This is a genomic window from Citrobacter amalonaticus (assembly GCF_018252635.1).
GTDB lineage: Bacteria > Pseudomonadota > Gammaproteobacteria > Enterobacterales > Enterobacteriaceae > Citrobacter_A > Citrobacter_A amalonaticus_E.
Map to the genome: position 1 here is coordinate 229,416 of NZ_JAGTXM010000002.1, position 461,373 is coordinate 690,788.

The 461,373-nt window shown below is 53.6% G+C and carries 419 protein-coding genes, 3 tRNA genes, 3 pseudogenes and 1 riboswitch (2 of these 426 running past the window's edge); of the genes and pseudogenes, 189 read left to right on the forward strand and 236 right to left on the reverse strand.

Going from position 1 to position 461,373, the window contains the following annotated elements:
* The 6 genes from mnmA to roxA all read left to right on the forward strand — a co-directional run.
* On the forward strand, positions 1 to 948 hold the 3' portion of the coding sequence (gene mnmA, locus KE671_RS05625; RefSeq protein WP_206162099.1) for a tRNA 2-thiouridine(34) synthase MnmA. Its footprint begins 159 nt before the window's first position; the window shows 948 of its 1,107 coding nt (coding positions 160–1,107); the start codon falls outside the window, past its left edge; the stop codon is at positions 946 to 948.
* Positions 949 to 984: 36 nt separating this feature from the next.
* A complete protein-coding gene (hflD, locus tag KE671_RS05630; protein WP_042320078.1) occupies positions 985 to 1,626 on the forward strand; it encodes a high frequency lysogenization protein HflD in 642 nt (213 codons plus the stop codon).
* A 3-nt stretch (positions 1,627 to 1,629) separates the two neighbouring features.
* A complete protein-coding gene (purB, locus tag KE671_RS05635; protein WP_206162100.1) occupies positions 1,630 to 3,000 on the forward strand; it encodes an adenylosuccinate lyase in 1,371 nt (456 codons plus the stop codon).
* Positions 3,001 to 3,193: 193 nt separating this feature from the next.
* Positions 3,194 to 3,865 (forward strand): two-component system response regulator PhoP, encoded by a 672-nt coding sequence (phoP, locus tag KE671_RS05640; RefSeq protein ID WP_046479609.1) that lies wholly within the window; start codon positions 3,194 to 3,196, stop codon positions 3,863 to 3,865.
* Positions 3,865 to 5,328 carry a two-component system sensor histidine kinase PhoQ gene (gene phoQ / locus KE671_RS05645; protein WP_206162101.1) on the forward strand — a complete coding sequence of 488 codons (1,464 nt, stop codon included), beginning with the start codon at positions 3,865 to 3,867 and terminating at the stop codon, positions 5,326 to 5,328. The genes phoP and phoQ overlap by 1 nt, the downstream gene beginning before the upstream one ends.
* Positions 5,329 to 5,424: 96 nt before the next feature.
* A complete protein-coding gene (roxA, locus tag KE671_RS05650) occupies positions 5,425 to 6,546 on the forward strand; it encodes a cupin domain-containing protein (RefSeq protein ID WP_206162102.1) in 1,122 nt (373 codons plus the stop codon).
* Between the two features lie 107 nt (positions 6,547 to 6,653).
* Here the strand turns inward: roxA and pepT are convergent, their stop codons facing one another.
* Complete coding sequence (gene pepT / locus KE671_RS05655; protein WP_206162103.1) at positions 6,654 to 7,880, reverse strand: peptidase T; 1,227 nt, start codon at positions 7,878 to 7,880, stop codon at positions 6,654 to 6,656.
* 250 nt (positions 7,881 to 8,130) lie between these two features.
* Between pepT and potA the strand changes: the two genes are divergently transcribed.
* From potA to potD, 4 genes are read left to right on the forward strand one after another with little or no spacing between them, the layout of a single operon-like run.
* Entirely contained in the window at positions 8,131 to 9,267 is a 1,137-nt protein-coding gene (potA, locus tag KE671_RS05660; protein WP_206162104.1) for a spermidine/putrescine ABC transporter ATP-binding protein PotA, read from the forward strand.
* Positions 9,251 to 10,108 (forward strand): spermidine/putrescine ABC transporter permease PotB, encoded by an 858-nt coding sequence (gene potB, locus KE671_RS05665; protein ID WP_206162105.1) that lies wholly within the window; start codon positions 9,251 to 9,253, stop codon positions 10,106 to 10,108. Before potA ends, potB begins: the two co-directional genes overlap by 17 nt.
* Positions 10,105 to 10,896 (forward strand): spermidine/putrescine ABC transporter permease PotC, encoded by a 792-nt coding sequence (gene potC, locus KE671_RS05670; RefSeq protein ID WP_206162106.1) that lies wholly within the window; start codon positions 10,105 to 10,107, stop codon positions 10,894 to 10,896. Before potB ends, potC begins: the two co-directional genes overlap by 4 nt.
* Positions 10,893 to 11,939 carry a spermidine/putrescine ABC transporter substrate-binding protein PotD gene (gene potD / locus KE671_RS05675; protein ID WP_206162107.1) on the forward strand — a complete coding sequence of 349 codons (1,047 nt, stop codon included), beginning with the start codon at positions 10,893 to 10,895 and terminating at the stop codon, positions 11,937 to 11,939. Before potC ends, potD begins: the two co-directional genes overlap by 4 nt.
* A 93-nt stretch (positions 11,940 to 12,032) precedes the next feature.
* Here potD and cobB read toward each other — a convergent pair whose 3' ends face one another.
* The 5 genes from cobB to lolC are packed head-to-tail and all read right to left on the reverse strand — an operon-like array spanning position 12,033 to position 16,949.
* Positions 12,033 to 12,854 (reverse strand): Sir2 family NAD+-dependent deacetylase, encoded by an 822-nt coding sequence (gene cobB / locus KE671_RS05680; RefSeq protein WP_206162108.1) that lies wholly within the window; start codon positions 12,852 to 12,854, stop codon positions 12,033 to 12,035.
* A gap of 15 nt (positions 12,855 to 12,869) precedes the next feature.
* A complete protein-coding gene (gene nagK, locus KE671_RS05685; RefSeq protein ID WP_206162109.1) occupies positions 12,870 to 13,781 on the reverse strand; it encodes an N-acetylglucosamine kinase in 912 nt (303 codons plus the stop codon).
* A 30-nt stretch (positions 13,782 to 13,811) separates the two neighbouring features.
* Positions 13,812 to 15,056: a lipoprotein-releasing ABC transporter permease subunit LolE gene (gene lolE / locus KE671_RS05690; protein WP_206162110.1), complete on the reverse strand. Its 1,245-nt coding sequence runs from the start codon at positions 15,054 to 15,056 to the stop codon at positions 13,812 to 13,814.
* Positions 15,056 to 15,757, reverse strand: coding sequence for a lipoprotein-releasing ABC transporter ATP-binding protein LolD (gene lolD, locus KE671_RS05695; protein ID WP_206162111.1), 702 nt, complete (start codon positions 15,755 to 15,757; stop codon positions 15,056 to 15,058). Before lolD ends, lolE begins: the two co-directional genes overlap by 1 nt.
* Complete coding sequence (lolC, locus tag KE671_RS05700; RefSeq protein WP_206162112.1) at positions 15,750 to 16,949, reverse strand: lipoprotein-releasing ABC transporter permease subunit LolC; 1,200 nt, start codon at positions 16,947 to 16,949, stop codon at positions 15,750 to 15,752. The genes lolD and lolC overlap by 8 nt, the downstream gene beginning before the upstream one ends.
* Before the next feature lie 253 nt (positions 16,950 to 17,202).
* Here lolC and KE671_RS05705 point away from each other — a divergent pair, with 253 nt between their 5' ends.
* From KE671_RS05705 to ldtC, 3 genes are all read left to right on the forward strand, one after another.
* Positions 17,203 to 18,276, forward strand: coding sequence for an acyltransferase family protein (locus tag KE671_RS05705; protein ID WP_206162113.1), 1,074 nt, complete (start codon positions 17,203 to 17,205; stop codon positions 18,274 to 18,276).
* A 109-nt stretch (positions 18,277 to 18,385) separates the two neighbouring features.
* Entirely contained in the window at positions 18,386 to 21,832 is a 3,447-nt protein-coding gene (mfd, locus tag KE671_RS05710; protein WP_206162114.1) for a transcription-repair coupling factor, read from the forward strand.
* A gap of 199 nt (positions 21,833 to 22,031) precedes the next feature.
* Positions 22,032 to 22,997, forward strand: coding sequence for a L,D-transpeptidase LdtC (gene ldtC, locus KE671_RS05715; RefSeq protein WP_206162764.1), 966 nt, complete (start codon positions 22,032 to 22,034; stop codon positions 22,995 to 22,997).
* A 98-nt stretch (positions 22,998 to 23,095) separates the two neighbouring features.
* Here the strand turns inward: ldtC and bhsA are convergent, their stop codons facing one another.
* Positions 23,096 to 23,353: a multiple stress resistance protein BhsA gene (bhsA, locus tag KE671_RS05720; protein WP_206162115.1), complete on the reverse strand. Its 258-nt coding sequence runs from the start codon at positions 23,351 to 23,353 to the stop codon at positions 23,096 to 23,098.
* 242 nt (positions 23,354 to 23,595) lie between these two features.
* Here bhsA and comR point away from each other — a divergent pair, with 242 nt between their 5' ends.
* Together comR and KE671_RS05730 are read left to right on the forward strand one after the other, a co-directional pair.
* Positions 23,596 to 24,231 carry a TetR/AcrR family transcriptional regulator gene (gene comR / locus KE671_RS05725; RefSeq protein WP_206162116.1) on the forward strand — a complete coding sequence of 212 codons (636 nt, stop codon included), beginning with the start codon at positions 23,596 to 23,598 and terminating at the stop codon, positions 24,229 to 24,231.
* Between the two features lie 231 nt (positions 24,232 to 24,462).
* On the forward strand, positions 24,463 to 26,646 hold the full coding sequence (locus KE671_RS05730) for a TonB-dependent siderophore receptor (RefSeq protein ID WP_206162117.1): 2,184 nt from the start codon (positions 24,463 to 24,465) through the stop codon (positions 26,644 to 26,646).
* Between the two features lie 57 nt (positions 26,647 to 26,703).
* Here KE671_RS05730 and KE671_RS05735 read toward each other — a convergent pair whose 3' ends face one another.
* From KE671_RS05735 to hinT, 8 genes are all read right to left on the reverse strand, one after another.
* A complete protein-coding gene (locus tag KE671_RS05735) occupies positions 26,704 to 27,243 on the reverse strand; it encodes a glycine zipper 2TM domain-containing protein (protein ID WP_061077192.1) in 540 nt (179 codons plus the stop codon).
* Positions 27,244 to 27,428: 185 nt separating this feature from the next.
* On the reverse strand, positions 27,429 to 28,733 hold the full coding sequence (gene ndh / locus KE671_RS05740) for an NAD(P)/FAD-dependent oxidoreductase (protein ID WP_206162118.1): 1,305 nt from the start codon (positions 28,731 to 28,733) through the stop codon (positions 27,429 to 27,431).
* Between the two features lie 246 nt (positions 28,734 to 28,979).
* Complete coding sequence (ycfP, locus tag KE671_RS05745; RefSeq protein WP_043000970.1) at positions 28,980 to 29,522, reverse strand: alpha/beta hydrolase YcfP; 543 nt, start codon at positions 29,520 to 29,522, stop codon at positions 28,980 to 28,982.
* A gap of 21 nt (positions 29,523 to 29,543) precedes the next feature.
* Positions 29,544 to 30,569 carry a beta-N-acetylhexosaminidase gene (gene nagZ, locus KE671_RS05750; RefSeq protein ID WP_206162119.1) on the reverse strand — a complete coding sequence of 342 codons (1,026 nt, stop codon included), beginning with the start codon at positions 30,567 to 30,569 and terminating at the stop codon, positions 29,544 to 29,546.
* Between the two features lie 10 nt (positions 30,570 to 30,579).
* Entirely contained in the window at positions 30,580 to 31,404 is an 825-nt protein-coding gene (gene thiK, locus KE671_RS05755) for a thiamine kinase (protein WP_206162120.1), read from the reverse strand.
* Complete coding sequence (gene lpoB / locus KE671_RS05760; RefSeq protein WP_206162765.1) at positions 31,385 to 32,017, reverse strand: penicillin-binding protein activator LpoB; 633 nt, start codon at positions 32,015 to 32,017, stop codon at positions 31,385 to 31,387. Before lpoB ends, thiK begins: the two co-directional genes overlap by 20 nt.
* Before the next feature lie 22 nt (positions 32,018 to 32,039).
* Positions 32,040 to 32,414 carry a YcfL family protein gene (locus tag KE671_RS05765; protein WP_206162766.1) on the reverse strand — a complete coding sequence of 125 codons (375 nt, stop codon included), beginning with the start codon at positions 32,412 to 32,414 and terminating at the stop codon, positions 32,040 to 32,042.
* Positions 32,414 to 32,776 (reverse strand): purine nucleoside phosphoramidase, encoded by a 363-nt coding sequence (gene hinT, locus KE671_RS05770; protein WP_043000975.1) that lies wholly within the window; start codon positions 32,774 to 32,776, stop codon positions 32,414 to 32,416. The genes KE671_RS05765 and hinT overlap by 1 nt, the downstream gene beginning before the upstream one ends.
* A 350-nt stretch (positions 32,777 to 33,126) precedes the next feature.
* On the opposite strand from hinT, the gene fhuE reads away from it, so the two are divergent.
* Positions 33,127 to 35,322, forward strand: a complete 2,196-nt coding sequence (fhuE, locus tag KE671_RS05775; RefSeq protein ID WP_206162121.1) for a ferric-rhodotorulic acid/ferric-coprogen receptor FhuE — start codon at positions 33,127 to 33,129, stop codon at positions 35,320 to 35,322.
* A 92-nt stretch (positions 35,323 to 35,414) separates the two neighbouring features.
* Here fhuE and ptsG read toward each other — a convergent pair whose 3' ends face one another.
* From ptsG to yceD, 14 genes are all read right to left on the reverse strand, one after another.
* On the reverse strand, positions 35,415 to 36,848 hold the full coding sequence (ptsG, locus tag KE671_RS05780; protein ID WP_061077187.1) for a PTS glucose transporter subunit IIBC: 1,434 nt from the start codon (positions 36,846 to 36,848) through the stop codon (positions 35,415 to 35,417).
* Positions 36,849 to 37,140: 292 nt separating this feature from the next.
* Positions 37,141 to 37,938 carry a metal-dependent hydrolase gene (locus KE671_RS05785; protein ID WP_206162122.1) on the reverse strand — a complete coding sequence of 266 codons (798 nt, stop codon included), beginning with the start codon at positions 37,936 to 37,938 and terminating at the stop codon, positions 37,141 to 37,143.
* Positions 37,939 to 37,948: 10 nt separating this feature from the next.
* Positions 37,949 to 38,953 (reverse strand): DNA polymerase III subunit delta', encoded by a 1,005-nt coding sequence (gene holB / locus KE671_RS05790; protein ID WP_206162123.1) that lies wholly within the window; start codon positions 38,951 to 38,953, stop codon positions 37,949 to 37,951.
* A complete protein-coding gene (gene tmk, locus KE671_RS05795) occupies positions 38,950 to 39,591 on the reverse strand; it encodes a dTMP kinase (protein ID WP_206162124.1) in 642 nt (213 codons plus the stop codon). The genes holB and tmk overlap by 4 nt, the downstream gene beginning before the upstream one ends.
* Positions 39,581 to 40,603, reverse strand: coding sequence for a cell division protein YceG (gene yceG / locus KE671_RS05800; RefSeq protein ID WP_206162125.1), 1,023 nt, complete (start codon positions 40,601 to 40,603; stop codon positions 39,581 to 39,583). Before yceG ends, tmk begins: the two co-directional genes overlap by 11 nt.
* A 2-nt stretch (positions 40,604 to 40,605) precedes the next feature.
* Complete coding sequence (gene pabC / locus KE671_RS05805; protein WP_206162126.1) at positions 40,606 to 41,415, reverse strand: aminodeoxychorismate lyase; 810 nt, start codon at positions 41,413 to 41,415, stop codon at positions 40,606 to 40,608.
* A gap of 118 nt (positions 41,416 to 41,533) precedes the next feature.
* Positions 41,534 to 42,775: a beta-ketoacyl-ACP synthase II gene (gene fabF, locus KE671_RS05810; protein WP_206162127.1), complete on the reverse strand. Its 1,242-nt coding sequence runs from the start codon at positions 42,773 to 42,775 to the stop codon at positions 41,534 to 41,536.
* Positions 42,776 to 42,861: 86 nt separating this feature from the next.
* Positions 42,862 to 43,098, reverse strand: a complete 237-nt coding sequence (acpP, locus tag KE671_RS05815) for an acyl carrier protein (protein ID WP_000103754.1) — start codon at positions 43,096 to 43,098, stop codon at positions 42,862 to 42,864.
* Positions 43,099 to 43,253: 155 nt separating this feature from the next.
* Positions 43,254 to 43,988: a 3-oxoacyl-ACP reductase FabG gene (gene fabG, locus KE671_RS05820; RefSeq protein WP_042319622.1), complete on the reverse strand. Its 735-nt coding sequence runs from the start codon at positions 43,986 to 43,988 to the stop codon at positions 43,254 to 43,256.
* Positions 43,989 to 44,000: 12 nt separating this feature from the next.
* Positions 44,001 to 44,930 (reverse strand): ACP S-malonyltransferase, encoded by a 930-nt coding sequence (gene fabD, locus KE671_RS05825; protein ID WP_206162128.1) that lies wholly within the window; start codon positions 44,928 to 44,930, stop codon positions 44,001 to 44,003.
* Between the two features lie 15 nt (positions 44,931 to 44,945).
* The gene (gene fabH, locus KE671_RS05830; RefSeq protein WP_206162129.1) at positions 44,946 to 45,899 is read right to left on the reverse strand and encodes a beta-ketoacyl-ACP synthase III; all 954 of its coding nucleotides are present in this window, start codon (positions 45,897 to 45,899) and stop codon (positions 44,946 to 44,948) included.
* 77 nt (positions 45,900 to 45,976) lie between these two features.
* Positions 45,977 to 47,053: a phosphate acyltransferase PlsX gene (gene plsX / locus KE671_RS05835; protein ID WP_206162767.1), complete on the reverse strand. Its 1,077-nt coding sequence runs from the start codon at positions 47,051 to 47,053 to the stop codon at positions 45,977 to 45,979.
* 146 nt (positions 47,054 to 47,199) lie between these two features.
* Positions 47,200 to 47,373 (reverse strand): 50S ribosomal protein L32, encoded by a 174-nt coding sequence (gene rpmF, locus KE671_RS05840; RefSeq protein ID WP_000290727.1) that lies wholly within the window; start codon positions 47,371 to 47,373, stop codon positions 47,200 to 47,202.
* A 16-nt stretch (positions 47,374 to 47,389) separates the two neighbouring features.
* Positions 47,390 to 47,911 carry a 23S rRNA accumulation protein YceD gene (yceD, locus tag KE671_RS05845; RefSeq protein WP_206162130.1) on the reverse strand — a complete coding sequence of 174 codons (522 nt, stop codon included), beginning with the start codon at positions 47,909 to 47,911 and terminating at the stop codon, positions 47,390 to 47,392.
* A 197-nt stretch (positions 47,912 to 48,108) separates the two neighbouring features.
* Between yceD and KE671_RS05850 the strand changes: the two genes are divergently transcribed.
* Positions 48,109 to 48,693 (forward strand): Maf family protein, encoded by a 585-nt coding sequence (locus KE671_RS05850; RefSeq protein ID WP_206162131.1) that lies wholly within the window; start codon positions 48,109 to 48,111, stop codon positions 48,691 to 48,693.
* Positions 48,694 to 48,770: 77 nt separating this feature from the next.
* Here KE671_RS05850 and rluC read toward each other — a convergent pair whose 3' ends face one another.
* On the reverse strand, positions 48,771 to 49,724 hold the full coding sequence (gene rluC / locus KE671_RS05855) for a 23S rRNA pseudouridine(955/2504/2580) synthase RluC (RefSeq protein ID WP_206162132.1): 954 nt from the start codon (positions 49,722 to 49,724) through the stop codon (positions 48,771 to 48,773).
* Between the two features lie 572 nt (positions 49,725 to 50,296).
* Here rluC and rne point away from each other — a divergent pair.
* The gene (gene rne / locus KE671_RS05860) at positions 50,297 to 53,587 is read left to right on the forward strand and encodes a ribonuclease E (RefSeq protein ID WP_206162133.1); all 3,291 of its coding nucleotides are present in this window, start codon (positions 50,297 to 50,299) and stop codon (positions 53,585 to 53,587) included.
* Between the two features lie 39 nt (positions 53,588 to 53,626).
* On the opposite strand, the gene KE671_RS05865 is transcribed toward rne, so the two are convergent.
* Positions 53,627 to 54,562, reverse strand: coding sequence for a LysR family transcriptional regulator (locus KE671_RS05865; RefSeq protein WP_206162134.1), 936 nt, complete (start codon positions 54,560 to 54,562; stop codon positions 53,627 to 53,629).
* 110 nt (positions 54,563 to 54,672) lie between these two features.
* Between KE671_RS05865 and KE671_RS05870 the strand changes: the two genes are divergently transcribed.
* A complete protein-coding gene (locus KE671_RS05870; protein ID WP_206162135.1) occupies positions 54,673 to 55,866 on the forward strand; it encodes an MFS transporter in 1,194 nt (397 codons plus the stop codon).
* A gap of 83 nt (positions 55,867 to 55,949) precedes the next feature.
* Here KE671_RS05870 and flgL read toward each other — a convergent pair whose 3' ends face one another.
* The 11 genes from flgL to flgB all read right to left on the reverse strand — a co-directional run bounded on the left by flgL (position 55,950) and on the right by flgB (position 65,846).
* Positions 55,950 to 56,903 (reverse strand): flagellar hook-associated protein FlgL, encoded by a 954-nt coding sequence (gene flgL, locus KE671_RS05875; protein ID WP_206162136.1) that lies wholly within the window; start codon positions 56,901 to 56,903, stop codon positions 55,950 to 55,952.
* 14 nt (positions 56,904 to 56,917) lie between these two features.
* A complete protein-coding gene (flgK, locus tag KE671_RS05880) occupies positions 56,918 to 58,552 on the reverse strand; it encodes a flagellar hook-associated protein FlgK (RefSeq protein ID WP_206162137.1) in 1,635 nt (544 codons plus the stop codon).
* A 65-nt stretch (positions 58,553 to 58,617) separates the two neighbouring features.
* Entirely contained in the window at positions 58,618 to 59,568 is a 951-nt protein-coding gene (gene flgJ / locus KE671_RS05885) for a flagellar assembly peptidoglycan hydrolase FlgJ (RefSeq protein ID WP_206162138.1), read from the reverse strand.
* Positions 59,568 to 60,665 (reverse strand): flagellar basal body P-ring protein FlgI, encoded by a 1,098-nt coding sequence (locus KE671_RS05890; RefSeq protein WP_043000997.1) that lies wholly within the window; start codon positions 60,663 to 60,665, stop codon positions 59,568 to 59,570. The genes flgJ and KE671_RS05890 overlap by 1 nt, the downstream gene beginning before the upstream one ends.
* A gap of 12 nt (positions 60,666 to 60,677) precedes the next feature.
* Positions 60,678 to 61,376, reverse strand: a complete 699-nt coding sequence (gene flgH, locus KE671_RS05895; protein ID WP_042319652.1) for a flagellar basal body L-ring protein FlgH — start codon at positions 61,374 to 61,376, stop codon at positions 60,678 to 60,680.
* A 57-nt stretch (positions 61,377 to 61,433) separates the two neighbouring features.
* Complete coding sequence (gene flgG, locus KE671_RS05900) at positions 61,434 to 62,216, reverse strand: flagellar basal-body rod protein FlgG (protein ID WP_042319653.1); 783 nt, start codon at positions 62,214 to 62,216, stop codon at positions 61,434 to 61,436.
* Positions 62,217 to 62,229: 13 nt separating this feature from the next.
* The gene (gene flgF / locus KE671_RS05905) at positions 62,230 to 62,985 is read right to left on the reverse strand and encodes a flagellar basal-body rod protein FlgF (protein ID WP_044258017.1); all 756 of its coding nucleotides are present in this window, start codon (positions 62,983 to 62,985) and stop codon (positions 62,230 to 62,232) included.
* A gap of 19 nt (positions 62,986 to 63,004) precedes the next feature.
* Complete coding sequence (gene flgE / locus KE671_RS05910) at positions 63,005 to 64,285, reverse strand: flagellar hook protein FlgE (protein ID WP_206162139.1); 1,281 nt, start codon at positions 64,283 to 64,285, stop codon at positions 63,005 to 63,007.
* 25 nt (positions 64,286 to 64,310) lie between these two features.
* Positions 64,311 to 65,009, reverse strand: coding sequence for a flagellar hook assembly protein FlgD (flgD, locus tag KE671_RS05915; protein WP_206162140.1), 699 nt, complete (start codon positions 65,007 to 65,009; stop codon positions 64,311 to 64,313).
* A 12-nt stretch (positions 65,010 to 65,021) separates the two neighbouring features.
* Entirely contained in the window at positions 65,022 to 65,426 is a 405-nt protein-coding gene (gene flgC / locus KE671_RS05920) for a flagellar basal body rod protein FlgC (RefSeq protein WP_043001001.1), read from the reverse strand.
* Between the two features lie 3 nt (positions 65,427 to 65,429).
* Positions 65,430 to 65,846 carry a flagellar basal body rod protein FlgB gene (gene flgB, locus KE671_RS05925; protein WP_042319669.1) on the reverse strand — a complete coding sequence of 139 codons (417 nt, stop codon included), beginning with the start codon at positions 65,844 to 65,846 and terminating at the stop codon, positions 65,430 to 65,432.
* Between the two features lie 156 nt (positions 65,847 to 66,002).
* Between flgB and flgA the strand changes: the two genes are divergently transcribed.
* The 3 genes from flgA to flgN all read left to right on the forward strand — a co-directional run bounded on the left by flgA (position 66,003) and on the right by flgN (position 67,476).
* Entirely contained in the window at positions 66,003 to 66,659 is a 657-nt protein-coding gene (flgA, locus tag KE671_RS05930; protein ID WP_206162141.1) for a flagellar basal body P-ring formation chaperone FlgA, read from the forward strand.
* 92 nt (positions 66,660 to 66,751) lie between these two features.
* Positions 66,752 to 67,045, forward strand: coding sequence for a flagellar biosynthesis anti-sigma factor FlgM (gene flgM / locus KE671_RS05935; RefSeq protein ID WP_206162142.1), 294 nt, complete (start codon positions 66,752 to 66,754; stop codon positions 67,043 to 67,045).
* Positions 67,046 to 67,053: 8 nt separating this feature from the next.
* Positions 67,054 to 67,476: a flagella biosynthesis chaperone FlgN gene (flgN, locus tag KE671_RS05940; RefSeq protein WP_206162143.1), complete on the forward strand. Its 423-nt coding sequence runs from the start codon at positions 67,054 to 67,056 to the stop codon at positions 67,474 to 67,476.
* An 84-nt stretch (positions 67,477 to 67,560) separates the two neighbouring features.
* Here the strand turns inward: flgN and murJ are convergent, their stop codons facing one another.
* From murJ to rimJ, 4 genes are all read right to left on the reverse strand, one after another.
* On the reverse strand, positions 67,561 to 69,096 hold the full coding sequence (murJ, locus tag KE671_RS05945) for a murein biosynthesis integral membrane protein MurJ (protein ID WP_206162144.1): 1,536 nt from the start codon (positions 69,094 to 69,096) through the stop codon (positions 67,561 to 67,563).
* 110 nt (positions 69,097 to 69,206) lie between these two features.
* Entirely contained in the window at positions 69,207 to 70,130 is a 924-nt protein-coding gene (locus tag KE671_RS05950) for a Gfo/Idh/MocA family protein (protein WP_206162145.1), read from the reverse strand.
* A 1-nt stretch (position 70,131) separates the two neighbouring features.
* Positions 70,132 to 70,779: a YceH family protein gene (locus KE671_RS05955; protein WP_206162146.1), complete on the reverse strand. Its 648-nt coding sequence runs from the start codon at positions 70,777 to 70,779 to the stop codon at positions 70,132 to 70,134.
* Between the two features lie 9 nt (positions 70,780 to 70,788).
* The gene (gene rimJ / locus KE671_RS05960) at positions 70,789 to 71,373 is read right to left on the reverse strand and encodes a ribosomal protein S5-alanine N-acetyltransferase (RefSeq protein WP_206162147.1); all 585 of its coding nucleotides are present in this window, start codon (positions 71,371 to 71,373) and stop codon (positions 70,789 to 70,791) included.
* A gap of 292 nt (positions 71,374 to 71,665) precedes the next feature.
* Here rimJ and mdtH point away from each other — a divergent pair, with 292 nt between their 5' ends.
* From mdtH to KE671_RS06010, 10 genes are all read left to right on the forward strand, one after another.
* The gene (gene mdtH, locus KE671_RS05965; RefSeq protein WP_206162148.1) at positions 71,666 to 72,874 is read left to right on the forward strand and encodes a multidrug efflux MFS transporter MdtH; all 1,209 of its coding nucleotides are present in this window, start codon (positions 71,666 to 71,668) and stop codon (positions 72,872 to 72,874) included.
* 63 nt (positions 72,875 to 72,937) lie between these two features.
* Positions 72,938 to 73,585 (forward strand): glutaredoxin 2, encoded by a 648-nt coding sequence (grxB, locus tag KE671_RS05970; RefSeq protein ID WP_206162149.1) that lies wholly within the window; start codon positions 72,938 to 72,940, stop codon positions 73,583 to 73,585.
* A 130-nt stretch (positions 73,586 to 73,715) separates the two neighbouring features.
* Entirely contained in the window at positions 73,716 to 74,276 is a 561-nt protein-coding gene (locus tag KE671_RS05975; protein WP_206162150.1) for a lipoprotein, read from the forward strand.
* Between the two features lie 102 nt (positions 74,277 to 74,378).
* Positions 74,379 to 75,425, forward strand: a complete 1,047-nt coding sequence (pyrC, locus tag KE671_RS05980; RefSeq protein WP_206162151.1) for a dihydroorotase — start codon at positions 74,379 to 74,381, stop codon at positions 75,423 to 75,425.
* Between the two features lie 75 nt (positions 75,426 to 75,500).
* Positions 75,501 to 75,746 (forward strand): DNA damage-inducible protein I, encoded by a 246-nt coding sequence (gene dinI, locus KE671_RS05985; RefSeq protein ID WP_206162152.1) that lies wholly within the window; start codon positions 75,501 to 75,503, stop codon positions 75,744 to 75,746.
* Positions 75,747 to 76,080: 334 nt separating this feature from the next.
* Entirely contained in the window at positions 76,081 to 76,335 is a 255-nt protein-coding gene (gene bssS / locus KE671_RS05990; protein ID WP_042320092.1) for a biofilm formation regulator BssS, read from the forward strand.
* Between the two features lie 115 nt (positions 76,336 to 76,450).
* On the forward strand, positions 76,451 to 77,569 hold the full coding sequence (gene solA / locus KE671_RS05995; protein WP_206162153.1) for an N-methyl-L-tryptophan oxidase: 1,119 nt from the start codon (positions 76,451 to 76,453) through the stop codon (positions 77,567 to 77,569).
* 46 nt (positions 77,570 to 77,615) lie between these two features.
* Positions 77,616 to 77,729: a YceO family protein gene (locus tag KE671_RS06000; RefSeq protein ID WP_206162154.1), complete on the forward strand. Its 114-nt coding sequence runs from the start codon at positions 77,616 to 77,618 to the stop codon at positions 77,727 to 77,729.
* A 259-nt stretch (positions 77,730 to 77,988) separates the two neighbouring features.
* Positions 77,989 to 78,561, forward strand: coding sequence for a cytochrome b (locus tag KE671_RS06005; protein WP_206162155.1), 573 nt, complete (start codon positions 77,989 to 77,991; stop codon positions 78,559 to 78,561).
* Positions 78,558 to 79,133 (forward strand): YceI family protein, encoded by a 576-nt coding sequence (locus KE671_RS06010; RefSeq protein ID WP_200113540.1) that lies wholly within the window; start codon positions 78,558 to 78,560, stop codon positions 79,131 to 79,133. The genes KE671_RS06005 and KE671_RS06010 overlap by 4 nt, the downstream gene beginning before the upstream one ends.
* Before the next feature lie 51 nt (positions 79,134 to 79,184).
* Here the strand turns inward: KE671_RS06010 and KE671_RS06015 are convergent, their stop codons facing one another.
* Entirely contained in the window at positions 79,185 to 80,237 is a 1,053-nt protein-coding gene (locus tag KE671_RS06015) for a rhodanese-related sulfurtransferase (protein WP_206162156.1), read from the reverse strand.
* A 225-nt stretch (positions 80,238 to 80,462) separates the two neighbouring features.
* Here KE671_RS06015 and KE671_RS06020 point away from each other — a divergent pair, with 225 nt between their 5' ends.
* The 3 genes from KE671_RS06020 to KE671_RS06030 all read left to right on the forward strand — a co-directional run bounded on the left by KE671_RS06020 (position 80,463) and on the right by KE671_RS06030 (position 83,217).
* Positions 80,463 to 81,383 carry a Kdo(2)-lipid IV(A) acyltransferase gene (locus tag KE671_RS06020; RefSeq protein ID WP_206162157.1) on the forward strand — a complete coding sequence of 307 codons (921 nt, stop codon included), beginning with the start codon at positions 80,463 to 80,465 and terminating at the stop codon, positions 81,381 to 81,383.
* Positions 81,384 to 81,540: 157 nt separating this feature from the next.
* Entirely contained in the window at positions 81,541 to 82,761 is a 1,221-nt protein-coding gene (gene mdtG / locus KE671_RS06025; protein ID WP_206162158.1) for a multidrug efflux MFS transporter MdtG, read from the forward strand.
* Between the two features lie 81 nt (positions 82,762 to 82,842).
* Positions 82,843 to 83,217 carry a MysB family protein gene (locus tag KE671_RS06030; RefSeq protein WP_206162159.1) on the forward strand — a complete coding sequence of 125 codons (375 nt, stop codon included), beginning with the start codon at positions 82,843 to 82,845 and terminating at the stop codon, positions 83,215 to 83,217.
* Here KE671_RS06030 and KE671_RS06035 read toward each other — a convergent pair whose 3' ends face one another.
* From KE671_RS06035 to mdoG, 3 genes are all read right to left on the reverse strand, one after another.
* Entirely contained in the window at positions 83,218 to 83,457 is a 240-nt protein-coding gene (locus KE671_RS06035; RefSeq protein ID WP_241029776.1) for a YceK/YidQ family lipoprotein, read from the reverse strand.
* Positions 83,458 to 83,529: 72 nt separating this feature from the next.
* Positions 83,530 to 86,058, reverse strand: a complete 2,529-nt coding sequence (gene mdoH / locus KE671_RS06040) for a glucans biosynthesis glucosyltransferase MdoH (RefSeq protein ID WP_206162160.1) — start codon at positions 86,056 to 86,058, stop codon at positions 83,530 to 83,532.
* Positions 86,051 to 87,586: a glucan biosynthesis protein G gene (gene mdoG / locus KE671_RS06045; protein WP_206162161.1), complete on the reverse strand. Its 1,536-nt coding sequence runs from the start codon at positions 87,584 to 87,586 to the stop codon at positions 86,051 to 86,053. The genes mdoH and mdoG overlap by 8 nt, the downstream gene beginning before the upstream one ends.
* Before the next feature lie 280 nt (positions 87,587 to 87,866).
* Between mdoG and mdoC the strand changes: the two genes are divergently transcribed.
* A complete protein-coding gene (gene mdoC, locus KE671_RS06050) occupies positions 87,867 to 89,027 on the forward strand; it encodes a glucans biosynthesis protein MdoC (RefSeq protein WP_206162162.1) in 1,161 nt (386 codons plus the stop codon).
* A gap of 14 nt (positions 89,028 to 89,041) precedes the next feature.
* Here mdoC and KE671_RS06055 read toward each other — a convergent pair whose 3' ends face one another.
* From KE671_RS06055 to csgB, 6 genes are all read right to left on the reverse strand, one after another.
* Positions 89,042 to 90,523, reverse strand: coding sequence for a phospholipase D family protein (locus KE671_RS06055; RefSeq protein WP_206162163.1), 1,482 nt, complete (start codon positions 90,521 to 90,523; stop codon positions 89,042 to 89,044).
* Entirely contained in the window at positions 90,465 to 90,998 is a 534-nt protein-coding gene (ymdB, locus tag KE671_RS06060) for an O-acetyl-ADP-ribose deacetylase (RefSeq protein ID WP_206162164.1), read from the reverse strand. Before ymdB ends, KE671_RS06055 begins: the two co-directional genes overlap by 59 nt.
* An 89-nt stretch (positions 90,999 to 91,087) precedes the next feature.
* Positions 91,088 to 91,411 carry a type 1 fimbrial protein gene (locus tag KE671_RS06065; protein WP_206162165.1) on the reverse strand — a complete coding sequence of 108 codons (324 nt, stop codon included), beginning with the start codon at positions 91,409 to 91,411 and terminating at the stop codon, positions 91,088 to 91,090.
* Positions 91,412 to 91,558: 147 nt separating this feature from the next.
* On the reverse strand, positions 91,559 to 91,891 hold the full coding sequence (csgC, locus tag KE671_RS06070) for a curli assembly chaperone CsgC (protein ID WP_206162166.1): 333 nt from the start codon (positions 91,889 to 91,891) through the stop codon (positions 91,559 to 91,561).
* 60 nt (positions 91,892 to 91,951) lie between these two features.
* Positions 91,952 to 92,407 (reverse strand): curli major subunit CsgA, encoded by a 456-nt coding sequence (gene csgA, locus KE671_RS06075; protein ID WP_206162167.1) that lies wholly within the window; start codon positions 92,405 to 92,407, stop codon positions 91,952 to 91,954.
* Between the two features lie 40 nt (positions 92,408 to 92,447).
* A complete protein-coding gene (gene csgB, locus KE671_RS06080) occupies positions 92,448 to 92,903 on the reverse strand; it encodes a curli minor subunit CsgB (RefSeq protein WP_206162168.1) in 456 nt (151 codons plus the stop codon).
* A 762-nt stretch (positions 92,904 to 93,665) separates the two neighbouring features.
* Here csgB and csgD point away from each other — a divergent pair.
* The 4 genes from csgD to csgG are packed head-to-tail and all read left to right on the forward strand — an operon-like array spanning position 93,666 to position 96,012.
* Positions 93,666 to 94,316 carry a biofilm master transcriptional regulator CsgD gene (gene csgD / locus KE671_RS06085; protein ID WP_206162169.1) on the forward strand — a complete coding sequence of 217 codons (651 nt, stop codon included), beginning with the start codon at positions 93,666 to 93,668 and terminating at the stop codon, positions 94,314 to 94,316.
* Positions 94,317 to 94,320: 4 nt separating this feature from the next.
* Positions 94,321 to 94,710, forward strand: coding sequence for a curli production assembly/transport protein CsgE (gene csgE, locus KE671_RS06090; protein WP_206162170.1), 390 nt, complete (start codon positions 94,321 to 94,323; stop codon positions 94,708 to 94,710).
* Between the two features lie 26 nt (positions 94,711 to 94,736).
* Positions 94,737 to 95,153 (forward strand): curli production assembly/transport protein CsgF, encoded by a 417-nt coding sequence (gene csgF, locus KE671_RS06095; protein WP_206162171.1) that lies wholly within the window; start codon positions 94,737 to 94,739, stop codon positions 95,151 to 95,153.
* A gap of 25 nt (positions 95,154 to 95,178) precedes the next feature.
* Positions 95,179 to 96,012 (forward strand): curli production assembly/transport protein CsgG, encoded by an 834-nt coding sequence (gene csgG, locus KE671_RS06100; RefSeq protein WP_206162172.1) that lies wholly within the window; start codon positions 95,179 to 95,181, stop codon positions 96,010 to 96,012.
* 32 nt (positions 96,013 to 96,044) lie between these two features.
* Here the strand turns inward: csgG and KE671_RS06105 are convergent, their stop codons facing one another.
* The 4 genes from KE671_RS06105 to ghrA form a co-directional block, all read right to left on the reverse strand.
* Entirely contained in the window at positions 96,045 to 96,536 is a 492-nt protein-coding gene (locus tag KE671_RS06105) for a DUF1097 domain-containing protein (protein WP_206162173.1), read from the reverse strand.
* Between the two features lie 100 nt (positions 96,537 to 96,636).
* Complete coding sequence (locus KE671_RS06110; RefSeq protein ID WP_206162174.1) at positions 96,637 to 97,191, reverse strand: TorD/DmsD family molecular chaperone; 555 nt, start codon at positions 97,189 to 97,191, stop codon at positions 96,637 to 96,639.
* Between the two features lie 23 nt (positions 97,192 to 97,214).
* On the reverse strand, positions 97,215 to 97,952 hold the full coding sequence (locus KE671_RS06115) for a phosphatase (protein ID WP_206162175.1): 738 nt from the start codon (positions 97,950 to 97,952) through the stop codon (positions 97,215 to 97,217).
* Between the two features lie 86 nt (positions 97,953 to 98,038).
* Positions 98,039 to 98,977, reverse strand: coding sequence for a glyoxylate/hydroxypyruvate reductase GhrA (gene ghrA / locus KE671_RS06120; RefSeq protein ID WP_206162176.1), 939 nt, complete (start codon positions 98,975 to 98,977; stop codon positions 98,039 to 98,041).
* Between the two features lie 235 nt (positions 98,978 to 99,212).
* Between ghrA and KE671_RS06125 the strand changes: the two genes are divergently transcribed.
* A tRNA-Ser gene (locus tag KE671_RS06125) sits at positions 99,213 to 99,300 on the forward strand.
* Between the two features lie 486 nt (positions 99,301 to 99,786).
* On the opposite strand, the gene phoH is transcribed toward KE671_RS06125, so the two are convergent.
* From phoH to putP, 5 genes are all read right to left on the reverse strand, one after another.
* Positions 99,787 to 100,575: a phosphate starvation-inducible protein PhoH gene (phoH, locus tag KE671_RS06130; protein WP_206162177.1), complete on the reverse strand. Its 789-nt coding sequence runs from the start codon at positions 100,573 to 100,575 to the stop codon at positions 99,787 to 99,789.
* A gap of 519 nt (positions 100,576 to 101,094) precedes the next feature.
* Positions 101,095 to 102,378, reverse strand: a complete 1,284-nt coding sequence (gene efeB / locus KE671_RS06135; RefSeq protein WP_206162178.1) for an iron uptake transporter deferrochelatase/peroxidase subunit — start codon at positions 102,376 to 102,378, stop codon at positions 101,095 to 101,097.
* A gap of 5 nt (positions 102,379 to 102,383) precedes the next feature.
* A complete protein-coding gene (efeO, locus tag KE671_RS06140; RefSeq protein ID WP_206162179.1) occupies positions 102,384 to 103,511 on the reverse strand; it encodes an iron uptake system protein EfeO in 1,128 nt (375 codons plus the stop codon).
* A gap of 54 nt (positions 103,512 to 103,565) precedes the next feature.
* Positions 103,566 to 104,399 carry an iron uptake transporter permease EfeU gene (efeU, locus tag KE671_RS06145; protein ID WP_206162180.1) on the reverse strand — a complete coding sequence of 278 codons (834 nt, stop codon included), beginning with the start codon at positions 104,397 to 104,399 and terminating at the stop codon, positions 103,566 to 103,568.
* Positions 104,400 to 104,621: 222 nt separating this feature from the next.
* Positions 104,622 to 106,130, reverse strand: a complete 1,509-nt coding sequence (putP, locus tag KE671_RS06150) for a sodium/proline symporter PutP (protein WP_206162181.1) — start codon at positions 106,128 to 106,130, stop codon at positions 104,622 to 104,624.
* A 397-nt stretch (positions 106,131 to 106,527) separates the two neighbouring features.
* Here putP and putA point away from each other — a divergent pair, with 397 nt between their 5' ends.
* Both putA and KE671_RS06160 read left to right on the forward strand, forming a co-directional pair.
* The gene (gene putA / locus KE671_RS06155) at positions 106,528 to 110,490 is read left to right on the forward strand and encodes a trifunctional transcriptional regulator/proline dehydrogenase/L-glutamate gamma-semialdehyde dehydrogenase (protein ID WP_206162182.1); all 3,963 of its coding nucleotides are present in this window, start codon (positions 106,528 to 106,530) and stop codon (positions 110,488 to 110,490) included.
* A 59-nt stretch (positions 110,491 to 110,549) separates the two neighbouring features.
* Entirely contained in the window at positions 110,550 to 110,945 is a 396-nt protein-coding gene (locus KE671_RS06160) for a lysozyme inhibitor LprI family protein (protein WP_206162769.1), read from the forward strand.
* Here the strand turns inward: KE671_RS06160 and rutR are convergent.
* A complete protein-coding gene (rutR, locus tag KE671_RS06165; protein WP_206162183.1) occupies positions 110,942 to 111,580 on the reverse strand; it encodes an HTH-type transcriptional regulator RutR in 639 nt (212 codons plus the stop codon). The genes KE671_RS06160 and rutR overlap by 4 nt on opposite strands.
* Positions 111,581 to 111,744: 164 nt before the next feature.
* Positions 111,745 to 111,918: a general stress protein gene (locus KE671_RS06170; RefSeq protein ID WP_012132907.1), complete on the reverse strand. Its 174-nt coding sequence runs from the start codon at positions 111,916 to 111,918 to the stop codon at positions 111,745 to 111,747.
* 403 nt (positions 111,919 to 112,321) lie between these two features.
* Here KE671_RS06170 and wrbA point away from each other — a divergent pair, with 403 nt between their 5' ends.
* The 3 genes from wrbA to KE671_RS06185 all read left to right on the forward strand — a co-directional run bounded on the left by wrbA (position 112,322) and on the right by KE671_RS06185 (position 113,813).
* Complete coding sequence (wrbA, locus tag KE671_RS06175) at positions 112,322 to 112,918, forward strand: NAD(P)H:quinone oxidoreductase (RefSeq protein WP_042319755.1); 597 nt, start codon at positions 112,322 to 112,324, stop codon at positions 112,916 to 112,918.
* Positions 112,919 to 112,938: 20 nt separating this feature from the next.
* Positions 112,939 to 113,166 carry a YccJ family protein gene (locus tag KE671_RS06180; RefSeq protein ID WP_042319758.1) on the forward strand — a complete coding sequence of 76 codons (228 nt, stop codon included), beginning with the start codon at positions 112,939 to 112,941 and terminating at the stop codon, positions 113,164 to 113,166.
* 80 nt (positions 113,167 to 113,246) lie between these two features.
* Positions 113,247 to 113,813, forward strand: coding sequence for a transposase (locus KE671_RS06185; protein ID WP_206162184.1), 567 nt, complete (start codon positions 113,247 to 113,249; stop codon positions 113,811 to 113,813).
* Positions 113,814 to 113,931: 118 nt separating this feature from the next.
* On the opposite strand, the gene KE671_RS06190 is transcribed toward KE671_RS06185, so the two are convergent.
* Both KE671_RS06190 and KE671_RS06195 read right to left on the reverse strand, forming a co-directional pair.
* On the reverse strand, positions 113,932 to 114,366 hold the full coding sequence (locus tag KE671_RS06190) for a DUF3828 domain-containing protein (protein ID WP_206162185.1): 435 nt from the start codon (positions 114,364 to 114,366) through the stop codon (positions 113,932 to 113,934).
* A 1-nt stretch (position 114,367) separates the two neighbouring features.
* Positions 114,368 to 114,730, reverse strand: coding sequence for a CHAP domain-containing protein (locus tag KE671_RS06195; RefSeq protein ID WP_206162186.1), 363 nt, complete (start codon positions 114,728 to 114,730; stop codon positions 114,368 to 114,370).
* Between the two features lie 182 nt (positions 114,731 to 114,912).
* On the opposite strand from KE671_RS06195, the gene KE671_RS22965 reads away from it, so the two are divergent.
* Both KE671_RS22965 and KE671_RS22785 read left to right on the forward strand, forming a co-directional pair.
* Positions 114,913 to 115,140 (forward strand): hypothetical protein, encoded by a 228-nt coding sequence (locus tag KE671_RS22965; protein ID WP_349291235.1) that lies wholly within the window; start codon positions 114,913 to 114,915, stop codon positions 115,138 to 115,140.
* A gap of 135 nt (positions 115,141 to 115,275) precedes the next feature.
* A pseudogene (locus tag KE671_RS22785) lies at positions 115,276 to 115,530 on the forward strand (IS4 family transposase); the annotation flags it as partial.
* A gap of 47 nt (positions 115,531 to 115,577) precedes the next feature.
* On the opposite strand, the gene agp reads toward KE671_RS22785, so the two are convergent.
* The 16 genes from agp to KE671_RS06280 all read right to left on the reverse strand — a co-directional run bounded on the left by agp (position 115,578) and on the right by KE671_RS06280 (position 131,156).
* Positions 115,578 to 116,819, reverse strand: a complete 1,242-nt coding sequence (agp, locus tag KE671_RS06205; protein ID WP_206162187.1) for a bifunctional glucose-1-phosphatase/inositol phosphatase — start codon at positions 116,817 to 116,819, stop codon at positions 115,578 to 115,580.
* An 86-nt stretch (positions 116,820 to 116,905) separates the two neighbouring features.
* Positions 116,906 to 117,613, reverse strand: coding sequence for an ArsR/SmtB family transcription factor (locus KE671_RS06210; protein ID WP_206162188.1), 708 nt, complete (start codon positions 117,611 to 117,613; stop codon positions 116,906 to 116,908).
* A 49-nt stretch (positions 117,614 to 117,662) separates the two neighbouring features.
* Positions 117,663 to 118,421 (reverse strand): sulfite exporter TauE/SafE family protein, encoded by a 759-nt coding sequence (locus KE671_RS06215; RefSeq protein ID WP_206162189.1) that lies wholly within the window; start codon positions 118,419 to 118,421, stop codon positions 117,663 to 117,665.
* Between the two features lie 86 nt (positions 118,422 to 118,507).
* Positions 118,508 to 118,996, reverse strand: coding sequence for a hypothetical protein (locus KE671_RS06220; RefSeq protein WP_206162190.1), 489 nt, complete (start codon positions 118,994 to 118,996; stop codon positions 118,508 to 118,510).
* A 23-nt stretch (positions 118,997 to 119,019) separates the two neighbouring features.
* A complete protein-coding gene (locus KE671_RS06225; protein ID WP_206162191.1) occupies positions 119,020 to 119,505 on the reverse strand; it encodes a TlpA family protein disulfide reductase in 486 nt (161 codons plus the stop codon).
* On the reverse strand, positions 119,492 to 120,187 hold the full coding sequence (locus KE671_RS06230; RefSeq protein ID WP_206162192.1) for an ABC transporter ATP-binding protein: 696 nt from the start codon (positions 120,185 to 120,187) through the stop codon (positions 119,492 to 119,494). The genes KE671_RS06225 and KE671_RS06230 overlap by 14 nt, the downstream gene beginning before the upstream one ends.
* A 4-nt stretch (positions 120,188 to 120,191) precedes the next feature.
* A complete protein-coding gene (locus KE671_RS06235) occupies positions 120,192 to 121,322 on the reverse strand; it encodes an ABC transporter permease (RefSeq protein ID WP_206162193.1) in 1,131 nt (376 codons plus the stop codon).
* Positions 121,312 to 122,595: an ABC transporter permease gene (locus tag KE671_RS06240; protein WP_206162194.1), complete on the reverse strand. Its 1,284-nt coding sequence runs from the start codon at positions 122,593 to 122,595 to the stop codon at positions 121,312 to 121,314. Before KE671_RS06240 ends, KE671_RS06235 begins: the two co-directional genes overlap by 11 nt.
* Positions 122,596 to 122,597: 2 nt before the next feature.
* The gene (locus tag KE671_RS06245) at positions 122,598 to 123,977 is read right to left on the reverse strand and encodes a Fe-S-containing protein (protein WP_206162195.1); all 1,380 of its coding nucleotides are present in this window, start codon (positions 123,975 to 123,977) and stop codon (positions 122,598 to 122,600) included.
* 66 nt (positions 123,978 to 124,043) lie between these two features.
* Positions 124,044 to 124,571, reverse strand: coding sequence for an iron transporter (locus tag KE671_RS06250; protein WP_206162196.1), 528 nt, complete (start codon positions 124,569 to 124,571; stop codon positions 124,044 to 124,046).
* Between the two features lie 29 nt (positions 124,572 to 124,600).
* Positions 124,601 to 126,514, reverse strand: a complete 1,914-nt coding sequence (locus tag KE671_RS06255) for an FTR1 family iron permease (protein WP_206162770.1) — start codon at positions 126,512 to 126,514, stop codon at positions 124,601 to 124,603.
* Between the two features lie 290 nt (positions 126,515 to 126,804).
* Entirely contained in the window at positions 126,805 to 127,557 is a 753-nt protein-coding gene (gene nqrC, locus KE671_RS06260) for an NADH:ubiquinone reductase (Na(+)-transporting) subunit C (protein ID WP_206162197.1), read from the reverse strand.
* Positions 127,558 to 127,748: 191 nt separating this feature from the next.
* Positions 127,749 to 128,255, reverse strand: a complete 507-nt coding sequence (locus KE671_RS06265; protein WP_206162198.1) for a protein disulfide oxidoreductase — start codon at positions 128,253 to 128,255, stop codon at positions 127,749 to 127,751.
* A complete protein-coding gene (locus KE671_RS06270; RefSeq protein ID WP_206162199.1) occupies positions 128,245 to 128,868 on the reverse strand; it encodes a DsbA family protein in 624 nt (207 codons plus the stop codon). The genes KE671_RS06265 and KE671_RS06270 overlap by 11 nt, the downstream gene beginning before the upstream one ends.
* Positions 128,865 to 130,745: a protein-disulfide reductase DsbD domain-containing protein gene (locus KE671_RS06275; RefSeq protein ID WP_206162200.1), complete on the reverse strand. Its 1,881-nt coding sequence runs from the start codon at positions 130,743 to 130,745 to the stop codon at positions 128,865 to 128,867. Before KE671_RS06275 ends, KE671_RS06270 begins: the two co-directional genes overlap by 4 nt.
* 48 nt (positions 130,746 to 130,793) lie before the next feature.
* The gene (locus tag KE671_RS06280) at positions 130,794 to 131,156 is read right to left on the reverse strand and encodes a copper resistance protein (protein WP_206162201.1); all 363 of its coding nucleotides are present in this window, start codon (positions 131,154 to 131,156) and stop codon (positions 130,794 to 130,796) included.
* Positions 131,157 to 131,337: 181 nt separating this feature from the next.
* Here KE671_RS06280 and cbpA point away from each other — a divergent pair, with 181 nt between their 5' ends.
* From cbpA to KE671_RS06295, 3 genes are all read left to right on the forward strand, one after another.
* Entirely contained in the window at positions 131,338 to 132,258 is a 921-nt protein-coding gene (cbpA, locus tag KE671_RS06285) for a curved DNA-binding protein (protein WP_206162202.1), read from the forward strand.
* On the forward strand, positions 132,258 to 132,563 hold the full coding sequence (gene cbpM / locus KE671_RS06290; RefSeq protein ID WP_206162203.1) for a chaperone modulator CbpM: 306 nt from the start codon (positions 132,258 to 132,260) through the stop codon (positions 132,561 to 132,563). The genes cbpA and cbpM overlap by 1 nt, the downstream gene beginning before the upstream one ends.
* Positions 132,564 to 132,681: 118 nt before the next feature.
* A complete protein-coding gene (locus KE671_RS06295) occupies positions 132,682 to 133,761 on the forward strand; it encodes a 4Fe-4S binding protein (RefSeq protein WP_206162204.1) in 1,080 nt (359 codons plus the stop codon).
* Between the two features lie 42 nt (positions 133,762 to 133,803).
* Here the strand turns inward: KE671_RS06295 and KE671_RS06300 are convergent, their stop codons facing one another.
* Positions 133,804 to 134,919 (reverse strand): AI-2E family transporter, encoded by a 1,116-nt coding sequence (locus tag KE671_RS06300; protein WP_206162205.1) that lies wholly within the window; start codon positions 134,917 to 134,919, stop codon positions 133,804 to 133,806.
* A 212-nt stretch (positions 134,920 to 135,131) separates the two neighbouring features.
* Here KE671_RS06300 and KE671_RS06305 point away from each other — a divergent pair, with 212 nt between their 5' ends.
* The 7 genes from KE671_RS06305 (at position 135,132) to pitA (ending at position 143,396) form a co-directional block, all read left to right on the forward strand.
* Entirely contained in the window at positions 135,132 to 136,289 is a 1,158-nt protein-coding gene (locus KE671_RS06305; RefSeq protein ID WP_206162206.1) for an iron-containing alcohol dehydrogenase, read from the forward strand.
* A 17-nt stretch (positions 136,290 to 136,306) separates the two neighbouring features.
* Complete coding sequence (locus KE671_RS06310) at positions 136,307 to 137,317, forward strand: 2-dehydro-3-deoxygalactonokinase (protein ID WP_206162207.1); 1,011 nt, start codon at positions 136,307 to 136,309, stop codon at positions 137,315 to 137,317.
* A gap of 12 nt (positions 137,318 to 137,329) precedes the next feature.
* Positions 137,330 to 138,319 carry a 2-dehydro-3-deoxygalactonokinase gene (locus KE671_RS06315; RefSeq protein ID WP_206162208.1) on the forward strand — a complete coding sequence of 330 codons (990 nt, stop codon included), beginning with the start codon at positions 137,330 to 137,332 and terminating at the stop codon, positions 138,317 to 138,319.
* 35 nt (positions 138,320 to 138,354) lie between these two features.
* On the forward strand, positions 138,355 to 139,662 hold the full coding sequence (locus tag KE671_RS06320) for an MFS transporter (RefSeq protein ID WP_042319813.1): 1,308 nt from the start codon (positions 138,355 to 138,357) through the stop codon (positions 139,660 to 139,662).
* 44 nt (positions 139,663 to 139,706) lie between these two features.
* The gene (locus KE671_RS06325; protein ID WP_206162209.1) at positions 139,707 to 140,354 is read left to right on the forward strand and encodes a bifunctional 4-hydroxy-2-oxoglutarate aldolase/2-dehydro-3-deoxy-phosphogluconate aldolase; all 648 of its coding nucleotides are present in this window, start codon (positions 139,707 to 139,709) and stop codon (positions 140,352 to 140,354) included.
* A gap of 99 nt (positions 140,355 to 140,453) precedes the next feature.
* A complete protein-coding gene (locus KE671_RS06330; protein WP_206162210.1) occupies positions 140,454 to 141,251 on the forward strand; it encodes an IclR family transcriptional regulator in 798 nt (265 codons plus the stop codon).
* A gap of 645 nt (positions 141,252 to 141,896) precedes the next feature.
* Positions 141,897 to 143,396, forward strand: coding sequence for an inorganic phosphate transporter PitA (gene pitA / locus KE671_RS06335; protein WP_206162211.1), 1,500 nt, complete (start codon positions 141,897 to 141,899; stop codon positions 143,394 to 143,396).
* 69 nt (positions 143,397 to 143,465) lie between these two features.
* Here pitA and KE671_RS06340 read toward each other — a convergent pair whose 3' ends face one another.
* Positions 143,466 to 144,200, reverse strand: coding sequence for a dTMP kinase (locus tag KE671_RS06340; protein WP_206162212.1), 735 nt, complete (start codon positions 144,198 to 144,200; stop codon positions 143,466 to 143,468).
* 171 nt (positions 144,201 to 144,371) lie between these two features.
* Between KE671_RS06340 and KE671_RS06345 the strand changes: the two genes are divergently transcribed.
* The 7 genes from KE671_RS06345 (at position 144,372) to lptG (ending at position 150,941) form a co-directional block, all read left to right on the forward strand.
* Positions 144,372 to 145,115, forward strand: a complete 744-nt coding sequence (locus KE671_RS06345; RefSeq protein ID WP_206162213.1) for a hypothetical protein — start codon at positions 144,372 to 144,374, stop codon at positions 145,113 to 145,115.
* Positions 145,116 to 145,125: 10 nt separating this feature from the next.
* Positions 145,126 to 145,917, forward strand: a complete 792-nt coding sequence (locus KE671_RS06350; RefSeq protein ID WP_206162214.1) for a hypothetical protein — start codon at positions 145,126 to 145,128, stop codon at positions 145,915 to 145,917.
* Between the two features lie 111 nt (positions 145,918 to 146,028).
* On the forward strand, positions 146,029 to 147,366 hold the full coding sequence (locus KE671_RS06355) for a lipopolysaccharide biosynthesis protein (RefSeq protein WP_206162215.1): 1,338 nt from the start codon (positions 146,029 to 146,031) through the stop codon (positions 147,364 to 147,366).
* Positions 147,363 to 148,187 (forward strand): hypothetical protein, encoded by an 825-nt coding sequence (locus tag KE671_RS06360; protein ID WP_206162216.1) that lies wholly within the window; start codon positions 147,363 to 147,365, stop codon positions 148,185 to 148,187. The genes KE671_RS06355 and KE671_RS06360 overlap by 4 nt, the downstream gene beginning before the upstream one ends.
* 50 nt (positions 148,188 to 148,237) lie before the next feature.
* On the forward strand, positions 148,238 to 148,810 hold the full coding sequence (locus KE671_RS06365; RefSeq protein ID WP_206162217.1) for a YtfJ family protein: 573 nt from the start codon (positions 148,238 to 148,240) through the stop codon (positions 148,808 to 148,810).
* Positions 148,810 to 149,880 carry an LPS export ABC transporter permease LptF gene (gene lptF, locus KE671_RS06370; RefSeq protein ID WP_206162218.1) on the forward strand — a complete coding sequence of 357 codons (1,071 nt, stop codon included), beginning with the start codon at positions 148,810 to 148,812 and terminating at the stop codon, positions 149,878 to 149,880. Before KE671_RS06365 ends, lptF begins: the two co-directional genes overlap by 1 nt.
* The gene (gene lptG, locus KE671_RS06375; RefSeq protein ID WP_206162219.1) at positions 149,877 to 150,941 is read left to right on the forward strand and encodes an LPS export ABC transporter permease LptG; all 1,065 of its coding nucleotides are present in this window, start codon (positions 149,877 to 149,879) and stop codon (positions 150,939 to 150,941) included. The genes lptF and lptG overlap by 4 nt, the downstream gene beginning before the upstream one ends.
* Positions 150,942 to 151,031: 90 nt before the next feature.
* Here the strand turns inward: lptG and spt are convergent, their stop codons facing one another.
* From spt to KE671_RS06395, 4 genes are read right to left on the reverse strand one after another with little or no spacing between them, the layout of a single operon-like run.
* Entirely contained in the window at positions 151,032 to 152,204 is a 1,173-nt protein-coding gene (gene spt / locus KE671_RS06380; RefSeq protein ID WP_206162220.1) for a serine palmitoyltransferase, read from the reverse strand.
* Positions 152,191 to 152,451 carry an acyl carrier protein gene (locus KE671_RS06385; RefSeq protein WP_206162221.1) on the reverse strand — a complete coding sequence of 87 codons (261 nt, stop codon included), beginning with the start codon at positions 152,449 to 152,451 and terminating at the stop codon, positions 152,191 to 152,193. Before KE671_RS06385 ends, spt begins: the two co-directional genes overlap by 14 nt.
* Before the next feature lie 29 nt (positions 152,452 to 152,480).
* Entirely contained in the window at positions 152,481 to 153,395 is a 915-nt protein-coding gene (locus KE671_RS06390) for an NAD-dependent epimerase/dehydratase family protein (RefSeq protein WP_206162222.1), read from the reverse strand.
* Positions 153,392 to 155,125, reverse strand: a complete 1,734-nt coding sequence (locus KE671_RS06395) for a fatty acyl-AMP ligase (protein WP_206162223.1) — start codon at positions 155,123 to 155,125, stop codon at positions 153,392 to 153,394. Before KE671_RS06395 ends, KE671_RS06390 begins: the two co-directional genes overlap by 4 nt.
* A gap of 381 nt (positions 155,126 to 155,506) precedes the next feature.
* Between KE671_RS06395 and KE671_RS06400 the strand changes: the two genes are divergently transcribed.
* Positions 155,507 to 156,631: an N-acetyltransferase gene (locus tag KE671_RS06400; RefSeq protein WP_206162224.1), complete on the forward strand. Its 1,125-nt coding sequence runs from the start codon at positions 155,507 to 155,509 to the stop codon at positions 156,629 to 156,631.
* Positions 156,632 to 156,769: 138 nt separating this feature from the next.
* Here the strand turns inward: KE671_RS06400 and KE671_RS06405 are convergent, their stop codons facing one another.
* The 7 genes and pseudogenes from KE671_RS06405 to KE671_RS06435 all read right to left on the reverse strand — a co-directional run bounded on the left by KE671_RS06405 (position 156,770) and on the right by KE671_RS06435 (position 165,115).
* The gene (locus tag KE671_RS06405; protein ID WP_206162225.1) at positions 156,770 to 157,354 is read right to left on the reverse strand and encodes a hypothetical protein; all 585 of its coding nucleotides are present in this window, start codon (positions 157,352 to 157,354) and stop codon (positions 156,770 to 156,772) included.
* 674 nt (positions 157,355 to 158,028) lie between these two features.
* Positions 158,029 to 158,775, reverse strand: coding sequence for an SAM-dependent methyltransferase (locus KE671_RS06410; protein WP_206162226.1), 747 nt, complete (start codon positions 158,773 to 158,775; stop codon positions 158,029 to 158,031).
* Positions 158,776 to 158,830: 55 nt separating this feature from the next.
* Positions 158,831 to 159,378: pseudogene (locus KE671_RS06415) on the reverse strand (GNAT family N-acetyltransferase).
* A gap of 10 nt (positions 159,379 to 159,388) precedes the next feature.
* A complete protein-coding gene (locus tag KE671_RS06420; RefSeq protein ID WP_043001077.1) occupies positions 159,389 to 159,646 on the reverse strand; it encodes a YjhX family toxin in 258 nt (85 codons plus the stop codon).
* A 467-nt stretch (positions 159,647 to 160,113) separates the two neighbouring features.
* Positions 160,114 to 160,506, reverse strand: a complete 393-nt coding sequence (locus KE671_RS06425; protein ID WP_206162228.1) for a VOC family protein — start codon at positions 160,504 to 160,506, stop codon at positions 160,114 to 160,116.
* 127 nt (positions 160,507 to 160,633) lie between these two features.
* Positions 160,634 to 163,798 carry an autotransporter outer membrane beta-barrel domain-containing protein gene (locus KE671_RS06430; protein WP_206162229.1) on the reverse strand — a complete coding sequence of 1,055 codons (3,165 nt, stop codon included), beginning with the start codon at positions 163,796 to 163,798 and terminating at the stop codon, positions 160,634 to 160,636.
* Positions 163,799 to 164,299: 501 nt separating this feature from the next.
* Positions 164,300 to 165,115, reverse strand: coding sequence for a PhzF family phenazine biosynthesis protein (locus tag KE671_RS06435; RefSeq protein ID WP_206162230.1), 816 nt, complete (start codon positions 165,113 to 165,115; stop codon positions 164,300 to 164,302).
* A gap of 236 nt (positions 165,116 to 165,351) precedes the next feature.
* Between KE671_RS06435 and KE671_RS06440 the strand changes: the two genes are divergently transcribed.
* From KE671_RS06440 to KE671_RS06470, 7 genes are all read left to right on the forward strand, one after another.
* Positions 165,352 to 166,140 carry an IclR family transcriptional regulator gene (locus KE671_RS06440; RefSeq protein WP_206162231.1) on the forward strand — a complete coding sequence of 263 codons (789 nt, stop codon included), beginning with the start codon at positions 165,352 to 165,354 and terminating at the stop codon, positions 166,138 to 166,140.
* Between the two features lie 4 nt (positions 166,141 to 166,144).
* Positions 166,145 to 167,050 carry a dihydrodipicolinate synthase family protein gene (locus tag KE671_RS06445; RefSeq protein WP_206162232.1) on the forward strand — a complete coding sequence of 302 codons (906 nt, stop codon included), beginning with the start codon at positions 166,145 to 166,147 and terminating at the stop codon, positions 167,048 to 167,050.
* A gap of 10 nt (positions 167,051 to 167,060) precedes the next feature.
* On the forward strand, positions 167,061 to 169,040 hold the full coding sequence (yjhG, locus tag KE671_RS06450) for a YjhG/YagF family D-xylonate dehydratase (protein WP_206162233.1): 1,980 nt from the start codon (positions 167,061 to 167,063) through the stop codon (positions 169,038 to 169,040).
* A gap of 91 nt (positions 169,041 to 169,131) precedes the next feature.
* A complete protein-coding gene (locus KE671_RS06455) occupies positions 169,132 to 170,481 on the forward strand; it encodes a GntP family permease (protein WP_206162234.1) in 1,350 nt (449 codons plus the stop codon).
* 351 nt (positions 170,482 to 170,832) lie between these two features.
* On the forward strand, positions 170,833 to 171,843 hold the full coding sequence (locus KE671_RS06460) for a LacI family DNA-binding transcriptional regulator (RefSeq protein ID WP_206162235.1): 1,011 nt from the start codon (positions 170,833 to 170,835) through the stop codon (positions 171,841 to 171,843).
* A 141-nt stretch (positions 171,844 to 171,984) separates the two neighbouring features.
* Positions 171,985 to 173,436: a Na+/H+ antiporter NhaC gene (gene nhaC / locus KE671_RS06465; RefSeq protein WP_206162236.1), complete on the forward strand. Its 1,452-nt coding sequence runs from the start codon at positions 171,985 to 171,987 to the stop codon at positions 173,434 to 173,436.
* Positions 173,437 to 173,448: 12 nt separating this feature from the next.
* The gene (locus KE671_RS06470; protein ID WP_206162237.1) at positions 173,449 to 174,660 is read left to right on the forward strand and encodes a MalY/PatB family protein; all 1,212 of its coding nucleotides are present in this window, start codon (positions 173,449 to 173,451) and stop codon (positions 174,658 to 174,660) included.
* Positions 174,661 to 174,785: 125 nt separating this feature from the next.
* Here the strand turns inward: KE671_RS06470 and KE671_RS06475 are convergent, their stop codons facing one another.
* From KE671_RS06475 to KE671_RS06510, 9 genes are all read right to left on the reverse strand, one after another.
* Positions 174,786 to 174,959: a GnsA/GnsB family addiction module toxin gene (locus KE671_RS06475; protein ID WP_206162238.1), complete on the reverse strand. Its 174-nt coding sequence runs from the start codon at positions 174,957 to 174,959 to the stop codon at positions 174,786 to 174,788.
* Positions 174,960 to 175,167: 208 nt separating this feature from the next.
* Positions 175,168 to 175,398: a hypothetical protein gene (locus KE671_RS06480; RefSeq protein WP_142765003.1), complete on the reverse strand. Its 231-nt coding sequence runs from the start codon at positions 175,396 to 175,398 to the stop codon at positions 175,168 to 175,170.
* Positions 175,399 to 175,469: 71 nt separating this feature from the next.
* Positions 175,470 to 175,685, reverse strand: coding sequence for a cold-shock protein (locus KE671_RS22790; protein WP_241029777.1), 216 nt, complete (start codon positions 175,683 to 175,685; stop codon positions 175,470 to 175,472).
* Entirely contained in the window at positions 175,669 to 175,881 is a 213-nt protein-coding gene (gene cspE, locus KE671_RS06485; RefSeq protein ID WP_042319517.1) for a transcription antiterminator/RNA stability regulator CspE, read from the reverse strand. The genes KE671_RS22790 and cspE overlap by 17 nt, the downstream gene beginning before the upstream one ends.
* Before the next feature lie 197 nt (positions 175,882 to 176,078).
* Positions 176,079 to 176,282 carry a phage holin gene (locus KE671_RS06490; protein WP_206162771.1) on the reverse strand — a complete coding sequence of 68 codons (204 nt, stop codon included), beginning with the start codon at positions 176,280 to 176,282 and terminating at the stop codon, positions 176,079 to 176,081.
* Positions 176,283 to 176,344: 62 nt separating this feature from the next.
* Positions 176,345 to 177,154 carry a class I SAM-dependent methyltransferase gene (locus KE671_RS06495; RefSeq protein WP_206162239.1) on the reverse strand — a complete coding sequence of 270 codons (810 nt, stop codon included), beginning with the start codon at positions 177,152 to 177,154 and terminating at the stop codon, positions 176,345 to 176,347.
* Positions 177,155 to 177,420: 266 nt separating this feature from the next.
* On the reverse strand, positions 177,421 to 177,966 hold the full coding sequence (locus KE671_RS06500; protein WP_206162240.1) for an invasion associated locus B family protein: 546 nt from the start codon (positions 177,964 to 177,966) through the stop codon (positions 177,421 to 177,423).
* Between the two features lie 23 nt (positions 177,967 to 177,989).
* Positions 177,990 to 186,914, reverse strand: coding sequence for an autotransporter outer membrane beta-barrel domain-containing protein (locus tag KE671_RS06505; RefSeq protein WP_206162241.1), 8,925 nt, complete (start codon positions 186,912 to 186,914; stop codon positions 177,990 to 177,992).
* Between the two features lie 1,439 nt (positions 186,915 to 188,353).
* Positions 188,354 to 188,441: transfer RNA gene (locus KE671_RS06510), tRNA-Ser, on the reverse strand.
* A gap of 274 nt (positions 188,442 to 188,715) precedes the next feature.
* On the opposite strand from KE671_RS06510, the gene yccA reads away from it, so the two are divergent.
* The gene (gene yccA / locus KE671_RS06515) at positions 188,716 to 189,375 is read left to right on the forward strand and encodes an FtsH protease modulator YccA (RefSeq protein WP_012905355.1); all 660 of its coding nucleotides are present in this window, start codon (positions 188,716 to 188,718) and stop codon (positions 189,373 to 189,375) included.
* Positions 189,376 to 189,464: 89 nt separating this feature from the next.
* Positions 189,465 to 189,794 carry a sulfurtransferase TusE gene (gene tusE, locus KE671_RS06520; protein WP_206162242.1) on the forward strand — a complete coding sequence of 110 codons (330 nt, stop codon included), beginning with the start codon at positions 189,465 to 189,467 and terminating at the stop codon, positions 189,792 to 189,794.
* On the opposite strand, the gene yccX is transcribed toward tusE, so the two are convergent.
* From yccX to KE671_RS06535, 3 genes are read right to left on the reverse strand one after another with little or no spacing between them, the layout of a single operon-like run.
* Positions 189,791 to 190,072, reverse strand: a complete 282-nt coding sequence (yccX, locus tag KE671_RS06525; RefSeq protein WP_206162243.1) for an acylphosphatase — start codon at positions 190,070 to 190,072, stop codon at positions 189,791 to 189,793. The two genes, tusE and yccX, sit on opposite strands and share 4 nt — an antisense overlap.
* A gap of 58 nt (positions 190,073 to 190,130) precedes the next feature.
* Complete coding sequence (locus KE671_RS06530) at positions 190,131 to 190,919, reverse strand: helix-turn-helix transcriptional regulator (RefSeq protein WP_206162244.1); 789 nt, start codon at positions 190,917 to 190,919, stop codon at positions 190,131 to 190,133.
* A gap of 15 nt (positions 190,920 to 190,934) precedes the next feature.
* On the reverse strand, positions 190,935 to 191,486 hold the full coding sequence (locus KE671_RS06535) for a YbhB/YbcL family Raf kinase inhibitor-like protein (protein ID WP_206162245.1): 552 nt from the start codon (positions 191,484 to 191,486) through the stop codon (positions 190,935 to 190,937).
* A 212-nt stretch (positions 191,487 to 191,698) separates the two neighbouring features.
* Between KE671_RS06535 and rlmI the strand changes: the two genes are divergently transcribed.
* Together rlmI and hspQ are read left to right on the forward strand one after the other, a co-directional pair.
* The gene (gene rlmI / locus KE671_RS06540; RefSeq protein WP_206162246.1) at positions 191,699 to 192,910 is read left to right on the forward strand and encodes a 23S rRNA (cytosine(1962)-C(5))-methyltransferase RlmI; all 1,212 of its coding nucleotides are present in this window, start codon (positions 191,699 to 191,701) and stop codon (positions 192,908 to 192,910) included.
* Positions 192,911 to 192,967: 57 nt separating this feature from the next.
* Positions 192,968 to 193,285, forward strand: a complete 318-nt coding sequence (hspQ, locus tag KE671_RS06545) for a heat shock protein HspQ (RefSeq protein WP_042319966.1) — start codon at positions 192,968 to 192,970, stop codon at positions 193,283 to 193,285.
* 45 nt (positions 193,286 to 193,330) lie between these two features.
* Here hspQ and KE671_RS06550 read toward each other — a convergent pair whose 3' ends face one another.
* Complete coding sequence (locus KE671_RS06550) at positions 193,331 to 193,744, reverse strand: CoA-binding protein (protein ID WP_206162772.1); 414 nt, start codon at positions 193,742 to 193,744, stop codon at positions 193,331 to 193,333.
* A 172-nt stretch (positions 193,745 to 193,916) separates the two neighbouring features.
* Between KE671_RS06550 and KE671_RS06555 the strand changes: the two genes are divergently transcribed.
* Together KE671_RS06555 and mgsA are read left to right on the forward strand one after the other, a co-directional pair.
* A complete protein-coding gene (locus KE671_RS06555; RefSeq protein ID WP_206162247.1) occupies positions 193,917 to 194,579 on the forward strand; it encodes a DUF2057 family protein in 663 nt (220 codons plus the stop codon).
* Between the two features lie 93 nt (positions 194,580 to 194,672).
* On the forward strand, positions 194,673 to 195,131 hold the full coding sequence (gene mgsA, locus KE671_RS06560) for a methylglyoxal synthase (protein ID WP_044256300.1): 459 nt from the start codon (positions 194,673 to 194,675) through the stop codon (positions 195,129 to 195,131).
* Positions 195,132 to 195,162: 31 nt separating this feature from the next.
* Here mgsA and helD read toward each other — a convergent pair whose 3' ends face one another.
* Complete coding sequence (helD, locus tag KE671_RS06565) at positions 195,163 to 197,217, reverse strand: DNA helicase IV (protein WP_206162248.1); 2,055 nt, start codon at positions 197,215 to 197,217, stop codon at positions 195,163 to 195,165.
* Between the two features lie 123 nt (positions 197,218 to 197,340).
* On the opposite strand from helD, the gene KE671_RS06570 reads away from it, so the two are divergent.
* The gene (locus tag KE671_RS06570) at positions 197,341 to 197,799 is read left to right on the forward strand and encodes a YccF domain-containing protein (RefSeq protein ID WP_206162249.1); all 459 of its coding nucleotides are present in this window, start codon (positions 197,341 to 197,343) and stop codon (positions 197,797 to 197,799) included.
* A gap of 6 nt (positions 197,800 to 197,805) precedes the next feature.
* Positions 197,806 to 199,968: a YccS family putative transporter gene (gene yccS, locus KE671_RS06575; RefSeq protein ID WP_206162250.1), complete on the forward strand. Its 2,163-nt coding sequence runs from the start codon at positions 197,806 to 197,808 to the stop codon at positions 199,966 to 199,968.
* On the opposite strand, the gene KE671_RS06580 is transcribed toward yccS, so the two are convergent.
* Positions 199,922 to 200,551, reverse strand: a complete 630-nt coding sequence (locus KE671_RS06580; RefSeq protein ID WP_206162251.1) for a TfoX/Sxy family DNA transformation protein — start codon at positions 200,549 to 200,551, stop codon at positions 199,922 to 199,924. The genes yccS and KE671_RS06580 overlap by 47 nt on opposite strands.
* Before the next feature lie 217 nt (positions 200,552 to 200,768).
* On the opposite strand from KE671_RS06580, the gene sulA reads away from it, so the two are divergent.
* Together sulA and ompA are read left to right on the forward strand one after the other, a co-directional pair.
* Positions 200,769 to 201,278 carry an SOS-induced cell division inhibitor SulA gene (gene sulA / locus KE671_RS06585; RefSeq protein WP_206162252.1) on the forward strand — a complete coding sequence of 170 codons (510 nt, stop codon included), beginning with the start codon at positions 200,769 to 200,771 and terminating at the stop codon, positions 201,276 to 201,278.
* A gap of 355 nt (positions 201,279 to 201,633) precedes the next feature.
* Positions 201,634 to 202,689 carry a porin OmpA gene (ompA, locus tag KE671_RS06590; protein ID WP_206162253.1) on the forward strand — a complete coding sequence of 352 codons (1,056 nt, stop codon included), beginning with the start codon at positions 201,634 to 201,636 and terminating at the stop codon, positions 202,687 to 202,689.
* A 78-nt stretch (positions 202,690 to 202,767) separates the two neighbouring features.
* On the opposite strand, the gene matP is transcribed toward ompA, so the two are convergent.
* Positions 202,768 to 203,220 (reverse strand): macrodomain Ter protein MatP, encoded by a 453-nt coding sequence (matP, locus tag KE671_RS06595; RefSeq protein WP_061077056.1) that lies wholly within the window; start codon positions 203,218 to 203,220, stop codon positions 202,768 to 202,770.
* A gap of 185 nt (positions 203,221 to 203,405) precedes the next feature.
* Between matP and KE671_RS06600 the strand changes: the two genes are divergently transcribed.
* Both KE671_RS06600 and fabA read left to right on the forward strand, forming a co-directional pair.
* Positions 203,406 to 205,166 (forward strand): AAA family ATPase, encoded by a 1,761-nt coding sequence (locus tag KE671_RS06600; protein WP_206162254.1) that lies wholly within the window; start codon positions 203,406 to 203,408, stop codon positions 205,164 to 205,166.
* A 68-nt stretch (positions 205,167 to 205,234) separates the two neighbouring features.
* Positions 205,235 to 205,753 (forward strand): bifunctional 3-hydroxydecanoyl-ACP dehydratase/trans-2-decenoyl-ACP isomerase, encoded by a 519-nt coding sequence (gene fabA, locus KE671_RS06605; protein WP_042319996.1) that lies wholly within the window; start codon positions 205,235 to 205,237, stop codon positions 205,751 to 205,753.
* A gap of 93 nt (positions 205,754 to 205,846) precedes the next feature.
* On the opposite strand, the gene rmf is transcribed toward fabA, so the two are convergent.
* From rmf to rlmKL, 6 genes are all read right to left on the reverse strand, one after another.
* Positions 205,847 to 206,014 (reverse strand): ribosome modulation factor, encoded by a 168-nt coding sequence (gene rmf / locus KE671_RS06610; RefSeq protein WP_042320000.1) that lies wholly within the window; start codon positions 206,012 to 206,014, stop codon positions 205,847 to 205,849.
* A gap of 256 nt (positions 206,015 to 206,270) precedes the next feature.
* Complete coding sequence (gene pqiC, locus KE671_RS06615; protein WP_206162255.1) at positions 206,271 to 206,834, reverse strand: membrane integrity-associated transporter subunit PqiC; 564 nt, start codon at positions 206,832 to 206,834, stop codon at positions 206,271 to 206,273.
* Positions 206,831 to 208,471, reverse strand: a complete 1,641-nt coding sequence (gene pqiB, locus KE671_RS06620; protein WP_206162256.1) for an intermembrane transport protein PqiB — start codon at positions 208,469 to 208,471, stop codon at positions 206,831 to 206,833. Before pqiB ends, pqiC begins: the two co-directional genes overlap by 4 nt.
* Complete coding sequence (pqiA, locus tag KE671_RS06625) at positions 208,461 to 209,729, reverse strand: membrane integrity-associated transporter subunit PqiA (protein ID WP_206162257.1); 1,269 nt, start codon at positions 209,727 to 209,729, stop codon at positions 208,461 to 208,463. The genes pqiB and pqiA overlap by 11 nt, the downstream gene beginning before the upstream one ends.
* A 14-nt stretch (positions 209,730 to 209,743) precedes the next feature.
* Positions 209,744 to 211,651 carry an ABC transporter ATP-binding protein gene (locus tag KE671_RS06630; protein WP_206162258.1) on the reverse strand — a complete coding sequence of 636 codons (1,908 nt, stop codon included), beginning with the start codon at positions 211,649 to 211,651 and terminating at the stop codon, positions 209,744 to 209,746.
* Between the two features lie 12 nt (positions 211,652 to 211,663).
* Positions 211,664 to 213,772 (reverse strand): bifunctional 23S rRNA (guanine(2069)-N(7))-methyltransferase RlmK/23S rRNA (guanine(2445)-N(2))-methyltransferase RlmL, encoded by a 2,109-nt coding sequence (rlmKL, locus tag KE671_RS06635; protein WP_206162259.1) that lies wholly within the window; start codon positions 213,770 to 213,772, stop codon positions 211,664 to 211,666.
* A 97-nt stretch (positions 213,773 to 213,869) separates the two neighbouring features.
* Here rlmKL and KE671_RS06640 point away from each other — a divergent pair, with 97 nt between their 5' ends.
* A complete protein-coding gene (locus KE671_RS06640; RefSeq protein WP_206162260.1) occupies positions 213,870 to 214,979 on the forward strand; it encodes a YcbX family protein in 1,110 nt (369 codons plus the stop codon).
* On the opposite strand, the gene zapC is transcribed toward KE671_RS06640, so the two are convergent.
* Positions 214,976 to 215,518: a cell division protein ZapC gene (zapC, locus tag KE671_RS06645; protein ID WP_206162261.1), complete on the reverse strand. Its 543-nt coding sequence runs from the start codon at positions 215,516 to 215,518 to the stop codon at positions 214,976 to 214,978. The two genes, KE671_RS06640 and zapC, sit on opposite strands and share 4 nt — an antisense overlap.
* Before the next feature lie 179 nt (positions 215,519 to 215,697).
* Positions 215,698 to 216,708 carry a quinone-dependent dihydroorotate dehydrogenase gene (gene pyrD / locus KE671_RS06650; protein WP_206162262.1) on the reverse strand — a complete coding sequence of 337 codons (1,011 nt, stop codon included), beginning with the start codon at positions 216,706 to 216,708 and terminating at the stop codon, positions 215,698 to 215,700.
* 243 nt (positions 216,709 to 216,951) lie between these two features.
* Between pyrD and ssuE the strand changes: the two genes are divergently transcribed.
* Genes ssuE through ssuB form a run of 5 tightly spaced genes read left to right on the forward strand, consistent with a single transcriptional unit; the run spans position 216,952 to position 221,203 of the window.
* Positions 216,952 to 217,527 carry an NADPH-dependent FMN reductase gene (ssuE, locus tag KE671_RS06655; protein ID WP_206162263.1) on the forward strand — a complete coding sequence of 192 codons (576 nt, stop codon included), beginning with the start codon at positions 216,952 to 216,954 and terminating at the stop codon, positions 217,525 to 217,527.
* Entirely contained in the window at positions 217,520 to 218,494 is a 975-nt protein-coding gene (locus KE671_RS06660; RefSeq protein WP_206162264.1) for a sulfonate ABC transporter substrate-binding protein, read from the forward strand. The genes ssuE and KE671_RS06660 overlap by 8 nt, the downstream gene beginning before the upstream one ends.
* Positions 218,491 to 219,636 carry an FMNH2-dependent alkanesulfonate monooxygenase gene (gene ssuD, locus KE671_RS06665; protein WP_206162265.1) on the forward strand — a complete coding sequence of 382 codons (1,146 nt, stop codon included), beginning with the start codon at positions 218,491 to 218,493 and terminating at the stop codon, positions 219,634 to 219,636. Before KE671_RS06660 ends, ssuD begins: the two co-directional genes overlap by 4 nt.
* Before the next feature lie 11 nt (positions 219,637 to 219,647).
* Positions 219,648 to 220,439, forward strand: coding sequence for an aliphatic sulfonate ABC transporter permease SsuC (ssuC, locus tag KE671_RS06670; RefSeq protein WP_206162773.1), 792 nt, complete (start codon positions 219,648 to 219,650; stop codon positions 220,437 to 220,439).
* Positions 220,436 to 221,203: an aliphatic sulfonates ABC transporter ATP-binding protein gene (gene ssuB, locus KE671_RS06675; protein ID WP_206162266.1), complete on the forward strand. Its 768-nt coding sequence runs from the start codon at positions 220,436 to 220,438 to the stop codon at positions 221,201 to 221,203. The genes ssuC and ssuB overlap by 4 nt, the downstream gene beginning before the upstream one ends.
* 103 nt (positions 221,204 to 221,306) lie before the next feature.
* On the opposite strand, the gene pepN is transcribed toward ssuB, so the two are convergent.
* Positions 221,307 to 223,919: an aminopeptidase N gene (pepN, locus tag KE671_RS06680; protein WP_206162267.1), complete on the reverse strand. Its 2,613-nt coding sequence runs from the start codon at positions 223,917 to 223,919 to the stop codon at positions 221,307 to 221,309.
* Between the two features lie 267 nt (positions 223,920 to 224,186).
* On the opposite strand from pepN, the gene pncB reads away from it, so the two are divergent.
* The 4 genes from pncB (at position 224,187) to aspC (ending at position 230,049) form a co-directional block, all read left to right on the forward strand.
* On the forward strand, positions 224,187 to 225,389 hold the full coding sequence (gene pncB / locus KE671_RS06685; RefSeq protein ID WP_206162268.1) for a nicotinate phosphoribosyltransferase: 1,203 nt from the start codon (positions 224,187 to 224,189) through the stop codon (positions 225,387 to 225,389).
* Positions 225,390 to 225,552: 163 nt separating this feature from the next.
* Entirely contained in the window at positions 225,553 to 226,962 is a 1,410-nt protein-coding gene (asnS, locus tag KE671_RS06690) for an asparagine--tRNA ligase (protein ID WP_206162269.1), read from the forward strand.
* A 603-nt stretch (positions 226,963 to 227,565) separates the two neighbouring features.
* A complete protein-coding gene (gene ompF, locus KE671_RS06695; protein ID WP_283093108.1) occupies positions 227,566 to 228,675 on the forward strand; it encodes a porin OmpF in 1,110 nt (369 codons plus the stop codon).
* Between the two features lie 183 nt (positions 228,676 to 228,858).
* Positions 228,859 to 230,049 carry an amino acid aminotransferase gene (aspC, locus tag KE671_RS06700; protein WP_206162270.1) on the forward strand — a complete coding sequence of 397 codons (1,191 nt, stop codon included), beginning with the start codon at positions 228,859 to 228,861 and terminating at the stop codon, positions 230,047 to 230,049.
* A gap of 93 nt (positions 230,050 to 230,142) precedes the next feature.
* Here the strand turns inward: aspC and KE671_RS06705 are convergent, their stop codons facing one another.
* The 7 genes from KE671_RS06705 to cmoM form a co-directional block, all read right to left on the reverse strand.
* Positions 230,143 to 230,790, reverse strand: a complete 648-nt coding sequence (locus KE671_RS06705; protein WP_206162271.1) for an MBL fold metallo-hydrolase — start codon at positions 230,788 to 230,790, stop codon at positions 230,143 to 230,145.
* Between the two features lie 19 nt (positions 230,791 to 230,809).
* Positions 230,810 to 231,358, reverse strand: coding sequence for a YcbK family protein (locus tag KE671_RS06710; RefSeq protein ID WP_043001180.1), 549 nt, complete (start codon positions 231,356 to 231,358; stop codon positions 230,810 to 230,812).
* 176 nt (positions 231,359 to 231,534) lie between these two features.
* Positions 231,535 to 233,385 (reverse strand): L,D-transpeptidase, encoded by a 1,851-nt coding sequence (ldtD, locus tag KE671_RS06715; RefSeq protein WP_206162272.1) that lies wholly within the window; start codon positions 233,383 to 233,385, stop codon positions 231,535 to 231,537.
* Between the two features lie 172 nt (positions 233,386 to 233,557).
* Positions 233,558 to 238,018 (reverse strand): chromosome partition protein MukB, encoded by a 4,461-nt coding sequence (mukB, locus tag KE671_RS06720; protein WP_206162273.1) that lies wholly within the window; start codon positions 238,016 to 238,018, stop codon positions 233,558 to 233,560.
* Positions 238,018 to 238,722, reverse strand: a complete 705-nt coding sequence (gene mukE, locus KE671_RS06725; protein WP_206162274.1) for a chromosome partition protein MukE — start codon at positions 238,720 to 238,722, stop codon at positions 238,018 to 238,020. The genes mukB and mukE overlap by 1 nt, the downstream gene beginning before the upstream one ends.
* Positions 238,703 to 240,025 (reverse strand): chromosome partition protein MukF, encoded by a 1,323-nt coding sequence (gene mukF / locus KE671_RS06730; RefSeq protein ID WP_206162275.1) that lies wholly within the window; start codon positions 240,023 to 240,025, stop codon positions 238,703 to 238,705. The genes mukE and mukF overlap by 20 nt, the downstream gene beginning before the upstream one ends.
* Before the next feature lie 3 nt (positions 240,026 to 240,028).
* Positions 240,029 to 240,808, reverse strand: coding sequence for a tRNA uridine 5-oxyacetic acid(34) methyltransferase CmoM (cmoM, locus tag KE671_RS06735; protein WP_206162276.1), 780 nt, complete (start codon positions 240,806 to 240,808; stop codon positions 240,029 to 240,031).
* A 135-nt stretch (positions 240,809 to 240,943) separates the two neighbouring features.
* Between cmoM and elyC the strand changes: the two genes are divergently transcribed.
* Positions 240,944 to 241,723, forward strand: coding sequence for an envelope biogenesis factor ElyC (gene elyC / locus KE671_RS06740; protein ID WP_206162277.1), 780 nt, complete (start codon positions 240,944 to 240,946; stop codon positions 241,721 to 241,723).
* On the opposite strand, the gene KE671_RS06745 is transcribed toward elyC, so the two are convergent.
* The 13 genes from KE671_RS06745 to KE671_RS06805 all read right to left on the reverse strand — a co-directional run bounded on the left by KE671_RS06745 (position 241,700) and on the right by KE671_RS06805 (position 256,647).
* Positions 241,700 to 242,593: a YcbJ family phosphotransferase gene (locus KE671_RS06745; protein WP_206162278.1), complete on the reverse strand. Its 894-nt coding sequence runs from the start codon at positions 242,591 to 242,593 to the stop codon at positions 241,700 to 241,702. The two genes, elyC and KE671_RS06745, sit on opposite strands and share 24 nt — an antisense overlap.
* A 151-nt stretch (positions 242,594 to 242,744) precedes the next feature.
* On the reverse strand, positions 242,745 to 243,491 hold the full coding sequence (kdsB, locus tag KE671_RS06750; protein WP_206162279.1) for a 3-deoxy-manno-octulosonate cytidylyltransferase: 747 nt from the start codon (positions 243,489 to 243,491) through the stop codon (positions 242,745 to 242,747).
* Positions 243,488 to 243,670 carry a protein YcaR gene (ycaR, locus tag KE671_RS06755; RefSeq protein WP_042320194.1) on the reverse strand — a complete coding sequence of 61 codons (183 nt, stop codon included), beginning with the start codon at positions 243,668 to 243,670 and terminating at the stop codon, positions 243,488 to 243,490. The genes kdsB and ycaR overlap by 4 nt, the downstream gene beginning before the upstream one ends.
* 51 nt (positions 243,671 to 243,721) lie before the next feature.
* A complete protein-coding gene (locus KE671_RS06760; RefSeq protein WP_206162280.1) occupies positions 243,722 to 244,954 on the reverse strand; it encodes a winged helix-turn-helix domain-containing protein in 1,233 nt (410 codons plus the stop codon).
* Between the two features lie 41 nt (positions 244,955 to 244,995).
* Positions 244,996 to 245,973, reverse strand: a complete 978-nt coding sequence (lpxK, locus tag KE671_RS06765) for a tetraacyldisaccharide 4'-kinase (RefSeq protein WP_206162281.1) — start codon at positions 245,971 to 245,973, stop codon at positions 244,996 to 244,998.
* A complete protein-coding gene (msbA, locus tag KE671_RS06770; protein ID WP_206162282.1) occupies positions 245,970 to 247,718 on the reverse strand; it encodes a lipid A ABC transporter ATP-binding protein/permease MsbA in 1,749 nt (582 codons plus the stop codon). The genes lpxK and msbA overlap by 4 nt, the downstream gene beginning before the upstream one ends.
* Positions 247,719 to 247,754: 36 nt before the next feature.
* A complete protein-coding gene (locus KE671_RS06775; RefSeq protein WP_206162283.1) occupies positions 247,755 to 250,019 on the reverse strand; it encodes a ComEC family protein in 2,265 nt (754 codons plus the stop codon).
* 204 nt (positions 250,020 to 250,223) lie between these two features.
* Positions 250,224 to 250,508, reverse strand: coding sequence for an integration host factor subunit beta (gene ihfB / locus KE671_RS06780; RefSeq protein ID WP_002463068.1), 285 nt, complete (start codon positions 250,506 to 250,508; stop codon positions 250,224 to 250,226).
* A gap of 147 nt (positions 250,509 to 250,655) precedes the next feature.
* Positions 250,656 to 252,329: a 30S ribosomal protein S1 gene (gene rpsA, locus KE671_RS06785; RefSeq protein WP_042320207.1), complete on the reverse strand. Its 1,674-nt coding sequence runs from the start codon at positions 252,327 to 252,329 to the stop codon at positions 250,656 to 250,658.
* A 113-nt stretch (positions 252,330 to 252,442) separates the two neighbouring features.
* Positions 252,443 to 253,126 carry a (d)CMP kinase gene (gene cmk, locus KE671_RS06790; protein ID WP_042320210.1) on the reverse strand — a complete coding sequence of 228 codons (684 nt, stop codon included), beginning with the start codon at positions 253,124 to 253,126 and terminating at the stop codon, positions 252,443 to 252,445.
* Between the two features lie 180 nt (positions 253,127 to 253,306).
* Complete coding sequence (gene aroA, locus KE671_RS06795; protein ID WP_206162284.1) at positions 253,307 to 254,590, reverse strand: 3-phosphoshikimate 1-carboxyvinyltransferase; 1,284 nt, start codon at positions 254,588 to 254,590, stop codon at positions 253,307 to 253,309.
* A 72-nt stretch (positions 254,591 to 254,662) separates the two neighbouring features.
* Positions 254,663 to 255,751 carry a 3-phosphoserine/phosphohydroxythreonine transaminase gene (gene serC / locus KE671_RS06800; protein WP_206162285.1) on the reverse strand — a complete coding sequence of 363 codons (1,089 nt, stop codon included), beginning with the start codon at positions 255,749 to 255,751 and terminating at the stop codon, positions 254,663 to 254,665.
* 203 nt (positions 255,752 to 255,954) lie between these two features.
* Positions 255,955 to 256,647: a DUF421 domain-containing protein gene (locus KE671_RS06805; RefSeq protein ID WP_206162286.1), complete on the reverse strand. Its 693-nt coding sequence runs from the start codon at positions 256,645 to 256,647 to the stop codon at positions 255,955 to 255,957.
* Positions 256,648 to 256,783: 136 nt separating this feature from the next.
* On the opposite strand from KE671_RS06805, the gene ycaO reads away from it, so the two are divergent.
* From ycaO to pflA, 4 genes are all read left to right on the forward strand, one after another.
* Positions 256,784 to 258,544, forward strand: coding sequence for a 30S ribosomal protein S12 methylthiotransferase accessory factor YcaO (gene ycaO / locus KE671_RS06810; RefSeq protein ID WP_206162287.1), 1,761 nt, complete (start codon positions 256,784 to 256,786; stop codon positions 258,542 to 258,544).
* A 405-nt stretch (positions 258,545 to 258,949) separates the two neighbouring features.
* On the forward strand, positions 258,950 to 259,807 hold the full coding sequence (gene focA, locus KE671_RS06815; RefSeq protein ID WP_206162288.1) for a formate transporter FocA: 858 nt from the start codon (positions 258,950 to 258,952) through the stop codon (positions 259,805 to 259,807).
* Positions 259,808 to 259,865: 58 nt separating this feature from the next.
* A complete protein-coding gene (gene pflB / locus KE671_RS06820; RefSeq protein ID WP_206162289.1) occupies positions 259,866 to 262,148 on the forward strand; it encodes a formate C-acetyltransferase in 2,283 nt (760 codons plus the stop codon).
* Between the two features lie 203 nt (positions 262,149 to 262,351).
* The gene (gene pflA, locus KE671_RS06825; RefSeq protein ID WP_206162290.1) at positions 262,352 to 263,092 is read left to right on the forward strand and encodes a pyruvate formate lyase 1-activating protein; all 741 of its coding nucleotides are present in this window, start codon (positions 262,352 to 262,354) and stop codon (positions 263,090 to 263,092) included.
* Positions 263,093 to 263,322: 230 nt separating this feature from the next.
* Here pflA and KE671_RS06830 read toward each other — a convergent pair whose 3' ends face one another.
* Complete coding sequence (locus KE671_RS06830) at positions 263,323 to 264,171, reverse strand: MurR/RpiR family transcriptional regulator (protein WP_206162291.1); 849 nt, start codon at positions 264,169 to 264,171, stop codon at positions 263,323 to 263,325.
* A 121-nt stretch (positions 264,172 to 264,292) separates the two neighbouring features.
* On the opposite strand from KE671_RS06830, the gene KE671_RS06835 reads away from it, so the two are divergent.
* From KE671_RS06835 to KE671_RS06855, 5 genes are read left to right on the forward strand one after another with little or no spacing between them, the layout of a single operon-like run.
* Positions 264,293 to 264,568, forward strand: coding sequence for a PTS sugar transporter subunit IIB (locus KE671_RS06835; RefSeq protein WP_206162292.1), 276 nt, complete (start codon positions 264,293 to 264,295; stop codon positions 264,566 to 264,568).
* 17 nt (positions 264,569 to 264,585) lie between these two features.
* On the forward strand, positions 264,586 to 265,851 hold the full coding sequence (locus KE671_RS06840; RefSeq protein ID WP_206162293.1) for a PTS ascorbate transporter subunit IIC: 1,266 nt from the start codon (positions 264,586 to 264,588) through the stop codon (positions 265,849 to 265,851).
* 15 nt (positions 265,852 to 265,866) lie between these two features.
* Entirely contained in the window at positions 265,867 to 266,667 is an 801-nt protein-coding gene (locus KE671_RS06845) for a transketolase (RefSeq protein WP_206162294.1), read from the forward strand.
* Positions 266,664 to 267,575 carry a transketolase family protein gene (locus tag KE671_RS06850; RefSeq protein WP_206162295.1) on the forward strand — a complete coding sequence of 304 codons (912 nt, stop codon included), beginning with the start codon at positions 266,664 to 266,666 and terminating at the stop codon, positions 267,573 to 267,575. The genes KE671_RS06845 and KE671_RS06850 overlap by 4 nt, the downstream gene beginning before the upstream one ends.
* A 52-nt stretch (positions 267,576 to 267,627) precedes the next feature.
* The gene (locus KE671_RS06855) at positions 267,628 to 268,065 is read left to right on the forward strand and encodes a PTS sugar transporter subunit IIA (RefSeq protein ID WP_206162296.1); all 438 of its coding nucleotides are present in this window, start codon (positions 267,628 to 267,630) and stop codon (positions 268,063 to 268,065) included.
* A 66-nt stretch (positions 268,066 to 268,131) separates the two neighbouring features.
* Here KE671_RS06855 and KE671_RS06860 read toward each other — a convergent pair whose 3' ends face one another.
* A complete protein-coding gene (locus KE671_RS06860) occupies positions 268,132 to 269,280 on the reverse strand; it encodes an MFS transporter (protein ID WP_206162297.1) in 1,149 nt (382 codons plus the stop codon).
* A gap of 313 nt (positions 269,281 to 269,593) precedes the next feature.
* Here KE671_RS06860 and ycaC point away from each other — a divergent pair, with 313 nt between their 5' ends.
* Positions 269,594 to 270,220: an isochorismate family cysteine hydrolase YcaC gene (gene ycaC, locus KE671_RS06865; protein ID WP_102602156.1), complete on the forward strand. Its 627-nt coding sequence runs from the start codon at positions 269,594 to 269,596 to the stop codon at positions 270,218 to 270,220.
* A 31-nt stretch (positions 270,221 to 270,251) separates the two neighbouring features.
* Here the strand turns inward: ycaC and KE671_RS06870 are convergent, their stop codons facing one another.
* The 8 genes from KE671_RS06870 to lrp all read right to left on the reverse strand — a co-directional run bounded on the left by KE671_RS06870 (position 270,252) and on the right by lrp (position 282,513).
* Entirely contained in the window at positions 270,252 to 271,115 is an 864-nt protein-coding gene (locus KE671_RS06870) for a dimethyl sulfoxide reductase anchor subunit family protein (RefSeq protein ID WP_206162298.1), read from the reverse strand.
* 1 nt (position 271,116) lies between these two features.
* The gene (gene dmsB / locus KE671_RS06875) at positions 271,117 to 271,734 is read right to left on the reverse strand and encodes a dimethylsulfoxide reductase iron-sulfur subunit DmsB (RefSeq protein WP_042319148.1); all 618 of its coding nucleotides are present in this window, start codon (positions 271,732 to 271,734) and stop codon (positions 271,117 to 271,119) included.
* Positions 271,735 to 271,744: 10 nt separating this feature from the next.
* The gene (dmsA, locus tag KE671_RS06880; protein ID WP_206162299.1) at positions 271,745 to 274,189 is read right to left on the reverse strand and encodes a dimethylsulfoxide reductase subunit A; all 2,445 of its coding nucleotides are present in this window, start codon (positions 274,187 to 274,189) and stop codon (positions 271,745 to 271,747) included.
* A 230-nt stretch (positions 274,190 to 274,419) separates the two neighbouring features.
* Positions 274,420 to 275,712, reverse strand: a complete 1,293-nt coding sequence (gene serS, locus KE671_RS06885; RefSeq protein WP_206162300.1) for a serine--tRNA ligase — start codon at positions 275,710 to 275,712, stop codon at positions 274,420 to 274,422.
* Positions 275,713 to 275,804: 92 nt separating this feature from the next.
* Complete coding sequence (gene rarA, locus KE671_RS06890; RefSeq protein ID WP_206162301.1) at positions 275,805 to 277,148, reverse strand: replication-associated recombination protein A; 1,344 nt, start codon at positions 277,146 to 277,148, stop codon at positions 275,805 to 275,807.
* A gap of 8 nt (positions 277,149 to 277,156) precedes the next feature.
* Positions 277,157 to 277,768 (reverse strand): outer membrane lipoprotein chaperone LolA, encoded by a 612-nt coding sequence (lolA, locus tag KE671_RS06895; protein ID WP_206162302.1) that lies wholly within the window; start codon positions 277,766 to 277,768, stop codon positions 277,157 to 277,159.
* 111 nt (positions 277,769 to 277,879) lie between these two features.
* A complete protein-coding gene (ftsK, locus tag KE671_RS06900) occupies positions 277,880 to 281,884 on the reverse strand; it encodes a DNA translocase FtsK (protein WP_206162303.1) in 4,005 nt (1,334 codons plus the stop codon).
* Between the two features lie 134 nt (positions 281,885 to 282,018).
* Positions 282,019 to 282,513 (reverse strand): leucine-responsive transcriptional regulator Lrp, encoded by a 495-nt coding sequence (gene lrp, locus KE671_RS06905; protein ID WP_000228469.1) that lies wholly within the window; start codon positions 282,511 to 282,513, stop codon positions 282,019 to 282,021.
* A gap of 546 nt (positions 282,514 to 283,059) precedes the next feature.
* Here lrp and trxB point away from each other — a divergent pair.
* From trxB to infA, 5 genes are all read left to right on the forward strand, one after another.
* A complete protein-coding gene (gene trxB, locus KE671_RS06910; protein ID WP_206162304.1) occupies positions 283,060 to 284,028 on the forward strand; it encodes a thioredoxin-disulfide reductase in 969 nt (322 codons plus the stop codon).
* 114 nt (positions 284,029 to 284,142) lie between these two features.
* Entirely contained in the window at positions 284,143 to 285,909 is a 1,767-nt protein-coding gene (gene cydD / locus KE671_RS06915) for a heme ABC transporter permease/ATP-binding protein CydD (RefSeq protein ID WP_206162305.1), read from the forward strand.
* Positions 285,910 to 287,631: a heme ABC transporter ATP-binding protein/permease CydC gene (gene cydC, locus KE671_RS06920; RefSeq protein WP_206162306.1), complete on the forward strand. Its 1,722-nt coding sequence runs from the start codon at positions 285,910 to 285,912 to the stop codon at positions 287,629 to 287,631.
* A gap of 44 nt (positions 287,632 to 287,675) precedes the next feature.
* A complete protein-coding gene (aat, locus tag KE671_RS06925; RefSeq protein ID WP_206162307.1) occupies positions 287,676 to 288,380 on the forward strand; it encodes a leucyl/phenylalanyl-tRNA--protein transferase in 705 nt (234 codons plus the stop codon).
* A 295-nt stretch (positions 288,381 to 288,675) separates the two neighbouring features.
* Positions 288,676 to 288,894 (forward strand): translation initiation factor IF-1, encoded by a 219-nt coding sequence (infA, locus tag KE671_RS06935; protein WP_001040187.1) that lies wholly within the window; start codon positions 288,676 to 288,678, stop codon positions 288,892 to 288,894.
* 43 nt (positions 288,895 to 288,937) lie between these two features.
* On the opposite strand, the pseudogene KE671_RS06940 reads toward infA, so the two are convergent.
* Positions 288,938 to 289,237: pseudogene (locus KE671_RS06940) on the reverse strand (hypothetical protein); the annotation flags it as partial.
* A gap of 169 nt (positions 289,238 to 289,406) precedes the next feature.
* Between KE671_RS06940 and KE671_RS06945 the strand changes: the two are divergent.
* The 3 genes from KE671_RS06945 (at position 289,407) to KE671_RS06955 (ending at position 290,828) form a co-directional block, all read left to right on the forward strand.
* Positions 289,407 to 289,494 (forward strand) — tRNA-Ser (locus KE671_RS06945).
* Between the two features lie 553 nt (positions 289,495 to 290,047).
* Positions 290,048 to 290,359: a cupin domain-containing protein gene (locus tag KE671_RS06950; protein WP_206162308.1), complete on the forward strand. Its 312-nt coding sequence runs from the start codon at positions 290,048 to 290,050 to the stop codon at positions 290,357 to 290,359.
* Between the two features lie 73 nt (positions 290,360 to 290,432).
* Complete coding sequence (locus KE671_RS06955) at positions 290,433 to 290,828, forward strand: VOC family protein (protein WP_206162775.1); 396 nt, start codon at positions 290,433 to 290,435, stop codon at positions 290,826 to 290,828.
* A 209-nt stretch (positions 290,829 to 291,037) separates the two neighbouring features.
* Here KE671_RS06955 and KE671_RS06960 read toward each other — a convergent pair whose 3' ends face one another.
* From KE671_RS06960 to KE671_RS22795, 4 genes are all read right to left on the reverse strand, one after another.
* The gene (locus tag KE671_RS06960) at positions 291,038 to 291,286 is read right to left on the reverse strand and encodes a DUF4282 domain-containing protein (protein WP_206162309.1); all 249 of its coding nucleotides are present in this window, start codon (positions 291,284 to 291,286) and stop codon (positions 291,038 to 291,040) included.
* A 401-nt stretch (positions 291,287 to 291,687) separates the two neighbouring features.
* Positions 291,688 to 293,964: an ATP-dependent Clp protease ATP-binding subunit ClpA gene (clpA, locus tag KE671_RS06965; protein WP_152405282.1), complete on the reverse strand. Its 2,277-nt coding sequence runs from the start codon at positions 293,962 to 293,964 to the stop codon at positions 291,688 to 291,690.
* 30 nt (positions 293,965 to 293,994) lie between these two features.
* Positions 293,995 to 294,315, reverse strand: a complete 321-nt coding sequence (gene clpS / locus KE671_RS06970; protein ID WP_042320277.1) for an ATP-dependent Clp protease adapter ClpS — start codon at positions 294,313 to 294,315, stop codon at positions 293,995 to 293,997.
* 98 nt (positions 294,316 to 294,413) lie between these two features.
* Positions 294,414 to 294,488: a hypothetical protein gene (locus KE671_RS22795; protein WP_212807582.1), complete on the reverse strand. Its 75-nt coding sequence runs from the start codon at positions 294,486 to 294,488 to the stop codon at positions 294,414 to 294,416.
* Between the two features lie 150 nt (positions 294,489 to 294,638).
* Between KE671_RS22795 and cspD the strand changes: the two genes are divergently transcribed.
* Entirely contained in the window at positions 294,639 to 294,860 is a 222-nt protein-coding gene (gene cspD, locus KE671_RS06975) for a cold shock-like protein CspD (protein WP_042284847.1), read from the forward strand.
* A gap of 75 nt (positions 294,861 to 294,935) precedes the next feature.
* On the opposite strand, the gene macB is transcribed toward cspD, so the two are convergent.
* Together macB and macA are read right to left on the reverse strand one after the other, a co-directional pair.
* Positions 294,936 to 296,882: a macrolide ABC transporter ATP-binding protein/permease MacB gene (gene macB / locus KE671_RS06980; RefSeq protein WP_206162310.1), complete on the reverse strand. Its 1,947-nt coding sequence runs from the start codon at positions 296,880 to 296,882 to the stop codon at positions 294,936 to 294,938.
* Positions 296,879 to 297,997: a macrolide transporter subunit MacA gene (gene macA, locus KE671_RS06985; protein WP_241029778.1), complete on the reverse strand. Its 1,119-nt coding sequence runs from the start codon at positions 297,995 to 297,997 to the stop codon at positions 296,879 to 296,881. The genes macB and macA overlap by 4 nt, the downstream gene beginning before the upstream one ends.
* A 145-nt stretch (positions 297,998 to 298,142) precedes the next feature.
* Here macA and KE671_RS06990 point away from each other — a divergent pair, with 145 nt between their 5' ends.
* Complete coding sequence (locus KE671_RS06990; protein WP_206162311.1) at positions 298,143 to 299,093, forward strand: VirK/YbjX family protein; 951 nt, start codon at positions 298,143 to 298,145, stop codon at positions 299,091 to 299,093.
* Here the strand turns inward: KE671_RS06990 and KE671_RS06995 are convergent.
* Complete coding sequence (locus KE671_RS06995) at positions 299,090 to 300,748, reverse strand: ATP-dependent endonuclease (protein ID WP_206162312.1); 1,659 nt, start codon at positions 300,746 to 300,748, stop codon at positions 299,090 to 299,092. The genes KE671_RS06990 and KE671_RS06995 overlap by 4 nt on opposite strands.
* A 413-nt stretch (positions 300,749 to 301,161) precedes the next feature.
* On the opposite strand from KE671_RS06995, the gene aqpZ reads away from it, so the two are divergent.
* The 4 genes from aqpZ to hcr all read left to right on the forward strand — a co-directional run bounded on the left by aqpZ (position 301,162) and on the right by hcr (position 305,689).
* Complete coding sequence (gene aqpZ / locus KE671_RS07000) at positions 301,162 to 301,857, forward strand: aquaporin Z (RefSeq protein WP_206162313.1); 696 nt, start codon at positions 301,162 to 301,164, stop codon at positions 301,855 to 301,857.
* Between the two features lie 156 nt (positions 301,858 to 302,013).
* The gene (locus KE671_RS07005; protein ID WP_206162314.1) at positions 302,014 to 302,913 is read left to right on the forward strand and encodes a lysine exporter LysO family protein; all 900 of its coding nucleotides are present in this window, start codon (positions 302,014 to 302,016) and stop codon (positions 302,911 to 302,913) included.
* A gap of 144 nt (positions 302,914 to 303,057) precedes the next feature.
* Complete coding sequence (gene hcp / locus KE671_RS07010; protein ID WP_206162315.1) at positions 303,058 to 304,710, forward strand: hydroxylamine reductase; 1,653 nt, start codon at positions 303,058 to 303,060, stop codon at positions 304,708 to 304,710.
* Between the two features lie 10 nt (positions 304,711 to 304,720).
* Positions 304,721 to 305,689, forward strand: coding sequence for an NADH oxidoreductase (gene hcr, locus KE671_RS07015; protein WP_206162316.1), 969 nt, complete (start codon positions 304,721 to 304,723; stop codon positions 305,687 to 305,689).
* Between the two features lie 90 nt (positions 305,690 to 305,779).
* Here the strand turns inward: hcr and KE671_RS07020 are convergent, their stop codons facing one another.
* Positions 305,780 to 306,214, reverse strand: coding sequence for a DoxX family protein (locus KE671_RS07020; RefSeq protein WP_206162317.1), 435 nt, complete (start codon positions 306,212 to 306,214; stop codon positions 305,780 to 305,782).
* 151 nt (positions 306,215 to 306,365) lie between these two features.
* Between KE671_RS07020 and poxB the strand changes: the two genes are divergently transcribed.
* The 4 genes from poxB (at position 306,366) to KE671_RS07040 (ending at position 311,677) form a co-directional block, all read left to right on the forward strand.
* Positions 306,366 to 308,084, forward strand: coding sequence for a ubiquinone-dependent pyruvate dehydrogenase (poxB, locus tag KE671_RS07025; protein ID WP_206162318.1), 1,719 nt, complete (start codon positions 306,366 to 306,368; stop codon positions 308,082 to 308,084).
* Between the two features lie 38 nt (positions 308,085 to 308,122).
* Positions 308,123 to 309,124 (forward strand): low-specificity L-threonine aldolase, encoded by a 1,002-nt coding sequence (ltaE, locus tag KE671_RS07030; protein ID WP_206162319.1) that lies wholly within the window; start codon positions 308,123 to 308,125, stop codon positions 309,122 to 309,124.
* A gap of 10 nt (positions 309,125 to 309,134) precedes the next feature.
* On the forward strand, positions 309,135 to 310,571 hold the full coding sequence (locus KE671_RS07035; RefSeq protein WP_206162320.1) for an SDR family oxidoreductase: 1,437 nt from the start codon (positions 309,135 to 309,137) through the stop codon (positions 310,569 to 310,571).
* Between the two features lie 92 nt (positions 310,572 to 310,663).
* Positions 310,664 to 311,677, forward strand: a complete 1,014-nt coding sequence (locus tag KE671_RS07040; protein WP_206162321.1) for an NAD-dependent epimerase/dehydratase family protein — start codon at positions 310,664 to 310,666, stop codon at positions 311,675 to 311,677.
* A gap of 52 nt (positions 311,678 to 311,729) precedes the next feature.
* Here the strand turns inward: KE671_RS07040 and KE671_RS07045 are convergent, their stop codons facing one another.
* From KE671_RS07045 to gspC, 15 genes are all read right to left on the reverse strand, one after another.
* Complete coding sequence (locus KE671_RS07045; RefSeq protein WP_206162322.1) at positions 311,730 to 313,565, reverse strand: chitinase; 1,836 nt, start codon at positions 313,563 to 313,565, stop codon at positions 311,730 to 311,732.
* Positions 313,566 to 313,708: 143 nt separating this feature from the next.
* Positions 313,709 to 314,158, reverse strand: a complete 450-nt coding sequence (gene iagB / locus KE671_RS07050; RefSeq protein ID WP_206162323.1) for a type III secretion system invasion protein IagB — start codon at positions 314,156 to 314,158, stop codon at positions 313,709 to 313,711.
* Between the two features lie 130 nt (positions 314,159 to 314,288).
* Entirely contained in the window at positions 314,289 to 317,057 is a 2,769-nt protein-coding gene (locus tag KE671_RS07055) for a glycosyl hydrolase family 18 protein (RefSeq protein ID WP_206162324.1), read from the reverse strand.
* A 250-nt stretch (positions 317,058 to 317,307) separates the two neighbouring features.
* Complete coding sequence (locus KE671_RS07060; RefSeq protein ID WP_206162325.1) at positions 317,308 to 318,114, reverse strand: prepilin peptidase; 807 nt, start codon at positions 318,112 to 318,114, stop codon at positions 317,308 to 317,310.
* Positions 318,111 to 318,596 (reverse strand): type II secretion system protein GspM, encoded by a 486-nt coding sequence (gene gspM, locus KE671_RS07065; protein ID WP_206162326.1) that lies wholly within the window; start codon positions 318,594 to 318,596, stop codon positions 318,111 to 318,113. The genes KE671_RS07060 and gspM overlap by 4 nt, the downstream gene beginning before the upstream one ends.
* The gene (gspL, locus tag KE671_RS07070) at positions 318,593 to 319,738 is read right to left on the reverse strand and encodes a type II secretion system protein GspL (RefSeq protein WP_206162777.1); all 1,146 of its coding nucleotides are present in this window, start codon (positions 319,736 to 319,738) and stop codon (positions 318,593 to 318,595) included. Before gspL ends, gspM begins: the two co-directional genes overlap by 4 nt.
* A gap of 15 nt (positions 319,739 to 319,753) precedes the next feature.
* On the reverse strand, positions 319,754 to 320,779 hold the full coding sequence (gene gspK / locus KE671_RS07075; RefSeq protein ID WP_206162327.1) for a type II secretion system minor pseudopilin GspK: 1,026 nt from the start codon (positions 320,777 to 320,779) through the stop codon (positions 319,754 to 319,756).
* Positions 320,776 to 321,453, reverse strand: coding sequence for a type II secretion system minor pseudopilin GspJ (gene gspJ, locus KE671_RS07080; RefSeq protein WP_206162328.1), 678 nt, complete (start codon positions 321,451 to 321,453; stop codon positions 320,776 to 320,778). The genes gspK and gspJ overlap by 4 nt, the downstream gene beginning before the upstream one ends.
* Positions 321,446 to 321,829: a type II secretion system minor pseudopilin GspI gene (gene gspI, locus KE671_RS07085; protein WP_206162329.1), complete on the reverse strand. Its 384-nt coding sequence runs from the start codon at positions 321,827 to 321,829 to the stop codon at positions 321,446 to 321,448. Before gspI ends, gspJ begins: the two co-directional genes overlap by 8 nt.
* Positions 321,822 to 322,307, reverse strand: a complete 486-nt coding sequence (locus KE671_RS07090) for a type II secretion system protein (protein ID WP_206162330.1) — start codon at positions 322,305 to 322,307, stop codon at positions 321,822 to 321,824. Before KE671_RS07090 ends, gspI begins: the two co-directional genes overlap by 8 nt.
* Positions 322,307 to 322,756: a type II secretion system major pseudopilin GspG gene (gspG, locus tag KE671_RS07095; RefSeq protein WP_206162331.1), complete on the reverse strand. Its 450-nt coding sequence runs from the start codon at positions 322,754 to 322,756 to the stop codon at positions 322,307 to 322,309. The genes KE671_RS07090 and gspG overlap by 1 nt, the downstream gene beginning before the upstream one ends.
* Before the next feature lie 2 nt (positions 322,757 to 322,758).
* Positions 322,759 to 323,967 (reverse strand): type II secretion system inner membrane protein GspF, encoded by a 1,209-nt coding sequence (gene gspF / locus KE671_RS07100; RefSeq protein WP_206162332.1) that lies wholly within the window; start codon positions 323,965 to 323,967, stop codon positions 322,759 to 322,761.
* Entirely contained in the window at positions 323,967 to 325,436 is a 1,470-nt protein-coding gene (gspE, locus tag KE671_RS07105; RefSeq protein WP_432759331.1) for a type II secretion system ATPase GspE, read from the reverse strand. Before gspE ends, gspF begins: the two co-directional genes overlap by 1 nt.
* 21 nt (positions 325,437 to 325,457) lie before the next feature.
* Positions 325,458 to 327,383 (reverse strand): type II secretion system secretin GspD, encoded by a 1,926-nt coding sequence (gene gspD, locus KE671_RS07110; RefSeq protein WP_206162334.1) that lies wholly within the window; start codon positions 327,381 to 327,383, stop codon positions 325,458 to 325,460.
* Between the two features lie 13 nt (positions 327,384 to 327,396).
* Entirely contained in the window at positions 327,397 to 328,128 is a 732-nt protein-coding gene (gene gspC / locus KE671_RS07115) for a type II secretion system protein GspC (RefSeq protein ID WP_206162778.1), read from the reverse strand.
* Positions 328,129 to 328,429: 301 nt separating this feature from the next.
* Between gspC and KE671_RS07120 the strand changes: the two genes are divergently transcribed.
* Both KE671_RS07120 and KE671_RS07125 read left to right on the forward strand, forming a co-directional pair.
* Entirely contained in the window at positions 328,430 to 330,007 is a 1,578-nt protein-coding gene (locus tag KE671_RS07120; protein ID WP_206162335.1) for an ExeA family protein, read from the forward strand.
* Positions 330,007 to 330,624: a hypothetical protein gene (locus KE671_RS07125; RefSeq protein ID WP_206162336.1), complete on the forward strand. Its 618-nt coding sequence runs from the start codon at positions 330,007 to 330,009 to the stop codon at positions 330,622 to 330,624. Before KE671_RS07120 ends, KE671_RS07125 begins: the two co-directional genes overlap by 1 nt.
* Before the next feature lie 17 nt (positions 330,625 to 330,641).
* On the opposite strand, the gene KE671_RS07130 is transcribed toward KE671_RS07125, so the two are convergent.
* From KE671_RS07130 to KE671_RS07140, 3 genes are all read right to left on the reverse strand, one after another.
* A complete protein-coding gene (locus tag KE671_RS07130) occupies positions 330,642 to 331,265 on the reverse strand; it encodes a helix-turn-helix domain-containing protein (protein ID WP_206162337.1) in 624 nt (207 codons plus the stop codon).
* A gap of 258 nt (positions 331,266 to 331,523) precedes the next feature.
* Positions 331,524 to 332,354 (reverse strand): N-acetylmuramoyl-L-alanine amidase, encoded by an 831-nt coding sequence (locus KE671_RS07135; protein ID WP_206162338.1) that lies wholly within the window; start codon positions 332,352 to 332,354, stop codon positions 331,524 to 331,526.
* The gene (locus KE671_RS07140) at positions 332,351 to 332,674 is read right to left on the reverse strand and encodes a heavy metal-binding domain-containing protein (RefSeq protein ID WP_042320310.1); all 324 of its coding nucleotides are present in this window, start codon (positions 332,672 to 332,674) and stop codon (positions 332,351 to 332,353) included. Before KE671_RS07140 ends, KE671_RS07135 begins: the two co-directional genes overlap by 4 nt.
* A gap of 128 nt (positions 332,675 to 332,802) precedes the next feature.
* Between KE671_RS07140 and KE671_RS07145 the strand changes: the two genes are divergently transcribed.
* The 6 genes from KE671_RS07145 to artJ all read left to right on the forward strand — a co-directional run bounded on the left by KE671_RS07145 (position 332,803) and on the right by artJ (position 337,316).
* Positions 332,803 to 333,318, forward strand: coding sequence for a lipoprotein (locus tag KE671_RS07145; RefSeq protein WP_206162339.1), 516 nt, complete (start codon positions 332,803 to 332,805; stop codon positions 333,316 to 333,318).
* Positions 333,319 to 333,547: 229 nt separating this feature from the next.
* On the forward strand, positions 333,548 to 334,276 hold the full coding sequence (gene artP, locus KE671_RS07150) for an arginine ABC transporter ATP-binding protein ArtP (protein ID WP_206162340.1): 729 nt from the start codon (positions 333,548 to 333,550) through the stop codon (positions 334,274 to 334,276).
* A 16-nt stretch (positions 334,277 to 334,292) separates the two neighbouring features.
* Entirely contained in the window at positions 334,293 to 335,024 is a 732-nt protein-coding gene (artI, locus tag KE671_RS07155; RefSeq protein ID WP_206162341.1) for an arginine ABC transporter substrate-binding protein ArtI, read from the forward strand.
* Positions 335,025 to 335,030: 6 nt separating this feature from the next.
* Positions 335,031 to 335,747: an arginine ABC transporter permease ArtQ gene (gene artQ, locus KE671_RS07160; protein ID WP_206162342.1), complete on the forward strand. Its 717-nt coding sequence runs from the start codon at positions 335,031 to 335,033 to the stop codon at positions 335,745 to 335,747.
* Entirely contained in the window at positions 335,747 to 336,415 is a 669-nt protein-coding gene (artM, locus tag KE671_RS07165; protein WP_206162343.1) for an arginine ABC transporter permease ArtM, read from the forward strand. Before artQ ends, artM begins: the two co-directional genes overlap by 1 nt.
* Positions 336,416 to 336,584: 169 nt before the next feature.
* Complete coding sequence (gene artJ, locus KE671_RS07170; RefSeq protein WP_206162344.1) at positions 336,585 to 337,316, forward strand: arginine ABC transporter substrate-binding protein ArtJ; 732 nt, start codon at positions 336,585 to 336,587, stop codon at positions 337,314 to 337,316.
* A gap of 38 nt (positions 337,317 to 337,354) precedes the next feature.
* Here the strand turns inward: artJ and rlmC are convergent, their stop codons facing one another.
* From rlmC to KE671_RS07220, 10 genes are all read right to left on the reverse strand, one after another.
* Entirely contained in the window at positions 337,355 to 338,482 is a 1,128-nt protein-coding gene (gene rlmC, locus KE671_RS07175) for a 23S rRNA (uracil(747)-C(5))-methyltransferase RlmC (protein WP_206162345.1), read from the reverse strand.
* Between the two features lie 40 nt (positions 338,483 to 338,522).
* On the reverse strand, positions 338,523 to 339,011 hold the full coding sequence (locus KE671_RS07180) for a YbjO family protein (protein WP_206162346.1): 489 nt from the start codon (positions 339,009 to 339,011) through the stop codon (positions 338,523 to 338,525).
* 59 nt (positions 339,012 to 339,070) lie between these two features.
* Complete coding sequence (potI, locus tag KE671_RS07185; RefSeq protein ID WP_042320333.1) at positions 339,071 to 339,916, reverse strand: putrescine ABC transporter permease PotI; 846 nt, start codon at positions 339,914 to 339,916, stop codon at positions 339,071 to 339,073.
* Entirely contained in the window at positions 339,913 to 340,866 is a 954-nt protein-coding gene (potH, locus tag KE671_RS07190) for a putrescine ABC transporter permease PotH (RefSeq protein ID WP_042320334.1), read from the reverse strand. Before potH ends, potI begins: the two co-directional genes overlap by 4 nt.
* 9 nt (positions 340,867 to 340,875) lie before the next feature.
* Positions 340,876 to 342,009, reverse strand: a complete 1,134-nt coding sequence (gene potG / locus KE671_RS07195) for a putrescine ABC transporter ATP-binding subunit PotG (protein WP_206162347.1) — start codon at positions 342,007 to 342,009, stop codon at positions 340,876 to 340,878.
* A gap of 97 nt (positions 342,010 to 342,106) precedes the next feature.
* Positions 342,107 to 343,219: a spermidine/putrescine ABC transporter substrate-binding protein PotF gene (potF, locus tag KE671_RS07200; RefSeq protein WP_206162348.1), complete on the reverse strand. Its 1,113-nt coding sequence runs from the start codon at positions 343,217 to 343,219 to the stop codon at positions 342,107 to 342,109.
* A gap of 364 nt (positions 343,220 to 343,583) precedes the next feature.
* Complete coding sequence (locus KE671_RS07205; protein ID WP_206162349.1) at positions 343,584 to 344,060, reverse strand: YbjN domain-containing protein; 477 nt, start codon at positions 344,058 to 344,060, stop codon at positions 343,584 to 343,586.
* Positions 344,061 to 344,149: 89 nt separating this feature from the next.
* On the reverse strand, positions 344,150 to 345,052 hold the full coding sequence (gene rimK / locus KE671_RS07210; protein WP_206162350.1) for a 30S ribosomal protein S6--L-glutamate ligase: 903 nt from the start codon (positions 345,050 to 345,052) through the stop codon (positions 344,150 to 344,152).
* Between the two features lie 60 nt (positions 345,053 to 345,112).
* The gene (nfsA, locus tag KE671_RS07215; protein WP_206162351.1) at positions 345,113 to 345,835 is read right to left on the reverse strand and encodes an oxygen-insensitive NADPH nitroreductase; all 723 of its coding nucleotides are present in this window, start codon (positions 345,833 to 345,835) and stop codon (positions 345,113 to 345,115) included.
* The gene (locus KE671_RS07220; protein ID WP_206162352.1) at positions 345,819 to 346,106 is read right to left on the reverse strand and encodes a DUF1418 family protein; all 288 of its coding nucleotides are present in this window, start codon (positions 346,104 to 346,106) and stop codon (positions 345,819 to 345,821) included. Before KE671_RS07220 ends, nfsA begins: the two co-directional genes overlap by 17 nt.
* Before the next feature lie 173 nt (positions 346,107 to 346,279).
* Here KE671_RS07220 and KE671_RS07225 point away from each other — a divergent pair, with 173 nt between their 5' ends.
* Positions 346,280 to 346,543, forward strand: coding sequence for a GrxA family glutaredoxin (locus tag KE671_RS07225; RefSeq protein ID WP_000495514.1), 264 nt, complete (start codon positions 346,280 to 346,282; stop codon positions 346,541 to 346,543).
* A 39-nt stretch (positions 346,544 to 346,582) separates the two neighbouring features.
* Here KE671_RS07225 and KE671_RS07230 read toward each other — a convergent pair whose 3' ends face one another.
* Positions 346,583 to 346,960 carry an inner membrane protein YbjM gene (locus tag KE671_RS07230; protein WP_206162353.1) on the reverse strand — a complete coding sequence of 126 codons (378 nt, stop codon included), beginning with the start codon at positions 346,958 to 346,960 and terminating at the stop codon, positions 346,583 to 346,585.
* A gap of 268 nt (positions 346,961 to 347,228) precedes the next feature.
* On the opposite strand from KE671_RS07230, the gene KE671_RS07235 reads away from it, so the two are divergent.
* Complete coding sequence (locus tag KE671_RS07235; RefSeq protein ID WP_043001240.1) at positions 347,229 to 348,914, forward strand: aspartate:alanine antiporter; 1,686 nt, start codon at positions 347,229 to 347,231, stop codon at positions 348,912 to 348,914.
* 292 nt (positions 348,915 to 349,206) lie between these two features.
* On the opposite strand, the gene KE671_RS07240 is transcribed toward KE671_RS07235, so the two are convergent.
* Positions 349,207 to 349,746, reverse strand: coding sequence for a TetR/AcrR family transcriptional regulator (locus tag KE671_RS07240; protein ID WP_206162354.1), 540 nt, complete (start codon positions 349,744 to 349,746; stop codon positions 349,207 to 349,209).
* An 81-nt stretch (positions 349,747 to 349,827) separates the two neighbouring features.
* On the opposite strand from KE671_RS07240, the gene KE671_RS07245 reads away from it, so the two are divergent.
* Together KE671_RS07245 and KE671_RS07250 are read left to right on the forward strand one after the other, a co-directional pair.
* Positions 349,828 to 351,036, forward strand: coding sequence for an MFS transporter (locus KE671_RS07245; protein ID WP_206162355.1), 1,209 nt, complete (start codon positions 349,828 to 349,830; stop codon positions 351,034 to 351,036).
* The gene (locus KE671_RS07250) at positions 351,037 to 351,849 is read left to right on the forward strand and encodes a Cof-type HAD-IIB family hydrolase (protein ID WP_206162356.1); all 813 of its coding nucleotides are present in this window, start codon (positions 351,037 to 351,039) and stop codon (positions 351,847 to 351,849) included. It abuts the gene before it with no gap.
* A 100-nt stretch (positions 351,850 to 351,949) separates the two neighbouring features.
* On the opposite strand, the gene KE671_RS07255 is transcribed toward KE671_RS07250, so the two are convergent.
* Positions 351,950 to 353,182: an MFS transporter gene (locus tag KE671_RS07255; protein ID WP_206162357.1), complete on the reverse strand. Its 1,233-nt coding sequence runs from the start codon at positions 353,180 to 353,182 to the stop codon at positions 351,950 to 351,952.
* Between the two features lie 295 nt (positions 353,183 to 353,477).
* Here KE671_RS07255 and ybjG point away from each other — a divergent pair, with 295 nt between their 5' ends.
* Positions 353,478 to 354,086, forward strand: coding sequence for an undecaprenyl-diphosphate phosphatase (ybjG, locus tag KE671_RS07260; RefSeq protein ID WP_206162358.1), 609 nt, complete (start codon positions 353,478 to 353,480; stop codon positions 354,084 to 354,086).
* A 71-nt stretch (positions 354,087 to 354,157) separates the two neighbouring features.
* The gene (gene deoR, locus KE671_RS07265; protein WP_206162359.1) at positions 354,158 to 354,916 is read left to right on the forward strand and encodes a DNA-binding transcriptional repressor DeoR; all 759 of its coding nucleotides are present in this window, start codon (positions 354,158 to 354,160) and stop codon (positions 354,914 to 354,916) included.
* Positions 354,917 to 354,964: 48 nt separating this feature from the next.
* Here deoR and dacC read toward each other — a convergent pair whose 3' ends face one another.
* Positions 354,965 to 356,167 (reverse strand): serine-type D-Ala-D-Ala carboxypeptidase, encoded by a 1,203-nt coding sequence (gene dacC / locus KE671_RS07270; RefSeq protein ID WP_206162360.1) that lies wholly within the window; start codon positions 356,165 to 356,167, stop codon positions 354,965 to 354,967.
* Between the two features lie 247 nt (positions 356,168 to 356,414).
* Here dacC and KE671_RS07275 point away from each other — a divergent pair, with 247 nt between their 5' ends.
* Positions 356,415 to 357,041, forward strand: a complete 627-nt coding sequence (locus tag KE671_RS07275; RefSeq protein ID WP_206162361.1) for a glutathione S-transferase family protein — start codon at positions 356,415 to 356,417, stop codon at positions 357,039 to 357,041.
* A gap of 226 nt (positions 357,042 to 357,267) precedes the next feature.
* Positions 357,268 to 358,347 (forward strand): cellulase family glycosylhydrolase, encoded by a 1,080-nt coding sequence (locus KE671_RS07280; protein WP_206162362.1) that lies wholly within the window; start codon positions 357,268 to 357,270, stop codon positions 358,345 to 358,347.
* On the opposite strand, the gene KE671_RS07285 is transcribed toward KE671_RS07280, so the two are convergent.
* The gene (locus KE671_RS07285) at positions 358,319 to 359,446 is read right to left on the reverse strand and encodes a PQQ-dependent sugar dehydrogenase (protein WP_206162363.1); all 1,128 of its coding nucleotides are present in this window, start codon (positions 359,444 to 359,446) and stop codon (positions 358,319 to 358,321) included. The two genes, KE671_RS07280 and KE671_RS07285, sit on opposite strands and share 29 nt — an antisense overlap.
* A gap of 105 nt (positions 359,447 to 359,551) precedes the next feature.
* Positions 359,552 to 359,935 carry a biofilm formation regulator BssR gene (bssR, locus tag KE671_RS07290; protein WP_206162364.1) on the reverse strand — a complete coding sequence of 128 codons (384 nt, stop codon included), beginning with the start codon at positions 359,933 to 359,935 and terminating at the stop codon, positions 359,552 to 359,554.
* Between the two features lie 229 nt (positions 359,936 to 360,164).
* Here bssR and rimO point away from each other — a divergent pair, with 229 nt between their 5' ends.
* A complete protein-coding gene (gene rimO, locus KE671_RS07295) occupies positions 360,165 to 361,490 on the forward strand; it encodes a 30S ribosomal protein S12 methylthiotransferase RimO (RefSeq protein ID WP_206162365.1) in 1,326 nt (441 codons plus the stop codon).
* Between the two features lie 85 nt (positions 361,491 to 361,575).
* On the opposite strand, the gene gsiD is transcribed toward rimO, so the two are convergent.
* From gsiD to iaaA, 5 genes are read right to left on the reverse strand one after another with little or no spacing between them, the layout of a single operon-like run.
* Positions 361,576 to 362,487 (reverse strand): glutathione ABC transporter permease GsiD, encoded by a 912-nt coding sequence (gene gsiD, locus KE671_RS07300; RefSeq protein WP_206162366.1) that lies wholly within the window; start codon positions 362,485 to 362,487, stop codon positions 361,576 to 361,578.
* Positions 362,488 to 362,489: 2 nt separating this feature from the next.
* Positions 362,490 to 363,410 (reverse strand): glutathione ABC transporter permease GsiC, encoded by a 921-nt coding sequence (gene gsiC, locus KE671_RS07305; protein WP_206162367.1) that lies wholly within the window; start codon positions 363,408 to 363,410, stop codon positions 362,490 to 362,492.
* 13 nt (positions 363,411 to 363,423) lie between these two features.
* Complete coding sequence (gene gsiB, locus KE671_RS07310) at positions 363,424 to 364,962, reverse strand: glutathione ABC transporter substrate-binding protein GsiB (RefSeq protein ID WP_206162368.1); 1,539 nt, start codon at positions 364,960 to 364,962, stop codon at positions 363,424 to 363,426.
* Between the two features lie 28 nt (positions 364,963 to 364,990).
* Positions 364,991 to 366,862, reverse strand: coding sequence for a glutathione ABC transporter ATP-binding protein GsiA (gene gsiA / locus KE671_RS07315; protein ID WP_206162369.1), 1,872 nt, complete (start codon positions 366,860 to 366,862; stop codon positions 364,991 to 364,993).
* Positions 366,849 to 367,814, reverse strand: a complete 966-nt coding sequence (gene iaaA / locus KE671_RS07320; protein WP_206162370.1) for a beta-aspartyl-peptidase — start codon at positions 367,812 to 367,814, stop codon at positions 366,849 to 366,851. The genes gsiA and iaaA overlap by 14 nt, the downstream gene beginning before the upstream one ends.
* Before the next feature lie 185 nt (positions 367,815 to 367,999).
* On the opposite strand from iaaA, the gene moeA reads away from it, so the two are divergent.
* Positions 368,000 to 369,235 (forward strand): molybdopterin molybdotransferase MoeA, encoded by a 1,236-nt coding sequence (gene moeA / locus KE671_RS07325; protein ID WP_206162371.1) that lies wholly within the window; start codon positions 368,000 to 368,002, stop codon positions 369,233 to 369,235.
* Positions 369,235 to 369,993: a molybdopterin-synthase adenylyltransferase MoeB gene (moeB, locus tag KE671_RS07330; RefSeq protein WP_206162372.1), complete on the forward strand. Its 759-nt coding sequence runs from the start codon at positions 369,235 to 369,237 to the stop codon at positions 369,991 to 369,993. The genes moeA and moeB overlap by 1 nt, the downstream gene beginning before the upstream one ends.
* A 95-nt stretch (positions 369,994 to 370,088) precedes the next feature.
* Here the strand turns inward: moeB and fsa are convergent, their stop codons facing one another.
* Positions 370,089 to 370,751, reverse strand: coding sequence for a fructose-6-phosphate aldolase (fsa, locus tag KE671_RS07335; protein ID WP_206162373.1), 663 nt, complete (start codon positions 370,749 to 370,751; stop codon positions 370,089 to 370,091).
* Positions 370,752 to 370,882: 131 nt separating this feature from the next.
* Between fsa and KE671_RS07340 the strand changes: the two genes are divergently transcribed.
* The 6 genes from KE671_RS07340 to KE671_RS07365 all read left to right on the forward strand — a co-directional run bounded on the left by KE671_RS07340 (position 370,883) and on the right by KE671_RS07365 (position 380,885).
* Positions 370,883 to 371,782: a glycyl-radical enzyme activating protein gene (locus KE671_RS07340; RefSeq protein WP_206162374.1), complete on the forward strand. Its 900-nt coding sequence runs from the start codon at positions 370,883 to 370,885 to the stop codon at positions 371,780 to 371,782.
* Positions 371,783 to 371,786: 4 nt separating this feature from the next.
* On the forward strand, positions 371,787 to 374,219 hold the full coding sequence (locus KE671_RS07345) for a glycyl radical protein (protein WP_206162375.1): 2,433 nt from the start codon (positions 371,787 to 371,789) through the stop codon (positions 374,217 to 374,219).
* Positions 374,220 to 374,361: 142 nt separating this feature from the next.
* Complete coding sequence (locus KE671_RS07350) at positions 374,362 to 375,177, forward strand: Cof-type HAD-IIB family hydrolase (RefSeq protein ID WP_206162376.1); 816 nt, start codon at positions 374,362 to 374,364, stop codon at positions 375,175 to 375,177.
* A 540-nt stretch (positions 375,178 to 375,717) separates the two neighbouring features.
* Positions 375,718 to 378,243, forward strand: a complete 2,526-nt coding sequence (locus KE671_RS07355) for an autotransporter outer membrane beta-barrel domain-containing protein (RefSeq protein WP_241029779.1) — start codon at positions 375,718 to 375,720, stop codon at positions 378,241 to 378,243.
* Between the two features lie 97 nt (positions 378,244 to 378,340).
* Positions 378,341 to 379,483, forward strand: coding sequence for a glycosyltransferase family 4 protein (locus KE671_RS07360; RefSeq protein WP_206162378.1), 1,143 nt, complete (start codon positions 378,341 to 378,343; stop codon positions 379,481 to 379,483).
* A gap of 139 nt (positions 379,484 to 379,622) precedes the next feature.
* On the forward strand, positions 379,623 to 380,885 hold the full coding sequence (locus tag KE671_RS07365) for a DUF1479 domain-containing protein (RefSeq protein ID WP_206162379.1): 1,263 nt from the start codon (positions 379,623 to 379,625) through the stop codon (positions 380,883 to 380,885).
* On the opposite strand, the gene KE671_RS07370 is transcribed toward KE671_RS07365, so the two are convergent.
* Positions 380,882 to 382,006 (reverse strand): LacI family DNA-binding transcriptional regulator, encoded by a 1,125-nt coding sequence (locus KE671_RS07370; RefSeq protein ID WP_206162380.1) that lies wholly within the window; start codon positions 382,004 to 382,006, stop codon positions 380,882 to 380,884. The two genes, KE671_RS07365 and KE671_RS07370, sit on opposite strands and share 4 nt — an antisense overlap.
* A gap of 246 nt (positions 382,007 to 382,252) precedes the next feature.
* Between KE671_RS07370 and KE671_RS07375 the strand changes: the two genes are divergently transcribed.
* Positions 382,253 to 383,554: an MFS transporter gene (locus KE671_RS07375; RefSeq protein ID WP_206162381.1), complete on the forward strand. Its 1,302-nt coding sequence runs from the start codon at positions 382,253 to 382,255 to the stop codon at positions 383,552 to 383,554.
* Between the two features lie 14 nt (positions 383,555 to 383,568).
* Positions 383,569 to 385,932 carry a glycoside hydrolase family 31 protein gene (locus KE671_RS07380; protein WP_206162382.1) on the forward strand — a complete coding sequence of 788 codons (2,364 nt, stop codon included), beginning with the start codon at positions 383,569 to 383,571 and terminating at the stop codon, positions 385,930 to 385,932.
* A gap of 182 nt (positions 385,933 to 386,114) precedes the next feature.
* Here KE671_RS07380 and KE671_RS07385 read toward each other — a convergent pair whose 3' ends face one another.
* Positions 386,115 to 387,710, reverse strand: a complete 1,596-nt coding sequence (locus KE671_RS07385) for an ABC-F family ATPase (protein ID WP_206162383.1) — start codon at positions 387,708 to 387,710, stop codon at positions 386,115 to 386,117.
* Positions 387,711 to 387,928: 218 nt separating this feature from the next.
* Here KE671_RS07385 and ldtB point away from each other — a divergent pair, with 218 nt between their 5' ends.
* Positions 387,929 to 388,849: a L,D-transpeptidase gene (gene ldtB, locus KE671_RS07390; protein WP_206162384.1), complete on the forward strand. Its 921-nt coding sequence runs from the start codon at positions 387,929 to 387,931 to the stop codon at positions 388,847 to 388,849.
* A 60-nt stretch (positions 388,850 to 388,909) separates the two neighbouring features.
* On the opposite strand, the gene KE671_RS07395 is transcribed toward ldtB, so the two are convergent.
* Complete coding sequence (locus KE671_RS07395; protein WP_206162385.1) at positions 388,910 to 390,022, reverse strand: anion transporter; 1,113 nt, start codon at positions 390,020 to 390,022, stop codon at positions 388,910 to 388,912.
* The gene (gene mntR / locus KE671_RS07400) at positions 390,019 to 390,492 is read right to left on the reverse strand and encodes a manganese-binding transcriptional regulator MntR (protein ID WP_206162386.1); all 474 of its coding nucleotides are present in this window, start codon (positions 390,490 to 390,492) and stop codon (positions 390,019 to 390,021) included. The genes KE671_RS07395 and mntR overlap by 4 nt, the downstream gene beginning before the upstream one ends.
* A gap of 185 nt (positions 390,493 to 390,677) precedes the next feature.
* Between mntR and mntS the strand changes: the two genes are divergently transcribed.
* Both mntS and KE671_RS07410 read left to right on the forward strand, forming a co-directional pair.
* The gene (gene mntS, locus KE671_RS07405) at positions 390,678 to 390,806 is read left to right on the forward strand and encodes a manganase accumulation protein MntS (protein ID WP_061076948.1); all 129 of its coding nucleotides are present in this window, start codon (positions 390,678 to 390,680) and stop codon (positions 390,804 to 390,806) included.
* Between the two features lie 277 nt (positions 390,807 to 391,083).
* Positions 391,084 to 392,670 (forward strand): phosphoethanolamine transferase, encoded by a 1,587-nt coding sequence (locus KE671_RS07410; protein WP_206162387.1) that lies wholly within the window; start codon positions 391,084 to 391,086, stop codon positions 392,668 to 392,670.
* Positions 392,671 to 392,736: 66 nt separating this feature from the next.
* On the opposite strand, the gene ompX is transcribed toward KE671_RS07410, so the two are convergent.
* On the reverse strand, positions 392,737 to 393,252 hold the full coding sequence (gene ompX, locus KE671_RS07415) for an outer membrane protein OmpX (protein WP_152405344.1): 516 nt from the start codon (positions 393,250 to 393,252) through the stop codon (positions 392,737 to 392,739).
* A 389-nt stretch (positions 393,253 to 393,641) separates the two neighbouring features.
* Here ompX and rhtA point away from each other — a divergent pair, with 389 nt between their 5' ends.
* The 6 genes from rhtA (at position 393,642) to ybiO (ending at position 400,275) form a co-directional block, all read left to right on the forward strand.
* The gene (gene rhtA, locus KE671_RS07420; protein ID WP_206162388.1) at positions 393,642 to 394,529 is read left to right on the forward strand and encodes a threonine/homoserine exporter RhtA; all 888 of its coding nucleotides are present in this window, start codon (positions 393,642 to 393,644) and stop codon (positions 394,527 to 394,529) included.
* A gap of 309 nt (positions 394,530 to 394,838) precedes the next feature.
* The gene (gene dps, locus KE671_RS07425) at positions 394,839 to 395,342 is read left to right on the forward strand and encodes a DNA starvation/stationary phase protection protein Dps (protein WP_042320427.1); all 504 of its coding nucleotides are present in this window, start codon (positions 394,839 to 394,841) and stop codon (positions 395,340 to 395,342) included.
* 363 nt (positions 395,343 to 395,705) lie between these two features.
* Positions 395,706 to 396,452, forward strand: a complete 747-nt coding sequence (glnH, locus tag KE671_RS07430) for a glutamine ABC transporter substrate-binding protein GlnH (RefSeq protein WP_206162389.1) — start codon at positions 395,706 to 395,708, stop codon at positions 396,450 to 396,452.
* A gap of 86 nt (positions 396,453 to 396,538) precedes the next feature.
* Complete coding sequence (gene glnP, locus KE671_RS07435) at positions 396,539 to 397,198, forward strand: glutamine ABC transporter permease GlnP (protein ID WP_043001274.1); 660 nt, start codon at positions 396,539 to 396,541, stop codon at positions 397,196 to 397,198.
* On the forward strand, positions 397,195 to 397,917 hold the full coding sequence (gene glnQ / locus KE671_RS07440; RefSeq protein WP_206162390.1) for a glutamine ABC transporter ATP-binding protein GlnQ: 723 nt from the start codon (positions 397,195 to 397,197) through the stop codon (positions 397,915 to 397,917). Before glnP ends, glnQ begins: the two co-directional genes overlap by 4 nt.
* A 117-nt stretch (positions 397,918 to 398,034) precedes the next feature.
* Positions 398,035 to 400,275 carry a mechanosensitive channel protein gene (ybiO, locus tag KE671_RS07445; protein WP_206162391.1) on the forward strand — a complete coding sequence of 747 codons (2,241 nt, stop codon included), beginning with the start codon at positions 398,035 to 398,037 and terminating at the stop codon, positions 400,273 to 400,275.
* Here the strand turns inward: ybiO and rlmF are convergent.
* A complete protein-coding gene (gene rlmF / locus KE671_RS07450; protein ID WP_206162392.1) occupies positions 400,272 to 401,198 on the reverse strand; it encodes a 23S rRNA (adenine(1618)-N(6))-methyltransferase RlmF in 927 nt (308 codons plus the stop codon). The genes ybiO and rlmF overlap by 4 nt on opposite strands.
* Positions 401,199 to 401,484: 286 nt before the next feature.
* On the opposite strand from rlmF, the gene mcbA reads away from it, so the two are divergent.
* The 3 genes from mcbA to ybiJ all read left to right on the forward strand — a co-directional run bounded on the left by mcbA (position 401,485) and on the right by ybiJ (position 402,678).
* Positions 401,485 to 401,745, forward strand: a complete 261-nt coding sequence (gene mcbA / locus KE671_RS07455) for a DUF1471 family periplasmic protein McbA (protein WP_206162393.1) — start codon at positions 401,485 to 401,487, stop codon at positions 401,743 to 401,745.
* Between the two features lie 120 nt (positions 401,746 to 401,865).
* The gene (locus KE671_RS07460; RefSeq protein WP_043001279.1) at positions 401,866 to 402,132 is read left to right on the forward strand and encodes a DksA/TraR family C4-type zinc finger protein; all 267 of its coding nucleotides are present in this window, start codon (positions 401,866 to 401,868) and stop codon (positions 402,130 to 402,132) included.
* A gap of 285 nt (positions 402,133 to 402,417) precedes the next feature.
* Positions 402,418 to 402,678, forward strand: coding sequence for a DUF1471 family protein YbiJ (gene ybiJ / locus KE671_RS07465; RefSeq protein ID WP_206162394.1), 261 nt, complete (start codon positions 402,418 to 402,420; stop codon positions 402,676 to 402,678).
* 108 nt (positions 402,679 to 402,786) lie between these two features.
* Here ybiJ and ybiB read toward each other — a convergent pair whose 3' ends face one another.
* Complete coding sequence (ybiB, locus tag KE671_RS07470; RefSeq protein ID WP_206162395.1) at positions 402,787 to 403,755, reverse strand: DNA-binding protein YbiB; 969 nt, start codon at positions 403,753 to 403,755, stop codon at positions 402,787 to 402,789.
* Positions 403,756 to 404,002: 247 nt separating this feature from the next.
* Between ybiB and KE671_RS07475 the strand changes: the two genes are divergently transcribed.
* The 5 genes from KE671_RS07475 (at position 404,003) to KE671_RS07495 (ending at position 409,367) form a co-directional block, all read left to right on the forward strand.
* Positions 404,003 to 404,539 (forward strand): fimbrial protein, encoded by a 537-nt coding sequence (locus tag KE671_RS07475; protein WP_206162396.1) that lies wholly within the window; start codon positions 404,003 to 404,005, stop codon positions 404,537 to 404,539.
* Positions 404,540 to 404,606: 67 nt separating this feature from the next.
* Positions 404,607 to 405,281, forward strand: coding sequence for a fimbrial biogenesis chaperone (locus KE671_RS07480; RefSeq protein WP_206162397.1), 675 nt, complete (start codon positions 404,607 to 404,609; stop codon positions 405,279 to 405,281).
* A gap of 29 nt (positions 405,282 to 405,310) precedes the next feature.
* Positions 405,311 to 407,854, forward strand: a complete 2,544-nt coding sequence (locus KE671_RS07485) for a fimbria/pilus outer membrane usher protein (RefSeq protein ID WP_206162398.1) — start codon at positions 405,311 to 405,313, stop codon at positions 407,852 to 407,854.
* A 20-nt stretch (positions 407,855 to 407,874) separates the two neighbouring features.
* Positions 407,875 to 408,867, forward strand: coding sequence for a fimbrial protein (locus tag KE671_RS07490; RefSeq protein ID WP_206162779.1), 993 nt, complete (start codon positions 407,875 to 407,877; stop codon positions 408,865 to 408,867).
* Entirely contained in the window at positions 408,864 to 409,367 is a 504-nt protein-coding gene (locus KE671_RS07495; protein ID WP_206162399.1) for a fimbrial protein, read from the forward strand. The genes KE671_RS07490 and KE671_RS07495 overlap by 4 nt, the downstream gene beginning before the upstream one ends.
* Here the strand turns inward: KE671_RS07495 and dinG are convergent.
* The 3 genes from dinG to pcaB form a co-directional block, all read right to left on the reverse strand.
* Positions 409,354 to 411,531, reverse strand: a complete 2,178-nt coding sequence (dinG, locus tag KE671_RS07500; RefSeq protein ID WP_206162400.1) for an ATP-dependent DNA helicase DinG — start codon at positions 411,529 to 411,531, stop codon at positions 409,354 to 409,356. The two genes, KE671_RS07495 and dinG, sit on opposite strands and share 14 nt — an antisense overlap.
* Positions 411,532 to 411,728: 197 nt before the next feature.
* Positions 411,729 to 413,150 carry a DASS family sodium-coupled anion symporter gene (locus KE671_RS07505; RefSeq protein WP_206162401.1) on the reverse strand — a complete coding sequence of 474 codons (1,422 nt, stop codon included), beginning with the start codon at positions 413,148 to 413,150 and terminating at the stop codon, positions 411,729 to 411,731.
* Between the two features lie 33 nt (positions 413,151 to 413,183).
* Positions 413,184 to 414,536 (reverse strand): 3-carboxy-cis,cis-muconate cycloisomerase, encoded by a 1,353-nt coding sequence (gene pcaB / locus KE671_RS07510; protein ID WP_206162402.1) that lies wholly within the window; start codon positions 414,534 to 414,536, stop codon positions 413,184 to 413,186.
* 202 nt (positions 414,537 to 414,738) lie between these two features.
* On the opposite strand from pcaB, the gene KE671_RS07515 reads away from it, so the two are divergent.
* A complete protein-coding gene (locus tag KE671_RS07515) occupies positions 414,739 to 415,473 on the forward strand; it encodes a GntR family transcriptional regulator (RefSeq protein WP_206162403.1) in 735 nt (244 codons plus the stop codon).
* Between the two features lie 217 nt (positions 415,474 to 415,690).
* Here the strand turns inward: KE671_RS07515 and rhlE are convergent, their stop codons facing one another.
* Positions 415,691 to 417,049, reverse strand: coding sequence for an ATP-dependent RNA helicase RhlE (rhlE, locus tag KE671_RS07520; protein WP_206162404.1), 1,359 nt, complete (start codon positions 417,047 to 417,049; stop codon positions 415,691 to 415,693).
* Positions 417,050 to 417,280: 231 nt separating this feature from the next.
* Here rhlE and cecR point away from each other — a divergent pair, with 231 nt between their 5' ends.
* The 5 genes from cecR to KE671_RS07545 all read left to right on the forward strand — a co-directional run bounded on the left by cecR (position 417,281) and on the right by KE671_RS07545 (position 422,978).
* A complete protein-coding gene (gene cecR, locus KE671_RS07525; RefSeq protein ID WP_206162405.1) occupies positions 417,281 to 417,955 on the forward strand; it encodes a transcriptional regulator CecR in 675 nt (224 codons plus the stop codon).
* A complete protein-coding gene (gene hlyD / locus KE671_RS07530) occupies positions 417,955 to 418,950 on the forward strand; it encodes a secretion protein HlyD (RefSeq protein ID WP_206162406.1) in 996 nt (331 codons plus the stop codon). The genes cecR and hlyD overlap by 1 nt, the downstream gene beginning before the upstream one ends.
* Complete coding sequence (locus KE671_RS07535) at positions 418,943 to 420,679, forward strand: ATP-binding cassette domain-containing protein (protein ID WP_206162407.1); 1,737 nt, start codon at positions 418,943 to 418,945, stop codon at positions 420,677 to 420,679. The genes hlyD and KE671_RS07535 overlap by 8 nt, the downstream gene beginning before the upstream one ends.
* Positions 420,672 to 421,805, forward strand: coding sequence for an ABC transporter permease (locus tag KE671_RS07540; protein WP_206162408.1), 1,134 nt, complete (start codon positions 420,672 to 420,674; stop codon positions 421,803 to 421,805). Before KE671_RS07535 ends, KE671_RS07540 begins: the two co-directional genes overlap by 8 nt.
* A 66-nt stretch (positions 421,806 to 421,871) precedes the next feature.
* A complete protein-coding gene (locus KE671_RS07545; RefSeq protein WP_206162409.1) occupies positions 421,872 to 422,978 on the forward strand; it encodes an ABC transporter permease in 1,107 nt (368 codons plus the stop codon).
* On the opposite strand, the gene KE671_RS07550 is transcribed toward KE671_RS07545, so the two are convergent.
* Complete coding sequence (locus tag KE671_RS07550; RefSeq protein ID WP_206162410.1) at positions 422,940 to 423,350, reverse strand: YbhQ family protein; 411 nt, start codon at positions 423,348 to 423,350, stop codon at positions 422,940 to 422,942. The two genes, KE671_RS07545 and KE671_RS07550, sit on opposite strands and share 39 nt — an antisense overlap.
* A 133-nt stretch (positions 423,351 to 423,483) precedes the next feature.
* On the opposite strand from KE671_RS07550, the gene KE671_RS07555 reads away from it, so the two are divergent.
* The 3 genes from KE671_RS07555 to KE671_RS07565 are packed head-to-tail and all read left to right on the forward strand — an operon-like array spanning position 423,484 to position 426,445.
* On the forward strand, positions 423,484 to 424,245 hold the full coding sequence (locus tag KE671_RS07555; protein ID WP_206162411.1) for an endonuclease/exonuclease/phosphatase family protein: 762 nt from the start codon (positions 423,484 to 423,486) through the stop codon (positions 424,243 to 424,245).
* Positions 424,242 to 425,483: a cardiolipin synthase ClsB gene (clsB, locus tag KE671_RS07560; RefSeq protein WP_206162412.1), complete on the forward strand. Its 1,242-nt coding sequence runs from the start codon at positions 424,242 to 424,244 to the stop codon at positions 425,481 to 425,483. Before KE671_RS07555 ends, clsB begins: the two co-directional genes overlap by 4 nt.
* Positions 425,483 to 426,445 carry a lysylphosphatidylglycerol synthase domain-containing protein gene (locus KE671_RS07565; protein WP_206162413.1) on the forward strand — a complete coding sequence of 321 codons (963 nt, stop codon included), beginning with the start codon at positions 425,483 to 425,485 and terminating at the stop codon, positions 426,443 to 426,445. Before clsB ends, KE671_RS07565 begins: the two co-directional genes overlap by 1 nt.
* A gap of 132 nt (positions 426,446 to 426,577) precedes the next feature.
* Here KE671_RS07565 and KE671_RS07570 read toward each other — a convergent pair whose 3' ends face one another.
* The 6 genes from KE671_RS07570 to moaA all read right to left on the reverse strand — a co-directional run bounded on the left by KE671_RS07570 (position 426,578) and on the right by moaA (position 430,045).
* Positions 426,578 to 427,282 (reverse strand): Bax inhibitor-1/YccA family protein, encoded by a 705-nt coding sequence (locus KE671_RS07570; protein ID WP_206162414.1) that lies wholly within the window; start codon positions 427,280 to 427,282, stop codon positions 426,578 to 426,580.
* A 52-nt stretch (positions 427,283 to 427,334) separates the two neighbouring features.
* Positions 427,335 to 427,787 carry a molybdopterin synthase catalytic subunit MoaE gene (gene moaE / locus KE671_RS07575; RefSeq protein WP_061076926.1) on the reverse strand — a complete coding sequence of 151 codons (453 nt, stop codon included), beginning with the start codon at positions 427,785 to 427,787 and terminating at the stop codon, positions 427,335 to 427,337.
* Position 427,788: 1 nt separating this feature from the next.
* Positions 427,789 to 428,034 (reverse strand): molybdopterin synthase sulfur carrier subunit, encoded by a 246-nt coding sequence (moaD, locus tag KE671_RS07580; protein ID WP_206162415.1) that lies wholly within the window; start codon positions 428,032 to 428,034, stop codon positions 427,789 to 427,791.
* The gene (moaC, locus tag KE671_RS07585) at positions 428,027 to 428,512 is read right to left on the reverse strand and encodes a cyclic pyranopterin monophosphate synthase MoaC (RefSeq protein WP_206162416.1); all 486 of its coding nucleotides are present in this window, start codon (positions 428,510 to 428,512) and stop codon (positions 428,027 to 428,029) included. Before moaC ends, moaD begins: the two co-directional genes overlap by 8 nt.
* Before the next feature lie 5 nt (positions 428,513 to 428,517).
* The gene (moaB, locus tag KE671_RS07590; protein ID WP_206162417.1) at positions 428,518 to 429,030 is read right to left on the reverse strand and encodes a molybdenum cofactor biosynthesis protein B; all 513 of its coding nucleotides are present in this window, start codon (positions 429,028 to 429,030) and stop codon (positions 428,518 to 428,520) included.
* Between the two features lie 25 nt (positions 429,031 to 429,055).
* Positions 429,056 to 430,045 carry a GTP 3',8-cyclase MoaA gene (gene moaA, locus KE671_RS07595; protein WP_206162418.1) on the reverse strand — a complete coding sequence of 330 codons (990 nt, stop codon included), beginning with the start codon at positions 430,043 to 430,045 and terminating at the stop codon, positions 429,056 to 429,058.
* A riboswitch (molybdenum cofactor riboswitch) is annotated at positions 430,033 to 430,176 on the reverse strand. Its footprint overlaps the gene before it by 13 nt.
* 266 nt (positions 430,177 to 430,442) lie before the next feature.
* Between moaA and yvcK the strand changes: the two genes are divergently transcribed.
* Positions 430,443 to 431,351 carry a uridine diphosphate-N-acetylglucosamine-binding protein YvcK gene (yvcK, locus tag KE671_RS07600; protein WP_206162419.1) on the forward strand — a complete coding sequence of 303 codons (909 nt, stop codon included), beginning with the start codon at positions 430,443 to 430,445 and terminating at the stop codon, positions 431,349 to 431,351.
* 104 nt (positions 431,352 to 431,455) lie between these two features.
* On the opposite strand, the gene uvrB is transcribed toward yvcK, so the two are convergent.
* The 5 genes from uvrB to bioB all read right to left on the reverse strand — a co-directional run bounded on the left by uvrB (position 431,456) and on the right by bioB (position 437,654).
* Complete coding sequence (gene uvrB, locus KE671_RS07605; protein ID WP_206162420.1) at positions 431,456 to 433,477, reverse strand: excinuclease ABC subunit UvrB; 2,022 nt, start codon at positions 433,475 to 433,477, stop codon at positions 431,456 to 431,458.
* Between the two features lie 564 nt (positions 433,478 to 434,041).
* Positions 434,042 to 434,728 carry a dethiobiotin synthase gene (bioD, locus tag KE671_RS07610; RefSeq protein WP_206162421.1) on the reverse strand — a complete coding sequence of 229 codons (687 nt, stop codon included), beginning with the start codon at positions 434,726 to 434,728 and terminating at the stop codon, positions 434,042 to 434,044.
* Complete coding sequence (gene bioC, locus KE671_RS07615) at positions 434,721 to 435,476, reverse strand: malonyl-ACP O-methyltransferase BioC (RefSeq protein WP_206162422.1); 756 nt, start codon at positions 435,474 to 435,476, stop codon at positions 434,721 to 434,723. The genes bioD and bioC overlap by 8 nt, the downstream gene beginning before the upstream one ends.
* Positions 435,460 to 436,617 carry an 8-amino-7-oxononanoate synthase gene (bioF, locus tag KE671_RS07620; RefSeq protein ID WP_206162423.1) on the reverse strand — a complete coding sequence of 386 codons (1,158 nt, stop codon included), beginning with the start codon at positions 436,615 to 436,617 and terminating at the stop codon, positions 435,460 to 435,462. The genes bioC and bioF overlap by 17 nt, the downstream gene beginning before the upstream one ends.
* A complete protein-coding gene (bioB, locus tag KE671_RS07625) occupies positions 436,614 to 437,654 on the reverse strand; it encodes a biotin synthase BioB (RefSeq protein WP_206162424.1) in 1,041 nt (346 codons plus the stop codon). Before bioB ends, bioF begins: the two co-directional genes overlap by 4 nt.
* 76 nt (positions 437,655 to 437,730) lie before the next feature.
* On the opposite strand from bioB, the gene bioA reads away from it, so the two are divergent.
* Together bioA and KE671_RS07635 are read left to right on the forward strand one after the other, a co-directional pair.
* The gene (bioA, locus tag KE671_RS07630) at positions 437,731 to 439,020 is read left to right on the forward strand and encodes an adenosylmethionine--8-amino-7-oxononanoate transaminase (RefSeq protein ID WP_206162425.1); all 1,290 of its coding nucleotides are present in this window, start codon (positions 437,731 to 437,733) and stop codon (positions 439,018 to 439,020) included.
* 57 nt (positions 439,021 to 439,077) lie between these two features.
* The gene (locus tag KE671_RS07635) at positions 439,078 to 439,554 is read left to right on the forward strand and encodes a kinase inhibitor (protein WP_206162426.1); all 477 of its coding nucleotides are present in this window, start codon (positions 439,078 to 439,080) and stop codon (positions 439,552 to 439,554) included.
* Positions 439,555 to 439,649: 95 nt separating this feature from the next.
* Here KE671_RS07635 and hutH read toward each other — a convergent pair whose 3' ends face one another.
* The 5 genes from hutH to hutI all read right to left on the reverse strand — a co-directional run bounded on the left by hutH (position 439,650) and on the right by hutI (position 445,940).
* Positions 439,650 to 441,170: a histidine ammonia-lyase gene (hutH, locus tag KE671_RS07640; protein ID WP_206162427.1), complete on the reverse strand. Its 1,521-nt coding sequence runs from the start codon at positions 441,168 to 441,170 to the stop codon at positions 439,650 to 439,652.
* A 1-nt stretch (position 441,171) separates the two neighbouring features.
* Positions 441,172 to 442,857 (reverse strand): urocanate hydratase, encoded by a 1,686-nt coding sequence (gene hutU, locus KE671_RS07645; RefSeq protein WP_206162428.1) that lies wholly within the window; start codon positions 442,855 to 442,857, stop codon positions 441,172 to 441,174.
* Positions 442,858 to 443,027: 170 nt separating this feature from the next.
* On the reverse strand, positions 443,028 to 443,753 hold the full coding sequence (locus KE671_RS07650; protein ID WP_206162429.1) for a histidine utilization repressor: 726 nt from the start codon (positions 443,751 to 443,753) through the stop codon (positions 443,028 to 443,030).
* A gap of 25 nt (positions 443,754 to 443,778) precedes the next feature.
* Positions 443,779 to 444,720 carry a formimidoylglutamase gene (gene hutG / locus KE671_RS07655; protein WP_206162430.1) on the reverse strand — a complete coding sequence of 314 codons (942 nt, stop codon included), beginning with the start codon at positions 444,718 to 444,720 and terminating at the stop codon, positions 443,779 to 443,781.
* Positions 444,717 to 445,940 carry an imidazolonepropionase gene (hutI, locus tag KE671_RS07660; RefSeq protein ID WP_206162431.1) on the reverse strand — a complete coding sequence of 408 codons (1,224 nt, stop codon included), beginning with the start codon at positions 445,938 to 445,940 and terminating at the stop codon, positions 444,717 to 444,719. Before hutI ends, hutG begins: the two co-directional genes overlap by 4 nt.
* A 222-nt stretch (positions 445,941 to 446,162) precedes the next feature.
* Here hutI and KE671_RS07665 point away from each other — a divergent pair, with 222 nt between their 5' ends.
* Positions 446,163 to 447,446 carry a putative acyl-CoA thioester hydrolase gene (locus KE671_RS07665; RefSeq protein WP_206162432.1) on the forward strand — a complete coding sequence of 428 codons (1,284 nt, stop codon included), beginning with the start codon at positions 446,163 to 446,165 and terminating at the stop codon, positions 447,444 to 447,446.
* A 65-nt stretch (positions 447,447 to 447,511) separates the two neighbouring features.
* On the opposite strand, the gene pgl is transcribed toward KE671_RS07665, so the two are convergent.
* A complete protein-coding gene (gene pgl / locus KE671_RS07670; protein ID WP_206162433.1) occupies positions 447,512 to 448,507 on the reverse strand; it encodes a 6-phosphogluconolactonase in 996 nt (331 codons plus the stop codon).
* Between the two features lie 162 nt (positions 448,508 to 448,669).
* Here pgl and KE671_RS07675 point away from each other — a divergent pair, with 162 nt between their 5' ends.
* Entirely contained in the window at positions 448,670 to 449,488 is an 819-nt protein-coding gene (locus KE671_RS07675; protein WP_206162434.1) for a pyridoxal phosphatase, read from the forward strand.
* Here the strand turns inward: KE671_RS07675 and modC are convergent, their stop codons facing one another.
* The 4 genes from modC to KE671_RS07695 form a co-directional block, all read right to left on the reverse strand.
* A complete protein-coding gene (gene modC, locus KE671_RS07680; RefSeq protein ID WP_206162435.1) occupies positions 449,489 to 450,547 on the reverse strand; it encodes a molybdenum ABC transporter ATP-binding protein ModC in 1,059 nt (352 codons plus the stop codon). It lies immediately after the preceding gene.
* A 2-nt stretch (positions 450,548 to 450,549) separates the two neighbouring features.
* Positions 450,550 to 451,239 carry a molybdate ABC transporter permease subunit gene (modB, locus tag KE671_RS07685; protein WP_043001320.1) on the reverse strand — a complete coding sequence of 230 codons (690 nt, stop codon included), beginning with the start codon at positions 451,237 to 451,239 and terminating at the stop codon, positions 450,550 to 450,552.
* Complete coding sequence (gene modA / locus KE671_RS07690) at positions 451,239 to 452,012, reverse strand: molybdate ABC transporter substrate-binding protein (protein ID WP_206162436.1); 774 nt, start codon at positions 452,010 to 452,012, stop codon at positions 451,239 to 451,241. Before modA ends, modB begins: the two co-directional genes overlap by 1 nt.
* 231 nt (positions 452,013 to 452,243) lie before the next feature.
* Positions 452,244 to 452,393 (reverse strand): AcrZ family multidrug efflux pump-associated protein, encoded by a 150-nt coding sequence (locus KE671_RS07695; RefSeq protein WP_003023026.1) that lies wholly within the window; start codon positions 452,391 to 452,393, stop codon positions 452,244 to 452,246.
* 128 nt (positions 452,394 to 452,521) lie between these two features.
* Between KE671_RS07695 and modE the strand changes: the two genes are divergently transcribed.
* The 7 genes from modE to gpmA all read left to right on the forward strand — a co-directional run bounded on the left by modE (position 452,522) and on the right by gpmA (position 460,340).
* A complete protein-coding gene (gene modE / locus KE671_RS07700; protein WP_206162437.1) occupies positions 452,522 to 453,310 on the forward strand; it encodes a molybdenum-dependent transcriptional regulator in 789 nt (262 codons plus the stop codon).
* 109 nt (positions 453,311 to 453,419) lie between these two features.
* Complete coding sequence (modF, locus tag KE671_RS07705; protein ID WP_206162438.1) at positions 453,420 to 454,892, forward strand: molybdate ABC transporter ATP-binding protein ModF; 1,473 nt, start codon at positions 453,420 to 453,422, stop codon at positions 454,890 to 454,892.
* A gap of 207 nt (positions 454,893 to 455,099) precedes the next feature.
* The gene (gene galE / locus KE671_RS07710) at positions 455,100 to 456,116 is read left to right on the forward strand and encodes a UDP-glucose 4-epimerase GalE (protein ID WP_206162439.1); all 1,017 of its coding nucleotides are present in this window, start codon (positions 455,100 to 455,102) and stop codon (positions 456,114 to 456,116) included.
* Positions 456,117 to 456,124: 8 nt separating this feature from the next.
* On the forward strand, positions 456,125 to 457,171 hold the full coding sequence (gene galT, locus KE671_RS07715; RefSeq protein WP_206162440.1) for a galactose-1-phosphate uridylyltransferase: 1,047 nt from the start codon (positions 456,125 to 456,127) through the stop codon (positions 457,169 to 457,171).
* A 2-nt stretch (positions 457,172 to 457,173) separates the two neighbouring features.
* Positions 457,174 to 458,322, forward strand: a complete 1,149-nt coding sequence (gene galK / locus KE671_RS07720) for a galactokinase (RefSeq protein ID WP_206162441.1) — start codon at positions 457,174 to 457,176, stop codon at positions 458,320 to 458,322.
* Positions 458,316 to 459,356 (forward strand): galactose-1-epimerase, encoded by a 1,041-nt coding sequence (gene galM, locus KE671_RS07725; RefSeq protein ID WP_206162442.1) that lies wholly within the window; start codon positions 458,316 to 458,318, stop codon positions 459,354 to 459,356. Before galK ends, galM begins: the two co-directional genes overlap by 7 nt.
* Positions 459,357 to 459,587: 231 nt before the next feature.
* Positions 459,588 to 460,340 (forward strand): 2,3-diphosphoglycerate-dependent phosphoglycerate mutase, encoded by a 753-nt coding sequence (gene gpmA, locus KE671_RS07730; protein WP_061076897.1) that lies wholly within the window; start codon positions 459,588 to 459,590, stop codon positions 460,338 to 460,340.
* A 57-nt stretch (positions 460,341 to 460,397) separates the two neighbouring features.
* On the opposite strand, the gene aroG is transcribed toward gpmA, so the two are convergent.
* Positions 460,398 to 461,373, reverse strand: partial view of a 3-deoxy-7-phosphoheptulonate synthase AroG gene (aroG, locus tag KE671_RS07735; protein WP_206162443.1) — the 3' portion only. It continues 77 nt past the right edge of the window; only the last 976 of its 1,053 coding nucleotides appear in the window; the start codon falls outside the window, past its right edge — the gene reads right to left on this strand; its stop codon occupies positions 460,398 to 460,400.

Here is a 461,373-nt window from a genome sequence, read left to right on the forward strand (position 1 = left end):
GATCTGGCCGACGCTCAGGCCGTCTGCGACAAGCTCGGCATTGAACTGCACACCGTCAACTTTGCGGCAGAATACTGGGATAACGTCTTTGAGCTGTTCCTTGAAGAGTACAAAGCGGGCCGTACGCCGAATCCGGATATTCTGTGCAACAAAGAGATCAAATTTAAAGCCTTCCTGGAGTTCGCCGCAGAAGATCTGGGCGCAGACTACATCGCCACGGGACACTATGTCCGTCGGGCGGATGTTGACGGCAAAAGCCGCCTGCTTCGCGGATTAGATGGCAATAAAGACCAGAGTTATTTCCTTTACACGCTGGGTCATGAGCAGATCGCACAAAGTCTGTTCCCGGTTGGCGAACTGGAAAAAACGCAGGTGCGCAAAATTGCTGAAGACCTGGGGCTGGTTACCGCGAAGAAAAAAGATTCTACCGGTATTTGCTTCATCGGCGAGCGTAAGTTCCGCGAGTTTCTTGGCCGCTATCTGCCGGCGCAGCCGGGTAAAATCATCACCGTGGATGGCGAAGAGATTGGTCAGCATCAGGGGCTGATGTACCACACTCTGGGTCAGCGTAAAGGCCTGGGCATCGGCGGTACTAAAGAAGGCACGGAAGATCCGTGGTACGTAGTGGATAAAGACGTTGAGAACAACATTCTGGTGGTCGCTCAGGGTCATGAACATCCGCGTCTGATGTCTGTCGGTCTTATTGCTCAGCAACTGCACTGGGTTGATCGTCTGCCATTCACCGGCACGATGCGTTGTACGGTGAAAACCCGCTACCGCCAGACCGACATTCCGTGCACGGTAAAAGCCCTGGACGCCGAACGCGTCGAAGTGATGTTTGACGAGCCGGTGGCCGCCGTCACTCCAGGCCAGTCAGCGGTCTTTTACAGCGGCGAAGTGTGCCTCGGCGGCGGTATTATCGAGCAACGCCTGCCCCTGCCGGTATAATTATTCTTAACAGACTGATACAAGGAAGCAGTGATCGTGGCAAAGAACTATTATGACATCACCCTCGCACTGGCTGGGATCTGCCAGTCAGCCCGCCTGGTGCAACAACTGGCGCACCAGGGACACTGTGATGCCGATGCGCTCCACGTTTCACTGAACAGCGTTATCGATATGAACCCCAGCTCAACGCTGGGCGTGTTCGGCGGCAGCGAGGCTAATCTGCGCCTCGGTCTGGAAACCCTGCTCGGCGTGCTGAATGCCAGCAGCCGTCAGGGGCTGAACGCGGAACTGACCCGCTACACGCTGAGTCTGATGGTACTCGAGCGTAAACTCACCGCCGCCAAAGGCGCGCTAGACACGCTGGGCGAGCGGATCAACGGCCTGCAACGCCAGCTCGATCACTTTGATCTGCAATCCGAAACGCTGATGAGCGCGATGGCCGGTATTTATGTCGATGTCATCAGCCCGCTCGGTCCGCGAATTCAGGTAACCGGATCTCCTGCCGTGCTCCAGAGTCCACAGGTACAGGCCAAGGTTCGCGCCTCGCTTCTGGCCGGCATCCGCGCCGCAGTGCTCTGGCACCAGGTTGGCGGTGGACGTCTGCAGTTAATGTTTTCTCGTAATCGCCTGACTACTCAGGCAAAACAAATTCTTGCTCATTTAACCCCGGAGTTGTGATCTATGGAATTATCCTCACTGACCGCCGTTTCCCCTGTCGATGGACGCTACGGCGATAAAGTCAGCGCGCTGCGCGGGATTTTCAGCGAATACGGTTTGCTGAAATACCGTGTACAGGTAGAAGTACGCTGGCTGCAAAAACTGGCCGCGCACGCAGCGATCAAGGAAGTTCCTGCTTTTGCTGCCGACGCAATCGGTTTCCTCGATGCTATCGTTGCGAACTTCAATGAAGAAGACGCCGCGCGTATTAAAACTATCGAGCGTACCACCAACCACGACGTTAAGGCGGTTGAGTATTTCCTGAAAGAAAAAGTGGCGAATGTGCCAGAACTGCACGCGGTATCCGAATTCATTCACTTCGCCTGCACCTCGGAAGACATTAACAACCTGTCTCATGCGCTGATGCTGAAAACCGCTCGCGATGAAGTGGTGCTGCCATACTGGCGTCAACTGATTGACGCGGTCAAAGATCTGTCCGTGCAGTATCGCGATATCCCCCTTCTCTCCCGCACCCACGGCCAGCCGGCTACGCCGTCAACGCTGGGCAAAGAGATGGCTAACGTCGCGTATCGTATGGAGCGTCAGTTCCGCCAGCTTAACCAGGTCGAGATCCTTGGCAAAATCAACGGGGCTGTCGGTAACTATAACGCCCACATCGCTGCTTATCCGTTCGTTGACTGGCATCAGTTCAGCGAAGAGTTCGTCACCTCGCTGGGTATTCAGTGGAACCCGTACACCACGCAGATCGAGCCGCACGACTACATTGCCGAACTGTTTGACTGTATCGCCCGCTTTAACACTATTCTGATCGACTTCGATCGCGACGTCTGGGGTTACATCGCGCTGAATCACTTCAAACAGAAAACGATTGCCGGCGAAATTGGCTCGTCCACCATGCCGCATAAAGTGAATCCGATCGACTTCGAAAACTCCGAAGGCAACCTGGGCCTGTCCAATGCAGTGCTGCAACACCTTGCGAGCAAACTGCCGGTTTCACGCTGGCAGCGCGATCTGACGGACTCCACGGTTCTGCGTAACCTGGGCGTGGGTATCGGCTATGCGCTGATCGCCTATCAGTCCACGCTGAAAGGGGTGAGCAAACTGGAAGTAAACCGCGACCATCTGCTGGACGAACTGGATCACAACTGGGAAGTTCTGGCAGAGCCGATCCAGACGGTGATGCGTCGTTACGGTATTGAAAAGCCATATGAGAAGCTGAAAGAGTTAACCCGTGGTAAGCGTGTCGACGCAGAAGGCATGAAGCAATTCATCGACAGCCTGCCGCTGCCGGATGACGAGAAAACCCGCCTGAAAGCCATGACACCGGCCAATTATATTGGTCGAGCCATCACCATGGTGGATGAGCTGAAGTAATCACAACACCTGTGCCGGATGGCGCTAACGCTTATCCGGCCTGCAAGTGCTGCGAGTACAGTTTGTAGGCCGGATAAATCATCAGCCGCCCTCCGGCATTTCCCTCCCCTTCCCCGGTTTATGAAATGTTTATCCCCGCAACACCATAATCAGCGTTAAACTATTCATACTATAAATACAGAGGGAAAAGATGATGCGTGTACTGGTTGTTGAGGATAATGCGTTATTACGTCATCACCTGAAAGTTCAGCTTCAGGATGCCGGGCATCAGGTTGACGATGCCGAAGATGCCAAAGAAGCTGATTATTACCTTAACGAACACCTGCCTGACATCGCTATCGTCGATTTGGGTCTCCCGGATGAAGATGGACTTTCACTGATCCGCCGCTGGCGAAGCAATGACGTTTCTCTTCCGGTTCTCGTCCTGACCGCCCGTGAAAGCTGGCAGGATAAAGTGGAAGTGCTGAGCGCAGGCGCAGATGACTACGTCACCAAGCCGTTCCATATTGAAGAAGTCGCCGCACGAATGCAGGCGCTGATGCGCCGTAACAGCGGTCACGCTTCGCAGATTATCTCGATTCCCCCTTTCCAGGTTGATCTCTCGCGCCGCGAACTCTCGGTCAATGATGAAGTGATCAAACTGACTGCGTTTGAGTACACCATCATGGAAACGCTGATCCGCAATAATGGCAAAGTAGTCAGCAAAGACTCGCTAATGTTGCAGTTGTATCCGGACGCTGAGCTGCGCGAAAGTCATACCATCGACGTGCTGATGGGCCGCCTGCGTAAAAAAATACAGGCGCAGTATCCGGACGACGTTATTACCACTGTGCGGGGCCAGGGATATCTTTTCGAATTGCGCTGATGAATAAACTGTTGCGTCATCTTTTTCCGCTGTCACTGCGCCTGCGCTTTCTGCTGGCCACCGCAGGCGTGGTGCTGGTGCTCTCTCTGGCCTATGGCATGGTCGCGCTGGTTGGCTACAGCGTAAGTTTCGATAAGACCACGTTTCGTTTGCTGCGCGGCGAGAGTAACCTCTTCTATACGCTCGCAAAATGGGAAGACAATAAGTTCCACATCGAACTTCCCGAGCACCTCGACATGCAAAGTCCCACAATGTCGCTGATCTATGATGAGAACGGCAAGCTGCTGTGGGCCCAGCGTAACGTCCCCTGGCTGGTCAGACTGATCCAACCCGACTGGCTGAAAAGTAACGGTTTCCATGAGATCGAAGCGGATATCAGCGCCACCAGCACACTGCTTAATGACGATCACTCCGTACAGGAACAACTGAAAGAGGTACGGGATGACGATGACGACGCCGAAATGACCCACTCCGTGGCCGTGAACATCTACCCGGCCACCGCCCGTATGCCGCAACTGACGATTGTGGTTGTCGATACTATACCGATTGAGCTAAAACGCTCGTACATGGTCTGGAGCTGGTTTTTCTATGTGCTGGCAGCCAACCTGTTGCTGGTCATTCCTCTGCTCTGGGTCGCGGCATGGTGGAGTCTGCGCCCCATCGAGGCGCTGGCCCGCGAGGTGCGCGAACTGGAAGAGCACCACCGCGAACAGCTTAACCCGACAACAACGCGGGAACTGACCAGTCTGGTGCGCAATCTGAACCGCCTGTTGAAAAGCGAGCGCGAGCGTTATGACAAATACCGCACCACGTTGACCGACCTCACCCACAGTCTGAAAACCCCGCTGGCCGTACTGCAAAGTACGTTACGTTCAATGCGTAGCGATAAGATGAGCGTCAGCGAGGCGGAACCCGTGATGCTCGAACAGATTAGCCGGATTTCTCAACAAATCGGCTACTATCTTCATCGCGCCAGCATGCGCGGCGGCGGCGTCCTGCTGAGCCGCGAACTCCATCCGGTCGCACCGCTGCTGGATAATCTCACGTCGGCCCTGAACAAAGTGTATCAGCGTAAAGGAGTGAACATTAGCCTCGATATCTCCCCGGAAATCAGCTTTGTTGGCGAACAGAACGACTTTGTCGAGGTGATGGGCAACGTCCTGGATAACGCCTGTAAGTACTGTCTGGAGTTTGTTGAGATTTCTGCCCGACAGACCGACGATCATCTGTACATAGTGGTGGAAGATGACGGCCCGGGGATCCCGCAGAACAAGCGCGATCTGGTATTCGACCGCGGTCAACGCGTGGATACGCTGCGTCCGGGGCAAGGCGTCGGGCTGGCGGTGGCGCGAGAGATCACCGAGCAATACGATGGCAAAATTGTTGCCGGCGACAGCCTGCTCGGTGGCGCGCACATGGAGGTGATTTTTGGTCATCAGCAGCCGGGGCCGAAAGACGACTAAACCAAAACGTAATAAATATGAGCTAACTGCACGCATCTGGTTAAGCATCCGTTATAATCGGTGACAGATACCCGCCCCAGCCTGTGGAAGCTCAATATGGAATACCAATTAACACTCAACTGGCCCGATTTTCTTGAACGTCACTGGCAAAAGCGCCCGGTGGTGTTAAAACGCGGCTTTAATAACTTCATCGATCCTCTCTCCCCTGATGAACTGGCAGGGCTGGCAATGGAAAGTGAAGTCGATAGCCGTCTGGTAAGCCATCAGGATGGTAAATGGCAGGTCAGCCACGGCCCGTTCGAAAGCTATGACCATCTCGGCGAGAACAACTGGTCGTTACTGGTACAGGCGGTGAACCACTGGCATGAGCCGACCGCCGCGCTGATGCGCCCCTTCCGCGCCCTGCCCGACTGGCGCATTGACGATTTGATGATCTCATTCTCCGTGCCTGGCGGCGGCGTAGGCCCGCATCTCGATCAGTACGATGTGTTTATCATTCAGGGAACGGGGCGCCGCCGCTGGCGCGTGGGTGAAAAGTTGCAGATGAAACAGCACTGCCCGCATCCGGATCTGCTGCAGGTCGATCCTTTTGAAGCCATCATTGATGAAGAGCTGGAGCCGGGCGATATTCTCTATATTCCGCCAGGATTCCCGCATGAAGGCTATGCGCTGGAAAACGCGATGAACTATTCGGTCGGTTTCCGCGCGCCAAATACCCGTGAACTGATCAGCGGGTTTGCCGACTATGTCCTGCAACGTGAGCTGGGCAGTACGTATTACAGTGACCCGGACGTGCCGTCTCGTGAGCATCCTGCCGACGTCCTGCCACAGGAGATGGACAAACTACGCGCCATGATGCTGGATCTGATTAATCAGCCGGAGCATTTCAAGCAGTGGTTCGGCGAGTTTATCTCCCAGTCCCGTCATGAACTGGATATTGCCCCGCCAGAACCGCCGTATCAGCCTGATGAGATCTATGATGCCCTGAAACAAGGCGATGTGCTGGTGCGTCTGGGAGGATTACGGGTACTGCGCGTGGGTGATGACGTTTATGCCAATGGCGAAAGAATTGACTCCCCGCACCGTCCGGCGCTGGAAGCGCTCGCCAGCCATATCGTGCTGACTGCAGAGCACTTTGGTGACGCGCTGGAAGATCCCTCTTTCCTCGCCATGCTGGCAGCGCTGGTCAACAGCGGATACTGGTTCTTCGAAGGGTAGATTGAGATGATGCCGGATGGCGACGCTAATGCGTCTTATCCGGCCTGGAATGCAGCAATTCGTGACACTCAGCCGGATAAACGAAACGTTATCCGGCATCAACCACGCTACGACTGTTTCGCCGTTAGTTCAGCAATACGCACAATCACCTGCACGGCTTTTTCCATGCCTTCAAGCGTCACAAACTCATGCTTACCATGATAGTTGTAGCCACCGGTGAACAGATTCGGGCACGGTAGCCCCATGAAAGAGAGCTGCGCACCGTCGGTACCGCCGCGAATCGGCTTCATATCCGGTTGAATATCACAGTCACGCATCGCCTGCTGTGCGATATCCAGAACATGCGGATGCTCAACCACTTTTTCACGCATATTGTAATAGCTGTCTTCAATCACCAGTTCAATGTAACAGTCCGGGTGTAACCCTTTCCCGACCTTCCTGGCTATCTCCATCATCTTACGTTTGCGCGCTTCGAACTGTTTGCGATCGAAATCACGAATGATGTAGTGCATATCGGCGCGATCAACGGTGCCTTTCATGCTCGCCAGATGATAGAAGCCTTCATAACCTTCCGTCATTTCCGGGCTTTCATCCGCCGGAACCTCGGCATGAATGCGCGCCGCGAGGGATAATGCGTTAACCATGACGCCTTTCGCCGTCCCCGGATGCACGTTGTTGCCGACAATTTTGATATTCACCGAAGCGGCATTGAAGTTCTCGAACTCCAGTTCCCCTACGCCACCACCGTCAACGGTATAGGCCCATTTTGCGTCGAAAGCCGCAACATCAAAATGTTTCGCTCCTTTGCCAACCTCTTCATCCGGCGTAAAAGCAACGCGGATATCACCATGGGGAATATTTTTATGCTTGAGCACCGCCAACGCGGTCATGATTTCCGCCACACCCGCTTTGTCATCCGCTCCCAGCAGCGTTTTGCCGTCGGTGGTGATCAGCGTTTGTCCGAGCAACTGATGAAGCACCGGGAACATCACCGGCGACAGCACTTCATCGCCAATGCCAAGTGCGATATCGCCACCGCGATAGTTCTCCACGATCTGAGGATTCACGTGCTTACCGCTGAAATCCGGTGAGGTATCCACATGGGAAATGAAGCCAATAGCAGGGATATCGCCTGGGACATTCGCCGGCAACGTTGCCATCAGCGTCCCTTTGTCACTTAATGTCACATTGACCAGCTCCATCTCTTCGAGCTGCTGTTTGAGCAAATTTAATAACTTCCACTGTCCCTCAGTACTGGGAACCTGTCTCACACCTGATTTCGATTGGGTATCCAATGAAACGTAGTGTAGAAAACGCTCAAGTAGTTTATCCATGCAGTCACCCTCACTATTTGTGACAACATTATCAGTAAGCCACAAAAGACAAATATTGCGTCAGGTCACTTTTATCCCCGCAAACGAGAATATTTCGCTTCCTGCCACCTGGTGACTATAAGACTACATCAGTTATTGGCAACAAACGTTGGCGATGACAACGGTTTGCCGTAGAATTACGGCCCTCATTAAGAGTCACCAAGGTGGTCAACCACAAACCCCGCATCGGTCAGCCATCCGTTGCGTCTACATGGGACAGAGTAAAAAATTGAATAAACAACCGCGTTCGCTTTCACCGCTGGTTCTTTTGTCAGGTATCAGCAAAAGCTTCGATGGAAAAGAGGTCATTTCCCAACTGGATTTGACAATCAATAATGGCGAGTTCCTCACGCTGCTTGGCCCTTCTGGCTGCGGTAAAACAACCGTTTTGCGACTCATTGCCGGTCTGGAAACCGTAGATTCCGGGCACATCATGCTCGATAACGAGGATATCACTCACGTACCGGCGGAAAACCGCTATGTGAATACCGTCTTTCAAAGCTATGCGTTATTCCCCCACATGACCGTTTTTGAAAATGTGGCGTTTGGTTTACGCATGCAAAAGACTCCCGCCGCCGACATCACTCCGCGCGTACTGGAAGCGCTGCGAATGGTGCAACTGGAAGAGTTTGCCCAGCGCAAGCCGCATCAACTCTCAGGTGGGCAACAGCAGCGCGTGGCGATCGCCCGTGCGGTAGTCAATAAACCGCGTTTGCTGCTGCTGGATGAATCCCTCTCGGCGCTGGACTATAAGCTGCGAAAACAAATGCAGAACGAACTGAAAGCCTTGCAGCGTAAGCTCGGCATCACGTTCGTGTTCGTGACGCACGATCAGGAAGAAGCCCTGACGATGTCCGATCGCATCGTCGTTATGCGCGATGGGCGCATTGAACAGGACGGCACGCCGCGTGAAATTTACGAAGAGCCGAAAAATCTGTTCGTCGCCGGATTCATTGGCGAGATCAACATGTTTAATGCCACGGTGATCGAGCGTCTCGACGAACAGCGCGTTCGTGCTAACGTGGAAGGCCGTGAATGTAATATCTACGTCAACTTCGCCGTTGAGCCAGGGCAGAAACTGCACGTTCTGCTACGCCCGGAAGATCTGCGCGTGGATGAAATCAACGACGACAATCACATTGACGGCCTGATCGGCTATGTCCGTGAACGCAACTATAAAGGCATGACGCTGGAGTCGGTGGTTGAACTGGAAAATGGCAAAATGGTGATGGTCAGTGAGTTCTTCAACGAAGACGATCCGGACTTTGACCACTCTCTGGACCAGAAAATGGCCATTAACTGGGTAGAAAGCTGGGAGGTCGTACTGGCTGATGAAGAACACAAGTAAATTCCAGAATGTGGTGATTGTCACTATCGTCGGTTGGCTTGTGTTGTTTGTCTTTCTGCCCAACCTGATGATCATTGGCACCAGCTTTTTGACCCGCGACGATGCCAGCTTCGTCAAGATGGTCTTTACGCTGGACAACTACACGCGTCTGCTCGATCCGCTCTATTTTGACGTGCTGCTGCACTCGCTGAATATGGCGCTGATTGCCACCTTCGCCTGCCTCGTGCTCGGTTATCCTTTTGCCTGGTTTCTGGCGCGACTGCCAGAGAAAATCCGTCCGCTGCTGCTGTTTTTGCTGATTGTTCCCTTCTGGACCAACTCGCTGATCCGCATCTATGGTCTGAAAATCTTCCTCAGCACCAGGGGTTATCTGAACGAGTTTCTACTCTGGTTGGGCGTGATCGATACGCCGATGCGCATCATGTTTACCCCGAGCGCGGTTATTATCGGTCTGGTGTATATCCTGCTGCCGTTTATGGTGATGCCACTGTATTCCAGCATTGAGAAACTCGACAGGCCGTTACTGGAAGCGGCAAAAGATCTGGGGGCCAGCAAGCTGCAGACCTTTATTCGGATCATCATTCCACTGACCATGCCTGGGATCATTGCCGGTTGCCTGCTGGTCATGCTGCCCGCGATGGGGCTGTTCTACGTCTCCGATCTGATGGGCGGTGCGAAGAACCTGCTGATCGGTAATGTGATCAAAGTGCAGTTCCTCAATATCCGTGACTGGCCGTTTGGTGCCGCCACCAGCATTACGCTGACGATTGTGATGGGCCTGATGCTGCTGATTTACTGGCGCGCCTCCCGTTTGCTTAACAAAAAGGGAGAACTCGAATGATCGGTCGACTGCTGCGCGGCGGTTTTATGACCGCTATCTACGCATACCTGTATATTCCCATCATTATTTTGATTGTGAACTCCTTTAACAGCTCACGTTTTGGCATCAACTGGCAGGGTTTTAGCACCAAATGGTATGGCCTGCTGATGAACAACGACAGCCTGTTGCAGGCGGCGCAACATTCGCTGACGATGGCTATTTTTTCCGCAACGTTCGCCACCGCTATCGGTTCATTAACGGCCGTGGCGCTGTACCGCTACCGTTTTCGCGGCAAGCCGTTCGTCAGCGGGATGCTGTTTGTGGTGATGATGTCGCCGGATATCGTGATGGCGATTTCACTGCTGGTGCTGTTTATGCTATTAGGGATCCAATTGGGCTTCTGGTCGCTACTGTTCTCACATATCACTTTCTGCCTGCCTTTTGTGGTCGTGACCGTCTATTCGCGGCTGAAAGGGTTTGACGTGCGGATGCTGGAAGCGGCAAAAGATCTGGGGGCCAGCGAAATCACTATCCTGCGCAAAATCATTCTGCCGCTGGCCATGCCGGCAGTCGCCGCAGGCTGGCTGTTGAGCTTTACCCTGTCGATGGATGATGTGGTGGTTTCGTCGTTCGTCACCGGGCCTGGCTACGAAATTCTACCGTTGAAGATCTACTCAATGGTGAAAGTCGGCGTTTCACCAGAGGTGAATGCGCTGGCGACTATCCTGTTGGTGTTATCGCTGGTTCTGGTGATCGCCAGCCAACTTATTGCTCGTGATAAAACGAAAGTTCAGGGGACGTTAAAATGAAAAAATGGTCACGCCACCTGCTCGCGGCAGGCGCTCTCGCAATGGGAATGAGCGCTGCGCACGCGGACGACAGTAAAACACTCTATTTCTATAACTGGACCGAGTACGTTCCGCCAGGATTACTGGAACAGTTCACCAAAGAGACCGGCATTAAGGTGATCTATTCGACCTATGAGTCGAATGAAACCATGTATGCCAAGCTGAAAACCTATAAAGACGGTGCATACGACCTGGTGGTGCCTTCCACCTATTACGTCGATAAAATGCGTAAAGAGGGCATGATCCAGAAGATCGACAAGTCAACGTTGACCAACTTTAACAATCTCGATCCTGAGATGCTCAACAAACCGTTTGACCCTAACAACGACTACTCTATTCCGTATATCTGGGGCGCGACAGCTATTGGCGTGAACAGCGACAGCATCGACCCGAAAACGGTCACAAGCTGGGCCGATCTGTGGAAACCCGAGTACAAAGGCAGTCTGCTGTTAACCGACGACGCGCGTGAAGTGTTCCAGATGGCGCTGCGTAAACTGGGCTATTCCGGAAATACCACCGATCCTAAAGAGATTGAAGCGGCCTATAACGAGCTGAAAAAACTGATGCCTAACGTCGCCGCGTTTAACTCCGACAACCCGGCAAACCCGTATATGGAAGGTGAAGTGAACCTGGGAATGGTGTGGAACGGCTCCGCCTTCGTCGCACGCCAGGCAGGTACGCCGCTGGAGGTGGTCTGGCCGAAAGAAGGCGGGATCTTCTGGATGGACAGTCTTTCAATTCCGGCAAATGCTAAAAACAAAGAAGGTGCGCTGAAGCTGATTAACTTCCTGCTGCGCCCGGATGTGGCGAAAGAAGTGGCGGAAACCATCGGCTACCCTACGCCAAACCTGGCAGCGCGTAAGCTGTTAAGCCCGGAAGTCGCCAACGACAAATCGCTTTACCCCGATGCGGAAACCATCAGCAAAGGCGAATGGCAGAACGACGTTGGCGCAGCCAGTGCGATCTACGAAGAGTATTACCAGAAGCTGAAAGCAGGACGCTAATTCAGTACTCAGCCGGATGACGCTGCGCTCATCCGGCCTACCAGCCGTTCTCCGTAGGTCGGGTAAGGCGCCTTCACCCGGCACCCATCCACGTCACAGTCCTTTCAATAACTTCTCCACAAACGCAGGCACTACCTGGCTTGCAGGACCGTAATACTTCTCTTCAAACTCGCTGCCGACCTGGCTTGGTTCCAGATTCAGCTCAACCGTATGAGCGCCATGCAGCTTCGCCTCATGAACAAAGCCTGCCGCCGGATAGACGTGTCCGGAGGTGCCAATGGCGATAAAAACATCCGCCATCGCCAGCGCCATGTAGATCTCATCCATGCCGAGTGGCATCTCACCAAACCACACCACGTGCGGACGCAGCGGCGCAGGAAACTGGCAACAGTGACATTTATCTTCTGGCGTCACATCGCCCGTCCATTCGAAGATTTGCCCGCTCTGCGAGCAGTGCACTTTCAACAGCTCGCCATGCATATGGATGATATTTTGATTGCCTGCCCGCTCATGCAGGTTATCGATATTCTGAGTCACCAGCAGAAAGCGGTCGCCCAGCGCCTCTTCCAGCTTTGCCAGCGCGATATGCGCCGGGTTAGGCTGGATTTCAGGCTGCTGCAATTGCCGACGGCGGGCATTATAAAAAGATTGCACTAACGCGGGATTACGGGCGAAGCCTTCCGGTGTCGCCACATCTTCAACACGGTGCTCTTCCCACAGTCCATCTGCTGCGCGAAAGGTACGAATACCGGATTCCGCGGAGATCCCTGCCCCTGTAAGCACCAAAACTCTTGGTTTTTCCATCACTTCCGGTACCACTCTGTCTCTGAAAAAGATCCGTTGACGAAGGCGCTCGCGCAGATGGCGTTTGTTTTTCCGAAATCGACTTAACCGATGACCCCGACGCGACAGCATAGCAACCTCTTTTGATTAATCGGTAAGATGTAAAAATGCGGCACCGCGCATCCCACCGGCATCACCATGTCGTGCTCGCTCAATGCGGGGAACACGAGCCACGGGAAGCAGATGACGCGGTAATCTGTCCGCCAGATCGGTAGTGATCGCCGTAAAGTTCGACAATCCGCCCCCGATAACAACCAGATCCGGATCGACAATGGTCAGGATATTCCCCAGACACACCGCCAGCAAATCCAGATAACGCTCAACGTGCGCCCGCGCCTGTTCATCACCCTGCTCCCACAGTGAAATGATTTCAGGCGCCTGCAACGGTTGATGATAGTAATGCTGATATAACCAGGCAAATCCCCGCCCGGACAGATAATTTTCAATACAGCCGAGTTGCCCGCAGCCACAGCGGCGCAGCGGAAAATCGAGACCCATCAGGGTGAGCGCGTCGACTGGCAGACGCATATGACCAAACTCGCCGGTAATGTAACTGCGCCCGGTGATCGGTTTTCCGTTGAGGATCAAACCGCCCCCTACGCCAGTGCCCAGGATCAGGCCCATCACCAGCGGATAGCGGGTGAATTCGTCATCCCAGGCTTCAGAGAGGGCAAAACAGTTTGCATCGTTGTCGAGGCGTACGTCGCGGTCAAGCCGTGCGCTGAGATCGGCACGCAGGGGTTTGCCGCTGGCAGCAGGGACATTCGCGGCGTACAGCGTGCCATTTTCGGTTTCCGGCATTCCAGGAATGCCAATGCCCACCGAACCTTTCACGCCAAATCGCTGGTCGGCTTCCACCACCAACCCGCAAACGGCCTCTAAAAAAGCGTCATAGCTGTCACGCGGCGTGGGAACACGCTTTTCCCATTGTAATTTCCGCTCGTTATCAAAGACGCCTAACGCAATTTTTGTCCCACCAATATCAAACCCGTAATACATTGCCGCTCCTTGTCTCTCACGCAATTATGTTTACTGGCCGCTGAGTACCCTTGCAGGATCGATGTTACTGGCGCGGCGCGCCGGATACCAACTTGCCAACAGGCTCAGCAACAGTGCCGTCACCAGCACGTAAATCACATCCAGCCAGTGCAACTCGGATGGCAGGAAGTCGATAAAATAAATATCCCCGGAGAGGAACTGATGGCCGATCAGCGTTTCGATACCGTTAATGATCGGCGTCAACTGCAATGAAACCACCACGCCGATGACCACGCCGATCAGGCTGCCTAACAGTCCCGCCAACAGGCCGTACCAGACAAAAATGGCGCGGATCAGGCCATCTTTCGCCCCCAGCGTTCTTAATACCGCAATATCGCCACTCTTGTCTTTTACCGCCATCACTAATGTTGAGACTATGTTAAAACAGGCGACGCCGATCACCAGCACCATCGCCAGATACATAATGGCGCGGATCATCTGGATATCGCGGTACATATAGCCGTAGGTGCCAATCCAGCTCTTGATATAGACATAGCTGTTGGTCACTTCTCCTGCGTCACGCACCAGTTTGTTGGCGTTGAAGACGTCATTGACCTTCAGCGCAATCCCGGAAACCGTGTTATTCATCTCCAGATACTGCTGTGCATCGGCCATCGGGATCATCGCGAAGCTGTGATCCAGTTGACCACTCAGTTGCAGAATACCGGCAACGTGCAGGCGTACGCGTTTTGGCTGCATCAGCTTATGTTCGGCATTGGAATTGGGGATCATGATAGAGACCCAGTCCCCCTGCTTCACCTTAAGCGCATCTGCAACACCCTTGCCGATAATAATTTGCTGTTCACCGGCTTTGAAATCGGCCCAGGCGTTATTCGCTACAAACGAGGGCAGTGCGCTCAGACGCTGTTCCTGCTGCGGATCCACCCCTTTTACCTGGATAGCGCGCAGATTTGCCCCGCTCTCCACCAGGCCGGTAAAGTTAATGTACGGTGCCGCGGCGACGATCCCCGGCACCTTTTGCACCTTCTCCAGCGCTTCGCGCCAGTTGGTCCACGGCTGATTGACCGCTTCAATTTCACCGTGCGGTACCACTGCCAGAATGCGGTTGTTCAGTTCGCGCTCAAAGCCGTTCATCGCGCTGAGGCCGACGATCAGAACCGCCACCCCCAGCGCGATACCGATAGTCGAGATCACCGAAATCAGCGATACCATACCGCCGCGCCGCCGTCCCCGGCTAAAGCGCAGACCGATTAATAACGATAAAGGCGAGGCCATTACTCCGCCCCCATCAGGCTCAGTTCTGCCGTCAGGCGTCCGTCACGCATTTCCAGTTGGCGACTCATGCGCTTCGCCAGTTGCAGATCGTGGGTGACGACCAGAAACGCGGTGCCCTGCGAGCGGTTCAACTCGCCCAGAAGCTGGAAGATGCTGTCGGCGTTGCGCGCATCCAGATTACCGGTCGGTTCATCCGCCAGTACCAGACGCGGGTTGTTGACCAGCGCACGGGCAATCGCCACGCGCTGACGTTCACCGCCAGACAGTTCAGACGGACGATGGCTGCCACGATGATCCAGCCCTACCGCTTTCAGCATTTCACGCGCCCGCGCGTTAATTTCAGTCGGTTTGTGTTTGCCAATCAGCAGCGGCATCGCCACGTTTTCCAGCGCGGTGAAGTCCGGCAGCAGGTGGTGGAACTGATAAATAAAGCCGAGCTTCTGGTTACGCAGTTCCGCTTTCGCCGCCGACGACAGTTTGCTCATCGGCTGACCGCTAAAAATCACATCGCCGGAGGTCGGGGTATCCAGCCCGCCCAGCAGGTGCAACAACGTACTTTTGCCGGAGCCGGAGCTGCCGACAATCGCCATCATTTCGCCTTCGCCCACGCTGAAGCTGACATCGTGCAACACGTCAGTTTGCACGGAACCTTCCTGATAGCGTTTGCACAGTTTGTCGCATTGCAACAGGATCTTATTCATAACGTAAAGCCTCAGCGGGTTGAGTGGCGGCAGCGCGCCAGGAAGGATAAAGCGTGGAAAGCAGCGCGATGGCCATCGCCACCAGCGCAATAACGATGACCTGCAGCGGCTCAATCGCCACCGGCAACGCCGCACCGTCCAGCAGGATACCGATCACCGGCATCAGGGTATTGAGCTGACTGGCCAGCAGCGCCCCCAGCACGGCACCCAGCAGCGCGCCAATTATCCCGGCGCTGGCCCCCTGCACCATAAAGACCATCATGATCTGTCGCGGCGTCAGCCCCTGCGTTTGCAAAATAGCCACTTCTCCCTGCTTCTCCATCACCATCAGACCCAACGAGGTAATAATATTGAACGCAGCAACCGCCACGATCAGGCTCAACAGCAGCCCCATCATGTTCTTTTCCATTCGCACTGCCTGGAACAGCTCGCCTTTACGCTCGCGCCAGTCCTGCCATTTTGTCCCTTCCGGCAGCGTCTGTTGACTGAGCGAGTCCACCTTCAGCGGTTCATTCAGCCACAAACGCCAGCCGGTGATATTTCCGGCCGGGTAGCGCATGAGGCGCGAGGCATCCTGAATATTGGTCAACATCTGGTAACCATCGACTTCGCTGTTCGCCGCAAACGTGCCGATCACGGTAAACAGACGTTGGCTTGGCAAACGTCCCATCGGGGTGAACTGGCTGGCTGAAGGCACCATCACGCGGATCTGATCGCCACGATTGACCCCCAACTGGCCTGCAAGCTGCTCGCCGAGGATGACATTATACTTGCCTGGCTGAAGATCGGTTTGCTTCACATTGACCAGATACGGCGTCAGCGGATCTTTTTGTGCCGGATCGATACCCAGCATTACCCCGACCGCCACGCTGCGAGCGCTTTGCAGCACGACATCACCGGTTGTCAGCGGCGCAATACGATTGACACCGCTCAGCTTTACGGCGCTTTGGGGCAGTTGCTGCGGATTCAGGGAGCCTTGCTCCGCAGAAAGGATGGCCTGAGGCATCAACCCCAGGATGTTATTTTGCAGTTCACGTTCAAAGCCGTTCATCACTGACAAAACCGTGACCAGCGCCATCACCCCGAGGGTAATGCCAATGGTGGAAAGCCAGGAGACAAAGCGACCGAAGCGATCTGCTGCACGCCCGCGCATGTAACGCAGGCCGATGAATAGAGCGACAGGTTGGTACATGAAATCCGTCTGGTTGCTGTTAGCAAAGTCACGAGTATATAAGCGAAAGCCGCATGGGTAAACGCCTGAACCGTAAGTGTTCGTCAGTACACGAATGAAAAGGATCCGCAGCGCAACAGGCGCATGTTGTCGCCCCCTTCTGAGCCTGATCCTTTTCTTAAAAAAAGCAAAAAACAGAATGTTACGCATTACAGCGCCAGGGCCACCTCGCAGGATCACAGGCTATGTTGAATAACGCGAGCACGCTGTCCTGATGAAAAAGAAAGAACTTTGGATTAACCAAATCAAAGGGTTATGTATCTGTCTGGTCGTCATTTATCACTCAGTTATCACCTTCTACCCCCATCTGACCCACTTCCAGTTGCCTCTTTCGGAACTGCTGTCGAAATGCTGGGTTTACTTTAATCTCTATCTCGCCCCGTTTCGCATGCCGGTATTTTTCTTTATCTCGGGCTTTTTGATTCGCCGCTATATCGACAGCGTGAGCTGGAAAGAGAGCGTTAACAAGCGGATCTGGAGTATTTTCTGGGTACTGGCGCTGTGGGGCGTGGCCCAGTGGCTGGCGCTCAGCGCTCTGAACAGCTGGCTGGCGCCGGAACGTGATCTGACTAATGCATCCAACGCCGCTTACGCCGGTTCCGTCGGCCAGTTCCTTCACGGCATGCTGACTGCCAGCACCAGCCTGTGGTACCTGTATGCGCTCATTGTCTACTTCGTAATCTGTAAAGTGTTCAACCGCTGGGCCGTGCCGCTGTTCGCCCTGTTTGTTGTATTGAGCGTGACGATCAACTTTATTGCCACGCCGTGGTGGGGAATGAACAGCGTGATCCGCAACCTGCCATATTACAGCCTCGGCGCCTGGTTTGGCGTCCCGCTGATGGCGTGGATTAAAGAGGTGCCGTTGCGCCGTTATGCGCTGCCCTGCGCGGCCGTCTTCGTGCTGGCTATCGCGGCATGGCTGTTTAACGTCTCATTGCTGCTGTCGTTAGTCTCTATTGTACTGATTATGAAGCTATTTTATCAGTATGAGCAGCGCTTCGGCATGCGTGAATCCAGTCTGCTTAACGTGATCGGTTCGAATACTATCGCAATTTATACCACGCATCGCATTCTGGTCGAGGCCTTCAGCCTGCTGTTGATTCCGCAAATCAATGCCGCCGTCTGGTCCCCTGCACGGGAACTGACCCTGTTGCTGGTCTATCCGTTTGCCAGTCTGTTGGTGTGCACGCTGTCAGGTCTTGCCGTACGTAAAGTGTCGCAGGTCCTGTTCGGCGATATCCTCTTCTCTCCCCCTTCTCGCCCGCAAGCCTTTGGTTATTCCCGCTAAACTTTTCGCCCTCTAATGAGGGCGATTCAATTTGCTAATGAGGAGCGATCACGGATAATAAAGGGCATTGCTTATCAGACGACGACCAAAAAGAGATTCTGACAACCGAATGCCTGAACAACAACGTTACACGCTGCCTGTGAAAGCGGGCGACCAGCGCCTGTTGGGTGAACTGACCGGGGCTGCCTGCGCCACGCTGGTGGCGGAAATTGCCGAACGTCATGCCGGTCCTGTAGTCCTCGTGGCACCCGATATGCAAAACGCGCTGCGCCTGCATGATGAAATTCGTCAGTTTACCGATCAGATGGTTATGAGCCTCGCGGACTGGGAAACCCTGCCCTACGACAGTTTCTCCCCGCATCAGGAAATTATCTCCTCACGTCTTTCCACGCTGTACCAGTTGCCGTCGATGCAGCGCGGCGTGCTGATCGTACCGGTCAATACCCTGATGCAGCGCGTCTGCCCGCACAGCTATCTGCACGGTCATGCGCTGGTGATGAAAAAAGGCCAGCGTTTATCGCGCGATGCCCTGCGTTTACAGCTCGACAGCGCCGGTTACCGGCACGTTGATCAGGTCATGGAACATGGCGAATACGCCACCCGCGGCGCGCTGCTGGATCTGTACCCCATGGGAAGCGAACAGCCCTATCGCCTGGATTTCTTCGACGATGAAATTGACAGTCTGCGCCTGTTTGACGCGGACACCCAGCGCACGCTGGAAGAAGTCGACGCCATCAATCTGCTGCCCGCCCACGAGTTCCCCACCGACAAAACGGCGATCGAACTGTTTCGCAGTCAGTGGCGCGATACCTTCGAGGTGAAGCGCGACGCAGAGCATATCTATCAACAGGTCAGCAAAGGCACGTTGCCGGCGGGGATCGAATACTGGCAGCCGCTGTTTTTCAGCGAGCCGCTGCCGCCGCTGTTTAGCTATTTCCCGGCAAATACGTTGGTGGTCAATACCGGCGATTTAGAAAACAGCGCCGAGCGTTTCCAGGCCGATACGCTGGCGCGCTTCGAAAACCGTGGCGTGGATCCGATGCGTCCGCTGCTGCCGCCGGAATCACTCTGGTTGCGCGTCGATGAGCTCTTTTCTGAACTCAAACGCTGGCCGCGCGTACAGCTCAAAACCGATCATCTGCCTGCCAAAGCGGCAAACAGCAACTTAGGCTTCCGGCCGCTGCCGGACCTCGCGGTTCAGGCGCAGCAAAAATCGCCGCTGGATGCCCTGCGTAAATTCCTCGAGTCCTTCAACGGGCCGGTGATTTTCTCAGTTGAGAGTGAAGGCCGACGTGAATCCCTGGGTGAATTGCTCGCGCGTATCAAAGTCGCGCCGAAGCGCATTATGCGGCTGGATGAAGCGACGGAGACAGGACGCTACCTGATGATTGGCGCCGCCGAACACGGGTTTATCGATACGACGCGTAATCTGGCACTCATTTGTGAAAGCGACCTGCTGGGCGAGCGCGTGGCGCGCCGTCGTCAGGATTCGCGCCGCACGATTAACCCGGATACTCTGATCCGCAACCTGGCGGAGTTACATCCGGGTCAGCCTGTGGTGCATCTGGAGCATGGCGTTGGACGTTACGCCGGGATGACCACGCTGGAAGCCGGCGGGATCAAAGGTGAGTATCTGATGCTTACCTACGCCAATGACGCCAAACTGTACGTTCCGGTCTCCTCTTTGCATCTGATCAGCCGTTACGCCGGAGGCGCAGAAGAGAACGCGCCGCTGCATAAACTCGGCGGCGACGCCTGGTCCCGCGCCCGACAGAAAGCGGCAGAAAAAGTGCGCGACGTGGCGGCCGAACTGCTGGACATCTACGCCCAGCGCGCGGCAAAAGAGGGATTCGCCTTCAAACACGATCGCGAGCAGTATCAACTGTTCTGCGATGGTTTCCCCTTTGAAACCACACCCGACCAGGCGCAGGCGATTAACGCCGTGCTTAGCGACATGTGTCAGCCGCTGGCGATGGACCGTCTGGTGTGCGGTGACGTCGGATTTGGCAAAACCGAAGTGGCGATGCGTGCCGCGTTCCTCGCGGTCGAAAACCACAAGCAGGTGGCAGTGCTGGTGCCAACAACCCTGCTCGCCCAGCAACACTTTGATAATTTCCGCGACCGTTTTGCAAACTGGCCGGTGCGCATCGAAATGCTTTCCCGCTTCCGTAGCGCCAAAGAGCAGGCGCAGATCCTGGAACAGGTTGCCGAAGGGAAAATTGATATTCTGATCGGCACGCACAAACTGCTGCAAAACGATGTGAAGTTAAAAGATCTGGGGTTATTGATCGTCGATGAAGAGCACCGTTTCGGCGTGCGTCATAAGGAGCGCATCAAAGCGATGCGTGCCGATGTGGACATTCTGACGCTGACCGCCACGCCAATTCCGCGTACGCTGAATATGGCCATGAGCGGCATGCGCGATCTGTCGATTATTGCCACGCCGCCTGCGCGCCGTCTGGCGGTGAAAACCTTTGTTCGCGAGTACGATGCGCTGGTAGTACGCGAGGCGATTCTGCGTGAAGTGCTGCGTGGCGGGCAGGTCTATTACCTTTACAATGATGTCGAGAATATCCAGAAAGCCGCCGACAGGCTGGCGGAGCTGGTGCCGGAAGCGCGAATTGCCATTGGTCACGGGCAGATGCGCGAACGCGAACTGGAACGCGTGATGAACGACTTCCACCATCAGCGTTTTAACGTGCTGGTCTGCACCACTATTATCGAAACCGGCATTGATATCCCGACTGCCAACACGATTATTATTGAGCGTGCGGACCATTTCGGCCTGGCGCAGTTACACCAGTTACGCGGCCGCGTGGGACGTTCACACCATCAGGCGTATGCCTGGCTGCTGACGCCACATCCCAAAGCGATGACCACCGACGCGCAAAAACGTCTGGAGGCGATTGCCTCGCTGGAAGACCTGGGGGCAGGCTTTGCGCTGGCGACGCACGATCTGGAGATCCGCGGCGCGGGGGAACTGCTCGGGGAAGAACAGAGCGGTTCAATGGAAACCATCGGCTTCTCGCTGTATATGGAGCTGCTGGAAAACGCCGTCGATGCCCTGAAGGCCGGACGTGAGCCGTCGCTCGAAGATCTCACCAGCCAGCAAACGGAAGTCGAGCTGCGTATGCCGTCGCTGCTGCCGGACGATTTCATCCCGGACGTGAACACCCGTTTGTCGTTCTACAAGCGCATCGCCAGCGCGAAAAGTGAGAACGAACTTGAAGAGATCAAAGTGGAGCTGATTGACCGCTTCGGTCTGCTGCCCGATCCGGCGCGCACCCTGCTGGATATCGCCCGCTTGCGTCAGCAGGCGCAGAAGCTGGGTATCCGTAAGCTGGAAGGCAACGAGAAAGGCGGCACTATCGAGTTTGCCGAGAAGAACCATGTCAATCCGGGCTGGCTGATTGGACTGCTGCAAAAACAGCCGCAGCACTTCCGTCTTGACGGACCGACCCGACTGAAGTTCATCCAGGATCTGACGGAGCGGAAAACCCGGATGGACTGGGTGCGTCAGTTTATGCAACAGTTGGAAGAAAACGCCGTAGCATGATCGTGTGGTGCCGGATGGCGGCTTCGCCTTATCCGGCCTACAAATCGATACTGGCCCCAGGCCTGATAAGCGAAGCCGCCATCAGGCAAGGTTCCGCGATCTTTACAACTCTTTGCACTTCACTTGCATTTAAAGACACACCACCCCGCCATAATTATCTTTGGTCTGTTCTGGCATAATAACCCTTTGATTTGTGATGATAATGAACACTATGCGACTCTCCCGCTGGCTGGCCTTTTTTGCGCTCGCCGCCAGCATTACGCTTGCGCTTCCGGCGCAGGCGAATACCTGGCCTCTTCCTCCGCCTGGCAGCAAACTGGTTGGGGAAAATAAATACCACGTGGTCGAAAATAACGGGGGCTCACTGGAAGCCATCGCGAAAAAATATAACGTTGGTTTTCTCGCCCTGTTGCAGGCGAATCCCGGTGTCGATCCCTACGTTCCCCGCGCGGGCAGCGTGCTGACCATCCCGTTGCAGACGCTGCTGCCGGATGCCCCGCGTGAAGGCATTGTCATCAACCTGGCTGAACTGCGTCTCTACTACTACCATCCGGGGAAAAATGCGGTCACCGTCTACCCTATCGGCATTGGCCAACTGGGCGGTGATACCCTGACCCCGACGATGGTCACAACCGTCTCCGACAAGCGCGCCAATCCTACATGGACGCCAACGGCCAATATTCGTGCGCGTTATAAAGCACAAGGGATCGATCTCCCCGCCGTTGTCCCCGCCGGACCGGATAACCCGATGGGACACCATGCCATTCGCTTAGCCGCTTATGGTGGCGTCTACCTGCTTCACGGCACCAACGCCGATTTCGGTATCGGCATGCGCGTCAGTTCCGGCTGTATTCGTCTGCGTGATGGCGATATTGAGACGTTGTTCAGACAGGTCACGCCGGGCACTAAAGTGAATATCATCAATACCCCGATCAAAGCCTCGGTTGAGCCGGACGGGACGCGTCTGGTCGAAGTCCACCAGCCGCTGTCGAAGAATATTGATGATGACCCGCAGATTCTGCCTATCGTTCTGAACGGGACTCTGCAATCATTTAAAAATTCCGCGCAGACGGACGCGGCGGTAATGCAGCATGCGATGGACGTTCGCTCCGGGATGCCGGTCGATGTCCGACGCCATCACGAGGTGGATCAGCAGTCGATGTAATGATTCCGGATATGAAAAAGCCCCGCTGAATATTATTCAGCGGGGCTTTTTTATGTCGCGTTATTTTGCAGCAGCAGGCATCAATGAGGGGTTAATGCTTATTTATAAATTACTGCGGTCCCGTGCAGGTTATTCGGTCCCGTCACAGAAGTAATGCGGAATGATTTTGCACCCATGGCATCCGCTTTCTGCGCCAGTTCGTCCTGCAGTGAACTCAGGTTAGTCCCTGCGTTTGCTGAGATGGTGCCGACTTTTTGCTGACCCGCAGGCGTTGACTGAACTTCAACAGCTGCGAAGCTTGCGAATGACAGTGAACTCAGAACAACAGCAGCGATGAGGGTTTTTACGTTTTTCATAATAGTGACCTTTTGCAGATGATTGGGCGTCGTAAGCATTTACTTAACGATCGATAGATAAATGATAGATGTGATCCAGGTCACACGTCAACACATTTTTATAACGATCGCTATAAAAAATAAAAACCAGTTATCTTTCATATAAGTAGGCTGTCAATATTTTTCTCGCGAATACGCTGGAGCCTGCGCGGGTTTATTTTTATAATGGTTGTTCACTAAACTCATTAAGGTACAGCGGCACCATGACAACTGAATCGACAAGTTGTGTAAAAAAAAGCCGTGGCCGACCAAAAGTGTTCGACAGGGAAGCCGCGCTTGATAAGGCCATGACACTCTTCTGGCAGCACGGTTATGAAGCAACATCGCTATCTGATCTTGTTGAAGCGACGGGTGCGAAAGCGCCGACGCTGTATGCGGAATTCACCAATAAAGAAGGACTGTTCCGCGCGGTGCTGGACAGATACATCGCCCGCTTCGCGGCAAAACATGAAGCGCAGTTGTTCTGTGAAGAAAAAAGCGTTGAGGCGGCGCTGGAGGATTACTTCACCGCAGTGGCAACCTGTTTCACCAGCAAGGACACCCCCGCGGGTTGCTTTATGATTAACACCTCCGCGACGCTTGCCGCCGCGTCACGCGACATCGCGCATACGGTGAAATCACGTCACGCTATGCAGGAGCAGACTCTGACGCAATTTCTGCGTCAACGGCAGGAACGCGGTGAGATCCCGACGCACTGCAACGTGCAAAACCTTGCCGAGTATCTGAGTTGCATTTTGCAAGGCATGTCTATCAGCGCCCGCGAAGGGGCCAGTTTCGACAAGCTAATGCAAATCACCCACACCACCCTGCGTCTGTGGCCTGAATTGCTCAAGGCCTGATCGTTTACTCTGACCGGGAACCTCATTTCCCGGTTCTTCTGCACCTTAATTCCCGCACAATGACTAATGCTATCATTGAGTTAGACTCTACTTTTTGTAAAAATATATTGATAATGGCAATTATTATCAGCAATATTCGCATTTGATTTTTTATCTGTTTCACAATGTAACAGCCGGCGACGACCGGTTAAATCACTTCACCTGCACAGATATTTTCAGAAAGGAATGCGAATGAATAAGCGTCTATGGGTCCTCAACCCGATCCTGTTAGCCCTGACCCTCCCTGCTGCGGCGCAAACAGAAGAAGAAAACCTCATCGTCAGCGCCAACCGCAGCCAGAAAACCGTCGCCGAAATGGCGCAGACTACCTGGGTGATTGAGGGCCAGGAGATTGAGCAACAGGTTCAGGGCGGCAAAGAGTTCAAAGACGTGTTGGCGCAACTGATCCCGGGCATTGACGTCAGCAGCCAGGGGCGTACCAACTACGGCATGAACATGCGCGGTCGCGCGATTGTAATGCTGATCGACGGCGTACGCCTTAACTCATCGCGAACCGACAGCCGCCAACTGGATGCGATCGACCCCTTTAACATCGCACATATTGAGGTCATTTCAGGTGCAACGTCATTATATGGCGGCGGCAGTACCGGTGGTTTAATTAACATTGTTACCAAAAAGGGCCAGTCGGATCGCCAGGTGGAGCTTGAACTGGGCAGTAAATCCGGTTTTAACAACAGTAACGATCACGACGAGCGCGTTGCCGCGGCAGTTAGCGGCGGAACGGATCGCGCCTCTGGCCGACTGTCCGTCGCTTATCAGCGCTTTGGCGGCTGGTATGACGGTAACGGTGATGCTCTGATGCTCGACAACACACAAACCGGTCTGCAACACTCCGATCGTCTCGACGTGATGGGAACGGGGACCCTCGATATCGATGATAACCGCCAGATACAGTTGGTTACCCAGTACTATAAGAGCCAGGGTGATGAAGATTACGGGCTATACCTGGGCGAAAACATGTCCGCCGTTACCGGTAGCGGCGCCGCCAGCACCCGCAGCGGACTCAGCTCAGACCGTATTCCGGGGACGGAGCGCCATCTGATCAGCCTGCAATATTCCGACGCGAACTTCTTCGGCCAGAATCTGGTCAGCCAGATCTATTACCGCGATGAGTCGCTGAAGTTCTATCCCTTCCCGACGCTCAGCAAAGGTCAGGTAACCAGCTTCTCGGCTTCGCAGCAGGATACCGACCAGTTCGGCGCTAAAATCACCCTCAACAGCCAGTTGATGGATAACTGGGAGCTGACGTGGGGCGTCGATGCGGATCATGAAACCTTCGACTCCAACCAGAAGTTCTTCGATCTGGCCTGGTCTGTGCCGTCAGGCGGGATGGACAATCGCACGGCCTATACGACCGGACGTTATCCCGGCTACAGCATCACCAACTTCGCGCCATTCCTGCAAAGCAATTATGACATTAACGACATCTTCACCCTGAGCGGCGGTGTGCGCTATCAGTGGACGGAAAACCGGGTTGATAATTTCGTGGGTTACGCGCAGCAACAGGGGATTGCCAATGGCATTGCCAGCTCTGCCGATGTCATTCCGGGTGGCAAAACCGATTACGACAACGTCTTGTTCAACGCCGGTCTGTTGGCGCATCTGACAGAACGCCAGCAGACGTGGTTTAACTTCTCCCAGGGGGTTGAACTGCCGGATCCGGGAAAATACTACGGCAACGGCACTTACCAGTTGGTGGGCGATCATTACCAGCTTCAGCGCAGTGTTAACGTAGCAGATTCGCGTCTGGAAGGGATCAAGGTCAACTCGTATGAGCTGGGCTGGCGCTATACCGGTGATAATCTGCGCACCCAACTCGCGGCGTACTATTCAACGTCCGATAAGTCGATTGTGGTTAACCGTAGCGATATGACGATCCGCGTGGAACCTGACGATCGCCGGATTTACGGCGTCGAAGGCGCAGCCGATTACTTCATTCCTGACAGCGACTGGAGTTTGGGTGCAAACTTTAACATCCTGAAATCTGAAGTGAAACAGAATGGGAAATGGGAAAAATGGGATGTGACGCTGGCATCGCCGTCTAAAGCTACCGCCTGGGTCGGCTGGGCGCCCGAGCCGTGGTCGCTGCGGATTCAGAGCCAGCAATCGTTTGATCTCACCGATGCCAGCGGCAACAAGCTGGATGGCTACAACACCGTGGATTTTATCGGCAGCTATCAACTCCCGCTGGGTAAACTGACCTTCAGCATTGAAAACCTGTTGGATGAAGATTATACCACCCTGTGGGGACAGCGCGCGCCATTGCTTTACAGCCCTACCTATGGCAGTCCATCGCTGTACGAATATAAGGGCCGGGGTCGTACCTTTGGTCTGAATTACGCCTTAACTTTCTGATAAAAAAAGCCCCTCAGCCTGAGCGAATGAGGGGCTAACTTGCAGAGTACAGCTTTTTTACGCTTTGTTATTCAGAATCAACTGGCCATTGTTATCCAGCGGGATCTGTGTGCCGGGATCTTTATCCATGCGAATCTTGCCCTGCTGGTCGCCAATTTTATAGGTGACGTCGTAACCGAGCATTTTTTCCGACTTGTCGTAGACGGTTTTGCAGCGCTGCTGCGTGGACGTATAGGTGTCGTTTTCCTGCATCGAGCCCTGGATCTGGTTACCGGCGTAACCGCCCCCCAACGCCCCGACCACCGTCGCCACATCCTTACCTCGTCCGCCGCCAAACTGATGACCAATCACGCCACCGGCAACCGCGCCCAGCACTGAACCGGTAATGCGGTTTTCATCCTGGACGGGCTTGCGATGCGTCACCGTCACATTGCGACACTCCTGCCGCGGCGTTTTAATCGTTTCTTTGATAGGTGTTGCAGAAACCACCTGAGCATACTGTGGGCCACGATCGAACACGTTCAGACTGGCAACCGCCGCCACACCCAGCGCAGCAGCTACGCCAATCCCTATACCCGCCAACATCGATTTATTCACGGGAGATCCTCCTTCTTTGCTATTGGTTACAATTTTGCAACCAATGCAATAAGACGCCCATCAGACAGCGGATGAAAATATCGTTGTTCGCCATTAAAACAGGATGATTCAGAGAACTCTGAAGGGAGAGGAAAAGCGGAACAGGTGCTCAGCATCGCCAACAGGCGATGCTGAGTCAGGTGGGATTAATGCAGTTTCAGACGCGGGCGGATCACGCGGTTAATGCTGCCCACCAGCATCATCAAACCGGTTTTGAAATAGCCGTGCAGTGCGATCTGATGCATGCGATACAGTGAGATATAGACAAAGCGGGCGATACGCCCTTCCACCATCATCGACCCTTTGGTCAAATTGCCCATCAGGCTGCCGACGGTCGAGAAATTGGAGAGCGAAACCAGCGAGCCGTGATCTTTGTACTGATATGCTTTCAGCGGCTTACCGTTCATCTGCGCCAGAATATTGTTCATCGCGCAGGTCGCCATCTGGTGCGCAGCCTGCGCACGTGGTGGGACAAACCCGCCTTCCGGACGCGCACAAGAGGCACAGTCACCAATCGCGTAGATATCAGGGTCGCGGCTGGTCTGTAGTGTCGGTTCCACCACCAGTTGGTTAATCCGGTTGGTCTCCAGGCCGCCAATGTCTTTCATAAAGTCTGGCGCTTTAATCCCCGCCGCCCAGACCATCAGGTCGGCTTCAATATATTCGCCGTCTTTGGTATGCAGACCACCCACATCCGCACTGGTCACCATCGTCTGGGTCAGAACGCGAACGCCGAGTTTCGTTAATTCGTTATGCGCCGCCGCAGAAATACGCGGTGGCAGCGCGGGCAGAATTCGTTCGCCTGCTTCCACCAGCGTCACGTTTAGCGCGTCGTTGGTCAGCCCTTTGTAGCCGTAGCTGTGTAGCTGTTTCACGGCGTTATGCAGTTCTGCCGACAGTTCTACGCCCGTCGCGCCGCCACCGACAATCGCAATATTTACTTTGCCGTTCGCGCCCATACTGGCGGAATATTTCAGGAACAGGTTCAGCATTTCCTGATGGAAACGACGCGCCTGATGCGGGTTATCAAGGAAGATACAGTGATCTTTCACGCCCGGCGTGTTGAAGTCGTTGGAGGTACTGCCCAGCGCCATCACCAGTGTGTCCCAGGCAATTTTGCGCTCAGGTACCAGCAGTTCGCCCTTCTCATCGCGCAGTTCCGCGATGGTAATGGTTTTCGCTTCGCGATCGATATTCATCACCGAACCCAACTGGAACTGAAAGCCGTGGTTACGGGCATGCGCCAGATAGCTCAGCGCGTCCACGCCTTCATCCAGCGAACCGGTCGCCACTTCATGCAGCAAGGGCTTCCACAGGTGGCTGTGATTTCTGTCAACCAGCGTAATTTTCGCTTTTTTCTTGCGGCCCAGTTTGTGTCCCAACTGCGTCGCCATTTCCAGCCCGCCAGCTCCTCCGCCGACAATCACGATCTTTTTCAATGGTGTAGTCAACGTGACCCCCTTAAAATGATTAACCAATTGTTAATTAAAAGTTATAAACATAGCCTTTAATTAACAACAAGTTACGACAATGAAAATGTCCTTCGAGAGTGAGAATAACACATGCGGTGCATTGGTCATACCAAAATTGATGTGTATCAAGTTTTGCTGCTGAAAAGATAGACAACACCCGAAAAACAGGCAAAAAAAAACCAGCCCGAAGGCTGGTTTGATTCGACCATTCTGGCAGACAAGGGGTTAACCTAAGGTCTTAAACGCCTTGATGCGCTGCAAATGCGGCGAAATGTTTTTAAATTTATGTGTCTGCTCTTCATCCCACACGATCTCATAAAAATGGTGGAGCTCTTCTGAAGATCGCTGACTGTTCAGGGCTTCGTCATGACGCGAGAGAATGACCAGGCAACGATCGCGATTCTTCTCACGGAAGTTGGTCACGCACTTGGTGGCGATATCAGCATACTCTTCCGGACGATCGATCTTGCCTTCCATGTTCTCGTACGGGAACAGATTCGGATTAAACACCACCTGCCGAACATCGCAAAGAAAACCAATGCGTTCTGCCCAGTAGCCACCGAGGCCAACGCCGCAAATTAACGGTCGCTCATCAACATTAAGCTGCAACATTTTGTCCACTTCTTTCAGCAGATGTTGCATGTCATGTTTCGGATGACGCGTGCTGTAGCTGATCAGTCTGACGTCCGGGTCAATAAACTGCAGCTGCAAGACTTTTTCGTGGTTTCCCGGACTGTTAGAGTCGAAACCGTGTAAATAGATAATCATCGCATCCTCACCAAACGTGCGTTAATGACCTGCTTTTTCTTCCTGCCAGCGTTCATGTAACTGGTTGAGCTGCGCGCTGACAGTTTTCCAGCGTGCCGAGTCCATCAGTTCCTGACGCGAAAATGAACCTTTATGATACAAACGTGTAACACGCTCTGCATTGATCGGCGACAGATTATCTAACACACTGACCGCCCCTTTACGATTATTGCAGACCAGAATCATATCACAACCCGCGTCCAGCGATGCCTGCCCACGCTCAGCGTAGCTGCCCATGATCGCCGCCCCTTCCATCGACAGGTCATCAGAGAAAACGACGCCGTCAAAGCCTAACTCCTGGCGTAAAACCGTTTTCAGCCAGTGTGGGGAGCCGCTCGCCGGACGTGGATCGACAGCACTGTAAATGACGTGCGCCGGCATGATGGCGTCCAGCTTGTTTTCGCCGATCAGCGTACGGAACACGGACATATCCTTGGCGCGAATTTCCGCTTCAGGACGCAGATCGGTCGGCGTCTCTTTATGCGAATCGGCAGTCACTGCGCCATGTCCAGGGAAATGTTTGCCGGTTGTTTTCATTCCTGCCGCGTGCATGCCGTCAATAAATCGGGTCGCCATTGCCAGCGCTTTCAGCGGGTCGGCATGATAGGAACGTTCGCCAATTGCCGCGCTGATATGCCCGACATCCAGCACCGGCGCAAAGCTGATATCAATATCCATCGAGATCATCTCACTGGCCATCAGCCAACCGGCCTCTTCTGCCAGTTTTCCGCCCTCTTCCAGCCCGTGCAGCGCCGCAAAGGACTGCGCGGCAGGCAGTCGGGTAAAACCTTCACGGAAGCGCTGTACGCGCCCGCCTTCCTGATCGACGGCCACTACCAGATGATTGCGCGACGCCGCGCGGATCTGGCGTACCAGTTCACGTAATTGTTCTGGATCGTGGTAATTACGCGCAAACAGAATCAAACCGCCCACCAGCGGATGAGCCAGAATGTCTCGCTCTTCCGCATCCAGTTCAAACCCTTCGACATCCAACATTACTGGACCCACACTGCTCTCCTTAATCCTTCGTTGCCAGCTGCCGCCAGGTTGCATCGGCCAGACTGATAAATTGTCGTTCGCCGGTCTGTTGCCAGCGGTATTCAAACCAACCGGCCTTCAGCATCAGTATCCACGGATACCAGCGTTTGACCTGTTGCCATAATTTTTGCCCGTCCATGCGCGCGCTAATTGCATACGCTTCGACCAGTTGCCGGTGTTGCTCATCATCGTCCACCCACACCCCGGCCAGTTCCAGGGCGATATCGCCATCTCCGGCATATTCCCAGTCGATCAACCGCAGTCCTGCCGGACTATGGACGATGTTGGCAGCGTGAACGTCCATGTGCAGCGGCGCAAGTCGCAGCGGACGAGGCTCCCCCCGCTTGCGCAGTCGTTTCAACTCTTTCAACCAGTATGGCGTTCGCCGTGTCGGATCGCTTTCCTGCCAGTATTGTTCCAGCAACGGTAGCAGATGGATACGCCAACCGAAGCGAGGCTGCTGATGAAGATAATACAGTAAGCCCGCCAGTTCGTCGGCTTCCGGCAGTCCGGATTTTATCTCTCCCGGAACATAGTCCACCGCCATCCAGCCGGCCAGGTATAAACGCGGTTTCGGTGCAAGACGTTCAGGCAGCCGAGACAAAGCATGGTACTGGCGTAAAAAATGCGCTTGCGGTGCATCGGGATCGTGGTGGCGGCGAAGAACCAGCCGCTGATTTGGGCTTTCGATGATCACACTCCCGCCGCTAAGGCCACTCTGGCCTTCGGCGACGGGACGATAGTGCGGAAAGTAGCGCGACAACACCGCATCGCGCCCTGGTATGTTATTGTTGCTGAACGGCACCTTTACCTGACCAGATTATCTCGCCAGTTTGTACCAGCATTAATTGCATTTGCAGCGATGGCGCATTGACGTTACCCGAGGCACTGGAATACAGCACATAGTGCGCGCCGACATTACGGGCAATACCAATCGCTTTGCTACGCGTTCCCAGACTGTCCTGCGGCGACAGCCCTAACTGCTGTTTTGCCATTGACAACTGTTGCGCAGATACCAGGGTAAATTTGCCATTATTTGCCAGCGCGTTGCGCAGCGTTTCAGTGGCTTCACCTGCGTTCAGCGAACCGTTAGTGCGGTTATTGACGCTATCGACCAACAACACGCTCCCCGCCGTGACGCCATCGGCCTGCAGCATTTTGCCCACCATCGGCTGCATCGCGCTATTCCAGTCATAATGACGAATGCGCGGTGCCGGCGCCGCCGTCTGATCTTCATGTTCGATAGGACCAGGCTGTTCCGGGATCGTTGGCACCGAAGGAACTCCCGGTGCAGGTTCTTGTGGGTGCGCGGGCTGTTCCGGCGTGGGTTTCACCTCATCAACCGGTGCAGGTTCGCGTTGCGTCACACAACCGGACAGGAACATCGCCAGCGCGGCTATCAATGCGTAGCGACTCATTTTTGTCTTCAAGATTCACCCCTTACAAATAAAGATAAAGTCTGACTTTGTGCGCCCCCAGATAATTGGCGCTGCCATACAGCGTGACCGATGAACGCGCCGGGATCGTCACGCTGCGTGGCGCTTCCAGTGGGTGCATTTCTAACCCTCTGGCGTCATACCAGTAAAAGCGATAATGAACGGTAACGGGTTCTTGCCTTTCGTTATACAGCGTTGAGGATGCAGAGGGCTGAATATCCGATGTGGTCAACGTCGGTTCTTGCGCGGAGATCCCCGCCGCCAGCAGCGTCGACTCCATCACCAGCGACTGTTCATCACTTACCGGGATCTCAGGATGAGAACGGCATCCGGCAAGTAAGAGCAGACCCAGTGAAAGCGCAATGCATCCTCTGGTCATCATGACAACCCTTTGTGCGCAAGCATAGGACCGAGCGCACGACCGCCCAGCAGATGCATATGGATGTGATACACCTCCTGCCCGCCGTGACGATTGGTATTCATGATCAGGCGGTAGCCATCTTCGGCAATGCCCTCCTGCTCGGCAATTTTTGCCGCAACGGTAATCATCCGTCCCAGAGCCTGCTCATGCTCGGCGCTGACGTCATTAACCGTCGGGATTAGAACGTTGGGAATGATCAGGATGTGTGTAGGCGCCTGTGGTGAAATATCCCGGAATGCCGTCACCAGGTCGTCCTGATAAACGATATCGGAAGGGATTTCACGACGAATAATCTTGCTGAATATAGTCTCTTCTGCCACGACGTTTTCCTTTTCTAAAAATAGCCATGCGTGATGTCATGCTACGCTGAGCCACATTGCGAGTATAGAGTATGATCGACTTAAACCTGCTCTTTCAACCTTAACCCACGATTTCTTAAGCAAAAAACCACTATGGTGGCGCACTTATAGCCATTTCTCTCCTCTCCAGCTCCAAAAAGTAATGAAACAAGATTTCAGAAAGCAAGTTACATCTGTTTACAGAGTGAATATGAATGCGTATATTTCGCATTTGCATTTTCATGCGCATTAAATGGTTAAAAAAATAAAAAGGGGCTCATCGCCACCTTACAGGCCTGAGCCAAAATTCGTTCACTATTAAGGGCTTTCTGATGTCTTTCACAACACACAACAGGGATGAACAACGCCAGGCTGGCACAACACTATCATTGCTGGCGGCCTGTATCGCGATGGCATTGATGCCATCCATGAGTTTCGCGGCGCCCACTCCGGAAGAGACTGTCATTGTCGACGGTTCTGCGCCAGCGGCCTCAACGGAAAGCGGCGAACAGGATTACAGCGTCAAATCTACAGCCGCCGGAACTAAAATGATGATGACCCAGCGCGATATCCCGCAATCGGTCAGCATCGTCAGCGAGCAACGCATGGAAGACCAGCAGTTGCAAACGTTGGGCGACGTGATGGACAGCACGCTCGGGATCAGCAAAAGCCAGGCGGATTCCGACCGCGTCAGCTATTTCTCCCGTGGTTTCCAGATTGATAACTACATGGTTGATGGTATTCCGACCTGGTTCGAATCCCGCTGGAACCTGGGTGATGCCCTCACCGATATGGCGCTTTATGAGCGCGTGGAAGTGGTGCGCGGCGCAAACGGCTTGATGACCGGCACCGGCAACCCGTCAGCCTCCATCAATATGATTCGTAAACATGCCACCAGCCGTGAGTTCAAAGGCAACGTGTCGGCGGAATATGGCAGTTGGAATAAACAGCGCTACGTATTGGATCTGCAAAGCCCGCTCACCGATGACGGTAATGTGCGTAGCCGCATTGTGGCGGGTTATCAGGACAATGACTCCTGGCTCGATCGCTATCACAGCGAGAAAAACGTCTTCTCTGGCATCATTGATGCTGACCTGGGGGAAACCACCAGCCTTGCCGCCGGGTATGAGTACCAAAAAATCAAAGTGGATAGCCCTACCTGGGGAGGCCTGCCGCGCTGGAATACCGACGGCAGCAAAAACAGCTATGACCGCGCCCGCAGCACCGCACCAGACTGGGCGTATAACGATAAAGAGATCAACAAAATCTTTGTCACGTTCAAACAGCGTTTTGCCGACACCTGGCAGGCGACGATGAATGCGACCCACTCGGAAATCAAGTTCGACAGTAAAACGATGTATGTCGATGCCTGGGTGAACAAAGCAGACGGTATGTTGGTCGGCCCTTATGCCAGCTACGGACCGGGTTATGACTATGTCGGCGGCACAGGCTGGAACAGCGGTAAACGTAAAGTGGATGCGCTGGATCTCTTTGCCGACGGCGGCTATGACCTGTTCGGCCGTCAGCATAACCTGATGTTTGGCGGCAGCTACAGCAAACAGAACAACCGCTATTTCAGCTCCTGGGCTAACGTCTTTCCGGATGAGATCGGCAGTTTCAATAACTTCAATGGTAATTTCCCGGAAACCAACTGGTCACCACAGTCGCTGGCCCAGGACGACACGACACACATGAAGTCATTGTATGCCGCGACCCGCATTTCTCTGGCGGATCCGCTGCACCTGATCCTCGGCGCACGCTATACCAACTGGCGTATTGATACCCTGAGCTACAGCATGGAGAAAAACCACACCACGCCCTACGCCGGTCTGGTTTACGACATCAACGATAACTGGTCAACTTATGCCAGCTACACGTCCATCTTCCAGCCGCAAAACAAACGCGACAGAAGTGGAAAATACCTCACACCGATTACCGGCAATAACTATGAGGTGGGCCTGAAATCTGACTGGATGAACAGTCGCCTGACCACCACCCTCGCCGTGTTCCGCATTGAACAGGATAACGTTGCGCAGTCGACAGGCACGCCAATTCCGGGTAGCAATGGTGAAATCGCGTATAAAACAGCGAACGGAACCGTCAGCAAAGGCGTTGAATTTGAAGTTAACGGGGCGATTACCGATAACTGGCAGATGACCTTTGGCGCAACGCGGTATGTCGCGGAAGACAATGAAGGTAATGCCGTCAATCCAAACCTACCGCGCACCAGCGTCAAGCTGTTCACTCGTTACCGTCTGCCGATGATGCCTGATTTGACCGTGGGCGGTGGCGTAAACTGGCAGAACCGCGTGTACACCGATACCGCGACGCCGTATGGTACCTTCCGTGCAGAGCAAGGCAGTTACGCACTGGTAGATCTGTTCACCCGCTACCAGGTGACCAAAAACTTCTCCGTACAGGGTAACGTCAATAACCTGTTCGATAAAACCTACGACACCAACGTCGAAGGGTCGATTGTTTATGGCGAACCGCGCAACGTGAGTATCACCGCCAACTATCAGTTCTAATATCCTTGCCAGACCTTATCCGGCCTCGGGCATGACAGGATGTAAAAAAGGCAGCCATTCGGCTGCCTTAGTTCTCCCCAATGTCTTAGGTCTTAGCTGTTACGGATGTATTCATCCATCTCAGTTTTCAGGTTATCGGATTTCGTACCGAAGATAGCCTGAACACCGGAGCCTGCGACCACCACACCTGCGGCGCCCAGTTTCTTCAGGCCAGCCTGATCCACTTTCGCCACGTCAGCCACGCTGACACGCAGACGGGTAATGCACGCATCCAGGTTAGTGATGTTTTCTTTACCACCAAACGCCGCAATCAGCGCAGGCGCCATTTCACTGGTCGCGCCAGCTTTCGCGTCATCGGTATTGTCTTCACGACCCGGGGTCTTCAGATCCAATGCTTTGATCAGCACACGGAAGATGGTGTAGTAAACAATTGCGTAGCCCGCACCAACAATCGGGAACAGCCACAGCTTGCTGCTGTTACCGGACAGCACGATAAAGTCGATCAGACCGTGTGAGAACGAGGTACCGTCGCGCATACCCAGCAGGATACAGATCGGGAACGCCAGACCAGCCAGAATCGCGTGGATAACGTACAGGATCGGCGCAACGAACATGAAGGAGAACTCGATCGGCTCGGTGATACCGGTCAGGAACGAGGTCAACGCCGCGGAGATCATGATACCGCCCACTTTGGCGCGGTTTTCAGGTTTCGCAGAGTGCCAGATAGCAATCGCCGCTGCCGGCAGACCATACATTTTGAACAGGAAGCCGCCAGACAACATGCCCGCCGTCGGGTCACCTGCCATGTAACGAGGAATATCGCCGTGGAAGACCTGACCTGCTGCGTTGGTGTATTCGCCGATCTGCATCTGGAAAGGAACGTTCCAGATATGGTGCAGACCAAACGGAACCAGGCAGCGTTCAATGAAGCCGTAGATACCGAACGCCACAACCGGGTTCTGGTAGGCAGCCCACTGAGAGAATGTCTGGATAGCAGTACCGATTGGCGGCCAAATGAAGGACAGAATCACACCGGTAAAGATCGCCGCCAGACCAGAGATGATCGGCACGAAACGCTTACCAGCAAAGAAGCCCAGATACTCAGGCAGCTTGATACGGTAGAAGCGGTTGAACATATACGCTGCAATCGCACCGGAGATAATCCCCCCGAGCACACCCGTGTCTGCAAGGTGTTTTGCTGCGATTTCTTCAGCAGGTAAGTGCAGAACCAGCGGCGCGACCACGGCCATGGTTTTCACCATGATGCCATAGGCAACGACCGCAGCCAGAGCCGAAACGCCATCGTTGTTGGTAAAGCCAAGGGCGACACCGATAGCGAAAATCAGCGGCATGTTTGCAAAAACAGAACCGCCGGCTTCTGCCATCACGTGCGAGACAACGGCTGGCAGCCAGCTGAAGTTTGCGGAACCGACGCCCAGCAGGATACCTGCGATAGGCAATACGGATACCGGCAGCATCAGCGATTTACCGACCTTTTGCAGGTTAGCAAATGCATTCTTAAACATAATTGAGAGTGCTCCTGAGTATTTGTGCTTTCTACGTTCACACGCATTGGCGAGGGGGGAGAACCCCGCCGTGGACAGAGCATCTAAGTGCCCTTTATTTATTACACAGAGTAAAATAAATCAGCGAAATATAGTTTGACGGCTATCACGTTTCAACTCTGGACCGCGCGCCAAGTTGCACATTTTGACAAAAAAAGTATCTAAATGTGTCAGATCGCTCATTCACCGCCCACTTTGTGGCGGTGAACTTTACTCGCTTTACGTATTAATTACGAGCTTTAAAAAAACTCAACTACGAGGCTGACTGCAGGCGGGAAGCGTTGATATGGAACAGGCGGGCAAAGTTATCGGTGGTGATCTGTGCCAGTTCTTCAACGGCCACACCTTTCAATACGGCCATGTATTCCGCCACGTCGCGGACCATCGCTGGCTGGTTCTCTTTGCCCCGATGCGGTACCGGCGCGAGATACGGGGAATCCGTCTCCACCAGCAGTCGATCCAATGGCACGTATCGCGCAGCGTCACGTAACGGTTCAGCGTTACGGAAGGTCACAATGCCGGAAAAAGAGATATAAAAACCCAGATCCAGGAGTGTACCCGCCGTTTCTCTGTCTTCTGTAAAACAGTGTAGTACGCCGCCACAATCCGTCACGTTTTCATGGCGAAGAATCGCCAGCGTATCGGCGCGAGCATCACGGGTGTGGACAATCACCGGCTTGTTCAGTTCACGGCCTATCTGGATATGATGAATGAACGACTCCTGTTGGCGCACCTTCGTTTCGGGGGTATAAAAATAGTCCAGCCCTGTTTCCCCCATCGCCACCACGCCCTCGTCGGCCGCCAGATGACGCAGTTCTTCCACGTCATACGGTTCGTCCTGATTCAGTGGATGCACGCCGCAGGAGAAAACGACGTTGTCACGCTGGCCAACCAGTTCCCGCATACCGCGGTATCCCGGCAGCGTCGTTGCCACCGCCAGACAGAATTTCACATCGCGCGCGGCCGCCTTCGCCAGCACGTCATCCACATCCTTATGTAGAGATTGATAATCCAAGCCATCGAGATGGCAGTGCGAGTCGACTAAAAACATAATGTCTCTCTTACAGGTGGGGAACAGGCAACACAGTGCCTGGTTGCAGGTAATGCTCAATTTGCAGAAGAAGATCGGTCAACACCAGTTCACGGTTTATTCCACTCACGGTAAGCAGTTGCTCGCGGCAGTGGCAGATGGCATTAAGTATTGCCTGGATACGCATCTGCGACAGTTGACCGGCAATCGTGGCGATCAGTTGCCCGGCATCCGCATTGGTCATCATAGTGGCTCCGTTCTGGTGCTTAAGCGCATCTATCATTAACGTCGCGAGCCAGTGCAGTCTGGCAGGTGCCTGTTCATGATTCAGTACCGCCAATAATGAGTACCAGTCACCCGCTGGAATACTGCTCGCCAGCGCCTGACACAGCGCGTCGCGCTGGGACCAGCTTTCAGAGCCTAACAGGCTCAGAGCCGCCCCTGGAGAACCGGCACTCAGGCGCAGTGCGCTCAACAATGTATCTTGTGACACCGTCACTTCTCGTGCAAGCCACGATACCGCGTACGGTTCAGCCGGTGGCGCGAGATGATGTAAACGGCAACGGCTTCGCAGCGTCGCCAGTAATCGCGCGGGTTCACGGCAGGCGAGAAAGAACCAGGTTTGCGCGGGCGGTTCCTCCAGCGTTTTGAGCAGCGCATTGGCAGCGGCATCAGTCATCAGTGCCGCATCCGGGATCCAGACAACTTTGGCTCCGCCCAGTCGCGCACGCTCATACAGTTTTTCACTCACTTCACGCACAGCATCAATGCCCAGCGTGTTTTTCCCTTTTTCCGGGAAAAGTGAATAGTAGTCCGGATGCGTTCCTGCCTGCATAAGCTGGCAACCACGACAATGGCCGCAGCTTTTATGTCCATCCGGTTGCTGGCAAAGCAGGTAGCGGCTCAACGCATAGATCAATGCGTCGTCGCCCATCCCCGGTAAGGCCTGAATCAATAGCGCATGGTGACCCTTTCCCGCCTGATAGCTCGCTACCAGCTTCTCGAAGTCAGGTCGTAACCATGGATACCATTTCATTCGCCCTGCTCCTTCACCCACTCGGTGATGGTGGTACGAATATCGCTCATCACTTTATCCAGCGGCTGCGTCGCATCAATTGTCCTGATACTCGCATCCTGTGCTGCGAGCTCCAGATAGCGGGCACGGGTACGATTGAAGAAATCGAATGATTCCTGTTCGATGCGGTCCAGTTCACCACGGGCGCGGGCGCGCTTCAGCCCCACCTCGGGTGTGACGTCCAGGTACAGGGTTAAATCCGGGCGGAAATCCCCCAGTACGGCATCGCGTAGCGTCGCCAGCATATCCTGATCAACGCCGCGACCACCTCCCTGATACGCCTGGGTGGACAGGTCATGACGGTCGCCAATCACCCATTTACCTTCTGCGAGCGCGGGCTTAATGACCGTCTCAACCAGTTGCACCCGCGCGGCATAGAACATCAGCACTTCGGCTTTTACGGTAATGGTTTCGTCACCGACCGAGCGAATGTCCAGTACCAGGCTACGCAGTTTTTCTGCCAGCTGAGTACCGCCCGGCTCGCGGGTAAAAACCATGTCGCGAATGCCGAGTTGTTCAAGCGTCTCAACCACAACATTCTTTGCCGTCGTTTTTCCTGCGCCTTCCAGCCCCTCGATGACGATATAATTACTGCGCATTTTTTTCCTTAAGCACTTTCAGATAGTCCTGCACTGACCGGTTATGGCTGGCAAGATTAGTATTAAACGTATGACCGCCTTTACCGTCGGCCACAAAATAGAGATACGGCGTTTTGGCCGGATGCGCCGCCGCCTTTAGCGAGGCTTCACCCGGCATCGCAATCGGCCCCGGCGGGAGTCCGGTCATCGTGTAAGTATTATAGGCCGTTGGCGTTTCCAGGTCCGCACGTGAGATCTTGCCATTATAACGCTCCCCCATCCCGTAAATCACCGTGGGATCAGTCTGTAGACGCATCCCGATACGCAGACGGTTAATAAAGACGGAGGCAACTTGATCGCGCTCGCTGGCAATGGCCGTCTCTTTTTCAATTATTGAGGCCATCGTCACCAGCTGATTTTGATCTTTATACGGCAGCCCTTCCGCGCGCCCTTCCCAGATACGATCAACCGCCTTCACCATCTTCTGATGTGCGCGCTTGAGCAAGGCAATGTCCGTGGTGTTGGCGGTATACATCCAGGTATCGGGCCAGAACCAGCCCTCCAGACCGTCAGTGCTCTCAAGGCCCAACGCTTTTGCCACGGTTTCGTAGCGATCGTCGCTCAGAGTATGTTTGATATAGGGCGCATCACGCAGTTGCTTGAGATAGTCGCTTAAGCGCATCCCCTCCACCAGCCGCAATGGAAACTGTGCCTCTTTGCCGCTTTCCAGCAGTTGCAGCATCTCGCGAACGCTCATGCCCGGCGTTAAACGATAGGTTCCTGCCTTGAAGTGAGAGAGTTCCGGTTCGACCCGCAACAACCATTGAAACACGCGGGGACGGTTAATAACCCGGCCCGCATACAGCTGATCGCCCAGGGCCAGACGCCCGGTGCCCGGCTTGAGGGTAAAAATAGTCTCTTCTTTAATCAAGATGTTACTGTCCGCCAGTTGGCGAACCTTCCACATTCCCGCCCCTGCGGCAATGCCCAGCACTACAGCCAGTAAAAGGACAACACGAAACAATTTTTTCATGACTAATTAGGATGCTCACACAATGGGGCCAGAAACTTAAATAATGCACGTGAAGACAATGGGTTAATGCCATAAGCCCGCACGGGTACGATCGGCATCAGCGCATTGCAGATCACCATTTCATCGGCGTGTTGCAACGCTTCTTCACGGGCATTGATTTCGACAACCTGAAAAGAAGATTGTGCCAGTTTCTGGATACAGAATTGTCGCATAATACCGTTCACTCCCGCCTGATCGAGGCGCGGCGTATAGACCACATTGTCTTTTCGCCAGAATAAATTAGCCGCACAGCATTCCGTAACCCAGCCCTCACTGTCAAGAACCAACGCCTCATCGGCGTCCGTCTGCTCAAGATGAGAGCGGATCAATACCTGCTCGAGCCGGTTCAGGTGTTTGATGCCAGCGAGCAAGGGGTTACGCCCCAGACGAACCGGGCTTAAGGCAAGCGTGATCCCCTGTTCGCACCAGCGGTCATAATGCTGCGGATAGGTGGAGACAGAGAGAATGCGGGTGCTGTCGCAACACTGCGCGCCGCTGTATCCTCGCCCCCCGCTCCCACGGCTGATAATCACCTTCAGTACCGCTCGCGAATGACCTGCGGCCAGTACGGTCATTTCTCGCTCAAGCACATCCCAGTCATCAAATGCAATCAGCAATGTCGCGCAGGCCGCCTGCAAACGCCGCAAATGCGCTGCAAGCAGCGATATCGTGCCGTTGACAATGCGCGCAGTGGTAAAGCAGCCGTCGCCAAACTGGATGGCGCGATCGCTTGCGGGAAGGGATCCCTGTTCACGGCCATTGATCAAGAACATAGTGGCTCCTTATGCATGGCCCGTTAGTGTCGCAGGATGGTTGGCGCCGGACAAGGGAAGAAAATGCAATAAAAAAGGCCCGACAAGCGGACCTTTTCTCCAGGATGCAGAACCGCGATCAGACCTTTTTAAAGATCAATGAACCGTTAGTCCCACCAAAACCGAAGGAGTTACACAGGGTATACTCCATTCCGCTGACCTGACGCGCTTCGTGAGGCACGAAGTCCAGATCGCAACCCTCATCCGGGTTATCCAGGTTAATGGTTGGCGGAACAGCCTGATCGCGCAGCGCCAGGATAGAGTAAATGGACTCTACCGCGCCCGCTGCACCCAACAGGTGACCAGTCATAGACTTGGTGGAGCTTACCATCACACGGCTTGCCGCATCGCCAAAGACGGATTTAACAGCCTGCGCTTCCGCTTTATCGCCTGCTGGCGTGGACGTTCCGTGGGCGTTAACGTAGCCAATCAGGCCCGGTTCAATCGCCGCATCACGCAACGCATTGACCATCGCCAGGGCTGCGCCCGCACCGTTTTCCGGCGGAGACGTCATGTGGTAAGCGTCACTGCTCATCCCGAACCCAACGACTTCGGCATAAATTTTTGCGCCACGCGCTTTTGCATGCTCGTACTCTTCCAGCACCACCATGCCCGCACCGTCACCCAGTACAAAGCCATCACGCTCTTTGTCCCACGGGCGGCTTGCCGCTTGCGGGTTTTCATTACGGGTAGACAACGCACGTGCCGCGCCAAAGCCGCCTACGCCCAGTGGCGTACTGGCTTTTTCAGCACCGCCCGCGACCATCGCGTCCGCATCGCCGTATGCAATGATACGCGCGGCATGACCGATGTTATGTACGCCTGAGGTGCAGGCGGTCGCGATAGAGATGCTTGGCCCACGCAGGCCATACATAATGGTCAGGTGACCTGCCACCATGTTAACAATTGTCGACGGAACAAAGAACGGGCTGATTTTACGCGGTCCACCGTTCACCAGGGAACTGTGGTTTTCTTCAATCAGTCCGAGACCACCGATACCAGAGCCGATAGCGGCGCCAATACGGGATGCGTTCTCTTCCGTTACTTCAAGGCCAGAATCCTGCATGGCCTGAACGCCAGCGACAATTCCATATTGAATGAAGGCATCCATCTTGCGCTGTTCTTTGCGCGAGATAATGTCATCACAGTTAAAATCCTTTACTAAGCCAGCAAATTTCGTTGCATAGGCGCTAGTATCGAAATGGTCGATCAGGCTGATGCCACTCTGACCGGCAAGGAGAGCTTTCCAGGTAGACTCTACGGTATTGCCGACAGGAGACAACATGCCCAGTCCGGTCACAACTACACGACGCTTAGACACGGTTGTCCTCCAGGGAGGGAAAATTGATTCAAGTGGGACAAAAAGATAAAACTCAGGCGGTCGAATGACCGCCTGGAGATGTTCACTTACGCCTGGTGGCCGTTGATGTAATCAATGGCAGCCTGAACGGTGGTGATTTTCTCAGCTTCTTCGTCCGGAATCTCAGTATCAAACTCTTCTTCCAGAGCCATTACCAGCTCAACGGTGTCAAGAGAATCTGCGCCCAGGTCTTCAACGAAAGAAGCATTGTTGGTAACTTCTTCCTGCTTAACGCCCAGCTGTTCGCCGATAATTTTCTTAACGCGTTCTTCGATAGTGCTCATACTCTTAAATTTCCTATCAAAACTCGCTTTCGCGATGGTTTTCGTAGTGTATAAAATGTTGAAAAATTTGCAACTAAATCCCGGCAGGTCTTACCACGATTTTACGTTATTTTGAGGCCAAGCCCTACAATAACGCAAATATTTTTCAATCGTGGTTAAACCATATACATCCCGCCGTTGACGTGCAAAGTCTCACCCGTGATGTAACCTGCTTCGTCAGAGGCTAAAAATGCAACCGCACTGGCGATCTCTTTCGGATCGCCAAGACGACCTGCAGGAACTGCCGCCAACGTACCCGCACGCTGCTCATCAGTCAGCGCACGCGTCATGTCCGTTTCAATAAAGCCCGGAGCAACAACGTTCACCGTAATACCGCGGGACGCAACTTCACGCGCCAACGATTTACTGAAGCCGATCAGACCCGCTTTCGCCGCAGCGTAGTTTGTCTGACCCGCATTTCCCATGGTACCAACCACAGAACCGACAGTGATAATACGCCCATGACGCTTTTTCATCATAGCCCGCATTACCGCTTTTGACAGGCGGAAAACAGATGAAAGATTGGTTTCGAGAATATCGTTCCACTCATCATCTTTCATTCGCATCAGCAGGTTATCACGTGTGATACCGGCATTATTGACCAGGATATCCACTTCACCAAATTCTGCGCGAATTTTTTCCAGAACAGATTCGATAGATGCCGGATCAGTCACATTCAACATCAGACCTTTACCTTTAGCACCTAAGTAATCGCTAATGGCCTGAGCGCCACTTTCGCTGGTCGCGGTACCGATAACGGTCGCGCCACGGGCAACGAGCGTCTCTGCAATTGCGCGGCCAATGCCACGACTTGCACCGGTAACCAGCGCGATTTTTCCTTCAAAACTCATGGTGTTCCTCTTTTATTGCGCAAGTGCCGCCGACATCGCCGCCGGTTCGTTCAGAGCCGAGGCAGTCAGAGTATCAACAATACGTTTCGTCAGGCCCGTAAGTACTTTACCCGGTCCCACTTCATACAGGTGCTCGACACCTTGCGACGCCATTAATTCGACGCTCTTCGTCCACTGTACCGGACTGTACAACTGGCGCACTAACGCATCGCGAATGGCATTCGCGTCAGTTTCGCACTTCACATCCACATTGTTAATAACCGATACAGACGGCGCGTTAAAGGTAATGTTTGCTAATTCAGCCGCCAGTTTTTCCGCTGCTGGCTTCATCAGCGCACAGTGAGACGGCACGCTCACCGGTAACGGCAGCGCACGTTTCGCACCGGCAGCTTTACAGGCTGCACCGGCACGCTCAACGGCTTCTTTGTGTCCGGCGATAACAACCTGCCCCGGTGAGTTATAGTTCACCGGCGAGACCACCTGGCCTTCCGCGGCGTCTTCGCACGCTTTCGCGATGGACGCATCGTCGAGACCAATAATAGCTGACATGCCGCCTGTGCCTTCCGGAACCGCTTCCTGCATGAATTTACCACGCAGTTCAACCAGACGCACTGCGTCAGCAAAATTAATAACACCGGCGCAAACCAGCGCAGAGTATTCACCAAGGCTATGGCCCGCCATCAACACAGGCGCTTTACCGCCCAGCTGTTGCCAGACGCGATACAGCGCAACGGACGCGGTTAGAAGCGCAGGCTGCGTCTGCCAGGTCTTGTTCAGTTCTTCAGCCGGCCCCTGTTGAGTCAGCGCCCACAGGTCATAACCCAGCGCCGCAGAAGCTTCAGCAAACGTCTCTTCGACGATGGGGTAGCTTGCCGCCATGTCGGCTAACATCCCAACGGTCTGGGAACCCTGTCCAGGGAACACAAATGCGAATTGCGTCATGTTTAAATCCTTATACTAGAAACGAACCAGCGCGGAGCCCCAGGTGAATCCACCGCCAAAGGCTTCAAGCAACACAAGCTGACCTTCTTTGATACGTCCGTCACGCACGGCTTCATCCAGCGCACAAGGAACGGAGGCCGCAGACGTGTTGCCGTGTCTGTCCAGTGTCACCACCACATTGTCCATCGACATGCCCAGTTTTTTAGCGGTCGCGCTGATGATACGCAGGTTGGCCTGGTGCGGAACCAGCCAGTCGAGTTCTGAACGATCCAGGTTATTGGCCGCCAGCGTTTCGTCGACAATATGTGCAAGCTCGGTAACAGCCACTTTGAACACTTCATTGCCTGCCATCGTCAGATGAATCGAATTTTCCGGATTCACGCGATCGGCATTCGGCAGCGTCAGCAGTTCGCCGTAGCGGCCATCAGCATGCAGATGGGTTGAGATAATGCCCGGCTTGTCGGAGGCGCTCAGCACTACAGCACCTGCACCATCGCCAAAAATAATGATTGTGCCACGATCGCCTGGATCGCAGGTGCGTGCCAGAACATCAGAACCGACCACCAGCGCATGTTTGACCGCGCCGGATTTAACGTACATATCGGCGACGCTCAAGGCGTAGGTAAAGCCGGCACAGGCTGCGGCGACGTCAAACGCCGGACAGCCTTTGATGCCCAGCATATTTTGAATCTGACATGCTGCGCTGGGGAATGCATGTGTTGCTGAGGTGGTCGCTACCACAATCAAGCCAATCTGTTCTTTATCAATGCCCGCCATTTCCAGCGCGCGTTGCGCCGCCGCAAATCCCATCGTTGAGACGGTTTCATTCGGCGCAGCAATATGGCGTTCACGAATACCTGTACGGGTGACAATCCACTCGTCAGACGTATCGACCATTTTTTCCAGATCGGCGTTAGTCCGCACCTGTTCAGGCAGATAACTGCCAGTACCAATAATCTTTGTATACATGTACGCTCAGTCACTTTATGGTTATATACCGCGCATCACAACGGCTAAGAGGCTGGGGCTCTCACGCCACACCGTGTTCAGTGTGGCTGTGATGTGTCGCCATTGCCAGCGTCCAGCATTGTAAATCCAGCTGGGTATACAGATTCCAGGCGAGCGGCAATTCGCTGAGGAACTTGTCGCTGCACCGCCTGCACTGCCTGTTCAATCGCGACGGTAAAAGCTCGCTGATTGGCCGCACCATGACTTTTTATCACCGTGCCGCGCAATCCTAACAGACAGGCGCCATTATACTGGTCGGGGTTGAGGTGACTGAATCGCCTCGTCAGGCTTTTTTGTAACCAACGTTTTAATATCAGCAGCCACCACGACCGTTTTTTACCTTCACCCTGAGATTTCAGCAGTGAAAGGAACATTCTGACAACACCTTCCATCGTCTTTAATGTGACATTGCCTGTAAAACCGTCACATACCAGAACATCCGTTTTCCCCGTCAATAACTCATTGGCTTCAAGATAGCCGATGTAATTGATGGAAGGGATCGTTTTTAGCACCACAGAGGCATCCCGAATGCTGTCGAGGCCCTTGGTTTCTTCTTCGCCGATGTTGAGTAAGGCCACGCGAGGGTTGGTGATACCGACCACTTCTTCCGCAAGCACCGAGCCCATAATGGCAAATTGCACCAGCATTTTGCTGTCGCAATCGACATTCGCCCCCAAATCGAGGACCACCGTCTTTCCTTTCTGCTGATGCGGCAACACCGTCACCAGCGCAGGACGCTCAATACCGTCGAGCGGTTTGAGCAATAATTTTGCAAGGCCCATCAGCGCACCGGTATTTCCGGCGCTAACGCAGGCTTGTGCTCGCCCTTCCTTCACGAGTTCCAGCGCCACACGCATTGAGCTCCCGCGACTGGCGCGGATTGCCTGCGAAGGCCGGGCATCACTGGCGATAACTGACTGTGCAGGGATAATCTGCAGACGCGAACGTTGTTCAAAGTCAGCTTTAGCAAGTAATGGCGTGATTGTATCGGGATCCCCGACTAAAAGAAGTGTGAGTTGTGAATTAGAATTCAGTGCCTGCAATGCTGCAGGCACTGTCACGGAAGGGCCAAAATCGCCCCCCATGACATCTAACGCCAGGGTTAGACGTATCAAAGTCGTTTCGCCGCCTGGTTCGGTATTTCCCCGCAGCAACGGGGAATTTCCTCACTAAGCTTCATCACACGGATTCTCTTCGTCTCTTACGTGAGAGAGGCATTAACCGCCTGCCTGCAACGTAAAATTCGTTGAGGAACGCGTGATTACTTAGCGATTACCTTGCGGCCACGGTAGTAACCGTCGGCGGTGATGTGGTGACGCAGGTGTTTTTCACCAGAAGTTTTGTCTACAGACAGGCTGGTGACTGCGGTCAGAGCGTCATGAGAACGACGCATGCCACGTTTGGAACGGGTTGGTTTATTCTGTTGTACGGCCATGGACCTTACTCCTCAATTACTTACGCTTTAAGCTGGCTAATACGGCAAATGGGTTTGGTTTTTGCGCTTCATCAGGCAGTTCACCAAAGACCATGTCCGCCTCGGACACTTCACAGTGTTCAGAATCATGCACCGGAACTACCGGCAAGGAGAGGATAATTTCATCTTCCACCATTGCAAGCAGATCGATTTCACCGAATTCGTTAACCTCAATCGGCTCATACGCTTCCGGGAGTGCTTCAGCCTGTTCATCGGAACGAACCGGACTGAAACAATACGTTGTGTGAACATGATGAGGAAACGGCTTCCCGCAGCGCTGACATTCGAGCGTTACCGAAACTTTCGCATCACCGGTAATCACGGCAAGACGTTGGTTATCGATAGCAAACGACATGACGCATTCCACATCACTGTCCACACTGACTACAGAATCGGCGACGCGCTCTACCAGATCTGAAGTATAGATACCTTCATAATCGAGGCGTTTTTGAGCCGTACGAACCGGATCAAGAGTCAGGGGTAATTTTACCTTTTGCATAGGGCGCGCATATTAACTTTGTAACGTCATATAGTCAAAGAAAAAGGCAGCCTGCGGTTGCCTTTTGCCAATAATTCGCACACATTGCGGTTTACAGACTTATTTTCGCTCAGGAGACGCCACAACGGCACGCCTGAAGGACGAAGAGCATAGTTTAAAATGGCTCTCATCAATACGCTATATCTGGTGGAAAAAATATGCCTAATCTCATTCTTGCCTCCACATCACCCTGGCGCCGCGCCCTGCTGGAAAAACTGGCGATGCCCTTTGAATGCGCGGCCCCTGAGGTAGACGAAACGCCGATGCCCGCAGAGAGTCCTCGCCATTTAGTCAACCGTCTGGCGCAAGAGAAAGCCCAATCGCTGGCTCACCGCTTTCCGTCACATCTTATTATTGGTTCCGATCAGGTGTGTGTACTGGATGGAGAAATCACCGGTAAGCCATTAACAGAAGAGAAAGCCTGTCAACAGTTGGCCAAAGCCAGCGGTAATATCATTACGTTCTATACCGGTCTGGCGCTGTATAACTCCGCGACGGGACATTTACAGACCGAGGTAGAGCCCTTTGACGTTCACTTCCGCCATCTCAGCGAAACGGAAATTGAAGACTATGTGCGCAAAGAACGCCCACTGCACTGCGCAGGGAGTTTTAAAAGCGAAGGACTAGGAATTGCGCTCTTTGAACGATTAGAGGGGCGCGACCCGAACACACTGATTGGTTTACCGCTGATCGCGCTGTGTCAGATGTTACGTCGGGAAGAGATGAACCCGCTGAAAGCATAACCGTGTCTTGCCTGATGGCGCTACGCTTATCAGGCCTACCCATGATTTGTAGGCCTGACAAGTGGCATTCGCGGCAATCAGGCGGGTTTACGTAACGCCTGCAAGCAACACTTCAACTGATCGTCCATCGGCGCTTCAATACGCAGCACCTCTCCCGTTCCCGGATGGGTAAATTTCAGCGCCGCCGCGTGCAGGAAAAGACGGGTCAAACCGGTTCCCGCCAGTTGCTTATCGAACTCACGGTCGCCATAGCGATCGTCAAAAGCAATAGGATGACCCGCATACTGCGTGTGCACGCGAATCTGGTGCGTACGGCCCGTCACCGGGCTACAGCGAACCAGCGTGGCAAACGCGTAACGTTCTTCTACCTTAAAGCGCGTTTCAGACGGTTTGCCTTCCTGGTTCACTCGCACAATACGCTCGCCGCTTTGCAGGATGTTTTTCAACAACGGTGCCTGTACGGTTTTGACATGCGACTGCCATTGTCCGCGCACGAGGGCGAGATAATCTTTCTGCATCCCCTTCTCGCGCAACTGCTCATGCAGCGAACGCAGTGCTGAACGTTTCTTCGCGACCAACAGCACGCCCGACGTATCGCGGTCAAGACGGTGTACCAGCTCAAGAAAACGCGCCTCAGGACGCAACGCCCGTAACCCTTCGATCACACCAAAGCTTAACCCGCTGCCGCCATGCACAGCGGTTCCCGACGGCTTGTTCAGCACCAGGATATGGTCGTCTTCATAAAGGATAACGTCCGCCAGCGCCGCCACTTTTTGCAGATGCGGTGAAACGGCCTCTTCTTCACGTTCCGCCACGCGAACAGGCGGAATACGCACTTCATCACCCGCTTCCAGTTTGTATTCGGGTTTAATGCGTTTTTTATTCACCCGCACTTCGCCTTTACGCAAAATGCGATAAATCATACTTTTCGGCACGCCTTTAAGCTGCGTGCGCAAAAAGTTATCAATGCGTTGCCCCGCTTCGTCAGCAGTAATAGCAACCATTCTTACGGATGGAGTCTCTGTTTTCATGGGGGCCGATTCTAAATAGCCGTAAGGATTAGCGCCACTCATTTTTCTATGCTTATATTTATCTTTATCCTTCTTCACTCACATGCTTCATGACTGATTTGGTGGTTATTAAACCAATCACCGGGCATAAGTGAAAAAACTGTGAGTAAGCGGGTGATAAATGGTAAAAGTCATCTTGCTATAACAAGGTTAGCAGTGGAATAATGTCACCGTTTCCGTGCTGAATCTTGTTAAAACAAGGAATTTTACGGAAAGACCCATTTTGTCCGGACGATCATCCACGCAGCAATGGCGTAAGACGTATTGATCTTTCAGACAGTTAGCGGGCTGCGGGTTGCAGTCCTTACCGGTAGATCGGATCTTCTCTGGAGAGTAATACCCAGGCGGTTCCCCTGATAATTGCGCTGTGTTTCCGTATGAAACGCAGGCAACCGACACTCTGCGCCTCTTTGAGCTGACGATAACCGTGAGGTTGGCGACGCGAATAGACACGAGGCCATCGGTTCACACCCGGAAAGGCAATACTCTGCCCGCAGCTTAGTCGTCAATGTAAGAATAATGAGTAAGTTACGATGAAAAGAATGTTAATCAACGCAACTCAGCAGGAAGAGTTGCGTGTTGCCCTTGTAGATGGGCAGCGTCTGTACGACCTGGATATTGAAAGTCCTGGACATGAACAGAAAAAAGCGAACATCTATAAAGGCAAAATTACCCGTATTGAACCGAGTCTGGAAGCCGCTTTTGTTGATTACGGCGCTGAACGTCACGGTTTCCTCCCGTTAAAAGAAATTGCCCGCGAATATTTCCCAGCCAATTATAACGCTCATGGTCGTCCTAACATCAAAGATGTGCTGCGCGAAGGCCAGGAAGTTATCGTGCAGATTGATAAAGAAGAACGCGGCAACAAAGGCGCTGCGCTGACCACCTTTATCAGCCTGGCGGGCAGCTATCTGGTTCTGATGCCAAACAACCCGCGTGCAGGCGGTATTTCTCGTCGCATTGAAGGCGATGACCGTACCGAACTGAAAGAAGCGCTGGCCAGTCTTGAGCTGCCAGATGGCATGGGTCTTATCGTACGTACTGCGGGTGTAGGCAAATCTGCCGAAGCGCTGCAGTGGGACTTAAGCTTCCGTCTGAAACACTGGGAAGCCATTCAGAAAGCCGCTGAAAGCCGCCCTGCTCCGTTCCTGATCCACCAGGAAAGCAATGTGATTGTTCGCGCCTTCCGCGACTATCTGCGTCAGGATATCGGTGAAATCCTTATCGATAACCCGAAAGTGCTCGAACTGGCGCGTCAGCATATCGCCGCGTTGGGTCGTCCGGATTTCAGTAGCAAAATCAAGCTCTACACCGGTGAAATCCCGCTGTTCAGCCACTATCAGATCGAGTCACAGATTGAATCCGCCTTCCAGCGTGAAGTGCGTCTGCCTTCCGGTGGCTCCATCGTTATCGACAGCACCGAAGCGTTAACCGCCATCGACATCAACTCCGCTCGCGCAACACGCGGCGGCGATATCGAAGAAACCGCGTTTAACACCAATCTGGAAGCGGCTGATGAAATCGCCCGTCAGTTGCGCCTGCGCGACCTCGGCGGCCTGATCGTCATCGATTTCATCGACATGACCCCGGTACGCCACCAGCGTGCGGTGGAAAACCGCCTACGCGAAGCGGTTCGTCAGGATCGTGCGCGTATCCAGATCAGCCATATTTCTCGCTTCGGCCTGCTGGAAATGTCCCGTCAGCGCCTGAGCCCGTCGTTGGGCGAGTCCAGCCATCACGTCTGCCCACGCTGTAGCGGTACCGGCACCGTGCGTGATAACGAGTCGCTGTCCCTGTCTATTCTGCGTCTGATTGAAGAAGAAGCGCTGAAAGAGAATACTCAGGAAGTTCACGCGATTGTACCTGTGCCGATTGCGTCCTATCTGCTCAACGAAAAACGTACAGCCGTTAATGCGATTGAAACCCGTCAGGATGGCGTGCGCTGTGTGATCGTACCAAACGATCAAATGGAAACGCCGCACTACTCTGTCCTGCGCGTCCGTAAAGGTGAAGAGACCCCGACCCTGAGCTACATGCTGCCGAAGCTGCATGAAGAGGCGATGGCGTTACCGTCTGAAGAAGAGTTCGCCGAGCGTAAGCGTCCAGAGCAGCCAGCGCTTGCCACCTTCGCGATGCCAGAAGTTCCGCCTGCGCCAACACCTGCTGAACCGCCGGTGAAAGCCGCTGCGCCGAAGGCCGCCGTTGCGCCAGCCGCCCCTGCGGAGCCGGGTCTGTTGAGCCGTTTCTTAAGTGCCCTGAAATCGCTGTTCAGCGGTAGTGAAGAAGTGAAACCAGCCGAGCAACCTGCGCCGAAAGCCGCAGAAAAGCCGGAGCGTCAGCAGGATCGCCGTAAACGTCAGAACAACCGTCGTGACCGTAACGATCGCAACGAGCGTCGTGATAACCGCGACAGCCGTGGTGAACGTTCTGAGAGTGGTGAAAATCGCGACGAGAATCGTCGCAACCGCCGTAATGCCCAACAGAATGCCGAAAACCGTGATAACCGTCAGCCATCAACTGATGTAGCGGATAAGGCGAAGTCGGGTGATGAACAGCAGCAGCCGCGTCGCGAACGTAACCGCCGTCGCAATGAAGATAAACGTCAGGCGCAGCAGGAAGTGAAGGCGCTGAATCTTGACGAACAGCAGACAGCTGAGACCGAACAGGAAGAGCGCGTTCGTCAGGCCCAACCGCGCCGTAAACAGCGTCAGTTGAACCAGAAAGTGCGTTACGACGACAAGGTCTCCGACGTGGAAGGGGTAGAAACTGCAACCACGGAATCGAACGTTGTCGAACCGATCGCAGCACAAGCTGCACCGGCACAAAGCACTGAACTGGTGAAAGTTCCTCTGCCTGTCGTGACAGAAGCGACTTCTGAGCAGGATGACAATGGTGAAGCGCGTGATAACGGTGGCATGCCGCGCCGTTCTCGTCGTTCCCCACGCCATCTGCGTGTGAGCGGCCAGCGTCGTCGTCGTTATCGTGACGAACGTTACCCGTTGCAGTCGCCGATGCCGCTGACAGTTGCCTGCGCTTCGCCAGAAATGGCGTCTGGCAAAGTGTGGATCCGCTACCCGGTGGCACGTCCTCAGGATGCACAGCCTGAAGCACAAGAAATCGAACAGGTGCAGGTACAACCGGCAGTGACCGAACCGCAAGTCATTGCTGCTGCCGTTGAAACCGTTGCCGCAGTCGAACCGAACGTTGAAACTGTCGTTGAAACGGTGGCTGAAGCGCCCGTTCAGGCTGAAGCAGTGGTTGAAACCACCCATCCGGAAGTGATTGCCACCCCGGTTGTTGAGCAACCGCAGGTAATTGACGATGCCGATGTCCCTGTCGCTGAAGAAGTTGCCGCACAGGCGGAACCCATCGCTGAGCCCCAGGAAATTGCTCCGGTGATTGAAGAGACGTCTGCAGTCGTCGCGGTAGAACCTGAAACAGTGGCGGTAGAACCTGAAGTGGTTGCCGAGCCTGAAGTGGTTGCCGAAACTGAAGTGGTTGCCGAGACTGAAATCGTTGCAGAGCCGGTTGAGGCGCCTGTGGTTGTTGAAGAAGCAACAACACCTGAGCTGGTCGCTGAAGCCGTCGACGTTGCACCGGTCGCAGAACCCGCAGCGCCGGTCGCGGTGGAACCTGTTGCTGAGCACAGCCACGCAACCGCACCGATGACCCGCGCGCCAGCGCCGGCATACGTGCCGGAAGCGCCGCGACACAGTGACTGGCAGCGCCCTGCTTTCGCTTTTGAGGGCAAAGGTGCCGCAGGCGGTCACAGCGCTACGCATCATGCCTCCGCTGGACCGACCCGTCCTCAGCCTGTCGAGTAAAATCGATAGCGTAAAAAGCCGACCTCCGGGTCGGCTTTTTTATTCCCCTTCCGGTCTGCGCATTCCCGCAAGCTCAGGCATCACCGCTTTCATCAGCTCCAGAAACTTACGCAATCGCGTGGGGTAGTAACGCGCCCACGGGTAAACCAGATGCACCGGCAACGGCGCGGCCTGCCAGTCTGGAACCAGTTCGATCAGTCGCCCCTGCGCGATATCCTCACTCACTGTCCAGCTTGATACAAGCACTACGCCCAGCCCCGCCAGCGCGGCGTTTCGCGCAACGTAAATACTGTCTGTGCTCAGACGAGGCGTAATCGGGAACGTCACCGGTTCCCGGCTGTACTGATGGCTGAGCGAGACGTTGTGTTGATAGAAGGTGTTGACGGCAATCCAGGGCAGGGACGACAGCTGTTCTGGCGACGCGATCGTTGTAAATTGCGCCAGCAACGCCGGTGTAGCGACCACACTACGCGGCACTTCCGCTAACAGCACAGAAACCGTTGCCGGATCGACCTCCGCGCCGACGCGGATCGCGCAGTCAATATTATCGCTGAGAAAATCGACTGTCTTATCATTGAGCATCCACTCCACCGACAGATTGGGATAGCGTGCTAAAAAACTCAGTAATGGCGTAAGAAGCTGCTGCTGACCAAAGGCATGGGGAGCCCGCACCCGCAACATCCCGACAGGTTCATCGTCGGCAACGTTAAGCCCGTCCTCCAGCGCCAGCCAGGCGTCAATAATGTGTTTGGCATGCTGATAACCCCGCTCTCCATCATCCGTAAGCTTCATCGCATGGGTAGTGCGTAATACCAACTTCACCCCTAACATGGCTTCCAGTGACTGCAAGCGACGGCTGATCGTCGCCTGGGTGGTATTGAGTTGCCGGGCTGCGGCGGATAGCGACCCTGCTTCTACAATGCGCACAAACGTACGCATCAGTTCGACCCTGTCTATACGCTCTGTTTTTATCATTTTCAAAATGCTCATACGTAATACGTATAACTGTTTTACCACTACGCCTGCTACCAGACTATCGCCCGGCAGAGAAAAATAACCGCACACCGATGATTGAGGATTTTGAAATGCACACACCGTCACGCTGGCTCATCTTTGTTCTGGCATTGGGCGCAGGTTTTAGCGTCGCCGCCATTTACTATGCACAACCGTTATTACCGTTAATGGGGGCCGAGTTGGCACTCAGCATCACTGGCATGGGGCTGGTACCTACATTAACGCAGGCTGGCTATGCGTTAGGGATCCTGTTTTTATTGCCGCTCGGGGACCGTTACGATAGGCGCAAGCTCATTGTGCTGAAAAGCGCAGCGCTCGCCTTGCTGCTTCTGGCCTTTAGCGTCACCGGCCAGGTACATTCTTTACTGACAGTTAGCCTGTTGATTGGGATGGCAGCCACGATGGCACAAGACATCGTCCCGGCAGCGGCCATTCTCGCCCAGGAAGGTAAACAAGGGAAAACGGTCGGGACGGTGATGACCGGCCTGCTGCTGGGTATTTTGCTGTCTCGCACGGTGAGTGGTCTGGTCGGAGAAACCTTTGGCTGGCGGGAAATGTATCAACTTGCCGCGCTCAGTATCGCGCTGGTTGGCGTGTTGCTGTGGAAAGTCCTGCCCACGTTTGCCACCCATTCCACGTTGAGTTACCCCGCGCTAATGGTGAGCCTGGCGCAGTTATGGCGTCACTACCCGGCTCTGCGTCGTGCCGCCCTGGCTCAGGGGTTTCTGTCCATCGCGTTCAGCGCATTCTGGTCAACGTTAGCCGTCATGCTTGCGGAGCATTATCAATTGGGCAGCGCCGTCGCAGGTGCATTTGGTATCGCCGGGGCCGCCGGCGCGCTGGCCGCCCCGTTAGCAGGCCATCTGGCGGATAAGATGGGAGCAGAAAAAGTGACGCAACTGGGTGCGCTATTGGTGACCGTCTCTTTTGCGCTGATGTTTCTACTCCCCGCCTTACCCGTTCACGGTCAGTGGGGGCTAATTGCACTCTCCGCCGTCGGGTTTGACCTGGGACTGCAATCAAGCCTGGTGGCGCACCAGAACCTGGTGTATAGCCTGGCGCCGCAGGCAAGGGCTCGTCTGAACGCACTCTTGTTCAGCGTTGTATTTATCGGCATGGCGCTGGGCTCAGTGCTCGGCAGTCAGGTCTACACGCAGGCGAACTGGCAAGGCGTCGTCACGCTGGCCACCCTTAGTGGTGCCATTGCGCTGGCCATCAGACTGGCGGGAAAGCATTCATCTGCCCATCAGCAAGTTAACGTGTAACCGGCAAAAAAATGCCCGCTCCGGGGTGAGAGGGAGCGGGCAGACAAAACATACCCAGTTTCATGATATGTTTCAAAGTGGTATTAGCGGTTGAGCTGGAACAGCGACATCCCCTGCATATCAGTAAAGGCTTTATAGGATGCCTGGAGCGCCGCCTGCTGCATAACGTACGATGAAATGGCCGCGTTCCAGTCCACATCCACCAGATTACTCATCTGTTGCGTTTGTCCTAATGCACGATCGGTGCCGAGCGAGTCCAGTGCACTCAGTTCACTCAGTTGGGTACCCAGTTCTGCACGCACGCTCAGCACATTATTGAGCGAGTTCTTCAGACCGCGGTTAGTTTTATCAATCACCGCTTTCGCCTGCTCTTTCAGCGTTTCATCGTCACCCACCGGCGATTTCAGTGAGTCAATCGCTGAATCCAGCATTCTGAACAGGTTGGTTTCGGACGTTCCGTTGTTGGGTTCTGGCACCGCATTACTGGTGATCGTGTTGAAAATTTTATCGCCGGTGTGGCCGATGACCATCGAGCGGGAGGCATCCACCTGCTGAGTGATGTTATCCGTACCGCCGTTGTAGGTACCGTCAGCCTGCGCAAACGGGGCCGTTTCCGTTTTAAAACCGGCAAAAATATAGCGTCCGTTACCATCGGTACTGTTTGCCAGGTTCATCAACTGATCGCGGATCCCCTGTAAGTCAGTCGCCAGCGAGGCGCGGTCATCGTCACTCAGCGTTCCGTTACCGGCGCTGACGATTTTTTCCTGTGCGTTCTGAATTGCGGTTGTCACCTGACTCAGTACGTTCTCTTCCAGCGAAACCTTCTGCGTGGCGAAGGTTCGCGCCAGGGCAAACTGGCTGTTCTCCGCCTGCGCCTGTGACAAGACCACGGCCTGCGAGGCGGCGATGGGATCGTCAGACGGATTGATCACCCGCTTCCCCGTCGACATCTGCTCACCGTATTTCATCCATTCCGCCTGGGAATTGGTAATGCCGCGCATGTTCTGCTGATACATCATTTGGGTACTGATACGCATCGTTTCCTGCTCCCTTAGCGAATACTCAGCAGTGCATCAAACAGAGAGTTGGCGGTTTGCAACACCTGAGCGTTAGCCAGGTAATACTGCTGGAAGCGTTGCAGGTTGCCGTACTCTTCGTCAAGGTTGACGCCGGAAATAGACTGTTGCTGATTGCTCAGTTGTGTCACCACGTTGCCCTGGGTGGTGCTGCTGGTTTTCAGCGTTGCGGTTTTGCTGCCCACATTGCTTACCAGCGTGGCATAGGCGTCGTTAAACGATTTTGAGCCCCCCACGGTGGTATCGTCTTTTTGCAGATCCAACAGCGCCTGACCGTTACGGTTGTCGCTCTCGCCCGCCGTTGCGTCCTTCGCCATCGCAATTTGCGATTCGTTGGTCACCAGGACGCCCATATTGATGATGGCGTCGCTAACCGGCTTGACGATGAAACTGTCATTTTTAGCGGCTGCTGCATCGACTGTGATCTCCAGACCATCAAAAGTCAGAGTGCCCGCATTCTCGGTGGCTTCAAAAGTCGTGTTATCGGCAAGACGAGTGACCTGCCATTTAGTCCCGTCGTAGACCATTTTATAGTCGGTCGCCTGAACGTCTGAAGCAGTCTTAACGGTCGCGCTGATGCTGCCCGTGTTCTTGTCATTCGAATACACTGCCGGGCTACCGATGCTAAAGAAATCGACATTATTTTCGCCGTTTGCATTGTAACCTGCTCTGTGCTGCTGGTTAAACGCGTCAGCAAACGCCAGCGCCAGCTGTCCCAGGGTATTGCGCGTTTGATCCAGATCCTGAGAACGGAAGGTCAGCAGGCCGCCGAGCGAACCGGTCGTGAGCAGTTTTTCCGGAATTTCGATATTGCCTGCGATGGAATCCACATAGGCAACGGTGGTACGTGTAGGGTCGGCCTGCGAAGGGACGGCTGCCAACTGACGAGCATTACTTCCCTGCACCAGTGAATAGCCGTTCGCCATGGTGATGTTATAAGTGCCCCCGTCCTGAACACTGACCTCGACACCGACAATTTTGTTCAGCTCACTGACCAGCTGATCGCGCTGATCAAGCAGGTTATTCGGGGAGGCCCCGGCTCCCACGCCGGTCAGACGCGAGATCTGATCGTTCAGGCTGGCAATTTGCTTACTGTAGTTGTTAATCTGATCGACGCTGGAACCGATCGCGATATTGACCTGTTTGTCCTGATCGCGCAGATACTGGTCGGTCGTTTTAAACTGGTTTACCAGCCCGTTGGCTTTACCAATCAGCGTCTGACGCGCCGCCGGATCTTCGGCGTTACTCACCAGCGTTTGCAGGCTGGTGAAAAAATCTTGCATGGACACGGAAACAGAACTGGTTTTGCTGGCCAGCAGGTTGTCGACTTTAGACATCTGCTCATAACGCGTCGTCAGACCGCTGCTCTGATTTTGCGCCGCACGCAACTGATTGGTAATAAACGCATCGTATTCGCGCTGTACACCCGAAACATAGACACCATTGCCCACCCAACCACCGGCACCCAGCGTACTATTGGCTTGCGCCATAATGGTCGTCTGCCGCGTATAGCCCGCAACGTTATAGCTGGAAATGTTGTTACTGGCAGTATTCAGCGCCGCCTGAGCTGCGCTCAGCCCGCTCATAGCGTTATTAATCAAGCTGGACATGGGAGTTCCTTTTAATCCTTCAGTTACAGAACATTATCGGCAGCAGGTCACAAGACTTGAGCCATTTAGAAGAGATTGTCGAGATTCGTGTTGTAGGCGTTACTCACCTTCTCACTCATTGACTTCAACTGTTGGATCATGCTGGTCAATTTGCGCGCATAGTTCGGATCGGTGGCATAGCCGGCGCTCTGCAACGCCTGTGCCCCTTGCTCTGCGGTGATCGCCGTGGTCACTGCCGCGTAGCGTGGATTACGGGTCAACAGCCCCACATAATCCGACAGCGCTTCGAGATACGAGCTGTACACACGGAATTTGGCCTTCACCTTCTTCGCTTCGCCGTTTTCATATTCGGTCGTAGTGATTTCCGTCACCGGCCCTTTCCAGTTACCCGAAGCCTTCACGCCAAACAGGTTGAAACTCGGCTCGCCGTTTTCCCGGCGGATCTGCCGTTGGCCCCAGCCCGATTCCAGCGCCGCCTGTGCCAGAATCAGGTGATGCGGTACGCCGCTCTGCTCACTGGCCAGTCGGGCCGGCAGCGACAGTTGTGCCAGGAAGTCTTTGCTGTCGCCCGAGAGCGGTTCGTCATTGCTCTGCGGTGTTTTCGGCATTGCTTTACGCACCAGTTGCGTCAGCGCCTGGTTCTGGTAGCTGGTGACCGTTTCCAGCGGGAACTTCATCGGCACCTGCGGCGTTTCTTCCGCAGGCTGCGCCTGCCCCTGCGTCATCTGTTTGACCATCATTTCCGCCAACCCCAGACCTTTTCCTGCGGTCATCTGCTGTGCAATCTGCTGGTCATACATGCTGGTATACAGACGCGTCTGATCGCTGCTGAAGACGCCATCTTTTGGCAGCGCTTCACGCATGCTTTTCAGCATCATCTGGACGAACATTCCTTCGACCTGGCGGGCCACCGGGCGGATATTCGCCGCCGGATCCTGACCCGCTTTCGCCTTCAGTTCATTCAGCGATTGCGCATCCCAGGCGGCGCTGGCCATCAGCTTGCTGTCGCTAATCATCAGATAATTTCCAGTTTCGCGCGCAGACAGCCGGCGCTCTGCATCGACTGCAGAATGGACATCAGATCCATCGGCGTTGCCCCCAGCGCATTCAGCGCACGAACCACGTTGTTCAGATTGGCGCTGGAGCGAACGCTTTGCAGCGAACCGCCGCTCTGACGCAGATCGATCTGCGTTTGCGGCGTCACCACCGTCTGACCGCCGCCAAACGGCGTATCTGGTTGGCTGACGTTCGCCTGACGGTTAACGGTAACGGAGAGATTCCCTTGTGCAACGGCACAGCTATCCAGCGTGACTTCGCGATTCATCACCACCGAACCGGTACGCGAGTTGATCACCACTTTTGCATCCTGCGGCGTCACGTTCACTTCCATATTCTGGATATCGGCCAGGAAGCGAACCTGAGAGCTGTTGCCGCTCGGCACGCGAACCTGAATCGTGCGCGCATCCAGCGCGGTGGCGCTGCCAAAGCCGCGTGACCGGTTGATGGTGTCAGCAATTTGCTGTGCCATGGTGAAATCTTCATTATTCAGTTGCAGGTTCAACGTATTACCCGCACCGAACTGGCTGGGCAGTTCTCGCTCGATAGTCGCCCCGTTGGTGATCCGTCCGCCGTTAAGCTGGTTGACCTGCACGCTGCTGCCGCCCGCGGACGCCCCGGCACCGCCGACTAAAATGTTGCCCTGCGCCAGCGCATACACCTGGCTGTCGACCCCCTTCAGCGGCGTCATCAACAGCGTCCCACCGCGCAGACTTTTCGCGTTCCCCAGCGAAGACACCACCACGTCGATGGTTTGTCCCTGTCGACCAAAGGCCGGGAATGACGCGGTGACCATCACCGCCGCCACGTTTTTCAGTTGCATGTTGGTCCCGGTCGGCACGGTGATACCCAACTGCGAGAGCATGTTGTTCAGAGTTTGAGTAGTAAATGGTGTCTGGGTGGTCTGGTCACCGGTCCCGTCCAGCCCCACCACCAGCCCGTAGCCAATAAGCGAGTTTTCGCGCACGCCCTGCACGCTGGTCAGATCGCGGATACGATCGGCATGCGCCAGCGTGGCGACGAGGACCAGAACCAGTCCAACTACAGATTTCAACATGGGAGACCTCGCTTACATCGGCGACAGGTTAAGGAAGAAACGCTGGAGCCAGCCCATATTTTGCGCTTCGTTGATGTAGCCGTTTCCGACATATTCAATACGTGCATCCGCCACCTGAGTTGACGGAACGGAGTTACTGCCGCTGATGGTGCGCGGATTCACAACCCCGGAGAAGCGGATGAACTCAGTACCCTGGTTGATGGCAATCTGTTTTTCACCCACGACATGTAAGTTGCCGTTGACCAGCACCTGATCGACGGTCACGGTTAACGTGCCGCTAAAAGTATTGCTGGCGTTAGCCCCGCCCTTACCGTTAAAGGTGTTACCGCCAGACGCTTCAACGTCCGCTCGCGCATTACCAAATAACCCTTGCAGATAGCGCGGAACGGTATCAAAACCAAAGTTGGTTTTACCGTCACGGCTGGCGTTGGCAGAAGAGCTTTTACTGGCGCTGACGTTTTCCTGCAGCACAATGGTCAGCGTATCGCCGATGTTGCGCGGACGACGGTCTTCAAACAATGGCTGATAGCCATAGTTGATGGGCTGCGCGGATTGGAAAATCGAACCATTTGCCACCGGCGTCGGGCCAGGAACAGGCTGCGCCGTAGTCGCGCCCTGGACGAGCGGAGTGGAAGGGATCCAGGCACATCCTGACAGTGAAACCACCAGCAGGGCCATGATGGGGTATGCGTGCGCAGCGTTTTTTTGCATTGCCTTTATCTTCTGAATCCGGGTGCCGGTGAGACTGACGTCCCACCGGACAACACCTTAGAGTTGCGTCAGTTTTTGCAGCATCTGGTCGGTCGTTGAGACCGCTTTGCTGTTGATTTCGTATGCGCGCTGAACCTGAATCATATTGACCAGCTCTTCCGCGACGTTGACGTTTGAGGTCTCGACATAGCCCTGATACAGCAGACCGGCCCCGTTCAGGCCCGGCGTACTCTCATTTGGTGCGCCGGAAGACTGGGTTTCGGTGTACAGGTTTTCACCAATGCTCTCCAGACCGGTATCGTTCATAAACGTGGTCAGATTAAGCTGGCCCACCTGCACAGGTGCGGCCTGTCCCTGTTGGGTTACGCTCACGACACCGTCACGACCAATGGTGATGCTCAGGGCGTTAGCCGGAATGGTAATCGCTGGCTGAACCTGGAAGCCGCCGGCGGTCACCAGTTGACCATTCTGATCGACCTGGAAAGACCCATCGCGGGTATACGCAGAAGTACCATCCGGCAGAAGAACCTGAAAGAACCCCTGACCTTTGATGGCGACATCTTTACTGTTGTTGGTTTGCGACAGGTTGCCCTGACTGTGCAGACGCTCGGTCGCCACCGGACGCACGCCGGTACCAATTTGCAGGCCGGACGGCAACGTGGTCTGCTCAGAAGACTGAGCGCCAGGCTGACGAATGGTCTGATAAAGCAGATCTTCAAATACCGCGCGCTGACGCTTAAAACCATTGGTGCTGACGTTTGCCAGGTTGTTGGCAATCACGTCCATGTTGGTTTGCTGCGCGTCCAGGCCGGTTTTGGCGATCCATAATGAGCTGATCATAAAATGTCCTGTATTAAGTCATCGACAGCAGTTGGTTAGCGCGACCAGCGTTGTCATCCACGCTGCTGATAACCTTCATCTGCATTTCAAAACGGCGGGCGCTGGCAATCATGTCGCTCATGGCGGACACCGCGTTGACGTTGCTGCCCTCCAGTACCCCCGACATCACGCGAATAGTCGGATCGGCCTGCAACACTGGACCACGGGTTGCCTGTGCGGCAGCGGTCAGACGGAACATCCCGTCGTCACCGCGCTGCACTTCGTTCCCCTCGGCCTTCACCAGCTTCAGACGTCCCACTGGCGCGATGGTGTTCGCCGGATCGCCGGGATTAAGCGCTGAAATGGTGCCGTCCGCCGCAATGGTGATTTCCGACCCTTCCGGCACCGCGATCGGCCCGGCTTCGCCAATCACCGGATGCCCCTGAATGGTCAACTGTCCGGTTGGGTCCACCTGAATGCTGCCGTTACGGGTATAGCCTTCGCTACCGTTCGCGGTCTGTACCGCCAGCCAACCGTCCTGTTGTAACGCCACGTCCAGCGGACGCGAGGTGTAATCCATCTGACCGGGCGTCATATCTGCTCCCGGCGTTGAGGCCGTCACCAGCGTACGCGTGGGCAGCGATAAACCTTCAACCGGCACGGCGCGCAGCGCATTGAGCTGCGCACGGAATCCCGGTGTCGAGGCGTTCGCCAGGTTGCTTGCCGTCACCGCCTGTTGGTTCAGCGTCTGACTGGCCGCCCCCATCGCGGTGTAGATTGCGTGATCCATTACGTTATCCCGTCAGCGCTTAGCGCAGGTTAACCAGCGTGTTGAGGATCTGGTCCTGGGTTTTGATGGTCTGCGCGTTCGACTGATAGTTGCGCTGGGCGACGATCATGTTCACCAGTTCTTTACTCAGATCCACGTTCGACGACTCCAGTGCGCCGTTGGTCAGCTTACCGAAGTTACCGGTCCCGGCTGTTCCCAGCAGCTCTACACCGGACGCCTGCGTGGCGGCCCAGACGTTATCGCCCTGAGAGGCCAGACCTTCGTTGTTGGCGAAGTTCGCCAGCACGATCTGTCCCAGCACCTGTTTCTGTTCGTTGGAGTAGTTGCCGACCACGGTGCCATCGTCGTTAATCTGATAGCTGACCAGATCGCCCGGCTTGTAGCCGTTTTGCGTGGTGGCGATGACGGCGTTCGTCCCGGTATTCTGCTGCATTGAGTTTTGCAGGCTAAGGGTGAAGGTCGCGGGAACCGCACCGTTCACTGTCCCCGTGGTGATCTCGAATGATGGCGTGGCATTCGCCGCCCCCAGCGTCCAGGTTGGTTCGGTGGCAGGAGGAACAGCCGCAACTTCGGTATACTCTTTTACGGTATCCAGCGTGCCGTTCTCATCGAATGTCATCTGCGCGGATTTCACCAGCGGTGAGTTAGCTACGCTGGAATCCTGAGTCCAGACGTCCCAGGTGTTATCGCCAGTCTTGACGTAATACAGGTTAATGTCGTGCTGGTTACCCTGGCTGTCGAACACCGTCACCGGCGCACGTTTGTTATAGCTGTCAGCATCGGTCGGTTTGAAAGGCGTGTTCGCCGGAATTTTGTCCGTCGAGTTCAGGTTAATCTGCATCGCCGCGGTATCGGTGCTTTTTGCCCCCATCAGGGTGTTCGGAATGGTGATCGGACCCGGGTTCGCCCCTTGCTGAATGGTCGGCGGGGTGCCGGTTGCCGGATAGCCCGTCAGTTGCATCCCCTGCATGTTGATCAGATTGCGGTTTTCATCGAGCTTGAACTGGCCGTTACGGCTGTAGAAAACCGAGCCGTTGCTGTCGACCAGACGGAAGAAGCCATTCTGGCTGATAGCGACATCCAGACCGCGACCGGTGTTGGTGGTTGTACCATCGGTAAAGTCCTGCGTGATCCCCGCAACTTTTACGCCCAGACCAACTTTCGAACCGGCAAACATATCCGCAAAGGACGCCGTACCGGATTTAAAACCATAGGTCGCGGAGTTGGCGATGTTGTTACCAATGACATCGAGGTTGGTGGCTGCGGCATTCAGGCCGCTAACCGCTTGTGAAAAAGCCATGATGACTCCTGATTAATGTGAAGGCTTAGATTATCTGCCGTACTTCGTCGAGGGTGGTGGTTCCGTAGGTGCCCAGATCCAGTGTGTTGCCGCTGCTGCTACGAATCACCCCTTGTACCAGTGCAAACTGCAAGGGTTGCGCCACCAGTTGCGTCGTGCCGTTACTGGCGGTTATCGCCACGTTATATGAGCCGTTCTCCGCCGTCGTGCCATCGGTCAGGGTGCCGTCCCAGGTAAAGGTGTGAACACCGGCCTTCAGCGCACCAATTTCAATGGTGCGCACCACTTTGCCGTCTTTGTCGGTAATGGTGGCGGTGACTTTGTCAGCAGGCTGTTGCAGCTCAACACCAAACGGCGTGGTGGTGGTGGTCGCGCCCTCTTCGGTGCCTTTGCCTGCCAGAACAGTGGTGCCCGGGATCATCACACCATGACCAATCAGCGTACTGGCCTGTAATGACTGGCTGTTGTCGATCTGACCGGAGATCGACCCCAGAGTGGTATTCAGCTTCTCAATACCGCTGACGGTGCTGATCTGCGCGAGCTGCGTGGTCAGCTCGTTGTTCTGCATCGGGTTGGTCGGATCCTGGTTTTTCAGTTGCGCCACCAGCAGCGTCAGAAAGCTGCTTTGCAGATCCGCCGCATTACTGCCCGACAGCGAACTCCCGCTGCTGGAGCTTTTCACACCGGTGTTTGTCGGATCGTTAACGTTTACCGCAATTGACATGGCTGTCTCCTTTTACTGGCCCAGTGTCAGCGTCTTAAGCATCATGCTCTTAACGGTGTTGAGGACTTCGACGTTCGCCTGATAACTGCGGGAAGCAGACATGGTATTGACCATCTCGCCAACCACATCGACGTTAGGCATCTTTACGTAGCCATTGGCATCGGCCAGCGGGTTACCTGGTTCGTAGACCAGTTTATCCGGCGCCTGGCTCTCAATAACGTCCGACACTTTCACGCCTCCCGTTACCGCGCCGGGAGCCGCATCCACCTGGAAGACCACCTGCTTTGCGCGATACGGTTGACCATCGGGTCCGGTAACGCTGTCTGCGTTGGCCAGGTTACTGGCGGCGACGTTCAGACGCTTGGACTGCGCGGTTAAGGCCGAACCGGCGATATCAAAAATATTCAGCAGCGCCACGGATTAGTTCCCCCCCTGTAACACGTTCATCATGCCTTTAATCTGCCCACTCAAGGCGGTCAGACTCATCTGGTATTTCAGGCTGTTATCCGCAAACTGCGTGCGTTCCCGGTCCATATCGACGGTGTTGCCATCAAGCGAAGGCTGGTCGGGAATGCGGTAGAGCAGATCCGTAGACGGTGCGGTAATGGCCTGGGCGGGAATATGCTGTGCGGAGGTTAATGCCAGCGACACACCGCTGGTTTCTTGCCGTCCACGCACCATCACTTTTTTTAACTCACTGGCAAAATCCATGTCGCGCGCCTGATACCCCGGCGTATCGGCGTTCGCAATGTTGGCGGCCAATACTTCTTGCCGTTGGGCGCGCAGATTCAGCGCTTCCTGTTGAAAACGTAAGGCGGCGTCGAGCTTATCGAGCATATCTCCTCCGCAGATGACAAAATTCAGCCGACAGCTTAAATCCCATTACGCGCGCGTTATCGCCGGAATAAACGCAAAATGGGTCGCTATTTATTGCGTTGATGGTTGCGTCACACAGGTAGAATCCTGTCATTGCAAAAACGGTGGAAGGTGACGATGCAAACGTTAAAACGTGGAGTAGCCATGCTGGCGCTGCTGTTCAGTCCCCTGACACTGGCGCAGGATTTGAATGCGCAATTGAACGACTGGTTCAGCCAGCGTCTGGCCGGATTCAGTAACGATGTGGTTGTGACCGTGCGTACTCCACCCAATCTGTTGCCGCATTGCGAAACGCCGGCGTTCAGCATGACCGGGGCAAAACTGTGGGGGAACGTGAATGTGCTGGCACGTTGCGCCAATGAAAAACGTTATCTGCAGGTCAACGTGCAGGCGACAGGAGACTATGTGGTTGCGGCCACGCCCGTTGCGCGTGGCGGTACACTTGGCCCGGGCAGCGTCACGCTGAAACGCGGACGTCTTGACCAGCTCCCGCCCCGAACCGTGCTGGATATCAGCCAGGTTCAGGATGCGGTGAGTCTGCGCGATCTCGCGCCGGGGCAGGCCATCCAGCTCAATATGTTGCGCCAGGCATGGCGCATTAAAGCCGGACAGCGTGTGCAGGTGGTTGCCAATGGCGATGGATTTAGCGTCAATGCGGAAGGTAAGGCACTGAACAATGCGGCGGTCGCGCAGAACGCACGAGTGAGAATGTTATCAGGTCAGATTGTCAGCGGTATTGTCGATCCTGATGGGAATATTCTTATTAACCTATAATGAGTTAAAGATTTTGTGGCGGCTGCCGATAGTGATTACACATTCGATGATAGCTGGTCGCTACAGCATAACCCCTCGATGAGGATGATAAAATGAGCATTGACCGTACCTCACCTTTGAAACCCGTTAGCACCGTCCAGGCGCGTGAAAACACGGATACGCCGGTCCTCAAAGCGCGTCAGGAAAAAACCTCGACGGCAACCAGCACCAGCGTGACGTTAAGCGATGCTCAGGCGAAACTGATGCAGCCCGGCGCGAGCGATATCAATATGGAACGTGTTGAAGCATTGAAAACCGCCATTCGTAACGGTGAGCTGAAAATGGACACGGGAAAAATAGCCGACTCGCTGATCCGCGAGGCGCAGAGCTATCTCCAGAGTGAGTAACTGACCGTATGACGCGCTTGTCAGAAATACTCGATCAGATGACGACTGTCCTGAATGACCTGAAAACGGTGATGGATGCCGAGCAGCAGCAACTCTCCGTGGGCCATATTAACGGTAGCCAGCTCCAGCGTATTACAGAAGAAAAAAGTTCTCTGCTGGCGACCCTGGATTATCTCGAACAACAGCGGCGGCTGGAACAAGACTCACAGCGTAGTGGGAACGATGACGTGGCCGAGCGCTGGAAAGCGATTACCGATAAAACGCAGCACCTGCGCGATCTGAACCAACACAACGGCTGGCTGCTGGAAGATCAGATTCAGCGCAACCAACACGCGCTTGAGGTGTTAAAACCCTATCAGGAACCGTCGCTGTACGGCGCGAACGGTCAACCCTCTTCTGCCTCTCGCGGCGGGAAAAAATTCTCTATTTGATGATTTCCGGATGGCGGCGTTTCGCCTTATCAGACCTACACTGTGCAGTAGGCCTGATAAGCAAAGCGCCATCAGCCAGCGTGATTACGCCGTCCGGCGTGCGAAGTCTTTCACTTTAAAGCCCATCACTGCCAGCGCGGCAAAGTAGGCGGCAATACCGGCCACGACCACCGCCATCAGGCGAAGCAGACGCCACGGCATCGTCCCCAGCGACCATTCTGGCATGATATGCAACATGCCAACCAGCACGGCTGACATTACCAGCACGGCGATGACCAGACGGATAAGAAAACCCATCCAGCCCGGTTGTGGGGAGAAAATGTCCTGCTTGCGCAGTTGCCAGTACAGCAATCCTGCGTTCAGACAAGCGGCAAGACCAATCGACAGCGACAGCCCGGCATGCTTCAACGGTCCAATAAACGCCAGGTTCATCAACTGGGTCATGATAAGCGTCGCGATGGCGATCTTAACCGGCGTTTTGATGTTCTGACGCGAATAGAAGCCCGGCGCCAGCACTTTCACCACAATCAGCCCGATCAGTCCCACGGAATAGGCAATCAACGCCCGCTGCGTCATGGCCGCATCAAAAGCGGTAAATTTCCCGTACTGGAAAAGTGCAACGGTCAGCGGTTTCGCCAGAATCCCTAACGCCACGGCGCTCGGCAACGCCAGCAGGAAGCAGAGACGTAATCCCCAGTCCATCAGGCGGTTGTATTCATCGTGATTACCGCTGGCGAAACTTTTCGACAGTGACGGCAGCAGAATCGTCCCAAGCGCCACGCCGAGGACGCCGGACGGGAATTCCATCAGTCGGTCAGCGTAATACATCCATGACACCGAGCCCGATACCAGGAATGAGGCAAAAATAGTGTTAATGATCAGTGAGATCTGGCTGACGGAGACGCCAAGTATCGCTGGCCCCATTTGCTTGACAACACGCATCGCACCCGCATCGCGGAAGTTCACTCGCGGCAGCACCAGCATGCCAATTTTTTTCAGATGCGGAAGTTGATAGACCAGCTGCAGCACGCCGCCGGCGGTCACTGCCCATGCCAGCGCCAGTACCGGTGGGTTGAAATACGGCGCGGCAAACAGCGCGAAACCAATCATGCTGATGTTCAAAAACGTGGGTGCAAACGCCGGAATGGAGAAGCGGTTCCAGGTATTGAGGATCGCCCCGACCAGCGACGCCAGCGAGATAAGCAGGATGTACGGAAAGGTAATTTGCAGCAGTTTGGTGGTTAGCGCGAATTTATCTGCGGTGTCGGCAAATCCCGGCGCCGTCACCATAATCACCCATGGGGCGGCCAGCATCCCGGCGACGGTGACGACGGCAAGCGCCAGCGTCAGCAGTCCCGAAACATAAGAGACAAACACGCGGGTGGCGTCTTCGCCCTGTTTGCTTTTATATTCCGCCAGGATCGGCACAAACGCCTGGGAAAAGGCGCCCTCCGCAAATATGCGGCGCAGCAGGTTGGGTAATTTGAATGCCACAAAAAAGGCATCGGTTGCCATCCCGGCACCGAAAATTCTGGCGACAATCGCGTCACGCGCAAAACCCAGCACACGTGAAAACATTGTCATTGAGCTGACGGCGGCCAGCGATTTTAATAGGTTCATTGCTTTTTTATTCCAGACCCTACGGCAAAACGCCTGCAGTGCAGGCGTTGGAAGAGGCGCTTAGTCTACCTGGATTACGGTGAATTACTACCGCCAGATGTTACAGGGGATTATTCGCTCATCGCCTCGCGCCAGAGCTTTTCCACCACGCGCTGGGCAAGGATCGCCTGCTCACCGGCGGTTTCAGGAACCGTCTGATTTTGCACGCATTGCACAAAGTGACGTGCGCAGCCCGCGAACCCACGCTGTTCAAGCGTGGTTTGCCAACCAGGCACCGGTTTGTGAACCACGCCCTGCCCGCGCTCTTCACGCCACTCGCGCATATCCGTCACGTCAATTAGCCCACCATCTGTCACCGCCTGCACGCTCTCACGCTGGCTTCCCGCCCGGCGGTGCATACTGGTGGTGATTTGCAACTGACTGGTCGCAAAATGGTGCTCTGCGTAGAGCATTTCGCCCGCGTCGTTGGTGAGCAACGTTCCGCTGCTGAGCTGCGCGTTGCCGTCCGCCAGCCACAGCGCGGTGTCAACGACATGCAGATAGTCGTCCAGCAGCGTGAACCGTAGATCGTGAGGCCCCACGCTGTCGGTACGGTGTTTATCCATCCGCAGAGACGCCCCCGTCCCCAGTTCCGCCTTCAGCTCACGGTACAACGGCGCAAAGCGGCGATTGAAACCAACCATCAGCGTCAGATTTTTCTTCGCTGCTAACGCCACCAGCCGTTCTGCATCGCGTAAGTTTTCCGCCAGCGGCTTATCAACGCAGACATGAACACCAGCATTGAGCAATTCACTGACGACGGCGTAATGGGTCGCGGTGCTGGAGTGAACAAACACCGCGTCGCACCCGGCGGCAAGGTCGGTCAGCGAACCGGCATACGGAATGCGCCAGGCTGCGCAGATTTTCTCCGCTTTCTCGCGCGACGGCGACCAGGCGGCCTGTAACGTCCAGTCGCCGGTAGTGCCGAGCACGGGTAGCCAGGCTTTTTGGGCGATACCCCCAAGACCGACCACCCCAATACGTAATGTTGTCACGTTACTCTCCCAGATGCTCCAGTAGCGACTCAAGGCGCTGCTTCAGCGCGGCGACTTCGCTTTCCAGCACTTCGACGCGTGCCTGTAAATCCCCCGTCGCCGCCGGCGGCTCATCGGCCAATGCAATCGGCTCCTTCACCTCGCCGCAGAACAGATGCATATAGCGACTTTCACGCTTACCAGGCTCACGCGCCAGACGGACGACGTAAGGGCCATCCTCTCGCGTTGCCAGACGTTCCAGCGTCGATTCAACTTCCGCCATGTCGCTGAATTCATACATCCGCGATGCACGGCTGCGTAACTCGCCAGGCGTCTGCGCACCGCGTAGCAGCAGCGTCGTCACCAGCGCCACCTCCGCCGGACTCAGTTTCAGATTGCCAAATTCCGAATTGCAAAAGCGCTGCTCATACTTGGTGACTCGGCTACCAAAACCGCTGACCGTGCGCAGAAAATGGCGTTTCACCAGATTGTCGAGGTGCTCTTGTACCTCGCGCTCAGCCATATTCATTACTGGTTCACGGTTGGTTTTCTGATTGCAGGCGGTAACCACGCCATTAACGGAGAGCGGATATTGCTCTGGTGTCGTGACCTGTTTTTCGAGCAGGCAGCCAACCACACGAGCTTCAGCGGCAGTTAATTCATATTTCATAAGGTATCCTCACCGACCTGCGGTCCATTCTGATGTCGTTAACGCCGTCAGCACGTGGTCGCGCCATTGCCCGTCAATCAACAGATAATCTTTCGCGTAGCCTTCTTTTTCAAAACCAAGTCGCGCCAGTAAATCGCCACTGCGTTTATTGTGCGGCATGTAATTTGCCATAATACGATGAATATGTTGTGTGCGTTGCATATAACGGATAGCGGCGGTCAGCGCTTCAAACATCAGCCCCTGCCCTTGCCATTTCTGCGCAATGGAATAGCCCAGATAGCAGGCATGGAAAGACCCACGCACCACGTTAGAAAAATTCGCCACCCCGATAACCTCCTTTTCATCAGGATCCAGTAGCGCAAAGTAATACGCAGAACCTTGCTTATGAAATTCGGCAATCATGCCAAGCCGCGCCTGCCAGCCAGAGGGATAGCAGTGGCTTTCATCACGAATTGGTTCCCAGGGTTTTAAGAAATGACGATTTTCTGCGTAATAATCTGCCAGACGCCAGGCATCACGCTCATGCACTAAACGTACGACCAGGCGGTCGGTGGTTAAGCGCACTTTTGGCACGTTACTGCGATAGCCAAACATATTTATTTCTACTCCTTCCCGAATCGCCGTTACACCCTGATTGACTTACTATACCTGTGCAAAACCACCCTGTGAAAAGTGCAATTTGCCATTTTTTGAATTATTCCGCCATTTTGATGAAAACTCTCTATCAAGATGGACTTTTGATAAAAAAATATTGTCCCGGCGAGGGTGGGCAAAAAGGCAGCAAAGCCGCAGAATAGGAGATACTTCGCTTTATATACTCTCAATCATTCGAATGCCGCACATGCCGCGCAGCTCGAAGGATGACGAGTGTTTCCCGGGAGGGGAAATGTCGCGTGTCTCGCAGGCCAGGAACCTGGGTAAAACTTTCCTGCTCATCGATAATATGCTGGTCGTGTTGGGCTTCTTCGTTGTGTTCCCGCTGATCTCAATTCGTTTTGTCGACCAAATGGGCTGGGCTGCCGTAATGGTCGGTATCGCGCTGGGCCTGCGCCAGTTCATTCAGCAGGGGCTGGGGATTTTTGGCGGTGCCATTGCGGACCGCTTTGGCGCAAAGCCGATGATCGTCACCGGTATGCTGATGCGCGCTGCCGGGTTCGCCACCATGGGTATCGCGCATGAACCGTGGCTCCTGTGGTTTTCCTGTTTTCTCTCCGGCCTCGGCGGTACGCTGTTCGACCCACCACGCTCGGCGCTAGTGGTTAAACTGATTCGCCCACATCAACGGGGGCGTTTCTTCTCAATATTAATGATGCAGGACAGCGCTGGGGCCGTTATCGGCGCGCTATTAGGAAGTTGGCTGTTGCAGTATGACTTCCGTCTGGTCTGTGCCACCGGGGCGCTGTTGTTTGTGCTTTGCGCCGCCTTTAACGCCTGGCTGCTGCCCGCGTGGAAACTCTCTACCGTCCGTATTCCGGTACGGGAAGGGATGGGGCGAGTGCTCAGTGACAAACGCTTTGTCACCTATGTGCTGACGCTGGCGGGCTATTACATGTTGGCGGTTCAGGTCATGCTGATGTTGCCCATAATGGTCAATGACATCGCCGGTTCGCCTGCCGCAGTAAAATGGATGTATGCCATTGAGGCCTGCCTTTCGCTGACGCTGCTCTATCCCATTGCGCGCTGGAGCGAGAAACGGTTTCGTCTTGAGCATCGCTTGATGGCCGGCCTGCTGCTGATGTCATTGAGCATGTTGCCCGTGGGACTGGTGAGCGACTTACAGCAGTTGTTCACGCTGATTTGTACCTTCTATATTGGTTCGATCATTGCTGAACCCGCTCGCGAAACGCTCAGCGCCTCGTTGTCGGATGCCCGGGCACGCGGCAGCTATATGGGCTTTAGCCGTCTGGGGTTAGCCATAGGCGGTGCTATCGGTTATATCGGCGGCGGCTGGCTGTTTGATATGGGGAAATTGCTCCAGCAACCGGAGTTGCCCTGGATGATGCTGGGGATTATTGGCTTTATCACCTTCCTGGCGTTGGGCTGGCAGTTTAGTCACAAACGCACGCCGCGCGGCATGCTGGAACCCGGCGCCTGATTTGATACCTGCGCGTGTCTCCTCCATACTGAAAGGGAACTGACAGTCAAATGGAGGAGAAACGTGAAGCTTTATATTTACGATCACTGCCCTTTCTGCATCAAAGCCCGCATGATTTTTGGCCTCAAAAACATCCCCGTCGAACTGAATGTCCTGGCCAACGACGATGACGAAACCCCAACCCGTATGATTGGTCAGAAAATGGTGCCTATTCTGCAAAAAGACGACAGTCGCTATCTGCCTGAAAGCATGGACATCGTTCATTACGTCGATAAACTGGATGGCAAACCGCTGCTCACCGGCAAGAAGAACCCTGCTATTGACGAGTGGTTACGCAAAGTGAACAGCTACGCTAATCACCTGCTACTGCCGCGTTTTGCAAAATCTGCGTTTGACGAGTTTTCCACCCCTTCGGCACGCCAATACTTTACTGAGAAGAAAGAGGCGATGATTGGCAGTTTTGCCGACCATCTTGCCCACTCTGCTGGCCTGACCAAAAAAATCAGTGATGACTTGCGCGCACTGGATAAGCTCATTGTGCGGCCTAATGGCGTGAACGGCGAACTTTCCGAAGACGATATCCAGTTATTTCCCCTGCTGCGCAATCTGACGCTGGTGGCCGGTATCAACTGGCCGACGCGCGTTGCTGACTATCGTGACAATATGGCGAAACAGACGCAGATCAATCTGTTATCATCAATGGCGATTTAACGTTTACCGGCGGTGGCTGGATCATACAGGCTGCCGCTTTTTTCAGTTTTTTCTACTGGCGACGTTCGCGCTGGTGACACATGCTGCGTTATGTCAGGATTATGACGACCGCATCGTGTAGAGGAACCCCATGAAGAAGATTTTATTTGCTGCCGCGTTGATAGTTGGCGGCCTGTTGACCGGCTGTAATCAGCTCACACAGTACACCGTAAGCGAACAAGAAATTAATCAGGCGCTCGAAAAGCGCAATAATTTCGCCAAAGATATCGGGCTCCCTGGCGTGGCTGATGCGCATATCATACTCAACAACCTCGCCAGTCAGATCGGGCGCGAAGAGCCAAACAAAGTGACGCTGACCGGGGATGCCAATCTGGATATGAATTCGCTGTTTGGCAGTCAGAAAGCCACCATTAAGCTGAAACTGAAAGCCTTGCCAGTCTTTAATAAAGAACAAGGGGCCATCTTCCTGCAGGAAATGGAAGTGGTGGATGCCACCGTGACGCCGGAAAAAATGCAGTCGGTATTGCAAACCCTGATGCCGTATCTGAACCAGTCGCTGCGCAATTACTTTAACCAGCAGCCAGCGTATGTCCTGCGCGAAGACAGCAGCAAAGGCGAAGCGCTGGCGAAAAAATACGCCAAAGGCATTGAGGTGAAACCGGGCGAAATCATCATCCCGTTCACCGATTAAACGACAAAGGCGCTGCGGCGCCTTTTTTTACGTGCAAACGAAAACGTTTCCCCTTATCCTTTGTTTCCGGCAAAAATGACATCCCTCAGCCGGAGCATATTGATGACAGCACCCTCCCAGGTTTTAAAGATCCGCCGCCCAGATGACTGGCACCTGCACCTTCGCGATGGCGAAATGTTAAAAACGGTCGTGCCGTACACCAGCGATGTTTATGCACGTGCAATTGTGATGCCCAACCTGGCGCCGCCGATCACCACGGTAGATGCGGCAATTGCCTATCGCCAGCGCATCCTTGATGCAGTCCCTGCCGGACATACCTTCACACCGCTGATGACCTGCTATTTAACGGACACGCTGGATCCCGCTGAACTGGAGCGCGGCTTTCGCGAAGGCGTATTCACCGCAGCCAAACTCTACCCGGCGAATGCCACCACCAACTCCAGCCACGGCGTCACCTCCATTGATGCGATCATGCCGGTACTTGAGCGCATGGAGAAACTCGGGATGCCGCTGCTGGTGCATGGCGAAGTCACCCACGCCGATATCGACATTTTTGATCGTGAAGCGCGCTTTATTGAGACGGTGATGGAGCCTCTGCGCCAGCGTTTGCCTGCGCTGAAAGTGGTTTTCGAACATATCACCACGAAAGATGCGGCGGAGTATGTCCGTGACGGCAATGAATTACTGGCCGCGACGATTACGCCGCAGCACCTGATGTTTAACCGTAATCACATGCTGGTTGGCGGTATTCGTCCGCACCTTTACTGCCTGCCAATTCTGAAACGCAATGTCCACCAGCAAGCCCTACGTGAACTGGTTGCCAGCGGCTTTGAGCGTGCCTTCCTCGGTACCGATTCAGCCCCACACGCCCGTCATCGTAAGGAATCGAGCTGTGGCTGTGCGGGTTGTTTTAACGCGCCAACCGCGCTGGCAAGTTATGCCGCCGTGTTCGAAGAGATGAATGCGCTGGCGCATTTTGAAGCGTTTTGTTCACTGAACGGTCCACGTTTCTACGGCCTGCCGGTCAATGACACTTTCGTTGAACTGGTACGGGCAGATCAGCAGGTACCGGAGAGCATCGCACTGACCGATGATACGCTGGTGCCGTTCCTTGGGGGCGAAACGGTGCGCTGGACGATTAAAAAGTAAAAAAATTGATGCCGCCTGTTGTAACCTGCCCAGGATAACTGTATAAATAAACAGTATATTCAACAGGGGGCCATTATGCGTATTGAAGTCACCATTGCTAAAACTTCACCTTTGCCTGCCGGTGCCATTGACGCTCTGGCAGGTGAACTCTCCCGCCGTATTACTCACTACTTTCCCGATAACGACGGTAACGTGACCGTTCGTTATGCCGCAGCGAATAATTTGTCCGTGATTGGCGCATCGAAAGAAGATAAAGAACGGATCAGCGAAATTCTCCAGGAAACCTGGGAAAGCGCTGACGACTGGTTCATCAAAGAATAAAAATGCTATGCCGTAGTCTCTTTTGCCGGGTCGCCCCGGCTTTTTTCTGTCATCTTTAAAGCCAATCTCTTTGCGGCGTCATTTAATAAATCCTCTGACCTTAAGAATTGATTATATTTTCACCGGTCACTCAAAATAATTGCACAACATACTTAAAAATAGTGAACAAGATGGTGATTAATTACTCACAAATTCTTAATTTGCAGAAAATTATGCTTCCCCCTCTTTAAAATCTCAGTGAATACCCTTATTTATTGATATACTGAAGTTGCTTCAGATAAAAACGCATTGAACCTCGAAAACCGTTGTCTTGTAACACGAATTAGGGGGCATGATGGAAAAGAATAATGAAGTCATTCAGACTCATCCGCTTGTGGGATGGGACATCAGCACCGTAGATAGTTATGACGCGCTGATGCTGCGTTTGCACTACCAGACTCCAAATCGTCCCGAACCCGATGGTACAGAAGTCGGTCAAACGCTCTGGTTAACCACCGATGTTGCCAGACAATTTATTTCGATATTAGAAGCCGGCATCGCCAAAATCGAATCCGGCGATTACCAGGTAAACGAGTACCGTCGGCATTAACGAGACGGTCATTCTCACTTAAAAAGGCACCTATGGGGTGCCTTTGCTATTTCTGGGTTGTATTACGCATTTCACTTATTTACTCTGCATCAAACGCGACAGCAAAGAGAAACCAATGAAATACGACTTAATCATTATAGGCAGCGGGTCCGTTGGGGCAGCCGCAGGTTATTATGCCACTCGCGCCGGGTTAAACGTTCTGATGATCGACGCACATATGCCGCCGCATCAACAGGGTAGTCATCACGGTGATACCCGGTTGATCCGCCACGCGTATGGCGAAGGTGAAAAATACGTTCCGCTGGTGCTGCGCGCGCAGGCGCTGTGGGACGAACTCTCCACCCAAAATGAAGAGCCGATTTTTGTACGATCCGGCGTCCTCAATCTTGGCCCCGCCGATTCCCCCTTTCTGGCAAACGTCGCGCACAGCGCAAAACAGTGGCAACTGAACGTTGAGCATCTGGATGCCGCCGCCATCATGGCGCGCTGGCCTGAAATCCGCGTTCCCGCAGATTACACAGGCCTTTTCGAAGCAGATTCCGGTTTTTTGCGCAGTGAACTGGCGATAAAAACCTGGATCCGTCTGGCAGAAGAAGCCGGATGCGCCCAGCTCTTTAACTGCCCGGTCACAGCCATTCACCATGATGATGGCGGGGTCACCGTGGAAACCGCTGACGGCGAATACAGTGCGAAAAAAGCGCTGGTGAGCGCCGGAACCTGGGTTCAGGCGTTGCTCCCCGAACTCCCCATCCAGCCGGTACGGAAAGTGTTTGCCTGGTACCAGGCAGATGGCCGCTATAGTATCAAGAATAAATTCCCTGCTTTCACCGGCGAACTGCCCAATGGCGATCAGTATTACGGCTTCCCGGCGGAGAATGACGAGCTGAAGATCGGTAAGCACAACGGCGGACAACTTATCCAGGCCGAAGCTGAACGCCAACCGTTTGCCAGTATCGCCAGCGATGGGTCTGAAGCATTCCCGTTCCTGCGTAATGTCCTTCCCGGGATCGGCTGCTGTCTGCACGGTGCGGCCTGCACCTATGATAACTCGCCGGATGAAGATTTTATCATCGACACACTGCCTGGTCATGACAACACGCTGATCGTGACCGGACTAAGTGGTCACGGCTTTAAGTTTGCCTCGGTATTGGGTGAAATTGCCGCTGACTTTGCCCAGGAAAAGCCAGCCGCATTTGACCTTACGCCATTCAGGCTCTCCCGATTTACGGCATAATGGTTAAATGGCCTCGTAATGAGGCCTTTTTAATGGTGATGAAAATATGCGTCGTCTTTTTCTTTGTCTGATCAACAATATTCGCGAGCATTTTATGCTCTACGTTATTTTGTGGTCGTTGCTGGCTATTCTTGATGTTATTTACATTCTGTTTTACTGATCCCTGACACTGACAAATACTGACAAAAACTGAAAGTTATCTAATTATCGCCTTGTTTTTTTGATTAAGAAAACCACCTCATCCCCCTACAAGCAGTCACAAATCGGTCATTTATGACGAATCGATTGAATCAAAATTCATACTTCATACAAAATTATTGAATCAGCGTTAAATATCGCTCTCGATGTTATTTTTTAGTTGCATTTATGTCTTTATCAGGCCATTTTCATTCAATCCTGAAATATGAAATGGAATTTTTATGCAATTCTCTAATACCCCTCAACGGTATGGTTTTATTTCCGCCATGCTTCACTGGCTAACCGCTTTGGTGGTTTACGGTATGTTTGCGCTTGGTCTCTGGATGGTGACGTTGAGCTATTACGACAGCTGGTATCACCAGGGACCGGAATTGCACAAAAGCATCGGGATCCTGCTGATGATGGGTCTGGTTGTGCGGGTCGTCTGGCGTCTGCTCTCGCCACCACCAAAGGCATTGAAAAGTTATTCGGCCCTGACCCGCGCTGGCGCAGCGCTGGGCCACCTCGCCCTATACCTGCTGTTGTTTAGCATTGTCATCAGCGGTTACTTGATCTCGACGGCGGACGGTAAACCGATCAGCGTTTTCGGCTGGTTTGATGTCCCGGCGACTTTCGCTGATGCGGGTGTTCAGGCCGATCTCGCCGGAAGCGTACACCTGTGGCTGGCCTGGATCGTCGTTATTCTTTCCATTCTGCATGGCCTGATGGCCTTTAAACACCACTTTATCGATAAAGACGACACCCTGAATCGCATGTTGGGTAAGCCGTCATCTGACTATGGAGCTCAAAAATGAAAAAAAGCCTGCTGGGTTTAACTCTCGCCTCTCTGCTGTTCACCACCGGCTCCGCCGTTGCGGCGGATTATAAAATCGACAAAGAAGGACAACATGCCTTTGTTAATTTCCGCATTCAGCACCTGGGGTATAGCTGGTTGTACGGCACGTTCAAAGACTTCGACGGCACCTTTACCTTTGATGAGAAGGATCCCGCCGCCGACAAAGTGAACGTGACGATCAACACCAACAGCGTGGATACCAACCACGCCGAGCGTGACAAGCACCTGCGCAGCGCTGATTTCCTGAATGTGGCGAAATTCCCACAGGCGACCTTCACCTCCACCAGCGTGAAGAAAGACGGTGACGAACTGGACATCACCGGGAATCTGACGCTAAACGGCGTAACAAAGCCGGTGACGCTGGAAGCGAAGATGATTGGTCAGGGTGACGATCCGTGGGGCGGTAAACGTGCAGGTTTCGAAGCCGAAGGCAAAATCAAGCTGAAGGATTTCAACATCACCACCGATCTCGGTCCTGCCTCGCAGGAAGTAGATTTGATTATCTCGGTGGAAGGCGTGCAGCAGAAGTAATAAAGACATACTGCCGGATGGCGGTGTTGTCACCGTCATCCGACAACGCGATCACTCGGCGGGATCCGGGATCCCCAGTTTCGTATTCAGTCGTCCACGCGACTTATTGAAGATTTTATTGCCGTTCTCACGCCCTGCACGCAGGCGACGTTGTTCTTCTTCCGGTAACGCACTCTCTTCGCAGCAGATCTCGCTACAGCAGCCGTTGTACTTTTGCGCACATGCCGGGCACTGAATAAACAGCAAATGGCAGCCGTCATTTTTGCAGTTGGTGTGGCTGTCACACGGCGCGCCGCACTGATGACAATGCGCAATCACCTCATCCGAAATGCGCTCGCCCATGCGCTCATCAAACACAAAATTTTTGCCGATGAAACGCACCGGTAACCCCTGCTCGCGGGCCTTGCGCGCATATTCAATGATACCGCCTTCAATGTGCCACACTTTACTGAAGCCATTGTGCTTCATCCACGCGCTGGCTTTTTCGCAGCGAATACCGCCGGTGCAGTACATCACGATTTTTTTATCTTTGTGTTCCTGCATCATCTCGACCGCTTTGGGTAACTGCTCGCGGAACGTGTCGGCCGGAATTTCCAGCGCGTTCTCAAAATGGCCCACTTCGTACTCGTAATGGTTACGCATATCGATGAACAGCGCATCCGGGTCATCAAGCATCGCGTTTACTTCAGCGGCCTTCAGATAATCACCGACATTGCTGGCATCAAAGTTCGGATCCTCAATACCATCCGCCACAATCCGCTCGCGAACCTTCATCCGCAATACCCAGAAGGATTTGCCATCATCTTCTAGCGCAATATTCAGACGCACACCGTCAAGCGCCGGATCAAAGGCGTACAGTTGCTGGCGGAACGCATCAACCTGGCTTTGCGGCACGCTGATTTGGGCGTTAATACCTTCATGAGCCAAATAGATTCGACCAAAAACATTCAGCGCTGTTAACTTTTGATACAACGCATCGCGTGTAGCCTGCGGGTCTGTGATGGTAAAATATTTGTAGAATGAAATGGTCGTGCGCGGCTCAGTTTCAGCCAACATCCGGGCTTTGAGGGCATCATTAGAAATACGGTTATGTAACACTGGCATGGTGTACGGGTCCTGCAACAGGTGAAAATCAGAATCGGCGGCATCATATAGCAATCTGTGCCAATTTACATCCATACATTTTGCGCTACATTTGCTTCTTCAAACTAAAAATTTAACAACATTTGCTGCATTTATCGCCATCCCGGAGCCGCAAATTTTTTCTGCCGACGAAAAAATGCAACAATACAGAGAATTGCCCGTTTTAAGGTATACAACAGGAAAGACATGACGAATTTACCTCAGTTCTCGGCAGCATTACTGCATCCACGGTATTGGTTAACCTGGCTCGGTATTGGCGCACTTTGGTTGGTCGTGCAGTTGCCCTATCCGATACTCTATCGTCTTGGTCGTATTATGGGTCACCTGGCGCGTCATCTGATGAAGCGGCGGACGAAAATCGCGTATCGTAACCTCGAGCTCTGTTTCCCTGACATGAGTGAGCACGACCGGCATGCAATGGTGGTCAAAAATTTTGAATCTGTCGGTATGGGTCTGCTGGAAACCGGAATGGCCTGGTTCTGGCCCGATCGTCGTATCGCCCGCTGGACGGAAGTGATCGGTATGGAGCATATTCGTGACGTTCAGGCTCAGCAGCGCGGTATTTTGCTGGTAGGGTTGCACTTTTTAACCCTTGAACTCGGCGCGCGCCAGTTCGGTTTGCAGGAGCCCGGCATCGGCGTTTATCGTCCGAATGATAATCCCTTACTCGACTGGCTCCAGACCTGGGGACGTATGCGCTCCAATAAATCCATGCTCGATCGCAAAGATCTGAAAGGGATGATTAAGGCACTGAAAAAAGGCGAAGTGGTCTGGTATGCGCCAGACCACGATTATGGTCCGCGCGCCAGCGTGTTCGTCCCGCTTTTTGCCGTTGAACAGGCCGCCACCACCTCCGGCACCTGGATGTTGGCGCGAATGTCCAATGCCTGCCTGGTGCCGTTTGTACCGCGTCGCAAGCCCGACGGCAAAGGCTATCAGCTGATTATGTTACCGCCAGAATGCTCACCACCGCTGGATAACGCCGAGACCACCGCCGCCTGGATGAACAAGATCGTTGAGAAGTGCATCATGATGGCGCCGGAGCAGTACATGTGGCTGCATCGCCGCTTCAAAACGCGTCCTGCCGGAGTACCTTCCCGCTATTAAATTCCACAAAGCAGTCCATCCGGACTGCTTTTTCACCACTTTTAGCGATAAAAGCTCCCCACATTGCGACCCTCAGCATCCAGGCGCATAATGAATATGCTTAATTTATATTCGTTTTTGCCCGATCGCGCCAACGGCGGATCACACGCGGATCGCTATGTCACCCTCTGATACCCCCATAAACTGGAAGCGTAATCTTACTGTCGCCTGGCTCGGCTGTTTCTTAACCGGTGCCGCATTCAGCCTGGTGATGCCATTTCTACCACTTTATGTCGAACAACTCGGCGTAACTGGCCACAGTGCGCTCAACATGTGGTCCGGATTGGTGTTTAGTATTACGTTTCTCTTTTCCGCCATCGCCTCTCCCTTCTGGGGCGGACTCGCCGACCGTAAAGGCAGAAAGATTATGCTGCTGCGCTCCGCGCTGGGGATGGCGGTTGTAATGCTGCTAATGGGACTTGCGCAAAATATCTGGCAGTTTCTGGTGTTGCGTGCGCTGCTCGGGTTACTGGGCGGATTTATTCCCAATGCCAACGCGCTGATCGCCACCCAGGTACCACGGAATAAAAGCGGCTGGGCACTGGGGACACTGTCGACCGGGGGCGTCAGCGGCGCATTGCTGGGTCCGCTGGCTGGCGGTTTGCTTGCCGATCAATACGGCTTGCGCCCGGTATTTTTTATCACTGCCAGTGTGCTGCTGGTCTGCTTCTTATTGACACTGTTTTTTATTCGCGAGCAGTTTCAACCCGTTAGCAAGAAAGAGATGCTGCATATGCGTGAGGTGGTTACCTCACTGAAAAACCCGAAACTGGTACTGAGTCTGTTCGTCACCACGCTAATTATTCAGGTTGCGACCGGCTCCATTGCGCCGATTCTGACTCTCTATGTGCGAGAACTGGCGGGTAACGTCAGCAATATTGCGTTTATCAGCGGGATGATCGCCTCTGTACCCGGCGTCGCGGCGTTACTCAGCGCGCCGAGACTCGGCAAACTGGGGGACCGTATCGGGCCAGAGAAAATCCTCATCGTTGCGCTGATTCTTTCTGTTTTACTGCTGATCCCGATGTCCTTTGTTCAGAGCCCCTGGCAACTGGCGGTACTGCGTTTCTTACTCGGCGCTGCCGACGGCGCGCTGCTGCCTGCGGTACAGACGCTACTGGTCTATAACTCCACCAACCAAATCGCCGGGCGCATCTTCAGCTATAACCAGTCGTTCCGCGATATCGGCAATGTTACCGGTCCGCTAATGGGGGCGGCGATTTCCGCCAACTATGGCTTCCGCGCCGTCTTTCTGGTCACCGCCGGTGTGGTATTGTTTAACGCCTTTTATTCCTGGAACAGCCTGCGTCGTCGTGCTCTCTCGCGAACAGCGGGATGATTTTTCAGCATTCATACTTGCATAACCGGAGAATCAGCTATTCTTTCCCTGAATACCTCATCAAATCAAAGGGAGACTCTGATGACCATGTATGCCACGCTGGAAGAAGCCATTGACGCAGCCCGTGAAGAATTTTTGGCGGATCATCCTGAGCTTGAGCAGGATGAAGCCGATGTACAGCAGTTCAACGTGCAGAAGTATGTGCTACAGGATGGCGACATCATGTGGCAGGTCGAGTTTTTTGCCGATGAAGGAGAAGAAGGTGAATGCCTGCCGATGCTCAGCGGCGAGGCCGCGCAAAGCGTCTTTGACGGCGATTATGATGAGATAGAGATCCGCCAGGAGTGGCTGGAAGAGAATACATTGCATGAATGGGATGAAGGCGAATTTCAGCTTGAGCCCCCGCTGGATACCGAAGAAGGTCAAACCGCGGCCGATGAATGGGATGAACGGTAATTACTCGTAAGGGCCGTGGTGTATGTCGAGCGGCAACAGCAGCGTATCAAATACCAGTGAGAACGGCAGATCGAGGATAGTGACGTAGCGCCAGGCCGAATCCCGGACGTCCCACTGCACCCCGGGATAGTACTGGTTGCCATGCCCCTGTCCGGGAATTGTCCGGCTGATAATGCTGCCGCACCCGCTTAACAGCATCACCATGATGCCCACCGCTACGATTCGCACGTGATACCTCATCAATCATTTTCTTCAGTATAAAAAAATACCGGCGCAGGCCGGTATTTTTCAGATGATTACGCCGGATGGCGCTTACGGCGTCTTCAGCGTCTGTGGGTTCAGGGTAATCCCCTGATAGTAGCTCACCCACGATGAATACTTCTCTGGCGAATTCCAGACACGATAGTGCAAACGCGCCATCGTCACCGGATCGCTCAGCAGTACCAGACGGCGGTCGCGATTCAGTTTTTCCGGGGTTTCGTTCAGCGCCTGCTCAACGTGACGATCGCGGGCAATCTCCAGCACATGGCTTGCACGGTGACGTGCCGTCGCCATCGCGGTAGCCAGCGCGTTAAACGATGGGTTAAACACTGCATGCATAAAGCCGTCGTTAAGCGAGCGGTTACGGTTCATCACCAGATACTTGTCGGTATCCACCAGCACCTGCGGCGGTGAATACTCTTCCGGGATCAGGAACAGTTTCCAGCGTTTAGTGCGCAAACCGACCGTTGAACGGCTGGAGATCACCGAGACAAACGGTGACAGGATCAGCGAGAAGACAATCGGTGCCAGCCAGAACAGGAAACGTAGATCCAGCCACGCCATACCGACAGCCCACACCAGACCCAGCAACAGCTGCGAACCATGGCGCATAAACGCTTCGCCCCACGGCGTAGAGTCATCATCACGCTGTGGCGAATTCCACACCACTTCCCAGCCGAGAAAAGCGCTCACGACGAAGACGGTGTGGAACAACATGCGCACCGGCGCCAGCAGCACGGAGAACAACACCTCCAGCAGCAGCGACAGCGTCACGCGGAGAAAACCCCCGTACTCTTTGGTGCCTTTACACCAGATGAGCAGAATACTCAGCAGCTTCGGCAGGAACAGTAGCACCATCGTCGAAGCAAACAGAGCTATTGCCAGTTCCGGACGCCACTGCGGCCAGACCGGGAACAACTGACGCGGTTGCAGGAAGTATTGCGGCTCGGTGAGCGCGTGTACTACCTGTAGCGCGGTCGATAACGCGAGGAACATAAACCACAATGGCGCGGAGAGATAGGACATCACCCCGGTCAGGAACACGGCACGGTGAACCGGGTGCATCCCTTTTACAAGGAACAGACGGAAGTTCATCAGGTTGCCATGACACCAGCGACGGTCACGCTTTAGTTCGTCCAGCAGGTTCGGCGGCAGTTCTTCATAGGAACCCGGCAGATCGTAAGCAATCCACACGCCCCACCCGGCTCGACGCATCAACGCCGCTTCCACGAAATCGTGCGACAGGATAGAACCGGCAAAAGAACCTTCACCCGGCAGCGGTGCCAGCGCACAGTGCTCGATGAATGGTTTCACACGAATAATGGCGTTATGACCCCAATAGTGGGACTCACCCAACTGCCAGAAGTGCAAACCGGCGGTGAACAGCGGTCCGTATACGCGCGTTGCAAATTGCTGACAACGGGCATACAGCGTATCCATGCCCGACGCTTTCGGCGATGACTGAATGATCCCGGCATTGGGGTTCGCTTCCATCAAACGCACCAGTCCGCTCAGGCACTCACCGGTCATCACGGAATCTGCGTCCAGTACCACCATGTAGCTGTACTGGCTGCCCCAGCGACGGCAGAAGTCATCGATGTTACCACTTTTACGCTTCACACGGCGGCGGCGGCGGCGATAGAAAATCTGTCCTTCGCCCTGCACTTCGGCAATCAGCTCCATCCACGCCTTTTGTTCTGCAACGCAGATATCGGGGTTGTAGCTATCGCTTAGAATATAAACATCGAAATGCTCGCCGTTGCCGGTCGCTTTTACCGATTCCCATGTGGCGCGCAGACCCGCAAATACGCGATCAACGTCTTCGTTACAGATAGGCATAATCAGCGCGGTACGGTGCTGCGGATTCAGCGGTTCGTCACCGACCGTTGACGCCGAGATACTGTATTTATCGCGACCAATCAGCAGTTGCAGGAAGCCCATCAACGCAGTCCAGAACCCGGCCGAAACCCAGCAGAACAGCACCGCAAAGAGGATCAAAATACCGGTTTGCAGCATATACGGCAGCAGTTGCATGAAGGAGACCCACAGGTCCTGCCCGACCATATCCGCCGGATTGATCAGCGCCCAGCCCTGATAGGGCAGAATCGTCTTCATGTACCAGGTTGCAACCACGGTCTGTGCCAGCGTCAATAACAGCAGCGTATAGCGACGGAGGGTGCCAACGGTACGCCACTTCTGCTCACTTTCCTGTTCTTCTTTAGTCAGACGAGCCAGATAGCGCGGCGTGACGTCACGCCCACGCAGACGATCCCAGAAACGGCCAACCGGGTTGGTCCGCCAGGGATCGGGAAACATCGAAGAACGTTGGGCTTTTGGCATTGCCTGAAGCTGGTCGCGCCCTTCGTCATCTTTGATTAACTGCCCTTCGCTCAGCGAATCTGGCCAGGCTTGTTTGAGACGCGCTTTGACAGAACCCTGCGGTGAATCGTCTTCTCGCGAGTAACGGCGATGCTCGTCATCCAGCGCTTCATGCACCGCGCGGATGTCAGTTGTCGGCAATGCCGCTTTCTCGATCGCCGAGAGCGGCATGGCGTCAATGTACTCAGTTGTCTTATTCATTGGCAGGTAACTGGTAGCTCCAGGTTTCACTCAACGGCTGATCGGCATTGACCAGTGCCGCACGCATTTCAGTGGTTTTCTTCGCATCTTTCACTTTCACGCGCATCGTCATACGCCAACCTTTGATGATCGGGTTGTAACGTACCGTTGTTTCGACGATCTCGCCGTTGTCGCCAATGCTGGTTTGCGCAGTGACCGGGGTATCCTGCGGCAGTTTTTTCATGTCCGTGCCGGTGAAGTCCACCACGAAGGCGATCGTGCCGTCAGGCTGGCGAATGAGATTCGACTGTTTAACATCGCCGGTTGAACGACGCGTCTGCTGCACCCAGGCGTTATCCGGCGCATGAAGTTTGTCTTCATCGCGACTGAACGTGAGGGTGTATTTAAAGTTCATCTCTTTGCCAGGTTCAGGCAGTTGATCCGGAGTCCAGTAAGCAACGATGTTATCGTTGGTTTCGTCATTGGTCGGGATTTCAACCAGTTCTATCTTACCCTTGCCCCACTCGCCCTTCGGCGTGATCCAGGCGCTTGGGCGCAGATCATAACGGTCGTCGAGATCTTCAAAGCGAGAGAACTGACGGCCGCGCTGCAGCAGGCCAAACCCTTGCGGGTTTTCCATCGCAAAGCTGCTCACTGCGAGATGTTTGGGGTTATTCAGCGGACGCCAGATCCATTCACCGTTGCCGGCATGAATCGACAAACCGTTGGAGTCATGCAGTTCCGGACGGTAATTGGTCGCTGGTGAGGGCTGGTTCGGCCCATACAGGAACATACTGGTTAACGGCGCCACGCCCAGTTTACCGACCTTATCACGCAGATAGACTTTCGACTGCACGTCGACGACGGTGTCACGCCCTGGGATTATCACAAAGCGATAGGCCCCGGTCGCACGCGGAGAGTCCAGCAAGGCATAAATTGTCAGACGTTTGTCAGTCGGTTTTGGACGTTCAATCCAGAACTCACGGAAGCGGGGAAATTCTTCACCTGACGGCAGCGCGGTATCAATCGCCAGGCCACGCGCAGAAAGGCCATACACCTGACCGGCGCCCAGAACGCGGAAATAGCTCGCGCCAAGCATACTGACAATTTCATCATTTTTGTCTTTGCTGTTGATCGGGTACAACACTTTGAAACCCGCAAAGCCGAGATCTTTTACCGTGTCTTTATCATGCTGAACGTTGCCGAAGTTGAAGTAGTCCGGGCTGTATTTGATTCTTTTAACCGTGGTTGCCGTGACTTCATTGATTTTAACCGGCGTGTCGAAGTACATACCCTGGTGGTAGAATTCGAGCTTGAATGGGGTCTTAAGATTGCTCCAGTATGCTTTATCGCGATTAAACTGGATCTGCTGATAGTCCGCGTATTTCATGTCGCGGAAAACGGAGGGCAAGTTACTTTTTGGCGCCTCATAGCCTTTACCGGCTAAGGATTGAGCTTGCTTTGCTACATCATCGATGGAGAAGGCCCAGGCCGACGACGTGTACAGCGTTAACATGACTGCCGCACCCAACCAACGCATTTTCATCATTTGTGGTTTATGTTTCATAATTAGTAAGCACTTCCCCCTTTGTGTGCTTATATCGATCCGATCTATTTTAATGGATAATCAGGCATTAGGACAACTGAATCCCTGCATTGTTCAGCACGCTAACTCATGGCTTAGACACCTCGCCGGGCGCTTTTTCACTTTGCGTGCTTATCCTGGAGACAGGTCGTTGTACTTGGTGTAGGGTTGCCACCGACTGTAACTATTAATCGCCTTAGGGATAAGACGATTAGTCTGAGAATCTGAGAATACGAAAACCTCTATGAATCCCGTACCCGCACAGCGTGAATATTTTCTTGACTCCATCCGCGCCTGGCTGATGTTGTTGGGTATTCCCTTCCATATCTCATTGATCTATTCCGGCCATACCTGGCATGTGAACAGCGCCGAGCCCTCATGGTGGCTGACCCTGTTTAATGATTTTATCCATTCATTCCGGATGCAGGTCTTTTTCGTTATTTCCGGTTATTTTTCGTACATGTTATTTTTGCGTTATCCGCTGAAACGCTGGTGGAAAGTACGCGTTGAGCGCGTAGGCATTCCAATGCTTACTGCTATTCCGCTGCTGACGTTGCCGCAATTTATTATGCTGCAATACGTCAAGGGAAAAGCCGACAACTGGCATTCGCTCTCACTGTATGAAAAATACAATACGCTGGCATGGGAATTAATTTCTCATCTCTGGTTTTTACTGGTTCTGGTGGTATTAACAACGGTTAGTCTGTGGGTATTTAGCCGGATGCGGAAAAACCTGGAAAAAGCGGATAAAAAACGGCTGGCCGCCGTGTCGATGGGCAAACTGACGCTAATCTTTTTCTTACTGGGCATCGGTTATGCAGTGGTACGGCGGACGCTGTTCATTGTTTACCCTCCGATTCTCAGCGACGGCTTGTTTAATTTTGTGGTGATGCAAACGCTCTTTTATGTGCCTTTCTTTATGCTGGGCGCGTTGGCCTTCATCTCACCTGAACTAAAGGCACTTTTCACCACCCCTTCCCGGGGATGTACGCTGGCGGTAGCTTTCGCCTTCATCGCCTATTTACTGAATCAACGCTACGGCAGCGGCGATGCCTGGATGTACGAAACGGAATATGTCATCACCATGGTGCTCGGATTATGGATGGTTAATGTGGTGTTTTCACTCGGCCACCGTTTACTCAATTTCCAGTCAACCCGCGTCACCTACTTTGTTAATGCGTCGCTGTTTATCTATCTGGTACACCATCCGTTAACACTGTTTTTCGGCGCATATATTACGCCGCATATTACGTCGAATTTGTTGGGTTTTATCTGTGGACTGATCTTTGTCGTTGGCATCGCGCTGGTATTGTACGAAATTCATTTGCGCATTCCGCTGCTCAAATTTCTGTTCTCCGGTAAACCGCCGGTCAGACAGGAACAAAACAAAAAAGTGACCGGCTAATGCCTGCAGCCACGTTAGAGCAGCCACTCGACAGGCAATAGCGTCGCCAGTCGCACCAGAACCCGCTTCCAGAATCCTGTGGCGGGTTCTTTTTTTAACACCAGCTCTTCATCCTGTAGCCGATCCACCCAGTTGATTCGTCCCCAGCGGTCGAGACGTAATTGCCAGGCCGCATCGTGTTGACTCTCGATGAACCGCTTATGGATAAGCGTCGCCAGCGTTTCGCTTTCAATCACGAAGCCCATTTCCGTGTTCAGCAGCGTGGAACGGGGATCAAAATTCAATGAACCAATAAACACCTTACGCCCGTCAATACTGAACGTTTTAGCATGCAAACTGGAGCCGGAATTCCCCGTAAGCCCCCTGTCGTGCAGTACCACCTGACGTTCACGTGTCGGTTTCAGTTCATAAAGTTCGACACCGTAACGTAGTAGTTTTTTACGCCAGCGCGCGTAACCAGCATGCACCACCGCGACATCGTTGGCGGCTAATGAGTTGGTGAGGATCGCAATTTTGACCCCTTTACGTACCAGTTTTAGCAACTGCGCGACGCCTGCGCGAGTCGGGACAAAATAAGCAGAGATAATGTCAATCCGCTCCGTCGGCGATCCCATCACATCAAACAGTCGTTGTGGCAGTAAAGAGTGGCGCTGCGCTTTCCCCTCACCTTTCAAGGGATCATCACTTAATAGCCGGGTCTTCGCCCAGATAAGGGGCAGCGTTCCGCGATCGAGATGGGTCATAAACGGGCTGGTCTCCAGCTTATGCTGGTATCGACGGGTGATGGGGTCGTTATACCACGCCTCGGGTAACTCAATGCGATCGCTGATCTCTTGCTCAGAAAGCGCCAGTACCGATTTCAACGTCGAGACCGACGCACAATGCCAGTAGCGTTCGAAATCCTCTGCGACCTCCCTGACGACAGGTCCGATAGCCATCACGTCCAGATCGGAAAACAGCGGCTCCTCACCCGCACCGAAATAGGCATCGCCAATGTTTCGCCCACCCACCAGGGTGACAACACCGTCTACGGTATAGCTTTTGTTATGCATCCGTCGATTGAGCCTGGCAAAATCGGTCAGATACCCCAGCATCCGTAACATGCGAAAAGAGAACGGATTAAACAGGCGAACGTCAATGTTGGGATGGGCATCAAGCAGTTGCAGGGTGTCATCCAGCCCTGGCGTATTATTGTCATCAAGCAACAAACGCACATGGACGCCACGTTTTGCCGCCGCCAGCAGGACGGAGAACAGCAGTCGCCCGGACATATCGTCTTCCCAAATGTAGTACTGAACATCCAGCGTGCGCTCCGCCATTTCCGCCAGCCGGTAGCGGGCGGCAAAGGCGTCCAGACTATTATCAAGCGCAAGGATACCGCACTCGCCGGGGTGATTATCGCACAGAGGACGCGTGGCGCGGGCAAGCCGGGTCAGCTCATTCATCGCCTTGTTGGGTAAGTAAACGCTGGTAGAGTCGTGCTGTTTCGTCGTCATAACAGACAAAGTATATCTGCTCAGGCAAAGCGCGGCGGGTAATAAATTCCGAAACGGTTTTTAGCGCAATTTCAGCGGCTGCTGCTCGTGGATATCCATAGACCCCAGTGCTGATAGCCGGAAATGCGATGGATGTATAGCCATTGGCCAGCGCGAGATTCAGGCTATTAACGTACGCATCCTGTAGCAGTTGCGCTTCATTATGCTCACCGCCACGCCAGACAGGACCGACGGTATGAATGACCGCTTTGGCGGGAAGGTTGCCGGCAAGGGTAATCACCGCATGCCCCGTTGGGCACTCGCCCTGCTGCTGCCTGACCTTCATGCAGGCTTCCAGTAATGCGGGCCCCGCAGCGCGATGGATTGCCCCATCAACACCGCCGCCCCCCATCAGTGAGGAGTTGGCGGCATTGACGATGACATCAACCGCAACAGTGGTGATATCCCCCTGGATAACATGAATACGCGATTCCATAGAACCTCCTTGCGACACTCTATTTTGTAAGTGTACAGCAGGGGATACCCTGAAATCGTTTTTTTCGTGAGTTTGTCTGACCAGCCCACTCAGCGGTAATCGATACTCATCACTGCCAATGTTTTCTGTTCATTGAGGTAGCGCAGGTTGACCGCGGCGATCTGTGTAAAGTGCTGTGGTGCTTTAAGCATCTCTTGTGGCGAATAATAGCGTGTCTGCGTACGCCCTTCTTTATAGCACGACATTGCAAGGCGCTGCTGCACCCGACTCACCTCGCAGGGAGGTTCCACGATTTGACCGGAAAAATGAATAACCCCACCCTGTCCTCCCGCATCCGCCATTGCGGTGAAAGAATGCAGGGCAAGAAAAGCGAGCAGCGGAAGGCTTGTTTTACGCGTGACAGGTAACGGCATGATACTTTCCTCAATGAGTATTCATCCTTGAGGGGGTGATGTTTTCCCTGATGGCGACAAGGCCCGGGAGTCACGCATTCCGCGTCACTCTATTCATAGTTCAGCCGCCTCGCGTCTGCCAGCATCAGCGCATAAATTGTCAGCCTGCTATGACGGTTTCGCAGAGGGTGGCCACTGTTGTGATAAATGCAGCGACTGGCCATCAGAAACCGTAACCACGATTTTGACGGTGTCTTGTGCAGAGATATTTAAACTGAGTCTGGTCAAATCAATGGCCTGATTAGCAGGCAGAGAAAGGGTCTTTTTCTGTCGTGACTGACTTTGTCCCGCCACGCCTTCACGAAGGGCTAAAATCTGTACCTGGCACACACAGGGTTGTGTCAGGGTGACCTGCGGCGTAATCGTGTAAATATCACCTTGCTGGGTTGTTGCAAACGTTATCTGATTAGAGAGCGCCGCAAGGAGTAATAAGGTGTTCATGATCTCCTCCCGAAAAAAAACAGGGCTTTCGCCCTGTTTATCGTCAGCACATAAACTGAATTAGTACTGATTAGCAGTGGCGTTGTTGCCAAAACCCACTTGTTTAACCAGAACACTGGAATCAGAAGCCGTCTGGTTAACCAGGGCGGCGTTACGTCCGCCGTATTGACTCACAGTAATATCCGAATTTTTGCCGTTCCACTGATCGATGGTGGCGTTGTTTTTGAAGCCTTTCTGAGTCAGATCAATGGTGCTGTTATCTGAACCCTGGCCAACATCGGCGCCGTTACCATAGCCGTGCTGAGTGATTGTAGTGTCTGATTTACGAGCGTCGCTTTGCAGCGCCAGTGCGGCGTTATTGGTCCCGAACTGATAGATACTCAGCGTCGATTCCGGGCCGGAGCTGCTTCCGCCACCACCGCCACCGCCGCCGCCGCCCCATTGTGGAACAGAACCAGCCAGAGCACTGCCAGAAACCACGATTGCTGCAAATGCTGCCACTTGTAAAAGTTTCATGGTAAACCCCCATCGGATTGATTTAAGCGTCGTCAATGGATTAGCGTTGAATAACGCGAATTGCCATTTGCGACTGTCTCTGCACTACAACTGCTGTTTTTTGCGTACCATACTGAGTAATATTTGCTTTATTTCCAGAACCTTTCTGGATAATCATCGCAGTATTACCGTAATTACTTTGTGATATACTGGCATCATTGGAATTACCCGACTGCGCAATATACGCAAAGTTATAAGCTCCTGATTGGTCAACTTTGGCCCGGTTACTTCCACCTTCTTGTGAAACCACCGACAAAAGTTTAGAGCCTTCCTGGCGTATCTTTGCACTATTATTCGTGCCCACTTGACCAATAATGGCTGCCTGATTAAATGAAGACTTACTTAATTCATTTACCGCAAAGTTATATTCCGAATGTGCTAAGTCATAACTTGTTGCGGAAGCAATTCCAGGCGCACCCAGTACTGTAAACATCATAAATAACAATTTGTTTTTCATGTTGTCACCCTGGACCTGGTCGTACATTGAGAAAATAACGTTCTCATCAATTTCGTTGTTAACGCCAAACGTAATTTGTTAACGCTGCGTTACGATGAAGAGTATGTCTGTGGAAACATTTTAAATAACTCACCCGGCAGTGGTATTTTTATATTTTCGCTCACACCAAAGTACTAATCAGGGCAGAAATACCCTGTTATTTACGCTTATTTTATTTTCTCCGCATTTACTGGTGATGCATTTGCGCACCGTCAGTCAGCAGGCTGTAAAGTGGACTTTCCAGGCCATGTTGTACAACTGGAGTAGAGAGAGAAGAGCAAGTCGTGACAAGCATCATTTTTTTCGTCATAAAAATGAGCCATCCCAACAGATGTCATAACTCAGCAATTTTTTGGACTATCAAGCACCTGAGTTGTTTTCACTTTATCCTTATAATTCATCTAATTAATATAATTTGTATGATTTTTTAAATCTATGCAATAACGGTTAGATGTACAACTTTACTATCAAATCTAAACTTAAAAAATGCCTTAAGATAATAAATTAATATATATTTTTACATCTTGTTACATGTTTAACACTTGCTTTAAGATTTGTAATGACTAGATTGAAATCAGTTGTAGTTCATTTGTATTAATATTTTGACCCGTTCGGGCTGATTCTTATTTACTACACACAGCAGTGCAACATCTGTCAGTACTTCTGGTGCCTCATTTTTAAAGGCAGCAGTCAGATGTGCGACTAAAAAAGTGGGGTTTCATCATGTTTAATGAAGTCCATAGTATTCATGGTCATACATTATTGTTGATCACCAAACCATCCCTGCAAGCCACGGCATTATTGCAGCATTTAAAACAATCTCTGGCCCTCACCGGAAAACTGCATAATATTCAGCGTTCTCTGGATGATATCTCCGCCGGTTGCATTGTTTTAGTCGACATGATGGAAGCGGATAAAAAGCTTATCCATTACTGGCAAGATAACTTAAGTCGGAAAAACAATAATTTAAAAACGCTATTATTGAACACGCCTGATGATTATCCCTACCGGGATATTGAAAACTGGCCTCATATCAATGGCGTTTTTTACGTCGCAGATGACGAAGAGCATGTCGTAAACGGTTTGCAGGGGATCCTGCGAGGAGAATGCTACTTCTCACAGAAACTGGCCAGTTATCTGATCACTCACTCAGGTAATTACCGTTACAACAGCACAGAGTCGGCCCTCCTGACTCATCGTGAAAAAGAGATCCTCAATAAGCTGCGTATCGGTGCCTCGAATATCGAGATCGCCCGCTCACTGTTTATCAGTGAAAATACGGTCAAGACGCATCTTTATAATCTTTTCAAAAAGATAGCTGTCAAAAATCGTACCCAGGCGGTTTCGTGGGCAAATGATAACCTCAGGCGATAAAGCCATGAAACGCTATTTGACCTGGCTTGCAGCGGCACAGTTTCTGCTCGCTGCCAGCGCGACGCAGGCTGTAGAAGTAGAAGTTCCTGGACTCTTAACTGACCACACGGTTTCGTCTATCGGTCACGATTTTTATCGTGCTTTTAGCGACAAATGGGAAAGTGATTATCCAGGTAATTTAACCATCAATGAGCGACCGAGTGCACGTTGGGGAAGTTGGATCACCATAACGGTTAATCAGGACGTTATTTTCCAGACTTTTTTATTTCCAACGAAAAGAGACTTCGAAAAAACAGTTGTCTTCGCACTGGCGCAAACCGAGGACGCTTTAAACCGTCGGCAAATAGATCAAACGCTATTGAGCACCGGCGATTTAACGCATGACGAATTCTAAAGACTGATTTTTGTCCGGAGGCTGTAATGCGTGTCAAACATGCAGTAGTTGTACTCATGCTTATTTCGCCATTAAGTTGGGCCGGAAATATGACCTTCCAGTTCCGTAATCCCAACTTTGGTGGAAACCCCAATAACGGTTCTTTTTTACTGAATAGCGCTCAGGCGCAGAACTCTTATAAAGATCCAAGTTATGACGACGATTACGGAATTGAAACTCCCTCCGCGTTGGATAACTTCACTCAGGCCATTCAGTCACAAATATTAGGTGGCCTGTTGACCAATATTAACACGGGGAAACCCGGCAGGATGGTGACCAATGATTTCATTGTCGATATTGCCAACCGGGATGGTCAGTTGCAGCTAAATGTCACGGACAGGAAAACGGGAAAAACATCGACCATCGAAGTGTCGGGTTTACAGACAGATTCAACCGGTTTCTAAGCACCGCAACATAAGGACAATTATCATGCAGCGCTTACTTGTACTCGTCGCCGTCATTTTACTGAGCGGATGCTTAACCGCCCCGCCAAAAGAAGCCGCTAAACCGACATTAATGCCCCGTGCGCAAAGTTATAAGGATTTAACGCATTTACCGGCGCCAACGGGCAAAATTTTTGTCTCGGTGTATAACATTCAGGATGAAACCGGGCAGTTTAAACCCTACCCGGCCAGTAACTTCTCGACTGCCGTCCCGCAAAGCGCCACCGCGATGCTGGTCACGGCGCTGAAAGATTCGCGCTGGTTTGTACCGTTGGAGCGCCAGGGACTACAAAACCTGCTGAATGAACGTAAGATCATTCGCGCCGCCCAGGAGAACGGGACTGTCGCCATCAATAACCGGATCCCACTACAGTCATTGACAGCGGCAAACATCATGGTTGAAGGGTCGATTATCGGTTACGAAAGTAACGTGAAATCCGGTGGCGTTGGCGCACGTTACTTCGGTATTGGCGCCGATACGCAGTATCAGCTTGACCAGATCGCAGTAAACCTGCGCGTAGTCAACGTCAGCACCGGTGAGATCCTCTCCTCGGTCAACACCAGTAAAACCATTCTGTCTTATGAAGTGCAGGCAGGGGTGTTCCGCTTTATCGATTACCAGAGACTGCTGGAAGGTGAAATTGGCTACACCTCCAATGAACCGGTGATGTTATGCCTGATGTCCGCCATTGAGACAGGCGTCATCTTCCTCATCAACGATGGTATCGATCGCGGACTGTGGGATTTGCAGAATAAAGCCGATCGCCAGAACGACATTCTGGTGAAATACCGCCATATGTCGGTGCCGCCAGAATCCTGATGGCAATGAGCAAAAAAAGCGTGAGGGTTTCCTCACGCTTTTTTATTTTCCGCAACGGTTCGCGTACTTTGTCTTTCTCGCCGGGCCGCCAGCCACAGGCCACTGTTTTTCATGGCATAGCCAAAGAGCAAACCGACCGCCAGTGAAGGCAGGACCAGCTTCCAGTCGCCCTGGCCGGCAAATGTGGCACAGGCACCAATAAACGTGCCCGGCACAAATGACAGTAAGACTTGCTTTGCCTGAATACACATCAGGAAGGCCACAATGCCGGTGATCACATAACCCACCAGTTCCAGATGCGGCGTCAACGCGCTACCGTACATAATGACCAACGCCCATACCACGCCACTCAACAGCGTGGAGGCCGAAATGACCAACCCCTTTAACCCACCCTGCGGACAGGCAAAATAGGCCGTACAGCCTAAAAACCCTGCCCAGCTCAGTAAGCCAAGAGACACAGCCACCCATCCCCAGATACCAGAGAGAATGCCCGTTGTGATTGCAATGGAAAGAAGTATGTTCATGTCGCGCATGATAGCAGAAAACAACAACATGAATGAGATCGCGCACACAATTTATGCAATGACTAATTTATGTTGCATCACAAAGTGATTTACATCACATTTATGCGTCAGTTTCTTCTTCCAGCTCGTCCCACATCGCGCCAATCGCATCGCGTGTTAACGGCGCCATCGTCCGCCAGAAAGGAGTGGTGGCGTGCGCTTCCACTTTTCCAAGGAAGGTGTCGCACCACGGAAGAATGTAGTCCGCGAACAGGGTTTCCAGCGCCTCGCTTTCATCTTCCGCAGACTGATCTTCCAGCCAGGAAGCAGCCAGTAGCAATGTACCAATATGATCAGCAGGCGTTTCGGCAAGTGGCATTCCGCGCGCTGAAAGGAAGGACCGCACCTCTGATTCTGTCGCCCCATCCACCCACGCGCTGCGATACGGTGGCACCGCGCACTCCGCGCCGACAAACAACGCATTGTAATCTGCCGCCAGCTGCGACATGTCGCAGCTTTTCTGCAGACGCGCTAACAGCTCATCCTGCTCAAGCGGCCAGCTCGCCGGAAGTTTACCTTCGCGAATCAGGGTAAAAAGCGGAACCAGTAAAGGATCCTGCGGTTGACGGTAATACAACGATCCCAGTACGCGGCACAGGATAGAAAACTCGTTCATCAAAATATTCCAGCTCGTGGTGGTTAAAGTTCAGCAAATTCAGGAATCGGCGCCATTCCGCGTGATTCCAGGAAATTGAGTAATCGTTTCGGGGTCACGTTCAAAATACGATCTTCCGGGAAATTCACCTCTTCGATAATTTTCAGACATTCGCTGAAGTCGCCCATCGTAAAAGCGGTATGAGAATCCGAGCCCAATGCCACCCAACCGCCAGCATCACGCACTGCCGCCGCCACCGCGCGACAGTTTGCTTCACTGCCTTTGCGTGAGTGAAGGAAGGAAGAGTTGTTAATTTCCAGTGCAACGTTGTATTTCGCTGCAGCCTGGGCAATCGCTGTGATATCAACAGGATATTTCGGATTCCCAGGGTGGCTGATGATATGCACGACACCGCTCGCCATGGTGGCGATCATCGCCTGCGTATTGGTGGCTTCATCGTGAGGAGCGAAAACCGGTTCATGGAAGCCTGCAATGATCAGATCCAGTGAGGTGAGCATCGGGCCGGTACAGTCAATTTCACCTTCGATGTTTTTGATGTTTGCTTCAATGCCTCTCAGGATCCCTACCCCATCCACAACGCGTGGCCAGATACGCATATTAATGAAATGCCAGTGGTGTGGAGCATCCGCCATGTCCGGGCCGTGATCGGTAATTGCGAACAGTTTCAGTCCCTGGCGCTTCGCCTGGGCGATGTAATCGCTCAGGGTACTATAGGCATGAGTACTGGCGACGGTATGCATATGCAGGTCAACGGGATACATGTTTCTCTCCTGTGGTCATTTTTCGACAAGGATAGCAGGAATCGCCCGCGTTTATTAGTCGAAACCCGGCAGATGCCGGGTATACCTTAGTAGCCGCGCTGACGGTCAACCTGCCCGCTCACCGCTTCGCCATTTTCCAGATGTGAAATGGTGCGGGAAATATAGGCAACGGCTTCAGCAGGACGCGTGACTGCCGCAATGTGCGGCGTCATCGCCACGCGCGGATGCTTCCACAGCGGACTATCCGCGGGCAGCGGTTCACGGCTGAAGACATCCAGCATCGCCCCTTTGATTTTTTTACGATCTAACGCGGCCAGTAGATCATCTTCATTAACATGCACGCCACGCGCGAGATTCAGCAGATACGCACCATCCTGCAGTTGTTCAAGTAGTTTGCCATTGATAATGCCAACTGTTTCCGCTGTATTAGGCAGCAGGTTTATCAGCACGCGGGTCTGGCTAAGGAATGCGCTCAACTCTTCAGCTCCGGCAAAACTCTCAACCCCCGGCCAGCTTTTACGACTGCGACTCCAGCAGCGCAACGGGAAACCCCAGGCTTGCAGACTTTCAGCCACTTTTGCTCCCAGCACGCCAGCGCCCATAATCCCCACGGTAAACGTCTCGCGTGTATATTCCGGCAGCGGTCGCCATTGGCTCTCATTTTTAAGCGCCTGATAATCATCAAAGCGACGGAACCAGTGCAGCACCTGACTAACTGCGTATTCCTGCATCTGCAAGCCCATACCAGTATCTTCTAGGCGAAAGAGAGGAATAGCGGGGTCCAGCATCGTGGGATGGGCTTTCAGTTTGCTCAGGATCGAATCCACTCCGGCGCCGAGCGCAAACACCGCTTTAAGTTTACGACCTTCCAGCATTTCTACTGGTGGATGCCAGACCAGCGCATACTCTGCCGGATCGTTATCGCCCGGCTTCCACTCCCGGACTCTGGCGCCAGGAATCGCCTTTTCCAGTGCAGCGATCCACCAGGGGGTATCAAACGTCGGGTGATAAAAAATGATATCCATATTGACTCCTGCGGGTTGTTGTGCGGAATTTTTCGCACTTATTATCATCGTTTTCAAAGGGATCATCAGCATAGCAAATTCGCTGGCGCTGGCAAAAAAAGCAGTTTCCGCCTAATTAACCTACAGGTTGCTTGAAGTTTGTCTAAACGCACGATTTTTTTGGAAAAGTTGATTGACGCAGGCGGCGTATTTCCCTAAATTAGCGCCCGTTCCAGTTATTGAGGAACGACAATATGGTGAGGTGTCCGAGTGGCTGAAGGAGCACGCCTGGAAAGTGTGTATACGGCAACGTATCGGGGGTTCGAATCCCCCCCTCACCGCCATATTTGAAGAAGAGCTCGTACGCAAGTACGGGCTTTTTTTTCGCATGTTGCACCCCCAGGGGGAGATGAGAATACCCGACCGGGGTTCGACAACGGGCGCAGCCCGTTGGACAGTCCGCGAACACCGTGAGCGGGCTGCCCGTCAGGGCGAGCGAAGCGAGTCAATCCCCCCCTCACCGCCATATTTGAAGAAGAGCTCGTACGCAAGTACGGGCTTTTTTTTCGCATGTTGCACCCCCAGGGGGRGATGAGAACACCCGACCGGGGTTCGACAACGGGCGCAGCCCGTTGGACAGTCCGCGAACACCGTGAGCGGGCTGCCCGTCAGGGCGAGCGAAGCGAGTCAATCCCCCCCTCACCGCCATATTTGAAGAAGAGCTCGTACGCAGGTGCGGGCTTTTTTTCGCATGTTGCCCTCCCAGGGGGGGATGATCTCTCCTCAAAAAAACAAAGCCCGGTTTTCCCGGGCTCTGAACGCATTTCCGTCTAGCTGTACGCATTCAGCGTTCGTTGGCAGAGCGCCGAGCGAACGCAATCCTCTTTGTTGAAGCGAACAATCCCTATCATCTCATCTTCATTAAAGCGGGCCAGCGCATCACTTAGCCCTGACTGAACATGGGAGGGTAAATCGCACTGAGTGATATCCCCGTTCACGATAACCGTCACATTCTCCCCGAGGCGCGTTAAAAACATTTTCATTTGCGCAGCAGTGACGTTCTGAGCCTCGTCGAGAATGACCACTGCATTTTCAAATGTACGTCCGCGCATATAGGCGAACGGCGCGATTTCCACCTTACCGATTTCAGGTCGCAGGCAATATTGCATAAAGGATGCCCCGAGTCGTTTAACCAGCACGTCATAAACCGGCCGGAAATAGGGAGCAAACTTCTCCGATACATCTCCAGGTAAGAAGCCGAGATCTTCATCAGCCTGCAGAACTGGACGGGTGACAATGATCCTGTCTACATCTTTATGTATCAGGGCCTCTGCTGCTTTTGCCGCACTGATCCAGGTTTTACCACACCCGGCTTCGCCCGTAGCGAAAATCAGTTGTTTACTCTCGATAGCATTCAGGTAGTGCGATTGAGCCTCGTTGCGCGCCATGATTGGCGTGGTATCGCGACTGTCGCGCGCCATGCCAATCGCTTCTACGCCACTCATCTGCACAAGCGAGGTGACCGACTCTTCTTCACGCTGTTTATGACTGCGTGAGTCCCGTCTCAGCACACGTTTTGCTTCACGACGAGCTTTGATCACTGCTTTTTGTCTTCCCATGGATAGCACCTTGAGTTGTTGGTATTCATCACACGCGCCGTTGGCAGCGCGATTATGCGCACGAACATCTGCGGGTTGGCTTCCTTGTAAGCCATTGCTTGCCTTTCGAATAGACGCCACACACGGCTACGCGCACCGAATATGGCGTCAGTAACACGAATAAGAGGGGAAAGTGAGCGAAATTTAGCGGTGACGAGGTGGCTACCGGAGGAGAGACTTCCGCGTAATGGGCTGCAAAAACTGTCAGAAACGTGTCCACGAGAGGACTTTACCATTCGCGATCTCCATAGTGAATAATCATCACAGCCGGGAACTACCGCTATTACGTATAATTACATCAGAACTTAGCAATAACGCAACATTATTTTTACCTGACGTTAACTAAGCTCTTGTTTTCTGCTGGCAACAGTCTCTTACGGAGATATTACAAAATTATTTCAAAAAACGGATCATATAAAAAAAGAATATTTTCAGCAGCGTGAGACACAGCATACCCCGCCCGCAGACGGGGTATCACCGTCAGGCTTCAAGCAGAGACTGGCCCAAATAACGATCGGCCTGCATGATTCCCGGTAGCGCGAAGAAATAGCCGCCGCCAATAGGCTTCACGTACTCTTCCAGCGCCTCACCATTCAACCGCTTTTGCACGGTCAGAAATCCTTTTTCCAGGTCATGCTGATAGCAGACAAACAGCAATCCCATATCAAGCTGTCCGGATGGCGTCACGCCAAGGGAGTAGCTATAGCCGCGGCGCATCATCAGGCTCGACTGCGTCTGCGCCGTGCGTGGATTCGCCAGACGAATGTGGCTGTCCAGCGCAATAACATTACCCTCCGGGTCGCTGGCGTAATCCGGCACGTCATGTTCGTGCTGCATCCCCAGCGGTGCACCGGTGCGCTTATCGCGACCAAAAATGGTTTGCTGCTCTTTGAGCGGCGTGCGGTCCCAGAATTCGACGCGAAACTGAATCAGACGCACGGCCTGATAAGACCCGCCGGTGGCCCACGCCGGCTCCCCCTGATCCGCCGTCACCCATACCACGTCCTGCATCAGCTTCGCATCGCGGCTGTCCGGATTCGCCGTGCCGTCTTTAAAGCCAAGCAAATTGACTGGAGTCTCTTTACCCTTACTACGCGCCGCATGGTCGGATATAAACCCTTCTCGCTTCCAGCGAACGCTCAGTAAATCCGGCGTATGCTTGATGATATCGCGCAGGGCATGGATCACCGTGTCCTGGGTGTTGGCGCAAATCTGCAGCAACACATCGCCATGGCATAACGCTGCGTCCAGCGAATCATTCGGGAAGCGAGTCATTTTCTGCAACGTTTTCGGCATCTGCGCCTTTAAGCCATAACGCTCATCGAACAGCGAATGCCCCACCGATAGCGTCATGGTCAGATTATCCGGCGCAATGAAGGGGCCGAGGATCCCGGAGTCCATTGGCGGTAAGCGCGGGTTCGGCGTTTCCGGTGCCGGGCCGCCGGTAGTCAGGAAAGCAATACGTTTCGTCAGCAGGCGAAACAATCGTTCGAGCTCACCTTTATCAGCCGCCAGAACGTCAAAGGCCACCAGCATCATTGAAGCCTGCTGCGGCGTCAGGATACCCGCCTGATGGGGGCCGTAAAATGGCTGTGTCTCGCTGCGGGCATCCGGTGACAAGGTTCCCGGCGCGCTTTGCGGCTTTTGCGCATGGGCGACCGGACAACCGCCAACCAGTGCCAGCGCGCCGCCGAGTGCGCCCATTCCTTTCAACAAACGTCGGCGTGACGGTTCGCTCACGCCGTTTTTATCATCATGCTGCATGGTGCTTAATCCAGACCCAGTACACCGCGTAATTGCGCGAGATCTTCCGCCAGCGTCGTAATCGGGCCTTTCAGCGCATTGCGGTCCGCATCGGTCAGTTTATCGTAAGTTTCAAAACCGTCTTTGGTGCGATATTTCGCGAGGATGGCATCCACCTTTTTGAAGTTTGCATCCACCTTCGCCAGCAACTCTGCATTGGATTTCTGCAGTTGCGGACGCAGCAGGTTGACGATCTTCTGTGCGCCATCAACGTTTGCCTGGAAATCCCACAGATCGGTGTGACTGTAGCGATCTTCCTCGCCGCTGATTTTACTGGCCGCCACTTCTTCAATCAGACCTGCAGCGCCGCCAACCACTTTTGACGGTGGAAATGCCAGTTCACTGATGCGTTTTTGCAGCTCGAGAACATCGGTATTCAGCTGATCGGCATATTTCTCCATCCCTTTGGTCGAGTTATCGCCAAACAGCGCTTTTTCCAAACGGTGGAAGCCGGTAAATTTTGGGTCGGCGGCTTTTTGTTCGTAGTCGTCTTCACGCGCATCAATGCTGCCGTCGAGATCGGAGAACAGTTCAGCAATAGGCTCGATACGCTCATAGTGCTGACGGGTTGGCGCATACAGTGACTTCGCTTTCTCCAGGTCGCCCGCTTTAATAGCATTGGTGAAGGCTTTAGTTCCCGCAACCAGTTGCGCGGTCTCTTCGGTCACATAGGCTTTATAGTCGGTGATGGCACCACCCAGACTCAGTAAAGCATCACTCTGCGCCGCATCGGTCGTCGCGCTGCCTTTAACAATCAGCTTCCCTTTCGGGTTAGTCAGCAGGCCACATGTCATGTCATATTCGCCCGGTTGCAGATTGGCAGTCATTTTCTGGCTGAACCCAGGCGCGATATTTTCGCGCTCTTCCACCACCATCACGCCCTTCAGAATCTCCCATTCCAGCGCTTTCTGGCTATGGTTTTGAATAATAAACTGGGTTTTCCCGGCATTAACCGTGATGCTCATCGGCTCACATTGTTTATCCGTAACCGTGACGTTAACCTGCGGGATATCCGCAGCATGGGCAGTAAAAGCAGAAGCAAACAGCGCAGCCATGCCAAGCTGCAGCGCACTACGGCGAAAATGATTCTTCATGACCATCCCTTTAAAAGTATGTTGTAACTACATAAGAGTTTGCGTCGCGAACCGTCAAGGCGCTGCGCGGGACGCGGTTGTGCCTGTGCGCGGCGGCAATGCAAACACCACCAGCGCCGGTATCAGGTAAATAAACCAGACCGCAACCTCACTAACGCTCGGTGCTTCCTGGTAGCCAAAAATGCCTTCCATCAGGGTGCCAAACAGCGAGTGCGTCGAAAGGATGGCGCTCATATCAAATGCCACGTCCTGGAAGTAGTTCCATAATCCGGCTTCATGGAAAGCCCTAATCGCGCCAGCCGCAAGACCGGCCGCCACCAGCAGAATGAACAGGCTGGTCCACTTGAAGAAGGCCCCCAGATTCAGGCGAATACCGCCCCAGTAGAGTAAGAAGCCGAGCACAACTGCCGCCGCCAGTCCCAGCATGGCGCCAACCGGCGGCCAGATCCCGACGTCCTGTTGGAAAGCAGCCAGCAGGAAAAAGACGGATTCCAGCCCTTCGCGCGCCACGGCGAAAAAGACCATCATGATCAGCGCCCAGCCGTGGTGATTACCGCGCTGCAATGCGCTATCGACCGCCTGCTCCAGTTGGACTTTAACGTTGCGCGAAACCTTACGCATCCAGAACACCATCCAGGTGAGGATCACTACGGCAATCACCGCGACAATGCCTTCGAACAGTTCCTGCTCCTTTTGCGGAAACTCGCCGGTCGTTTCGTTAATAAAGATCCCCAGCCCGAGGCAAAGCGCCGCAGCCAGAAATACACCAATCCACATCACGCCAATCCAACGGCCTCGTTGGGTGCGCTTCAGATAACTGGCAATCAGGCTGACAATCAGCGCGGCTTCCAGCCCTTCACGCAACATAATTAGAAACGGAACAAACATCCCAGACACCCTTAAACGTTATTCTTGGTCAACTGATGCAAAGAAAGGTAAATTACAGTGATAGTGATTATCATTACGGCAAAAGAAAACTCAAGCAGAATGTAATGATAATGATGTCAGAATGTAAACACTTAGCGGGATAATGGTTATAGCAGGAAGCTATCGCTGAAATGACAAAAAAGCCCGCATAAAGCGGGCCAGATTACTCAGTGAATGGAGGCGTTAGCCTTCCTGTAAGCGCGACGGTGGTGCGGAATGATAGTGCGCGTCCGCCTCAGCGAAACGTTTGAGCATCGCAGACGATGGCGCTTTACCCAACAGACTGAAGACGACGATACCCACGCTGCCGAAGATAAAGCCTGGAATGATTTCGTACAGATCCAGCCAGCCAAAATGTTTCCAGACGATGACCGTCAGCGCTCCGATAATCATCCCGGCCAACGCGCCGTTGCGGGTCATGCGCGACCACATCACCGAGAACAACACCACCGGACCAAACGCGGCTCCGAAACCTGCCCAGGCGTAGCTCACCAGACCCAGTACCCGGTTCTCCGGGTTCGCTGCAAGGGCGATAGCCACCAGCGCGACCACCAGCACCATAATGCGCCCTACCCACACCAGCTCCTGCTGACTGGCGCCTTTACGCAGGAACGCTTTGTACAGATCCTCGGTAATGGCGCTGGAACACACCAGCAACTGACAGCTCAGCGTTGACATCACCGCGGCGAGAATCGCAGACAGCAGGATACCGGCAATCCATGGGTTAAACAGAATTTGCGCCAGTTCGATGAACACACGCTCCGCGTTCTGATTTACCGAGCCCGCCAGCGCCGGATTGTTGTTGAAGTAAGCAATGCCGAAGAAACCAACCGCAACCGCACCCGCCAGACAGAGGATCATCCACGTCATACTGATACGGCGGGCATGAACGATACTGTGGTGGGAATCGGCCGCCATAAAACGCGCCAGTATGTGCGGTTGGCCGAAATAACCCAGGCCCCAGCCCATCAGTGAAATGATAGCGACGAAATTCAGCCCTTTGAGCATATCAACGTTCTCAATGCTCTTCTGTTTGATGACTTCCAGCGAATCACCAAAACCTCCGACGCTGATAATGACGATCACCGGTGTCAGGATCAGTGCAAAAATCATCAGACTGGCCTGGACAGTATCCGTCCAGCTTACCGCGAGGAATCCGCCAATAAAGGTATAGATAATGGTGGCTGCCGCCCCCGCCCACAGTGCGGTTTCATAGCTCATGCCAAAGGTGCTTTCAAACAGACGCGCCCCCGCCACGATGCCAGATGCACAGTAGATTGTGAAAAACAGTAAAATCACCAGCGCGGAAATAATGCGCAGGATCCGGCTTTTGTCTTCAAAGCGCCCGGTAAAATAATCCGGCAGCGTCAGGGCGTTATTATTGTGCTCGGTATGGACGCGAAGGCGTCCGGCCACCAGCTTCCAGTTGATCCACGCCCCTAACGTCAGGCCGATGGCAATCCAGCTCTCTGATATCCCGGAAATGAAAATTGCGCCCGGTAAGCCCATCAGCAACCAGCCGCTCATATCCGATGCGCCCGCGGACAGCGCCGTAACGAAAGGCCCAAGGCTACGGCCTCCCAGAATATAATCATCAAAGTTCTTGGTTGAACGCCAGGCGATAAAACCAATTAATATCATGCCAAAAATGTAGACACAGAACGTCACCAGCATCGGTGTGCTAATTGCCATAAACTCTCCAGACTCTTCTGTTTTATTGCCCTGCCGGAACGTGGCAAAGCATCTTGTATTTCCCAGGCGACCGTATCCTGCCGGAAGCGTGAGTTATTCACAATCGATTTAACACACCATTTACATCAAATTTGGCTACTGATGAAGACTAATTTCCGCCAGGTTGCACTCCCTCACACTTTTTCAGGTTGCACCTTTTAAAAGTGTTAAGTGTCGCAGAGAAAAAGATAGCGCCTTTGTTTTTCTTAACGTCATACATCTTTCTTTTATTAACATTTCATTCATTTTTAAGCTTGTCGTACAGGTCACATTTAACGTGGTTGCACAAAGTTGCAACATAGTAGATATTTCTCGATAACCACACGCAGTACATTACCGAACAACAGGAGCAGATGGCATGGGAACCACCACGATGGGGGTTAAACTGGATGACGCAACGCGCGAGCGTATTAAGTCAGCGGCAACGCGAATTGATCGCACCCCGCACTGGTTGATAAAGCAGGCAATCTTTAATTACCTGGAAAAGCTGGAAAACGATGACGCGCTGCCAGAACTTCCTGCGCTATTAGCCGGAGCCGCCAACGAAGGCGAGGACGCCACGGCGCCGCAGGAAGAGAACCATCAGCCTTTCCTGGAGTTTGCTGAACAGATCCTCCCGCAGTCGGTTTCGCGTTCCGCTATTACCGCCGCGTACCGCCGCTCAGAAACCGACGCGGTTTCGATGCTGATGGAACAAGCGCGTCTGCCGGAACCGATAGCCGAACAGGCCCATAAGCTGGCTTACCAGCTGGCGGATAAACTGCGTAATCAGAAAACGGCCAGCGGCCGTGCCGGTATGGTGCAGGGTCTGCTACAGGAGTTCTCTCTCTCTTCGCAGGAAGGGGTGGCGTTGATGTGCCTGGCTGAAGCGCTGCTGCGTATTCCGGATAAGGCCACGCGCGATGCCTTAATCCGCGACAAAATCAGCAACGGTAACTGGCAGTCGCACATTGGTCGTAGCCCATCGCTGTTCGTCAACGCAGCGACCTGGGGACTGCTGTTTACTGGTCGTCTGGTCTCTACCCATAACGAAGCAAACCTTTCGCGCTCCCTGAACCGCATTATCGGTAAGAGCGGCGAGCCGCTGATCCGTAAAGGCGTCGATATGGCGATGCGTCTGATGGGCGAACAGTTCGTCACCGGGGAAACCATTGCCGAAGCGCTGGCGAATGCCCGTAAGCTGGAAGATAAAGGCTTTCGCTACTCTTACGATATGCTGGGTGAAGCCGCGCTGACCGCGGCCGATGCGCAGGCCTATATGGTCTCCTACCAGCAGGCGATCCATGCGATTGGTAAAGCGTCGAATGGACGCGGGATCTATGAAGGCCCGGGGATCTCCATCAAGCTTTCCGCCCTGCATCCACGTTACAGCCGCGCCCAGTACGATCGGGTAATGGACGAACTCTATCCGCGCCTGAAGTCGTTGACGCTGCTGGCACGCCAGTATGACATCGGCATTAATATTGATGCCGAAGAGGCCGACCGTCTGGAGATCTCCCTCGATCTGCTGGAAAAACTGTGCTTCGAACCTGAACTGGCTGGCTGGAACGGTATTGGTTTCGTCATTCAGGCGTACCAGAAACGCTGCCCGTTTGTTATCGATTACCTGATTGACCTCGCCACCCGTAGCCGTCGTCGTCTGATGATCCGTCTGGTGAAAGGCGCCTACTGGGACAGCGAGATCAAACGCGCCCAGATGGAGGGTCTTGAAGGTTATCCGGTTTATACCCGCAAGGTCTACACAGATGTCTCTTATCTCGCCTGTGCGAAGAAACTGCTCGCCGTACCGAACCTGATTTACCCGCAGTTTGCGACCCATAACGCCCATACCCTGGCCGCCATTTATCATCTGGCCGGGCAGAATTATTATCCGGGACAGTATGAGTTCCAGTGCCTGCACGGAATGGGGGAACCACTGTACGAACAGGTCACCGGTAAAGTTGCGGATGGCAAACTGAACCGCCCGTGCCGCATTTATGCACCGGTCGGTACGCATGAAACGCTGCTGGCGTATCTGGTACGTCGTCTGCTGGAAAACGGGGCGAACACCTCCTTTGTTAACCGCATCGCGGATACTACGCTGCCGCTGGACGAACTGGTGGCCGATCCGGTCGAAGCCGTCGAGAAACTGGCACAACAGGAAGGTCAGACCGGCTTGCCGCATCCAAAAATTCCTCTGCCACGCGATCTGTACGGCAAAGGCCGCGATAACTCCGCCGGTCTGGATCTGTCCAACGAACATCGTCTGGCCTCACTCTCCTCTGCCCTGCTCAACAGCGCGCTGCAAAAATGGCGGGCGCTGCCGATGCTCGAGGCTCCGGTTAGCGAAGGTGAATTGAGCCCGGTGGTCAACCCGGCAGAACCGAAAGACATCGTTGGCTACGTCCGTGAAGCCAGTGAAAGTGAAGTGGAACAGGCGCTGCAAAGTGCGGTGAACAACGCGCCTATCTGGTTTGCGACCCCGCCGCAAGAGCGTGCCGCCATCCTTCATCGCGCAGCCGTGCTGATGGAAGGCCAGATGCAACAGCTGATCGGCATTCTGGTACGCGAAGCGGGTAAGAGCTTCGCCAACGCCATTGCCGAAGTGCGCGAAGCGGTAGACTTCCTGCATTATTACGCCGGTCAGGTGCGTGACGATTTTGATAATGAGACCCATCGTCCGCTCGGCCCGGTTGTCTGTATAAGCCCGTGGAACTTCCCGCTGGCAATTTTCACCGGACAAATTGCCGCCGCGCTGGCTGCCGGCAACAGCGTACTGGCAAAACCCGCGGAACAAACGCCGCTTATTGCAGCCCAGGGCATTGCCATCTTGCTGGAAGCTGGCGTACCGCCGGGCGTGGTGCAACTGCTGCCTGGCCGGGGTGAAACGGTAGGCGCGCAGTTGACCTCCGACAGTCGCGTGCGCGGCGTCATGTTTACCGGTTCGACAGAGGTGGCGACGCTGCTGCAACGTAACATCGCAACACGACTGGATGCACAGGGTCGTCCGATTCCGCTGATCGCTGAAACGGGTGGCCTGAACGCGATGATCGTTGACTCGTCCGCCCTCACGGAACAGGTGGTGGTGGACGTGATGTCCTCGGCGTTTGACAGCGCCGGACAGCGCTGTTCCGCACTGCGCGTGCTCTGTCTACAGGATGATATCGCCGACCATACGCTGAAAATGCTGCGTGGCGCGATGGCTGAATGTCGGATGGGCAACCCGGGGCGTCTGACGACTGATATTGGTCCGGTAATCGACAGTGAAGCTAAATCCAATATTGAACAGCATATTCAGGCTATGCGGGCGAAAGGTCGCCCCGTGTTCCAGGCGGCGCGTGAAAACAGTGAGGATGTTCGTGAATGGCAGAGCGGCACATTCGTTGCGCCGACGCTGGTCGAACTGGAAAGCATTGATGAGCTGCAAAAAGAAGTCTTCGGCCCGGTTCTGCACGTCGTTCGCTACAACCGCAACAACCTGGAGGCGCTGATTGCCCAAATCAACGCTTCCGGCTACGGTCTGACGCTGGGCGTTCACACCCGCATTGATGAAACCATTGCTCAGGTCACCGGTTCGGCGCACGTGGGCAACCTGTACGTTAACCGTAATATGGTGGGCGCAGTCGTCGGCGTACAGCCGTTCGGCGGCGAAGGACTCTCGGGCACCGGTCCGAAAGCCGGTGGGCCGCTCTATCTCTACCGTCTGCTGGCAAACCGTCCGGAAAATGCGCTGTCTGTCACTCTGGCGCGTCAGGATGCGGACTATCCGGTGGATGCTCAACTCAAAGCCGCGCTGATCCAGCCGCTGGAAGCGCTCAGCGAGTGGGCTGTCGATCGCCCTGTGTTGCGTCAACTTTGTCAGCAGTTTGGCGAACTGGCGCAGGCCGGTACGCAGCGTCTGCTGCCGGGTCCTACCGGGGAACGAAACACCTGGACATTGTTACCACGTGAGCGCGTATTGTGTATCGCTGAAGATGAACAGGATGCGCTGGTGCAACTTGCCGCCGTCACTTCGGTCGGTAGTCTGATTTTGTGGCCAGACGATGCCTTCCATCGTGACCTGGCGAAACGTCTGCCAGCAGCCGTTTCCGCCCGCATTACGTTTGCGAAAACCGATAGCCTGACAGCACAGCCGTATGATGCGGTGATCTTCCACGGGGACTCCGATCAGCTTCGCGCCTTGTGTGAAGCGGTGGCAGCCCGCGAAGGCGCGATTGTCTCGGTGCAAGGTTTCGCCCGCGGTGAAAGCAATATACTGCTGGAACGACTCTACGTTGAGCGCTCGTTGAGCGTGAACACGGCAGCCGCCGGAGGTAACGCAAGCCTGATGACAATTGGCTAAGGCTGTGGTTAATTAAGGCTCCGGAAACGGGGCCTTTTTTTATGGATCCAGAGGGAATGATGAAACGAATACTATTCACCTGGGCTGCGCTGTTGCTCAGCGGTCAGGCGCTGGCCGACGATTGCACAAATGCCAGCACGCAAGCGGAAATGAATACCTGCGCTGTCACCCAGTATCAGGCGGCAGACAAAGCATTGAATGAAACGTATCAGAATGCGCTGAAGCGCGCAGCTCCGCCCCAACAGGAACTGCTGAAAAAGGCGCAGACCGCATGGATAGCCATGCGCGATGCCGACTGCGCGCTCATCAGCTCTGGTACCGAGGGCGGTAGCGCTCAGGCGATGATCGCTAATCAGTGTCTGGCGGATAAAACCGCCGAACGGGAAGCGTTTCTCGCTTCACTGCTTCAGTGTGAAGAAGGCGATATGAGCTGCCCGTTACCACCAGCCAATTAACGGACGCGAATTCCCTCAATAATCATGCGCTGAACGTTTTCAACCGTTTGATTAAAAAAGGTTTCATCACGCAGCGTTGCGCCCGTTACCGCCTCAACCTGAGGCGCAAAATCGGCGTAATGCTGTGTTGAAGCCCAAATCATAAAGATCAAATGGTGGGGATCGATCGGCGCCAGTTTGCCACTTTTCACCCAACCGGCAATCAGTGCGGACTTTTCATCAATCAGCGCTTTCAGATCGCCGGCCAGTTCATCCATCAACAGCGGTGCACCGGCCAGCATCTCCATGCAAAAAAGACGTGAAGCCTGTGGGTAGTCCCGGGACACTTCCAGCTTCAGCCGTATGTACTCTTCAATGGCGGCAAGCGGCGCAAAATCTTCCCGAAACGCCTTTAAGGGTGCCAGCCAGATATCCAGAATCTGTCGCATCACGGCGATATACAACGCCTCTTTTGACGGGTAGTAATAAAGGAGATTGGTTTTGGAGACGCCGGCCTGTTCGGCAATTTGTTCAATGCGAGTGCCGTGAAAGCCATATTGTGAAAACGCATTTAATGCGGCGGTCAGAATGGCTTCGCGTTTCGCGCTGACCGCCCGCGAGCGTTTGCCCGTTTTTTTCTCCGCACGTTGAACCATGCCCTTCTCCTTGTTCCGTGAATCTGGCAGTGGCGCATAGTCTGCGGGGCGTTTCATTTCAGTTCAACCTGACAGATAAAAAAAACCGCCGGATGATCCGGCGGCGCTGGCGTCATCACACAATATGAGAGTGCAATGGGTGATAACGTTCAGGGATGGCAGGGTTAGCTGTTACGGTTACCGTGGCTACTTTTGCCCCCTTTCTTTCCGGCTTCAGAGGCACGCTGCGGGTCATTCTTGAAGTTGCCCCCACTGTGCTGGCCACCTTTACGACCTGCTTCTGATGCTCTTTCACGGTCTTCGGCAAAATTGCCGGAGCCGCCTCGATGGTTTGCCATTACTGACCTCCGTCATTGATTAGACATCATATTGCATAGGTGTCGGGGTGTATCCCCTCGCAGCATATGAACCATGTCATAATGATTACTGCGTGACACTAAGCATAGTGAACACAGCCCGTGGAGAAGTGGATTCGTAACATTCTGTAATATCTTTGCCCGCGTATGGCTCTAATGCCGAATACAAGCCGCATAATTGTTTCTTATGACAAAAGAAAGCCTGAACGGAAAAAATGTTTCATGATAATTCAGAGCGCACCGTTGGCGTGGAGACGCGTAATTTCATGATGAAATTTATTATAAATCAAAGAAATGTTTCTAAGGCTTGCACTCTCGTCGACACGACTTATCTTTAAATAAGTGCAGCAATGAGCTGCTTTCGTTAAACCGAGGAGTAGTACAAATGGCAAAAGTTCTGGTGCTTTATTATTCCATGTACGGACACATCGAAACGATGGCACATGCGGTGGCAGAAGGAGCGAGCAAAGTGAACGGCGCGGAGGTCACCATCAAACGCGTACCAGAAACGATGCAGGCGGAAATCTTCGCTAAAGCGGGCGGTAAAACACAAAATGCCCCCGTCGCAACCCCGCAGGAACTGGCTGATTATGACGCCATTATTTTTGGTACGCCAACGCGTTTTGGCAATATGTCAGGTCAGATGCGTACCTTCCTGGATCAGACGGGCGGGTTGTGGGCGTCCGGCGCGCTGTATGGCAAACTCGCCAGCGTTTTCAGTTCTACCGGGACAGGCGGCGGCCAGGAACAAACGATTACGTCCACATGGACTACACTTGCCCATCATGGGATGGTGATTGTGCCCATCGGCTACGCCGCGCAGGAACTGTTTGATGTATCGCAGGTTCGCGGGGGTACGCCTTATGGTGCAACGACCATTGCCGGTGGTGACGGTTCACGCCAGCCAAGTCAGGAAGAGCTTTCTATCGCACGTTATCAGGGCGAATACGTTGCCGGTCTGGCAGTGAAGCTCAACGGCTAATCTTCAACGGGAGGATAAGAATGCCAACTCAAGAAGCGAAGGCTCATCACGTCGGTGAGTGGGCAAGTCTGCGCAATACATCGCCGGAAATAGCCGAAGCCATATTTGAAGTTGCCGGATATGACGAGAAGCTGGCAGAAAAAATTTGGGAAGAAGGCAGCGATGAGGTGCTCATCAAAGCCTTTGATAAGACAGATAAAGATGCGCTCTTCTGGGGCGAACAGACCATCGAACGTAAAAACGTTTAATCCGTCAATTCCCCCGCTTGCGCGGGGGAATCCCCAGTAATGAGCGGGTAAAAAGCAAGATTAAGCGCATCGATCGCCTTTTGGGCAATGACGCTTTACACCGCAATATTCCCGCTATTTTTCATAACATTACCCGGCTTCTGAGCCGTGACCTTACGTTGTGCGTCATTGCCGTTGACTGGAACGGCCACCCCTCTCAGGCATTCCACGTTCTGCCTGCCAGTCTGATCTGCGACGGGCATTCAATACCGCACCTGAGCCAGGTTGCTCCCTCATCCCGACAGCAATACGTTCAGGTGCATAAGGATTTTCTGGACGCGCTTGCAGCCGCCATTTCTCCGGATAAAAAAGTCATCATCATTACTGAAGCCGGTTTCCAGAGCGCCTGGTTCCGACATGTCCGCTCGCTGGGCTGGGATTTTATTGGCCGGATACGGGGAAACATCCAGTTCCGGTTAGCCTGTCTTCCGGAAATATGGGTAAAACTGAAGATGCTGAAACCCAGTAGTAAAGCAAAATATCTCGGAGCAGGAACGCTGGTCAGGGCTGAATATGGGCGCTGTGAGGGGCATTTATATCCTCATCAATATGAGGTGAAGTATACAGACCATAAGGACCCGAATGACAAATCGCGAATCTGGCGATAATTAAATTTATGGATGTAGCCACCCACGGGTCGCTTTTTGTTATTTCCGCAAATCCCATCGTTAACGCTCACTATGTGCCGTGTCGTTAAATCCAGCAGTGGGATTTGCAGAGGGTGGTTTAGTTAAAATCGCGGGCTGCGACAGATTGCACTTTCCAGGCTCCGTCTTCTTTGACCATGCAATCAATTACGGTATGCGGTTTTTTTTTGCCAAACGTGATATTCACATTCACGCAAACAGGGTCTGAATAATAAGAGGTGATAACGACATTATCCGGCCAATCATCGTCGATATATTGTGATTTAAGAAAAAAGTCCGCTTCATAAAATTCGTCTTCTGCGTAGCGCGGATCGTCTGCATGACGTAGTTTTTTCATCGTTCCGGCGGTAACAAATTGATCGATTTCATCCCCCTTCTTGATGGGATAGTGATCATTGTTTACCTGTTTTATATACCAGCGGTTGAATTCAAGGGCTCGCTGCATCGGGATCTGCATGTTCTCAACCCCCATAGCTGTGGCACTGAAAAACAAAAGAAAGGCAATTTTTTTCATATTAGTCGTGTCTGTATATGGTTACTGCAGGTTGTAATTGGCGATACGCTGGACCCGGGTACATTGTTCTTTGCTTGAAATCTGAATACCAGGTTCCGGCGCCATCGTAAATGCATACATGCCCATACTGATTAGGGCCGGGCAAAGCATCAATAACAGCAACATCACCAGCTATCGGGGTGCCATATACCTTAGTGAATCCTGCCTTTTCCAGAGAACGCCCGAAATTCTTTGCATTAGCCCCTTCAATTTTCACTCCTCCCGCACGAATGGCTGCCGCAACAGCGCGTGCGCAATAGTGGGTTGTTTGGGGTTGGGCGTGGTTACGGGCATATGAAACGGCTTCACTTTTATTCCATGGCATAAAAATTTCCTTATTGGCTTAACAGTTTGCAAGGGAAACATTACGCCGATAAGTTGCGTGGTTTTGTAACTAATTGCGACTCATGATAAACCACTATCTATATAATAAATAATGGATTATCGACTAATCAATAAATATTATGCCCGCCTTATTCAGTGAATGGCTGGGCGTGGCGCGTTCACATGGAAGAAACAAAAGGACCGCAGCACAACGCGGAAATTCTGCAGTTCTGGAAAGACATTAAGCGCAGCGGTATCAAAGATGATGAAACGCTCTGGTGTGCTGCGTTCGTTGGCGCAATACTGGAACGCGCTGGCGTTAAATCGACCCGCTACGAGCCTGCAAAATCCTATCTCGAATGGGGTAACACCCTGCAAACTCCGGCGCACTCGGTTGTATTGCGGTTCTGACCCGCGACAGCGGCGGCCATGCTGGGTTTGTGGTTGGTCGTGCGCCTAACGGTTATTTGATGCTGCTGGGTGGCAACCAAAACGATCAGGTGTGTATTCGTTCGTTTGCGCCGTCTCGCGTTACGGGTTATCGCTGGCCCGGTGGTGTGCCTGAGCCTGCTGGTAACCCTGGCGACAATAGTGATGTGACTGTTGGGTTATCATGCTGAAAATAAAGGATTACATCTGAGATATCAGGCGAACAGCCTGAAGTCGAGAAGAGTTATATCGTATCTGACATTAGCGGAGAATATCCTTAGACATTCTCCGCTTGTTTTAAAACGAACAGTGCTGAGCACTGTTCTAACCCGCCTCGCCAGAGCCTACCGAAGTATGGTGCTGGTTTATTAGCGCTGAGTTTGTGGGGAGCCCTCAGCGCCGACGCGGGGGAATCTTACTTATTTCGCCGCCTCATTCAACAGCGCGTCAAACTTGTCGATTGGACAGAAACCGTTCGCATCAATCGGACACCCTTTCAGCTCCAGCGTCACTCGTTGCGCCGGTGCTTTCAGTGTCAGCACATCCGCATTACGAAGCTGATCTGAACTCTGATATACATACTCAATTTTCATCAGATCGCGGTTGGCTTTACTGTCATGCCAGCGCTGGAAGACTATTTTGCCGCCAATTGGCGTGCGTTCGTTCTGATCATGCAACTGATAAGGTTTGAACTCCAGTGCGGTGAGCAGCGAAGCGATGTTGGAGTCATGCCCCACCAGCACGGTGATTTTCGGTGCTTTCGTCTGATCGGTCACCAGCGTTTTGTCGATGTATTTCACCAGCGGTTTCGCAACATTACGCGCGACTTCCGGAGAGGTAAACAGGCTGTCCTGGTAGCCATTTTTCAGCTTCGACAACACCTTCCACTGCTGATCGGATTTAATTTCGCCCCAGGCCACCTGATCCATCGGGAACCCTTCGTAGTATTGCAGCGTGAAGGCGTCCACCAGCGAGTTACCCACTTTTAGCGGTCCGGAGACGCCCGGCTCCTGTTCATAATTCGCGCTGAAGGTATCTTTGGCCTCAGTCAGAGAACACTGCTGTTTTTCTTTGCACGACGGCGAGTCTTTGTAATTGATCAGCTGCTCCAGCAACTTGTAGCTGTCATCAAGTTGCATCTGGCTGCGCTCTTTTTCCATCGCCTGTACGGCTTTCTCACGGAAGGCCGCAGAATCATCAGTGATCACCGGGTTAAAGGTCGGGTCCATGGTACCCATTTTTTCCTGGTGATGTACCGGGACATCACAGCCCGGGAACGCGCCGGTGATAAAGAACTGAGCGGTCGCAACCGTGCGCTGCAAACTGTTGGCATAGGTATAGACCGTATCCGGTGCCGGGCACTCGCCGGATTTCACCATCCCCTGCTCTGCCAGCCATTCACGCATGTAATGGCCCATATACACTTCGAGCACACCGCCTTTGGTGGTGAGTTGTCCGCCCGGCACATCCCATTCAGGCCACTTATTCGGAGTGGACTGCTCCAGCACGCTGCCATTATTGGCCAACGGCGCACGTAAGTTGTGTCGACTCATCATCAATACTTGCTGTAGCTGATAGCCTTCCGGCGCGGTTTGCGCCTGCGCGGCAGAAGACAGCATTACAACCCCTGCCACAGCGGCGGCAATTAACGATTTGTTCATCCCTACGACCTCGTGTTGTTATTCGTCATTCATAAGTGTGACAGATATATGACACTTTTCCGGGAACGAGACCGCAAAATGGGGATTCAGCGCATTACATTGATGCCAAATATTATCTGCAGCTTGCGGATCCCGGACGGCGTGAAGGTCACGTGGCGGCTTCCCGGCGCTGTTTTGATCCACCGCTGCTCGTGAAGCCTGGTCAATAATGCTGCGCCGAGTACTCCCCCCAGATGATAACGTCGCTCGCTCCAGTCCAGACAGCCGCAGCTAAATTTGCGCCGTGATGCGCCAACCTGGACCACGACGCCCAGTTCCGCCAGTTTCTCCTCACCCAGAGGCGTCAGCGTTTCACCGTCCGCCGTCAGCCATTGCCGGGCAATCAGCGTATCAAACAATTTCACCGCCACTTCTCCCGCCAGATGATCATAGCAGGTCCGTGCGTGACGCAAACTCAGCGGCGTGGTGATTTTGCGCGACACCGTGGATGCCCAGGCAACACCCATCAGGCGCTCCAGTAGTTCGGCAATGTCAGCGCTTGCGAGGCGAAAATAGCGGTGGCGCCCCTGGGCGAGGGACACCACGAACCGCTGCTCGCACAGACGGGCCAGGTGCGCACTGGCGGTAGAGGCCGACACATCCGCCACCGCGCTCAGTTCCGTCGCTGTCCATGCCCGACCATCCATCAGCGCACACAGCATCCGGGATCGCGATTTGTCCGCCATCACCGCCGCCGTCAGCGCCATTCGCGATTCCAGTTCGCCGTCTTCTTCCTCTACGACTATTGACGTCATACAGACCTCTCAGACTCGGGGAGGATTTAACCATGGCACGATTTCGTCATTACGTCACAGCACGGAGCATCATTTCGATACTCAGCCCCATCAGACAAAACAGAAAACATCGTTTAAACACGACTGGCGAGATAACCCGCCGGATACGGGTGCCAGCCCATTGTCCAATCAGCGCCGGAACGATGGCGAATGCCGATAAGTGCAGAGACTGCACGGGGAGCGCGCCATGCCACCATAATCCAAGTGCTAACGCCAGCGTGGAAAAAGTAAAAGAGATACCGAGCGCCTGAACCAGTTCATCCTTCTCAAAGCCCAGCGACTGGATCCACGGCACCGCCGGCATCACAAAGACGCCTGTCCCGCCGGTCAACAGCCCCGTGGCGAATCCGACGACCAGGGAGAGCGGTTTTTCACGCTGCGGTGCGACCGCGATCCGTTTTCCTGCCAGAGTCCAGATCGCATACACCATCAGCGCCAGCCCCAGCGCAAACTGCGTACGGTCGGTGTCGCCGCCGGCGATCCAGACGCTGGCCAACAGTGTAGCAATTACCACCGTTAGCAGCATCGGCCATAGCCGTTTGAGCAACATCCGGGTATTTCCGCCACCACCGAACTGAAACAAATTGCCGATCAGCGAAGGCAACAGCAGCATAGCAGCCGCCGCAACCGGTGAGATCAGCGAGCCGAGGATCCCCATCGCCACGGTAGGCAACCCCATGCCGGTGACGCCTTTGACCATCCCCGCAAGGACAAAAGTTAAGGCAACCATCACGACCTGCTCGGTGTCGAATGCAAAATGAAGGGTCATGCTTCAGAGTCCTGTGAAGAGAAGATGACCCATCCTGAATGCCCGCGACGATGCTTGCTTCGTCAGCGAACGAAATATGCTTTCAGCTATTCAGAGATAATGACTTCATGGCGGATGTTACGCGCGCAATAGGCTGTCCCATCTTTGAGATACAATTCCTGAAAACGGCTATTATCCATCGGTTGCTGCAGTCGCGAACGCTCGGTATCGACGAACTCTTTTTGCACACGGTAATGCACCGCATCCTGCGTCTCAAAAGAGATATATTCGCGAGTGGCGTAGGGCTTATGCTTCAGTTTGACATAGACAATGTACTGTACCGTGCTGAACGTCAGCCCGGTTCGTACGGCAATTTCCTTCATGGTCAGCGGTTCATCGGATTCATACAGCGCCTGTATCTGTTGAATTCTCGTCTGGTTATACGCCGATACGCGCAGGCTGAGTTTCAGCCGGTAAGCCATATTGCGCACCGCTGTCACATTGGTACCCAACATCTGCGCAATGTGCTGCGTCGAGAGGACGCCCGCGTTTTCACGCAGGAGAGCCAGGCTCTCGTCGTTCCAGATAAATGCCATCAGCGGTATCCCTCCACCGAAACTTATCGCCCCGCGAGGCGGGCGAACGTGGCGGCTAATTCCGCCGGTTTACGCATTCCCTGATGCCATTCCAGCACCCGCCCCTGCGGGTCAATCAGGACCGAGGTCGGCGTGCCGATGACCTGATAGCGTTCCTGAGTGATCTTCATCTGGTCGCGAAGGACCGGATACGATACCTGATGCTTCGCCAGTAGCGCATCCAGGCTGACCGTTTCCGGATCGGTATTCACCGCCACCACTACCACACTATCGCCCCATCGCTGGCTGAGCGTTTCCAGCGAATCCATCTCCGCCAGACAGCCACCGCAGCCTGCCGACCAGAAGTTCAGGTAGATCGATTTTCCCTGCCAGCGGTCCAGTCCGGACGACTTGCCCTGTAAATCGAAGGCCGCCAGCGCCGGCGCCGTTTCGCCTACGGCCAGCTTTTCCTCTTTACAACCACCGATCAGCACCGCCAGTGCAAGAATGAAAACGTTAAGCCCGCGCATGTTGCATCGTCTCCTCTCCCTGATACTTTCCGTGTTGCAGACGTAAAATACGATCGGCAAACTGCCCAAGCGCCGGGTTATGCGTCACCATGACTATCGTGCGCCCCTGACGGTGTAAATCGGTAAGCAAATCCAACACCCGCTGTTCATTCTCTTCATCGAGGTTGCCCGTCGGTTCATCCGCAAAAATGACCGGTGGTTCATTCACCAGCGCCCTCGCAATACAGACGCGCTGCTGCTCCCCACCGGAAAGCTGGCTGGGTAAATGGGTGACGCGGTGCCCAAGACCGACCTGCTCCAGCACGTTTCTGGCCGCCGCCTCGTCCACCACGCTGTGGTAGTGCTGTGCCAGCATGATATTTTCCAGCGCGGTTAAAAAGGGAATGAGGTGGAATTGCTGGAACACCAGACCAATCTTCTCGGCGCGAAAACGGCGACGCCCCTCTTCGTCCAGCGCGGCAGCATCCGTTCCGTCAAGGAACACCTGACCTTCTGTTGCGGTATCCAGACAGGTGAGAATGTTCATCAGCGTCGTTTTTCCGGAGCCGGAGGCCCCCATAATGGCGACGAACTCCCCTTGCGTAATCCGCAGGTTAATATCATCCAGAGCGGTAACGTCGCCGAACCGTTTATAAAGGTGACGTGTTTCGATCGCCACCAGTGGAATCTGCGTCACGGACATGGCGCTACTCTCCTTTCAGCACTTTTGCAGGTTCGACGCTGACCGCGCGCCGTACCGGAACAATCGCCGCCAGAACGGCGACCAGTAAAGACAATACGAGGGTGAGGGGCAGCACCGGCAGACGCAGCGAGATCGCCGCGTTGAATACCGTTAGTCCCAGCAGTTGCGCCAGCAAATAACCCAACAACCAGCCGCCCACCACGGCTGCAAGGGCGATAATGCAGGTTTCCAGCAAGATTTGCCGTACGATGTCGCCATTGCTGGCACCCAGCGCTTTTTGCAGGGCGAACTCGCGGGCACGCTCGCCGACTATCGCCATCAGGGTAGTATTCACGCACAGGGAAGAGAGCGCCAGAATCACCAGCGATACCAGTCCCATCAACCCTTTGATCTTATCCAGCACCTGCCCTTCTGAGGCGGAAACCTTACGCACCGGGCGAATCTCCAGATCCGGGTACTGGTTTTGCAGGCGGCTGGCATAGCGATCCACCTGGCCGACATCATTACTCACGCTCAACAGCCCATGGCTGATTTTTCCTGGCTGATGCAGCCAGGCTTGCGCCACGTCGAGACTGACGATCAGCATGTTGTCCGTGGCGTCGCCCGCTTCAACAATGCCTTTAATCTGCAGCATTTTCCGTTGGTTATGATCGACCAGTGCGATAGTATCGCCGGGTTGAACGTTGAGGCGCTCCGCCAGTTTGACGCCAATCATCGCGTTGCGATCGTCAAAGCTGACGCCAATCCAGCTGCCCTGTACCTGCCAGTACGGCACCAGTTTTTGCAGCGATTCGAACCAGACGCCGACGATCACGACTTTTTCCAGTTCGGTTCGCGCCATGCCGTACAGCCACGGACTGGCACCGTGAACCAATCCCTGTGGCGCGTCATCCAGAATGGTTTGTAGCGCCTGCTGCGGCATACTCGCGCCGTGTCCCGGCCCGATGTAGAAGTTGGCACCGAAGGTACGCAACTCTTCACTCATTTTGGTATTGATGTCGAACCATACCGCGCTCAGCGCCGTCACGATGGTCGCTCCCACCATCAGCGCGGCAAAAACCACGCTGACCCGCTGAAAGCGCAGGCGCAGCGCCCGCCACACCAGCAGCCAGAGCATTGTCTGTTTAGCGGCCATACAGCACCTCCACGGGATAGAGTCGCGCAATGCGCCGTGCCGGGAACCAGGTGCCGATCAGGGCAATCAACACCGCAACCACCAGTACACACGGCACCACAATCCAGGCGAAATCGAGCGGCGCGTCGAACAGCATCACGCCAATCGCTTTCGCCAGTCCCCATCCGGCAACACATCCCAGCGCCCCGCCCGCCAGTCCACTGGAGGCGGCTTCCAGATAAAACAGCAGCATAATCTGCCACTGGCGCGCGCCAAGCGCCTTCATCAGACCGATCTCTTTGGCGCGTTCCATTATGGTGCTCGTCATCAGCGAGGCGATCCCCATTGCCGATGCCGCCAGCGCGGCAATCGTCACCACCGCCATCAGCAGCTGAATTTTATCAATCACCACCCCTTCAGATGCCGCGACCTGCCAGACCGGGCGCACCTCTGCCCCGGAGATCGCCTCCTCCAGTTGGTGGGCGATAGAAGAAACATAAGCAGTGCAGTACCAGAGGTCGTACTCTTCCGCATTGAGCGCATCCAGATTTTCCCGTGCGCGACGTGAAAGCTCATTTTCCGGTACCGTCAGCGCCGAAACACGAATGGCCTGCACCTTACCGGGCAACCCCAACAACGTCTGCGCAATCGCGAGCGGCATCACCAGTTGGTTATCTTCCTCACCGCCGCTTAAGAGGATCCCGCTGACGGTGACACGGACTGTTGTATCCGCGTTGTTTAGTAGCAGCGTATCACCCGCTTTCCATCCTGTTTGTCGTGCCAGCGCGTGTCCCACCAGCGTTTGCGGTGGACTGTTCTCTCCTTCCTGCGGCCAGTCGCCGGTCACCTGCCAGAACGGACTGACCGTTTTCTGTCCGGTTTCATATCCCTCTTCATCCGGAATATCGACCGGTTGACTGAAGAACGTCCCGAGAATGCGCACCGGGTTACCATTAACAGTGACTTCACCGCCCAGCATCGGCGAAAAACCGACAATGTTATTGCGCCAGAAAATATCTTTGATATTTGGCAATTCAGCTTCATCAAGGAAATCCTGCCCCGAGAGCGGATTACTGCTTTCGCTAAACAGCGCAGGCAATGCCGCTTGTCCGGCTGGCTCAATCAGGATGTTCGCGCCGTAGGATTTGAGCTCCCTCGACATTTTGTCACCGATGTCGATAGACACCGCCAGCAGCGCAGAGATCAGGCTGGCTGCAAGAAAGACCGTGATAATCGCCAGCCCTTTACGCCGCAGGTTGCGTCCCCAGGATTGTCGTAACATTCGCCACAGCATCGTTACTCCTCCCTCAGTTCAGCAGGGACAAATTGTTCAGGCGTCTTGCGAAAACGGTCATAGTTCGCTTCGGAAGAGAAGAACCAGGTCTTACCGCCGTAGCTGTATTTGAAGTCGGCTGCCGTATTGGTCAGCGTTGAGCCGTCAACCGGATCGGTCACCTGAATGGTCATCACCGTCGAGAAGTAGTTCACGCCAGCGGCCAGTTCTTTACCGGGGATCACCAGCTCTTTTTCATCGTTGCGCCAGTTTTCAATCGGCACCGGATTACAGCCGCCGGGTTTGCCAATGGAAGGGATAAAAATATGTACCCCGCAGGCAACGCAAATCACCTGATTGCCTTCCATCACATAGCCCTGATCGCCACACAGCAGACAGGCATCAAACACCACGCCAAAGCGCAGTTTGTCGGGATAACGGTTGATGACGAAAAAGCGCACGGCTTTGCCATCGTCAGCCACCCAGACAAAGCGATGTAGCTTACCGTCACGCAGTTGCTCAACAGGTAAATGGATGCTGCCGTCGCTGGCCAGCGTGACCGGGATGGCTTGCGAAAGCTGCGGCGGTTGAGACGCGACGTTGTCCCACCACAGTTGCCCGGCAATCACCACCACGGCACAGCCGAGGGTGACCAGCCAAAGCCGTAGCGCATTCCGCCTCTGGGCCAGCGCCAGGCGATGTGCGATCGGTTCTTCTGTTGCCCGCGTCTGGCGATGGGCACTCAGCAACGACGGCAGCCAGCACAGTGCCAGAATCAGCAGCAATCCCACCGCCATCCAGTTATAGGCTGACGTATTATTGGTCACTTTTGCCACAAAGCTCAGCAGTGTTTTCGCCAGCGGCAGTATCTGTAGCTTCATCAACAGCAACAGCAAATTACCGCTCAACGGCAGCCACAGCATGACCAGCAGAATGAGGGTGAACGGCCAGTACAGCACACGGATACGGCGCAGCAGCATGGCGCAAAGCACACCTGCCAGACAGAGGGTCGCGAAGGCGAGGACCACTGACGTCACATTCAGCAGCAGTTCAGTATTCAGGACATGTGTGCTGGTTAAGCCACCGAGATTCGGGTCGAGCACCCAGTGACGCGCTGCGCCAAAGACCAGAACCCCCTGCCACAGATAGCGCACGCGGTTGCCGACCCACCAGAAGCTGAGCACAAACAGCAGCGTGACCATCACTTCCGTTCCGACCAGTAACAGCTGTACCGGCTGTGAACCACGCAGCGTCAACCCTGCAAGCACGCCGGTCAGCAGGCCAGTAAGCAGCGTCCAGCCCAGAGGCCGTAAAGAAGGGGGATCGTTTCGACTCCAGAGAACACCGGAGAGTAGCGCGATGCAAAAAAAGACCTGTAACGTGGTGACGAAAAAGTAACTCATGACATCGACTCAGAACAGCGGATTGACTCGGCCGGGATGATTTAGCATCCCGGCGCATCGGTTTTCTTAGTTCAGACCGACGTATTTAAATTCGTAGCTCACATCAAACGGTTTCCACCAGCGACCGACGCCGGTATCACTGTCGGTGTGACGGTGCATCCCCGCTTTGGATGGCGGTTCAATGTGGTAAGTCACTTTGTAGTTGCCCACCCCCATCATCTTGACGTTCGCGCCATAGTGAGGGCCATCGCTGGCGACCATCGGCATAAACGTCCCTTCTTGTTTTTCACCGGTATCGCTGTTGACCAGGGTGTAGCTGATGGTCAGATACGGGATCCACTCGCCTGCGCCAAAGCCGTTTTTACTGCCTTCAACCGCGTGAATATCCGCCTCAAGGTGAATATCGGCTTTGGCTGCCGGTAAGCCCATACCGCGAGGTTCCATATCAATCGGCTGCAGATAAACGGCGGCCAGCTCCATTTCATTCATCACGACAGGCTCGCCCGCCGGGTACTCTTTGAAAGCGAACGCTGCCGGTGCGGTGAAAATTCCGGCTATCACTGCACTGGCAATCAGGGTTTTCTTCATGGTCATCAGACATATCCTCTCGTCTAAAATCACAACTACAGCGTGTTTTTTATTGTGTCCCCGGGAATGGCGCTTTTTCGCCGCATAACCCACAGCGCAACCAGCGCAGCGAGCAGTAATACTGCCTGCGGTAGCAGCGTTTCCACATAGGGATAAATCCCCAGCCAGCTGATTTCCGGCAAGCCGTTAATCAACGTTGGCTGGAACAGTTTGCCTTCCACCAGTTCCAGCACGCCTTTGCCCGCAAACACGAAGGCCATCAGGTACATGAAACTGCCGGTAAACATAAAGAAGGGTTTCAGCGGCAGACGCACCACCGAGTAACGCATGACCAGCCACGCCGCCAGTAGCACAATGCAACCAATAAAAAAGCCCGCGCCGATCGCCATGTGTCCGGCAACATCCCTGGCATCGCCGATCAGGGCGTAGTAGAACAGAACCGTTTCGGCCCCTTCGCGATAGACGGCGAGGAAACTGGTCAGCCATAGTCCCACCAGCGACCCTTTCGACAGCGAGTGAGACAGCTTACCTTCCAGCCAGGCCTTCCAGTGTCGGGCTTCCACTTTGGACAGCAGCCAGTAACTCATGAAGAACAGCATCACCACCGCAATCAGCATCGTAATGCCTTCCAGTAACTCCCGACTGGCACCCGAGTTGGTGAACAGCAACTGGAAAATCACGGCGGTTACCACGCTGGCGACCAGGGCGACGATCACCGACTGACGAATCAGCGGCAGCTTATCCTGATGATTGTTTTTCACCATGTAGGCAACAATCGCCGCCACGATCAGCAGGGCTTCCAGCCCTTCACGGACGATGATCATCAGGCTATAAAGCAGCAGGCTCCATTGCGTCTCTTCCCCTTCGCCAAGCATCGTCACCGCTTTTTGCAGATCCTGCCCGAGCGCGCTCGCTTCTGACTGGAGTCTTTCTGCCGGCTGACCGGCCTTCATCAGACTGACCAGACGGGTGAAGTAGGCTTCCAGCGTGGTTTTGAACGCTGAATCACGCGAGCCAATTTTGTTTTCCATGCCGCTGGCTTCGAAGCGATCGAAATAGCTGTCCTGAACATCCAGAATGGCATTCTGCGCCTCGCCACGTTGATACCGTGCAATGGCGTCCTGAATGCTCTGATTGATTCCGCCTGCCACTTCCCCCCAGTTTGTGCGGGTACTCTCCTGTGCCGCCGCGGGGCTGTTGACAGCCGTTTGTGGTGCAGCAACCTGCTGTTCGTCGCGGGTTGTCGGCAAGCCGGGCAGAATATCCTCAATATCCTGTAACAGCGTGGTGACCTGATAAGAGACGTCGTTGAGGCGATCGGGTTGGGCGGCAAGAGCAATCAGCGCGGAAAACTGCTGGTTGATGGCAGCGGCATCTTTGGCTGAGCGATTCTGCCTGATCGACATTTCCATCTCAGTGTTTTTGAATCCCTGATAGTGCGCCTGCTGAACGTGTTGACTGGCCGGGGCGTAGTTTCCGGCCTGATAGTCATTCACCGCCTGGGCCAGCAGATCGTCGATAATACGGAAGCTCTCTTGCCAGTGGACTGCAATATCCGTTCGGGTGAGCGCGGTGTGCTGCTCTTCCGCCACCAGTCGGTGTCCGCCGTCCAGCACCGGTTCAACCTCACGCAGTGATGCTTTCAACCAGTCAATTCTCGACTGCACATCAGCGAGCGGTTTTTTCTCGCCAATCATCCGTCGGATTTCACCGAAAGCACTCTCCATTTCGTAACTTTTACTGGCGGAAATGTTGATACGGATCGGGCCTTCAAGATTTTCGAACACCTCAAAATAGGCCATCTGTACCGTGCGGCGCGCCTCATCGGGCTGTTGCTGTGAATAGAGTTCTGCTGTTTTATCAAGACGTTGCTCAATATCCTCAATAAACGGAGCATAGTTTGTCGTGGCCCATACGCTAACGCTTATGAGCAGAGTGAAGAGAGTCATCAGCAGTGAGAGGTAAAACTTACGCACGATACGCACCAAAGAACACAAATGATAATTATTATCATTATCGATTTTTACTGACGCTGTACATGACCTGGATCATAAAAATGTCAACAGGTGACAAGTTATGTAAATTTATTTCATAGATATGTGACGAAAGGAAGGTTCTGACGGTGGGTAATACTCCGAGTCACCGTCAGGAATTGAATAAGTGCGTTGCGTAAAGTCATAAAAAATTAATGATACTACGCCTGGTGGTTTAAATTAAATTATCCGCAGGCGCACATTATTCATCGATTCAACATCTCTGGATCCTGTTTCAGTCGCTGCAAAAATGGGCCATAACCCTGCTCACTGATCCAGTAGTTAATACTCTTCTCAACGCCCGTTGAGGTCAGCGTCGCACCCGAAATACCATCAACGGTATATTCATTATTCTTCCCTGACTTCTCCTGAACTATTTTCAACGCAGGTATTCCATTATCATCAGCCACTTTTTTCCCCGGCCATTGTTGACGCCAGCTTTCATCTTTCACTCTGGCCCCCAGAAATGGCGTCTCTCGCTGCTGATAATAATACAGATTGTTCACCGTCCGGCCGTCCAGCCCCAAAGAGAGAAAGGCGTGCATCATTGATTTCGCCCCTTTGCCCGAAACAGGGATGATAACCTGCTGAATCTTATTATACTTATCTTTCACCAGATAAACTTCCGCCAACATACAGCGCTGACGAATCTGCGCAGGGTCCTGCTCCGGAGTGAGTTTTTCACATCTCTGTACGGCCGTTTTATCCGTCACCCAGTCGCCGGAATCCAGATTTACTGTGCGCACGATAATTGAACGCTGATACAGGTTATCTCGCGATTTTTTATCCTGAGAATCTGTCTTAAGTAAGCCTGCGGCCTGTAAAACAGCGACGTTTTTTTCTTCTGCCGTCGGCTCTGTCATTTCCCCCTGAAACAACATAAACCCGGCGATCGCGATAAGAAAAATAAGGACACAAAGCACCATCATTGATGCAATAATAACTTTACCCTTGCGCATTTCTTTATAATCCCTGTAAGTATTAACATCGTTATATCGCCACATGATATGCCATCACCCATCGTAATTTGCAATGATAAAAACCGCAAAAATATAGGTTCAGCCCATTTACTTTTCGCTTTAAATATTTGAGCGGAATGTGATTGCGGCTATTTCACAGTGTAAAAAAACCGGGTTTCCCCGGTTTTTACTCAACTGAGTTTCGTCCACCCTAGCCGCAGGAGCATCCCCCAATAGCTGGTCCAGCCGCTGGTCGTGGAAACCACCTGCCCTTTCGACACCACGATCAGCGTGGGGGTGACGCTGATATCCCAACGGCGGGAAAGTGCGCCATTGGCATCATTGACCACAGGAAAGGTGAATTGTTTGCGCGCCAGCCAGCGTGTGAGCGTCTGCTCATCTCCCGAACGCAGCGCGATGGTCAGCACGTTCTTTCCCTGTGCCTGCAAGCGGGCAACATCCGGTGTGGTATAGCGGCAAACGCCACACCAGGTGGCCCAGAAATAGATGAGCAGCGGCTCTTCCTCGCTTAAAGCCGCCAGCGTCACCCGTTCACCATCCAGCGTATAAAGCGGCGTACTGGCGAAAGCCGTTGGGGCCTGTGGCGCACGCCAGATATCCATCAGCCACAGTCCACCCGCCAACAGGAGCAGAAAAATCACACCTTCATACAGCCAACGCCGCAGCTTACTGACCATTTGCCACCGCCCGTTTTTCTTTAACGATCTCTTCAAGCACCTCCCAGGAAACGGCGCCTGGGATCAGCTCATCGCCTACGATCGTCGCGGGCGTGCCCTGAACGCCGACGAGTCGCGCCAGTTGCAGATTGGTACTCAGCGTTTCATTGCTTTTTTCATCCAGCGTGACCGGACTGGCAGCCGATTTTTCCTGTGCCTGTTTAATGCTGGCGTCAGTGTGATATCCCTTCTTTTGCATCAGTTTTTCATGCAGCGCGAGGAACTGCTGTGGATGCTCGCGCCAGGTGGTAAGCGCTGTTCGCGCAGCCAGCACTGAGCTTTCGCCTTTAAACGGCAGCGGTTTGATAATCACCGCCACGTCAGGATATTTCGCCACCAGTTTCTTCAGCAGCGGATCAAGCTGTTTGCAGTACGGACAGTTGTAATCGGTAAAATTCACCAGCGTCAGTTTTGCCTGTTTTGCGCCAAAGCGCGGACTGGCAGGATCGTTAAACAACGCCTCCTGAATGAGGGCTTCGATCTGCTTTTCCTGCTCCGGGGTAAACGGCGCGGCTTCTTTAGCGAAGCTGAACGCGCTGAGCAGGGAAAATAACAGGATGATCAGGGATTTCATGGCGTTTCTCCTTTCGCTTCAGTCAGCGTTTCTAACAGATCGTCGCGCGTCAATATCGTCGGCAGTGCCTGACCTTTCGGCAGGCCAGGGCCATAAATTTGGTTATACGGTACGGCAACCTGGCCGCGTGATTTCAGAAACGCCGTGATCTCATCAGACGGCAGCGTCCAGTCGCCGCGCAGGGCCACCACATCCGGTTGCTGTAGCGCTGCCTGCACCGCATCGGTGTTCAGTACGTTGTATTTATTAACCTTACAGGTGATGCACCAGTCGGCGGTCACATCGATAAATACGCGTTTATGCTGCGCAAGCGCATCGGTAATCGCCTGCTCGCTAAGCGGTTGCCAAAGGACGCGTTCTTTCGCTGCGCTCTGGGAGGTAAAACCGAGATGTGGCAGGAGCAGCGTTGCCAGCCAGAGGGCCGAACCGAGCATCATTAAGCCGAGCAGGCGTCGCAGTCCGTTCATCCAGCGTCCCGGTCGCGGCAGACGAAGCGCCAGACCCGGACGCAGTGCGACCAGCAGCCACGGCAGACTCATCCCAACGCCGAGGGCGAAGAAAAGCCCCCACAGCACGGGCAGCGATGCCGTCAGCGCCACCGCCACTGCCGTACCGAGAAACGGTGCGCTGCACGGTGTCGCCAGCAGCGTGGCGAATGCGCCCTGCCAGAAATGCCCCGCCAGGCCATTGCCGCCGTAAGTCGCCAGTCGGGTGGTCATTGCTGACGGCAGGCGGAATTCAAACAGACCGAACAAACTGGCGCTGAAGGCCAGCATCACCAGCGCGATTACGCCAATAAACCACGGATTCTGGAACTGGATCCCCCACCCCAGCGCCTGATTGCTCAGCCGTAGCACGGTCATCAGTAATGCCAGCGCCATAAAGGAGACCAGAATACCGCCGACCGACGCGAGGAACTGCCGTTGTATCTGGCGACGATTTTTCTCCTCGACGAGCAAAATCGAACCCAGCTTCATCCCCAATACCGGCAATACGCAGGGCATCAGGTTGAGGATCGCGCCGCCGGCCAGCGCCATAAGCACCACCTGCCAGAGGGGTAGCCCGACGGTGTCCGCCGCCGGCGCATCACCAACGGTAAGCTGGCTCTCCTGCGCCACACCGTTATCCGCCAGTACCAACGTGAGCGATTTGCCGCGCAGATTCGGCGCCCCTTCTCCCCAGCTATCATGAACCGGCACCGTCGCGTGGAGTCGGTCACCGTCGACCCGGATCATCGGTTTAGCAAAATCCGAGTCCTCTACGCTATCAAGAAACAACGCGGGGGCAGTCCAGCCACCGCGGCGCTGCGCCTCGATCACCAACTCGCCGTCACGCGCACCTGCGATCAGGGTTTGTGTCAGACCGTGCGCCAGGGGCACGCGTCCCATCGCCTGAGCATAATCATGCGCAAACCCGGCATCCTGTTGAGAGGCCGTGAGCGAAAACGGGTAGTCAGTCAGCAAACACACGTTGCTACAGGTTGAGAGCGTCAGCACACCGGCAATATGCTCAGGTGCACGTCCCCGGACGGTCAGCGGAAAGGTGACCTGCGGGTGATAGCCCTGGGTGGTAATACCGGCGACGTCAAAACGGTCCGGTGTCGGCCAGAACCAGTCCACCGCAGGCATTTCTCCTTTCCAGGTGATAGCTGGCGCAACGCCGCCTTCCCCTGGCGAGCGCCAGTATGTCTTCCAGCCATTTTCCAGTTTGACGTCGATCAGCAGACGGGTTTCCCCCGCTGCTGTCGTATCGGCGCGCAGTCTGACGCTGGCATAGGCGTTCTCCGGGGAACGCAACCAGCCGCTCTCTGCCGCCCACGACGCGGGCAGCCAGAGTAATAACAGGCAGATCAGTCCCTGCCTGATGGCATACATCATAATTTTTCTCCATGAATGATTAACTTACTGTACGAAACAGCCGGTCTGTCATTCGCGGAAAACGCAGAATCTGAGATGGACCCGTAGCCTGGGTGGAGAAATAACGCGTTGCGGGAAGAACGGTAAGCGTACCGTCCTGAATGGCGTTAACAGAGCAAGGAGTAAACAGAACGCGAGGAGCGCACCTTCAAAAATAACCGGTGGCGCGGCAAGCAGGGATTTCGCACTGAGCTCGCACGGGGTCACAGGGGACGCGTCATCTGTCACGGATGTCGGCGATGCCATTACCGCAATCGCGGTTGTCTCCATCTGCAACGCGTGCAGACCCGCCATGCGCTGCGCGGTACAGACCATCACCACGACACATGCCAGGCAGAAGAACCACCATCCCATCCGTTGACGTTTCGCCATTACACCCTCACTCATTGACGCGAGTTATCTTAGCGACTGGCGTGTTTTACGCAACCTCCTGGCTGTAAAGTTATGTGGTCTCGCTGGTTGGCATTCGTCCGCGACAGGATTACCCTACACTTACCGGTGACACCTTTTCAGGGATCCCTTCAGCCTGTATTGATTAACCCGAGAGAACGCTATGGAATTAAAGGATTATTACGCCATCATGGGCGTGAAACCGACGGACGATCTCAAGACTATCAAGACCGCTTACCGCCGACTGGCCCGTAAATATCATCCCGATGTCAGTAAAGAACCCGATGCCGAAGCCCGCTTTAAAGAGGTCGCTGAAGCCTGGGAAGTACTGAGCGATGAGCAGCGACGCGCCGAATACGATCAGCTCTGGCAACACCGCAATGACCCACAGTTCAACCGCCAGTTCCAGCAGGGCGAGAACCAAAGTTACAACGCCGATGACTTTGACGACATTTTCTCTTCGATTTTTGGTCAGCATGCGCGTCAGTCGCGCCAGCGCCATGCCAGCCGAGGACATGATATCGAAATTGAAGTCGCGGTTTTTCTTGAAGAAACGCTCGCTGAGCACAGCCGAACCATCAGCTATAACCTGCCGGTCTACAATGCGTTTGGCATGATTGAACGTGAAATCCCGAAAACCCTGAACGTAAAAATTCCGGCTGGCGTCGGCAATGGTCAGCGCATTCGCCTGAAAGGCCAGGGGACGCCGGGTGAAAACGGCGGACCAAACGGCGATTTGTGGCTGGTTGTCCACATCGCGCCGCACCCCCTGTTTGATATCGTTAATCAGGATCTGGAAATTGTAGTACCGCTCGCTCCGTGGGAAGCCTCGCTCGGCGCGAAGATTGCCGTCCCCACGCTGAAAGAGAGCATTCTGGTCACCATTCCCCCTGGCAGCCAGGCCGGACAACGTTTACGCATCAAAGGTAAAGGTCTGGTCAGTAAAAAACAGACCGGTGATTTGTATGTCGTGCTGAAGATCGTGATGCCGCCGAAACCTGATGAACGCGCAACTGCACTGTGGCAACAGTTGGCAGAAGCACAGTCAGGATTTGATCCGCGCAAAGATTGGGGGAGAGCATAATGGCTAACGTCACCATCACCTTTACGGTTACCGAGTTTTGCCTGCACACCGGCGTGACCGAGGAAGACCTGAATGAAATCGTGGGTCTGGGCGTCATCGAACCTTATACCGCAACGACGGACAGTTGGCAGTTCGACGACCATGCGGCCACCGTGGTACAGCGCGCCCTGCGGTTGCGTGAAGAACTGGCGCTCGACTGGCCGGGGATCGCCGTGGCGCTGACGCTACTGGAAGAGAACTCGCATTTACGCCAGGAAAACCGTCTGTTACGACAACGGCTCGCACGTTTTATCCCCCATCCATAAAGTTATGGGCAGCATAAGCTGCCCATTTATCAGGCAATGATATAAATCAACGCTGGCCCAAAGGGTTAACCGTACGATAGTAGCATTCAAAATGCCACTTTATGGAAGTCAGAAGGCTATGGGCGAAAAAAGCAGAAAGCGCTGGCAACGCCGTCCTGGGACAACCGGCGGTAAACTGCCATGGAACGACTGGCGTAATGCCTCCACCTGGCGCAAAGCCACGCAGTGGCTGCTGGTGGCGATCAATATTTATATTGGCGTGACGTTTTACTACTGGGTACGTTATTACGAAACTGGCGGGACCAGTCTGTTCGTTCCCCGACCAGGCGGCATAGAAGGTTGGCTGCCCATCGCGGGCCTGATGAATCTGCGCTATACGCTGGAAACCGGCATCCTTCCTCCTGTTCACGCCGCCGCCATGCTGCTGCTGGCCGCATTTATGCTGGTAAGCCTGTTACTCAAAAAGTCGTTTTGCTCGTGGCTGTGCCCGGTGGGTACGCTATCTGAACTCATCGCCGATGTGGGCAAGGGATTGTTTGGTCGTCAGTTCGCCCTGCCCCGTTGGCTGGATATCCCTCTGCGCGGCCTGAAATATCTGCTGCTGGCCTTTTTCCTCTTCATTTCGCTGTCGATGCCGGCACAGGGCATTCAGGTTTTTTTGATGTCGGCCTACGGGATTATTATTGATGTGAAGATGCTCGATTTTTTTCGCAATATCGGCACGATCACCCTGCTGAGCGTCGCCCTCCTGATAATAATAAGCCTGTTCGTTCGCAACGCATGGTGCCGTTATCTGTGTCCCTATGGTGCCCTGCTCGGGCTGCTTTCTCTGCTCTCACCGTTCAAAATCCGCCGCAATGCGCAAAGCTGCATCGACTGCGGAAAATGCGCCAAAAACTGCCCGTCGCAGATCCCGGTGGATAAGCTAATTCAGGTGCGAACGGTTGAATGCACCGGCTGTATGAGCTGTGTGGAATCCTGCCCGGTGGCTTCAACGCTGACATTTTCCCTGCGAACGCCAACGGGAAATGTTGAAACACAGCGAGGAACGTTATCAGGTATGGCGATGACGCTGCTGCTACTGGGGATAATGTTTACCATTATCGCATTCGCGATGCTGATGGGCGTCTGGGACAGCCCGGTGCCGGAGCAGCTTTACTTCCGTCTGATCCCTGAAGCAAGGATGATCGGGCATTAACCGAAACCGGATGGAGCCTGCGCACCATCCGGTCGCTGACGATCACTGCGATTTCTTGTCTTCGCTGATGCCATCCTCGATAAAATCTTTATCGAGCTCTTCGGCATTCCCCTCGTGATCGCGCCCGGAAAGAATGTTCCAGCACGCGATAAACAGCGCGGCAACGAGAGGGCCAATGACAAAACCATTAATGCCGTAAATCTCCATTCCCCCCACCGTGGTGATAAGAATCAGATAATCAGGCATTTTGGTATCTTTGCCGACCAGAATGGGGCGCAGAATATTATCCACCAGCCCTACCACCACCACGAAGAAACCGACGATGAAAAAGCCCTGCCACAGTTGCTGTGTCGAAAAGAGATAGATAGCCGCTGGTACCCAGATGATCGCGGAGCCTACTGCAGGGATCAGTGACAGAAACGCCATCAATGCCCCCCACAGTATGCTGCCATCAATACCGACAATGTAAAACGCAATCCCCCCCAACGTCCCCTGCACGATCGCCACCACAACGGTGCCTTTTACCGTCGCCCTTGAGACCGCCGCAAACTTTGCAAACAGATGTTGCTTAACGAAATTCGACAACGGTAGCGAGTCGAGGATTTGCCGGACCAGAAACGGTCCATCCTTGAGCAGGAAAAATAGCAGGTAGAGCATGATGCCGAAACTGATCGCGAAGCCAAAAGTGCCTTTGCCAATCAGGAAGGCGCTCCCGGCCAGATATTGTCCGCCCTTTAATGCCACATCAGACAGTTTTTGCTGGATTTCAGCGGCATTGTCGAGGGAGTGATCGGCAAGAAACGAACGCGCCCACTCTGGCATATGCGCAAACAAACTTGCCACCACTTCCGGGAACTGAGCGTCATTATTCTGCAGCTTGTTATACACCACGTTCAATTCAACGGCGAGCGAGGAGAGGATCAGCATTAACGGGATGAATACAATCAAGCAGATAATGCCCAGCGTCAACAGAGACGCAACCCCGTTACGCTCCCCCAATGCCGAACGCAGCTTATTTTTCACCGGGTAGAAGATTACCGTCAGAATCGCAGCCCATAAGATGGCGGAAAAATACGGTGACAGCACGTCGAAGAAAGCCCATGTCACCATGGCGAGGAGAAAAAGGAAAAACCCTTTATTCAGTCCGTTAAAACGCATTAGAGGATCCTGTAAACAAAGAAACTCTGTGGACTATAGGACTGATTGCGGATTTTACAAAGCCGACAAGACGAAAACCGCCAGCCAGTGCTTCACATTCAAAATGTGATAGTGCTCATTGTTTCACCAAAAGGAATTGCATTTAGCTCAAGAATAGATCAATCATAATCACATACACGAACACAGTCCGCATATACGAACAAAACGGAGAAATGATGAGCGTATTCGATTACAGCAACCCGGTAACGTTTTATTTTGGCGCTGGGAAATTCAATAAGTTAGGCGAGATAGCCACGAAGCACGGGCAGAACGTGCTACTGGTCGTGTCTGACAGCACCAAACACACAGGCCAACTCGAACGGGCACAGCAGTTGCTTTCTGACGCCGGGATTGCCTTTGTCATTTACGATCGCTTTATGCAGAACCCGCTTTCGACACTGGTTGAAGAAGGCGCAGCGCTGGCCAGAGATGAACACTGCGATCTGATCATTGGGATTGGTGGCGGCAGTGCAATGGATATGGCAAAAGGCATCGCCTTTTGCGCCTGCAATGAAGGCAGTATCTGGAATTACGTGTTTGGCAAAAAACAGGCGCAGCACGCATTGCCGGTGATATTAATCCCCACCACTGCCGGCACCGGCAGCGAAGCGAACCGGACTGCCGTATTTACCAATCCACAAACGCATGACAAAAAAGGGCTGGTTAATCCGCTGATCTATCCTGTCGCCGCTATTATCGATCCTGAACTGATGCTTACCCTGCCCAAACGCGTTATCGCAGGCCCTGGCGCTGATGTTCTCTTCCATGCTCTCGAATCCTATATCTCGCGCAACGCAAATCCGTTCAGTGAAATGCTGTCCTTGCAGGCCATTCGTCTGCTGGCGAAAAACCTGCCGCGGGTTTACGAGGACGTGAGCTGTCTGGACGCCTGGGAAAAGGTGACACAGGCCAGCACTCTCGCGGGAATGGCGATCGACTGTGCGGGAACCACATTGCCGCACGCGCTACAACATCCGATGGGCGGGTTACTGGATGTGGTGCACGCAGAAGGGATTGCCGCCGTTTACCCTGTCTTCCTTGAATACACCTGGTCCGCCTCTCCAGAGAAATTTGCCGCCATTGCACAAGCCATGGGCGTAAACACGCAGGGAATGACCATTGAACAAGCGGCACAAAGCAGCGTTACCGCCGTCACCGACTTCCTGAAAGGCATCAATATGCTGCCGACGCTGAGCGAACTTGGGGTGAAAGAAGAACACTTCGACTGGATCATTAATAACGTGCTGACCACGATGAATGTGGTGTTAAACAATAACCCACGCGTGCCTGATGCGAAGACGCTTCGCGATCTTTTAACCCGTAGCCTTTAATCGATAAAGGAATAGCCATGTTTATTATTATAGATTCTGGCTCGTCGGCAACACGACTGTATCTTGTGGATTCAGGCGACCTTCGTGTCATTGACAGAACGGTTATTCAGACCGGTGTTAATTCCACGATTGAGAAGGGAAGCAATGAATTTCTGAAAACGGAGATAACCTCCGGAATTAGGGAATTGCTCAATAAGCACTCGCTGTCGACTGAGGCGATTGAATTCATTATCGCCTCAGGAATGATTACCTCTAATCTGGGACTTCATGAAATACCGCACCGGGAGGCACCAGCTGATATTGCGCAACTGGCTAAACATGCCGTGCGCTTCGCCGGTAACAAGCTGCTGCCGGTGAATATTCCGGTAATACTGATCCCGGGGATAAAAAATAAAACGACGGCCCAGTGGCAGAACCTGTGTGGCGTCGACCTCATGCGGGGAGAAGAAACGCAGGCCGTAGGCGTATTGCTCGCCAGGAACCCCGCATTGCCCTGCACGCTGATTGAACTGGGCTCAACCACTAAGCTTATCTCCATTAACGAAAAAGGAGAAATCGCCGGTAGCATCACGTCACTCAGTGGACAGGTTTATGCCGCCATTGTGAAACAGACTTTCGTTGCCGCCAGTATAGAGAATGCCGAAGACGCCGGTTTAGATGAAAGGGTCATTGATGCGGCGTACCGCTCTGTTACGCAAAGCGGCTTCCTGCGTACCGTATTAATGACGCGCTTCTTACAGTTTTCTTTATCCAGTACCGCGGCGCAGAGGAAATTATTCCTTGAAAGCGCAATGGCCTGCGACGATTTAAAACTGCTGTCAGATGCTCAACGCCAGGGATTTAATTTGAACGGCGACATCTATCTCATTGGGAATACAGCACGCTGCGCCTTATACCACTTTATTTTTTCGCATTATGCCCAGCCTAATGCGCATTTCAACATTATTTCCGATGCAGAAAGTATCGACATGCTGGCAATAACCGGAGCGAGCGCCATTGCCCGCGAGATACAAACTAACCCGCAGTGAGGTGAAAGCAGGATGACCATTATTACCATTGATACCGGAACCACCAATACTCGCGTCTGCGCCTGGCAGGACGGAACATTACTGGCTGAAGCTGCGCGTTGTGCAGGCGTCCGGGATACCGCCATTACCGGCAGCACGGCCACGTTAATGCAAGGCGTCAGCGACGCCGTACAGGAGGTAAAGCAAAAAGCCGGCATCTCTTGCGACGCGAAGGTGATTTACCTCTCCGCCGGGATGATCACCTCCAACGTGGGTTTATGCGAGATCCCTCATCTTGTCGCTCCCGCCGGGTTAAAAGAACTGGCGGCGGGGATGACTCCCGCGCATCTGCCAGAGATTAGCGATGAACCCATCTGGTTTGTTCCTGGCATACGTAATCATAAAGACGCCGTCTCACTCGATAACGTCGAGCAGATGGACATGATGCGTGGCGAAGAAACGGAAGCGATTGGCGTACTCAGTAGCCTGGACATCCGTGGTCCCGCGCTGATTATTTTACCGGGTTCACATTCCAAATTTGTCAAAATTGATGCACAGAACCGTATTGAAGGCTGCGTGACCACTATGGGCGGTGAGCTTCTGGAAGTCATTACCCGACATACGATCCTGGCCAGCTCTTTACAGCATCAATTCGCGACCGACATCGACAGCCCCTCGCTATTACAAGGCGCCCGCCAGTGTCTGCAAACCGGACTTTCCCGCACCTGTTTTTCGGTTCGCGTGCTGGATATGTTTGCTGCTTTATCGCTGAATCAGAAAGCGAACGTACTGCTCGGTGCCGTCTTGCAGGATGATCTTCAGGCCGTTAAAAACAGCCAGGCATTTGACTGTCCTGCGGATACGCACATTGTGGTGTGCGGTAAAGAGATTCTTAAATTCGCGTTCGCCACCTTAATCGATCATGACCCGTGGTTTAACGGAAAAATAACCGTCGCGCCGGAAAATAAATCCTTATCCGCAGAGGGATTACTGGCGCTGGCGAAACGAAAAAACATTATTTAACTCCTTTGTACCCTACAAAAATAAAGGTTTACGTTATGAACACAACCGTAAAAGAAAGTGCCGTAGTCAAAAAAAGAGGCGGTAAAAGATGGTTTGTTGTTTTCCTCTTATTAATCGGCGGGATTATTAACTATCTGGATCGCGCGAGTTTATCCATCGCCGCGCCCGATATGATGAAAGAACTGAATCTGTCTAATACGGATATTGGGCTTCTGGGTTCGGTATTCGCGTTGATTTATGCCTTGTGCCAACTCCCGGCCGGTTTTCTGGTTGACCGCTTTGGCCCTAAGAAAGTGTATGGCTGGGCTGTTGCGTTATGGAGCGGCGCCACGATGCTGACGGGGGCATGCAGCAATATGATGACCCTGATTTTCGCACGCGGAATTTTAGGTATTACTGAAGCTCCCTGCTGGCCAGGCGCGGCCAAAATCACTGCGTCCTGGTTCCCTAAGAAGGAGCGCGCGCTGGCGACAGGTTTCTGGGATGCTGCGTCGAAATGGGGGCCGGCCATTGCTCCGCCGATTCTGGTGGCCATTATCGTGCCTTTTGGCTGGCGTTCTTTATTTTATATTGCCGGTGCAATTGGCCTGGTCTTCGTGGTGTTCTTTATTTTTGCTTATCACCAGCCGGAAAAACACCCGAGTATCACTAAAGAGGAACTGGATTATATCAAGGAAGGCGGCGGTGGCACCGCAGAAAAACTGACAGGTGATGCAGAGAAAATCAGTTGGGGCGGCTTATTCAAATACCGCTGCATCTGGGGAATGATATTAGGCTGGTTTTGCTATGTGTGGATGATGAATATTTTCACCACCTTCCTGCCGCTCTATTTGATGAAAACCCAGAACATTCAGCTTAAAGAATTAGGGATCTATGCCAGTATTCCTTATTTCGGCGGTATTGTCGGCGCCATCATGGGAGGATACATCTCCAAATGGTTAATCGATAAAAATATCTTTACCGATTCACTGAAAGCAAAACGCGTCACCATCAGTATCTCTGCATTACTTGCGGGTATTGCCGTTATTGCCGTGCCGATGGTGGATGGTCTGTTTGCCACATTAACGCTGCTGGTGATTGCCATGGCACTGCTTTCCGCGCTCTCCGCGACCGGCTGGGCGTTACCTGGCGACGTTGCCCCCTCCTCCATGGTGGCGTCTGTCGGCAGTATCCAGAACTTCGGCGGTTATTTTGCCGGTTCGCTCTCCCCCCTTGCCACTGGCTTGATTGCTGATGTCACTGGCTCTTACACCCTGGCCTTCGTCAGCGGTGGGATTATCGCGGCCTGTGCCGCACTGTGTTACTGGTTCATCGTAAAAGAGCCGGTAAAAGTAGAAGAATAATACCGTCAGGGGGAAATCTCCCTGGCTTTTTACAGAGGTTATCAATGATTAAACATCGCGTTATTCACGCTATAGAACAGACCGGACTGATTGCCATCGTGCGCGGTATCGAGCCTGAATCTGTTTTGCCTTTGGCTGAAGCGTTATATGCAGGTGGCGTTGAGGTGATAGAGGTGACGTGTAATTCCACACGTTATCTGGAAAGTATCACTGCGCTAAAAACGAAAATGGGAGATAAGATGAAGGTGGGGGCTGGTACCGTCATCAATCCCGTGATGGCGCAACTGGTGATCGATGCCGGCGCTGATTTCGTGTTGTCGCCCGATTTCAATCCTGATGTCGTCTCTATGGTCCATGAGAAGCAACGACTGATGATCCCGGCGGTGATGACGCCATCCGAAATCCTCCAGGCCTGTCGCCTTGGCGTGGACTTGCTGAAGCTCTTTCCGGCAAACAGCCTGGGCATCGATTATCTGAAAGAGATCCAGGGACCGTTGGATAACCTCGCGCTGATCCCGGTGGGCGGCATTACGCTTGAAAATACAGCAAGCTTTGCCCATGCGGGCGCGTTTGCGGTCGGCGTCGGGAGCGCACTGACAAACAAACAGTGGGTAAAAGACGGTGAATGGGGAAAAATCACCCGTCAGGCTGAGGCATTTATCCGGGCTTTCCACGATAACAAGCGCCGATAAATGACAACGGCATCCTGCCCTGCACGTTTTTCCTTCATTGTGTTCATGAAGCCCGCCTGGCTATACTGCGGCTCATTAACACTACAGTGAGGGAAGAACGTGTCTGAGAAGATTAACCGCTCTGTCGCGCGGGCACTGGAAATCATGGAGTTGATTGCACAGAGCAAAGATGATCTCACTATTTCAGAGATCAGCAAATTTCTGTCCATTCCGAAAAGTACGACGTTCGATATTCTGTATACCCTTCTGGAAAAAGGATATCTGGAGCAGACCAGCGAGAAGCAGAAAACGTTCAGGCTGGGTATGAAACTGTTCCAGACCGGCGCTCACTATCTCGACAGAACGCCTTTTCGCGATGTTGCCCACGCCACCCTGGAAAAGCTGGTTGAAACCGCAGGTGAAACGGCCTTTCTCGCGATTCTCAATAAAGATGAACTGGTGTACCTGGACAAGGTTGAAAGCCCCAATTCTGTCAGAACCTCGGCGCGTATTGGCTCCAGTAACCCGCTGTATTGTACGGGGTTGGGTAAAGCCATTCTCGCCACCCTGCCCGATGATGAAGTGCGCGCAATATTAAAACGAACCGGTGGTCTGCGACCCGTGACACCTTATACGATCACGGATGAAGCACAGTTTATGTCTATACTCGCCCAGGCCAGACAGCAAGGTTATGCGGTCGATGACCGAGAACATAACAGCGAAGTCTTTTGCCTCGCAGCGCCGGTGTACAATCTCCACGGACATGTTAGCGCAGCCATCAGCGTGGCCAGTTTATTTTCTAAAGTGAAGGACGATCGGCAAAAAATAGAGCAACTGGGAAAAATGATCTCAGCCGCTGCGCTCGAGTTGTCACACAGAATTGGCTATCGGGGTAATTCACTCTATGTGAGTGAATGAGTTGATTGACGGTTTTACCTGACAAAATCGGCTAAACGACACGGTGTGGTTTACCAGGACTCTGCGCCGCAATCAGGTGCTATCGCCGTGGTCGTTGTAGTCGATTCGTTGAACACGTCTTTGTGAGTCGCTGTTGCTGGTCAGACTTCCCCGATCACCCACCCGCGAAGTGGTTTTCTTCGCATCAATCGGTGAGTGCGCGGCACAACCTATCAATATAGAGAGGGTTGTAATTACTGGCTGAAATCCATCTAACTCGTTCTCTTATCTAAACCATGCATGATTCTGCATGGAAAAATAATTATATTCTTGGTTTTTTCCACCACAAAACAGGATTCACCCATTTAAATCATTCACAAAATAAATATTTAAAGTTCTTTTATTGATTAAGTTTTTATTTTGCTGAGAAACCATGCATATTTGCATTCTGATCTCACAGAATATTCATCATACTATTTACGTCACATAGATATAGGCATCATTCGTTAATCTCCACCTATCCACTTGAATTAGATAAATTAATTACTCAGAACATAATACAATTCGTATGTCATATCAAAAAAAGATGATATTTCACTTTGCCCGAATCGCTAAAGTCACTGATAATGCGCCCGGTCGTCTCTCCAACATGGCGGTATATTCCCTATGCAATATGTGTTTTCTGGTCTGGATTTATATACCGGCTTGATGCTTTTACTTGCGCTGGTCTTTGTCCTGTTTTACGAAGCTATTAACGGATTTCACGACACCGCTAATGCTGTCGCGACCGTTATTTATACCCGCGCCATGCAACCCCAACTAGCGGTGATGATGGCTGCGGCTTTCAACTTCTTTGGCGTCCTGTTGGGCGGGCTCAGCGTTGCCTATGCCATCGTGCATATGCTACCCACAGATTTGCTGCTCAATATGGGGTCGTCACATGGCCTCGCGATGATTTTCTCCATGTTACTGGCGGCCATTATCTGGAACCTGGGAACCTGGTATTTCGGCTTACCGGCTTCCAGTTCTCATACCCTGATCGGCGCGATTATTGGGATTGGACTCACCAACGCGCTGATGACCGGAACGTCGGTTGTCGATGCGTTAAACATCCCGGCGGTGGTCAATATCTTTGCGTCGTTGATCGCATCTCCCGTGGTCGGAATGGTGATTGCCGGCGGCCTGATCTTCCTGCTTCGCCGCTACTGGAGCGGCACCAAAAAACGCGATCGCATCCATCGTCTTCCTGAAGAACGAAAAAAGAAAGGGGGTAAAAAGAAACCGCCATTCTGGACACGTATTTCACTCATCTTCTCAGCGGCAGGCGTGGCTTTCTCTCACGGTGCGAACGATGGTCAGAAAGGGATCGGCCTGGTGATGCTGGTGCTGGTGGGGATAGCGCCTGCCGGTTTCGTGGTGAACATGAGCGCTTCAGGCTACGAAATCACCCGCACGCGTGATGCTGTCAGCAATCTGGAAATGTACTTACAGCAACACCCCGACGTGGTAAGACAGGTGGCTGACATGACTCAACCGCTTGCGGCTCCGGCAGCGAATACCCCACCGACAACTGAATTTCATTGTCACCCGGCGAATACGATGGAAGCCCTTGGTCGCGTCAAAACACTGTTACCGGCCAATCTGGAGAGCTACGACACATTAAGCGTGCCGCAACGCAGCCAGTTACGACGCATCATGCTATGCATCTCCGATACAACAGATAAAGTGGCGAAGCTGCCGGATATCAGCCGTAGCGACATGCATCTGTTAAAAAAACTGAAAACCGATATGTTGAGCACCATTGAATATGCGCCGATCTGGATAATCATGGCGGTCGCACTGGCGTTGGGTATGGGGACGATGATCGGCTGGCGTCGCGTGGCAACCACGATTGGCGAGAAGATTGGTAAGAAAGGTATGACCTATGCCCAGGGGATGTCCGCTCAGCTCACGGCGGCGATCTCCATTGGTCTTGCCAGCTATATCGGAATGCCGGTTTCTACTACGCATGTGCTCTCTTCCGCCGTCGCGGGAACAATGATTGTCGACGGCGGTGGATTACAGCGGAAAACCGTCACCAGCATCGCGATGGCCTGGGTATTCACGTTGCCAGCGGCGATTTTGCTGTCCGGGTTTCTGTATTGGGCATCCCTGCAACTTATCTAACCTAATTAACGATTTAGCGAAGTGAAATATGCCTGAGAATGCCCGGTCCGACAGACTGGGCATTCTTACTTACTGAGGATGAAAGCCAACTACGGGCTTATTACCGCCAGTGTCATGATAACCCCGGGCCGCCATAAACGCCGTTATCGCTTTTTCCGCATCCGCCAGCACACTATCCAGCGACTGATTAGCATCAATATCGACAAGAGGTGCGCCGCCAAAGGTCAATTGTGGCGTTATCGCGATCTTCATTGCCAGCGCTTCTCTACGATGATCGGGTTTACGTGCACAGGCAACGTCGAGATCAACATTCAGTTTTATCACCAAATCTGGCTTATGGCTGGCCATCCAGCGAAACGCAGAGCGTTCTTGTTCGGCCAACCAACTAACGAAGCGACTCCCATCTGTATTAATGGGAAACACGGTACCATCATAGGCGCCCGGGATTTGAATTTGTGGGTAGCGATCGGTTAACACAATTAAGCCCCGACGGCGACACATCAGCATATGGCGAAACCGCAATAACCGACGCGCAACAAAAGACATAATTACCAATGCGGGAATCGCGCCAGGTAATCTTTTAGCAGTTTTAACTTTATTACGCTCAATAACTTTACCTAATGAATTACCCATTAACGGTAATTTAACCACAGCGCGCCCTACATTTCCTGCCTGTTTCCCTAGATGGACTTTTTCTGTTGGGCCATATTTCTGCAAACAGATAACAAGATGTTCGCAGACCGTTGTTTTCCCCGAACCGTCGCTGCCAATAACGGCTATTAGCGGAGGTTTTATTGATTGCATAAATACACCCCTAAAATAAAATTATCGCCATGAATAATTTATTATCCAAATTCCCTTGCGGATATAATTGTTAATACTAAAACGACAATTAGCCATTGTCACAACTTTATTGAACAGATATTCTGGGTACACAATTACTACCGTGAATTATTTATTTAAACTGGATTTTTCGTGAATCAATATACTATTCCCACTATAAATCCCCCTTTCGCTCGGGTGATTGCTATAGTCGGCTGCGATGGTTCAGGTAAATCAACCCTGGCAGCCAGCCTGACTTCACTTCTGGGCTCACAGCTGCCGACAAAACAGCTTTATCTCGGGCAATCCTCTGGTCGTATTGGCGAATGGATCGAACATTTGCCCCTCATCGGGGCGATACTGGGCCGTTACCTGCGGACAAAAGCCGCCGACGTGCACCAGCGCCCCTCTGCGCCGCCAGGAAACATCACGGCGCTGGTGATCTTCCTGCTCTCTTGCTGGAGAGCATACAAATTCCGCAACATGTTGATCCAGAGTCGACAAGGTACATTGTTCATCGTCGATCGGTATCCACAGGCGGAAGTGCCCGGGTTTCGCTTTGACGGACCACAGTTAGCGAAAACAGCTGGCGGTAACCGGTGGGTACGACTCCTGAAAGCCCGCGAACTCCAGTTGTACCAGTGGATGGCCTCCTGGCGGCCTCTGCTGTTGATCCGATTGGATATTGATGAAGAAACCGCCTTCTCACGTAAGCCCGATCATCCCCTTTCCGTCTTACACGAAAAGATCGCGGTTACGCCACATCTGACCTTCAACGGGGCACCAATTCTTGAACTGAATGGTCGGGAGTCGGCGGATCAAATTCTTACTGACTCATTACGCTCAATTCAGACCTCTCTTCGCGATCACCGGATCGTTTTTGCGAGTCCTTTTTAGACGGAACGACATGAACACAGAGACCTTAAGCCCGCAGAACGGGCCGTCAGCGCAATATATTCCGGGACTGATTGCCGTGGTGGGCTGCGATGGCACCGGCAAATCCACGCTGACGGCAGATTTGGTGAAAAACCTGCAACAAAAGTGGGTGACAGAACGTTGCTACCTGGGACTTATCTCTGGAGAAGATGGCGAAAAAATCAAACGACTGCCGCTTATAGGGACATGGCTTGAAAGACGGCTGGCGGCTAAATCCTCAAAAGCACAAAGCATGAGTACCCGGGCTCCGGCACTTTGGGCTGCGATTATTATGTACGGATTCTCGTTACGCCGGAGGGCTAACTTACGCAAGGTCCTGCGACTGACGCAAAGCGGCGTACTGGTGATCAGCGATCGCTATCCTCAGGCCGAAATTTCTGGATTTCATTATGACGGACCGGGTATTGGCGTCGAACGAGCAACGGGCTGGGTGAAAAGCCGCATGGCGAAGCGCGAATCCCGTCTGTATCAGGAAATGGCGTTATATCGTCCTGAACTCATCATTCGTCTTAATATCGATATTGATACCGCCTTTTCCCGTAAGCCCGACCACGACTACAACGAGCTGCGCGACAAAATCGACGTCATGGTGAAGATCACCTACAACGGCTCGCGAATTCTCGATCTGGATTCCAGAACCCCCTATCGTGAAGTGCTGGAAAAGGCGCTGGCAGTTGCATCCGTTACAGCCCGAGATTCTCAACGCAGGCTTGCGCTATCACAACACACCAGCGTTCCGCTCGAAATCGGGGAACATCTATAACCAATAAATCTCTGAGCTCAGGCACTGCGCAATTTACCAGCCTGAGATTTTATGCTGGGCAGGTTTGTTCCTGCTGAGTGATGATTAACCAGCTCTGGCGGGTTTTCGCCCATGAAAAAGTGGTTTGCTGATGGCGCCTTTCGCACCATCATTCGTAACAGCGCCTATTTAGGCTCCAGCAATGTGGTGAGCGCCCTGCTGGGTTTACTGGCACTCTCCTGTGCCGGTAAAGGAATGGCACCGGCGATGTTCGGCGTGCTGGTCATCGTGCAGTCGTACACTAAAGCCATTAGCGATTTTGCCAAATTCCAGACATGGCAACTGGTTGTTCAGTACGGTACCCCCGCACTGGAAAGTAATAACTTGCAGCAGTTCCGTGATGTGATCTCTTTTTCCTTTAGCCTCGATATCGCCAGCGGTGCCGCTGCGATCCTCTGTGGGATGGGGTTGCTCCCGTTTCTTTCGCATTCATTAGGCCTCGATGCCAACAGCTTCTGGCTGGCAATGCTGTATTGTACGCTGATCCCTTCAATGGCCTCCTCGACCCCGACGGGTATTTTGCGGTCAGTGAACCGCTTTGATTTAATTGCCATACAGCAGGCCACCAAACCCTTCCTGCGTGCGCTGGGTAGTGTTATCGCGTATCTCGGCGATTTTGGGTTTGCCGGTTTCGTGATCACCTGGTACACGTCCAGTCTGGTCGGCGGCACAATGTACTGGTGGTTTGCCGCGCGCGAACTGCGTAGCCGGAATATTCACGGAGCGCTACGCCCACGACTGTTTGCATCAGCGCGCCGCCTCGAAGGCGCATGGAATTTTGTCTGGGCAACCAATTTTGCCCACACGATCTGGTCTGCTCGCAACTCATGCAGCACGGTATTGGTGGGGGTCGTTCTCGGCCCTGCCGCCGCAGGGCTGTTTAAAATTGCGATGACCTTCTTCGATGCAACAGGAACACCAGCGCAGTTGCTCGCCAAAAGCTTTTATCCCGAAGTCATGCGCTTAGATCCACGCAGCAAAAAGCCGTGGCAACTGGGAATGAAATCAGCGCTTCTGGCTGGAGGGATCGGCATCATCGTGGCACTTGTTGTGGTGATTGTCGGTAAGCCGCTCATTTCGCTGGTTTTTGGCGTCAAATACCTCCAGGCGTATGATCTCATTCAGATTATGCTTGGCGCAATTATCGTATCGATGTTGGGGTTTCCTCAGGAATCGCTGCTGCTTATGTCCGGTAAACAGCGGGCTTTCCTGACCGCGCAAACCCTTGCATCCATCGCCTACATTGTCCTGTTACCAGGGCTATCACATCTCTTTGGCGTAATCGGATCGGCGTTTGCTTATTTCGCCGGACAATGTCTGGATGTGCTGCTTTCCCTGATCCCAACACTTCGCGCTTATTACCATCGCCAGCACTTGCCATTTACCGCAGGCAAAGAGACACACTCATGACGCACAAAAAATTCTCACCTGATGTTCTCCAGCGCCTCTTTGTGGCGGTGGAAGAAGACGACATTGTTGATCGCCATGTCGCGTTACCGGAGCGTATTCCAGTCTGTTACACCGAGGAGAATATCCGTCGTTGTTATGATCTGTGTCTGCAGTTTTGGGAGGAGGGTTTTACCCGGACAGACTTACTGCAATTGGTACTGAAACAATTACGCAGCGACGAGCTGTCAGTAAACGAACAGAGACAGTACAAATACATTCGCGCGCGGTATAAGCATTTACGCTTTGCGCAGCGCCTCTACCGCAAGGATCACCAGTCAGGCCACGTTTTTGGCAAAACCACCGTTTTTCTCGGGCATTTCCAGGACGGATTTCGTAACGGAAACAAAACGATGATTACCACTTACGGAAGACGGTTGCGCATTTGCCTAAGCCTCCCCATCTGGTGGGGCGTTCGATATTCCTTGCGTCATAGCCAGTTAGCGACAATAAGCGGATTCATAGTCTATTGTCAGACGCAAATGCGCACGCTACGGGACCTGCTTGCCCAAACGCAACTGACAGGAAGTGAATTCCATACCATACGAAAAATCATTAGTCAGCAGGTTTCTTTTTTTGACACGCTGCGCGCGCTCGATCCGGATAATGATGATGCTCGCGCCATCTCCCGCTTTCTGGCTGCCATTAACGGTCTGATGGGGGACCGGCACGATGAGATGGTGGCCGATGCGATGGAAATGAGAAAACCGTACGACGAGCCCTGCGAACTGGATAGCGACATTCGTGAACGTATAGCGCACTGGCTCGATCGTTATCCCCTGTAGATTCCCGGCACATGATTCCCATTCTGACTCAACAAAATAAAGGATCTGCGATGCTGCTATGTCGATTATTGATGATTTCACTTCTGATTTCGCCATGGCTGGCAGCAGCGCATAACTTTGTCGACGGCCAGCCGGTAAAGCCGATTGTCATTATGGATCGCGGCGAATTGCTGCTGGATAATCACGATGCGTTTCGCTATCGAACCTGGAAAAGCGATGAACTGGCGGGAAAGGTGCGCATTGTTCAGTATATTGCCGGGCGAAAATCGGCAAAAAAGAAAAACTCAATGCTGATTAAGGCCGTTAAAGCAGCCAATTTTCCTCTTGACCGCTTTCAACCAACCACCATCGTGAATACCGATGATGTGATCTTTGGCTCTGGTTTCTTTGTCCTCGGCAAGATAGAAAAAAACAAACGCCGCTACCCGTGGGCGCAATTTATCATCGACAGCAGCGGGCTCGGGCGCAGAACCTGGCAACTCAATGCGATGAGTTCCACCATTCTGGTGCTGGATAAAAAGGGGCGCGTCTTGTGGGCCAAGGATGGCGATCTGACGCCGAAAGAGGTGCATCAGGTTATCGCGATGGTACACAAGATGGTTAACGAATCATCAGGCCTGTGATGAAATTAATTGAACACTACATCATGAGCGGCATTTGTCGACTGGTGGTGACGCTTGTGGGCTTTCTGACTTTTATATTCGCCTGCTATTGCGCACAGCGCTACCTGACCGAAGCGGCCAACGGCACATTAGCCCTCGGCGTTGTGCTGAATGTTGTCTTCTATAAAGTGTTAATTGCGCTGGAGATGCTGCTCCCGGTCGGTCTGTATGTTTCCGTCGGCATCACCCTTGGCCAGATGTATACCGATTCAGAAATGACGGCAATAGCGGCAGCTGGCGCCACGCCTTCATGTCTTTATCGCGCCGTCATGGTCCTTGCCATTCCATTGAGTATTCTGGTGACGATACTGTCTCTGTACGGCAGACCCTGGGCTTACGCGCAAATTTATCAGTTAGAACAACAGTCGCAATCAGCGCTGGATGTCCATCACCTGCAGGCAAGAAAGTTTAACGTCAACAACAATGGACGGATGATCCTGGCCCGTCAGATTGACTCCGGCGCGGCTCATTTGAATGATGCGCTGATCTACACCGCCTCGGATAATAAAACCAGTATCTTCAGGGCCAACAGCGTTGACGTTGTTGATCCCTCCTCCACGACGCCCGCAGTGATGTTGCACTCCGGTACCGCTTATGTTCTGGACCATCAGGGTAGTAATGATAACGAACAAGTTTTCCGCAATCTCAGACTGAATCTGAAACCGTTGGATCAGAAAAACGAGGTCAAACGGAAGGCAAAATCCGTAGAGACGCTTACCCGCGCCTCTGTGCCGGCAGATATCGCTGAACTGCAATGGCGGGAAAGTCGCGGAGTCTGCGCGTTGTTCATGGCACTGCTGGCTGTTCCGTTAAGCCGCGTCAAGCCGCGTCAGGGACGGTTTTCCACCTTGCTCCCGCTCACGCTCTTATTCGTCATCATTTTTTATGGCGGCAATATATGCCGTACGCTGGTTGCCAACGGCGCGTTGCCGGTCACTCCGGGACTGTGGCTGATCCCTCTGCTCATATTGATCGGCTTTGTGATCCTGTTGGTTCGCGACGGCACGCTACGGTGGAAAACGTATAAATGAGCATCTTCAGTCGCTATTTAATACGCCATCTTTTTTTAGGATTTGCGGCTGCAGCAGGGTTACTGCTTCCTCTGTTTACTACCTTTAATCTGATCAACGAGCTCGATGATGTGAGTTCCGGTGGTTATCGCTGGACGCAGGCGCTGATAGTCGTGTTGATGACATTGCCCAGGACGCTTATCGATCTTGGTCCCTTTATTGCCCTGCTCGGTGGGATCGTCGGACTGGGACAGTTGTCGAAAAGCGGGGAATTAACCGCCATACGCACCACGGGATGTTCAATTTTCAACATCGCCATGGTGATGCTAAGTGGAGGACTAATACTAATCGTTGCCCTCAGTGCTATTGATGAGTGGATTGCTTCACCGATGCAGCAGCAGGCGTTGCAAATTAAAACGCATAGCAATCACGATACCTCAGGAAACATTCTGTGGGCCCGCCGTGGCAATGAGTATGTGACGGTAAAATCGCTGGATGCACATCATAATCCAGAAGGCATTGAGCTGTTTTACTACCGGGCGGACCACTCTCTGAAGCGGTATATTTATGCGCAAACCGCCACCCTTTCAGATAACGGAACCTGGCGGCTTGAAGGCGTGAATCAAAAGGAGTGGAGCAACGGCAAGGAGACAACTGAGACAAAAGAGAACGCTGTGTGGTCATCCCTGTTCGCAGACATGAGTCTCGAGGAGCTCACCCTGCCCAGCAGTAGTTTTTCGGTTAAGCAACTCGGCCATTATATTTCCTACCTGAAGAGTACAGGCCAACCCCGTCTCGAATTTACGCTGGCGCTGTGGCTAAAATTGGGGCATCCGCTTTTGATTCTGGCGATGATCTTACTGGCAGTCCCTTTTACCTTTAGTGCTCCCCGGGATCCGGGACTGGGGAGTCGCCTGGCCGTTGGCGTGATCGTTGGTCTACTGACTTACGTCTGCAACCAGATCATCGTCAACCTGGGACTGCTTTATTCCCTGAACGTGCAGATGACAACGCTCGCACCGCCAATATTGCTCCTGGCGGTGGCATTATTATTGGTTTACCGATTCGATCGCCAACCCTGATATCAAAACATTCATCAGAGGGCTTGATGGGCAGAGGATAAGACGCCGCAGCAGGTATTCTCAGGAAGAATATCTGCCGCGTAGCGCGGGTTATTTTTTCAGCTTTGCAAATGCCTGAATAATTGCGTCAATCTGCTCGTGGGTATGCGCAGCGTTAACACTGCAGCGTAGCAACGTGATCCCGGCGGGTGCAGCCGGTGGCAAAATGAGATTGACATAAACACCAGCGGCGATGAGCTCGCGCCAGATACGCAGTCCCTCTTCTTTTGCGCCAATTATCACCGGAACCACAGGACTGATGTGCGAACTCAGTTCATACCCCAGTCTCTCAAGCCCTTCATACAGTCGCACTGCATTATCCCATAGCGTTTGGCGCAACTCCGGTTGTGCAGCAATCGTTTTTAACGCAGAGCGGACGGTTGCAATGCTCGACGGCGACGGCGATGCGGTAAAAATATATGGACGACTGGCGTAACGCAGGACATCCATACCCTTCGCGCCAACAGCAAAACCACCAATAGAAGCCAGGCTTTTACTGAAGGTTCCCACGATAATATCAACATCCTGTTCCACACCCGTCGCTTCCGCCAGTCCCCGCCCCTTCGCCCCCATCACGCCGAAGGAATGAGCTTCATCGACAATCAGAAAACCGCCCAAGCGTTTTTTGATGTCGACGATTTCGGCCAGTGGCGCAATGTCGCCCAGCATACTGTAAATGCCTTCGACAATGATGATAGCGTCTTTAGCGCGCTCACCGAGGCGCACCATGCGCCGCTCCAGATCTTTCGCGTCATTATGGCGAAAGCGGATAATTTCAGCGCCGCCTAATACACAGGCATCATAAATGCTGGCGTGGCTGTCCGCATCCAGCATTACCACGGCATTGTGGCTGGCAAGCGTGCTGATTATCCCCAAATTGGCGGTATAGCCCGTGGAAAAGACGATGGCCGATGGTCGGTCAAAAAACGCGGCAATCTCTTGTTCTAAGGCTAAATGAGGTCCATAACTGCCGTTCGCCATTCGCGAACCGGTCGTACCTGTTCCCAGACTGGCTAAAGCAGCCTGCCCCTCGGCAATCGCCTGTAGATCAAAGGTGAGGCCCAGATAGTTATTCGTTCCCGCCAGTATAATTTTTTGGTTGCCAATCCGTCCTTCCGTCGCGGAAAACACTTCATCAATACAGGTACCAAATGGATTAATCCCCGCCATGCTAAAATGTTCCCGCTCGCTGGCCAGACGCGAGAATTTATCATAAAGACTCATCGATATTCTCCAGATAAGGGATTAATGCTCCCATTAATTGCGCAGGGGTTCTGACATCCAGCAAAATGTTAATGGGGATAGTAATATCGAATTTATCTTCCAGTAACATGAGTAAATCCATAACCTTAATCGATTCCAGCCCAAGGTCATTAACCAGATCGCTGTCAGGATGAATATCTACGCCGCTTTCGACCATCCCTTGCAAACAATAAAGGGTATAATCCATTACTTCGTCATGATTTAACATAGAAAATAACACACCTGTAATATTAATAATTAAAATAGCCCTTTCCGTAATGCATATTCCAGGCTAATCCGGGGAAACCAATTTATTTTCTCGCACAGACATTCATTATTTGCCGACCAGTCAGAGTGGATTAATTCACGAACTTTACTCCGGGTTAACATCGGTTCTTTTCCGATGAAGCGACTGATTAGCGTACTCGCGTCGGCAATCAAGGTGAGTAACGGTAACGGAATGGCTATGGCCCTGACCGGCCTGTTACGCACTGCGGCCGCAATTTCCTGAATACGTTGCCAGTTATAGCCATCTACAACACCATCACAGATTTCATAAGGATAAACAGGGGTGCGATCGGCCATGAGCCATTGACTGACAGCCTGAGCTAAATCGCTCACGTGCAAAAATGACAACCGGGCTTCGGCAGCGCCAAAGCGCGGAAGGTAACCGCGCAGCATCGCCCGAAACAACGGTGCTAACTCTTTGTCTCCGGGTCCGTACACTGCCGTGGGACGAAAAATCCCCAGCGTAATCTCTGCAGCCATCGCTGTAAGCCGCTGTTCTGCGACATACTTGGAATTTGCATACCACGAGAGTTCAGGGTGACGTGCTGCAAGCGACGAGATAAACAGAAAGCGTCGGCAACTGCCGCTCTCTTTCGCGGCCAGCATCAGTCGTTGGCTACCGTCAACATTGCAACGGGTGAAGGTAGCTTCTGAGTGTCCGCGAACCTGCCCTGCACAGTGGATGACGTGTTCCGCCCCGGCGACCAGTTGCGCCAGCGTTTCGCTCTCTTCCAGCGAACCCCGGATCCAGACAAGATTATCGCACGAGTCGTGACGAACGGTTCGGGTTAACGCCCGAACGGTAAAACCTCGGGACAGCAGGTCATCAATGATATGCTTCCCGATAAAGCCGGTTCCGCCTGTTATCCCAACCGTGGTACTCATTGCAAGTAACCCGGCTCGGGGATCGCTGAATTAAGTGTCTCCGCGAAGAGGTTGAGATAACGTTTTTTCGCTTCCGCGCGCGCCGGTTTCCCGGATGATGTTCGTGGAATGCTGTGCGGCGGTAAGAGTTCGATACTGACAGAAACGCCAAACTCGCTTTGTACTCGCGCTGTCAGACTGTGGACGATCTGCGCGCGGCGTTCTTCACAGCTAACCCGGCACTGGATCTGTAAAATAATCCGTTCCTGAGACGTAACGAAGGCTATCGCATCGCCAGAGTGAATTTCCGGCTCCTGTTCTGCAATATATTCAATATCCTGAGGCCAGATATTCCGCCCACGAATAATGATCAGATCTTTTATACGCCCCGTTACGTACAGATAGCCATCCAGCAGGTAACCCAGATCCCCGGTATCCAACCATCCCGTTGACTGGATTTCCTTTTGGGAAACCGGATCCTGAAAATAACCACTCATCAGACTCGGGCCAGAGATACAGATATGGCCCACGTCTCGCTCAGGAAGAGGGTTCCCAACTTCGCTACGAATTTCAATGCGGTGGCCGGGAAGCGCTTTGCCGCAGTTAACAAAAGTGGAAATCGCCCGGGTATTTTTCGTTGGCGCAACCGCCTTGCCCTGGTATTCGAGTATGTCACGGTCAACAGTGTTTACCTGGGAACCTGACGCTTCGTCGGAAAAACTTACCGCCAGCGCATTTTCAGCCAGACCGTAGCACGGCATGAACGCTTTGCTGTCAAATCCTGCGCGCTTGAAACATTCGCCAAACTGATTAAGTTGATCGGCAGAAATCGGTTCGGCCCCCACTCCCGCCACGCGCCAGCAGGAGAGATCCAACCCGGCAAGCTCGTTGTCATTGATACGACGCAGGCATAGATCGTAGCCGAAAGGCGGCGCCACAGAGACGGTACCGCGGTTTTGACTGATTAATTTCAGCCACTGTAACGGACGCATGGCGAAATCCTGTGTGCGCAGATAATCTACAGATAGCTGTGTCGCCACAGGTGTCAGCAGAAAACCCACCAGCCCCATGTCATGATAAAAGGGCAGCCAGGAGACACAGCGGTCATCGTCACGCAATTTGATCCCATCATGACTAATAACACGCAGATTCGACATCACTTCGCGGTGGGTAATGATGACACCGCGAGGAAAACGCGTGCTGCCAGAGGTGTACTGAAGGTAGGCAATATCGTCTGGCGACGGTAATGGCAGCTCGGTATCCTTTTCCGGCAACGCATTGAATTGCGCATTACTGAGAATATGGATTGCCGCGCCATGCTCGTTGACCACATTAATCAACGACAACCATTGGTCACTGCTGATGATGGCCGCAGGCTGACAACTGGCGAGCAGCCCCTGCAATTTCGCGGAATAAGAATCGCGTTGTCCAATCCCCATAGGAATGGCCAGCGGTACTGCCACCACCCCCGCATACTGACACGCAAAAAAGGCTTCGACAAAACCCACGCTGGTTTCCGCGATTAGTGCGACGCGATCGCCTTTATTAAGATTCAGCGAAAGCAACCGTCGGGCCCCGGCTTTTGCCCGCTTTTTTAACTCGCGGTACTCCAGTATGGCTTCAGGCTGATTGCGTCGATCATAAAAGTTCATTCCTGCATTTCCCAAAGCGGCATAGTCCAGAGCTTCCACCAGGGTTGAAAAGTCTGCATAACGCATAGGAAGAGAATGAGTAGAGATTCTATTGGACATATACACCATGAAAATGTTTGAATTTAAAATCGCTGGATCTACAAAACAAATATTCGGCAGACTGCATTTTAGATTAAATACTCATTAAACAGTACTTCTTTTTTTGCCAAAAATTATAATCAAAACAAATAAAGCCTCGCCTTTCAGTTTTAATAATTATGATATTAGCTGGTTAAATACTTTATTTCCTTCTCTGCATGGAGAGTTATCATTAACATCTTCTGCTACGTTTTTTTATTGCCCTCTCTTATCGCCAACCGCATTAAGTGGTAAAAGAGAGAAATATATATTGAGTAACTTATTTCGTTTCGGCTAACGATGTTACCGTATGGCAGTAAATGCAAATAGGTTTATTTCTGCACTTTTTATTTAAGGCTGTTTATGATCCAGATACAAAAAGTCATGAATAAACATGACCTCAACGCGTTTATCTCTTTCCCTTCTTCACTTTATTGCGCCGACGCCAACTGGATCGCCCCTTTGCACCTTGAACGTACAGATCATCTGTCGGCGAAAAATCCGGGTTCCGAGCATATCCGCTGGCAGGCGTGGGTCGCTAAAAAAGCAGGACGGGTCGTCGGGCGCATCACAGCACAAATTGATACTCTGCATCGCAAACGGTATGGCAACGATACCGGACATTTTGGCATGCTCGACGCCATCGACGATCCCGAGGTCTTTAGCGCACTGTTTGCCGCCGCCGAATCATGGCTGAAATCCGCCGGGGCGCGAAAAATCACCGGTCCTTTTAACCTGAACATTAATCAGGAAAGCGGTCTGCTGGTTGATGGCTTTGAGACACCGCCCTGCGCGCTAATGCCCCACGGAAAACCCTATTATGGCGCTCACGTGGAACAACAGGGGTACACAAAGGGAATCGATCTGTTGGCCTACTGGATGCAGCGCACTGATTTATCTTTCTCACCGCCGTTGATCCGAATGATGGATCAGGTGCGTCAAAAGGTTACTATCCGCAGCATCAACCGTAAGCGGTTTAGTGAAGAAATGCAGATTCTGCGAGAGATTTTCAACTCCGGATGGCAACACAACTGGGGGTTTGTCCCCTTTACAGAGCACGAATTCGCCACCATGGGCGAGCAGCTCAAGTTCCTTGTGCCAGACGATATGATTCACATTGCTGAAATAGATTCCGTTCCATGTGCCTTTATCGTTGGCCTGCCGAATATTAATGAGGCTATCGCCGATCTCAACGGTCGGCTGTTGCCTTTCGGCTGGGCCAAACTGTTCTGGCGGCTGAAAGTAAGCGGCGTACGCACTGCGCGGGTGCCGCTGATGGGCGTTCGTCAGGAATATCAGTTCAGCCGCATTGGCCCGGTCATGGCTCTGCTATTAATTGAGGCGTTACGCACCCCGTTTGCCAGACACCATATTGACGCACTGGAAATGTCATGGATTCTGGAATCAAATAGCGGGATGCGCACAATTCTGGAGCGCATCGGCGGAGTTGCCTATAAACGCTATCGCCTGTACGAAAAACAACTGTGAAAATTCTGTCCATATAACCGGGATGGTTCGCCAGAGGTGATATTTCTCATCTGGCGGCAAAGTCGCGCTTTACCGCTAAAAGACCAGCACGCTACCTGCGAAAAGGGAATCCATAAGGATCCCCTTTTCTGTTACGTTTTAGCGTACGTTGATCGTCTCATTCATTTCTGAACCTGGCGGCAAATCCGCCACAGAAAGGACAATATTCAGGCCTCGAGGTCGGAATGTTGTTGAATGAATCAACATATGTTTATACCAGCGAAAAAATAATCGTTTATCCCTTACGTTAATACGCTCAAGAATGCTGTACAACCTTGAGTATATCGACTTCTGGCTCAACCCCAGATATTGCGAAGCATCAGCATAGGTATCCAGACAAACAATCGCATTGAGCGTGTGTTTATCAGCCCTATTCATCTTCGCCATAAACTGGCAGAACTCACACGTCTGAACGCCACTGTTATCCTGCGCATTCTTAAGTTTTTCAATAATCAGATTGATTGAGTCACAAAAATTTATATGCTGCTTCAGGAACAAATTATCTTGTTTGTCTGAAACACTCACTAATGTATATTCAGCGACTATGGCACAACAGCATCGTGTTTGTACCCACATTGCAGGACGAAAGCAAAATGGTTTCCGATCTGTCGGCCTCGCAGCCCGATTTTTTATTTCACTCAGCGCAAGAGCGATCAGTGGAGAAATTTTATCATCGACAACCACGTTATCCCTCCTTGTATCGCTATTTGCAAATATACACTTAACTTAAAAAAAACTGCCAAATGATATAACTGTTCAATCCGGTACATCATGATAGGAACCAGCTATCACTATTTTTATTTTTATCGTTAAAGCAGATCATGCTATTAACAAAATACATAAATTACATATAAATATCAATTTGTTAAGGAATGCCACAAAACCACATAATAAAACAAAAACGAAACACAAAAAGAACAAATAATTAACTTAAAAACAGAGAACATCAATGAAAAATTAGGATTATTTAATCCCCATTTAGGAAAATAAAATAATCATGGCGCTAACCTTAAGAATCATCAAAAATAAATTTTAAGATTATTCCTAAATGAAAGAATAATCCCAAAAATAAAGACAGAGAGCATTGCGATAACTGTTAACACAACCAATTTAACTTAATTAAAAAAAGAACGAGCCATCTCTCAAATTATTAAAAAATATTATAAACGCGTCACAAAAATAATCCACAACCCCGATTTTAACGATTAACCACTGACAAGCCTGGCAGGAAGTCATTGTGATGTGTAAAGAAGGAAGGCTGGAGGATTATGTTTAATACGGTTCATCTTTTTTCGCTGCAACGCTTCTCATCAGATGAGAATACGGCATAGCCCTAAGGCTATACCGTATGACTCACGTTATCGTGCGATTAACGCAAATACGCCCCAACCGAAGTATTCCCGGGCGTATGTGACGTGGCGTTTAGGCGCTATCGTCAACTCCGCACGGACCTCATCGGCAAAAGCATCCTCTGGGTTAGCCTCTAACCAGCGGCGCATCGTCAGCCATTTCGCCGCTTCATATCGGTCCCAGCCTTCCTGGTCTGCCAGTACCATTTCCACAACGTCATAGCCGAGTTCGTCGAAAGAAGCGACGAGCCCAGGGAGGGTGAGAAAATCAGCCTTCGACGAAACCCCACAAGCCTTGGCGATCTCTTCCGTCGCGGGAACCTGGCGCCACCAGGGTTCACCGATCAGTATCATTCCGCCAGGCTTAAGGCTTTTTGCCAACAGCTCGACACTTCCGGCAACGCCACCGGCAATCCAGGTCGCGCCAACACAGGCCGCCACGTCGCATTTTTCATCCGTGACGTAACCCGCCGCGTCGTTATGAATAAAATGAACGCGTTCGCTGACGCCGAGTTCTTCAGCACGCTGTTTTGCCTGCGCGGTAAAGAGCTGGCTCATGTCGATACCGGTACCGTTAATGCCGTGATCGCGCGCCCAGGTACAGAGCATCTCACCTGAACCACTGCCGAGATCGAGGATGCGCGTCCCCGGCTTCATGCGTAACACCCGGCCTAATGTGGCGTACTTTTCCGCCGTGAACGGGTTATGAATGCGGTGTTCGCTTTCGCTAATCGTAAAAATACGTGGGATATCCATTAGTTAATTCCTTTCATTGCATTGCGAAAAAGAGAGCGTTCAGTCCGATTGTTATTCACGCCAGTGCTCCGGTTTCATTAAGGCCTGCGCACATTGAATGTCGCCGGCACGTTCAGAGGGTTGTGCGGAGAGGGACTGCATCATCCAGCAGGCCTTGTGTTTCTCCGCTATGGGGTAAGGTGCTGGATAGCCTCTCTCTCCGGCACAGGGTTTGAATCCGTGTCGCGGATAGTAAGTAGCATGACCAAGTACAAAAACGCGCTGGCATCCCATCGCCCGTAAATGTTCTAAACCGGTACGAATCAATAATCCGCCCACGCCTCTTCCCTGGTATTCAGGTATGACCGCCAGGGGAGCGAGGATATGCATCAGCGGGGAATCCACTTCTCCTTTGAAGGTCGCCCGCGTAAAGAGGATATGCCCGACAGCTTTACCTTCATGTCTGGCCAGCAACGATAACGCTGGACGCGCAGTGTCATCCTCGAGCAAAGAAGCCACCAGGCAGGCCTCTTTACTGTAGCCAAAGGCACAGGTTTCGACTTCCCGGATATCGATAGCATCACTTTTATCGGTGATATGAAAAGTGAAATTGCGTGTTGTCATAATGCTCTCCTTAGCGGTTATCTGGCTGTGCGCGAACGTTGTTCAGCCCGGTAGTGTTAATACGGTACGGCTGACCATTGACGGATTTGATCAGTTTTTTGGTTTTGAGTTTTTTAAAGACGGCGAGCGTACAGTCGGCGAGCAGCAACCCTTCGCGGCTGTAGCATTCAACGGCGGTGACGCGGCCTGACGCATCGCGGACGTGCGCAATACGTCCACCTTTGGCGAGAACGTGTAAGGTACGTTGTTCCTGACGGGATAAATTCATACTGGAAAACCTGTTTAATCATCATGTGCAAAACGTGCAAACACACAACAGTGTCCGCATTCGATTTCGGCGCATTGATAATCAGTCCGGCCTGGAAAGGTCGGGGAAACTGATTATCAGATGATTACATTCTCCAGCATCAAAGCCTCGGGTTGAGTTGAAAGGTATTTACGGAGTGAATGGTAACACGTAATGTCAGCAGGGATATGCGCAGGTCGGAAAAATGTGATCGCTGTCCAAATCGGGGGCCTTCTCACGGTTATTGCGATGCTTACACGTCACCCACCGTCCTTATGGCAGGTAGAAGAAAAAGAACACTCACCCATTGACATAAAAAGCTTATTATTTGTCTTCATGCGTTTTGCTTCAATTTTGTGTGTTGTTTGTACTATCACACAATGCTAATTCAAAAAGGGCGAGTGCTCTTTACGAAGAAAATAGACTTTCCTTTGAGGCGTTAACTGTGTTCAGCATGCGTTTGCATAGTAGACAAATGCCAGCTTATTGCCGTCGGGATCTCTGACATAGGCGCTATGAAAGCCTTGTCCATACTGCGGTCTGTGCCCCGGCGCGCCTTCATCCGTGCCGCCCAGGCGAAGCGAGAGCGCGTGAAGTTGCTGGATATGTTCGACGGATCGGGCATTCAGCGCCACCATCGTGCCATTACCGACACCAGCAGCCTGACCATCGAAGGGTTTGCCGACGCACAGTCCTGTGGTGTGATTTTCACTGAACGTCCCCCATGATGCGCCCTCTTCGCCCCGGCCTGCCTTCGGATGCCCAAGCAGTTCCATTAATGGATCGTAGAAAGCGATGGCTCGTGGCAGATCGTTCGTACCCAGCATGATGTAAGAAAACATACTCCCTCCTCATTTAAGCGTGATTATCTTTCATCCTGACGTCGCAAATCTTAAGTACCAATGAGAATAAACGCCCGGGTCACGAGAAGCGAGGCGACAGAGCGTTTATCCACGAAGTGTAAAAGCATCAGAAGCTGTATTTGAAGCCAATGGAAGCCTGAGAATCACGGTATCCTTTGTCACCGATTTGTTGGGTGACACTGCCCCATACGCTCAGCCTTTGGTTGACGTTGCCTTCAATACCCACTTTAGCTTCTCCGATGTTACGTGTGCCTGTCTGATAATCAGACACGTCATTCATTGTCACACCGACGTTTTTCGTATTGTGTAACCAGTTCACTTCAACAAACGGCTGCAGTGTTCGGCCAGTGTCAGCATCCGTCTGCTGGCGATAAGCGCGCAGACCTAAACGCGTTGACAGGTTATCGCCATTGCCCGTGACGCTTGTACCATTCGTTTCAACATGTTTGTCTGCATGGACACCCATCCAGATCGCCTGAGCTTTTGGCTGAAGCCAGTAACTGACGTTATCGCTCTGGCTTAGATTAAAGCTGTATCCTGCTTCAATCGACGCTAACCATCCTTCAGAATTATATTTCTCTTCCGCTAATCCCTCACCCTGAACAGAGTTAGTAAACCAGGCATGTTGTATCCAGCTATCGACATATAATCCGGACTTATCCTCCTGGTTGGCATACCAGGTACCATATAATCCCAACGAATAGCCATCTACTCTGCTATTTGCTTTATAGGTACTGTACTTAGCATCAGTATGACCTTGCGCGTAACCATAACCCGCCATGACGCCTAAATGAAAGCGATCCAGGCCACGGTGACTCCATTGGGCAATATCCCCGCCGATTTGTACCACGTAGCGATTGGTCTGTGTTTTTAGCTGACCCGATCGGGTCTTACTACGATTGTGTCCACCATCCTGACGCAACCACATACTGGTCACTTTGTTCTCACCGGTTAAAAAGTCGGTGTATTGTGTTTCACCAAGTCGATCATGCAAACGAGAAAGGAACAGCGTATTCGCTGCCGCAAGGTTTGTAACATAGGCCCCTGCCTCAGGCCGAATGACCTTAGCTCCCCCACCGTCATGTTCCTCTGCAGGCTGAGACGGCGCAATGGGCGTGGACGGCTCAGCGGGAATTGACGGCTGCGAAGGCGTCACTGGCGTCGTGGGGTCAGTGGGCGTTACAGGGACTTCCGGCTCTTCATAGACAGCACTGGTTAAATACCAGTTCTTACCCGTTTTCGCGACGTGATATTCATAAGCACCGGCTACGACGCGATTTCTTAGCGCGAAGATACCATCAGATTCACCCGAGACAGTAATCACTTCAATGCCATCTGCCGTTTGTGCACCGCTGCCATTATGATTATTCACAAACAGACCGGTTGTGCCGGAGGTATTTCCCTCCACCACCAGTTTATCTGTCTCAGAATTATCATCACCCAACGTCGTGTTGAGGGTTATGTTACCGCCGCCGCTATAATTGCCATTCACCGTCAATGTCTTAAATGTACCACCGTTGCCAGGCGGCATAAAAACGACCGAACCGTTATTTGACAGCGTTGAAACTGCCGAACTGTCAGTCATATTCCATTGGCTGATATCATTTAGTGTCATACTATCAACATCGGTCGTCTGGCCGGTGAATGAGGAAGCATGGTTTAACGTCACGTCTAAAGTCGCATCAGCATTATTGGATTGTGAGATAATATCGCCGACGATATGTGAATTATCTGCCGTAATATCCACCGCGCCAGATCGCACTGTTGAACTCAAATCCTTAATGTTGATGGCGGTACCGCTCTCGCCTCCCGAACGGCCGATAATAGTAGAATCATTCAGGTTCAGCGCTAACGATCCGCTTTCATTCTGGATGGCATAACCATCGTTCGTCTCGATATGGCTACCTGTTATCTGTAAACTATTACTATCGTTTGTGCTCACAGTATTAAAGACAATGCCATGGCTGTTGTTTCCGGACACATTCAGAATGCTGTTATTCAGTTGAGCATCAGCCCCATTTTGTACCCGCATGCCGACAGAAGAATCCCCCTGAATTTGTGCGCTGAGACGATCTGCATGCAAAATACTCCCCGCCGTTTTCGCCAGTAACCCTGTTGATGTAATACCGCGAGTTGTCAGTTGAACATTATCAAGATAGATTTGTGACCCCGCAGATTCAACACTGGCGCCGACACTGTCTGTACCGTTGAGCGTGATAACTGAATCAGATGCGGTAATGGTAGTGGGCGCAATACTATCGCTATTATTATGATGCGCATACAGCGCATAACTGTTATTTCCGGCGGTAATCACTTCACTGTTATTCGCCAAAAGAATCTGGCTACCATTTTTCATACCTACAGCGATAGCACTATCACCCAGCATGTCTATTTTTGTATTACGAACTTCCGATACTTCCTGGCTTTTATCGGCAAATACGGCACTGGTGTTGCTACCATGCGTTATAATGTGAGAATTGTTCATCAAAAATTGAGAACGCCCTATTTGCCAGATACCGTACCCAACGATGTCATTCATCTGCGTTTCGATCGTGACATTATCATAAATACCTTTGCTCGCCTGTATCTGCTCTGGCACCGAGAAACCGGCATCCCAGGATAATGCCGAACCATAGCTACGATTACCATGAATATACGTATTCTGGGCTGTGATTAGCGCGCCATTACGTGCATTGAAACCGGTCGACTGACTAAGCATTGAGATATCAGAATCCGTCACATGAATGCTTGTGCCAATATCCTTAGCAGTTAATCCATGCTCATGTGCAATCATCTCTGTATTATGGATATTGGCCGTCGCGCCATCTGATAATTGCGCAATATAACAAAAACTCTCTATTCTGGAGTCAGATATATCAACAAAAGAATCCTGGCCATAGGCGAGAATAGCCTGTGTGCGGTCACGGCTAAAACCAATCATGTTTGTTAAATGATTTATTGTTGCGCCCTTGAGAATGACCTTTCCCCCGGCATAAGCCATAACGACGGCCCTACCACTGCCATTGTAATTAGCCGTGAGAAAAACATCTTCCCCCCTAATCGTGCCGGTATTGTAAGCAATTAACGTCATATCATTAGTAACGTACTGCTCATTAGGGGTTAATGTTATATCCTGCCCATTCTCAGCGGTGACCCTTGTAGTGACAACTGCATTAACCTGCGATGCTGTCAGGGCGGCGCTGATGGCGAGCGCAATAGCAGAAATCTGGCAACTCTTTTTATAACAACGACGTATTGGTATATTGTCCATAAGTATCGATATCCTTTCCCTTTGCGTTACGTCAATTCCAGTGTTCACCCGGTAATTAATTGTCAACGACTTACCATAAGCTGATAATTATTTTAACTCCTATATTATCTTTAGCGTAATAAAAAGCACCCCTCTAAATAAATGCGTAAAACGTTCAGAATTTTATATAAAACTCCATGCTCCGGTATAAAATAATTCACTTACTAATGAAACAAATCAATAAAGTCAATAAGATAAATTAAGTTACTCTGTTGTCGTCAGGTTAATTAAAAATTATGGCATTGTAGAGTTACTCATTTGCCATTCATATAATTATTGATATTTCGGATTTTTCAGTTAACAGATTGTAAAAATGATGCCAGATTGAGGACGCTGGTAGTCATATATATTAACAAGATCGCGGGGGAAACCCGATATTTCCCCCACGAAGTCAATTTCAACTTTTCTTCATCTGTTCGCCCTTAATTGCGTTAGCGCGAATGATATAAGAATGGATAAATACTAAACCGTCATATTCTGTAAGTCCTGGCGCAACAAGACCTTACCCAGCAGATACGTGGTTGCCTGTCCGCCGATATGAACACGCTGCCCGACACTCTCGCAGCGTAACACCCCACCACGTTCGCCGCCCTGATGCGCCAGCATCTCCATCTTGTTCAGTTTTTCCGCCCAGTAAGGAATGAGCATGCTATGCGCAGAACCGGTAACGGGGTCTTCTGCTACGGCTTCTCCTGGACAGAAGAAACGGCTGACAAAATCATATTTCCCTTCACCCGGCGCGGTGACACAAACCATTTTCCCCAGAGGGAGCATAGCGTGAATATTCGGGCGCAGCGCGTCGACCTGCTGTTGATTATCCAGCACCACCATATAATCACGCCCCACGCGCACGTCTTTGTATTCCGTGATACCCAACGCGTCCAGCAGAAGAGAGGGGGGCGTGACAGGCTCAGTACTCCAGGCAGGAAAATCCAGCGTCAACCATTCGCCGCTGCGTTCAACGGTCAGCGGACCAACAAATCGGGTAGCAAAGTGGATAATGTCGCCCGGATAATCCAGATGTTCAAAAATGACATGAGCGGCCGCCAGCGTGGCGTGCCCACACAGGTTGATTTCACCCTGAGTAGTAAACCAGCGCAATTCAAAACCGTTTTCCGTGGGGACAAAATAGGCGGTTTCTGACTGGTTATGCTGTTTAGCCATCTTCAGTAACGTCTCATCGGACAACCATTCGGTTAACGGACAGACTGCCGCGGCATTGCCACCAAACGTCGTGGTACTGAAGGCATCAACCATGTAAAAATCAATTTGTTGCATCACGCAAACCTCGGATATTTTTTGTGTCATTCATACTCTATCATGCCACGATGACCTGTCGTCTTTTCATTTTCAGGTTTTCATATTCAGCGTAATGACAGAGCCATAATTCAGCTATTCAAACTGCGCACAAGATCACATTTAATCATCGCATTACGGTTCAGCATGTTGAACAAAGTGTATTTTCACCTCAGCAATGCCGATAACATTTATTCTACCAGCAGGAGGATTCCATTATGGTTCGCAAAGGGTGTAATTCATTAATTCGTGCCGAAAAAATATTAACCCACATCGCATGGGTCGGCGTGGCGAGTTATATGGAGCTGCTAAAAGAATTTCAGATTCCCAAAAGCAGCCTGCTTAATTTATTAAATGTGATGGTGGAATGCGGATTTCTCATCAAAAATAAAAACGGTCATTACTCACTGGGAATAAAAAATTACGAGTTGGGTTGTCAGGCGCTACACCGTCAAAATATCTTTGAGGTGACAAAACGCCCAATGCAGGAGTTGTCACTGAAAAGTGGCCTGGTTTGCCATCTGGGTGCGATGGAGAGCATTTCAGCAATCTATCTCGACAAGATTGAAAGCCCGAACTCAGTACCAACGAGTAAAAGCTGGATTGGTAAAAAACTGGAATTACATATCACCGCACTGGGTAAGGCGTTATTAGCCTGGAAAACACGGGAAGAACTGGATTATTTTTTCGATGCGCTCACGTTAACACCGCACACGCGCAACACGTTTACCGATAAAAAATTATTTCTGGAAGAGTTGCAAAAAACGCGGCTGCGAGGATGGGCCATAGACAACGAAGAATCTACCTACGGTGCAGTATGTTTAAGTATGCCGGTATTCAATATGTATAACCGGGTGAACTATGCAATCTCGCTTTCAGGCGATCCTGTGGTTTATTCAGGAAATAAGATCGACGGTTATCTGGAACTGCTCCGCAAATGCGCCGGACAAATATCTTATGGGTTGGGCTACAGAAACGAAAATGAGTATTTACGAAAAGGAAACTGAGGTAATGAGAAAATTCAGCGGCATTATTCCACCGGTATCCAGCACGTTTCATCGTGACGGAACCATTGATAAAACGGCAATGCGCCAGGTTGCTGACTTCCTGATCAATAAGGGCGTCGATGGGCTGTTTTACCTTGGCACCGGGGGAGAATTTAGCCAGATGAATACCGCCCAACGCATGGCACTTGCCGAAGAAGCCGTGGCTGCGGTCGACGGGCGCGTGCCGGTATTGATTGGTGTTGGTTCGCCTTCCACGGATGAAGCGGTCAAACTGGCGCGACATGCACAAGCCTGCGGCGCTGACGGCGTTGTCGCCATCAACCCTTACTACTGGAAGGTTGCGTCGCGAAACCTTGACGACTATTACCAGCAGATCGCCCGCAGCGTCACGCTGCCGGTGATCCTGTACAACTTTCCGGATCTGACCGGCCAGGACTTAACTCCGGAGACGGTGAAACGTCTGGCGCTGCAAAATGAGAACATCGTCGGGATCAAAGACACCATCGACAGCGTCGGCCATCTGCGCGCGATGATTAACACCGTAAAGTCAGTGCGCCCGTCATTTTCGGTCTTCTGCGGCTACGACGACCATTTACTCAACACCCTGTTACTGGGCGGCGATGGCGCGATATCCGCCAGCGCGAACTTTGCACCTGAACTTTCTGTCGGTATTTACCGCGCCTGGCGTGAGGACGATCTGGCAACTGCCGCCACTCTGAATAAAAAGCTACTGCAACTGCCAGCGATTTACGCCCTGGAAACACCGTTTGTCTCGCTGATCAAATACAGCATGCAGTGCGTCGGATTACCGGTGGAGACGTATTGCTTGCCACCAATTCTTGACGTGTCAGAAGAAGCCAAAGAAAAAGTGCATGCACTGCTGGCTGCGCAGGGAATTTTATCGCTCTGAGGAGAAGATCATGTCTGTTCGCTCTATTTTTGCTGACGAAAGTCACGATATCTACACCGTCAGAACGCACGCTGATGGTCCTGACGGTGAACTGCCGCTCACGGCGGAGATGCTTATCAACCGCCCCAGCGGGGATCTGTTCGGAATGACCATGAATGCCGGTATGGGCTGGTCGCCGGACGAACTCGATCGCGATGGCATCTTACTGCTCAGCACGCTGGGAGGGTTACGCGGAGCAGACGGGAAGCCCATCGCGCTGGCGCTGCACCAGGGTCACTACGAGCTGGATGTTCAGATGAAAGCGGCAGCAGAGGTGATCAAAGCGAACCGCGCCCTACCCTATGCCGTGTATGTTTCCGATCCCTGTGATGGACGAACTCAGGGCACAACGGGCATGTTTGACTCACTGCCGTACCGAAATGACGCTTCAATGGTAATGCGCCGCCTTATCCGCTCTCTGCCCGATGCGAAAGCCGTCATTGGCGTGGCAAGCTGCGACAAGGGACTTCCAGCCACCATGATGGCCCTCGCCGCGCAACATGACAAAGCGACCGTGCTGGTGCCCGGTGGCGCAACGCTGCCCGCGAAGGATGGGGAAGATAATGGCAAAGTCCAGACCATTGGCGCACGCTTCGCCAATGGGGAGTTATCGCTACAGGATGCCCGCCGTGCGGGCTGTAAGGCCTGCGCGTCTTCCGGCGGCGGCTGTCAATTTCTGGGCACCGCCGGGACATCGCAGGTGGTAGCCGAAGGCCTGGGGCTGGCCATCCCGCACTCTGCGCTGGCGCCTTCCGGCGAGCCGGTGTGGCAGGAGATCGCCAGAGCCTCCGCGAGAGCGGCGTTGAACTTGTGTAAACAAGGCATCACCACCCGGGAAATCCTCACTGATAAAGCGATTGAAAATGCGATGACGGTTCATGCGGCGTTCGGCGGCTCAACAAACCTGTTGCTGCATATCCCGGCGATTGCTCATCAGGCAGGCTGCCATGTGCCGACCGTTGACGACTGGATCCGCATCAATAAGCGGGTGCCCCGCCTGGTGAGCGTACTCCCAAATGGTCCGGTTTATCATCCGACGGTCAATGCATTCATGGCGGGCGGTGTGCCGGAAGTGATGTTGCATCTTCGTCGACTTGGCTTGCTGCATGAAGACGTGATGACCGTCACCGGCAGTACGCTTAAAGAGAACCTGGACTGGTGGGAGCACTCCGAACGGCGGCAGCGATTTAAACAACTTCTGCGCGACCAGGAACAAATCGACGCCGACGAGGTGATCATGTCACCGCAACGCGCGCGGGAGCGCGGCCTGACCTCAACGATCACCTTCCCGGTGGGCAATATTGCCCCGGAAGGTTCGGTGATCAAATCCACCGCCATCGACCCCTCAGTGATTGATGAGCAAGGCATCTATTACCATAAAGGTGTGGCAAAGGTTTATCTGTCCGAGAAAAGCGCCATTTACGATATCAAGCACGACAAGATTAAAGCGGGCGATATTCTGGTCATTATCGGCGTTGGCCCTTCCGGCACCGGGATGGAAGAAACCTACCAGGTCACCAGCGCCCTGAAACATCTGTCTTACGGCAAGCATGTCTCACTGATCACGGATGCGCGTTTCTCGGGCGTTTCCACTGGCGCATGCATTGGTCACGTGGGGCCGGAAGCCCTGGCCGGGGGGCCAATCAGTAAATTACGCACCGGGGATATTATTGAAATTAAAATTGATTGCCGTGAACTTCAGGGCGAAGTCAATTTCCTCGGAACCCGTCACGATGAAACATTACCTTCACGGGAGGAGGCAACCGCAATATTAATCGCCCGCTCCAGTCATCAGGATTTACTTCCTGATCCTGAACTGCCAGACGACACCCGGCTTTGGGCAATGCTTCAGGCAGTAAGCGGCGGAACATGGACGGGCTGTATTTATGATGTGAATAAAATCGGCACCGCCCTGAGCGAGTATATTAATAACCACCTAAAGCAAAAATAAAAATATCCAGACTGCTGAATAATCCGGCTATGCATTAATGCGTTACGTAGTCGGATTATCACCGGTCACTACCCTACAATGAGAGGACGTTATGCCACTAATTATCGTTGTGGCAGGGATTGCTTTACTCCTGCTTTTAACCATTAAAATTAAACTCAATACGTTTGTTTCCTTAATTATTGTTTCGATTGTTGTCGCCATCGCCAGTGGTATGGATTTGAGTAAAGTCGTCACGTCGGTCGAATCCGGGCTTGGCGGCACGCTGGGCCATATCGGTTTAATCTTCGGCTTCGGCGTGATGCTCGGTCGCTTACTGGCTGACGCGGGCGGCGCACAGCGAATCGCCCTGACCATGCTGAATTACTTCGGTAAAAAGCGGCTTGACTGGGCGGTGGTCTGTTCAGCCTTTATCGTCGGTATCGCCCTTTTTTTCGAAGTCGGCTTAATTCTGCTGGTCCCTATTTTATTCGCTATTGCCCGTGAAGCGAAAATATCGCCGATGTTTATGTGCGTGCCAATGCTTTCCGGTTTGCTGGTCGCGCACGGTTTTTTACCCCCGCACCCTGGTCCAACCGTTATTGCACGTGAATATGGTGCGGATGTGGGACTGGTACTGATCTACGGCATTATTGTCGGTATTCCGACCTTTATTCTTTGCGGGCCGATATTGAATAAATTCTGTCAGCGGATTATTCCTGACGCGTTTAAAAAAGAGGGGAATATTGCCTCTCTCGGCGCGACCCGACGGTTCAGCGAAAGCGAAATGCCTGGCTTTGGCATCAGCTTTCTCACAGCGATGCTGCCGGTGATCCTGATGGCGGTCGTCACCATCATCCAGATGACCCATACCAAAACCGCTTCGGAGTCAGGCACGTTTTATAATGTGTTACTGTTCCTGGGCAACTCGACGATTGCGATGCTGATTTCGCTGCTGTTCGCCATTTATACCATGGGATTGGGCCGCGGAAAGTCGATCCCTGAACTGATGGATTCCTGCGGAAAAGCCATTGCGGGTATTGCCGGACTGCTGCTGATTATCGGCGGTGGTGGCGCATTCAAGCAGGTGCTCATCGATTCAGGCGTGGGTCAGTACATTTCAACCCTGGTCTCAGGCATGGATATTAACCCCATTCTGATGGCCTGGGGCGTTGCCGCGTTCCTGCGTATTTGTCTGGGCTCCGCCACCGTAGCGGCGATTTCTACCGCCGGGCTGGTTATTCCGCTACTGGCGGTACATCCCGACACCAACCTGGCGTTGATTACGCTGGCCACCGGGGCAGGCTCCTGTATCTGCTCCCACGTCAACGACGCCAGCTTCTGGATGATTAAAGACTTCTTCGGCCTGACCACCAAAGAGACACTGTTGTCCTGGACGCTGATGTCGACGCTGTTATCCATCTGTGGGCTGCTATTCATTCTGCTTGCCAGCATGATGATATAATTGTGCCTTCGCCAGTGGACCGCGTTAGCGGTTCACTGGTTCCCCTCTTTCACTCGTTTTCGGGTATCAGCAAAACATCCTTGCTTCCTAAGGATGTTTCATGCACGCGTTAAGACGACGGGGTAAATCGTCGTCATGGATTTCCAGCTTCTGTCCATCGGAATCTATAAAGTAGAAAGGCTTTCCTTACCAGCGTACAAAGCAAGATTTTCATCTCCGGCAACTCCCCGAGGTACACGCCCCCGCCTCCCGCTGCAATACAGGGGACGCTCAGTTGCATGGGGCTGGCGGTGGCTGAGGACAGGCAGGTAACATGTAAGGTCTTAAGCATTAAAAAAATAAGGTGACGTTATGGCAACGATAAAGGATGTTGCACAGCTAGCGGGCGTGTCAACCGCAACCGTTTCACGTGTCATCAATCAAACAGCATGGGTTGAACCCGTGACGCGTGAACGAGTAGAAAAAGCCATGAGGGAACTGAATTATCGTCGTAATGCCGCCGCGATTGCGCTGGCAAAGCGCAGCGGCGATATGCTCGGGTTATTGACAGGTAATCTTGCCGATCCCTTTTTTGCTCGCCTTGCGCGCGGTGTCGAGGAAGTCTCACGTGCTGAAAGATTCCGTTTGATGGTATGCAGCGGCGGCCACGACGAAGGCATGGAAAAAGCCGGGCTCGATTTTCTGATCAACCAGGGATGCGAGGCGATTGTGGTCCATGCAAGCCGATTGCCTGAAAAGGAGCTGCTGCGCTATGCGGCCCATTTGCCTGCCATGGTGGTGGTGAACCGCTATATTGCCGGCATGGCTAATCGCTGTGTATGGCTGGAAAATTGTCACGCTGCGAAAACGGCAACGCTGCATCTGCTGGAACAAGGTCACCGGTGTATTGCCTGTGTGACAAGTGATTTACCGATTATCGATCGCCACGAGAGACTGGAAGGATATCGCCAGGCGTTGGCTCAATATGGCATTACACCAGAAAAAAACTGGGTGATAAGCGTACCTTTTAACGAAGAAGGCGGCGAACGCGCAGCACACCAGCTTCTTAACTGCACGACTCCTTTCACCGCCGCAGTGACATTCAATGATGTGATGGCTGCCGGTATCATGCGCATTTTGCATCAGAAAGGCATTTCGCTACCGCAGCAACTCTCTATCGTAGGTTTTGATGACGTGGTGATGGCACGTTATCTCTTTCCGGCACTGACGACGATGCATTATCCGGTTGAACGGATGGCGCGTCGCGCTTCTCAACTGGCAATACAACTCTTTAAAGGAATGACTCAGCAGCCCGGCATGAATAACTTTGTTGCGGAACTGGTTATTCGGGATTCTGTTATTTCTCCTGAACGCAATGACTGAATGGTCAAGCCACTGAATCGTGATCTGCTTCAAATTTACCACTCTCATGTAATCGCTTACATGAGGGCGAACGAACGATCACAGTCAGCTAAAAGGGTGTTCATCTACTCTTGAGCGACCTTACAGACTGGAGATTCATCGATGAATGCCACTCAAAAAAAGAAAAAAACGCTCTCATTTGGACTGGCAGTGCTGCCAATCTTAGCCATGCTGCTGCTGTTGATTATTGGCTACGGCATCATGGGGTTGCGCATTGAACCATTGTTGCTCTGTTCTGCTGCTGTCGCCGCAGGATTGGCCTGGTGGCAGGGATATAGCTGGGAAGATATTATCAGCTCGATAGTGGACAAACTCGCGAAAGCGATGCCAGTTATCATGATTTTGATCTGCGTGGGTGCCTTGATTGGTACATGGATGTTCAGCGGCACCATTCCTTACATGGTGTACTGGGGACTCAAATTAATAAGCCCCGAATACATTCTCATCGCCGCCTTCTTCCTGACCAGTGTCGTATCGGTATGTACCGGTACCTCATGGGGTTCAGCAGGAACGGTTGGCGTCGCGTTAATGGGGGTTGCCGCTGGACTGGATGTTTCCCTGGCAGCAGCAGCAGGCGCTGTTGTTTCTGGCGCTTACTTTGGCGACAAAATATCGCCGCTGTCAGACTCAACCAATTTTGCGGCAATTGTCGCAGATACTACCCTTTTCGAGCATATTCAGCACTTATTATGGACTACGCTCCCCAGTTTTTTGCTGGCGGCCGTGGTTTATCTCATTGCGGGCCACAGTAATATGTTGGGCGAGGTCGCAACCCCCCAGCGTGTCACTGACATTGTCAATGCCCTGGAGTCGCTGTACCACTTTAATATCATTCTGATTTTGCCTCCTGTCATTGTGTTATGGGGTGCCATTCGTAAGAAACCAGTAATCCCTTTAATGTTGAGTGCCTGTGTGCTGGCCCTGGTGCTGGGGGTGATTGTGCAAGGACTCAGCATCAAGCAAGGGCTGGATGCCTTTATTGATGGATTCAACATCACTATGTTCGCGCAAGGTAGCGAAGGCATCATTGCTGACGTGCCCCGCCTGCTTAACCGTGGGGGAATGTTCTCAATGATGGGCACTATCCTTCTGGTATTTTGCGCGTTCTCTTTCGCAGGCGCCTTAACGTTAACAGGGGCGCTTAACATTATTATTAACCGCTTACTGACGGTCATTCACAGTGTCGGTCAGTTAATTGCGGCAACTATTGGTACCACGATTCTGGTGACCGGTGCGACAAGCGACGGAAAGCTGGCGCTGCTGGTTCCTGCTGAATTGTTTAAAGACGCGTACCGTCGTATGGGCCTTGATACCAAAAACCTTTCCCGCACCATTGAAGACGCGGGAACCGTGATTGAACCGCTATTACCGTGGACGTCTGCGGGCGTCTACATGGCAACGACGTTGGGGGTGAGCACGCTGGATTTACTTCCCTGGGCGATTCAGTGCTACGCCGCTATCTTCTTTGCCTTATTTTTTGGCTTCACCGGTATCGGCATTGCGAGAACATCCGCAGTGACAGAAAAAGAACAGAAGTTAACGGCAGCAGAATAGAAAGGGAACTTAATGGATTTTAATAAGATTATTGACCGCCACAATACGGGTTCGCTGAAATGGGACTTCATGACGCGGTATTTCGGTGAAGGTGCTAATGAACTGTTGCCAATGTGGGTGTCTGACTTTGACTTTACCTGCCCTGATGTTGTTCAACAGGCTTTAGTTCACCGCGTTAAACACGGTATTTTTGGATACAGTGAGCGACCGCAACTTTACTTCGATTCATTACGAGCATGGTTTTCGACCCGGCATCGACTGGCAATAGAGCAAGAGTGGATATGCAGTGTTGAAGGTGTCGTTCCGGGGTTGTCGCTGTTGGTACAAATGCTGAGCCAACCCGGAGAGGGTGTGGTGGTTCAGGGGCCCTGGTATGGATCCTTTGCAAAAATCATATCCCTCAACGGCAGACGGTTACTGGAGAATCCCTTGAATGAGGATTCCGTTACCGGTTATCAGATGGATTTTGTTCACCTGGAAATGCTGTTCCGCACTGAACATCCGCCATTAATGATTTTATGTAATCCGCATAATCCAACCGGCCGTTGTTGGACGGCACAAGAACTGGAACAACTCCTTATCTTGTGCGAGGAATATAATGTTACGTTGGTCTCCGACGAAATATGGGCTGAATTGTTACTTCCAGGAGAACAATTTACTTCCGTTTTGCATCTCGGAGAGCGCTGGCATTCACGCGTTATCTCTGCCACTTCCGCCAGTAAAACGTTTGGTTTATCGACATTACGTATTGCAAACTTTCTGATCCCCGCGACAGCATTGCGTGAACACTTTTTACGCCGTCTGGATGCGCATGGACTGGATGTATTCAATGCGCTCTCCATTGAGGCGAGTATGGCAGCATGGCAACACGGTGCGCTGTGGCTGGATGAGCTACTGGATTATCTGGCCGAGAATCGCCGGTGGTTTATTACCCAGGTCAATAACTATCTGCCCTGGGCACGGGTTGTCCCTTCCCAGGCAACGTATCTGTTATGGGTCGATTGCAAGGCGCTGGGACTGGACGATGAGCAACTCAAATGGGTAATGGCGGACGTTGCAGGAATTGCACCGTCAATGGGGAGCAGTTTCGGCCCGGCTGGCAAGGGGTTTATCCGCCTGAATCTGGGATGCCCACGTATTTACCTTGAAAAAGCGCTGGACGGATTGAAACGTATTGCATTTACCCCAACAAAGAATTTCACTCCATCAGCGAGTCGAAAATGATAACGCGCTTACGTTGAATGAACCGATGAATAGTTAAGTTAAAAGCGTGCGATCGTTATACGAGCCAAAAAGCATCATCTCTTGTGAAAGATGATGCTTTCATTGGTACTGGCCGTCGATGACGACTAGATTAAATTAATTTTGACGTCATAGCTTTCCAGTCCAGTCATTTTTTCTCGAGCAGTAAACTGGATATCAGCGACTTCTTTACCTGTCTTTTTTTTGAGCTCAGTTATTTTTTTAGTAATGAAATCAGAAATATCCGCTTCAGTTTTTCTTTTTAACTCTTCGATTTTCATTATGCACCTCTTATGGTCTGTATTGGCACCTCTGCCCGGCAGATCCCATGATTCATGTGATAACTTGAACAACCATTGGTATCTATAAACGATAAGTTGCAAAGTTTCAATAATCAAGAGGTTAGTGCATATTGTTTACACTAAGTTCGCTCAATAATTCAACAACCATTCACAACTTTACCCGTACTCATAAAGATATGAGCAGTAATCATTTAAAGAGTTTTGATGCTGCTTCAAGAATTTCTTCTGAAGTAACATCCCGGTCTGAAGCAACATAAACAATTTTATGATCTCCGGTTATAGATGGAAAACCTGCAGACATGACTTGAAGATGAGCTTTTTCCCCGTTAGGATACTCACGCATTATTGTAGTAATACTCTTCATTACTGATACTACTACCGCGGATTCTGAATTAAAAAACACTATCACTTTTTTCATAATTTCCCCGCATTCACTCTGTCAATAATAACCAAACAGAAATAAAAAAGGCCCCATAAGGAGCCTGAACTTTATTTTCTGAAATCTAATGGAGACTGACCAGAACGGATATACATTGCAATATTATCGAATGTAATCATTGTAGTTTTGCAAAAAATACATTTCGCGCCGAAAGGATTGCTATCAGTGACATCAAAAGATGACATTCTGTACTGAGACCCATGGCAACAAGGGCATCTGAAGTGAATATTATTAGTAATAACAGTTTCCTTAAAGGGCGACGACATTAACTGCCGAGGGACCTTTAGGACCCTGTTCAACACCAAACTCGACTTCCTGATTCTCATTCAGCGTTTTAAAATCGTTACTCTGGATAGCAGAAAAATGTACAAACACATCCTTACTACCATCTTTTGGAGTGATAAAACCAAACCCTTTTTCAGGATTGAACCATTTAACTAAACCAGTCATTTTGTTAGACATAATCGTTACCTTTTTTTGAGTAAGCCCTTAGGCAGAATGGTCCGTAAAAAAATTATCAGAGAGAAAAAGCCGACAAGGAAATCTCAATAGGAACAAATAATAAAATTATTACAGTGACTGCTTCAGATAAATTCGCAACAAACCAGAGCCCCATTAACGCATGATTAACACGACATAGCAAGATATAGTTTTGTAAGTCAGTAACACTCTGCTGCTGAACATGCTTTGATGTTAATCTTTAATTTGAAATACAGGTTCGTCAGGAGCCCAGACAGCAAGCTACCCGTGATGCCAATCGCAGCCCCCTGTTCGGGTGTATATCCATCAAAAAACCGCCTGAACCAGAACAGCGCGCTACCTCCTGATGAGGCATGCCGATGATGATTCCCGGCGCCTGAAATAAAAAAGGCCGCCGAATGGCAGCCTCAAAGTGAATGTGAAAATATTGGCGATACTATCGGACTTAGGCTTTTCTTGCGACAGCCAGCAGATGCGACGAAATACCATGCAATTCAGGTAATTCCTCAGTCAAGCGCAGATACTTCAGCAAAAGGGCCTTTTTGTCCTCTACCTGCATTATCTCATCCGTATCAATGATGCTGGCAAACCCCTCTACAGCGAACAGTCTGATATCCTGAAAACCTGTTTGCTGAAGCTCCTGCACAATTAACGACGGGGTATGAAAAAAAGCCGTAGTGAAATAATTTGGGTTGCTTTCAGGGTTTTCATGATTTCCCGTCAACAGATCGGTTTCCACGATACGTTGAAACAACGGGTCATTTATAAACTGGTATTTATATCCATCCACCAGCGAAGCGGCCCTGGATATATAGGTAAAAATAGCTACGCCGCCGGGTTTCAGAACACGAAGGCATTCCTCAATGCATTGCATCCTGTCTACGCTTTCCTGCAGGTGATACAGCGCCCCCATCAGCATCACCATGTCAAAAGTGTTACCATCCCATGGTAGTTTTCGCGCATCGCCGCAGGTGTACGATTGCAACTTGAAAGCACTTTGTTGTCCGCGCTGTCTGGCCTGCTCAATATGTTTGCTGGAAAGGTCCAACAGATGTACATGATGCCCCTTCTCTGCCAGCCAGAATGAATAAAAACCATTTGCGCCGGCGATATCAGCAATAAGCATGGGGGAAGGCGTTAAAAATCGCTGAATAATCTCCTGAGAGCGGATAAATTCCAGCGTATTTACTGCGAAGCGGTTTGCCTCGTCGAAGTGACTCTCATAGAAGTCGTAGACACTTTCATTGTTTTCCATAACCCATTGTCTCCTGAAGAAAATTCCGTATTGTTTCGTTGATTGAGTTCTATAACTATGCTGAATATCTAAGTAACCACTATTAACATACTACAGCACTTTTTACGAACACATCTGCTCACGTATTCACCACTTTGCTAAAGACACTTCCCGGACCGCTGCGTGACCAGCAGAATTTTCACATTGGTATGTGGCAGCTCCGGAAGATGTCGAACCCTCTTCGCTCGGCTTTGGAGACCAGCGCTCGCCCGGCGGCAGGGCTTTTATTAAGATGGTGGCGTATCCGTCTTTTTCCCCTCCAGGAACTGAATCCGTCGCAACGCTTTATCCAGTCCATCAACCGGCAACTGTAGTTCAGTTTTCTTGTCGGCACCTCCTGCATTTTTACCGGTCAGCGTCCATTTACTGGCGGCCATCAGTGTCTGAAGCTGTTCTTTATTCCACTGAACCGGGATGACACACCCTTCCGGTACACAGGTACTGAACTTCAGTGTCTGCTGTTCCTTATCATCTGCAGACAGACTGATGCCATCCATAAGCGCCATACCAAATGGCAGGACCAGTTTTCCGGTTAAGGAAGTATCAGGTGTTCCACTCAGTTCCGCAGATAACACCCTGACACCCGAAGTTGCCTGCACCTGCACTGCAGAGCATTCCATACCGGCTTTTGCCTTACTTTCCTGACAGACAGCCATCCAGTTGCCATAGCGCTCCTGAAGCACCATCGCATCAGCACCATCAGGCAAAACGGCCTGAACCTGAGACCCTGCCACCATACAATAAAGTACGACTCCAGCTAATAAACGTTTCATTAATGCTTTTCCTGTGCTGTTGCTTACCAGTTATATTTCACCCCGAGCATGCCCTGGGTATCGCTGTAGCCGTTATCACCCATCTGCACACCGACATGACCCCAAACACTCAGGCGGTCGTTCAGCTTGCCTTCCACCCCGGTGCGGATTTCGCCCAGGTTGCGCGAGCCGTCACGGCTGACTTTGGTGCCATCCATCTTCACACCAAAGCGTTCAGTGTTATGGATCCAGTTCACCTCCACGAACGGCTGGAACTTACGCTGTTTACCGTCATCCATTTTGTGGTGACTGTTCAGGTACGTTCTCACCCCGAGGCGGGTCTGAATATTGCCGTCGCCCTGAGTTTCAATGCGGGTGCCGTCGTTGCGGGTGTGTGTATCCCCCTTCACGCCCATCCAGGTGACCTGCGCCTGCGGCTGGACATACCAGGTGTTCAGTGTTCCCTGGCTGCCGTAAAACTCCCCGGCTTTCAGGGTATAACCGGCTTCCAGAGAAGCCGTCAGCCCTTTCGATTTGTCGCTGTCGCTTTCACGGTTGTCGGACTCCACCCTGCTGTCAAACCAGTTGTACAGCATCCAGCTGTCGACATACGCCCCGGTTTTGTCCGCTTCGTTCTGGTACCAGGTGCCGTACAAACCGGCGCTGTAGCCGCTGACCCGTCCGTCTGAACCATAACCTGCGCGGTCGCTGCGGGTGTTGCTGTGTTCGTTGGCATAGCCGCCCATCACGCCCAGATGCCAGCGGTCGGTGCCGTCGGTACTCCACTGTGCGATGTCGCCACCCAGTTGCAGCACATAGCGGTTGCTCTGCGTTTTCAGTTGGCCATCACCGGCAGAGGAACGTTCGTGTCCGCCGACGTGACGCAGCCACATACTGGAAGCCAGCCCCTCGTCTTTCAGCGCGTTGGTGTACTGCGGCTCGCCGAGACGGTCGTGCAGACGATGGTTAAACAGCGTGTTGGCCGCCGCGATGTTGCTGATGTAGCTGCCTGCTTCCGGGCGCAGCGCGTCCGGGGCGGTAGGGTCGACAACCGGCGGATCCTGTACAGGTACCGCACCATTCCATTTACTGGTCAGATACCAGTTCTTCGCCGCCGCATCAGTACCTTTTGCCAGCGTATAGACATACGCCCCGGCTTCTACACTACCGTTCACTAACGCAAAGTGACCGGCTGAGTTTCCATCCACCTGAACCAGTTCAATGCCGTTCACCGTCTTCGCACCGCTACCGCCGACGTTATTCACGTCAACACGCGTGTTGCCGCTGGTGTCACCATGCACCGTCAGTTTATCCGTCGGGGAGTTGTCACCGTTCAGTACCGTATTGAGAACCAACAAACCGGCCTTACCAGTGTAATTGCCATTAACCGTCAACCGATTACCTGCTTCATTCCCGACAAGAGACACCGTCCCGCTGTTCACAACATTTCCGCCCACCAGACCCTGTCCGGCCAGCATACCGCCGGACGCCACCGTCACATCACCAGCCCCCGCGCCACCCAGTACCGTATCAGGCGAAGCCAACATCACAGTGGCGCCGTCGGCCACCGCCACACCGGCCGTCATACTACTGTTTACACTTTCCACTGTCAGGACACCGCCGTTCACATTAAGCTGGCCACCCCCGGTTATTTCTCCCTGTACGCGGCCCCCCTGTGACAGATTCAGCGTCCCGTCATTCAGTGCCAGCGTCCCGTTCTGCATGGTATTCAGGCGTCCGGCTGACTGGATGGTGCCGTTAAGGTCTGCTTTCGCACCGCTATTAATCGCCAGCGTCGCGGTGGCGCCCAGCGCACCGTCCACATCAGTACGCAAGGTACCGCTTACCACGCTGGTGTCGCCGGTGTAGTCGTTGCCGCTGTTGGAGAGTGACAGCACATCACTGCCTGTCGTACTGATGGCGAGGTTACCGCTACCCGTAATGCGGGCGGACTGGTCTGCGGCCGCATCGGTGGCACCCGGCGTCCCGTCGAGCGTCAGGGTCTGATCCTGCTGGATATCCAGCTCTTTCAGACCGTAGTTGACATACAGACCATCCTGGCTACCGGTAGTCCCGGTGGTGGTCATGCGGAAATCCCAGGTGCCTTTAGCCACCGTGGCACCGCCCTGGGCGATATCCACCTCTGTGGCGTCACTGATGGTATTGCCATTCTGGTCATGTAGCACCAGGTTTCCACCGCTGCCGCTAACCTGAGAGGCACTGACCAACTCAAGCGTCACGTTCGCCTCATCCTGCGTCATCAGGGATGATTGGGTGTCGGTCTCATGGTCAGGAATATAGGCCTCAGGGATGATAATCTGCACCGTGCCGTTACCGGTTGCATCCAGCGCACCGGCGGTCACATGGCTGTCAGCCATTTTCCCATCTGGCGCCATCGCGTTAAACACCGTCTCACCACCGGCATAAGCGAGGCCGCCAATGGTCTGATCCCCGTCCGCCACCGTGATGCGGCTTCCAGTATTCGCTTTAAGGATGGCATTGGTCAGGGCAGAAGTATTCACGCCACTGAGGCCCAGGGTTGCGTTATTCAGATCCACGGTTCCGCTAAAGGCATTGCCCGCTGCTGACGAAAAGTTAAATGCTTCGCCTGCCGTATCCACCTTCAGCACACCAGCACCGGTCAGGACATTCTGCAGGGTGAAAGCCCCTGCCGTGGCCAGGTCAACCAGCCCGTTATCGTTCAGGGAAGCCGACGCAGGCAGTGTAGTGTCTCTCACGTGCAACGAACTGCCGCTCTGAACATCGTATTTACCAGAAAATGGACTGCCTGTGTCCGTGAAAGTCACCTCTGCGTTGCCCGTCAGGACCACCGTACCAGCCCCTGTAACACGGCTGTTCAGGTTACCTTCATACGCATCCAGCGACAGGATACCGGTATTATGGGTATTGACCGTTGCCGTTGCCGTGTTATCAGCCCCGGAAGCATGCAGCCGGGTTCCATCCGTCACGTCCCAGGTCCCGGTAAACAGGCGGTTATCCGCTGTAGCCGTTACATCCGTTTCGTTATTCAGCGATACGATACCTTGCCCGCTGAGACGGTTCACAAGCGTCCCCGTCACGCCATCCAGCGTCAGCGTACCGTTATCGGCAATACCACCGGTACCTGCACCCAGCACATCATTAATGACCACTTGCGCACCATTGCTGATGGCGGTAGTGGCACTCAGGCCACTGTTGGCGCCGTCAATCGTCAGCATGCCGCCGCCGATGTTCAGGTTACCGCTGCCGGTCAGGCTACCATTGCTGAGGCCGCCGTTTGCCAGCGTCAGTGTGCCGCCATTGAGGTTGAGGGTCGAGCCTGCCTGGCCAGTCAGCAGACCCGACGTTTGTACTGTGTTGTTAAGGTCTGCCGTGGCACCGCTGCTGATACTCAGCTCATCAGTATCACCCAGCGCACCATCGGCATCTGTCCGTAATGTTCCTGCCTGTACCTGCGTGGTTCCGCTGTAGTCGTTAAGACCATTGGACAGAGAAACACGTCCGGCCGTATTAATGGCAAGGTTACCCGTCCCGGAGATTTTCGCCGACATGTCCGCATCTGCGCCGGTGGCACCCGCGAACTCTGCCAGCGTCAGCGTCTGTCCTGCACGGATATCCACTTCCTTCAGGCCATAGTTGATGTACAGACCGTCACCGGGTGCTGTGGTCATGCGGATACCGTACTGGCCGTCTGCCACCACCGTTCCGTTCTGCGCGATGGCAATATTCTCGTCGGTACCAATGGCAATTCCGTTCTGGTCGGTGAGCGTCAGGGAGCCGCCGGAGCCGATGACCGTGTCTGCCTGTACCAGTTGAATACCCGGCCTTGTGTCATCCTGCTGTAGCAGGTTGAGGTTGGTATCCGGGTCTGCCGTCAGACCCGGGTCATTCCATGGGTCAGTGAGTGTTACCTGAACATTGCCGATTCCGTTCGCCTGAATATCACGACCGTTACGGGTGAAGGTGCCTGCTCCGGCAACCAGCGTTCCCGTCTGGAGAGAGCCGCCAGACAGTGCCGCACCCGGCAGAGAAATATCCAGCGCCAGAGTGCCGCCATTAAAGGCCAGACCGTCGGTATGCTGAACACCATCGCTCACCGTGGTGGTGTTACCGGTACTGGTCATCAGCATGGCATTTGTCAGTGCCGCGGCGTTATCGCCGGACAGGGCAAACGTGCTGTTTTTCAGGTCAGCGACACCGGCGAAGGCAGTGCCGGCAGACGAGGCAAAGGTAAAGGTGTCTGCGCCTGACGCCAGGTCCACACTCAGCAGGCCGCTGCCGGTGAGCAGGTTGCTGAAGGTGAAATTACCTGAACCATCCGTGGTGGCGCCTGCCACTTCAAGCGTTCCCGGCGCGGCAATGTTCACAGCGCTGGTGCCCAGACCGGTGTTGCCTGTGGTGGACTGTGACGTGGTGGTGAGGGTACCGCCGTTAATTTGTGTGGTGCCGCTATAAGTGTTCTCGGTGCTCAGAACCGTATGCCCCGCATCCTGCATCACCGTGCCGTTGCCGGTTATCAGTTGAGTGAACTGATAGCCGCCGGCGGTGGTCGGGTCGGTTTCGGTATGGTTGAAGACGAGAGTGCCCGTCCCTGCGCCCATGTTCACACTGTCGGCGCCGGTGATAAACCCTGCGCCGGTTGCCGACTCACCGTGTGCGGCACCGATGTTGAGTGTGCCTGTACCACCTCCGATGGCGGCAATGGAAACAGGCACGTCGTTGGTCACCGCCAGCGTACCACCATTGGAGAGTGTCATCGCGGCATCGCCCAGTCCGCCAATCTTCACCTGTCCCGCATTGAGCACTGCATTGGCTCCGTCTACCGTAACGGTGGCGATGCTTCCGGCTGCACTGGCAAGCTGTGTGTTTCCGGCAGTGACCGAACTGTTCGCATGGATATTGAGCGTACCTGTACCGGACTGCGCCACGGTCAGATTCTGGGCGACGCCGTTATTGACAAGACTCCACGTTCCGCCACTATTGACATCAACCGTACCCGTACTGTTTGCAATACTACCCACCACACCAACACCGGTACTGTTCACTGTGCCACTGTCAGAAATGTTTAGCGTACCCAGCCCGCCATACCCCACCGTCAATCCTGTTGTGTTCAACACGGAGTCCTGGCCATTGACATTCACGGTACCGACTCCCGTAGCGGCATTACCAATCGTCGTGCCTCCGGCAGTGACCGTCCCGGTAGTATTGATATTGAGCGTGCCCGTACCGCTGTTACCCACGGTCAGGTTTTGTGCCACTCCACTGGCATTGACCAGATTCAACTCTCCACCGCTGCTGGCATTGACTGTGCCATTACCGCCCGCCACGGTACCAATGGAGGTACCAGTGAGGCCATTCATTACTGCATTATGGGTCAGCGTTACGGTAGCAGCGCCTGAACTCCCAACGTTCAATCCACTGATACTTGTCCAGGTGGACCCTTCACCATCGACCAGAATATCAGCGGTATCATCCGCATAAGTGCCAAGGATAGTCTGGACAGCCGTTACGGCTCCCCCATTTGTGACCCGGACGACGCCGGTATTGCCTGGCGAGGAACCTCCGACATAAAGCAGGGCAGGCGAAACGTCGAGTGTGGAGCCAGCTCCATCAACATTTACCGTGCCGTTGATCCGGTTGACACCATAAGCCGTGATGGTAGTGCTTCCGCCCTGGGTGATGTCCAGCGTCCCACCGGAGTTGACGGTAAAATTGGACCCTGTCAATCTGGAATCCGCACCATCAACTTCGGCTGTTCCAGTGATACTAATGCCGATTCCTGCGGGGATATTATTTACCAGGCCCCCATTTGTGACTGAAAGGTCGCCGGTTACCCACAGGGCACCTGCGTTATAGGACAAGGTGGAGCCTGCACCGTCTACGGATACTGTACTTCCGTCAGCGATAAATATGCCGTAGGGCGTATTCTGTTCAACCACGCCACCATTGGTTATGTTGAGCGCACCTTTGCCGCTCTGACCAATATACGTGTTGCCATTCACAAGATTCAGAATGGACCCGGCACCATCGACGTTCAATGTGCCATCACCTGTAGCAGACTTGCCAAGAAGTGCCGCACCGGTGGTAATTGTTCCGCCATCATGGATATTGACCGTACCTGCAGAGTTATTCCCCACAGTCAATATTTGCATGCCGTTATCCCATGATGCCCCCGAGCTAACGTCTATTGTTCCGCTACTGCCAGCGGTATTGCCCAGGGTGACGCCTGCGGTTTTCACCACGCCGCCGTCAGTCACCGTCATTGTACCTGTACCGGCCTGGCCCACGGTCAGGTCTCCGGTATTCAGTACAGCCCCCTGACCATCCACGTTCACTGCACCCTCGCCAGTAGCCTGAGCACCAATCAGAGTGTCATCAGCATTCACCACACCCGTGTCATGAATATTCAGGGTGCCCGTGGTACTGTTGCCCACCGTGAGCGTGCCGTTACCATTGTTCCATTCCGCCCCGGTACTGACATCCACCGTGCCGGTACCTGCACCGGCGTTACCGATGGTGCCACCCTGGCTGGTTACCCGCGCATTATCCGTCAACGTCATCGTGCCGGTACCTGAACCACCGGTGGTCAGTGTGCCGGTCAGATTCCACTGTGAGCCCGTTCCGTCAACGATGACGGTACCCGTACTGTTCGCTGCAGTACCCACAATGCCTGCGCCGGTGCTGTTCACTATTCCACTATCAGCAATCGTCAATGTACCCTGACCGAGATTAGCGACTGTCAGGGTTGTGGTATTCAGAACGGCATTGGTTCCCTCTACCTTCACGGCACCTACTCCCGTAGTCGTGCCACCAATGGCTGTGGCTCCTGCGCTAACCATGCCATCCGTGCTGACATTAAGCGTGCCAGTACCGTTGTTCCCCACGGTCAGGTTTTGCGCCACTCCGTTATTGATGAGATTCCACTGTCCACCACTGCTGACATTGGCCGTCCCCGTACTGTTTGCGATGCTCCCCACGAGGCCAGCGCCAGTACTGTTCACAACACCATTGTTTGCGATAGTGAGCAGACCCAGACCATAGCTGCCCACGGTCAGCGCAGTGGTGTTCAGCGCAGCATCAACACCACTGACGTTTACGGTACCTGAACCAGCCACGGCACCACCAACTGTGGTAACGCCTGCAGTGACTGCTCCGCCAGTGTTGATATTGAGGATACCCGTACCGTTATTCCCCACGGTCAGGGTTTGCCGGATACCGCTGGCATTAATCAGATCCCATAACCCACCGTTGCTGACATTAACTTCACCAGTGCTGTTCGCCCCAGCCCCCACAGCACCTGCACCTGCGCTGTTTACGACACCGCTGTCAGTGATGTTGAGCGTACCTGTGCCAGACTGTCCCATGGTCAACCCGGAGGTTTTCATTAAGGCATCTGCCCCATCCACGTTTACGGTTCCCACACCCGTTGCACCATTGCCAATGAACGTGTTTCCGGCAGTGACCGTCCCTGTGGTGTTAATATTGAGTGTACCGTTACCCTGGTGCCCAACCGTCAGATTCTGCGCAGTTCCGGTCGCAGTACTGACTAAATTCCAATGGGAACTGCTGCTTACATCAACCGTTCCTGTGCTTCCTGCGTTTGCTGCGACAGTCCCTGTACCACTGCTGTTCACAACACCATTATCGGTGATAGCAAGCGTACCCTGACCGACAGAACCGACTGTCATGGCGTTGGTATTCAGTACCGCACCCGTGCCGTCAACAGTCACGGTACCGGTACCGCCCGGGCCAAACGACGGCAGGTAAAAGCCGATATGGGTTGTCCCGGCTGTCACGCTGCTGCCTGCATGGATATTGAGCGTACCTTCTCCGCTACCACCCACGACCAGGCTCTGACTAACACCGCTGTCATTTACCAGGTTCCATTGACCGCCCGTACTGACATCAACGTCACCTGTGCCGCCTGCTACGTTACCCAGGGTGCCTGCCCCGGTACTGTTCACAACCCCACTATCAGTGATGGTGAGGGTACCTTGACCGGACGCGCCTATAGTTATCGCTGCGGTATTCAGCAACGCGTCAATACCATTGATGTTCGCCGTGCCCACGCCCGTAGCTTGACTACCAATGCCGACAGAACCGGCAGTCACATTGCCTGTAGTGTTGATATTGAGCGTACCGGTACCGCTATTACCTATGGTCAATCCCTGAGCGACTCCACTGGCATTAACCAGATTCAACTGTCCGTTGCTGCTGACATTAACCACGCCATTGCTGTTCGATGAGTAGCCGATCATCCCAAAACGGGCACTGTTCACTACTCCCCCATCAGCAATGGTAAGCGTACCGGTACCATTTAAGTGCAAATAATCTGAGCCCACATATAGCGAACCCCAACTCGCTGATGGGGAACCGGTAGCGTTCAGTACAGAATTGGGGCCTTTGACAGTCACGGTGCCGCCCCCCGTCGCGCCCACGCCAATGGTAACGGTAGAGGATGAATTGACTTCCCCTCCATTGGTAATGTCAAGCGTACCCTCGCCGGCGTTACCCACTACCATTTCCGCGGTATTCATTACCGCACCGGCCCCATCTACTGTGACGGTACCTGTGCTACCGGCTACTGACCCAATCGTACTGTAATCACCGGTTACGGTGCCGCCGTTGCTGATGCTGAGCTCACCCGTACCACCATTGGTACTGCCCACGATAATGTTTCCTGCATCTGCGACGGGATTATCTTGTGTGACGGACAGGGGACTGTTACCCAGACTGCTGTCCACCGTCAGGTCAGCAGAGGCAATACCTGGCAGCGCCATCAGTACCAGCAGAGAAAGCAGGCGGAGTCGTGAGGGGGCAGAGTATGAGATATGAGCATCCTGCGGGGAGGTAAGAGCGGAAGTGACAAGACATACGGATGATGTCCGATACTTCCCGCTCACCAGTTCAGAGCAGACCTGGAAAACGCGCAGCGTGCTGTTCCAGATTACGCGATAAGTTTTGTTCATGGTGGACACCTCTACACTGTTCCGGTACTGGCTACACAGGTACCCGGTCCCTGGACCATACCTGTACCACCACACATGAAGGGGGTAGTGTCTGTGCAGAGAAGATGTTTTGCATCTCCGCCATCCTGTTCCGGATTCATTTTTTGTGTTGCCATTGTCCGCAGCACGCCTGGTGATTTGCTAAAAAAGGAATTAATTGTTTTAATCATGTTGTGCGCTCGTTATATATCTGGTGCCATCTTAATCTGCGTAATGCTTTATAATGGGGGACTGCTGACAGAAATAAGAATATTCTCCTTGCTGAACAGCGGATACCATTAATCGCTTCAGAAATATTTCCTGAAGTAGGTTTATAGTGACATTAAGTGGGTGGTTTATTTACTCTCCTGTCAATGCCCTGCCTGAAAATAAACAGAAATTCAGTAAGTTATTTTATTATCCCTATTGCACAAAATAACTTTATAATAATTGTGGTTATATATCAGAACGTCGGACGCCACAGATAAAGATAATTAACACAACAGAAACATTTCATATCACCTGAGCTTTCCCGGTAAAATATTATCAAAACCGTGATGCAGGCAATGCTTCTGACTCTCTATACATTAACGCTACTTAACTATTTCAAGGGCAGTATTGCATGGCGCATAAAACGAATCAATACACCAGGACCGGCTCCGAAACGCGATAAGTCATTCACCGCAATTAATGATGCAAGTAAATTCTCATACTGACTTTCAGCCATGGTTTATTCATCCGCAACTTACGTCATATGCAATCAGAGCAACCAGGATATTTGATAACGGCATTAGGAATTTTATACTTATAGATAGCCAGAAAATTATTTTTGCAAATAGCATTTTTTGTTATCGTGCTCACTGATCTGTAAAATAAGAATTTTCAGATATGTTGCCTGTTCCGTGAAAGCCAGGCACAGACGCACGACAAGGCAGGAAATATAGCGGGTGGCGTGGCTACAGGAACCTATAAACACACTCTCAACAACATTAATCCAGAAATGATGAATTATAGTGATTAATTATTTCGCTTCTTACCGGCATTATTCGTTAATATTGATAACGATTTGCGACAAAAATCTCACACGATATCCGCCAGTAAAGACTCAGTCTGCACCTGTCTTGCCGTGTGTGGCATGCCGTCCGGCATGCTATCTTTAAACTGGTCACAGTACGACAGGTTCAGGGAACGCCGTTGGCTCTGCCGGCGACGCTGCCTGAAGCCCGGAACCATTTCATTCCTGGGCTGCCTCTACCAGCCACAGGTCTTATGTAACGCCCGGGTGGAAGAGAAGCGTGATGCCATGCAGTCACTGCTTCTCCCGCTACCAGCACAAGCCAACCATAAATGGCACTCCAATTGGCACAACAGAATAAGCAGAAAAAAAAGCCCAAGTCAATGAATGACTTGGGCTTTATATCTGGCGGAAGCGCAGAGATTCGAACTCTGGAACCCTTTCGGGTCGCCGGTTTTCAAGACCGGTGCCTTCAACCGCTCGGCCACACTTCCGGAATGAGGCGCACTATAAACATCCCGATGCGCCGTGTAAAGCCCGAATGTGTTCGTTTGCCTGAAAAACAGTCAAAATGCTATTAATAGCCTGAAATAACAACAAATTGACCATATATTCAGCACATTACTCACGCCAGATCTGCCAGGCACTGTCATCCGCGATGAAAGCTGATGTAGATCAAATGAGTAAAGATGGGTAAAAGCGCTGTGTCGCCGCCTGTGTTTTCATTATCCTCCATCCTTAATTACATCTGTCATAAGAGAGTGACTCATGGATCGTATTGTAAGTTCATCACATGACCGTACATCGCTACTCAGCACGCACAAGGTGCTGCGTAATACCTACTTCCTGCTGAGCCTGACGCTGGCGTTTTCAGCGATCACCGCTACCGCCAGCACCGTGCTGATGCTGCCCTCTCCGGGTCTGATTCTGACGCTGGTAGGGATGTACGGGCTGATGTTCCTGACCTATAAAACGGCGAACAAGCCAAGCGGTATCATTTCTGCGTTTGCCTTCACCGGCTTCCTCGGTTACATCCTTGGGCCGATTCTGAACGCTTACCTGTCCGCTGGGATGGGTGACGTGATAGGGATGGCGCTGGGCGGTACTGCGCTGGTGTTCTTCTGCTGCTCCGCCTACGTGCTGACCACCCGCAAAGACATGTCCTTCCTCGGCGGCATGCTGATGGCGGGTATTGTGGTGGTACTGATTGGTATGGTTGCTAACATCTTTTTGCAACTGCCGGCGCTGCACCTGGCGATCAGCGCGGTGTTTATCCTGATTTCTTCAGGCGCAATCTTGTTTGAAACCAGCAACATCATCCGTGGCGGTGAGACCAACTATATCCGCGCAACGGTCAGCCTCTACGTTTCGCTGTATAACATCTTTGTCAGCCTGCTCAGTATTTTGGGCTTCGCCAGCCGCGATTAACGGCAACAAAGCATGACACCCGGCCCCGCTTATGCGGGGCTTTGTTTTTTGGTAAACTGCCGCCAGGTTGTCTAACGCAGTGAAGAATTATGTTGATCTTTGAAGGTAAAGAAATCGCTACCGACGTCGACGGCTATCTGAAAGATAGCGCGCAGTGGAGCGAACCGATGGCGGTAGCCATTGCTGAAAACGAGGGCATTACCCTCTCTGCGGAACACTGGGAGGTCGTGCGCTTTGTGCGCGACTTTTATCTGGAGTTTAATACTTCGCCTGCCATTCGTATGCTGGTCAAGGCGATGGCAAATAAGTTCGGCGAGGAGAAAGGCAATAGCCGTTATCTGTATCGTCTGTTCCCGAAAGGACCGGCGAAACAGGCCACCAAAATTGCTGGCCTGCCGAAGCCGGTGAAGTGCATTTAATAACGAATAGTAAAACCGGTAAACGCCTCGCGAGGACGGTGCGGCTCACTCAGAACTCTGTCTACCCGGGCAGAACGCGGGCCGCCCTCTCTCAGCCACTTCAGTAACGTTTCCACTTGTTCAGCTTCGCCACAGGCGACCACTTCTACGCTGCCATCGTCCAGATTCTTTGCATAGCCGTTAATACCCAGTCGCCGTGCTTCATGCTGTGTGGTATAGCGAAATCCCACGCCCTGAACCCGGCCGTGGACCCACGCAATAATGCAGACTCTCGCCATGGCTGTTCTCCTTCTTATATAACGATGAGCGTAATCTCATGCCGTTATGTGGATATCATTAACGAACCTGTTTCGGCAAGCATCCGTAATGCTGGCTAAACCTCGCCGTAAACCGCGATCCTGAACGATAGCCGCAGCGCAGCGCGATCTCCCCTATCGGTAACGTCGTTGACTGCAATTGAGATAAGGCATAAGACATACGGACCTCTTCCACGATCTGTCGGTAACTCTGTGATTCTTGCTGGAGTCGTCTGCGCAACGTCGAGTTTCCCATGGCTAAACGACTCGCAATATCCTGTGCTGTCCAAAGCTTAGCAGGTGCCAACATAATGAGTTGGCGCACCTGTTCCGTCAGCGTATAACCTCGTTCAAGAAGAAGTGGACCGACAGCCCCTTCATGCAATAGCGCCAGTAATAACCCCATAGCCTGATGCTTCTGCAACTCCGTCGGCAATCCCTGACGCACAGCAGCCAGTAAATTCGCCCACATAAACGCCAGACCGGGATTCATTGACGTACATAACGAGGTCAGCGTGGCGGGCGGAAAATCCTTAACATAGGTGCTCTTAAATCCAGAAATCATGTCTGGTGAGAGCAACAGGAGATCGGAACGAAAACCGCCCTGCCCGGGTTGGTTAATAATTTCCAGCGATGTGTTTGCCGGAATGATGATTAACTCGCCAGGTGTTGCGACAAGGCGATTACCCTCTTGCATAATGACTTTACTGCCCTGCGTGATATGACAGATTGCAGCTGAGAAAAGCTTAACACGATGCAAGCGATGACGCTGACTGGAGCGCACCTCCGCTGTCGTGAGAACATTATGTTGAAAATAAACGTCCTGCACCGTGTTCTCCTCTGTTTATCTTCCGTACGTGGCAGTCAATTCCGCTTTGGCAATGACATGACTGTTAAGCATAAATCCTACCAGCGCGCCACTCGTATTGTGGTCAACAGGTAAAGCATCCGTGTTGAGTGCCCAGAGGGTGAACTGATAACGGTGTGGCTTATCTCCGACAGGGGGACAGGCGCCACCAAACCCAGCATAACCAAAATCATTACGCCCCTGAACCATCCCCGTCGATATGGTCTCCACCTTCACACCCGATGGAAAAGTATGAATACTTGCAGGAATATTCACGACCGTCCAGTGCCACCAGCCGCTTCCCGTAGGCGCATCGGGATCAAACAAGGTGATCGCGTAGCTTTTTGTTCCCTGTGGGGGATGTTGCCAGTGCAACTGCGGAGAGATATTTTCACCTTCACAGCCAAATCCATTAAAGATCTGCTTTTGCGTTAAAACGTGATTCTCGGGGATATCTGTACTGCCAAGGCTAAACACCGGCGAAACTGCAATCGTGTCAAAACTAAGCGTCGCCAGCACAACGGCGGTGAAAAAAGGTGACATTTTCATTGTATTTCCTTATTCAGAGTAAGAAATGACAATGTACCCGGCGCATCCCCTGAAAACTGTGCCTCTCTGCTTGCAGTTTGTGCTGAAATGCTCGCTGTCTGTGCTGATGATTGCATACCACATCTGTGCTACTCTACGCGCCATTTTGTTTTAACAGTATCAGGCTGGAATAGACACCCGGCTCGCATCACTGTCTGTGTGAGGTTGCTCGTATGACTGAATCTTCATTTCCTCAATATCCCCGCCTGGTGCTGGCCAAAGGGCGCGAAAAATCATTACTTCGTCACCATCCGTGGGTATTTTCCGGTGCCGTTGCCCGCATGGAAGGTAAAGCCAACCTCGGTGAAACTATCGACATTGTTGACCATCAGGGTAAATGGTTAGCGCGCGGGGCTTTTTCCCCGGCATCGCAAATCCGCGCACGCGTCTGGACTTTCAACAAATCCGAGTCTGTCGATATCGCCTTCTTCACCCGCCGCCTGCAACAGGCGCAGCACTGGCGCGACTGGCTGGCAAAAAAAGATGGCCTGGACAGCTATCGTCTGATCGCCGGCGAATCCGACGGTTTACCTGGGGTGACCATCGACCGCTTCGGTCATTTCCTCGTGCTGCAACTGCTCAGTGCCGGCGCGGAATATCAGCGTGCCGCTTTGATTAGCGCGCTACAAACGCTCTACCCGGAATGTGCGATTTATGACCGTAGCGATGTCGCGGTACGCAAAAAAGAGGGGATGGAACTGACCCAAGGCCCGGTTACGGGTGAGATCCCCCCTGCTCTGCTGCCGATTGAAGAGCACGGTATGAAACTGCTGGTTGATATCCAGGGCGGTCATAAAACCGGTTATTACCTCGATCAGCGTGACAGCCGTCTGGCGACGCGTCGTTATGTCGAAAACCAGCGGGTGCTCAATTGCTTCTCTTACACTGGGGGTTTTGCCGTGTCTGCGCTGATGGGCGGTTGCCGTCAGGTGATCAGCGTCGATACCTCCCAGGAAGCGCTGGATATTGCGAAACAGAACGTTGAACTCAACAAACTCGATCTCAGCAAGGCGGAATTTGTCCGTGACGATGTCTTTAAATTGTTACGAACCTATCGCGATCGTGGCGAGAAGTTTGATGTGATCGTGATGGATCCGCCGAAGTTTGTCGAAAACAAAAGCCAACTGATGGGGGCCTGTCGCGGTTACAAGGATATCAACATGCTGGCGATCCAGTTGCTGAATCCGGGCGGCGTGCTGCTGACGTTTTCCTGTTCCGGTCTGATGACAACAGATTTATTTCAGAAAATCATCGCCGATGCCGCAATTGATGCGGGCCGTGATGTACAATTTATAGAGCAGTTCCGTCAGGCCGCCGATCATCCCGTGATCGCGACTTACCCGGAAGGGCTGTATCTCAAAGGGTTTGCCTGTCGCGTCATGTAACTTGAAAAGTGGAATTTTACCCTCATATCGAGAGTAATGATTTCCCGGGAGGTGACTATGATTGCCAGCAAATTCGGTATCGGCCAGCAGGTCCGCCATTCCCTGTTAGGATATCTCGGAGTGGTCGTGGATATCGACCCGGTCTATTCGCTTGCAGAGCCGTCACCTGATGAACTGGCGGTCAACGACGAGCTTCGCGCCGCTCCGTGGTATCACGTGGTGATGGAAGATGATGACGGCCGTCCCGTACATACCTATCTTGCCGAAGCGCAGCTAAGCAGCGAAACGCAGGACGAGCATCCTGAACAGCCTTCGATGGATGAGCTTGCTCAGACCATCCGTAAACAGTTGCAGGCCCCGCGCCTGCGTAACTGATCCTTGCCTGGGCCCGATGGCGCACTGCTTCTCGGGCCCGTCTATTTACTTCGTTAACCCCAGTCGTGGGATCTCAATCGCCGGGCAGCGATCCATCACCACCGATAATCCCGCTTCGCGCGCCAGCACCGCCGCCTGCTCATTAATCACGCCCAATTGCATCCACAGCGTTTTCGCGCCAATCGCAATCGCTTCCTGAGCGACGCCCCATGCCGCTTCTGAATTACGGAACACATCCACCATATCCACTTTTTCCGGCACATCCGCCAGCGTCGCGTAGCCCTGCTGTCCTAACAAAGTTTTACCGGCAACCTTCGGGGAAACCGGAATCACGTGATAGCCCTGTTCGAGTAAATACTTCATCACGCGGTAGCTTGGACGATCGGGTTTATCGCTTGCGCCAACCAGTGCGATGGTATGGGTCGAGGTCAAAATGCCAGCAATATCGGTCTCTTTCATCATCATTCTCCAGGCTGTTTTGCAAAGTGTACGACAATCCTGACAACCCAACCACGCGTCCCACCCGTAAGTATGAGAGCAAAACGCCAAAATATGTCTATATGTTAGTAAACATGATTATCGAAAAATTTTGATACATTCTTATCCGGCGGTCTTTGGACAGGAGAACCTCATGAAAACCGGTACTGTGACCCTGATGATTGCCCTCTGCTTGCCGGTCACGGTTTTCGCTACCACGCTTCGTCTTTCAACCGACATTGACCTGTTGGTGCTGGACGGCAAAAAGGTCTCCAGTTCACTCCTGCGCGGCGCGGACAGCATTGAGCTCGACAATGGTCCCCATCAACTTGTTTTTCGGGTTGAGAAGACTATCCGCCTCCCCAGCCATGAAGAACAGCTCTATATTTCCCCACCGCTGGTAGTAAGCTTTGACACTCAGCGCGTGGAGCAGGTTAATTTTCACCTCCCGCGCCTGGAAAGCGACCGTGAAGCCAGCCATTTTGATGCGGCGCCACGTCTGGAATTACTCGATGGCCACGCGATGCCTATCCCGGTACAACTGGATATCCTCGCCATTACGTCAAAAACTAAAACCATTGATTTTGAAGCGGAAACGGAACGCTACAATCAATCGGCAAAACGTGCCTCCTTACCCCAGTTTGCTACGATGATGGCCGACGACAGCACCCTGCTTTCAGGGGTCTCAGAACTGGATACCATTCCGCCGCAATCTCAGACGCTCACAGAACAACGCCTGAAGTACTGGTTTCGCCAGGCGGACCCGCAAACCCGCAATAGCTTTCTGCAGTGGGCGGAGAAGCAACCCTCCTCCTGATGTTTTTGTCACGTCCGGCTTTTTTTGCGTCTTACTCTTGCAGCATCAGGCACATTCAGTACTCTGTAGCAAAACCCACAATGGAACTGAATGATGGAACTGACGACTCGCACTTTGCCGGCGCGTAAACACATTGCACTGGTTGCACACGATCACTGCAAAAAGATGTTGATGAGCTGGGTAGAACGCCACCAGCCGTTGCTGGAAAAACATGTACTCTACGCCACAGGGACAACCGGCAATCTCATTCAACGCGCCACGGGTATGGACGTGAACGCCATGCTGAGCGGTCCGATGGGCGGCGATCAGCAGGTCGGCGCGTTGATTTCTGAAGGGAAAATTGATGTGCTGATTTTCTTCTGGGATCCGCTTAACGCGGTTCCGCACGACCCGGATGTGAAAGCGCTACTGCGTCTGGCGACCGTCTGGAATATCCCTGTCGCCACCAACGTCGCCACGGCGGATTTCATCATCCAGTCGCCACACTTCAACGATGCCGTTGATGTCCTCATCCCGGACTATCCGCGTTACCTGGCTGAACGCCTCAAATAATCCGCTGCAGGCGACGCAGGTCGCCTGTTGCTTATGGTTTTCTTGCCACCGGAACGTCGAGGTCTTTGAGAGCCTCCACGAAGCGTGAGGGGTTCGCTCTGTTGTACAGCAGCCAGACCCGATGCCGGGCGCGGGTCAGAGCAACGTAGAGCAACCGCCGCTCTTCTGCATCCGGGAAATCTTCCACGACCGGCAGCAACGCCTCTTCCATGATGGATTCACGCGCCGGTGCCGGAAAGCCATCGCTCCCTTCCTGTAACCCGACAATGATGACGTAATCCGCCTGCTGCCCCTTACTGGCGTGGATGGTCATGAAATCAAGCTGCAGTTTCGGCCATCGGGTTGCCGCCTTTTCGAGACTGGTCGGTTTCAGGTGATGGTAACGGGCCAGCACCAGAATCCGCTCGTCGGCTTTTGCATAACCGGAAAGCTTATCCAGCAACGCATCAAGCTGCGTTTCGTCCAGCAGCGTGACGGCTCTCTTGTCTCCCGTCGTCAGACTATTAAGCGGTTTTTTCAGCTGATGTGGGTTCTGCTGAATAAAGCGGTTAGCGATTTCGCCAATGCGGTTGTTGAAACGATAGGTGGTATCGAGATCGCACCGGTCACCGTCGCCGAAAGTCTGATGGAACGCGGTCGTCAACGAAAGCTGTGCACCGCTAAAACGGTAAATAGCCTGCCAGTCATCCCCGACGGCGAACAGCGTGGTATGGCTGTTTTGCTTACGCAACGCAGCCAGCAGCGCGGCACGCTGTGGTGAGATATCCTGAAATTCATCCACCAGAATATGTTTCCATGGACTGACAAAACGCCCTTTTTCCAGAATCACGATAGCCTGATGGATCAAACCGGAAAAATCGACGGCGTTTTCCGTTTTCAGCGCGCCTTTCCAGGCCTTCAGCAGGGGTGCCATTAGCTTCACACGCTTTCCGAATAGATCCCGAATCTCCTCCGGTGCGCTGGCGATCATCTCCGCCTGGGCTCCGCCATGCATGCGCATCAGGCTCACCCAACGATCCAGACGCGAAGCCAGCCGACGCTGAAGTTTTTCATCGTCCCAGAAATTTCCTTCCGGCACCGTCCACTCCATCTCCTCTTCCAGCCACTGTCGCCAGCCTTTCGCCTGCGCTTTTTTCTCGCTGCATTGCTGACGCCAGGTGTTGATAAACAATTTATTGCGCGCGGCAGTATCATTTTCAAGCTTACTGATGCTCGGGACTTTTTTGCTCCCCTGCTGGATGATATGCAGCGCCAGGGCATGGAACGTCCGCGCCGTTATCTCCTCAGTATGTAGCCGCTCGCGAATACGCTCATCCATCTCCTGCGCCGCTTTGCGACCAAAAGCCAGCAGCAGGATCTGTTCTGCGGCCGCTTCGCCCCGCGCCAGCAGCCAACCTGCGCGCGCCACCAACACGGATGTCTTACCGCTACCGGCACCAGCCAGCACCAGTAAAGAATGTTCGCCATTGACAACCGCTCTGGCCTGAGCCGGATTGAGCGGTGACGATTCCACCTGCTGGAAGAAATCGGCGTATTCCGTCAACATCGTTTCGGTATACGCCTGGTTATGTTGCAGTCGACTTGCCTCGATATCTTTCAGCCACGCCAGGCACTGTCGCAGCGCATCACGACAGTTATCAAACTCTTCCAGTCGATTAACCGGCAGCGGCAGCGCGGCAAACGCTTGTAGGATCTGTTGCTGTAACCCCGTCGTCTGCTCACGCGTCAGCCAGCTATTTTGCCCGGTGCGGGCAGCAATTAAATCCAGTTGCTCCTGCAGTACACCAGCCGCCACTTCACTCATTTCCTGGCTCCACTGCTGCCAACGGCTGTTCAGATGGTGGTGAAAGCGCTGGGTTTCTGCCCACTCAGTGCCATGCAGTCGTACCACTTTTTCATCCGGCAGCACAAATTCCAGCTCACCCCACACCAACCCGCGCTTACAGTGAATCGCCAGTAACTGGTTGAAGGGAATAAGATATTCATGGCGATCGCCCGACACCTTAATGCCGGCATTGAGGATCACCGCCCGATCATAAGGGTGTTGCGCCAGACGTTTACCAATAGACGTTGCTTTCAGTTCCATGACTCAGCCGATCCAGACAAAGCGTATTTCTTCTCAGTGTAACCGCCAGAGAATAGGTGCTCCAGCCCAAAAAAACGTTACAATTGCCAGAAATCACAGAAAACCAGAATCAACCGAGGCTTTATGCGTACCGTTCTGAATATTTTGAATTTTGTGTTGGGGGGATTTGCCACCACGCTGTCCTGGCTCCTGGCGACGCTGGTGAGTATTGTGCTGATCTTTACCCTGCCACTTACCCGGTCGTGCTGGGAAATCACCAAACTGTCACTACTGCCTTATGGAAACGAAGCGGTCCATGTCGATGAACTGGATCCGGCAGGGAAAAGCGTGCTGATGAATACGGGTGGGACGCTGCTGAATATTTTCTGGCTGATCTTCTTCGGCTGGTGGCTGTGCCTGATGCACATTGCCGCTGGTATCACCCAGTGCATCACGATCATCGGTATTCCGGTTGGTATTGCGAACTTTAAGATTGCCGCGATTGCACTGTGGCCAGTGGGACGTCGCGTTGTCTCCGTAGAAGTCGCGCGTGCAGCACGTGAAGCGAATGCCCGTCGCCGTTTTGAGTCATCAGGACACTAAGTCAGTATGTTAAGTCCCTTGCTTCGCCGCTATACCTGGAACAGCACCTGGCTGTATTACGTGCGTATTTTTATCGCCCTCTGCGGAACAACTGCGCTGCCCTGGTGGTTGGGTGATGTCAAACTGACCATCCCCCTGACGCTGGGGATGGTGGCAGCGGCGCTAACCGATCTGGACGATCGTCTCGCGGGTCGTCTACGCAACCTGATCATTACGCTCATCTGCTTTTTTATCGCCTCCGCTTCGGTCGAGCTGCTGTTTCCGTACCCGTGGCTGTTCGCCATCGGACTGACTCTTTCCACCAGCGGCTTTATCCTGCTCGGCGGTTTAGGCCAGCGTTATGCGACAATCGCCTTTGGCGCGCTGCTAATCGCCATTTACACCATGCTTGGCGCGTCATTGTACGCCCAATGGTATCAGCAACCGCTTCTGCTACTGGCGGGCGCTATCTGGTACAACGGGCTAACGCTTATCGGCCATTTGCTGTTCCCGATTCGTCCCCTACAGGACAATCTGGCACGCAGTTATGAACAACTGGCACACTATCTGGAGCTGAAATCACGTCTTTTCGACCCGGATATTGAAGACGAAAGCCAGGCGCCACTATATGACCTGGCACTGGCCAACGGCCAACTGATGGCGACGCTGAATCAGACAAAAGTGTCCCTGCTGACTCGCCTGCGCGGTGACCGGGGGCAGCGCGGCACCCGGCGTACTCTGCATTACTACTTTGTAGCTCAGGATATTCATGAGCGCGCCAGCTCCTCGCATATTCAATACCAGACGCTACGCGACCATTTCCGCCACAGCGACGTGATGTTCCGCTTTCAACGTCTGATGTCGATGCAGGGCCAGGCCTGTCTGCAACTGTCGCGCTGTATTTTGCTGCGCGTACCCTATCAGCACGATCCGCATTTTGAACGCGCCTTTACGCACCTCGACGCCGCGCTTGAGCGAATGCGGGCAAACGGCGCCTCCGCCGATCTGCTGAAAACGCTGGGATTTTTACTGGCTAACTTGCGCGCCATCGATGCACAACTGGCAACGATTGAATCAGAACAGGCACAGGCCATGCCGCGTAACGAGTCGGAGAACCAGCTTGCCGATGACAGCCCGCACGGATTCAGCGATACCTGGCTGCGTCTGAGCCGCAACTTCACCCCCGAATCAGCGCTGTTTCGCCATGCGGTCAGGATGTCTCTGGTACTGTGTGTCGGTTATGCGATTATTCAGATAACCGGTATGAACCACGGCTACTGGATCCTGTTGACCAGCCTGTTTGTTTGCCAGCCAAACTACAACGCCACGCGACACCGACTGGCGCTGAGGATCATCGGGACGCTGGTCGGGGTGGCGATCGGTATCCCGATTTTATGGTTTGTTCCGTCACTGGAAGGTCAGCTTATTTTACTGGTGATCACCGGCGTCCTGTTCTTTGCCTTTCGCAACGTCCAGTATGCCCACGCCACTATGTTTATTACACTGCTGGTCCTGTTGTGTTTCAACTTGCTCGGCGAAGGATTTGAAGTCGCCCTTCCCCGGGTGATTGATACGCTCATCGGCTGTGCCATTGCCTGGGCGGCAGTGAGCTTTATCTGGCCGGACTGGCGTTTCCGTAACCTCCCGCGAATGATGAAAAGAGCGACCGACGCCAACTGCCGCTACCTGGACGCTATCCTGGAACAGTATCACCAGGGTCGCGACAATCGACTGGCGTATCGGATTGCTCGCCGCGATGCCCATAATCGCGACGCGGAACTGGCCTCTGTGGTGTCGAATATGTCCAGCGAACCTGATGTGACAGCACAGACGCGTGAGGCTGCATTCCGTTTGCTGTGCCTCAACCATACGTTCACCAGTTATATTTCTGCATTAGGGGCGCATCGTGAACAACTCACTAACCCCGACGTGCTGGCTTTACTGGATGATGCGGTTTGTTATGTCGATGATGCGCTACATCATCTCCCGACTGACGAAGCGCGCGTGCAGCAGGCGCTCACCGAACTGAAACACCGCATCCAGCATCTGGAGCCTCGTCAGGACAGCAAAGAACCGTTGGTGATTCAACAGGTCGGTTTACTGGTGGCCCTGCTACCGGAAATGGGGCGACTACAGCGGCAAATCACTCAATCTTCTCCACAGACATCGTTACCGGCGAAAGCGACTTAACCCACAGCGCAAGCTCCTGGCGGCGTATCGCCGGGAGCGCCGCTTCGTGAATACCGTAGATAGCCCCTTCAAGGTTAAACAGAACCTTGTCAGTGATTGATTTATTGATCTGTCGAAGTCGCAACCAGCACATTTTGGCCCCCAGCATACGCAGGGTGGCGACGTCGTAGATCCCCGCCTCATTCAGCAAACTCTCCAGATGAAAGGTCATATTGGGGAGATCCTTAAGCCGCTGCTGAGAACAGCGGGACAACTTCTCCTGTAACGCGGCATCCAGTGAAAACTGCGATAATTGGATCAACTGTTGTTGGTCGCGCCAAAGATATTCATCAACTTGATAATAATTAAGCATGACCGCACGCCCGCGTTTCATAAATGTCAGCCAGACAGGGGAATGTTGCACACAATACTGTACGCTTTGCTCACAGGCACGTAGATAAAGCTCGCCATTCGCCACCATCGCAAACACGGTATTCCTGATAGTCAGACTGTAGCTGCCGAACAGTGAGCGGAAGTGGATCGTCCCCAGAGAAGATAAATATTCCTGTGATTTATAGATTCTGTCATAGGAGTGAGCTTTCATGAAATTCCCTTTTAAATCATAAACTAAAAGAATAATTTGCCGTCACGAATCCGTTAATGACGAAAATAGGCAACTTATTCTAAAGGGGCAAGCTGAATTTCGTTTTTACCGCTACCATGAATAAAATTTGCGAGTCTCTTTCCGAAAATTAAGTTGATCTTTGATGACATCAGGGTTACTGTACATCCATACAGTAACCCACAGGGCTGGATTGATTATGTACACTTCAGGCTACGCAAATCGTTCTCCGTCATACTCTTCCACATCGAACACGATGGCGCGCACCTCTTCTGAGAGAGTGTCCACCGGGCTTATCAGCGAAGTGGTCTACCGCGAAGACCAGCCCATGATGACGCAGTTACTGCTGTTACCCCTTCTTCAGCAGTTAGGTCAGCAATCGCGCTGGCAGCTCTGGTTGACGCCACAACAAAAGCTGAGCCGTGAATGGGTTCAGTCTGCCGGACTTCCGCTGACCAAAGTGATGCAAATTAACCAACTGTCCCCCTGCCATACACTTGAATCAATGATTCGCGCATTACGTACGGGCAACTACAGCGTGGTGATTGGCTGGCTGACTGAAGAGTTAACAGAAGAAGAACATGCTGAATTGGTCAAAGCGGCAGATGAAGGAAATGCAATGGGATTTATCATGCGTCCAGTGAGTGCGCACGCCCATGCCACGAGACAGCAAACCGGGCTAAAAATTCACTCAAATTTGTATCATTGAGTGAAATTAGGATTTATCCTGGAATTTTTTTTCATCCTCAACCTTCACATTGAGGACTAACGTTTTTTTTCTGTGAACGCTTGGCGGACGCGGTTCCCGCGTACTCTGACGAAAATTTCTGCTGCACAAAATGTTAAATATTATGTATACAAGCTTTTTTTTTTCATATGCCTGACAGACTTCACACTTGTAAGTTTTCAACTACGTTGTAGACTTTACATCGCCAGGGGTGCTCGGTGTAAGCCGCAGATATCGGTAGAGTAACTATTGAACTAGTCCCCCGGTGAAGGATTTAACCGTGTTATCTCGTTGGAGATATTCATGGCGTATTTTGGATGATAACGAGGCGCAAAAAATGAAAAAGACAGCTATCGCGATTGCAGTGGCACTGGCTGGTTTCGCTACCGTAGCGCAGGCCGCTCCGAAAGATAACACCTGGTACACTGGTGCTAAACTGGGCTGGTCCCAGTACCATGACACTGGTTTCATCAACAACAACGGTCCGACCCACGAAAACCAACTGGGTGCTGGTGCGTTTGGTGGTTACCAGGTTAACCCGTATGTTGGCTTTGAAATGGGTTACGACTGGTTAGGTCGTATGCCGTACAAAGGTGACAACATCAACGGCGCTTACAAAGCTCAGGGCGTTCAACTGACCGCTAAACTGGGTTACCCAATCACTGACGATCTGGACATCTACACTCGTCTGGGTGGTATGGTATGGCGTGCAGACACCAAGGCTAACGTACCTGGTGGCGCTTCCTTTAAAGACCACGACACTGGCGTATCCCCAGTATTCGCAGGTGGTGTTGAGTACGCAATTACTCCTGAAATCGCTACCCGTCTGGAATACCAGTGGACCAACAACATCGGTGACGCTAACACCATCGGTACTCGCCCAGACAACGGTCTGCTGAGCGTAGGTGTTTCTTACCGTTTTGGTCAGCAGGAACAAGCTGCTCCGATCGTAGCTCCGGCTCCGGCTCCAGCTCCTGAAGTACAGACCAAACACTTCACTCTGAAGTCTGACGTTCTGTTCAACTTCAACAAAGCGACTCTGAAACCAGAAGGCCAGCAGGCTCTGGATCAGATGTACAGCCAGCTGAGCAACCTGGATCCGAAAGACGGTTCCGTAGTGGTTCTGGGCTTCACTGACCGCATCGGTTCTGACGCTTACAACCAGGGTCTGTCTGAGAAACGTGCTCAGTCTGTTGTTGATTACCTGATCTCTAAAGGTATCCCGGCTGACAAAATCTCCGCACGTGGTATGGGCGAATCCAACCCGGTTACTGGCAACACCTGTGACAACGTGAAAGCTCGCGCTGCACTGATCGACTGCCTGGCCCCGGATCGTCGCGTTGAGATCGAAGTTAAAGGCGTCAAAGACGTTGTAACTCAGCCTCAGGCTTAAGTTTACGTCTTATGAAAAACCCCGCGCTGCGGGGTTTTTTTTCATCTGTCATCCACAAAACGGGTTTAACGCAGCGGATTACTCTTTGCCCAGCAACGCCTGCAGATCCTGCTTCAGCGAAGACATCTTGTTGGCATACTTCTCTTTATTCTCAGCATCTTCAATCAGTTGTACCACGGTCTCTGATAACGTTTTGCCGCGCCGTTGCGCCAGTCCGGCCAGTCGTTGCCAGACGATAAATTCCAGATCGATTGATTTCTTTCGCGTGTGCTGATGCTCGGCATTGAAATGGCGTTTACGCCGCGCGCGTATCGTCTGTTTCATGCGGTTTTGCAGCGCAGGATTCATATGTTCGTCAATCCAGAGATTGACCCGCACCGGCTCATTTTCCAGCGTAAGCAACAAATCCACGGCTTCCTGGGCTGCACTGGCTTCCACGTAGCGGGTAATTAATTCACCTTCGCGGTGCTTCTTCACCAGGTACTTCCACTTCCAACCGCTTTCAAGATTCTCAAGTTGTTGATATTTCATGGCGATCTCAATGTTACCGTGTCACTCTCATCAGAATATCAGCTTTTTCAGTATCTGAAGAAAAGAATCTTCAGGCTGTGAGCCACTCTGCACCCTCCTGTGCGTTTGCCGTCGCTTTCCACGTGTGAAGCGCGGGCGGTTACGCTATAATCGCGTCTTTTACAACAGACTAAAAAACATCAACTTTGACCATTACGAAACTTGCATGGCGTGATCTTGTCCCTGATACCGAAAGCTATCAGGAGATTTTTGCACAGCCACATGTCACTGAAGAAAACGACACATTACTGAGTGATACTCAACCACGCTTGCAATTTGCCCTGGAGCAATTGTTACAGCCCAGAGCCTCATCCCCTTTCATGCTGGCCAAAGCGCCCGAAGAGCTTGAGTATCTTAATCTTCTTGCCGATGCCGCACGTGCCTTGCAGCACGATTCGGGTCACCTGACGGGAGGTCATTATGAGATCTCCGGTCACACGATTCGCTATCGTAACGCCGATCGGAAAGAGGACAATTTTTCCACCTTATCTCAGGTGGTGATTGCCGACTGGGTTGAGGCAGAACAGCTGTTTGGCTGTCTGCGTCAATTCAATGGCGACATCACGCTACAGCCGGGACTGGTTCATCAGGCCAATGGCGGTGTACTGGTTATCTCCTTGCGTACCCTGCTTGCGCAACCTCTGCTGTGGATGCGCCTGAAGGCGATTGTCAGCCGTGAACGCTTTGACTGGGTAGCTTTTGATGAATCACGTCCGCTACCGGTCTCTGTCCCCTCTATGCCGCTTAAACTGAAGGTGCTGTTAGTCGGTGAACGCGAGTCGCTGGCGGATTTCCAGGAGATGGAACCTGAGCTGGCTGAACAGGCAATCTATAGCGAATTCGAAGATAACCTGCAGATTGTCGATGCACAATCCATGACACAATGGTGCCAGTGGGTAACGTGGACCGCGAAACGTAACCAGTTGCCTTACCCGGCACCCGACGCCTGGGAAGTGTTGGTTCGCGAAGCGGTGCGCTATACCGGCGAGCAGGATACGTTACCGCTCAATCCATTGTGGATTATCAGGCAGTTCACTGAAGTCGCGCCGCTGTGCGAAAGCGAAACCTGCACCGGTGAACAGCTTAGCCTGATGCTTGCCCAGAGAGAGTGGCGTGAAGGGTTCCTCGCGGAACGCATGCAGGATGAGATCCTCCAGGAACAGATTCTGATCGAAACCGAGGGTGAGCGCGTGGGTCAGATCAACGCTCTGTCGGTGATTGAGTTTCCTGGCCACCCGCGCGCCTTCGGTGAACCTTCTCGTATCAGCTGTGTCGTGCACATCGGCGATGGCGAGTTCACGGACATTGAGCGGAAAGCTGAACTTGGCGGTAATATTCATGCGAAGGGGATGATGATCATGCAGGCGTTTCTGATGTCAGAACTCCAGCTTGAACAACAGCTCCCCTTCTCGGCTTCGTTGACGTTTGAACAGTCCTACAGTGAAGTCGATGGCGACAGCGCGTCCATGGCAGAACTGTGCGCGCTCATCAGCGCCCTGTCAGATGTACCGGTGAATCAGAACATCGCCATTACCGGTTCGGTTGATCAGTTCGGTCGTGCCCAGCCGGTTGGCGGTTTAAATGAAAAAATTGAAGGCTTCTTCGCGATTTGCCAACAGCGTGAATTGACAGGTAAGCAAGGGGTGATTATCCCGTCTTCCAACGTCAGACACCTGAGCCTGCAATCCGCCCTGTTGCAGGCCGTTGAAGAAGAGAAGTTCACTATCTGGGCGGTGGATGACGTGACCGACGCATTACCGCTGCTGTTAAATCTGGTGTGGGATGGTGAAGGCCAGATGACGCTGATGCAGACTATCCAGGAGCGTATCGCCCAGGCGACGCAACAGGAAGGGCGTCACCGTTTTCCATGGCCGCTGCGCTGGCTGAACGGATTTTTTCCGAACTGATCGGACTTGTTCAGCGTACACGTGTTAGCTATCCTGCGTGCTTCAATAAAATAAGGCTTACAGAGAACATGGTAGATAAACGCGAATCCTATACAAAAGAAGACCTTCTTGCCTCTGGTCGCGGTGAGCTGTTTGGTGCGAAAGGCCCGCAGTTGCCTGCTCCGAGCATGCTGATGATGGACCGTGTCGTCAAGATGACCGAAACGGGCGGCAACTTCGACAAAGGTTATGTTGAGGCAGAGCTGGATATCAATCCGGATCTTTGGTTCTTCGGATGCCACTTCATCGGCGATCCAGTTATGCCGGGTTGTCTGGGGCTGGACGCAATGTGGCAGTTGGTTGGATTCTACCTCGGCTGGCTCGGTGGCGAAGGCAAAGGCCGCGCACTGGGCGTAGGCGAAGTGAAGTTCACTGGTCAGGTACTGCCTTCTGCGAAGAAAGTGACCTACCGTATCCACTTCAAGCGCATCGTTAACCGCCGCCTGATCATGGGCCTGGCGGATGGTGAAGTACTGGTGGATGGTCGTCTGATCTATACTGCCAACGATCTGAAAGTCGGTCTGTTCCAGGACACCTCTGCGTTCTGATGCCCCCGATAAATGGCCAGACGGGGCTATTTATCACAGGTCATAAAAGGCGAAACCTCCGCATTGCGGAGGTTTCTTTTTAAAGAGACAGAATCAGGCCATTACCACCCTGTCAGCCATGGCTTCTCGCCAGCCTCCTAGCCAGTACGACCTCTGATTCAGCGTCTGATAGGGACACATTTCTTTAGAACGTCCGGCAATACCGGCCTGATAACCACGTTGATGTGCCCGTTCCAGGCGATCTCGTTTTTGTCTCTTCATGCCTCGTTTCCCTCATACTTATATCTGGTGGAAAAGATAACAGTGATTACGAAGTGCGCAATCACACTAAACGAATACCGCGAATCCCTGGTTCCGTCAATGCGCAAAATTCACACGGGTGTCATATTTGTGAGCTAGCGAAAAACTCAGTTGTACAAAAAATGTGAGCCGGAACAAGTTCCTGGATAACCTCTTCGGCAAAAAAAAACCGCTTCAAACGTGCTGTCTGAAACGGTTTTATTTACAAAATTTTAAGCTATGGAATACGCTTCACTTCCTGAGCGATCGCCGCTGCTTCCTGACTCCAGACGGTCGCCAACACTTTCACCATCTCATCATAACCGTCCCGCGTCTGCACGGCTTCGATGTGGAAGGGGCGCTTAATGAGGCGTCCCTGATGGTTGAGCAGCCACTCACCGCTGACCACCACTTTTCCATCGTAGCGACCGTGGAAGCCAGTGACCGTTACATTGAGCGTGTCCTGCACACTACCTAACGGTTGAGACGCCACCACCCAGCCCGGTAGTTGCGCACTCAGATTAGCCACCAGCGTATTGCGCAACTGCTGATCCAGCGGACTGGCCCACAAATTGTTGTTGGCAATCACGTACTGCACATCGCTGGTCTGGTAGACCACACCATTGCCGGCCAGATAATCCGGCACCGAAACCTGCTCGACCCACAGCAGACGATGACCCTGGCTTGCGGTACTCTGCACGCCCCCCTGCGTAACAGGAAGCTGGTAATAGCTTTTGTTATCTCCACTGGAACTGCACGACGTCAGCCAGAACGCCAACGCCACCACTAGCCACTTTTTCATTGTTTCGCCCTCTTCGGCTCTGGATCTTTCTTGTCCTTCGCTTCAAACACCAGTGCATTGCTCTTATCATTCAGTGTCTTCAGTACCGGCTGCAGCTCGCGGAGTACCTGATCAAGACGTTGCATATCGGCCACCATCTTGTTGTAGGCCGCGGAGCCCGGCTGGAAGCCCTGCATACTGCGGTTGAGCTCACGCAGGGTGTTCTGCATATCCGCCGGCAACTGTTGCATTGACTGGCTGGAGGTAATCTTGTTCATGTTATCCAGCGTCGTTTGCAGATGTTTCATCGTGCGCTGGCTTTCACTGAGCGTATTCGTCGCCTGCTCAATCATTGGGTTCAGCGGCAGATTATTGATCTTATCCAGCGCTTCCATCAGTCGCTGCTGAATTTGCGCCAGACCTCCGCTCACCGTCGGGATGATCTGATAACCGTTAAACTCGCGGATGCCGGTAATGGGCGGCTCTTTTGGATAGAAGTCCAGATCGACATACAGCGCGCCAGTCACCAGATTACCCGTTTTCAGCGAAGCGCGCAGTCCGCGCTGAAGCAGGCCAGCCAGATGCGCGGCGACATCCGTATCTTCACCCAGTTGCGCTTTCAGGCGCTCAGGCTCAATGCGTACCAGCACCGGAATGCGAAAATCATTGTTAAAAACCTGCCGCATATTAGGCGCGAAGTAAGGCACTTTGCTTACCGTCCCGAGCCGGATGCCACGAAACTCCAGCGGAGCGCCTGGCTGGAGGCCACGAATCGAGTCCTTAAAGAACATCAGGTAGTCGATGTGATCGGTATACAACGAATCCTGAATACTCCGCTGGTCATCATAGAGCGTAAAAGCCGATTTTTCGGCAACCGGTTGACCTTGCTCAAGCCCTTCAGGTACATCGAAGCTGACGCCCCCACCAAACAGCGTGGTCAGCGATCCCATTTCGACACGCATCCCCGCTGATGTCAGATCGACCGCAATCCCGCTGTCCTTCCAGAAACGGACGTTACTGGTGACTAGCCGATCGTTGGGTGCATTGATAAATAACTGATAGCTGATGCTGCGTTTTTGCGGATCAAAGGTACTGGTTTCCACCGATCCAACGCGATAACCACGGAACAGAACCGGATCGCCAGGACTTAACTGTCCGGCTTTATTGCTGTCGAGCACCACGCGGATCCCTTTGGCATCCGGCGGCGCCAGCGGCGGCGAATCCAGCAGTTGATAATCATCCAGTCTGCTGCCTTTCGTCCCTGGTTGCAGTTCAATGTAGGCGCCGGAAAGCAGCGTCCCCAGGCCACTGATCCCTTCGCGTCCCACCTGAGGCTTCACCACCCAGAACACGGAATCTTTATGCAGCAGTTTTTCCATACCAGCGTTGAGACGCGCTTTGATTTCGACATGCGTCAGATCGTCGGTCAGCGTGGCGCTTTCGACCACGCCCACATCAACGCTGCGGCTTTTGATCGTGGTTTTCCCGCCCTCAATACCCTCGGCATTGGTGGTAATCAGGGTCACTTCCGGCCCCTGATGGCTGTAGTGATAGAACAGAACCCATGCCCCAATCAGCGCAGTGACGATGGGAAAAATCCACACGGGAGACCAGTTCTTTACCTTCTGGATTTTGGCTTCCCCACTTTTAGATTCCATGTTGTCCGGACTCCTCATGGCCTGGTTCTGGTTCACGATCCCACGACAGACGCGGATCAAATGTCATCGCAGAAAACATTGTCATTATGACGACTAAAGCAAACATCAACGCACCCATTGCTGGATAAATATTCATCAAGCCTCCCATGCGCACCAGCGCAGAGAGCACGGCGATAACAAACACATCAATCATTGACCAGCGACCTACAAACTCTACGACTTCGTAAATCAGGTGCATTCGTTCACTGTCACGTTTGCCATGCCCTTTGGCATCCCAGCACAGCCAGGCAATCGCGATCATTTTCAGCGTCGGCACCATAATACTGGCGATAAAGATCACCGCCGCGACCGGGTAAGAGCCTTCGCTCCAGATTAAAACCACCCCCTCAAGAATGGTGGAGGGCAGTTTCGATCCCAGCAAATCGGTGATCATGATCGGCAGAATATTCGCCGGTAGATACAGCATGATAGACGTGAACAGTAGCGCCAGCGTCCATTGCAGGCTGTTTCTGCGCCGCACATACCCTTTCGTTTCGCAGCGCGGGCATAGATGCTCATCCGCCGGAAGGATCGCCGTACAGCAGGAACAGGAACGTAGTCCCTGACGGATGCCGGGAACGCCAGGCGTTAAGGTCTGTTTAATCACCGGCATGGGGGCAATATCATCCCACAGCCAGCGACGGTCGACGCACTGAAACGCACGCAGTTGCAGAATGCAGAAGAAGCACCAGGGGATAAAGCTGCTGCCGACGCCAATATCACCGTATGCCATCAGTTTGACAAAACTGACCAGCACGCCAGCAAGGAAGATTTCCGCCATTCCCCAGCTTTTCAGTTGGAATAAAATGCGCGCCAGTTGGGATTTAAGCCTTCCGGGCATGTGTACCCGATTCACCAACAGCAGAATGGTGAACAGGCAAAATGCGGGAACCAGTTGAACGAAGAGTAAAAAGAAAGTGCCAAGACTGGCGTAATCTTCCGAAAAGAGGACGCCAGGGATTTCCATCAGCGTCACTTCACTGCTCACCCCGGCGACATTCATATTCACGAACGGAAACAGGTTCGATAAAAGCAACATAAACAGCGCGGCTAGCACATAGGCAGTGGGACGCTGTCTCGGCGCGTCCCACATCACCGTCAATGTTGTGCCACATCTCGGACATGCCGCTTTCTGCCCATGCTCAAGGTGGGGTAATGCCACCAGCATGTCACACTGCGAGCACAAAATGTGCTTTGCTGCATGATGATGTTCGCACATGCTGTGCTCCTTAATTATGCACCATTCTTTAACGCTTCAAGATACTCCCAGCGCTCAAAGGCCTGTTCAAGTTCTTGCTCTGCATTGGCCAGATCGGCCAAAACCTGTTGCGTCTGCTCATGAGGCTGGCTGAAAAACGCGGCATCGGCAACCTGCGCCTGCAGCGTTTCCAGTTTCGCTTCCAGCGCTTCCAGCAACTGCGGTAATTGTTCCAGTTCGCGCTGCAGTTTATAGCTTAGTTTGCTACTGCCGCGTTTTACAATTTCTGCTTTCGGGGCAATAACTTCCTCTGTTTTTTTCGCCACAGGTTGTTTAAACGCCAGATGCTGTTCCTGTTGACTGCGCGCGTCGTGATAACCGCCGACGTAACGACCGATTTTTCCGTTACCTTCGAAAATCCAGCACTCGGTCACCGTATTATCGACAAACTGACGATCGTGGCTCACCAGTAACACGGTGCCCTGATAACCATCAATCAGCTCTTCCAGCAACTCCAGCGTTTCGACGTCAAGATCGTTGGTGGGTTCATCGAGAATTAACAAATTGCTGGGTTTCAGAAAAAGACGCGCTAACAACAGACGATTTCGTTCACCGCCGGAGAGTGCACGTACTGGCGTCATCGCCCGCTTCGGATGGAACAGGAAGTCCTGGAGGTAGCCGAGCACATGGCGCGGTTTGCCATTAACCATCACCTCCTGCTTCCCTTCCGCGAGGTTATCCATCACGGTTTTATCCGGATCCAGTTCCGCACGATGCTGGTCAAAATAAGCCACTTCCAGTTTAGTACCGACGTGGATACGCCCGCTGTCCGGTGACAACTGGCCCAGCATCAGCTTCAGCAGCGTGGTTTTACCACAGCCGTTAGGCCCGATCAGCGCAATTTTATCGCTGCGCTGTACCTGAGCAGAAAAGTCTTTCACCAGCTGTTTACCGTCGACCTGGTAATCCACGTTCTCCATTTCGAAGACGATCTTACCGGAGCGGGTCGCCTCTTCGACCTGCATCTTCGCGGTGCCCATCACTTCGCGGCGTTCGCTGCGTTCACGGCGCATCGCTTTCAGCGCCCGCACACGACCTTCATTACGGGTACGACGGGCTTTGATGCCCTGACGGATCCACACCTCTTCCTGCGCCAGCTTGCGATCGAACTCGGCGTTCTGGAGTTCTTCGACACGCAGCGCCTCTTCTTTCTCAACCAGGTATTGATCGTAATTCCCCGGATAGGTCACCAGCTTGCCGCGATCGAGATCGACAATACGGGTCGCCATATTGCGAATAAAAGAACGGTCGTGGGAGATAAAAATAATCGTCCCATTGAACGACTTCAGAAACCCTTCCAGCCAGTCAATGGTTTCAATATCAAGGTGGTTGGTCGGTTCATCCAGCAGCAGAACGCGCGGATTACTGACCAGCGCACGACCCAGCGCGGCTTTACGCAGCCAGCCGCCGGACAGCGACGACAGCGCCGCGTTAGGATCCAGTCCTAACTGCGCCAGCACTTCATTGATTCGGTTTTCCAGTTGCCACAGATTGTGGTGATCGAGCTGCTCCTGCACCTTTGCCAGTTCATTCAAGTTTCTGTCGCTCGGATCGGTCATCACCAGGCGTGAAATATCGTGGTAACGCTTGAGATATTCCGCCTGCTCTTCAATGCCTTCCGCGACAAAATCGTAAACGGTGCCTTCGACATTGCGCGGGGGATCCTGTTGCAAACGGGCAACGATCAGATCCTGCTCATAAATAATGCGCCCATCGTCCAGACCCTGCTCACGATTGAGGATCTTCATCAACGTTGATTTTCCGGCGCCGTTACGGCCTACCAGACAGACGCGTTCGTTATCTTCGATATGCAATTCTGCATTATCGAGAAGGGGCGCGTCGCTGAACGACAGCCATGCGCCATGCATACTGATTAATGACATTGATTTATCCTTTCAGGCTGCGGTAATCAGCCAACAGTTGTGGATTTGACGGTTACGGGCAAAGTCCTGAGAAAGCGTTTTTTGGGTGATTTCTTGTGCTTTCAGTCCCAGCGCCGCCAGGCCGTCAAGATCCATACGGAATCCGCGTTTATTGTTGGAGAACATGATCGTGCCGCCTTTACGCAGCAGACGTTTCAGATCCTTCATCAGCGCCAGATGATCGCGCTGAACGTCAAAAGCGTCCTCCATCCGTTTTGAGTTGGAGAACGTTGGAGGATCGATAAAAATCAGATCGAACTGTTCATTGGCTTCACGCAGCCAGGCCAGACAGTCGGCCTGGATCAGGCGATGCGCACGTCCGCTGAGGCCGTTCAGACGCAGGTTACGCTCTGCCCATTCCAGGTAAGTGCGCGACATATCAACCGTCGTGGTGCTGCGCGCGCCGCCTAAACCTGCATGCACACTGGCGCTGCCGGTGTAGGAGAACAGATTGAGGAAGTCTTTGCCATTGCTCATTTGTCCCAGCATCCGTCGCGCAATACGGTGATCGAGGAACAGACCGGTATCCAGGTAATCAGTCAGGTTCACCCACAGACGAGCGTTGTATTCACTAACCTCGATGAATTCCCCTTTCTCGTTCATCTTCTGATACTGGTTTTTACCCTTCTGCCGTTCACGGGTTTTTAGTACCAGTTTATTCGGCGCAATCTCCAGCACCGACAGGGTGGCCGCGATAATATCAAACAGACGCTGACGCGCTTTCTGCGCATCGACGGTTTTCGGCGGCGCATACTCCTGAATCACCACCCAGTCGGCGTAGCGATCTACCGCCACGTTGTATTCCGGTAGATCGGCATCGTACAGGCGGTAACATTCAATCCCCTCCTGTCGCGCCCATTTTTCCAGCTTCTTGATGTTTTTACGCAGACGGTTGGCATAGTCTTCCGCCACCGTCGCCGGTTTACTGTCCGGCGTGCTTTCCGCCACATGGTAGTTCTTCTGCACGCAGTCCAACGGACCGTTTTTCGCTTTGAACTGCTTGTCCGCACGCAGTTGCAGGCTGCTTAACAAATCCGGCGAGGCGCTGAACAGGGAGAGATTCCAGCCGCCGAACTGGTTCTTCATGGTGCGTCCCAGCAGGCTATGCAGCGCAATCAGCGCCGGCTCGCTGTCCAGACGTTCACCGTAAGGCGGGTTACTGATCACGGTTCCGTATGGCCCTTTCGGCAGCGGATTGCTCAGTTGCGCCACATCTTTCACTTCGAAGGTGATCAGTTCGCCAATCCCTGCGCGACGGGCGTTGCTGCGTGCGCGTTCAATCACGCGGGCATCGCTGTCAGAACCGTAAAAACGCGAGGTGTACTCCGCCAGGCCTTTGCGGGCGCGGGTTTGCGCTTCGGCCTTCACGACCTGCCAGATAGCCTCATCATGCTGCGCCCAGCCGCTAAACCCCCAGCGACCACGGTGTAGGCCCGGCGCGCGGTCGGTCGCCCACATGGCCGCTTCAATCAACAACGTTCCTGAACCACACATCGGGTCGAGCAGGGGTGTCCCCGGCTGCCAGCCAGAGCGCATCACAATCGCCGCCGCCAGCGTTTCTTTGATCGGCGCCAGACCCGTGCGATCGCGATAACCGCGCAAATGCAGGCCATCGCCGCTTAAATCCAGCGCAATGCTGGCCGTGTCTTTATTCAGCCAGACGTTCACGCGGATGTCTGGCGATTCGCGATCGACATTCGGGCGCGGCAGATTTTTACGCGTGAAGGCATCAACAATCGCATCTTTGACTTTCATCGCGCCATATTGGCTGTTGCGAATGGTGTCATTCAGCCCGCTAAAGTGGACCGCAAAGGTCGCCCCCGGATTAAACATCGCCGTCCAGTCGATCGCCTGCACGCCAAGGTATAGGTCTAAGTCACTGTAAACTTTGCACTCACCCAATGGTAAAATAATGCGCGAGGCCAGACGACTCCACATCAGGCTCTGGTAGACAAGCCGGGTGTCGCCCTGGAAATGGACCCCACCCTGAACCACCTGACACCCCACGGCGCCGAGGCTTTCCAGTTCAGTTTTTAACAGCTCTTCCAGCCCACGGGCCGTACTGGCAAACAAAGAATTCATAGCGTCACTTATACTCGAAGAAAATTGCTGCGCATTATAGCTAATATGCGCGCTATGTCATAAAGTTGAGGGCTTATTTCTTTTGAGGGGCCGTACCGTGTTGACGTTATCCAGACTTTTCATCCACCCCGTCAAATCAATGCGTGGCATTGGGCTGACCCACGCTCTGGCAGACGTCAGCGGTCTGGCTTTCGATCGTATTTTTATGATCACCGAAGCCGATGGCACCTTCATCACGGCGCGTCAGTTTCCACAGATGGTGCGCTTTACTCCCTCGCCCCTGCATGACGGCCTGCATTTGACCGCGCCTGACGGCAGCAGCGCGCTGGTGCGGTTTGCTGATTTTGCCGCCCAGGATGCGCCAACGGAAGTCTGGGGTAACCATTTCACTGCGCGAATCGCCCCGGATGCGATTAATCAGTGGCTAAGCGGCTTTTTCTCCCGCAGCGTACAACTCCGTTGGGTCGGACCACAACTGACCCGTAGGGTCAAACGCCACGCGAGCGTGCCACTCTCCTTTGCCGATGGTTTTCCGTACCTGCTAGTGAATGACGCTTCGTTGCGCGATCTGCAGAAACGCTGTCCGGCGGGCGTACAGGTGGAACAGTTCCGTCCGAACATCGTGGTCTCTGGAGCAACGGCGTGGGAAGAAGACCACTGGAAGGTGATCCGCATTGGCGAGGTCACTTTTGAGGTAGCGAAGCCATGCAGCCGCTGTATTTTTACCACGGTCAGTCCGGAAAAAGGACAGAAACACCCTTCCGGCGAACCGCTGGCGACGCTGCAAACCTTCCGAACCGCACCGGACAATGGCGATGTCGATTTCGGGCTGAACCTGATCGCCCGTAACAGTGGAGTGATTCGCGTTGGTGACGACGTTGAAATTTTATCGACCGGCCCGGCTCGGGTGTACGGTGCCGCCGCGCAAGATGACGCCGTTGATGCCGTGCAGCAACCCGAGTCCAGCGTTACCCTCGACTGGCAGGGACATGCGTTTCAGGGAAATAATCAACAGGTACTGCTTGAGCAACTGGAAAACCAGGGGATCCGGGTTCCCTATTCGTGTCGGGCGGGAATTTGCGGCTGCTGTCGTATCAAACTGCTGGAAGGCGAAGTGAACCCGCTGAAGCGTTCGGCACTTGGCGATGACGGCACCATCCTCAGCTGTAGCTGCGTGCCAAAAACCGCGCTGAAGCTGGCGCTTTAAACCGCCTGTTCGAAGCTGAAGCTGTGCGGACGAAACTGCGGCTTCAGTCGGTCATTCATAATTTTAATCGCATCGCCAAGCTGCATGGTTCGCCCGGCCACAACCACGCCGGGTTGCGCCAGCAGGCACAGCGCCGCATTCTCGCCAGGCTCCACCACAAGCAGATTGATTTGCTCCTGGGTATCACTCAGCCAGACACAGGCCGCATCGCCGGTTCCTGGTGACCAGTTTTCGCCGTGCGCCACAAAGTGCCAGCTTTTCGGCATCTGCGGTTTCAGATAGCGAATGGCCACCAGCGCATTGAGTACCAGTTCCGCTTTCTGGTCTTTAGTGAGTTCAAGGTCGCGGCACTTTTCTTCAAAAGAGAAGTACAGCGCGGCATCATCAACGCAAAAACCGGACGGTGAGAATGCATCCGGGGTGAGCATTTTGCGGGCAAAACGCGAGCGAAATAACATGCCATTGGCTAAATCGAGCATCATTCGGTCATGCTCTTCGTCATAATACCAGCGCCAGTTATCGTCAGGTTTAATTCGCATTGTTTTCTCTCCCCTTTCCATCGCCCCGTTGCAAAATTGTCCTTTTTCGCCGCTTCGTTTATTACCCTAATAAGCAAAGCCTAAAATGTTTAAATAAGCAACAGTGAAAGAATATAAAACAACCAGGGGAGGAAATAAACCCCTGGTTGTCGGATATTCTGATAAAGAGAGATAAAAAATCAAATATGAGTAACGATTTCTTTAATCAGCGGCGGACCTTTAAAAATAAACCCGGAATAAATCTGAACCAGCGACGCCCCGGCAGCCATCTTCTCGCGCGCGGCAATCACTGAGTCGATACCGCCGACGCCAATAACAGGCAATTGGCCTTTTAATTCCTGAGACAGACGGCGGATAATTTCTGTACTTTTTAATTGCAACGGACGGCCACTTAAGCCCCCCATTTGATCGCAATTTTTCATTCCCTGAACCAGAGAACGATCGAGTGTTGTATTGGTGGCAATAACGCCATCAATATTATGCCGTACTAAACTATCGGCAACCTGGATCAGTTCTTCTTCAGAAAGATCCGGCGCGATCTTTACTGCGATCGGGACATATTTTTGGTGGATCGTTTGCAGATCGTTTTGTTTATTTTTAATCGCTGTAAGCAAATCATCCAGCGCGTCGCCATATTGCAATGAACGTAATCCCGGTGTATTTGGTGAGGAGATATTAATGGCAATATAACCGGCATAGGCATAGATTTTTTCCATGCAAATCAGATAGTCATCTTTACCCTGCTCGACCGGCGTATCTTTATTTTTGCCGATATTAATCCCCAGCACCCCGTCATAATGGGCCTTTTTAACATTCTCCACCAGGTTATCAACGCCGTGATTATTAAAGCCCATGCGGTTGATCAAACCTTCGGCATCGACCAGACGGAACAGTCTTGGCTTATCATTGCCTGGCTGCGGACGCGGCGTCACGGTACCGATCTCGATCGAGCCAAATCCCATTGCGCCCAGGGCATCGATACACTCCCCGTCCTTATCCAGACCGGCAGCTAACCCGAGCGGGTTTTTAAAGGTTAATCCCATACAGGTGACCGGTTTTGCCGGAACTTTCTGGCGGATCAGCGCTTCTAGCGGCGTTCCCGTTATACGACGTAATTGCTGAAATGTTAATTCATGAGCGCGCTCAGGATCGAGCTGGAAAAGGGCTTTACGAACGAAGGGGTAGTACATGAACTCTCCTGGATTCCCGGTGTGCAAACCGGGGGCGTATTATGGGTGATATCGGTCAAAAAGGGAATTGACCTGCGGCAATAAAAAGCAAACGTTTTCCCTGCCCCCTTCTTTTTATACAATTTTCAGCTTTTCTATTGCGCATAAATCATTTCGATTCCCGATTCCCCTCTGTCAGACTGCAAAAATTGTTATCAATGTTAAATAAAAGCGAACAATTGGTTATAAGGGGAGAATGCATTTATGCGCGTCATCACTCTGGCGGGAAGCCCACGCTTTCCCTCTCGATCCAGTGCTTTACTGGAATATGCCCGGGAAAAACTCAACGACCAAGACGTCGAGGTGTACCACTGGAATCTGCACAACTTCGAGCCTGAAGATCTGCTGTATGCCCGTTTCGACAGTCCGGCGTTGAAAACCCTGGTTGAGCAACTGAAGGAGGCGGACGGTCTGATTGTTGCCACGCCGGTTTATAAAGCCGCCTATTCCGGAGCGCTAAAAACGCTGCTCGATTTGCTCCCGGAACGGGCGCTGGAAGGAAAAGTGGTTCTGCCACTGGCGACGGGCGGCACCGTGGCTCATCTCCTCGCCGTCGATTACGCGCTGAAGCCGGTGCTCAGCGCCCTGAAAGCCCAGGAGATTTTACACGGCGTGTTTGCCGATGACTCCCAGGTGATCGACTATCAGCATAAACCGCATTTCACCCCCAATTTACAGCTGCGTCTCGATAAGGCGCTGGAAACGTTCTGGCACGCCCTGCATCGCCGCGACGTTAACGTTCCCGCTTTTGAAACTGTACGAGGTGCAGCCCATGCGTAATCTTCTCAAAGCCCGAACGGCCTGGCTGGCATTCGCTGGACTGCTGGCCTTTTCCGCACTGACACAGGCGGCGGAGCCCTCACCTGATGCCCTGCGTATTGGCTATCAGAAAGGCAGTATCAGTATGGTTCTGGCGAAAAGCCACCAGCTTCTGGAAACACGTTATCCCGGGACAAAAATCTCCTGGATTGAATTTCCCGCCGGGCCGCAGATGCTGGAAGCGCTGAATGTCGGCAGTATCGATCTGGGCAGCACCGGTGATATTCCGCCCATTTTCGCCCAGGCTGCCGGGGCAGATTTAGTCTACGTCGGCGTCGAACCGGCAAAACCGAAAGCCGAAGTCATTCTGGTGCCGGAAAACAGTCCCATCAAAACGGTGGCGGAACTGAAAGGCCATAAGGTGGCATTACAGAAAGGATCCAGCTCGCACAACCTGCTACTGCGTGCCCTGCAACAGGCCGGGCTGAAATTTACCGATATCCAGCCTACCTGGCTGACGCCTGCCGATGCCCGTGCGGCTTTTCAGCAGGGAAATGTCGATGCGTGGGCCATCTGGGATCCCTACTATTCCGCGGCCTTATTGCAGGGTGGCGTGCGCGTACTGAAAGACGGTAGCGATCTGAAACAGACGGGATCGTTCTATCTCGCCGCGCGACCGTACGCAGAGAAAAACGGCGCATTCATTCAGGGCGTGCTGGATACCTTCAGTCAGGCGGACGCATTAACCCTCAGCCAGCGTCAGGAGAGTATCGCGTTGCTGGCGAAAACGATGGGTCTGCCGGAACCGGTGATTGCCTCGTATCTCGATCATCGCCCACCAACCACTATTTCACCGGTCAGCGATTCCGTGGCCGCTTTGCAACAACAAACCGCGGATCTGTTTTACGACAACCGGCTGGTACCGAAAAAAATCGATATTCGCCAGCGTATCTGGCACCCCACTCAACAGGAAGGAAAATCATTATGAGCCTGAATATGTTCTGGTTTTTGCCGACCCACGGTGACGGTCATTATCTGGGTACCGAAGAAGGCTCTCGCGCGGTGGATCAAGGCTATTTACAGCAGATTGCTCAGGCAGCGGATCGTCTGGGATTCACCGGCGTGCTGATCCCAACCGGACGATCCTGCGAAGACGCATGGCTGGTCGCGGCATCAATGATCCCGGTAACTCAGCGACTCAAATTCCTGGTGGCATTGCGCCCAAGCGTCACCTCACCGACGGTCGCCGCACGTCAGGCCGCCACGCTCGACCGTCTCTCCAACGGTCGCGCGCTGTTTAACCTCGTTACCGGCAGCGATCCGCAGGAGCTGGCAGGCGACGGCGTGTTTCTCGATCACAGTGAACGTTACGAGGCCTCTTCGGAGTTCACCCAGGTCTGGCGTCGTTTATTACAGGGTGAAACCGTTGACTTCAACGGCAAGCACATCCACGTTCGCGGGGCGAAGCTGTTCTTTCCGCCGATCCAACAGCCGTATCCCCCACTCTACTTCGGCGGCTCTTCCGATGTCGCCCAGGATCTGGCCGTTGAGCAGGTCGATCTTTATCTCACGTGGGGGGAACCGCCTGAGCTGGTGAAAGAGAAAATCGACCAGGTACGCGCTAAAGCTGCGGCCCGCGGGCGCCATATTCGTTTTGGCATTCGCCTGCACGTCATTGTCCGGGAAACTACCGAGGAAGCATGGCGGGCTGCGGATCGACTGATAGCCCACCTTGATGACGAGACCATTGCGAAAGCGCAGGCGGCGTTTGCCCGCACGGATTCTGTCGGTCAGCACCGGATGGCGGCGCTGCATAATGGCAAGCGCGACCAACTGGAGATCAGCCCGAATCTGTGGGCAGGAGTGGGTCTGGTGCGTGGTGGTGCCGGGACCGCACTGGTCGGTGACGGGCCAACGGTGGCGGCGCGCATCAATGAATATGCCGCACTGGGCATCGACAGCTTTGTGCTTTCCGGCTATCCGCATCTGGAAGAAGCGTACAGAGTCGGCGAGCTGTTGTTCCCGCATCTGGACGTCGCGATCCCGGAAGTTCCGCAGCCGCAACGCCGACATCTGCAGGGCGAAGCGGTGGCGAATGAGTTTATCCCGCGCAAGGTTGCGCAGAGCTGAGGAGAACCATGATGGCAACGCCAACGAAAAAGTGGTTATTACGCGCTGCCCCCTGGTTTTTACCGGTGGGCATCGTCGCCGTCTGGCAACTGGCCTCCTCCATGGGCTGGCTCTCCGGGCGCATTTTACCCTCACCGGAAGGGGTGATTACCGCCTTCTGGACGCTTTCCGCCAGCGGCGAACTCTGGCAGCATCTGGCCATCAGCTCCTGGCGCGCGCTGATCGGCTTTTCGATCGGCGGTTCGATTGGCCTGACGCTGGGGCTTATCAGCGGCTTATCGCGCTGGGGAGAACGTCTGCTGGATACCTCAATCCAGATGCTGCGCAACGTTCCACATCTGGCGCTGATTCCATTAGTGATCTTGTGGTTTGGCATTGATGAAACCGCCAAAATCTTCCTGGTGGCGCTGGGAACGCTCTTTCCTGTCTATATCAATACCTGGCACGGGATCCGTAACATCGATCGCGGTCTGGTGGAAATGGCGCGCAGCTACGGATTATCCGGCTTTTCGCTGTTTATCCACGTGATCCTGCCCGGCGCCCTGCCCTCGATTATGGTCGGCGTGCGTTTTGCGCTGGGACTGATGTGGCTGACGCTTATCGTCGCCGAAACCATCTCCGCCAATTCAGGGATCGGTTATCTGGCGATGAACGCAAGGGAGTTTCTGCAAACGGATATCGTGGTTGTCGCCATCATTCTCTACGCCCTGCTCGGTAAACTGGCCGATGTCAGCGCTCAACTGCTGGAACGCGTCTGGCTGCGCTGGAACCCGGCTTATCATGTGAAGGAGGCCACCGTATGAATACCGCCCGTCTTAACCAGGGTACGCCGCTCCTGCTGAATGCGGTAACGAAAAAGTACGCGGCTAACACTGTACTGAATCAGTTGGATCTCCATATCCCGGCAGGCCAGTTTGTTGCCGTTGTCGGACGCAGCGGCGGTGGCAAAAGCACCCTGCTACGTCTGCTGGCAGGGTTGGAATCACCGAATGCGGGTGAATTGCTGGCGGGTACCACACCGCTTCGCGATATTCAGGACGATACTCGGATGATGTTTCAGGATGCCCGGCTTTTGCCATGGAAGTCAGTGATTGATAACGTAGGTCTGGGTCTCAAGGGCAACTGGCGGGACGCTGCGCGACAGGCGCTGGCGGCGGTTGGGCTTGAAGACCGGGCGAAAGAATGGCCTGCGGCGCTTTCCGGCGGACAAAAACAGCGTGTCGCGCTTGCAAGGGCGCTGATCCATCGGCCAGGTCTGCTGTTGCTTGACGAACCGCTTGGCGCACTGGATGCGCTAACGCGCCTGGAGATGCAGGATCTCATTGTTTCACTGTGGCAGGAACATGGTTTTACCGTGCTGCTGGTGACACATGACGTCAGCGAAGCCGTGGCGATGGCCGATCGCGTTTTGCTTATTGAGGATGGCAAAATCGGGCTGGATCTGACCGTGGATCTTCCGCGTCCGCGTCGACTGGGATCGGTGCGTTTAGCGGAACTGGAGGCCGACGTGTTGAGTCGGGTCATGCGGCGAGGGGTAACAGAACAGCCGATCCGTCGACATGGATAAGCATTCAGGACGTTACAGGCCCGGTAAGCGTGAGCGCCACCGGGCATTTTACCGGATGGCGGGGTTACCGCCTTATCCGGCTGACAAACGACAGGTCAATGTCTCAGGCTAACGCTTTGGCTACCTTCTCAAACAGATCGCCGGAGAGATTCTCCAGCCCTTTCAACTGTTCCAGCGCGGCACGCATTTTTTGCTGACGCTTCGCATCGTAACGTTTCAGACGGATCAATGGTTCGATCAGGCGTGACGCTACCTGCGGATTACGGCTGTTAAGCTCGGTCAACATCTCAACCAGGAACTGATATCCGCTGCCATCTTCCGCGTGAAAAGCCGCCGGGTTACTGCCGGCAAACGCGCCGATAAGCGAACGAATACGGTTCGGGTTGCTCATGCTGAACGAACGGTGTTTCAACAGGCCACGCACCGTGTCCAGCACGTTATCCGCAGGGCTGGTGGACTGCAGGATAAACCATTTGTCCATCACCAGACCATCCTGATGCCACTTGTCGTCATACTCCTGCATCAGCGCGTCACGGCACGGTAGCTGTGCAGCCACGGCCGCAGACAGTGCCGCCAGTGCATCGGTCATGTTGTTGGCTTCACGATATTGCTTACTCACCAGCGTGTCCGCCAGCGTCGTTTCACCAAAGGCCAGGAAGCGCAGGCAGGCGTTACGTAGCGTACGTTTGCCGATGTCCGCATGCTCAACGCGGTACTCCTCCAGCCGGTTGGCGTTGTAGACGGCCAGGAACTCATCCGCCAGTTCAGTTGCCAGCGTACGCGTTAACGCTTCGCGAACTTCCGCGATCGCCAGCGGATCGATGATCTCAAACAATTCAGCCATTTCGTTTGCCGAAGGCAGCGTCAAAATTTCCGCAGCCAGTGCCGGATCGATCTTCTCATCCAGTAGCACCGCACGGAAAGCATCCGCCACATGCACCGGCAGAGAAAGCGGTTGTCCCTGCTGATGACGCGCTACGTTGAGCTTGATATACGTTGCCAGCAGACTTTGCGCCGCGTCCCAACGGGAGAAGTCGTTGCGCGCATGGCGCATCAGGAACGTCAGTTGCTGATCGCTCCATTTATACTCCAGTTTCACCGGAGCAGAAAACTCGCATAGCAGCGCCGGTACCGGCTGGAAATAAACGTTGTCGAACACAAACGTCTGCTCCGCCTGCGTCACGTTCAGCACAGCGTTCACCGGGTGGCCGCCTTTCTGCAGCGGGATCACTTTACCTTCGTTGTCATACAGTTCGATGGCAAACGGAATGTGCAGCGGCTGTTTTTCGGCCTGATCCGGCGTTGCCGGCGTGCGCTGGCTGAGGGTCAGCGTATATTGCTCGGTTTCCGGATTGTAATCATCTTTGACGGTGACAACCGGCGTGCCTGACTGGCTGTACCAGCGACGGAAATGGGAAAGGTCGACGTTAGACGCGTCCTCCATGGCCTGAACGAAATCATCACAGGTCGCCGCGCTGCCGTCGTGACGTTCAAAGTATAGCTGCATCCCTTTCTGGAAATTCACCTCGCCCAGCAGGGTGTGGATCATGCGAATCACCTCTGCGCCCTTTTCATACACGGTCAGGGTGTAGAAGTTGTTCATCTCAATGACCATGTCCGGGCGGATTGGATGCGCCATCGGGCTGGCATCTTCGGCAAACTGCAGGCCGCGCATCGTGCGCACGTTGCTGATCCGATTAACCGCACGGGAACCGAGATCCGAACTGAACTCCTGATCGCGAAAGACGGTCAAGCCCTCTTTCAGACTCAACTGGAACCAGTCGCGACAGGTGACGCGGTTACCGGTCCAGTTGTGGAAATATTCATGGCCGATCACGCGTTCAATATCGAGATAATCTTTGTCGGTGGCGGTGTCGGTGCGCGCCAGCACATATTTGGAGTTAAAGATATTCAGACCTTTATTTTCCATCGCGCCCATATTAAAGAAGTCGACGGCGACGATCATATAGATGTCGAGATCGTACTCCAGGCCGAAGCGCTCTTCGTCCCATTTCATCGAGTTCTGTAACGACGTCATCGCCCACGGCGCACGGTCGAGATTGCCGCGATCCACATACAGCTCCAGCGCCACTTCGCGCCCGGAACGGGTCGTAAAGGTGTCGCGCAGCACGTCGAAATCACCGGCGACCAGCGCGAACAGATAGCACGGTTTCGGGAACGGATCCTGCCACTGAACCCAGTGACGACCGTTTTCCAGTTCCCCCTCGCCGGTACGATTACCGTTGGAGAGCAAGAACGGATATTTACTTTTATCGGCAATAATTTTGGTCGTAAAACGCGCCAGCACGTCCGGGCGGTCGAGATACCAGGTAATATGGCGGAAGCCTTCCGCTTCGCACTGGGTGCATAACGCATCGCCCGACTGGTACAGGCCTTCCAGCGCGGTATTTCGGGCCGGGCTGATTTCATTCACAATACGCAGCGTAAAACGCTCGGGCAGATTGCTGATCACCAGCGCGCCCGCTTCTTCTTTCCAGGCTGTCCAGGGTTCATCGTTGACGTGGAGAGAAACCAGCGTCAGATCTTCTCCATCCAGTTTCAGCGGGGCATCCGATGCGCCATGACGAACAGCCTGGCTCACTGCCGTGACCACGGTTTTTTCAGCATCCAGGTCAAAGGTCAAGTCAATATCAGTAATCTGGTAATCCGGCGCACGGTAGTCGTGGCGGTATTTGGCTTGTGGCTGTTGTGTCATAAAAAAACCTTTAGCATCTTTTTGAAGAGTCTCGACTCCAGTCTATTCCTGTTGCGTAAAACGCGCTACGCAGAATGTTTATCTTTTCAGGCACAAACACTCTTTTCGCTACATTTTTATAACACGCGGCACGAAATGCACTCGACCCTGGCGTCAGCTTATGGTGTGATCGGGGTTCAATAAATCGCTAAACAAGGTATACTCCAGCGGTTTTCTTAGTTGTTTATTGTACTAAACGCTCCCGTGAGAGGATGCTACTGCGCACCTATGACACAATTCGCTTCTCCTGTTCTGCACTCGCTGCTGGATACAGATGCTTATAAGTTGCATATGCAGCAAGCCGTATTTCACCACTACTATGATGTGCAGGTAGCGGCTGAATTTCGTTGCCGAGGCGACGACCTGCTGGGTATTTATGCCGACACTATTCGCGAGCAGGTCAATGCTATGCAGCATCTGCGCCTGCAGGATGATGAGTATCAGTGGCTCTCCGGCCTGCCTTTCTTCAAAGCGGATTACCTCAACTGGTTGCGTGATTTTCGCTATGACCCACAACAGGTATCCGTCAGCAATGACAACGGGAAGCTGAATATCCGCTTAACCGGCCCGTGGCGCGAAGTCATCATGTGGGAAGTTCCACTGCTGGCGGTGATCAGCGAGCTGGTTCATCGCTATCGCTCGCCGGAAGTGGGCGTTGCGCAGGCCCTCGATACGCTGGAGACGAAACTAGTCGAATTCTCTGCTTTAACGTCCAGTCTCGATATGTCCCGCTTCCACCTGATGGATTTCGGTACCCGTCGCCGTTTTTCCCGCGACGTGCAGCAGGCTATCGTTAAGCGTTTGCAGCAGGAGTCGTGGTTTGTTGGCACCAGTAACTACGATCTGGCGCGTCGTCTGTCGCTAACGCCTATGGGCACCCAGGCGCACGAGTGGTTCCAGGCGCATCAACAGATAAGCCCTGAACTGGCGACCAGCCAGCGCGCAGCCCTCGCCGCATGGTTGAATGAATACCCGGATCAATTAGGCATTGCACTGACCGACTGCATTACTATGGACGCGTTCTTACGTGACTTTGGCAGTGAATTTGCCACCCGTTATCAGGGACTGCGCCATGACTCTGGCGATCCGGTTGAATGGGGTGAAAAAGCCATCGCCCATTATGAGAAGCTAGGTATTGATCCGCACAGTAAAACGCTGGTCTTTTCTGACAACCTCGATCTGACTAAAGCCGTTGATCTTTACCGTCATTTCTCCTCCCGCGTGCAGTTGAGTTTTGGTATTGGTACGCGTCTAACCTGCGATATTCCGCAGGTTAAACCGCTGAACATTGTGATCAAACTGGTCGAGTGCAACGGTAAACCGGTCGCTAAGCTCTCTGACAGCCCGGGCAAAACCATTTGCCACGACAAAGCCTTTGTTCGCGCGTTGCGCAAAGCGTTTGATTTACCGCATATCAAAAAAGCCAGTTAATCCGTCCCGGGAGCCGCTTTGGCTCCCTTTTCGCACTTATTTCTGAAATCTTTCTCTTTGCCTGTGAATTCTGCTTGTCTGATTGCAGATGCCAGGTAACATAGGAAATCCCCATTCCGGGGAACATGTGTTTATATATCGGACTAATAACAGAGAGAATATTATGAGCGTTGTGCCTGTAGCCGACGTACTCCAGGGCCGCGTAGCCGTTGACAGCGAAGTCACCGTGCGCGGATGGGTACGTACCCGCCGAGATTCAAAAGCTGGCATCTCCTTCCTCGCCGTTTATGACGGTTCCTGCTTTGATCCTGTACAGGCCGTCATTAATAATTCTCTGCCCAATTACAATGAAGAAGTGCTGCGTCTGACCACCGGCTGTTCCGTCATTGTCACCGGTAAGGTTGTCGCTTCTCCAGGGCAAGGACAGAGTTTTGAGATCCAGGCGACGAAGGTTGAAGTCAGCGGCTGGGTTGAAGATCCGGACACGTACCCGATGGCGGCGAAACGTCACAGCATCGAGTATCTGCGTGAAGTTGCGCACCTGCGTCCGCGTACCAACATGATTGGTGCCGTCGCACGTGTTCGCCACACGCTGGCTCAGGCGCTGCATCGTTTCTTCGACGAGCAGGGTTTCTTCTGGGTTTCCACTCCGCTGATCACCGCGTCTGACACCGAAGGTGCGGGTGAGATGTTCCGCGTGTCCACGCTGGATCTGGAAAACCTGCCGCGTGACGATCAGGGCAAAGTGGATTTCGACAAAGACTTCTTTGGTAAAGAGTCCTTCCTGACCGTCTCCGGCCAGTTGAACGGCGAAACTTACGCCTGCGCGCTGTCGAAGATCTATACCTTCGGCCCGACCTTCCGTGCGGAAAATTCTAACACCAGCCGTCACCTGGCGGAGTTCTGGATGCTGGAGCCGGAAGTAGCGTTCGCCAACCTGAGCGATATCGCCGGCCTGGCGGAAGGCATGCTCAAATATGCCTTCAAAGCCGTACTGACCGAGCGTGCTGACGACATGAAGTTCTTTGCTGAGCGCGTGGATAAAGAAGCGATTAGCCGTCTGGAACGTTTCATTGAAGCGGATTTCGCGCAGGTGGATTACACCGATGCAATCGCTATTCTGGAAGAGTGCATTAAGAAAGGCAGAAAGTTCGAGAACCCGGTTTACTGGGGTGTCGATCTCTCCTCCGAACATGAACGTTATCTGGCAGAAGAGCACTTTAAAGCGCCGGTTGTGGTGAAAAACTATCCGAAAGACATTAAAGCGTTTTATATGCGCCTGAACGAAGACGGGAAAACCGTTGCCGCGATGGACGTTCTGGCGCCGGGTATCGGTGAAATCATCGGGGGGTCTCAGCGTGAGGAGCGTCTGGATGTGCTGGATGCACGCATGCTGGAAATGGGCCTGAACAAAGAAGACTACTGGTGGTATCGCGATTTGCGCCGCTACGGTACTGTGCCGCACTCTGGTTTCGGTCTCGGCTTCGAGCGTCTGATCGCCTACGTTACCGGCGTACAGAACGTTCGTGACGTGATCGCATTCCCACGCACACCGCGTAATGCGACGTTCTAAGATCGTTCACAAAAAGGCCAGCCTTGCTGGCCTTTTTTATCGCCTGAAATGTCAGTTTTTGTGAGTAATAAGTAAGCAATTCTACGATCAACTCCCAAATATCCCCACTCCTGTTACCTGATTTTACGTTGTAATATTTCTGCACAAAAAATAAACCGCAGTTTTCTTGCGGATTAGTATTTCCTCACCCAATAGCACATTTTATACACAATCCCACAGCATTCCAGACGTCCAGATACGGCCATAAGCAAAACTGGAAACGTCTATTTTCTGTACGCCATTCTTCTTTTATCCAAATTAAAGATAAGAAAATCATATAAATAGATATAAATGGCGTGATCTGGAGATGAAATCGTTGCGAAATTTGATATCGTTCACAAAGTTCCAGAAATGTAATAAATAGTTACACATTTTTTCTTTCTGAAACCAATTCTTTATCTTTGTAGCACTTTCACGGTAGCGAAACGATAGTTTGAATGGAAAGATGCCTGTCAGACACATAAAGACACCAAACTCTCATCAATAGTTCCGTAAATTTTTATTGACGAAATTTATTGGCGGCAGTGGCAGGTGTCATAAAAAAACCAATGAGGGTAATAAATAATGATGAAGCGCAATATTCTGGCAGTGGTTATCCCTGCCCTGCTGGTAGCCGGTGCAGCTAACGCTGCAGAAATCTACAACAAAGACGGCAACAAACTGGACCTGTACGGTAAAACCGTTGGTCTGCACTATTTTTCTGATAACAAAGGCAATGACGGCGACCAGACTTACGCCCGTCTTGGTTTCAAAGGGGAAACTCAGATCAATGACCAACTGACCGGTTACGGCCAGTGGGAATATCAATTCCAGGGTAACAACTCTGAAGGCGGCGATGATGCTCAGAATGGTAACAAAACCCGTCTCGCGTTCGCCGGTCTGAAATTCGGTGACGCGGGCTCCTTCGACTACGGTCGTAACTACGGTATCGTTTACGATGCACTGGGTTACACCGATATGCTGCCAGAATTCGGCGGTGATACTGCGTACAGCGATAACTTCTTTGTTGGCCGTGTTGGTGGCGTTGCGACCTACCGTAACTCTAACTTCTTCGGTCTGGTTGATGGCCTGAACTTCGGTATTCAGTACCTGGGTAAAAACGAGCGCGCAAGCAGCTACGAAGTTGACTCTACCGATCCGACCAGCAACAACTTCAGCGATGTTCGTCGTTCTAACGGTGACGGTGTCGGCGGTTCTATTAGCTACGAAATGAATGGCTTCGGCATTGTAGGTGCTTACGGTGCAGCTGACCGTACTAATGCACAGCAGGATCCGGCACTGCGCGGCAGTGGCGAAAAAGCTGAGCAGTGGGCGACTGGCCTGAAATACGATGCGAACAACATCTACCTGGCAACTAACTACGGTGAAACCCGTAACGCTACCCCGATCAGCGGTGGTTTCGCGAACAAAACTCAGGACTTCTTCGTTGTGGCTCAGTACCAGTTCGATTTCGGTCTGCGTCCGTCCATCTCCTACAACAAGTCTAAAGCGAAAGACGTTGAAGGCGTAGGTAGCGAAGATCTGGTGAACTACATTGAAGTGGGCGCAACCTACTACTTCAACAAAAACATGTCCACCTATGTTGACTACCAGATCAACCAGATTGATTCTGACAACAAACTGGGCGTGAATTCTGACGATACCGTTGCTCTGGGTATCGTATACCAGTTCTAATAGCAGACCCCTTTGCTAAATGCCTAAAAAACAGGACTTCGGTCCTGTTTTTTTATGCCTGTCAGCGAAATCTTGCGACTTCAAAAAACCTTCAGGCTTTTCATCACTAACGGTTGGCATTTTGTAAATCTACCGTTAACCTGATAACGGATTTCCCTTCTGTAACCACAATGGAACCTCGTCATGTTTGAGAACATTACTGCCGCCCCTGCCGACCCCATTCTGGGTCTGGCCGATCTGTTTCGTGCTGATGACCGTCCTTCTAAAATTAACCTTGGGATAGGTGTCTATAAAGATGAAACTGGCAAAACGCCAGTGCTGACCAGCGTCAAAAAAGCCGAGCAATACTTACTCGAAAATGAAACAACAAAAAACTACCTCGGCATTGACGGTATTCCGGAATTTGGCCGTTGCACGCAGGAGCTTCTGTTCGGCAAAGGTAGCGCGCTTATCAACGACAAACGCGCACGCACGGCGCAAACGCCGGGCGGCACCGGCGCGCTACGCGTTGCAGCCGATTTCCTGGCAAAAAATACGGCAGTAAAACGCGTCTGGGTGAGTAACCCGAGTTGGCCAAACCATAAGAGCGTGTTTAACTCCGCCGGGCTTGAAGTGCGTGAGTACGCTTACTACGACGCAGAAAACCATTCTCTCGACTTCGACGCGCTGAAAAACAGCCTGAGCGAAGCGCAGGCGGGCGACGTGGTTCTGTTCCACGGCTGCTGCCATAACCCAACCGGTATCGATCCTACGCTTGAGCAGTGGCAAACCCTGGCTCAGCTTTCCGTCGAAAAAGGCTGGTTACCGCTGTTTGACTTCGCGTATCAGGGCTTCGCCCGTGGTCTGGAAGAAGATGCGGAAGGACTGCGCGCGTTCGCTGCGCTGCACAAAGAGCTGATTGTCGCGAGCTCCTACTCCAAGAACTTTGGTCTGTATAACGAGCGTGTGGGTGCCTGTACGCTGGTTGCGGCAGATACGGATACCGTTGAGCGCGCCTTCAGCCAGATGAAATCCGCCATTCGTGCGAACTACTCTAACCCGCCAGCCCACGGCGCGTCTGTGGTTGCCACCATCCTCAGCAACGATGCGCTGCGCGCAATCTGGGAACAGGAACTGACCGACATGCGTCAGCGCATTCAGCGTATGCGTCTGCTGTTTGTGAACACCCTGCAAGAGAAAGGAGCGGATCGCGATTTCAGCTTCATTATCAAACAAAACGGCATGTTCTCATTCAGCGGCCTGACCAAAGAGCAGGTTCTGCGTTTGCGTGAAGAGTTTGGCGTTTACGCGGTGGCCTCTGGTCGCGTCAACGTTGCGGGCATGACGCCGGATAACATGGCACCGCTGTGCGAAGCCATTGTCGCCGTGCTGTAAGCATTCCCTCAAAAGACAAAGCCCGCGGACGCGGGCTTTTTTTTGCCGGATGGCGACTCACCTCTTCTCCGGCCTAAAAGAATTATCGTTCTGTTACCAGACAGGCATTTCATCCTGCAAGAACGGATTGTGCAACCGTTCATAACCCAGCGTCGACAGCGGTCCATGACCAGGTATAAATGTTACGTCATCGCCTAGCGGCAACAGTTTACGTTTGATCGAATCAATCAGTTGGCTGTGATCGCCGCGCGGGAAATCACTACGCCCTACGCCACCTTTAAAAATCACGTCCCCTGAGATGAGAAGTTGCGACTGCTCGTCAAAGAAAACAACGTGTCCAGGCGTATGGCCAGGGCAATGCAACACCTGTAAAGTCACATTCCCTACGCTGACACGATCTCCTTCGTTAAGCCAACGATCGGGTGTCAACGGCTGACATTCGCCGAGGCCAAACATGCGACTCTGAGCAGGTAATCCCTGCAGCCAGAACTCATCTTCTTTTTCCGGACCGATAACCGGTACGCCATAGTGCTGCGCCAGTTCTGCCGCAGCTCCCACATGATCGAGGTGTCCGTGAGTGAGCAGGATCTGCGTCAACGTGATGCCGCTGACATCCACTTCCTGTTTGATTTTCTCAGCATCGCCACCGGGATCGACAAGCGCTGCCAGACGCGTTTGCTCACACCAGATCAAAGAACAGTTCTGGGAGAACGCGGTGACCGGAATAATACGATAGTTCATACTGCTCCTGTTTCGTTAATCACCAGTGCCGCGCCGGCCCGGTGTCAATATGCACAAAGTTACTGCGTGGGTAGTATCCTACACCACCTGCGCGCATAGATAACGCGGCTTTGCGAATATTACTTAACGAAATGCCTTCGATATGAAAATCCATAGCCTGGCCTTTGGTGTGATAGCTTTGTTTCGCTACCCCACGGCTGTGCGCACGCAATTCATTGTTAGTATCCAGTGAACGATAACCGGAAATCAATTGAACGGGCTTACGTGTTCCCAATAGCCCTTGCAGGCGGAAAAGCTGATCGAAAAGTCTGGGATCGATGGACTTCACCTTATTCGCGCGATAGTCACGGAAAAAATGGTTAAGTTTGGCTAATTCATCCTGAATATAAGCTCTGCCATCAAAAAATTCCGCTTTAATTGACTCTCCAGTATTGAGATTGCTCAGAGTCAAAATACGCGGACGCGGGGTAGAGAGTGTGGCAAACGCAGGCACAGGCAAGATGGCAGCCCCGAGGGCAGCACCACCTAACGCCAGCAGTTTGCGGCGATTAGCGTCAAATTTGTCCATGGTTTAAGGTCTACAGGTCAATGTTATCGTCGATATGCTTTAGCGCACGATAGGCACCTTAACTGGCATCAAAGCCGCCGTCAAGTTGGCCCAACCCCAGCAATGACGGGGCTTCTGGGCCGATGCCCCTGTCACTGCCAAATATTACGACAACAGATTAACCAGAACGTCTTCATTTACCTGATTAATTGTTCTGCTTTTGCCACAATTTGTGCGCTGGATCGCGCTGTCAGATCATAATTGTAAATATCTGTACGATACTGGGTACGCCCGTCCGCGCCAACAAACGCCGTCAGGTAATACAGGTTGACCGGGATAGTCTGACGAATATTGACGTAGCGCGTGTCGCCCTGTTTCAGGGCATCGGAAATTCGCGTATCGTTCCAGCCTGCATCCTGTAATAGCATGTTTGCCAGTTCGGAAGCCTTATTCACACGCACGCAGCCGGAGCTGAGCGCCCGGGTATCCTTCTGGAACAAATTATGGTTCGGCGTATCGTGCAGATAGATAGCATCCGAACTTGGCATATTGAACTTATAGCGGCCCAGTGAGTTGCGCGCTCCCGGTGCCTGCTGGAAACGGAACGGTAAATTTGACGGCGTAATGGTTGACCAGTCAACCTGCCACGGATCAATCGCCTCTCTGCTGTTCCAGCCTCGCATCACGGTATAACCGTGACGTTCAAGGTAGCCAGGATCGTTCCACAGCTTAGGCAGAATGTCCTTACGCGCCAGCGTCGGTGGGACGTTCCATGGAGGGTTGACCACCACGTTATTTAGCGCGCTACTCATCATCGGTGTTTTACGATCGGGGCGACCGACAATCACCCGGGACGCCAACACCTGATTGCCATTCTGATAATAGACCAGCGAATACGCCGGTATATTCACCATAATTCCTGTCGACAGTTCAGACGGTAGCAAACGCAGACGCTGGATATTGAGCGCCAGTACCCCTGCACGCTGCGCGGGGGTCACGTTCAACCAGTCGCGGGTCGCCGGGCCAATGGCGCCATCTGCGCCAAGCCCTTGCCACGTCTGGAAGCGTTTTACCGCGTCAACCAGCTCTTTATCATACGCAGCGCGGACAGCCGGCACCGGCTTACTGCGCGGTGCAGTCTGTTTTGCCGTATCAGCGGTCGGGGTTTCAACGGCAACGGCTGACGGGCTGACTACCGCTTCTGACGGGGTTTCATCACCCGGCAGCGCAATTTTCGGTCCCCCTTCCAGCATCCCGGTACGCTGGAGTATTTCCCGCAGCGCTGGCACGTCGTTGCTCCACTGACCCGGTCGAAGCGTTGCTTTGCCGGTCAGTTGCGGCCATGGACGTGAATCACCCACCAGCGTTAATAACGACGCATGCATCGACGCATACTGAGGGTGCTGAGGCGCCAGCCCGGCAATAAATGTCGGAAGTTGTCCATTATCCAGCGCAACCTGCCACTGATTGATTACCGACAGCGGCGGCGTCGCCAGCGCATACGGCTTACTGCTGTACAGCCAGCGATTGCCTTTGACCGGAATATTGGCGATCAAATGGAGATACCCCATCATCGCATCAGACAACACCAGATCGCGTGTGATGCCGTTAACGGCCGGATCGGTCAATAACGCCACCCAGGTGGTGAACTGAGGCTGGAAGCCAGCAATAGCGACCTCAGCCAGCTGTTGCTGGAACGCTTTGACGGCGTCGCGATTTTCCCACATGGGTTTCATATCGCGCGCCGCATAAAGCAGTTCAAGCTGATTCATATAGACAGGCGTATAGCCTGAAGGAAGATGCGACTGAAGCTCAGTTCGCGCCTTTTCCGCCGCCCCCTCAGGAAGGGGTTGCAAACCCGCCATCACGGCCGTTGCGCCAGATTGCGCCATCGGCTGCACGAGACTCTGCTCACTGACAACAACAGGGCTGTCGCCAGGTATCACTTCAGGCTCATCAGCCTGAACACTGGACAGTGGAGCGAATGCTACGGCCAGGCATAAACTCATTGCCGAGAGCCGACGACCACCAATTTTATTAAGCAACATCCCTTGCCCTCTGGTTACATTACGACATGCTCACATCTACCGGAGCTTTCCTTCATTATAGAAAGGCTGATATGCGATTGCCTAACCTAATGTAAAGAAGTTTAAAGAAAATGCACCTGAAATCCATAGTTTAAGAAATGAAAAAGACGGCTTTTCAGCCGTCTTTAGGGTCTTAGCTGGCCTCTGACGGGGCATCAGCCACGCCAGGGAGGGGTTCCGGCAACTGCGGCGCGAATCCGCGTAGCCCGACCACATGGACGTGTTCCGTATTCTGGAAGACTTTACGGACCAGCTTATAGGTGGTGCCCTTCTCCGGACTGATGTTTTCCGGCGCCGCGATGATGAGCTGCATCTGTAAACGCTCGCACAGTTCGAACAGCGTCGCGATGGAGCGCGCATCCAGACGGGCTGCCTCATCCAGGAACAGCAGACGGCATGGGGAGATATCTTTTCCGCGCAGACGGCGCGCTTCATCTTCCCAGCTTTGAACCACCATCACCAGGATCGACATCCCGGTACCGATCGCTTCACCGGTTGACAGTGCACCGGACTCCGCACGTAGCCAGCCATCGGAGCCACGGTTAACTTCAACTTCCATTTCGAGATAGTTACGGTAGTCCAGCAACTCCTCACCAATGGTTTGCGGCGTACGTTGCCCCATGTCGATCTGCGGATTCAGACGCTGATAAAGCTTCGCCAGCGCTTCCGAGAAGGTCAGGCGGTTGCTGTTGAACAGATCCTGATGTTGCTCATGCTGTTCAGACAACACTTCCAGCAGCGTGGCGTGGGTTTCACGCACATTCACGTTCAGACGTACGCTGTTCACCTGGCCGAACGACACGCTTTGCAGGCCCTGGTTGAGCTGGCGGATACGGTTCTGTTCACGCTGGATGGTCTTACGAATAATGTTCGCCACGCTACGTGAGCTGATCGCCAGCTTCTGTTCGCGTGAGGTTAGCTCTTCGGTCAGTCGGCCCAGTTCGATTTCCATCTGTTCGATGGCTTCCACCGGATCGTCGGTACGAATGATATCCTGACGGATACGCTCGCGCAGGTGCTGATACACCGCGACGAAGAACTGGATCTTACGTTCCGGACGTTTCGGATCTTCTGACAGACGCAGAACGTCACGCAGATGTTCGTTATCAGCGACTGCCAGACGCAGCGCACCCAACGCCTTATCCGACATGGAACGCAGTTCGTCACCGGAGAGATAGGCCAGCTCGCGGCGGTGCAGGCGACGTTCGACGCCGCTGTCTTTCACCAGGCGCATCACTGCGCACCAACCGGCTTTCGCGGTCACCACCTGCTCACGCATTTCATGGTAATCGCGTTCCAGTTTGCGCAGTTTGCGGGTCAGGTTATCCATCTCCGCTTCACAGAAGGTGAGCGCTTTTTCGAGCTGATTACGTCGCGCACGGTTGTTACTGAGCTGCGCGTGCAGTTCATCACGACGAATACGCGCACGCTCTTCCGCCCCACTGTCGGCACGAACGCCGATATCCTGCAATTCACGTTGCAAATCGTTAAGCAGCTCTTTCTTCGTGTCGTAAGAGCTTTTCAGTGAAGCCAGAACCTGATTGTACTGGCTCAGTTGCGCCGCATGACCACGCAGGGCTTCACGGGCGCGGGTACGTTCAGCTTCCGCATGTTCGAGTCGCTCACGCAGCTTTTCGTTCAGGTCGCTGTTGCCGCTGAGCATTTCCGCTGAGTCAGAATAGCCGAAGTGCGCACGACGCTGAACCACTTCGGTCAGCGCAAACGCCTGCTGACGCGCATCGCGCTGCGTCTGCTGGGAGTATGCGTAATCTTCTTTCAGTTGTTCAAACTGTTCCGGGTCGCTCTGCAATACCGAAACCATCGGCTCCAGTTTCGCCAGTTGGTTACCGTGCTGCTGCACAAAGCGCGCGGCTTCCTGCGCTTCATCCAGACGCTCGCGGATCTCCTCAACGCGGTCTGCCAGACTGTCGTCAGCCAGCAGGTTCAAACGCGGTAGCAGGCGGTTCAGCGCAGAAACGCCCTCTTTGGCCTGCTCATACTGCAGGCGCTGCTGCTGATTGTCGTTTTCGTGGGTGGTCAGCGCACGTTCCAGTTCAACGCGGCGGCTGTTGAGCTGACGAATTTCAGCTTCCGGATCGGATTCAAACGCCACCGAAAGATGGCTGCCGATAAAGCGACTGAACGCCTGATGCAGACGCTGCGTTTTCTGCACGTCAAAGGAAAGCGTGGCAAAACGCTCGGACAGCCCTTCTCGTTCTGCATGCAACGCTTCAATGCGGCTTTCTCGCGCCGCACGACCAAACAACGGAACCGACGGGAAGCGAGAATAACGCCACTGGCGGTCGGCGATCTTCACGACCACCGCTTTTTCCAGTTCGTCGACGCTAAAGACGCTGTCATCAAACGACTGCGGATCCCCTTCGATGAGATACAAATCTTCCGGACAATCCGTCAATCCTTCCAGTTGTTCGGAGATCAGCGACAGATCCGGCACCACGATGGCGTGACGCGACGGACCATACAGCGCGGAGAAGTACGGGGCATCTTCAAGACTGACGTCGTCATAAATTTCTGACAGTAGCACACCGCCGAAACGTTCCGCCAGCGCGTTCAGGCGCTGATCTTCCGAGCCGCCAGGCTGACTTAAACGTTCGATCTCTTCATCAACCGCATTTTTGCGTGCGCCGACTTCGTCACGTTCAACAATCGCTTCACGCTCACGTTCCAGCAACTGTTGCAAATATTCCGTTACTTCCTGGCCAGAGGTGAACGTTTCGCCACACTGCTCGCTAAGCTGGCTCAGACTGTTTTGCGCCGCCAGCCAGACAGGCGCACGCTGCATGAGATGCTGAATGCGGGACTGGAGCTGTTCCTGCTCCTGACGCAGCGCCATGCGCTGTTCATGCGCGCTGGAGACATTGTCAGACAGCGAGGCGATACGCGCTTCCAGTTCCTGATGCAAAGCTTCCAGCTCATCAATGTCGAAATTTTTGCCCTGACGTTTACAGAATTCCGCTAACAGACGTTCGGCTTCCTGTTGCTCGCGCAGACGCTGTTCCAGTTCGCTCAGTCGCATACGCAGCGGCTGTACTTGTTCCGCCAGGTGACGCTGGTCAACGCCTTCACGCAACAGTTCGCGCGCCACGTCCCATGCCTCATTTCGCGCCAGCGGACCATTGATCGTCACCACCAGCTGATAGGCTTGCTCGAACTGACTGTGCGCGGTTTGCGCCACGCTCATTTTCTGTTCCAGCGAAAGCATTTTTTCGGTCGCTTCCTGCTCTTTCGCCTGGAAGGTTTCCAGCCACTCGGCGGCGCTATCGGCCGTCAGATCCGGCAGATGACACACTGCTCTGGCGCGCTCCAGCGCCGAGATCGCCTGGTTGTACTGGATGGCGCGGGTCTGCTGAACGTCCAGCGCCTGCTGGTAATCCGCCAGTTGGCTTTTCAGCTCATCCACTTCCAGCTCAGCAGCTTCGGCGCGGGCTTCGTTCTCTTCCTGACGATCGGCGGCTTCTGCCACTACTTCGTTTTGTTCTTCGAGACGGATCTGCAACTCGTCGAGATCCGCTTCATAACGTTCAATTTTTTCTTGCTGACGTAGCGCCGTTTGTACCAGGTTCAGGTGATCGCTTGCCGCCTGATAATCGGCTTCGAGATCGCCTTCCGCGCCGTTGTGCTCGCCCAACTCACGCGCCATGTCGACGTGCTTATACTGCTCCGCCGCCAGCTGTTTACGCGACGTGTACAATTCTCGACGGAATTCCAGCGCTTTATCGAGGTGGATCCGGCGCTCGTTGGCGTGACGCATATAGTCCGCCGCCACATAGTTGGTGGCTTCGCTGATCAGGTGTTTAAACAGATCGCGATCGGACTGGGTAACACGGATGGCTTCCAGCGTCAGACGGTTTTCCCGCAGCGCGGCTTCCATATCCTGGAACGCCTTACGCACCCCGCTGTTTTCCGGCAACAGGTAGTCACGCAGAGAACGGGTGATCGCGCTGGAAATCCCGCCGTACAACGACGCTTCAATCAGGCGATAGAATTTACTACGGTCTGACGCAGAGCGCAGACGACGGGCGATGAGGCCCAGATCGAACATCAGCGAATGGTAATCGGTGATCGAGTTGAACTGCTTAAACTGCACGCCTTCCATCTCGTCGAGCTTCTCTTTCAGCTCCGTCAACGGCAGGACGCGCGCCTGACGTTCGTTCAGCGTCTCCGTTACCAGTTGCGTGGGCTGCACGGACATCGGCAGTCCCTGAATGGCAAACGGTTTGATGTCGACTTTACGGTCGCGTCCGGCAACCTGCTGCAAACGCACCCCCACCACCACGCGCTGATGGCGCGAGTTGATGGTATCGAGCATCGAATAACAGACACCCGCTTTCAGCTTACCGTGCAGACCTTTGTCGCGTGAGCCGCTGGTCGCCCCGGCTTCGGTAGTGTTACGAAAGTGCAGCAGGGTTAAGTCCGGGATCAGCGCCGTGACGAATGCCGCCATGGTGGTGGATTTCCCCGCGCCGTTGCCTCCGGAAAGCGTGGTAACCAGTTCATCCAGGTCAAAGGTACGGGCAAAGAAACCGTTCCAGTTAATCAGCGTTAGTGAGCGAAATTTACCGCGTTCAATCATTATTCTTCTTCTCCACTGTCCGGCTGATTCTCTTCGGTCTCATCATTGAGCTGTAGGTGGTTTTCGACCGGCATCGCTTCGCCATCGCGAATCAGGCGACGCTGCGCTTCCCGCGGATCATCACCACTGCGTACATCCGCGCCAAAGCGGAACACCGATTCCGTAATACGGAATTTGCTGCTGTCGTGTCCCATAAACCACACCATGCCCAGACGACGCAGACGGTTTAACGACGAGCGCATTTTTTCCTGTAACTTCTGGCGGTCGACGTCAGAGCCGGTTGAGCGGTTATTCACCAGCTTCAACAGCCTGGCTTCGTCAGCCAGCGTCAACAGTTCGTCGTACAACTCCTGCTGAGTGAAAATCCCCTCATTCGCCAGGCGCTCCGGACTAAGATAGAGGTAGCAGAGAATTTTACCGACCATCATGTCCAGTTCAGACAACACGGAACGCGGGATAATGGTCGTTGAACGCGGACGCAGATAGAAAAAACCTTCCGGCGCACGGATCAATTCCACGTTATAGCGGCTGTAAAACTCTTCCAGGTAATCCTGAAAGTCCATCAGAAATGCATGATTATCCAGTTCATCCAGACCGATGTGGCGGCCTGAACGTAATGCGCTATCCAGCGCCGGAAATAACGGATTCGCCAGCGCCTGCGCCAGCTTAACCGGCATCACTTGTTCAATATTTGTCAATGACATGCGCCTGTACCTTGGCTCCGTAATCATTAATCGGCTGCCATTTGGCTGGCAGTCCGGTGAAGTCTGCTTGCGCTACGCCAAGGCGTACCGCCTGATCGATAACAATGCGCGCAACGTCGAAATGACGCGCTCGCGGATATTGCGCAAGATACTCGCGCACTACCAGGCCGAGATCCAGCGGCGTCTCTTTCGATTTATAGATAGCCAGTTGGCCTTCGATAATCGCCGCCAGCTGTTCGCGGATCTCGTTAAACTCTTCGTACTCTAAGTCCGGCGGAAGTTCCCCGGTGACTTCTTCATCACGCAGCGCCATCTCTTCGTCACGCATATCCAGCAGACGATCGGCGTTGGCATAGGTCAGCGCCCACGGCTCGTCAAAGTAGGTCTGCACGGACTGACGTAAGCGCTGAGCAAAGACGCGGTTTTTATCCATATCAATGGCGGTACGGATAAATTTGTGGACGTGGCGGTCATAACCGATCCACAGGTCGATCGACTGCTGGCCCCAACTGATAATGCGATCGAGCTTGCTTTGCAGGTCAAACACGAGGCGATCAACAAAATGCAGATCGTCATGAGCCAGCGTCGCATCCTGAATGCGCAACAGGTTAGCCTGCAATTTATCGCCTGCCGCTTCCAGCGTATCCTGCAATTCGCGCAGGGTACCGGAGGTTTCTGAGAGTAGCAGTTCACAGCTCGAAATCGCCGCGCGCCAGTCTTTATTCAACAACTGCGCAATATCATCTTTTACCTGCTGCTGCTGTTCATCCATGATGCGCTGTGTCAGATCGATACTGTCGAAAATCTCTGCGACCGAATACTTGAGCGGCGCATAGACGTTGCGATGCCAGTGGAACTCATCGCCGCCCTCATCGGCGGCATCCGCCGCGCGCTTGAGTTCACCCGCCACGATCGACAACTGCATCGACAGACGCAGTGTGGAAAATTCACGTTGACGAATATAGTAATCAGTAATGCCAATGCCGAGCGGCGTCAGGCGATAAATCGCGTTTCCATCTGCCTGCTCACTGGTAAAGCGGTTCAGCAGACGTTGACGCACCATATCGTTGATCGCATTGTTCGCGCGCACGCCAATGGTTTCGCTGGTTTGCTCAAACGCATCACTCACATGGCGGAACGCATCCACCAGTTCGCCTTCGCTCATCTCACCGTCCAGGCGCTCGCCGTTCAGCGTGGCCACCGCCAGCAGGAACGAAAGTCGGTCTACCGGCAGCGAGATAGAGAAGTCATTTTTTCTGGCCCAGGCAACCAGTTCGGGGACTGTCTGGGAAAATTCACTCATAGGTTATCCTTGCATCTGCGGCTTACGCGCGGTGACGTGAATGTAACGCCCCAGGCTGACATACGGTTCCTGGCGACAGTAACGCGTTTCTAATTCAAGCAATATCTCATAACAGTCACGCTGCTGATGTTTCTCACGCAGATAATCATGAAACACACGCACCCCGGTCTTCCCGGTGATCTGCCAGCCAATCTGTTCAAGCCACTGGTAAACCTGTCCAGGCTCACGCGGATAGTCTGGCGAAAGGGTGCGCTTCTTACGTTTGGGCATCCCTATCTGCACGTAGTCAAAGTTCCCCGCCACCATGTTATGCATCAACAGACCGTTGGCATTGTAGAACATTAAAGACAGTACGCCACCGGGACGCAATACCGACCAGAGGGTCTCTAACACGCTGACCGGATCGGCCACCCACTCCAGCACAGCGTGAAACAATATCAGATCAACGGCGCTTTCCAAATGCGAAGCGACGTCCTGAGCCGCGCATTGTGTGAAATGCATGTTGTGGCTCACACCTTTGGCTTCTGCCGCCCGTTGCGCTCGGGCAATCATCTCACCGGACACATCGCACAACGTCACGTGATGACCACGTTCTGCCATTTTAATGGCTGTCTGCCCTTCACCGCCCCCGGCGTCCAGCACACGCAGTTTTTGTGAGCCGAAGTCCGCCAGAATACGGTCGAGATCCTGCCACAGGATTGCCTGCCTTAGCTGCCCCTTTGTGGTGCCGTAAATATTACGGGAAAACTTCTCAGCAATGTCATCAAAATTGCGATCCCGCATCGGGCTCTCCACAGGCTGGCTTAGGTGTTCTCTGATAAAACCGCTATTTTGTCACACCCGCGCGGAGAATGAACCTCTCTGGTGTAATATCCCGATTATTCTTCTGCTATATGGTCAAAAAAGGAACCAAAAAGGATGCTTTTTACACTGAAGAAAGTGATTGGCGGCATGCTGCTGCCTCTCCCTTTTCTGCTCCTGATGATGGGGATCGGTCTGGCACTGTTGTGGTGTAGCCGTTTTCAGAAAACCGGGAAGGTTTTTATCAGCTTCAGTTGGCTGGCGCTGTTCCTGCTCAGTCTGCAACCTGTTGCTGACCATCTGCTGCGGCCGATAGAAAGTCGTTACCCTACCTGGCAGGATGCACAGAAAGTCAAATACATCGTCGTACTGGGCGGCGGCTATACCTGGAACCCACAGTGGGCGCCCAGTTCCAACCTGATCAATAACAGTCTGCCGCGTCTTAATGAGGGAGTACGCTTGTGGCGGGCTAACCCGGGTTCGAAATTGATTTTTACCGGCGCGAATGCCAGAACCAATCCAGTGAGCACGGCGGAGGTTGGCGCGCGGGTGGCGCAATCGCTGGGCGTTCCGGGAGAAGACATCATTACCCTCGACAAGCCCAGGGATACCGAAGAAGAAGCCGCTGCCGTGAAGCAGGCTATTGGCGACGCGCCATTCCTGCTGGTCACTTCAGCCTCTCATCTGCCGCGAGCGATAATTTTCTTTCAGCAGGCCGGGTTAAATCCGCTGCCGGCTCCGGCGAATCAACTGGCTATCGACTCCCCGTTGAATCCGTGGGAACGGGCGATCCCTTCTCCCGTATGGTTGATGCATAGCGAGCGTGCAAGCTACGAGACGCTGGGGAGAATCTGGCAATGGCTGAAAGGAACGTCAGGCGAGCCAGGGCAGGAGTGATTTTGCAGCGTGATCAAAATGAGATCGGTTAAAACGCCCGGTATTGACCAGTTGCGCAACTTCATCCCATAACACATATAACCAACGCCGCCAGATGAACGATTCCGCCACTGGCGCGCGTTGCAGGTAGTGCCAGAACAACCCTTCCGCCAGCGTGTTGTCCATCAGCCGGAACAGTTCGTACTCTCGTGGAGCCCAGAGCATGATACCCGGCCCTACCATCGCCAGAAGCTGGTCGCTGCGGGCGTCTTTTAACATGCTGCGCAGACTGAAATTGCCATGCACCAGCACACAGTTGTCGTTAAAACCGTCAAACAGCGCTGGCAAACATTCGCGGGTGCGAAACAAAATGCGTTTATCCTGCATCGTCAACCCGGTGTTATTGAACTGGTTGAGCGTACTCCAGAGCACTTCAACCCGCTGGCGGTACCAGGAGGGCCAGATGTTCTCCTGCGTATTGTCCACCGCGCCGACACAACCCCGGCTATCCTGTCGATGCCAGGCCAGTAACCCTTCGACAATCTGATCTTTGAGCTGCTCCCAGCGCTCTGGCGTCCGGGCCGGTGCTTCAACGGGGACCCCGCGCAGACGTTCCAGGAGTAAGACATCCGGACCGGGATGTTCATCGTGAGTCATCACCCCGTAAATGACCGGCATTCGCACGGTACCGCTACGCGCTAACATGGTAGTTTTCCAGGCCAGTTGCTGTGCAACTCCTGGCGTAGTGAAACTTTGGGCCATCAGCGGCATCGGGTTACCCTGACTGTCGTAGAGCGACCACAGTGCAGTGTCGACTTTTTCATTCACGCATTCAATGCGGCTCAGTTTTTCGCCCAGTAAATGACTTAATTCGGCGCGCAGCTGTTCCATTCAGATTGCCCTCATAAAAGCTACTGCTTTTATAATGAGCGCCACACCGACGGATGTCACCCGGATGAGATCAATTGTTGAAAGAAAAAACGTGGAAAATCGTAACGGTACGACACTCCTCTCACTAAAGAGCGGAGTGTCGTAAAGAAAATTAACGCATTTCAGCGCGAACGCGCTCAAGGTCTTCTGCGGTATCAACGCCGGTGCCTGGCACCTCTTTTGCCACAGCCACGTGGATTTTTTCGCCGTACCAGAGTACGCGGAGTTGCTCCAGCATCTCGATATTTTCCAGTGGGCTGGGCTGCCAGCTCACATATCGACGGATAAATCCGGCGCGGTAGCCGTAAATACCGAGGTGACGCAGGAAATTATCGCCCACGGTCTCGCGACTTTTCGCAAAACGGTCGCGATCCCAGGGGATCGTTGCACGCGAGAAATACAGCGCATAGCCTTCGGCATCCAGTACAACCTTCACCGCATTCGGATTGAACGCCTCTTCAGCACTGTGAATCGGCGCTGCGAGCGTGGCCATTCCGACCTGACGCTGCGCCAGGTTGTCTGCCACCTGGCGAATGATGACCGCCGGGATCATCGGCTCATCGCCCTGCACGTTGACAATCACGGTGTCATCGCTGAAGCCACACTTTTCAACCACCTCAGCCAGACGTTCCGTTCCGGACTGGTGATCGACGCGAGTCATACACACTTCCCCACCCGCCGCTTCAACGGCGCGTGCGACATCGTCATGATCGGTTGCGACAATAATGCGCTCAGCACCAGATTCACGGGCGCGTTCCAGCACATGCACAATCATCGGTTTACCGTTGATATCCTGCAACGGTTTACCCGGCAGACGCGTGGAGGCGTAGCGGGCAGGAATAATGACCACAAAACTCATGATTTACGCTCATCAGCCGCTAATACGCGGGCCTCGGTTTCCAGCAAAACGGGAATGCCATCACGCAGCGGAAAAGCGAGGTTATCCAGTTTGCAGATCAGTTCTTGTTTTTCCTGGTTGTACCAAAGTTTGCCGTTACAGACCGGGCAGGCAACGATTTCAAGCAGTCGATGATCCATAGTTCCTCCAGATGGACCGGGTAGTGAATCGGAGAATCTTATCATACTCGCTCATGTGACTGCGTCTATTTCCCACCCCTGCCGACATTGCGTAAATATCCCCTCCGGACAGTAGCCCAGCGTCACGCGAACGGCCTTCTGCCAGCGGGCAAAATCGGTTATCGCCTGCTGTAATCCATTTTGCAGCATCACCCCTGGCTTTACTCCCTCTTGCAGATAGAGAGAAATAATTTCCAGCACGCCCGTCTTACGGTGCATTTTGGCATCCATCCGCCCCACCAGTTGCCCCCGGTGCAGTAAAGGCAGAACAAAATAGCCATACTGGCGCTTCGGGGCTGGCGTGTAGCACTCCAGTCGATAGCTGAAATCAAACAGTTGCTCCGCACGTTTCCGATCCCAGACCACCGGATCAAACGGCGACAACACCGCACTATGCGTCGCCGTCAGCTTTCCTGCCAGCGCCTGCTCAAGCTGCGGCAACAAATCCGCATGCAACCACAGCCGGCCAAGATTTTCGACCTCTACCGGAATGATGCGCTGCTGTTCAGCCCTCACGTCGCGCCAGTTTTGTAATTCGGGACGTTTCAGACGATAGTAATCTGCCAGCCATTGTTCACGAAAAATCCCCAGGCTGCGCGCACTGTTGTCCAGCATGGCAGACTCCGCTTGTGTCCGGGGTAGCAGATCGCGCGCATCATCCCAGTGTGGCATTACGCGATGCGTCAGATCGTACACGCGCTGGAAATTGCGCCGTTCAACCACCATCACTTTTCCTGCCGTAAACAGCCCTTCCAGATGCAGCTTGTGCGGCTTCCAGTCCCACCAGCCACTGCTTCCTTTACGCGGGTGCTCAAAGTCTGCCGAGCGTACGGGTCCATTTTGATGAATATGCTGCAACAGTTGCTCAATTTCACCGGCATGCTCTTTCATCCACGCCGCCTGATACTTCCAGCCCATTTTTTCGGGGGCCAGCATCCGGTGGCGTATCAACGTGAAGTCACTGCGCGGCAGGAAACAGGCCTCATGAGCCCAGTATTCCATCAACTCACCCCGCGACAAGGCCTCATCCAGCCACTGTATCGAGTAATCGCCCAGTCTACTGAACAGTACAAGGTAGGGACTGCGGGCAACAATATTGATGGTGTCAATTTGCAGCAGCGACATGCGGGTAATTGTCGGCAGGATATCGCTCGCCAGCGCACGGCGGCGTGGTTTTTTTAATAGTCCCTGGGCAGCGAGATGGAGATTACGGGCATCCGTAAGCGAAAGGTGCGGCAACGACATTCATGATTCCCTCATTTGTACGCTGCCGTCATGGTGATGCGCTAACGCGTCAGCGAGATCAATTTTTCGAGTAATGTCTCAGGTTCTGTCCCCGACAAATGTGCATCGACAGGAAGATACCACCAGTTGTCTTCAGCAAAAGCACGGCACTTCACGGCGTCCTTCTCCGTCATGACCAGCGTTTGCGACCTGTTCAGTAAGCCGTTGATATCACGCGAAGTCAATGCCTGATGATCCGCCAGCGGCACACATTTTTGTGGCTGTACGCCACAGGCCTCTAACGTGGCAAAAAAGCGCGGCGGATGGCCAATACCGGCCATCGCCACGACATTTTGCAGTTGCGCGACATCACGACGCTCACCGGTACGCAGATTCACGGCCAGCCCTGGCGCCAGACGCATCGGGATCTCGCCCGCCTGCGGGATACCACCGTTGACAATGACCGCATCCACTGTTTTCAGGCGACCTGCCCGCTCCCGCATCGGACCTGCCGGTAGCCACCAGCCATTGCCGAAGCGACGAACGCCATCAACCACCACAATCTCGACATCGCGGGCCAGACGGTAGTGCTGAAGACCATCATCGGTAACGATAATCTGCACGTCATGGTGCGCCAGAATCGCGCTTACCGCATCGGCCCGGTTGGGTGACACTGCAACCGGCGCACCGGTGCGCTGATAAATCAGCACCGGTTCATCACCGGCTTCCGCCGTGGGGGTTTCGGCATTCAACAGCAAGGGATAGGACGCCGCTTTGCCGCCATAACCACGAGAAACCACCCCAACGCGAAGACCGCGCTGCTGGAGTTGTTCCACCAGCCAGATCACTACCGGCGTTTTGCCGTTGCCGCCCGCTGTCAGGTTACCGACCACCACTACCGGTACCGGTGCGCGCCAGGCGCGTTTGATCCCAACCGCGTAGCACAGACGAATCGCCCCGCTCACCAGGCCATATAGCCAGGAAAGAGGGAGTAACAGTCGCCACAAGGGCGACTCACCGGACCAGATACGCTGGATCATTGACCAAATTGCATTTTGTGCAGTTGCGCGTAGACGCCGCGATGTTCCAGCAATTCGCTGTGCGTACCGCGCTCCACAATCAGCCCATCTTCCACGACCACAATTTCATCGGCCTGTTCGATGGTTGAAAGACGGTGCGCAATCACCAGCGAGGTGCGGTTTTTCTGCAGTTCGTCCAGCGCCGCCTGAATGGCGCGCTCTGATTCGGTATCCAGCGCTGATGTGGCTTCATCAAGGATCAGAATCGGGCTATCACGCAGCAAGGCGCGGGCAATGGCGATACGTTGACGCTGACCACCGGAAAGCAGTACGCCATTTTCACCGATCACCGTATCAAGGCCGTCATCCATCTTATTGATAAAGTCCATGGCATAGGCCATCCGGGCCGCTTCTTCGATCTGCTCACGGCTATACTGCTCGGTTCGCGCGTAGGCGATGTTATTCGCCACTGTGTCGTTGAACAGATGCACGTTCTGCGACACCAGCGCGACCTGATTACGTAATGAGGACAGCGTGTACTCGCGCAGATCGTGACCATCCATCAGGATTTCGCCTTCATTGATGTCATAGAAACGCGTGATCAGACTGGCAATAGTTGATTTACCGGAACCTGAACGCCCCACCAGCGCAACGGTTTTACCCGCTGGAATTTTCAGGTTAATGTTACGCAGCGCCGGCACTTCGCGGCCTGGATAGGTAAAGGTGACATTGCGGAATTCCAGATCGCCTGTCGCACGCTCTATTACGCGTTTGCCTTCGTCTTTTTCCTGCTCGCTATCCAGGATGGCGAATAAAGTCTGGCACGCTGCCATCCCACGCTGGAACTGGGCGTTAACGTTAGTCAGCGACTTCAATGGGCGCATCAGGGCAATCATTGAGGAGAAAACCACGGTGATCGTCCCTGCCGTCAGGCTGTCCATCACGCTTGGGAAGCTGGCCGCGTACAGCACAAACGCCAGCGCCAGTGAAGCGATCAACTGGATGATAGGATCGGAAATGGAAGAGGCGGAAACCATCTTCATCCCCTGCAAACGCATCTTGTTACTGACTTTGTCGAAGCGCTTCGTTTCCACTCCCTGACCACCGAAGATCAGTACCTCTTTGTGGCCCTTCAGCATCTGCTCCGCGCTGGTCGTCACCTGCCCCATCGTATTCTGCATATTCTTGCTGATAGCACGAAAACGTTTGGAGACTACGCGAATCGCGATCGACACGATGGGCGCCAGCACAACCAGGATGATCGACAGCTGCCAGCTGTAATAAAACATCATGATGAACAGGCCGATAATCGACGCGCCTTCACGCACAACGGTAATCAGCGCGCCAGAAGACGAAGAGGCAACCTGTTCAGAATCGTAAGTGATACGGGATAGCAGCGTCCCGGTAGACTGCTTGTCAAAGAAGGAAACCGGCATTCCCATCATATGACCAAACAGACGACGACGCATGGTCATCACCACTTTGCCGGATACCCAGGAAATACAGTAGCTGGAGATATAGCTGGTGATACCGCGCAATATCATCAGCCCAATAACCACCAGCGGCATCCAAAGCAACACTGAGCGATCTGTTTTACCAAAACCATCGTCCAGTAATGGTTTGAGGAGCGATAACATGAAGGTATCGCTGGCCGCGTTGAGGATTAACGCAACACCCGCCACGATCAGACCCGATTTGAAAGGCGCAATGGTTGGCCACAGTCGGCGAAACGTCTGCCACGTAGAGAGATCTTTATCGTTATGCATTCAAGAAACCAGCATCTGTTGAAATAGCCGCATATTCTACCCGTTATCGTCTGACACGCCAAACCACTGATGATACCAACGAGGTAAAATTTGCTCCCGCAGGCTGATGACCTGCCAGCCCTGAGTTGAAAAATCCAGCGAAATTTGCCCCTGATGCGGAGTATCCCACCACCGGTAACCCTGTTGCAGATAGCGCTGCTTCACCTTCCAGGATGGCAGTCGCCATGCGTTATAGCGTGAGGCGGAGACCAGCGCCACCTTACCACTAACCCGTTGAAGTAACGCCAGTGAAGACGAAGTATTGCTGCCATGATGCGGCACCTGAATTGCCGTCGCTGAAAGGTGCTGCCAGTAATGACTAAGCATTTTCAGTTCCGCTGGGGACTCTATATCGCCCGTCAGCAGGATACTGTGCGTACCATCATCAATCTTTACGACGCAGGAGTGGTTATTCCCCTGGGTCTGCTCTCCTTTCACCGGCCAGTGCACGCTAAAACGCAGTCCCTGCCATTGCCACGTCTCACCGCGATAACATGGCAGATGCCCCTGCCAGCCTAACGGACTGCGTACCCATAGCGTTGGCCAGGTTGCCTGCAAAGAGTGTAGCCCACCGCGATGGTCGAGATGCTCATGGCTGAGAATAATCCCTTCTGGCTGCAAGTGGTGCCATCGCAGCCACGGAATGATCATCTGCTGAGCGCTGTCACCTTCCGGCCAGGCCAGCCCGGTATCGTAGAGCAACGCCTTGCCATTGCGGGTGATAACCATTGCCAGCCCCTGCCCGACATCCAGCATATGCACCTGCCAGGCGTCACTACGCACCGGACTCCAGAACGGACAGCTCAATAATGTCAGCGTCGCCAGACAAAGCCCCGGAAACACGCGCCAGGCGATAAACCGCCAGCCCGGTAGCATCAGCCACGGCGCAAAGACCAGCCATTGCCAGCGGGCATCCACATTGATCCACCCCGCAGGCAAATGATTCAGCGCCCAAAATAACGTGGCCAACGAACGATCGGCAAGATACCAGAGTCCACTTTCAAGAAACTGAGGGCCAGTGAGATGGACCAGCATTCCGGCGAGGATCAGCGGGACACTGACAAGCGTTACCAGAGGGACAGCAAACAGATTCGCGACGAACGACGTCAAGCTGATGCCGTGGAACAGTGCGACTTGTAGCGGCAGGAGCAACAGGGTAATACCCAGTTGCAGGTGTGCCAGTTCAACTAATAAGCGCCCGGCGCGAGATAAGGGCCAGGTGGGACAAGGAAACCATTGATACCAGAACAACAGAGCTGCAACGGCAAAGGCCGAAAGCCACAGGCTTTGTGAGATCACGGCGATGGGATCGACAACCAGAATAGCCGCCAGACAGCAGCACCAGACTGACCATCCACTCCATTGTCGCCCGCTTAATTTCAGTGCCCCCCACACCAGCATTGCCACCACCGTACGTAGCGCCGGAGGCTGTAATCCGGTCAACCAGGCATAAAGTGCAGCAAAAATAAGTCCACCAATTACAGGATGTTGCCAGTAGATGGCACCAACCGGCAGCAGGAACTGCACGCTGCGTATCAGAGCGGCCGCCAGTAAAGAGGCAAAAGCGATATGCAAGCCAGAAATCGCCATCAGATGCGCTGTACCGGTATCACGCATGATCGATTTGATCTCCTGTGGCACCAGCAGGCGTTCCCCCATCCCCAGTCCCAGGATCACCTGCTGCCAGGGATACTTTTCCAGAGATGCCGTTAACGAGGCGAGATAGCGGGCTCGCCAACTGCATTTACTGTCGACAATCTTTGCCTGCAAAAAACGGCCAGTGAGCGGCTGATGCTGTGCCATGGCATAACGCTGACTATCAAATCCGCCATCGTTCAACTCGCCATGGATGGCGCGAATTTTCAACGTCATCGCCCAACGTTGCCCCGCGCACGGCGCTATCGGCAAATACTGGTTGTAAAGCACAATGCCTACAGCAGGAAAAAGCCGATGCCCATTAAGATGCGTGATCAGCCCGGTATGTGTGGTCATGTTATCCGTGGACGTAAGCTTAACGATGGCCTCCTGCGTGGCGCCAGGCAACATATTTCCCGCCCACAGCGATTGTTTCGCTGCCATGACGCCCCAGAGAAAAAACAGCAGGAGAAGCCCGGCGCACTGCGTGACTTTCCAGCGGAACAGACCGAGCAGACAGGCCAGCGCAAACAAGATACTAATGACCCATGCTCCCGGCAGCGCAGGGAGCAAAAATAAGGGAAAAATCCCCCCTAATGCACACAGACTGACCGTGGTTAATTTCATACACACCTCCGTGTTGGCAGAAGTGTGCAGGTCTGAACCGGGATTGTCAGGAAGAGGATGAGGGATTTACGGCCATGATTCCGCGATTTTCATCGCCACCCGACACTGTGCAACATGAAATGCGAGCGGCATTCCAGGGCTGAATAACAGGCAAGAAAAAAGCACCATAAAGGTGCTTTTCTGAGGTTATGTTTTGCGAAAAACTTAACCGTAAATATTGGCGCGATCGCGCAGTTCTTTACCCGGCTTAAAGTGCGGAACATATTTTCCTTCCAGATCCACTTTATCGCCAGTCTTCGGGTTACGCCCGGTACGTGGTGCACGGTAGTGCAAAGAAAAGCTGCCGAAACCGCGGATTTCAATACGCTCGCCCTGTGCAAGAGTCGAGGCCATATGCTCCAGCATCTCTTTGACTGCATCTTCAACCGCTTTCGCGGGAATATGAGATTGCTGAGTGGCAAGTCTTTCAATCAATTCTGACTTGGTCATGATTCCTCCGGTTCCAATAAGCTGCTGCTGTTGCATTGATTAAGGGCGGCCGTAGCCGCCCTTTGTCATTGATTACAGAACGAATTCTATAATCTGTCAAGTATTCTCATCTGACTTCGGGACGAAACCTCCCGAAGTTTCAAAGAATTACTCGCCTTTAGCTGCTTTGAAAGCTTCAGCCATTGCGTTGTTGGAGAAGTTTGCATCTTCCTGTTTGTTAACAGTTGCGATGGCATCTTTCTCATCAGCTTCGTCTTTAGCACGAACAGACAGGCTGATTGCACGGTTCTTACGGTCAACGCCGGTGAATTTAGCTTCAACGTCGTCACCCACGCTCAGAACCAGGGTAGCGTCTTCAACGCGGTCACGGGATGCTTCAGAAGCGCGCAGGTAACCTTCAACGCCATCAGCCAGTTCTACGGTTGCGCCTTTCGCGTCAACTGCAGTCACTTTACCGTTTACGATTGCGCCTTTCTTGTTCAGTGCAACCCAGTTGTTGAACGGATCTTCTGCCAGCTGTTTAACACCCAGAGAGATACGCTCGCGCTCTGCATCAACCTGCAGAACAACTGCTGCGATTTCGTCACCTTTTTTGTATTCACGAACTGCTTCTTCGCCTGCAACGTTCCAGGAGATGTCAGACAGGTGAACCAGGCCGTCGATGCCGCCGTCCAGGCCGATGAAGATACCGAAGTCAGTGATAGACTTGATTTTACCTTCAACACGGTCACCCTTGTTGTGGGTTTCCGCGAACTGCTGCCATGGGTTAGATTTGCACTGCTTCAGGCCCAGGGAGATACGACGACGTTCTTCGTCGATATCCAGAACCATCACTTCCACGACGTCGCCAACGTTAACCACTTTGGACGGGTGGATGTTTTTGTTGGTCCAGTCCATTTCGGAAACGTGAACCAGGCCTTCAACGCCTTCTTCGATTTCAACGAAGCAGCCGTAGTCGGTCAGGTTGGTCACGCGACCAGTCAGTTTGGTACCTTCCGGATAACGCTTAGCGATAGCGACCCACGGATCTTCGCCCAGCTGTTTCAGGCCCAGAGATACACGGGTACGTTCACGGTCGAACTTCAGCACTTTAACAGTGATTTCGTCGCCAACGTTTACGATTTCGCTCGGATGCTTAACGCGTTTCCATGCCATATCGGTGATGTGCAGCAGGCCGTCAACGCCACCCAGATCAACGAATGCACCGTAGTCAGTGAGGTTCTTAACGATACCTTTAACTTCCATGCCTTCCTGCAGGTTTTCCAGCAGCTGATCGCGCTCTGCGCTGTTTTCGGATTCGATCACGGCACGACGAGAAACAACAACGTTGTTGCGCTTCTGATCCAGCTTGATGACTTTGAATTCAAGCTCTTTGCCTTCCAGGTGCAGCGTATCGCGCACCGGACGAACGTCTACCAGTGAACCTGGCAGGAACGCACGAATACCGTTCAGCTCAACAGTGAAGCCGCCCTTAACTTTGCCGTTGATAACACCGGTAACAGTTTCAGCATCTTCGTAAGCTTTTTCCAGCGTGATCCATGCTTCGTGACGTTTCGCTTTTTCACGAGACAGCAGTGTTTCACCGAAGCCGTCTTCTACTGCATCCAGAGCAACATCAACTTCGTCGCCCACCTGGATTTCCAGTTCGCCGGCTGCGTTCTTGAACTGCTCTGCGGGAATTGCAGATTCAGATTTCAGGCCTGCATCAACCAGAACAACGTCTTTGTCGATAGCAACAACAACACCGCGAACGATGGAACCCGGACGGGTTTCGATTTCTTTTAAGGATTCTTCAAACAGTTGAGCAAAAGATTCAGTCATGTTTAATCTTCAGGTTTCATATTTAACGTCCACCTGGCTCCATGCCGGATGGGGTTGTTTAACATACCCGCTGTCATTCCGTTGCAACGGGGGTACTGCAAATTCGGTCGCTTTTAAGCGAGTGCCAGTTTTTGGCGCGCGTATTGTAGCGCTTTTTCAATCACTTGCTCAATGCTTAATCGTGTGGAATCTAAAACTAAAGCATCAGCAGCAGGAACCAGCGGCGCTACAGCACGGTTTCGGTCGCGATCGTCGCGTTCTTTGATCTCGGCCAAAAGGCGTTCAAAGTTAACACTAAAGCCCTTCTCCTGCAACTGTAGCATACGGCGATGCGCACGTTCTTCCGAGGAGGCGTCAAGGAAAATTTTGACCGGCGCATCCGGGAAAACCACCGTCCCCATATCACGTCCATCAGCGATCAATCCCGGCGCTTCGCGGAACGCACGTTGACGACGCAGCAGCGCTTCACGCACACGAGGGAATGCGGCGACCTGAGAGGCTGCATTGGCGACTTCCTGCGTGCGGATTTCACCGCTGACGTCTTCCCCTTCCAGGATCACTTCGAGATTTCCGTCGGTTGAGACAAAGCGAACATCAAGATGCGTTGCCAGCGGAACCAGCGCGTCTTCTGAGGCGACATCAACATGATGGTGCAGTGCCGCCAGAGCCAGCACGCGATAGATTGCGCCAGAGTCCAACAGATGCCATTGCAATGCTTCCGCCATCGCTTTGCACAAGGTGCCTTTTCCTGCACCGCTTGGGCCATCAATGGTAATTACCGGGGCAATTGCCGTCATCTTTATCTCCTTAAACAGGCGTCTGTTAACGTAAACGCCGCGCATTATACGCGCCAACGTCCACAATCGTTAACACTGTGTGCAAAAACCGGTTTTGTCTGTAATCGAATGAAGAATAATTGCGCAATTATAGCGGGCTGGAGAGAAACCAGCCCGAAAGATGACATTGTTTTACGTTGTTCAGGCAGACGTACTGATACGCGCTAACTGCTCGAAATAGTCCGGGAAGGTTTTAGCGGTACATTTCGGGTCAAGGATGGTGACCGGCGTGTCAGAAAGTGCCACCAGCGAGAAACACATCGCCATGCGGTGATCGTTGTAGGTACCAATTTCAGCAAACGTCAGTTGGGCTGGAGGTGTAATGCGAATGAAATCATGCCCCTCTTCCACCTCTGCCCCCACCTTACGCAGTTCGGTCGCCATCGCAAACAGACGGTCGGTCTCTTTCACGCGCCAGTTATAGATGTTACGTAGCGTCGTAGTACCTTTCGCAAACAACGCAGTAGTGGCAATGGTCATCGCCGCATCCGGAATGTGGTTCATGTCCATATCAATGGCGTTAAGTTCACCACGGGTACAGGCGATAAAGTCGTCCCCCCAGGTTACGGTCGCGCCCATTTTCTCCAGCACATCGGCAAAACGAATATCGCCCTGCATGCTGTTACGGCCAATCCCGGTCACTTTCACCGTTCCGCCTTTAATGGCACCTGCCGCGAGGAAATAGGATGCCGATGAAGCATCCCCTTCAACCAGATAGTGGCCCGGAGAGTGGTATTGCTGACCACCTTTGACTACGAAGCGCTGATAGCGCTGGTTCTCTATCTCAACGCCAAAGGTTTTCATCAGGTTCAGCGTGATATCGATATACGGTTTCGACACCAGATCGCCTTTGATACTTATTACCGTATCCTGCGGCGCCAGCGGAGCCGTCATCAACAACGCGGTGAGAAACTGGCTGGAGACGCTACCATCAACCTCAACCTGTCCGCCGGCAAATCCGCCACGCAGTCGAAGCGGCGGGTAGTTTTCCTGCTCCAGATACGCAATATTTGCCCCGCCCTGACGCAGTGCATCCACCAGATGACCAATCGGGCGTTCTTTCATTCGCGGTTCGCCGGTCAAAACAATGTCGTTCTCACCCAGGCACAGCGCGGCAGCCAGTGGTCGCATCGCCGTTCCGGCATTGCCAAGAAACAGCTCTAAAGCGCCTTCAGCATGCAGCGGACCACCGTTGCCAGTGATCTCACAGCGAGTGCGGTCCTCAGATAGGGTGTAATGAATCCCTAACGCGTTCAACGCGTTGAGCATATGGCGAACGTCATCGCTGTCTAACAGGTTGGTCAGCTCTGTGGTGCCATGTGCTAATGCCGCCAGTAACAGCGCGCGGTTAGATACGCTCTTCGAGCCCGGCAGATTAATCGTGCCATCGACCCGTGCGATGGGTTGTAACGTCAGGGATTCCATGAAACTCAACTCTCAAAAGACAGAAATAAAAACCCCACAGACAAGGCTGTGGGGATGAAAAGAGACACCAGATTAGCCGCGACGGCGCTCGAAATCAGTCATGAAATCGGCAAGCGCTTTAACCCCTTCCAGCGGCATCGCGTTATAAATAGAAGCGCGCATCCCCCCTACCACGCGATGGCCTTTCAGCGCATGCAGACCGGCAGCAAAAGATTCTTCCAGGAAGACTTTATCCAGCGCGCTGTCCGCCAACTGGAACGGCACGTTCATGCGCGAACGATTCGCGGTTGCCACATCGTTACGGTAGAAATCGCTTTTATCAATCACACCGTACAGCAGCTCCGCTTTTTGCTGATTGATTTTATTCATCGCCGCCACACCGCCGTTGGCTTTCAGCCATTTAAACACCAGGCCAGAAAGATACCAGGCGAAAGTCGGTGGCGTGTTGAACATGGAGTCATTGTCGTTCAGGACGGTGTAATCGAGAATAGACGGACACGCGATATTGGCCTTGCCCAGCAAATCTTCGCGCACAATGACAATTGTCAGCCCCGCCGGGCCAATATTCTTCTGTGCGCCGGCGTAGATGATGCCATAGCGAGAAACCTCTAACGGTGCGGACAGGATGGTTGAGGAGAAATCGGCAGTCACTACAACATCAGACGCAAAATCAGGCGTTTCATCAATCGCAATACCGTCGATGGTTTCGTTCGGGCAGTAATGCAGATACGCCGCGCCATCTGAAAGCTGCCACTCGCTCATCGGCTTAACGCCGCGCTTGCCGTCGATGGTGACTTTGGCATCAATGACATTCGGGGTGCAGTATTTCTTCGCTTCTTTGACCGCGCTGGCGGCCCAATAACCCGCGTCAACGTAATCGGCCGTGGTTTTGTCGCCCAGAATGTTCAGCGGAATGGCGGAAAACTGGCCGCGACCGCCGCCGTGACAAAACAACACTTTGTAATTGGAGGGGATATTCAACAGATCGCGAAAATCCTGTTCCGCCTCTTCTGCAACCTGGATGAATTCTTTGCCGCGGTGACTCACTTCCATGACGGACGTACCAAGACCGTTCCAGTCACAAAGATCCTTTTGAGCCAGTTTGAGCACGTCTGCCGGTAACATTGCCGGACCTGAACTAAAATTGAAGACCTGAGCCATTTCCCCTCACCACGTTGCGTTGTTATTCACCCAATCTCTTTTCGTACATGAACAGAGATTGGGTATAAGTTATTCCTGTGGATATCGGTTTTATCATTCAGTGACACGCGCCGCAATGGCTAAAACTAACCAGAGTAAAAATGAGCGTTCGCTCACACAACAGAATCTTCGGGATTGACGATAAAAGACCGATATTTTTGCTGTCAAACGACCCGTTTTGCCCGACTGGCCTTCGACCATTCTGGATTTTTACACCGCGGACATGCCTGACGATCGCCGGCTTTCATTGTGATCACTTCACTGCATCGCACACAGGAATAATCTCCCGCTTCAGGAACGACTTTATAACGTTGCGTACAATACTTCGGCAAAATGCTTAAGCCAGGCTTTACCTCACTGTCTTCAAAGAAATAAACGCTGATCTGACCATTCGTTTCAAGGATCGCCAGGCGCACCTGTCCCAGTTGTTCAACGCCATTTAGTCGCAACTCCATGAAAAACTCGAACTCGGTCATATTTGACTGGTTCAGTTTTTCCCACGCCAGTTCACCATCTTCAATAATCACGACTGGCTTACCTTCCAGTAAATCTTCCAGTTTTTCACTGCGTGCCATCAGCCACATCACCAGACGGTACAGCAGCGCGAGGGTAATGAAGACCACCAGTACTGGCAACATCGGGACATCATCATAAAAAGCCACGTCGCCCGCCGCCGACCCCAGCGTTAAAATAATCAGCACTTCGAAGAGCGACATCTGTCGCACGCCGCGTCGTCCTGTGAGCTTGAGAAACAAATAGACCAGCACGAAGGTATACAGACTGCGTAAAGCCACTTCAGCGAGGAATTCCATCGGCACTTTATCGAGTGCCATCCGTTGTAAATCAAACGCTTTCATTTTTATGCTCTTATGGTGGATCACTGCCTACAAGCATAGCCAAAACTTTTATTTACGCCGTGTCCATGGCGGCGATAGCGTCAGTCACATAAAACCCGTATCATTGCGCGCTTTCCGTACGACAAAAGTGATTTTCATGACGCAAACATTTATTCCCGGCAAAGACGCCGCACTGGAAGATTCCATCGCTCGCTTCCAGCAGAAACTGCTCGATCTCGGATTCCATATTGAAGAAGCCTCGTGGCTGAATCCGGTGCCGAACGTCTGGTCCGTGCACATTCGCGACAAAGAGTGCGCGCTGTGCTTTACCAACGGTAAAGGGGCAACGAAAAAAGCCGCACTGGCCTCTGCGCTGGGCGAATATTTTGAGCGTCTGTCGACAAACTATTTCTTTGCCGATTTCTGGCTGGGGGAAACGCTCGCCAACGGTCCGTTCGTGCATTACCCGAACGAGAAATGGTTCCCACTGACCGAAAGTGACGACGTACCGGACGGTCTGCTGGATGCGCGTCTGCGTGCTTTTTATGATCCAGAGAACGAACTGACCGGCAGCATGCTGATCGATCTGCAGTCTGGCAATGAAGAACGTGGTATCTGCGGCCTGCCATTTACCCGCCAGTCAGATAACCAGACCGTTTATATCCCGATGAATATCATCGGCAACCTGTATGTTTCTAACGGGATGTCCGCCGGTAACACCCGTAATGAAGCGCGCGTGCAGGGGCTGTCTGAAGTTTTCGAACGTTACGTGAAAAACCGCATTATCGCTGAAAGCATCAGCCTGCCAGAAATTCCGGCCGATGTGCTTGCACGCTATCCTGCGGTAGTCGAATCCATCGCAACACTGGAAGCAGAAGGCTTCCCGATCTTTGCCTACGACGGTTCGTTGGGCGGTCAGTATCCGGTGATCTGCGTCGTGCTGTTCAATCCGGCTAACGGCACCTGCTTCGCCTCTTTCGGCGCGCATCCTGATTTCGGCGTCGCACTGGAACGTACCGTGACGGAGCTGCTGCAGGGCCGAGGTCTGAAAGATCTCGACGTCTTTACGCCGCCGACCTTTGACGATGAAGAAGTGGCTGAACATACCAATCTGGAAACGCACTTCATTGATTCCAGCGGTCTGATCTCCTGGGATCTGTTTAAGCAGGATGCCGACTACCCGTTCGTTGACTGGCGTTTCTCAGGTACTACAGAAGAAGAGTTTGCCACCCTAATGGCGATCTTCAACGCAGAAGATAAAGAAGTGTACATCGCCGATTACGAGCATCTCGGCGTCTACGCCTGCCGAATCATCGTTCCGGGAATGTCTGATATTTATCCTGCTGAAGATCTGTGGCTGGCGAACAACAGCATGGGCGCCCATCTGCGCGAAACACTGCTCTCGCTGCCGAACAGTCGCTGGGATAAAGAAGACTATCTCAACCTGATTACGCAGTTAGATGAAGAAGGGTTTGATGATTTCACCCGCGTGCGTGAATTGTTAGGTCTGGCAACCGGTTCGGATAACGGCTGGTACACATTGCGTATTGGCGAGCTGAAAGCGATGCTGGCGCTGGCGGGTGGCGATCTGGAACAGGCGCTGATCTGGACCGAATGGACGATGGAATTTAATACGTCGATCTTTAGTGCTGAGCGGGCAAATTATTACCGCTGTCTGCAGACACTGTTGCTGTTGTCACAGGAAGAAGAACGCGAACCGCTGCAATATCTGAACGCGTTTGTCCGCATGTATGGCGCCGATGCCGTAGAGGCAGCCAGCGCGGCGTTGAGCGGTGAAGCAGCTTTCTATGGTCTGCAGCCGGTTGACAGCGATCTGCACGCATTTGCGTCACACCAGTCGCTGTTGAAGGCCTATGAAAAGTTACAGCGCGCAAAATCTTTATTTTGGTCAAAATAAAGACAATTAGCCTACACTGAGTAGGTTTAAATAATCGTCTGAGCTATATTACGGGGCGCACTAAGCGCCCCGTTTTACTTATTTTTGAATATCCAAAAATAAATGTAATAACAAGGTTAAATATTGGTAGTTGATATTACACAGCTTAATAGCTAGTTGTTACTTTATCAGTCAATTACTCCATATTAATTAACTGGCTAACAGACGCAGGAAGGAAAATTTTCAACTCATTTGCTAAAAATTAAAATTTATTTTTATCATATTAATCAATTAATTACTCCGTAATTGCATAAAAACCATGCGTATTGCGGGCCTATAAGCCAGGCGAGATATGATCTACATCAATTTCTCATCTATAATGCTTTGTTAGTATCTCGTCGCCGACTTAATAAAGAGAGAGTTAGTGTGAAAGCTGACAACCCTTTTGATCTTTTACTTCCTGCAGCGATGGCCAAAGTGGCCGAAGAGGCAGGTGTCTATAAAGCAACGAAACATCCGCTTAAGACTTTCTTCCTGGCAATTACTGCCGGTGTGTTCATTTCAATCGCCTTTGTTTTCTATATCACTGCAACGACCGGTACAGGTGCGATGCCCTTTGGTATGGCGAAACTGATTGGCGGTATCTGCTTCTCTCTGGGGTTGATTCTTTGCGTCATCTGCGGTGCGGACCTCTTTACGTCAACCGTGTTGATTGTCGTTGCCAAAGCCAGTGGCCGTATCACCTGGGGTCAGTTGGCAAAAAACTGGCTCAACGTCTATTTTGGTAACCTGATTGGTTGCTTGCTCTTTGTGCTATTGATGTGGCTTTCAGGCGAATATATGGTCGCCAACGGCCAGTGGGGAATGAACGTCCTGCAAACCGCCGACCACAAAATGCACCATACTTTTGTTGAAGCCGTCAGTCTCGGTATCCTCGCAAACCTGATGGTCTGTCTGGCCGTATGGATGAGCTACTCAGGCCGTAGCCTGATGGATAAAGCGTTTATCATGGTATTACCGGTTGCGATGTTTGTTGCCAGCGGTTTTGAGCACAGTATCGCAAACATGTTTATGATCCCGATGGGTATTGTAATCCGTGATCTCGCAACACCGGAGTTCTGGAGCGCAGTTGGCTCGACGCCGGAAAATTTTTCTCACCTGACCGCGATGAACTTCATCACTGATAACCTGATTCCGGTTACGATCGGTAATATTATCGGTGGGGGTTTGTTGGTTGGGTTGACATACTGGGTCATTTATCTGCGTGATAACGATCATCATTAATCTCTGATGACCGCCACACGCAGTAAATAAAAAATCCACTTAAGAAGGTAGGTGTTACATGTCCGAGCTTAATGAAAAGTTAGCCACAGCCTGGGAAGGTTTTACCAAAGGTGACTGGCAGAATGAAGTAAACGTCCGTGACTTCATTCAGAAAAACTACACTCCGTACGAGGGTGACGAGTCCTTCCTGGCTGGCGCGACTGATGCGACCACTGCACTGTGGGACAGCGTGATGGAAGGCGTTAAACAGGAAAACCGCACTCACGCGCCTGTTGACTTTGACACCTCTGTTGCTTCCACCATCACTTCTCACGACGCAGGCTATATCAACAAAGCCCTTGAGAAGATCGTTGGTCTGCAAACTGAAGCTCCGCTGAAACGTGCGATCATCCCGTTCGGTGGTATCAAAATGGTTGAAGGTTCCTGCAAAGCGTATAACCGCGAGCTGGACCCAATGCTGAAAAAAATCTTCACTGAATATCGTAAAACCCACAACCAGGGCGTTTTCGATGTTTACACCAAAGACATTCTGAACTGCCGTAAATCCGGTGTTCTGACTGGTCTGCCAGATGCATATGGCCGTGGCCGTATCATCGGTGACTACCGTCGCGTTGCGCTGTACGGTATCGACTTCCTGATGAAAGACAAATACGCGCAGTTCGTTTCCCTGCAGTCTGACCTGGAAAACGGCGTAAACCTGGAAGCGACTATCCGTCTGCGTGAAGAAATTGCTGAACAGCACCGTGCGCTGGGTCAGATCAAAGAGATGGCGGCTAAATATGGCTGTGATATCTCCGGTCCGGCAACCAACGCTCAGGAAGCTATTCAGTGGACTTACTTCGGCTACCTGGCTGCTGTTAAATCTCAGAACGGCGCGGCAATGTCCTTCGGTCGTGTGTCCACCTTCCTGGATGCATACATCGAACGTGACCTGAAAGCAGGCAAAATCACAGAGCAAGACGCTCAGGAAATGATTGACCACCTGGTCATGAAACTGCGTATGGTTCGCTTCCTGCGTACGCCGGAATATGATGAGCTGTTCTCCGGCGACCCGATTTGGGCAACCGAATCTATCGGTGGTATGGGTGTTGATGGTCGTACTCTGGTTACCAAAAACAGCTTCCGCTTCCTGAACACCCTGTACACCATGGGGCCGTCTCCGGAGCCGAACATCACCGTTCTGTGGTCTGAAAAACTGCCTCTGAACTTCAAGAAATTCGCCGCTAAAGTGTCTATCGATACGTCTTCTCTGCAGTATGAGAACGATGACCTGATGCGTCCGGACTTCAACAACGATGACTACGCTATCGCTTGCTGCGTAAGCCCAATGATCGTTGGTAAACAAATGCAGTTCTTCGGTGCGCGTGCAAACCTGGCGAAAACCATGCTGTACGCAATCAACGGCGGCGTTGATGAAAAACTGAAAATGCAGGTTGGTCCGAAATCTGAACCGATCAAAGGCGACGTCCTGAACTTCGACGAAGTGATGGATCGTATGGATCACTTCATGGACTGGCTGGCTAAACAGTATGTCACCGCGCTGAACGTGATTCACTACATGCACGACAAGTACAGCTACGAAGCCTCTCTGATGGCGCTGCATGACCGTGACGTTATCCGCACCATGGCGTGTGGTATCGCAGGTCTGTCCGTTGCCGCTGACTCCCTGTCTGCAATCAAATATGCGAAAGTTAAACCGATTCGTGACGAAGACGGTCTGGCTATCGACTTCGAAATCGAAGGCGAATACCCGCAGTTTGGTAACAACGACGCGCGCGTTGATGACATGGCGGTTGACCTGGTTGAACGTTTCATGAAGAAAATTCAGAAACTGAAAACCTACCGTGACGCTATCCCGACTCAGTCTGTTCTGACCATCACCTCTAACGTTGTGTATGGTAAGAAAACCGGTAACACCCCAGATGGTCGTCGTGCTGGCGCGCCGTTCGGACCAGGTGCTAACCCGATGCACGGTCGTGACCAGAAAGGTGCGGTTGCCTCTCTGACCTCCGTTGCTAAACTGCCGTTTGCTTACGCGAAAGATGGTATCTCTTACACCTTCTCTATCGTACCGAACGCACTGGGTAAAGACGACGAAGTTCGTAAAACCAACCTGGCGGGCCTGATGGATGGTTACTTCCATCACGAAGCGTCCATCGAAGGTGGTCAGCACCTGAACGTGAACGTCATGAACCGTGAAATGCTGCTGGACGCGATGGAACATCCGGAAAAATATCCGCAGTTGACCATCCGTGTATCCGGTTACGCAGTACGTTTTAACTCCCTGACGAAAGAACAGCAGCAGGATGTTATTACCCGTACCTTCACTCAGACCATGTAATGTGTTTTGACTGAAATCACGCGTTAAAAGGCGTACAATAAAGGCTCCACGTCAGTGGGGCCTTTTTAACAGGTCGTTTCCCAACACAGCCTGTTTTGTCAGCTATCTATACTCAATGGGTAACCGCCAAAACAGACTCGACACAGCCACTGAGCTGTGCACCAACACGGCCCCGGATGGGCCACATCTGGAGAAACACCGCAATGTCAGTTATTGGTCGCATTCACTCCTTTGAATCCTGTGGTACCGTTGACGGCCCGGGCATCCGCTTTATCACATTCTTCCAGGGTTGCCTGATGCGCTGCCTGTATTGCCATAACCGCGATACATGGGATACGCATGGCGGTAAAGAAGTCACCGTTGAAGAGCTGATGAAAGAGGTCGTGACCTATCGCCATTTTATGAATGCTTCCGGCGGTGGCGTTACCGCGTCAGGTGGTGAAGCCATTCTACAAGCAGAATTTGTGCGAGACTGGTTCCGCGCCTGTAAGCAAGAAGGTATTCATACCTGCCTGGATACCAATGGGTTTGTCCGTCGTTACGATCCGGTGATTGATGAATTGCTGGAAGTCACCGATCTGGTGATGCTCGATCTCAAACAGATGAACGATGAGATTCACCAGAATCTGGTCGGCGTGTCCAATCACCGTACGCTGGAGTTTGCGCGCTATCTGTCAAATAAAAACATCAACGTCTGGATCCGTTACGTCGTCGTGCCTGGCTGGTCGGACGATGACGATTCGGCACACCGCCTGGGTGAATTCACCCGCGACATGGGCAACGTTGAAAAAATCGAGCTTCTGCCCTATCACGAGCTGGGTAAACACAAATGGGTGGCGATGGGTGAAGAGTACAAACTGGACGGCGTACACCCACCGAAGAAAGAGACCATGGAGCGCGTCAAGGGCATCCTTGAGCAGTATGGTCACAAAGTGATGTATTGATATCCCCTGAAATAACGCATGGGCAAATGTTTGCGATAGGGAATTCGCTCTTACTTTTACGCCCTGCATCACGTCGGTCCGGGCTGACGCTGGACCGACGTTCCGTGATTTGTACAGCGAAGACGATACCGCAGACACAATCACGTTCTGTGTTTTTATTTCGACAGCGCACTGCTTACCCAGCGTTAACACTAACCGTTCTGAAAACCGGTACCGCCTGGAGAGACGTCTCAGGACATAAAATACTCAGACAGCTTATTAGCTACGCTCTCGATCGAGAAGATACTCTTCTGATGGGCTTTACGGCACTCCGCATAGCGCTCATCTTGTTCCTCAAGCGCATTGAGTAATTTGTCCGCCACCATCATTGCACCTGCGATTTCAGCGAACCCATACTCCCCCTCTCCCTTTAGCGCCACTGCGGCCTGTAAATTCCAGTCTGAGAGACGCCCCAAAGGTGCGAAGGTTCCTCGCGTGAGCGAAAGAATTTTCGCTCCCTGCTGTTTTGCCAGTGCCAACGCCTGCATCATATCTGCCGATGTCTGTTCAGTGTGAACCACAATGATCCCCTGACTCTGTGGCTCAACCATGATGGAAGACGTTGTCAGGTAAAAACGTTCAACAAAACTCGCCGCCTTACCCATCTTGATCAGGTTCATCTGCAAAAAGAGCGCGACCGGCACCGCCGTACCGACGGCATAAATAGCGACGTTATTCACCTGGTTGAGCCAGGCTGCTGCGGCCTGTAACTCCTGAGTGTTGATGATGGCATGACTGTCACGAATGCTTGCTACAACGGCAGAGATCTCCTCTTGTCCCTGCTCTTCAGGACGGGCAGCGCCTTGCTCGAGAGCAAGAGCAGTTCTGAAATCGGAGAAACCTTTAAATCCAAATGCCCGGCAAAAGCGCGTAATACTACCCTCGCTCGTTTCGATCGAATCCGCCAACTCAGTAATTGTGTGCCGCATCACAAAGTCGGGATTCTCCGTCACAAAACGGCCTACCTTTTCCAGAATGGGGCTGAGCTCACTTGCCTCATTCCTGATATTTATCAGCAAGTTAGTATTAATATGACTCATTTTTCGCCTTTTTGCTCAAAATGCAAACACAATCACATCTTTCTCTTCCTGCAAGGATAATAATTTTTTTCGCTTACACATAAAAGAAAAATAATTATTTTTACAATACAGGAGAAAGAAAATGAAAGGTCTTATTGTCTGTCGCACTGGCATGGGCAGCTCCTTAATGCTCAAAATCAAAGCGCAGAAAATCATCGATAAGCATGGCTGGGATGTTGAACTCGAACACGATGTTTTATCGGGCCTCGCCACCTGGCAAGAGATCGATTTTGTTATCACCATGCGCGATCTCACCGATGAAATCGAAGCCGCTGGATTCAAAGCTATCGGTATAACCGACTTGATGAACAGCGAAGAAATGGAAACCGCGCTCACCAGCGTCATTCAAGGCAACTAACCTCTCCCGGAGGCAATATGGATCTCCTCAGGTTTATTGTATTCGACATTCTGGGTGTAACCCCACTTTTAGTTGGATTTATTGCATTAATCGGTCTGCTAATCCAGCGCAAACCGATTGAAAAAGTACTCTCTGGCACCTTTAAAACCATTGTTGGCTTTCTGGTCTTTGCTGGTGGCGCAGGACTTGCAGTCACCTCGTTGGGTAATTTTCAGACGCTTTTTAGCGATGGATTTGGACTTAAAGGAGTAATGCCGCTGGCGGAAGCGCTAACCGGTCTGGCTCAGACCAAATTTGCCATGTGCGTCTCTCTGATTATGGTTATTGGTTTTGGCTGGAACCTGTTATTTGCCCGCATAACACCGTTCAAGTACATTTTTTTGACCGGGCAACATAACCTTTATCTCTCTGCTTTACTCACCGTCACATTGAAAGCGCTGGGTTATAGTGATGGCATTACGATTATCGTCGGTTCTGTGTTGCTGGGACTTGCAGCCTGTATTTATCCAGCCATCGCCCAACCCTGGATGCGAAAGATCACCGGTAATGATGAAATCGCTATGGGTCACTACGTCACGCTGGCGTATGCCGCCTCAGGCTGGATCGGCTCAAAGGTTGGGGATCCTAAAGAGTCAACGGAGAAACTTAACCTGCCTGGATGGCTGGGTATTTTTAAAGACTATATTGTCTCGGTCTCTATTTCAGTCAGTATTTTCTATTACATTGCGGCGCTGGCAGCCGGAAAAGCGGCAGTCACAGCCGTGGCAGGCGGCATGCACTGGCTGGTTTATCCGCTTTTCCAATCGCTGACGTTTACCGCTTCACTCTACATCATCATTACCGGGGTGCGCTTGCTCCTGTCAGAAATCGTCCCGGCATTTTTAGGGATTTCGGAGAAGTTCATTCCCAACGCTAAACCAGCACTCGACTGCCCGGTCGTCTTTCCCTATGCGCCAACGGCAACGGTGCTTGGATTTATCTCCTCGTTTGTCGGCGGGCTGGTCGTAATGGGCGTGCTTGCTCTGATTGGGCAAACGGTAATTATTCCGGTCGCCATCCCCTATTTCTTCATTGGTGCAACTGCCGCCGTCTTCGGTAACGCCTCTGGCGGCTGGAAAGGTGCTGTGGCGGGCAGTTTTATTACCGGCATTCTCATCGGCGTTGGACCTGCGCTTATTTATCCCATCATGGAGTCCGTCGGTCTCTCCGGCACCAGCTTCCCGGAGACCGATTTTGTTGCACTGGGTCTCGTGGTGTACTACATCGGCAAAATGCTGCCCTGATAATAAGGAGTCAACATGAATATTGATGAACTGAAATCTCATGCGCGCGCAGCCCGCCGCGATATTGTCTCCATGATTTACGAATCAGGTATTGGTCATCCCGGCGGTGCACTCTCCATTATTGACATTCTGACCTGGATTTATCATCAGGAGGTCAATCTGAATGAGTATCCCCGTACACGGGTGGTGATGAGTAAAGGTCATGCGGTCGCTGCTCAGTACGCCATGTTGTACCAGTTGGGGAAAATCGCACGCAGCGAATTTAATACCTTTCGCCAGATCAACTCACGTCTACAAGGCCATCCAAGCGTGAAGTCAATTCCTGATGTGGATGCCACAACCGGACTGCTGGGCCAGGGTCTTTCGGTGGCTCTCGGGATGGCTGCCGCAAAAAAACGTGTCCAGGATCCTCATCGTGTTTTCGCCATTATCGGTGATGGCGAAATGCATGAAGGCCAGATTTGGGAGTCGCTGCAACAGGCTGGTCATATGCGAATGGATAACCTGGTCGCGATTATCGATTACAACGGTTTTTCCTCACACGATCCAGTCAATGAGGTCATCAACCTTGAACCGCTTGCCGACAAAATCCGTAATTTTGGCTGGCACGTACTGGAGCTGCAAAATGGTAATGACATGCACCAGGTTGCCGACACGCTAATGCTCTCACGTCATCTGAAAGGTAAGCCGGTCGCGATTATTGCCCATACCACTAAAGGTAGCGGTGTGAGCTATATGGAAAATAATGGGGACTGGCATTCTAAAACCCCAAGCGCAGAGCAATATCAGCAGGCAATGGAGGAATTACAGTCATGAGAGCACCACGCGATGAAATTGGCAATGCCCTACTCGCTCTGAAGGCGAAAGGCTATCCTGTTGTCGTTATCGACAGCGATCTGGCAAGCTCCACCCGTACCGATCAATTTCAAAAGGCCTGGCCCGAATCGTTCTTTGAAATGGGTATTGCTGAAGGTTCCGCGATGAGTTTCGCCACAGGCCAGGCGCTGGAAGGAAATATTCCGTTCTACGTCAACTTCGCGATGTTCGTCACCGGTACTGCCTGGACACAGCTACGACAGGCCTGTTATGCAAAAGCGAACATTAAACTGGTCGGCAGCCACCCTGGTATGGATGATGGCCCGGATGGTGCTTCGCATCATGCGTTGGAAGATCTGGCCCTGACCCGCGTGTTGCCAGGAATCACGATCCTGACTCCTGCTGACGCAGAGGAAATTGAAGCCGCATTTGAGCAGGCAGTTAATATACCTGGCCCTGTCTACATCCGGGTTGCCAGAGAACCGATGCCCGTGCGCGATAAATCTGTCGTTCCTCGCATATCCGATATCGACGCAGTAGAGAACGCCGGCAATGACTTCGCCATTCTTTATGAAGGGACGGTTCTGGAACAGGCAAGTTCGGGGTACGCTCAGCTAAGCGCGCAGGGGAAACAGGGCAAGTTAATTCACGTCGCAACGTTAAAACCGTTTAACCGCCAGCGCTTTTTACAGTTGATTACCGACTGCCCATTGATTGCAACGATTGAGAATCACACGATTAATGGTGGGCTAGGCGGCCAGGTGGCTGAAGTGATAGCGGAAGAAGGATTGAGCGCTAAATTAATCCGCCTGGGAACACGAGACACATTCACGGAATCCGGCAATAGTCGCCAGCTGAAAGACAAATATGGGATTTCAGCGGCCGCGCTTTGTGAGGCGCTTAAATAGTTCAGGTAGGCAGACCGTTTTGCGGTCTGCCATCTGCGATAAGGAAAACGCAATGACACCGACACTATTTTCTGCCTGTCAGTTCTGTGAACAATGCAAATCCTGGCAGGAAGCAATAACGCTGGCCTGCCAGCCTCTGGAACAACTGGGAGCAATTACGTCCAGCTACACACAGGCGATCATCCGCGAGACAGAACAACATGGGCCATGGTACATCTTAAGCCCGGAATTTGCTCTGCCACATGCCCGCCCGGAAGAAGGCGTGATCGGCAGTGAAACATGTCTCTCCCTTCTATGTCTGAAAGAAGCCGTCCCTTTCCCGGAACATCCTGACGTGCGGCTAATCATTGTCCTGGCGGCAGCCAATAGCACTCAACATATTGAAATGATTCAATCACTGGTATGTTGGCTGGATGAGGCCGATCGTTTACAGCAACTGACCCATATCACCAGTCAGACACAGCTTCATTCGACGCTAAAAATGCGCTGAGCGATCACAATGTCCAGACATATGCGGTATGCAGGAAATATAGCCTCACATACCGTTTGATGTGTTTTATATGTGGGCAACCGGATTAGGTGTATGCCCGGCGTTGCGCAACAGCATCAGTAAGTAAATAAATGAGACGCTGGCAATCATGATAAACAGGAGATTGTCGGAGTAATTCTGCATCAACATGGCCGTAAAAGACGGCCCTAACAGACTGCCTACGGTGTAACTCAGCAACAGCGCCTGATTCATCGCCACCAGTTGGTGATGTTCCACTTTTTCACAAGCCCATGCCATCGCCACCGGGTAAAGCGTAAAGCCCGCCGCCCCCAGAATGAAAAGCGCGGGTGCCATTGCCGCCTGGCTTAGCATCGCCATACTCCCCAGGATCACCACAAACACCTGGACACGTAATACCAACAGTCGGCCATACTTGTCCGCCAGACGCCCGATAGGCCACTGCCCAAGAATGCCTGCACTGACCAATACCGCCATCCAGAAACCAATGCTGGCGTTGCTCATTCCCTGATGGTTGAGATAGAGCGGCATCAGGCCATAAAGCGAACCCAGTACAATCCCGGAGATGATGCAACCATTCACGCCCAGCCGCGCCTGACGCAGTTTCAGCATAGAAGTAATCGGTGTGGCGCTGTGTTCTTCAGCCTGTTGATTCAGGATGCGGGTAAAGAGCAGCGGTAAAATTCCCGCCAGAATCAGTCCTGTTGCCCACGGCAACACGCTCATCAATTCCGTCGATACTTTACTGACCAGCAGTTGACCGAGGAACGTCCCCACGTAATAAACCATCATGTAGGCCGCCAGCAGACGGCCACGGTTTCGTGACGTCCCGCTGCACATCAGCGCACTTTCGACGACAACCCAGATCATCGCGCAGCCCACGCCCGCAACAAAACGCCAGGCCAGCCAGCTCCAGAAACCGACCATGACACCCAGACCTACGCAGCCGGCGGCAAAGATCAGCGACGCAATGTAGTAGCTTCGGTTAAAACCAAGTCGCTTGATTAACTGTCCTGTCAGCAGTGTCCCCACCAGGTTCCCGGTGAAATAGGACGAACTGATAATACCCACCTGCCACGTCGGCAGGTTTTCCTGGGCGAGCCAAAGCGGGACGAGCGTGTTCAGCACCGCAATCGCCAGGGTCAGCAGAAGCAGACCAGCCAGCAAAAGCATGACGGGTCGGGTATAGGTGGACATGAGTATAAACCGTGAGGAAGTTCAAATTTCACGCGCATCATGCCACTAACAAAAACATTGTCAATCGGCTGAAATCGCCGTGTGGCGGGGGTTCACGCGCCTCGATTGAATTTATTGATTAAGAATATGAATTATTGATGACCTAACTATCCCATACTGCTGTTTTTATTGATTTAACGCAAAAGAGTTCCTTTTCGCTCAGTTGAAAAATCTCATAGTCGCGGCAACATTTTTTTTCCGTTCTATGCTTTGAATGACCCACATATGCCTGAATGATTTCGGGTGGTTGGCAGACAATGGAAAGGAGAAGAGAATGACCAAGCCTTATGTTCGTCTCGATAAAAACGACGCAGCAGTTCTTCTGGTGGATCACCAGGCCGGATTGCTCTCACTGGTCAGGGATATCGACCCCGATAAGTTTAAAAACAACGTGCTCGCTCTGGGCGATTTAGCCAAATATTTCAAGTTACCTACCATTCTTACCACCAGTTTTGAAACAGGTCCAAACGGCCCGCTGGTTCCCGAATTAAAAGCACAGTTTCCTGATGCTCCCTACATTGCGCGTCCGGGCAATATTAACGCCTGGGATAACGAAGACTTTGTCAAAGCGGTGAAAGCGACGGGGAAAAAACAGCTCATCATCGCGGGTGTCGTGACCGAAGTGTGCGTGGCCTTCCCGGCACTCTCCGCCATCGAAGAGGGTTTTGACGTATTTGTGGTGACCGATGCCTCAGGGACGTTTAACGAAATAACCCGCCATTCCGCGTGGGATCGTATGTCTCAGGCCGGCGCTCAGCTCATGACATGGTTTGGCGTAGCGTGTGAATTGCACCGTGACTGGCGCAACGACATTGAGGGGCTGGCGACGCTGTTCTCCAACCATATTCCTGATTACCGCAACCTGATGACCAGCTACGATACGTTAACCAAACAGAAATAAAAAAACCGGGGCGTTGGCCCCGGTCACTCATTTAACTGGCGACCGCCATACCGACAGTCATATGCAGACCGTAGAACACGCCACGACCAATCAGCTCACCGACCAGCAACAGAACAAATGCTACTGAAAGTAAAGGAACGGCAGGCTGATAACCTTTTAACTGCGGGACAATCCAGCAGCACAACGCCAGCGCCAGAACCACAATACGCCAGGCCATCAACGAACCATACTCTGGTACCAACGCAGAGGCCTGCTGGATAGAACTGTGTATTGCCGCCAGTTCAGCGCCCTGCATTACCGACATGATGGCGCTCACCACCAACGCCAACAGTGAGACCGCAGGCAGCAGGCGCATCGCCCAACCGTCCACACCCGCCACGCGCAGCAGCAAATACCCTAGCAATGGTCCTCCCATAAACAACGTCAGGAAGAAACCCAGCGGCGTCCAGATGCTGTACCAGGTCGGTACGGTATCAATGCTGTTGTAGACGCGCACCATCATCCAGACAAAAAGTACGCCCAGAATCATGGTGATCAGCAACCACAGGTTACGCAATGCTGGCGAAAGCTTTTTCATCATCGCCAGCAGCCAGCCAATGCCACCCACCGCAAAGAAAATTGAACCGCTGGCAATTTCATTACTCAGCGCCGACGGCCCTACGCGGTTGAGCGAATTAAACGCCCGCATTGGCGAGCCGAGGTGCAGCATAGACGCGATAAAGCCAATCCCCATCAGCACCCAAAGAGCAATCATACAGGTAATCACTCGCTGCTGCGTTTCCGCCCGCAGTTCGCCCTTCATCAGCGACAGCGCCAGAACAATAAAGCCACCGACCACACATTGTCCGAAGACCGTGAAGATCATCAGCGGCCACTCGTGCCATCCACTTCCCATCTTACACCTCCTTCGGATTCGCCAGATAACCGGTGGTATCCCCGGTCGGGCGGCTGTTGGCATTCGGTTTGATCACAATACTCGGCTTCGTGAAGTGTGCCCCTGGCAGCGGCGCAACCGCCGCCAGTTCACCGTGCTTCTTACGCAGTTCATCAATGGGACCAAAATCCAGCGCACGCAGCGGACAGGACTCGACACAGATCGGTTTCTTACCGTCGGCGACTCGGTCATGACAGCCATCGCACTTGGTCATGTGGCCTTTGGCGGCATTGTACTGCGGCGCGCCGTACGGACAGGCCATATGGCAATAGCGACAGCCGATGCAGACATCTTCATCGACCACCACAAAACCGTCTTCCCGTTTGTGCATCGCCCCGCTCGGGCAGACCTTAGTACAGGCCGGATCCTCACAATGGTTACAGGCAATGGACAGATAGTAGGCAAACACGTTCTGATGCCAGACGCCGTTGTCTTCCTGCCAGTCACCGCCCGCGTATTCATAAATGCGGCGGAAACTGACATCAGGGGTTAAGTCTTTGTAATCTTTACAGGCCAGTTCGCAGGTTTTACAACCGGTGCAACGGCTGGAATCAATAAAAAATCCATACTGGGTTGTCATCGGTTACTCCTTACACCTTCTCAACCTGAACAAGGTTCGTATGCGACGGGTTTCCCTTCGCCAGAGGAGACGGGCGCTGGGTGGTCAATACGTTGATACAGCCGCCCTGGTCAATGCGTTTTGTATCCGGGTCATACCAGGCCCCTTCACCTAACGCGACCACACCCGGCATCATACGCGGCGTCACTTTCGCCTCAATATGTAGCTCTCCACGACCGTTGAAAATGCGCACTTTATCGCCATTGTTGATACTGCGTTTTTGTGCATCAAGTGGGTTAATCCACATCTCCTGGCGGCACGATGCTTTCAGCACATCAACGTTTCCATAGGTGGAGTGAACACGAGATTTATAGTGGAAGCCCGTGAGCTGTAGCGGGTAGTCTTTGGTCAACGGATCGTTGTAGTTCTCAAATCCCGGCGTATAGATTGGCAATGGATCGATGACATCACCTTCCGGCAGTTCCCAGGTAGCGGCAATCTCCGCCAGTTCCTGCGAGTAGATCTCGATTTTTCCCGACGGCGTGGTCAATGGATTGGCCTGCGGATCGTCACGAAACGCCTTATAGGCCACGTGATGCCCTTCTGGATCGCGCTGCTTAAACAGGCCCTGCTTGCGGAACGCCTCAAAGGTCGGCAGATCCGGAATGGCTTTACGCGACTGCTCGTACAGATGACGCATCCACTCTTCCTGAGTGCGCCCTTCAGTAAACTGCTGCTCAACGCCCAGGCGCTTCGCCAGCTCGCTGGTCATCTCATAGATGGTTTTGCATTCAAAACGCGGCTTGATGGCCTGATCGGCAAAAATCACGTAGGACATATTCCCGCAGGACGCATCCAGCGCAAAGTCCATCTGCTCAGAAGCCGTACAGTCCGGCAGCAGGATATCGGCATACTTCGCCGACGACGTCATGTGACAGTCGATGACGACAATCATTTCGCACTTTTTGTCATCCTGCAGGATATCGTGTGTGCGGTTGATCTCTGAGTGCTGGTTGATAAGACAGTTACCGGCGTAGTTCCAGATCATCTTAATCGGCACGTCGAGTTTGTCTTTACCGCGTACGCCATCACGTAAGGCGGTCATTTCCGGACCACGTTCAATTGCATCGGTCCACATAAACATGGAGATACTGGTTTCTATCGGGTTTTCCAGCGTTGGCATCCGTACAAACGGCAGGTCATAAGAACCTTCACGTGCGCCGCTGTTACCGCCGTTGATCCCAACGTTACCGGTCAGAATGGCCAGCATAGAGATGGCACGGGTAGCGATTTCGCCGTTCGCGTGGCGCTGCGGTCCCCAGCCCTGGCTGATGTAGGCCGGTTTTGCACTGCCGATTTCACGCGCCAGTTTGATAATACGGTCTGCCGGAATGCCGGTAATTTGCGCCGCCCACTCAGGCGTTTTTGGCGTACCGTCATTCCCCTGTCCAAGAATATAGGCCTTATAGTGACCATTCTTCGGCGCACTGGCTGGCAAGGTCTTCTCGTCGTAACCTACGCAGTACTTATCGAGGAACGGCTGATCGACCATATTCTCAGTAATCAACACGTAAGCCAGCGCATTCACCAGCGCCGCATCGGTACCCGGACGAATTGGGATCCATTCATCTTCACGACCGGCCCCGGTATCGGTATAGCGCGGATCGATAATAATCATCCGGGCATTCGATTTCTGTCGCGCCTGCTCCAGATAGTAGGTCACCCCACCGCCGCTCATGCGGGTTTCGCCAGGGTTGTTACCGAACAGCACCACCAGTTTACTGTTTTCGATGTCAGACGGACTGTTACCATCGGCCCAACCGCCGTAGGTGTAGTTCAGACCCGCCGCAATTTGTGCGGAAGAGTAATCACCATAGTGGTTCAAATAACCGCCGCAGCAGTTCATCAGACGCGCCACCAGAGTACTTCCCGGCGGCCAGGAGCGGGTCATCGTACCGCCCAGCGTACCGGTACCGTAGTTAAGATAGATAGACTCGTTACCGTAGTCTTTAATCAGACGCTGCATGTTGCTGGCGATGATGTCGTAAGCCTCATCCCAACTGATACGCTCGAATTTCCCTTCCCCGCGTTTGCCAACGCGTTTCATCGGGTATTTCAGACGATCCGGGTTATAGACACGACGGCGCATGGAGCGTCCGCGCAGACAGGCGCGCACCTGATGTAAACCATCGTAGTTGTCATCACCGGTGTTGTCGGTTTCAACGTACTTGATTTCGCCATCCACAACGTGCATGCGCAACGGGCAACGACTCCCACAGTTTACGGTACAGGCGCTCCAGACGACTTTTTCGCTGGCTTGTGCCGGACTCAGTGCGTCGGCAGCATTGGCGATACGGGTAAATGGCAGGGTAAACGCGCTGCTGGCCATCGCCAGTCCGCCTATCGCCGTTGTTTTGACCAAACCGCGACGGCTCACCTCCGCTGCCATCACGGCATCAGGGATCTTAGTTTTCATATAGGTCACTCTGCTTGCTCACAGTAAAAAACAAAATTGATGTTATTATTTGAGTAGTTAAACAACGCTATATAGTTTTATATATATCGTATTTAGAGTATATCAGCGTAAAATGCTGAATTTCATTCGAAGGTAATATTACCCCCAAGGGAGTAATGAGTATTGTCCGGCGTCAAACCGGTATAAAAAAAGCGCCCAAAGGCGCTTTTTAGAAAGGAGTGAAGCGAGAATTACCCAATATATTCCAGTCCGTTCATGTACGGACGTAACACTTCGGGTACTTCGATACGACCATCAGCCTGCTGGTAGTTTTCCATCACGGCTACCAGAGTACGACCGACCGCCAGACCAGAACCGTTCAGAGTATGCACCAGACGGGTCTTTTTGTCGGACTTACTGCGGCAGCGTGCCTGCATCCGGCGTGCCTGGAAATCCCAGACGTTAGAGCAGGACGAGATCTCGCGATAGGTATTCTGCGCCGGTACCCACACTTCCAGATCGTAGGTTTTGCACGCACCAAAGCCCATGTCACCGGTGCAAAGAATAATTTTGCGATACGGTAAGCCCAGCAGTTGCAGCACTTTCTCCGCATGACCGGTCATCTCTTCCAGCGCCGCCATTGAATCTTCCGGGCGAACGATCTGTACCATTTCAACTTTGTCGAACTGGTGCATACGGATCAGGCCACGGGTATCACGACCGTAGGAACCCGCTTCAGAGCGGAAGCACGGTGTGTGCGCCGTCATTTTGATCGGCAGTTGGTCTTCGTCGATGATCTCGTCACGCACCAGATTGGTCAGCGGCACTTCCGCCGTCGGGATCAACGCATAGTTGCTGCTGTCGGCCTCTTCTTCCAGCGGACGGGTGTGGAACAGATCGCCGGCAAATTTCGGCAACTGCCCTGTCCCGTACAGGGTGTCATGGTTGACCAGATACGGCACATAGTTTTCGCTGTAGCCATGCTGTTCCGTGTGCAGATCGAGCATGAACTGCGAGAGCGCACGATGCATACGAGCAATCTGCCCTTTCATCACCACGAAACGGGAACCCGTCAGCTTAACGGCAGCGGCAAAATCCAGACCGCTGTGCATCTCGCCCAGCGTAACGTGATCGCGAACCTCAAAATCGAACTCACGTGGCGTTCCCCAGCGGCTGACTTCAACGTTATCGTTCTCGTCTTTGCCGACCGGAACATCATCGTGCGGAATGTTCGGAATAGCCAGGGCGATATCGCGGATCTCTGCCTGTAAAACATCCAGCTCCGCTTTTGCGGCATCCAGCTCTTCGCCCAGTTTGTTCACTTCCAGACGTAAAGGCTCGATATCTTCCCCGCGCGCTTTCGCCTGGCCGATGGATTTCGATCGAGAGTTACGCTCTGCCTGCAGGTTTTCAGTATTGACCTGCAAAACTTTACGACGCTCTTCAAGAGCGCGCAGCTTATCTACATCCAGCTTAAAGCCCCGGCGTGCCAGTTTTTCAGCGACTGCGTCTGGCTCATTACGCAGCAGATTGGGATCGAGCATGCTTATCCTGTGCTTATCGAATTGAAAGAGGAAAATGTGACCACAGCCTGCGGTCACAGGGATACAGTGCCAACATTACCGCAACGCCTGCGCTAACGGTAGCGTTTTATAGGGCTATTTTGATCCTGTCCGGCGAGCCAGGCGAGCTTTTCGCCAATCTTGCCCTCAAGACCTCTGTTTGTGGGGTGATAATAGCGTGTTTGTGCCATTTCCTGAGGGAAGTATTCCTCACCAGCAGCATAAGCATTTGGTTCGTCATGCGCATAACGATATTCCTGACCGTAACCCATCTCTTTCATCAGTTTCGTTGGCGCATTTCGCAGATGAACAGGCACATCGTAGTCAGGACGCTCGCGGGCATCGGACATTGCGGCTTTGAAAGCGGTATACACCGCATTGCTTTTTGGTGCGCAGGCGAGATAAACAATCGCCTGGGCGATGGCGCGCTCGCCTTCAGCAGGCCCGACACGAGTGAAGCAGTCCCAGGCAGAAATCGCCACCTGCATCGCACGCGGATCGGCATTGCCTACATCTTCGGAAGCAATCGCCAGACAACGCCGCGCGACATACAGCGGATCGCCCCCTGCCGTAATAATTCGCGCATACCAGTAAAGTGCCGCATCTGGCGCACTGCCGCGAACGGATTTATGCAATGCGGAAATGAGATCGTAGAAGCGGTCGCCTTTGTTATCAAAACGCGCACTGCGTTCGCCGGCGATTTCGGTCAACAACGCAGGAAGCAATATCCGCTTACCGCTGTCATCCACTTCCGCCATGTCAGCCATCATTTCCAGCGTGTTCAATGCGCGGCGTGCATCACCATTGACCAGTTCTGCGATAGCTCTACGAGTCTCATCCGGCAGAACAATATCCTGCCCACCGTACCCCCGCGCCTTGTCTTCCATCGCCTGACAGAGGACCTGCTCGATATCTTCCGTGGTCAGCGATTTGAGCAAATAGACACGTGCCCGTGATAACAGTGCGGAATTCAGTTCGAACGACGGATTTTCGGTAGTTGCCCCGATAAAGGTGATGGTACCGTCTTCGATATGCGGCAAGAACGCATCCTGTTGGCTTTTATTAAAACGATGAACTTCGTCAACAAACAGGATGGTACGACGCCCGGCATTGCGATTCTGTCGGGCGCGTTCAATGGCTTCGCGGATCTCTTTCACGCCGGAGGTGACCGCCGAAATCCGCTCAACGTCAGCATCGGCGTAGCGGGCAATCACTTCAGCAAGCGTGGTTTTTCCGGTACCCGGCGGTCCCCACAAGATCATGGAGTGCAGATGTCCGGCTTCAATCGCGCGCGGCAAGGGTTTACCCGCAGCCAGCAGGTGCTGCTGACCAATATACTGCGCTAAATTTTCTGGCCGCATCCGGGCGGCCAGTGGCTGAAAGGTATTATCAGAAAAATCGAGCGACAGGTTGCTCACGCCGGCCTCTACTTACGTTGGTCGTCTACCGTTACGCCTTGCGGTGGAGTAAAGGTGAACTTCGATGCGTCAACGGTGCCATTCTGCTGCGATTTCAGCTGATAGCTGCTGCGCTGGTCGTCCTGCTCCACGGCGCTGAACTGATGAATGGTCCCGTCACGGCCCACATTGATGGTGAACTGTTTCAGGTTGCCGTTGCTGGTTTTCGGCGTCAGGACGAAGTCGTCACCGCTCTGCTTGATATTGTACTGTTGCCAGTCGCTGGACTGGTTGCGGGCAATCAGCATAAACGGCGTGTTACCAGTGGCGTCTTTCAGCCAGGTCGCTGTAGCTTGCTCAACAAACGGGTTGAAGAACCACAGCGTTTTACCATCAGAAACCAGAATGCTTTCATCCGGTTGCGTCATGTGCCAGTTGAACAGGTTCGGACGCTTCACCCACAAATCACCCTGACCTTCCTGAACAGCGGCACCGCTGCCGTCGGTCACTTTCTGTGTAAAGCTGGCGTGGAAGCTGCTTACTTTATCCAGACGACTTTTCAGATCGCTGGCGGCATCCGCCCAAACGCTGCTTACCACGAATCCTGAGAGTAATGCACAGGTGATTGCGATTTTTTTCATTGTTATTCCTCAAAATACGTCACTCCCGACCGGGAGATCCCTCTGCTATCCATTCCAGGCCAAAAATCAGCGTGAGGAAAGAAGACAATACTGAATTACGTAACTTTGCACTTAGTCAAACGGCGGTGGCGCCAGCACTTCACGATTGCCGTTATGGCCCTGTTCGCTGACGATCCCTTGCGCTTCCATCTGTTCGATAATGCGCGCCGCACGGTTGTAGCCAATGCGGAACTGGCGCTGTACGCCGGAAATAGACGCTTTACGTTTTTCCGTTACAAAGTTGACGGCCTGATCGAATAACGGATCCAGCTCTTCGCCACCGTCAAAACCACCGCCGCCGCCTTCGCTTTCGCTGTCGGAGGTGATGCCATCCACATACTGCGGACGCCCACGCGCCTTCCAGTCCTGCACCACCGCGTGCACTTCCTGGTCACGGACAAATGCGCCGTGAACACGCACCGGCATGGTGGAGTTTGGCCCTGAGTAAAGCATGTCCCCCATTCCCAACAGCGATTCTGCACCGCCCTGATCGAGGATGGTGCGCGAGTCAATCTTGCTGGAGACGGTGAAGGCAATACGTGTCGGTATGTTGGCTTTGATCAGACCCGTAATGACGTCAACCGACGGACGCTGCGTTGCCAGCACCAGGTGGATGCCGGCAGCACGGGCTTTTTGCGCCAGTCGGGCGATCAGTTCTTCAACTTTCTTACCGACGGTCATCATCAGGTCGGCAAATTCATCCACCAACACCACGATATAAGGCAGTTTTTCCAGTACCGGATGCTGCGCATCCATACTGTCGCCCGGCTTCCAGTACGGGTCCGGAATTGGGCGTCCCATCCGCGCGGCTTCGGCTATTTTCTCGTTGTACCCCGCGAGATTACGCACGCCCAGCGCAGACATTAGCTTGTAACGGCGCTCCATCTCGTTAACGCTCCAGCGCAGGGCGTTGGCGGCGTCTTTCATATCCGTGACGACTTCCGTCAGCAGATGCGGAATGCCTTCATAAACCGACAGTTCCAGCATTTTCGGGTCGATCATGATAAAGCGAACGTCTTCCGGCTGCGCCTTGTAAAGCATGCTGAGGATCATGGCGTTCACCCCAACCGATTTACCCGAACCGGTTGTTCCCGCCACCAGCAGGTGCGGCATTTTCGCCAGATCGGCCACCACCGGATCGCCGGCAATATCTTTACCCAACACCACGGTCAGCGGCGATGGGTTTTCACGGAATTTCGCGTTATCCAGCACTTCGCGCAGATAAACGGTCTGCCGTTTTTTGTTCGGCAATTCCAGGCCAACGTACGGTTTACCCGGAATCACTTCCACCACGCGCACCGCGACGGTCGACAACGAACGCGCCAGGTCACGAGAAAGGTTGGAAATACGCGCCGCCTTCACGCCCGGTGCCAGATTCAGCTCAAAGCGCGTAATCACCGGACCTGGCGAGTAGTTCACCACGTCGGCCTTAATACGGAAGTCCGCCAGGCGGGCTTCAACCAGGCGCGCCATTTGCTCCAGCGCGAAAGTATCGACCGGCTCCACTTCGCTCGGCGGCTGCGTCAGCAGATCCAGCGAAGGCAGTGGCGTCGTCGGTCTTTGTAGTGGACGACTGTCACCGTTACGCATCAACAGCGGGTGAATCAGGCTTTCCTGCGGCTGTGGCGCTGCGGGTTGCTGCGGCTGTTGATATTGTGGCGGCGGCGATACCGGCTGTTGCGGCTGTTGATATTGCGGCTGCGGCGCCACCGGCTGTTGCGGCTGTTGATATTGCGGCTGCGGCGCCACCGGCTGTTGCGGCTGCTGGTATTGCGGCTGCGGAGATACCGGCTGTTGCGGCGGCTGGTACTGCGGCTGAGGCGCCACTGGCTGTTGCGGCTGTTGATATTGCGGCGCCGTCGGTTGCTGAACAGGCGCTGACTCCGGCATTACGCCCGGCGTAAACAGCGGCTCATGCGGACCATTATCCACCAGCGTTTTCATGGGGGAAAACTCAAAATCATCCAGCGAGAACGGATTCGCTCCCACGGGTTGCTCACCGGCATAGCGCTGCTGTTGCGAAGAGGCAAACTGGCGCGCCAGCTCGGCTTGTGCAGCCGCATCTTCATCGTCGGTATGCGTTGTATCGTGCTGATACTCGTCGCCGTAGCGACTTTGCTGCGACTGGGCAAACTGGCGAGCCAGTTCATCCTGTTGCATGGCGTCGATTTCATCATCGCTATATTGCGGATCGTGTTGCCCGGCTTCACGCGCTCTCTCCTCAGCCATACGCTGAGAAGGTAACTTAATGCCATACGATGCCAGTTCACGGCGTGTCGGTACACGCACACGATTTGGACGAGGCAACTGTGGACCAATCCCCTCTTTCACCTGCGGACGCGGCGCTCCGCCGTTCGCGAGGCTGAAGACTGGCGCAGCCACAGCCGCTGTCGCCCCGGCTGATAGCGTCGCGTCCTTCACGCCGGCAGCGATCGGCGCAATGGCTGCAGCGGCGTCAACTGGCGGTATAGCAGGCGCGACTGATGGTGCAGGAACCACTGGTTCAGGTGTGTTAATCGGCTCAGGAATCGGCTGATACCACGCTGCAAGTTGCTCGCGTTCACGCGCACGCTTCTCTTCTACTTCTTCAAAATAGTACAGCGGCGGACGCGCAGGTTTTGTCTCTTCGATTACCGGCTCAGGCTCTGTGGCAGGAGTTTGCTGAACCACCGGCTCGTGTGGCGATAAAGGCTCCGGCTGATACGCTGGCTGATGATAAACCGGCTGCTGAACAGGCTCGGGTTGATAAACAGGCTCAGGCTGCCAGGGCTGATCTACCGTAGTCTGCGGTTGCTGCCACGGTTGCTGTGGTACGTCTTGCTGCGGATAACCGGCTTGAGGAGCCACTGGCGCAGCGTAGTGCGGTTCAGGCGAAACAGGCTGTTGTCCTGTCTCATACTGCGCCTGTTGCGGTTGCGCGTACGGATTGTGCGGCGGATAGCCTTCCGGCGCTGGAGCAATCAGCGGCTCGCCGGTTTGCGGGCCTGGAACAGACTGCCATGCAACCGCGGGTTGCTCAGAAATCGTTTCCGCTCCCGGTACAGGCGGTGTTTGCATAATCGGATCGACCGGCGCGGCCCATGCCTGCGTCGCGGTCGTTGCCGCCGCCGCAGCGGCGACAGGTTCGGTCACCGAATGGCCGTTTAATAGCGGATCGTATTCATCATACTCCGGTTGAGTCGCGCGATGCCCGGAGAACAATACATCGCCAGGATCGGCCGCGACACCGCGCGCGCTGTAGACGATCTCATCGTCATCATCCATGCGCCTGCCGGAGAAGAGCGCCGCATCAGTTTGACGACCATGTGGATTGATAAATTTTTCAGCCAGACGTTTACGGCGCGCCAGCGCACCGCGAAGAATACGCGCCCGACGGGATTCACGTTGCCCGCCCTCGACGTCATCTTCATACTCTTCATCGTCTTCGTAGTCGTCATCTTCTACCCAGGTATCATCACGACGGGTACGGTTGCTGGCAAAGGTCAGAATATTAAGCAACCAGCCACCGAGTTTTTCGGCAATGCTAACCCACGACCAGCCAGTGAAGAGCGTCAGCCCTGCCGCCCATACGCACAGAAGCGTAATGGTGCCACCACTGCTGTGCAAAAGCGGTTGCAGCGTGGTACTTAACAGACTACCAATCACCCCGCCTGACGCGAAGTACCAGATGTCATCGGCATTAATGGCGGCCAGACCACAGGAGGTGAGGATAAGCGCCAGCACGCCAATGATACGCAGCGAGACGGCAAAATAGTCGATATAGTCATCGGTCGCCTGATGACGCCACGTAAACCAGCAGCCACCCACAATGATGACAGGAATGGTGTACGCCATGATCCCAAAGATAAAGAAAAGGGTATCAGCCAGCCAGGCCCCCGGCGCTCCCCCTAAATTATGGATAGGCTCATGCCAGGCCGTTTGCGACCAACTGGGATCAGAAGGATTAAAGCTCAGTAAGGCTGCCATCAGCCAGACGGCAAAAAGGACAATAAGAATCAGCAACGCCTCCAGAAGTCGGCGCCCGCTGCTTAACTTTGTCAATGTGACTTCTTTGTCTTCAGTGTATTCCTGGCTCAAAAAAGGCTCTCCAGGTTTCAGGCTTTTCCTGCCCGATGCTAAAACGGACAACAGCACCGGGTTGCCCCGGCACTGTTGCTGTATGGATTAACAGGAGTGTAATCAAAATACGCCGATTTTGCACCTGTTCCGTATTAGCGCGTCTTAATAACCAGACGATTACTCTGCTTGACTTCTTCCATTACCACGTAAGTACGGGTGTCATTGACGCCAGGCAGCCGCAGCAGGGTTTCCCCCAGTAGCTTACGGTAGGCAGACATGTCCGGCACACGTGTTTTCAACAAGTAGTCGAAATCACCGGACACCAAATGACACTCTTGAATTTCTTCAAGTTTTTGTACGGCGGCGTTGAATTGTTCAAACACATCCGGAGCGCCACGATTCAGAGTAATCTCAACAAATACCAGAAGTGATGCATCCAGATAATGCGGGTTTAACAGCGCTGTATAGCCCTGAATGAAACCCTGTCTTTCCAGACGACGCACACGCTCAAGGCAGGGCGTCGGGGAAAGTCCCACTCGTTTAGAAAGCTCGACGTTAGAAATACGCCCATCCTTTTGCAACTCATTAAGAATGTTACGATCAATACGGTCGAGATCTTTGCCAGGGCGCTTCTTGCTATCTACCATTATTATTGTCTCTCTGTATTCCTTCCCTACTCCTGCCTGACTCATCAAACATCATTGTCGAGAGTCGATGCCCATCACAATAGACCAAACCCAAGAGGATTGATGGCGCGCAATGCCTGGGTCTATAGTGAGAAGACCGTTGCCTGACGGCAGCTATCGACATCACGAATGGCGTCTGTCCACACCATGCGTAGATTTCGCTAGCCCGGTAAACATGGTATTTATATGCATGATTATGCGGCACACACACAACACTGTTTTTTTCTTCCTCGAATGTTTTCGCAAAACAGCAGGTGATTGTCAAAGTAAAACATCGATTTTTAGTACAACATGCCAGTTATTGATTATGCGTTAAGACGATTCATCATTTTATCACCTTATATCTGAGCGATTTTAAGTAGAATTCGTTATGGCGCGACGGCAGATTTGTTCACTCATTGGCCTCGTCTATTCCACAAATTGTTAACAAAATCGCTATACTCTTTTTTTACGCCGTCAAATTCCCTACAATCCAGCCCATTGCCTGCCAACTACAACGAGGATCTCATGGGCACGACCAAACACAGTAAACTGCTTATCCTGGGTTCCGGCCCGGCGGGATATACCGCGGCGGTCTATGCTGCGCGCGCAAACCTGCAGCCGGTCCTGATTACCGGTATGGAAAAAGGCGGTCAACTGACCACCACGACGGAAGTAGAAAACTGGCCGGGCGATCCGCATGATCTGACCGGACCACTGCTGATGGAACGTATGCACGAGCATGCGACTAAGTTTGAAACCGAGATCATCTTCGATCACATTAATAAAGTGGACCTGCAAAACCGTCCGTTCCGTCTGATCGGTGACAGTGCAGAGTACACCTGTGATGCGCTGATCATCGCGACCGGTGCGTCCGCCCGTTATCTCGGTCTGCCGTCAGAAGAAGCATTCAAAGGCCGTGGCGTTTCTGCCTGCGCCACCTGCGACGGCTTTTTCTATCGTAACCAGAAAGTCGCGGTTATCGGTGGCGGTAACACTGCTGTCGAAGAAGCGCTGTATCTGGCGAACATCGCCTCTGAAGTTCACCTGATACACCGTCGTGACAGCTTCCGCGCGGAAAAAATTCTGATAAAACGTCTGATGGACAAAGTTGAGAACGGTAACATCGTACTGCATACCCACCGCACGCTGGAAGAAGTGACCGGCGATCAAATGGGCGTCACGGGTCTGCGCCTGCGGGATACGCAGAATGCAGACAACATTGAATCGCTGGACGTTGCGGGGCTGTTTGTTGCCATCGGCCACAGCCCGAACACGGCGATTTTCGACGGTCAGCTTGAACTCGAAAACGGCTACATCAAAGTGCAGTCCGGAAGTCACGGTAACGCGACCCAGACCAGCATTCCGGGCGTCTTCGCCGCGGGCGACGTGATGGACCATATTTACCGTCAGGCTATCACCTCTGCAGGTACCGGTTGTATGGCTGCGCTGGATGCTGAACGCTATCTTGATGGTTTAGCCGACGCGTGCAAATAGTTTTTACAAATCAGTAACAAAAGTAAATAAGGCGACTATAAGTCGCCTTTATTTTTGCCCCGTTGTAACATTGCCCTGCCAAAAAATTCAGATAACTCACCTGCAAAGCGCGCAATGAATAAAACTCGTCAACAAGAGCTAACTCGCTGGTTAAAACAGCAAAGTGTCATTTCCCAACGCTGGCTTATGATTTCTCGCCTGCTGGGGTTCGTGAGTGGCGTACTGATTGTCGCCCAGGCCTGGATCATGGCTCGCATTTTGCAGCATATGATCATGGAGAATATCCCGCGCGAGGCGCTGCTGTTGCCCTTTGTCGTGTTAGTGCTGATCTTTATCCTCCGTGCCTGGGTCGTATGGTTACGCGAACGCGTAGGATTCCATGCGGGTCAACATATCCGGTTTGAGATCCGCCGCCAGGTGCTCGACCGTCTGCAACAGGCCGGTCCGGCGTGGATCCAGGGGAAGCCCGCAGGAAGCTGGGCCACGTTGGTGCTGGAACAAATTGACGATATGCACGATTACTACGCACGTTATCTGCCGCAGATGGCGCTGGCGGTATGTGTGCCCATCCTGATCGTGGCGGCTATTTTTCCGTCAAACTGGGCCGCGGCGCTGATCCTACTCGGCACTGCGCCGCTGATCCCTCTGTTTATGGCGATGGTTGGTATGGGCGCGGCCGATGCGAACCGGCGTAATTTCCTCGCGCTGGCGCGTCTGAGCGGGCATTTTCTCGATCGCTTACGCGGAATGGATACCCTGCGAATTTTTGGCCGTGGTGAAGCAGAAACGGAAAGCATTCGCGTCGCGTCGCAAGATTTCCGCCAGCGTACGATGGAAGTTTTGCGCCTCGCCTTTTTATCGTCGGGCGTACTGGAATTTTTTACTTCGCTTTCCATTGCGCTGGTCGCGGTTTACTTTGGCTTCTCCTACCTTGGTGAACTTAATTTCGGCCATTACGGTACGGGCGTCACGCTGGCTTCAGGTTTCCTCGCCCTCATTCTGGCCCCAGAGTTTTTCCAGCCACTTCGCGATTTAGGGACGTTTTATCACGCCAGGGCGCAGGCAGTAGGTGCGGCAGACAGCCTGAAAACCTTTATGGAAACGCCGCTCGCCCACCCGGAACGCGGCGATGTAGAGTTATCCACCCAGGACCCGGTATCAATTGAAGCCGTCGATCTCATTATTACTTCGCCGGAAGGTAAAGTCCTGGCCGGCCCGCTAAACTTCTCTCTTCCTGCCGGGCAGCGCACCGTGCTGGTCGGCAGAAGCGGTTCAGGTAAGAGTTCGTTGCTGAATGCGCTTTCCGGCTTCCTCCCCTATCAGGGATCGCTGCGTATTAACGGGGTGGAGCTTCGCGATTTGTCTGTGGAGTCATGGCGCAAACATCTCTCCTGGGTGGGGCAAAACCCACAGCTACCCGCAGCGACGATACGGGAAAACGTTCTGCTGTCGCGCCCCAACGCCAGCGAGTACGAACTGCGCGCAGCGCTCGACAGCGCCTGGGTCAGTGAGTTCCTGCCGCTGTTGCCGCAAGGAGTGGATACGCCCGTGGGCGATCAGGCCGGACGCCTGTCCGTCGGTCAGGCTCAACGCGTAGCGGTAGCTCGTGCACTCCTTAATCCCTGCAAGTTACTGCTGCTGGACGAACCGGCAGCCAGCCTGGATGCCCATAGTGAGCAACGGGTCATGCAGGCGCTGAAAACCGCCTCAAAACGCCAGACAACGCTGATGGTCACGCACCAGCTTGAAGATCTTGCCGACTGGGACAGGATTTGGGTGATGCAGGACGGACAGATTATCGAACAAGGCGCCTGGGCCGAGTTAAGTACCGTTAACGGCGCCTTTGCAACGTTATTGGCCCATCGTCAGGAGGAGATCTAAATGCGTGCATTGCTGCCTTATCTGACGCTCTATAAACGTCACAAATGGATGTTAACGCTGGGCATCGTGTTGGCTATCGTCACTCTGCTCGCCAGTATTGGCTTACTGACGCTGTCCGGCTGGTTCCTCTCCGCGTCTGCCGTGGCGGGTTTTGCCGGTATCTACAGCTTTAACTACATGCTACCTGCAGCGGGCGTGCGCGGCGCGGCCATTACCCGGACAGCCGGACGCTATTTTGAACGGCTGGTCAGCCACGATGCGACCTTCCGCGTGCTGCAACATTTGCGTATTCACACCTTCAGCAAGCTGCTGCCGCTTTCCCCTGCCGGACTGGCCCGTTATCGTCAGGGGGAATTGTTGAACCGCATTGTCGCTGATGTGGATACGTTGGATCACCTCTATCTCCGCGTCATTTCCCCCCTGGTGGGTGCCTTCGTGGTGATTATGGTTGTGACGATCGGCCTGAGCGTGCTGGATGCCACCCTTGCCTGCACCCTCGGCGGTGTGATGCTGCTGACGCTCTTTATTATGCCGCCAGTATTTTATCGCGCCGGGAAAACCACAGGGCAAAACATGACGCATCTGCGCGGTCAGTATCGTCAACAACTGACCGCATGGTTGCAGGGCCAGGCAGAACTGGCTATTTTCGGCGCCAGCGACCGTTATCGTGCGCAAATGGAAACCACCGAGTTACAGTGGCACGAAGCGCAACGTCGCCAGTCTGAACTGACGGCACTGTCACAGGCGCTGATGCTACTGATCGGCGCCGTTGCCATCTTATTGATGTTGTGGATGGCGGCAGGCGGCGTAGGGGGCAATGCCCAGCCAGGCGCGCTGATTGCCTTGTTTGTCTTTTGTGCGCTAGCGGCATTTGAAGCGCTGGCTCCGGTTACTGGCGCATTTCAGCATTTAGGCCAGGTGATCGCTTCGGCCGTTCGCATCACCGAACTGACCGAGCAAAAGCCGGAAGTGACTTTTCCGACTAACGTATCCGACGTCCCGGATCAGGTCACCCTGACGCTGCATGATGTTTCATTCAGCTACCCCGAACAGGCGCAAAAAGCGCTGGCTTCACTCACTCTTCAGGTAAATCCGGGTGAACACATCGCCATTCTTGGGCGCACCGGGTGTGGTAAATCGACATTACTGCAATTGCTGACGCGCGCATGGGATCCACAACAGGGCGAAATCCTGCTCAACGGCCATCCGATTGCGACAATGAATGAAGCGACGCTGCGCAACACCGTCAGCGTTGTGCCGCAGCGCGTGCACTTGTTTAGCGCCACTCTGCGCGACAACCTGCTACTTGCCGCGCCCGACGCCAGTGACGAGCAGCTTGCAGACACGTTGCGTCGCGTCGGGCTGGAGAAACTCCTTGACGATTCTGGCCTCAACAGTTGGCTGGGCGAAGGCGGTCGTCAGTTATCCGGTGGCGAGTTGCGTCGTCTGGCCATCGCCCGCGCGCTACTGCACGATGCACCGCTGATGCTGCTCGATGAACCGACAGAAGGGTTAGATGCGACTACCGAAAGTCAAATGCTTGAATTGCTTGCTGAAGTGATGCGCGAAAAAACGCTACTGATGGTGACGCATCGCCTGCGCGGACTCGCGCGTTTTGATCGGATAATAGTGATGGACAACGGCCAAATTATTGAGCAAGGTAATCACGCAGATCTGTTAGCACGACAGGGTCGTTATTACCAGTTTAAGCAAGGTCTGTAAGCTATTATTGAACGATCCGACTCGCGTACTGGAGTTCTGCTGTCATGCGCCTGGTTCAGCTTTCCCGACACTCTATCGCCTTCCCTTCACCGGAGGGCGCTTTACGCGAGCCAAATGGCCTGCTGGCGCTGGGGGGCGATCTAAGCCCTGCGCGCCTGCTGATGGCCTATCAGCGCGGTATTTTCCCGTGGTTTTCGCCTGGTGACCCTATTCTCTGGTGGTCACCAGATCCTCGCGCCATTCTGTGGCCTCACACGTTTCATGCCAGCCGCAGCATGAAGCGTTTCCATAAGCGTTCTCCGTATCGCGTCACGCTGAATTATGCGTTTGGTCAGGTCATCGAAGGATGCGCCAACGATCGCGACGAAGGAACCTGGATCACCCAGAGCGTGGTAGAGGCCTATCATCGACTGCACGAGCTCGGACACGCGCATTCCATTGAGGTCTGGCACGATAATACGCTGGTCGGTGGGATGTATGGCGTTTCCCTCGGGGCTCTGTTCTGCGGTGAATCAATGTTCAGCCGACAAGAGAATGCGTCAAAAACGGCGCTGCTGGTTTTTTGCGCAGAGTTTGTCCGCAAGGGCGGCAAATTAATGGATTGTCAGGTGCTCAATAGCCATACCGAATCGTTAGGAGCGGTCGAAATTCCGCGCAGGGTGTATCTGGAGCATCTCGATGCGTTGCGCCAGCAACGTCTACCCCGTGATTTTTGGGTCCCTCGCACGTTATTTTTGCCCGAGGGGTGAATGTTTTCGGCACATTTTTTGTCAGGGTGTTATAATTGCCGTCGCAGAGTTGGTTTAGCCCATTACCCCGCTGCCGTTAAGGATCCGTTCGCGTCAGGTAACGCCATCGTTTATCTCATCGCTCCCTTATACGTTGCGCTTCACGTGCGGCTTTGTCGTGTGTTTTTGAAGCGATCCGGAGTAATGCGCCAAATTTTGTTTGCTGCGTTTTAAACGTGCAAATCTTTACTTATTAAAAGAACTTCGGCATTATCTTGCCGGTTCAAATTACGGTAGTGATACCCCAGAGGATTAGATGGCCAAAGAAGACAATATTGAAATGCAGGGTACCGTTCTCGAAACGTTACCTAATACCATGTTCCGCGTAGAGTTAGAAAACGGTCACGTGGTTACTGCACACATCTCCGGTAAAATGCGTAAAAACTACATCCGCATCCTGACGGGCGACAAAGTGACTGTTGAGCTGACCCCGTACGACCTGAGCAAAGGCCGCATTGTCTTCCGTAGTCGCTGATTGTTTTCACGCCCTGATGGCGTCCAGATAGTAAAAGGTCGGTCTATCCGGCCTTTTTTGTTGCATAACCCCCCCACTCCTCCGTCATCTGCGCATACTCGTGCGTCAGAAAATCTACCAGCGCTCTGACCGATGGCAACACTCCCCTGCCTGTGGGGAATAGCGCGTGAATGACCTCTCGTCGCGATTCCCACTCTTCCAGTAACGCAACCCGTTCTCCCGTCGCCAGCTGTTCTTTCTCCATTAAGACAGGAAGTTGTACGGCACCGACGCAGCGTGTTGTTATTGTCGGGGGAACCGCTTTGGTCAGAGCTAAACCTGAGGAGGTCGAGAAGAAGGGTGAAATGACGGATTAACAACGCTAAATCACTCCCCAGGCGACTCTGGTCGGGGTAGATGTACAATGCGTAACCAAACGAGAAGCAAAGCGTAAATACTGCTTGACCGTTTTAGCGCAACTCCCTATAGTAGCGCCCCGTTGCCCCCCTGGTGGTCAGGCAGCAATACAATATGGTGAGGTGTCCGAGTGGCTGAAGGAGCACGCCTGGAAAGTGTGTATACGGCAACGTATCGGGGGTTCGAATCCCCCCCTCACCGCCATATTTGAAGAAGAGCTCGTACGCAAGTACGGGCTTTTTTTTTGTATGTTGCACACCCCAGGGGGGATGAGAATACCCGACCGGGGTTCGACAACGGGCGCAGCCCGTTGGACAGTCCGCGAACACCGTGAGCGGGCTGCCCGTCAGGGCGAGCGAAGCGAGTCAATCCCCCCCTCACCGCCATATTTGAGATACCGGACGAGCCCATGCCCGACGCTGGCATCACCGGTAAAGCGGCTGGTCGGCCGTTAGGCAGAGTACGTCAGGGTGCTGATTGTCGCCGAAGCGCTACCCGAAACCGCGCAGGATGACGTTGAACGACGCATTTTACACTCACTGATGCCATATCTCAGATCTGGCCCTGAGCCGTACAAACGAACGTGAAACACGTATAACTCTTTGCTTAGGGCGTATTTGCAACTGAGGTACATCAATTTCTTGTTCCGACATTCAATGATGATAAATTACCGATAATACACTTTTTGCGGAAGACATGTGCTAAGTTGGAATATTACATTTGTCATTAACATCCACACAAACTTATCGGGACAATAATGAAAAAAATTATCAGCAAAGATTTTAGAGCCGAAAACGCCTGGGGAGCAATGGACATCGCCTTGTTAGGTGGTACCTCTGTACGTTTACACTGGACAGATAAACCCTATAAGTGGCATATAAATGATGGTCAGGAAGTTTTTGCTGTTATGGATGGCGTCGTCGAGATGTTTTATAAGGAGCATGCCGAAATCAAAACAGTGATTCTAAATACAGGGGATCTCTTTTTTGCCGATCAGGGTTGTGAGCATGTCGCACATCCTAAAGGTGAAGCCAGAATATTAGTAATTGAAAAAGAAGGCTCAGTATAAATACTTCCTTTTACCTCCTTCAGCAGGCATAGTAACAAATGGGAATGGATTTGTTTTCATAACAGGAGTTGTCATATTTTCATATATAATGTTGGGTACCAACAACCCGGAAATGGCTTATCAATTTTATGCACCATTGATGGAAGTGCTGGGCTATCCGCTGGATGGTCGAAGTGAGAAAGGTGCGGCATGGGGCTCGTTCAAAGATGATCATTCCACAGGGCTATGTGTTGGCCTTCCTTTTAATCAGGGACCGGCGACATTTGGCAATGGCGTAATGGTGGCTCTTAATGCTCCTTCCGTTGATATCATTAACAAGCTCTATGCCTTAGCGCTAGAAAACGGTGGAGAAGATGAGGGGCCTCCTGGCTATCGCCCACACTATGGCGATGATTTTTATAGTGCTTATGTCCGCGATCCTGACAACAACAAGATTGCTTTTGTTTTTTACGACCCGACGAAAAAGTAAAATATAGTGTATTTGACGTGTTGCCTGCCTTGCCACACCACCTGAGTTCAACGGTGTTGTTCAAGCTCTGTAGGACATCCGTTAGTTCATTAGCTAAGCTGCAGTCACCTGACACTCTGCGATGTATAAACAGAGCGTCAGGATGTTATCTCGGTGTGAAAAAAAATATCAAATTGTGGCAAGCCAGGATTAATACCGGAAAAGGGTCATTATTCTGATTTACCGGTATTCTGTGCAATCACGCGCAGATACTCATTGTTTTTAAACGCAATCATAATAAGTTCAAACATGACGCGACAGCCCACAAGGCTAAAAACAGTCCCCAGTAACCCTGCGATGATTTGACCATTAAATATAGAAATGACGCCACCAATCACCACTAAGACCATAAAGATCCAGTATAAAAACACCATGATTTTAGGTGTCAAAAGACTATCAAAACCCAGAATTACTTTCATTGGCTATCCTTAATAAATAATTTTAAAAAAACTGCCAGAACACCATATATTATTCATTTCAAAATGTAAATACTGGTTTGCCAGCCTGGCAACGCTTCTATTTGTAAGAGTTAACGGTAAGAATGTTCATTAAATAGCACGATAATGATTGCAGAATTACAACATTAGGAAGGCATGAAATAGCATGTTGCAGGACAGAAACTGGCATTTATTGTTAAATAGTTATTAATTCAAATCACCCCGTCCTTTGCTGATGAAGAATAATCCGATAATGAACGAAAGGTTTAAGTCGAGGTGAACCGCTCCCGCTCCCTGAAGAGAAATTTGCGACCCTCAGACAATAAAAAACCGGGCACAGTAAACTGTGGCCCGGTTTTTTTAGACAGCGAAGAAATCAGAGATTAATGCGCGGCTTCCGGTTTGTGCTTCTGCGCACTCTGGAAGCCATAGGTCAGCTCATTTTTCTCTTTGTCCAGCGCCACGGTCACCTGTCCGCCGTCCACCAGCGAACCAAACAGCAGCTCGTTCGCCAATGGTTTTTTCAGGTTATCCTGAATCACACGCGCCATTGGACGTGCACCCATTGCCCGGTCGTAGCCTTTCTCTGCCAGCCAGTTACGCGCTTCCTGGCTGACTTCCAGGGAGACACCTTTCTGATCGAGCTGGACCTGTAGCTCAACGATGAACTTATCGACAACCTGATGAATCACCTCAGTAGACAGGTGTTCAAACCAGATAATATTGTCGAGACGGTTACGGAACTCCGGCGTAAACACTTTCTTGATTTCACTCATCGCGTCGGTGCTGTTGTCCTGATGAATCAGGCCAATCGATTTACGTTCCGTTTCACGGACCCCGGCGTTGGTCGTCATCACCAGCACCACGTTGCGGAAATCGGCCTTACGTCCGTTATTGTCCGTCAGCGTGCCGTTGTCCATCACCTGCAATAGCAGGTTAAACACATCCGGGTGCGCTTTTTCGATTTCATCAAGCAGCAATACCGCGTGAGGATGCTTGATGACCGCATCCGTCAGCAAACCGCCCTGATCGAAACCAACGTATCCCGGAGGCGCGCCAATCAGGCGGCTGACGGTATGACGTTCCATATACTCGGACATATCAAAACGCAGCAGTTCGATTCCCAGCGCTTTAGAAAGCTGCACCGTCACCTCGGTTTTCCCGACCCCGGTCGGACCGGCAAACAGGAAAGAGCCCACTGGCTTATGCTCGTGTCCCAGACCCGCGCGGCTCATCTTGATAGCTTCGGTCAGCGCCTCAATGGCTTTATCCTGCCCAAAGACCAGCATTTTCAGACGGTCGCCAAGGTTTTTCAGCGTATCGCGATCGCTTTGTGACACACTTTTCTCTGGAATACGCGCAATACGCGCAACCACGGACTCGATATCCGCCACGTTGACGGTTTTCTTGCGCTTGCTGACCGGCATCAGACGCGCACGCGCCCCGGCTTCGTCAATGACGTCAATCGCTTTATCCGGCAGGTGACGGTCATTGATGTATTTCACCGCCAGTTCAACCGCTGCACGCACCGCTTTCGCGGTATAACGCACGTCGTGATGCGCTTCATACTTCGGCTTCAGGCCATTGATAATCTGTACGGTCTCTTCCACCGACGGTTCTGTAATATCAATTTTCTGGAAACGACGCGCTAACGCACGGTCTTTCTCAAAAATGTTGCTGAACTCCTGATAGGTCGTGGAACCGATCACGCGGATCTTACCGCCAGAAAGCAGCGGTTTAATCAGGTTTGCGGCATCCACCTGACCGCCAGACGCTGCACCGGCCCCGATGATGGTGTGGATCTCATCGATAAACAGGATGCTGTTGGTATCCTGCTCCAGTTGTTTCAGCAACGCTTTAAAGCGTTTTTCAAAGTCACCGCGGTATTTGGTTCCCGCCAGCAGCGAACCGATATCCAGCGAGTAGATAGTGCAATCGGCCATCACTTCCGGCACGTCGCCCTGCACGATACGCCAGGCAAGGCCTTCGGCAATCGCCGTTTTCCCGACGCCAGATTCCCCCACCAGTAGCGGGTTATTTTTGCGCCGACGGCACAGCACCTGAATAGCACGCTCCAGTTCTTTGTCACGGCCGATCAGCGGATCAATGCCGCCAACGCGGGCAAGCTGGTTAAGGTTAGTCGTGAAGTTCTCCATACGTTCCTCCCCGCCAGCTTGCTCTTCGGTATTCGGCTGACTGCCAGGATCAGACGACTGACTCGGCTCATCTTTGCGCGTACCGTGCGATATAAAGTTGACCACATCGAGACGGCTGACCTCATGCTTACGCAGCAGGTAGGCGGCCTGAGACTCCTGTTCGCTAAAGATGGCAACCAGCACGTTCGCGCCAGTCACTTCACTACGCCCGGAGGACTGAACGTGGAAGACCGCACGTTGCAGAACGCGCTGAAAACTCAGCGTCGGTTGCGTATCGCGTTCTTCTTCGCTGGCAGGCAGTACGGGTGTGGTTTGTTCAATGAAGGCTTCGAGTTCCTGACGGAGCGCCACGAGGTCCACGGAACACGCTTCCAGCGCTTCGCGGGCCGATGGGTTACTGAGCAGCGCCAGTAACAAGTGCTCGACGGTCATAAACTCATGACGGTGCTCGCGCGCTCTGGCGAAAGCCATGTTTAAACTGAGTTCCAGTTCTTGATTGAGCATAGGCACCTCCCCCAATTTTTATGCCTGCATTCAGGCTTTTTCCAGCGTACACAGCAACGGATGCTCGTTCTCCCTCGCATACGTGTTCACCATCGCCACTTTGGTCTCCGCAACCTCTGCGGTGAAAACGCCGCAGATGGCTTTACCGTGATAGTGAACCGCAAGCATCAGTTGCGTTGCACGTTCTACATCATAAGAAAAGAATTTTTGTAACACGTCAATAACAAACTCCATCGGAGTATAATCATCATTGACTAATATCACTTTATACATAGATGGCGGTTTTAGCGCGTCACGCACTTTATCAGCCGCCAGCTGGTCGAAATCCAGCCAGTCGTTCGTCTTACCCATTGTCAGTCGTCATCTTCAGTTACGGTTACCGGCAGAACAGTCTGCCGCTGACAAGAGCGGATGTGCACAATCAATCTACCTCAATTAATAGATAACTATCATCTATCACTGGCATCCGCGACATCTGTCACATTCCCACCAATAGCGTTAACTGCTTCAAATTTTTGATTCATTTTTACCCACCGACCCCCGTCAGACGCTTGACGCCTCGCCTGATTTCTCTAAATTGTAATTTCGAGAGTTGGCGAGGTTTTGAACAACCCCCACTCCACCACCGGTTCATTCCATCTTACTTATATAAGATTTACGAAGGATGTCGAAGCATGGAAACGGGTACTGTTAAGTGGTTCAACAATGCCAAAGGGTTTGGTTTCATCTGCCCTGAAGGCGGCGGCGAAGATATTTTCGCTCACTATTCCACCATTCAGATGGATGGTTACAGAACGCTAAAAGCCGGACAGTCTGTCCAGTTTGATGTCCACCAGGGGCCGAAAGGCAATCACGCCAGTGTCATCGTGCCTATCGAAGCAGAAGCTGTTGCATAGCTCTTCTGTCTCATTGTGTACATCCCGCAGGTAAAATGCCAGCCCGATCGGCTGGCATTTTTATTTCCCGGGACGTCACTCTCGTGCTAACGCATCGACCGGATCCAGTCGCGCCGCATTGCGCGCCGGTAACCAACCGAACAGGACGCCGGTAAAGGTAGAGCACAAAAACGCCGTCAGCAGCGCCACTGGCGAGAAGCCAATTTCCCAACCCGGCAGGAACAGTTGCAACGTAAAAGCGATCAGCATCGACAACGTGATCCCCAGCGCGCCCCCCACCAGACAGACCAGCACCGCTTCAATTAAAAATTGCTGTAGCACATCGCTGGCGCGTGCCCCCACCGCCATCCGGATGCCGATCTCCCGCGTGCGCTCAGTGACCGACACCAGCATGATGTTCATCACGCCAATCCCACCGACCACCAGCGAAATCACCGCCACCAGCGTCAGGAACAGTTGAAGAGTACGTGTGGTCTTTTCGGCGGTTTTCAAGACGCCGTCCATATTCCAGGTGAAGAAATCCTTTTTGCCGTGACGCAGCGTCAGCAGTCGGGTGAGTTGCTGTTCAGCCTGTGCGCTATCGAAACCTTCCTTCACCCGCACGGTGATCGAATTCAGCCACGACTGCCCCATAATGCGCCCGGACATCGTGCTGTAAGGCAACCAGACGCGCAGGATTTTGCTGCTGCCAAACATCGACTGCTTCTCTTGCGCCACGCCAATCACCGTCGCAGGCATGTTCCCCACAAGGATCACCTCACCCACGACGTTCGCCTTATGCGGGAACAACTGACGTCGGGTGTTACTGTCGAGCACCACCACCTGCGCACGACCATTAAGCTGTTCGCGGTTAAAGGTGGTTCCTTCGCTGAAGGTCATGCCGTAGACGTTAAAATAGTCGCCGCTGACGCCATTCGCGCTGGCGGCAACGTCGGTATTGCCATAGCGTAAGCGCAGGTTCTGCGACACGGCGGGCGTCGCGGAGGTTACCCAGGGCTGTTTCTGGATCGCCGCAAGATCGTCGTATTTCAGCGCCTGCTGATACTGCGGATCGTCGTCGCCAAAATCTTTGCCGGGGTAGATATCAATGGTGTTGGTCCCAATGGCGCGGATGTCCGCCAGCACCAGTTGTTTCGCCGCGTCGCCGACCACCACAATCGACACCACTGACGCGATGCCGATAATGATCCCGAGCATCGTCAGCAGCGTGCGCATTTTGTTGGCCGCCATCGCCAGCCACGCCATCGTAAGTGCTTCGCGAAACCCGCTGACAAACTGACTCCAGCCGGACGCCGTTTTCACCGTCGGTTCCTGAATACCCTGCCCCTTCACAGCACGCTTCGCCGGCGGATTACGCACAATTTCACCGTCATGGATCTCAATCACCCGCTCAGCCTGGGCGGCAACCTGGGGATCGTGGGTGACAATAATGACCGTATGCCCGCGATCGCGCAGTTGGTGCAGGATTGCCATTACCTCTTCGCCGGAACGGCTGTCGAGTGCACCGGTGGGTTCATCAGCGAGGATCACCTGTCCTCCGTTCATCAGCGCGCGGGCAATACTCACGCGCTGCTGCTGACCGCCGGAAAGCTGCGAGGGCTGATAACCGACGCGATCGCCCAGGCCAAGCCGCTGGAGCAACTCCTGCGCGCGCGCCAGACGCTGTTTCCTTTCCGTACCGGCGTAAACGGCGGGGACTTCGACGTTTTGCGCCGCCGTCAGATGTGACAGCAAATGGTAGCGCTGGAAAATAAAGCCGAAATGCTCCCGACGCAGTTGCGCCAGCGCATCGCGGTCCAGCGTTGAAACATCGCGTCCCGCAACCCTGTAGGTGCCGCTGGTAGGTTTATCGAGGCACCCCAGGATGTTCATCAGCGTGGATTTTCCGGAGCCCGATGCCCCCACGATCGCCACCATCTCCCCGGCACTGATTTGTAGCGTGATGCCCTTCAGCACCTCCACCTGTTCTTCTCCGGAGGGATAACTGCGGCGAATATTGCTCAGTTCAAGCAATGCCGTCATTGCGCGGCTCCCGGTTTACCCTCGCCGGTCACCACTTCATCACCGGCTTCCAGCCCTTTCACAATCTCCACGTCAGTGTCATTGCGCGCGCCAATTGACACTTCGCGCTCGCGAGTTTCACCGTTACGCAGAAGTGTCACCTTGTAGCGATTGTCGCCGACCGGATCCCCCAGCGCGGAAAGCGGGATCGTCAGAACGTTTTTTACGTCCGTCAACTGGATATGGACCTGTGCGGTCATGTCCAGGCGTAAAATCCCCTTCGGATTGGGCACTTCAAAACGGGCGTAATAGAAAATGGCATCATTGACCTTTTCCGGCGTCGGCAGTACGTCTTTCAGCGTGCCTTCGTATCGGGTTTGCGGATCGCCCAGTACGGTAAACCAGGCCTTCTGCCCCGGCTTAAGGTGAATGACATCGGCTTCTGAAACCTGTGCTTTCACCAGCATCGTACTCATGTCCGCCAGCGTCAGAATGTTCGGCGCCTGCTGCGCGGCAATCACTGTCTGCCCTTGCAGGGTGGTGATCTGCGTGACTTCACCAGCCATCGGCGCGACGATGCGGGTGTAGTCAAGGTTAGTCTTCGCCGTATCCAGAGACGCCTGATTGCGTTTGATCTGCGCATCGATAGTGCCGATCTGCGCCTGCTTCACCGCCATCTCTGTCGCCGCGGTGTCCAGATCCTGTTGCGACACGGCCTGTGTTTTTGCCAGCTGTTGTTGACGGGAGAGCGTCACCCGTGCCAGCTTCCACTCGGCTTCGGCCTGTTGACGTTGAGCGCGAAGCTCCATCAGCGTCGCTTCCACCTCTTTGATCTGGTTTTCCGCCTGTTCAGGGTCGATAACGCCCAGCAACTGGTCTTTCTTCACTTTATCGCCAATCGCCACCGACAGCGTTTTGAGCTGACCACTCACCTGCGCGCCGACGTCCACTTTTCGCAATGCGTCGAGTTTGCCGGTTGCCAGTACGCTTTGCTGCAAATCTCCCGGCCGCACAATCAGCGTCTGATAATTTGGCACCGGCGCATTGAGCGTCCGCCAAAGGGCAAATGCCCCCAGGATGAGAATGAATATAAGCAACAGATAGCGTTTTTTAATTTTATTTCCCTTAATACCCATAGCGATCCTGATGATAAGTTTTCAGCTGAAATTCAACAGTATCTAAACAAACCGCAAGCGAAAAGGATAGCGCCCGAGGCATTGATGATTGGTTAAGATTCAGCGTGTTTCAATTTTCGCAATCATCGCATTGCGGATTATGATCATGTCACAGATTACTGATAATACCTTTTACACTTCAGACGTTGCGTCTCCTTTACAATTATTTTTGCGCCTGACGCGGGGTCAATTACTGCCGGGTAAATTCTGGCGGAAGGCCAGCTTTCGCCGTAAGTTTTTAATTCGCTCATTGTTGATGCCAAGGGCCACCCGTCAGTTGCTGGAAAACCTGACCCAGTGGCCCGAGCTGAATACGCTGCTGGCGAGACAACCCCGGTTGCCTATTCGTCTGCACCGCCCATACATGGCCGTGAATATTAAGCGCGATACCGCGCTGACTGCGCTTTGTAGCCATTATGACCTGCTGCGTCAGATGTTCAGCCGCGAACAACTGGCCCGTTATTTAAGTCAGACCGGTCTCAACCTGGCAAAATTTCAGGCCAAAGACGGTGCGTCATTCCAGCTTGATTTAGTCAGCCTGGTCTCACTGGATAAAGAAGGTGAAAGTACCGTCGTAATCCGCGACGATCGGATGCGTATTCTGGCAGAAATTACCTTCACATTCTGCACGTTAAACGGAAAACGCACCTTGTTTATTGGCGGCTTGCAGGGCGCGGCGAATGATGTTCCGCATGAGGTCATTCAGCAGGCCACCAAAGCCTGTTACGGTTTGTTCCCTAAAAGAGTGGTGATGGAAGTGCTGTGTCAGTTCGCGCACATCGCCAGGGCGGATCAGATTCTGGCGGTCAGTAACGCGGTGCATGTTTATCGCAGTTGGCGCTATATGGACAAAAAAACGCAAATGCATGCCGACTACGACGCCTTCTGGGCGTCCCTGGGCGGTGAAAAAACGCAAGAAGAGTATTTCTCGCTGCCGCTGACGATTGCGCGGAAAAGCGAGGCGGATATCGCCAGCAAAAAACGGGCTGAATATCGCCGCCGCTACGCGTTGCTCGATAGCGTCGCCACGCAGGTTCCGCAGTGCTTACAGGATTAGTCCGCTCTGCCGCGCGCCAGCCACAGCACCCGGGAGAACATTTTTCTCAGCAACATCGGCACCGCCTCCACCCCTCGCCGCCCGGCTTCCATCGCCACTTCGATGGCTAAGTCGGGCTTCGATGAGCGATGGATCGCCTTCGAAATGATTTTACGCATATTCATCGGCACATTTTCCGGGATCTGCGCCACCCGGTGAAAGACGTCAGCAAAACCCTGCCGGTACATGAAGTGTTCCATATCCAGCGCAGGCAGCGTGGTCAGGTGTTCGCGTTCCTCTTCCCGATCGTTATTCAGCAGGCTTCGCACCGTGGCGGCATATTTTTTTCCGGCTTCATCGCCATCCACCAGCACGTGCCACTCAATGCCCATCCGACGAGCGAATTTCACCAGTGGCTTAAGGCCAGACTGTGCGAACTCGATCACCTTAATCCCTTCGGCGTCAAAGTGATGACCGCACTGGCGGGCCAGTTCGTTGATCACCCAGGTTTCTGTTTCCCCTTCCACCAGCAGCCAGCAGCGGGCAAACAGCGAGGAGGCGCGGTTGAAGCGAATGTGAAACGCAATGCGTCGACCATCCTCTGCGCTCAGCCCCCCCGGTCCCAAACGCCAGGCCGCGACGCGTGAGGATTCACGCACCAGACGACAGACATGCTCCACGGGGGTCAGCGAAAGCAACTCACCCGAGTTGGTGGTGGTGATGCGCTGAAGCGGCAGCAAATTCAGCAACTGCCACGCCACTGACAGCATGATGGGATGTAGCCGCGTTTCCGGATCTTCTACCAGCAGCAGAGGTCTGGCATCTTTATGCAGTCTGACCGTGCCCTTCGCCTGCAACAGCGTGGAAAACAGCCCCAGCAAAATCACCCGGTGAGTTCGCCCCCCCGGTTTGTCGATCATCCGGTTGATAATGTCGAGATACCGCCAGCTTCGCTGTTCGTTAGTAGAGCGTCGGCGCATTAAGCGGTGGCGGGATTGCGACGTGCCCTGCTCGGTAAAATAGTGCTCCAGCAATTGCACCATCGCCGAGAGCCCCTGACGAATCTGTCCGTCAGTAAGATTCTGCGGCCGCGTCGCCAGTTCGCGGGCGAGAAAATCCAGTTGTCGGGCGGTGACTTCGACATCATCAACCTCTGGCACCGTGCCGTTACGAATACGGCGCATAAAACGCGCATCGCGTAAACGCAGCACCGGCATCAGACGCACCAGATGCCTCGCCTGCTCGTTGATATCATCTACCGCCAGCGGATGCCCGTCGCCGTCGAGAAAACTACGCAGCGTCATTACGCTGCCGTCCTCGCCGGATTCACCTTCAAGGCGATAAAAGATGCGCTGAAAGCCATCGTGACACGGTGCCCAGCATGCCTCCAGCGGCCGATAACGGCGAACCCGATGGCGCCCAGGCTGAGATTCACGAAACGTCAGTACGATATGCAGGTGATGTTCGCGGCCTTTCATATCGCCAGGAGGAAACCAGAAATCGTCGCGGTCAAAATGATACAACTCTGATTCGGGTGACAGCAGCAGCGTTAATGCATCCAGTAAACTTGATTTACCCCAGGCGTTCTCACCAATCAGGACGTTATTTTGCTCGAGCATCAACGACAGCCGATTGATACCGCGAAATCCCACTATCTCAACGCGTTCGAGAATCATGTTTCCTCCAGAAAATCTTCACTTTCCCTTTAAGTTCTTCGCAGTATAACTGCAAAACCCGGCGTGGGACGTGACAGGGATATTATTACGCAGGCTAACTGTACGAGGAGTGAACGATTTATTCTTTTCTCTTTCATTCGGAATACATAACCGGAAAGTTTTGCTGGACGAATAATATATCCGTAATTGCCAATCCTCTTTCCTGTGACGATGCGCTACACTTTTCCTTAAGAGAAATCTATGGAAGGAATGACGCCGCATTGCCCTAAATCAAACTAACGGGTTTTATTTGACTAGAGAACGGATGACGATCGTTTTTAAAATAGCGAGCTATTTATTTGTCGTCATTCAGGCAGACAATAAATACCGATTACCACAGCGCTTTTGTGGTTATTTTTTATATTGAGGTGGATATGTTCAGAAAATTAGCAGCCGAATGTTTTGGTACGTTCTGGCTTGTCTTTGGTGGCTGCGGCAGTGCTGTACTGGCAGCCGCATTTCCGGAATTAGGTATTGGTTTTGCGGGCGTTGCACTGGCCTTCGGCCTGACCGTATTAACCATGGCGTTTGCCGTTGGCCATATTTCCGGCGGGCATTTTAACCCGGCGGTAACCTTAGGCTTATGGGCCGGCGGTCGGTTCCCGGCAAAAGAGGTTATTGGTTACATTATTGCTCAGGTGGTGGGCGGTATTATTGCCGCGGCAGTTCTGTATCTGATTGCCAGTGGTAAAGCCGGTTTTGATGCAACAGCCAGTGGTTTCGCCTCTAACGGTTATGGGGAACACTCGCCGGGCGGATACTCCATGCTGTCCGCGATTGTTATCGAAATCGTGCTGACTGCCGGCTTCTTGCTGGTGATTCACGGCGCAACAGACAAATACGCGCCGGCAGGCTTTGCGCCGATCGCTATCGGCCTGGCATTAACCCTGATCCACTTGATCAGCATTCCGGTCACTAATACTTCAGTGAACCCGGCGCGTAGCACCGCAGTCGCTATCTTCCAGGGCGGTTGGGCGTTAGAACAGTTGTGGTTGTTCTGGGTGATGCCAATTATTGGCGGTATTCTCGGTGGACTTATTTACCGTACGCTGCTCGAAAAACGCGATTAATGTCAGAATGCCCGACGGCGCATACCCGTCGGGTCAAACGCGCTTCAGCCGGATAGGGTATCTCTCTGTCCGGCTTTTATTTTGCATCTTTACTGAATCCGCGTTATTGGGTAGTGTCATGGCGCTGTCTCGCTAATTCAAAGGACCCGGTTGTTCATGTTTTCAGGACTTCTCATCATTCTGCTTCCGCTGATAGCAGGTTATCTCATTCCGCTTAGGCACACCGCGGCATTAAAACTGATCAATCGACTATTGAGCTGGATGGTTTATCTGATTCTCTTTTTTATGGGGATTAGCCTGGCCTTTCTGGATAATCTGGCGAGCAACCTGCTGGCGATATTTCACTATTCCGCCGTCAGTATTACCGTTATTTTACTGTGTAATATTGCCGCATTACTGTGGCTGGAACGCACATTACCCTGGCGACACCATCACCAACAAGAAAAACTGCCCTCCCGTATCGCGATGGCGCTTGAATCGCTGAAGCTATGCGGCGTAGTGGTGGTCGGCTTTTTGCTGGGGTTGAGCGCGCTGCCTGTTTTGCAGCACGCCACAGAAGCAAGTGAATATACGCTGATCCTGCTGCTGCTGTTGGTCGGTATCCAGTTGCGCAATAGCGGGATGACGTTAAAGCAGATTGTCCTGAACCGGCGTGGCATGATTGTGGCGGTCGTGGTCGTCGCCAGCTCCATGATTGGCGGCCTGATTAACGCGCTGATTCTCGGTCTGCCAGTGAAAACCGCGCTGGCGATGGCGTCGGGTTTTGGCTGGTACTCCCTTTCTGGTATTTTGCTGACCGAATCCTATGGCCCGGTGATCGGCAGCGCCGCGTTCTTTAACGATCTGGCCCGTGAACTGCTCGCGATTATGCTGATTCCGGGTCTGGTGCGCCGCAGTCGTTCTACCGCACTGGGGCTGTGCGGCGCCACATCAATGGACTTTACCCTGCCGGTGTTACAGCGTACCGGTGGGCTGGAGATGGTTCCGGCGGCGATTGTTCACGGCTTTGTCCTGAGTTTGCTGGTGCCCATTTTGATGGCTTTTTTCTCCGCTTAACACCCTCTTTGGCGGTAGGCTTCTGCCGCCAAAATTGCGCTAAATCAATCTCCCTTTAAGTTGTATCAGAAATCCCTTTTATCCCTCGGCACACAAGCATAATCTTAAACATGTATATTAAATATAACTTTAAAAGGTGTGATCATGTTTTGTGTGCAATGTGAACAAACCATCCGTACTCCGGCAGGAAACGGCTGTTCTTACGCGCAGGGTATGTGCGGTAAAACGGCTGAAACTTCTGATCTGCAGGATCTGCTGATCGCCGCCCTACAAGGTCTGTCGGCATGGGCTGTGAAAGCGCGTGAATATGGCATCATTCATCATGACGTTGATAGCTTTGCGCCGCGTGCTTTCTTCTCCACGCTGACCAACGTTAACTTCGATTCTCCACGTATCGTCGGCTATGCCCGCGACGCCATCGCGATGCGTGAAGCGCTAAAAGCTCAGTGCCTGAGCGTTGACGCCAATGCGCACTGCGACAACCCAATGGCTGAACTGCAACTGGTTAGCGACGATCTGGGCGACCTGCAACGCCAGGCTGCCGAATTTACCCCCAATAAAGACAAAGCCGCCATTGGCGAAAACATTCTCGGTCTGCGTCTGCTGTGCCTGTATGGTCTGAAAGGCGCGGCGGCCTATATGGAACACGCGCACGTTCTCGGGAAGTACGACAACGATATCTACGCGCAATACCATAAAATCATGGCGTGGCTGGGTACCTGGCCTTCCGATATGAACGCTTTGCTGGAGTGCTCAATGGAAATCGGCCAGATGAACTTCAAAGTGATGAGCATTCTGGATGCCGGTGAAACCAGCAAATACGGCCACCCGACGCCGACCCAGGTTAACGTTAAAGCGACCGAAGGGAAGTGCGTCCTGATCTCAGGCCATGATCTGAAAGATCTGTATAACCTGCTGGAACAAACCGAAGGCACCGGCGTTAACGTTTACACCCACGGTGAAATGCTGCCTGCGCACGGTTATCCGGAACTGCGTAAATTCAAGCATCTGATTGGTAATTACGGTAGCGGCTGGCAGAACCAGCAGGTCGAATTCGCCCGCTTCCCTGGACCTATCGTGATGACCTCTAACTGCATCATCGATCCGACTGTTGGCAGCTACGACGATCGTATCTGGACCCGTAGCATCGTCGGTTGGCCGGGTGTGAGCCACCTGGAAGGCGACGACTTCGGTCCGGTTATCGCACAAGCGCAGCAAATGGCGGGCTTCCCGTACAGCGAAATCCCGCATCTGATCACCGTCGGTTTTGGTCGTAAGACCCTGCTGGGTGCGGCAGACACGCTGATAGACCTGGTGAGCCGTGAAAAACTGCGTCACATCTTCCTGGTTGGCGGCTGCGACGGCGCACGCGGTGAACGTAACTACTTCACCGATTTTGCCACCAGCGTCCCGGACGACTGCCTGATCCTGACCCTGGCCTGCGGTAAATACCGTTTCAATAAGCTGGAGTTCGGCGATATCGAAGGCCTGCCGCGTCTGGTTGATGCCGGTCAGTGTAACGATGCCTACTCCGCTATCATTCTGGCTGTGACGCTGGCAGAGAAACTCGGCTGTGGCGTGAACGACCTGCCGCTGTCGCTGGTGCTCTCCTGGTTCGAACAGAAAGCGATTGTGATTCTGCTGACCCTGCTGTCTCTCGGTGTGAAAAACATCGTCACGGGCCCGACGGCGCCAGGCTTCTTCACGCCGGATCTGCTGGCCGTTCTCAATGAGAAATTCGGTCTGCGCTCCGTGACCACCGTTGAAGAAGACATGAAGCAGTTGCTGAGCGCGTAAGGAGTAAAGAATGACAATGCCAACTCATCAGTGCCCATGGCGGATGCAGGTTCATCACATCCATCAGGAAACGCCGGATGTCTGGACAATTTCGTTGCTGTGCCACGACTATTATCCGTATCGCGCCGGGCAGTATGCACTGATCAGCGTACGTAATTCTGCGCAAACGCTGCGTGCTTACACGCTCTCTTCAACGCCGGGCGTCAGCGAGTACATTACGCTGACCGTTCGCCGGATTGACGACGGTGCGGGCTCACAGTGGTTAACGCGTGATGTGAAGCGCGGCGACTATCTCTGGCTATCTGATGCGATGGGCGATTTCACCTGCGAAGATAAAGCCGATGATAAGTTCCTTATGCTGGCGGCCGGCTGTGGCGTCACGCCGATCATGTCGATGCGCCGCTGGTTGGCGAAGTACCGTCCGCAGGCTGACGTCCAGGTTATCTTCAACGTGCGCTCGCCGCAGGATGTCATTTTCGCCGAGGAGTGGCGTCAGTATCCGGTCACACTGGTGGCCGAAAACAACGCCACTGCCGGTTTTGTCGCCGGTCGGCTGACCACTGAGTTACTGCAACAGGTACCTGATCTGGCCTCCCGCACGGTGATGACCTGTGGCCCGGCGCCGTATATGGATCTGGTCGAGCGGGAAGTGAAAGCGCTGGGCGTAACACGCTTCTTTAAAGAACAGTTCTTCACACCGGTTGCGGAAGCGGCAACCAGCGGCCTGAAATTTACTAAGCTGCAACCGGCGAAAGAATTTTACGCGCCGGTCGGTACGACGCTGCTGGATGCGCTGGAAAGCAACAAGGTGCCCGTCACCGTTGCCTGCCGCGCGGGCGTCTGCGGTTGCTGTAAAACCAAAGTGGTTTCCGGCGACTATACGGTCAGCAGCACCATGACGCTTACCGATGCCGAAATCGCCGAAGGTTACGTACTGGCCTGTTCCTGCCATCCGCAGGGCGACCTGGTTCTCGCCTGATAGCAGATTGCCGGATGGCGCTGCGCTTATCCGGCCTACGATAGCGATTGTAGGCCAGATAAGGCGTTTACGTCGCCATCCGGCAATTCCTCACCGCCACGCCGAATTGCCAGCAACCGAAAGCCGTCCCGCCCCTAAAAACGCCACCGCCAGCGCGCCGATAAAGAAATAAACCAGGCTTTCAATTGCCCATGCCCCGGTTTTATCCAGCGTCCAGGTTTCATTGACCCCGACCATCAGCCACGCCACAATCATGGTGAACGCCAGCACCAGCGCCGCCGGACGCGTCAGGATCCCGAGAATAATCAGGCAAGGCGCAACCACTTCCCCCACCAGCACGCCGTACGCAATAAAGCCCGGCAACCCTTTGGCAATCAGCATTCCGCTGATGCCATCAATACCGGCAAACAGCTTATGCAGTCCATGGAACAGCATCAATCCCCCAACCGCCAGGCGTAATAAAAACTTGCCAAAATCCTCGTGCGTCAGCATCCGATTCACTGCATTTAACCATGTTATAAGCATCTGAGTTTACTCCTGGTTCGCCCTGATTTTTTCCACGCTACGCATTATCCCCTTCAAAAGGAAGCTGCTGAAAATAAGGGGTGCCACGAAGCGTAATCACTATCTTCATCTAAACTTGTAACCGGTATCACAATTAAGGAGATGGAAAACCATGAAACAAACGGTTGCCGCTTTTATTGCTAAAACACTGGAACAGGCGGGTGTGAAACGTATCTGGGGCGTGACGGGCGATTCGCTGAACGGCCTGAGTGACAGTCTCAATCGCATGGGAACGATTGAGTGGATGTCGACCCGTCATGAGGAGGTTGCCGCATTCGCGGCAGGTGCGGAGGCACAACTGACCGGCGAACTGGCAGTTTGCGCCGGATCTTGCGGCCCCGGTAACCTGCATCTGATCAACGGTCTGTTTGACTGTCATCGTAACCACGTCCCGGTACTGGCTATCGCCGCCCACATCCCTTCCAGCGAAATTGGCAGCGGGTATTTCCAGGAGACGCATCCACAGGAACTGTTCCGCGAATGCAGCCACTATTGCGAACTGGTTTCCAGCCCGGAACAGATCCCCCAGGTGCTGGCGATTGCCATGCGCAAAGCGGTGCTCAATCGCGGCGTCTCCGTGGTGGTCTTACCGGGCGATGTGGCGTTAAAACCGGCGCCAGAAAGCGCCAGCAGCCACTGGTATCACGCGCCGTTGCCGATCGTTACACCTGCAGAAGAAGAGTTAAGAAAACTGGCCCAGTTGCTGCGCTACTCCAGCAACATCGCCCTGATGTGCGGCAGCGGCTGTGCGGGAGCGCATAAAGAACTGGTTGAGTTCGCCGCCAAAATTAAAGCCCCCATTGTTCATGCCCTGCGCGGCAAAGAGCATGTCGAATATGACAACCCCTATGATGTGGGGATGACTGGCCTTATCGGCTTCTCATCCGGCTTCCATACCATGATGAACGCTGACACACTGGTGCTGCTCGGTACACAGTTCCCCTACCGCGCGTTCTACCCAACTGACGCCAAAATTATCCAGATTGATATCAACCCCGCCAGCATCGGCGCGCACAGTAAGGTCGATATGGCGCTGATCGGTGATATCAAAGCCACGCTAACTGCGCTGCTGCCATTGGTGGAAGAGAAAACCGAGCGTAAATTCCTTGATAAGGCGTTGAGCGATTATCGCGATGCGCGTAAAGGGCTGGACGATCTCGCCAAACCCAGCGAGAAAGCGATTCACCCGCAGTACCTGGCGCAGCAAATCAGTCACTTTGCCGCCGATGACGCCATTTTTACCTGCGACGTCGGTACGCCGACGGTGTGGGCCGCCCGCTACCTGAAAATGAACGGCAAGCGCCGTCTGCTCGGTTCGTTTAACCACGGTTCGATGGCTAACGCCATGCCGCAGGCGCTGGGCGCACAGGCCACTGCACCGGGACGTCAGGTGATTGCCATGTGCGGCGACGGCGGATTCAGTATGCTGATGGGCGATTTCCTGTCGGTGGTCCAGATGAAGCTTCCGGTTAAAATCATAGTCTTTAACAACAGCGTACTGGGCTTTGTGGCGATGGAGATGAAGGCCGGTGGTTATCTCACCGACGGTACCGAGCTTCACGACACTAACTTTGCCCGCATTGCCGAAGCCTGCGGCATTACCGGAATTCGGGTGGAAAAAGCGTCAGAGGTTGACGAAGCACTACAGCGTGCGCTGTCGATCGACGGCCCGGTGTTGGTAGATGTGGTTGTCGCGAAAGAGGAATTGGCTATTCCGCCACAGATCAAACTGGAACAGGCCAAAGGTTTCAGCCTGTATATGTTGCGCGCCATCATCAGTGGCCGCGGCGATGAGGTGATCGAACTGGCAAAAACCAACTGGCTCAGGTAAAACAATGCACATCGCCTTTCAAACAATAGGGATGTGCAATGATCGATTTACGCAGTGATACCGTAACCCGTCCGGGTCGCGCCATGCTTGAAGAAATGATGGCCGCCCCGGTCGGGGATGACGTGTACGGAGATGACCCCACCGTTAACGCTCTTCAGCAATACGTCGCCGACCTTTCAGGTAAAGAAGCGGCGTTATTTTTACCCACCGGCACCCAAGCCAACCTCGTGGCGCTCCTCAGCCACTGCGAGCGTGGCGAAGAGTATATCGCCGGTCAGGGGGCACATAACTATCTGTATGAAGCCGGTGGCGCGGCGGTGCTCGGCAGTATTCAGCCGCAGCCGATAGACGCCGCGGCTGACGGTACGCTACCGCTGGATAAAGTCGCCGCCAAAATTAAGGCAGATGATATCCACTTTGCCCGTACCCGCCTGCTAAGCCTTGAAAATACTCATAACGGCAAAGTGCTGCCGCGCGAGTATCTGAAAGAGGCCTGGGAATTCACCCGTGAGCGCGGTCTGGCGCTGCATGTCGATGGCGCGCGTATTTTTAATGCCGTTGTAGCCTACGGTTGTGAACTCAAAGAGATCGCTCAGTATTGCGACTCCTTTACCCTCTGTCTGTCCAAAGGGCTGGGGACACCGGTCGGCTCGCTACTGGTCGGCAGCCGCGAATACATCAAGCGCGCTACCCGCTGGCGCAAAATGACCGGCGGCGGCATGCGTCAGGCCGGTATCCTGGCGGCAGCCGGAATGTATGCTCTAAAAAATAACGTTGCGCGCCTGCAGGACGATCACGACAACGCGGCCTGGCTGGCAGAACAACTGCGGGAAATCGGGGCGGACGTGATGCGTCACGATACCAATATGCTGTTTGTCCGCGTTGGAGAAGCTAACGCCGCGGCCCTGGGTGAGCACATGAAGGCACAGGGTGTGCTGATCAACGCATCGCCAATTGTCCGTCTGGTGACCCATCTGGATGTCTCACGGGAGCAGCTTGCTGATGTCGTCGCCCACTGGCGCGCCTTCCTGAATCGTTAAGGAGAGAGATGTGCCGCAACGCATCGTAGTTCTTGGCGCCAGTGGGTACATTGGTCAGCATCTGGTGCAGGCGCTCAGCCAGCAAGGGCATCAGGTACTGGCGGCGGCACGTCGCATTGAGCGACTGGAAAAACAGCGGCTGCCCAACGTCAGCTGTCATAAGGTCGATCTGAACTGGCCGACAACGCTCCCTTCCCTGCTGGTCGATGTCGACACTGTCTATTATCTGGTCCATGGCATGGGAGAAGGCGGCGATTTTATTGCGCACGAGCGTCAGGTCGCGCTTAACGTGCGTGACGCCCTGCGTGAAACGCCGGTCGGACAACTGATTTTTCTCAGCTCTTTGCAGGCACCGGAACACGAACAATCCGATCACCTGCGGGCACGGCAGGTAACCGCCGATACCTTGCGCGAGTCTGGCGTACCGGTGACGGAACTACGCGCCGGGATCATCGTCGGAGCCGGTTCCGCCGCTTTTGAAGTGATGCGTGACATGGTCTATAACCTGCCGGTGCTAACCCCGCCGCGCTGGGTGCGTTCGCGCACCACGCCCATCGCACTGGAAAACCTACTGCATTACCTGGTGGCGTTACTGGATCACCCATCCCGTGAGCATCGAATCTTTGAAGCCGCCGGGCCACAGGTGCTGAGTTACCAACAGCAGTTTGAACATTTCATGGCGGTCAGCGGCAAGCATCGCTGGCTTATCCCCATCCCCTTTCCCACCAGTTGGATTTCCGTCTGGTTCCTGAACGTCATCACTTCGGTGCCGCCGACCACCGCGAAAGCGTTAATACAGGGCCTCAGACACGATCTGCTGGCCGATGACAGCGAACTGCGGGCGTTGCTCCCCCAAAAGCTGATCGCCTTTGATGATGCCGTACGCAGCACGCTGAAGGAAGAGGAGAAACTGGTGAACTCCAGCGACTGGGGCTACGACGCACAGGCGTTTGCCCGCTGGCGACCTGAGTACGGTTTTTTCGCCAAACAGGCCGGTTTTACCGTAAAGACATCCGCCAGCTTGCCGGCATTATGGCGGGTAGTGAACCGTCTCGGTGGCAAAGAGGGCTATTTCTTTGGCAATGCTTTATGGAAGATCCGCGCCGCGCTGGATCGGTTAGTTGGCCATCGGTTGGCAAAAGGTCGGCCTGAACACGAAATGCTTCAACCAGGCGATACCGTAGACAGCTGGAAAGTGATTATCGTCGAGCCGGAAAAACAGCTCACGCTGTTGTTTGGCATGAAGGCACCAGGACTGGGACGGCTGAGCTTCACCCTTGAAGATAAGGGTGATCATCGCGAGATTGACGTGCGCGCCTGGTGGCATCCGCACGGTATGCCAGGGCTTTTCTACTGGCTGCTGATGATCCCGGCGCACCTGTTTATTTTCCGGGGGATGGCAAAGAAAATTGCCAGACTTGCAGAACAAATCACAGTTAAATCGTAAAAACTTGCTGTATTGTTTCACGTTTCCCATTGCATACCGACGTAATTCACGGAAGAATGCGCACGACGTTTTATTAAACACAGTGGACTGATATGAAGGTACTGGTTACCGGCGCAACCAGCGGCTTAGGACGAAACGCGGTTGAGTTTTTGCGCAACAAAGGCATCAGCGTCAGAGCGACCGGTCGCAACGAAGCGATGGGGAAACTGCTCGAAAAAATGGGCGCGGAGTTTGTGCATGCGGATCTGACCGAACTGGTCTCTTCGCAGGCGAAAGTCATGCTTGCCGGCATCGACACGCTGTGGCACTGCTCCAGTTTCACTTCTCCGTGGGGAACGCAGGAAGCCTTTGATCTGGCAAACGTTCGGGCGACCCGCCGTCTCGGCGAATGGGCCGTCGCCTGGGGCGTGCGTAACGTTGTCCATATCTCCTCTCCGTCGCTTTACTTCGATTATCACCATCACCGTGATATCAAAGAAGATTTTCGTCCACACCGCTTTGCCAACGAATTTGCCCGCAGCAAAGCCGCCGGAGAAGAGGTCATCAGTCTGCTGGCCCAGGCGAATCCGCAGACCCGTTTTACGGTGCTGCGCCCACAGAGCCTGTTTGGCCCACACGACAAAGTGTTTATCCCCCGTCTGGCGCACATGATGCACCACTATGGCAGCGTGCTGTTGCCGCACGGCGGCAGCGCGATGGTCGATATGACCTACTATGAGAACGCCATCCATGCGATGTGGCTGGCGAGCCAGGAACAGTGCGACACTCTGCCGTCCGGTCGGGTGTACAACATCACTAACGGCGAGCCCAGAACCCTGCGCAGTATTGTGCAAAAGCTTATTGATGAACTGAATATCCACTGCCGGATCCGTTCTGTACCCTACCCGATGCTGGATATGATTGCCCGCAGCCTGGAGCACTTTGGCAATAAGTCGGCAAAAGAGCCGGCGTTAACCCACTACGGGGTATCAAAGCTGAATTTTGATTTCACGCTGGATATCAGCCGCGCGGAGAGCGAATTGGGGTATAAGCCGATCGTGACGCTGGATGACGGGATTATCCGCACGGCGGCATGGTTGCGGGATCACGGGAAATTACACCGTTAGGATTTTGCAGACAAAAACGGCAACCCGAAGGCTGCCGTTTTTGTTTGGCTGATTACAACGCCGTCCACGCATCCTGCCATGCAATACCTTTACCTGGCTCGTAATACGACGGCGCGTTGTTGCACCAGCCGCTGTACGGGTAAGGTTTGCACTGGAACAACTGACCACGGTTGTTCACGATATCGCCGGCTTTCCATTTGGTTTTGGAAGTCCAGGTCGGGTAAGTCCCGGTCTGGCCGCCGTCGGTTTGTTTCGCTTTCACGTTCAGCGTATAGCTGGTGTTGCTGCTCAGCTTGCCGTCGCTGACGGTCAGGTTGATCTGATACTGCGTCGCAGCGGCAGCCTCCGGTGCGTTGAAAGTGATCACCGATTTATCTTCACCACTGACCGTCTGACCATTCTGGGAAGTCCAGGTATAGGTCAGTTTGTCACCATCTTCGTCAGTCGAACCGGACGCGTTCAGAGACACGGATTTACCTGCTTCAACCGCCCCCACTGGACCTGCGATTTTCGCCACCGGCGCGTGGTTCACCGGCGCTGGGGTGTTATCTTCCGGCGTATTGTCGTCCGGTACTGACGGCGTGTTGTCCGGGGTGGTACCTTCGTCCGTCGGGTCGACAGGAGTCGGCGTCGGGGTTGGCGTTACGCTACCACCGTCGGAAGTCCCGTCATCACCCACCACGTTGACGTTGAAGAATTTCTTCACGCACTTGGTATAGTCGCCCTCTTTAAAGGCGCTGAACGGCGTCTGATAACCCACCAGCTGGCAAGAGTAGGTTTGGCCTGACGGTGTATCCGCGCTCCATCCCCAGTCCTGTTCCCAGTAGATCTTCAGCGCGCCCGCACCGCCTTCGTCGAACTGCTTCATGTTCGCGCAACCCAGCACTTCGTTCGCCGGAACCTGGACTTTCAGGTAGTTAGCAAACTCTTTGTAGTACTTAATACGGTTCTGCGACTGGGCAATCTCAGTCGGGCCGCCGCACTCCACACCGCCGTTGATGATCTGCGTGGTCACACCAAAGCCCGGCACCAGGCCGTTCGCTTTATCGTGATCGTTTGGCTGCCAGGTGCCGTCGATAACCTGCAGCATGCTCGGTTTCGGTGGCTGTGGGTAGGCGAAGAAGAAAATGGCGGACGCCAGGTTCAACCAGGTGTCAGCCACCAGTTCAGGTTTATCCAGCAGAACGCGAACGTCGCCGTACATCGCTTCAGAGAACGGGCCATAGTTGTAGTTATAGGAGAGCTGTTTCGCGCCACGACCAAAGTAGCTGACGAAATCGCCATCTTTGTCTTTACCGCACGGCCAGGTCTGACCCTGCCATACGTCCGGGTTACATTCGCCGTTATAGCCGCCCTTCTGGCCTTCGCTCCAGCCCATTTCACGCACATAGACCAGCGCCTGACGCCATTCGGCTTCCGGACGCCAGGATTCGTGACCGCCGGTTTCCTGGGCGAAGTGCGCGAACATGGTCGCCAAAGATTTACGGCAGATGGCGTCGCTGTTGCGACCATCGGTATAGGTCTGGCAGAGTGCCGGGAATTTACCGACCGCTTTCAGGAAATTGCTGTAGGTATATTCCGGGGCGCGCAGCGGGAAGAGGTAATCCCAGTCGCTGGCCTTAATAATCCCTTCTACGCGCTTCACGTTTTCCGGGTTAGAGGGGTTACCCGGCTCGATTTTTTCCACCAGGCTGTTGTCCAGCGTACGGATCGTCGCCTTCACTGACGCCATCAGGGGGAAGTTGGTCAGATCCTGCTCTTTCTTCTGCAGATCGCTGGCCTTAACGGTATAGGGTTCACTGCTGGCCTGTAGCGTCGTTGCCTGAGCCATAAAAGGTGCAACGCATGCGCCTGCGATAAGAACACTGAGTAATGTCCTTTTGTTCATTTCGATGGTCCTGTTAATAACATTAAGAGTCAATAAAAAGTTAATTTCATTTGCGGTTTATTTATTAATCCATTTAATAAATAAACCAGGTGCAGTTTTCACTTTATGAAGAACACTTTCTGATATTCTTCAAAAAATGAAAATCAATAATAACGTGTACGAGCAGTACGTTTAATTTTTTGATATTTATTCCAGACTTTACGCGCATAGATCATACGCAAAGAAAAATTTTCTTTTTTCAGCCCTGCGTTATAGGCCCCAACAGCTTCCCAGTTATAGCCATACACTTTAATCATATCAGAGAGTATCGATGCCCCAACCATAATCGAGGTGCAGGGTTCGGTAATTAACCGGTACTCATTAATGCCCTGTATTTTCAGCTCAGCAAAATGAGAGCTGTTAATCTGCATTAATCCTACATCGCGTGTTCCATCACGATTCTGTCCAATCGCATACGGGTTCATTCCGGACTCGACATTCGCAATGGCGTACAATAAATAAGGATCCACATGATAATAATGCGCGGCTTTATCCCAACAGTTGGCAAAGACGCTATGGCTAACTATCAATAACATTAAAAATAACGATTTCATTTTTAGTCCGGGTCTTTTTCATTGTCTCCTTACACGCTTATTGGCTGTTTCCTGGTTTACGGTCCACGTCCGAAGTGGGGCGTGGACCGTGATAGCGGGTAAAAAATTACCCGCATTGTTATCGCTTTAATTATTTACAGTCAGCAGCCGGACCTTTTTTCACCCATACATCGCTGTTGCCAGGTTTATCACCCTTCGTCCACCATTTTGCGGTGTAGGTGTAACCGTTATAGGTGGTGGTGTCGCCGCCGTTGTAGACCACGTCGGAGCGCCAGTTGAATTTCACCTGGCTTACCAGTTCCCATGCATCCACGCCGAAGCCCGGCTGGTTGCCCTGAGTCCAGTATTTCGCTTTCCAGACCAGGTTGTCGAAGCTGACGGTATTCCCCGCGTTGTACACCTTGCTTACGCTCCAGGCAGCATATTTGCTGGCGTTGGCGTCAACAGGCTTATCGCAGCTATTGGTGGCAGAACCTTCGTCAGACGGCGTGTTGCCTTCGTCAGAGGGGGTATTACCTTCGTCGGACGGCGTGTTGCCCTCGTCAGATGGGGTATTACCTTCGTCGGACGGCGTGTTGCCCTCGTCAGATGGGGTATTACCTTCGTCAGACGGCGTTTCCACCGCTTTAGGCGTTACCGTCACCTGGACGTTAGTCTGCACGCTGGTCTTGCCATCGCTTACCACTACGGTCAGCGTGTAAGTTGATTCCGTGTCCACGTCCGGCGCGGTGATGTTCAGGTTCGCGGTGTCTGCACCTGTCGCCTGCATATTCGCAGGAACGCTCCAGGAGTAGGTCAGCGCGTCGCCATCGGGATCGTTGGCCTGAGCGTGCAGAGAGTAGCTCTGGCCCGCTTCCAGCGTCACGGCTTCCATCTGGTTCACGACCGGCGCCTGGTTTGCTTTCGGCGCTTTGTTCACGACCTGGACGTCAGCAGTGCTGCTCAACCCTTTCGCGTCAGTGACCGTCAGGCGGAACGCCAGCGTCTGGTTACTGGTGACAGCGGCAACGTTGAAGGTCGCTTTCGCTTTGGTGCTGTTGGTGATGGTCACCGACGGGCCAGAGATCTGCGTCCACTTGTAGGTAATGGCATCGCCATCCGGATCGGTGGAGGCAGAACCATCCAGCGTTACGGTTGCCGGACCGGTCACGGACTGGTCAGTGGCGGTCGCCACCGGCGCATGGTTGGTCACCACCGGATCAACCGGTGCGGCACCACCGCTGGTCAGGCTTTCATTCATCGCGTTCAGAATGTCTCCGGTATCGGAGTCGATAGACCATGCAAACAGACCGCCCAGGTTTTTCGCCAGCACATACTGACCTTTCGCCGTTGCAGAACGCGCGTCTTCATAGGTGATCAGATCGCCGGTGGTTTTGTTAAACAGATACGGCGCTTCAGCGGTTGTATCATAGTTGTATTCCCAGCCCGCTTTGCCTTTGTACTCGTTGACGATCTGACGATAGTCAACCACGCCCGGTTCCCAGGTCCCTTTCACCATGCCCGTTGCCGTGCCAGTGAACGGGTTGTTATTGCTGTAACCGTGAACGCCGGTCCAGCCGCGACCATACATTGCCGTCCCCACGACGATTTTGCCTGGCTGTACACCCTGCGCCAGCAGCGCATTCACGCCGTTTTCGGTGGTGTAATTGGTATCCGGTTTGTTCGCCGGTGCACGCAGTGCCGCCTGGTGACCCAGATCGGTATTGCTCCAGCCGCCGTAGAAGTCGTAGCTCATCAGGAAGATGTGATCCATATACTGCTGGGCAGTGGTGTAATCCACGTCTTCAATTTTGTCGCTGCCGGAACCAATTGCTGAAGTCAGTTCAAAGGTACGACCGGTTTCGGCTGACAGTTCGTTCATCATAGTGCGCAGTTCGCGCATCAGTGCGGTATAGGTCTCTTTATCTTGCTGTGGGTTGCCCAGCGTTTCGTTCTGACCGCCGCCGCCCGGGAATTCCCAGTCGATATCCACGCCGTCGAAGAATTTCCAGGTCTTCAGGAAATCTTTAACGGAAGCCACGAAGCGATCGCGGATCGCTTTGTCATGCATTTTGAAGAACGGATCGGAGAGGGTCCAGCCACCGATAGACGGCAGCACTTTCAGCCCAGGATTGGCTTTCTTCATCGCCATCAACTGGCCGAAGTTACCTTTGTAGGGATCGTCCCAGTTGCTGACGCCACTCTGAGGTTTCTGCAGCGCGGCCCACGGGTCGTGAATCGCCACCTGGAAGTCCTGACGGCCCGCACAAGCACGTTTCAGCGCTTCGAAGCTGTTACCGCCTTCGATGGTTTTCAGGCTGTCGTTGATGCCGTCGCCGCCGCAGATTGGAATGAAGCCATACAGAATGTGGTTAAGGTTAGCTGCCGGGATTTTATCCACCGGGAAGTTACGGTCGTAAACACCCCACTCAGGGAAATAGGCGCCCACCACTTTATCGGTGTGCTTAGAGAGGGTTTTATTATTTTCCTGCATGGTGGTGTTGAGTGGCAGCAGATGGCTACCGTCGGTATCCGCGACGATAATCAGTTTGCTGGCGCTGGTGCTGCAGCCGCTGGCATTGCAGAGCTCAACCGTTTCCTGATAGCGACCGCCTTTCGTCACTTTAAAGGTTGCTGTGCCGGACATGCTACCTGCACCGGTCCAGACGGTTTTACCGTCGAGCAACACTTTTGCTGAAGTCGGCGCCGCGCCGCTCCAGACGTCCCACTGCACTTTAACATCGGCGCCGTCATGGACTTTGACGAGGCTGTTGTAAGCAGAAGCAGACTGATCAACTTCGACAATGGCAAATTTATCATTACCACTGGCGATAGTTGCTTTACCTGGCACTGCTGCGAACACCGGGCTTGCAGCCGCTGCAACGAAGAGTGCCAGATATTTAGGCTTCAGAAATTTCATTATTAGATCCTGATAATACGATTTGTGAAATTAAATACCCATGCTTTTCCATTAAACATGGACGAACGTTATTTACTGATAAATTAATCGTGAACGTTTCTGGTTCGCGAAAGACCCGTTTATTATTGCGCTGTACTTTCCTCCACTCATAAAACCTTCAACAAATCTTTTATTGCGCAGAGAAGAATACAGTGGGGAATTTCTTTTTTCCTTTCATTCCCCCGGTGAAAAAACTTTAAAAAAAACTTGACTACTTTATTAAAAAAGAGAAATGCATAATTTGTGCGATAAAAACACTCATTCCGGCTAACGCAAGATAGGGGCCAAAAGAAATAAGGTTATTTTTATTCGCAAAGGGCTTTAACAGGCAATGCATAATAATGCCGCCGAGCGCGGCAATCAGTAACAGGGACGGCAGCGCCTGCCAGCCACACCAGGCGCCCAGCGCCGCCAGCAGCTTAAAATCACCGTAGCCTAACCCTTCCCGGCCGGTCAGCAGGCGAAACGCCCAATAGACTGTCCAGAGAGAGAGATAACCGGCAACCGCGCCGTAAATCGCATCGGTCAGCGGTAGCGTCCGGAAAAGGGCATGGAACAACAGTCCCGCCCACAGCAACGGTTGGGTCAGACAGTCCGGCAACAGCATATGACGCGCGTCAATCACCACCAACGGCAGTAACAGACTCCACATCACCCACAGCGCGATCATCTCCGCAAACGACGGCGCCAGCGCCGCGCTGATTGCGAAAAAGAGTGCGCTAAATACTTCAACCAACAGCAGACGCAGCGGAATGGACGTGTGGCAATGGCAGCAGCGACCTCGCAATACGCACCAGCTAATAACAGGAATATTTTCCCAGGCACTTAACGCGTGATGACATTCCGGGCAGTGAGACGCGGGAAACAACAGATTGCCCGCCCCCTCTTCTTCCATCATGAGCGGCGGAATACGCTCTGCTACCACCCCCAGGAAACTGCCAATAATTGCGCCCAACGCGCCGCTCATGGTGCACAGAACAGGCAGATCCATCTGCTGCAGCAACATTAACGGATTCATGCACTTTTCGCCCAGCTCAACGTGATGTGCGCTTTCACATCATTCAGACGGTCCACAGGCGTCAGGGCCAGTTTTTCCAGGTGAATCCCGGACGCAAGATTCATTTCACGCAGCCAGTTCTGCAACGCGTAAATGTTGATGCGTTCCACCTCAAAGCTCAGCGACTGGCCGTCCTGACGGATGTCAGCCAGAGAGACATGCACAACTTTGGCACTTTCTTCCACGACAATGCGCGGATTCGGCGTATTAATTACTCTGGCCTGAAGATGATTTTTATCTATTTCCTTTCGCATCCAGGTGAGCGTCTGCTTTTGTTTAATTAAAACGGACTCACTGTTTTTAATGATATTATCAAGCGGCATCATAGCGCCGTAATAGACAAATGCGCAGCATAATACGCCACCGCAGAGTTTAAATATATTACGCTCACGAGAACTGTAATTCTGCCAGCGAGCTTTTAACTGGGCTATTTGTGCTTTCATTTATAACTCCCGGTGATAATGGCGGTATAAGGTGCGTCGCCAGAAACCGGCTGCATCGCAAATTCGAACGTTTCGGCGCTACGGGCAACAAAATCCTGTAACGATTGTTTGTCCATGGACTTAACGTTCAGCGTCAGCTGGTTTTGCGCTTCGTCATATTCCACATTATTGATCTCCAGCACCGGCAGCGATTGTTTAATCTGATTGAGCGCTTCCAGTTGCAGGAAGACGCCTTTTTTCGCCTTATTAATATTTTGCCCGACGAAGTACTTCAGGTTGGTCGTCTGACGCAGGCTCGGGAAATAGTGTTGCGCTACGGTGGTGATCTCCTGGCGAACTTCATTTTGCTGATGCGTTAACATCCACGCCATTCCGACACGCGGGCCAATCAGCAGGCCAATGCTGAGAAAAACCAGCCCTGCCATGACCGCTTTGGCATGCCGAAAACTCGTGCCGCTGGCATGGCATGTGGAGAATTCGCCATGCAGCAAATTGACGCGGCAGCGCTGCCATTGCGGCTGAATCAGCACCAGCGGATGCTGCCATGCCAGTTGTTCATCAATCTCCACACCCTCTGGCGCATCGCCGTAGCAGCACACGTCGCCAGCCCTGCTTTTATTGATCAACAGCGGCAGCAGAACCGCATCGGATTCGCCGGCGGAGCAAGGAGAAAAGCGCAGCCAGTAATTCTCTTCAAGACTGACCATCGTGCTGCCGCCGTCGCTGACCGGCAGCAGCCAGGCATCAGGCAGCGCCTGAATCACGTTAAGGTCCGCCTGCGTAAACAGCGCAAGCCAGTGGCGCAGGCGTTCGGCGTCGATCGCCACGGCGTCCACTTCAGCCCCTTTTTTGTTCAGCACCGTCCAGTGCAGCGTGTCTACCTCTCCCAGCAGCGTCTCTTCCGCCATCCACGAAAACTGTGCCGTCTGAGCAGAAACCCCTTTCTTCGGCAGAGAAAAATGACGAAAGATCGTCTCGCTTGCAGGCAGCAACAGACACACCTGCTGAGAAAGCGGGTGGCTGGAAAGTTCTTTCAGCGCACTCCAGCCTGCCAGATATTCCACCCGATCGTTACCGGATTCACACCACCAAATTTTGCCGTCCTCGCGGGTATCGGGACGAATAAAAAGCACTTTTTTCATCATATTTGACTTATCTTATTCAACCATTCGGTAACGGCGTTGCCAGGTCACGACCTTGCCCGCTTCACTGTCAACGTGAAGCTGGCTGACGACGCGCAGCGTTAAATCATCGGTATTGCCGGTTGTTTCAACCCGAAAATAGCGACTGTTGACCGCAATCCTGTCCTGAACCTGCGCCAGGAGCTCTTTGGTCTGCGGGTAGTTGCTCTCCAGCACTTTGCTGAACGCCTCCAGCGATTCCCACCCCTCTTCCGGGCGTGAATCGATCAGGCGCGCAGCGTCATCCGTGTTTAACACGCCGGTAAAAACCGCCGCCAGCAGCGGCGCCTGTTCGCGCGTTAAGGTATTCACATCCACCGTGCCGTCTGTGTCCGGCTGGGCGCACAGCAGCTTACTGGCCTTCGGCCAGGCCGCCTGCGGAAAGGCAGGCAGCAGTCTGATTTCGCTAATGGTACGCATCATCTGGTTCGCCGGACCGCGGGCGGGCGTGACGCTCGCCCAGGCATCAGCCTCCTGACCCTGTTTCGCCGTCACGTCATCGGCATCGAGGTAATCCACCAGTTGCTGATAGATCTCTTCTGCCGCCAGCGTACCAACGCCGCTTTCCGTCAGCAGTTGTTCGATAATCTGCTCTTTGACCGGTTTTTCCGGTAGCGCAGCGGCATTCGCCGGGGCCGCGGTCGTGGGCGCCGCGTCAACCGCCAGCAGGCTGTTGACGTTAAAGCAGGTCCGGGCATCCTCCACCTGGCTCACTACGGTGTAGTTATCGCCTTGCGTTTCCAGCGGTTGTGCCCAGTCGCCAGACGGCGACAGCCCTGCCCCTTCTGAACTGGCCGCTTTTTGCAGCACGTTTTCCAGTACTTTCTGCTGACGGGCAATGGCCCAGCGCAGCGTCTGCTGACTGACCTGATAGTGTGTCTTTTGCAGATGTCGGCAAAACTGCTGACTGATTTTCGCCGCCAGGGCGGACATCATCACCAGCAGAATCAACACCACCAAAAGCGCCACGCCGCGCTCTTTTCGCGCGGTTTTGCCGCTCATGAACTCACTCCTTGCTGTGCTGCCGTATCGGGCTGCGGGTTTGCTGCCGGCTGCGCCGCGTTCCCCGCCGCCGGCGCCGGATCGGCGCTCGCCTCTTTCGGCGCGGCCTTAATCTCCGGCATATCGCCGGGCGTCATAAAGACCCAACGCCAGGTCTCCCCGTTTTCCATGGTCAGATTTAACTCAACCCCATCCGGCTGATGCGCGATATCGGTCCACGAATCCTGCCAGCCTTCGTGCCAGAAACGCCATTTCATCGCTTTCACATCACTCAGAATTGGCACTTCTTCCGGCTGTACACTGGCGGGACCGTCGATGGCCGCCCAGACATTGCGCCACAGGCGCTTATCCTTTAACGTCCAGCGCACCCGCTCGAGCTGTACCTGGCCGCTGATCCCGTTCAGGGTGGTCAGTTCCAGACCATTCTGCTGCTGGACGAACACCTCGCCGTTGTTGCGCGGCGCACGCGCCTGCAACTGATAAAAATCCCTTGAGAGCAGGTTGTAGGTGCGCTGAAGCGCCGTCACTTTCGTTGCGGATTCATCGCTGGCTGAAGACGTGCGCATCGCGCCGTCCAGAATTTGCCAGGCGAGAATGCTGATCACGGCAAAAATGGCCAGCGCAATCATGATCTCCAGCAGGGTAAACCCCTGCTGACGCTGGACCTTATTCACGATTCACCTCCGGTTCGGCGAGCTGAAGTGCCACCACCGGTTGTGCATCGCTCCCTTCGCTGTACACCCGTACCTCATCGGCGAAGGTATTGCCGTCGGTTTTGACGCGCTGGATGTGCCATGTCCAGGTCTGCCCGCCCATCGTTTCCGTGCCGACCTGTTCGGCATCCGGAAAATCGGCCTGCGCCAGTTGTGCTTCCGCCAGCTGATTTTCCGCCACCCAACCAGCCTGCAATGTTGCCGACAGACCATGGGTAAAGCGCACATTCAGGGTGACAGAGTTCATCAGTGCCAGCGCCGCAGTGGAGAAAATCACCAGCGCCACCATCACTTCCAGCAGGGTCATCCCCTGCTCTTTGGTTTTGCGTTTAGTCATCGTTTTCCACCACCACGGGCACGGCGCCCTGCGACGTCACGTGAAAGCGCTGTTTTTTATCCAGACTTTCTAGGCTGAGCGTGAAACGGCTCAGTTCACCGTCCGGCAAAAAAAGGATTTGCGGTTCATCATCCAGCGTGGCCGCCAGCGTCCGCGGCGAGAGGGAGAGATGCATATCCTCAGGAAAAACGCCACGCGTAGCGATACGCCCGGCCTTTAATAGCCTCCAGTGACGATCTCCGTTATTTCCAGCCGGTGTCACCAGCGCAAATTCAGAAGAGGTCATGACCAGTCCGACAATATTCCCGTCCATCACCGCGCGATCGGAACCATATTCAACGAGAGATTTTAACTGCTGACCAAATGTATCTGCGCCGCTGCGTGATGGAATGGTCGTCACCACCATCATGGCGCTCAGAGCAAATATCACTAACGCCACGATAATTTCCAGCAGGGTAAATCCACGTTGCTTATTCATTACTTATCTTTTTTATCAAAAGACCAGTTGCTGATATCGTCGGCGGTATTGGCTTCAGAATCCGGACCGGCTGAGAAAATATCGACCGCGCCATGTTCACCTGGGCTTACCAAAATATAGTCATTACCCCATGGGTCCTGCGGCAGGCGGCGAATATAGCCATCATCGCGGTATCCTTTCGGGATCGGCGCGATTTCGGGTTTGGTCACCAGCGCCTGCAATCCCTGCTCAGTGGTCGGATAGCGATGGTTATCAAGTTTGTACATATCCAGCGAACCTTCCAGCGCCACAATATCGCTGGTCGCTTTCTGAATATCGGCTTTTTCTTTGTTGCCCATTAAATTAGGCACCACCATACTGGCCAGCACGCCGAGAATAACGATTACCACCATTAATTCGAGCAGCGTGAACCCCGCCTGACGTTTCAGGCTATTTTTTTTCAAAGACATGATTAACCCACCATATTATTAAGTTGAAGCAGCGGTTGTAATATTGACAGAACAATGAATAAAACAACGGTTGCCATTGTGACTACCAGTGCCGGTTCAAATACCGACAGCGTTAAGGTAATTCGATGCTGTAAAGCAGATTCCTGGTTTTCCGCCGCGCGATCCATCAATGCGCCCAGCTCACCGCTCTCCTCCCCGGACGCCACCATATAAAGCATGGTGGGTGGGAAGATTTTCGCCTGTTCCAGTGCGTTGTAGAGTGAAGCCCCCTGGCGCACGGTATCCGCCGCCTGCTCCAGCACCTGCCGGGCGTAGAGGTTTTCAATCCCGTCCATGGCGATATACATCCCTTCCAGCAAAGGCACGCTACTGGCCTGCAAAATACTGAGCGTGCGGATGTAGCGCGCGCTGTTGATCGCACAGACCAGTTTTTTCAACGGAGACTGAAGCAACAGCCAGCGGTGATAAACAAATCGGTTTTTCTCTTTTTTCAGCCAGACCTTAAAGCCCGCCGATGCGGCGAACAGACCGCCGGCGATAAAGATGCCCCAGGCCTGTAAAAAATCGCTCACCGCAATCAGTGTGCGGGTGGTCATTGGCAGTTCCTGTTTCATGTGCGTGAACTGGTCAATAACCTGCGGCACAACCGCCACCAGCAGAATTGAGATCACGGCGATCGCCACCACCGTCAGGGTGATCGGATACACCATCGCCTGAGTGAGCTTGCTTTTCATTTTTTGGCGCTGTTCGTTGTACTCGGCGAGCTTCTCCAGCACGCCGCCGAGATGACCGGTCTTTTCACCGGCCATCACCAGCGTGCAGTAGAGCTTGTCGAAGCTGCGCGGAAACTGGCTGAAGGCATCGAACAACGTGTGGCCTTCCACCACCTTGTCGCGAATTTCGGTCACCATCGTCGCCAGCGTTTTATCTTCCGTCTGCTTAGCGATCGCTTTTAGCGCACTTTCGAGCGGCAACGCGGCGTTCACCAGCGTTGCGAGCTGACGGGTGAACATCGACAGAACCGGTATCGACAGCTTCGCCCCTTTACGGGCGTTTTTTCCCACCGTCGGTTCACGGGTCGCTGTGATATTCACTGGCATCAGCTTCTGTTCGCGCAGCATCTGGCGCACCTGCTTTGGCCCCTCGGCTTGTAGAGTGCCGCGCTGGTTTTTCCCGGCGGCGTCCATGGCGGACCACGCATACCAGGCCATTACGCATCTCCTCCACGTTCAGCGGTGACACGCATCACCTCTTCCAGTGAAGTCACACCAGAAATAACCTTCAGCAGACCGTTTTCGCGCAGGCTGTAAGCCTGTTTGAAAAGCTGCGTTTCAATGGACATCTCATCTTTGTCTTCATGGATCGCCCGACGCATGGCGCTGTCGACCACTAAAAATTCATGGATGCCGGCGCGTCCCTGGTAGCCGCTCTGGCGGCACTGCTCACACCCTACCGCGCGATAAATCGCTTTCGGCGGCGTTTCCATAAAGGTGAACAGCGCTTTTTCATTGTCATCCAGCGGACTGGTCGTACGGCAGTGCGGACACAGCCGACGCACCAGACGCTGGGCAATGACGCCAAGCAGCGACGAACCGATTAAAAATGATTCCAGCCCCATATCGCGCAGACGGGTAATCGCCCCTGCCGCGCTGTTGGTGTGCAGTGTGGACATCACCAGGTGACCGGTGAGCGAGGCTTGTACCGCAATTTGCGCGGTTTCGCCGTCACGAATTTCCCCGATCATCACCACATCCGGGTCCTGACGCAGAATAGCGCGCAGTCCGCGGGCAAAGGTCATGTCCACGCGTGGGTTAACCTGAGTCTGCCCCACCCCTTCCAGCTCGTATTCAATAGGATCTTCTACGGTCAGAATGTTGCGCTCATGTCCGTTAAGGGCCGACAGTAGCGCATACAGCGTGGTGCTTTTCCCCGAACCGGTCGGGCCGGTGACGAGGATAATGCCGTGCGGACGTTCTATCAGTCCCTTTAACTTCACCAGCTCTTCGTCGATCAGTCCGAGCTTATTGATATCCGGCTTGAGATTACTTTTGTCCAGCAGACGCATTACCACCCGTTCGCCATACTGGGAGGGAATGGTAGAGACACGAACGTCAATCGCCTTACGCCCAATGCGCAGCGAGATACGACCGTCCTGGGGAAGACGTTTTTCTGCGATGTCGAGTTTGGACATCACTTTAATACGCGACACCAGCAGCGGCGCAAGCTTGCGGGCCGGCTGCAGCACCGGGCGCAGCACGCCATCAACGCGAAAACGAATGCTCAGCGTGCGTTCAAAGGTCTCAATATGAATATCGGACGCCCCCTCTTTCACCGCTTCGCCCATAATGGCGTTGATCAGGCGGATAACCGGTGAGTTTTCGTCGTTATCAAGCAAATCCTCGTTATCGGGAATTTCCTCGGTTAAGGCCATCAGATCGATATCGGCGTCCATGTCGTCCACCAGCTGCTGCGAGACGCCGCTGTTCTGCTGCCAGATTTTGGTCAACATCTCGTCAAAGGCTTCCGCTGTCAGTATCACCGGCACAAAGGCGCGCCCCAGTACGCGGCGCATTTCCAGCAGGGCGTAAGCCTGCGCATCTTCGCGCACATACACCTCATCGTTGTAAAACAGCACACCGTTTCCTTTCGCCCAGGTACTGGTGTTGAGCGTGTTATTCATCTCCGTCATGTCGCCCCCGACTTACTGTTTAAACGGGTTGCGGGACGACACCGGCGCGCTGGCGCTCACCGGCGCGGCGCGGCTCTGGGACGGAAAGGCTGGCAGCATCGGCGAATCGGCATTCTCCACGATACCCAGCTTGTGCTCTTCCATACGCTGCTGTTGACGCGCCTGGATCTGATCATATTTTTCTTTCGACGCCGCGCTGTAGTTGTCGTCATCACGCAGCACGGTGGTGTGGATAAACACCATCAGGTTACGCTTGGCGCTGTCCTGCGAGGTATAGCGGAACAACTGGCCCACCAGTGGAATATCCCCCAGCAATGGCACTTTCGAAACCGACTGCTTGGTCACGTTTTCCATCAGGCCGCCGAGGACCACCGTCTGGCCACTGTGCACCATCACTTCGTTGTTGATGGTGCGGGTGTTGAAAGTCGGCCCCAGGCTGGCATCAGCGGTAGAGGTATTATCAACGCTGGAGACTTCCTGTTCGATCTTCAGATGGATCATGTCGCCATCGTTAATCTGCGGAACGATTTTCAGCTTGGTACCGACGGTTTTACGCTCCACCGAGTTGAAAACGTTGTCGCCGCTGGTGGTCTGCGAACCGGAGAGCACCGGCACATCCTGACCGACGTTAAACGACGCTTCTTTGTTATCCAGCGTCACCACGCTTGGGGTCGAAAGAATGTCGTTTTTACCGTTGGTGGACAGCGCCGTCATCAGCGCGCCAAAGTCGCCGTTAAAGAAGCCGGTCGCCAGACCCGTATAGCTGCCAATAACTTTTGATTTCTTGATCTGACTGATCGGCAGACCGGTAGAACCGAACTGCACGCCGCCGTGTTTACCGGTCCACTGCACGCCCAGATCCAGGCCGTTACCGTCCTGAACTTCGGCGATGATCGCTTCCACCAGTACCTGCGGACGGCGGATATCGAGCTTGTCGATCACTTTTTCCAGCGAATTCATGACGTTTGGCTGCGCGGAGATCACCAGTGAGTTGGTGGCCTCGTCGGCTGTGATATTCAGATCGTTCGCCATCGGGGCAGCTTTACTCTTACCGCCGCCCACTTTCTCTTTCAACTGCTCGCCAATCCCCGTCAGCACTGGCACCACTTTGCTGGCGTTAGCGTATTTCAGGTAGAAGACGCGGGTATTGCCCTCGTTGTTCTGCTCACGATCGAGCTGGGAGATCAGCATACGGGTGCGCTGACGCGCGTCCGGACTGCCACTGATCACCAGGCTGTTGGTTTCATCATCAGCCACTACTTTAGTCGCCAGCTGCGGCGCGTTTTGCCCTTTTTGCTCTTCATTGTTGAGGTTATTCAACATATCCGAGAGATCTTTGGCTGACGCAAAACGCAGTGGCACGATTTCACGGCGCTGGACGCCGCTCTGATCCACGCGCTGCACCAGATCCACCAGGCGGTTGACCACTGACGCTTTGCCGGTCAACAGCAGCACGTTAGACGGTTCGAAATGCACTACGTTGCCGATGCCGGATGCGTCGTTCAACTGACGCAACAGCGGTGCCAGTTCGCGTACCGGAACGTTTTCCATCCGCACAACGCGGGTAATAATTTCGTCACCTTTACCTGGATTTTTACTGTCGGCAATCGGCGCGCCCGACATACGGGCGACCGAGGAGCGCACGACTTTCACCATGCCGTTATCCATCGGAATAACTGACAGACCGTAAAGATCAAGTACGCTCAGGAAGAACTGGTAATATTCCTCTTCCGTAAGCACATTGTAAGTACGAACTGATACTGTGCCCTGGACAGAAGGATCGACCAGAATGGTTTTATTCAGATTCTGGCTGACCGTATCGATAAATTCGCGGACATCAGTATTTTTAAAACTAGCGCTAAAGTTCGCCGCAAACAGCGAACCGGAATAGAACGACAATGCGGTCAGCGCCACGCACGCCCATGGAAATTTCTTCATGTCTGTACACTTATTAATTGTTTAGAACATTGACCCGAACATTTTCAAGGTGAGCGTGACGCCGAATAACGACATCCGCCTCTTTCATTTTTGACCAGCGGGCAATAATTTCTTTTGCCTGCGCCTCTTTAGTCATATCACTATCGTCAACCTTAACCACCACATCCCCTTTTTCCAGGCCCGAATGGCTGTAAAAAGGCGACGCATTGCGTGGATTAATGTTGTAACCTTCCAGTTGGCCTTTTTCGATTAATGGTTTTAACACCAGATAATCATCCAGATGCAGATTTTCAGCACCAGCATCTTTTGTTGATTTCGTTACCGGGCCGCTGTCAACGCCACCCTTAAAATAATCCGGATTCTTTAATGCCAGAGTCTGCAATGTTCCGTCATAATTAACGACGACCCTGTCTTGTTTAATTGACTCTATATAGGCATCGTCAAATCCATTGAGTTTTTCCCCTTCCCGATAGCTCATTTGCCCGCTCTGGGTTTTGATTACCGCAAAGGACATCCATGCGTCATCACTGCTAATGATGCCTTCAATTTCAGCGGACAATGGTTTTTTCACGGCAGTTGGTTGGTTTTGTTGGCGCACTGCTGCGGTGAACAGCACAAATGGCTTTTCACCCCTGCGTTGTTTCAGTGGGGTTGCCTCCGCACGAGCCAGCTTTTTTGCTACTTTTTGATAATCTTTAATGATCACATACCCTTGCTGGCTGCAAAAAATAAGCAACACAAACATAATAAAGGGCGTTCTCCAGCGGGATAGAAATGAGAAGCTCATTATTCATCTGGCCTTTTGCAAAACGAAATTAAGCAGCATCGTGCTGCGCCAATACAGGAGGCAAATAATAATTACCGATGACCCAATCGACCATCAGCTTCACCATTAACTTTAGTAAACAAAAATATTGACACGAGAAAAATCTCATGGCAGGAAAATTCGACAGGATATTTTTACTCAGTACGCAAATTGATCCATTATGTAACTTAACTTACTTTTTCGTCCCAGTGCTAATCCAGTAAAGAGACGGTAAGTCGATATGTACAAGAGTCATTTTAATTTTAATCAGCTGCCCTTCAAAAAAGTCACCCGAGCCGCGGGCGATTTTTTTGTTCCTTATCATCAGGATATTTTTAACCTGCTGAAAGAGAAAACCCAGCAGACCGGAATTACCGGGCTCTTTTGTAACGACGCCCCCTTGCTTTGCCAGTTTAGCGATGCGTTGCAAACCACCCACCGTGACGTGCTTTCTCTTAATGCTTTCCCGAAACTGAGTGCCAGTAGCCTGCTGTACAAACTCAATCCGGGGAGTAAAGAGAGTAAAAGCCGTCTTCAGGCCGTTGATGCCGTGCTGAACCGTTGGCAGGAAGCTTTCCCTTCCCGTAAAGAGAAGCATAAAGTGCTGGTGATTTCCCAGATGCAAGCGATGAAAGAGAACTGTCGCGACGTGTTGGGATTGTTAATGAGCCGTGCACAAGAGATTGGTTTTCCCTTAGCGATTGTGCTGATGGGGTCCGCCGACCAGGAGACGGTACTGATGAAGCAGTCCGGTCTTCAGGGGTACGTTCATACCCATCATCAGGTACGTTCTCTTACCTGTCGTGAAATGCTGAATTATGTGCAGAACCAGTGTGATGAACAGGGTTGCGAAATCTCGCCATTCTCACCCGCTCGCGTGCGCAAAATGCACGCGCTGACGAAGGGCGATATCAGTCAATTCAATGAGCTGGCTCACCTGTCAATGCTGGCGGCATGGACAGAACGCGCCGCGTGCGTTGGCGCCCGTCATTTACGCCTCGCCGCCGGTGAGATCCTGCCCGCAAAAAAACACGGTAAGCGCCTGGCTACCGTGGGATTATTTGCGTCAGTCCTCTTCGCCGCCTGTGGCTGGTATATGACCTCTGCAATCAATGCCAGACTCCCCGCCCCCCTTCCCGTGCCGGCAAGCTGGAAACAGTCACAATCGACGGCACAGAGACCAACGGTACCGGTAATTGATAACGAAATGGTTAATCAACCCAGCGCCATGCACCAGTTGTATGTGATGTGGGGTTACGACGCCTCGGCGGAAGATGCCCTGTGTCAGAACGCCGCAAAGGTGAATCTGATGTGTAAACAGGGAAATGCGCCGCTGGATGAACTGGCGCGTGAGGGTTATCCGTGGGTCAGTGAAATGAAAACCGGCGATCATCTCAATTATGCTGTGGTTGCCAGGGTTGGCAACGACTCGCTGGATCTGCTGATGAATAACCGTACGTGGCAGGTGAGCAGAGAATGGTTTAACCAGCATGCGACCGGGAATTACACGCAATTGCATCGTTTGACTCCCGCTGGCAAAGACGTCATTAGCACCGAAAGCGGCGCCAGGGATCTGAGCTGGATGGATCAACAACTCAGCCTGGCGTTGAATCTGCCGGAAACCCACTCTCAGGTGTGGACAGCGGAGATGATGCAACGCACCCGCGAATTCCAGCAGAAAATGAATCTGCATGTGGATGGCATTGCAGGTGAAGATACCCTGATGCAGTTAATGCGTGAAACTAAAACCACGCCAAGCGTGCTCATTCAGTCCGCGAATACATCTGCAAATACACCTGTGCAGGAGAAACATTCATAATGTCGATGATTAATTTAGCTGCTCAACGCAGCTATACCCTTAACGAGCCGGTCTGGTTTTCCTGGCGGCGCCCCTCGTTGAAAAAGATTCTTTGCGTCTCGCTGCTGTGGATCGTCGGGATGGTCATGATGTTGACCGCAGGACTTTACGCCCATATATACTGGAATCTGCGCCATCCGGCCCCGGATCCGATAAAAACGAGCGCCGCTAAAGCGGAAACGCAGCTTTCTGATATGCATTACGTCTATATCAGCAAACCGTTTCCGCACCCGGAGCCCAGTCCGGAGCCAGTGCAAAAAGCGATGCCGCCGCTGCAGGAAATGCCGATGAATACCGACGATGCCGACTGGCAGCAGGCGCCGGATGGTGAAATGTCGCACGATATGTCACGGGATACCTTACCGGGCACCGGGCGAAATATAACCTCAGAAACGGAAGAGCCGGATACCGGGCAGGCAACCGATAACGGCGCAATAAAAGCGTTATTAATGCAGGCATTGAAAGAACAAGAAAGCGATTATTCGCAGGGGAAAGTGCCCGCGCCTCCCGTCGATGAAACCGTGGCAGGAACGCAGGCTAATAATTCTGTAAGAAGAGGTCACTCCCCGTTTAGTTAAAAAGGGAGTGGAAGTTGTTAGTATTTTTCCGGTAGTGACGACAAATACAGCAGGCGACCTTTATCAACCTGAATGTAATTTCCTTTTTTCAGGTCGGCGAGTATTTTAATAATGGTACTGCGTGCCAGGCTGGTATATTCCTGAATATAGTCGTAGATATTAATATCGCGCTGATGGTGCACCATCAGTTCGTTGATTTCCAGCAAGAACTCGCGAACAATCGAGTAGGCGCTGCGGGCAACCAGCACTTCGTCACGCTTGCTGAGCAGGCAGACGTACCAGGAGAGGACTTTGCTCAGGGCTTCCCAGAGGTTTTTTTCGTTCATCAGACAGATAAAATCCTCTTTTTTAATGGTTCGCACGACGGTATTGCCGCGAACCAGGCCGTACATATGCGTTGCATTGTAATAAAGCGAGGACAAGCCGAAAATACTTTTATTCTGTATGGTGAACATGCACAGCTCATCGGATTTACGGCGGAATTCAACTTCACCGCTTACGATAATGTGAATAACTTCGCTGTTTTCTGTACTGATGCGCTGCCATTTACGTAAGGTTTTTTCTTCAAATCCTTCAGTGGCTGCAATAATCGCGTCGAGTTCTTCTTGCGGACGAATATTTTTACTGTAGATGCTTAACATAGTGATACCCATTCAGAGATTAAATTGAAGAATATAAACGTGTGTAATCACAGCGCATAAATGCGCAGTCCATTTAAAAAATAAACAATAAGGCAGAGACGCTAACGCGTATAATTTTTATCTAATCGCGCTGACTATTTGTCCAACACGTTTGCGAGTAATTTCGACTGAGAAAAGCTTAAAACATTTACGGCGTGAATGTGATCGAAAGAAAGTCCAAAACGGGACTATGAAAAGGGTGTCGGGCGATCCGGAGGATCACCCCTGTCCGTAGCGTTCTAGCAACGCCTCAGCGATAGCCAGCGTTTCGCTATCGGCTACGCCATCCCAGCGGTGAGGACGGAAGTGCATCTGAAAGGCAGTGATGACGCGCTTTTGCTGCGCAGGCGTCATGTTTTCTGTCACCTCGTAACCATATCGCGACAGCAGATCGAGCAACACTTTCGGCTCCACGGCCCTATCGCGCGGTTTGCCATTCAGGTAAAACGCCACACGTGCCGGATCGGGCCAGGCACCGATCCCCTGCTCAGCCAGCGCTCGCCAGGGAAACAGCGGGCCGGGATCATCTTTACGCTGTGGAGCGATATCCGCATGGGCAACCACGTTCTGTGGCTTAATGTCATAACGGGCGATAATGTCTTTCGCCAGCGGAATCAGCGCCTGAATCTGTGAGGGTTCAAACGGGGCAAAATATTTATCACCTGCCGATTTTTGCCAGCCACGATTTTCCAGCTCGATACCGATCGAGGTGTCGTTGATGCGCGTCGCACCGCGCCAGAAGCTGATGCCGGCATGCCACGCCAGATCCTGTTCCGGCACCAGTTGCCAGATACGCGGTTTACCACTATGCAACGGCGGCACCGCCGGGATCAGGTAATGCGCGCTGACGTTTTTATCCGTCAGCGTCGCCAGCGAGCTATCGAAGTCATCTGCCGTATAGTGGATCACCAACACTTTAATGCGTGGATATGCCGCCTGCGCCTGATGACGGGTATCGAGCTGGTAGCCTTCTCTGTCTATAATCCCTTTTTCACCTGCGCACCCCGTTAACAATAGTGCCAGGGCCACCAGCCACAGCCATGTCTTCATCGGCGGGTTTTCACCGCTGTTCCACTCACGCTGACCATCAGCATGCTACTGTCTTTGCCGACCGTTTCATAATCGATATCAATGCCGACCACCGCGTCAGCGCCCAGCGCTTTCGCCTGCTCGCCCAGTTCTGCGAAAGCAATTTCACGCGCTTTGCGTAACTCTTTTTCGTAAGCGCCTGAACGACCGCCGACGATGTCGCGGATACCAGCAAAAAAGTCCCGAAAGATATTCGCGCCCAGAATGGCTTCGCCTGTGACCACACCGCAGTATTCCACGATGCTTTGTCCTTCAAGCGTGGGAGTTGTCGAAAATTGCATGATGTCTCTCCTGGTTACATTCAGCACATTATCAGCGCCATACACTATCATTGAAAGGATATAATTGATTATCGTAGATGACTGTTATCTTAGAAGACTCATGGCAGAACGCTTATAAGGAAATCACTATGCGCTATTCAAAACTCTCCCTGCTCCTCCCTTGCGCGCTGCTGCTCAGCGCCTGCACCACCGTCACGCCAGCCTACAAAGACAACGGGCCGCGAGCGGGAACCTGTGTGGATGGCGGCCCGGACAGTGTGGCTCAACAATTCTATGACTATCGTATCCAGCACCGCAGTAATGATATCACCGCCCTGCGCCCTTACCTGAGCGACAACCTGGCGAAACTGCTGTCGGACGCCAGTCGTGACAATGCACATCGTCAACTGATGAATAGCGATCCGTTCTCCAGTCGCGCAACGCCGCCGGACAGCGCCAGCGTCGCCAGCGCCTCGACTATTCCGAATAGTGATGCACGCAATATTCCGCTGCGCGTTGCGCTGAAGCAAGGCGATCAAAACTGGCAGGATGAAGTGCTGATGATCCGCGAAGGTCAGTGCTGGGTCATTGATGACGTACGTTATCTCGGCGGCAGCGTGCATGCGCCAGCCGGTACGCTTCGTCAGTCGGTTGAAAACCGTTAATCGCGCCGCTTAACCGCGCTAAAAATCGTAACCCCCGTAAATTGTCCGGCATTCTGCATGGAATGCCGACAATTGTTCTTATCGCCCTTCCCCCTCGCTATTTTGTGCTATGTTTAAGGGGAAATGCGCGCTATATTTAACTTTTAAAGCATAAATATTGCATAACTATTCTGTCAAAGGTACTATCTGCGGCTTCAATAGCTATCAGACGGCCAGTATACGAGCATCAATGAGTATTCAATTAAACGGCATTAACTGCTTCTACGGCGCGCATCAGGCGCTGTTCGATATCACGCTGGATTGCCCACAGGGTGAAACGCTGGTGTTACTGGGCCCAAGCGGGGCCGGTAAAAGCTCACTGCTGCGGGTACTCAACCTGCTTGAGATGCCGCGTTCCGGTACGCTCAGCATTGCGGGAAATCACTTTGATTTCCGCAAAACGCCGTCAGATAAAGCGATTCGCGAGCTGCGTCAGAATGTCGGAATGGTCTTTCAGCAATACAATTTGTGGCCGCACCTCACCGTGCAACAGAACCTGATTGAAGCACCCTGCCGCGTGTTGGGTTTATCAAAAGAACAGGCGTTAGCCCGTGCAGAAAAACTGCTGGATCGCCTGCGTCTGAAACCTTACAGCGATCGTTATCCGCTGCATCTTTCCGGCGGTCAGCAACAGCGTGTCGCCATTGCCCGCGCGCTGATGATGGAGCCGCAGGTGTTGCTGTTTGATGAGCCTACCGCTGCGCTGGATCCAGAAATTACCGCGCAAATCGTCAGCATCATTCGTGAACTGGCGGAAACCAACATTACACAAGTGATCGTGACCCACGAAGTGGAAGTGGCGCGTAAAACCGCCAGCCGCGTCGTGTATATGGAAAACGGTCATATCGTCGAGCAGGGTAACGCAAGTTGCTTTGCCGACCCGCAGACCGAAGCATTTAAAAACTATCTCTCTCACTAAGATTCGGGACAACACAATGAAAAAAGTTCTGATTGCCGCGCTCATCGCTGGCTTTAGCCTTTCCGCTACAGCAGCCCAGACCATTCGTTTCGCGACCGAAGCGTCCTATCCTCCGTTTGAATCCATGGACGCTAATAACAAGATTGTCGGCTTTGATGTCGATCTGGCCAACGCGCTGTGTAAAGAGATCGACGCGACCTGCACCTTTACCAATCAGGCGTTCGACAGCCTGATCCCAAGCCTGAAATTCCGCCGCTTCGACGCGGTGATGGCCGGGATGGATATCACGCCTGAGCGTGAAAAACAGGTGCTGTTCACGACCCCGTACTATGACAACTCCGCGCTGTTCATTGGTCAGCAGGGTAAATTCACCGGCGTTGATCAGTTGAAAGGCAAGAAAGTGGGCGTGCAAAACGGCACCACTCACCAGAAATTCATCATGGATAAACACCCGGAAATCACTACCGTTCCGTATGACAGCTACCAGAATGCGAAACTGGATCTGCAAAACGGCCGTATTGACGGTGTGTTCGGTGATACCGCGGTGGTCACTAAGTGGCTGAAAGACAATCCGAAGCTGGCGCCGGTTGGCGATAAAGTGACGGATAAAGATTACTTTGGCACCGGCCTCGGCATCGCCGTACGCCAGGGCAACGAGGAACTGCAGCAGAAATTCAACACTGCGCTGGAAAAAGTGAAGAAAGATGGGACCTACGAGACCATCTATAACAAATGGTTCCAGAAGTAAGCCTTGATGAACGAATTTTTCCCACTTGCAAGCGCCGCCGGGATGACCGTCGGCCTTGCCGTTTGTGCACTGATCCTCGGCCTGGCGCTGGCAATGCTGTTCGCCGTCTGGGAGTCAGTGAAATGGCGTCCTGTCGCGTGGACGGGTTCCGCGCTGGTCACCATTTTACGCGGCCTGCCGGAAATTCTGGTGGTGCTGTTTATCTATTTCGGCTCCTCTCAACTGCTGCTGATGCTCTCTGATGGCTTTACTGTCAATCTGGGTGTGGTGCAGATTCCGGTACGAATGGAGATCGAAAACTTCGACGTCAGCCCCTTCCTGTGCGGAGTGATTGCCCTCTCTCTGCTCTACGCAGCCTATGCGTCACAAACGCTGCGTGGCGCGCTGAAAGCGGTACCGCTGGGTCAGTGGGAATCCGGCCAGGCGCTGGGACTGTCGAAGACTGCCATTTTCTTCCGCCTGGTGATGCCGCAAATGTGGCGTCATGCGCTGCCGGGGCTTGGCAACCAATGGCTGGTATTGTTGAAAGATACCGCGCTGGTGAGCCTCATCAGCGTCAACGACCTGATGCTGCAAACCAAAAGCATTGCCACGCGAACTCAGGAACCGTTTAACTGGTACATTATTGCGGCGGCGATCTACCTGGTAATTACGCTGGTAAGTCAGTACATTCTCAAACGCATTGACCTGCGCGCGACACGTTTTGAGCGGAGACCGGGCTGATGCTTGAGTATTTACCTGAACTGCTTAAAGGGCTGCATACCAGCCTGACGCTGACGGTGGCGTCCATTGTCGTCGCCCTGATTCTGGCGCTGATTTTTACTATCGTTCTGACGCTAAAAACCCCGGTCGTGGTCTGGCTGGTGCGTGGCTATATCACGCTGTTTACCGGTACGCCACTGCTGGTGCAGATCTTCCTGATCTACTACGGGCCGGGACAATTTCCGTCTCTGCAAGAGTATCCGGTTCTGTGGCATCTGCTGTCGGAGCCATGGCTGTGCGCACTGATTGCGCTGTCATTGAACAGCGCAGCCTATACCACTCAGCTTTTCTACGGGGCGATTCGCGCGATTCCGGAAGGTCAGTGGCAGTCCTGCGGCGCGCTCGGGATGAGCAAGAAAGACACGCTGGCAATTCTGTTGCCGTATGCCTTTAAACGCGCCCTCTCTTCGTATTCCAACGAAGTGGTACTGGTGTTCAAAAGTACCTCTCTGGCCTATACCATCACGCTGATGGAAGTGATGGGCTATGGCCAGTTGCTGTACGGTCGCACCTACGATGTCATGGTGTTCGGCGCAGCAGGTGTCATCTATCTAATCGTCAACGGACTGTTAACGTTGATGATGCGTCTAATCGAGCGCAAAGCGCTGGCTTTCGAACGCCGTAACTAAGCACTTTATTGCATAAAACACCATCAACAAGACGGACAATTTTCTAACCTGCCCGTCTTTTTTTATATATGAAAAAATAGTTAATCATTTTTATTGCATACAAATTCAAATACTGGCATTGTAAATCCATGCCGCAGAAACGGCGCCTCATCATAACGGGAGTCCAACCATGAAAAAGTTAGTTCTGGCCGCATTACTTGCCTCTTTTGCCGTCGGCGCCTCCGCCGCTGAAAAAATCAGCTTCGGCGTCTCTGCGACCTATCCACCGTTTGAATCGATGGATGCGAATAACCAAATCGTCGGCTTCGACCTCGATCTGGCAAAAGCCTTGTGCAAACAGATGCAGGCAGAATGTACTTTTACCAACCATGCGTTTGACAGCCTGATCCCGGCACTCAAGTTCAAGAAATATGACGCCGTGATTTCCGGTATGGATATCACCCCAGAGCGGAGCAAGCAGGTGGCGTTTACGACCCCCTACTATGCCAACTCGGCGCTGGTGATTTCGAAGAAAGATACCTACAAAACCTTTGCCGATCTGAAAGGTAAACGTATCGGGATGGAAAACGGCACCACTCACCAGAAATATTTGCAGGATAAGCACCCGGAAGTGAAAACCGTGGCCTATGACAGCTATCAGAATGCGTTTATCGACCTGAAAAATGGCCGTATTGATGGCGTATTCGGTGATACCGCCGTAGTGAACGAGTGGCTGAAAACCAACCCGCAGTTGGGTGTAGCAACTGAGAAAGTCACCGATCCACAGTACTTCGGTACTGGCCTCGGCATCGCGGTTCGCCCGGACAACAAAGTGCTACTGGATAAACTGAACGCTGCACTGGCGGCGATCAAGGCCGATGGTACGTACAAAAAAATCAACGACCAATGGTTCCCGCAGTAAAGCTAATACCCGATGAAAAGCCGCGAAAAGCGGCTTTTTTATTGCCTGATGAGCAATGTCAGCACTTCATAATGCGCGGTATGCGGGAACATATCGAAAAGCTGTACCCGTTCAATGCGGTAGCCCGGCAAAGCGGCAATGTCTTTCGCCATTGTTTGCGCATTACAGCTGGAATAGATAATGAACGGCGTCGCCATCTGCTCCAGATAATCGCAAAGCGGCTTGCCGATTCCGCGTCTCGGTGGATTCACCAGCACCAGTTCCGGCACGTCACCCTTCCCGGTGGCAAACTGCGTCGAATCCAGCGCCTGAAAATGAAGATGAGTTAAGCCCAGTTCCGTCGCTGACTGCTTCGCACAGGCAATGGCTTCCGGCGCAATTTCAATTCCCGTCAGCTGCATCTGCGGCGTCGCGCAGTGCAGGCCAAAACCGCCCACGCCACAGAACAGATCCCACATGTGATTCACCGGCAACTGTCGCACCCAGTCACGCGCCGTGGCATACAGTTGGCTTGCCACCGCCGGATTGGTCTGGAAGAAACTGTGCGGGCGGATCCACAGCGGCACATCGTTAAACCGCTCCGCCAGCGCCTGCTGTTCCGTCAGGAAGATTTCTGTCTCCCCTTCCATAATCGCCATATGCACCGGCTGAAGGTTAACGCTGATAACCTTCAGTTGCGGCAGTTGCGCCTGCAGCCACGGCAGAGCAGCACGCAACTGCGCCAGTTTACTGTCTGAACGCAGGACAAAGCGCAGCATCATACCGCCATCAAACTGACTTTCCGTCAGCAGAAGGTACTTAAGCTCTCCACGCTTGCGCGCCACGTTGTAGGGCGTGAGTCCGGCGCGGGCAATAAACGGTTTCAGCGCGGCAAACACCGGCGCAAACGAGGCCGGATAAAGCGGGCAATCGCACAGATCTTCCGGCGTACCATCGCGATGCAACATGCCCAGCAATGGTTTTTCCACACTGCCGCTGACCACCATCTTCGCTTTATTGCGAAACGCCTGCTCCGGGCCGCTCACCGGCGCGCGCCACTCCCCGACCGGAAAACCGGCAAGCAGATTTTTCAGATCGGCGGTTTTGGCGGCAAGTTGCTCGCCAATGGGCTGAGTTACCCACTGACAGGAGCGACAGCGACCGGCGTCATAGAGTGCGCACTGCATACAGAAACCTTTATCTAAACAGGGGCGAGGATTATACACATTATTGCAGGCGGAAGAAGCGACGACTGGCCGCAGGCACAAATAGTAATAACAGCACCAGCATATCGGGTAACTTTTGCATCACCAGCGTACGCAGTATCTCCCGCTTTGACTCACCGGCAATACTGAACAGTTCAGGATAACCGTAGCCCAACGACGCCGCCCACAAATAGCCTGCGGCAATCACCTGCGTGAGGAGATACACCCAGCGCGCCCAGTTACGCCCCTTAACCAGTGAAAATGCGCAGGCGATCTCAACAAACACCAGCACCAGGCTGCTCAGAAAAACCAGCGTTAAACTCCAGGTTTGCACACTGCGATGAATAAACTCAACCAGTCCGCGAACGCCGAGCGTGTTAAAGATCATCAGCAGGTCGAGCCCACGGATCATAATAATGGCGAGCGCCGCCACCTGCACCAGTGCAGGCACATTCAGGCGGGCATGTGATGAGGATGATTTTTTAAAAAATCCCAACGAATCGTCTTCCATGAAAACAATGCCGCGACGAGCGCGGCATTGCGTAGCCAGGTTGGCAGATTTTAGTGTCTTCAGTCACGTCTTGCACGCTGGATATCGCGGATCCGCTGTTTTTCCGTGCGAGCCATCAGATACCAGGCGATAAAACCGACAATTCCGACCACGCCGAGGATCAGCGTCGCCAGGGCGTTGATTTCCGGGTTAACGCCCATCCGCACGCTGGAGAAAACCAGCATCGGCAGCGTGGTCGCGCCCGGTCCGGAGACAAAGCTGGCAATGACCAGATCGTCCAGCGACAGAGTGAACGCCAGCAGCCAGCCGGAGACGACTGCCGGCATAATCATTGGCAGCGTAATCACAAAGAAGACCTTCAACGGCGTCGCCCCCAGATCCATTGCTGCTTCCTCAATGGAACGATCCAGTTCACGCAGACGCGAGGAAATCACCACCGCCACATACGCCGTACAAAAAGTGACGTGCGCCAGCCAGATGGTCAGCATGCCACGATCCGACGGCCAGCCAATCGCGTGGCCCAATGCGACAAACAGCAGTAACAGGGAAAGCCCGGTGATCACATCCGGCATGACCAGCGGCGCGGTAATCATAAAGGCAAAGCCGTTCGACCCGCGAAAACGCCCAAAACGCACCATCACCACCGCGGCAATGGTACCGAGTATCGCCGCCATGGTCGCCGCGCAGGCGGCGATGGTCAGACTCAGCCCCACCGCGCTCATCATAGCGCTGTCACGGAACAGTTCGCCGTACCAGCGCGTTGACCATCCTGCCCATACCGTGACCAGTTTGGAACTGTTAAACGAGTAGATGACCAGCATCAGCATCGGCGCGTACAGGAAGGTAAACCCGAGCACCAGGATCACAATGCGCCAGGGCGAACGAATTACCGGTAAGTTGTTCATCCGTGGACCCCTCCGCTTTTTTGCTGATGTTTGTGGAACCACATAATCGGGACGATCAGCAGCAGCAACATAACAATCGCGACCGCAGATGCCACCGGCCAGTCACGGTTGTTAAAGAACTCTTGCCACAGCACGCGACCAATCATAATGCTGTCTGGCCCACCGAGCAGTTCCGGGATCACAAACTCGCCCACAGCCGGAATGAACACCAGCATCGAACCGGCAATGATGCCTCCTTTGGTCAGCGGGACGATCACGCTAAAGAAGGTTTTTAGCGGGCGCGCGCCCAGATCCAACGACGCTTCCACCAGCGAATAGTCAATCCGCGTCAGTGCGGTATAAATCGGCAGCACCATGAACGGCAGATAGGCGTATACAATACCAATATACACCGCCAGATTGGTGTGCAGAATGGTCAACGGCTGATCGATCACCCCCAGCCACAGTAGAAAGTTGTTCAATACGCCATTATTTTTCAGGATCCCCATCCAGGCATATACGCGGATCAAAAACGAGGTCCACGACGGCAGGATCACCAGCAGCAGCAGAATATTACGCGTTGACGGCTTGCTGTGCGCCACTGCCCACGCCAGCGGGTAGCCCAGCAGCAAACAACAGAGCGTCGAGATCCCCGCCACCTGTAGCGACTGTAGATAAGCATCGAAATAGAGCGGATCGTCCGTTAATTGCAGGAAGTTACCGAGGTTGAGGGTGATCGACAGTTGTCCGTCGGCCCACGCCATCAGCTCCGTGTACGGGGGGATCGCCCGCGCCATCTCCGCCAGACTGATTTTAAAGACGATCAGAAAAGGCAGCAGAAACAACAGGATCAGCCAGACGTAAGGCAGCGCAATGACCAGCTTGCGCCCGTGTTTCATCTGCACGCGCGCCAGCCAGAGCGTAAAGCCGCCTGGTTTTTCTACGCGAGCCGGAGGTTCAAGTGTACTCATCTTCGCTCCTTAAACCGTCAACACCACACAACTGTCCGCATCCCAGCACAACCGCACCTCATCGCCCCAGGTCGGCAGACCTTTGCGATAACGGTGAGCGTTTTGCAACTGGGCGCTGATCATCTGTCCGCTTTTCAGGCGTACGTGATAGATGGAGAGATCGCCAAGATAGGCAATGTGCACCACTTCGCCGACGGCGAAGTTAAAACCGTCGGCAGGCGGCTCTTCGCACAGCATGATTTTTTCCGGGCGCAACGCCACGTGCACCGGCACGTTATCCACCACCGACGCATCCGGATCGACCTTCAACGGATGTACCAGTCCGGGGGAATACAGCACCAGACCGTCATCCTGGCGCGCTTTGAGCACGCCCTCGAACACGTTGACCGAACCAATAAACTCCGCGCTGTAACGAGTGGTCGGATGCTCGTAAATCTCTTCCGGTTCACCGATTTGCACAAACTTACCACGGTTCATAATGGCGATACGCCCGGCCATGGTCATCGCCTCTTCCTGATCGTGCGTCACCATCACGCAGGTTACGCCGACGCGCTCAAGGATATCGACCACTTCGAGTTGCATACGGTCACGCAGCTTTTTATCCAGTGCGCCCATCGGTTCGTCGAGCAGTAGAAGTTTAGGCCGTTTTGCCAGGCTTCTTGCCAGCGCCACGCGTTGACGCTGGCCGCCGGAAAGCTGATGCGGTTTGCGTTTAGCGAATTCCTGCATATGCACCAGCCCCAGCATCTCATCAACCCGGCTGACAATTTCCGCTTTCGGTAGTTTGTCCTGCTTCAGGCCAAAAGCGATGTTCTGCTCCACCGTCATATGGGGGAACAGCGCGTAGGACTGAAACATCATATTGATGGGCCGTAAATAAGGCGGTACCTGGGACAGGTCAACGCCATCCAGCATGATTTGTCCGGTGGTGGGTTGCTCAAACCCCGCCAGCATGCGCAACAACGTGGATTTTCCACAGCCTGATGCGCCCAGCAGGGCAAAGATTTCGCCTTTATAAATAGTCAGACTTACGTCATCGACAGCGTGCTGACCATCGAAGGATTTGGTCAGATTGCGGATTTCGAGGAGCGGCGTCAGCGCTTTACGGGTTTTCGCCTGCGGGCGTGGGGTGGCATCATTCACGGGGTGCTCTCCGGCAGAAACAAATCATGGTGCAGGCGCACCAGAACGGTGCGCCTCTTGCCGGGAGCGCTTCGCTTGCCCGGCCTACGGCAAAAGGTTACTTACCGCTTTTCACCTTGGTCCAGGCTCGCGTACGGACGCGATCAATCTTAGGATCCTGAACTTTCAGGGTGAACATTTTTGCGCGCACATCTGCTGGCGGATAAATGCCTGGATTATCACGCACCTCTGCATTCACCAGCGCCGTTGCCTCTTTATTGGCATTCGCGTAGAACACGTGATCGGAGATATGCGCAATCACGTCCGGACGCAGCAGATAGTTGAGGAACTGATAGGCCTCGTCTTTATTTTTGGCATCTGCCGGCATCGCGAAGACATCAAAGAAGGCCATCGCCCCTTCCTTCGGAATCGAGAAGGAGATGTTGACGCCATTCTTCGCTTCTTTCGCCCGGTTGGCGGCCTGCCAGACATCCCCTGCCCAGCCAATCGCTACGCAGGTATCGCCGTTAGCCAGGTCGTTAATGTACTGCGAGGAATGGAAGTAACGAATATTCGGCCGCAGCTTGAGCAGCAGGTCGGTAGCCGGTCCGGTGTAGTCGTCCGCTTTGGTGCTGTTCGGATCTTTACCCAGATAGTTCAGCACGGTAGCAAACACCTCTTCCGGCGCATCGAGGAAAGAGACGCCGCAGCTCTTGAGCTTTTCAAGATTTTCCGGCTTCAGCACCAGATCCCAGCTATTCACAGGAGCATCAGCGCCGAGCACCGCTTTCACTTTATCGACGTTGTAGCCGATACCGGTGGTCGCCCACATATACGGCATCGCGAATTTATTGTCCGGGTCGTGTTTGGCGACCAGTTTCAGCAGTTCCGGATCGAGGTTTTTCCAGCCCGGCAGTTTGCTCTTATCCAGCGGCTGGAAAACACCGGCCGTTAACTGACGTTCAAGGAAGCTCGCGGAAGGCACCACAAGGTCAAAACCGGTGCTGCCTGCCATCAGTTTGCCTTCAAGAACTTCGTTGGAGTCAAAAACGTCATAGACCACTTTGATGCCGGTCTCTTTTTCAAAATTAGCGACCGTGTCCGGCGCAATATAATCAGACCAGTTATAGATATGGAGTGTTTTTTGTTCCGCAGCGAGCGTGCCGGCAGAGACGGCCATCAGAGCACCCGCAACCAGACCCGATAGCCATTTTTTATTTAAGGCGGTCATAATCTCTTTCCTTATCAAAGTTCGTTAACAAACGAACCAAAAAAGTTGCACTCAATGCTATGCAAGAAACGTGCATAGTCTGTCACTCGGCAAAAACCAGGAAGAGTGGACGCTCCCCCGACCGTTATTGCTCGCTGTAATTAAGCTTCGCAAGAATAACTTTAGCCAGGGTTTCAGGCTATAGCCCAGATTAAAAAACGCCTTTTATCAATTTTTTATGCAATTTATGTCTATGTGATAAAGCGAAACGGCGGAAAAGGAGGTGAATAATTCTTTAAAGAAAGGTTAAATGCAGAATAAAAGAACGTAAACCGCAGCCGCTCTGGCAGCGACTGCGCTATACGCGCCATACTTCACGTTAAAATCAGTGAAGAAAATGGTTCTCAACGCTGCTTTTTTGCGCGTCGTCTTCGGCGGAAAACAGCATCTGATGTGCGCCCGCCTCAAGAATGACCATCGATATCTGCTCTTCGCTCTGGCGTACAAACCATTCGAACTGCGCGTACGTCACCCCCTGCATAACGGATAAAGACTGGCAAACCACCAGCTTTGGCAGATTATCATCCTGCATATCCAGAAATGCTTTCACGGTGAGGGAGCTGGCATTGATGGCAGACAGATCCGCCGCCAGCGGCAGTAACGCGGAAGGCCTGACTTCCGCCATCGCGGAAAACAGCAGCGTATTATCGACGAGATCTAATTTCGCATCGTAGATGCCGTCAAAATTTTGCATGTGTGGTAAATGCAGTGCCTGACAGGTATCACATTCAAAAAAACTCATGCCCAGGTCGTCGAGCCATTGCCGCAACGTATCCAGAGTGGGAACGACCAATTCTGTCATAATAATGTGCTACCTCTTACGATGAAAAAATACCGGCACAGCTTACGCAAAAAGTGTTCGTCATGCCACGATCATCGGCGATATTAAGACTAGCCACCCGTTTTGAGACAAAATTCAGCCGTCGCATGGCGTTCGATCCACTGGATCATCCGCCCGGCAATATCAATGCCCGTGGTTTTTTCGATCCCTTCCAGGCCCGGAGAGGCGTTCACTTCCATCACCAGCGGGCCACGCTCGGCGCGTAAAATATCAACACCGGCGACATCAAGCCCAAGGGTCTGCGCGGCTTTTATCGCAATCTTGCGTTCACGGGGAGTAATGTTGGCGACGCAGGCCACTCCCCCACGATGCAAATTAGAACGAAAATCACCGTCCTTCGCCCGCCGCTCGATAGCGGCGACCACCTCATCCCCCACCACCAGACAGCGAATATCGCGACCTTTGGCCTCTTTAATATATTCCTGAACCAGAATGTGGGCGTTAAGCCCGCGAAAAGCATCCACGACGCTCTCTGCGGCCTGGCGAGTTTCTGCCAGTACGACGCCAATTCCCTGCGTTCCTTCCACCAGCTTCACCACCAGCGGCGCGCCTCCAACCATATCGATCAGATCGCTGGTATCATCCGGCGAGTGCGCAATGCCGGTAATCGGGAGATCGATACCCTGACGCGCCAGCAGTTGCAACGAGCGTAGCTTATCGCGGGCGCGGGTAATCGCCACAGATTCATTTAGCGGATAGCTGCCCAGCATCTCGAACTGGCGCAGCGCCGCCGTACCATAAAAGGTGATCGCCGAACCGATACGCGGGATGACGGCATCAAAATGAGGTAGCTTGCGTCCTTTATAGTGAATTGAGGATGCCGCCGGATTGATGTTCATATAACAGGAAAGCGGATCGAGTATTTCGACCAGATGGCCGCGCGTCATCGCTGCTTCACGCAGACGCTTACACGACCAGAGCGTTCCATCCCGGGACAATATGGCAATTTTCACCCTGCACCTCTCTGCATCACCCGATCACTATCCCGCATATCATACACAGCGGCGGATTTTTTAGCGCGTCGCCCAACCCTGTTTATGCAAATATTCCAGAATAAAGGGACGATTTTCCTTAATCAGCGTGCGGCGAATATGATCGCTCCAGGTGTCACGCCGCGTATTGCTGCCGCGGCTGAGATAATACTGCGCGAGCTGTTCGTCATAATTAGCCAGCGCGTCCCTGTCGAGTGGCTGATAGTGGTTCTCATGCATCACAATCGCCGCAGGCAGGCGCGGTTTTAGATCTGGATTATCAGCAGGCCAACCCAGGCACAGCCCAAACAGCGGCAGTACGTGCTTCGGCAGCGTCAGCAATGCCGTGACCGACTCGATATTATTACGTAAGCCACCGATATAAACGCCGCCCAGCCCCAACGATTCCGCCGCCGTCAGCGCGTTTTGCGCCATCATCGCCGTATCAACGACGCCCAGCAGCAACTGCTCAGCAAGGCCTAATTGCGCTTCAGGGCAAATCTGCAGATGACGATTGAAGTCCGCGCAAAAGACCCAAAACTCAGCGGCCTGCGCGACATGCTGCTGACCGCCGGTTAATGGCACCAGCGCGTCACGTAGCGCCGGATCCGTAATGCGGATAATGGATGTGCACTGCAAAAAGCTGGAACTGGAGGTCGCCTGAGCGGCAGCCAGAATCGCCTCTCGCTGTTCAGGCGTAATCGGTTGATCGGTAAAATGGCGAATCGAACGGTGACGACGCAGAAGGTTAATGGTTGGAGTCATTCTCTTTTTCTCTGTCTGAACGGGATAAATCGGATGGTGGCTTCATCAACTGTGGCGCCAGCCGCCGCGCGACGTGCCAGATGAATGCCAGTGCCGCGGGAATCATCAACAGTACACCCAAAAAAAGCATAATGATGACCGCTAACGCGCTGTTAAACGGCGCAGGCAGCGTCAGGTAGTGGTTCAGCGACAGTAAAGCCAGCGCCAGGAGCACCATACCCACCGTTTCCAGAATCAATACACTTTTCGGTAACGCGCCAGTCATACGCACAGGAAGCCCTCTTTTATTGAGACATAGTGTAAGGCGTTCAGCGTGAATGTGTTTAACAGATATAGACTAAATGTATCAAAGTAAAAGGTGCAACCTACTGTTCAAGACTGACGATTAGCGTCATCATAGCAACCATTCGCCGTCAGGCTTAGAGTTCGAGGAGAGAGACTACAATGTTCACCGTTATTTTTGGTCGTCCGGGTTGCCCTTACTGTGTACGCGCAAAAGAATTGGCAGAGAAATTGAGCAACGAACGCGATGATTTCAACTATCGCTACATCGACATCCACGCGGAAGGTATTACCAAAGCGGATCTGGAAAAAACCGTCGGTAAACCGGTTGAAACCGTGCCGCAGATTTTTGTTGATCAGAAACACATCGGCGGTTGCACCGATTTTGAAGCCTGGGCGAAAGAGAATCTGAACCTGTTCGCCTGAGTGCTGTGAGTGATGTAAAAACGCCCTCTTCGGAGGGCGTTATTGATTTTTTCGCTGTCGCGGCCTGAACAGACTGCTGATGAACAGGAAGCATAAAGCGCCTAAAGCACACCAGAATACCGCACTGAACAACCACGCCAGCTCCTGCCACAGCGAGCGAGTGGGCGTAAAGAAAAGACGTGTAAGCAGCAAACAACAAGGTGCTGCAAGCATCGCCCCGACAAGCGGTTTGATCACCTCCCGACGATGGGAGCAAAAACTGGCGACCGCGCCTGGTAGCGTAAAAAACAGTAGCCCAATTTCAGGATGCCCGGCGGCCCTAAATGCCCCTTTCATGTTCATTGTCAGAAAAAGACAGACAACCACAAAGAGCACAAAGCAGCAAACCGCGCCTACCCAACCATGTTTATATTTCAATCATTTCTCCTGACACTGTCTCTATCGAACACACTTTTCGCCAATAGCGTCCAGTCAGATAAAGCCGTTCAGCATTCCGTGCTAAAATACGCCAACACGATTCTTATAGCCGTTGATACGTAATGAGATTAAACTAGCGAGAATATATTGTTGCGCCGCTTATATTCGGGTCGTGAATATGTCACAATCACCCTTATTTGATGGCAAAACAGTAGCCTAAATTACCATTTCTTTCAACAGCTTACTCGTAAACAAGAAGTTAGTCTCCGTGAATATAAACGTCGCCGATTTGTTAAATGGGAATTACATCCTGTTATTATTCGTTGTACTGGCTCTCGGCCTGTGTCTCGGTAAATTGCGTCTGGGTTCCATCCAACTGGGTAATTCCATTGGCGTTTTAGTGGTCTCTCTCTTATTAGGGCAGCAGCATTTCAGTATTAACACTGACGCACTCAACCTGGGCTTCATGCTGTTTATTTTTTGCGTCGGTGTTGAAGCGGGTCCTAACTTTTTTTCCATTTTTTTTCGGGATGGGAAGAATTACCTGATGTTGGCACTGGTGATGGTCGGCAGCGCGCTGCTGATCGCCCTGGGGCTGGGTAAGCTGTTTGGCTGGGACATCGGCCTGACGGCCGGTATGCTGGCCGGCTCAATGACGTCCACTCCGGTTCTTGTCGGTGCCGGCGATACGCTACGCCACTTCGGAATGGAGAGCGCCCAGCTTTCCCGGGCGCTGGATAATCTGAGCCTGGGCTATGCGTTAACCTACCTGATCGGTCTTGTCAGTCTGATCGTCGGCGCACGCTATCTGCCTAAATTGCAGCATCAGGATCTGCAAACCAGCGCCCAACAAATCGCCCGTGAACGCGGTCTGGACACCGACACGAACCGAAAGGTGTACCTGCCGGTTATTCGTGCTTACCGTGTCGGCCCGGAACTGGTAGCCTGGACCGACGGGAAAAATCTGCGTGAGCTGGGTATCTATCGCGCAACGGGTTGCTACATTGAGCGCATCCGTCGTAACGGTATTCTGGCAAACCCGGACGGTGACGCGGTGCTACAGATGGGTGATGAAATCGCGCTGGTCGGCTATCCGGATGCCCATGCTCGTCTCGACCCCAGCTTTCGTAACGGCAAAGAGGTTTTCGACCGCGACCTGCTCGATATGCGGATCGTCACGGAAGAGATCGTGGTGAAAAACCACAATGCAGTGGGGCGCCGTCTTGCGCAACTGAAGCTCACCGATCACGGCTGCTTCCTGAACCGCGTGATTCGTTCGCAGATTGAAATGCCTATTGATGACAACGTCGTGCTCAACAAAGGCGACGTATTGCAGGTCAGCGGCGACGCGCGTCGGGTGAAAACGATCGCCGATCGCATTGGCTTTATCTCGATTCACAGCCAGGTAACCGATCTGCTGGCCTTCTGTGCGTTCTTCATTATTGGTCTGATGATCGGCATGATCACCTTCCAGTTCAGCAACTTCAGTTTCGGCATCGGTAACGCCGCCGGATTGCTGTTCGCCGGGATCATGCTGGGCTTCCTGCGTGCTAACCATCCCACGTTTGGCTATATCCCGCAGGGCGCGCTGAATATGGTGAAAGAGTTCGGCCTGATGGTCTTTATGGCGGGCGTTGGCTTAAGCGCGGGCAGCGGTATCGGTCAAGGGTTAGGGGCGATTGGCGGTCAAATGCTGATTGCTGGTCTGATCGTCAGCCTGGTGCCGGTGATCATTTGCTTCCTGTTCGGCGCCTATGTTCTGCGCATGAACCGGGCACTCCTTTTTGGTGCCATGATGGGGGCGCGGACCTGTGCACCTGCGATGGAAATCATTAGCGATACCGCACGAAGCAATATTCCGGCGCTGGGTTACGCAGGCACCTACGCGATAGCCAACGTGCTATTGACGCTGGCGGGGACACTCATCATCATCATCTGGCCGGGTTTAGGATAAAACTGAAGTTGTCCCTTAAGTGAAAATTTTTTGCAAATACGTAGAACTTTTCCTCAAGGCGTCAGTCATAACTATTGCCACTGCTTTTCTTTGATGTCCCCAATTTGTGGAGCCCATCAACCCCGCCGTTTTGGTTCAAGGTTGATGGGTTTTTTGTTGCCTGAATTTCTCTTCCCCCGTCTTTACCCCTTTCCTCACCCATACTTACCAATGATCGGCATGAAGAGCAGGATCGTGTGGCACAGGACATTTGTGTCGCCGGGGAGACAACCACTATCGCCCTCAACGATGCTCACCCGGCGATGCGTTTAACCATTCGCAGGATCTCTTCGCGCGTCATCGGCGTTCGGTCAGTCACAAAATGCAACGTCATCCCTTCAATAAAAGCGTCCAGCGCCCGGGCGGTAATAGGATCAAACCACTGCGCAAGGGTTGTCTGACTGGTTTGCATCCAGTCCTGCATCACATTTCTTAGCGCCGGCTTACGATTCATCATCGCGTACAGCTGGTACATCAGCTCCATATTACGCGGCGTCGTCACTTCTGAACTGTAAATGAGGGAGGTGATCGATTCACAGGCCATTTCCGGCCCGGTCACTCCGGCAAAAAAATCGCGATATTGCTGTGCCATGTCGCGCGTAAAACGCGTGAATGCCTCTTCAATCAGCGAGTCCATGCCCTCGAAGTAATACGTCATGGATCCCAGCGGAACTTCTGCGCAGCTGGCAATTTTACGATGCGTTACCGCACTGATTCCATGCTCAGCAATCGTCTCCAGCGTTGCCTGAAGTATCCTTTCCCGACGTTGTGGATCGTTTGGTCTTCTGCTCATCAATTCCCCTTCTGATTTATGTACAAATGTACACAAACTTGCTAGTGTTGTCGCTATTGTTGTACTTCTGGTGCTTCCCTGATGACAGTGACTTCCTCCCGCAAAGCCCTGCAACGCCGAACCTGGGCACTTTTTATGTTCTTCTTTTTGCCCGGTTTGCTGATGGCCTCCTGGGCCACACGTACACCTGCCATTCGTGACACGCTCTCGGTCTCGACGGCGGAAATGGGGGCTGTGCTGTTTGGCCTCTCGATTGGTTCAATGAGCGGCATCCTTTGTTCGGCCTGGCTGGTGAAACGATTTGGCACGCGAAAGGTGATTCGCACCACCATGTCCTGCGCGATTGTGGGGATGCTGATACTGAGCCTGGCACTTTGGCTCACCTCCCCTGTGCTGTTTGCGCTGGGTTTAGGTGTATTCGGCGCCAGTTTTGGTTCCGCAGAAGTGGCGATCAATATTGAAGGGGCAGCCGTTGAACGTGAGATGAACAAAACCGTGCTGCCGATGATGCACGGGTTTTACAGTTTCGGCACGCTGGCGGGCGCGGGTGTCGGAATGGCGCTAACGGCCTATGGCATAGCTGCAACCACACATATTGTGCTGGCCTCGCTGGCGGCCATTGCGCCGGTGTTTATTGCCATCAAAGCCATTCCCGATGGGACAGGTAAAAACGCCAGCGACGGTTCTCATCACCAGGAAAAAGGCGTCCCCTTCTGGCGCGATATTCAGTTACTGCTGATTGGCGTTGTGGTGTTGGCGATGGCCTTTGCTGAAGGTTCTGCCAACGACTGGCTGCCGCTGCTGATGGTCGATGGTCACGGGTTTAGCCCGACATCCGGCTCGCTGATTTACGCAGGATTCACGCTCGGGATGACCGTCGGACGCTTTACCGGCGGCTGGTTTATTGACCGCTACAGTCGTGTGGCGGTGGTTCGTGCCAGCGCCCTGATGGGTGCGCTCGGTATTGGTCTGATTATTTTCGTCGACAGCGCCTGGGTGGCAGGCGTCTCCGTGATACTGTGGGGCCTGGGGGCATCGCTCGGTTTCCCGTTAACCATTTCAGCGGCCAGCGACACCGGGCCAGATGCACCGACGCGCGTCAGCGTCGTGGCAACCACCGGGTATCTGGCGTTTCTCGTTGGCCCTCCGCTGCTGGGCTACCTCGGCGAACACTATGGTTTACGTAGCGCCATGCTGGTGGTGCTGGCGCTGGTGCTGCTGGCCGCTGTTGTCGCCAGAGCCGTTGCCAAACCAAATTCAACGACGCAAACTGCGATGGAGAAGGGATAAATGGGTATTAAATTAATTGCAGTCGATATGGATGGCACTTTTCTGAGCGATCAAAAGACCTATAATCGCGAACGTTTTCTGGCGCAGTATCAGCAGATGAAAACCCAGGGCATTCGTTTTGCGGTCGCCAGCGGCAACCAGTATTACCAGCTCATCTCTTTCTTTCCTGAGATTGCCCATGAGATCTCCTTTGTCGCCGAAAACGGCGGTTGGGTGGTGAGCGAAGGTCAGGATATCTTTAATGGCGATCTGGCAAAGTCTGACTTTACCGCCATCGTCGATCACCTGTTGACCCGCGCCGATGTGGAAATCATCGCCTGCGGTAAGAACAGCGCGTATACCCTGAAAGCGTACAACGACGAAATGAAAGCCACCGCTGGCATGTACTATCACCGCCTCGAGTTTGTGGATGACTTCGATAACATCAATGATGTGTTTTTCAAATTTGGCCTCAACATTTCTGACGACAAGATCCCGGAAGTTCAGCAAGCGTTGCACGACACCATTGGCGATATCATGGTGCCCGTTCATACCGGCTATGGCAGTATCGATCTCATTATTCCCGGCGTACACAAAGCGAACGGTCTGCGCCTGCTACAGCAGCGTTGGGGGATTGATGATAGCGACGTGGTGGCGTTTGGCGATGGCGGCAATGATATTGAAATGCTGCGCCAGGCGGGCTTTAGTTTTGCGATGGAAAATGCGGCGGATGTTGTGGCGAAGGCCGCGAAATACCGCGCAGGCTCGAACAACGAGGAAGGTGTTCAGGACATCATTGATTGCGTCCTGAAAAACGAAGCGCCGTTTAATTAACGACGAATAGGGTCATTCACCAGGCCGGATAAGGTGTTTACACCGCCATCCGGCTTTATTGCCAGATGGCGGTGCGCTTAGCGGGTCAACAATGTCGCCATCATCCTTCCCGCGTATTCCCGACCTGCTTATCTTTCAGAAAGATAAACATTAACAGTAGCCACAAAATACCATTTGCCAGGTTAAACAGGCTGAACAGGCCGTTCCCTCCGCTTAACCAGGCGTATTTGCTCAGTTCAATCCCGACGGTAAAGATCAGCATTTGCAGCATTCCCATCGCCGCAGAGACTGTGCCTTTACTCATGTCGCTGGCGAACAGCGTAAGGCGTACCAGCCCGGCGTTGGCTACGCCGATGCCGAACGCGTAAACGCTCAGCCCCGCCGTCATCCACAAATACGCGTGAGAGGCGACCACCGTTGCCGTTGCGGCGATCATCAGCCCGAGCACAATCGGCCAGCCGCCCATAATGATGAGCGAACGTACCTTACAGCGCGAGGTCAGGCGCGCCAGCACCAGGTTTCCGGCGATCAGTGCGCCAAAAATCGGTACCTGTAACAGGCCGTACTCGTAACTGCTAAGCTGCTCACCGCTAATGATGATAATCGGCGACTGGGCAATCCAGGCCAGCAGTGGCAGGCTGACAAATCCCAGCGCCAGCGCGCCGGCGACAAAGCGCCCATTTTTCAGCACCAGCCTGTAATCACTGCCCAGCGCCTTCAGGGACAGCGGCTCGCCGATCCGCGTGGCGGTCTCCGGCATCGCCCGTTGCAAGCCAAAGAACGCGATCGCCGCCAGTACGGCGAACAGCACAAACATCCCTTCCCACGGCAGGACATGCACCCAGGCAGCCCCCACCAACGGCCCCAGCAATGGCGCTATCAGCGCGACGTTCGCCATCAGCGCGGTGATTTTGATACACACCGCCTCTTCAAAAGACTCCTGGATCGCCGCATAACCCACCGCGCCAATAAAGCACAGGCTAATGCCCTGCAAAAATCGCAACAGCGTAAATTGCTCAATGCTTTGCGCCAGCAGCGTCGCGAGGCAAGTGACAATGAACCACACCACGCCCGCTAACATCACCGGACGACGACCAATACGATCCGACAATGGCCCTAGCAACCATTGCAGAAACATGCCGCCTGCCAGATAAGCGGTCATGGAGGTCGGTACCCAGTCGATCCCCGCCTGATACTGCTCCACCACCGCCAGCATACCGGGTTGGATCATATCGTTGCCAATGTAGGTGGAGAATTCGTAGAGCACCAGACAGAGAGGGAAAAGTAGCGCCTGACGTCCAAGACGGGCACCTTGTTGTAAACGGTTTTGCATGCAATCTCTTCGACAATAAAAAATCGCGCAAAGTGTAATGAAAGTGCCTCACCTGAGATAGTGAATTATGCGTGGTAAACGCAAAATGCGCACATTTTTACCCGCTTATGAAAATCTTCCCTGGGGTTTAAGGTTAATCTACGTTAGCGCGGTTATGCTGGGTGAAAAATCACGAGCAATGTCGCAAACGCCTTCATTTTACAGGTAAATAAGACAATCCCTCTTTACCCCGTGGATGGACACTTTTATTCTCGGCCTGCCTGGATATTCATTAAACGAACTGAGTCTGACTGCTATGCTGGAAAATATTAACTATTCGCTGTTCTACTTCATCAATGCCACGCCGGACTCGGCATCGTGGATGATATCGCTGGCCATTTTAATCGCCAGAGATCTTATCAATATCGTCCCGCTGTTAGCCGTTGTTCTCTGGCTGTGGGGACCGCGCGAACAGGTTTGTGCGCAGCGCCAGTTGATCGTCAAAATGGCGATGGCGCTGGTCGTTAGCCTGTTAGTGTCCTGGAGCATGGGACATCTCTTCCCACACGATCGTCCGTTTGCCGATCACATTGGCTACAATTATCTCCAGCATGCGGCAGATGACTCGTTCCCCAGCGATCACGGTACGGTGATATTTACTTTCGCGCTGGCGTTTTTGTTCTGGCATCGTCTCTGGTCCGGGGTCCTGTTGATGGCGTTGGCCGTGACCATTGCCTGGTCGCGGGTCTATCTTGGCGTGCACTGGCCGCTCGACATGCTCGGCGGGCTGCTGGCAGGGATGATCGGCTGCCTGAGCGCACAGATTTTCTGGCAAAAATTCGGCCCGGCCCTCTATCGTAGCCTGCAACATTGTTACCGCATCTGCTTTGCCCTGCCGATTCGTAAAGGCTGGGTGCGTGACTAGACGAAGGAAAAAAGAGTAGTATTAAGCGCTCTGAAAGAGTCAGGGCGCTTAATTATTCATCCAGGGGAATTATGGAAACACGTCGCGAAGAGCGTATTGGTCAATTGCTGCAGGCACTGAAACGCAGCGATAAACTCCATCTTAAGGAAGCCGCGACCCTGCTGGGCGTCTCTGAAATGACCATTCGCCGCGACCTGAATAACAACAGCGCGCCAGTGGTGCTGTTAGGCGGCTATATTGTGCTGGAACCCCGCAGCGCCAGCCACTATCTGCTCAGCGATCAAAAATCCCGTCTGGTGGAAGAAAAGCGTCGCGCGGCGCAACTGGCGGCAAGCCTGGTACAGCCGCATCAGACGTTGTTTTTTGACTGCGGCACGACAACGCCGTGGATTATCGAAGCGATCAATAATGATATCCCGTTTACCGCCGTTTGTTATTCCCTGAATACCTTTCTGGCGTTGCAGGAGAAACCCCTGTGCCGGGCGATCCTCTCCGGCGGTGAGTTTCACGCCAGCAATGCGATTTTCAAACCGCTCGATGCTCAGGAAACCCTGAACAATATCTGTCCGGATATCGCCTTTTATTCCGCCGCGGGCGTTCATATCGACAAAGGGGCGACCTGTTTTAATCTGGAAGAACTGCCGGTAAAACGCTGGGCAATGTCGATGGCGCAACAGCACGTGCTGGTGGTGGATCACAGCAAATTTGGCAAGGTCCGTCCGGCGCGGATGGGAGATTTAAAACACTTTAACGTCGTGGTAAGCGACTGCAGCCCTGACGATGAATTTGTCCGCTTCGCTAAAGCGCAGCGAATCAAGCTGATGTACTAATTGCGGTTTGCCGGACAGGCGTCAGCGCTATCCGGCAACCATCAGAACTTAAGAGAACCAGCTACCGAACCACTGATGGAATTTCATCAACACGAAATCCCACATCCGCCCAAAGAACCCGCCCTCTTCTACCGACTCCATCACAATCAGTGGACGCTGTTCAATCGATTTGCCGTTCAGCTGGAAGTCAATTGTCCCAACCACCTGGCCTTTTTTCAGCGGCGCGGTGAGCTGTGGTTCAGTCAGCGTAAAGCTGGCTTTCAGGTTTTTCAGTTGACCACGCGGAATGGTCACAGAACCGGCTTCGCCTGCCCCCAGATTCACCTCACTCTTATCACCAAACCAGACGCGCTGGGTCACAAAGGTGGCATCCGGTTTGATTGGCGTTACGGTCTCAAAGAAGCGGAAACCCCAGGTCAACAGTTTTTCAGATTCATTAAAGCGGATACGGTCAGTTTTGGTACCTAATACCACCGAAATCAGACGCATATCGCCCTGGGTGGCCGACGCGACCAGGTTGTATCCGGCTCCCGCCGTGGTGCCTGTCTTCATGCCGTCAACGTTAAGGCTGGAGCTCCAGAGCAGACGGTTACGGTTGGGCTGGCGAATCTTGTTAAAAGTGAACTCTTTCTCTTTATGGATCGCATACTCTTCCGGCACATCACGGATCAATGCTTTACCCAGCAGCGCCATATCGCGGGCGGTGCTGAACTGGCCCGGCGCATCGAGACCGTGAACCGTCTGGAAGGTGGTGTTCGTCAGTCCAAGCTTTTTCGCATAGCCATTCATCAGACCGATAAACGACTCCTGGCTCCCCGCGACATAGTCTGCAAGTGCGATACAGGCGTCGTTGCCGGACTGAATAATCACCCCTTTATTGAGATCGGAAACCGCCACCCGATCGCCGGGTTTCAGGAACATGACCGAGGAGCCACGCAGCGCCGGGTTACCGGTCGCCCAGGCATCTTTGCCTATTGTCACCATGTCGGTCAGTTTAATTTTTCCCGCCTTGAGTGCCTGTCCCACCACATAGCTGGTCATGATTTTCGTCAGACTGGCAGGATCCAGTTTCTCATCAGCATTGCCTTCTGCCAGTACCTTACCGCTGGCGTAATCCATTAAAATCCACGCGCGGGCATCGACGCCCGGCGCATCAATGGTCTGTTCAGCCGCTATCACCGTCGGCGCAAAGAGAAAGAGAAGTGCTGAACCCGCTGCAAAATTACGAAGGGAAGAAACGTATTGCGTCATAAATGCCACCCGAGTATCCATTCAAAAAATATACGTCATACCACCGTATAATAAGTGCGGTGAGTAATAACGCACTAAGAAGCGTAAGGGAACCGTAAGTTGGTAAAGTTTTTAAAGTTTATGCAATAACCCCCTGCGATGCCGTACCGGAGAGGATTTTTTTGTTGGCTGTTGCGTAAATGTTAGGTTTATCTCACCATGTGGAGTGAACGCAGCCCTGAGGCTGTCCATTTTTTGAGGGGTAATTATGATTACGCTGTGGGGCCGGAATAACTCAACCAACGTCAAAAAAGTGTTGTGGACGCTCGAAGAACTGGAATTGCCGTTTAATCATATCCTGGCGGGAGGACAGTTTGGTCTGAACCAGGATGCCGATTATCTGGCGATGAACCCGAACGGTCTGGTGCCTTTGCTGCGTGATGATGAAAGCGACCTGCTGCTGTGGGAATCCAACGCCATCGTGCGTTACCTGGCCGCGCAATACGGACAAAAACGTCTGTGGGTTGAGTCTCCGGCGCGTCGGGCAGAGGGCGAAAAATGGATGGACTGGGCGAATCAGACCTTGAGTCCGGCACACCGTGTGGTGCTGTTTGGTTTAGTGAGAACGCCGCCGGAACAGCGCGATCGCGCCGCCATTGATGCGGGGGCGAAACGCTGCGACGAACTGTTTGCGATCCTCGATGCGGCGCTGGCCGACCAGCCCTGGTTCTCAGGCACAGAATTTGGCACTGGTGATATCGCCATCGCGCCGTTTGTCTACAACCTGTTCAACGTGGGACTGACGTGGACACCGCGTCCGCATCTTGAGCGCTGGTACCAGCAGCTCAGCGAGCGCCCGGCGTTCCGTAAAACGGTCATGATCCCGGTCAGCTAAGCCGTTCAGGCGCGCGGCCTGTTGCCGTGCGTCTGTTATTCACTAAAACCCATCACCCACGGCAATATATTTTATCTTTATATTTCAAATAATTATACCTCCTGTGCGCACTCAAAAAATACGATACTGAATTCGTGAAGCGCTTTGCAGAAAGTCGCTGCCGCCATTGCCGCAAAGTCGAAACTAATCAACATTAGCGAGCAAACGATCTGCATGGAGACCAACGATGCCGCAACAATGGAGCACCACCCGGGCGCAGTCCTGGTATCAACATCATGGATGGGCGTGTGGGTTCAATTATTTACCACGAACCGCTGTCAACTGGAACGAGATGTGGCAAGCGGACACCTTCGATTATCCGGTCATCGAACAGGAACTCGCCTGGGCAGAAAGCTACGGCTATAACGCCCTGCGAACCAACCTGCCGTTTATCGTCTGGCAACACGACCGGGAAGGATTACTGGCGCGGATTGACGCGTTTTTGGATGTCGCTGCACGTCACCGGATTCAGGTGATGCTGACCCTGATGGACGACTGCGGTTTTTCCGGTGATGAACCGTGGTTCGGTCCGCAGAAAGCTCCGACCCCCGGGGTACATAATAGCCAGGCTGCTGCCAGTCCAGGCAGAGCCATCGTGATGGATCCCGAGCAGTGGCCGCAGGTCGAAGCGTACGTTCGCGATATCCTCACTCACTTCGCCAGGGACACGCGCATTTCAATTTGGGATTTGTACAATGAACCGGGCAACCGGGGAATTTTCCTCTCCCCGCAAGAGTACACCGAAGCGGATGTGGCGCTGGAAGAGTATGCCCTGCAACTGATACATGCCGTTTTTCGCTGGGCGCGCAGCATTGATCCGCTGCAGCCGTTAACCGTCGGTGCCTGGCATGTGGATAACGAGCGCTGGGGTACGTTTAAGCATCCCATTGACGTCGCAGCGCTGGAACTCTCGGATATTATCAGCTATCACGCCTATGTACCTGCCGCCAGGCAGTCAGACATCCTGAACACCCTCTCCCTTTATGGCCGCCCGGTCTTGTGTAGCGAATGGCTTTCCCGCCATACCGACTGCGTGTTCAGCGAACAGCTTCCGCTTTTTAACACCTTTAACACCGGTTGCTATCACTGGGGCCTGGTGCAGGGGAAAACGCAGACCTGGCTGCCGTGGCCCGGCGTCAATAAATCTCACCCGAGCCCGCAGTCACTGTGGTTTCATGACGTACTGAAGCCTGACGGATCCCCCTGGTGCGAGGAAGAAATGCAACTGGTGAAACGGCTTACGGATCCCCGGCAGAACGGGGGCTGACTTTGAGCAGCTCGCCGTCGGACTCGTCGGTTAAGACATACAGATAACCGTCGGGCCCGACGCGCACGTCGCGGATCCGCTGTTTTCGCTCACCCAGAATGCGCCCCTCTTCAGTTACCGTATTGCCATTCACACTCATCACGATCACATTCTGGTCTTTCAGTGCGCCAATAAACAGTTTCTGCCGCCACTGAGGGAAGGTGTCGCGGTCATAAAACGCCATCCCGCTGACGGCAGGCGATTTCTGCCAGTAGAATATGGGCTGTTCGGTGCCCGCCACCTTTTCACCCTGCGCTTCCGGGATCTTAAACCCGCTGTAGTTGATGCCCCAGGTTGCCAGCGGCCAGCCATAATTTTTCCCTTTTTCAGGGATATTGATCTCATCTCCACCGCGCGGACCGTGCTCATTGAGCCACAGCGCATCGCTCCATGGATTCATCGCCATCCCCTGCGGATTGCGGATCCCGTAAGACCAGATTTCCGGGCGCGCGCCAGGGCGATCAACAAACGGATTGTCCGTCGGGATTTTCCCCTGATCGGTCAGGCGTACCACCTTACCTTGCAATTTATCGAGATCCTGTGCCGTCGACCGCTGGTTGTTTTCCCCCAACCCAATGAATAAATGCCCGTTGCCGTCAAACACCAGTCGCCCACCGAAATGATTGCCGGTTGAGAGTTTTGGCATCTGGCGGAAGACCGTCTGGAAGTTTTCCAGTCGCGAAAGATCGTCGCTGAGCCGACCGTAGCCCACTGCAGTTCCTGCTTTGCCTTGCGCATCGGCCTGCGCAAAACTGAGCCACACGCGCCGCGACTGGCTAAAGTCCGGTGCCAGCGCCACGTCCAGCAGACCGCCCTGCCCGTTAGCCCACACCTTTGGCACGCCAGGGAGCGGATCAGAAAGCCCTTTATCCGCCTGCCAGTGGCGCAACTGACCGCCCCTCAGAGTGATCAGCATACCGTTGTCGCCCGGCAAAAAAGCCAGCGCCCACGGACGATCAAGTTTAGTTTGCAGTACCTCGACATTGACCGCAGGCGTTTCTGCATGAGCAAACCAGGGGAAAATAAGCAGTGTCATTAATGGGATAAGCAAACGACGCATAACGCCTCCTTGTTGACTCTGGTTAAAGCGTAGTCAGCGAGGAACGTCAGGGAGGCATTTTTACAAAAACTTAACGATGAAAGGGGGAGTTACCTCCCCCTGAAATCAGGCATCTTCCAAAGTTGAATGAGCCTGCAGACTCTCAATGCTCAGTGTTAAGGTTGTCAGGCAGGTATTGAGTTTTTCTGCATTGACAGCAATAAAGTTCGGACAGTCGTGGTGTCCGCTCATCAGGCACACCGCCGCAGCGGCGAGTGCACCTTCAGCATGGTGCAAAGCATCCCACTCTTCCTGATCGAGATGCAGATTCAAGCGCAACGATTTATCGTGCAGCTCGCGGTTCAGTTCGAAAAAGTTCTCACGTAGATGATCATTCTCGCTGACTGACATGTATCCCTTCGCCATCCTTAGCTGCAGATACGCAGCGAGGTCGATCCTGGCGTTGATGAGCTTATTCAGCAAATCGGTTCTCAGTCTGTCAACGAACATACTTCGTTCCTCCTCTTCCAGCCATGGTGCAACTTAATAGTATGGCTATTTTTTGTACAACGTGATGCCCGAGATCAATAATTCACCCGGAATTAACATTATTTACAATCAATCTATAAGCGGTTGGTGGCATCCCTTTCTCATCGGGTGAGATAGCAATACAATTTTTGTGCGGAACTCTGTAGAATCCCTGCCCTGAACATTCCAATAACTGAACAATTTTTAAGCTATGAGCAAAGTAACCCACCAGCCGAAAATCGGCTTCGTTTCCCTCGGCTGTCCGAAAAACCTCGTCGATTCGGAACGTATCCTGACTGAACTACGTACCGAAGGCTACGATGTCGTCCCGAGTTACGACGACGCCGATATGGTGATCGTCAATACCTGCGGTTTTATCGACAGCGCGGTGCAAGAATCACTGGAAGCCATTGGCGAAGCGCTGAACGAAAACGGCAAGGTGATCGTCACCGGCTGTCTGGGCGCGAAAGAAGATCAAATCCGTGAAGTCCATCCGAAAGTGCTTGAAATCACCGGGCCACATAGCTATGAACAGGTTCTGGAACACGTCCACCACTATGTGCCGAAACCGAAGCACAATCCGTTCCTGAGCCTGGTGCCGGAACAAGGCGTGAAGCTGACTCCCCGTCATTACGCCTACCTGAAAATTTCTGAAGGTTGCAACCATCGCTGCACCTTCTGCATCATCCCGTCCATGCGTGGCGATCTGGTCAGCCGTCCAGTTGGCGATGTGCTGAGCGAAGCAAAGCGTCTGGTCGATGCCGGTGTGAAAGAGATCCTCGTGATTTCTCAGGACACCTCCGCCTACGGCGTGGACGTGAAGCACCGCACCGGGTTCTATAACGGTGAACCGGTGAAAACCAGCATGGTCAGCCTGTGCGAACAGCTGTCAAAACTGGGCATCTGGACGCGACTGCATTACGTCTACCCGTATCCGCATGTTGACGACGTCATCCCGCTGATGGCAGAAGGCAAGATCCTGCCGTACCTGGATATCCCGCTTCAGCACGCCAGCCCGCGTATTCTCAAGCTGATGAAGCGTCCAGGCTCCGTTGACCGTCAGCTGGCGCGCATCAAGCAATGGCGCGAAATCTGTCCGGAGCTGACCCTGCGTTCAACGTTTATTGTCGGTTTCCCGGGTGAAACGGAAGACGATTTCCAGATGCTGCTCGACTTCCTGAAAGAAGCGCGACTCGACCGCGTAGGCTGCTTCAAATACAGCCCGGTGGAAGGCGCTGGCGCCAATGAACTGCCGGATCAGGTGCCAGAAGAGGTGAAAGAAGAGCGCTGGAACCGCTTTATGCAACTGCAGCAGCAGATCTCCGCGGAACGTCTGCAGGAGAAAGTGGGTCGCGAAATTCTGGTGATCGTCGATGAAGTCGACGAAGAAGGCGCGATTGGCCGCAGCATGGCTGACGCCCCGGAAATCGACGGCGCTGTCTATCTGAACGGCGAAACCAACGTGAAGCCGGGCGATGTAATCCGCGTGAAAGTGGAAAATGCCGACGAGTACGATCTGTGGGGCACCCGCGCTTAACGCTAACCCAGGCCGGATAAGGCATTTATGCCGCCTTCCGGCAATGCCTGATGGCGACGCTGGCGCGTCTTATCAGGCCTGGGGCTCACCCTTTTATCTTCGGATCCAGCGCGTCACGAAGGCCATCGCCTAACAGGTTAAACGCCAGTACCGTCAGGAAAATCGCCACCGCAGGGAAGAGCGCTACATGCGGCGCAATCACCATATCTGCCCGAGCTTCATTCAGCATCGCGCCCCACTCCGGCGTCGGTGGCTGTGCACCCAGTCCCAGAAACGACAGACTTGCCGCTGAGATGATCGAGGTGCCAATGCGCATGGTAAAAAAGACCACGATCGACGAGACGGTTCCAGGCAATATATGGCTGAAAATAATGGTCGCATCGCTGGCGCCAATGCTGCGGGCCGACTCGATAAACGTCTGCTGCTTCAGCACCAGCGTATTACCACGCACCAGACGGGCGAATGCCGGGATGGAAAAGATCGCCACGGCGATAATGACGTTAGCAATACCGCTGCCCAATACCGCCACCACGGCAATGGCGAGCAGGATCCCCGGAAACGCAAACAGCACGTCGCAGATGCGCATGATTATCCGATCCCACCAGCCTTCATAGTAGCCAGCCAACAGCCCCAGTACGGTGCCAATAGCCGCGCCGATCAATACCGCAAATACCCCTGCCGCCAGCGAGATTTGCGCGCCAACCAGCACACGGCTGAAGATGTCTCTGCCCAGCGAATCCACGCCGAACCAGTGCATCATCGACGGTCCGTCATTCAGCCTGTCGTAATCGAAATAGTTTTCCGCATCAAATGGCGTCAGCCAGCGGGCGAAGATAGCCACCAGGATAAGCAACAGCACAAACAGGCCAGCAACCAGCGCCACATGCTGACGACGAAAACGTCGCCAGAATTCGTGCCACGGCGTGCGCACCCGCTCCGGTTTCACTATCGGCATGGCATTTAAAATCGCCTGACGGCGCCAGTTAAGCAATCGCATCCTTACTTGTACCTGATAGCCGGGTTAATGGCGGCATACAACACATCCACCACTAAGTTGATAAGAATAAATTCCAGTGAGAACAGCAGGACTTCCGCCTGGATCACCGGATAATCACGCATCTCCACGGAATCCACCAGCAGACGTCCGAGGCCGGGCCAGTTGAAGACCTTTTCGACCACGATAGACCCGCCGAGCAAAAAGCCAAACTGTAACCCCATCATGGTGACGACAGGGATCATCGCATTGCGCAGTCCATGCTTGAGCACTACCCATGTTTCACTGACCCCTTTCGCCCGGGCGGTGCGCATATAATCTTCACTGAGCACATCGACAAACGAAGCGCGGGTAAAGCGCGCCATCACTGAGGCCACCGCCGCGCCAAGGGTGACAGACGGCAAGATATAGTGCTGCCAGCTGTCGGCCCCGACGGTCGGCAACCAGCCTAACGCTACGGAGAACACCTGCATTAGCAGCATCCCAAGCGCGAACGCCGGAAAGGAGATCCCGGTAACGGCCAGCGTCATGCTGAGGCGATCCGGCCAGCGATTACGCCATACCGCCGCGACAATCCCCGCCGCCATGCCGAACAGAACGGCCCAGATCATACTGGTCAACGTCAGCCATAATGTCGGCATAAAGCGGCTGGCGATCTCCTCCGAGACCGGCCGGCGTGAAACCATCGAGAGGCCAAAATCCCCCTGCAACACGTTAGTCATGTAATGCCAGAACTGGACGTGCAGCGGCCGATCGAGACCGAGCTGCTGACGAACCAGTTCAATCACCTGCGAATCGGCTTCCGGCCCGGCAATTAGCCGCGCCGGATCGCCGGGCAACAGGTGAACAAATAAAAACACCAGTACCGCAACAATAAACAGGGTGGGAATCAACCCTAGCAGGCGCTTGAGAACGTAGTTAAGCATCAGATTCCTTTGCTTACTTCAAATCGGCGTCATCAAAGCTGAATCCGGTGTCTGGCATGATCCAAAATCCGGTCAGCTTGTTACTGTGCGCAGAGACCAGTTTTTCCACCACCAGCGGGATCCACGGCGACTCTTTCCAGACGGTATCCTGCGCCTCTTTGTATAACCGTGCTTTTTCCTTCGGATCGGTGGTTTTCAGGGCGTCGGACAAATCGGCGTCAACCTGCTTGTTGCTGTAAAACGCCGTGTTAAACAGCGTTGGCGGCCAGTTTTGCGAAGCAAACAGCGGCGACAGCGCCCAGTCCGCTTCACCCGTCGACGCTGACCAGCCGGTGTAGAACATTCTCACACCGCTCTCTTTCTGCCCTTTCCCTTCAACTTCCGACGCGCGCTGACCAGCATCCATCGCCGTCACCTGCACTTTAACCCCCACTTGCGCCAGCTGCTGCTGCGTAAACTGCAACACTTTCTGGGCGGTACTATGATTGTGCGATGACCACAGGGTGGTGCTGAAACCGTTCGGATAACCCGCTTCTTTCAACAGTTCACGTGCTTTTGCCGGATCGTAAGGCCAGGCCGTGTAGCTTTGCGCATACGCAATCGACGGCGGTACCACGCCCGTCGCCGGTGTCGCGTAGCCGGCAAACGCCACTTTCACCAGCGCCTGGCGGTTGATGGCATAGTTTAACGCCTCGCGGACTTTCGGGTTGTCGAACGGCTTTTGCGTCACGTTCATGCTGATGTAACGTTGCATAATCGACGGGCTGGCGACCAGCTGCAGATTTTTGTTTTTCTCTAACAGCGCCGCCTGCTCGTAAGGGATTGGGAAGGCAAACTGTGCTTCCCCGGTTTGCAGCATCGCCGCACGGGTGTTGTTATCGGTGACCGGACGCCAGGTGATGCTGTCCAGCTTCGGCAACCCCGGCTGCCAGTAGCCGGCAAATTTCTTCACCTTTACAAAATCGGTTTGATTCCAGGTGTCCAGCGTGTATGGACCGGTTCCGACCGGATGGAAGCCAATCTCTTTGCCGTATTTCGCCAGCGCGGCCGGTGAGATCATCGCCGTTGCCGGGTGCGCCAGGATATTAATAAACGCGGAGAACGGCTGCTTCAGGGTGATTTTTACCGTCGCGGGATCCACGGTCTCTGTTTTGGCGATGTTTTTATACAGGTTATAACGCTTGAGGCTGTTGGCGGGATCGCTGGCGCGATCGAGGTTAATTTTCACCGCTTCGGCGTTAAAGTCAGTACCGTCCTGGAATTTCACGCCCTGGCGCAGTTTGAGGGTATACACCAGACCGTCGTCAGAGACGCTGTAGCTCTCCGCCAGCACGTTCTTTAGCTTCATCTCTTTATCAAGGCCAAACAGTCCCTGATAAAACGACTTTGCCACCTGCTGCGATAAGGTGTCATTCGCATCGTACGGATCGAGCGTAGTGAAGTTGGACCCCACGGCGACCACCACATCTTTCGCGGCAAACGCCGGGGACGCTACCAGCGCGGTCGTCGCGCCTAATGCCAACAACCAATGTCGGGCGAGCAATTTTGTCATCTTTTTTCTCCTGAACCCTGCCTGAATGTTATAAGCGCAATAGCGCATTTTCTTGTTGTGGACGCGCGACATAATGTCCGGGCCCGACTAACTGCAATGAAACAGGTGCTGGCGCTTCGCCACGCCGGTAAATATTGCTGGGCAGATCGTCCGACAACAGCACCCGCTGCGGCCGGTGATGTCCGGGATCGGCAACCGGAACCGCCGCCATAAGCTTACGGGTATACGGATGTTGAGGATCTTCAAACAGCGCGGCGCGTGGGCCAATCTCAACAATCTGCCCCATGTGCATCACCGCCACCCGATGGCTGATACGCTCTACAACGGCCATATCATGCGAGATGAACAGCCAGGCGATCCCCAGTTCCCGCTGCAGGTCGAGCAGCAGGTTGATAATTTGGCCGCGAATCGACACATCCAGCGCGGAGACCGACTCATCGGCAATAATCACTTTTGGATTGAGCGCCAGCGCACGGGCAATACAAATTCGCTGACGCTGCCCACCGGAAAACTCATGTGGGTAACGCCACGCATGTTCAGGTTTCAACCCGACGCGCTCCAGCAGCCACGCCACGCGATCGGCCGCCGCTTTCCCCTGCAACAGGCCGTGGACGCGCAGCGGCTCCATAATGGAATAACCCACGGTTTGTCGTGGGTCGAGCGAGGCGTACGGATCCTGAAAAATAAACTGAATATCGCGGCGCAAAGGCTGCAATTGACTGTCGGACAGCGTATCGATTCGCTGACCGTTGAAAGTAATCTCGCCGGATTGTGATTCCACCAGACGCAGTAGCGCACGTCCGGTAGTGGATTTACCGCAGCCCGATTCGCCGACCAGCGACAGCGTTTCGCCAGGCCAGAGATCAAAGCTGACATTTTCCACCGCATGGACTTCACGGGTCACCCGATTAAGGATACCGCTGCGCAACGGGAAACGGGTGACCAGATTGCGTACCTGCAAAATGGGATCGCCCTCGACGACCGTATTTTGATCGACAGGCTGCTCACGCTTTTCTGGCTCGCTCAGGGAGATCAACGGGAAGCGACGCGGATAAGGGAGACCTTTCATCGCCCCTAACTGCGGTACCGCCGCTAACAACGACTGCGTGTAAGGATGCTGCGGCGAACGGAAGATCTGTTCCACGCTGCCGGTCTCCACCCCCTCGCCCTGATACATCACCAGCACACGATCGGCGACATCTGCCACCACGCCCATATCGTGAGTGATGAAAATCACCCCCATCGACATCTCTTGTTGCAGGACTTTAATCAGTTGCAGGATCTGTGCCTGAATCGTGACGTCCAGCGCGGTTGTCGGTTCATCGGCAATCAGTACCGCCGGGCGACAGGAGAGCGCCATCGCAATCATCACTCGCTGGCGCATGCCGCCAGAAAGCTGGTGGGGATAGCGGGAAAGGATCGCTTTCGCCTCCGGAATACGAACCTGATCGAGCATCCGCTTAGCCTCCGCTATCGCCGCTTCACGCCCTGCCCCCTGATGCAGGCGGATGGACTCGGCAATCTGCTCGCCTACGGTAAACACCGGATTGAGCGACGTCATCGGCTCCTGGAAGATCATGGCGATATCGGCCCCCCGCACCCGCTGAAGCTGCGACGCACTCTGTTCGCCCAGTTCTATCACCTCACGGTTCCGTCGACGCAACAGCATCCGATCGCATTGCACCTCGCCGCCAGACTGTTCAATCAGTCGCATCAGCGACAGCGCGGTCACCGATTTTCCCGAACCAGATTCACCGACAATCGCCAGCGTCTCGCCGCGCTTGAGACGAAACGACAGGTTCCGCACCGCCTCAGTGCGCTGCTGGTCCTGTTGAAAGGCAATATTCAGATTGCTGACGGCCAGCACGTCGCTGGCGTCAAGCGCATCACTGTGTGGCAACGGTGTCCCCTTTTTCCCGGTAGATTCCGGTCGTTGGCGTATCTCCGGCATAACCCCAGGCGCGATACATTCCTTCACTGTTAAATGGCAGAGCGACATTGCCCTCGTGATCGACGGCAATCAGCCCACCGCTGCCGCCTAACGCAGGCAGCTTTTCCATCACCACCCGTTCACAGGCTTCCGATAAGCTCAGGCCGCCGTAGTCCATCAACGCGGCAATATCGTAAGCCGCCAGCGCACGGATGAACACTTCACCCGTGCCGGTACAGGAAACCGCCACGCTGGCATTATTGGCATAGCAACCCGCGCCAACGAGCGGACTATCGCCGACACGGCCCGGTAATTTGTTGGTCATGCCTCCGGTCGATGTCGCCGCCGCCAGATTGCCATGCACATCCAGCGCTACCGCGCCCACAGTGCCCATTTTTTTACTTTCATCGAGCGGCGCGCCGCTGTGATCCAGCACGGTTTCCCCGCTTGAGCGCGCGGCCAGCAGTTGTTCATAACGTTCAGGCGTTGAAAAGAAATCCGCAGACACCAACGCCATCCCCTGCCCGGCCGCAAATTTTTCAGCGCCCGCGCCGATCATCATGACATGCGGGCTGCGCTCCATCACCAGTCGGGCAGCGAGGATCGGGTTACGCAGATGGCTGACGCCTGCCACCGCCCCGGCTTTCAGGGTATTGCCATCCATGACGCAGGCATCCAGTTCATGGGTCTCGTCATGGGTATACACCGCGCCGACCCCGGCATTAAACAGCGGACACTCTTCAAGCAGTCGCACGGCTTCAGTGACCACGTCCAGCGCGCTTTCTCCCGCTTCCAGCATCTTTTGCCCGACGTCGACAATGTCGGAAAGCGCCTGGATATAGCGCAATTCCTGCTCCTGGCTCATCTGCGCGCGGGTAATCGCCCCTGCGCCGCCGTGAATTGCAATGACTGCTTTGCCCATGTTTGTCGCCTGTGTTCTACAAATATCAGAATTCTGTAGCATTATTGATTCGATTTTTGACTATAGAAAGATGCGATTAGCATGTAAAGCATTCCCCCTTCTTCCTAAGTCCGAGGTGGCATACAGTCGCCTCGCATTTTCTGACATAATAGATGGATTCGATTTTGCCCCGCAGGAGTGTTTTCATGGAATTTACCGCCGGACTCATGCCGCTGGAAACGGCGCTTACCGAGATGCTATCACGCGTTACCCCGCTCACCGCCATCGAGACGCTGCCGCTGGTGCAGTGCTTTGGCCGTATTCTGGCGACCGACGTGGTTTCGCCGTTGGACGTCCCGGGCTTCGATAACTCGGCGATGGACGGTTACGCGGTACGGCTGGCCGATCTCGCCAGCGGGCATCCGCTACCGGTTGCCGGTAAAGCATTCGCCGGTCAGCCGTTCCAGGGAGAATGGCCAGCGGGAAGCTGTATTCGCATTATGACCGGTGCGCCGGTACCGCCGGGATGTGACGCCGTCGTGATGCAAGAGCAGACGGAACAAACGGACAATGGCGTGCGTTTTACCGCCGACGTCCGCACCGGGCAAAACATCCGCCGTCGCGGCGAAGATATCACCCAAAATGCGGTGGTTTTCCCTGCCGGCACGCGTCTGACCACTGGCGAACTACCGGTACTGGCATCGCTCGGCATTGCCGAGGTACCGGTGGTGCGTAAAGTACGCGTCGCGCTGTTTTCGACCGGTGACGAGCTGCAACTGCCCGGCAAACCGCTTGGTGAAGGTCAGATTTATGATACTAACCGCCTGACCGTGCACCTGATGCTGCAACAGCTGGGCTGCGAGGTGATCAATTTAGGCATCATCCGCGACGATCCGCACGCCCTGCGCACAGCGTTCATCGAAGCCGACAGTCAGGCGGATGTGGTGATAAGCTCCGGCGGCGTGTCGGTAGGTGAGGCGGATTACACCAAAACCATTCTTGAGGAACTGGGCGAGATTACCTTCTGGAAGCTGGCAATCAAACCCGGGAAACCCTTTGCCTTCGGCAAACTGAGCAATAGCTGGTTCTGTGGATTGCCAGGCAATCCGGTGTCGGCGGCGCTGACATTCTACCAACTGGTTCAGCCGTTACTGGCGAAACTGAGCGGCAATGCGGCCAGCGGATTACCTGCGCGCCAGCGCGTACGTACCACCTCACGGCTGAAGAAAACACCGGGACGCCTGGATTTCCAGCGCGGCGTGCTACAGCGCAGTGCCAACGGTGAGCTGGAGGTGAGCACCACGGGCCATCAGGGTTCACATGTCTTCAGTTCCTTCAGTCTGGGTAACTGTTTCATTGTACTGGAGCGCGATCGCGGTAACGTCGAGGCCGGTGAATGGGTGGAAGTTGAACCCTTCAATGCGTTGTTCGGAGGCCTGTGATGGCTGAACTCAGCGATCAGGAGATGCTGCGCTACAACCGGCAGATCATTCTGCGCGGCTTTGATTTTGACGGGCAGGAAGCGCTGAAGGAAGCCAGGGTTCTGGTTGTTGGCCTCGGCGGACTGGGCTGTGCGTCTTCGCAGTACCTGGCGAGCGCCGGCGTCGGACACCTGACGCTGCTCGATTTCGACACCGTGTCGCTGTCGAATCTGCAGCGCCAGACGCTGCACAGCGACGCGACCCTCGGCCAGCCGAAAGTGGAGTCAGCGCACGCAGCGCTGAGTCGTATTAATCCGCACGTGGTTATCACTCCGATTAATGCACTGCTGGACGAGATCGCCCTTCAGGCATTAATTGCCGAACACGATCTGGTGCTGGACTGCACCGACAACGTCGCGATTCGTAATCAGCTCAATGCGGGTTGTTATGCGGCAAAAGTCCCGCTGATTTCTGGCGCAGCAATCCGCATGGAAGGTCAGGTAACCGTCTTTACCTACCATGAGGGTGAGCCCTGCTATCGCTGTCTGAGCCGTCTGTTTGGTGATAATGCGTTAACCTGCGTGGAAGCCGGAGTGATGGCACCGCTGATTGGTGTGATGGGATCGCTTCAGGCAATGGAAGCGATAAAGCTGCTGGCGCATTATGGTCAGCCCGCCTCGGGGAAAATCGTTATGTACGATGCCATGACCTGCCAGTTCCGCGAAATGAAGCTGATGCGTAATCCAGGCTGCGAGGTGTGCGGGGAAGCATCATCCTGATTAGACTCCAGTATGTAGGCCGGATAAGGCAACGCCGCCATCCGGCAATCTGCACCGCCGTTGCCTGTTAGCACTGCGCTTATCCGGCCTACAACTTACAGCGACGTACGCCCAAAGGCACTCTGCCAGTCGTGTTCAAACTTCGCCACCGCCGCATCAACCGCCGGAGAGCTAATCAACTGCTGGGCAACGTCCAGCGGTAAGGTGATGGATTCACAACCCGCCAGCAGACAATCCAGCGCCTGACGCGGCGTCCTGAAACTGGCAGCCAGCACTTTGGCATCCGGCGCATGCATCTTCAGTAAAGTCTGCAAATCGGTGACGGTCTGAATACCGTCCCCTCCTTGTGCATCTACGCGGTTCACGTAAGGCGCAACATACTCCGCCCCCGCCAGCGCCGACAGCAGCCCCTGCGCCGCACCGTACACCGCCGTTCCCAGCGTCGGGATGCCTTCCTCTTTTAGCAGTTTGATCGCCGCCAGCCCTTCCACCGTGACCGGTACTTTCACCACGATGTCAGGAATGATCCCTCGCAGTTTGCGCGCATCGATCACCATCCCTTGTGCCGTTGTTGCCATCACCTGGGCAAACAGACGCCCCTGCCCCCCCATCGCTTCAAGCAATTGTGGCAGTAAGACGTCCAGCGATTTTTTACCCGCAGCCACAATGCTGGGGTTAGTGGTCACGCCCGCCAGCGGGAAAACTCGCGCCAGCGCTTTCACCGCGTCAACGTCGGACGTATCCAGATAGAGTTCCATTATCATTCCTCAACGACTCGTTAGCATAAATGAAAGATACCACAACAAAACCTGTCTGTTAGTTGACGCACGTCAACATTACTTTCATTCGAAAGCTATTTAATCTTTATATGAAACAAATGAGGCCGATTATGATTTTCAATATTCAGCGCTACTCTACACACGATGGCCCCGGTATCCGCACCGTGGTGTTCCTTAAAGGATGCTCTCTGGGCTGTCGATGGTGTCAGAATCCGGAAAGCCGGGCGCGCACGCAGGATCTGCTGTTTGATGCACGTCTGTGCCTCGAAGGCTGCGAGCTTTGCGTCCAGGCGGCCCCGGGCGCCATCGAACGCGCGCTGAATGGCCTCCTTATTCATCGCGAAAAAATCACTGACGCGCATCTTGCCAGCCTGACCGACTGTTGTCCCACTCAGGCGCTGACCGTTTGCGGCGACGTCAAAAGCGTGGATGAGATAATGGCCACCGTCCAGCGCGATAAGCCGTTTTATGACCGCAGCGGCGGCGGTATTACGCTTTCCGGCGGCGAACCGTTTATGCAGCCGGAGCTGGCCGCATCGCTGTTTAAAGCCAGTCACGAAGCGGGCATTCATACTGCGGTTGAAACCTGTCTGCATGTGCCGTGGAAATACATTGAACCTTCACTGCCCTGGATCGATCTGTTCCTGGCGGATTTGAAACACGTCGCCGACGCGCCGTTTAAGCAATGGACGGATGGTAGCGCGTCACGCGTTCTGGAGAACCTGAAAAAACTCGCCGCCGCCGGGAAAAAAATCATCATCCGCGTTCCGCTAATTCAGGGCTTTAACGCTGATGAAGAGGCCATTAAAGCGATTACCGATTTTGCCGCCGACGAACTGCACGTCAGCGAGATCCACTTTTTGCCTTACCACACGTTGGGCATCAACAAATACCACTTACTCAGCCAACCCTACCACGCGCCGGATAAGCCGCTGGATGCACCCGATCTGCTCGCCTTTGCGCAGCAGTACGCCTGCTCGAAAGGTTTGACCGCAACGTTACGAGGATAATCCCATGACCCAACTGAAACTGGATACGCTCAGCGACCGTATTAAAGCGCACAAAACCGCGCTGGTGCACATCGTCAAACCACCGGTCTGTACTGAACGTGCGCAGCATTACACCGAAATGTACCAGCAGCATCTGGACAAACCGATTCCGGTACGCCGCGCGCTGGCGCTGGCGCATCATCTGGCAGAACGGACGATTTGGATCAAACACGACGAGCTGATCATCGGCAACCAGGCAAGCGAAGTCCGCGCCGCGCCGATCTTCCCGGAATACACCGTCTCGTGGATTGAAAAAGAGATCGATTCTCTGGCGGACAGACCAGGGGCAGGTTTTGCGGTCAGCGAAGAGAACAAGCGCGTACTGCATACCGTCTGCCCGTGGTGGCGCGGTCAGACCGTTCAGGATCGCTGCTACGGTATGTTTACCGATGAGCAAAAAGGGTTGCTGGAAACCGGCATTATCAAAGCCGAAGGCAACATGACCTCTGGTGACGCACACCTGGCGGTGAACTTCCCGCTGCTGCTGGAAAAAGGCATTGACGGCCTGCGGACAAAAGTTGCGGAGCGCCGCTCACGTATTAACCTGACCGTTCTCGAGGATCTGCATGGCGAGCAGTTCCTGAAAGCCATTGATATTGTGCTGGTTGCCGTCAGCGATCACATCACCCGCTTTGCCGAACTGGCACGTAAAATGGCGGGTGAAGAGACGCGCGCCAGCCGTCGTAACGAGCTGCTGACAATGGCGGAAAACTGTGACCTGATTGCCCACCAGCCGCCGCAAACCTTCTGGCAGGCGCTGCAGCTGTGCTACTTCATCCAGTTGATTCTGCAAATTGAGTCCAATGGTCACTCGGTCTCGTTCGGCCGCATGGACCAGTATCTTTATCCGTACTACCGTCGTGACGTGGAGCTGAATCAGTCGCTGGACCGCGAACACGCCATTGAGTTGCTGCACAGCTGCTGGCTTAAACTGCTGGAAGTGAACAAAATTCGCTCCGGCTCGCACTCTAAAGCTTCTGCAGGCAGCCCGCTGTATCAGAACGTCACCATTGGCGGACAAAATCTGGTTAATGGTCAGCCGATGGATGCGGTCAATCCGCTCTCCTACGCGATCCTTGAATCCTGCGGCCGTCTGCGTTCTACCCAGCCTAACCTCAGCGTGCGTTATCACGCCGGGATGAGCAATGACTTCCTCGATGCCTGCGTTCAGGTGATCCGCTGTGGCTTTGGTATGCCCGCATTTAACAACGATGAAATTGTGATCCCGGAATTCATCAAGCTCGGCATTGAACCGCAGGACGCCTACGACTACGCGGCAATTGGTTGTATTGAAACCGCCGTAGGCGGTAAGTGGGGATATCGCTGCACCGGCATGAGCTTTATCAACTTTGCCCGCGTGATGCTGGCTGCACTGGAAGGAGGTCGTGACGCCACCAGCGGGAAGGTATTCCTGCCGCAGGAAAAAGCGCTCTCCGCCGGTAACTTCAACAATTTCGACGAGGTGATGGCGGCGTGGGATAGCCAGATCCGCTATTACACACGTAAATCGATAGAGATTGAGTATGTGGTCGATACCATGCTGGAAGAGAACGTGCACGATATTCTCTGCTCAGCACTGGTGGATGACTGCATCGAGCGGGCGAAGAGCATTAAGCAAGGCGGGGCGAAGTATGACTGGGTGTCTGGTTTGCAGGTCGGTATCGCCAACCTCGGCAACAGCCTGGCCGCGGTGAAAAAACTGGTCTTTGAACAGGGGGCAATCGGTCAGCAACAGCTGGCGGCTGCACTGGCCGATGACTTTGACGGCCTGACCCACGAACAGTTGCGCCAGCGTTTAATCAACGGCGCGCCGAAGTATGGCAACGATGATGACAGCGTCGATACCCTGCTGGCTCGCGCTTATCAGACCTATATCGATGAACTGAAGCAATACCATAACCCGCGTTATGGACGCGGCCCGGTCGGCGGCAATTACTATGCGGGTACCTCGTCTATCTCGGCAAACGTGCCGTTCGGCGCAGCGACCATGGCCACACCGGATGGTCGTAAAGCCCATACCCCGCTGGCTGAAGGGGCAAGCCCGGCATCCGGTACCGACCATCTTGGTCCCACGGCGGTGATTGGCTCAGTTGGCAAGCTACCTACCGGTTCGATTCTGGGCGGCGTGCTGTTGAACCAGAAACTGAACCCGGCCACGCTTGAGAACGAGTCCGACAAGCAGAAACTGATGATCCTGTTGCGCACCTTCTTTGAAGAGCACAAAGGCTGGCACATTCAGTACAACATCGTGTCGCGCGAAACCCTGCTGGATGCGAAAAAACACCCGGATCAGTATCGCGATCTGGTAGTCCGCGTAGCCGGTTATTCCGCCTTCTTTACCGCGCTGTCGCCGGATGCACAGGACGATATCATCGCCCGTACCGAACATATGTTGTAATTTGCCCCCAGGCCGGATGATGGTATGAACGCCTTATCCGGCCTGCCTCTCCCTTCACCGCTTTCATTCGAAATAAATTTGTGCTTTAGGTCACATTGTTATTAAAATGTTTCTGGTCGCAGTTTTGAGCCAGGAGCTTTATATGACCGTTAAAGTTATCGTCACCGATATGGACGGAACTTTTCTCAATGACGCCAAAAAGTACGATCACGCACGTTTTATGGCGCAGTACCACGAGCTAAAGAAACGCAACATAGAGTTTGTCGTCGCCAGCGGCAATCAGTATTTTCAGCTCATCTCTTTCTTCCCCGAACTCAAAGACGAGATCTCTTTTGTTGCCGAAAACGGCGCGCTGGTGTTTGAGCATGGCAAACAGCTTTTTCACGGCGAACTCACGCGCCACGAATCTCAGGTGGTGATGGGCGAATTGCTCAAAGATAAACAGCTCAACTTTGTGGCCTGCGGTCTGCAAAGCGCGTATGTCAGTGAAAACGCCCCGGCCCCCTTTGTTGCGCTGATGTCGAAGCACTATCACCGCCTGAAGCCGGTGAAGGACTATCACGACATCGACGATGTGCTGTTTAAGTTCTCACTGAATCTGCCGGACCAGCAGATCCCGTTGGTCATCGATCACCTGCATACGGCACTGGACGGCATTATGAAACCCGTAACCAGCGGTTTCGGCTTTATCGACCTGATCATTCCCGGACTCCACAAAGCCAATGGCATCAGCCGGTTATTGAAACGCTGGAACCTCTCGCCGAAAGAGGTGGTCGCCATTGGCGACAGCGGCAATGATGCAGAAATGTTGAAAATGGCGTACTACTCATTTGCCATGGCGAATGCCACTGACAGTATCAAAGCACTCTCCCGCTACCAGACGGATGACAACAATCATCAGGGCGCGCTGAACGTGATTCAGGCCGTGCTGGATAACGCGGTACCTTTCAACTTGTAAAACCAGAACACGGCGACTGGGAAATATTTAACCCAGGCGCCGCCATCAGATTATTATTATCGACATTCAGATTATTACAAAAATAATATCAAGATTTTTTGTTTTTCCTGTATATACACATCCCTGGACTGGTAAAATTCTTAATCCTTCTGGATTATTGTCATGATGAACTCTATTTATATATCCGTTTTTCATGACACCTCCTTTACATAAATAGATAAACTCGCGTTGCTCACGGATGAGCAAGACCAGCAAGAAAATAAAAAAACACCCCAACTAACAATCTGATAAATATAAAAATTGTTATTTAATTAATTAAATTGATTTATATATTATTTTCATGCGCATACAAATCACTTAAACTGTCATTCGACAAACAGGAACTCAGGCTTTCCCCGCTTATTAAATGTTAAATTTTAATTATAATTTAACCATTATGGACAAGTTAACATGGAATGCACTCTCAAATTACACCGGGTCAGGAATTTCACATTTCTTTCAGGAAATTTTAATAAGACTTTTCTCGCCAGCGCTATTTTATTGGCAGCCCACTCCGCTTATGCAGATGACTGTAATAACCTGGCGCCGCAAGCGGGAGTAAGTTGCGTACAAAACGGTAACCAACTGAATATTGATATTTATGCCGATATCGACAATCCGACCCCTTACCCCGCCTACTCATTCACCGCTCAGAACGGAGGACAGTCTGATAAGGTCGTCATCTCTCTGGATGCGGGTAAGACGATCACGTCCGATCAGAATGGAATTCAAGCACAAGGCAATACCTTTGCTATTGAAGAAATAGAGGTCAGCACATCGGGAAACATCTATACCGGTAAGATAACCGACAGCGATGCAGCGGATCCGCTTGGGCCGATCACAGGCCCTTCTGGCGGCATTATTTTTGATGAAACCAATATCAGAGAGACGCAGCACGCAGGCGTTTATCTGGCCGGGGCATCGGGCGGGCTGTTAGCCATCGGCTCAGTCATTCAGCAGTCCGGAAGCCAGATTGTTAACAATAGTGCAAGTAAAGATACCGCAGCCGTCTATTCGCAGGCGCTTGAATCGCGGATTACCAGTTCAGGCGTGATCCGTGCTCAGGTCGGCGATGCTATTCGCCTGGAAAGCACCCCGCCTGAATATACCTGGTCCAGCGGGGGTTACATCATTGTCGATCCGCAGGGCGTGTTCGATGTTCACCTGAAAGCCACCAGCGTTGTCGAAGGGGGAAGCGAAGGCGCGGGTATCAAAACCACGGGAGGAACGCAATCCACTGTACAAATCGATCAGGGCGCTACGCTTGGCGCGTTATCCGATGTGGCAATCGACGTGGCCGGTCTTGACGCTTTTTATTTGCGCGATCCCACCATTTTCAATTCACCGATCGACAGTGCTCATTATAGTGGAGCAGAAACCCGCATCGTTAACGCAGGGACAATGACGGGCGTCATGCGTCTCTCCAGCGGTCAGGATACGGTGATTAACGAGTCTACGGGTGTCTGGAACGTGCGGCAGTGGTCTGATTCGGATCGTGATGGGGTTCGCGATACCGTTGCCTCAGTGGCGACCAGTGATTTTGGTGGTGGAACAACGGCGTTGATTAACCGGGGCGTGATTTCCCTCACTGCGCGCCCGGATGGGAGTGCCAACCATGCGCTGTTTGATAATCTGCCTGTGTTGCGAAACCAGGGTAGCCTGCAGTTAACTAATGCTGTCGCAGGTGACCGTTTGACCATTAATGGAGATTATGTTGGAGACGGCGGCGTCATTGCACTTGATACGGTTCTGGGTGACGACAACTCACTGACCGACCAGCTCATTATTAACGGCTCAACGTCGGGCCAGAGCGTGCTGTCCATTAATAATCTCGGTGGCAGCGGCGCACAAACCCGTGAAGGCATAAAAGTCATTGAGGTTAATGGCGATTCATCGGGGGTATTCACGCAGAGCGGGCGCATTGTCGGTGGGGCCTATGAATACTATTTACACAAAAATAGTCTCAGCGTTCAGGATGGCGACTGGTACTTACGCTCCGAACTGCCTTCGGTCACGCCAGATCCCAACGACCCCGCTCCTGAACCAGTACAACGTCCGGAGATCGGCAGTTATATGTTTAACCACATGGCTGCCAATACCCTCTTCCAGACACGTTTACACGATCGCCTCGGTGAAGCGCAGTATACCGATGCGTTAACCGGTGAACAGACAACCAGCCTGTGGCTTCGTCAAATCGGTGGGCATAACCGCTCTCAGGACAGTTCCGGGCAGTTCAAAAACCAGGGAAATCGCTATGTCGCGCAAATTGGCGGTGACATTGCGCAGTGGAGTTCCGATCAACGGGATCGCTGGCATCTGGGGATCATGGCGGGCTATGCCCGGCAAAGTAACAATACGGAATCCAGATACTCACACTATCAATCCAAAAGCTCAGTGAAAGGCTATAGCGCAGGTTTGTACGGCACCTGGTATGCCAATGATGAGAAGAAAACCGGTAGCTATGTCGATAGCTGGCTACTCTATAACTGGTTTGATAACGAAGTGAAAGGCGATCAACTGGCGACCGAAAAGTATAAGTCACGTGGTATCACCGCCTCTTTAGAAGCCGGTTATACTTTTGAATTAGGCAGCAGAGAAACCGATGCGGTGGGATATTACATCCAGCCGAAAGCCCAGCTTATCTGGATGGGCGTCAGGTCCAGTGACCATACTGAACACCAAAGCAGCGGCGGCTCGCGCGTCTCCTTCGATGGCGACGGAAATCTTCAAAGCCGACTGGGTGTCCGCGCCTATCTGCAGGGACACCGCGCGATCGACAAGGGTAAAAATCGTGAGTTCCAACCCTTCATTGAAGCAAACTGGATCCATAACACCCGTGATTTTGGGGCGAGTATCAATGGCCAGGGGAATGAAATTGCCGGTACCCGCAATATAGGCGAAGCCAAAATCGGGGTTGAGGGGCAACTTTCCCGACAGCTGGATATGTGGGGCAACGTCACACAGCAAATCGGGAGCAGTGGTTACAGCGATACGCAGGCAATGATAGGGATCAAATACCGTTTCTAGCCAGTAGCAGGTGTTCATCCAGACGGATAACCGCTGAGGTTGTCCGTCTGTCTCCTTGTCTATTTATCCCCAAACGCATTTGATAACAGGACTGGTCATGCAACCACGCGTTTTAATTGTCACCACAGAAGCCCCTGATGTGTTGTTCAGTGGTCTGGGTTTTTTTAATCAACATTTCTGGCAGGAATTAACGCGTCGTCGCTACCCTTTCAAAGTGTTATACCTGAATAATCAGAAAACCCGGGCGTCAAAGCTGGCTGATTATGAGATCGCCGTTGAGGCTTCACTCCCATTTGACTCCTCCCTGGAATCGCTGAGTCTGAATGTGGCGTGGAGTACTGCGCAAAAAATTCAGCCCATACTCAATGAGTTCAGGCCAGATATTATCTCGGTGCACGAAAACTCCCCGCTGTTACCGTTTTACTTTGAATTACACAGAGTGCAATTCACGCTGCATTCCAGCTATATCGGCATGCAGCATTACTTGACCCGTACGCAAAAAGGCATGCAGCATTACTGGGAACAGCGAATCGCCGTACGCCAGAGTGGCGCGGTCGTCCTTCACAGCGACTGGGCGCACCGTTCGATTATTCAGCATGTCTCCGCCGATATTGTGACCCCTGATATCTTCCCTATCGGCGTTGATTTTGCCGATTACCCGGAAAAAAAGATCCGCCATCCACAAGGTAAAGTGGTCATTAGCTTCTTTGGGCGGTTCACCGATATTGTGAAAAACTTCCAGATCTTTCGTGAGGCGGTGAATACGCTGCCAAAAGCCTGGCGCAATCGGGTCGAAGCCCGGGTTTACGGACCTGAAAAGATCCCTGACTATCTGGAAAAAGAGGGTTTCAAAGGCCTGACATTTGTTCAGGGCGAGGAAAAAAAGCGGGCTTTTGCGGAAACCGACATTGTGGTCTTCCCCAGCATCCAGGAGAGTTTCGGTATAGTCGGGCTGGAAGCCTTGCTCTCAAACTGCGCCCTGATCGCCACGCCAGGCCTGGGTATGGATGCGTATATGCCTTCTGAATACGCCTGCGAACCCACGGTCACCGCCATTCAACAGCGTATCGTCCACTATCTCTCACATGCTGAACAACTCCGCCGCGATCAGGATAATCAGGTGTTCCGCCAGAGCGTGAATTATCCGGAGCTAACGCTCGAAAAAATGACGGAATCCTATATCGAGGTCTGGGAAAAATTGCATCAAAAACTAGTGAACGCATCAGCGGTTACTGAATAAGCCACCCCTGCCCGTTATGGCGCCTTCGCGCGCCACAATCCCACAATCGCAAACCTTTAAACTTGCATTAACTTTTTTATAACTTATATTATCATTTGCAAGTTACATTGTTTTCGAATGAAAGTTACGCGAGGTGATTATGGCTTTTACCTTCACAAGCGACACATTACCGGTCGATCACAAAGCAGCGATCCGTCAGATGAAGCTGGAACTGCGGGCGCAACTCGGCGACGTCCAGCAGATTTTCAGCCAGATTAGCGATGCCATTGCCACCCGCGTGGCGGAAATAAACACGCTTAAAGCACAAGGCTCCCCGGTGTGGCCTGAGCTGTCGTATGCTGATATCAACGCCGGCACCATCAGCGAACAGCAGCGCGAGCAGATCAAACGTCGCGGTTGTGCGGTCATCAAAGGTCACTTTCCTCGTGAACAGGCGCTGGCCTGGGATCAGTCGATGCTGGACTATCTGGACAGCAACCATTTTGACGAGGTGTACAAAGGACCCGGCGATAACTTCTTTGGCACCCTCACCGCTTCGCGCCCGGAGATCTATCCGATCTACTGGTCGCAGGCGCAAATGCAGGCCCGGCAGAGTGAAGAGATGGCGAACGTGCAGTCGTTCCTCAACCGTCTGTGGTCCTTTGAAAGCGAGGGCAAGCAGTGGTTTAACCCGGATGTCAGCGTGATCTATCCGGACAGGATCCGCCGCCGTCCGCCAGGAACCACCTCAAAAGGTCTGGGGGCGCACACTGACTCCGGCGCGCTGGAACGCTGGCTGCTGCCAGCTTATCAGCGCGTCTTCGCGAATGTGTTCAACGGTAATCTGACGAAATACGATCCGTGGCAAGCCGCCCATCGTACCGAAGTGGAAGAGTACACGGTGGATAACACCACCAAATGTTCGGTGTTCCGCACCTTCCAGGGCTGGACCGCGCTGTCGGATATGCTACCCGGTCAGGGCTTACTGCATGTCGTACCCATTCCGGAAGCCATGGCCTATGTACTGCTACGTCCTCTGCTGGATGATGTTCCGGAAGATGAACTGTGCGGCGTGGCGCCAGGTCGCGTGCTGCCGATATCCGAACAGTGGCATCCCCTGTTAATCGAAGCGCTTACCAGCATTCCGCCACTGGAAGCAGGCGACTCCGTCTGGTGGCATTGCGATGTCATTCACTCCGTCGCCCCCGTTGAAAACCAGCAAGGCTGGGGAAATGTGATGTACATACCCGCCGCCCCGCTGTGCGAGAAGAATCTGGCCTATGCGCACAAAGTGAAAGCCGCGCTGGAAAAGGGCGCATCTCCGCCGGACTTTCCCCGTGAAGACTATGAAATGCAATGGAAAGGCCGCTTCACGCTGGAGGATTTAAACATCCACGGCAAGCGTGCTCTGGGCATCTGTTAACTGTCATACAGCCCTTCCCGCTCAACGGCGGTACGTCTGGTCCCCGGACGTATCCGCCGTACCGATTCACGTACCGCCAGCTGCCCATGTAAAAGTAACGATCCGCAAGGTGCCTCCGGGCGGATTAACCGTTGTTGCAGCATCTGTACCGCTTCCGTCCCCAGTTCATCACGCGGCACATGCACCGCAGTCAGGGGGACATCCTGAATAGCGGCCAGATTAAACCCGTCAATACTCATCACCGAGACATCCTGCGGCACCCGTAACCCGCGCCGTTGCAGCGCATTGATGGTTCCTGCCGCCATAAAGTCGCCCCCTACCAGGAACGCAGTGGGTAGCGATTTCTCACCCTGTGCTTCCAGCCAGGCACTGACCCTTTCTTCTGTCTCTTTGGCGCTAAAGCTCGGGACGGTAATGAGATCCCGATTGTCCTGAAAACGCAGATTATGGTTTTTCCATGCTTCCCGAATACCCACCAGCCTGAGCTCCATGGTGTAACGCCGCAAACACATCACGTTCACCACCGCCCGGTGTCCCATATCAAACAGATAGCGCGCCGCAAACTGGCCTATCAGCCGATGATCCGGGGCAATAGAAGGTAAGCGCATGCGCTCGTCACGGCAATTGATCAACACACAGGGTTTAGCAAAGTCTGCCGCCAGATCGTGAATATGGGGATCGTCAATCCCCAGCAGGATCGCGGCCTGAGTTTCCGTTTCGTTCATCCGCGCCAGAAACAGGTTCGCATCGCTGTCATTCTCTTCCAGCGCACAGTAGCGCAGCCGCACTTCATGAGGAGAGAGCGCTTTATTCAGACTCTGGATCACACGGTAGTAAAAGATGTCGGAGCGTTCATCAAAGGCTCGTTGCGGAGCGAAGACAATCAGGCTGTTGAGCAGCATACGTCCTGCCGCCATGCCTTCCATCACGCCCAGTTCACGGGCACAGGTTAATACCTGATGACGCGCTTTTTCACTGGTGTTGGCCTTACCGGCTAACACCCGCGAAACGGTACTGGCCGACAGTCCGGTCCGGGAGGCAATCTCAGCAATTTTTAGCTTTTTATCCATTTTGTGATCTACCTCCTTTTTGAAAATGACAAAATTTTCATGGCATTTCATCCCCTGTCCTACCGGCCAGGATGACATAAAAAAGCAGTATACCGCCAGTTCATGAAAAAAATTGCATAAATTGCGCTATTACCTGTTCTTTTTCTGTCCTACTCTAAATTGGCCTGACAACTTCCATACTAGTTATCAGAAAATAAAGCTTTTAAAACCTATAGATATCAAACATCTAAAAAATCTGTATGACAACTCACGGATTGAGTGGGTTAATCCCCTACAAACCGTCTTGTGGAGAATTCTATGAGCCAAGGTATTAATAACGAGATGACGGCCAGCAAAACGCGCCGTGTCGTTAAAAATTTGCGCTGGTGGGTACTGGTGCTTTTCTTGCTGGGTGTAACCGTTAACTACATTACACGCAACTCTCTGGGTATTCTTGCGCCAGAGCTCAAAACCGAGCTGGGTATCACCACGGAACAATACTCCTGGATCGTCGGCGCATTCCAGCTCGCCTACACCTTTTTCCAGCCGATCTGTGGTTGGTTGATTGATGTGATTGGCCTGAAACTGGGCTTCCTGATCTGCGCTACGCTGTGGGCCATAGCCTGCATCGCCCACGCAGGCGCTGGCAGTTGGCTGCACCTGGCGTTACTGCGTTTTGGCATGGGGGCTTCTGAAGCGGCGGCAACGCCTGCTAACGCCAAAACCATTGGCGAATGGTTCCCGAAATCGGAACGTCCTGTGGCTGCTGGCTGGGCTGGCGTGGGTTTCTCCATTGGCGCGATGCTGGCACCACCTATCATTTACTTCGCTCATGCCTCTTTCGGCTGGCAGGGCGCGTTTATGTTCACCGGCTTCCTCGCGTTGCTGTGGGTGATATTGTGGTGGGCGTTCTACCATAACCCGGACAAACACCCGAACCTGAGCAAGGATGAACTGGCGTATATCCAGCAGGACAATGAAGCCCCTGCGGTGAAGCTGCCCTTCCTGAAAGCGCTCGGCACTATCGCGAAAAATAAACGTTTTTACGGTATCGCTATTCCCGCCTTTATGGCGGAACCAGCCTGGGCGGTGATGAGTTTCTGGGTGCCGCTGTACCTTTCCAAAACCTACGGAATGGATCTTAAACAGATTGCCCTGTTCGCCTGGCTGCCATTCCTGGCTGCCGATCTCGGCAGCGTTGCCAGCGGCTACCTGACCAAACTGTACGTACGCCTTTTTGGCTTCACCCGCGTGAACTCCATTGTCGCCTCTTCTGTGAGCGGCGCCTTTCTGATGATCTCCCTGGCGGTGATGGCGTTTACCAATAATCCCTACATTGCGATTGCCATGATCTCCATCGGCGGCTTTGGTCACCAGATCATCTCCTGCATGCTGAGCGCTCTGGTAGTGGAGTCTTTCGACAAAGGCCAGATGGCGACCGTCAACGGGATGCGTGGGTCGGCAGCCTGGATCGCCAGCTTCCTGTTCTCACTGATTATTGGGGTGACCGCCGACAAGATCGGCTTCAACCCACTGTTCATCGCCATGGGGTTCTTTGATCTGATTGGTGCTGTATTCCTGATTGCATTTATTGCTGAACGTCGCGCGAAACGCGCCTGAAACTAGGTTGAGAAATGAAAACGCTAAAACACTGGATATTCGAGAAACAATCCGCCCACCACGTGGAACTGAAGGTTGATGGGCAGCATACGCTGTGCCTGTACATACTGGAGGAAAATCTTTTTCGCGTGCTGCTCAAACGTCAGGGGAAACTGACGCTGGACAGAACCTGGAGCATTGCCCCCGATAAAGACGTGCCGTGGGAAGGCCGCCCCCGTGAAGATATGAGCGGTTTCACCCTACCGGCCTGGAAACTGGAAAAAGAGGACAATCAGCTCACTCTCAGCACGTCGCAGTTGAAAGTGATCATTCATCAGCCCCTGTGGCTGGAGTGGCACTATAAAAATGAGGCTGGCGAATGGCAGTACCTGACGGGGGATCGTCCCACCAGCGCTTATCTGCTCAACGCCCACGGTGACGGCGTGGCGCACTATCTTAGCCGCCGTAAGGACGAACGCTTCTATGGCCTGGGGGAAAAAGCGGGGGATTTGCAGCGTAACGGTAAGCGTTATGAGATGCGTAATCTGGATGCAATGGGTTACAACGCCGTCAGTACCGACCCATTGTACAAACATATCCCCTTTACTATCACTCGTCGCGATGATGTGAGCTACGGCCTGTTCTATGACAACCTGAGCAGTTGCTGGCTGGATCTGGGTAATGAGATCGATAACTACCACACTGCCTACCGCCGCTGGCAGGCGGAAGCGGGTGATATTGATTACTACCTGTTTACCGGTCATCGGGTACTGGATATCACTAAAGCCTTTGTCCGTCTGACCGGAAAAACACTGTTCGGCCCGAAATGGAGTCTCGGCTACAGCGGTTCCACCATGCACTATACCGACGCGCCGGACGCGCAACACCAGCTGATGAACTTTATTCGCCTGTGTGAAGCGCATGCGATTCCGTGTGATTCCTTCCAGCTCTCGTCGGGATACACCTCGATTAACGGTAAGCGCTATGTCTTCAACTGGAACTATGACAAAGTACCGCAGCCAAAAGTGATGAGCCAGGCGTTCCACGATGCCGGACTAAAGCTTGCTGCCAACATCAAGCCGTGTCTGTTGCAGGATCACCCTCGCTATAACGAAGTGGCGGAAAAAGGATTATTCATTCGCGATTCCGAAAGCGATGCTCCGGAACGCTCCAGCTTCTGGGATGACGAAGGATCGAACCTCGACTTTACCAACCCGCAGACCATTCAGTGGTGGCAGAACGGTGTGACGACGCAACTGCTGGAGATGGGGATAGATTCCACCTGGAACGATAACAACGAGTTCGAAGTGTGGGACGGTGAAGCGCGCTGTAACGGCTTTGGCAAGGAAATTGCCATTAAACACATTCGCCCGGTGATGCCATTGCTGATGATGCGCGCCTCGCTGGAAGCGCAACAGCGTTTCGCGCCGGAAAAACGTCCCTACCTTATCTCCCGCTCCGGCTGTGCGGGGATGCAACGCTATGTTCAGACCTGGAGTGGCGATAACCGCACCAGTTGGGATACGTTGCGCTATAACACCCGCATGGGGCTAGGGATGAGCCTTTCCGGGTTGTTCAACGTTGGTCATGATGTTGGCGGGTTCTCAGGCGATAAACCTGACGCCGAATTGTTCGTTCGTTGGGTTCAGAACGGCGTGATGCATCCGCGCTTTACGATTCACTCATGGAATGATGACCATACGGTGAACGAGCCATGGATGTATCCAGGCGTCACCCCCGCCATTCGCAGCGCGATTGAGTTGCGCTATCGCTTATTGCCCTATTTGTACACCCTGCTATGGCAGGCGCATGCTGATGACGAGCCGATGATCCGTCCCACCTTCCTCGATCACGAACATGACGCGCAGACCTTCGAAGAATGCGACGATTTCCTGTTGGGCCATGATCTCCTGGTAGCAAGCGTAGTGGAAGCGGGACAGCGCGAGCGTCGCGTCTGGCTGCCGGATAACGAAGCTGGTTGGTACGATTTTTACACTCACGAATGGTTTTCTGGCGGACAATGGATCACTCGTGATGCGCCACTGGAAAAACTGCCGCTGCTGGTACGCGCCGGAGCGGGTTTGCCACTCAGCGAACGCATTACCCACGTGAGTGCTGAAAAAGACGACACCCGTGAATTGATGTTATTCCCGGTGAAAGGCGTGGGTACCACCACCGGGATGCTGTTCGAAGATGATGGTGAAACCTGGGGATATCAGAACGGCAATGCGCTGTGGCTGGAGTGGGAGATGCAGTGCGATGGCGCGGCCATTAACCTGAAAGTCAATGCGCGTGGTGATTATCGTCCGGCGTGGAAAACGTTGAAGCTGTCGTTACCGGCAGGGGAAAAACGTAAGCTGCTGGTCAATGGCGTCGAAGGGAGTGAGTGGGTGGTGTAGTACGGGCCTGATACCCTAACCCTCTACTACGGGAAGAGGGTACAGGAACAATATCCCTTTCCCTAAGTATTTCGCGCTGCAGGAAGGCGGCAAACCTGTGAATCCCCGGGAGCTTACATAAGTAAGTGACCGGGGTGAACAGGTGAAGTCAACGCGTCTGCAGCGTGAAAGACGACAGGAAATTAATTTTCGATACCTTTGCTGCGCAGATAATCTTCGTAGTTGCCGCTGAAGTCCACCACACGCTCAGGGGTGATTTCCAGCACGCGGGTCGCCAGTGAACTCACGAATTCACGGTCGTGAGAAACGAAGATCAGGGTTCCCTGGTACATCTCCAGCGCCATGTTCAGCGATTCGATGGATTCCATATCAAGGTGGTTCGTCGGTTCATCCATGACCAGAATGTTGGGTTTCTGCATCATCAACTTACCGAACAGCATACGGCCCTTTTCCCCTCCCGAAAGCACCTTCGCGGGCTTTTTGATGTCGTCCTGGCTGAACAGCAAACGACCGAGGATGCTACGCACCGCCTGTTCGTCATCGCCTTCCTGCTTCCACTGGCTCATCCAGTCGAAGACCGTCAGATCGTTTTCGAATTCAAATTCGTGATCCTGCGCGTAATAGCCGATACGCGCGTTCTCAGACCATTTCACGGTACCGCTGTCGGCGTCCAGATCGCCTACCAGCGTTTTCAGCAGCGTCGATTTACCCACGCCGTTGGTCCCCAGTACCGCCAACTTTTCACCGACTTCCAGCAGCAAGTTCACGCCTTTAAACAGCGGGCCGTTATCGAAGCCCTTGCTGAGCGCTTCCACTTCCAACGCATTACGGAACAGTTTCTTGTCCTGCTCGAAGCGGATGAACGGGTTCTGACGGCTGGACGCCTTCACTTCGTCGAGTTTGATTTTATCAATCTGACGGGCACGCGACGTTGCCTGACGAGATTTAGACGCATTGGCGCTAAAACGGCTGACAAAAGATTGCAGGTCGGCAATCTGCGCTTTTTTCTTGGCGTTATCCGCCAGCAGACGTTCGCGCGCCTGCGTCGCGGCGGTCATGTATTCGTCGTAGTTACCCGGATAAATACGCAGTTCACCGTAGTCAAGATCCGCCATGTGCGTACACACCATGTTCAGGAAGTGACGGTCGTGCGAAATGATGATCATGGTGCTGTCACGTTCGTTCAGCACCTGCTCCAGCCAGCGGATGGTGTCGATGTCCAGGTTGTTGGTTGGTTCATCGAGTAGCAGAATATCCGGATTGGAAAACAGCGCCTGCGCCAACAGCACACGTAACTTCCAGCCTGGAGCAACTTCACTCATCGGGCCGTAGTGTTGCTCCACCGGAATGCCGACGCCCAGCAGCAGTTCACCGGCGCGCGCTTCAGCAGAGTAACCGTCCATCTCGCCGTATTTCACTTCCAGATCGGCCACCTTGTAGCCATCTTCTTCGCTCATCTCCGGCAAGGCGTAGATGCGATCGCGTTCCTGCTTCACTTCCCACAGTTCACCGTGCCCCATGATAACCGTATCAAGCACCGTGTACTCTTCAAAAGCAAACTGATCCTGGCGCAGCTTACCGATACGCTCATTGGGATCGAGAGAAACGTTACCCAGCGTCGGCTCGAGATCGCCGCCGAGAATTTTCATGAAGGTGGATTTACCGCTACCGTTGGCGCCAATCAGGCCGTAACGGTTGCCGCCGCCAAATTTGACGGAAATGTTTTCGAACAGCGGCTTACTGCCGAACTGCATGGTGACGTTGCTGGAAACTAACACGGACGCATCCTAAAGAATATGTGACAAACCGCGTATTATGCCACAAGTCTTAAAGAAGATCGCGCCCCGTCGCAAACGACTACACTGGGAGTGACAAGAAAAAAATGTGATTTCGTACACATCTGAATTCCCTGTTAACTGGAATGCACATATAATGCGCTCCCAACACTACAGAATTCTCAACCCAACAGCCTGCCAGGCAATGAATCTCGCATAACATGAATATGAAATTAACAACGTTTTTCGCGGCAGCACTCGCGGTAGTCGGCTTTTGCAGTACCGCATCCGCTGTCACCTATCCTCTGCCAACGGATGGTAGTCGCGTCATTGGTCAGAATCAGGTTATCACCATCCCGGAAGATAACACGCAGCCGCTGGAATACTTTGCTGCTGAATACCAGATGGGGCTTTCCAACATGCTGGAAGCTAACCCGGGCGTGGACACCTTTCTGCCGAAAGGCGGCACCGTACTGAATATTCCGCAGCAGTTGATTCTGCCGGATACCGTGCACGAAGGCATCGTGATTAACAGCGCGGAAATGCGTCTGTACTACTACCCGAAAGGCACCAACACGGTGATCGTTCTGCCGATCGGTATCGGTCAGTTAGGTAAAGACACGCCAATCAACTGGACCACCAAAGTAGAACGTAAGAAAGCCGGGCCGACCTGGACGCCAACCGCAAAAATGCACGCTGAATATCGTGCCGCAGGTGAACCGCTGCCCGCCGTTGTTCCTGCGGGCCCGGATAACCCGATGGGCCTGTACGCTCTGTACATTGGTCGTCTGTATGCCATCCATGGCACCAACGCGAACTTCGGTATCGGCCTGCGCGTAAGCCACGGCTGCGTGCGTCTGCGCAACGAAGACATCAAATTCCTGTTCCAGAATGTGCCTGTCGGCACGCGTGTACAGTTTATCGATGAGCCGGTAAAAGCTACCACCGAGCCAGACGGCAGCCGCTACATCGAAGTTCACAACCCACTGTCGACGACTGAAGCACAGTTTGAAGGCGGCGAAATCGTACCGATTACCTTGTCGAAGAGCATTCAGAACATCACCAACCAGGCTGATGTTGATCAGACGGTGGTAGAACAAGCCATTCAGAACCGCTCAGGGATGCCTGTTCGTCTGAATTAATGATCCCCAGAACACAAAAAAGGCGGAAGATTTTCCGCCTTTTTTATTGCTCCACCTGTTTCAGCGTAGGAGCAGCAATAACGCAAATCCTGACACCGACGCCCACACCAGCATGGGAATGGAATAGAGATGAAAGCGCCACCAGATGCGCCGATCGTTTGCCATCCGTAGCGCAATCAAGTTTGCCAGCGATCCCGGCAACAGACCAAATCCGCCGACGTTGACCGCCCATGCCAGCAGCACGCCAGGAGGCACGTAATTCAGCAACAAGATGGTAGTAGGGACATTGCTGATAAACTGCGACAGGCCAATTGCCGTCAGCCACAGGCCGGGTCCAGACAGCGAGCCGACATGATTTAACGTCCCCTGCAATACCGGCAGTTGGGTCAGTAGATGGACATCAATAAACATCGCCATAAACACCAGTAGCAGCGTCCAGTCAACACTCAGCAGTACACGACGCGCCAGTAACAGGAAACCGAGTGCCACAATCGCCAGGCCAGCTAACTCCTGCTTAAGTTCCAGTGCCGTCAGAAAAACGATGTACAGTCCCAGACAGCCCCATACCAACCGGGGCTGCCACTCTGGCTGGCTTGTCCCGGTATGATATTGCAGCGGTTTATTGGGGAAACAAAACCAACAGAGTACCAGCAGCGTCAGTATCATCGCAGCGGCAAGCGGTGCCATCTGGCTGATAAACGCCAAAAATGAGAGGCCTGAACGCCCCCACAGCAGAATGTTTTGCGGGTTGCCGATCGGCGTCAGCAATGAACCGGCATTGACCGCCAGCGCTTCAAAAATAATGAGCCGGTTGACCGGTATCGCGCACAGCTTCTTCAGCGTAATGGTCAGTGGCACGACGATAAACAGTGCGACATCGTTGGTCAGAAACGTGGAAAGCAGTGCCGCTGCCAGCACCATGAACATCGCCAGACGACGTTCAGTCGCAAAGCGGCGGGTCATTTTGCGTCCCAGCACATCAAAATAACCGCTAAGCTCAACGCCTTTGGTTAGCAGCATCAGGCCGCTCAGGGTGATAATGGTGTGCCAGTCAATAGCACCGGACCAGGTCCGTGGCGCGAACGGTACCCACAAACTCAACCCCACGCCAGCAACAATCAATAGTTGAAAAAAACGGTCGCGTTTCAACGCCCGTAATATAGGCAGGTTCATTCAACGGAGGTTCCGTGTTGTTCGGTAAACAGCCGGAATGCCTCCAGCGTCTCCTGGCTAACATGGTGCTCCATCCCCTCGGCATCGCGACGGGCAATCTCCGCGCTCACCCCCAGCACCAGCAGGAAGTTCTCCACGATCTGATGGCGTTCGCGGCTTTCCTGCGCCAGCTTCTCCCCTTCCGGAGTTAAGAAAACGCCGCGCCAGGGAATCATTTCAATCAGTCCCACCGACGCCAGACGCTTGAGCATCTTGGCCACCGTCGGCTGAGACACCCCCAGCCGGGCCGCCATATCCACCTGACGCGCCTCTCCGACTTCAATAATCAAATCAGAAATTAACTCAACGTAGTCGTCGATCAGTTCGCGGCGATGCGCCTCCCTCACCTGACGAAACCCTTCAACGTGTTCCTCAACGTTAACTAACTGCGTCACTTTTTTTGTTGTTGGCATACCTGCGCGACGACTCATTCTGCTTCCTCATTCCTGTGACGCATTAACAGCATCTAATTGGAGAGCGCTCATTGTAAACCAGAGTTGCCCGGGCACAAAAAATTAACGTTTTAGCAATAGCTATATAATATAGCCTGTGCTATATCTGTATGTAATGCAGTCATCCCTCATGGACAGAGGGACCAGAAAGTCAGGAGGTCAATATGAATGAGTTCAAGAGGTGTATGCGCGTGTTTAGTCACTCTCCCTTTAAAGTCCGGTTAATGCTGCTCTCAATGCTGTGCGATATGATCAACAGCAAACCTGAGCAGGACAAACCCTCAGAAAAATAACGCGGCGTCGCGGTACGCCGCTTCATCTGGCTGCCATGCACCGCCGTTACACGCCTGTTTATGTCAAAATAGCCCTTCTTTTTGTCGGATTTGCTAACCCCTTCGCAAAACAATTTCTGTCTGCCAGTTGACCTTCACATTCACACGCTCTATCTTCTTGCAGCCCTGCCTAACATGCGGCTCGCAGATGCGGACCTCTTCCCCTCTTCACGCACTCTCAGCAGGTAATGACCCTTGGCGCCAGGGTGAGCACATGGCGTTTTTGCGATAGTGGCATATGAATTTAACCCTCAAAGACTCGCTTCTTGCCCGCAGCCGGGCCCTTAGCCCGTGGACTGGCTTTTATGTGTTGCAGTCCCTGCTGATCAACCTGGCGCTGGGCTATCCGCTTAGTCTGCTGTATACCCTTGCTTTTACCTGCATTTTGCAATTGCTCTGGCGAAGTGCGCCGAGAGCGCAAAAGGTCCTGATTGGCGTATGCTCGCTTGTCGCCGCCTGTTACTTTCCTTTCGGTCAGGCCTACGGATCGCCAAACTTTAATACGTTGCTGGCGCTGCACTCAACCAACATGGAAGAGTCCACAGAGATCCTGACGATTTTCCCCTGGTACAGCTACCTGATGGGGGTGTTTATCTTTGCCCTTGGCGTGATCGCCGTGCGTCGCAAACCAGATGAAGAGAAAAAGCGCTGGAATAAATATGACAGCCTGTGTCTGCTGTTCAGCGTCGTCGCCTTTTTTGTCACCCCCGTACAGAACCTGGCCTGGGGCGGCGTGTTTAAATTAAAGGATACCGGCTACCCGGTGTTCCGTTTCGCCAAAGACGTCATCGTCAACAACAATGAAGTCATTGAAGAACAGGAACGGATGGCGAAATTCGCCAGCATGAAAGACACCTGGACCGTCACCGCCGTGAAACCGAAGTATCACACTTACGTGGTGGTGATCGGTGAAAGCGCTCGCCGTGATGCGCTAGGGGCGTTTGGCGGTCATTGGGATAACACCCCATTTGCCAGCAGCGTTAACGGCTACCTGTTTGCCGATTACGTCGCGGCCAGCGGGTCAACGCAAAAATCGCTCGGGCTGACCCTCAACCGGGTCGTTGACGATAAGCCACAGTATCAGGACAACTTTGTCACGCTGGCTAACCGCGCCGGTTTCCAGACCTGGTGGTTCTCGAATCAGGGACAAATCGGCGAATACGATACCGCCATCGCCAGTATCGCGAAGCGAGCTGATGAAGTGCATTTTCTGAAAAGCGGTGACTTCGAAGCGGATAAAAACACCCAGGACGAGGCGTTGTTAAAAATGACCGCGCAGGTGCTGGAAACGGAACGCACCCAGCCGCAGCTGATTGTCCTGCATCTGATGGGTTCTCATCCGCAGGCGTGTGACCGTACCAAAGGGAAGTACGACACGTTCGTCCAGTCGAAAGAGACCTCCTGCTATCTCTACACCATGACCCAGACCGACGACCTGCTGCGAAAGTTGTACGATCAGCTTCGCAACAGCGGCGGCAGTTTCTCGTTGGTATACTTCTCCGATCACGGTCTCGCCTTTAAAGAACGTGGGAAGGAAGTGCAATATCTGGCGCATGACGACCAGTTCCAGCAAAACTTCCAGGTCCCGTTTATGGTGCTCTCCAGCGATGATAAAGCGCATAAGATCGTCAAAGCGCGGCGTTCCGCCAACGATTTCCTCGGTTTCTTCTCACAGTGGACAGGTATCAGCGCAAAAGAGATTAAGATGAAGTACCGTTTTATCTCCGAACAGAAGGCCGGACCGGTGTATATCACCAACTTCAAGTTGCAGAAGGTGGATTACACTCATCTGGGAAGCGATATTTTTAGCACCACATCGCGCTAAACCGTCGTGAAAAACAGCCAAAAAAAATCCGCCACTTGAGGCGGATTTTTTATATCACCGACGTGATTAGAAGCGGTAACCAACGCCTGCAATCCAGGTGCCAACGTCAACGCTACGAATACGGCTCTGCTCGTAAGAGAAGTCCAGCGCAACGTTTTCGATCGGGTTGAACTGCAGACCTGCGCCATAAGAGAAACCATAATCGCTGGTATCATCTTTATGCGTCGGGTAGTTAGTGTCCTGGAATTTACCGTAGCCCACACCCACAACACCGTAGATGCTTGCCCAGTCGTTCAGACGGTAAGCCGGACCAGCAGTGATGCCGTAGTACTGAGTTTTGTTGTAATCGCCTGCACCGTTAGTACGATCTTTTTCGGTGTAAGTGAAGGAACCGATTACGCCCAGCGGGTTGTTGTCCTGCTCATAGCGATACTTCAGGTTGAAACCGTTCATTTTGTTCGCCGCGCCCTGAGCATCGCTCTGCGCATAACCACCGGTAACGGTAGAGGTTGCAGCGACAGCGGAACCTGCGGAGATAGCCAGAACAGCGGCCAGTGCTGAAAGACATGCAATTTTTTTCATAACCACCTCAAATGTGCTTCAAATAAATCCTAAGTGTTAAATATATCAAAAATTGATGAGAAACTCTTTGCGATTAGTGATGTCTAACGGAGCATTTCATGTAACAGAACATTTCCATGAACCGCTATCTCTTTCAATTAACATCACTTTTCCAGATATATGCCCCATTATTACGCGCATAACAAAGGGTATTCATCCAGATTATTCCTAATCTGCCAGCGCATTAATCCATCAACTTGCCGCCATTTTACGGCTTTCCAGGAATTTTTTTTCAACGAAGACTCAACCGTAGGAGGTTATTTCCATTACACTGCCTCTTTTACTTTTCTATACACAAATCAGGCAAGTTGCTGGATGCCGTGTATCTACAGTTATAGTCGGGAGAAAGGATGCCAGGGTCGTTACGTAAAGCGCCAGTTTGGTTGCCCATCTTAGTACTGCTTATCGCCATGTCCTCGATCCAGAGCGGCGCATCGCTGGCAAAATCACTGTTCCCGCTGGTTGGCGCGCCCGGCGTGACCGCCCTTCGTCTGGCCCTGGGCACAGTGATCCTTATTGTCTTCTTCAAACCCTGGCGTCTACGTTTTGCCAAAGAGCAGCGCCTGCCGCTGCTTTTTTACGGCCTGTCGCTAGGGGGAATGAACTACCTCTTCTATTTGTCGATTCAGACAGTCCCGCTGGGGATCGCGGTCGCCCTGGAGTTTACCGGGCCGCTGGCGGTCGCCCTGTTCTCTTCGCGACGCCCCGTTGATTTTATCTGGGTGGTGCTGGCCGTTCTCGGGCTCTGGTTCCTGCTACCGCTGGGTCAGGACGTTTCGCATGTCGACCTGTTCGGCGCCGCCATGGCGCTGGGTGCGGGTGCCTGTTGGGCTATCTATATTCTTAGCGGTCAACGCGCCGGTGCTGAACATGGCCCGGCCACCGTCGCGGTAGGCTCGCTGATTGCCGCTCTGGTTTTCGTCCCACTGGGCGTGGCGCAGGCCGGAGAAGCGCTGTGGCACTGGTCGGTGATTCCGCTGGGGCTGGCGGTTGCAGTGCTGTCGACAGCGCTCCCCTACTCGCTGGAGATGATTGCCTTAACCCGCCTGCCTACGCGCACCTTTGGTACGTTGATGAGTATGGAACCTGCACTGGCCGCCGTGGCAGGTATCCTGTTTCTGGGCGAAACGCTGACGCCGGTCCAGTTGCTGGCGCTTTGCGCGATCATTGCCGCCTCAATGGGCTCGACGCTGACCATTCGGCCGGAAAGCAAAATAAAAGAGGTTGATGTAAATTAATTTTACATTTCTGCATGGTTGCATAACCATGCAGAATATCTTCCCGCTGTTTTCCCTGTATTTTCCTGATATTTCCCTGTCTTCCAACTGTCCCGTACCGGCTATTTATTCGCCTTCTCACGGTCGCATTAGAATATCTGCAGAGTCGCCCTTAACCTCACGCAACCACATGAATAATAATGCAATTAAATATCGAGGTTGTTTAATACTATTAAAGCGATAGGCAGAGCCAGAAAAGCAGGAATGATAACCGGTGCTATACTGAATCTCGTAAATTACTGGGACATAACATCAAGAGGATATGAAATTATGAGTACCGCTAAATTGGTAAAAACAAAAGCGTCCAATCTGCTTTATACCCGCAACGATGTCTCCGACAGCGATAAGAAAGCAACGGTTGAGTTGCTGAATCGTCAGGTGATCCAGTTTATCGACCTGTCGCTGATCACGAAGCAGGCCCACTGGAACATGCGCGGTGCTAACTTTATCGCCGTTCATGAAATGCTGGATGGCTTCCGGACGGCATTGACCGACCATCTCGACACCATGGCTGAGCGTGCCGTACAGCTGGGCGGTGTGGCGCTGGGAACCACGCAGGTCATTAATAGCAAAACGCCGTTGAAAAGCTATCCGCTGGACATCCATACCGTCCAGGATCACCTGAAAGAGCTGGCAGACCGTTATGCGGTTGTTGCAAACGATGTGCGTAAAGCCATCAGTGAAGCAAAAGATGAAGACACAGCAGACATCTTTACCGCGGCTTCACGCGATCTCGACAAATTCCTGTGGTTCATCGAATCCAACATCGAATAATCGCATCATAAGTATTCCCTCTATAACCCTCGCCACGGCGGGGGTTTTGCACTTTTATGGTGCATTACATCTTTCTTTCCCGCCACAAAGTAAAATATTTGTAATAATCACCTCACACAATCGTTAATGAAAGATTGTTTTATCAACGATATTTACGCTAAATAGGCAGACCGTAAGCGCACCCTCCTGACTGCACTAAATCAGTGCCCCAACATGGTGCAAAAAGTGAGTTTTGCTCCGCGAACTGTGCAAAAGTGCGCTGTCCCCTCTTGTTAAAACAAGGAGTTGCAAAACTGGCACGATTCTTTCATTACACTTATTGTTCTTGCAGGGGATCGCCCCGTGGATAAAAAAGGAAATGCTATGAAGTCTGTATTAAAAGTTTCTCTGGCAGCACTTGCCCTGGCTTTTGCGGTGTCCTCTCATGCCGCGGATAAGAAACTGGTTGTCGCTACTGACACCGCGTTCGTCCCGTTTGAATTCAAACAGGGCGACAAATACGTTGGCTTTGATGTGGACCTGTGGGCCGCGGTCGCAAAAGAACTGAAGCTGGATTATGAACTGAAACCGATGGATTTCAGCGGCATCATCCCGGCGCTGCAAACCAGGAACGTTGACCTGGCGCTGGCGGGTATCACCATTACTGACGAACGCAAAAAGGCGATCGATTTCTCTGATGGTTACTACAAAAGCGGTCTGTTAGTGATGGTGAAAACTAACAACAACGACGTGAAAAGCGTAAAAGATCTGGACGGTAAAGTGGTTGCGGTGAAGAGCGGTACCGGCTCTGTTGATTACGCCAAAGCTAACATCAAAACGAAAGATCTGCGTCAGTTCCCGAACATCGATAACGCCTACATGGAACTGGGCACTAACCGCGCAGACGCGGTTCTGCACGATACGCCGAACATCCTGTACTTCATCAAAACTGCAGGTAACGGTCAGTTCAAAGCGGTAGGTGAATCACTGGAAGCACAGCAGTACGGTATCGCATTTCCGAAAGGCAGTGACGAACTGCGCGAGAAAGTAAACGGCGCGCTGAAAACGCTGCGTGATAATGGTACCTATAACGAAATCTACAAAAAATGGTTCGGATCCGAACCTAAATAATAAAACGTTTTGCCTTCAGATGTTGCCCGGGGGCGCTAAGCGTACCGGGCATTTGATTTTTTTCACCACGGTAACAGGAACTACATATGCAGTTTGACTGGAGTGCCATCTGGCCCGCCATTCCGATCCTGCTTCAGGGTGCCAAAATGACCCTGTGGATCTCCATCCTCGGTCTGGCCGGCGGGATCATCATTGGATTGCTGGCGGGTTTAGCCCGTACCTATGGCGGCTGGATCGCCAATCACGTCTCTCTCGTTTTTATTGAAGTCATCCGCGGAACGCCGATCGTCGTCCAGGTGATGTACATCTATTTTGCCCTGCCGATGGCCTTCCCGGACTTGCGCATCGATACCTTTAGCGCCGCCGTTATCACGATTATGATTAACTCCGGTGCCTATATTGCGGAAATCACTCGTGGTTCGGTCCTGTCGATCCATAAAGGATTTAGCGAAGCCGGTCTGGCGCTGGGTCTTTCCCGTCGCGAAACCATCCGTCATGTGATCATGCCCCTCGCGCTGCGTCGTATGCTGCCTTCGCTCGGTAACCAGTTAATCATCAGTATCAAAGATACGTCGCTGTTTATCGTCATCGGCGCGGCAGAACTGACCCGAAGCGGTCAGGAAATTATCGCCGGCAACTTCCGCGCCCTGGAAATCTGGACCGCGGTAGGTGTTATCTATCTCATTATCACGCAAGTCCTGAATATCGTGCTTCGTAGTCTGGAAAGAAGGATGAAAATCCTGTGATTGAATTTAAAAACGTCTCAAAGCATTTTGGCCCAACCAAGGTGCTGCATAACATTGATCTGAACATTAAGCAGGGCGAAGTGGTGGTGATTATCGGGCCATCAGGTTCCGGTAAATCCACGCTGTTGCGCTGCATTAATAAACTCGAAGAGATCACTTCTGGCGATCTGATTGTCGATGGGCTGAAGGTCAACGATCCGAAGGTTGACGAGCGTCTGATCCGCCAGGAAGCCGGAATGGTATTCCAGCAGTTCTATCTTTTCCCGCACCTGACCGCGCTGGAGAACGTCATGTTTGGCCCGTTGCGCGTGCGTGGGACGAACAAAGACGCAGCCGAGAAGCAGGCGAAAGAGCTGTTGGCGAAAGTAGGTCTGGCTGAGCGCGCTCATCATTACCCGTCTGAACTTTCCGGCGGTCAGCAGCAGCGTGTGGCGATTGCCCGCGCCCTTGCGGTGAAGCCGAAGATGATGCTTTTTGATGAGCCAACCTCTGCGCTCGATCCAGAACTGCGCCATGAAGTGCTGAAAGTAATGCAGGATCTGGCGGAAGAAGGGATGACGATGGTCATCGTCACGCACGAAATCGGCTTTGCCGAAAAAGTCGCTTCACGCCTGATTTTTATTGATAAAGGCCGTATTGCCGAGGACGGCAATCCGCAAACCTTGATTGAAAACCCGCCAAGCCAGCGCCTGCAGGAGTTCTTGCAGCACGTTTCCTGACGGCCAGCCTCCCTTCCGCCAGGAGGGGAGGTTTCTCTACGACTCTTCCCATTTCGAATCGCCGCGCCTCCAGCCACTATACTTATCTCTTTGTTCTGTTTTCTCACTGGAGGAGTCATGCGGTGGATCCTGTTCATCCTCTGTTGCCTGCTGGGCGCACCATCCCACGCGGTGACCATTCCCGGCGTCACAACCGGCGCTGATGCTAACGCACAGACAACGCCTGCGCCCGAACCTGATGTCGAGCAAAAGAAAGCGGCCTACGGGGCGCTGGCCGACGTACTGGAAAATGAGTCATCGCGCAAAGAGTTGATTGACCAGTTGCGTACCGTTGCCGCCACACCGCCGCCGGATCCGGTACCGAAAATCACCCCACCGGCGGTCATTGAAGAAAAAACGGTGCTGGAAAACGTCACCGATCTTAGCCGCCATTATGGCGAAGCGCTGTCTGGTCGCTTTGCCCAACTCTATCGCAACATCACTGATGCCCCGCACAAACCCTTTAACCGCCAGACCTTCAATAATGCGCTCAGCCATTTTCTCATGTTGGCCGCTGCGGTGTTCGGTTTCTATTGGATGATCCGTCTATGTATGTTGCCGCTATATCGTAAAATGGGTAACTGGGCGCGGAAAAAAAACCGCGAACGCAGCAACTGGATTCAACTACCATCAATGATCGTTGGCGCGTTTATTATCGACCTGCTTTTGCTGGCGCTGACCCTGTTTGTCGGCCAGTTGTTGAGTGACAGGCTGAACGCTGGCAGCCGCACCATCGCGTTTCAGCAAGGGCTGTTTCTGAACGCCTTTGCACTGATCGAATTTTTCAAAGCCATTCTGCGACTGATCTTCTGTCCGAACGTAGCGGAACTGCGGCCTTTTACCATTCAGGATACCAGTGCCCGTTACTGGAACCGACGACTGAGTTCGCTGAGCAGTTTGATTGGCTATGGTTTGATCGTCGCTGTTCCGATTATTTCCAATCAGGTAAACGTACAGGTCGGTGCGATGGCCAACGTGGTCATCATGCTGTGTATCACCCTGTGGGCGCTGTATCTAATCTTCCGCAACAAGAAAGAGATCACCCAACACCTGCTGAATCTGGCGGAACGATCGCTGGCCTTTTTCAGCCTGTTTATCCGCGCCTTTGCGCTGGTCTGGCACTGGCTGGCAAGCGCCTATTTCATCGTGCTGTTTTTCTTCTCCCTGTTCGACCCCGGCAACAGTCTGAAGTTTATGATGGGGGCGACGGTGCGCAGTCTGGCGATCGTCGGCATTGCGGCTTTCGTTTCCGGGATGCTTACCCGCTGGATCGCCAAAACCATTACCCTCTCCCCGCATACGCAGCGTAATTATCCCGAACTGCAAAAGCGGCTCAACGGTTGGCTTTCTACCGCATTGAACGTGGCGCGGATCCTGACGGTCTGCGTCGCCATCATGTTGTTGTTAAACGCATGGGGACTGTTCGACTTCTGGAACTGGCTGCACAACGGCGCCGGTGAGAAGACGGTCGACATTCTGATCCGCATCGTGCTGATTCTGTTCTTCTCCGCGGTAGGCTGGACGCTGCTTGCCAGCCTGATCGAGAACCGGCTGGCCTCCGATATTCATGGTCGTCCCCTACCCAGCGCACGCACCCGCACGCTGTTAACGTTGTTTCGTAACGCGCTGGCGGTAATCATCAGCACCATCACCATCATGATCGTGCTGTCGGAAATTGGCGTAAACATCGCCCCCCTGTTGGCCGGGGCCGGGGCGCTGGGACTGGCGATCTCTTTTGGTGCGCAAACGCTGGTGAAAGATATAATTACCGGGGTCTTTATTCAGTTTGAAAATGGCATGAATACTGGCGATCTGGTCACTATCGGGCCGTTAACCGGTACGGTAGAACGCATGTCGATTCGCTCCGTTGGTGTACGTCAGGACACCGGGGCGTACCATATTATTCCGTGGTCATCGATCACCACCTTCGCCAACTTTGTCCGCGGCATTGGCTCGGTGGTCGCCAATTACGATGTGGATCGCCATGAAGATGCCGATAAGGCCAATCAGGCGCTAAAAGAGGCGGTCGCTGCGGTAATGGAAACTGAAGATGTTCGAGGGCTGATTATTGGTGAACCGTCGTTTGCCGGAATTGTCGGATTAACCAACACGGCATTTACGCTGAGGGTATCGTTCACCACGCTGCCGCTGAAACAGTGGACGGTCCGCTTCGCACTCGACAGCCAGGTGAAAAAACATTTCGACCTGGCTGGCATTCGCCCGCCGGTGCAAACCTGGCAGATACTGCCCGCCACGCCAACGACACCGATAGCCCCGACCGCACCGGCGTCGCAGCCACCGGGCGAACCGACGCTCTAGCGTTTACGCGTGCTAAATCGGCGGCGCTGGTCGTCATCCATAAAGGTCCAGGCGATAAAGCGGCTCTGCTTTTGTCCCTGGGCCATCTCTTTTTTCACCACCCTGACCGCCCCCACGTCAGTCAGCGAGCGATAGAGCGGCGGCAGGTTTTCGCCGCGTGACACCAGCGTGGTAAACCACATGACCTGACGGCCAAAGGCCTTGCTTTCGGTAATCATCGTTTTAATGAACGCCACTTCCCCCCCTTCGCACCACAGCTCCTGCTGCTGACCGCCGAAGTTCAGCGCATCATCTTTGCTCTGCCCGAGGTTGCGGCGTTTACGCTCGCTTCCTGCACGAGCAGAGGCGGCGGAGTCGTGGAACGGCGGGTTGCACAGCGTCGCGTCATATTGCTCATTTTTATGAATAATGCCGTTAAAGATAGCGGCAGGAGTTTTCTGTCGACGCAGGCGAATGGCGCGCGTCAGCCCCGGATTGGCGCTGATAATGGCCTGCGCGCTGGCTAACGCCTGATCGTGCGTCTCACTGCCTGTGAAACGCCAGCCATACTCATGAACGCCGATCAACGGATAAATACAGTTCGCGCCCACGCCAACATCAAGGATCGTGGCCTGGGTTGGCACACTTCCCGTCGTCTCAGCAAGAAGATCGGCCAGATGATGAATGTAATCTGCGCGCCCTGGCACAGGCGGACACAAAAACCCTTCAGGAATATCCCAGTTTGCCACCCCATAGAAATGCGCCAGCAGAGCCTTATTCAACGCCTTGACCGCCAGCGGATTGGCAAAATCAACGCTTTGCTCGCCCGCGGGGGTCAGGACAAGATACTGCGCCAGCTCGGGCGTGCCTTTGCAGAGCGTGGCAAGATCGTAGCGACTGTGATGACGGTTGCGCGGGTGTAAGCCCGGTTTCTGGGGGGACATAGCATTCTCCTTTTAACAGCGGCGTAAGATACCCGCATAACGCAACGCGGTAAACCGGGTTGATGAGAAACAGCAGTTCCACTGCAGCGAATCTGAGCGCGAAATGGGGCAAAGTGGTGCAAATCGCCCAAATATCAATGATATTTATGTCATTGATTTGTCAACATACGTCAATATTTTTCGTTCAAATTTTAAGCAGATCATCATCAATTTTTTACGCCATTTCTGCCGTACTGACGACCTACACTTATCTGGCACTACACGTTGTTTCACTGAGGAGAGCATCATGAAAAAATGCCTCGTATTACTCGTCTCCGCCACGCTTGCTGGTGTGGCCTTCGCAGCATCGGCAGCACAACCACTCAGCAGTCCCGATACTGGTCCGCTACGCGCGTCAGGTACCGTCTCTGCCACTGGCGCCACCAACCTGAGCGACCTGGAGGATAAACTGGCGGAAAAAGCGCAAGAACAAGGCGCGAAAGGCTTTGTGGTTAATTCCGCAGGCGGTAAGAATCAGATGTATGGTACTGCCACCATTTACAAGTAACCTTCCCCACCACCTGCCCGATAGCGACGCCGCTTATCGGGCCCCCCTCTTGAATGAGCCATTTTTGACCCCATCCTGGCTATAATGACCTCTGTGATAAAGCGTGAGGAGAATATCGCTATGGCCTCTGGTTGGGCAAATGATGACGCTGTGAACGAACAGATCAACAGTACAATTGAAGATGCTGTCGCGCGAGCAAGAGGTGAAATTCCACGCGGCGATAGCCTGTATGAATGTGAAGAATGTGGAGATCCCATCCCTGAAGCCCGCCGACAGGCGGTGCCTGGTGTAAGGCTGTGCCTTAACTGCCAACAGGAGAAAGATTCGCAAAATTCGTCCTATACGGGATATAATCGCAGAGGTTCAAAAGACAGCCAGCTACGTTGACCTATGTTTACACAGATATAAAGAACATGCCGTTTCGCTTACGCTCACGTTAAATTGCACTCTGCGTAGCAAAATGTGCCGTTCTCCTCTCAACTGTAAAGTGAACTGCGAAGAACCGTAAATTCATCTCGCGAATTAATTAGTAATCAATAAGTTATTTGTAGTTCAATTTTTTTGATGAATGTTGTCAATTCTCTTCGATTTTATCTCTCGAAAAAAAGCGTGATACTCATCACATCGACGGAACATCGTCTTCCTTAATAAATAACCTGCGAGAGATTAATAATGAAAACTATCAAATATGCTGTTGCCGCTGTTGCCCTGTCTGGTCTGTCTTTTGGCGTTTTCGCTGCCGAACCTGTTACGGCTGCTCAGGCGCAAAGCATGAATAAAATCGGTGTGGTTTCTGCGGAAGGCGCAACCACACTGGACGGCCTGGAAGCAAAACTGGCTGAGAAAGCCGCTGCAGCTGGCGCGAGCGGTTACAGCATCACCTCTGCCAACAACAACAACAAAATGAGCGGTACCGCTGTTATTTACAAATAAGTTTTACCCCGTCTGCTGCCAACAGACACCCTGCTCCAACCCTCATTGAACCTGAATTACCCTTATTTGCCCGTCCGCCACTGGACGGGCTTTTTTTTATCTGTCGTGCTAAAAACTGTCGTTCACTCGCGCCAGTCCTTCCTCGAGTGTTGCCACTTCTGCCGTTGCCACCAGGCAACAGGCCATCTGGATTTTCAACGATGCCGGTACCGGCTCACTTCCCGCCAGGCAGCGTTCGATCCAGCGCGCGGTCGTCTCAGGATCCTTTGCTGCGGGCAGCGGTACAGGTTCGTCGGGCATTTCACTTTGTCGGCTCTGTAGCACCCGAGTGCCAGTGCTATCAATCAGGCTAATCTGCGGGCAGCGTTGCGGATTGGCGTACACCTCACCTTCGGTTCCGTGCATCAACAGCCCACGCCCACCAATATCACTGAAGAATTTCGCTACGCGCGGCACATATTCCGGATGCGACACGCTGGCAAGACGCAGCGCGGCGTCTTCGGCAAACGGCGTTGCCAGCTTCGCCAACGTATGTGCGCTGTTACGCACGCCCAGTCGCCAGCGCATGGCCAGCTGTTTTTCCAGCGGTGGGCAGAGCGTACTCACCGGAATAAAGACCGGCTGATGTCCATCCAGTTTCGCCTGTGCCTGTCCGGCATGACGCGTCGGCGCAATTCCCATCAGCTCGAAAATGGTCTCCGTCAGCACGCGAGTCGGATCTTCACTCACCCCATGCACGACTACCGGAAAACCCAGCTTGTGCAATAAAATCGCCAGCAGCGGCGTCAGGTTCGCCTGTTTGCGGGCGCCGTTATAGCTGGGGATAACAATCGGCATCGGCTTCGCAACCGGCGGGGTAAGCTTAATGGAATGGTTTTGCATCGCCTCATAAAAGCCCAACATCTCGGCTTCCCCTTCTCCTTTGATACGCAACGCAATGAGTACGCCGCCCATCTCCAGTTCCGGGACATCGCCATTGAGCATATGGGTATACAGACCGCGTGCGGTGTCCTGATCCAGATCGCGCGCGTGGTTTTTGCCCCGGCCAATCTCTTTAATAATGTTGCGGTAATCCATAATGTCTCCCCTTACGACTTTTTCACACTATAGCCCCTCATAAGACCTGACTGATAGTCTTTTATCTTCGATACTACTGTTTGTTTTTTAGAACATTCTCAAAACGCAAGCATTATTTAAATTACTTGTGATTTCTTTGGCAAATTATTATTTCTGCGCATTCTGGTTTAATACGCTTCGGCAATGAGTAAGTTTCCATCTGAAAACTTCCAGGCAAAGTTTTCACAATAAAATACCAGGATTTAACATGAACAAAGTAACATTTGGCTTAATGATTGCTGCAATAATCGGATGCTCATCATCCGCATTTGCAGCGTCGAACGGCGAAGGACAGATTAACTTCACAGGTGAAATCGTTGATTCCGCTTGTCAGGTTGTTAATGGATTAAGCAGTCCCTTAAATGTGCAGTTAGGCAAAGTCTCTAAAACCGTCTTTACCGGGGCAGGGTCTACCAGCACATTGACAAAATTTGATATTCAGCTGAAAAACTGTCCTGAGACGGTGACTGCCGCAGCGATTAACTTTGGCGGTACGCCGGATGCGGATAACAACACCACTCTGGCGGTAACGCCGGGTGCTGGCGCAGCAGCGGGTGTAGCGATTCAGTTAGTTGATTCAGCGAATCAACCTGTGAGCCTCTACTCCCCTACCCGTCAATATCCGTTAGCAGCCGGAACCACAGTGAATAACCTTGAGTTCGGCGCACGTTATATTCAGACCCAGGCCGCAGTCACCGCAGGTCAGGCGAACTCCGTCTCTACATTTACTGTTATTTATAACTGATACAATCAATCAGGAGATATTCGTTTTCTCAAGAAGGCTAATATCTCCTCTTTTTTGAGAAAGAGCTATGCGACACAGTTATTTATTAGGCGCACTGTTACTGACAACAGTAACAGCCCATGCGGGTGTTATTATTAATGGCACCCGTCTGGTCTATCAGGGAGAGAAAAAAGAGTCTTCAATTGGTATTTCCAATCCGGACGATATTAACTACCTGGTGCAGTCCTGGGTGGATAACGGTATTAAGAAAGGTGATAAAGCCCCCTTTCTGATTACCCCACCGCTGTTCCGCCTGAACGCAAAAGAAGATAACGTGCTGCGCGTGGTTCGTACCGGTGGAAATATCCCGGAAGATCGCGAGTCATTGTACTGGCTAAATATTAAGGCTATTCCTTCCTCTAATCATCAGGAAGGGGTAAATACATTGCAAATCGCCATCAATACCCGCATGAAATTAATCTATCGACCGACAGCTATCAAAGGTAAACCTGAAGAGGTAGCCGATAAACTTGAATGGCACCGCGAAGGTAACGATCTGGTAGTGAATAACCCCACTCCTTTTTATATGAATTTCCAGAGCGTGACGCTGAATGGGAAAAAAGTGACGAAAGCCACCTGGGCTAAACCGAAAACGGCAAGTCACTTTGCTCTTCCGGCCAATACTGGCGGCTCAACCGTCTCCTGGTCTGTCATTACTGATTTCGGCAGTATCAGCAAAACCTGGTCTGCGCCCGTTCGTTAATACATTCACTCTTTGACGACTAAATAATCATGTACAGCACAAAAAAACCGCTTTCACGCCGATTGCATGCACTGCTGCCGACCTTTTTTGGGGTAGTAGTAACCTGCTTTGCGTTACAAGCCAGTGCTGAGGATTATTTTAACCCTGCCCTGCTGGATATAGATAATCCGGAGCAGGGTAAAACCGACCTTTCTGTTTATGAAAGCGGTCCGGGACAGGCACCAGGTAAATATCAGGTTAGCGTGTTTGTCAATAATAATAAAATTGACACCCGTGACGTTATTTTTAAATTACAAAAAGATGCGCAGGGAAAGAATTCCCTGCAGCCTTGCTTAAGCCTCGATGATTTAAAAAACCTTGGTGTCAAAACGAAAAACTTTCCGCAACTGGCAGGCGCCGGAGAGTGCGCGGATATTAGTGTAATCCCGTCAGCCTCTGCGACTTTTCGCGTCAAAAACCAGCAGCTTCTGCTCAGTATTCCTCAATCCGCGTTAGGTCAGATACCGCGTGGCTACATCGATCCGAAAGAATATGATGAAGGGATTACTGCTGGCATTTTGAATTACAGTGCGAATGCCAGTCAGAGCCGCGCCCGCCAGCCGGGGGAAGCGGACAACAGTAACCAGTACATTAACCTGCGTCCGGGCTTTAACACCGGAGCCTGGCGCGTGCGAAATTACACCACCTGGAATCACAGCTCTGATGGCGGGAAAGAAGATGGTAAGTTGACTCCCGTTTATACCTATGCACAACGCGATATCGTCGGTTTGAAAAGTGAACTGACGGTAGGTCAGAGTAATACCCAGGCCGACGTGTTTGACAGTATTTCATACACTGGCGCACAGATGGCTTCTGAAAGCGACATGCTGCCGGACAGCGAGCGCGGTTACGCCCCCGTAGTACGAGGCACGGCGCACAGTAACGCCCAGGTGGTCGTTCGTCAGAACGGCTATGTGATTTACCAGAACACGGTTGCTCCTGGCGCGTTCGAGATTAACGATCTCTATCCGACCGGCAGCAGCGGCGATCTGAACGTGACGGTAAAAGAGACCGATGGCAGTGAAAGTCATTTTGTGGTGCCGTTTGCCTCTGTGCCGGTACTGCAACGAGAAAAACACCTGAAGTACAGCGTGACCGCCGGGCGTTACCGTTCTTACGATAGCGATGTCGAGAAAACGCCTTTCGCGCAAGGGAGCGCGATCTACGGCCTGTCCCACGGCGTGACCGTTTACGGCGGTACACAACAGAGTTCGCATTATCATTCCGCCGCCTTCGGCGCAGGGAAAAACTTCGGCGACCTGGGGGCATTCTCCGTAGATGTGACTCGTGCAAAAGCACTGCTTAAACAGCGCAAAACCAGCAAAGGCCAGTCCATGCGCGTTCGCTACAGCAAAAATTTTGCCGTAACCGGGACTAATGTTTCACTGGCGGGTTACCGTTATAACAGCAAAGGGTTTTACACCCTTCAGGACACGATGGAATCCTGGACCAGCTCAAACGACTGGTCTGCACCGCAGCAACGCCGCTCACGTGCAGAAGCCACTATCGACCAACCTCTGGGCGATAACTGGGGCTCAGTGACCCTAAGCCTGGTGAAAGAGAGCTACTGGTCCCAGAATCAGGATATGACTTCATTAAGCGCCAGCTACAACAATAGCTGGCACGGGATAAGCTACAGCCTCAGCTACAGCTTCAATAAAAACAGCTATGACACTGATGAAGATGGCAAATCGGTCAGTAATGACCGCCAGATTAGCCTGAATATATCGGTACCTCTTGACCACTGGATGCACAACACATGGGCTAACTACAGTCTGAACAACGGTAAAGATGGCACCACTCATAACCTCGGCCTGAACGGTACGGCGCTGGAGAATGACAACCTGAGCTGGAACGTGCAGCAAAGTCTGGACAGCGCTAACAACAATACGGCCACCAGCATGAATACCGATTACAAAGGCACCTATGGCGAAGTGCACGGTGGCGTCAGCCAGGACAGCCATCAGCAAACCGTGAGTGCCGGCGTTCAGGGAGGCATTGTCGCCCACGCTGACGGCGTTACCTTTGGTCAAACCCTGGGTGAAACCATGGTGCTAGTCAAAGCGCCGGGTACGCACGGCACGCATGTGGCGAATCAGACCGGTGTGGAAACGGATCCTCGCGGCTATACCCTCGTCCCCTTTGCAACACCGTGGCGTCACAATCAGGTTTCACTGGATACCGAGACGCTGCCAGAAGATGCCGACGTCACATATGCCTCACAGACGGTAACGCCAACACGTGGCGCGGTGGTTCGCGCCAGCTTTGACACCCGCGTCGGCAACCGCGTCTTAATGACGCTGGCCTGGAATGACAAGCCGCTGCCCTTCGGCGCAACGGTCACCACGGAAGACAAAAGTAGCGAATTTATCGTCGGCAACGATGGCCAGGTGTATCTCACCGGCATGCCGCAGCAGGGACGCCTTTTCGTCTCCTGGGGCAAGGAGGCGAGCGAGCATTGCGTCGCCGATTACGCCCTGACGGAAGGAAAAGATGAAACCAACATTATTAACGCTGCCGCGCAGTGCCATTGATTAATACCGGACCGGACATGATGCAGATAGCAAAATCGTTTTTCTTACTTTTGGTTCTGGCGACGGCAGCACTCTTTATGCCGCACGCGAAGGCCTCGTGTCAGACGCCGAACCTACCGGCGCTATTGTCACTGGCATCGATCTCGGTCCCCACCAGCTTGCCAGTGGGGTCGACCATCCCCGGAACGGAACACGCCGTCCACGTATCGGGAAACTGCTACTACGCGCCGGATGCGGGTCAACCCATCATCGCGTGCTACAACGGCTTCGGTAAAGAGATTCCGGGGATCCCCGGCGTCTATGAAACGGGCGTCGCTGGCGTCGGCATCTCACTGAGAAATGATAAAGGACAGCGCGTGACGGGCGCGGCGGACCAGGTTTGTTCGGCGAACACGCCCATAGGCCAGGTCTCCGGTACGATGAACAGCGACAGTTCACTCTCTTTTAGCTTTGACGTGACGCTGGAACTGGTGAAAACCAACGAGACCGTCGCCTCTGGCTCGCTGACGATGAGTAATACGCAGTTCAACATTGCCGTTTCACGCCTTGAGGGCGTAGGTGAACCTAATACCCTCTCTTACTCAGGCAATGTTCAGGTGAAAGCAGTGACCTGTAACGTATCGCCCAAATCCCTGACCGTCACGCTGGGTGATTTTCCGGTGAGCCGCTTTACCGCACCGGGAACCGTGGTTTCCCAGTCGATATTCAATATTGGCATGCTCTGCGATCAGGATGTACAGCCGGAAATGATGATCGCCAGCGCCAATGGCTATGAAACGAATTATCCCGGCGTGATCAAACTAACGCCGGAAAGCGGCGTGGCGACAGGGGTGGGAGTGAAAATACTCTTTAACGGTCAGATACCGGCTTTCGGGCAATATATGAACACCTTTACCACCTATGCCAATATCCAGTCGCAATATCCCTTCAGCGTCTCTTACGAGCAAACCAGCGCGGAGGTCACGCCGGGAACGGCTAACGCCGTCGCAACCATCACGGTGGCCTACCAATGAAAACACTGATAACTATTTTGCTGCTTGGACTGTCCTGTTATAGCCAGGCAGAAGAGATTCAGGTCAATATTCGCGGAAATATTTATGCAAACGCCTGCCAGGTGGACAGCGCCAGCCAGAACCTGACGGTCAATCTGGGCAAAGCGAATACCGGCGATTTTAAAGATGTGGGCGATACCGGAACGTGGAAATCGTTCGACTTAACCCTGTCAAAATGCCCAAACACAGCCGTGCTGGCCACGGCCACCTTTCACGGTCAGCCGGACAGCATACATCCGACTAAATTCGCCAGCACCGGAACCGCGAAAGGGCTGGCGCTGGAGCTTGCCGACCCGCAGGATCAGATCTCGCTTGCCCCGGACGCCAGCTTCAGCGTATTGATTAACCAAAACGACCACACGGCGGATTTCCCGCTGGCCGCCCGCTATTACGCCACCTCATTGCCCGTCACGGCAGGAACGTTCAGTAGCGTGGTACAGGTCACGTTTATTTACCAGTAGAACCACGCCTCTTAGCACGGAGGCTTTTTTTACGCCCGGCGGTCAGTGTTGCCGGGCGTTTTTTTACTTCGGGTACATCAGGTTGTTCAATTGGAAACACCGGTAACGCATTCAGCAACCGCTGACCGTAGTTTTTTGTTAACAAACGCTTGTCGTAAATTACCACCTCTCCCCAGCAACCGTGGCTACGGATCAGGCGCCCGACCTGCTGAATAAGATTGAACGAGGCGGCTGGCAGGCTTTGCACTTCGAACGGATAGCGATTGAGGCTTTTAAGCCACTCGCCTTCGGTGATCACCACCGGGCTGTCGATGGGTGGAAACGCAATTTTGTGGATATGTACCTGGCTGAGTAAATCGCCTTTCAGATCCAACCCCTCGGCAAAAGACTGCAATCCGACCAGCACGCTACGCTCGCCGTTTTCCACCCGCTTGCGATGCAGTTCCACCAACCGGTAGCGCGGCTGATCGCCCTGAACCAGCAGCAGCAAACGCAGATCGGTGACGTGTTCCAGAAAGCGTTGCATCGCGCGTCCACTGGCAAACAGCACTAACATACCGGTATGTTTTTTACTTTCTAATTGTTCGCGGAAATAAGCAGCCATCTCCGCGATATGTTGTTCTTCGTTATCGATCAAGGGTTCGTAGCGCATCCGCGGGATGACGATTTTACCCTGTTCAACATGGTTAAACGGCGAATCGAGCGCGACGAAGCGGTCTCCGGCTTTTTCCTTCAGGCCGCTCATCTCCTGCAGACGCGAAAAGCTGTTGAGCGAACGCAACGTGGCGGAAGTGACGATAATATGCGGCACACTGCGCCAGAGTAGCCTTTCAAGCTGATCGCTCACGCGAATACCCACGCAATGAAACCAGACGTGAGGCTGTCCGTCACGCACATCGCGTGTCGTCCATTTCGACACCGGCGCACCAGACGACTGGCCAAGCGAAGCCAGTCGCCACAGCTTACTTTGCGCTTCAAACATTCCCAGCGCGCGGTTCATTTGCAAAATGATACGGTGCAGACGAACAATGTCATGGCTGCCGGTTTTCTCACTGAGATCGTTTAAAAACAGTTCAGCCAGACCACGTAACGTTTCCGTCAGTTTTGCCAGACGCTGGCAAATTTCCATTACTTCAGCGGGCAACTCTCCCATCGCAAAGCGGTGCTCCGCTTCCTGACCAGCAGGCATATATAAATTGAGAATATGGTTGAGTGACGCAATAAGCTCGTACAGCTCTTCGCAGTGGCTGTTCAGACGCTCCGGACTGGCTAACGGCGGCGTGGTTTTGGGACGAAACTGCTCCATGCAGGTCGCCACCAGTTTGCTGAACAGATCCAGTTGCAGGCGATACCAGGGCGCAGTAATTTCCGCGCTCATTTCCAGCGCATCGCGGGCGACGTCCGGCAGGTGATGGCCTTCATCGAGCACCAGCAGCAGGTTTTTCGGGTCCGGTAGCACCGCTTCACTCTCCATCGCCGCCATCACCAATGCATGGTTTGCCACCACCACTTCTGCTTCCTGAATCTCCCGGCGCGCCACAAAAAACGGACACTCGCGATAGTAATGGCAGTTGCGGTTCAGACAACTGGCTTTATCGGTGCTCAGTCGTCGCCAGAGATCGTCGTCAATGGCGATATCCGTATGATCGCGAAGGCCGTCCCACTTGTAGCTGTCGAGATCATTTTTCAGCCTGGCGCAGCGCTTCTGTTCTTCCTGATTGTTCGGCGTAAGCTCATCGTCAAGAAACGCGAGCAGATCCTGTTGCGTCGGTTCGGTACTCGCCATCGCCGTCAGGTTTCGCGGACACACATAACGTCCACGACCAAATGCGGCGGTAAAGCGAAGATCGGGAATGATTTTGCGCAGTAGCGGCAAATCTTTACTGTAGATCTGATCCTGCAACGCCACATTGGCGGTACTGACCACCAGCGTTTTTTGCTCTTCCCGCGCAATGGCAATGCCGGGGATAAGATAGGACAGGGTTTTCCCCACTCCGGTGGGGGCTTCAATCGCCAGATGGCGCCCCTCTTCCCCGGTAAGCGTTTTTGCAACATCAGCAATCATCTGCCGCTGCGGCGCGCGGGGGATAAAGTCGGGGATCTGTTCCTGAAGCGCCTTATACCAGGCGGCGATTTGCGCCTTAAGCGCAGCGGTCAATGCCATTGAGAAAACCTGAAACACTGTATAAACAGCCACTATTGTGGCACATTTCAGGCTCGGGACGTACCTTTTTTGCCAGTAGTGGGAAGCGCTTCGCAACTGAGAGGGAATTGCCGGATGACGGCTTGCGCCTTATCCGGCCTACGTTTATAGCGCGTAGGCCGGATAAGCGCAGCGCCATCAGGCAACGGCGCTGAAGCTTAATAGTAGCCCAGCAGCTTCCACCACAACATACCAACAGCAAAAATGATGATCACATTAAAGGTCACCACGCACAGATTGATTCGGTAAAACCGTGGTCGCTCAAAATAGCCTTGCGCAAAGTAGATAGGGCCGGGTCCGCCGCCGTACTCAGTATTTCCCCACATCAGGTTACTGAAGATACCGAAGCAGATAGCCACCATCATCGGCGGTGCGCCAGCGGCAATCGCCGTGGCGGCAAATGGCGCGTATAGCGCGGCAACGTGCCCCGTAGCGGTCGCAAACAGGTAATGGACGTAGATGTACAGGACGCCGAGCACGATAAAGGCTTCCATCGCGCCAAACCCCTGAATCCCGCTGCCCAGTTTTACCGTCATCCATTTGATGAATCCCAGATCCGCCAGTCCCGTCGCCAGGCTGATGATCACGCTGAACCAGATTACAGTGTCCCAGGCCGCATGGTCGTTAAGGAGACTTTTCCAGCTCACCGCCCCCGTCGCAAACAGATATGCCGCCAGCCCCAGTCCTACGGAGGTCGCAGAAATTCCGGTTATCAGGCTGGTTCCCCACCCCACCAGCGCCAGCACAAAGCCGATGGCTACTTTTTTCTCATTACTGCTCATGCCGCCCAGTTCACTCAGCGACTGTTTGCCCATCGCTTTGGCTTCCGGTGTATGCTTCAGTTCCGGATCCAACAGCTTGTAGACCAGCAGCGGCATCAGGCAAAAACAAACCATCGCCGGCACTACCGCGGAAATAAACCAGCCGCCCCAGGTGATCTCCAGACCCAGCGTGGATTTTGCCAGGCTTGCCACCAGCGGGTTCGCCGCCATCCCCGTTAAAAATATCGCCCCGGTGATCGGCGTGAACTGAAAGCAGACCATCGTTAAGAAATCGCCAATCCGCTTGCCGGTCACGCCGGGTGCCGAACCGAGCACGTCGTTGATTGAGCGGGCGATAGGGAAAATAATCCCGCCAGAACGCGCCGTCACGGAAGGCATCGCCGGGGCCATAATCAGGTCGGAAACGCCAAGCGAATAGGCGATCCCCAGGCTACTGCCACCAAACAGCGACAGCATTTTATAGGCAATACGTTTCCCCAGTCCGGAAGTAACAAACCCCAGCGAGAGCACGTAGGCACAGAAAATCAGCCATACCGTGCCAGAGGCAAAGCCCGACAGCGCCTTCGCTTCAGTCAACGTTTTGCTAAAGATGACCACGCAAAGCGCAATCAGCATGACCGCCCCCGAAGGGAGCGGTTGGGTCAGAATCGCCGCGATGGTCGCGGCAAAAATCGCAAACATATGCCAGGCCGCCGGCGTTAACCCATCAGGAACGGGAATAAACCAAATGACGACACCGATTACCAGCGGGATCAGAAATGAGAGAAGTTTCTTTCCCGCGACAGAATTTGTAGACATAGCCATATCCTTATTCCGTTAGCACGAGAACGTTCATTTCCGTGACTGATATTTGGCAAGCACCTGATCGACCATCTCCGGTGCCATGCCCAGATAATTGGCCGGGTCGGTCAGTTGGTTAATCAGTTGCGGATCCAGCCGTTGCGCGACGGTCGGCATGGCGTTCAGTACATCAGCCAGATGACCGCCCTTTTCATTGACGATGCGGCAGGCGTCATACACCACATCGTGAGCATCCTGACGACCGATGTACGGAGCCAGCCCCATCATTACGGCTTCGGCTACAATCAGCCCATTGGTCATTCCCAGATTGCGCGCCATCGCGGCTTCATCGACCTCCAGTCCTGCCAGCATAAAGTTGGCCTGATGCAGCGCCCCTGCGCTCAGGACGAAACTTTCCGGGATAGCAATCCATTCCGCGTGCCACGGTCCAGTGGCGCGCTCCAGATCCTGAACCATCGCATCCAGCATCAATCCGGCCTGTTGGCGAACGCCCTTCGCGCAGGCCAGCATCAGTTCGCTGGAGATAGGGTTACGTTTTTGCGGCATCGTGCTGCTGGCGCCGCGCCCTTTTACGAACGGTTCATACAGTTCGCCAAACTCGTTCGACGCCATCAGCATCACGTCATATGCAATTTTTCCTAGCGAACCGGTGATGACCGCCAGCAGATTCACTGCTTCGGCGAAGCCGTCGCGCGCGACGTGCCAGGTGGAGGTCGGAACGTTAAGACCTAACTCTTCCATCAGCGCTTTTTGTACCGGCAATCCTTTATCACCCAGCGATGCCAGCGTTCCGGCAGCCCCGGCAAATTCACCGACCAGCACACGCGGACGCGCCTGTTGCAGTCGTTCGGCGTGGCGTTCAAACATGTCCAGCCAGATGGCAGCTTTATAGCCAAAAGTCACCGGCAGCGCCTGCTGTAAGTGGGTACGTCCGGCCATCGGTGTATCCCGATAGCGCAGCGCCAGGTCAGCCAATGTCGCACGCAACCGGTTCATATCCGCCTCGATCAGTTCAAAGGCGTCACGGATTTGCAGCACCACTGCCGTGTCCATAATGTCCTGCGTCGTCGCCCCCCAGTGCACATAGCCGCCAGACTCTCCGGCCTGCTTTGAAATCTGGTGCACAAGCGGCAGGATCGGATAACCGACGATTTCCGTCTCATGGCGCAGCAAATCGAAATCCAGCGTATCGGCATTACACTTTTCGGCGATCTCTTTGGCTGCCGCTTCCGGGATAACCCCACAACGCGCCTGCGCTTTGGCGAGCGCCACCTCCACTTCGACATACTTGCGAATGAGTTCGTAGTCATCAAACACCGCACGCATTGCCGGTGTACCAAAAGAATCTCTAAATAAAACAGAATCCATTACATTCGAAGCCATAAATCCCCCGGTTCAATCTGATAATGATAAGATGAGCGTCTGACCCGGTTTACAACGCAACCGGGATAACAAAAATGTCCGAACATACATAAATGTCCGTACATTTGAAATGTACGGACATTTATAATAATCATGACGAATGTAGGGAATAGTCCGTACCCATTTTTGTGACTGTGATCATTAATTATTTGACGAAACTGCGATGAAAGAATCTCTGTACAAGCGGATAGCCCGTGAACTGGCCCATCAAATATCGACGGGAACTTACCCACCCGGTTCACTGTTTCCGACAGAAATGGAACTGTGCGAAACCTGGCAAGTGAGTCGTCATACCATGCGCGAAGCACTGCGGGAATTAACGGAACAGGGGTTGATTTCGCGACGTAAAGGCGCCGGCACGCGCGTATGCGAACCGCAGGCGAGCGGGGTTAACCATCCGCTCTCGCATCTGGAAGATCTGCTGCTGTTAGCAAAAAACAACCTGCGGGTAATTAAGAAGATCGATGAGATTGTGGCGGATATTGAGCTCTCCCAACTGATAGATTGCCCGCCCGGCTCACGTTGGCTACATATCGCCAGTATTCGCGAAGATGCGCAAAACCCGCAAGCGCCTATTTGCTGGACGGACAGTTACGCCAGCACCGATTACTCCCGGCTGCGCACGTTTATCCGCGACGACCCGCACTCACTGATAAGCGATCTGATCGAAACGCACTACGGAATTAAGAGTCACGAAGTGCATCAGACGATCACCGCCGTTGGCGTACCGAAGAAAATCGCGAAGCTACTGAATGTCGAGCCTGACTCTCCGGCGATGCGCATTGTACGTCGCTATCGGGATCGTGACGGAAAGGTGTTTGAGACCACCATTTCGATTCACCCGGCGGGAAGGTATACCTGCTCTATTGTGTTGAAATCGCAGAATTCCGGGGAGTGAGGGGGGTTATATTCGCATGCCACCATCGGTGATGGTTTACGTTCACCTTACGTCCACTTTTTCTCTGGAATATCTCTACCTGTGAACGTGCAAGGGAGGCTCTTCGCCGCCTCCTTAACACGTTCACAGGTGCAAATGTCACCATGAAGCAGTGAACATAAAGTGAACGTAGCCCATCACCTTATGAACATATTCTCCTGGACGCCTGCCAAACGGCTTACTGTACTGGCGTAATTCTGCGTGGACGACGCGGCGGACGGGGCTTTTCGCCTGCCAGTTTCGCATCGCCTGTGCGGCGTGAAGGTTTAGCGCCGACTTTTGGCGCGCCACCGTCCTGACGGCGCGGTTGCTGAGCGCGACCCGTCCCCTGACCACGCCCTCGACCGCCGCCGCTACGCTGCTGGCGACCATTCTGAATCGGTTCTGCTTTAATCGATGGATCCGGCTCATAGCCCGGCGTAGTAATACGCGGGATCTCTTTTTTCAGCAGCTTTTCAATATCACGCAGCAGTTTGTGTTCATCAACACACACCAGCGACAGCGCTTCACCCGTCGCCGCAGCACGACCGGTACGACCGATACGGTGCACATAATCTTCCGGAACGTTCGGCAGCTCGTAGTTCACCACGTGCGGCAGCTCTTCGATGTCCAGACCACGCGCTGCGATGTCAGTCGCCACCAGCACGCGAATATCGCCTGATTTAAAATCCGCCAGCGCACGGGTACGCGCCCCCTGGCTCTTGTTTCCGTGAATCGCCGCGCTGCGGATACCGTCTTTGTTGAGCTGTTCCGCCAGGTGGTTGGCGCCGTGTTTGGTGCGGGTAAAGACCAGCACCTGCTGCCAGTTGCCCTGACCGATCATTTGCGACAGCAGTTCGCGCTTGCGTTTCTTATCGACAAAATGAACGTGCTGCGTCACCTGCTCAGACGCCGTGTTGCGACGCGCCACTTCAATTTCCAGCGGGTTATGCAACAGCTTTTCAGCCAGTGCTTTAATGTCATCAGAGAACGTCGCGGAAAACAGCAGGTTCTGACGTTTCGCCGGCAATTTCGCTAAAACACGGCGAATGTCGTGAATAAAGCCCATATCAAGCATACGGTCCGCTTCATCCAGCACCAGAATCTCAATCTGGTCGAGCTTCACCGCGTTCTGATGTTCCAGATCCAGCAGGCGGCCCGGCGTTGCCACCAGCACATCGACGCCACCACGCAGTTTCATCATCTGTGGGTTAATACTCACGCCGCCAAAAACCACCAGCGAACGGATGTTCAGATACTTGCTGTAATCACGAACGTTTTCCCCAATCTGCGCCGCCAGTTCACGCGTCGGCGTCAGGATCAGCGCACGTACCGGGCGACGCCCTTTCGCATGCGGCTGTTTGGTAATGAGGTGCTGAAGCAACGGCAGGGTAAAGCCTGCGGTTTTACCCGTGCCGGTTTGCGCACTCGCCATCAGATCACGACCTTCCAGCACGGCAGGGATTGCCTGCTGCTGAATAGGGGTAGGTTCACGGTAACCCTGCTCGGCAATCGCGCGCAGAATATCAGGATTTAAACCCAGGGAATCAAAAGACATAACTACTCCGGACCGCCCCGACCGTTCCCGGTGTCGTTTTCAGGGAGATACATACAATTTGGGAATGACAAAAACCACAATGTCATGAAGGGGCGGAGTGTAGCAGTTTTTGTGACACACCGCATAAATTATCCCTGCCCCTGGAAAAGACAAAATAAACGACCAGACTGGACAAGGTGAATTATCAGTCATAATCTTAATCAATCGATTGATTAAGAATTGGGCCGCGTGATGAATACACCCACCATGACCACGAAAGGTGAACAGGCCAAAAGCCAGCTGATTGCCGCCGCGCTGGCACAGTTTGGCGAGTATGGCCTGCATGCCACCACCCGCGACATTGCCGCGCAGGCCGGACAAAATATTGCCGCCATTACCTACTATTTTGGTTCAAAAGAGGATTTATACCTCGCCTGCGCCCAGTGGATTGCCGATTTTATTGGCGGGCAGTTTCGACCGCATGCGGAAGAAGCTGAACGATTATTCGCCCAGGCTCATCCCGACCGTGCGGCCATGCGCGAGCTGATTCTGCGTGCCTGCAAAAACATGATCATACTGTTGACTCAGGATGACACCGTCAATCTGAGCAAATTTATCTCGCGTGAACAGCTCTCCCCTACCGCCGCCTATCAACGGGTACACCAGCAGGTTATTGAACCGTTGCACAGTCATCTGACCCGTCTTATCGCCGCGTATACCGGCTGCGATGCCAGCGATACGCGCATGATTCTGCATACCCACGCGTTGCTCGGCGAAGTGCTGGCATTCCGTCTGGGTAAAGAAACCATTCTGTTACGTACCGGCTGGTCCCGGTTTGATGAAGAAAAAACCGCACTGATTACGCAGACCGTGACCTGTCATATCGATCTTATTCTGCAAGGGTTATCGCAAAGGAGTCTGGACTGATGAAAAAACCGGTCGTTATTGGCCTTGTGATTGCGGCGCTGCTCGCTGTAATTGCCGGTGGCACATGGTGGTATCAAAGCCGGCAGGATAACGGACTGACGCTCTACGGCAACGTGGACATCCGTACCGTTAACCTCAGCTTTCGCGTCGGGGGCCGACTCGCGTCGCTGGCGGTGGATGAAGGCGATACCATTAAAACGGGACAGGTGCTGGGCGAACTGGATCACACTCCCTATGAGAATGCCCTGATGCAGGCGAAAGCCGGCGTCTCTGTCGCCCAGGCCCAGTACGATTTGATGCTGGCAGGCTATCGTCAGGAAGAGATCGCCCAGGCCGCAGCGGCAGTGAAACAGGCGCAGGCCGCCTATGATTACGCGCAGAACTTCTACAACCGCCAGCAGGGGTTGTGGAAAAGCCGCACCATTTCCGCCAACGATCTGGAAAACGCCCGCTCTTCCCGCGACCAGGCGCTGGCCACGTTGAAATCCGCCCAGGATAAACTGCGTCAGTACCGTTCCGGTAATCGCGAGCAGGATATCGCCCAGGCGAAAGCCAGCCTTGAACAGGCGCAAGCGCAACTGGCACAGGCAGAACTTGACCTCCATGACACCACGCTTGTCGCCCCGTCTGACGGGACGTTGTTAACCCGTGCGGTCGAACCCGGCAGCATGCTCAGCGCAGGTGGCACCGTGCTGACGCTTTCTCTAACCCGACCGGTCTGGGTGCGCGCATATGTCGACGAACGCAATCTGTCTCAGGCGCAACCGGGACGTGAAATCCTGCTCTACACCGACGGACGTCCGGATAAGCCTTACCACGGTAAAATCGGTTTTGTCTCCCCGACGGCAGAATTCACCCCGAAAACGGTAGAAACGCCAGACCTGCGTACCGATCTGGTTTACCGCCTGCGCATTGTGGTCACCGATGCCGACGACGCCCTTCGCCAGGGTATGCCAGTGACGGTGACGTTCGGCAACGAGGCCGGGCATGAATGACGCCGTCATCACGCTGAGCGGGCTGACAAAGCGTTTTGCCGGCATGGATAAGCCGGCGGTCGCCCCACTTGACTGTACGATTCATGCCGGGTATGTCACCGGTCTGGTAGGACCGGATGGCGCCGGGAAAACCACGCTGATGCGTATGCTGGCGGGCTTGCTGAAGCCGGACGGCGGCAGCGCAACGGTGATTGACTTTGATCCGATTAAAAACGACAGCGCGCTGCACGCGGTGCTGGGTTACATGCCACAAAAGTTTGGCCTGTATGAAGATCTCACCGTGATGGAGAACCTCAACCTGTACGCGGATTTACGCAGCGTTACGGGCGACGTGCGGGAGAAAACCTTTGCCCGCCTGCTGGAGTTCACCTCACTCGGCCCGTTTACCGGTCGTCTGGCGGGTAAGCTCTCCGGCGGGATGAAACAGAAACTGGGGCTGGCCTGTACGCTGGTTGGCGAACCCAACGTCCTGTTACTGGATGAACCGGGCGTCGGCGTTGACCCAATCTCACGACGCGAACTGTGGCAGATGGTGCACGAACTGGCGGGCGACGGGATGCTGATCCTGTGGAGCACTTCCTATCTGGATGAAGCCGAGCAGTGTCGTGACGTGCTGCTGATGAACGAGGGCGAACTGCTGTACCAGGGAGAGCCAACCCAACTGACGCAAACCATGGCAGGACGCAGTTTCCTGATGCACAGCCCACAGGAAAACAACCGTAAACTGCTCCAGCGAGCGTTGAAACTGCCGCAGGTTAGTGACGGTATGATCCAGGGGAAATCGGTGCGCCTGATCCTGAAAAAAGCGGCCACGGTGGACGACATTCGCCATGGCAACGGCATGCCGGAGATCGACATCAACGAGACTGCGCCGCGCTTCGAAGACGCGTTTATCGATCTGCTGGGCGGCGCCGCGACCTCTGAATCGCCGCTGGGCGCCATTCTGCATACCGTAGAGGGAACGCCGGGTGAAACGGTGATTGAAGCGAAAGCGCTGACCAAGAAATTCGGCGATTTTGCCGCCACCGACCACGTTGATTTTGCCGTCAAGCGCGGGGAAATCTTTGGCCTGCTGGGCCCCAACGGCGCGGGGAAATCCACAACCTTTAAAATGATGTGCGGCCTGCTGGTCCCCACCTCCGGGAAAGCGCTGGTGCTCGATATGGATCTGAAAGTCAGCTCCGGTAAGGCGCGCCAGCATCTGGGTTATATGGCGCAAAAGTTCTCGCTCTACAGCAACCTGACGGTGGAGCAAAACCTGCGCTTTTTCTCCGGCGTTTACGGCCTGCGGGGACGCGCACAGAACGAAAAAATTGCCCGTATGAGCGACGCATTTGGCCTGAAAAGCATCGCCTCGCATGCCACAGACGCACTGCCGCTGGGTTTTAAGCAGCGTCTGGCGCTGGCCTGTTCGCTGATGCACGAGCCGGACATTCTGTTTCTCGACGAGCCCACCTCTGGCGTCGATCCCCTCACCCGCCGCGAATTCTGGCTGCATATCAACAGCATGGTGGAAAAAGGCGTAACGGTGATGGTGACGACGCACTTTATGGACGAAGCGGAATACTGCGACCGTATCGGCCTGGTCTATCGCGGGAAATTAATCGCCAGCGGTACGCCGGACGATCTGAAAGCGCAGGCCGCCGATGACGACACGCCGGACCCAACCATGGAGCAGGCCTTTATCCGGCTGATTAACGACTGGGATAAGGAGCATGCCAATGCGTAACCGCCTTCTCTCCTGGCGTCGCGTGCGGGCGCTGTGCGTCAAAGAGACGCGACAGATCGTCCGCGATCCCAGTAGCTGGCTGATTGCCGTGGTCATCCCACTACTGCTGCTGTTTATTTTCGGCTACGGCATTAACCTCGATTCCAGCAAGCTGCGGGTGGGGATCCTGCTTGAGCAGCAAAGCGAGGAGGCGCTGGATTTTACCCACGCCATGACCGGTTCGCCGTACATTGACGCCACTATCAGCGATAACCGTCAGGCGCTGATTGAGAAGATGCAGGCCGGTCGCATTCGCGGACTGGTGGTCATTCCGGTTGATTTCGCCCAGCAGATGGCACGCCCCAACGACACCGCGCCGATTCAGGTCATTACCGACGGCAGTGAACCCAACACGGCCAACTTTGTGCAGGGGTATGTCGAAGGGATCTGGCAAATCTGGCAGATGCAACGGGCGGAAGATCGCGGGGAAACTTTTGAACCGCTGATTGAGATGCAGACCCGCTATTGGTTCAACCCGGCGGCCATCAGTCAGCATTTTATTATCCCCGGCGCGGTGACGATCATCATGACGGTGATTGGCGCGATCCTCACCTCGTTGGTCGTCGCGCGCGAATGGGAACGCGGGACGATGGAAGCGCTGCTTTCCACGGAAGTGACGCGCGCCGAACTGCTGTTGTGCAAGCTTATTCCTTACTACTTCCTCGGCATGCTGGCGATGCTGCTGTGTATGCTGGTGTCGGTGTTTATTCTTGGCGTCCCGTATCGCGGGTCGTTACTGCTGTTGTTTTTTATCACCAGTCTGTTTTTACTCAGTACGCTGGGGATGGGACTATTGATCTCTACCATCACCCGCAATCAGTTTAATGCCGCTCAGGTGGCGCTTAACGCCGCCTTTTTACCGTCAATTATGCTGTCGGGCTTTATTTTCCAGATAGACAGTATGCCTGCGGTGATCCGTGCGGTGACTTACATTATTCCGGCACGCTACTTCGTCAGTACCCTGCAAAGCCTGTTTCTCGCCGGTAATATTCCGGTGGTGCTGGTGGTTAACGTGCTGTTTTTAATCGCCTCGGCGGTGATGTTTATAGGGCTGACGTGGATGAAAACCAAACGTCGGCTGGATTGATGATTTGCCTGATGGCGCTGCGCTTATCAGGCCTAGGGGTGCTTCATCTGGTATAAGGGCAACACTATGTTTCATCGTTTATGGACATTAATTCGCAAAGAGTTGCAATCGCTGTTACGCGAGCCGCAGACCCGCGCGATCCTGATTCTACCGGTACTGATTCAGGTGCTACTGTTTCCTTTTGCCGCGACGCTGGAAGTCACTAACGCCACCATCGCCATCTATAATGAAGACAACGGGAAACACTCCGTTGAACTGACCCAGCGTTTTGCCCGCGCCAAAGCCTTTACCCACATCCTGCTGCTGAAAAGCCCGCAGGAAATCCAACCCACGATCGATACGCAAAAAGCGCTGCTGCTGGTCCGTTTTCCGGCGGATTTCTCGCGCAATCTGGATACTTTTCAGACTGCGCCCATGCAGTTAATCCTTGATGGTCGTAACTCGAACAGCGCGCAGATCGCCGCCAACTATCTCCAGCAAATCGTGAAGAATTATCAGCAGGAGTTAATGGAAGGCAAATCGAAACCGAACAATAGCGAGCTGGTGGTACGCAACTGGTACAACCCTAACCTCGACTATAAGTGGTTCGTAGTGCCATCACTGATCGCGATGATCACCACCATTGGCGTAATGATCGTCACCTCACTGTCCGTGGCGCGCGAACGCGAACAGGGCACGCTGGATCAACTGCTGGTCTCTCCGCTCACCACCTGGCAAATTTTTATCGGTAAAGCGGTTCCCGCGCTGATTGTCGCCACCGGCCAGGCCTCAATTGTGTTGGCTATCGGTATCTGGGCCTACCAAATCCCGTTTGCCGGATCGCTGGCGCTTTTTTACTTCACGATGGTGATTTACGGGCTCTCTCTGGTCGGATTTGGCCTGCTGATCTCCTCACTCTGCTCCACGCAGCAACAGGCCTTTATCGGCGTATTTGTCTTTATGATGCCGGCGATTTTACTGTCGGGCTACGTCTCTCCGGTCGAGAACATGCCCGTCTGGTTGCAAAACCTGACGTGGATAAACCCTATCCGTCACTTCACGGATATCACCAAGCAGATCTATTTGAAAGATGCGAGTTTGCAGATTGTCTGGGGAAGCTTATGGCCGCTACTGGTGATAGCGACCACGACGGGATCAGCGGCGTATGCGATGTTTAGACGCAAAATCATGTAGTTTTTTGTCTTTCGCCAGCAGGGAAACCACAGCGGGTCCGGCCAGGATTGCCAGTCCCGCAAACGCCAGCAGGACGTTGTTTTGTAAAACCCGGGACAGCAGCCACAGCACAATCAACGCCGCGCCGAAATACCAGGTGGTAGTGAGTTCTTCCAGCACGTCGGCGACTTCGCGCCAGCGCTGCTCGTGATGCCGCTGTAACGCCAGCATCAATAGTACGGTCACCCCGTACAATACGCATAATCCCAGACCGACGCGCACCAGCGTGCCGCTCATCCAGCCCAATACCAGCATCGCCACTACCAGTAAATGCAACATAATCTGCCAGCAACTTAACCCCGTTGCGACACGAACACGTTGTTGCCACCTCATGGCTATTCTCCTGAAGGATTTTTCTCTTAATGACTCAGAGTACCGCACTTTACGGAAAATTCCGTAACACCGCACCTTTTTGTGACGCCGACTACACTATTTCAATCAGGATAGTGACGCGAACAGGAGAAAAATGAATCAACATACGCGCAATTTTTCATTCAAAGTGCTCACCATTAATACACACAAAGGCTTTACCGCCTTTAACAAGCGCTTCATTTTGCCGGAACTGCGCGATGCGGTTCGCACGGTCAGTGCGGACATTGTGTGTCTGCAGGAGGTGATGGGCGCGCACGAAGTGCATCCACTGCATGTCGAAAACTGGCCGGATACCACGCACTACGAATTTCTCGCCGACACCATGTGGAGTGATTACGCCTACGGGCGCAACGCCGTCTATCCGGAGGGGCACCACGGGAACGCCGTGCTGTCTCGCTATCCTATTGAGCACTATGAAAATCGTGATGTTTCGGTCGCAGGAAGCGAAAAACGCGGCGTGCTCTACTGCCGTATTGTCCCGCCACAGCTTGATAAGCCAATACACGTAATGTGCGTTCACCTCGGATTGCGCGAATCGCACCGTCAGGCGCAGCTCAGTATGCTTGCTGACTGGGTCAATGCGCTGCCCGACGGTGAACCCGTGATCGTAGCCGGTGACTTTAACGACTGGCGGCAGAAGGCGAACCATCCGCTGAAAGTGTCCGCCGGGCTGGAGGAGATTTTCACTCGCGCCCGCGGACGTCCGGCACGCACGTTTCCTGTCAGCCTGCCACTGCTGCGCCTCGATCGAATTTACGTGAAAAATGCCAATGCCAGTTCACCAACGGCGCTGCCGCTGCGTAACTGGCGACATCTCTCTGACCATGCCCCCCTTAGCGCGGAGATCCATCTATGAAATGCGGCTGGCGTGAAGGTAATCAGATTCAGTTACTGGAAAACGGCGACCAGTATTATCCCGCCGTGTTTGCGGCAATCGCCGATGCACAGCAAAAAATCATTCTGGAAACCTTTATCTGGTTTGAAGACGACGTGGGAAAACAGTTACATGCTGCACTGCTGAAGGCGGCAAAACGCGGTGTGAAGGCGGAAGTGCTGCTGGACGGCTACGGCTCACCGGACCTGAGCGATGCATTTGTCGGCGAACTGACATCCGCAGGCGTAGTGTTTCGCTACTACGATCCCCGTCCCCGTCTCTTTGGCATGCGTACCAACGTCTTTCGCCGCATGCATCGCAAAATTGTGGTGATTGACGACCGGGTGGCGTTTGTTGGCGGAATTAACTATTCCGACGAGCATATGTCCGACTACGGCCCGGAAGCCAAGCAGGATTACGCGGTGCGGGTGGAAGGCCCCGTCGTTGCCGATATTTTGCAGTTTGAGGTAGAAAACCTCCCCGGACACAGCGCGGTGCGCCGCTGGTGGCGCCGCCATCATCCGGCAGAAGAGAATCATCAGCCCGGCGAAGCCCAGGCGCTGTTTGTCTGGCGGGATAACGATGAGCATCGCGATGATATTGAGCGTCACTATCTGAAAATGCTCACCCAGGCACGACGCGAGGTCATTATTGCCAACGCCTATTTCTTTCCCGGCTACCGTTTACTGCACGCCATGCGCAAGGCCGCTCGTCGCGGCGTGCGGGTAAAGCTGATTGTGCAGGGTGAACCGGACATGCCGATTGTCAAAGTAGGCGCCCGCCTGCTCTACAACTACCTGGTAAAAGGCGATGTCCAGGTTTACGAATACCGCCGTAAACCGCTGCATGGCAAGGTCGCGCTGATGGATGACCACTGGGCGACGGTCGGCTCCAGCAATCTCGACCCGCTTAGCCTGTCGCTTAATCTGGAAGCCAACCTGATCATTCACGACAGAGCGTTTAACCAGACACTACGCGACAACCTCAACGCAATCATGGTCAAGGACTGTAAGCAGGTGGATGAGTCGATGCTGCCAAGACGCACCTGGTGGAACCTGACTAAAAGCGTGCTGGCGTTCCACTTCTTACGTCACTTCCCGGCGCTGGTCGGCTGGCTTCCGGCGCATACGCCTCATCTGGCGCAAGTGGATCCCCCCGCTCAACCTGAAATGGAAACGCAGGACCGGGTGGAAGTGCACAACACAGGAGCCAAACCCTGATGGCAAAATCACATCCGCGCTGGCGGCTGGCAAAAAAAATCCTCACCTGGCTGTTTTTTATCGCCGTCATTGTGCTGCTGGTCGTCTACGCCAGCAAGGTCAACTGGGAGGAAGTGTGGACCGTCATCCGCGATTACAACCGGGTTGCGTTGCTGAGCGCCGTCGGGTTGGTGATCCTCAGCTATCTGCTCTATGGCTGCTATGACCTGCTGGGCCGCGCCTATTGTGGCCACAAGTTGGCTAAACGGCAGGTGATGCTGGTGTCATTTATCTGCTACGCCTTTAACCTGACGCTCAGTACCTGGGTCGGCGGCATTGGTATGCGTTACCGGCTCTACTCCCGCCTTGGCCTGCCGGGTGGCACCATCACCCGTATTTTTTCGCTTAGCATCACCACCAACTGGCTGGGGTATATTCTGTTAGGCGGGATTATCTTCACCTTTGGCGTGGTAGAACTGCCAGCTCACTGGTACATCGATGAGAGTACATTGCGTATTCTGGGCGTGATATTGCTGGTAATCATCGCCACTTACCTGTGGTTTTGTGCTTTCGCAAAACATCGTCATATGACAATCAAAGGGCAGAAACTGGTGCTGCCATCATGGAAGTTTGCGCTCGCGCAGATGGCCATTTCCAGTGCTAACTGGATGGTAATGGGGGTGATCATCTGGTTGCTGTTGGGCCAGGAGGTAAACTATTTCTTCGTGCTGGGCGTGCTGCTGGTCAGCAGTATCGCGGGGGTGATTGTCCACATTCCTGCGGGAATTGGCGTCCTGGAAGCGGTCTTTATCGCACTGCTGGCGGGGGAACACACATCGCAAGGCACGATTATTGCCGCCCTGCTCGCCTATCGCGTGCTCTATTACTTTATTCCCCTGTTATTGGCGCTGATCTGCTATCTGTTGCTGGAGAGTCGGGCGAAGAAGTTGCGGGCAAAGAATGAAAAGGCGATGGCGAAGTGAGGTTTTAGCGCCTGATGGCGCTGCGCTTATCCGGCCTGGAAAATAATCATCTCGACTTAATGCCGGATGGCGGCTACGCCTTATCCGGCCTACAGGATCATTTTTGTAGGCCGGATAAAGCATAGAGCAATCTCAGCGGCGGTTGCCAAAAATACGCAACAGCATCAGGAACAGGTTGATAAAGTCCAGATACAGCGTCAGCGCGCCCAGAATAGAGTATTTACGCAGATTCGAACTGTCGCGCACATCAATCTGCTCGCCGATATTTTTCAGCTTCTGGGTGTCATAGGCGGTCAGCCCGACAAATACCACCACGCCGATATAGGTCACCGCCCACATCAGCGCTTCACTCTTCAGCCAGAAGTTCACCAGCGAGGCCAGGATAATACCAATCAGCGCCATAAACAGCATGTTGCCCCAGCCGCTCAGATCGCGCTTTGTGGTGTACCCCCACAGGCTCATCACGCCAAACATCCCGCCGGTGACCACGAAGGTGCTGGCGATCGAAGAGTAGGTGTAGACGACAAAAATACTGGAGAGAGTGAGCCCGGTCAGCGCCGAATAGAGCATAAACAGCGTGGTCGCCATGCCAGCACTGAGCTTATGCACAAGCCCCGACAACACAAACACCAGCGCCAGTTGGGCGATGATTAAACCGAAGAACGTAATTTTGCTGGAAAAGACGAACATCATGACGGCTGGCGTATTCGCCGCATACCACGCAATAAACGCGGTGAGCAGCAGCCCGACGGTCATCCAACCGTAAACCTGCGCCATATAGGTTTGCAGGCCAGAACGCGCCTGCACTATCGATTCGGATCGTGGAAATCGGTCCATGTCAATCTCCTGAAAAAGTGATAACTCAGACTAAGCGTATCACATTATTGCTCTACCAGCGTTTTGCTGCCTGCCGATCGCTGTCACGGGCTTCCACCCAGCGCTCACCTTCCGGCGTGGCTTCACGCTTCCAGAACGGCGCACGCGTCTTAAGATAGTCCATGATGAACTGCCCAGCCTCAAACGCACTGCTGCGGTGCGAGCTGGTGACGCCGACAAAGACAATTTCATCGCCCGGCCACAGTTCGCCAATCCGGTGAATCACCGTGACGCGTCCCAGCGGCCAGCGCGCCCGCGCCTCATCGACAATCTCCGCCAGCGCTTTTTCCGTCATCCCCGGATAGTGCTCAAGCGTTAGCGCCTTCACGCTGTCGCCAAGATTATGATTGCGCACTTTACCGGTGAAGGTCACCACCGCACCGTCTTCGTCGCGTGCCGCCAGCCAGGGATACTCGTCACCCACGCTGAACGGCGCAGGTCCAACCACAATTTTTGTTTCCGCCATCTCAGCCTCCCGTGACCGGAGGAAAGAAAGCCACTTCATCACCCGCCGCCAGCGGATGATCAAAGCTCACCAGCGTCTGGTTTACCGCCGCCAGCAGTTTGCCGTCTTCCAGCGCCAGCGCCCAACGGTTGCTGTTAGCGGCCAGATGCTGACGCAGCGCTTCTACCGTCGGGAAATTGGCCGCTACATCCAGCGCATCGGTACCCACCAGCTCACGAACCTGAGCGAAGAACAAAACTTTAATCATTCGAATCCGCCTTAAAATCACCAGACTTACCGCCGCTTTTCGCCAGCAGGCGCACCGGACCAATCACCATATCTTTCTGCACCGCTTTGCACATGTCGTAAATGGTCAACGCGGCCACGGACGCCGCCGTGAGCGCTTCCATCTCCACTCCGGTTTTGCCGGTAAGACGACACAGCGATTCAACACGGACACGATTGTGTTCGGGCTGTGCCTGCAGTTGTACTTCCACTTTGCTCAACAACAGCGGATGGCACAGTGGGATCAGTTCCCAGGTACGCTTTGCCGCCTGAATACCGGCAATACGCGCGGTGGCGAACACGTCACCCTTGTGGTGGCTGCCGTCGATAATCATGGTCAGCGTTTCGCTGCGCATGGTGACAAAAGCTTCGGCACGCGCTTCGCGGACGGTCTCTGCTTTCGCGGAGACATCTACCATGTGCGCTTCACCGGCGGCGTTTATGTGAGTCAGTTGCGACATACTTATTATTTCTTCAGATGTGGGTGAAAATTACAGGGACGCGTGCGGGCATCAAGCTGCGGAGCAATAATATTGTCCCATGCGGTACGGCAGGCCTTGGTGGAGCCCGGCATCGCGAAAATCAGCGTTTTGTTGGCCACGCCCGCCACCGCACGCGACTGCAACGTGGCCGTGCCGATCTCTTCAAACGACAGCATGCGAAACACTTCGCCAAAGCCTTCCACTTCTCTGTCAAACAGCGGCAACAGCGCTTCCGGGGCCTGGTCGCCTTCGGTCAGGCCCGTGCCGCCGGTGACCAACACCACCTGCACGTCGTCACTGGCAATCCATGCCGAAACCTGTGCGCGAATGGCGTAACGGTTCTCTTTGACAATCGCTTTATCGATAATCTGATGCCCCGCTTCCTGCGCGGAATCACGCAGAAAATGGCCGGAGGTATCGTCTTCTTCGCCACGACGATTCGACACGGTAAGAATAGCAATGCGGGTCGGGATAAATTCTGCGCTTACCTGACTCATGGAAAACTCCTTGTTCAAAGCGGCATTAACCGCCTATGTATGAGAGGTTCTGGGTGATACCGGTATTGTTCTGATGCAGGAAATGGGTCTGTTTTTTCTCACGCAGCGCAAGCGAGATACGCGCTTCCAGCGCGGCTTGTTGCTTATCGTCTTCCAGTAAATCACGCAGGCTGACGCCACCCTCACCGAACAGGCAGAGATGGAGTTTACCCACGGAGGAGACGCGCAGACGGTTGCAGGTGGCGCAGAAATCTTTTTCATACGGCATGATGAGGCCAATCTCACCCTCATAATCAGGATGACAGAAGACCTGCGCCGGACCGTCGCTTCGCTGGCGTAGCTGGTGGATCCAGCCACGACGCAACAGTTCATCACGCAGTACCTGGCCGGAGATGTGGTGTTTACGGAACAGTTCGCTGCCCTCACCCGTCTCCATCAGTTCGATGAAACGCAGTTGAATGGGGCGCGTCTGGATCCAGTCGAGAAAGGTATCAAGCTGATGATGGTTCACATCGCGCATCAGCACGGTGTTGACTTTAACTTTTTCAAAACCGGCATCAAACGCGGCGTCGATACCCGCCATCACCTGCTGGAATTTATCCTGCCCGGTAATCGCATAGAACTGACGCGCATCGAGGCTATCGACGCTGACGTTAATGCCGGTCAAGCCAGCATCGCGCCAGTGGGCGGCATCTCGCGCCAGACGGTAACCATTGGTCGTCACCGCCAGTTGACGAATCGCCTCGTTTTCGCGCACGGCGGCAATGATGTCGTTGAAATCACGGCGCAGAGAAGGTTCGCCACCGGTCAGGCGCACTTTTTCAGTGCCCAGGTTGGCAAACGCGCGGGTCACCCGACGAATTTCATCGACGGAGAGAAAACCCTTATTGGTGACGCCGCCAGGCTTGTAGCCGTCCGGCAGACAGTATGTGCAACGAAAGTTACACACGTCGGTAATTGACAGACGCAAGTAGTAAAACTTGCGTGCGAAAGCATCGGTCAGTTGTGTGGCCATATACACCTTTCCAAATACGGGAGGCGAAGTCATTTCTTCCTGCGCCCTGGTGGCAATGCGTTTGCGTTGTCACGGCCAAAGCACCGTATCATTATGACCCAGGTGCAGAGGCTAGAGTGTTTACTGTGGTTATGGCGATACTAGCGTGTAAACGAACATTATGCCATTCACACTTAACGCTGTGTAATCATATATATAGCGCCATGATCGTGCCATTTCGCTACAGAATAAGTGAAAATAGCACTTTTGCATTGATGTACATCATTTCGCTGTCAGGCGCGGATCACCTTAAAGGGGTAACGTGGGAGAATTTTTATCTCAACTTGCCGTTGGCGAATTGCTGAAAAGCCCCTGTTTGCGCTACTGTAGCGCGGTACATCTGACTTCAGGAATTTTTATGCGCAATCGTACGCTGGTTGACCTGGATCGTGTCGTTGCTCTCGGCGGAGGGCATGGATTAGGACGCGTTCTCTCTTCCCTCTCCTCCCTGGGTTCACGCCTCACCGGGATCGTGACGACGACTGATAACGGTGGCTCAACGGGCCGTATTCGCCGCTCAGAAGGGGGAATCGCCTGGGGCGACATGCGCAACTGTCTCAATCAGCTTATTACCGAACCGAGCGTCGCCTCCGCGATGTTTGAGTATCGTTTTGGCGGTAATGGCGAACTTTCCGGTCATAACCTCGGAAATTTGATGTTAAAAGCGCTCGATCACCTGAGCGTGCGGCCTCTGGAAGCCATCAATTTAATCCGTAATCTGCTGAAAGTGGATGCGCATTTAATCCCCATGTCGGAGTTGCCGGTTGATCTGATGGCGATCGACGATCAGGGGCATGAAGTGTACGGTGAAGTGAATATCGATCAGCTCACCTCACCGTTGCAGGAGCTGATGCTGTCACCGAAGGTGCCTACCACTCGGGAAGCGGTGCAGGCGATTAACGATGCCGATCTGATTATTATCGGCCCGGGCAGCTTTTACACTAGCCTGATGCCGATCCTGCTGCTGGACGATCTTGCGCAGGCGCTGCGCCGCACGCAGGCGCCGATGGTCTACATCGGCAATCTGGGTCGGGAACTGAGCATCCCCGCCGCAAGCCTGACGCTTATCGACAAGCTAACCATTATGGAGCAGTACGTTGGCAAGAAAGTCGTTGATGCGGTTATCGTGGGGCCGAAGGTAGATATCTCTGCCGTCAGCGACCGGGTAGTGATTCAGGAAGTGCTGGAGGCCAGCGATATTCCCTATCGCCATGACCGCCAGTTATTACACAGCGCGCTGGAGAAAGCTGTGCAGGCGCTAGGCTAAACGGTTAGCCTGATGGCGCAATGCTTATCAGGCCGACTTATCGAATCTGCGGACAGCAACCAGGCCGGATAAGGTGTTTACACCGCCATCCGGCAATCAATCTCTCACGAAGCCGCGATAAACAGTTCACGCAACTGATGCAGTTGATCGCGGATCTGCGCGGCCTCTTCGAATTCCAGGTTCTGCGCATGCTGCATCATCTGCCCTTCCAGTTCGTGAATCTTTTGCTGCAGCGCCTTTGGCGTCATGTCCAGTTCCACGACATCCGATTTCGCAGCAGAACGCGATTTGCCTCTGCCCTTTGCCCTGGTTTTGGCAATGTTCTGCCCCAGCGCCAGAATATCGACCACTTTTTTATTCAGGCCCTGCGGAGTAATGCCGTGCTCTTCATTGTACAGTTGCTGTTTCTCACGACGTCGCTCGGTTTCGCTAATCGCCTTCGCCATCGAGGCCGTAATTTTGTCACCGTAAAGGATCGCCTTCCCGTTAATGTTACGCGCCGCACGACCGATAGTCTGTATCAGCGAACGTTCAGAACGCAGGAACCCTTCCTTATCAGCGTCGAGAATCGCCACCAGCGACACCTCAGGCATGTCGAGACCTTCGCGTAACAGGTTGATTCCTACCAGCACATCAAATTCGCCCAGACGCAGGTCACGAATGATTTCCATACGTTCGACGGTATCTATGTCCGAGTGCAGATAACGCACCCGCTCGCCGTGCTCTTCCAGATACTCAGTGAGATCTTCCGCCATGCGCTTGGTCAGTGTGGTCACCAGTACGCGCTCGTTGATCTCCGCACGCTTACGGATCTCTGAAAGCAGATCGTCCACCTGGGTTGCCACCGGACGCACTTCGATCACCGGATCCAGCAACCCTGTCGGACGCACCACCTGGTCAACCACTTCGCCGCCCGATTTTTCCAGCTCGTAATTGCCCGGCGTCGCAGACACATAAATGGTCTGCGGCGCCAGCGCTTCAAACTCTTCGAACTTTAACGGTCGGTTATCCAGCGCCGACGGCAGACGAAAACCGTACTCCACCAGCGTCTCTTTACGCGCCCGGTCGCCGCGATACATTCCGCCAATCTGCGGGATAGTGACGTGGGATTCATCCACCACCAGCAAACCGTCTGCGGGCAGATAGTCAAACAGCGTCGGCGGCGGCTCACCCGGCCCGCGTCCTGACAGAAAGCGCGAGTAGTTTTCGATCCCCGAGCAGTAGCCCAGCTCGTTCATCATCTCCAGATCAAACTGGGTACGCTGGCTCAGGCGTTGCTCTTCCAGCAGTTTGTCGTTGGCGAGCAGAACTTTGCGCCGTTCCGCCAGTTCGACTTTAATCTCTTCCATTGCCTGCACAATACGCTCACGCGGGGTCACATAGTGCGTTTTCGGGTAGATGGTGTAGCGAGAAATGGTGGACTCTATCTGCCCGGTCAGCGGGTCAAACAGCGACAGGCGCTCCACCTCTTCGTCAAACAGCTCCACACGCAGCGCAATGTCGTCCGATTCCGCCGGGAAGATGTCGATCACCTCACCGCGCACGCGAAAGGTTCCGCGCTGGAAGGCCTGATCGTTACGGGTATATTGCAGTTCGGCCAGCCGCCGCAAAATGGCGCGCTGATCGATGATCATGCCCACTGTCATATGCAGCATCATCTTCAGGTATAAATCGGGATCGCCCAGACCGTAGATGGCGGAAACAGAGGCCACGACGATGACGTCCCGGCGCTCCAGCAACGCTTTAGTGGCCGACAAACGCATCTGCTCAATGTGTTCGTTCACCGAGGCATCCTTTTCGATGAAGGTGTCTGAACTGGGGACGTACGCTTCCGGCTGATAGTAGTCGTAGTAGGAAACAAAATATTCGACGGCGTTATCCGGAAAAAACTCTTTCATTTCACCATATAGCTGCGCCGCCAGCGTTTTGTTGGGCGCCAGCACCATCGTCGGGCGCTGCAAATCGGCAATAACATTGGCGATGGTAAACGTTTTCCCCGATCCCGTTACGCCAAGCAGCGTCTGATGCGCCAGGCCGTCCTCCAGGCCCTCTTCCAGACGGCGTATCGCCTCGGGCTGATCGCCGGAAGGTTTAAATGCGGAATTCAGTTTGAACGGTTTACTCATGAGCAGCTACCTGAAGGAGTGAGCGGGCAGGAATGTAATTTTACTCGCAGGGGATAATATTGCCAGTAAAATATACTGGATGAAAAAACAGTAACGCCTCATAAAATTTGTGTTACGCATGATTAAAGCGGATCGGAGATGGCTAAAATTTCATCGCTTGCAAGATATTACACCAGGAAGCGGGTTTATCCCCAGACCATTGACTTCGTTAACATTGTCAAGGTGTGTTATGAAAGTTTTATTGCATTCAATGACCGCAATATGACAGCCATTGATTTTATCTAACGCATTGTAAGTTATAGGATATTTCATAAAGACGCCTTTCGCACCAATTCGGCTGAAAGCCGCGTATTCTCTCGCTTGCGTTGTGTTTTCTAACTCTAATACACAAGGTTATCCACAGGAATGGTGGATAACTGCCTGCAGGCCATATGGCCTGCCGCCTGGCAAATTCCCGGTCCGGCCGACCAGAATGCACATAAAAAAAAATTATCGCTAAATTTTGATTTTTATCAGCTAAGGGAGTGCACCTGGCAGACGAGATCTTGCTCGCAATTTCGCCTTTTACTCACCAACAAGAACAGCGAGATCCAGATATTGTCCTGTGGCCATATTTTCGGCTCCTGCTGCCAGCCACGGGATTTCACCCAGCAAGGGAGCAGGGATAACCTGCTTAAGCGTCGTCAGATACTCATGATGACGTTTTCCCGGCGGCATAACGTCATTCGCCACCCACCCGGCAAGCGGAAGCCCTGCCTGCTGTACCGCCAGTGCTGTCAGCATGGCATGATTTATACACCCCAGCTTCACGCCAACGACCAGGATCACCGGCAAGCGCTCGCTCTGCACCCAGTCGGCAAAAGTAAAATCCTCCGCAAGCGGGGTAAACCAGCCGCCGGCGCCTTCCACCAGGAGCCACTCCGCCTGCGCGTCCAGCGCGCGCAGTCCGTCTGACATCACGTCAGCACGAATCGGCCTTCCTTCAGCGGCGCTGATGATATGCGGCGAGGTGGGCTCCGCGAAGGTGTAAGGATTCACCGCCGCGTAGCCCAGCGTCAGGCTGCTGTTGCGTTGAAGCGCAAGGGCGTCGGTGTTGCGTAATCCTTGTGGCGTCATTTCACTGCCAGATGCGACGGGTTTATAACCGGCCGTCCGGTAGCCAAGACTACGCGCTGCCTGTAGCAGCGCACAGCTGGCGACGGTTTTACCGACTTCTGTATCGGTACCGGTGACAAAATAGCGTTTAGCCACGTGTAATTACTCCTGTAAAAAGATGGTAGGTCAGCGGATATTTCCCTTGCCGTTGGGGCCAGGCCAGTTGAAGCTGCTGCAACTGCGAGCGGGTTAAGACGCGCGACTCACGCCCTTCATGTAAATGGGTTGCGCCGATGCCTTTCAGTGAGCGCATGGCGCTCAGGGCGTCATCAAACGCCAGCGTCAGGGTGGTCGAGTGATGATGCCCCTGCCAGCCGCACATCGCGTCACACAGCGCCTCGCGGGATAAAAACCGGTTGCCATGCGCCCTGTCATCCACCGCGCGCCAGGCCTGATGAAGTTCAGGCAACGAGTCCTGGGCCAGCGTGGTGAAGGCCACGCAGCCACCGGGGCGCACGACCCGGCACAGTTCGCTTAGCGCACGATGCAAACTGTCACACCACTGCACGGCCAGATTGCTCCAGGCCAGATCGAACGTCGCGCTGGCTAATGGCAGCGACTCAATGTCGCCGGCGAGATAGTGATGCGCCACATCCTGACGACGCGCCTCGTCCAGCATGCGGGAAGAGAGATCCAGCGCGGTGACCTGACTCCCCTGTTCCCGCCAGTAGCGACTCAAACGCCCCGGCCCGCAGCCAGCATCCAGTACCTGAAAAAATGGGCGCTCCGGCAGTTGCGCCAGCAAGGCGTCGGCGCTCAGACGCTGCAATGTGGCGTGCTGCTCATAATGCGCTGCCGCACGGCCAAACGCCGCTGCGACCGCCTGTTTATTCACCTGCCCCATGCAGCACCTCCAGCAGTCGGTCAATATCCTCAGGCTCATGCGCCTGAGTTAACGTCAGGCGCAGGCGGGCTGTCCCGGCGGGCACGGTCGGCGGACGGATAGCCGTGACCCAGCATCCCTGACGGCGCAGAGTGTCCGCCAACTGCAACGCGCGCGCATTTTCGCCGACAATCAGCGGCTGGATGGCGCTGTGAGATTGCGCCAGCGTGAAGTCGGCATGACTGACTGCGGAACGAAAGCGCTGGATCAGTGCAGCCAGTTTCTCTCTGCGTTCGTCCCCTTCCTGACTGCGAATCACTGAAAGCGACGCCTGTAACGCCATCGCCTGCGCGGGCGGCATGTTGGTGCTGTAAATCAGATGACGGGCGAACTGCAGCAGATAGTCGGCAACGCTTTCGGAGCACAGGATCGCCGCACCGCTGACGCCAAAACCTTTGCCAAACGTCACCACCAACAACTCTGGTTTTACCCGCTGCTGCCAGCAGCTCCCGCGCCCTTCTTCGCCGCACACGCCAATACCGTGAGCATCATCCACCAGCAGCCAGGCATTACGCGCCTGTGCAGCCTGCTGAATGTCAACAAGCGGCGCACTGTCGCCATCCATGCTGAACACGCCTTCGCTCACCACCAGTTGTCGCCCTGAACAGGGGATGTCAAGCAGGCGCGCAAGATGCGAGACGTCGTTATGGGTAAAGCGGCGAAGCGGCGCCGGGCTAAGACTGGCCGCTTCCAGCAGCGAAGCATGGCTGAGTCTGTCAGCGATAATCCGGTCATCTTTTTCCATCAGCGAGGTAATCACCGCCTGGTTTGCGGCGAAACCGGAGATAAACAACAGCGCGCGCGGATAGCCCAGCCAGTCGGCCAGTTCCTCTTCCAGTTGCTGATGGGCGATGGAATAACCGCTGACGTGGCCCGAGCCGCCGCTGCCGACGCCAAACCGTTCCGCCCCCTGTTGCCAGGCGCGGACGATGTGCGGATGGTGACTCAAGCCCAGATAGTCATTGCTGGAGAAGTTGAGAAAGCGCTGGTCATTCGCCTCCAGCCAGCGACCAGCCCCCTGCATCACCGCGTAACGTCGGCGCAGCGTGTCCGCCGAACGACGCGCCGTCAGCGCATCGTCGATTTTTTGTTGCCAGGTCATACGGCTGCCGCGTTGTAGTAATCGTCAGTATCCGGTGTCAGCAGCGCCTGCTCCAGACGCTGTTGTTGTTCATTATTCCCGGCGAGCACCGCCGTTTGCTGCGGATTCAGCCCCAGCTTATGGAAGAGCTGGAGGTCTTTGTCCTCTTCCGGGTTTGGCGTGGTGAGCAGTTTGCAGCCGTAGAAAATTGAGTTGGCGCCGGCCATAAAGCACATAGCCTGCGTTTGCTCATTCATCTGCTCACGACCGGCGGACAGACGCACGTAAGAGGTCGGCATCATGATGCGCGCCACGGCAATGGTGCGAATAAAATCAAATGCGTCGACGTCATCGTTATCCGCCAGCGGCGTACCTTTCACCTTCACCAGCATGTTGATCGGCACGCTTTCCGGCGGCGTCGGCAGGTTTGCCAGTTGCAGGAGCAGCCCGGCACGGTCCGTCACCGTTTCGCCCAGACCGACAATGCCGCCGGAACAGACTTTGATCCCGGCCTCACGCACTTTATCCAGCGTGTCGAGGCGCTCCTGGTAGGAACGGGTAGTGATGATGTTGCCGTAAAATTCCGGCGAGGTGTCGAGGTTGTGGTTGTAATAGTCCAGCCCCGCCTCCGCCAGCCGCTGCGCCTGTGATTCATCGAGCGTGCCGAGCGTCATGCAGGCTTCCAGCCCCAGCGCTTTTACCCCCTGAACCATCTGTTGCAGATAGGGCATGTCGCGCTCATGCGGGTTCTTCCACGCCGCGCCCATGCAGAAACGGGTGGAGCCGGCGTTCTTCGCTTTGCGTGCCGACGCCAGTACCTGCTCAACTTCCATCAGCCGCTCAGATTCAAGACCGGTTTTATAGCGAGAACTTTGCGGACAATATTTGCAGTCTTCCGGGCAGGCGCCGGTTTTGATCGATAACAACGTGCTGACCTGTACCTGACGAGGATCGAAATGCTGGCGGTGGATTTGCTGTGCCTCGAACAGCAGATCCAGCAGCGGTTTTTCAAATAATTCGGTGACTTGCGACAGCGTCCAGCGAGAATGAGTGGTCATAATTTTATACGTTTTGTGGTGGTAAAGGTGTAGACTTGTAAACCTAAAACTTTTTAATTTGGTTTACAAGTCGATTATGACAACGGACGATATCACTTTTGATCAGCGCCACATCTGGCATCCCTATACCTCTATGACGTCCCCGCTACCGGTCTATCCTGTTGAACGGGCCGAGGGCTGCGAACTGATTTTATCCAGCGGTGAGCGCCTGATTGATGGCATGTCGTCGTGGTGGGCTGCGATTCACGGCTACAATCACCCGCAGCTCAATGCGGCGATGAAAACCCAGATTGATGCCATGTCGCACGTGATGTTCGGCGGGATTACCCATGCCCCCGCCGTCAACCTGTGCCGTAAACTGGTCGCCATGACGCCCGCAACGCTTGAGTGCGTATTCCTCGCCGATTCCGGTTCCGTCGCGGTGGAAGTGGCGATGAAAATGGCGCTGCAATACTGGCAGGCCAAAGGGGGATCCCGTCAGCGCTTCCTGACGTTCCGTAACGGCTATCACGGCGATACCTTCGGCGCGATGTCGGTCTGCGATCCGGACAACTCCATGCACAGCCTGTGGAAGGGGTATCTGCCGGAAAACCTGTTTGCTCCCGCGCCGCAAAGCCGGATGGATGGCGAGTGGGATGAGCGTGATATGGTGGCCTTCGCGCGCCTGATGGCCGCACACCGTCATGACATCGCGGCAGTTATTCTTGAGCCGATAGTCCAGGGGGCTGGCGGTATGCGCATGTACCATCCGGAGTGGCTGCGCCGTATCCGCAAAATGTGCGACCGCGAAGGCATTCTGCTGATAGCCGATGAAATCGCTACCGGATTTGGCCGCACGGGCAAACTGTTTGCCTGCGAACACGCCGGGATCGCACCCGACATTCTGTGCCTGGGTAAAGCGCTGACCGGCGGGACGATGACCCTCTCTGCCACCCTGACCACCCGCCAGGTGGCGGAGACCATCAGCAACGGCCAGGCGGGCTGCTTTATGCATGGCCCGACGTTTATGGGTAATCCGCTGGCCTGCGCGGTAGCGACCGCCAGTCTGTCTCTGCTGGAATCCGGCGACTGGCAGGCGCAGGTATCGGCCATTGAAACCCAACTCCGTCAGGAACTCGCCCCGGCCCAGACGTCGCCGTGGGTGGCTGATGTGCGAGTGCTGGGGGCGATCGGCGTGGTGGAAACGACGCATCCGGTCAACATGGCGGCCCTGCAAAAATTCTTTGTCCGGCAGGGCGTGTGGATCCGTCCGTTTGGCAAACTCATCTACCTGATGCCGCCGTATCTCATTGAGCCAGCGCAACTGCGTCGTCTGACGCAGGCCGTGAACGACGCTGTGCGCGAAGAAACATTTTTTAACGCGTAATTGACGGTAAGCTGTGAGGTTTCTGGCTACACTTTTGGCGAGAATGAAGGAGAGCGCATGAAATTAATCAGCAACGATCTACGCGACGGAGATAAGCTTCCCCAGCGCCACGTCTTCAATGGTATGGGCTATGACGGCGATAACCTTTCTCCGCACCTGGCCTGGGATGAAGTGCCTGCCGGCACGAAGAGTTTCGTCGTAACCTGTTTCGACCCCGATGCGCCAACCGGTTCCGGCTGGTGGCACTGGGTCGTCGCCAATATTCCTGCCGACACCCGGGTGCTGCCCCAGGGCTTTGGCTCCGGACTGGTTGCGCTGCCGGACGGCGTTATCCAGACGCGGACCGATTTCGGTAAAGCGGGCTATGGCGGCGCGGCACCGCCAAAAGGCGAAACCCACCGTTATATCTTTACCGTTCACGCACTGGATGTGGACAAGATTGACGTCGATGAAAGCGCCAGCGGCGCGATGGTAGGATTTAACGTCCATTTCCACTCGCTCGCCAGCGCCTCAATTACCGCGATGTTCAGTTGATTGGTGTCATGCCGGATGACGATGCTCACGCGTCTTATCCGGCATACGGAAAGGATTCGTAGGCCGGATAAGCGTCAGCGCCATCCGGCAATGTATTAAAGAAATTCCGGCACCAGCCGCAGCAAAGTCCCCTGCGCAAGCAATTGGGTCGCACGCTCAATATCCGGGGCGAAGAAACGGTCCTGAGTGTAATGCGCGACCTGCTCACGCAATACCGTTCGCGCCTGCTCCAACAGTGGGCTTGACGTTAACCCTTCGCGCAGGTCGATCCCCTGACAGGCTGCCAGCCACTCGACAGCCAGCACACCACGCGTATTCGCCGCCATTTCCCACAACCTGCGTCCCGCCGCCGGAGCCATCGATACATGATCTTCCTGATTCGCCGACGTTGGCAGGCTGTCCACGCTGTGCGGATGCGCCAGCGCTTTGTTCTCACTGGCAAGCGCCGCCGCCGTCACCTGGGCTATCATAAAGCCGGAGTTCACCCCACCGTTTTTGACGAGGAACGGCGGCAACTGTGACATATGTTTATCCATCATCAGCGCAATACGGCGTTCGGACAGCGCGCCAATTTCAGCAATCGCCAGCGCCAGATTATCTGCCGCCATTGCTACCGGTTCCGCATGGAAATTGCCGCCGGAGATAACATCTCCCAGGTCTGCAAAAACCAGCGGGTTATCGGAAACCGCATTGGCTTCCGCCAGCAGCACGTCCATCACCTGGCGCATCTGGGTCAGACACGCCCCCATCACCTGCGGCTGACAGCGCAGAGAATACGGGTCCTGCACCTTTTCACAATTGTGGTGCGACGCCGATAACGCGCTGGTTTCTGTCAGGACATGACGATACAGCGACGCCGCATCTATCTGCCCACGCTGTCCGCGCGCGGCGTGAATTCGTGCATCAAACGGACGGCGGGATCCCAGCACCGCTTCGGTGGTTAACGATCCGCACACGATAGCCGACGCAAACAACGCCTCTGCTTCAAATAGTCCGCGCAACGCAAACGCTGTCGACGCCTGCGTCCCGTTAAGCAGCGCCAGCCCTTCTTTCGCCGCCAGCGTAATCGGCTCCAGTCCGGCTTTTTTTAGCGCGTCCTTCGCCGGCAGCCATTTACCCTGCCAGCGTGCCTTTCCTTCGCCCAGCAGCGTGAGCGACATATGGGCCAGCGGTGCCAAATCACCGGACGCGCCCACCGATCCTTTCGCCGGAATATGCGGCCAGACCTCGGCGTTAACCAGCGCAATCAGCGCCTCTATCACGCTAAGACGAATACCGGAGAAGCCGCGCGCAAGGCTGTTTATCTTCAGCACCATAATCAGGCGCACCAGCGCATCATCTAACGCATCGCCCACGCCTGCCGCATGCGACAGCACCAGCGAACGCTGCAGGTTTTGCAGATCGTCATCGGCAATGCGCGTCTGCGCCAGCAGACCAAAGCCCGTATTTATGCCATAGGCCGTGCGCCCCTCGGCAACAATGGCGTTCACGCATGCCACGCTGGCGTTAATGCCGTCAATCGCGCTGGCGTCGAGGCGCAGTTTAACCGGCTGCTGCCAAATCTCACGCAGTTGTGAAAAGCTCAGATCGCCTGGCGTTAAGGTCATGGTGTTCATATCAGCGTATCTCCTGCGTTGCCGCAACCATCGGTAGATTCAACCCCTGTTCCGCGGCGCACGCCACGGCGATGTCATAGCCCGCATCCGCATGACGCATCACGCCGGTCGCCGGATCGTTATGCAGGACCCGGGCAATACGCTCAGCGGCTTCATCGCTGCCGTCACAAACAATCACCATCCCGGCATGCTGCGAGAAGCCCATTCCCACGCCGCCGCCGTGATGCAGCGATACCCAGGTGGCTCCGCTCGCCGTGTTGAGCAGCGCATTGAGCAGAGGCCAGTCGGAGACTGCGTCAGAGCCATCGCGCATTGCTTCGGTTTCGCGATTCGGGCTGGCGACAGAGCCGGAGTCCAGGTGGTCGCGGCCGATCACAATCGGCGCTGACACATCCCCACGACGCACCATTTCGTTAAATGCCAGGCCGAGTTTTTGCCGCCATTCGAGTCCTACCCAGCAGATACGCGCCGGCAGCCCCTGGAAATGAATACGCTCCCGCGCCATGTCCAGCCAGCGGTGGAGATGTTCGTCATCCGCCACGATCTCTTTGACTTTGGCGTCGGTTTTATAAATATCCTGTGGATCGCCGGACAGCGCCACCCAGCGAAACGGCCCGATGCCACGGCAGAACAGCGGGCGAATATAAGCCGGTACGAAACCTGGAAAGGCAAAGGCGTTTTCCACGCCCATCTCTTTAGCCATCTGACGAATGTTGTTGCCGTAGTCGAACGTCGGCACGCCCATGTCGCTGAACGCCAGCATCGCCTCAACGTGTTTTGCCATCGAGCGCTTCGCGGCCTCTACCGTTGCCTGTGGATCGGAGCGCGCGTTTTGTTGATAGGTTTCCCAGTCCCAGCCGGAAGGCAGATACCCATGCAGGGGATCGTGGGCGCTGGTCTGGTCGGTGACCATGTCCGGACGCACACCGCGTTTCACCAGTTCGGGCAGCACATCTGCCGCATTAGCGCACAGGGCAATCGACACGGCTTTACCTTCGCGGGTATATTTTTCAATTCGCGCCAGCGCATCATCAAGGGAGGTCGCCTGTTCATCGACATACCGGGTGCGCAGGCGGAAATCAATGCGGCTCTGCTGACATTCAATATTCAGGGAGCAGGCACCTGCCAGCGTCGCCGCCAATGGCTGCGCCCCCCCCATGCCGCCGAGCCCGGCGGTTAACACCCAACGCCCGCGCAGATTGCCATTGTAGTGCTGCCGTCCTGCTTCAACGAACGTTTCATAGGTGCCCTGCACAATTCCCTGACTGCCGATATAGATCCAGCTTCCGGCCGTCATCTGTCCGTACATCGCCAGCCCTTTCGCATCCAGTTCGTTGAAATGCTCCCAGGTCGCCCAGTGAGGCACGAGGTTGGAGTTGGCGATCAGCACGCGCGGGGCGTTCTGGTGGGTTCTGAACACGCCAACCGGTTTACCGGACTGGATCAGCAGCGTTTCGTCCTCTTCCAGTTGAGTCAGAGCGTGAATAATCGCGTCATAGCATTCCCAGTTACGGGCCGCGCGGCCTATACCGCCGTACACCACCAGCTCATGTGGGTTCTCGGCGACCTCGGGATCCAGATTGTTCATTAACATGCGTAATGGCGCTTCAGTCAGCCAGGATTTGGCCGTCAGCGTTGTCCCGCGCGGGGCACGGATATCTTGCTGACGATACTTGCTATGAGACATAACAACGACTCCTCACAGGCGTGCCGGATAAGGTCTATACGGCAAAGGGAATGATTAGGTGTGAGGTAAATATATACTTGTCTATACAAGACATAACAAGACGGAATTTAACAAACAAGATACATTTTTGTTATATTGCGTCAGCAATCACGCTTTTCAGCCTACGCGTTTCAGGAAGAGAAGTGGCCCTGCAAGCGGTATCTGGCCCCCGGGAAAAGCAAACGCGCATGAGAAACGATCTGCGTGGCAGACCAGGTGGTACGACGAATAAGCAGACAAGGATCGGTCTCGCTAATGTCCAGTAAGGCACACTCTTGCGCCGTAGCGCGTACCGCTTCAACAATGTGCTCCCCTTCCGTCAGCGGGGCAATCAGCGACAGATAGGCATGCGGCGTGGTCTGGCTGTAATCCTGCGCCAGATAATCCGGCACAATGTCGGCATTCACACAGCGATCTTCAATTTGTACTGGCTGGTCGTTTTCAAAATGGACCATCACAGAATGGAAAATCGCCGTGCCTTCAGTCACCTTTAGCGCTGCTGCCTGTCGCGCATTGGCCGGTTTCTTTTCCAGAATCAGCACCTCACAGTGATGCCGGTGCGCCCGTGCGGCGATTTCGTCGGCAATACTGCGAATTTCAAACAGCGCGGACTGGCCTTTCGGCTCCGCGACAAAGGTTCCCACCCCCTGCAGGCGCACCAGCATCCCTTCGTCGGTCAGTTCACGCAGCGCCCGGTTGATGGTCATCCGACTAAAGCCGTACTGCGCCACCAGCTCTGCCTCTGACGGAATACGATCGTGCGGCTGCCAGACGCCGCTGGCGATCTTTTCGCTAATCTCGCGTTTAACCGTCTCATAGAACGGTGCGGGAGCAGAACGAGGGCGAGAGAGTGTCATGGGAATGTTTTACCTTATCAATCGATTACTGCCACCAGTGGGCGATTTGCCAGCCGAGCCGTGCAGCCACGCGTGCCGACCTGCCATCATTATCAAAGCGCGGGGTAAATTCAACCATATCCACCGCCTGGAGCTTACCGCTGCGACAAACAGGTTCAATCAGTTTCAACAGGGTCGCCAGCGGCACGCCCAGCGCCGCAGGTGCCGATACGGCGGGCATCTCGCCTGCAGGCAGGACGTCGAGATCGACGGTCAGATAGAGTTTATCCACCTCGCTGCTAAACGCCGCCAGTTGAGCGTGGGCTTCATTGCACTGCAAATCTTCCACCACCAGCACGTTGCGCTTTTGCGCCTCATCCCACAGCGCCTGGGTATTTGCCGCCCGACTGACGCCAATGCACGCATAGCGGAACTCACGCTGCTGCTGATCGCAAAGCAGCGCCAGTTGACGAAACGGCGTGCCAGAGGTTGCCATCCCGGCGCTACGCAGATCCAGATGCGCGTCGAGGTTAATGATCCCTATCCGCTCGCCAGGAAATGCATCGAAAATGCCCGCCCCATGGCCGAATGCCGTTTCGTGTCCACCGCCAAGGACGAAAGTGCGCATCCCCGCCTGCTGACATTGACAGACCGCATCGCGCAGCGCCTGCTGCGCCCCTTCCAGATCCGTCGTTGGAGCCAGCAGATTCCCCATATCCACCAGTCGCTCATGTCCCGCGTGACTCGCCAGGTTAGCCAGCGCTGAACGCAGCGCGTCCGGTGCTCCGGCGGCGCCAGGACGCCCCTGATTACGCTTGACCCCCTCATCGCAGGCAAAGCCGAGCAGCGCGATCCTGTCGCGGTAACGCTCTGGCGAAAATGTCTGGCTGCGTTCGATCGTCTGAAACAGGCGTAACGCGTTGGCGGCCTCACCGCGGTCATCTCGCCCCCGCCACAGGTCAGGGGCAGCAGCTTCCCATTGCGTCATGTGATTTGTCCTCGGAATATGCGTTGATACAGCGGGTTACGCCCAGGTTCATAGAGGATCTCCACCGGGTTTTGCGCATCCCAGACGTTAAAGTCGGCGACGTAACCCGCCTTCAGTTGTCCGTGCGTCGACTGGCGGCCCAGCGCCTGAGCGGCATGACGGGTGACACCCGCCCAGGCCTCTTCCGGCGTCAGTCCAAACTGAACGCAGGCCATATTCATCGCCAGATGCAGACTGATAAAGGGGCTGGTGCCGGGATTGAAATCCGTCGCCACCGCCATCGGGATCTGGTAGCGGCGTAGCAACTCAACGGGCGGGCGCTGCGTCTCTTTGAGGAAATAAAACGCCCCCGGCAGGAGTACGCCAACGGTGCCGCTGCGACGCATCGCCGCCACGCCAGCTTCATCAAGATATTCAATGTGGTCCGCAGAAAGCCCGTGATAGCGACTGACCAGTTGCGTTCCGCCAAGCAGAGACAACTGCTCGACATGCCCTTTGACCGGAATGCCCGCAGCCTGCGCTGCGCGCAATACCCGCTCGCTTTGCGCCAGGGTAAACCCAACGCTCTCACAGAACAGATCGACGGCTTCAAACAGCCCCTTTTCCCATAGCTGCGGCAGAATCGTTTCGCAGACGTAGGTGATATAGCCGTCAGGATTGTCCCGATACTCAACCGGTACGGCATGTGCCGCCAGCAGCGTGGGGCTGATTTCGATAAGATTCTCTTCGGCAAGACGGGCCGCGACGCGCAGCATCTTTGCTTCTGCTGTCACATTCAGTCCATAACCGGATTTCACCTCCACCAGCGTTACCCCCTCACGCATCAGACGCGCAATCCGCGCCCGTGCGGAGATATAGAGCGCCTCCTCCGTTGCAGCACGTGTCGCCGTCACGGTGGCATTAATACCGCCTCCCTGCGCGCTGATCTGCTGATACGAGACGCCATTCAACCGCTGTTCCCACTCGCTGGCGCGGTTGCCGCCAAACACCAGATGGGTGTGACAGTCAATCAACCCGGGCGTCACCAGACGCCCTTGCAGGTTATGCGTATTGGCGTGCGTCGTCGGGAGAGACGCCTCCGGCACAATCGCCAGCACGCGCCCCTCACGGATAATCAACGCATGATGGTCCAGCATGCCATATGGCGTCGTTTGTGCCGGATCGAGCGTCGCCAGACGGAGGTTTCGCCAGAGCGTATCATCAGGTAACAGGTGTTGCATGCTCTCTCCAGGTTGTCTTAGGTTGTATAGACATTTATTTGAGATCGTTCGCCGGAAGTCAATCATCCTGGAAAAAATGTTACTTAATTGTGACTTTGACGATACCCGAATCCGCGCGGAGTGGTTTAAAAAACAACTTTTTAGCTTTTCACCTTCCTGTTTTGCTCAACTTAGTATAAAAAAGCAGGCTTCAATGGATACTTTTTTAGCCCGGAGCAACTCGTGAACACATCATCAGTTTCCCGTCTGGCGCTGGCACTGGCTTTTGGCGTGACGCTGACCGCCTGTAGCTCTACCCCGCCGGATCAAATTCCTTCCGATCAAACCGCGCCAGGAACCTCCTCGCGCCCGATTTTATCGGCGAATGAAGCGCAGAATTTTGTCGCTAAACACTATTTTTCGTCCCTGACGCCGAATACCGCGCCGTGGACGCCGTCTTCGATTTCGCTGCCCGCGCAGCCTGACTTTGTCGTCGGCCCGGCCGGTACGCAAGGTGTTACTCACACCACCATTCAGGCAGCAGTGGATGCGGCGATCACCACGCGCACCAACAAACGTCAGTACATTGCGATTATGCCGGGTGAGTATCAGGGAACCGTCTATATCCCTGCGGCGCCAGGCAGCCTGACGTTGTACGGAACGGGGGAAAAACCGCTGGATGTGAAGATTGGCGCGGCAATTGACGGTGAAATGAGTACCGCTGACTGGCGTCATACGGTGAACCCGGGCGGGAAATATATGCCTGGCAAACCGGCCTGGTACATGTTTGACAACTGCCAGAGCAAACGCGGCGCGAACATTGGCGTGATGTGTTCAGCCGTATTGTGGTCACAAAATAATGGTCTGCAGTTGCAGAATCTGACCGTTGAAAACAATCTCGGCGATAGCGTGGATGCGGGCAACCACCCGGCCGTTGCGCTGCGCACCGACGGCGATAAAGTGCAGATCAACAATGTGAACATTCTGGGCCGCCAGAACACCTTCTTTGTGACCAACAGCGGCGTGCAGAACCGTCTGCAGAATGACCGTCAGCCGCGTACCCTGGTGACCAACAGCTATATCGAAGGCGATGTGGATATCGTTTCTGGTCGCGGCGCAGTGGTGTTCGATAACACCGACTTCCGCGTGGTGAACTCGCGTACTCAGCAGGAAGCGTACGTCTTCGCACCGGCAACGCTTGCGAACATTTATTACGGTTTCCTCGCCACCAACAGCCGCTTTACCGCTGCCGGTGACGGCGTGGCACAGTTGGGCCGCGCACTGGATGTCGACAGCAATACCAACGGTCAGGTCGTGATCCGCGATAGCGTGATTAACGAAGGCTTTAACCTGGCGCAGCCGTGGGCTGACGCGGTGATCTCTAAACGTCCTTTCGCGGGTAATATCGGTGCGAAGGATGATAAAGGCGAAACCCAGCGTAACCTGAACGACACCAGCTTTAACCGCATGTGGGAATACAATAACCGCGGTGTGGGCAGCAAAGTGGTGGCAGCACCGAAGCAGTAAGCATAAAAAAACCGGCATCCTTAGATGCCGGTTGTTCTTTTATCGGTTGGCTAAAAAGTCCCCGCTTAATACGCGTTAACCACCACCCACATCGGGCCCTGGCCTACCGCATAACGTCCCTTCTCCGTTAACAGTCCCTGCGCACCGGCAATCTCGTACACCGCGATATGGTGCGACTTCTGCCCGGCAGCAATCAGATATTTCCCGCTATGGTCAACGTTGAAGCCACGCGGCTGCGTTTCGGTTGGCTGAAAACCTTCTTTAGTCAACACACTGCCATCTTCTGAAACGCTGAACACGGTAATCAGGCTGGCGGTACGGTCGCAGGCATACAGATGACGACCATCCGGCGTGATGTGAATGTCCGCAGCCCAGCGGGTGTCGGAGAAGTCCGCCGGCATCATGTCCAGCGTTTGCACGCATTCAATGTCACCGTGCGGATCTTTCAGTTCCCAGACGTCCACGGAGCTGTTGAGCTCGTTGATACAATACGCGTATTGCTGATTCGGATGGAACGCCATATGGCGCGGACCGGCTCCTTCAACGGTGGTCACTTCCGCTGGCTCTTGCGCCACCAGCTTACCGTCATCGCTGAGGGTAAACAGGCAGATGCGATCCTGCTTCAGCGCAGGCACCCACAGGGTACGGTTGTCCGGGGAGATATTGGCAGAGTGACAGCCATCCATCCCTTCCACCACATCCACCACTCCAACCGGCAGACCGTCTTCCAGACGGGTGACGCTAACGTTGCCCGCGTTATAGGAGCCAACGAAAACGAAACGACCATGATGATCGGTTGAAATGTGCGTCGGACTGCCCGGCAGCGCGGATTCTGCGGCAAACGTCAGCGCACCATCATCCGGCGCTATCCGGTATGCCAGGACGCGGAATTCAGGACGCACGCCCACGTAGAGATAACGTTTATCGGGGCTGACCACCATCGGCTGCACCTGCCCGGGTACATCAACCACCTGTACCAGCGTCAACGCGCCATCATGACTCAGACGCCAGACATGGATCTGTTGGCTCTCAGGACTGGCGGTATAAACGGTTTGCTTCATGAATGCTCCTCTGCTTTAGGCAACTGGCTGCAATAATGGAATACAGCTTAACGTAGTCGCTTTTAACGGTGAATGCTGAATCTACGAACGAAATTTTGCCTGCTCCCCGTCCCGGTGTACCATTCAGGCAGACAAAATTTCAATGTTAATCGGGATGACGATATGACCGCTCGCGTGATTGCCCTGGATTTAGATGGAACCCTGCTGACCCCGCAAAAAACCCTGCTCCCCTCGTCTGTCGAAGCGCTGTCACGCGCCAGAGAGGCTGGCTACCAACTTATCATCGTCACCGGGCGTCATCACGTCGCAATTCATCCTTTTTATCAGGCACTGGCGCTGGATACACCTGCAATTTGCTGTAATGGGACCTATTTGTATGATTATCACGCAAAAAACGTTCTTGCAGCCGATCCCTTGCCGGTTAACCAGGCGCTACAGCTTATTACGCTGCTGGAAGCGCATCAGATTCATGGCCTGATGTACGTAGATGATGCCATGCTCTATGAGCATCCGACCGGCCATGTCGTTCGCACATCAAACTGGGCGCAGACGCTGCCGCCGGAACAGCGCCCGGTCTTCACCCAGGTTCCGTCACTGGCGCAGGCGGCGCACGATGTCAACGCGGTCTGGAAATTCGCGCTGACAGACGAAGATATCCCTAAACTGCAGCAATTTGGCAAGTATGTCGAAGAGCAGTTGGGCCTTGAGTGTGAGTGGTCCTGGCACGATCAGGTCGATATTGCCCGTCAGGGCAACAGCAAAGGCAAACGCCTGACCCAGTGGGTTGAATCTCAGGGCGGGTCAATGGAAAACGTAATTGCCTTCGGGGATAGCTACAACGATATCAGTATGCTGGAAGCCGCCGGCACTGGCGTGGCGATGGGCAATGCTGACGACGCCATCAAAGCGCGTGCCAACGTCGTCATCGGCGACAACGCCAGCGACAGCATTGCGAAGTTCATTTATAGCCATCTGCTGTAATCAGGCGGTGATGGATACGCTCTTAATCTGCGCGTACAGCCAGAGACCAGGTTTGATCCCCAGTTCATCCCTGGCCCATGGGCTAATACGCGCCCATAGCGTTTTGCCTCCCACTTCAAGCTGAACTTCCACCTGCCCGTTATCGTCGTAGCATTGGACCACCTTCGCACGCAGGATATTACGAATGCTGGTCTGCTGCGGCGGCTGTAATACCAACGAGACATCCGACGCCTGAATGCGAATGCGCAGCGAGGCCTGCAGCGGCTCATTAAGTTTATTGACCCACAGATGCTGGTCTCCCAGCGCCAGCGCCGTCATCGCGTAATGCGGATGATGCTCCAGCACGCTCACTTTCAGAATGCTGCTCTGCTGTTCTTTCGGCAACCACGGGTGCATCACGCTGCTGCCCCAGACCTCTTCCAGCGCGCCAAACGCCTTCACCTGACCGTTTTCCAGCACCATCACGTTATCGGCAAGATGAAGAATTTCATCGAGTGAGTGGCTAACGTAGAGCATAGGAATGCTGATCTCCCGCGCCAGACGTTGCAAATAGGGCAACAACTCACGCTTACGCGGAATATCCAGCGAGGCCAGCGGTTCATCCAGCAGCAACAGTTCCGGCGCGGTCAGCAACGCCCGGCCAATCGCCACACGCTGTTTCTCACCGCCGGAGAGGCCGCCCGGCAGCCTGTCGAGCAGATGCTCAATGCCCAATAGCGCCACCAGCTTATCGAACTGGCCGGCCATGCTTTTCGCCATTCCGTAACGCAGATTACCGCGCACTTTATAATGGGGAAACAGGCGCGCATCCTGAAAGACGTAGCCAATCCGCCGTTTTTCCGGGGTCAGACAGATGCGATTTTCCGTGTCGTTCAGCACCCGTCCGTTGAGCACGATCCGCCCTTTCTGCGGGCGCGTCAGACCACTAATCGCATTAATGAGCGAGGTTTTCCCGGAACCGGAGACGCCAAAAATCGCGGTAATACCGCTGGCAGGAAGCGTTTCGTTGAGCGTGACGCAGTGGGTGCCGAGCGTCTGGGAGAAATTGAGTTCCAGCATAATTATCGCCCCGTCCGCTCGCGGCTGAGCCGCGCCAGCCATTCAGAAATTAACAGTGAAATCAGCGCCAGTACAATGGAGATCAGGCACAGTCGCGCCGCTGCGCTTTCACCACCCGGCGTCTGGATCAGGGTATACATCGCCGAAGGAATAGTGCGCGTTTCACCGGGAATATTGGAAACAAAGGTAATCGTCGCGCCAAACTCACCGAGCGAGCGGGCAAACGCCAGTACCGTCCCGACAATAATGCCAGGCAGCGTCAGCGGAAGCGTAATAGTGAAGAAGACGCGCCAGCGTCCCGCGCCCAGCGTCCGGGCGGCCTGCTCCAGCTTGAGATCCACCCCTTCCAGCGCAAGCCGGATAGCGCGCACCATCAGCGGGAAAGACATCACTGCCGCCGCCAGGACTGCGCCGCGCCAGCTGAAGGCAAAGGTAATGCCAAACCAGTCATACAGCCACTGGCCGATAAAACCGCGCCGTCCCATCGAAACCAACAGCAGATAACCGACCACCACCGGCGGTAATACCAGCGGCAGATGCAGTACGCTATCCAGCAGGGCTTTGCCAGGAAAAGTGCAGCGCACCAGCAGCCAGGCAAAGAAGATCCCAAACGGCAAACTAAACAACACGGCCAGGGAAGACACTTTCAGGCTCAGAAGAACGGCCTGCCATTCAGGATCGGTCAATATCATTACTTGGTCGTAAATCCGTAACGTTTAAAGATTTCAGCAGCCTGCGGTCCTTTCAGGTAATCATAGAACGCGCTGACCGTGGCGTTTTTATGTCCATCAACAATCGCGATGGGGTACTCCACTTTTTTGTGCGAATCTTCCGGGAAGGTAGCCACGACGTTAACACCTTTGCTGGCAACTGCGTCAGAGCCGTAAACGATACCCAACGGCGCTTCGTTACGCTCAACCAGCGCCAGGGCGCCGCGCACATCTTCCGCCGGAGCCAGTTTCGGTGACAGCGTCTCCCAGGCTCCCAGTTTCTGCAACGCTTCTTTTGCGTAGATCCCCGCCGGAACGTGTTCCGGATCGCCTACCGCCAGACGCCCACCGTTCAGCAGCGTCGTCCAGTTGGTTTTATTGTCGATCGTAAAATCTTTCTGCTCACTGGCCTTTGGCGCCACCACCACGAGGCTATTGCCCAGCAGCGTCTGACGCGTTGCGGTATCAATCGATTTTTTATCTACCGCGTAGTCCATCCATTTCTGATCGGCAGAAATGAACAGATCCGCTGGCGCACCGGCTTCGATCTGGCGAGCCAGCGTCGAAGACGACGCAAAAGAGGAGACCACATCGACATTCTTCTCTTTTTTGTACTCTGCCGCGATATCCTGCATTGCATTGGTCAATGACGCCGCTGCAAATACGGTAATTTTCCCTTCATCCGCCAGCGTTTGTCCGGCAACCGTCAGTGATAATGTTGCCCCAGCAAACAAGCGTAACCATGTACGGGCCATCTGTAACTCCTTTCGTTAATCGTTATGTAGACGCAAATATAACGACAAAGCAACGCTTTTCCCAGAAGTTATTGATACCTATAAGAGGTTACGCAAAGAAAATATCGGCAGGAATAAGGAGAACTTGAGATACAAACCCAACAGGTCCTGGGTCAGATAAAGGGGGCCAGCAAATATGCAACCTGAAAGATAAGGAAACAAAAACGCCCGACTGAGCGGGCGTTTGGGAAATCAATGATTCTGCCTGGACTGGTCTTTCTGACCGATACCGGAGAAAATGTTGAACACTTCACCGAGACCGTAAATCAGACCCAGGATGATGGCCATCACCACAGGTACCATGATTACGGCGAATACCAGACTTTTCAATAACTCTAACATGGTCAACTCCTGATATAGTCCTTGATGTATTCTAACCGCATCACTGAGAAAAGCACTCCCCTTTTGTGCGGTCGGCTTTGCGTCTCTGCGGTTTTCCGTCACAATAACCTTTTTGCCAGGATCTTGTTATGCAAGCCGAAATCCTTCTTACCCTGAAACTTCAGCAAAAACTGTTCGCCGATCCCCGACGCATCTCTTTGCTCAAGCATATTGCGCTTTCCGGTTCCATTAGTCAGGGCGCGAAAGACGCAGGCATCAGCTATAAGAGCGCCTGGGACGCCATCAATGAAATGAATCTTCTCAGCGAACAAACGCTGGTCGAACGAGCGACGGGTGGTAAAGGCGGCGGCGGCGCGGTGTTAACCCGCTACGGTCAGCGTCTGATCCAGCTCTACGATCTGCTGGCGCAGATTCAGCAAAAAGCCTTCGATGTCTTAAGCGACGATGATGCGCTGCCGCTCAATAGCCTGCTGGCGGCCATCTCGCGTTTTTCCCTGCAAACCAGCGCGCGCAACCAGTGGTTCGGCACCATTACCGCCCGCGATCGCGATCAGGTTCAGCAGCATGTCGACGTGCTGCTGGCCGATGGTGAAACACGACTGAAAGTGGCCATTACTGCCCAGAGCGGTGAACGTTTAGGGCTTGATGAAGGCAAAGAGGTCCTCGTGCTGCTGAAAGCGCCTTGGGTGGGGATTACCCAGAATGATGCCATTGCTCAGGCGGCGGATAACCAGCTCCAGGGCATTATTCATCATATTGAACGCGGCACAGAGCAGTGTGAAGTGTTGATGACGCTGCCGGACGGCCAGACGCTGTGCGCCACCGTGCCGGTGGACGCCGCCGCCACGCTGACAGAGGGCGCGAACGTCACAGCCTATTTTAACGCTGACAGAGTGATTATCGCGACATTGTGTTGAGTGCGCATTATGCGACGTTTCAGACGACGGCCTGATAGCAAATCACATTGACATTCCTCCCCGGAACACGTATCCCTGTCATTCATCGCTGCAAAAAATGGGATACAAAATGTCATCGTTGCATGTTTCGCAAGGCATGTTTCGTCTTAGCGACACAAAAACGCTTCACCTGGATTCCGTGAGGTTAAACGCGGGTGAGAGCTGGGCGTTTGTCGGCTCGAACGGAAGCGGGAAATCGGCGCTGGCACGTGCGCTGGCCGGCGAATTGCCGCAGCTCAAAGGCGAACGCCTGTGCACGTTCTCACGGATGGCCCGCCTCTCCTTCGAGCAGTTGCAAAAACTGGTCAGCGATGAATGGCAGCGTAATAACACCGATATGCTCAGTCCTGGCGAAGAGGATTCCGGACGAACCACGACGGAAATCATTCAGGACGAGGTGAAAAACCCGGCCCGCTGCGCGACGCTGGCGCAACAGTTTGGTATCACTCACCTGCTCGATCGCCGCTTTAAATATCTCTCTACCGGCGAAACACGCAAAACGTTGCTCTGCCAGGCGCTGATGGCTGAGCCGGATCTGTTGATTCTCGATGAGCCGTTTGACGGTCTTGACGTCGCCTCCCGCCAGCAACTGGCAGTACTGCTTGAAACGCTACATCAGTCAGGTATCACGCTGGTGCTGGTGTTGAACCGCTTTGATGAAATCCCGGCATTCGTGCAGTATGCCGGTGTGCTGGTCGACTGTACCTTAACGGAAACCGGGGCGAAAGCCGACTTACTCCAGCAAGCGCTGATCGCCCAGCTCGCTCATAGCGAACGACTGGAAGGGGTGGCATTACCTGAAGCTGACGAACCCGCCGCCCGTCCCCTTCTGCCTGCCGATTCACCACGGATCATCCTCAGGAATGGCGTTGTGTCGTACAACGATCGCCCTATTCTCGATCGTCTGAGCTGGCAGGTGAATCCCGGCGAACACTGGCAGATTGTCGGCCCCAACGGGGCAGGAAAATCGACACTGCTCAGCCTGGTAACCGGCGACCATCCACAGGGTTACAGCAACGATCTGACGCTGTTTGGCCGTCGTCGCGGCAGTGGTGAAACTATCTGGGATATCAAAAAACACATTGGCTACGTCAGCAGCAGTCTGCATCTCGACTACCGGGTGAGTACCACGGTGCGCAATGTGATTTTGTCAGGCTATTTCGACTCTATTGGAATTTATCAGGCCGTGTCGGACCGCCAACAAAAACTCGCACAGCAGTGGCTGGACATTCTGGGACTCGACAAACGCACTGCTGATGCGCCGTTTCATAGTCTCTCCTGGGGGCAACAGCGGCTGGCACTGATCGCCCGTGCGCTGGTTAAGCACCCAACCCTGCTGATTCTCGACGAACCCTTACAGGGACTGGATCCACTGAATCGCCAGCTTATTCGTCGCTTTGTCGACGTGTTGATTAGCGAGGGCGACACGCAGCTGCTGTTTGTCTCTCATCACGCTGAAGATGCGCCAGCCTGCATTACCCACCGTCTGGAGTTTGTGCCAGACGGTGAGACCTATACCTATCAGCAAACGCGGCTGCGTTAGTTTTCATCCATGGGCGCGAAAGCGCCTTTCTATTTTCGGATAAAAGGCGCAATCATTCTTAAAGTTAATGATTTATAATTGATTAATTGATGACTCAGCGTGAGAAATCACGAGTGTAAACGATTCCACTATTTTATTCCGTGTCACACTTTTCGCATCTTTGTTATGCTATGGTAATTCCATACCATAAGCTTAACGGAGCGAATTATGAGAGTTCTGGTCACCGGTGGTAGCGGTTACATAGGAAGTCATACTTGTGTGCAATTGCTGAAAAACGGTCATGACGTCATCATCCTTGATAACCTCTGCAACAGTAAGCGCAGCGTACTGCCTGTTATTGAACGTCTGAGCGGTAAACATCCGACGTTTGTTGAAGGCGATATCCGCAACGAAGCGCTGATGACGGAGATCCTGCACGATCACGCCATTGACACCGTCATCCATTTTGCCGGACTGAAGGCCGTCGGCGAATCCGTTGCAAAGCCGCTGGAATACTATGACAACAACGTCAATGGAACGCTGCGACTGATTAGCGCCATGCGCGCCGCTGGCGTCAAAAACGTCATTTTCAGCTCATCGGCAACCGTCTACGGCGACCAGCCGAAAATCCCTTATGTCGAAAGCTTCCCGACCGGTACGCCGCAAAGTCCTTACGGCAAAAGCAAGCTGATGGTCGAGCAGATCCTCACCGATCTGCAAAAAGCCCAGCCGGAGTGGAGCATCGCGCTGCTGCGCTATTTCAACCCGGTCGGCGCGCACCCTTCAGGCGACATGGGCGAAGACCCGCAGGGCATCCCGAATAACCTGATGCCTTACATCGCGCAGGTTGCGGTGGGCCGTCGCGATTCCCTCGCCATTTTTGGCAACGACTACCCGACCGAAGACGGCACCGGCGTACGCGATTACATCCACGTGATGGATCTCGCTGACGGCCACGTTGCCGCGATGGAAAAGCTGGCGGGCAAACAGGGAGTCCATATTTATAACCTCGGCGCGGGCGTCGGCAGCAGCGTGCTGGACGTGGTCAATGCCTTCAGTAAAGCCTGCGGGAAACCGGTGAACTACCATTTTGCTCCGCGTCGCGATGGCGACCTGCCTGCCTACTGGGCGGATGCCAGCAAAGCCGACCGCGAACTGGACTGGCGCGTGACGCGTACGCTTGATGAAATGGCGCAGGATACCTGGCACTGGCAGTCGCGTCATCCGCAGGGATACGAGGATTAAGAAACATCATGAGTCAATTCAACCCCGTCGATCATCCGCATCGTCGTTTTAATCCGCTCACCGGACAGTGGATTCTGGTGTCGCCGCATCGTGCCAAGCGCCCCTGGCAGGGGGCGCAAGAAACGCCCTCTAACGACGTGCTACCGGCACACGATCCGGACTGTTTCCTGTGTGCGGGCAATACCCGCGTCACCGGCGATAAGAACCCGGATTACCGCGGGACGTTTGTGTTCACCAACGACTTTGCCGCGCTAATGACGGATACGCCTGACGCGCCGGACAGTCACGACCCGCTGATGCGCTGCCAGAGCGCGCGCGGCACCAGTCGCGTTATTTGCTTTTCGCCGGATCACAGTAAAACCTTACCGGAGCTTAGCGTTCCTGCCCTGATCGAAATTGTGAAAACCTGGCAAGCGCAAACCGCAGACCTCGGAAAACACTATCCCTGGGTGCAGGTCTTTGAAAACAAAGGCGCGGCGATGGGCTGTTCTAATCCCCATCCCCACGGTCAGATATGGGCCAACAGTTTCCTGCCAAACGAAGCCGAGCGCGAAGATCGTCTGCAAAAAGACTATTTTACTGAGCAAGGCTCACCGATGCTGGTTGATTATGTGCAGCGCGAGCTGGCTGATGGCAGCCGTACGGTGGTAGAAACCGATCACTGGCTGGCTGTCGTCCCTTACTGGGCGGCCTGGCCGTTCGAAACGCTATTGCTGCCGAAAGCGCACGTGCTGCGCATCACCGATTTGACCGACGAACAGCGTGCTGACCTTGCGCTGGCGTTGAAAAAACTGACCAGTCGTTACGACAACCTGTTCCAGTGCTCCTTCCCCTATTCAATGGGCTGGCACGGCGCGCCGTTTAACGGTGAAGAGAATGAACACTGGCAGCTACATGCGCACTTTTATCCGCCGCTGCTGCGTTCCGCGACCGTGCGCAAATTTATGGTCGGTTACGAAATGCTGGCCGAAACCCAGCGCGATCTCACAGCGGAACAAGCGGCAGAGCGTCTGCGCGCGGTCAGCGACATCCATTTTCGCGAATCCGGAGTATAAAAATGAGTCTGAAAGAGAACACACAATCTCTGTTTACCGAAATTTTCGGCTACCCTGCGACCCACACTATTCAGGCGCCAGGCCGCGTCAATCTCATCGGTGAACACACCGATTATAACGATGGCTTTGTGCTGCCTTGCGCCATTGATTATCAAACCGTCATCAGTTGCGCAGCCCGCAACGATCGCCTGATCCGCGTCATTGCGGCCGATTACGATAATCAGACTGACGAGTTCTCCCTTGATGCCCCTATTGTGACCCATGACAGCCAGCAATGGGCAAACTACGTGCGCGGCGTAGTGAAGCACCTGCTCAAACGCGACAGCAGCTTTGGCGGCGCGGATCTGGTGATCAGCGGTAATGTTCCACAGGGGGCCGGGCTGAGCTCTTCCGCATCGCTGGAAGTGGCCGTCGGTACCGTGTTCCAGCAGCTTTACCATCTGCCGCTGGACGGCGCACAGATTGCGCTCAACGGCCAGGAAGCGGAAAACCAGTTTGTCGGCTGTAACTGCGGCATTATGGATCAGCTCATCTCCGCACTGGGCAAGAAAGATCACGCCCTGTTGATCGACTGCCGCACGCTGGGCACCAAAGCGGTCTCAATGCCGCAAGGCGTAGCGATCGTCATCATCAACAGCAACTTCAAGCGCACGCTGGTTGGGAGCGAGTACAACACTCGCCGTCAGCAATGCGAAACGGGCGCGCGATTCTTCCAGCAGCCGGCCCTGCGTGATGTCAGCCTGGATGCCTTTAACGCCGTAGCAAACGAACTGGACCCACTGGTTGCCAAACGCGTCCGCCACGTGTTAACTGAAAATGCGCGTACTGTTGAAGCCGCCAGCGCGCTGGAAAAAGGCGATCTGCAACGCATGGGGCAACTGATGGCGGAATCGCACGCCTCGATGCGTGATGATTTCGAAATCACTGTGCCGCAGATTGATACGCTGGTTGACATCGTCAAAGCCACGATTGGCGAGAAAGGCGGCGTACGCATGACCGGCGGTGGATTTGGCGGTTGTGTCGTGGCGCTGCTCCCGGAAGCGCTGGTCCCTGCCGTCCAGCAAGCCGTGGCTGAACAGTACGAAGCGAAAACCGGTATCAAAGAGACATTCTATGTGTGCAAACCATCACAAGGAGCAGGACAGTGCTGAATGAAACACCCGCACTGGCACCCGATGGTCAGCCGTATCGCCTGTTAACCCTGCGTAATAATGCAGGGATGGTGGTCACGCTGATGGACTGGGGTGCTACGTTACTCTCGGCCCGCATTCCTCTTTCCGACGGCTGCGTGCGTGAAGCGCTGCTGGGCTGCGCCAGCCCGGAACACTATCAGGATCAGGCCGCGTTTCTGGGGGCCTCGATTGGTCGTTACGCCAACCGCATCGCCGACAGCCGCTATACCCTCAACGGGGAAACGGTAACTCTGCACCCGAGTCAGGGCGTCAACCAGTTGCACGGTGGACCGGACGGATTCGATAAACGCCGCTGGCAAATCGTCAACCACAATGAGCGTCAGGTTCTGTTTGCCATTAGCTCAGACGATGGCGATCAGGGTTTTCCCGGCAACCTCTGTGCCACGGCGCAGTATCGTCTGACCGATGACAACCGTATCTCGATTACCTATCGCGCGACGGTGGATAAACCGTGCCCGGTCAATCTGACCAACCACGTTTACTTCAACCTCGACGGCGATCAGACCGACGTGCGTAACCATAAGTTGCAACTTCTGGCGGATGAGTATCTGCCGGTGGATGAAGGCGGGATCCCACGCGATGGCCTGAAGCCGGTCGCCGGAACTTCCTTTGATTTCCGCACCGCGAAAGCGATCGCCAGCGATTTTCTTGCCGATGATGACCAGCGCAAAGTGAAAGGCTACGATCATGCCTTCCTGCTGCAGGCAAAAGGCGACAGTAAAAAGCCGGTTGCTCTGCTCTCTTCGCAAGACGGCAAATTGCAGATGGAGGTCTATACATCAGCCCCGGCACTGCAGTTTTATTCCGGTAACTTTCTCGGTGGTACTTCTTCGCGTGGGCCAAACGCCTACGATGATTATCAAGGCCTGGCACTGGAGAGCGAATTCCTGCCAGACAGCCCGAACCATCCGGAATGGCCGCAGCCAGACTGCGTTCTGCGCCCCGGCGAAGAGTATGCCAGCCTGACGGAGTATCGCTTTATTCCTTCCTGACGGTGTGGTACAACCTGTGAAAAATGCCCGATAACGCCTGCGTATCGGGCTTAAGACACCGCACCTTGCTCAAATCCCCACCACTCAAAGACAAAATCGCAACTCAGAGTTCACAAGAACCTTACACTGCTGCACTATTTTCGCTATGGTTATGCGTAAGCATTGCCGCTGCCGCGTCACGGCAATATAATGAGAATTATTATCATTCGATAAAGCTTGAGGAGTGAGAGTATGGCTGTAACTAAGCTGGTTCTGGTACGCCACGGCGAAAGCCAGTGGAACAATGAAAACCGCTTCACCGGTTGGTATGACGTTGATCTGTCCGAGAAAGGCGTGGGTGAAGCGAAAGCGGCTGGCAAACTGCTGAAAGCGGAAGGCTATAGCTTCGATTTTGCTTATACTTCCGTGCTGAAACGTGCCATCCACACGCTGTGGAACGTACTGGATGAACTGGATCAGGCCTGGCTGCCGGTAGAGAAGTCCTGGAAACTGAACGAACGTCACTACGGTGCGTTGCAGGGTCTGAACAAAGCAGAAACCGCTGAGAAATACGGTGACGAGCAGGTTAAACAATGGCGTCGTGGTTTCGCGGTGACCCCGCCGGAGCTGACCAAAGATGACGAGCGCTATCCGGGTCACGATCCGCGCTATGCCAAACTGACCGAAAAAGAGTTGCCGCTGACCGAGAGCCTGGCGCTGACCATCGATCGCGTTATCCCTTACTGGAACGACACCATTCTGCCACGCATGAAGAGCGGCGAGCGCGTCATCATCGCGGCACACGGGAACTCCCTGCGCGCGCTGGTGAAATACCTCGACAACCTGAGCGAAGACGAAATCCTCGAACTGAACATCCCGACCGGCGTACCGCTGGTGTATGAGTTCGACGAAAACTTCAAACCGCTCAAACGCTACTATCTGGGTAATGCCGACGAGATCGCTGCGAAAGCCGCTGCCGTCGCAAACCAGGGTAAAGCGAAGTAATATTTCCTTACGCCATACAAAAGCCGACTCACTGAGTCGGCTCTTTATTTCGACCTCTTAACCCCGACGCGCTTTTACCGCATCCGCGAGCTGGCGCAAGATGGTGTCGGTATCTTCCCAGTTAATGCAGGCATCGGTAATACTTTTGCCATATACCAGCGGCTCACCGCTGTCCGGATTCTGATTGCCTTCAACCAGATGGCTTTCAATCATCACGCCCATAATCGCTGTCTCACCGTTAGCGATTTGCTGGCATACGTCAGCACCGACTTCCATCTGCTTTTTAAACTGCTTACAGGAGTTGGCATGGCTAAAATCAATCATGATTTGCGCAGGCAAACCCGCTTTCGCCAGACCTTCTTTCACCGCCGCGACGTGCGCAGCGCTGTAGTTTGGTTCTTTACCGCCGCGCAGAATGATATGGCAATCGCCATTACCGCTGGTATTCACAATGGCAGAGTGGCCCCATTTGGTGACTGACAGGAAGCAGTGCGGCGCACCGGCAGCGTTGATAGCATCAATCGCCACTTTGATGGTGCCGTCGGTACCGTTCTTGAAACCGACCGGACAAGAGAGACCCGATGCCAGCTCACGGTGAACCTGAGATTCCGTTGTACGTGCACCAATCGCGCCCCAGCTCATCATATCCGCCAGATATTGCGGGGTGATCATATCGAGGAACTCGCCTGCTGTCGGCAGCCCACTGTCGTTAATATCCAGCAGCAGCTTACGCGCAATGCGCAAGCCGTCATTAATCTGGAAGCTGTTATCCATGTGCGGATCGTTAATCAGCCCTTTCCAGCCAACGGTCGTACGCGGTTTTTCAAAGTAGACACGCATGACAATTTCCAGCTCACCTTTCAGCGCTTCACGCAGCGCCAGCAGACGACCTGCGTACTCTTTCGCCGCAGCAGGATCATGAATTGAGCACGGCCCAATCACCACCAGCAGGCGATCGTCATTCCCCTTCAAAATTTTGTGAATGGCTTTACGCGCATGAGCAACCGTGTTGGCGGCATTTTCTGTAGCGGGG

What these genes read in the sequence shown, in the direction of transcription:
- purB (WP_206162100.1), top strand. Translation starts at nt 1,630, where the DNA reads ATGGAATTATCCTCACTGACCGCCGTTTCCCCTGTCGATGGACGCTAC.
- phoP (WP_046479609.1), top strand. Translation starts at nt 3,194, where the DNA reads ATGCGTGTACTGGTTGTTGAGGATAATGCGTTATTACGTCATCACCTG.
- phoQ (WP_206162101.1), top strand. Translation starts at nt 3,865, where the DNA reads ATGAATAAACTGTTGCGTCATCTTTTTCCGCTGTCACTGCGCCTGCGC.
- roxA (WP_206162102.1), top strand. Translation starts at nt 5,425, where the DNA reads ATGGAATACCAATTAACACTCAACTGGCCCGATTTTCTTGAACGTCAC.
- pepT (WP_206162103.1), bottom strand. Translation starts at nt 7,880, where the DNA reads ATGGATAAACTACTTGAGCGTTTTCTACACTACGTTTCATTGGATACC.
- potA (WP_206162104.1), top strand. Translation starts at nt 8,131, where the DNA reads ATGGGACAGAGTAAAAAATTGAATAAACAACCGCGTTCGCTTTCACCG.
- potB (WP_206162105.1), top strand. Translation starts at nt 9,251, where the DNA reads ATGAAGAACACAAGTAAATTCCAGAATGTGGTGATTGTCACTATCGTC.
- potC (WP_206162106.1), top strand. Translation starts at nt 10,105, where the DNA reads ATGATCGGTCGACTGCTGCGCGGCGGTTTTATGACCGCTATCTACGCA.
- potD (WP_206162107.1), top strand. Translation starts at nt 10,893, where the DNA reads ATGAAAAAATGGTCACGCCACCTGCTCGCGGCAGGCGCTCTCGCAATG.
- cobB (WP_206162108.1), bottom strand. Translation starts at nt 12,854, where the DNA reads ATGCTGTCGCGTCGGGGTCATCGGTTAAGTCGATTTCGGAAAAACAAA.
- nagK (WP_206162109.1), bottom strand. Translation starts at nt 13,781, where the DNA reads ATGTATTACGGGTTTGATATTGGTGGGACAAAAATTGCGTTAGGCGTC.
- lolE (WP_206162110.1), bottom strand. Translation starts at nt 15,056, where the DNA reads ATGGCCTCGCCTTTATCGTTATTAATCGGTCTGCGCTTTAGCCGGGGA.
- lolD (WP_206162111.1), bottom strand. Translation starts at nt 15,757, where the DNA reads ATGAATAAGATCCTGTTGCAATGCGACAAACTGTGCAAACGCTATCAG.
- lolC (WP_206162112.1), bottom strand. Translation starts at nt 16,949, where the DNA reads ATGTACCAACCTGTCGCTCTATTCATCGGCCTGCGTTACATGCGCGGG.
- KE671_RS05705 (WP_206162113.1), top strand. Translation starts at nt 17,203, where the DNA reads ATGAAAAAGAAAGAACTTTGGATTAACCAAATCAAAGGGTTATGTATC.
- mfd (WP_206162114.1), top strand. Translation starts at nt 18,386, where the DNA reads ATGCCTGAACAACAACGTTACACGCTGCCTGTGAAAGCGGGCGACCAG.
- bhsA (WP_206162115.1), bottom strand. Translation starts at nt 23,353, where the DNA reads ATGAAAAACGTAAAAACCCTCATCGCTGCTGTTGTTCTGAGTTCACTG.
- comR (WP_206162116.1), top strand. Translation starts at nt 23,596, where the DNA reads ATGACAACTGAATCGACAAGTTGTGTAAAAAAAAGCCGTGGCCGACCA.
- KE671_RS05730 (WP_206162117.1), top strand. Translation starts at nt 24,463, where the DNA reads ATGAATAAGCGTCTATGGGTCCTCAACCCGATCCTGTTAGCCCTGACC.
- ycfP (WP_043000970.1), bottom strand. Translation starts at nt 29,522, where the DNA reads ATGATTATCTATTTACACGGTTTCGACTCTAACAGTCCGGGAAACCAC.
- lpoB (WP_206162765.1), bottom strand. Translation starts at nt 32,017, where the DNA reads ATGAGTCGCTACGCATTGATAGCCGCGCTGGCGATGTTCCTGTCCGGT.
- KE671_RS05765 (WP_206162766.1), bottom strand. Translation starts at nt 32,414, where the DNA reads ATGACCAGAGGATGCATTGCGCTTTCACTGGGTCTGCTCTTACTTGCC.
- fhuE (WP_206162121.1), top strand. Translation starts at nt 33,127, where the DNA reads ATGTCTTTCACAACACACAACAGGGATGAACAACGCCAGGCTGGCACA.
- ptsG (WP_061077187.1), bottom strand. Translation starts at nt 36,848, where the DNA reads ATGTTTAAGAATGCATTTGCTAACCTGCAAAAGGTCGGTAAATCGCTG.
- KE671_RS05785 (WP_206162122.1), bottom strand. Translation starts at nt 37,938, where the DNA reads ATGTTTTTAGTCGACTCGCACTGCCATCTCGATGGCTTGGATTATCAA.
- holB (WP_206162123.1), bottom strand. Translation starts at nt 38,953, where the DNA reads ATGAAATGGTATCCATGGTTACGACCTGACTTCGAGAAGCTGGTAGCG.
- tmk (WP_206162124.1), bottom strand. Translation starts at nt 39,591, where the DNA reads ATGCGCAGTAATTATATCGTCATCGAGGGGCTGGAAGGCGCAGGAAAA.
- yceG (WP_206162125.1), bottom strand. Translation starts at nt 40,603, where the DNA reads ATGAAAAAATTGTTTCGTGTTGTCCTTTTACTGGCTGTAGTGCTGGGC.
- pabC (WP_206162126.1), bottom strand. Translation starts at nt 41,415, where the DNA reads ATGTTCTTGATCAATGGCCGTGAACAGGGATCCCTTCCCGCAAGCGAT.
- acpP (WP_000103754.1), bottom strand. Translation starts at nt 43,098, where the DNA reads ATGAGCACTATCGAAGAACGCGTTAAGAAAATTATCGGCGAACAGCTG.
- fabG (WP_042319622.1), bottom strand. Translation starts at nt 43,988, where the DNA reads ATGAGTTTTGAAGGAAAAATCGCGCTGGTTACCGGTGCAAGTCGTGGC.
- fabD (WP_206162128.1), bottom strand. Translation starts at nt 44,930, where the DNA reads ATGACGCAATTCGCATTTGTGTTCCCTGGACAGGGTTCCCAGACCGTT.
- fabH (WP_206162129.1), bottom strand. Translation starts at nt 45,899, where the DNA reads ATGTATACAAAGATTATTGGTACTGGCAGTTATCTGCCTGAACAGGTG.
- rpmF (WP_000290727.1), bottom strand. Translation starts at nt 47,373, where the DNA reads ATGGCCGTACAACAGAATAAACCAACCCGTTCCAAACGTGGCATGCGT.
- yceD (WP_206162130.1), bottom strand. Translation starts at nt 47,911, where the DNA reads ATGCAAAAGGTAAAATTACCCCTGACTCTTGATCCGGTTCGTACGGCT.
- KE671_RS05850 (WP_206162131.1), top strand. Translation starts at nt 48,109, where the DNA reads ATGCCTAATCTCATTCTTGCCTCCACATCACCCTGGCGCCGCGCCCTG.
- rluC (WP_206162132.1), bottom strand. Translation starts at nt 49,724, where the DNA reads ATGAAAACAGAGACTCCATCCGTAAGAATGGTTGCTATTACTGCTGAC.
- rne (WP_206162133.1), top strand. Translation starts at nt 50,297, where the DNA reads ATGAAAAGAATGTTAATCAACGCAACTCAGCAGGAAGAGTTGCGTGTT.
- KE671_RS05865 (WP_206162134.1), bottom strand. Translation starts at nt 54,562, where the DNA reads ATGATAAAAACAGAGCGTATAGACAGGGTCGAACTGATGCGTACGTTT.
- KE671_RS05870 (WP_206162135.1), top strand. Translation starts at nt 54,673, where the DNA reads ATGCACACACCGTCACGCTGGCTCATCTTTGTTCTGGCATTGGGCGCA.
- flgL (WP_206162136.1), bottom strand. Translation starts at nt 56,903, where the DNA reads ATGCGTATCAGTACCCAAATGATGTATCAGCAGAACATGCGCGGCATT.
- flgK (WP_206162137.1), bottom strand. Translation starts at nt 58,552, where the DNA reads ATGTCCAGCTTGATTAATAACGCTATGAGCGGGCTGAGCGCAGCTCAG.
- flgJ (WP_206162138.1), bottom strand. Translation starts at nt 59,568, where the DNA reads ATGATTAGCGACAGCAAGCTGATGGCCAGCGCCGCCTGGGATGCGCAA.
- KE671_RS05890 (WP_043000997.1), bottom strand. Translation starts at nt 60,665, where the DNA reads ATGTTGAAATCTGTAGTTGGACTGGTTCTGGTCCTCGTCGCCACGCTG.
- flgH (WP_042319652.1), bottom strand. Translation starts at nt 61,376, where the DNA reads ATGCAAAAAAACGCTGCGCACGCATACCCCATCATGGCCCTGCTGGTG.
- flgG (WP_042319653.1), bottom strand. Translation starts at nt 62,216, where the DNA reads ATGATCAGCTCATTATGGATCGCCAAAACCGGCCTGGACGCGCAGCAA.
- flgF (WP_044258017.1), bottom strand. Translation starts at nt 62,985, where the DNA reads ATGGATCACGCAATCTACACCGCGATGGGGGCGGCCAGTCAGACGCTG.
- flgE (WP_206162139.1), bottom strand. Translation starts at nt 64,285, where the DNA reads ATGGCTTTTTCACAAGCGGTTAGCGGCCTGAATGCCGCAGCCACCAAC.
- flgD (WP_206162140.1), bottom strand. Translation starts at nt 65,009, where the DNA reads ATGTCAATTGCGGTAAACGTTAACGATCCGACAAACACCGGTGTGAAA.
- flgB (WP_042319669.1), bottom strand. Translation starts at nt 65,846, where the DNA reads ATGCTCGATAAGCTCGACGCCGCCTTACGTTTTCAACAGGAAGCGCTG.
- flgA (WP_206162141.1), top strand. Translation starts at nt 66,003, where the DNA reads ATGCAAACGTTAAAACGTGGAGTAGCCATGCTGGCGCTGCTGTTCAGT.
- flgM (WP_206162142.1), top strand. Translation starts at nt 66,752, where the DNA reads ATGAGCATTGACCGTACCTCACCTTTGAAACCCGTTAGCACCGTCCAG.
- flgN (WP_206162143.1), top strand. Translation starts at nt 67,054, where the DNA reads ATGACGCGCTTGTCAGAAATACTCGATCAGATGACGACTGTCCTGAAT.
- murJ (WP_206162144.1), bottom strand. Translation starts at nt 69,096, where the DNA reads ATGAACCTATTAAAATCGCTGGCCGCCGTCAGCTCAATGACAATGTTT.
- KE671_RS05955 (WP_206162146.1), bottom strand. Translation starts at nt 70,779, where the DNA reads ATGAAATATGAATTAACTGCCGCTGAAGCTCGTGTGGTTGGCTGCCTG.
- rimJ (WP_206162147.1), bottom strand. Translation starts at nt 71,373, where the DNA reads ATGTTTGGCTATCGCAGTAACGTGCCAAAAGTGCGCTTAACCACCGAC.
- mdtH (WP_206162148.1), top strand. Translation starts at nt 71,666, where the DNA reads ATGTCGCGTGTCTCGCAGGCCAGGAACCTGGGTAAAACTTTCCTGCTC.
- KE671_RS05975 (WP_206162150.1), top strand. Translation starts at nt 73,716, where the DNA reads ATGAAGAAGATTTTATTTGCTGCCGCGTTGATAGTTGGCGGCCTGTTG.
- pyrC (WP_206162151.1), top strand. Translation starts at nt 74,379, where the DNA reads ATGACAGCACCCTCCCAGGTTTTAAAGATCCGCCGCCCAGATGACTGG.
- dinI (WP_206162152.1), top strand. Translation starts at nt 75,501, where the DNA reads ATGCGTATTGAAGTCACCATTGCTAAAACTTCACCTTTGCCTGCCGGT.
- bssS (WP_042320092.1), top strand. Translation starts at nt 76,081, where the DNA reads ATGGAAAAGAATAATGAAGTCATTCAGACTCATCCGCTTGTGGGATGG.
- solA (WP_206162153.1), top strand. Translation starts at nt 76,451, where the DNA reads ATGAAATACGACTTAATCATTATAGGCAGCGGGTCCGTTGGGGCAGCC.
- KE671_RS06000 (WP_206162154.1), top strand. Translation starts at nt 77,616, where the DNA reads ATGCGTCGTCTTTTTCTTTGTCTGATCAACAATATTCGCGAGCATTTT.
- KE671_RS06005 (WP_206162155.1), top strand. Translation starts at nt 77,989, where the DNA reads ATGCAATTCTCTAATACCCCTCAACGGTATGGTTTTATTTCCGCCATG.
- KE671_RS06010 (WP_200113540.1), top strand. Translation starts at nt 78,558, where the DNA reads ATGAAAAAAAGCCTGCTGGGTTTAACTCTCGCCTCTCTGCTGTTCACC.
- KE671_RS06015 (WP_206162156.1), bottom strand. Translation starts at nt 80,237, where the DNA reads ATGCCAGTGTTACATAACCGTATTTCTAATGATGCCCTCAAAGCCCGG.
- KE671_RS06020 (WP_206162157.1), top strand. Translation starts at nt 80,463, where the DNA reads ATGACGAATTTACCTCAGTTCTCGGCAGCATTACTGCATCCACGGTAT.
- mdtG (WP_206162158.1), top strand. Translation starts at nt 81,541, where the DNA reads ATGTCACCCTCTGATACCCCCATAAACTGGAAGCGTAATCTTACTGTC.
- KE671_RS06030 (WP_206162159.1), top strand. Translation starts at nt 82,843, where the DNA reads ATGACCATGTATGCCACGCTGGAAGAAGCCATTGACGCAGCCCGTGAA.
- KE671_RS06035 (WP_241029776.1), bottom strand. Translation starts at nt 83,457, where the DNA reads ATGAGGTATCACGTGCGAATCGTAGCGGTGGGCATCATGGTGATGCTG.
- mdoH (WP_206162160.1), bottom strand. Translation starts at nt 86,058, where the DNA reads ATGAATAAGACAACTGAGTACATTGACGCCATGCCGCTCTCGGCGATC.
- mdoG (WP_206162161.1), bottom strand. Translation starts at nt 87,586, where the DNA reads ATGATGAAAATGCGTTGGTTGGGTGCGGCAGTCATGTTAACGCTGTAC.
- mdoC (WP_206162162.1), top strand. Translation starts at nt 87,867, where the DNA reads ATGAATCCCGTACCCGCACAGCGTGAATATTTTCTTGACTCCATCCGC.
- KE671_RS06055 (WP_206162163.1), bottom strand. Translation starts at nt 90,523, where the DNA reads ATGACGACGAAACAGCACGACTCTACCAGCGTTTACTTACCCAACAAG.
- ymdB (WP_206162164.1), bottom strand. Translation starts at nt 90,998, where the DNA reads ATGGAATCGCGTATTCATGTTATCCAGGGGGATATCACCACTGTTGCG.
- KE671_RS06065 (WP_206162165.1), bottom strand. Translation starts at nt 91,411, where the DNA reads ATGCCGTTACCTGTCACGCGTAAAACAAGCCTTCCGCTGCTCGCTTTT.
- csgC (WP_206162166.1), bottom strand. Translation starts at nt 91,891, where the DNA reads ATGAACACCTTATTACTCCTTGCGGCGCTCTCTAATCAGATAACGTTT.
- csgA (WP_206162167.1), bottom strand. Translation starts at nt 92,407, where the DNA reads ATGAAACTTTTACAAGTGGCAGCATTTGCAGCAATCGTGGTTTCTGGC.
- csgB (WP_206162168.1), bottom strand. Translation starts at nt 92,903, where the DNA reads ATGAAAAACAAATTGTTATTTATGATGTTTACAGTACTGGGTGCGCCT.
- csgD (WP_206162169.1), top strand. Translation starts at nt 93,666, where the DNA reads ATGTTTAATGAAGTCCATAGTATTCATGGTCATACATTATTGTTGATC.
- csgE (WP_206162170.1), top strand. Translation starts at nt 94,321, where the DNA reads ATGAAACGCTATTTGACCTGGCTTGCAGCGGCACAGTTTCTGCTCGCT.
- csgF (WP_206162171.1), top strand. Translation starts at nt 94,737, where the DNA reads ATGCGTGTCAAACATGCAGTAGTTGTACTCATGCTTATTTCGCCATTA.
- csgG (WP_206162172.1), top strand. Translation starts at nt 95,179, where the DNA reads ATGCAGCGCTTACTTGTACTCGTCGCCGTCATTTTACTGAGCGGATGC.
- KE671_RS06105 (WP_206162173.1), bottom strand. Translation starts at nt 96,536, where the DNA reads ATGAACATACTTCTTTCCATTGCAATCACAACGGGCATTCTCTCTGGT.
- KE671_RS06110 (WP_206162174.1), bottom strand. Translation starts at nt 97,191, where the DNA reads ATGAACGAGTTTTCTATCCTGTGCCGCGTACTGGGATCGTTGTATTAC.
- KE671_RS06115 (WP_206162175.1), bottom strand. Translation starts at nt 97,952, where the DNA reads ATGTATCCCGTTGACCTGCATATGCATACCGTCGCCAGTACTCATGCC.
- ghrA (WP_206162176.1), bottom strand. Translation starts at nt 98,977, where the DNA reads ATGGATATCATTTTTTATCACCCGACGTTTGATACCCCCTGGTGGATC.
- phoH (WP_206162177.1), bottom strand. Translation starts at nt 100,575, where the DNA reads ATGGGAAGACAAAAAGCAGTGATCAAAGCTCGTCGTGAAGCAAAACGT.
- efeB (WP_206162178.1), bottom strand. Translation starts at nt 102,378, where the DNA reads ATGCAGCATGATGATAAAAACGGCGTGAGCGAACCGTCACGCCGACGT.
- efeO (WP_206162179.1), bottom strand. Translation starts at nt 103,511, where the DNA reads ATGAAGAATCATTTTCGCCGTAGTGCGCTGCAGCTTGGCATGGCTGCG.
- efeU (WP_206162180.1), bottom strand. Translation starts at nt 104,399, where the DNA reads ATGTTTGTTCCGTTTCTAATTATGTTGCGTGAAGGGCTGGAAGCCGCG.
- putP (WP_206162181.1), bottom strand. Translation starts at nt 106,130, where the DNA reads ATGGCAATTAGCACACCGATGCTGGTGACGTTCTGTGTCTACATTTTT.
- putA (WP_206162182.1), top strand. Translation starts at nt 106,528, where the DNA reads ATGGGAACCACCACGATGGGGGTTAAACTGGATGACGCAACGCGCGAG.
- KE671_RS06160 (WP_206162769.1), top strand. Translation starts at nt 110,550, where the DNA reads ATGAAACGAATACTATTCACCTGGGCTGCGCTGTTGCTCAGCGGTCAG.
- rutR (WP_206162183.1), bottom strand. Translation starts at nt 111,580, where the DNA reads ATGGTTCAACGTGCGGAGAAAAAAACGGGCAAACGCTCGCGGGCGGTC.
- KE671_RS06170 (WP_012132907.1), bottom strand. Translation starts at nt 111,918, where the DNA reads ATGGCAAACCATCGAGGCGGCTCCGGCAATTTTGCCGAAGACCGTGAA.
- wrbA (WP_042319755.1), top strand. Translation starts at nt 112,322, where the DNA reads ATGGCAAAAGTTCTGGTGCTTTATTATTCCATGTACGGACACATCGAA.
- KE671_RS06180 (WP_042319758.1), top strand. Translation starts at nt 112,939, where the DNA reads ATGCCAACTCAAGAAGCGAAGGCTCATCACGTCGGTGAGTGGGCAAGT.
- KE671_RS06190 (WP_206162185.1), bottom strand. Translation starts at nt 114,366, where the DNA reads ATGAAAAAAATTGCCTTTCTTTTGTTTTTCAGTGCCACAGCTATGGGG.
- KE671_RS06195 (WP_206162186.1), bottom strand. Translation starts at nt 114,730, where the DNA reads ATGCCATGGAATAAAAGTGAAGCCGTTTCATATGCCCGTAACCACGCC.
- KE671_RS22965 (WP_349291235.1), top strand. Translation starts at nt 114,913, where the DNA reads ATGGAAGAAACAAAAGGACCGCAGCACAACGCGGAAATTCTGCAGTTC.
- agp (WP_206162187.1), bottom strand. Translation starts at nt 116,819, where the DNA reads ATGAACAAATCGTTAATTGCCGCCGCTGTGGCAGGGGTTGTAATGCTG.
- KE671_RS06210 (WP_206162188.1), bottom strand. Translation starts at nt 117,613, where the DNA reads ATGACGTCAATAGTCGTAGAGGAAGAAGACGGCGAACTGGAATCGCGA.
- KE671_RS06215 (WP_206162189.1), bottom strand. Translation starts at nt 118,421, where the DNA reads ATGACCCTTCATTTTGCATTCGACACCGAGCAGGTCGTGATGGTTGCC.
- KE671_RS06220 (WP_206162190.1), bottom strand. Translation starts at nt 118,996, where the DNA reads ATGGCATTTATCTGGAACGACGAGAGCCTGGCTCTCCTGCGTGAAAAC.
- KE671_RS06225 (WP_206162191.1), bottom strand. Translation starts at nt 119,505, where the DNA reads ATGCGCGGGCTTAACGTTTTCATTCTTGCACTGGCGGTGCTGATCGGT.
- KE671_RS06230 (WP_206162192.1), bottom strand. Translation starts at nt 120,187, where the DNA reads ATGTCCGTGACGCAGATTCCACTGGTGGCGATCGAAACACGTCACCTT.
- KE671_RS06235 (WP_206162193.1), bottom strand. Translation starts at nt 121,322, where the DNA reads ATGGCCGCTAAACAGACAATGCTCTGGCTGCTGGTGTGGCGGGCGCTG.
- KE671_RS06240 (WP_206162194.1), bottom strand. Translation starts at nt 122,595, where the DNA reads ATGCTGTGGCGAATGTTACGACAATCCTGGGGACGCAACCTGCGGCGT.
- KE671_RS06245 (WP_206162195.1), bottom strand. Translation starts at nt 123,977, where the DNA reads ATGAGTTACTTTTTCGTCACCACGTTACAGGTCTTTTTTTGCATCGCG.
- KE671_RS06250 (WP_206162196.1), bottom strand. Translation starts at nt 124,571, where the DNA reads ATGACCATGAAGAAAACCCTGATTGCCAGTGCAGTGATAGCCGGAATT.
- KE671_RS06255 (WP_206162770.1), bottom strand. Translation starts at nt 126,514, where the DNA reads ATGACTCTCTTCACTCTGCTCATAAGCGTTAGCGTATGGGCCACGACA.
- nqrC (WP_206162197.1), bottom strand. Translation starts at nt 127,557, where the DNA reads ATGCGCAAGGGTAAAGTTATTATTGCATCAATGATGGTGCTTTGTGTC.
- KE671_RS06265 (WP_206162198.1), bottom strand. Translation starts at nt 128,255, where the DNA reads ATGGTCAGTAAGCTGCGGCGTTGGCTGTATGAAGGTGTGATTTTTCTG.
- KE671_RS06270 (WP_206162199.1), bottom strand. Translation starts at nt 128,868, where the DNA reads ATGAAATCCCTGATCATCCTGTTATTTTCCCTGCTCAGCGCGTTCAGC.
- KE671_RS06275 (WP_206162200.1), bottom strand. Translation starts at nt 130,745, where the DNA reads ATGATGTATGCCATCAGGCAGGGACTGATCTGCCTGTTATTACTCTGG.
- KE671_RS06280 (WP_206162201.1), bottom strand. Translation starts at nt 131,156, where the DNA reads ATGGCGAAACGTCAACGGATGGGATGGTGGTTCTTCTGCCTGGCATGT.
- cbpA (WP_206162202.1), top strand. Translation starts at nt 131,338, where the DNA reads ATGGAATTAAAGGATTATTACGCCATCATGGGCGTGAAACCGACGGAC.
- cbpM (WP_206162203.1), top strand. Translation starts at nt 132,258, where the DNA reads ATGGCTAACGTCACCATCACCTTTACGGTTACCGAGTTTTGCCTGCAC.
- KE671_RS06295 (WP_206162204.1), top strand. Translation starts at nt 132,682, where the DNA reads ATGGGCGAAAAAAGCAGAAAGCGCTGGCAACGCCGTCCTGGGACAACC.
- KE671_RS06300 (WP_206162205.1), bottom strand. Translation starts at nt 134,919, where the DNA reads ATGCGTTTTAACGGACTGAATAAAGGGTTTTTCCTTTTTCTCCTCGCC.
- KE671_RS06305 (WP_206162206.1), top strand. Translation starts at nt 135,132, where the DNA reads ATGATGAGCGTATTCGATTACAGCAACCCGGTAACGTTTTATTTTGGC.
- KE671_RS06310 (WP_206162207.1), top strand. Translation starts at nt 136,307, where the DNA reads ATGTTTATTATTATAGATTCTGGCTCGTCGGCAACACGACTGTATCTT.
- KE671_RS06315 (WP_206162208.1), top strand. Translation starts at nt 137,330, where the DNA reads ATGACCATTATTACCATTGATACCGGAACCACCAATACTCGCGTCTGC.
- KE671_RS06320 (WP_042319813.1), top strand. Translation starts at nt 138,355, where the DNA reads ATGAACACAACCGTAAAAGAAAGTGCCGTAGTCAAAAAAAGAGGCGGT.
- KE671_RS06325 (WP_206162209.1), top strand. Translation starts at nt 139,707, where the DNA reads ATGATTAAACATCGCGTTATTCACGCTATAGAACAGACCGGACTGATT.
- pitA (WP_206162211.1), top strand. Translation starts at nt 141,897, where the DNA reads ATGCAATATGTGTTTTCTGGTCTGGATTTATATACCGGCTTGATGCTT.
- KE671_RS06340 (WP_206162212.1), bottom strand. Translation starts at nt 144,200, where the DNA reads ATGCAATCAATAAAACCTCCGCTAATAGCCGTTATTGGCAGCGACGGT.
- KE671_RS06350 (WP_206162214.1), top strand. Translation starts at nt 145,126, where the DNA reads ATGAACACAGAGACCTTAAGCCCGCAGAACGGGCCGTCAGCGCAATAT.
- KE671_RS06355 (WP_206162215.1), top strand. Translation starts at nt 146,029, where the DNA reads ATGAAAAAGTGGTTTGCTGATGGCGCCTTTCGCACCATCATTCGTAAC.
- KE671_RS06360 (WP_206162216.1), top strand. Translation starts at nt 147,363, where the DNA reads ATGACGCACAAAAAATTCTCACCTGATGTTCTCCAGCGCCTCTTTGTG.
- KE671_RS06365 (WP_206162217.1), top strand. Translation starts at nt 148,238, where the DNA reads ATGCTGCTATGTCGATTATTGATGATTTCACTTCTGATTTCGCCATGG.
- lptF (WP_206162218.1), top strand. Translation starts at nt 148,810, where the DNA reads ATGAAATTAATTGAACACTACATCATGAGCGGCATTTGTCGACTGGTG.
- lptG (WP_206162219.1), top strand. Translation starts at nt 149,877, where the DNA reads ATGAGCATCTTCAGTCGCTATTTAATACGCCATCTTTTTTTAGGATTT.
- spt (WP_206162220.1), bottom strand. Translation starts at nt 152,204, where the DNA reads ATGAGTCTTTATGATAAATTCTCGCGTCTGGCCAGCGAGCGGGAACAT.
- KE671_RS06385 (WP_206162221.1), bottom strand. Translation starts at nt 152,451, where the DNA reads ATGTTAAATCATGACGAAGTAATGGATTATACCCTTTATTGTTTGCAA.
- KE671_RS06390 (WP_206162222.1), bottom strand. Translation starts at nt 153,395, where the DNA reads ATGAGTACCACGGTTGGGATAACAGGCGGAACCGGCTTTATCGGGAAG.
- KE671_RS06395 (WP_206162223.1), bottom strand. Translation starts at nt 155,125, where the DNA reads ATGTCCAATAGAATCTCTACTCATTCTCTTCCTATGCGTTATGCAGAC.
- KE671_RS06400 (WP_206162224.1), top strand. Translation starts at nt 155,507, where the DNA reads ATGATCCAGATACAAAAAGTCATGAATAAACATGACCTCAACGCGTTT.
- KE671_RS06410 (WP_206162226.1), bottom strand. Translation starts at nt 158,775, where the DNA reads ATGGATATCCCACGTATTTTTACGATTAGCGAAAGCGAACACCGCATT.
- KE671_RS06420 (WP_043001077.1), bottom strand. Translation starts at nt 159,646, where the DNA reads ATGAATTTATCCCGTCAGGAACAACGTACCTTACACGTTCTCGCCAAA.
- KE671_RS06425 (WP_206162228.1), bottom strand. Translation starts at nt 160,506, where the DNA reads ATGTTTTCTTACATCATGCTGGGTACGAACGATCTGCCACGAGCCATC.
- KE671_RS06430 (WP_206162229.1), bottom strand. Translation starts at nt 163,798, where the DNA reads ATGGACAATATACCAATACGTCGTTGTTATAAAAAGAGTTGCCAGATT.
- KE671_RS06435 (WP_206162230.1), bottom strand. Translation starts at nt 165,115, where the DNA reads ATGCAACAAATTGATTTTTACATGGTTGATGCCTTCAGTACCACGACG.
- KE671_RS06440 (WP_206162231.1), top strand. Translation starts at nt 165,352, where the DNA reads ATGGTTCGCAAAGGGTGTAATTCATTAATTCGTGCCGAAAAAATATTA.
- KE671_RS06445 (WP_206162232.1), top strand. Translation starts at nt 166,145, where the DNA reads ATGAGAAAATTCAGCGGCATTATTCCACCGGTATCCAGCACGTTTCAT.
- yjhG (WP_206162233.1), top strand. Translation starts at nt 167,061, where the DNA reads ATGTCTGTTCGCTCTATTTTTGCTGACGAAAGTCACGATATCTACACC.
- KE671_RS06455 (WP_206162234.1), top strand. Translation starts at nt 169,132, where the DNA reads ATGCCACTAATTATCGTTGTGGCAGGGATTGCTTTACTCCTGCTTTTA.
- KE671_RS06460 (WP_206162235.1), top strand. Translation starts at nt 170,833, where the DNA reads ATGGCAACGATAAAGGATGTTGCACAGCTAGCGGGCGTGTCAACCGCA.
- nhaC (WP_206162236.1), top strand. Translation starts at nt 171,985, where the DNA reads ATGAATGCCACTCAAAAAAAGAAAAAAACGCTCTCATTTGGACTGGCA.
- KE671_RS06470 (WP_206162237.1), top strand. Translation starts at nt 173,449, where the DNA reads ATGGATTTTAATAAGATTATTGACCGCCACAATACGGGTTCGCTGAAA.
- KE671_RS06475 (WP_206162238.1), bottom strand. Translation starts at nt 174,959, where the DNA reads ATGAAAATCGAAGAGTTAAAAAGAAAAACTGAAGCGGATATTTCTGAT.
- KE671_RS06480 (WP_142765003.1), bottom strand. Translation starts at nt 175,398, where the DNA reads ATGAAAAAAGTGATAGTGTTTTTTAATTCAGAATCCGCGGTAGTAGTA.
- KE671_RS22790 (WP_241029777.1), bottom strand. Translation starts at nt 175,685, where the DNA reads ATGTCGTCGCCCTTTAAGGAAACTGTTATTACTAATAATATTCACTTC.
- cspE (WP_042319517.1), bottom strand. Translation starts at nt 175,881, where the DNA reads ATGTCTAACAAAATGACTGGTTTAGTTAAATGGTTCAATCCTGAAAAA.
- KE671_RS06495 (WP_206162239.1), bottom strand. Translation starts at nt 177,154, where the DNA reads ATGGAAAACAATGAAAGTGTCTACGACTTCTATGAGAGTCACTTCGAC.
- KE671_RS06500 (WP_206162240.1), bottom strand. Translation starts at nt 177,966, where the DNA reads ATGAAACGTTTATTAGCTGGAGTCGTACTTTATTGTATGGTGGCAGGG.
- KE671_RS06505 (WP_206162241.1), bottom strand. Translation starts at nt 186,914, where the DNA reads ATGAACAAAACTTATCGCGTAATCTGGAACAGCACGCTGCGCGTTTTC.
- yccA (WP_012905355.1), top strand. Translation starts at nt 188,716, where the DNA reads ATGGATCGTATTGTAAGTTCATCACATGACCGTACATCGCTACTCAGC.
- tusE (WP_206162242.1), top strand. Translation starts at nt 189,465, where the DNA reads ATGTTGATCTTTGAAGGTAAAGAAATCGCTACCGACGTCGACGGCTAT.
- yccX (WP_206162243.1), bottom strand. Translation starts at nt 190,072, where the DNA reads ATGGCGAGAGTCTGCATTATTGCGTGGGTCCACGGCCGGGTTCAGGGC.
- KE671_RS06535 (WP_206162245.1), bottom strand. Translation starts at nt 191,486, where the DNA reads ATGAAAATGTCACCTTTTTTCACCGCCGTTGTGCTGGCGACGCTTAGT.
- rlmI (WP_206162246.1), top strand. Translation starts at nt 191,699, where the DNA reads ATGACTGAATCTTCATTTCCTCAATATCCCCGCCTGGTGCTGGCCAAA.
- hspQ (WP_042319966.1), top strand. Translation starts at nt 192,968, where the DNA reads ATGATTGCCAGCAAATTCGGTATCGGCCAGCAGGTCCGCCATTCCCTG.
- KE671_RS06550 (WP_206162772.1), bottom strand. Translation starts at nt 193,744, where the DNA reads ATGAAAGAGACCGATATTGCTGGCATTTTGACCTCGACCCATACCATC.
- KE671_RS06555 (WP_206162247.1), top strand. Translation starts at nt 193,917, where the DNA reads ATGAAAACCGGTACTGTGACCCTGATGATTGCCCTCTGCTTGCCGGTC.
- mgsA (WP_044256300.1), top strand. Translation starts at nt 194,673, where the DNA reads ATGGAACTGACGACTCGCACTTTGCCGGCGCGTAAACACATTGCACTG.
- helD (WP_206162248.1), bottom strand. Translation starts at nt 197,217, where the DNA reads ATGGAACTGAAAGCAACGTCTATTGGTAAACGTCTGGCGCAACACCCT.
- KE671_RS06570 (WP_206162249.1), top strand. Translation starts at nt 197,341, where the DNA reads ATGCGTACCGTTCTGAATATTTTGAATTTTGTGTTGGGGGGATTTGCC.
- yccS (WP_206162250.1), top strand. Translation starts at nt 197,806, where the DNA reads ATGTTAAGTCCCTTGCTTCGCCGCTATACCTGGAACAGCACCTGGCTG.
- KE671_RS06580 (WP_206162251.1), bottom strand. Translation starts at nt 200,551, where the DNA reads ATGAAAGCTCACTCCTATGACAGAATCTATAAATCACAGGAATATTTA.
- sulA (WP_206162252.1), top strand. Translation starts at nt 200,769, where the DNA reads ATGTACACTTCAGGCTACGCAAATCGTTCTCCGTCATACTCTTCCACA.
- ompA (WP_206162253.1), top strand. Translation starts at nt 201,634, where the DNA reads ATGAAAAAGACAGCTATCGCGATTGCAGTGGCACTGGCTGGTTTCGCT.
- matP (WP_061077056.1), bottom strand. Translation starts at nt 203,220, where the DNA reads ATGAAATATCAACAACTTGAGAATCTTGAAAGCGGTTGGAAGTGGAAG.
- fabA (WP_042319996.1), top strand. Translation starts at nt 205,235, where the DNA reads ATGGTAGATAAACGCGAATCCTATACAAAAGAAGACCTTCTTGCCTCT.
- rmf (WP_042320000.1), bottom strand. Translation starts at nt 206,014, where the DNA reads ATGAAGAGACAAAAACGAGATCGCCTGGAACGGGCACATCAACGTGGT.
- pqiC (WP_206162255.1), bottom strand. Translation starts at nt 206,834, where the DNA reads ATGAAAAAGTGGCTAGTGGTGGCGTTGGCGTTCTGGCTGACGTCGTGC.
- pqiB (WP_206162256.1), bottom strand. Translation starts at nt 208,471, where the DNA reads ATGGAATCTAAAAGTGGGGAAGCCAAAATCCAGAAGGTAAAGAACTGG.
- pqiA (WP_206162257.1), bottom strand. Translation starts at nt 209,729, where the DNA reads ATGTGCGAACATCATCATGCAGCAAAGCACATTTTGTGCTCGCAGTGT.
- KE671_RS06630 (WP_206162258.1), bottom strand. Translation starts at nt 211,651, where the DNA reads ATGTCATTAATCAGTATGCATGGCGCATGGCTGTCGTTCAGCGACGCG.
- rlmKL (WP_206162259.1), bottom strand. Translation starts at nt 213,772, where the DNA reads ATGAATTCTTTGTTTGCCAGTACGGCCCGTGGGCTGGAAGAGCTGTTA.
- zapC (WP_206162261.1), bottom strand. Translation starts at nt 215,518, where the DNA reads ATGCGAATTAAACCTGACGATAACTGGCGCTGGTATTATGACGAAGAG.
- pyrD (WP_206162262.1), bottom strand. Translation starts at nt 216,708, where the DNA reads ATGTACTACCCCTTCGTTCGTAAAGCCCTTTTCCAGCTCGATCCTGAG.
- ssuE (WP_206162263.1), top strand. Translation starts at nt 216,952, where the DNA reads ATGCGCGTCATCACTCTGGCGGGAAGCCCACGCTTTCCCTCTCGATCC.
- KE671_RS06660 (WP_206162264.1), top strand. Translation starts at nt 217,520, where the DNA reads ATGCGTAATCTTCTCAAAGCCCGAACGGCCTGGCTGGCATTCGCTGGA.
- ssuD (WP_206162265.1), top strand. Translation starts at nt 218,491, where the DNA reads ATGAGCCTGAATATGTTCTGGTTTTTGCCGACCCACGGTGACGGTCAT.
- ssuC (WP_206162773.1), top strand. Translation starts at nt 219,648, where the DNA reads ATGGCAACGCCAACGAAAAAGTGGTTATTACGCGCTGCCCCCTGGTTT.
- ssuB (WP_206162266.1), top strand. Translation starts at nt 220,436, where the DNA reads ATGAATACCGCCCGTCTTAACCAGGGTACGCCGCTCCTGCTGAATGCG.
- pepN (WP_206162267.1), bottom strand. Translation starts at nt 223,919, where the DNA reads ATGACACAACAGCCACAAGCCAAATACCGCCACGACTACCGTGCGCCG.
- pncB (WP_206162268.1), top strand. Translation starts at nt 224,187, where the DNA reads ATGACACAATTCGCTTCTCCTGTTCTGCACTCGCTGCTGGATACAGAT.
- asnS (WP_206162269.1), top strand. Translation starts at nt 225,553, where the DNA reads ATGAGCGTTGTGCCTGTAGCCGACGTACTCCAGGGCCGCGTAGCCGTT.
- ompF (WP_283093108.1), top strand. Translation starts at nt 227,566, where the DNA reads ATGATGAAGCGCAATATTCTGGCAGTGGTTATCCCTGCCCTGCTGGTA.
- aspC (WP_206162270.1), top strand. Translation starts at nt 228,859, where the DNA reads ATGTTTGAGAACATTACTGCCGCCCCTGCCGACCCCATTCTGGGTCTG.
- KE671_RS06705 (WP_206162271.1), bottom strand. Translation starts at nt 230,790, where the DNA reads ATGAACTATCGTATTATTCCGGTCACCGCGTTCTCCCAGAACTGTTCT.
- KE671_RS06710 (WP_043001180.1), bottom strand. Translation starts at nt 231,358, where the DNA reads ATGGACAAATTTGACGCTAATCGCCGCAAACTGCTGGCGTTAGGTGGT.
- ldtD (WP_206162272.1), bottom strand. Translation starts at nt 233,385, where the DNA reads ATGTTGCTTAATAAAATTGGTGGTCGTCGGCTCTCGGCAATGAGTTTA.
- mukB (WP_206162273.1), bottom strand. Translation starts at nt 238,018, where the DNA reads ATGATTGAACGCGGTAAATTTCGCTCACTAACGCTGATTAACTGGAAC.
- mukE (WP_206162274.1), bottom strand. Translation starts at nt 238,722, where the DNA reads ATGTCATTGACAAATATTGAACAAGTGATGCCGGTTAAGCTGGCGCAG.
- mukF (WP_206162275.1), bottom strand. Translation starts at nt 240,025, where the DNA reads ATGAGTGAATTTTCCCAGACAGTCCCCGAACTGGTTGCCTGGGCCAGA.
- cmoM (WP_206162276.1), bottom strand. Translation starts at nt 240,808, where the DNA reads ATGCGGGATCGCAATTTTGATGACATTGCTGAGAAGTTTTCCCGTAAT.
- elyC (WP_206162277.1), top strand. Translation starts at nt 240,944, where the DNA reads ATGCTTTTTACACTGAAGAAAGTGATTGGCGGCATGCTGCTGCCTCTC.
- KE671_RS06745 (WP_206162278.1), bottom strand. Translation starts at nt 242,593, where the DNA reads ATGGAACAGCTGCGCGCCGAATTAAGTCATTTACTGGGCGAAAAACTG.
- kdsB (WP_206162279.1), bottom strand. Translation starts at nt 243,491, where the DNA reads ATGAGTTTTGTGGTCATTATTCCTGCCCGCTACGCCTCCACGCGTCTG.
- ycaR (WP_042320194.1), bottom strand. Translation starts at nt 243,670, where the DNA reads ATGGATCATCGACTGCTTGAAATCGTTGCCTGCCCGGTCTGTAACGGC.
- KE671_RS06760 (WP_206162280.1), bottom strand. Translation starts at nt 244,954, where the DNA reads ATGTCGTTGCCGCACCTTTCGCTTACGGATGCCCGTAATCTCCATCTC.
- lpxK (WP_206162281.1), bottom strand. Translation starts at nt 245,973, where the DNA reads ATGATCCAGCGTATCTGGTCCGGTGAGTCGCCCTTGTGGCGACTGTTA.
- msbA (WP_206162282.1), bottom strand. Translation starts at nt 247,718, where the DNA reads ATGCATAACGATAAAGATCTCTCTACGTGGCAGACGTTTCGCCGACTG.
- KE671_RS06775 (WP_206162283.1), bottom strand. Translation starts at nt 250,019, where the DNA reads ATGAAATTAACCACGGTCAGTCTGTGTGCATTAGGGGGGATTTTTCCC.
- ihfB (WP_002463068.1), bottom strand. Translation starts at nt 250,508, where the DNA reads ATGACCAAGTCAGAATTGATTGAAAGACTTGCCACTCAGCAATCTCAT.
- rpsA (WP_042320207.1), bottom strand. Translation starts at nt 252,329, where the DNA reads ATGACTGAATCTTTTGCTCAACTGTTTGAAGAATCCTTAAAAGAAATC.
- cmk (WP_042320210.1), bottom strand. Translation starts at nt 253,126, where the DNA reads ATGACGGCAATTGCCCCGGTAATTACCATTGATGGCCCAAGCGGTGCA.
- aroA (WP_206162284.1), bottom strand. Translation starts at nt 254,590, where the DNA reads ATGGAATCCCTGACGTTACAACCCATCGCACGGGTCGATGGCACGATT.
- serC (WP_206162285.1), bottom strand. Translation starts at nt 255,751, where the DNA reads ATGGCTCAGGTCTTCAATTTTAGTTCAGGTCCGGCAATGTTACCGGCA.
- KE671_RS06805 (WP_206162286.1), bottom strand. Translation starts at nt 256,647, where the DNA reads ATGAAAGCGTTTGATTTACAACGGATGGCACTCGATAAAGTGCCGATG.
- ycaO (WP_206162287.1), top strand. Translation starts at nt 256,784, where the DNA reads ATGACGCAAACATTTATTCCCGGCAAAGACGCCGCACTGGAAGATTCC.
- pflB (WP_206162289.1), top strand. Translation starts at nt 259,866, where the DNA reads ATGTCCGAGCTTAATGAAAAGTTAGCCACAGCCTGGGAAGGTTTTACC.
- pflA (WP_206162290.1), top strand. Translation starts at nt 262,352, where the DNA reads ATGTCAGTTATTGGTCGCATTCACTCCTTTGAATCCTGTGGTACCGTT.
- KE671_RS06830 (WP_206162291.1), bottom strand. Translation starts at nt 264,171, where the DNA reads ATGAGTCATATTAATACTAACTTGCTGATAAATATCAGGAATGAGGCA.
- KE671_RS06835 (WP_206162292.1), top strand. Translation starts at nt 264,293, where the DNA reads ATGAAAGGTCTTATTGTCTGTCGCACTGGCATGGGCAGCTCCTTAATG.
- KE671_RS06840 (WP_206162293.1), top strand. Translation starts at nt 264,586, where the DNA reads ATGGATCTCCTCAGGTTTATTGTATTCGACATTCTGGGTGTAACCCCA.
- KE671_RS06845 (WP_206162294.1), top strand. Translation starts at nt 265,867, where the DNA reads ATGAATATTGATGAACTGAAATCTCATGCGCGCGCAGCCCGCCGCGAT.
- KE671_RS06850 (WP_206162295.1), top strand. Translation starts at nt 266,664, where the DNA reads ATGAGAGCACCACGCGATGAAATTGGCAATGCCCTACTCGCTCTGAAG.
- KE671_RS06855 (WP_206162296.1), top strand. Translation starts at nt 267,628, where the DNA reads ATGACACCGACACTATTTTCTGCCTGTCAGTTCTGTGAACAATGCAAA.
- KE671_RS06860 (WP_206162297.1), bottom strand. Translation starts at nt 269,280, where the DNA reads ATGTCCACCTATACCCGACCCGTCATGCTTTTGCTGGCTGGTCTGCTT.
- ycaC (WP_102602156.1), top strand. Translation starts at nt 269,594, where the DNA reads ATGACCAAGCCTTATGTTCGTCTCGATAAAAACGACGCAGCAGTTCTT.
- KE671_RS06870 (WP_206162298.1), bottom strand. Translation starts at nt 271,115, where the DNA reads ATGGGAAGTGGATGGCACGAGTGGCCGCTGATGATCTTCACGGTCTTC.
- dmsB (WP_042319148.1), bottom strand. Translation starts at nt 271,734, where the DNA reads ATGACAACCCAGTATGGATTTTTTATTGATTCCAGCCGTTGCACCGGT.
- dmsA (WP_206162299.1), bottom strand. Translation starts at nt 274,189, where the DNA reads ATGAAAACTAAGATCCCTGATGCCGTGATGGCAGCGGAGGTGAGCCGT.
- serS (WP_206162300.1), bottom strand. Translation starts at nt 275,712, where the DNA reads ATGCTCGATCCCAATCTGCTGCGTAATGAGCCAGACGCAGTCGCTGAA.
- lolA (WP_206162302.1), bottom strand. Translation starts at nt 277,768, where the DNA reads ATGAAAAAAATCGCAATCACCTGTGCATTACTCTCAGGATTCGTGGTA.
- lrp (WP_000228469.1), bottom strand. Translation starts at nt 282,513, where the DNA reads ATGGTAGATAGCAAGAAGCGCCCTGGCAAAGATCTCGACCGTATTGAT.
- trxB (WP_206162304.1), top strand. Translation starts at nt 283,060, where the DNA reads ATGGGCACGACCAAACACAGTAAACTGCTTATCCTGGGTTCCGGCCCG.
- cydD (WP_206162305.1), top strand. Translation starts at nt 284,143, where the DNA reads ATGAATAAAACTCGTCAACAAGAGCTAACTCGCTGGTTAAAACAGCAA.
- cydC (WP_206162306.1), top strand. Translation starts at nt 285,910, where the DNA reads ATGCGTGCATTGCTGCCTTATCTGACGCTCTATAAACGTCACAAATGG.
- aat (WP_206162307.1), top strand. Translation starts at nt 287,676, where the DNA reads ATGCGCCTGGTTCAGCTTTCCCGACACTCTATCGCCTTCCCTTCACCG.
- infA (WP_001040187.1), top strand. Translation starts at nt 288,676, where the DNA reads ATGGCCAAAGAAGACAATATTGAAATGCAGGGTACCGTTCTCGAAACG.
- KE671_RS06950 (WP_206162308.1), top strand. Translation starts at nt 290,048, where the DNA reads ATGAAAAAAATTATCAGCAAAGATTTTAGAGCCGAAAACGCCTGGGGA.
- KE671_RS06960 (WP_206162309.1), bottom strand. Translation starts at nt 291,286, where the DNA reads ATGAAAGTAATTCTGGGTTTTGATAGTCTTTTGACACCTAAAATCATG.
- clpA (WP_152405282.1), bottom strand. Translation starts at nt 293,964, where the DNA reads ATGCTCAATCAAGAACTGGAACTCAGTTTAAACATGGCTTTCGCCAGA.
- clpS (WP_042320277.1), bottom strand. Translation starts at nt 294,315, where the DNA reads ATGGGTAAGACGAACGACTGGCTGGATTTCGACCAGCTGGCGGCTGAT.
- cspD (WP_042284847.1), top strand. Translation starts at nt 294,639, where the DNA reads ATGGAAACGGGTACTGTTAAGTGGTTCAACAATGCCAAAGGGTTTGGT.
- macB (WP_206162310.1), bottom strand. Translation starts at nt 296,882, where the DNA reads ATGACGGCATTGCTTGAACTGAGCAATATTCGCCGCAGTTATCCCTCC.
- macA (WP_241029778.1), bottom strand. Translation starts at nt 297,997, where the DNA reads ATGGGTATTAAGGGAAATAAAATTAAAAAACGCTATCTGTTGCTTATA.
- KE671_RS06990 (WP_206162311.1), top strand. Translation starts at nt 298,143, where the DNA reads ATGTCACAGATTACTGATAATACCTTTTACACTTCAGACGTTGCGTCT.
- KE671_RS06995 (WP_206162312.1), bottom strand. Translation starts at nt 300,748, where the DNA reads ATGATTCTCGAACGCGTTGAGATAGTGGGATTTCGCGGTATCAATCGG.
- aqpZ (WP_206162313.1), top strand. Translation starts at nt 301,162, where the DNA reads ATGTTCAGAAAATTAGCAGCCGAATGTTTTGGTACGTTCTGGCTTGTC.
- KE671_RS07005 (WP_206162314.1), top strand. Translation starts at nt 302,014, where the DNA reads ATGTTTTCAGGACTTCTCATCATTCTGCTTCCGCTGATAGCAGGTTAT.
- hcp (WP_206162315.1), top strand. Translation starts at nt 303,058, where the DNA reads ATGTTTTGTGTGCAATGTGAACAAACCATCCGTACTCCGGCAGGAAAC.
- hcr (WP_206162316.1), top strand. Translation starts at nt 304,721, where the DNA reads ATGACAATGCCAACTCATCAGTGCCCATGGCGGATGCAGGTTCATCAC.
- KE671_RS07020 (WP_206162317.1), bottom strand. Translation starts at nt 306,214, where the DNA reads ATGCTTATAACATGGTTAAATGCAGTGAATCGGATGCTGACGCACGAG.
- poxB (WP_206162318.1), top strand. Translation starts at nt 306,366, where the DNA reads ATGAAACAAACGGTTGCCGCTTTTATTGCTAAAACACTGGAACAGGCG.
- ltaE (WP_206162319.1), top strand. Translation starts at nt 308,123, where the DNA reads ATGATCGATTTACGCAGTGATACCGTAACCCGTCCGGGTCGCGCCATG.
- KE671_RS07040 (WP_206162321.1), top strand. Translation starts at nt 310,664, where the DNA reads ATGAAGGTACTGGTTACCGGCGCAACCAGCGGCTTAGGACGAAACGCG.
- KE671_RS07045 (WP_206162322.1), bottom strand. Translation starts at nt 313,565, where the DNA reads ATGAACAAAAGGACATTACTCAGTGTTCTTATCGCAGGCGCATGCGTT.
- iagB (WP_206162323.1), bottom strand. Translation starts at nt 314,158, where the DNA reads ATGAAATCGTTATTTTTAATGTTATTGATAGTTAGCCATAGCGTCTTT.
- KE671_RS07055 (WP_206162324.1), bottom strand. Translation starts at nt 317,057, where the DNA reads ATGAAATTTCTGAAGCCTAAATATCTGGCACTCTTCGTTGCAGCGGCT.
- KE671_RS07060 (WP_206162325.1), bottom strand. Translation starts at nt 318,114, where the DNA reads ATGAATCCGTTAATGTTGCTGCAGCAGATGGATCTGCCTGTTCTGTGC.
- gspM (WP_206162326.1), bottom strand. Translation starts at nt 318,596, where the DNA reads ATGAAAGCACAAATAGCCCAGTTAAAAGCTCGCTGGCAGAATTACAGT.
- gspL (WP_206162777.1), bottom strand. Translation starts at nt 319,738, where the DNA reads ATGAAAAAAGTGCTTTTTATTCGTCCCGATACCCGCGAGGACGGCAAA.
- gspK (WP_206162327.1), bottom strand. Translation starts at nt 320,779, where the DNA reads ATGAGCGGCAAAACCGCGCGAAAAGAGCGCGGCGTGGCGCTTTTGGTG.
- gspI (WP_206162329.1), bottom strand. Translation starts at nt 321,829, where the DNA reads ATGACTAAACGCAAAACCAAAGAGCAGGGGATGACCCTGCTGGAAGTG.
- KE671_RS07090 (WP_206162330.1), bottom strand. Translation starts at nt 322,307, where the DNA reads ATGAATAAGCAACGTGGATTTACCCTGCTGGAAATTATCGTGGCGTTA.
- gspG (WP_206162331.1), bottom strand. Translation starts at nt 322,756, where the DNA reads ATGTCTTTGAAAAAAAATAGCCTGAAACGTCAGGCGGGGTTCACGCTG.
- gspF (WP_206162332.1), bottom strand. Translation starts at nt 323,967, where the DNA reads ATGGCCTGGTATGCGTGGTCCGCCATGGACGCCGCCGGGAAAAACCAG.
- gspE (WP_432759331.1), bottom strand. Translation starts at nt 325,436, where the DNA reads ATGAATAACACGCTCAACACCAGTACCTGGGCGAAAGGAAACGGTGTG.
- gspD (WP_206162334.1), bottom strand. Translation starts at nt 327,383, where the DNA reads ATGAAGAAATTTCCATGGGCGTGCGTGGCGCTGACCGCATTGTCGTTC.
- gspC (WP_206162778.1), bottom strand. Translation starts at nt 328,128, where the DNA reads ATGTTTGTGTTGCTTATTTTTTGCAGCCAGCAAGGGTATGTGATCATT.
- KE671_RS07120 (WP_206162335.1), top strand. Translation starts at nt 328,430, where the DNA reads ATGTACAAGAGTCATTTTAATTTTAATCAGCTGCCCTTCAAAAAAGTC.
- KE671_RS07125 (WP_206162336.1), top strand. Translation starts at nt 330,007, where the DNA reads ATGTCGATGATTAATTTAGCTGCTCAACGCAGCTATACCCTTAACGAG.
- KE671_RS07130 (WP_206162337.1), bottom strand. Translation starts at nt 331,265, where the DNA reads ATGTTAAGCATCTACAGTAAAAATATTCGTCCGCAAGAAGAACTCGAC.
- KE671_RS07135 (WP_206162338.1), bottom strand. Translation starts at nt 332,354, where the DNA reads ATGAAGACATGGCTGTGGCTGGTGGCCCTGGCACTATTGTTAACGGGG.
- KE671_RS07140 (WP_042320310.1), bottom strand. Translation starts at nt 332,674, where the DNA reads ATGCAATTTTCGACAACTCCCACGCTTGAAGGACAAAGCATCGTGGAA.
- KE671_RS07145 (WP_206162339.1), top strand. Translation starts at nt 332,803, where the DNA reads ATGCGCTATTCAAAACTCTCCCTGCTCCTCCCTTGCGCGCTGCTGCTC.
- artP (WP_206162340.1), top strand. Translation starts at nt 333,548, where the DNA reads ATGAGTATTCAATTAAACGGCATTAACTGCTTCTACGGCGCGCATCAG.
- artI (WP_206162341.1), top strand. Translation starts at nt 334,293, where the DNA reads ATGAAAAAAGTTCTGATTGCCGCGCTCATCGCTGGCTTTAGCCTTTCC.
- artQ (WP_206162342.1), top strand. Translation starts at nt 335,031, where the DNA reads ATGAACGAATTTTTCCCACTTGCAAGCGCCGCCGGGATGACCGTCGGC.
- artM (WP_206162343.1), top strand. Translation starts at nt 335,747, where the DNA reads ATGCTTGAGTATTTACCTGAACTGCTTAAAGGGCTGCATACCAGCCTG.
- artJ (WP_206162344.1), top strand. Translation starts at nt 336,585, where the DNA reads ATGAAAAAGTTAGTTCTGGCCGCATTACTTGCCTCTTTTGCCGTCGGC.
- rlmC (WP_206162345.1), bottom strand. Translation starts at nt 338,482, where the DNA reads ATGCAGTGCGCACTCTATGACGCCGGTCGCTGTCGCTCCTGTCAGTGG.
- KE671_RS07180 (WP_206162346.1), bottom strand. Translation starts at nt 339,011, where the DNA reads ATGGAAGACGATTCGTTGGGATTTTTTAAAAAATCATCCTCATCACAT.
- potI (WP_042320333.1), bottom strand. Translation starts at nt 339,916, where the DNA reads ATGAACAACTTACCGGTAATTCGTTCGCCCTGGCGCATTGTGATCCTG.
- potH (WP_042320334.1), bottom strand. Translation starts at nt 340,866, where the DNA reads ATGAGTACACTTGAACCTCCGGCTCGCGTAGAAAAACCAGGCGGCTTT.
- potF (WP_206162348.1), bottom strand. Translation starts at nt 343,219, where the DNA reads ATGACCGCCTTAAATAAAAAATGGCTATCGGGTCTGGTTGCGGGTGCT.
- KE671_RS07205 (WP_206162349.1), bottom strand. Translation starts at nt 344,060, where the DNA reads ATGACAGAATTGGTCGTTCCCACTCTGGATACGTTGCGGCAATGGCTC.
- nfsA (WP_206162351.1), bottom strand. Translation starts at nt 345,835, where the DNA reads ATGACTCCAACCATTAACCTTCTGCGTCGTCACCGTTCGATTCGCCAT.
- KE671_RS07225 (WP_000495514.1), top strand. Translation starts at nt 346,280, where the DNA reads ATGTTCACCGTTATTTTTGGTCGTCCGGGTTGCCCTTACTGTGTACGC.
- KE671_RS07240 (WP_206162354.1), bottom strand. Translation starts at nt 349,746, where the DNA reads ATGAGCAGAAGACCAAACGATCCACAACGTCGGGAAAGGATACTTCAG.
- KE671_RS07245 (WP_206162355.1), top strand. Translation starts at nt 349,828, where the DNA reads ATGACAGTGACTTCCTCCCGCAAAGCCCTGCAACGCCGAACCTGGGCA.
- KE671_RS07250 (WP_206162356.1), top strand. Translation starts at nt 351,037, where the DNA reads ATGGGTATTAAATTAATTGCAGTCGATATGGATGGCACTTTTCTGAGC.
- KE671_RS07255 (WP_206162357.1), bottom strand. Translation starts at nt 353,182, where the DNA reads ATGCAAAACCGTTTACAACAAGGTGCCCGTCTTGGACGTCAGGCGCTA.
- ybjG (WP_206162358.1), top strand. Translation starts at nt 353,478, where the DNA reads ATGCTGGAAAATATTAACTATTCGCTGTTCTACTTCATCAATGCCACG.
- deoR (WP_206162359.1), top strand. Translation starts at nt 354,158, where the DNA reads ATGGAAACACGTCGCGAAGAGCGTATTGGTCAATTGCTGCAGGCACTG.
- dacC (WP_206162360.1), bottom strand. Translation starts at nt 356,167, where the DNA reads ATGACGCAATACGTTTCTTCCCTTCGTAATTTTGCAGCGGGTTCAGCA.
- KE671_RS07275 (WP_206162361.1), top strand. Translation starts at nt 356,415, where the DNA reads ATGATTACGCTGTGGGGCCGGAATAACTCAACCAACGTCAAAAAAGTG.
- KE671_RS07280 (WP_206162362.1), top strand. Translation starts at nt 357,268, where the DNA reads ATGCCGCAACAATGGAGCACCACCCGGGCGCAGTCCTGGTATCAACAT.
- KE671_RS07285 (WP_206162363.1), bottom strand. Translation starts at nt 359,446, where the DNA reads ATGCGTCGTTTGCTTATCCCATTAATGACACTGCTTATTTTCCCCTGG.
- bssR (WP_206162364.1), bottom strand. Translation starts at nt 359,935, where the DNA reads ATGTTCGTTGACAGACTGAGAACCGATTTGCTGAATAAGCTCATCAAC.
- rimO (WP_206162365.1), top strand. Translation starts at nt 360,165, where the DNA reads ATGAGCAAAGTAACCCACCAGCCGAAAATCGGCTTCGTTTCCCTCGGC.
- gsiD (WP_206162366.1), bottom strand. Translation starts at nt 362,487, where the DNA reads ATGCGATTGCTTAACTGGCGCCGTCAGGCGATTTTAAATGCCATGCCG.
- gsiC (WP_206162367.1), bottom strand. Translation starts at nt 363,410, where the DNA reads ATGCTTAACTACGTTCTCAAGCGCCTGCTAGGGTTGATTCCCACCCTG.
- gsiB (WP_206162368.1), bottom strand. Translation starts at nt 364,962, where the DNA reads ATGACAAAATTGCTCGCCCGACATTGGTTGTTGGCATTAGGCGCGACG.
- iaaA (WP_206162370.1), bottom strand. Translation starts at nt 367,814, where the DNA reads ATGGGCAAAGCAGTCATTGCAATTCACGGCGGCGCAGGGGCGATTACC.
- moeA (WP_206162371.1), top strand. Translation starts at nt 368,000, where the DNA reads ATGGAATTTACCGCCGGACTCATGCCGCTGGAAACGGCGCTTACCGAG.
- moeB (WP_206162372.1), top strand. Translation starts at nt 369,235, where the DNA reads ATGGCTGAACTCAGCGATCAGGAGATGCTGCGCTACAACCGGCAGATC.
- fsa (WP_206162373.1), bottom strand. Translation starts at nt 370,751, where the DNA reads ATGGAACTCTATCTGGATACGTCCGACGTTGACGCGGTGAAAGCGCTG.
- KE671_RS07340 (WP_206162374.1), top strand. Translation starts at nt 370,883, where the DNA reads ATGATTTTCAATATTCAGCGCTACTCTACACACGATGGCCCCGGTATC.
- KE671_RS07345 (WP_206162375.1), top strand. Translation starts at nt 371,787, where the DNA reads ATGACCCAACTGAAACTGGATACGCTCAGCGACCGTATTAAAGCGCAC.
- KE671_RS07350 (WP_206162376.1), top strand. Translation starts at nt 374,362, where the DNA reads ATGACCGTTAAAGTTATCGTCACCGATATGGACGGAACTTTTCTCAAT.
- KE671_RS07360 (WP_206162378.1), top strand. Translation starts at nt 378,341, where the DNA reads ATGCAACCACGCGTTTTAATTGTCACCACAGAAGCCCCTGATGTGTTG.
- KE671_RS07365 (WP_206162379.1), top strand. Translation starts at nt 379,623, where the DNA reads ATGGCTTTTACCTTCACAAGCGACACATTACCGGTCGATCACAAAGCA.
- KE671_RS07370 (WP_206162380.1), bottom strand. Translation starts at nt 382,006, where the DNA reads ATGAAATGCCATGAAAATTTTGTCATTTTCAAAAAGGAGGTAGATCAC.
- KE671_RS07375 (WP_206162381.1), top strand. Translation starts at nt 382,253, where the DNA reads ATGAGCCAAGGTATTAATAACGAGATGACGGCCAGCAAAACGCGCCGT.
- KE671_RS07380 (WP_206162382.1), top strand. Translation starts at nt 383,569, where the DNA reads ATGAAAACGCTAAAACACTGGATATTCGAGAAACAATCCGCCCACCAC.
- ldtB (WP_206162384.1), top strand. Translation starts at nt 387,929, where the DNA reads ATGAATATGAAATTAACAACGTTTTTCGCGGCAGCACTCGCGGTAGTC.
- KE671_RS07395 (WP_206162385.1), bottom strand. Translation starts at nt 390,022, where the DNA reads ATGAACCTGCCTATATTACGGGCGTTGAAACGCGACCGTTTTTTTCAA.
- mntR (WP_206162386.1), bottom strand. Translation starts at nt 390,492, where the DNA reads ATGAGTCGTCGCGCAGGTATGCCAACAACAAAAAAAGTGACGCAGTTA.
- mntS (WP_061076948.1), top strand. Translation starts at nt 390,678, where the DNA reads ATGAATGAGTTCAAGAGGTGTATGCGCGTGTTTAGTCACTCTCCCTTT.
- KE671_RS07410 (WP_206162387.1), top strand. Translation starts at nt 391,084, where the DNA reads ATGAATTTAACCCTCAAAGACTCGCTTCTTGCCCGCAGCCGGGCCCTT.
- ompX (WP_152405344.1), bottom strand. Translation starts at nt 393,252, where the DNA reads ATGAAAAAAATTGCATGTCTTTCAGCACTGGCCGCTGTTCTGGCTATC.
- rhtA (WP_206162388.1), top strand. Translation starts at nt 393,642, where the DNA reads ATGCCAGGGTCGTTACGTAAAGCGCCAGTTTGGTTGCCCATCTTAGTA.
- dps (WP_042320427.1), top strand. Translation starts at nt 394,839, where the DNA reads ATGAGTACCGCTAAATTGGTAAAAACAAAAGCGTCCAATCTGCTTTAT.
- glnH (WP_206162389.1), top strand. Translation starts at nt 395,706, where the DNA reads ATGAAGTCTGTATTAAAAGTTTCTCTGGCAGCACTTGCCCTGGCTTTT.
- glnP (WP_043001274.1), top strand. Translation starts at nt 396,539, where the DNA reads ATGCAGTTTGACTGGAGTGCCATCTGGCCCGCCATTCCGATCCTGCTT.
- ybiO (WP_206162391.1), top strand. Translation starts at nt 398,035, where the DNA reads ATGCGGTGGATCCTGTTCATCCTCTGTTGCCTGCTGGGCGCACCATCC.
- rlmF (WP_206162392.1), bottom strand. Translation starts at nt 401,198, where the DNA reads ATGTCCCCCCAGAAACCGGGCTTACACCCGCGCAACCGTCATCACAGT.
- mcbA (WP_206162393.1), top strand. Translation starts at nt 401,485, where the DNA reads ATGAAAAAATGCCTCGTATTACTCGTCTCCGCCACGCTTGCTGGTGTG.
- KE671_RS07460 (WP_043001279.1), top strand. Translation starts at nt 401,866, where the DNA reads ATGGCCTCTGGTTGGGCAAATGATGACGCTGTGAACGAACAGATCAAC.
- ybiJ (WP_206162394.1), top strand. Translation starts at nt 402,418, where the DNA reads ATGAAAACTATCAAATATGCTGTTGCCGCTGTTGCCCTGTCTGGTCTG.
- ybiB (WP_206162395.1), bottom strand. Translation starts at nt 403,755, where the DNA reads ATGGATTACCGCAACATTATTAAAGAGATTGGCCGGGGCAAAAACCAC.
- KE671_RS07475 (WP_206162396.1), top strand. Translation starts at nt 404,003, where the DNA reads ATGAACAAAGTAACATTTGGCTTAATGATTGCTGCAATAATCGGATGC.
- KE671_RS07480 (WP_206162397.1), top strand. Translation starts at nt 404,607, where the DNA reads ATGCGACACAGTTATTTATTAGGCGCACTGTTACTGACAACAGTAACA.
- KE671_RS07485 (WP_206162398.1), top strand. Translation starts at nt 405,311, where the DNA reads ATGTACAGCACAAAAAAACCGCTTTCACGCCGATTGCATGCACTGCTG.
- KE671_RS07490 (WP_206162779.1), top strand. Translation starts at nt 407,875, where the DNA reads ATGCAGATAGCAAAATCGTTTTTCTTACTTTTGGTTCTGGCGACGGCA.
- KE671_RS07495 (WP_206162399.1), top strand. Translation starts at nt 408,864, where the DNA reads ATGAAAACACTGATAACTATTTTGCTGCTTGGACTGTCCTGTTATAGC.
- dinG (WP_206162400.1), bottom strand. Translation starts at nt 411,531, where the DNA reads ATGGCATTGACCGCTGCGCTTAAGGCGCAAATCGCCGCCTGGTATAAG.
- KE671_RS07505 (WP_206162401.1), bottom strand. Translation starts at nt 413,150, where the DNA reads ATGTCTACAAATTCTGTCGCGGGAAAGAAACTTCTCTCATTTCTGATC.
- pcaB (WP_206162402.1), bottom strand. Translation starts at nt 414,536, where the DNA reads ATGGCTTCGAATGTAATGGATTCTGTTTTATTTAGAGATTCTTTTGGT.
- KE671_RS07515 (WP_206162403.1), top strand. Translation starts at nt 414,739, where the DNA reads ATGAAAGAATCTCTGTACAAGCGGATAGCCCGTGAACTGGCCCATCAA.
- rhlE (WP_206162404.1), bottom strand. Translation starts at nt 417,049, where the DNA reads ATGTCTTTTGATTCCCTGGGTTTAAATCCTGATATTCTGCGCGCGATT.
- cecR (WP_206162405.1), top strand. Translation starts at nt 417,281, where the DNA reads ATGAATACACCCACCATGACCACGAAAGGTGAACAGGCCAAAAGCCAG.
- hlyD (WP_206162406.1), top strand. Translation starts at nt 417,955, where the DNA reads ATGAAAAAACCGGTCGTTATTGGCCTTGTGATTGCGGCGCTGCTCGCT.
- KE671_RS07535 (WP_206162407.1), top strand. Translation starts at nt 418,943, where the DNA reads ATGAATGACGCCGTCATCACGCTGAGCGGGCTGACAAAGCGTTTTGCC.
- KE671_RS07540 (WP_206162408.1), top strand. Translation starts at nt 420,672, where the DNA reads ATGCGTAACCGCCTTCTCTCCTGGCGTCGCGTGCGGGCGCTGTGCGTC.
- KE671_RS07545 (WP_206162409.1), top strand. Translation starts at nt 421,872, where the DNA reads ATGTTTCATCGTTTATGGACATTAATTCGCAAAGAGTTGCAATCGCTG.
- KE671_RS07550 (WP_206162410.1), bottom strand. Translation starts at nt 423,350, where the DNA reads ATGAGGTGGCAACAACGTGTTCGTGTCGCAACGGGGTTAAGTTGCTGG.
- KE671_RS07555 (WP_206162411.1), top strand. Translation starts at nt 423,484, where the DNA reads ATGAATCAACATACGCGCAATTTTTCATTCAAAGTGCTCACCATTAAT.
- clsB (WP_206162412.1), top strand. Translation starts at nt 424,242, where the DNA reads ATGAAATGCGGCTGGCGTGAAGGTAATCAGATTCAGTTACTGGAAAAC.
- KE671_RS07565 (WP_206162413.1), top strand. Translation starts at nt 425,483, where the DNA reads ATGGCAAAATCACATCCGCGCTGGCGGCTGGCAAAAAAAATCCTCACC.
- KE671_RS07570 (WP_206162414.1), bottom strand. Translation starts at nt 427,282, where the DNA reads ATGGACCGATTTCCACGATCCGAATCGATAGTGCAGGCGCGTTCTGGC.
- moaE (WP_061076926.1), bottom strand. Translation starts at nt 427,787, where the DNA reads ATGGCGGAAACAAAAATTGTGGTTGGACCTGCGCCGTTCAGCGTGGGT.
- moaD (WP_206162415.1), bottom strand. Translation starts at nt 428,034, where the DNA reads ATGATTAAAGTTTTGTTCTTCGCTCAGGTTCGTGAGCTGGTGGGTACC.
- moaC (WP_206162416.1), bottom strand. Translation starts at nt 428,512, where the DNA reads ATGTCGCAACTGACTCACATAAACGCCGCCGGTGAAGCGCACATGGTA.
- moaB (WP_206162417.1), bottom strand. Translation starts at nt 429,030, where the DNA reads ATGAGTCAGGTAAGCGCAGAATTTATCCCGACCCGCATTGCTATTCTT.
- moaA (WP_206162418.1), bottom strand. Translation starts at nt 430,045, where the DNA reads ATGGCCACACAACTGACCGATGCTTTCGCACGCAAGTTTTACTACTTG.
- yvcK (WP_206162419.1), top strand. Translation starts at nt 430,443, where the DNA reads ATGCGCAATCGTACGCTGGTTGACCTGGATCGTGTCGTTGCTCTCGGC.
- uvrB (WP_206162420.1), bottom strand. Translation starts at nt 433,477, where the DNA reads ATGAGTAAACCGTTCAAACTGAATTCCGCATTTAAACCTTCCGGCGAT.
- bioC (WP_206162422.1), bottom strand. Translation starts at nt 435,476, where the DNA reads ATGGGGCAGGTGAATAAACAGGCGGTCGCAGCGGCGTTTGGCCGTGCG.
- bioF (WP_206162423.1), bottom strand. Translation starts at nt 436,617, where the DNA reads ATGACCTGGCAACAAAAAATCGACGATGCGCTGACGGCGCGTCGTTCG.
- bioB (WP_206162424.1), bottom strand. Translation starts at nt 437,654, where the DNA reads ATGACCACTCATTCTCGCTGGACGCTGTCGCAAGTCACCGAATTATTT.
- bioA (WP_206162425.1), top strand. Translation starts at nt 437,731, where the DNA reads ATGACAACGGACGATATCACTTTTGATCAGCGCCACATCTGGCATCCC.
- KE671_RS07635 (WP_206162426.1), top strand. Translation starts at nt 439,078, where the DNA reads ATGAAATTAATCAGCAACGATCTACGCGACGGAGATAAGCTTCCCCAG.
- hutH (WP_206162427.1), bottom strand. Translation starts at nt 441,170, where the DNA reads ATGAACACCATGACCTTAACGCCAGGCGATCTGAGCTTTTCACAACTG.
- hutU (WP_206162428.1), bottom strand. Translation starts at nt 442,857, where the DNA reads ATGTCTCATAGCAAGTATCGTCAGCAAGATATCCGTGCCCCGCGCGGG.
- KE671_RS07650 (WP_206162429.1), bottom strand. Translation starts at nt 443,753, where the DNA reads ATGACACTCTCTCGCCCTCGTTCTGCTCCCGCACCGTTCTATGAGACG.
- hutG (WP_206162430.1), bottom strand. Translation starts at nt 444,720, where the DNA reads ATGACGCAATGGGAAGCTGCTGCCCCTGACCTGTGGCGGGGGCGAGAT.
- hutI (WP_206162431.1), bottom strand. Translation starts at nt 445,940, where the DNA reads ATGCAACACCTGTTACCTGATGATACGCTCTGGCGAAACCTCCGTCTG.
- pgl (WP_206162433.1), bottom strand. Translation starts at nt 448,507, where the DNA reads ATGAAGCAAACCGTTTATACCGCCAGTCCTGAGAGCCAACAGATCCAT.
- KE671_RS07675 (WP_206162434.1), top strand. Translation starts at nt 448,670, where the DNA reads ATGACCGCTCGCGTGATTGCCCTGGATTTAGATGGAACCCTGCTGACC.
- modC (WP_206162435.1), bottom strand. Translation starts at nt 450,547, where the DNA reads ATGCTGGAACTCAATTTCTCCCAGACGCTCGGCACCCACTGCGTCACG.
- modB (WP_043001320.1), bottom strand. Translation starts at nt 451,239, where the DNA reads ATGATATTGACCGATCCTGAATGGCAGGCCGTTCTTCTGAGCCTGAAA.
- modA (WP_206162436.1), bottom strand. Translation starts at nt 452,012, where the DNA reads ATGGCCCGTACATGGTTACGCTTGTTTGCTGGGGCAACATTATCACTG.
- KE671_RS07695 (WP_003023026.1), bottom strand. Translation starts at nt 452,393, where the DNA reads ATGTTAGAGTTATTGAAAAGTCTGGTATTCGCCGTAATCATGGTACCT.
- modE (WP_206162437.1), top strand. Translation starts at nt 452,522, where the DNA reads ATGCAAGCCGAAATCCTTCTTACCCTGAAACTTCAGCAAAAACTGTTC.
- modF (WP_206162438.1), top strand. Translation starts at nt 453,420, where the DNA reads ATGTCATCGTTGCATGTTTCGCAAGGCATGTTTCGTCTTAGCGACACA.
- galE (WP_206162439.1), top strand. Translation starts at nt 455,100, where the DNA reads ATGAGAGTTCTGGTCACCGGTGGTAGCGGTTACATAGGAAGTCATACT.
- galT (WP_206162440.1), top strand. Translation starts at nt 456,125, where the DNA reads ATGAGTCAATTCAACCCCGTCGATCATCCGCATCGTCGTTTTAATCCG.
- galK (WP_206162441.1), top strand. Translation starts at nt 457,174, where the DNA reads ATGAGTCTGAAAGAGAACACACAATCTCTGTTTACCGAAATTTTCGGC.
- gpmA (WP_061076897.1), top strand. Translation starts at nt 459,588, where the DNA reads ATGGCTGTAACTAAGCTGGTTCTGGTACGCCACGGCGAAAGCCAGTGG.